At 60.1% G+C, this 445,275-nt stretch carries 367 protein-coding genes, 4 tRNA genes, 10 pseudogenes and 2 riboswitches; of the genes and pseudogenes, 168 read left to right on the top strand and 213 right to left on the bottom strand.

Annotated elements, in window-relative coordinates; translation table 11 throughout:
• Positions 1-1,784: 1,784 nt before the first annotated feature.
• The 4 genes from CAG25_RS28815 to CAG25_RS09715 form a co-directional block, all read right to left on the bottom strand.
• A complete protein-coding gene (locus CAG25_RS28815) occupies positions 1,785-2,333 on the bottom strand; it encodes a hypothetical protein (RefSeq protein WP_256575329.1) in 549 nt (182 codons plus the stop codon).
• A gap of 102 nt (positions 2,334-2,435) precedes the next feature.
• Complete coding sequence (locus CAG25_RS09720; protein WP_256575328.1) at positions 2,436-4,061, bottom strand: P-loop NTPase fold protein; 1,626 nt, start codon at positions 4,059-4,061, stop codon at positions 2,436-2,438.
• 355 nt (positions 4,062-4,416) lie between these two features.
• Positions 4,417-4,650, bottom strand: a complete 234-nt coding sequence (locus tag CAG25_RS28305; RefSeq protein WP_143492857.1) for a hypothetical protein — start codon at positions 4,648-4,650, stop codon at positions 4,417-4,419.
• Positions 4,651-4,810: 160 nt separating this feature from the next.
• The gene (locus tag CAG25_RS09715; protein ID WP_085610687.1) at positions 4,811-5,293 is read right to left on the bottom strand and encodes an N-acetyltransferase; all 483 of its coding nucleotides are present in this window, start codon (positions 5,291-5,293) and stop codon (positions 4,811-4,813) included.
• Between the two features lie 544 nt (positions 5,294-5,837).
• Between CAG25_RS09715 and CAG25_RS09710 the strand changes: the two genes are divergently transcribed.
• Complete coding sequence (locus tag CAG25_RS09710) at positions 5,838-6,197, top strand: DUF6124 family protein (RefSeq protein ID WP_085610513.1); 360 nt, start codon at positions 5,838-5,840, stop codon at positions 6,195-6,197.
• Positions 6,198-6,410: 213 nt separating this feature from the next.
• Here the strand turns inward: CAG25_RS09710 and CAG25_RS09705 are convergent, their stop codons facing one another.
• The 6 genes from CAG25_RS09705 to CAG25_RS09680 all read right to left on the bottom strand — a co-directional run bounded on the left by CAG25_RS09705 (position 6,411) and on the right by CAG25_RS09680 (position 9,957).
• Positions 6,411-6,752: a hypothetical protein gene (locus CAG25_RS09705; RefSeq protein WP_256575327.1), complete on the bottom strand. Its 342-nt coding sequence runs from the start codon at positions 6,750-6,752 to the stop codon at positions 6,411-6,413.
• Positions 6,753-6,811: 59 nt separating this feature from the next.
• Complete coding sequence (locus CAG25_RS09700) at positions 6,812-7,225, bottom strand: hypothetical protein (RefSeq protein ID WP_085610511.1); 414 nt, start codon at positions 7,223-7,225, stop codon at positions 6,812-6,814.
• Positions 7,222-7,827: a hypothetical protein gene (locus tag CAG25_RS09695; protein WP_218191688.1), complete on the bottom strand. Its 606-nt coding sequence runs from the start codon at positions 7,825-7,827 to the stop codon at positions 7,222-7,224. The genes CAG25_RS09700 and CAG25_RS09695 overlap by 4 nt, the downstream gene beginning before the upstream one ends.
• A gap of 3 nt (positions 7,828-7,830) precedes the next feature.
• Positions 7,831-8,328, bottom strand: a complete 498-nt coding sequence (locus tag CAG25_RS09690; RefSeq protein ID WP_085610510.1) for a PAAR domain-containing protein — start codon at positions 8,326-8,328, stop codon at positions 7,831-7,833.
• 375 nt (positions 8,329-8,703) lie between these two features.
• Entirely contained in the window at positions 8,704-9,066 is a 363-nt protein-coding gene (locus tag CAG25_RS09685) for a DUF6124 family protein (RefSeq protein WP_011334564.1), read from the bottom strand.
• A 417-nt stretch (positions 9,067-9,483) separates the two neighbouring features.
• The gene (locus CAG25_RS09680) at positions 9,484-9,957 is read right to left on the bottom strand and encodes a hypothetical protein (protein ID WP_085610509.1); all 474 of its coding nucleotides are present in this window, start codon (positions 9,955-9,957) and stop codon (positions 9,484-9,486) included.
• Positions 9,958-10,356: 399 nt separating this feature from the next.
• Between CAG25_RS09680 and CAG25_RS09675 the strand changes: the two genes are divergently transcribed.
• A complete protein-coding gene (locus tag CAG25_RS09675; RefSeq protein WP_085610508.1) occupies positions 10,357-11,676 on the top strand; it encodes a hypothetical protein in 1,320 nt (439 codons plus the stop codon).
• A gap of 54 nt (positions 11,677-11,730) precedes the next feature.
• On the opposite strand, the gene gspI is transcribed toward CAG25_RS09675, so the two are convergent.
• Positions 11,731-12,108: a type II secretion system minor pseudopilin GspI gene (gene gspI / locus CAG25_RS09670; protein WP_085610507.1), complete on the bottom strand. Its 378-nt coding sequence runs from the start codon at positions 12,106-12,108 to the stop codon at positions 11,731-11,733.
• Positions 12,109-12,368: 260 nt separating this feature from the next.
• Between gspI and CAG25_RS09665 the strand changes: the two genes are divergently transcribed.
• The 10 genes from CAG25_RS09665 to CAG25_RS09620 all read left to right on the top strand — a co-directional run bounded on the left by CAG25_RS09665 (position 12,369) and on the right by CAG25_RS09620 (position 35,752).
• A complete protein-coding gene (locus CAG25_RS09665) occupies positions 12,369-13,289 on the top strand; it encodes a hypothetical protein (protein WP_143492855.1) in 921 nt (306 codons plus the stop codon).
• Between the two features lie 147 nt (positions 13,290-13,436).
• Positions 13,437-13,895, top strand: coding sequence for a type II secretion system major pseudopilin GspG (gene gspG, locus CAG25_RS09660; protein ID WP_085610505.1), 459 nt, complete (start codon positions 13,437-13,439; stop codon positions 13,893-13,895).
• Between the two features lie 8 nt (positions 13,896-13,903).
• Positions 13,904-14,857, top strand: coding sequence for a type II secretion system minor pseudopilin GspK (gspK, locus tag CAG25_RS09655; protein ID WP_085610504.1), 954 nt, complete (start codon positions 13,904-13,906; stop codon positions 14,855-14,857).
• A complete protein-coding gene (gspL, locus tag CAG25_RS09650) occupies positions 14,854-15,999 on the top strand; it encodes a type II secretion system protein GspL (RefSeq protein WP_085610503.1) in 1,146 nt (381 codons plus the stop codon). Before gspK ends, gspL begins: the two co-directional genes overlap by 4 nt.
• The gene (gene gspM / locus CAG25_RS09645) at positions 15,992-16,537 is read left to right on the top strand and encodes a type II secretion system protein GspM (RefSeq protein ID WP_085610502.1); all 546 of its coding nucleotides are present in this window, start codon (positions 15,992-15,994) and stop codon (positions 16,535-16,537) included. Before gspL ends, gspM begins: the two co-directional genes overlap by 8 nt.
• Entirely contained in the window at positions 16,534-18,885 is a 2,352-nt protein-coding gene (gspD, locus tag CAG25_RS09640) for a type II secretion system secretin GspD (RefSeq protein ID WP_085610501.1), read from the top strand. The genes gspM and gspD overlap by 4 nt, the downstream gene beginning before the upstream one ends.
• On the top strand, positions 18,882-20,288 hold the full coding sequence (gene gspE / locus CAG25_RS09635) for a type II secretion system ATPase GspE (RefSeq protein WP_039768906.1): 1,407 nt from the start codon (positions 18,882-18,884) through the stop codon (positions 20,286-20,288). Before gspD ends, gspE begins: the two co-directional genes overlap by 4 nt.
• On the top strand, positions 20,288-21,499 hold the full coding sequence (gene gspF, locus CAG25_RS09630; RefSeq protein WP_085610500.1) for a type II secretion system inner membrane protein GspF: 1,212 nt from the start codon (positions 20,288-20,290) through the stop codon (positions 21,497-21,499). The genes gspE and gspF overlap by 1 nt, the downstream gene beginning before the upstream one ends.
• Positions 21,500-21,970: 471 nt before the next feature.
• Entirely contained in the window at positions 21,971-23,080 is a 1,110-nt protein-coding gene (locus tag CAG25_RS09625) for a substrate-binding domain-containing protein (RefSeq protein ID WP_085610499.1), read from the top strand.
• Between the two features lie 189 nt (positions 23,081-23,269).
• Positions 23,270-35,752 carry a filamentous haemagglutinin family protein gene (locus CAG25_RS09620; protein WP_085610498.1) on the top strand — a complete coding sequence of 4,161 codons (12,483 nt, stop codon included), beginning with the start codon at positions 23,270-23,272 and terminating at the stop codon, positions 35,750-35,752.
• Positions 35,753-35,801: 49 nt separating this feature from the next.
• Here the strand turns inward: CAG25_RS09620 and CAG25_RS09615 are convergent, their stop codons facing one another.
• The 3 genes from CAG25_RS09615 to CAG25_RS09605 form a co-directional block, all read right to left on the bottom strand.
• Positions 35,802-36,143, bottom strand: coding sequence for a type II toxin-antitoxin system RelE/ParE family toxin (locus CAG25_RS09615; RefSeq protein ID WP_082934424.1), 342 nt, complete (start codon positions 36,141-36,143; stop codon positions 35,802-35,804).
• Positions 36,076-36,270: a hypothetical protein gene (locus tag CAG25_RS09610; protein ID WP_064597149.1), complete on the bottom strand. Its 195-nt coding sequence runs from the start codon at positions 36,268-36,270 to the stop codon at positions 36,076-36,078. Before CAG25_RS09610 ends, CAG25_RS09615 begins: the two co-directional genes overlap by 68 nt.
• Before the next feature lie 253 nt (positions 36,271-36,523).
• A complete protein-coding gene (locus tag CAG25_RS09605) occupies positions 36,524-37,471 on the bottom strand; it encodes a transporter (protein WP_085610497.1) in 948 nt (315 codons plus the stop codon).
• A 210-nt stretch (positions 37,472-37,681) separates the two neighbouring features.
• Between CAG25_RS09605 and CAG25_RS09600 the strand changes: the two genes are divergently transcribed.
• From CAG25_RS09600 to CAG25_RS09550, 11 genes and pseudogenes are all read left to right on the top strand, one after another.
• Complete coding sequence (locus CAG25_RS09600) at positions 37,682-38,716, top strand: AraC family transcriptional regulator (RefSeq protein WP_085610496.1); 1,035 nt, start codon at positions 37,682-37,684, stop codon at positions 38,714-38,716.
• A gap of 56 nt (positions 38,717-38,772) precedes the next feature.
• Entirely contained in the window at positions 38,773-39,660 is an 888-nt protein-coding gene (locus CAG25_RS09595; RefSeq protein ID WP_085610495.1) for a Dyp-type peroxidase, read from the top strand.
• 9 nt (positions 39,661-39,669) lie between these two features.
• Positions 39,670-40,638 (top strand): Gfo/Idh/MocA family protein, encoded by a 969-nt coding sequence (locus tag CAG25_RS09590; RefSeq protein WP_085610494.1) that lies wholly within the window; start codon positions 39,670-39,672, stop codon positions 40,636-40,638.
• A gap of 221 nt (positions 40,639-40,859) precedes the next feature.
• The gene (locus CAG25_RS09585) at positions 40,860-41,606 is read left to right on the top strand and encodes a GntR family transcriptional regulator (protein WP_064597137.1); all 747 of its coding nucleotides are present in this window, start codon (positions 40,860-40,862) and stop codon (positions 41,604-41,606) included.
• Between the two features lie 2 nt (positions 41,607-41,608).
• Positions 41,609-43,339 (top strand): fumarate reductase/succinate dehydrogenase flavoprotein subunit, encoded by a 1,731-nt coding sequence (locus CAG25_RS09580; protein ID WP_085610493.1) that lies wholly within the window; start codon positions 41,609-41,611, stop codon positions 43,337-43,339.
• A 25-nt stretch (positions 43,340-43,364) separates the two neighbouring features.
• Positions 43,365-43,610: a ferredoxin family protein gene (locus tag CAG25_RS09575; RefSeq protein ID WP_041062341.1), complete on the top strand. Its 246-nt coding sequence runs from the start codon at positions 43,365-43,367 to the stop codon at positions 43,608-43,610.
• 234 nt (positions 43,611-43,844) lie between these two features.
• Complete coding sequence (locus CAG25_RS09570; protein WP_085610492.1) at positions 43,845-45,248, top strand: ABC transporter substrate-binding protein; 1,404 nt, start codon at positions 43,845-43,847, stop codon at positions 45,246-45,248.
• Between the two features lie 146 nt (positions 45,249-45,394).
• The gene (locus CAG25_RS09565) at positions 45,395-46,168 is read left to right on the top strand and encodes an ABC transporter permease (protein WP_085610491.1); all 774 of its coding nucleotides are present in this window, start codon (positions 45,395-45,397) and stop codon (positions 46,166-46,168) included.
• Positions 46,168-47,016 (top strand): ABC transporter ATP-binding protein, encoded by an 849-nt coding sequence (locus CAG25_RS09560; protein ID WP_085610490.1) that lies wholly within the window; start codon positions 46,168-46,170, stop codon positions 47,014-47,016. The genes CAG25_RS09565 and CAG25_RS09560 overlap by 1 nt, the downstream gene beginning before the upstream one ends.
• Positions 47,013-47,975 (top strand): HEAT repeat domain-containing protein, encoded by a 963-nt coding sequence (locus CAG25_RS09555; protein ID WP_085610489.1) that lies wholly within the window; start codon positions 47,013-47,015, stop codon positions 47,973-47,975. Before CAG25_RS09560 ends, CAG25_RS09555 begins: the two co-directional genes overlap by 4 nt.
• Positions 47,972-48,241, top strand: a pseudogene (locus tag CAG25_RS09550) (DUF971 domain-containing protein); the annotation flags it as partial. The gene CAG25_RS09555 and the pseudogene CAG25_RS09550, both read left to right, overlap by 4 nt.
• Before the next feature lie 7 nt (positions 48,242-48,248).
• Here CAG25_RS09550 and CAG25_RS09545 read toward each other — a convergent pair.
• Entirely contained in the window at positions 48,249-49,907 is a 1,659-nt protein-coding gene (locus tag CAG25_RS09545) for a phosphoethanolamine transferase (RefSeq protein ID WP_085610487.1), read from the bottom strand.
• A gap of 200 nt (positions 49,908-50,107) precedes the next feature.
• Here CAG25_RS09545 and lexA point away from each other — a divergent pair, with 200 nt between their 5' ends.
• Genes lexA through CAG25_RS09525 form a run of 4 tightly spaced genes read left to right on the top strand, consistent with a single transcriptional unit; the run spans position 50,108 to position 55,839 of the window.
• Positions 50,108-50,725, top strand: coding sequence for a transcriptional repressor LexA (gene lexA, locus CAG25_RS09540; protein WP_064381249.1), 618 nt, complete (start codon positions 50,108-50,110; stop codon positions 50,723-50,725).
• The gene (gene imuA / locus CAG25_RS09535) at positions 50,725-51,342 is read left to right on the top strand and encodes a translesion DNA synthesis-associated protein ImuA (RefSeq protein ID WP_085610486.1); all 618 of its coding nucleotides are present in this window, start codon (positions 50,725-50,727) and stop codon (positions 51,340-51,342) included. The genes lexA and imuA overlap by 1 nt, the downstream gene beginning before the upstream one ends.
• 7 nt (positions 51,343-51,349) lie before the next feature.
• Positions 51,350-52,765 carry a DNA polymerase Y family protein gene (locus tag CAG25_RS09530; RefSeq protein WP_085610485.1) on the top strand — a complete coding sequence of 472 codons (1,416 nt, stop codon included), beginning with the start codon at positions 51,350-51,352 and terminating at the stop codon, positions 52,763-52,765.
• A complete protein-coding gene (locus CAG25_RS09525) occupies positions 52,741-55,839 on the top strand; it encodes an error-prone DNA polymerase (protein WP_218191687.1) in 3,099 nt (1,032 codons plus the stop codon). Before CAG25_RS09530 ends, CAG25_RS09525 begins: the two co-directional genes overlap by 25 nt.
• Here the strand turns inward: CAG25_RS09525 and CAG25_RS09520 are convergent, their stop codons facing one another.
• The 7 genes from CAG25_RS09520 to CAG25_RS09490 all read right to left on the bottom strand — a co-directional run bounded on the left by CAG25_RS09520 (position 55,840) and on the right by CAG25_RS09490 (position 63,188).
• The gene (locus CAG25_RS09520) at positions 55,840-56,499 is read right to left on the bottom strand and encodes a flavin reductase family protein (protein ID WP_085610484.1); all 660 of its coding nucleotides are present in this window, start codon (positions 56,497-56,499) and stop codon (positions 55,840-55,842) included. It lies immediately after the preceding gene.
• An 11-nt stretch (positions 56,500-56,510) separates the two neighbouring features.
• Positions 56,511-57,998, bottom strand: a complete 1,488-nt coding sequence (locus CAG25_RS09515; RefSeq protein WP_085610483.1) for an amidohydrolase family protein — start codon at positions 57,996-57,998, stop codon at positions 56,511-56,513.
• Positions 57,995-59,191 (bottom strand): amidohydrolase family protein, encoded by a 1,197-nt coding sequence (locus CAG25_RS09510; protein WP_085610482.1) that lies wholly within the window; start codon positions 59,189-59,191, stop codon positions 57,995-57,997. Before CAG25_RS09510 ends, CAG25_RS09515 begins: the two co-directional genes overlap by 4 nt.
• 139 nt (positions 59,192-59,330) lie before the next feature.
• Positions 59,331-60,383 (bottom strand): extracellular solute-binding protein, encoded by a 1,053-nt coding sequence (locus CAG25_RS09505; RefSeq protein ID WP_085610481.1) that lies wholly within the window; start codon positions 60,381-60,383, stop codon positions 59,331-59,333.
• Between the two features lie 15 nt (positions 60,384-60,398).
• On the bottom strand, positions 60,399-61,187 hold the full coding sequence (locus CAG25_RS09500; RefSeq protein ID WP_064597101.1) for an ABC transporter permease: 789 nt from the start codon (positions 61,185-61,187) through the stop codon (positions 60,399-60,401).
• On the bottom strand, positions 61,184-62,101 hold the full coding sequence (locus tag CAG25_RS09495) for an ABC transporter permease (RefSeq protein ID WP_007959454.1): 918 nt from the start codon (positions 62,099-62,101) through the stop codon (positions 61,184-61,186). The genes CAG25_RS09500 and CAG25_RS09495 overlap by 4 nt, the downstream gene beginning before the upstream one ends.
• Before the next feature lies 1 nt (position 62,102).
• Positions 62,103-63,188 (bottom strand): ABC transporter ATP-binding protein, encoded by a 1,086-nt coding sequence (locus CAG25_RS09490; RefSeq protein WP_085610480.1) that lies wholly within the window; start codon positions 63,186-63,188, stop codon positions 62,103-62,105.
• 140 nt (positions 63,189-63,328) lie between these two features.
• Here CAG25_RS09490 and CAG25_RS09485 point away from each other — a divergent pair, with 140 nt between their 5' ends.
• The 3 genes from CAG25_RS09485 (at position 63,329) to CAG25_RS09475 (ending at position 68,924) form a co-directional block, all read left to right on the top strand.
• A complete protein-coding gene (locus CAG25_RS09485; RefSeq protein ID WP_039768861.1) occupies positions 63,329-64,018 on the top strand; it encodes a GntR family transcriptional regulator in 690 nt (229 codons plus the stop codon).
• 132 nt (positions 64,019-64,150) lie between these two features.
• The gene (locus CAG25_RS09480; protein WP_085610479.1) at positions 64,151-66,262 is read left to right on the top strand and encodes a PAS domain-containing sensor histidine kinase; all 2,112 of its coding nucleotides are present in this window, start codon (positions 64,151-64,153) and stop codon (positions 66,260-66,262) included.
• Between the two features lie 28 nt (positions 66,263-66,290).
• Positions 66,291-68,924 (top strand): excinuclease ABC subunit UvrA, encoded by a 2,634-nt coding sequence (locus CAG25_RS09475; RefSeq protein WP_085610478.1) that lies wholly within the window; start codon positions 66,291-66,293, stop codon positions 68,922-68,924.
• Positions 68,925-68,975: 51 nt separating this feature from the next.
• Here CAG25_RS09475 and CAG25_RS09470 read toward each other — a convergent pair whose 3' ends face one another.
• The 7 genes from CAG25_RS09470 to CAG25_RS09440 all read right to left on the bottom strand — a co-directional run bounded on the left by CAG25_RS09470 (position 68,976) and on the right by CAG25_RS09440 (position 75,163).
• Positions 68,976-70,919: a response regulator gene (locus CAG25_RS09470; RefSeq protein ID WP_064597085.1), complete on the bottom strand. Its 1,944-nt coding sequence runs from the start codon at positions 70,917-70,919 to the stop codon at positions 68,976-68,978.
• A complete protein-coding gene (locus CAG25_RS09465) occupies positions 70,909-71,784 on the bottom strand; it encodes a sensor histidine kinase KdpD (RefSeq protein ID WP_039768858.1) in 876 nt (291 codons plus the stop codon). Before CAG25_RS09465 ends, CAG25_RS09470 begins: the two co-directional genes overlap by 11 nt.
• Complete coding sequence (locus CAG25_RS09460; protein ID WP_085610684.1) at positions 71,777-72,787, bottom strand: ATP-binding protein; 1,011 nt, start codon at positions 72,785-72,787, stop codon at positions 71,777-71,779. The genes CAG25_RS09465 and CAG25_RS09460 overlap by 8 nt, the downstream gene beginning before the upstream one ends.
• Positions 72,784-73,188 (bottom strand): anti-sigma regulatory factor, encoded by a 405-nt coding sequence (locus CAG25_RS09455; RefSeq protein ID WP_039768856.1) that lies wholly within the window; start codon positions 73,186-73,188, stop codon positions 72,784-72,786. Before CAG25_RS09455 ends, CAG25_RS09460 begins: the two co-directional genes overlap by 4 nt.
• Positions 73,185-73,547 (bottom strand): STAS domain-containing protein, encoded by a 363-nt coding sequence (locus tag CAG25_RS09450; RefSeq protein WP_011334518.1) that lies wholly within the window; start codon positions 73,545-73,547, stop codon positions 73,185-73,187. Before CAG25_RS09450 ends, CAG25_RS09455 begins: the two co-directional genes overlap by 4 nt.
• A gap of 3 nt (positions 73,548-73,550) precedes the next feature.
• Entirely contained in the window at positions 73,551-74,402 is an 852-nt protein-coding gene (locus CAG25_RS09445) for an STAS domain-containing protein (protein ID WP_085610477.1), read from the bottom strand.
• A gap of 239 nt (positions 74,403-74,641) precedes the next feature.
• Positions 74,642-75,163, bottom strand: a complete 522-nt coding sequence (locus tag CAG25_RS09440) for a DUF4142 domain-containing protein (RefSeq protein ID WP_039768854.1) — start codon at positions 75,161-75,163, stop codon at positions 74,642-74,644.
• A gap of 205 nt (positions 75,164-75,368) precedes the next feature.
• On the opposite strand from CAG25_RS09440, the gene CAG25_RS09435 reads away from it, so the two are divergent.
• Both CAG25_RS09435 and CAG25_RS28635 read left to right on the top strand, forming a co-directional pair.
• Positions 75,369-75,611, top strand: coding sequence for a YdcH family protein (locus CAG25_RS09435; RefSeq protein WP_085610476.1), 243 nt, complete (start codon positions 75,369-75,371; stop codon positions 75,609-75,611).
• Positions 75,612-75,720: 109 nt separating this feature from the next.
• Complete coding sequence (locus CAG25_RS28635) at positions 75,721-75,891, top strand: hypothetical protein (RefSeq protein WP_178076150.1); 171 nt, start codon at positions 75,721-75,723, stop codon at positions 75,889-75,891.
• A 108-nt stretch (positions 75,892-75,999) separates the two neighbouring features.
• Here the strand turns inward: CAG25_RS28635 and CAG25_RS09430 are convergent, their stop codons facing one another.
• The 4 genes from CAG25_RS09430 to CAG25_RS09415 all read right to left on the bottom strand — a co-directional run bounded on the left by CAG25_RS09430 (position 76,000) and on the right by CAG25_RS09415 (position 80,970).
• Entirely contained in the window at positions 76,000-77,016 is a 1,017-nt protein-coding gene (locus CAG25_RS09430) for an SMP-30/gluconolactonase/LRE family protein (protein WP_371857713.1), read from the bottom strand.
• A gap of 56 nt (positions 77,017-77,072) precedes the next feature.
• Entirely contained in the window at positions 77,073-78,218 is a 1,146-nt protein-coding gene (locus tag CAG25_RS09425) for an SRPBCC family protein (RefSeq protein ID WP_085610474.1), read from the bottom strand.
• Between the two features lie 109 nt (positions 78,219-78,327).
• Positions 78,328-79,191: a LysR family transcriptional regulator gene (locus tag CAG25_RS09420; RefSeq protein WP_085610473.1), complete on the bottom strand. Its 864-nt coding sequence runs from the start codon at positions 79,189-79,191 to the stop codon at positions 78,328-78,330.
• A gap of 60 nt (positions 79,192-79,251) precedes the next feature.
• Positions 79,252-80,970: a hydrogenase maturation protein gene (locus CAG25_RS09415; protein WP_085610472.1), complete on the bottom strand. Its 1,719-nt coding sequence runs from the start codon at positions 80,968-80,970 to the stop codon at positions 79,252-79,254.
• 298 nt (positions 80,971-81,268) lie between these two features.
• Here CAG25_RS09415 and CAG25_RS09410 point away from each other — a divergent pair, with 298 nt between their 5' ends.
• From CAG25_RS09410 to CAG25_RS09365, 10 genes are all read left to right on the top strand, one after another.
• On the top strand, positions 81,269-81,775 hold the full coding sequence (locus tag CAG25_RS09410) for a sigma-70 family RNA polymerase sigma factor (protein ID WP_011334510.1): 507 nt from the start codon (positions 81,269-81,271) through the stop codon (positions 81,773-81,775).
• On the top strand, positions 81,772-82,719 hold the full coding sequence (locus CAG25_RS09405; protein WP_085610471.1) for a FecR domain-containing protein: 948 nt from the start codon (positions 81,772-81,774) through the stop codon (positions 82,717-82,719). The genes CAG25_RS09410 and CAG25_RS09405 overlap by 4 nt, the downstream gene beginning before the upstream one ends.
• A gap of 91 nt (positions 82,720-82,810) precedes the next feature.
• The gene (locus CAG25_RS09400) at positions 82,811-85,735 is read left to right on the top strand and encodes a TonB-dependent receptor (RefSeq protein WP_085610470.1); all 2,925 of its coding nucleotides are present in this window, start codon (positions 82,811-82,813) and stop codon (positions 85,733-85,735) included.
• Between the two features lie 269 nt (positions 85,736-86,004).
• The gene (locus tag CAG25_RS09395; protein WP_172829488.1) at positions 86,005-86,481 is read left to right on the top strand and encodes an antitoxin Xre/MbcA/ParS toxin-binding domain-containing protein; all 477 of its coding nucleotides are present in this window, start codon (positions 86,005-86,007) and stop codon (positions 86,479-86,481) included.
• Entirely contained in the window at positions 86,478-86,981 is a 504-nt protein-coding gene (locus CAG25_RS09390; RefSeq protein WP_085610469.1) for an RES family NAD+ phosphorylase, read from the top strand. The genes CAG25_RS09395 and CAG25_RS09390 overlap by 4 nt, the downstream gene beginning before the upstream one ends.
• Before the next feature lie 117 nt (positions 86,982-87,098).
• Positions 87,099-89,753 (top strand): TonB-dependent receptor, encoded by a 2,655-nt coding sequence (locus tag CAG25_RS09385; protein WP_085610468.1) that lies wholly within the window; start codon positions 87,099-87,101, stop codon positions 89,751-89,753.
• A 228-nt stretch (positions 89,754-89,981) separates the two neighbouring features.
• The gene (locus tag CAG25_RS09380) at positions 89,982-91,832 is read left to right on the top strand and encodes an extracellular solute-binding protein (RefSeq protein WP_085610467.1); all 1,851 of its coding nucleotides are present in this window, start codon (positions 89,982-89,984) and stop codon (positions 91,830-91,832) included.
• Positions 91,819-92,883: a microcin C ABC transporter permease YejB gene (locus CAG25_RS09375; protein WP_085610466.1), complete on the top strand. Its 1,065-nt coding sequence runs from the start codon at positions 91,819-91,821 to the stop codon at positions 92,881-92,883. The genes CAG25_RS09380 and CAG25_RS09375 overlap by 14 nt, the downstream gene beginning before the upstream one ends.
• Positions 92,883-93,905, top strand: a complete 1,023-nt coding sequence (locus CAG25_RS09370) for an ABC transporter permease (protein WP_085610465.1) — start codon at positions 92,883-92,885, stop codon at positions 93,903-93,905. Before CAG25_RS09375 ends, CAG25_RS09370 begins: the two co-directional genes overlap by 1 nt.
• Before the next feature lies 1 nt (position 93,906).
• Positions 93,907-95,490, top strand: a complete 1,584-nt coding sequence (locus tag CAG25_RS09365; protein WP_085610464.1) for an ABC transporter ATP-binding protein — start codon at positions 93,907-93,909, stop codon at positions 95,488-95,490.
• Positions 95,491-95,542: 52 nt separating this feature from the next.
• Here the strand turns inward: CAG25_RS09365 and CAG25_RS09360 are convergent, their stop codons facing one another.
• Positions 95,543-95,860, bottom strand: a complete 318-nt coding sequence (locus CAG25_RS09360) for an SCP2 sterol-binding domain-containing protein (RefSeq protein ID WP_007959502.1) — start codon at positions 95,858-95,860, stop codon at positions 95,543-95,545.
• A 48-nt stretch (positions 95,861-95,908) separates the two neighbouring features.
• Positions 95,909-96,619 carry a histidine phosphatase family protein gene (locus CAG25_RS09355; RefSeq protein WP_085610463.1) on the bottom strand — a complete coding sequence of 237 codons (711 nt, stop codon included), beginning with the start codon at positions 96,617-96,619 and terminating at the stop codon, positions 95,909-95,911.
• 207 nt (positions 96,620-96,826) lie between these two features.
• On the opposite strand from CAG25_RS09355, the gene sohB reads away from it, so the two are divergent.
• Positions 96,827-97,849, top strand: a complete 1,023-nt coding sequence (sohB, locus tag CAG25_RS09350) for a protease SohB (RefSeq protein ID WP_085610462.1) — start codon at positions 96,827-96,829, stop codon at positions 97,847-97,849.
• A 193-nt stretch (positions 97,850-98,042) separates the two neighbouring features.
• On the top strand, positions 98,043-102,899 hold the full coding sequence (locus CAG25_RS09345; protein WP_085610461.1) for a dermonecrotic toxin domain-containing protein: 4,857 nt from the start codon (positions 98,043-98,045) through the stop codon (positions 102,897-102,899).
• A 59-nt stretch (positions 102,900-102,958) separates the two neighbouring features.
• On the opposite strand, the gene CAG25_RS09340 is transcribed toward CAG25_RS09345, so the two are convergent.
• On the bottom strand, positions 102,959-103,453 hold the full coding sequence (locus CAG25_RS09340) for a DUF934 domain-containing protein (RefSeq protein WP_007959510.1): 495 nt from the start codon (positions 103,451-103,453) through the stop codon (positions 102,959-102,961).
• Positions 103,437-105,095 (bottom strand): nitrite/sulfite reductase, encoded by a 1,659-nt coding sequence (locus CAG25_RS09335; protein ID WP_085610460.1) that lies wholly within the window; start codon positions 105,093-105,095, stop codon positions 103,437-103,439. Before CAG25_RS09335 ends, CAG25_RS09340 begins: the two co-directional genes overlap by 17 nt.
• A 525-nt stretch (positions 105,096-105,620) precedes the next feature.
• Here CAG25_RS09335 and CAG25_RS09330 point away from each other — a divergent pair.
• Positions 105,621-106,694 (top strand): ABC transporter substrate-binding protein, encoded by a 1,074-nt coding sequence (locus CAG25_RS09330; RefSeq protein ID WP_085610459.1) that lies wholly within the window; start codon positions 105,621-105,623, stop codon positions 106,692-106,694.
• 5 nt (positions 106,695-106,699) lie between these two features.
• Here the strand turns inward: CAG25_RS09330 and CAG25_RS09325 are convergent, their stop codons facing one another.
• On the bottom strand, positions 106,700-106,918 hold the full coding sequence (locus tag CAG25_RS09325; protein ID WP_007959515.1) for a DUF2970 domain-containing protein: 219 nt from the start codon (positions 106,916-106,918) through the stop codon (positions 106,700-106,702).
• A 112-nt stretch (positions 106,919-107,030) separates the two neighbouring features.
• Positions 107,031-110,741, bottom strand: a complete 3,711-nt coding sequence (gene metH / locus CAG25_RS09320; RefSeq protein ID WP_085610458.1) for a methionine synthase — start codon at positions 110,739-110,741, stop codon at positions 107,031-107,033.
• Between the two features lie 158 nt (positions 110,742-110,899).
• On the opposite strand from metH, the gene CAG25_RS09315 reads away from it, so the two are divergent.
• The 3 genes from CAG25_RS09315 (at position 110,900) to nfuA (ending at position 114,964) form a co-directional block, all read left to right on the top strand.
• The gene (locus tag CAG25_RS09315; RefSeq protein WP_085610457.1) at positions 110,900-113,194 is read left to right on the top strand and encodes a fatty acid cis/trans isomerase; all 2,295 of its coding nucleotides are present in this window, start codon (positions 110,900-110,902) and stop codon (positions 113,192-113,194) included.
• Between the two features lie 92 nt (positions 113,195-113,286).
• Entirely contained in the window at positions 113,287-114,288 is a 1,002-nt protein-coding gene (locus CAG25_RS09310; RefSeq protein WP_085610456.1) for an acyltransferase, read from the top strand.
• Between the two features lie 91 nt (positions 114,289-114,379).
• The gene (gene nfuA, locus CAG25_RS09305; RefSeq protein WP_007959519.1) at positions 114,380-114,964 is read left to right on the top strand and encodes a Fe-S biogenesis protein NfuA; all 585 of its coding nucleotides are present in this window, start codon (positions 114,380-114,382) and stop codon (positions 114,962-114,964) included.
• Positions 114,965-115,108: 144 nt separating this feature from the next.
• On the opposite strand, the gene cobM is transcribed toward nfuA, so the two are convergent.
• The 4 genes from cobM to CAG25_RS09285 form a co-directional block, all read right to left on the bottom strand.
• Positions 115,109-115,855 carry a precorrin-4 C(11)-methyltransferase gene (gene cobM / locus CAG25_RS09300; protein WP_085610455.1) on the bottom strand — a complete coding sequence of 249 codons (747 nt, stop codon included), beginning with the start codon at positions 115,853-115,855 and terminating at the stop codon, positions 115,109-115,111.
• Between the two features lie 91 nt (positions 115,856-115,946).
• Entirely contained in the window at positions 115,947-116,360 is a 414-nt protein-coding gene (locus CAG25_RS09295; RefSeq protein ID WP_039768823.1) for a cobalamin biosynthesis protein, read from the bottom strand.
• Entirely contained in the window at positions 116,357-117,058 is a 702-nt protein-coding gene (locus CAG25_RS09290) for a CbtA family protein (RefSeq protein ID WP_085610454.1), read from the bottom strand. Before CAG25_RS09290 ends, CAG25_RS09295 begins: the two co-directional genes overlap by 4 nt.
• Positions 117,059-117,069: 11 nt before the next feature.
• Positions 117,070-117,267, bottom strand: a complete 198-nt coding sequence (locus CAG25_RS09285) for a CbtB domain-containing protein (protein ID WP_007959524.1) — start codon at positions 117,265-117,267, stop codon at positions 117,070-117,072.
• 119 nt (positions 117,268-117,386) lie between these two features.
• Positions 117,387-117,608: riboswitch (cobalamin riboswitch) on the bottom strand.
• 771 nt (positions 117,609-118,379) lie between these two features.
• A riboswitch (cobalamin riboswitch) is annotated at positions 118,380-118,590 on the top strand.
• 98 nt (positions 118,591-118,688) lie between these two features.
• On the opposite strand from CAG25_RS09285, the gene cobW reads away from it, so the two are divergent.
• The 6 genes from cobW to CAG25_RS09255 all read left to right on the top strand — a co-directional run bounded on the left by cobW (position 118,689) and on the right by CAG25_RS09255 (position 128,799).
• The gene (gene cobW / locus CAG25_RS09280; protein WP_064597024.1) at positions 118,689-119,762 is read left to right on the top strand and encodes a cobalamin biosynthesis protein CobW; all 1,074 of its coding nucleotides are present in this window, start codon (positions 118,689-118,691) and stop codon (positions 119,760-119,762) included.
• 3 nt (positions 119,763-119,765) lie between these two features.
• A complete protein-coding gene (gene cobN, locus CAG25_RS09275; RefSeq protein ID WP_085610453.1) occupies positions 119,766-123,533 on the top strand; it encodes a cobaltochelatase subunit CobN in 3,768 nt (1,255 codons plus the stop codon).
• An 8-nt stretch (positions 123,534-123,541) separates the two neighbouring features.
• A complete protein-coding gene (locus tag CAG25_RS09270; protein ID WP_085610452.1) occupies positions 123,542-124,555 on the top strand; it encodes an ATP-binding protein in 1,014 nt (337 codons plus the stop codon).
• Between the two features lie 2 nt (positions 124,556-124,557).
• On the top strand, positions 124,558-125,220 hold the full coding sequence (locus CAG25_RS09265) for a VWA domain-containing protein (RefSeq protein ID WP_166742307.1): 663 nt from the start codon (positions 124,558-124,560) through the stop codon (positions 125,218-125,220).
• Between the two features lie 40 nt (positions 125,221-125,260).
• Positions 125,261-126,907: a phospholipase D-like domain-containing protein gene (locus tag CAG25_RS09260; RefSeq protein WP_085610451.1), complete on the top strand. Its 1,647-nt coding sequence runs from the start codon at positions 125,261-125,263 to the stop codon at positions 126,905-126,907.
• 335 nt (positions 126,908-127,242) lie between these two features.
• Positions 127,243-128,799 carry a TerC family protein gene (locus CAG25_RS09255; RefSeq protein WP_085610450.1) on the top strand — a complete coding sequence of 519 codons (1,557 nt, stop codon included), beginning with the start codon at positions 127,243-127,245 and terminating at the stop codon, positions 128,797-128,799.
• A 12-nt stretch (positions 128,800-128,811) separates the two neighbouring features.
• On the opposite strand, the pseudogene CAG25_RS28810 reads toward CAG25_RS09255, so the two are convergent.
• Together CAG25_RS28810 and CAG25_RS09250 are read right to left on the bottom strand one after the other, a co-directional pair.
• Positions 128,812-128,976, bottom strand: a pseudogene (locus CAG25_RS28810) (UDP-N-acetylglucosamine 2-epimerase (non-hydrolyzing)); the annotation flags it as partial.
• Positions 128,977-129,151: 175 nt separating this feature from the next.
• A complete protein-coding gene (locus CAG25_RS09250) occupies positions 129,152-129,583 on the bottom strand; it encodes a co-chaperone YbbN (protein ID WP_085610449.1) in 432 nt (143 codons plus the stop codon).
• Between the two features lie 203 nt (positions 129,584-129,786).
• On the opposite strand from CAG25_RS09250, the gene CAG25_RS28630 reads away from it, so the two are divergent.
• The 9 genes from CAG25_RS28630 (at position 129,787) to CAG25_RS09210 (ending at position 136,770) form a co-directional block, all read left to right on the top strand.
• Entirely contained in the window at positions 129,787-129,933 is a 147-nt protein-coding gene (locus CAG25_RS28630; protein ID WP_172829487.1) for a hypothetical protein, read from the top strand.
• Between the two features lie 273 nt (positions 129,934-130,206).
• Positions 130,207-131,055 (top strand): transporter substrate-binding domain-containing protein, encoded by an 849-nt coding sequence (locus CAG25_RS09245; RefSeq protein WP_085603277.1) that lies wholly within the window; start codon positions 130,207-130,209, stop codon positions 131,053-131,055.
• 51 nt (positions 131,056-131,106) lie between these two features.
• Positions 131,107-131,769: an amino acid ABC transporter permease gene (locus tag CAG25_RS09240; protein ID WP_059405928.1), complete on the top strand. Its 663-nt coding sequence runs from the start codon at positions 131,107-131,109 to the stop codon at positions 131,767-131,769.
• Between the two features lie 9 nt (positions 131,770-131,778).
• On the top strand, positions 131,779-132,441 hold the full coding sequence (locus CAG25_RS09235) for an amino acid ABC transporter permease (RefSeq protein WP_007960241.1): 663 nt from the start codon (positions 131,779-131,781) through the stop codon (positions 132,439-132,441).
• Positions 132,438-133,235 carry an amino acid ABC transporter ATP-binding protein gene (locus CAG25_RS09230; protein ID WP_085610448.1) on the top strand — a complete coding sequence of 266 codons (798 nt, stop codon included), beginning with the start codon at positions 132,438-132,440 and terminating at the stop codon, positions 133,233-133,235. The genes CAG25_RS09235 and CAG25_RS09230 overlap by 4 nt, the downstream gene beginning before the upstream one ends.
• A gap of 31 nt (positions 133,236-133,266) precedes the next feature.
• On the top strand, positions 133,267-133,656 hold the full coding sequence (locus CAG25_RS09225; RefSeq protein ID WP_007912330.1) for a RidA family protein: 390 nt from the start codon (positions 133,267-133,269) through the stop codon (positions 133,654-133,656).
• Positions 133,657-133,813: 157 nt separating this feature from the next.
• On the top strand, positions 133,814-134,578 hold the full coding sequence (locus CAG25_RS09220; protein WP_039768792.1) for an IclR family transcriptional regulator: 765 nt from the start codon (positions 133,814-133,816) through the stop codon (positions 134,576-134,578).
• A gap of 39 nt (positions 134,579-134,617) precedes the next feature.
• The gene (locus CAG25_RS09215) at positions 134,618-135,838 is read left to right on the top strand and encodes an amino acid deaminase (RefSeq protein WP_085610447.1); all 1,221 of its coding nucleotides are present in this window, start codon (positions 134,618-134,620) and stop codon (positions 135,836-135,838) included.
• Positions 135,838-136,770: a sugar kinase gene (locus tag CAG25_RS09210; RefSeq protein WP_085610446.1), complete on the top strand. Its 933-nt coding sequence runs from the start codon at positions 135,838-135,840 to the stop codon at positions 136,768-136,770. The genes CAG25_RS09215 and CAG25_RS09210 overlap by 1 nt, the downstream gene beginning before the upstream one ends.
• Positions 136,771-136,895: 125 nt before the next feature.
• Here the strand turns inward: CAG25_RS09210 and CAG25_RS09205 are convergent, their stop codons facing one another.
• Positions 136,896-137,171: a peptidylprolyl isomerase gene (locus CAG25_RS09205; protein WP_007952044.1), complete on the bottom strand. Its 276-nt coding sequence runs from the start codon at positions 137,169-137,171 to the stop codon at positions 136,896-136,898.
• Positions 137,172-137,221: 50 nt separating this feature from the next.
• Positions 137,222-139,759 (bottom strand): PAS domain-containing protein, encoded by a 2,538-nt coding sequence (locus CAG25_RS09200; RefSeq protein WP_085610445.1) that lies wholly within the window; start codon positions 139,757-139,759, stop codon positions 137,222-137,224.
• A 128-nt stretch (positions 139,760-139,887) separates the two neighbouring features.
• On the opposite strand from CAG25_RS09200, the gene CAG25_RS09195 reads away from it, so the two are divergent.
• Together CAG25_RS09195 and CAG25_RS09190 are read left to right on the top strand one after the other, a co-directional pair.
• Complete coding sequence (locus tag CAG25_RS09195) at positions 139,888-141,000, top strand: PilT/PilU family type 4a pilus ATPase (RefSeq protein ID WP_085610444.1); 1,113 nt, start codon at positions 139,888-139,890, stop codon at positions 140,998-141,000.
• Between the two features lie 218 nt (positions 141,001-141,218).
• Complete coding sequence (locus CAG25_RS09190; protein WP_085610443.1) at positions 141,219-145,082, top strand: hypothetical protein; 3,864 nt, start codon at positions 141,219-141,221, stop codon at positions 145,080-145,082.
• A 33-nt stretch (positions 145,083-145,115) separates the two neighbouring features.
• Here the strand turns inward: CAG25_RS09190 and CAG25_RS09185 are convergent, their stop codons facing one another.
• The 10 genes from CAG25_RS09185 to CAG25_RS09140 form a co-directional block, all read right to left on the bottom strand.
• Positions 145,116-147,074: an acetoacetate--CoA ligase gene (locus CAG25_RS09185; protein WP_085610442.1), complete on the bottom strand. Its 1,959-nt coding sequence runs from the start codon at positions 147,072-147,074 to the stop codon at positions 145,116-145,118.
• A gap of 63 nt (positions 147,075-147,137) precedes the next feature.
• Positions 147,138-147,911 carry a 3-hydroxybutyrate dehydrogenase gene (gene hbdH / locus CAG25_RS09180; RefSeq protein ID WP_085610441.1) on the bottom strand — a complete coding sequence of 258 codons (774 nt, stop codon included), beginning with the start codon at positions 147,909-147,911 and terminating at the stop codon, positions 147,138-147,140.
• Between the two features lie 7 nt (positions 147,912-147,918).
• Complete coding sequence (locus CAG25_RS09175) at positions 147,919-149,310, bottom strand: GntP family permease (protein ID WP_064596987.1); 1,392 nt, start codon at positions 149,308-149,310, stop codon at positions 147,919-147,921.
• 273 nt (positions 149,311-149,583) lie between these two features.
• A complete protein-coding gene (locus CAG25_RS09170; RefSeq protein WP_085610440.1) occupies positions 149,584-150,999 on the bottom strand; it encodes a sigma-54-dependent Fis family transcriptional regulator in 1,416 nt (471 codons plus the stop codon).
• Positions 151,000-151,039: 40 nt separating this feature from the next.
• Positions 151,040-152,614: an ABC transporter ATP-binding protein gene (locus CAG25_RS09165; protein WP_085610439.1), complete on the bottom strand. Its 1,575-nt coding sequence runs from the start codon at positions 152,612-152,614 to the stop codon at positions 151,040-151,042.
• A 13-nt stretch (positions 152,615-152,627) separates the two neighbouring features.
• Positions 152,628-153,650: an ABC transporter permease gene (locus tag CAG25_RS09160; RefSeq protein ID WP_085610438.1), complete on the bottom strand. Its 1,023-nt coding sequence runs from the start codon at positions 153,648-153,650 to the stop codon at positions 152,628-152,630.
• A complete protein-coding gene (locus CAG25_RS09155) occupies positions 153,650-154,711 on the bottom strand; it encodes a microcin C ABC transporter permease YejB (protein WP_007952064.1) in 1,062 nt (353 codons plus the stop codon). Before CAG25_RS09155 ends, CAG25_RS09160 begins: the two co-directional genes overlap by 1 nt.
• On the bottom strand, positions 154,711-156,579 hold the full coding sequence (locus CAG25_RS09150) for an extracellular solute-binding protein (protein WP_085610437.1): 1,869 nt from the start codon (positions 156,577-156,579) through the stop codon (positions 154,711-154,713). Before CAG25_RS09150 ends, CAG25_RS09155 begins: the two co-directional genes overlap by 1 nt.
• A 134-nt stretch (positions 156,580-156,713) precedes the next feature.
• A complete protein-coding gene (locus CAG25_RS09145; protein WP_007952068.1) occupies positions 156,714-156,995 on the bottom strand; it encodes a peptidylprolyl isomerase in 282 nt (93 codons plus the stop codon).
• Positions 156,996-157,091: 96 nt separating this feature from the next.
• Positions 157,092-157,955: a triacylglycerol lipase gene (locus tag CAG25_RS09140; protein ID WP_085610436.1), complete on the bottom strand. Its 864-nt coding sequence runs from the start codon at positions 157,953-157,955 to the stop codon at positions 157,092-157,094.
• A 340-nt stretch (positions 157,956-158,295) separates the two neighbouring features.
• Here CAG25_RS09140 and CAG25_RS09135 point away from each other — a divergent pair, with 340 nt between their 5' ends.
• Positions 158,296-159,408: a hypothetical protein gene (locus CAG25_RS09135; RefSeq protein ID WP_256575324.1), complete on the top strand. Its 1,113-nt coding sequence runs from the start codon at positions 158,296-158,298 to the stop codon at positions 159,406-159,408.
• Between the two features lie 61 nt (positions 159,409-159,469).
• On the opposite strand, the gene CAG25_RS09130 is transcribed toward CAG25_RS09135, so the two are convergent.
• The gene (locus CAG25_RS09130) at positions 159,470-160,546 is read right to left on the bottom strand and encodes a 3-deoxy-7-phosphoheptulonate synthase (RefSeq protein ID WP_085610435.1); all 1,077 of its coding nucleotides are present in this window, start codon (positions 160,544-160,546) and stop codon (positions 159,470-159,472) included.
• 616 nt (positions 160,547-161,162) lie between these two features.
• Between CAG25_RS09130 and CAG25_RS09125 the strand changes: the two genes are divergently transcribed.
• The 7 genes from CAG25_RS09125 (at position 161,163) to CAG25_RS09095 (ending at position 165,332) form a co-directional block, all read left to right on the top strand.
• On the top strand, positions 161,163-161,606 hold the full coding sequence (locus tag CAG25_RS09125; RefSeq protein WP_085610434.1) for an N-acetyltransferase: 444 nt from the start codon (positions 161,163-161,165) through the stop codon (positions 161,604-161,606).
• Between the two features lie 127 nt (positions 161,607-161,733).
• Entirely contained in the window at positions 161,734-162,375 is a 642-nt protein-coding gene (gene uvrY, locus CAG25_RS09120) for a UvrY/SirA/GacA family response regulator transcription factor (protein WP_032829778.1), read from the top strand.
• Positions 162,376-162,377: 2 nt separating this feature from the next.
• Positions 162,378-164,201, top strand: a complete 1,824-nt coding sequence (gene uvrC, locus CAG25_RS09115; protein ID WP_085610433.1) for an excinuclease ABC subunit UvrC — start codon at positions 162,378-162,380, stop codon at positions 164,199-164,201.
• A 32-nt stretch (positions 164,202-164,233) separates the two neighbouring features.
• Positions 164,234-164,794 carry a CDP-diacylglycerol--glycerol-3-phosphate 3-phosphatidyltransferase gene (pgsA, locus tag CAG25_RS09110; RefSeq protein WP_064596971.1) on the top strand — a complete coding sequence of 187 codons (561 nt, stop codon included), beginning with the start codon at positions 164,234-164,236 and terminating at the stop codon, positions 164,792-164,794.
• 60 nt (positions 164,795-164,854) lie between these two features.
• Positions 164,855-164,930: transfer RNA gene (locus CAG25_RS09105), tRNA-Gly, on the top strand.
• Between the two features lie 46 nt (positions 164,931-164,976).
• A tRNA-Cys gene (locus tag CAG25_RS09100) sits at positions 164,977-165,050 on the top strand.
• Positions 165,051-165,245: 195 nt separating this feature from the next.
• Positions 165,246-165,332: transfer RNA gene (locus CAG25_RS09095), tRNA-Leu, on the top strand.
• Positions 165,333-165,417: 85 nt separating this feature from the next.
• Here CAG25_RS09095 and CAG25_RS28805 read toward each other — a convergent pair.
• A pseudogene (locus tag CAG25_RS28805) lies at positions 165,418-165,510 on the bottom strand (integrase); the annotation flags it as partial.
• A 663-nt stretch (positions 165,511-166,173) separates the two neighbouring features.
• Here CAG25_RS28805 and CAG25_RS28290 point away from each other — a divergent pair.
• On the top strand, positions 166,174-166,311 hold the full coding sequence (locus tag CAG25_RS28290; RefSeq protein ID WP_143492853.1) for a tail fiber assembly protein: 138 nt from the start codon (positions 166,174-166,176) through the stop codon (positions 166,309-166,311).
• An 81-nt stretch (positions 166,312-166,392) separates the two neighbouring features.
• Here CAG25_RS28290 and CAG25_RS09090 read toward each other — a convergent pair whose 3' ends face one another.
• Positions 166,393-167,343, bottom strand: coding sequence for an acyltransferase (locus CAG25_RS09090; protein WP_158090082.1), 951 nt, complete (start codon positions 167,341-167,343; stop codon positions 166,393-166,395).
• 215 nt (positions 167,344-167,558) lie between these two features.
• On the opposite strand from CAG25_RS09090, the pseudogene CAG25_RS09085 reads away from it, so the two are divergent.
• The 3 genes and pseudogenes from CAG25_RS09085 to CAG25_RS09075 all read left to right on the top strand — a co-directional run bounded on the left by CAG25_RS09085 (position 167,559) and on the right by CAG25_RS09075 (position 169,501).
• Positions 167,559-167,983 (top strand): annotated as a pseudogene (locus CAG25_RS09085) (cell wall hydrolase).
• Positions 167,983-168,384 carry a hypothetical protein gene (locus tag CAG25_RS29090; protein WP_085610431.1) on the top strand — a complete coding sequence of 134 codons (402 nt, stop codon included), beginning with the start codon at positions 167,983-167,985 and terminating at the stop codon, positions 168,382-168,384. The pseudogene CAG25_RS09085 and the gene CAG25_RS29090 overlap by 1 nt, the downstream one beginning before the upstream one ends.
• A 67-nt stretch (positions 168,385-168,451) precedes the next feature.
• Positions 168,452-169,501: an acyltransferase gene (locus tag CAG25_RS09075; RefSeq protein ID WP_085610430.1), complete on the top strand. Its 1,050-nt coding sequence runs from the start codon at positions 168,452-168,454 to the stop codon at positions 169,499-169,501.
• A gap of 125 nt (positions 169,502-169,626) precedes the next feature.
• On the opposite strand, the gene CAG25_RS09070 is transcribed toward CAG25_RS09075, so the two are convergent.
• From CAG25_RS09070 to CAG25_RS09030, 9 genes are all read right to left on the bottom strand, one after another.
• Positions 169,627-169,911, bottom strand: coding sequence for a hypothetical protein (locus CAG25_RS09070; protein ID WP_085610429.1), 285 nt, complete (start codon positions 169,909-169,911; stop codon positions 169,627-169,629).
• 82 nt (positions 169,912-169,993) lie between these two features.
• Positions 169,994-170,224: a hypothetical protein gene (locus tag CAG25_RS09065; RefSeq protein ID WP_039768768.1), complete on the bottom strand. Its 231-nt coding sequence runs from the start codon at positions 170,222-170,224 to the stop codon at positions 169,994-169,996.
• Between the two features lie 120 nt (positions 170,225-170,344).
• Positions 170,345-170,575 (bottom strand): hypothetical protein, encoded by a 231-nt coding sequence (locus CAG25_RS09060; protein WP_085610428.1) that lies wholly within the window; start codon positions 170,573-170,575, stop codon positions 170,345-170,347.
• A gap of 71 nt (positions 170,576-170,646) precedes the next feature.
• The gene (locus CAG25_RS09055; protein ID WP_085610427.1) at positions 170,647-172,272 is read right to left on the bottom strand and encodes an ABC-F family ATP-binding cassette domain-containing protein; all 1,626 of its coding nucleotides are present in this window, start codon (positions 172,270-172,272) and stop codon (positions 170,647-170,649) included.
• Between the two features lie 143 nt (positions 172,273-172,415).
• Positions 172,416-173,453 carry a DNA topoisomerase IB gene (locus tag CAG25_RS09050; protein ID WP_085610426.1) on the bottom strand — a complete coding sequence of 346 codons (1,038 nt, stop codon included), beginning with the start codon at positions 173,451-173,453 and terminating at the stop codon, positions 172,416-172,418.
• Positions 173,454-173,526: 73 nt separating this feature from the next.
• Entirely contained in the window at positions 173,527-174,606 is a 1,080-nt protein-coding gene (gene modC / locus CAG25_RS09045) for a molybdenum ABC transporter ATP-binding protein (RefSeq protein ID WP_085610425.1), read from the bottom strand.
• A gap of 3 nt (positions 174,607-174,609) precedes the next feature.
• A complete protein-coding gene (gene modB / locus CAG25_RS09040; protein WP_085610424.1) occupies positions 174,610-175,290 on the bottom strand; it encodes a molybdate ABC transporter permease subunit in 681 nt (226 codons plus the stop codon).
• The gene (modA, locus tag CAG25_RS09035) at positions 175,291-176,046 is read right to left on the bottom strand and encodes a molybdate ABC transporter substrate-binding protein (RefSeq protein ID WP_085610423.1); all 756 of its coding nucleotides are present in this window, start codon (positions 176,044-176,046) and stop codon (positions 175,291-175,293) included.
• Positions 176,047-176,219: 173 nt separating this feature from the next.
• On the bottom strand, positions 176,220-177,281 hold the full coding sequence (locus CAG25_RS09030) for a nitronate monooxygenase family protein (protein WP_085610422.1): 1,062 nt from the start codon (positions 177,279-177,281) through the stop codon (positions 176,220-176,222).
• A gap of 213 nt (positions 177,282-177,494) precedes the next feature.
• Between CAG25_RS09030 and CAG25_RS09025 the strand changes: the two genes are divergently transcribed.
• Positions 177,495-178,478 (top strand): MDR family oxidoreductase, encoded by a 984-nt coding sequence (locus tag CAG25_RS09025; protein WP_085610421.1) that lies wholly within the window; start codon positions 177,495-177,497, stop codon positions 178,476-178,478.
• Here the strand turns inward: CAG25_RS09025 and ada are convergent, their stop codons facing one another.
• From ada to CAG25_RS09005, 5 genes are all read right to left on the bottom strand, one after another.
• A complete protein-coding gene (gene ada, locus CAG25_RS09020) occupies positions 178,479-179,552 on the bottom strand; it encodes a bifunctional DNA-binding transcriptional regulator/O6-methylguanine-DNA methyltransferase Ada (protein ID WP_085610420.1) in 1,074 nt (357 codons plus the stop codon).
• Between the two features lie 88 nt (positions 179,553-179,640).
• On the bottom strand, positions 179,641-180,303 hold the full coding sequence (alkB, locus tag CAG25_RS09015) for a DNA oxidative demethylase AlkB (protein WP_085610419.1): 663 nt from the start codon (positions 180,301-180,303) through the stop codon (positions 179,641-179,643).
• A 5-nt stretch (positions 180,304-180,308) separates the two neighbouring features.
• Positions 180,309-181,022 (bottom strand): 2OG-Fe(II) oxygenase, encoded by a 714-nt coding sequence (locus tag CAG25_RS09010; protein WP_085610418.1) that lies wholly within the window; start codon positions 181,020-181,022, stop codon positions 180,309-180,311.
• 91 nt (positions 181,023-181,113) lie between these two features.
• Entirely contained in the window at positions 181,114-181,284 is a 171-nt protein-coding gene (locus tag CAG25_RS28625) for a hypothetical protein (RefSeq protein ID WP_178076440.1), read from the bottom strand.
• Between the two features lie 34 nt (positions 181,285-181,318).
• Complete coding sequence (locus tag CAG25_RS09005) at positions 181,319-181,621, bottom strand: DUF1883 domain-containing protein (RefSeq protein ID WP_007958929.1); 303 nt, start codon at positions 181,619-181,621, stop codon at positions 181,319-181,321.
• Between the two features lie 210 nt (positions 181,622-181,831).
• Here CAG25_RS09005 and CAG25_RS09000 point away from each other — a divergent pair, with 210 nt between their 5' ends.
• Positions 181,832-182,188, top strand: a complete 357-nt coding sequence (locus CAG25_RS09000; protein ID WP_085610682.1) for a hypothetical protein — start codon at positions 181,832-181,834, stop codon at positions 182,186-182,188.
• 72 nt (positions 182,189-182,260) lie between these two features.
• The gene (locus CAG25_RS08995; protein ID WP_011334337.1) at positions 182,261-182,491 is read left to right on the top strand and encodes a hypothetical protein; all 231 of its coding nucleotides are present in this window, start codon (positions 182,261-182,263) and stop codon (positions 182,489-182,491) included.
• A gap of 2 nt (positions 182,492-182,493) precedes the next feature.
• On the opposite strand, the gene CAG25_RS08990 is transcribed toward CAG25_RS08995, so the two are convergent.
• A complete protein-coding gene (locus CAG25_RS08990; protein WP_064596941.1) occupies positions 182,494-182,790 on the bottom strand; it encodes a hypothetical protein in 297 nt (98 codons plus the stop codon).
• Positions 182,791-182,929: 139 nt separating this feature from the next.
• Positions 182,930-183,118: a hypothetical protein gene (locus tag CAG25_RS08985; protein WP_064596939.1), complete on the bottom strand. Its 189-nt coding sequence runs from the start codon at positions 183,116-183,118 to the stop codon at positions 182,930-182,932.
• 247 nt (positions 183,119-183,365) lie between these two features.
• On the opposite strand from CAG25_RS08985, the gene galU reads away from it, so the two are divergent.
• Positions 183,366-184,205 carry a UTP--glucose-1-phosphate uridylyltransferase GalU gene (galU, locus tag CAG25_RS08980; RefSeq protein WP_039768735.1) on the top strand — a complete coding sequence of 280 codons (840 nt, stop codon included), beginning with the start codon at positions 183,366-183,368 and terminating at the stop codon, positions 184,203-184,205.
• A gap of 129 nt (positions 184,206-184,334) precedes the next feature.
• Positions 184,335-185,693, top strand: a complete 1,359-nt coding sequence (gorA, locus tag CAG25_RS08975) for a glutathione-disulfide reductase (protein WP_085610417.1) — start codon at positions 184,335-184,337, stop codon at positions 185,691-185,693.
• Here gorA and CAG25_RS08970 read toward each other — a convergent pair.
• On the bottom strand, positions 185,690-186,694 hold the full coding sequence (locus CAG25_RS08970; protein WP_085610416.1) for a DNA-binding protein: 1,005 nt from the start codon (positions 186,692-186,694) through the stop codon (positions 185,690-185,692). The two genes, gorA and CAG25_RS08970, sit on opposite strands and share 4 nt — an antisense overlap.
• A gap of 176 nt (positions 186,695-186,870) precedes the next feature.
• Between CAG25_RS08970 and CAG25_RS08965 the strand changes: the two genes are divergently transcribed.
• The 3 genes from CAG25_RS08965 (at position 186,871) to ahpF (ending at position 190,202) form a co-directional block, all read left to right on the top strand.
• Entirely contained in the window at positions 186,871-187,809 is a 939-nt protein-coding gene (locus CAG25_RS08965) for a site-specific integrase (protein WP_085610415.1), read from the top strand.
• A gap of 136 nt (positions 187,810-187,945) precedes the next feature.
• On the top strand, positions 187,946-188,509 hold the full coding sequence (ahpC, locus tag CAG25_RS08960; protein WP_007958941.1) for an alkyl hydroperoxide reductase subunit C: 564 nt from the start codon (positions 187,946-187,948) through the stop codon (positions 188,507-188,509).
• Between the two features lie 130 nt (positions 188,510-188,639).
• Positions 188,640-190,202: an alkyl hydroperoxide reductase subunit F gene (gene ahpF, locus CAG25_RS08955; protein WP_085610414.1), complete on the top strand. Its 1,563-nt coding sequence runs from the start codon at positions 188,640-188,642 to the stop codon at positions 190,200-190,202.
• Positions 190,203-190,283: 81 nt separating this feature from the next.
• On the opposite strand, the gene gloA is transcribed toward ahpF, so the two are convergent.
• Positions 190,284-190,805, bottom strand: a complete 522-nt coding sequence (gloA, locus tag CAG25_RS08950) for a lactoylglutathione lyase (RefSeq protein ID WP_065260490.1) — start codon at positions 190,803-190,805, stop codon at positions 190,284-190,286.
• A 142-nt stretch (positions 190,806-190,947) separates the two neighbouring features.
• Here gloA and CAG25_RS08945 point away from each other — a divergent pair, with 142 nt between their 5' ends.
• The gene (locus CAG25_RS08945) at positions 190,948-191,466 is read left to right on the top strand and encodes a DUF4946 domain-containing protein (protein WP_039768724.1); all 519 of its coding nucleotides are present in this window, start codon (positions 190,948-190,950) and stop codon (positions 191,464-191,466) included.
• A 206-nt stretch (positions 191,467-191,672) separates the two neighbouring features.
• On the opposite strand, the gene CAG25_RS08940 is transcribed toward CAG25_RS08945, so the two are convergent.
• From CAG25_RS08940 to CAG25_RS08930, 3 genes are all read right to left on the bottom strand, one after another.
• On the bottom strand, positions 191,673-192,038 hold the full coding sequence (locus tag CAG25_RS08940; RefSeq protein WP_011334329.1) for a histone-like nucleoid-structuring protein, MvaT/MvaU family: 366 nt from the start codon (positions 192,036-192,038) through the stop codon (positions 191,673-191,675).
• Positions 192,039-192,272: 234 nt separating this feature from the next.
• Positions 192,273-193,808, bottom strand: a complete 1,536-nt coding sequence (locus CAG25_RS08935; protein ID WP_085610413.1) for an EAL domain-containing protein — start codon at positions 193,806-193,808, stop codon at positions 192,273-192,275.
• A 106-nt stretch (positions 193,809-193,914) separates the two neighbouring features.
• A complete protein-coding gene (locus CAG25_RS08930; protein ID WP_085610412.1) occupies positions 193,915-194,787 on the bottom strand; it encodes a LysR family transcriptional regulator in 873 nt (290 codons plus the stop codon).
• A gap of 77 nt (positions 194,788-194,864) precedes the next feature.
• On the opposite strand from CAG25_RS08930, the gene CAG25_RS08925 reads away from it, so the two are divergent.
• The gene (locus CAG25_RS08925; protein WP_085610411.1) at positions 194,865-195,812 is read left to right on the top strand and encodes a DMT family transporter; all 948 of its coding nucleotides are present in this window, start codon (positions 194,865-194,867) and stop codon (positions 195,810-195,812) included.
• 246 nt (positions 195,813-196,058) lie between these two features.
• Positions 196,059-197,135 (top strand): 4-hydroxyphenylpyruvate dioxygenase, encoded by a 1,077-nt coding sequence (gene hppD, locus CAG25_RS08920; RefSeq protein WP_007958955.1) that lies wholly within the window; start codon positions 196,059-196,061, stop codon positions 197,133-197,135.
• A 63-nt stretch (positions 197,136-197,198) separates the two neighbouring features.
• On the opposite strand, the gene rarD is transcribed toward hppD, so the two are convergent.
• The 4 genes from rarD to CAG25_RS08900 all read right to left on the bottom strand — a co-directional run bounded on the left by rarD (position 197,199) and on the right by CAG25_RS08900 (position 202,455).
• The gene (gene rarD / locus CAG25_RS08915) at positions 197,199-198,080 is read right to left on the bottom strand and encodes an EamA family transporter RarD (protein WP_085610410.1); all 882 of its coding nucleotides are present in this window, start codon (positions 198,078-198,080) and stop codon (positions 197,199-197,201) included.
• 168 nt (positions 198,081-198,248) lie between these two features.
• On the bottom strand, positions 198,249-200,366 hold the full coding sequence (locus CAG25_RS08910) for an acyltransferase family protein (protein WP_085610409.1): 2,118 nt from the start codon (positions 200,364-200,366) through the stop codon (positions 198,249-198,251).
• A 106-nt stretch (positions 200,367-200,472) separates the two neighbouring features.
• Entirely contained in the window at positions 200,473-201,486 is a 1,014-nt protein-coding gene (locus CAG25_RS08905; RefSeq protein WP_085610408.1) for an aldo/keto reductase, read from the bottom strand.
• Between the two features lie 69 nt (positions 201,487-201,555).
• Positions 201,556-202,455, bottom strand: coding sequence for a LysR family transcriptional regulator (locus CAG25_RS08900; RefSeq protein ID WP_085610407.1), 900 nt, complete (start codon positions 202,453-202,455; stop codon positions 201,556-201,558).
• Between the two features lie 97 nt (positions 202,456-202,552).
• On the opposite strand from CAG25_RS08900, the gene CAG25_RS08895 reads away from it, so the two are divergent.
• From CAG25_RS08895 to CAG25_RS28280, 3 genes are all read left to right on the top strand, one after another.
• Positions 202,553-202,915, top strand: a complete 363-nt coding sequence (locus tag CAG25_RS08895; RefSeq protein WP_085610406.1) for a hypothetical protein — start codon at positions 202,553-202,555, stop codon at positions 202,913-202,915.
• A 545-nt stretch (positions 202,916-203,460) separates the two neighbouring features.
• Positions 203,461-203,832 (top strand): DUF6124 family protein, encoded by a 372-nt coding sequence (locus CAG25_RS08890; RefSeq protein ID WP_085610405.1) that lies wholly within the window; start codon positions 203,461-203,463, stop codon positions 203,830-203,832.
• Between the two features lie 171 nt (positions 203,833-204,003).
• Entirely contained in the window at positions 204,004-204,873 is an 870-nt protein-coding gene (locus CAG25_RS28280; protein ID WP_143492848.1) for a hypothetical protein, read from the top strand.
• Positions 204,874-204,982: 109 nt separating this feature from the next.
• Here the strand turns inward: CAG25_RS28280 and CAG25_RS08885 are convergent, their stop codons facing one another.
• Positions 204,983-206,293, bottom strand: coding sequence for an MFS transporter (locus tag CAG25_RS08885; RefSeq protein ID WP_085610404.1), 1,311 nt, complete (start codon positions 206,291-206,293; stop codon positions 204,983-204,985).
• Positions 206,294-206,464: 171 nt separating this feature from the next.
• Between CAG25_RS08885 and CAG25_RS08880 the strand changes: the two genes are divergently transcribed.
• From CAG25_RS08880 to CAG25_RS08865, 4 genes are all read left to right on the top strand, one after another.
• Positions 206,465-207,589, top strand: a complete 1,125-nt coding sequence (locus CAG25_RS08880) for a sugar diacid recognition domain-containing protein (protein WP_085610403.1) — start codon at positions 206,465-206,467, stop codon at positions 207,587-207,589.
• A 91-nt stretch (positions 207,590-207,680) separates the two neighbouring features.
• On the top strand, positions 207,681-208,820 hold the full coding sequence (locus CAG25_RS08875; RefSeq protein ID WP_085610402.1) for a glycerate kinase: 1,140 nt from the start codon (positions 207,681-207,683) through the stop codon (positions 208,818-208,820).
• A 222-nt stretch (positions 208,821-209,042) separates the two neighbouring features.
• Positions 209,043-210,668, top strand: coding sequence for a methyl-accepting chemotaxis protein (locus CAG25_RS08870; protein ID WP_085610401.1), 1,626 nt, complete (start codon positions 209,043-209,045; stop codon positions 210,666-210,668).
• A gap of 41 nt (positions 210,669-210,709) precedes the next feature.
• On the top strand, positions 210,710-211,897 hold the full coding sequence (locus CAG25_RS08865) for a pyridoxal phosphate-dependent aminotransferase (RefSeq protein WP_085610400.1): 1,188 nt from the start codon (positions 210,710-210,712) through the stop codon (positions 211,895-211,897).
• Positions 211,898-211,954: 57 nt separating this feature from the next.
• On the opposite strand, the gene CAG25_RS08860 is transcribed toward CAG25_RS08865, so the two are convergent.
• The 5 genes from CAG25_RS08860 to CAG25_RS08840 form a co-directional block, all read right to left on the bottom strand.
• Positions 211,955-212,932, bottom strand: coding sequence for a D-glycerate dehydrogenase (locus CAG25_RS08860; RefSeq protein ID WP_085610681.1), 978 nt, complete (start codon positions 212,930-212,932; stop codon positions 211,955-211,957).
• 21 nt (positions 212,933-212,953) lie between these two features.
• Positions 212,954-214,252 carry an MFS transporter gene (locus CAG25_RS08855; protein WP_085610399.1) on the bottom strand — a complete coding sequence of 433 codons (1,299 nt, stop codon included), beginning with the start codon at positions 214,250-214,252 and terminating at the stop codon, positions 212,954-212,956.
• A gap of 58 nt (positions 214,253-214,310) precedes the next feature.
• Positions 214,311-215,333: a sugar kinase gene (locus tag CAG25_RS08850; protein ID WP_085610398.1), complete on the bottom strand. Its 1,023-nt coding sequence runs from the start codon at positions 215,331-215,333 to the stop codon at positions 214,311-214,313.
• Entirely contained in the window at positions 215,326-216,108 is a 783-nt protein-coding gene (locus CAG25_RS08845) for a sugar phosphate isomerase/epimerase (RefSeq protein ID WP_085610397.1), read from the bottom strand. Before CAG25_RS08845 ends, CAG25_RS08850 begins: the two co-directional genes overlap by 8 nt.
• Positions 216,109-216,282: 174 nt before the next feature.
• Positions 216,283-217,311: a LacI family DNA-binding transcriptional regulator gene (locus CAG25_RS08840; RefSeq protein ID WP_085610396.1), complete on the bottom strand. Its 1,029-nt coding sequence runs from the start codon at positions 217,309-217,311 to the stop codon at positions 216,283-216,285.
• Between the two features lie 257 nt (positions 217,312-217,568).
• Between CAG25_RS08840 and CAG25_RS28275 the strand changes: the two genes are divergently transcribed.
• The 3 genes from CAG25_RS28275 to CAG25_RS08830 all read left to right on the top strand — a co-directional run bounded on the left by CAG25_RS28275 (position 217,569) and on the right by CAG25_RS08830 (position 223,064).
• Entirely contained in the window at positions 217,569-218,375 is an 807-nt protein-coding gene (locus CAG25_RS28275; protein ID WP_143492846.1) for a hypothetical protein, read from the top strand.
• 133 nt (positions 218,376-218,508) lie between these two features.
• Positions 218,509-220,518 (top strand): hypothetical protein, encoded by a 2,010-nt coding sequence (locus tag CAG25_RS08835; RefSeq protein WP_085610395.1) that lies wholly within the window; start codon positions 218,509-218,511, stop codon positions 220,516-220,518.
• 191 nt (positions 220,519-220,709) lie between these two features.
• Positions 220,710-223,064, top strand: coding sequence for an autotransporter outer membrane beta-barrel domain-containing protein (locus tag CAG25_RS08830; RefSeq protein ID WP_143492844.1), 2,355 nt, complete (start codon positions 220,710-220,712; stop codon positions 223,062-223,064).
• 69 nt (positions 223,065-223,133) lie between these two features.
• On the opposite strand, the gene CAG25_RS08825 is transcribed toward CAG25_RS08830, so the two are convergent.
• The 4 genes from CAG25_RS08825 to CAG25_RS08810 all read right to left on the bottom strand — a co-directional run bounded on the left by CAG25_RS08825 (position 223,134) and on the right by CAG25_RS08810 (position 228,956).
• Positions 223,134-223,580 (bottom strand): hypothetical protein, encoded by a 447-nt coding sequence (locus tag CAG25_RS08825; RefSeq protein WP_085610393.1) that lies wholly within the window; start codon positions 223,578-223,580, stop codon positions 223,134-223,136.
• A gap of 280 nt (positions 223,581-223,860) precedes the next feature.
• Entirely contained in the window at positions 223,861-224,502 is a 642-nt protein-coding gene (locus CAG25_RS08820; RefSeq protein ID WP_085610392.1) for a DUF1345 domain-containing protein, read from the bottom strand.
• Between the two features lie 182 nt (positions 224,503-224,684).
• Positions 224,685-227,783 carry an efflux RND transporter permease subunit gene (locus tag CAG25_RS08815; protein ID WP_085610391.1) on the bottom strand — a complete coding sequence of 1,033 codons (3,099 nt, stop codon included), beginning with the start codon at positions 227,781-227,783 and terminating at the stop codon, positions 224,685-224,687.
• A 15-nt stretch (positions 227,784-227,798) separates the two neighbouring features.
• The gene (locus tag CAG25_RS08810) at positions 227,799-228,956 is read right to left on the bottom strand and encodes an efflux RND transporter periplasmic adaptor subunit (protein ID WP_085610390.1); all 1,158 of its coding nucleotides are present in this window, start codon (positions 228,954-228,956) and stop codon (positions 227,799-227,801) included.
• Positions 228,957-229,173: 217 nt separating this feature from the next.
• Here CAG25_RS08810 and CAG25_RS08805 point away from each other — a divergent pair, with 217 nt between their 5' ends.
• Positions 229,174-229,875, top strand: coding sequence for a response regulator transcription factor (locus CAG25_RS08805; protein ID WP_039768681.1), 702 nt, complete (start codon positions 229,174-229,176; stop codon positions 229,873-229,875).
• Positions 229,876-229,879: 4 nt separating this feature from the next.
• Positions 229,880-231,193: an ATP-binding protein gene (locus CAG25_RS08800; RefSeq protein ID WP_085610389.1), complete on the top strand. Its 1,314-nt coding sequence runs from the start codon at positions 229,880-229,882 to the stop codon at positions 231,191-231,193.
• On the opposite strand, the gene CAG25_RS08795 is transcribed toward CAG25_RS08800, so the two are convergent.
• The 6 genes from CAG25_RS08795 to CAG25_RS08770 all read right to left on the bottom strand — a co-directional run bounded on the left by CAG25_RS08795 (position 231,153) and on the right by CAG25_RS08770 (position 235,761).
• A complete protein-coding gene (locus tag CAG25_RS08795) occupies positions 231,153-231,416 on the bottom strand; it encodes a hypothetical protein (protein WP_178076439.1) in 264 nt (87 codons plus the stop codon). The two genes, CAG25_RS08800 and CAG25_RS08795, sit on opposite strands and share 41 nt — an antisense overlap.
• Before the next feature lie 67 nt (positions 231,417-231,483).
• Positions 231,484-232,863 (bottom strand): hypothetical protein, encoded by a 1,380-nt coding sequence (locus CAG25_RS08790; RefSeq protein ID WP_143492837.1) that lies wholly within the window; start codon positions 232,861-232,863, stop codon positions 231,484-231,486.
• 378 nt (positions 232,864-233,241) lie between these two features.
• The gene (gene pncA, locus CAG25_RS08785) at positions 233,242-233,868 is read right to left on the bottom strand and encodes a bifunctional nicotinamidase/pyrazinamidase (RefSeq protein WP_085610387.1); all 627 of its coding nucleotides are present in this window, start codon (positions 233,866-233,868) and stop codon (positions 233,242-233,244) included.
• A 50-nt stretch (positions 233,869-233,918) separates the two neighbouring features.
• Positions 233,919-234,677, bottom strand: coding sequence for an anti-sigma factor (locus CAG25_RS08780; protein WP_085610680.1), 759 nt, complete (start codon positions 234,675-234,677; stop codon positions 233,919-233,921).
• A gap of 2 nt (positions 234,678-234,679) precedes the next feature.
• Positions 234,680-235,138 carry a sigma-70 family RNA polymerase sigma factor gene (locus tag CAG25_RS08775; RefSeq protein ID WP_256575331.1) on the bottom strand — a complete coding sequence of 153 codons (459 nt, stop codon included), beginning with the start codon at positions 235,136-235,138 and terminating at the stop codon, positions 234,680-234,682.
• Positions 235,139-235,227: 89 nt separating this feature from the next.
• Positions 235,228-235,761 carry a tetratricopeptide repeat protein gene (locus CAG25_RS08770; RefSeq protein ID WP_085610385.1) on the bottom strand — a complete coding sequence of 178 codons (534 nt, stop codon included), beginning with the start codon at positions 235,759-235,761 and terminating at the stop codon, positions 235,228-235,230.
• 158 nt (positions 235,762-235,919) lie between these two features.
• On the opposite strand from CAG25_RS08770, the gene CAG25_RS08765 reads away from it, so the two are divergent.
• From CAG25_RS08765 to nudC, 3 genes are all read left to right on the top strand, one after another.
• Complete coding sequence (locus CAG25_RS08765) at positions 235,920-236,693, top strand: class I SAM-dependent methyltransferase (protein WP_085610384.1); 774 nt, start codon at positions 235,920-235,922, stop codon at positions 236,691-236,693.
• An 82-nt stretch (positions 236,694-236,775) separates the two neighbouring features.
• A complete protein-coding gene (locus CAG25_RS08760) occupies positions 236,776-237,588 on the top strand; it encodes a crotonase/enoyl-CoA hydratase family protein (protein WP_085610383.1) in 813 nt (270 codons plus the stop codon).
• Positions 237,589-237,594: 6 nt separating this feature from the next.
• A complete protein-coding gene (nudC, locus tag CAG25_RS08755; protein ID WP_064381471.1) occupies positions 237,595-238,425 on the top strand; it encodes an NAD(+) diphosphatase in 831 nt (276 codons plus the stop codon).
• On the opposite strand, the gene CAG25_RS08750 is transcribed toward nudC, so the two are convergent.
• Positions 238,393-239,172 (bottom strand): TSUP family transporter, encoded by a 780-nt coding sequence (locus tag CAG25_RS08750; RefSeq protein ID WP_027611974.1) that lies wholly within the window; start codon positions 239,170-239,172, stop codon positions 238,393-238,395. The two genes, nudC and CAG25_RS08750, sit on opposite strands and share 33 nt — an antisense overlap.
• Positions 239,173-239,506: 334 nt before the next feature.
• Here CAG25_RS08750 and sfnG point away from each other — a divergent pair, with 334 nt between their 5' ends.
• Positions 239,507-240,601: a dimethylsulfone monooxygenase SfnG gene (gene sfnG / locus CAG25_RS08745; protein WP_085610382.1), complete on the top strand. Its 1,095-nt coding sequence runs from the start codon at positions 239,507-239,509 to the stop codon at positions 240,599-240,601.
• A gap of 42 nt (positions 240,602-240,643) precedes the next feature.
• Here the strand turns inward: sfnG and CAG25_RS08740 are convergent, their stop codons facing one another.
• Positions 240,644-241,123: a nuclear transport factor 2 family protein gene (locus CAG25_RS08740; RefSeq protein WP_007951263.1), complete on the bottom strand. Its 480-nt coding sequence runs from the start codon at positions 241,121-241,123 to the stop codon at positions 240,644-240,646.
• Positions 241,124-241,176: 53 nt separating this feature from the next.
• A complete protein-coding gene (locus CAG25_RS08735) occupies positions 241,177-241,743 on the bottom strand; it encodes a TetR/AcrR family transcriptional regulator (protein WP_074690500.1) in 567 nt (188 codons plus the stop codon).
• Between the two features lie 216 nt (positions 241,744-241,959).
• On the opposite strand from CAG25_RS08735, the gene pssA reads away from it, so the two are divergent.
• Positions 241,960-243,303, top strand: coding sequence for a CDP-diacylglycerol--serine O-phosphatidyltransferase (gene pssA / locus CAG25_RS08730; RefSeq protein ID WP_085610381.1), 1,344 nt, complete (start codon positions 241,960-241,962; stop codon positions 243,301-243,303).
• Positions 243,304-243,452: 149 nt separating this feature from the next.
• Here pssA and efeO (CAG25_RS08725) read toward each other — a convergent pair whose 3' ends face one another.
• From efeO (CAG25_RS08725) to efeU, 4 genes are read right to left on the bottom strand one after another with little or no spacing between them, the layout of a single operon-like run.
• Entirely contained in the window at positions 243,453-244,277 is an 825-nt protein-coding gene (gene efeO, locus CAG25_RS08725) for an iron uptake system protein EfeO (RefSeq protein WP_085610380.1), read from the bottom strand.
• Positions 244,278-244,298: 21 nt separating this feature from the next.
• A complete protein-coding gene (efeB, locus tag CAG25_RS08720; RefSeq protein WP_085610379.1) occupies positions 244,299-245,597 on the bottom strand; it encodes an iron uptake transporter deferrochelatase/peroxidase subunit in 1,299 nt (432 codons plus the stop codon).
• A 17-nt stretch (positions 245,598-245,614) separates the two neighbouring features.
• Positions 245,615-246,814: an iron uptake system protein EfeO gene (gene efeO / locus CAG25_RS08715; protein ID WP_085610378.1), complete on the bottom strand. Its 1,200-nt coding sequence runs from the start codon at positions 246,812-246,814 to the stop codon at positions 245,615-245,617.
• An 8-nt stretch (positions 246,815-246,822) separates the two neighbouring features.
• A complete protein-coding gene (gene efeU / locus CAG25_RS08710) occupies positions 246,823-247,662 on the bottom strand; it encodes an iron uptake transporter permease EfeU (protein ID WP_085603429.1) in 840 nt (279 codons plus the stop codon).
• A 181-nt stretch (positions 247,663-247,843) separates the two neighbouring features.
• Here efeU and CAG25_RS08705 point away from each other — a divergent pair, with 181 nt between their 5' ends.
• The 6 genes from CAG25_RS08705 to CAG25_RS08680 all read left to right on the top strand — a co-directional run bounded on the left by CAG25_RS08705 (position 247,844) and on the right by CAG25_RS08680 (position 254,749).
• Positions 247,844-248,860 carry an AraC family transcriptional regulator gene (locus CAG25_RS08705; RefSeq protein WP_085610377.1) on the top strand — a complete coding sequence of 339 codons (1,017 nt, stop codon included), beginning with the start codon at positions 247,844-247,846 and terminating at the stop codon, positions 248,858-248,860.
• Positions 248,861-249,044: 184 nt separating this feature from the next.
• Complete coding sequence (locus CAG25_RS08700) at positions 249,045-250,709, top strand: AMP-binding protein (RefSeq protein WP_085610376.1); 1,665 nt, start codon at positions 249,045-249,047, stop codon at positions 250,707-250,709.
• Positions 250,710-250,724: 15 nt separating this feature from the next.
• A complete protein-coding gene (locus CAG25_RS08695; protein ID WP_064596844.1) occupies positions 250,725-251,486 on the top strand; it encodes an SDR family NAD(P)-dependent oxidoreductase in 762 nt (253 codons plus the stop codon).
• A gap of 12 nt (positions 251,487-251,498) precedes the next feature.
• The gene (locus tag CAG25_RS08690; protein ID WP_085610375.1) at positions 251,499-252,692 is read left to right on the top strand and encodes an acetyl-CoA C-acyltransferase; all 1,194 of its coding nucleotides are present in this window, start codon (positions 251,499-251,501) and stop codon (positions 252,690-252,692) included.
• Positions 252,693-252,833: 141 nt separating this feature from the next.
• Positions 252,834-253,961: an acyl-CoA dehydrogenase gene (locus CAG25_RS08685; protein ID WP_085610374.1), complete on the top strand. Its 1,128-nt coding sequence runs from the start codon at positions 252,834-252,836 to the stop codon at positions 253,959-253,961.
• Between the two features lie 14 nt (positions 253,962-253,975).
• Positions 253,976-254,749 (top strand): enoyl-CoA hydratase, encoded by a 774-nt coding sequence (locus CAG25_RS08680; RefSeq protein WP_064381493.1) that lies wholly within the window; start codon positions 253,976-253,978, stop codon positions 254,747-254,749.
• 89 nt (positions 254,750-254,838) lie between these two features.
• Here the strand turns inward: CAG25_RS08680 and CAG25_RS08675 are convergent, their stop codons facing one another.
• The 14 genes from CAG25_RS08675 to argH form a co-directional block, all read right to left on the bottom strand.
• A complete protein-coding gene (locus CAG25_RS08675) occupies positions 254,839-255,990 on the bottom strand; it encodes an acyl-CoA dehydrogenase family protein (RefSeq protein ID WP_039768643.1) in 1,152 nt (383 codons plus the stop codon).
• Between the two features lie 3 nt (positions 255,991-255,993).
• Positions 255,994-257,100: an enoyl-CoA hydratase/isomerase family protein gene (locus tag CAG25_RS08670; RefSeq protein WP_085610373.1), complete on the bottom strand. Its 1,107-nt coding sequence runs from the start codon at positions 257,098-257,100 to the stop codon at positions 255,994-255,996.
• Between the two features lie 167 nt (positions 257,101-257,267).
• Complete coding sequence (locus tag CAG25_RS08665; protein ID WP_085610372.1) at positions 257,268-258,122, bottom strand: alpha/beta hydrolase; 855 nt, start codon at positions 258,120-258,122, stop codon at positions 257,268-257,270.
• A complete protein-coding gene (locus tag CAG25_RS08660) occupies positions 258,115-258,519 on the bottom strand; it encodes a RidA family protein (RefSeq protein ID WP_085610371.1) in 405 nt (134 codons plus the stop codon). The genes CAG25_RS08665 and CAG25_RS08660 overlap by 8 nt, the downstream gene beginning before the upstream one ends.
• 3 nt (positions 258,520-258,522) lie before the next feature.
• Complete coding sequence (locus CAG25_RS28620) at positions 258,523-261,339, bottom strand: cytochrome P450 (RefSeq protein WP_085610370.1); 2,817 nt, start codon at positions 261,337-261,339, stop codon at positions 258,523-258,525.
• A 357-nt stretch (positions 261,340-261,696) separates the two neighbouring features.
• Complete coding sequence (locus CAG25_RS08650; protein ID WP_085610369.1) at positions 261,697-262,392, bottom strand: HPP family protein; 696 nt, start codon at positions 262,390-262,392, stop codon at positions 261,697-261,699.
• A 157-nt stretch (positions 262,393-262,549) separates the two neighbouring features.
• A complete protein-coding gene (locus CAG25_RS08645; protein ID WP_085610368.1) occupies positions 262,550-263,728 on the bottom strand; it encodes an MFS transporter in 1,179 nt (392 codons plus the stop codon).
• 16 nt (positions 263,729-263,744) lie between these two features.
• Positions 263,745-265,097: an MmgE/PrpD family protein gene (locus CAG25_RS08640; protein WP_085610367.1), complete on the bottom strand. Its 1,353-nt coding sequence runs from the start codon at positions 265,095-265,097 to the stop codon at positions 263,745-263,747.
• Positions 265,094-265,984 carry a polysaccharide deacetylase gene (locus CAG25_RS08635; protein ID WP_085610366.1) on the bottom strand — a complete coding sequence of 297 codons (891 nt, stop codon included), beginning with the start codon at positions 265,982-265,984 and terminating at the stop codon, positions 265,094-265,096. The genes CAG25_RS08640 and CAG25_RS08635 overlap by 4 nt, the downstream gene beginning before the upstream one ends.
• Complete coding sequence (locus tag CAG25_RS08630) at positions 265,977-266,822, bottom strand: polysaccharide deacetylase (RefSeq protein ID WP_085610365.1); 846 nt, start codon at positions 266,820-266,822, stop codon at positions 265,977-265,979. Before CAG25_RS08630 ends, CAG25_RS08635 begins: the two co-directional genes overlap by 8 nt.
• A gap of 128 nt (positions 266,823-266,950) precedes the next feature.
• The gene (locus CAG25_RS08625) at positions 266,951-267,775 is read right to left on the bottom strand and encodes an ABC transporter substrate-binding protein (protein WP_074690517.1); all 825 of its coding nucleotides are present in this window, start codon (positions 267,773-267,775) and stop codon (positions 266,951-266,953) included.
• 39 nt (positions 267,776-267,814) lie between these two features.
• Complete coding sequence (locus tag CAG25_RS08620; protein ID WP_039768627.1) at positions 267,815-268,579, bottom strand: amino acid ABC transporter ATP-binding protein; 765 nt, start codon at positions 268,577-268,579, stop codon at positions 267,815-267,817.
• 10 nt (positions 268,580-268,589) lie between these two features.
• Entirely contained in the window at positions 268,590-269,468 is an 879-nt protein-coding gene (locus CAG25_RS08615) for an amino acid ABC transporter permease (protein ID WP_085610364.1), read from the bottom strand.
• A gap of 150 nt (positions 269,469-269,618) precedes the next feature.
• Complete coding sequence (argH, locus tag CAG25_RS08610) at positions 269,619-271,046, bottom strand: argininosuccinate lyase (RefSeq protein ID WP_085610363.1); 1,428 nt, start codon at positions 271,044-271,046, stop codon at positions 269,619-269,621.
• A 311-nt stretch (positions 271,047-271,357) separates the two neighbouring features.
• Here argH and CAG25_RS08605 point away from each other — a divergent pair, with 311 nt between their 5' ends.
• A complete protein-coding gene (locus CAG25_RS08605) occupies positions 271,358-272,323 on the top strand; it encodes a LysR family transcriptional regulator (RefSeq protein WP_064596810.1) in 966 nt (321 codons plus the stop codon).
• Here CAG25_RS08605 and CAG25_RS08600 read toward each other — a convergent pair.
• From CAG25_RS08600 to arnB, 10 genes are read right to left on the bottom strand one after another with little or no spacing between them, the layout of a single operon-like run.
• Entirely contained in the window at positions 272,307-272,834 is a 528-nt protein-coding gene (locus CAG25_RS08600; protein ID WP_085610362.1) for a GNAT family N-acetyltransferase, read from the bottom strand. The two genes, CAG25_RS08605 and CAG25_RS08600, sit on opposite strands and share 17 nt — an antisense overlap.
• Before the next feature lie 36 nt (positions 272,835-272,870).
• Positions 272,871-274,490, bottom strand: a complete 1,620-nt coding sequence (locus tag CAG25_RS08595; protein ID WP_178076438.1) for a glycosyltransferase family 39 protein — start codon at positions 274,488-274,490, stop codon at positions 272,871-272,873.
• On the bottom strand, positions 274,463-275,842 hold the full coding sequence (locus CAG25_RS08590; RefSeq protein ID WP_085610361.1) for a UDP-glucose/GDP-mannose dehydrogenase family protein: 1,380 nt from the start codon (positions 275,840-275,842) through the stop codon (positions 274,463-274,465). The genes CAG25_RS08595 and CAG25_RS08590 overlap by 28 nt, the downstream gene beginning before the upstream one ends.
• Entirely contained in the window at positions 275,839-276,243 is a 405-nt protein-coding gene (gene arnF / locus CAG25_RS08585; RefSeq protein ID WP_085610360.1) for a 4-amino-4-deoxy-L-arabinose-phosphoundecaprenol flippase subunit ArnF, read from the bottom strand. Before arnF ends, CAG25_RS08590 begins: the two co-directional genes overlap by 4 nt.
• Positions 276,240-276,584 (bottom strand): 4-amino-4-deoxy-L-arabinose-phosphoundecaprenol flippase subunit ArnE, encoded by a 345-nt coding sequence (gene arnE, locus CAG25_RS08580; RefSeq protein WP_085610359.1) that lies wholly within the window; start codon positions 276,582-276,584, stop codon positions 276,240-276,242. The genes arnF and arnE overlap by 4 nt, the downstream gene beginning before the upstream one ends.
• Positions 276,581-278,230, bottom strand: coding sequence for a lipid IV(A) 4-amino-4-deoxy-L-arabinosyltransferase (gene arnT / locus CAG25_RS08575; protein WP_085610358.1), 1,650 nt, complete (start codon positions 278,228-278,230; stop codon positions 276,581-276,583). Before arnT (CAG25_RS08575) ends, arnE begins: the two co-directional genes overlap by 4 nt.
• Positions 278,227-279,111 (bottom strand): 4-deoxy-4-formamido-L-arabinose-phosphoundecaprenol deformylase, encoded by an 885-nt coding sequence (arnD, locus tag CAG25_RS08570; protein WP_085610357.1) that lies wholly within the window; start codon positions 279,109-279,111, stop codon positions 278,227-278,229. The genes arnT (CAG25_RS08575) and arnD overlap by 4 nt, the downstream gene beginning before the upstream one ends.
• Positions 279,111-281,102 carry a bifunctional UDP-4-amino-4-deoxy-L-arabinose formyltransferase/UDP-glucuronic acid oxidase ArnA gene (arnA, locus tag CAG25_RS08565; RefSeq protein WP_085610356.1) on the bottom strand — a complete coding sequence of 664 codons (1,992 nt, stop codon included), beginning with the start codon at positions 281,100-281,102 and terminating at the stop codon, positions 279,111-279,113. Before arnA ends, arnD begins: the two co-directional genes overlap by 1 nt.
• Positions 281,099-282,121 (bottom strand): undecaprenyl-phosphate 4-deoxy-4-formamido-L-arabinose transferase, encoded by a 1,023-nt coding sequence (gene arnC / locus CAG25_RS08560; RefSeq protein WP_085610355.1) that lies wholly within the window; start codon positions 282,119-282,121, stop codon positions 281,099-281,101. The genes arnA and arnC overlap by 4 nt, the downstream gene beginning before the upstream one ends.
• Complete coding sequence (gene arnB, locus CAG25_RS08555) at positions 282,118-283,266, bottom strand: UDP-4-amino-4-deoxy-L-arabinose aminotransferase (protein ID WP_085610354.1); 1,149 nt, start codon at positions 283,264-283,266, stop codon at positions 282,118-282,120. Before arnB ends, arnC begins: the two co-directional genes overlap by 4 nt.
• 431 nt (positions 283,267-283,697) lie before the next feature.
• On the opposite strand from arnB, the gene xerC reads away from it, so the two are divergent.
• Positions 283,698-284,588, top strand: coding sequence for a tyrosine recombinase XerC (gene xerC, locus CAG25_RS08550; protein WP_085610353.1), 891 nt, complete (start codon positions 283,698-283,700; stop codon positions 284,586-284,588).
• Here xerC and CAG25_RS08545 read toward each other — a convergent pair whose 3' ends face one another.
• The 6 genes from CAG25_RS08545 to CAG25_RS08520 form a co-directional block, all read right to left on the bottom strand.
• Positions 284,589-285,641 (bottom strand): ABC transporter ATP-binding protein, encoded by a 1,053-nt coding sequence (locus CAG25_RS08545; RefSeq protein WP_085610352.1) that lies wholly within the window; start codon positions 285,639-285,641, stop codon positions 284,589-284,591.
• Positions 285,638-287,233 carry an iron ABC transporter permease gene (locus CAG25_RS08540; RefSeq protein ID WP_085610678.1) on the bottom strand — a complete coding sequence of 532 codons (1,596 nt, stop codon included), beginning with the start codon at positions 287,231-287,233 and terminating at the stop codon, positions 285,638-285,640. The genes CAG25_RS08545 and CAG25_RS08540 overlap by 4 nt, the downstream gene beginning before the upstream one ends.
• A 3-nt stretch (positions 287,234-287,236) precedes the next feature.
• The gene (locus CAG25_RS08535) at positions 287,237-288,250 is read right to left on the bottom strand and encodes an iron ABC transporter substrate-binding protein (protein WP_085610351.1); all 1,014 of its coding nucleotides are present in this window, start codon (positions 288,248-288,250) and stop codon (positions 287,237-287,239) included.
• A 200-nt stretch (positions 288,251-288,450) separates the two neighbouring features.
• Positions 288,451-289,980: a glycosyltransferase family 39 protein gene (locus tag CAG25_RS08530; protein ID WP_085610350.1), complete on the bottom strand. Its 1,530-nt coding sequence runs from the start codon at positions 289,978-289,980 to the stop codon at positions 288,451-288,453.
• Positions 289,977-291,686, bottom strand: a complete 1,710-nt coding sequence (gene arnT, locus CAG25_RS08525; RefSeq protein ID WP_085610349.1) for a lipid IV(A) 4-amino-4-deoxy-L-arabinosyltransferase — start codon at positions 291,684-291,686, stop codon at positions 289,977-289,979. Before arnT (CAG25_RS08525) ends, CAG25_RS08530 begins: the two co-directional genes overlap by 4 nt.
• Before the next feature lie 282 nt (positions 291,687-291,968).
• Positions 291,969-292,622: a histidine phosphatase family protein gene (locus tag CAG25_RS08520; RefSeq protein ID WP_085610348.1), complete on the bottom strand. Its 654-nt coding sequence runs from the start codon at positions 292,620-292,622 to the stop codon at positions 291,969-291,971.
• A 326-nt stretch (positions 292,623-292,948) separates the two neighbouring features.
• Here CAG25_RS08520 and CAG25_RS08515 point away from each other — a divergent pair, with 326 nt between their 5' ends.
• The gene (locus CAG25_RS08515) at positions 292,949-294,262 is read left to right on the top strand and encodes a HAMP domain-containing sensor histidine kinase (RefSeq protein WP_085610347.1); all 1,314 of its coding nucleotides are present in this window, start codon (positions 292,949-292,951) and stop codon (positions 294,260-294,262) included.
• Here the strand turns inward: CAG25_RS08515 and CAG25_RS08510 are convergent.
• The 5 genes from CAG25_RS08510 to CAG25_RS08490 form a co-directional block, all read right to left on the bottom strand.
• Complete coding sequence (locus tag CAG25_RS08510) at positions 294,220-294,771, bottom strand: membrane integrity-associated transporter subunit PqiC (protein ID WP_085610346.1); 552 nt, start codon at positions 294,769-294,771, stop codon at positions 294,220-294,222. The genes CAG25_RS08515 and CAG25_RS08510 overlap by 43 nt on opposite strands.
• Positions 294,772-294,787: 16 nt before the next feature.
• Complete coding sequence (locus CAG25_RS08505; RefSeq protein ID WP_085610345.1) at positions 294,788-296,443, bottom strand: intermembrane transport protein PqiB; 1,656 nt, start codon at positions 296,441-296,443, stop codon at positions 294,788-294,790.
• Positions 296,444-296,556: 113 nt separating this feature from the next.
• On the bottom strand, positions 296,557-297,858 hold the full coding sequence (locus CAG25_RS08500) for an FAD-binding oxidoreductase (RefSeq protein WP_085610344.1): 1,302 nt from the start codon (positions 297,856-297,858) through the stop codon (positions 296,557-296,559).
• A complete protein-coding gene (locus CAG25_RS08495) occupies positions 297,855-298,943 on the bottom strand; it encodes a polyamine ABC transporter substrate-binding protein (RefSeq protein WP_085610343.1) in 1,089 nt (362 codons plus the stop codon). Before CAG25_RS08495 ends, CAG25_RS08500 begins: the two co-directional genes overlap by 4 nt.
• Before the next feature lie 90 nt (positions 298,944-299,033).
• Entirely contained in the window at positions 299,034-300,392 is a 1,359-nt protein-coding gene (locus tag CAG25_RS08490) for a glutamine synthetase family protein (protein WP_007951306.1), read from the bottom strand.
• A gap of 161 nt (positions 300,393-300,553) precedes the next feature.
• Here CAG25_RS08490 and CAG25_RS08485 point away from each other — a divergent pair, with 161 nt between their 5' ends.
• Positions 300,554-301,462, top strand: coding sequence for a helix-turn-helix domain-containing protein (locus CAG25_RS08485; RefSeq protein ID WP_085610342.1), 909 nt, complete (start codon positions 300,554-300,556; stop codon positions 301,460-301,462).
• Positions 301,463-301,571: 109 nt separating this feature from the next.
• Here the strand turns inward: CAG25_RS08485 and CAG25_RS08480 are convergent, their stop codons facing one another.
• The 15 genes from CAG25_RS08480 to rfaH all read right to left on the bottom strand — a co-directional run bounded on the left by CAG25_RS08480 (position 301,572) and on the right by rfaH (position 319,479).
• Entirely contained in the window at positions 301,572-302,621 is a 1,050-nt protein-coding gene (locus tag CAG25_RS08480) for an acyltransferase (protein WP_085610341.1), read from the bottom strand.
• Between the two features lie 127 nt (positions 302,622-302,748).
• The gene (locus CAG25_RS08475; RefSeq protein ID WP_085610340.1) at positions 302,749-304,227 is read right to left on the bottom strand and encodes a family 16 glycosylhydrolase; all 1,479 of its coding nucleotides are present in this window, start codon (positions 304,225-304,227) and stop codon (positions 302,749-302,751) included.
• Entirely contained in the window at positions 304,227-305,282 is a 1,056-nt protein-coding gene (galE, locus tag CAG25_RS08470; RefSeq protein WP_085610339.1) for a UDP-glucose 4-epimerase GalE, read from the bottom strand. Before galE ends, CAG25_RS08475 begins: the two co-directional genes overlap by 1 nt.
• A gap of 29 nt (positions 305,283-305,311) precedes the next feature.
• Positions 305,312-306,730, bottom strand: coding sequence for an oligosaccharide flippase family protein (locus tag CAG25_RS08465; protein ID WP_085610338.1), 1,419 nt, complete (start codon positions 306,728-306,730; stop codon positions 305,312-305,314).
• A gap of 13 nt (positions 306,731-306,743) precedes the next feature.
• Positions 306,744-307,697 carry a glycosyltransferase family A protein gene (locus CAG25_RS08460; RefSeq protein ID WP_085610337.1) on the bottom strand — a complete coding sequence of 318 codons (954 nt, stop codon included), beginning with the start codon at positions 307,695-307,697 and terminating at the stop codon, positions 306,744-306,746.
• A gap of 16 nt (positions 307,698-307,713) precedes the next feature.
• Positions 307,714-309,027, bottom strand: a complete 1,314-nt coding sequence (locus CAG25_RS08455; RefSeq protein WP_085610336.1) for an O-antigen ligase — start codon at positions 309,025-309,027, stop codon at positions 307,714-307,716.
• Complete coding sequence (locus CAG25_RS08450) at positions 309,024-310,136, bottom strand: glycosyltransferase (protein ID WP_085610335.1); 1,113 nt, start codon at positions 310,134-310,136, stop codon at positions 309,024-309,026. The genes CAG25_RS08455 and CAG25_RS08450 overlap by 4 nt, the downstream gene beginning before the upstream one ends.
• Positions 310,133-311,212 (bottom strand): glycosyltransferase, encoded by a 1,080-nt coding sequence (locus CAG25_RS08445; protein WP_085610334.1) that lies wholly within the window; start codon positions 311,210-311,212, stop codon positions 310,133-310,135. Before CAG25_RS08445 ends, CAG25_RS08450 begins: the two co-directional genes overlap by 4 nt.
• Before the next feature lie 2 nt (positions 311,213-311,214).
• On the bottom strand, positions 311,215-311,919 hold the full coding sequence (locus tag CAG25_RS08440; RefSeq protein ID WP_085610333.1) for a WecB/TagA/CpsF family glycosyltransferase: 705 nt from the start codon (positions 311,917-311,919) through the stop codon (positions 311,215-311,217).
• Positions 311,920-311,932: 13 nt separating this feature from the next.
• A complete protein-coding gene (locus CAG25_RS08435; protein ID WP_085610332.1) occupies positions 311,933-313,273 on the bottom strand; it encodes a UDP-glucose/GDP-mannose dehydrogenase family protein in 1,341 nt (446 codons plus the stop codon).
• Positions 313,274-313,343: 70 nt separating this feature from the next.
• A complete protein-coding gene (locus CAG25_RS08430; protein ID WP_064596757.1) occupies positions 313,344-314,735 on the bottom strand; it encodes an undecaprenyl-phosphate glucose phosphotransferase in 1,392 nt (463 codons plus the stop codon).
• Positions 314,736-314,883: 148 nt separating this feature from the next.
• Positions 314,884-317,196, bottom strand: a complete 2,313-nt coding sequence (locus CAG25_RS08425) for a GNVR domain-containing protein (protein WP_039768574.1) — start codon at positions 317,194-317,196, stop codon at positions 314,884-314,886.
• A 2-nt stretch (positions 317,197-317,198) separates the two neighbouring features.
• Positions 317,199-317,732: a polysaccharide biosynthesis/export family protein gene (locus tag CAG25_RS08420; protein ID WP_085610331.1), complete on the bottom strand. Its 534-nt coding sequence runs from the start codon at positions 317,730-317,732 to the stop codon at positions 317,199-317,201.
• A gap of 12 nt (positions 317,733-317,744) precedes the next feature.
• Positions 317,745-318,905, bottom strand: coding sequence for an outer membrane beta-barrel protein (locus tag CAG25_RS08415; RefSeq protein ID WP_085610330.1), 1,161 nt, complete (start codon positions 318,903-318,905; stop codon positions 317,745-317,747).
• A gap of 37 nt (positions 318,906-318,942) precedes the next feature.
• Complete coding sequence (gene rfaH / locus CAG25_RS08410) at positions 318,943-319,479, bottom strand: transcription/translation regulatory transformer protein RfaH (RefSeq protein WP_064596747.1); 537 nt, start codon at positions 319,477-319,479, stop codon at positions 318,943-318,945.
• 602 nt (positions 319,480-320,081) lie between these two features.
• Here rfaH and CAG25_RS08405 point away from each other — a divergent pair.
• Entirely contained in the window at positions 320,082-321,059 is a 978-nt protein-coding gene (locus CAG25_RS08405; protein ID WP_085610329.1) for an NAD-dependent epimerase, read from the top strand.
• A 27-nt stretch (positions 321,060-321,086) separates the two neighbouring features.
• Here CAG25_RS08405 and CAG25_RS08400 read toward each other — a convergent pair whose 3' ends face one another.
• From CAG25_RS08400 to CAG25_RS08370, 7 genes are all read right to left on the bottom strand, one after another.
• Complete coding sequence (locus CAG25_RS08400; protein ID WP_085610677.1) at positions 321,087-321,542, bottom strand: TspO/MBR family protein; 456 nt, start codon at positions 321,540-321,542, stop codon at positions 321,087-321,089.
• A gap of 58 nt (positions 321,543-321,600) precedes the next feature.
• Positions 321,601-324,546: a PAS domain S-box protein gene (locus CAG25_RS08395; protein WP_085610676.1), complete on the bottom strand. Its 2,946-nt coding sequence runs from the start codon at positions 324,544-324,546 to the stop codon at positions 321,601-321,603.
• 164 nt (positions 324,547-324,710) lie between these two features.
• Positions 324,711-326,249, bottom strand: a complete 1,539-nt coding sequence (locus CAG25_RS08390) for a cryptochrome/photolyase family protein (protein ID WP_085610675.1) — start codon at positions 326,247-326,249, stop codon at positions 324,711-324,713.
• 8 nt (positions 326,250-326,257) lie between these two features.
• Positions 326,258-326,800 (bottom strand): DUF3833 domain-containing protein, encoded by a 543-nt coding sequence (locus tag CAG25_RS08385; RefSeq protein ID WP_085610328.1) that lies wholly within the window; start codon positions 326,798-326,800, stop codon positions 326,258-326,260.
• 459 nt (positions 326,801-327,259) lie between these two features.
• Positions 327,260-328,243, bottom strand: coding sequence for an LLM class oxidoreductase (locus CAG25_RS08380; RefSeq protein WP_085610327.1), 984 nt, complete (start codon positions 328,241-328,243; stop codon positions 327,260-327,262).
• Between the two features lie 508 nt (positions 328,244-328,751).
• Positions 328,752-329,114 carry a response regulator gene (locus tag CAG25_RS08375; protein WP_039768563.1) on the bottom strand — a complete coding sequence of 121 codons (363 nt, stop codon included), beginning with the start codon at positions 329,112-329,114 and terminating at the stop codon, positions 328,752-328,754.
• 24 nt (positions 329,115-329,138) lie between these two features.
• Positions 329,139-330,584, bottom strand: coding sequence for an ATPase domain-containing protein (locus CAG25_RS08370; RefSeq protein ID WP_166742306.1), 1,446 nt, complete (start codon positions 330,582-330,584; stop codon positions 329,139-329,141).
• Positions 330,585-330,850: 266 nt separating this feature from the next.
• Here CAG25_RS08370 and CAG25_RS08365 point away from each other — a divergent pair, with 266 nt between their 5' ends.
• The 8 genes from CAG25_RS08365 to CAG25_RS08330 all read left to right on the top strand — a co-directional run bounded on the left by CAG25_RS08365 (position 330,851) and on the right by CAG25_RS08330 (position 339,390).
• Complete coding sequence (locus tag CAG25_RS08365) at positions 330,851-331,285, top strand: hypothetical protein (protein WP_085610674.1); 435 nt, start codon at positions 330,851-330,853, stop codon at positions 331,283-331,285.
• Positions 331,282-332,742 (top strand): ATPase domain-containing protein, encoded by a 1,461-nt coding sequence (locus CAG25_RS08360; RefSeq protein ID WP_085610326.1) that lies wholly within the window; start codon positions 331,282-331,284, stop codon positions 332,740-332,742. The genes CAG25_RS08365 and CAG25_RS08360 overlap by 4 nt, the downstream gene beginning before the upstream one ends.
• Before the next feature lie 10 nt (positions 332,743-332,752).
• Positions 332,753-333,778, top strand: a complete 1,026-nt coding sequence (locus CAG25_RS08355; protein WP_085610325.1) for a sensor histidine kinase KdpD — start codon at positions 332,753-332,755, stop codon at positions 333,776-333,778.
• 308 nt (positions 333,779-334,086) lie between these two features.
• Positions 334,087-335,661 (top strand): phospholipase D family protein, encoded by a 1,575-nt coding sequence (locus CAG25_RS08350; protein ID WP_085610324.1) that lies wholly within the window; start codon positions 334,087-334,089, stop codon positions 335,659-335,661.
• A 94-nt stretch (positions 335,662-335,755) separates the two neighbouring features.
• Complete coding sequence (locus CAG25_RS08345; protein ID WP_085610323.1) at positions 335,756-336,154, top strand: DUF5329 domain-containing protein; 399 nt, start codon at positions 335,756-335,758, stop codon at positions 336,152-336,154.
• Positions 336,155-336,302: 148 nt separating this feature from the next.
• A complete protein-coding gene (locus CAG25_RS08340) occupies positions 336,303-337,124 on the top strand; it encodes an ABC transporter substrate-binding protein (protein ID WP_039768560.1) in 822 nt (273 codons plus the stop codon).
• On the top strand, positions 337,121-337,966 hold the full coding sequence (locus CAG25_RS08335) for an amino acid ABC transporter permease (RefSeq protein WP_085610322.1): 846 nt from the start codon (positions 337,121-337,123) through the stop codon (positions 337,964-337,966). The genes CAG25_RS08340 and CAG25_RS08335 overlap by 4 nt, the downstream gene beginning before the upstream one ends.
• Positions 337,967-338,001: 35 nt before the next feature.
• Positions 338,002-339,390, top strand: coding sequence for an LLM class flavin-dependent oxidoreductase (locus CAG25_RS08330; protein ID WP_085610321.1), 1,389 nt, complete (start codon positions 338,002-338,004; stop codon positions 339,388-339,390).
• A gap of 2 nt (positions 339,391-339,392) precedes the next feature.
• Here CAG25_RS08330 and CAG25_RS08325 read toward each other — a convergent pair whose 3' ends face one another.
• Positions 339,393-340,100 (bottom strand): cupin domain-containing protein, encoded by a 708-nt coding sequence (locus tag CAG25_RS08325; RefSeq protein ID WP_085610320.1) that lies wholly within the window; start codon positions 340,098-340,100, stop codon positions 339,393-339,395.
• A gap of 61 nt (positions 340,101-340,161) precedes the next feature.
• Positions 340,162-341,016 (bottom strand): GNAT family N-acetyltransferase, encoded by an 855-nt coding sequence (locus CAG25_RS08320; protein ID WP_085610319.1) that lies wholly within the window; start codon positions 341,014-341,016, stop codon positions 340,162-340,164.
• 592 nt (positions 341,017-341,608) lie between these two features.
• On the opposite strand from CAG25_RS08320, the gene CAG25_RS08315 reads away from it, so the two are divergent.
• The 12 genes from CAG25_RS08315 to CAG25_RS08260 all read left to right on the top strand — a co-directional run bounded on the left by CAG25_RS08315 (position 341,609) and on the right by CAG25_RS08260 (position 355,692).
• The gene (locus tag CAG25_RS08315) at positions 341,609-342,277 is read left to right on the top strand and encodes a haloacid dehalogenase type II (RefSeq protein WP_085610318.1); all 669 of its coding nucleotides are present in this window, start codon (positions 341,609-341,611) and stop codon (positions 342,275-342,277) included.
• A 32-nt stretch (positions 342,278-342,309) separates the two neighbouring features.
• On the top strand, positions 342,310-343,584 hold the full coding sequence (locus tag CAG25_RS08310) for an FAD-binding oxidoreductase (RefSeq protein ID WP_085610317.1): 1,275 nt from the start codon (positions 342,310-342,312) through the stop codon (positions 343,582-343,584).
• Between the two features lie 94 nt (positions 343,585-343,678).
• Positions 343,679-345,316 carry an ABC transporter substrate-binding protein gene (locus CAG25_RS08305; protein WP_085610316.1) on the top strand — a complete coding sequence of 546 codons (1,638 nt, stop codon included), beginning with the start codon at positions 343,679-343,681 and terminating at the stop codon, positions 345,314-345,316.
• Positions 345,317-345,363: 47 nt separating this feature from the next.
• Complete coding sequence (locus CAG25_RS08300) at positions 345,364-346,320, top strand: ABC transporter permease (protein WP_039768548.1); 957 nt, start codon at positions 345,364-345,366, stop codon at positions 346,318-346,320.
• Positions 346,317-347,192: an ABC transporter permease gene (locus CAG25_RS08295; protein WP_039768547.1), complete on the top strand. Its 876-nt coding sequence runs from the start codon at positions 346,317-346,319 to the stop codon at positions 347,190-347,192. Before CAG25_RS08300 ends, CAG25_RS08295 begins: the two co-directional genes overlap by 4 nt.
• Position 347,193: 1 nt before the next feature.
• Complete coding sequence (locus CAG25_RS08290) at positions 347,194-349,035, top strand: ABC transporter ATP-binding protein (RefSeq protein ID WP_085610315.1); 1,842 nt, start codon at positions 347,194-347,196, stop codon at positions 349,033-349,035.
• Complete coding sequence (locus CAG25_RS08285; RefSeq protein ID WP_085610314.1) at positions 349,032-349,340, top strand: (2Fe-2S)-binding protein; 309 nt, start codon at positions 349,032-349,034, stop codon at positions 349,338-349,340. The genes CAG25_RS08290 and CAG25_RS08285 overlap by 4 nt, the downstream gene beginning before the upstream one ends.
• A complete protein-coding gene (locus CAG25_RS08280; RefSeq protein WP_085610313.1) occupies positions 349,322-350,698 on the top strand; it encodes an NAD(P)/FAD-dependent oxidoreductase in 1,377 nt (458 codons plus the stop codon). Before CAG25_RS08285 ends, CAG25_RS08280 begins: the two co-directional genes overlap by 19 nt.
• Entirely contained in the window at positions 350,695-351,849 is a 1,155-nt protein-coding gene (locus CAG25_RS08275; protein WP_085610312.1) for an FAD-binding oxidoreductase, read from the top strand. Before CAG25_RS08280 ends, CAG25_RS08275 begins: the two co-directional genes overlap by 4 nt.
• Positions 351,846-353,003 carry an acetylornithine deacetylase gene (gene argE / locus CAG25_RS08270; protein ID WP_085610311.1) on the top strand — a complete coding sequence of 386 codons (1,158 nt, stop codon included), beginning with the start codon at positions 351,846-351,848 and terminating at the stop codon, positions 353,001-353,003. The genes CAG25_RS08275 and argE overlap by 4 nt, the downstream gene beginning before the upstream one ends.
• Before the next feature lie 123 nt (positions 353,004-353,126).
• Positions 353,127-354,584, top strand: a complete 1,458-nt coding sequence (locus CAG25_RS08265) for an NAD-dependent succinate-semialdehyde dehydrogenase (RefSeq protein WP_085610310.1) — start codon at positions 353,127-353,129, stop codon at positions 354,582-354,584.
• A 28-nt stretch (positions 354,585-354,612) separates the two neighbouring features.
• The gene (locus CAG25_RS08260; RefSeq protein WP_085610309.1) at positions 354,613-355,692 is read left to right on the top strand and encodes a tartrate dehydrogenase; all 1,080 of its coding nucleotides are present in this window, start codon (positions 354,613-354,615) and stop codon (positions 355,690-355,692) included.
• A gap of 54 nt (positions 355,693-355,746) precedes the next feature.
• Here CAG25_RS08260 and CAG25_RS08255 read toward each other — a convergent pair whose 3' ends face one another.
• Positions 355,747-356,673 (bottom strand): glyoxylate/hydroxypyruvate reductase A, encoded by a 927-nt coding sequence (locus CAG25_RS08255; RefSeq protein ID WP_085610308.1) that lies wholly within the window; start codon positions 356,671-356,673, stop codon positions 355,747-355,749.
• A gap of 286 nt (positions 356,674-356,959) precedes the next feature.
• Between CAG25_RS08255 and gabT the strand changes: the two genes are divergently transcribed.
• From gabT to CAG25_RS08240, 3 genes are all read left to right on the top strand, one after another.
• Positions 356,960-358,252 (top strand): 4-aminobutyrate--2-oxoglutarate transaminase, encoded by a 1,293-nt coding sequence (gene gabT / locus CAG25_RS08250; RefSeq protein WP_085610307.1) that lies wholly within the window; start codon positions 356,960-356,962, stop codon positions 358,250-358,252.
• 96 nt (positions 358,253-358,348) lie between these two features.
• A complete protein-coding gene (locus CAG25_RS08245; RefSeq protein ID WP_039768528.1) occupies positions 358,349-359,005 on the top strand; it encodes a 2-haloalkanoic acid dehalogenase in 657 nt (218 codons plus the stop codon).
• A gap of 45 nt (positions 359,006-359,050) precedes the next feature.
• Positions 359,051-359,539: an Lrp/AsnC family transcriptional regulator gene (locus CAG25_RS08240; protein WP_039768527.1), complete on the top strand. Its 489-nt coding sequence runs from the start codon at positions 359,051-359,053 to the stop codon at positions 359,537-359,539.
• A gap of 62 nt (positions 359,540-359,601) precedes the next feature.
• Here CAG25_RS08240 and CAG25_RS08235 read toward each other — a convergent pair whose 3' ends face one another.
• Positions 359,602-361,065 carry an aldehyde dehydrogenase family protein gene (locus tag CAG25_RS08235; RefSeq protein WP_085610306.1) on the bottom strand — a complete coding sequence of 488 codons (1,464 nt, stop codon included), beginning with the start codon at positions 361,063-361,065 and terminating at the stop codon, positions 359,602-359,604.
• A gap of 225 nt (positions 361,066-361,290) precedes the next feature.
• On the opposite strand from CAG25_RS08235, the pseudogene CAG25_RS08230 reads away from it, so the two are divergent.
• Positions 361,291-361,431: pseudogene (locus CAG25_RS08230) on the top strand (diguanylate cyclase domain-containing protein); the annotation flags it as partial.
• A gap of 40 nt (positions 361,432-361,471) precedes the next feature.
• Here CAG25_RS08230 and CAG25_RS08225 read toward each other — a convergent pair.
• The 4 genes and pseudogenes from CAG25_RS08225 to CAG25_RS28800 all read right to left on the bottom strand — a co-directional run.
• Entirely contained in the window at positions 361,472-362,572 is a 1,101-nt protein-coding gene (locus tag CAG25_RS08225) for a low temperature requirement protein A (protein ID WP_085610305.1), read from the bottom strand.
• A gap of 158 nt (positions 362,573-362,730) precedes the next feature.
• Complete coding sequence (locus CAG25_RS08220; protein ID WP_064596690.1) at positions 362,731-363,258, bottom strand: DsbA family protein; 528 nt, start codon at positions 363,256-363,258, stop codon at positions 362,731-362,733.
• A complete protein-coding gene (locus CAG25_RS08215; protein ID WP_085610304.1) occupies positions 363,234-363,812 on the bottom strand; it encodes a redoxin domain-containing protein in 579 nt (192 codons plus the stop codon). The genes CAG25_RS08220 and CAG25_RS08215 overlap by 25 nt, the downstream gene beginning before the upstream one ends.
• Positions 363,813-363,844: 32 nt before the next feature.
• Positions 363,845-364,126, bottom strand: a pseudogene (locus CAG25_RS28800) (TolC family protein); the annotation flags it as partial.
• A gap of 348 nt (positions 364,127-364,474) precedes the next feature.
• Between CAG25_RS28800 and CAG25_RS08205 the strand changes: the two are divergent.
• The 3 genes from CAG25_RS08205 to CAG25_RS08195 all read left to right on the top strand — a co-directional run bounded on the left by CAG25_RS08205 (position 364,475) and on the right by CAG25_RS08195 (position 366,831).
• Entirely contained in the window at positions 364,475-364,774 is a 300-nt protein-coding gene (locus tag CAG25_RS08205; protein ID WP_085610302.1) for a hypothetical protein, read from the top strand.
• Positions 364,775-364,915: 141 nt separating this feature from the next.
• Positions 364,916-365,281 (top strand): histone-like nucleoid-structuring protein, MvaT/MvaU family, encoded by a 366-nt coding sequence (locus CAG25_RS08200; protein WP_039768520.1) that lies wholly within the window; start codon positions 364,916-364,918, stop codon positions 365,279-365,281.
• Between the two features lie 233 nt (positions 365,282-365,514).
• Complete coding sequence (locus tag CAG25_RS08195) at positions 365,515-366,831, top strand: APC family permease (RefSeq protein ID WP_371857712.1); 1,317 nt, start codon at positions 365,515-365,517, stop codon at positions 366,829-366,831.
• A 155-nt stretch (positions 366,832-366,986) separates the two neighbouring features.
• On the opposite strand, the gene CAG25_RS08190 is transcribed toward CAG25_RS08195, so the two are convergent.
• Together CAG25_RS08190 and CAG25_RS08185 are read right to left on the bottom strand one after the other, a co-directional pair.
• A complete protein-coding gene (locus CAG25_RS08190) occupies positions 366,987-367,307 on the bottom strand; it encodes a hypothetical protein (RefSeq protein WP_085610301.1) in 321 nt (106 codons plus the stop codon).
• A gap of 52 nt (positions 367,308-367,359) precedes the next feature.
• Positions 367,360-367,857: a short chain dehydrogenase gene (locus CAG25_RS08185; protein WP_085610300.1), complete on the bottom strand. Its 498-nt coding sequence runs from the start codon at positions 367,855-367,857 to the stop codon at positions 367,360-367,362.
• A gap of 150 nt (positions 367,858-368,007) precedes the next feature.
• On the opposite strand from CAG25_RS08185, the gene CAG25_RS08180 reads away from it, so the two are divergent.
• From CAG25_RS08180 to CAG25_RS08165, 4 genes are all read left to right on the top strand, one after another.
• Positions 368,008-368,256, top strand: a complete 249-nt coding sequence (locus tag CAG25_RS08180) for a hypothetical protein (protein WP_178076437.1) — start codon at positions 368,008-368,010, stop codon at positions 368,254-368,256.
• A 246-nt stretch (positions 368,257-368,502) separates the two neighbouring features.
• Positions 368,503-369,387 carry a manganese catalase family protein gene (locus CAG25_RS08175; protein WP_064596678.1) on the top strand — a complete coding sequence of 295 codons (885 nt, stop codon included), beginning with the start codon at positions 368,503-368,505 and terminating at the stop codon, positions 369,385-369,387.
• A 61-nt stretch (positions 369,388-369,448) separates the two neighbouring features.
• The gene (locus CAG25_RS08170) at positions 369,449-370,378 is read left to right on the top strand and encodes a ZIP family metal transporter (protein WP_085610298.1); all 930 of its coding nucleotides are present in this window, start codon (positions 369,449-369,451) and stop codon (positions 370,376-370,378) included.
• Positions 370,379-370,498: 120 nt separating this feature from the next.
• The gene (locus tag CAG25_RS08165) at positions 370,499-371,299 is read left to right on the top strand and encodes an alpha/beta fold hydrolase (RefSeq protein WP_085610297.1); all 801 of its coding nucleotides are present in this window, start codon (positions 370,499-370,501) and stop codon (positions 371,297-371,299) included.
• Between the two features lie 108 nt (positions 371,300-371,407).
• Here the strand turns inward: CAG25_RS08165 and CAG25_RS08160 are convergent, their stop codons facing one another.
• Entirely contained in the window at positions 371,408-372,310 is a 903-nt protein-coding gene (locus CAG25_RS08160) for a bestrophin family protein (RefSeq protein ID WP_039768508.1), read from the bottom strand.
• 173 nt (positions 372,311-372,483) lie between these two features.
• A complete protein-coding gene (locus CAG25_RS08155; protein ID WP_305880082.1) occupies positions 372,484-372,795 on the bottom strand; it encodes a hypothetical protein in 312 nt (103 codons plus the stop codon).
• Positions 372,796-372,898: 103 nt separating this feature from the next.
• Between CAG25_RS08155 and CAG25_RS08150 the strand changes: the two are divergent.
• Both CAG25_RS08150 and CAG25_RS08145 read left to right on the top strand, forming a co-directional pair.
• Positions 372,899-373,144, top strand: a pseudogene (locus CAG25_RS08150) (peptide-methionine (S)-S-oxide reductase); the annotation flags it as partial.
• A 215-nt stretch (positions 373,145-373,359) separates the two neighbouring features.
• On the top strand, positions 373,360-373,875 hold the full coding sequence (locus CAG25_RS08145) for a cupin domain-containing protein (RefSeq protein WP_085610296.1): 516 nt from the start codon (positions 373,360-373,362) through the stop codon (positions 373,873-373,875).
• Positions 373,876-374,142: 267 nt separating this feature from the next.
• On the opposite strand, the gene CAG25_RS08140 is transcribed toward CAG25_RS08145, so the two are convergent.
• Positions 374,143-375,933, bottom strand: coding sequence for a thiamine pyrophosphate-requiring protein (locus CAG25_RS08140; protein WP_085610295.1), 1,791 nt, complete (start codon positions 375,931-375,933; stop codon positions 374,143-374,145).
• A 264-nt stretch (positions 375,934-376,197) separates the two neighbouring features.
• Here CAG25_RS08140 and CAG25_RS08135 point away from each other — a divergent pair, with 264 nt between their 5' ends.
• A complete protein-coding gene (locus tag CAG25_RS08135; protein ID WP_085610294.1) occupies positions 376,198-377,421 on the top strand; it encodes a zinc-dependent alcohol dehydrogenase in 1,224 nt (407 codons plus the stop codon).
• A 124-nt stretch (positions 377,422-377,545) separates the two neighbouring features.
• Here CAG25_RS08135 and CAG25_RS08130 read toward each other — a convergent pair whose 3' ends face one another.
• From CAG25_RS08130 to CAG25_RS08120, 3 genes and pseudogenes are all read right to left on the bottom strand, one after another.
• The gene (locus CAG25_RS08130; protein WP_011334144.1) at positions 377,546-378,205 is read right to left on the bottom strand and encodes a carbonic anhydrase; all 660 of its coding nucleotides are present in this window, start codon (positions 378,203-378,205) and stop codon (positions 377,546-377,548) included.
• Between the two features lie 134 nt (positions 378,206-378,339).
• The gene (locus CAG25_RS08125) at positions 378,340-378,849 is read right to left on the bottom strand and encodes a nucleoside deaminase (RefSeq protein WP_011334143.1); all 510 of its coding nucleotides are present in this window, start codon (positions 378,847-378,849) and stop codon (positions 378,340-378,342) included.
• A gap of 30 nt (positions 378,850-378,879) precedes the next feature.
• Positions 378,880-379,941 (bottom strand): annotated as a pseudogene (locus CAG25_RS08120) (nucleobase:cation symporter-2 family protein); the annotation flags it as partial.
• Between CAG25_RS08120 and CAG25_RS08115 the strand changes: the two are divergent.
• Positions 379,934-380,485, top strand: a pseudogene (locus CAG25_RS08115) (substrate-binding domain-containing protein); the annotation flags it as partial. The pseudogenes CAG25_RS08120 and CAG25_RS08115 overlap by 8 nt on opposite strands.
• A 60-nt stretch (positions 380,486-380,545) precedes the next feature.
• Here the strand turns inward: CAG25_RS08115 and CAG25_RS08110 are convergent.
• Positions 380,546-381,304 carry an SDR family NAD(P)-dependent oxidoreductase gene (locus CAG25_RS08110; protein WP_085610293.1) on the bottom strand — a complete coding sequence of 253 codons (759 nt, stop codon included), beginning with the start codon at positions 381,302-381,304 and terminating at the stop codon, positions 380,546-380,548.
• 230 nt (positions 381,305-381,534) lie between these two features.
• On the opposite strand from CAG25_RS08110, the gene CAG25_RS08105 reads away from it, so the two are divergent.
• Positions 381,535-382,989: an MFS transporter gene (locus CAG25_RS08105; protein WP_085610292.1), complete on the top strand. Its 1,455-nt coding sequence runs from the start codon at positions 381,535-381,537 to the stop codon at positions 382,987-382,989.
• Positions 382,990-382,995: 6 nt separating this feature from the next.
• On the opposite strand, the gene CAG25_RS08100 is transcribed toward CAG25_RS08105, so the two are convergent.
• Together CAG25_RS08100 and CAG25_RS08095 are read right to left on the bottom strand one after the other, a co-directional pair.
• Positions 382,996-383,847, bottom strand: a complete 852-nt coding sequence (locus CAG25_RS08100) for a LysR family transcriptional regulator (RefSeq protein WP_085610672.1) — start codon at positions 383,845-383,847, stop codon at positions 382,996-382,998.
• A gap of 93 nt (positions 383,848-383,940) precedes the next feature.
• Entirely contained in the window at positions 383,941-384,171 is a 231-nt protein-coding gene (locus CAG25_RS08095) for a hypothetical protein (RefSeq protein WP_011334137.1), read from the bottom strand.
• A gap of 282 nt (positions 384,172-384,453) precedes the next feature.
• Here CAG25_RS08095 and CAG25_RS08090 point away from each other — a divergent pair, with 282 nt between their 5' ends.
• A complete protein-coding gene (locus CAG25_RS08090; RefSeq protein WP_085610291.1) occupies positions 384,454-385,254 on the top strand; it encodes a DUF1206 domain-containing protein in 801 nt (266 codons plus the stop codon).
• On the opposite strand, the gene CAG25_RS08085 is transcribed toward CAG25_RS08090, so the two are convergent.
• A complete protein-coding gene (locus CAG25_RS08085; protein ID WP_085610290.1) occupies positions 385,248-386,162 on the bottom strand; it encodes a LysR substrate-binding domain-containing protein in 915 nt (304 codons plus the stop codon). The genes CAG25_RS08090 and CAG25_RS08085 overlap by 7 nt on opposite strands.
• A 198-nt stretch (positions 386,163-386,360) precedes the next feature.
• Here CAG25_RS08085 and CAG25_RS08080 point away from each other — a divergent pair, with 198 nt between their 5' ends.
• From CAG25_RS08080 to CAG25_RS08065, 4 genes are all read left to right on the top strand, one after another.
• The gene (locus CAG25_RS08080; RefSeq protein ID WP_085610289.1) at positions 386,361-387,110 is read left to right on the top strand and encodes an SDR family NAD(P)-dependent oxidoreductase; all 750 of its coding nucleotides are present in this window, start codon (positions 386,361-386,363) and stop codon (positions 387,108-387,110) included.
• A gap of 97 nt (positions 387,111-387,207) precedes the next feature.
• The gene (locus CAG25_RS08075; protein ID WP_064596576.1) at positions 387,208-388,506 is read left to right on the top strand and encodes an MFS transporter; all 1,299 of its coding nucleotides are present in this window, start codon (positions 387,208-387,210) and stop codon (positions 388,504-388,506) included.
• An 18-nt stretch (positions 388,507-388,524) separates the two neighbouring features.
• On the top strand, positions 388,525-389,373 hold the full coding sequence (locus CAG25_RS08070; protein WP_085610288.1) for a transketolase: 849 nt from the start codon (positions 388,525-388,527) through the stop codon (positions 389,371-389,373).
• Positions 389,370-390,392, top strand: coding sequence for a transketolase family protein (locus CAG25_RS08065; RefSeq protein WP_011334131.1), 1,023 nt, complete (start codon positions 389,370-389,372; stop codon positions 390,390-390,392). Before CAG25_RS08070 ends, CAG25_RS08065 begins: the two co-directional genes overlap by 4 nt.
• Positions 390,393-390,419: 27 nt before the next feature.
• On the opposite strand, the gene CAG25_RS08060 is transcribed toward CAG25_RS08065, so the two are convergent.
• Positions 390,420-391,391, bottom strand: coding sequence for a GlxA family transcriptional regulator (locus CAG25_RS08060; RefSeq protein ID WP_085610287.1), 972 nt, complete (start codon positions 391,389-391,391; stop codon positions 390,420-390,422).
• Positions 391,392-391,496: 105 nt separating this feature from the next.
• Between CAG25_RS08060 and CAG25_RS08055 the strand changes: the two genes are divergently transcribed.
• The 3 genes from CAG25_RS08055 (at position 391,497) to CAG25_RS08045 (ending at position 394,446) form a co-directional block, all read left to right on the top strand.
• Entirely contained in the window at positions 391,497-392,294 is a 798-nt protein-coding gene (locus tag CAG25_RS08055; RefSeq protein ID WP_064381600.1) for an SDR family oxidoreductase, read from the top strand.
• Positions 392,295-392,317: 23 nt separating this feature from the next.
• Positions 392,318-393,082, top strand: a complete 765-nt coding sequence (locus tag CAG25_RS08050) for an SDR family oxidoreductase (protein ID WP_011334128.1) — start codon at positions 392,318-392,320, stop codon at positions 393,080-393,082.
• Between the two features lie 212 nt (positions 393,083-393,294).
• Positions 393,295-394,446, top strand: a complete 1,152-nt coding sequence (locus CAG25_RS08045; protein ID WP_085610286.1) for an L-dopachrome tautomerase-related protein — start codon at positions 393,295-393,297, stop codon at positions 394,444-394,446.
• Between the two features lie 72 nt (positions 394,447-394,518).
• Here CAG25_RS08045 and CAG25_RS08040 read toward each other — a convergent pair whose 3' ends face one another.
• A complete protein-coding gene (locus tag CAG25_RS08040; protein ID WP_178076436.1) occupies positions 394,519-395,490 on the bottom strand; it encodes a LysR family transcriptional regulator in 972 nt (323 codons plus the stop codon).
• A gap of 284 nt (positions 395,491-395,774) precedes the next feature.
• On the opposite strand from CAG25_RS08040, the gene CAG25_RS08035 reads away from it, so the two are divergent.
• Positions 395,775-398,180, top strand: a complete 2,406-nt coding sequence (locus tag CAG25_RS08035; protein WP_085610285.1) for a glucose/quinate/shikimate family membrane-bound PQQ-dependent dehydrogenase — start codon at positions 395,775-395,777, stop codon at positions 398,178-398,180.
• An 84-nt stretch (positions 398,181-398,264) separates the two neighbouring features.
• A complete protein-coding gene (locus CAG25_RS08030; protein ID WP_085610284.1) occupies positions 398,265-399,563 on the top strand; it encodes a carbohydrate porin in 1,299 nt (432 codons plus the stop codon).
• A gap of 67 nt (positions 399,564-399,630) precedes the next feature.
• Here CAG25_RS08030 and CAG25_RS08025 read toward each other — a convergent pair whose 3' ends face one another.
• On the bottom strand, positions 399,631-401,826 hold the full coding sequence (locus tag CAG25_RS08025; RefSeq protein WP_085610283.1) for an OsmC domain/YcaO domain-containing protein: 2,196 nt from the start codon (positions 401,824-401,826) through the stop codon (positions 399,631-399,633).
• A gap of 207 nt (positions 401,827-402,033) precedes the next feature.
• Between CAG25_RS08025 and CAG25_RS08020 the strand changes: the two genes are divergently transcribed.
• Positions 402,034-403,329, top strand: a complete 1,296-nt coding sequence (locus CAG25_RS08020) for an OprD family porin (RefSeq protein ID WP_085610282.1) — start codon at positions 402,034-402,036, stop codon at positions 403,327-403,329.
• A gap of 9 nt (positions 403,330-403,338) precedes the next feature.
• Here the strand turns inward: CAG25_RS08020 and CAG25_RS08015 are convergent.
• From CAG25_RS08015 to fdnG, 7 genes are all read right to left on the bottom strand, one after another.
• A tRNA-Sec gene (locus CAG25_RS08015) sits at positions 403,339-403,434 on the bottom strand.
• A 6-nt stretch (positions 403,435-403,440) separates the two neighbouring features.
• The gene (gene selB / locus CAG25_RS08010) at positions 403,441-405,351 is read right to left on the bottom strand and encodes a selenocysteine-specific translation elongation factor (RefSeq protein ID WP_085610281.1); all 1,911 of its coding nucleotides are present in this window, start codon (positions 405,349-405,351) and stop codon (positions 403,441-403,443) included.
• Positions 405,348-406,757: an L-seryl-tRNA(Sec) selenium transferase gene (gene selA / locus CAG25_RS08005; RefSeq protein ID WP_085610280.1), complete on the bottom strand. Its 1,410-nt coding sequence runs from the start codon at positions 406,755-406,757 to the stop codon at positions 405,348-405,350. The genes selB and selA overlap by 4 nt, the downstream gene beginning before the upstream one ends.
• A 47-nt stretch (positions 406,758-406,804) precedes the next feature.
• Positions 406,805-407,731, bottom strand: a complete 927-nt coding sequence (fdhE, locus tag CAG25_RS08000; RefSeq protein WP_085610279.1) for a formate dehydrogenase accessory protein FdhE — start codon at positions 407,729-407,731, stop codon at positions 406,805-406,807.
• A gap of 3 nt (positions 407,732-407,734) precedes the next feature.
• The gene (locus CAG25_RS07995) at positions 407,735-408,388 is read right to left on the bottom strand and encodes a formate dehydrogenase subunit gamma (protein ID WP_085610278.1); all 654 of its coding nucleotides are present in this window, start codon (positions 408,386-408,388) and stop codon (positions 407,735-407,737) included.
• A complete protein-coding gene (gene fdxH / locus CAG25_RS07990) occupies positions 408,385-409,320 on the bottom strand; it encodes a formate dehydrogenase subunit beta (RefSeq protein ID WP_011334112.1) in 936 nt (311 codons plus the stop codon). Before fdxH ends, CAG25_RS07995 begins: the two co-directional genes overlap by 4 nt.
• A gap of 14 nt (positions 409,321-409,334) precedes the next feature.
• Entirely contained in the window at positions 409,335-412,400 is a 3,066-nt protein-coding gene (fdnG, locus tag CAG25_RS07985; RefSeq protein WP_143492827.1) for a formate dehydrogenase-N subunit alpha, read from the bottom strand.
• A gap of 322 nt (positions 412,401-412,722) precedes the next feature.
• Between fdnG and CAG25_RS07975 the strand changes: the two genes are divergently transcribed.
• The 4 genes from CAG25_RS07975 (at position 412,723) to CAG25_RS07960 (ending at position 416,951) form a co-directional block, all read left to right on the top strand.
• Complete coding sequence (locus CAG25_RS07975; protein ID WP_085610276.1) at positions 412,723-413,871, top strand: MalY/PatB family protein; 1,149 nt, start codon at positions 412,723-412,725, stop codon at positions 413,869-413,871.
• 95 nt (positions 413,872-413,966) lie between these two features.
• Complete coding sequence (locus CAG25_RS07970) at positions 413,967-414,824, top strand: SDR family oxidoreductase (RefSeq protein WP_085610275.1); 858 nt, start codon at positions 413,967-413,969, stop codon at positions 414,822-414,824.
• A 90-nt stretch (positions 414,825-414,914) separates the two neighbouring features.
• Positions 414,915-415,526, top strand: a complete 612-nt coding sequence (locus CAG25_RS07965; protein ID WP_085610274.1) for a Yip1 family protein — start codon at positions 414,915-414,917, stop codon at positions 415,524-415,526.
• 48 nt (positions 415,527-415,574) lie between these two features.
• On the top strand, positions 415,575-416,951 hold the full coding sequence (locus CAG25_RS07960) for a sodium:proton antiporter (RefSeq protein WP_085610273.1): 1,377 nt from the start codon (positions 415,575-415,577) through the stop codon (positions 416,949-416,951).
• A gap of 11 nt (positions 416,952-416,962) precedes the next feature.
• On the opposite strand, the gene CAG25_RS07955 is transcribed toward CAG25_RS07960, so the two are convergent.
• The 4 genes from CAG25_RS07955 to CAG25_RS07940 are packed head-to-tail and all read right to left on the bottom strand — an operon-like array spanning position 416,963 to position 423,472.
• Positions 416,963-417,499 carry a hypothetical protein gene (locus tag CAG25_RS07955; RefSeq protein WP_064596549.1) on the bottom strand — a complete coding sequence of 179 codons (537 nt, stop codon included), beginning with the start codon at positions 417,497-417,499 and terminating at the stop codon, positions 416,963-416,965.
• A 54-nt stretch (positions 417,500-417,553) separates the two neighbouring features.
• Positions 417,554-419,494 carry a PAS domain-containing sensor histidine kinase gene (locus CAG25_RS07950; RefSeq protein ID WP_085610272.1) on the bottom strand — a complete coding sequence of 647 codons (1,941 nt, stop codon included), beginning with the start codon at positions 419,492-419,494 and terminating at the stop codon, positions 417,554-417,556.
• A gap of 10 nt (positions 419,495-419,504) precedes the next feature.
• Positions 419,505-421,823 carry an ATP-dependent DNA helicase gene (locus CAG25_RS07945; RefSeq protein ID WP_085610271.1) on the bottom strand — a complete coding sequence of 773 codons (2,319 nt, stop codon included), beginning with the start codon at positions 421,821-421,823 and terminating at the stop codon, positions 419,505-419,507.
• A complete protein-coding gene (locus CAG25_RS07940) occupies positions 421,820-423,472 on the bottom strand; it encodes a VRR-NUC domain-containing protein (protein WP_085610270.1) in 1,653 nt (550 codons plus the stop codon). Before CAG25_RS07940 ends, CAG25_RS07945 begins: the two co-directional genes overlap by 4 nt.
• Before the next feature lie 197 nt (positions 423,473-423,669).
• Between CAG25_RS07940 and CAG25_RS07935 the strand changes: the two genes are divergently transcribed.
• Positions 423,670-423,894 (top strand): YgdI/YgdR family lipoprotein, encoded by a 225-nt coding sequence (locus CAG25_RS07935; protein WP_039768348.1) that lies wholly within the window; start codon positions 423,670-423,672, stop codon positions 423,892-423,894.
• 59 nt (positions 423,895-423,953) lie between these two features.
• On the opposite strand, the gene CAG25_RS07930 is transcribed toward CAG25_RS07935, so the two are convergent.
• The 14 genes and pseudogenes from CAG25_RS07930 to CAG25_RS07865 all read right to left on the bottom strand — a co-directional run bounded on the left by CAG25_RS07930 (position 423,954) and on the right by CAG25_RS07865 (position 445,255).
• The gene (locus CAG25_RS07930) at positions 423,954-424,328 is read right to left on the bottom strand and encodes a hypothetical protein (RefSeq protein ID WP_064596542.1); all 375 of its coding nucleotides are present in this window, start codon (positions 424,326-424,328) and stop codon (positions 423,954-423,956) included.
• A 159-nt stretch (positions 424,329-424,487) separates the two neighbouring features.
• The gene (locus tag CAG25_RS07925; protein WP_085610269.1) at positions 424,488-426,341 is read right to left on the bottom strand and encodes a polyurethanase; all 1,854 of its coding nucleotides are present in this window, start codon (positions 426,339-426,341) and stop codon (positions 424,488-424,490) included.
• A gap of 100 nt (positions 426,342-426,441) precedes the next feature.
• Positions 426,442-428,130 (bottom strand): polyurethanase, encoded by a 1,689-nt coding sequence (locus tag CAG25_RS07920; RefSeq protein ID WP_085610268.1) that lies wholly within the window; start codon positions 428,128-428,130, stop codon positions 426,442-426,444.
• 57 nt (positions 428,131-428,187) lie between these two features.
• On the bottom strand, positions 428,188-431,274 hold the full coding sequence (locus tag CAG25_RS07915) for an autotransporter serine protease (RefSeq protein ID WP_085610267.1): 3,087 nt from the start codon (positions 431,272-431,274) through the stop codon (positions 428,188-428,190).
• A 96-nt stretch (positions 431,275-431,370) separates the two neighbouring features.
• On the bottom strand, positions 431,371-434,322 hold the full coding sequence (locus CAG25_RS07910; RefSeq protein WP_085610266.1) for an autotransporter serine protease: 2,952 nt from the start codon (positions 434,320-434,322) through the stop codon (positions 431,371-431,373).
• A 57-nt stretch (positions 434,323-434,379) separates the two neighbouring features.
• The gene (locus tag CAG25_RS07905) at positions 434,380-435,747 is read right to left on the bottom strand and encodes a TolC family outer membrane protein (protein WP_085610265.1); all 1,368 of its coding nucleotides are present in this window, start codon (positions 435,745-435,747) and stop codon (positions 434,380-434,382) included.
• A 2-nt stretch (positions 435,748-435,749) separates the two neighbouring features.
• Positions 435,750-437,099, bottom strand: coding sequence for an HlyD family type I secretion periplasmic adaptor subunit (locus tag CAG25_RS07900; RefSeq protein ID WP_085610264.1), 1,350 nt, complete (start codon positions 437,097-437,099; stop codon positions 435,750-435,752).
• Positions 437,096-438,883 (bottom strand): type I secretion system permease/ATPase, encoded by a 1,788-nt coding sequence (locus CAG25_RS07895; protein ID WP_064596529.1) that lies wholly within the window; start codon positions 438,881-438,883, stop codon positions 437,096-437,098. Before CAG25_RS07895 ends, CAG25_RS07900 begins: the two co-directional genes overlap by 4 nt.
• A 205-nt stretch (positions 438,884-439,088) precedes the next feature.
• Positions 439,089-439,517, bottom strand: coding sequence for an AprI/Inh family metalloprotease inhibitor (locus CAG25_RS07890; protein ID WP_158090081.1), 429 nt, complete (start codon positions 439,515-439,517; stop codon positions 439,089-439,091).
• Positions 439,518-439,610: 93 nt separating this feature from the next.
• On the bottom strand, positions 439,611-441,077 hold the full coding sequence (locus tag CAG25_RS07885; protein ID WP_064596527.1) for a serralysin family metalloprotease: 1,467 nt from the start codon (positions 441,075-441,077) through the stop codon (positions 439,611-439,613).
• A 388-nt stretch (positions 441,078-441,465) separates the two neighbouring features.
• On the bottom strand, positions 441,466-442,551 hold the full coding sequence (locus CAG25_RS07880; protein ID WP_085610263.1) for a polyamine ABC transporter substrate-binding protein: 1,086 nt from the start codon (positions 442,549-442,551) through the stop codon (positions 441,466-441,468).
• A 56-nt stretch (positions 442,552-442,607) separates the two neighbouring features.
• Positions 442,608-442,952 (bottom strand): cupin domain-containing protein, encoded by a 345-nt coding sequence (locus CAG25_RS07875; RefSeq protein ID WP_064596520.1) that lies wholly within the window; start codon positions 442,950-442,952, stop codon positions 442,608-442,610.
• A gap of 29 nt (positions 442,953-442,981) precedes the next feature.
• On the bottom strand, positions 442,982-444,388 hold the full coding sequence (locus CAG25_RS07870; RefSeq protein WP_085610262.1) for an FAD-binding oxidoreductase: 1,407 nt from the start codon (positions 444,386-444,388) through the stop codon (positions 442,982-442,984).
• A gap of 51 nt (positions 444,389-444,439) precedes the next feature.
• Positions 444,440-445,255, bottom strand: a pseudogene (locus tag CAG25_RS07865) (helix-turn-helix domain-containing protein).
• Between the last annotated feature and the right edge of the window lie 20 nt (positions 445,256-445,275).

Raw genomic sequence — 445,275 nt, 5'->3', positions numbered from 1 at the left:
GTGGGGAGAGGGTGCTGTTGGAGGTGGAGAGGTTGGGGGAGGGGGTGGAGATGCCTAGGTTGGTTAGGCCGTGAATTTTTAGGGATGCAGTTGTTTGGTGTCTCAGTCGGGTGGTGGGTACTGGATCGCAGGGGACGTACTTGACTGCTTTTTACCAACTGAAGGAAGCGTGTCGTGAATGTCCGCTTTCGGCCAAAAGCGGACGTTCGCAACTGGCCGATAACGTCCATTACCATCCACTCAGCAAGCAAATTTTTCATGAAGTGTCGCTGAGTCCGGGTGCCTCGATTCAGCAGTTTTTTTGACAGATAAGCGGTGTGCTTGATGACCCGTGGTCTCCTCGGGCACATCGCGAGCATGCTCGCTTCTAAAATTGTGTGTGTTCAGGCGAGATAACCCGAAACCCCATCCCCCAGCAGTTTCCCGGCCGTCACCACCAGCAATCCATAACAGGCGCGATACATCTGGCGCTGATCCAGCCTTTAAAAAAAGGGGACGGATATTTTTTCCAAAAAAAAATCCGTCCCCTTTTCTTCTGTCGGATCGTGTTGTTTTGCCTGGGATGTAGTGATCATCTACGCCATCAACCCAATCAGGATATTAAACTTTCTTTCTAGCTCTTCCGCTCGCTGGTACTGCATTCACATCATCCCCTTCGCAGCGTCGGATGCACCTGAGATTAACAGTTAAGTGGGATCTGCTGACGCCGGCGAACGTCCTTGCTCCCCGCTACGCCCACGGACTAACCTGTCGTGGCTTCCGCCCCCCCCCTCTGCTGATCAATGAGATGTCGCTTGCTAAAACAGATTCTAACCCAGGCAAAACTACCAAAAGACAAAACCACCATCGCCTCGGTGATCAAGGTCTTATTGGCATTTTTTTCACTAGGCACAGTTCATTACATTGGATTTCTCATGGAGGTACCCTTCGAGATTGTATCCATCGCATCGCTTAAGTTTCTGACAACTTTTGTTGCCACCTTTACGTTTTACCTAACTTTCTGCTATATGGTCACGAAAGTGTTCGCCTTCGCTGTATCGCAGTTCTACTACTCTGCGCTTGCCCCCTCGCAGCTTTAACATTTGCAGCAAGTAAAAAATTTCCGGAATGGCTAAAAAAACCCGCAAAAAGAATGCACAGAGAAACCAATATGGCGGAGAAGCTCATTTATTGGACATTTTTCTTTATCATATTCAGCTTTATGTTCAATTTTTCGTACTTGAAATTTGACTACTCCACTGTTGGCAAGATGACCTGGATGTGGGCAAGCGGCATAACTTTAGCCGCAATACTGAAGTGCGGGATACTAATTCGCCCAACAACACAGATTCAACGAATTTTAGACAAGAAAAGGGTAGCCCTCAGAAGATCGCTAATACGGGATTATAGTTATTTGCTTGCTGGCTCGGCCGTAGCGCTTTCCTTCTATGCGGGAATGCTAAGATTTGACAAAATAATGACCGAGGAAGTTATCTATTTCAAAAACGAACAGTACCAAGGGCAGGCTCACGTTCTCCTGAGCATAGATGATGCATATTTGCTAATAGAGCGCAGCTTCAAAAAGAAAACATTTCTATATATAACAAGTACAGTCATGATGAGGTTGTCAACCGACAGCAATAAGTAATTCACATATTAATCCGAACAGGCACTTAACAAAGACTCCACGCTCGTAAGCCTACAGATTTTCTTGACTAAAAAGTACAGAAAAAGGGGGGATTTATTTTATATATCAGCGTTTCAGAAATTAATCAGTCCTCTTTTTCTTTTTTTCATCGCTCAAATTACTCAGAATCGTTACCTAATCCATCGGCATCCTCGGGCAGAGGAAGCTGCTCAGCAGCAATAGAAAGATGTATATAGGCGAACTGGTGCGCAGTTATCCTCGCTGGCTCTCCATTTTGATAGTACTGAGGGTCGTCGAGCTCAACTCCGTAACGGGCACGGAGGTTATCGAAAATGTAGTTCGGTGAAATTATTGACGCGATACTATTGTAACTTTCGCGCCTTAAGTCAGACCTAACCGGCAGGCCACTTTCTACTTCCCATCCTTCTCCAATGTAAGTATCGAGGAAGTCATCCAGCTTCGCTGGGTCTTTATCAAAAATGTCGCGTAACCGTGCTTCGATCTCTTCTCGATTTCTTCCGTGTTGCCAGTACCAGTACAGATTTGGTGCGTCTCTTCCTGCCTGCATAAACAGCGGTTCAACATCGTCCGCGTCACGGATGCGACCAGCGAACAAATGGTAGAGGACATCGTCCGCTCCGTCAGGAAGAACACGGCGCTCTTCTGGTCTGTCCCGTGAGTGTGTAAGCCAGCGGGCGCACTCCATTCCCATTGCCAACGGAAACGCCGCTTTAAGAACTTCCTCAGCAGCTGACTGCCTATCTGATAAGGGGATTCGCCTGATAAGCTGAGAAATCAGTATCCCCGCTTACATTATCGTGCCGCCGATTACGAGAGCTCCGCGCTCGCGCGGAAGAAGATCTCCATTCCTTGCAACGGCGATTGCGATCGCTAACGCCGAAACTTCATCCAGAGTGTCCGCTCGATTCCGAAGTGCTTGTATCAATTGCGGCATGACGCGCTTTGGATACGAGCTCAACAGGCCACGCTGCGAATCGGTGTCTGCTGTGACGAGAGCGGCTATCAGGCTTGTTAATTGATTGTCCGATATGTCTCCTTCAGGCACCCCGTAAACGAAGTAGCGTTTGAAATAACGGCTCGAACAAATTCTTCGTTCGTTACCCCACCGCTCCTCCCAATCTCCCCCGTACATCATATTGCTGATTCGCGGAAAAAGAGGTTTCAAAAGTCGCTCTCGCACTTGGACTCTCTCTTCTGAAGCAGAACCCGGCATCGCAGTTTCGAGGAGTCGGTCAACGGGGGACGGAGAATGTTCTAAACCTCGCACAGCTTCGCGGGGATCCCCCTGTAAAAACAAATCTGCGTTGTCGCGAATAGCCGTATGTAGTTTCGGGTACAACACCCTCAATCCTTCAACAAGCATAAACTCAGCGATGTTGACTTCGCCCTTAACAAGTGGAAGTGCAAACATGAGAGCGTTCGTGTACAGCTTTGCGACTCGTGGAGTTTCAAGCTTTGGCTCGAGTCCGTCTACAAAGTGTCGAGTGAATACGTCGATCTGAGGCTGGTCAAGGATAATCCCTGCTTGATTAAGAGCGTGCTCGACTCCCTCAAAAGCGATTTCTCTCAGGCTCATTTGATCAGCTGGTGGTAGATGCAAAGGCACCTGAATAATTTTTTCGAGAAACGCGCGCCCTGCTTCTTGTCCACCGGCACCGTAACGCTCACCCAATGCAGCAGCGACTACCTCGTCATCGAAAGCCAAAACATAGCAGGTGTACTTGAAGCTCGCTGAGAGCTTTACTAGCTTGAAAATGGCGTGAGTTTCTTCTCTGTCCAACCGGTCAATGTCATCGATAAGGATGACCAATCTTTTCCCGCTTTGACCCAGAAGAGCGTCAATTTGATCCTTGAGCTTATCGAGACTGACTTTGGATAATGACTCCCCGATATGCTTCGCGGCTTCCCCAGGGTTGATTTCTACACCCGGTAGAGCGACTGAGATTACAGACAGAATCCCTCCATAGGACTCAAGCAGCGCTGCTGCTTTTTCTTTGAACGCTGGCTCCTTACCCAAAGCTTCAGCCAGGGTCGCAAAAAAGCCGCGCAAAAGCGCGTCCTCGGAAGGAAAATGCCAAGGATTGAATCGAATAGTGACGACCTCTCCGTGCTGCTCTAGCGACTCCTCCATCATCTTGAGAACTGAAGTTTTTCCATCTCCCCATGGGCCAAAAAGGCCAATGACGATGCTTGAGGGATCAAGGCGCCTGGCGATTGTCTCAGCGATACGCGCTGCATAAGGCGCCCGCCCGAATCGATCTTGATGTTTTGAGGTGATGGGCTCGTCCGAGAAGTATTGATCGCCGTTATCGTCATCTTCTCGGTCATTACTAACCGCTTCCTCTATCAGAGCATCCGACGAAGCTACTGAGTCTTCATCGTCCTTGCCAAAAAGCTTGCGAATCCACTTCATGATTCTATCCTTGAGGGTTCTTTAATACTTACGCGCTAAAGCTCTTGCTTCGCTAGGCGTAAACCTGCGGATCGTGGCACGAACATTTTCTTCAGGAAGACATGTTTCCCTCATATGTGGAGGGTCAGCAACAACGCTTTGAATTTCGCTTCGTCATGCTGTGCAACCTCGTGTAGCTTAGCGTCACGATTCAGATCAAACCCTGTGGCCCCGTCGAGTTCAAGCCAATGCGCTTCATTTTCAGAGGTCATGATGGGCAGAAAAACGGCCATAATGGGTCAGCCGTGACCGTCAGCGTTCGGTTAAAAGCTAGCGTTCGCCCTCCAAAAAATTCATTGTTGACGAAGTTTTATCGTTACACTGATTCGCCGTCGATTCGAACTGTGGCCTTTCCAGTATCGTCATACGGAATACTCACTTCGACCAGCCTTCCCTTTTCCGTTGCGATTTTGATCACTAATCGATGTGGTGGTGCGGCGAAGTCATCGGTAAAAAGGACATGTACAGCCTCCTTGCACGAATCTCCTTTCGCTACTGGCCAATACGCCGACCCATCTACTGCTGGTAAATAAACATCAATATTAGACATTGCATTCCCCTTATAATTGGTGCGCTATTAATCGTAGCTTGCAGCGCCCAGTCCGCCAGTTTTCGGAAGAAGGGGACAGATTTATTTTCCAGAAAATAGATCAATCCCCTTTGTTCATCTAACGGTGCAACCTCTGACCAGCCGCAGTATCAAGATCTGCCTAGTCACCCAGATTAACGGCATTACCGTTAGCCCGGACATAGTAATTATCGAATTCACCGCTTTCGAAAAACACGAATCCATGGCGAGTGTAAAAACGATTTGAAGCGCTTTCCTTGAGAGCTCCGACCTTGATGGGACGCCCGATCTCATCAGCTTCTCTGAAAATTTGAGTAAGAACTTCAGAGCCGATTCCTGCTCCCTGAGCACTGGGTATCACATACAAGTGGTCAAGCAAAAGCTCGCTCTGGTGGTCTTTGATTACGACAAAACCGACCAGATCACCTGATACTTCTATGCGGCGAGTGCTGGTAACGTCGAACCCAGCAACAAATCGTTCGCGCGCACGATCTGGGTTAAATCGTCCAAGCCGTTCAAGGCTCTCGCGCATGGCCTCAATCCTGATGGCTACCAGATCTTCCAGGTCGTTATTGGAAGCTGCGCATAAAACGACAGCGGAGTTTTGATCAGCGGAGGCTGGCATGACAAGCACCCTAAACATGGCCGGTCAGTCATTATGCAGAGAACAGATTCCGCATAACCACTACTGCTTCGGTTCAATGAAGGCGATGGCTCCATATCAGTTTCAGGGGGATGTGTTCGCCGGGCGCTTGTGTTTGTTGGGGCAAGAGGACGGGTCTGTTGTGGGATCCGAGACGCAATGAGAATTCCGATAAACACCAACGTTTAAAAAGACATCTCCAGACACTCTCTGAGGCTACATATCCTTGCGCCGTTGCCTACAGCTACGCCAGAATCCGCCGGCTTGTGCGCTTTGGGGACGGGTTCTAATGTGGTGCGGTCGCTGACGAATCAGTGATCGGATTTGACCGTCCGCCCAACATCAAGGCGCACCAGCGTTCTGCACGTGTTCAGGCATTGTCTGAAATCATGTCGCGGTGGCTGTGCGTGGGACACCTTCGGGTGTGCCGGATTCCTTGATGTCCGGTCGGTCAACCCGCGTACAGCTGCCACCCTGTTTGTTTGACCGCGAACGGTGGCAGCTCCAGTCATCAAGGAGCTTCACCATGATCAAACCAACACCCAACCCGCCCGAAACCGAATCGGTTTCCCCCTACGAATCCATCGATTCCAGAAAACTCCACGAAGCCGCCGACCGCGCGCTCGACCATTACCTCTGTCCGCCCGGCTCCACGCCGCCCCCACGCAGAGCCCGCGGGATGTATGCCGTGACGGCGGACAACAAAAACGAAGAACTGCTGATTGATGCCAGTGAAACACTCGCTTCGGCCCAAACCATTGCCCAAAACATCGCCAGTCTGGTGCCGGCCTCGCAGCGTCGGGCATTGGTGGGTATTGCGCAGTTGATCATGCTCGGGGAGTTGGCGGTGAATCGGGCGTTGGATAATTTGCAATTGCCGGAGTGATGCGGGGCAGGGCTGGCAGCGACGGCACATGCGCTGTTTCTGTTGCCTGATGTTCCGCTATCGCCAGCAGGCTGGCTCCCACAAAGTTATGGGTTGGTCTCGGACATCGTGTTCGGCCAAGGAGGGAGGTGGTAGGCCATCACCCTCACGGGTGATGGTTTGAAGCATGACTGAAAAGGGGGCTGATGGACCTGTCCCCTTTGGTTTCTGGCTTCAATCCTTTTCGGGACATTTGAAGTTCCAGGAATAAATCTTCATTTCTTTGACTTCTTCGCCGACAGTTCCTACATCTAAACAGTCGCCGTTCTTGATGTAGTTGAAGCTGCAGTAACGGACGCCCTCCGTGCAAGACTCGATTTCACTGAAGCCTTTTCTTTGGATGACGCTTTCAACCCCGAACTCACCGGAGTAGGTCGGATTCGGCCTCCAGCCATTTTTGATCAAAGCTTTTCGGGCTTTCGAAAATGGCATTTCTTCTTTGATAGGAAGGTCGGCGGCGTTAGAAAATAAACTGACGCAAAATAAAAGGCTGATGGCTGATATTTTTAGTTTCATTTAACAGTGCCGCAAACCGAAAAAGGGAACTGATTTATTTCATTCGATCCCTTGGTTTCTTAACTTGCGTCGTCTTTATTGGGTTCTAGAGATGCATCCGGACATTCATCAGTCCACCGCGTAACCGTCATGTCTTTAAGCTGCTCACCAATGGTATCGACGCGTAAGCAGGCGCCTGTCTTTGAATAGAACAGGATGCAGCGCGAGCTATCAAACGAGCAGGTGTCGAGTTCCAGGAATTTGCGTGCAGCCAGCTCGCGCTCGACACCACTGTATTCATAGCCATCGTTGGTGTGCATCCGAGTTGGCTTCCATCCTTGTTTGATCAACTTGGACCTGGCCGACAACAAGGGCTCATCGACGGCGATGCCGGCTGGCCCATGTTTGTCGTTTGTCGATTGTGGGCCACCGGCAAACGCTAGGCTTGTAGCCGTGCAATACATTGCGAGCAGCAGGAGGATCGGGGTCTTCATTTAGTCGTTCCTCCAGCTGATTTGTAACTCGCCAAAAACTTTGGATACTCGGCGTACGGTTGAGGCGGGTAGTGGTTTTTCTTGCCTGGCCCTTCCGGGAGTGCGGCCCACCTTGTGGCCGCCTTCGGCATTGCGCCCGGAATGTCTCCGGCCTTGATCTTGTCGATCACTCCTAGCGTGCGAAGAATGTCGACGGTAATAAGGTCTTGGGTATGGGGCGAAAAGTCCGTCAGCCCCTGCTTCTCGCCGTACTCGCGCCATGTGGCAACGTTGATTTGATACAAGCCCGATGCCGTAGTTTTTCCGCCGTAGCCGGCGCCCGGGTGGGTGGACTCGTCAGTGAACGTCCATTTTCCGGTTTTAAAACCTTCGGCCCAGCCATGACCGTATTTCGCGTGATAGTCACCGCCTTCGGCTTCGCCAATGGCGAACAAGTAGGCTTTGACGTTTTTGTCCTTTAAATACTCTTCGTTCTCGGCCCGCCGTTTCTGTTTTTTTGCGTCCAGCTCTACAGTTTTCGGGGTTTCGTCTTTGACGGGCGTCACCGCTCTGGTGGCGACGGGAGACATCTTCCGGCCATTTCTGCTTACGACTTCAGCCATGCCTTAGTCCTCCAGAAACAGTTGGATTGTTTCGGGCAGGTGCGAACTCACTACATGCGTGTAGCCCATCTCATCACTTACGCCGTGTTCCAGGCTGCCATCAGCGCGTTGAATGGCATATTCAAGATTGGCCAATGGTTCGCCCGACTCTTGGTCAACCAATCTGAACTTGTCGCTGAAGTGCACGGGCATCGACGTCAGGCCGCTGAACGGCGCAGATACGACGGTGTCGCCAATGATGACTGTGCCGGAGCCTCCTACAACCACGTTGCCGTGGCCACCGGTACTGCCCTGAGTCGCGGCATTCAGCCCATTGATAAAAACCGTAGAGCTGACCGAGCCGGTGATCGGGCTACCGCACGCGGATTTGTCGGTTATCCGAGCGGCGGGAAGGCCGTCGAAATTGACATTGGGAGAGCCGCTGACAATTGGATTTGTGCCGTGCCCTGGGAGTGGGCAACTGGTGGGATCTGTGACTCGGGCTGCAGGTTTGCCACTCACAGGAAGTTCCTTTTCAAAGATTCAGATGTCCTTGGCCTGATTGGATTAGAAATTCCGGCCACTGAGATAATGCGAACATCACACGTTTGGCAGAGCAGGAAAGCGTGCTCTGGAGGAGGAGAGCATCAACCTCCGCCACCCATGTACGTTTGCGTCGCACAGAATGCCTGAGGTAAATGTTGCGCTCAACATTTCTTACAATTCTTCGGTTGACGAGTTGTGAATGATCTTGAAGCAAGTAGCCCGTAATGCCTTTGCGTTCGGATAGGTTGAAGCTTTTGGTACAGAGAGAAACGTATTTGGCCGAGGTCGTCAGTTACACCTGACAACCTCGGCCATTTTCTTTCTGGCTACCGAGCTACAGCGATCAGCCGATCACGCCTTCACCTCAACATGATCCAACGCCTGATTCACCGCCAGCTCACTCAACATCACCAACTGCGCAATCCCGATCGCGGTCTTGCGATGAGCAGGCTCCAGCGTGGCCGCAAAGTTGTTGAGCATTTCGCTGGCCGATCCCAGTGATTCGCTGGCGTTGGCCAGAAGGGATTCGGTGTTGTACGCCGGGTTGGCCATGTACATGGGGTCGTGTTTGTGGTGGCTGCCCATGATGCGTTGTTGTGGGGTGAGGTAGTGGTCGAGGGCGCGTTCGGCGGCTTCGTTGAGGGTTCGGGAGTCGGGGAATTTGTAGGGGGAGACCGGATCGGTTTCTGGTGGGTTTGGTGTTGGTTTGAACATAGATGTAGCTCCATATGGGACTTAAGGAGCCATCACTCTCGCTACCAAACGAGTGGTGGTGGCCATACGAAGGTTGGTAGACCGGCCCATATGGAAAATCCGGCGCGCCCGAGGGCGCCCTGCGCATGGCCACCATAAGACGGATGCCGAAAGGGCATCTGCGCTAGGTGACGTTATGCGTCATATGGGAGGTCGGGCTACCAAACCCGATCACTGTTTTTCAGTGACCCGGAAACGATAAGACCCGCACCCTAGACGCACAAGCCGGCGGATTCTGGCGTAGTCGTAGGCAATGACGCAAGGCGTTGTAGCCTTGAGGAAGTAACGGTGGGTGTCTTTAAACAGGTTCCTGGAGGTTGATTAAACAGGTGAAAAAAATAGGCCAATTTCCCTGTCCGGAAATAAATCTGGCCTCTCTCATTCAGTCGTTCCCCTGATTTTTCTTGCGGTGTAATGAATGACGGCTATCAAAAAATTCTTGAGCTCCCACGCCCAAACGCCCGCGAGCATGCCGATAACCAGAAAATGAAAATATTGATGAAATTCTGTAGAGGGCACTTTCTGTGCGCTTTTCCCGACCAGTCCAAGGGTCATCAGGCTGATGCAAAAAGTACTCAAAGAACGTAAGGCGAGATAGCAAAGGTCTTTGATGTTGGTCGTGTACACCCAGCTTTTTGCGGATTCAGAAAACAGGGCAGCCCACCCCAGATGAAACACGCTTGCGTAGATGAAGCTCAGGCTTAGACGTTGCGCCACATCAGCGCCGGGGCTGAGGTAAAACTCCGAATAGAAATGGTCGAGAGAAATGCCCACCGGACGAAAGAGGTCGAGGAGGGGAAACAGGGCAACCCCGCCGGCGAGATAGATAGCTAAAAAAGCGATGATTTTCATCCTGCACTCCATTGCTTCGTAAACGGCATCGGTTGATGATTTTTCGTCCGGGGGAATTCGAAAGCATAGTTACCCTTGTCACATCCGTTTATTGGCCTGGGAGCGAAATCTCAGCCTGGTCTATAGCTCCTGTTTTCGGCGTGCTGCTGATCTCCGGGGCTTCATTCCGATTCATATCAACTTACACCACCGCCATTAAGCGGCGCGCAGTGATGGAAATGGATATGCACAAATGCATTGATTATCTATGCATCAATGCATATTCTTACTTCCAGCCGGTTCCGCAAGCCGTCTAAAAACAAATCTCTCCACCCCACCGCAACCCGTCCTCAACATCTCAGGTTGCCACCGAGCCCCGCCAAACGCGGAGCTTTCTCCAAGCAAAAGGATTTATGCCCAATGACAGGAAACACCACAAACCTCGCCGCCCAGATTGATTGCATGACGGTCGATATCCTCGAAGATCTCCGCGCCGTTAGTTCGGCCACATACAAGAAGGTTTCAACGCTTGGTTTTTATGCTCGCGGAGATGGAGGGCATGCCGAGTACGTTTTGGACACAACAGGCACGACGGCCAAGGAGGCAAGCCCGATGGTTATCGTCGCGACCGATGGTGGCCGTTGGAAGTTGATGCACGACGGCAATGTCACCGCCGAGCAGTGTGGCTTCAAGCGCGATGGCTCGGTGAATACCCAAAGTGTTTTGAATCTGGCGAACGCTGCAGTGACGGCTGCAGGCGCGAGAATCGTGTGGGGTTACGGCACTTACGTCTGTGAGTTCATCCAGATCATTCCGAACATGTCCTGGGTTGGCAAAGGGCAGTTCTTTACCATTCTCAAGGCCAATGGTGGCTTGAACACGGATTTCATTTCTTCGAATTTCAACGTCAACACGAACAACGTTTCGATTGTCGGTATGCAGTTCGACGGCAACCGGGCCAACAACACCAGCGGAAACACCTTTGCCCTCAAAGGCGCCAAGCAGAGCCTGCGACAGGTCACGATAACGCAGTCTGCCTACCATGGGTTGGTCACTGATTTCGACATCATTGACGGTGAGCGCAAGCTCGGTTTTGAAAGCACGTATGAAGACATTCTGATTGACACAACGGGTCGCCATGGCTGGTTGTACAACGGCCCGACCGATTCCTCGATGACTAACGTCACGTTGCTGGACTGTGGAGTCTCCGCGGATAACTCCTTTTTTGGGTTGTACGCGAGCAGAAACTTCAGAGCGGACAACCTGCATCCTTGGAACCGTTCTTCCACCAGTAATGTTCCAGCGGCGTCGGTTTATATCGAGGACACTGCACCAGGTTGTCCGGCCGTCAATTCACACTTTGAGGGAGGTCACTGCACACTCAAGATTCGCAGCAATCAGAACTCATTCAGCGACTGTGATTACTACGCGACCCGTGGCACCTACTGTATTGAAAACTATGGAACGGCGAACAGGATCAGCGGTGTGCTTGGCGCGACAGCGGCGGCGGTGAACCCTAATTACCGGGGTATTCTGATGAATGGCGCAGGTAACATGGTCGATCTCACCGACGGTGGATGTGTGAACGGCGCGATCGACTTCAATGGCAGTCAGGGCGGCAACCTTGTGCGGATTTCCGGCTATCGGAATTCGGGTGTTCCTTATGTCGGAACGCCTAATCCTGCGGATGTCGTGCTTCTGGTTATTCTCGGTGCGGGAGGCGGAGTACTGAAACCCTGATTGACTTGATTCATCTGGCCGAGGTTGTCAGCTATGTCTGGTGACCTGGGCCATTCAGTCTTGGGGCCGATTCAACAACGTATCCAGCCGCGCAAGCGGCGGCCCCTCCTGGCTGCGATCGAAGACTTGCACACCAACCTTCAACAACCGCCCATTCTCCACCGCCCCAATCACCTGCTCACACCGCAACAACAAACGCCCCTGATCACATTCCATCGCCTTGACCCCCATCGGCAACTTGCCTTCCAACCGCAATTCCGCCATCCGACTCTGCGCCGCAATCATCGCAATCGAACGATCCCGCAAAACCCCGCTGCTCTGCGTCATCAACCCCGCCACGCGCACGGCGGCGGACATGGCGACGGCGATGATCGCCAGTGCGACGAGCACTTCAATCAGGGTGAATCCGGCTTGTGGGGTTTTGTTGGGCATCGGGACATTTCGACGGGAAGGACATCGCACTTTAACCATCGGAGTTGACCGATTGCTGACCAAAGCTCCCGAGGACGCTAGACCGTTGGTCGCTACTGTCAGATCTGACAGTAGCGACACTTATGTCCGTGAGATTTGATTGAGGCGTCCCTGAAAAAGCTCTGTCTGGCGGGTACTTTTGCAGAGGGTTTCCAAGGGCATCCGCCAGTTGGAATTGCGTCTGTCGCTGGCTACGTCCATTCGAGAGAGGAATTTCACTGATGAGAATGCTCGCGGTTGTAATGCTGTGCCTGTTGGTGGGCTGCACCAGCCAGCAGCAGGTCTCCGATGATCTGCAGATTCAGCAAGCTACCCTTGACGGAGCGGCAACGGCCGCCAGGCTCCAGGCACTTTATAACGGCACTCGTACCGATTGCGGCGGTCCATCCCGGCCTGCGTTTCTGTGCGAAGGCGTCATGGCCAGGGGAACGGTGAAATCGCTGGCCTATCATGTCTGGAACCCGAGTCCGGGCTCGGTGCAGCAGGGGCGGGTGTCATGGTCATGGCTACGACGTGATTCGTCTTTCAAAGGTTTTTACTACAACAACGGCTACATCATCTATCCGATCTTCGAGAGCCCGACAGACAAGGTCGATTTCGATTTTTTCTGCATTTTTCCCATGAACGGCAGCACCGCCTCCCGCTCTGAAAACGGTTGTGGCGCGCTGGCTTCTCAACCGCTCACCAGCCGGCCTTGCCACATTCAGGGCATCACCACGGCCCAGCAGTGGATGACCAATTACCGTACCAACAATGCGCAATGCGGCTTCAATGTCCGCGAAACGACGGCAGGCGATCACTCGGCGTCTGCCTATATTGAAGGCATTCGCGCGATGGCGTTGTTGGGGGCCACTTCGTTCCAGGGCTGGAACGAAGTCGTCAGCGGTATCTGGCCGCAAAACATTCATCGCACCGTGCCGCTGTGGGCGTTCTTCTACACGGGCAGTGGCCTGCCCGATGCTCAATACAACCAGAAGGATTTCTATACGGCTTCAGGGGGGATCGTGGCGCCAATCATTCGGGTGACCATGCCCACCGTGCAGGGTGGCAGCGCCAGCTTCCAGTTTTTCAGCGGGGAACAGGTGGTGGGCAAGTGGCAATCAACGAACCCAGCGAAAGGCACTTATGCAGGTATGCAGTGACAGGTGCTGCGTAAGGCTGGGCGGCGACCGGGCAGTCGCCGCCCAGCCTCTATTTGGATGACTTTTTCTCCCGAGGATTTTCAACATCCCTGACATATCTTCTTGCAACACTGCGCGTCGAATCGAATCAAGCCAGGGAATGACGAGATGGATATCGCGCAGTTCAAACAGCCCAGTCGACCGAGCCGGATGCCCCGTGGGCAGCAGGGTTTCACGCTGATCGAGATCATGGTGGTCGTGGTGATTCTCGGGATTCTGGCGGCGATGGTGGTGCCCAAGGTGCTCGACCGGCCGGATCAGGCGCGGGCCACGGCGGCGAAGCAGGACATTGGCGGGTTGATGCAGGCGCTGAAGCTGTATCGCCTCGATCACGGCACTTACCCGAGCCAGAGCCAGGGCCTGAAAGTGCTGGTGGAGCGGCCGGCCGATGCGAAGAACACCAACTGGCGCTCGTACCTGGAGCGCCTGCCGAATGACCCGTGGGGTCGTCCTTATCAGTACCTCAATCCCGGTGCCAACGGCGAGATCGACATCTTTTCCCTCGGTGCCGACGGCCAGCCTGACGGCGACGGCGTGAATGCCGACATCGGTTCCTGGCAGTTGTAAGGCCGGCCATGAACAGCCAATCGAACCAGCAGGGGATGGCGATCATCAGTGCGCTGCTGATCGCGGCGGTGGTCGCGGTGATCGCCGCCGACATGCTGACCCGCCAGAGCGTTTCGACCCGTGCGCTGGAGGCCGAACAACTGCGCGTGCAAGGCCGTTGGCTGTTGCACGGCGGGTTGGAGATCAGCCGGCAATTGTTGTGGGATGCGCGGCAGCGTGATCCGCTGACCCGACTCGATCAACCCTGGGCGCAGTTGTTGAACACCCAGGGTTTCGAGGGGCGGCTGGAGGACGAGCAGGGCAAGTTCAACCTGCGCAATCTGGTGGCCAACGAGCGGATCGATGACGCGCAGGTGCAGGCGTTCGAGCGCTTGTGCGAGTTGATCGGTGTCAGCACTGGCTTGAGCCGGCGCATCAGTCAGCGGGTGATCGGCTCTTATCCGCACCTGTTGAATGCCCAAGTGGTGGACAAGCCTGTGGCGAAAAATACGTTCGACAGTGGGCGCGCCACGTCGCCGTCCGCTTCGCGCAAACCGCAACCGCCGACCTTGCCGATGCTGCGCACGCTGGACGATTTGCGCAGTGTCGACGGGGTCAACGATGCGCTGTTGGCGAAAATGGCGCCGTACCTGACGGTGATTCCGGCGACCACCTGGCTCAACGGCAACACCGCCACGGCGCCGGTGCTGGCGGCTTATGTGCCGGGGCTGTCGCTGGAGCGGGCGCAGGCGTTGATCAATGAGCGTGACGCCGGGCGCTGGTTTATCAATCGTGGGGATTTCGTCAATCGGCTGCGACTGCCGCAACTGGAGATCACCAGCGTCAAGGTTGGCATCACCAGCGACTGGTTTCGGCTGCGCGGGCAGGCGCGGCGGGATCAGCGGCGGGTCAGCCTCGATGCGTTGTTGCATCGCAGCCAGGATCGGTTGCCGCAAGTGATCTGGTCGCGGGTGGGCGTATGAGCCCGTTGCGCGTGAGTTTGCCGCCGCTGGCGGAGCTGAGTCTCGACAGTGAAGTGGATTGTGCGTGGCTGGATCGACAGGGGCAGGTCACTCGCCAGGAACGCATGCGGCTCAGCGCGTTGCCGAAGCAACCGCTGGTGTGCTTTCTGCACCCGTCGGACAGCCTGTTGGCGAGCGTTGATCTGCCGCCGCTGCCCGCGAACAAAACCGCTGCGGCGGTGCAATGTGCGGCGCAGGCGTTGATGCTCGGTGACAGCGCCGAGATGCACATCGCCCACAGCGCTCGAAATGAAAGCGGCCAGGTGCATATTGCCTGGGTAGCCCGCAAGGATTTGCAGCACCTCGGGCAATTCGGCTTGAACCTCAAAGGCCTGTACCCGGCGGCCTACAGCTTGCCGGTGATGGCGGGCGGCGTTGGCTGTCTGCACGACGATCATCTGTTGCTGCGCCACGGCCCGAATGCGGCGCAGGTGCAGCCGATGGTCGACGAAGCGTGGCTGCTGGAAACAGGTCTGCCGGCGCACTGGATCGGTGACGGCGCGCCTGAAGCGATGCAATCAAAATTGGCCGATACACAGCGAAGCGCCGGCCCGTTGCCGAATTGGGGCCTGCACAGCGGCATTCAGCAACCGGGCACCGAACATCGCGGTTGGGGCAGGGCGCTCGGTTGCTGTGCGCTGGCACTGGCGGTGTGGGTGATCGGTCTGAATCTGTACGCCGCGCGCGAGGCCGCGCAGGCCCAGCAGCTCAAGGCGCAGATGGCGCAGCGGGTGAAGCAGGCGTTCCCCGAGTTGCCGGTGATCCTCAATCCGCTGCAACAGGCTCGTCAGCAAATCGCGGCGCGCCAGCAAGGCGCGGTGGATACGCCGGGGCAGGATTTCACGCGGCTGGTGTCGCAGGCCGGCAGCGGCATGCCGTCGATGGCGGGCACGGTGCAGCGGCTGGAGTTTGTCGACGGCGTGTTGCAATTGAGTCTGCTGCCTGAAGCCCGGCGTTCGGGCAACGACAAGGATTGGCAAGGCACGCTGGCCCAGGCCGGTATCAGCATCAGCCCGAATGACGACGGCTGGGTCCTGCGCCCGGCCAGCGAGGCGACCGCCGCCAGCGACAACGACGACAGCAGCGGAGCCGAAGATGAATAGCCCATCGCTTGCGAAATACCGCGCCGGTTGGCAGCGCTTCAACGCTCAGTTGCAGGCCCGTTGGCAGCCCTTGGCGCTGCGGGAAAAGCGCATGGTCGGCGGCATGGCGGCGCTGTTGTTGGGACTGTTTGTGTGGGTGGCGTTGATTCAGCCGCCGCTGAAGAAGATCACCGCCTCGCAAATCGAAACGCCAAAACTTCGCGCCCAGGCCGAAGCGCTGGAAGTGCTGCTGCGCGACGTCAGCGTGCGCCCGGACGGGCAGAACCTGGAGCAGTCGCTGCAACAGACCTTGCAGGCCAGCGGACTGGGCGGCCATTACCAATTGGCGGCCGCGTCCGCCGGCTGGCAGTTGACCTTCGACGCCGCACCGGCCGACGCCGTGCTCGACTGGCTGCTGAGCCAACCGCGGAATTTTTCACTGCAAGTGGTCGAGGCCCGTCTGCAACGCGCAGACGACGCCGCGACCGATGACACCGCCGGCACTCTGTCGGGCACCGTACGCATGGATCAGGCGCTGGGCGCTAAGGAAGCTTCATGAAGGGGTCAGGATCCAAACGCATGGCGTTGCCGATGCTGTTGATGGCATTGAGCGCGTGCAGCAACACCACGCCACCGAATCAACCGCCGCTGTTGGTGGACAGCGAACTCGGCCGGCCGCTGGCCAACACCCAGCGCAGTGGCGACGCGGTGCTCGACCGCGAGCGCGCGCAAGCTCAGGTCAAACCTGCGCCGAAGCAATTGCACAACATCACCGAACGCGCCCGCAGCGGCGGCTCGGCGCGTGGCACGACGTTGCCGACCAATCCGTTGGGCGATCAACCGGTGACGCTGAATTTTGTCGACGCCGATATTCAAGCGGTGGTGCGGGCATTGTCGCGTTCTACTGGTCAGCAGTTTCTGGTCGATCCACGGGTCAAGGGCAACCTGACGCTGGTCTCCGAAGGCCAGGTGCCGGCGCATCAGGCTTACGACATGTTGCTGGCGGCGCTGCGCATGCAGGGCTTCAGCGTGGTGGATGTCGGCGGTGTGGCGCAGGTGGTGCCGGAGGCCGATGCCAAGTTGCTCGGCGGGCCGATCTACAGCGCCGACAAACCGGCTGGCAACGGCATGCTCACTCGCACGTTCCGCCTGCAATACGAGAACGCGGTGAACCTGATCCCGGTGCTGCGCCCGATCGTGTCGCCGAACAACCCGATCAATGCCTATCCGGGCAACAACACCATCGTCGTCACCGACTACGCCGAGAACCTGACGCGGGTCGCGCAACTGATTCAGGGCATCGACACCCCGAGCGCCATCGACACCGACGTGGTGCAGATCCAGAACGGCATCGCCGCCGACATCGCGCCGATGGTCGCTGACCTGCTCGACGCACCGGGCAACGATCCCACCCAGAAAATCGCGGTGATCGGCGACCCGCGTTCCAACACCATCATCATCCGCGCCGGCAGCCCCGAGCGTACGGAGCTGGCGCGCAACCTGATCTACAAACTCGACAACGCCCAGAGCAATCCGAGCAATCTGCACGTGGTGTATCTGCGCAATGCTCAGGCCGGCAAACTGGCCCAGGCACTGCGCGGTCTGTTGACCGGCGAGAGCGACAGCGGCACCAGCGACAATGCGCGCTCAGTGCTCAGCAACATGGGCAGTTCCACCAACTCGGGCGGCGGGCAAAACGGCCAGAGCGGTACGCAAACCAACGGCTCCACTTCGACCACCAACAGCGGCAGCACCGGCGGCAGTTACGCCCAGGGCAGCGGCGCCACCAGCGGCAGCGGCAATGCGCAAAGCAGCGAACAGAACGTGGCCTTCAGCGCCGGCGGCGTGACTATTCAGGCGGACGCGACCACCAACACCTTGCTGATTTCCGCGCCGGAACCGCTGTACCGCAACCTGCGCGAAGTCATCGACCTGCTCGACCAGCGCCGCGCGCAAGTGGTGATCGAAAGCCTGATCGTCGAAGTCGGCGAGGACGACGCCAGCGAATTCGGCGTGCAATGGCAGACCGGCAACCTCGGCGGCAAAGGCGTGATCGGCGGCGCTAACCTTGGCGGTTCGGGGATCAACGTCAATGGCAAGACCAGCCTCGATGTACTGCCCCAAGGCCTGAACCTTGGCTACGTCAACGGCACGGTCGACATCCCCGGCATCGGCAAGATCCTCGACCTGAAAGTGCTGGCCCGGGCCCTGAAGAGCAAGGGCGGCACCAACGTGCTGTCGACGCCGAACCTGCTGACCCTGGACAACGAAGCGGCGAGCATTTTCGTCGGCCAGACCATCCCGTTTGTCAGCGGCAGTTACGTCACCGGCGGCGGGGGCACCAGCAACAACCCGTTCCAGACCGTGACTCGCGAAGAGGTCGGTTTGAAGCTCAACGTGCGGCCGCAGATTTCCGAGGGCGGCACGGTGAAGCTCGACATCTATCAGGAAGTCAGCAGCATCGACGAACGTGCTTCGGCCGCGGCCAATTCGGCGGGGATCGTTACCAGCAAACGCGCGCTCGACACCAGCATCCTGCTCGATGACGGACAGATCATGGTGCTCGGCGGTCTGCTGCAGGACGGCTACAGCCAGAGCAATGACGCGGTGCCGTGGCTCTCGAATATTCCCGGGCTGGGCGCGCTGTTTCGCAACGAGCGCCGCTCGATCACCAAAACCAACCTGATGGTGTTCCTGCGCCCGTATATCATCCGCGACAGCGCGGCGGGGCGCAGCATCACGTTGAACCGCTACGATTTCATGCGCCGCGCACAGGGCGGTCTGCAACCGGAGCGCAGCTGGGCGATGCCGGACATGCAGGCGCCGCAATTGCCCGCCACTGCCCAAGGCGTGCCGGCGCCGGTGTCCGGCCCGCGCGCAACCATCAAAGCGGTGCCGCTGCAATGAGCGCATTGCCTTACGCCTGGGCCAAGGCGCAGCGGATTCTGCTGCGCGATGGCGTGCTGACGGTGTGCCCGTCGACGCCAGGTTGGTCGATCAGCGAAGTACGGCGGCAGTTCGGCGCAGCGAAGCTTGAGCGGGTGCGCGACGACGAACTCGACGGTTTGCTGGCCACGGCCTACGCCGACACCGGCAGCGCGGCGGCGGTGGTCGGTGCGGCGGAAAACGAAGTCGACCTCGACCGCCTGATGCAGGACATGCCGGAAATCACCGACCTGCTCGACACCCAGGACGGCGCGCCGGTGATCCGCATGATCAACGCCTTGCTCACCCAAGCGGCGCGGGACGAGGCCAGCGACATTCACATCGAACCGTTCGAAACCCATTCGGTGGTGCGCTACCGGGTCGACGGCACCCTGCGTGATGTGGTCTCGCCGCGCAAGGCGTTGCACGGTGCGCTGGTGTCGCGGATCAAGATCATGGCCCAGCTCGACATCGCGGAAAAGCGCTTGCCGCAGGACGGTCGCATTGCGTTGCGCGTAGCGGGGCGGCCGATCGACATTCGTGTTTCCACCGTGCCCACCGGCCATGGCGAGCGGGTGGTGATGCGTCTGCTGGACAAGCAGGCCGGGCGTCTGCATCTGGAAACGTTGGGCATGGATGCGCAGGTGCTGGCCAAACTCGATCACCTGATCCGCCAGCCCCACGGCATCGTGTTGGTCACCGGCCCGACCGGTAGTGGCAAGACGACGAGTTTGTATGCGGCACTGGCACGACTGGATGCGAGCACCAGCAACATCCTCACCGTGGAAGACCCGGTGGAATACGACTTGCCGGGGATCAGCCAGATTCAGGTCAACGCCAAGATCGACATGACTTTTGCGTTGGCATTGCGGGCGATTCTGCGCCAGGACCCGGACATCATCATGATCGGTGAGATCCGCGACCTCGAAACCGCGCAGATCGCGGTGCAGGCGTCGCTGACCGGTCACCTGGTGCTCGCGACGTTGCACACCAACGACGCCGTGTCGGCGGTCAACCGCTTGGTCGACATGGGCGTCGAGCCGTTTCTGCTGGCGTCGTCGATGCTCGGCGTGTTGGCCCAGCGGTTGGTGCGGCGCCTGTGCAATCAGTGCAAACAGGAAGACCCGGCCACGCCCGGCACCTGGCGCCCGGTCGGTTGTGCGGCGTGCAATCACACCGGTTACAGCGGCCGAACCGGCATTCACGAATTGTTCTGCATCGACGACGACATTCGCACGCTGATTCATCAAGGGGCAGGGGAGCAGGCGTTGCGCGCGGCGGCGAGCAAGGCCGGGATGTTCAGCCTGCGCGAGGACGGCGAGCGCTGGATTCGCAGCGGTGCCACGGCGCCGGAAGAAATCCTTCGTGTGACACGGGACGCCTGATGAATCGCTATCGTTTTGAGGCCGCCGATGCCAGCGGCAAGATCGAATCCGGGCATCTGGAGGCGGAGAGTCAGGGCGCCGCGTTTGGCGTGCTGCGTAGTCGTGGCTTGACGGCGTTGTCGGTGGAGAAGGAGAGCAACGTCTCACAGCATGGTGGCGGAGGATTGTTCAGCGCCAAACTATCGGACAACGATCTGGCGTGGGCCACCCGGCAGCTGTCGAGCCTGCTCGGCGCCAGCCTTCCGTTGGAGGCCGCGCTGAGTGCCACGGTCGAACAGGCCGAGAAAAAGCACATCGCCCATACCCTCAGCGCCGTGCGCGCCGATGTGCGCAGCGGCATGCGCCTGGCCGAAGCGCTGGCGGCACGGCCACGGGATTTTCCGGAGATTTACCGGGCGCTGATTGCGGCGGGCGAGGAGTCCGGTGATCTGGCGCAGGTGATGGAGCGGCTGGCAGATTACATCGAGGAGCGCAACAACCTGCGCGGCAAGATTCTCACCGCGTTCATCTATCCGGGCGTGGTCGGGCTGGTGTCGATCGGCATTGTGATTTTCCTGCTCAGCTATGTGGTGCCGCAGGTGGTCAGCGCGTTTTCCCAGGCGCGGCAGGATTTGCCGGGGCTGACGCTGGCGATGCTCAATGCCAGTGATTTCATCCGGGCGTGGGGCTGGTTGTGCGCCGGGATCATGGCCAGTGCGTTCTGGAGCTGGCGTCTGTATTTGCGCAACCCGGCGGCGCGCTTGAGTTGGCACCATCGGGTGCTGAAGCTGCCGCTGATCGGGCGCTTCGTGTTGGGGCTGAACACCGCCCGGTTCGCCTCGACGCTGGCGATTCTCGGCGGCGCCGGGGTGCCGTTGTTGCGCGCATTGGAGGCGGCGCGGCAGACCTTGTCCAATGATCGTCTGAGCCTGAGCGTCAATGAGGCCACCGCCAAGGTGCGCGAGGGCGTCAACCTGGCAGCAGCGCTGAAAGTGGAAAACGTGTTCCCACCGGTGCTGATTCACCTGATCGCCAGCGGCGAGAAAACCGGCGCGCTGCCACCGATGCTTGAACGCGCTGCGCAGACCTTGTCACGCGATATCGAGCGCCGGGCGATGGGCATGACCGCGTTGCTTGAGCCGCTGATGATTGTGGTGATGGGCGGGGTGGTGTTGGTGATCGTGATGGCGGTGCTGTTGCCGATCATCGAGATCAATCAGTTGGTGCAGTAGGGGTGTGTCTGTTGGTTTGACGTTGGCTGTTCCGGCCCCTTCGCGAGCAAGCCCGCTCCCACATTTGAAATACATACCCCTGTGGGAGCGGGCTTGCTCGCGAAGAGGCCGGTCAGCGCAATAAATAATTCAGTTTTTTTCCGCAGCCTCAGCATCACCCGACCCTCATTCCCCCCATCCTCGGGTTCTCCTTTCTGTCATCTGCAACGGCCCTTCAAGGGCTGTGGCCGATTCCCTCGAAAAGCTTGCCGTAGACACTTCGCACAACCCCCGGAACACCCGAGAAAATCCCTCGAAAATCAGCCTGCACCTCCCGAGGTTTTTTCCTTTATCTGTCACCGGAAACTGCGAATTTCTCAGTGCGACTTAACCCCGGACCCCGCTTGCGAAGGTCAGCGGTGAGTCCTCCCAGCGTCATGCAAGACCCCTGAAAACCTGTGTTCACAACCAACGTTGAAAAGGAGATTCTTCATGTTCAAGCGCACTCTGATCGCAGCTTCCCTGACCGTTGCCGCTCTGGCTTCCGCTCAAGCCATGGCCGTTACCGGTGGTGGTGCAACCCTGCCAGCCGCTCTGTACAAAGGCTCGTCCGACAGCATCCTGCCAGCCAACTTCAGCTACGCAGCCATCGGCAGCGGCGGTGGCAAGACCGCTTTCCTGACCAACAACCCGGCTGGCTTCAGCACCACTGGCACTGTGCACTTCGCCGGTAGCGACTCGATCCTCAGCGCTTCGGAACTCAGCACCTACAGCAGCACCTACGGCGCTTCGTTCGGGCCGCTGATTCAACTGCCTTCGGTTGCCACTTCGGTTGCCATCCCTTACAAAAAAGCCGGTCAGACCGCTCTGAACCTGACCAGCGCTCAACTGTGCGACGTGTTCTCCGGCGCCAAAACCACTTGGGGTGCTGTACTGGGCACTTCCGACACCACCGCCATCCGCGTTGTTTATCGCAACGTTTCCAGCGGCACTTCGGAAATCCTGACCCGTCACCTGAACGCCGTCTGCCCGACTCAGTTCGCCACCAGCACCACCTTCACCGCCGCTCGTATCGGTGGCATCGCGCTGCCTTCGAACTGGGTCGGCGTTGCCAACACTTCCGATGTCGCCACTGCCGTGAACGCAGTTGACGGCTCCATCGGTTACGTCGGTCCGGACGGTGTAGATGCCACCAGCAACGCTGTTGTTGCCCGCGTCAACGGTGTTCAGCCGACTTCGGCCAACGTCAACCTGGCACTGGCATCGGTTACCGCTCCTTCGACCGCTGCCCAGGCTGCCAACCCGGCCAACTGGTCGCCAGTGGTTGCCAACCCGGCTCTGGGTTACAAGCTCGCTGCCTACACCAACTTCATCTTCGGTCAGTGCTACAAGGATGCAGCCGTGGCCGCCGACGTCAAAGCCTTCCTGACCAAGCACTACAGCATCCCGGGCAACAACGCCGCGACTCAGGCTCACAAGTTCGTCGCAGTGCCTGACTCCTGGAAAAACGCTGTAACCGCCAACTTCATCACCAACACCTCGGGCAACAACCTGGACATCAACAACACCACCGTGTGCAACACCATCGGTCGTCCTTTGTAAGCTCGCGCAGTCGTAACAGAAATGGCGGCAACCTTCGGGTTGCCGCCATTTTTTTTGGCTGGATACACCTCAATCATGAAGTTTGTGTGACATCCGTTCGGTCGCGCCCCTCGCCAACTGCCTATGACGTAACAGCAGGTTTTTGCACGCCTGCGGCCTTGTGTGGCAATCAAAAAGGATCTCGTAGTGATGCTCGCTCGCCCATCCCGTCGTCGTACCAGCGTTCTGTCCTCCAAACGTGAAGCCATGGAGCCGGCGCTGTGGTTGCTTAAACCGTTGGCGCACGCGGTGGCGTTGTGTCTGGTGGCGGGCAGCGCGCAGGCGCAGACGGCGTTCAGTTCGGGCTGGTTTGCTGCCAAGGGCGTGGCGCAACAGGCTGCGGCGGCACGTCCGAGCGTGGGTGGCTTGCCTGGAATGACACCGCCGCTGGCCCAGCAGCAGAAGGCCAATGCGCAGTTGCAGCGTTCGATTCAGACCCTGAACAACACGGTCGCCGCGATTGCCGCGCAACAGGCGGCGCAGGCGGCCGGGCGCGCCGCCGCGTTGGGCTCGGTGCAGTTTGTGCCGGACGGTCTGGGCGAAGGCGGTCTGAAAGTCGACAACAGCCTGACCCAGGGCTGGCAGAACGCGAAGGGCCCGCAGCAGACCCAGGTCGATGGCAAGACCACAGTGACGATCGAGCAGACCGCCGACAAGGCCATTCTCAACTGGGAAACCTTCAACGTCGGTCGCAACACCACGGTCGATTTCGCGCAGCAGTCGAACTGGGCAGTGCTCAACCGGGTCAACGATCCGAACGCCCGGGCCAGCCAGATTCAAGGCCGGATCAAGGGCAACGGCACGGTGATGCTGATCAACCGCAACGGCATCGTGTTCAGCGGCAGCAGTCAGGTCAACGTGCGCAACCTGGTGGCGGCAGCGGCGAACATCACCGATATCCAGTTCCGTGATCGGGGTCTGTATTTCGACAGCACCGGCACTCAACCGACCTTCACCGATGCGGCCGGCAAAGTGCTGGTGGAGCGCGGTGCCTCGATTGAAACCCATAAACCGTCGGCTTCCACCGATGCCGGCGGCTATGCGCTGCTGCTCGGCAACGAAGTGCAGAACGACGGCAGCATCAACACTGCCAAGGGTCAGACCGTGCTGGCCGCCGGTGACCGTTTCTACATACGCAAGGGCTCGGGCACCGAAGGCAATGCGCTGTCGACCACATTTGGCAGCGAAGTGATTCCGGGATTCAAGGCCGGTGCGGTGGCAGGCAAGGTCAGCAACAACGGATTGATCCAGTCCGCTACGGGCGACATCACCCTGACCGGTCATGAGGTGGTGCAAAACGGCGTATTGCTCGCCAGCACGTCAGTGGCGACGCGAGGCACGATTCACCTCACCAACCCGATCTCCGATACCAACGGCAGCGTGACGCTGGGGCAGGGCAGTGCCACGGCGATCATGCTCGACAGCAGCGACATGACCGCCCTCGACAGCCAGCATCAGGCCGCGCTGACGGGCGTCACGGCCAACAACCGAGTCCGTGGCGACCAGTCGCGCATCGAGATCCAGAGCGGCGGTAGCGTCGAGTTCCAGAATGGCTCCATCACTCTGGCCACAGGCGGGCAGGTCGCGGTCAGCGCGCAGCGCCGCAGCCTGGTGCGTGAGGGCGCGATGATCGATGTGTCCGGTGCCATCGGCGTCAAGGTGGCGATGGAAAACAACAGCATCAAGATCAACGTGCAGGGCAATGAGCAGCGTGATGCGTCGGTCAACCGCGAGAAGGGCGCGCTCAACAGCAACGACATCTGGGTCGATGTGCGCGAGCTGGTGTATGTGCCGGCCGGCACCAACGGCTATGCCACGGATCGCTGGTACACCGCCGGTGGCCTGTTGGAAGTCGGTGGTTATCTCGGCACCCAGGGGCACAGCGTCGGCGAGTGGATGGCCCAAGGTGGCGTGGTGAGTTTCGCCGGCAACGACGTGGTCACCGAAAAGGGTTCGCTGATCAACCTGTCCGGCGGCACCCTGGATGTGCAGAGCGGGCAGATCCGCCAGAGCTGGCTGCGTGGCGCAGACGGGCGCTTGTACGAAGTTTCCCGTGCACCGGGGGATCTGCTCTACACCGGGCTGTACAAAGGTTATGAAGACAACAGCGAGCGCTGGGGCCGGACCAGCTACTTCTACAACCCGCTGATCGCTCCGCGTTCGCGCTTCGAGTCGGGTTACACCGTGGGCCGGGATGCCGGGCAACTGGTGATTTCCACTGCCAGCGCCGTGCTCGACGGGCAGATGATCGGTGACGTGTACCAGGGCGAGCGGCAGAATCAGGCGCCGAAACCGGTGCTCGACGGCTATCAGCAGAGCCAGACCGCGCTGGCCCGGCGTGCGCAATTGATTGTCGGCAGTTACGACCCGACCTTTGTCGCGGCGTCGAACGGCCTGCTCTACACCCTCAATCCAATGCTTGATCAGGTGCAGATCGGTGGCACGCGCCCGGTCGCCGACAACGATCTTGAATTGACCGGCGCGGTGTCCGATGCCCGCAAGGGCAAGCTGTATCTCGATAACGATCAGCTCAACGGATTCCGCCTGGGTGCGCTCAAGGTTTCGGCCAAGGATCAGATCGCCGTTGACGGCGCTCTCACGGTCGATAACGGTGGCGACATCACCCTGTACGCCCCGGATGTGCAGGTCGGCGCCGACCTGACTGCTCGCGGTGGCAGCCTGCGTCTGGGCAACGTACTCAATCAGTTCAACGGCGGTACAAACACCGACACTCGCCTGGCGGCCAAAACCGACAAGGCGACACAAACCCGCATCGCCGAGGGCGTGCTTCTCGATACACGAGGCCTGTGGAGCAACCTGCGCACCAACCCGGACGATAACGCCAGCCTGGCGTATCTGAACGGTGGCCTGATATCGGTCCGTAGCAGCGGCGATATCGACGTCGCAGCCGGCAGCCTGCTCGATGTCTCTTCCGGTGGTGCCGTGCTTGCCAATGGCAAAACCCGGGGCGGCAAGGGCGGCGACCTGACGCTGGAGTCGAGCGCTATTTCCGCGCCAGGAAAGACCCATCTGAACCTCGATGGCGAACTGCGCGGGTACGGCGTCACGGGCGGCGGCACCCTGACGGTGCAGGCCAACAAAATACTCGTCGGGCAAACGGATAAAACCCTGGCGGAAAACACCCTGCTGCTGTCCGCTGATCTGTTCGACAAGGGATTCTCCGCCTACAACCTGATCGGCCTGAGCGGACTCGAAGTTGCCGAAGGCACCGCAATCGACGTGAACATGCCGGTCTACCGTTTCGGCGATGCGGCACCGAACGAGATCAGCGGCGTTGATCCGCGTACGGCGCTGGAGCTGTGGACCCCGACGCTGTTCCAGGAAAACCCGACCAAGGGCGTTCTGACCCAGCGCGCCGGTGCCAGCCTGACGTTGCAAGGTGGCGCGACATTGGACGACCTGATCGATGCCGCCAACAGCACCTTGACGCTGGGCCGTGGCTCGCGCATCAGCGTCGACCCGGGACAAAGCATAAAGCTGCGTGGCGCCGGGCAGATCACCGTCGACGGTGAGCTGTATGCAAGGGGCGGCACGATTGACATCCGCCAGCAACAGTTCGGCTCGATCAAGCCGGCGACGTCCATCCTGGTTGCCGATCCGAAGGCCCATGACCGTTCGATCTGGATCGGTGAACAGGCCGTGCTGGATGTATCCGGCCAAGTCAGTACCGCAACGGACGTTCTGGGGCGCACGTATGGTCAGGTGGGCAAGGGCGGCAGCATCGTCATCGGCGGCGAGATCGACTCGAAACTCGCCACAGCCACCGCTGCCGATGCTTACGTGATCGTACGACCAGGCGCACGGCTGGATGCCTCGGGTGCAGAGGCGTTGCTCAATATCGCCGGCCAGGGTCCGACCCGCATCGCCACTGACGGTGGTCGCATCAGCCTGAGTTCTTACAACGGTCTGTTCATCGAAGGCAGTCTGCGTGCGGTGGCGGGTGGTCTCGGGGCCGCTGGAGGACGTCTGGACATTGCCCTGGAATCACCGTTGTACGCGGACTCTGCGGACAACAAGGTGCGAGCGCCAAGGGAGATGATCATTGCTCAAGGCGCGGCTGATCAGCGATTGGGATCGGATCTGGAACCCGGCCATAGCGCTGACGGTTTGCGCTACGGGCAGGCGCGCTTGAGTGCCGATGGTTTGATGAGTGGTGGTTTCGATAACCTGAGTCTGCTCAGCAACGGTCTGCTGTCGTTCGACGGTGACGTGAATCTGCACATGAATCAGAGCCTGAGCCTGTATGCGGGCGCCTTGTCTCTGGCCGAGTCGTCGAACGATGCAACGCGTGTCAATGTCAGCGCACCCTATCTGCGCCTGTCCGGAGTCGGCACCTACTACGGCATCGTCGGTAAGGTTCGACCTCAGGCAACACTCAATCCGACGACCCGACTGTCAGAGGCCAGATTCAACGCATCGGCGAATCTGCTGGATCTGAGCAACGGTCTGTCGTTCGGTACCCAGGGCGTGATCCGGCAAGTCAGCGGCCCTGCCGCTGAATACAGCCGACGGGCTTTTGGCGAGGTATCGCTTGATAGCAGCGGTGATCTGCGTTTCCTGGCACAGACCGATGGCGCGGAGAAGACCCGCCTGTGGACGCCGGGTGACTTGAGCCTTGGCGCTGCACAGATTTATCCCGCCAGCGGCGTCCAGGCTGAAGTGCGTGTCGGTTATCAGGGCTCGATTACGGCGCCGGCGCACACGTTGCGCATCAGCGGACGGGGTGCGGCGCCCGTTGCATTGCCGTACTCGGTGTTCGGCAAGTTGAGTCTGTATGGCGGGTACGTCGAGCAGGGAGGGGTGATTCGCGCACCGCTGGGCCTGATTTCTCTGGGTGACGATCTGTTGACCCAGACCCGCGAGGTTCATCTGCTTCCCGGCAGCCTGACTTCGGTCAGCGCTGCCGGCCTGGTCATGCCGTATGGTGGCACCACCGATGGCATCGACTACCTTTACAACGGCAAGTCCGTCGCCCTTGAGGGGATCACGGGCGAGAACACCGGCGTGGCAATCCGCTCGCAATTCATTGACGTACAGAGCGGCGCGGTCATTGACCTTTCGGGCGGTGGCGATCTGCGCGGCGCCGGTTTCGTTTCCGGGCGTGGCGGCTCGACCGATGCGCGTTTCAACCCGCTGGTACGCAACGCCGCTGACGGTACATTCAGCTTGCCGGGGCTGGCGAGCAACCCGGTCTACGCCATTGTCCCGGGCAATCAGAGTACCTACGCGCCCGTGCTCGCCGAAGCCGGTGCGGTGGACCCGCGTATCGGCCAGCAAATCACGCTGGGGGCTGGTGTTCCGGGGCTGCCGGCGGGCACCTACACACTGTTGCCTTCTACTTTCGCGCTGTTGCCCGGTGCGTTCCGGGTCGAGGTCAATGGTCAGGCCGCACCAGGCACGACAACGGGCACATTGCGCAATGGTTCGTGGACCAGCAACGCACAGATGTCGATTGCCAATACCGGCCTGCGCGACAGTCTGGCCAGTCAGGTCATTCTGACGTCGGCTGACGTGTTGCGCCGTTATTCGCAGTACAACGAAACCGGATTCACTGCATTTATCCAGAGCGATGCCGCGCGCCGTGGCGTGCCAAGGGCGCTGGCGCCGATGGATGGCAAGACACTGGATTTGCGCCTGGTTGCTGGCGGCAAGCAAGACATTGCGCTGGAGTTCGCGGGTCGCGCGTTATTCGCGGCAGCCGAAAGCGGTAGGGTCGGCACAGCGGTGGTACGCAGTGGCAACGCCGGCGCAGATTTTGAAATCCTGGGTGCAGGGCATGCACCCACTGAGGGTTTCAAAGGCGTCTCTCTCTATGCCGATACCCTGAACAACCTGAATGCAGGACGTCTGACCGTCGGTGCAATGCCGAATGTGCGGTACACCGTGGAAGGTAATCTCATCAGTTTCCTGGGTGATAACTCCAGCATCGTTCTGCGTGAAGGGGCCGTGTTGTCGGCGCCGGAAGTCCTGTTGCGCACGACATCGGGCGCCGGCGGGATAACGGTCGAGGCGGGGGCGGGCATCAATACGCTGGGGCGCGGCAATGTCGCTTATGACTCCGCAGACGGCTATCTCTATAAACCGGGGGCCGCCAGCATGTTGTTGGTGTCCAACGGCTGGACCAATGTGCTGGCACCCGACCTCGGCAGCGGCGGCAACGTTCGTATCGGCAGCTGCGCGTCGGGCGCATGCAGCAACCCGGCGCTGCTTTATTCCAATGGCAGCATTACCGCCGCCACCAACGATCAGTTCGAGCTGGGTGAGACAGTACGTTTCGGTACCCGACATCTGGCGCTCGCCGTGGGCGCGGTGAATGTCGGTAATGCAGCGTCGCTGGCGGCGGCAGGCAACCGCGTACCCAATGGCCTGGTACTGAACCCGACTGTGCTTGACCGCCTGTTACGCGGCGATACCCAGTATGGTGCGCCAGCCCTTGAAACCCTGAGCCTGACCGCTCGTGATGCAATCAACTTCTTTGGCAGCGTGACCCTCGATACGCTCGATCCGCAGACCGGTCAGAGCAAGTTGCAGAATCTGTTACTCGTGACACCTGCGATTTACGGCTTGGGCGATGCCAATGATGTGGCGACCATCCGTACCAGCAATCTGATCTGGAACGGTGCCACTCAAAACCCGGGCACGGTGATCAAAGAGGGGGCCGGCACCGGAAAGGGGACGCTGGATATTCAGGCGCAACGCATCGAGCTGGGTTACGGGCCGATGCCACAGCCCAATGGTCTGGATCAGAACAATCGTCTGGTGCTGGGTTTTGCCAACGTTAACCTGACGGCCAGTGAACGCATTACCGCCAATCACAAGGGCAGTCTGGCGGTGTATCAGGAGCAGGGCGCTTACGACCCGGTCAAGGGTTACAGCTACAGTGGCGGTAATCTGAATCTGCGCACGCCGTTGCTCACGGGGGAGGCCGCATCGGTCAGTCTGCTCAAGGCCGGTAACAGCCTGACGCTCAGTGGCGCCGGGGCTGTCGGCGTGACCAATGCCCTGGGTGCGGAGTTGAACCTCGAAGCCCGCGACATTGTGCTCGACAGCCGTATCGCATTGGCCAGCGGCAAGCTGACGGTGAAGTCCGAGGGCGATCTGACCCTGGGCAGCGGAGCCGTATTGGATATGGCCGGGCGCACCTTGCCGTTCAACGATGTCAGCAAGTACAGCTGGGGCGGCGATGTTTCGCTGTACAGCGCCAACGGCAATATCCGTCAGGCCGCGGGCTCGCGCATCGACCTGTCGGCGCAGAACAATCAGGCCGGCAACCTCAGCGTCGTCGCATTGGCGGACGCAGCCGGGATGGTCGACCTGCAAGGCGATATTGTCGGCGGCAGCAGCGGTTACTACGACGCCGGGGGCACGTTGGTGCCGTACAAGGCCGGGGGCGTGGACATTCGCGCGCAGCGTCTGGACGGTGACGCCTCCGAGCAGTTTGCCGCGCTCAACCAGCGCTTGAACGCCGGTCAGGTGTTCGGCAGCCGCAGCTTGCAGCTCAAGCAGGGCAACCTGGTGATCGGCGACGGTCTCAAGGCCGGTGAGGTCAATGTGTCGGTGGACAATGGCAGCCTGACGGTGGCCGGTCTGATCGATGCCAGCGGCGAACGTGTCGGCAGCATTCGTCTGTCGGCGAAAAACGGTCTGACCCTCGCGGGCAATAGCGTGCTCGATGCCCATGGTCGCGTGCTGCGGGTGGACAGCTACGGCAAGATCATCGATGCGCCGAACCGTGCCACGGTCGAACTCGGTTCCGGCGATGGCTTGCTCACGCTGGGCAGCGGCGCGCGCATCGACCTGCGCCACGGCACCGATGCCGTGCCCGGTTTCCTGGCGGGGCAACACGATGGAATGCTGCGCGGCACGCTGGAGCTGAACGCGCCACGCCTGGGCAGCAATGACCTCGCCATCGACGCCAGTGGTGCGCTGACCATTCAGGGCGCGCGTTCTATCGGGCTCAATGGCATGCGCCGTTACACCGATGCCCGTGATGGTGTCGATCAGGCCGTCAGCGGGCGGCCGTATCAGGTCATCGATCAAGCCATGCTCGATCGCATTCACGGTGACAGCAACAGCTTCATCAACGCTGCGCTGGGCAACAGTGAGCTGCTGCAACGCAAACTGGCCGGGCTGAACAACGCCACCTACGCCGATGCATTCCATCTGCGACCGGGCGTGGAAATCGCCAGCAAGACTGCCGACGGTGATCTGGTGGTGGAGGGCGATCTGGACCTTTCGGGCTATCGCTACGCCAGTCTCAATCCGCACACGCGGCTGAACCCTGCCGTTTACGGTTCAGGGGAGGCCGGCAGCCTGGTGATCCGTGCCGGCGGCAACCTCGATATTTACGGCAGCATCAACGACGGCTTCGCCCCGCCACCTGAAACCGTCGATGATGCCGGCTGGAAACTGATTGCAGGTGTGCAGCCGTTCGGCGGCGATCTGATCGTTCCGGGCACCGGTGTTTCGCTGGCCGAGGGTACGAGGTTCCCGGTAGGTGCAACGCTGAACTATGACGTGGCGATTCAGAGTGCGACCTTCGCCAGCGGTACGTTGCTGCCAGGTCAAGTGACCCTGAAAGAGTCCTATACCTTCAGCGCCGGTACGGTGCTGGCTGGCGCGATTCACGACCAGAACGGCAATTTGCTGTACGCCGCAGGAACATTGCTCAGCGACAGCGTGACCTTGCCAGCCACTACGCGTCTGGGTGCAGGCATTCGCCTGAACAAGGCGACCTCGCTGGACGCGATGACCTGGCCCAAAGGAGTGCCGCTCCCCGGGACTGTCGATGCAGACACCGGCAACACTGACGGCGTTCTGTTGAGCGGTTCACTGGCCTTGTTGCGCGGGTCGCTGATTCCGTCAATGACGGACGTGAAACTGGCCGACGGTACGTCCCTGATCGAGTTGCGCCCGTTCAACGGCACGCAGCAGGGCAAGAACTGGGCAGTGGCGAGCATGTTGCCGTCGGGCAGTGCGTCGTGGTCAATGCGTGTGGTGGCCGGTGCCGATCTTGAGGCCGCCGATAACCGCATGGTCAAACCGGTGACCAGCGAAGGCAATTTACGACTGGCGGATACTCACTATGGCGTGACGGTCACTCAGGGTGCCGCGAAACTGGTCTGGGCCGTCGGCAACCAGTATGGCTTCCCCGCGTATGAGCCGATCCCCGAGGAGTACCTGATTCTGTGCGAGATCGGTCCCGGCGATTGCGCGCCGATGGCACGCTGGGTCTGGGCACCGGGCAGTGGCATGGGCGCCGATTACGAGCCCGTTCAAGATGACTACCTGATCCTTTGCCAACTGATGCCGGAGTTGTGCCTGGAAAACAATCCGCAGAAATCCGCCAAGGCTCACACCCAGATGTTCAGTGTGCTGCGCACAGGGACGGGCGATCTCGACCTGATATCGGCGGGCAATCTGAGCATGGACTCACCTTTTGGTGTGTACACCGCAGGGACGCAGTCGGCCAATGTCGATCCGCTCTATAACCAGCCACGCGGGCACCTTTCCGATACCAACTCGGTTCTGGGCAGCACGGGGGCCGACTACGAAAAATGGGTCAACGGTGGCACTGACAGCCTTTATCAGGCCTGGTATCCACAGCTGGGCGGTAACCTCACAATCAATGCCGGTGGATCGATTTCCGGCGACTCGGTAGGGCACAAGGAGCAAACCACGTCCGGCGGTTTCCGCGACCAGATCGCCAGCGTCGCCGTCGGCAACTGGCTGTGGCGCCAGGGGACGGGGAGTGCCGATGTTCCAACCGCCTGGTGGATCAACTTCGGCAGTTACATCACTCAGCCGATACCGAATGCAACCAGTACCGACCCGTATCTGGTGGGGTTTACCGGCTTTGGTACGCTGGGCGGCGGCAACATCAGTTTGCGCGCCGGGGCTGACGCGGGCCTGTTGAAGCCCATGGGCGATTCGCGCAATTACCTGCGCAGTCAAGGGCTGATCGTGGCAGTCGGCAGCACAGGCAGAATCGGCAGCGATGGTAGCGTGCAGATGACCGGTGGCGGTGACATGGATATCCGCATTGGCGGTCAGCTCAACCCGTCGCTGCAAGCCCGGGCGGGTGATACCGGCACGGCGCGACCATTCCACGATCTGCAAGGTGCACTGATTAACCTGCGCGGCGCGGCACAATTGAGTGGCGGGGCTGTGGGCGGAATTGATCTGCAATACGGCGCGGCCTCGCAATTCAATGACCCGCGAGAGACGCGCGCTTTCGATCCGTTTACTTCCACGCTCAGCAAAGCTTCCGGTGGCCTGGTGTTGATTCCCGGTGACTCGGGCATGAGCCTGAGCACCCGTGGCGATCTGGTGTTGGGCGGGGCTGGGGATCCGGGGCGAGTGAGCCTGCAGAACGCGACCCCTGTTTTCGACAGCAATGGGGACATCAAGAGAGGCGGGATCCTGAGTGGTTTTTCGTTGTGGACCGACCATACGGCAATCGACTTGTTTTCGGCGGGTGGCAATCTCACGCCCAGTACGCAGATCGCAGAGTTCGACGGTTCCAACAATCTGATCCTTGGGCGAAACACTTCGCCTACGGACGGTCGATTCGTCTATCCCTCCATCCTTCGGGCAGTGGCGGGGCAGGGTTCCATTTATGCCGGTCCGTCTGCCGCTTTTGACGGCGGGCTTGGCAACAACCCGCTTAAAGCCTATTCGTTGCTGCTGGCGCCATCGCAGTCAGGTCAGCTGGAATTGTTGGCGGGTGACTCGATCTACGCGGGTGGCTATGCGATCAATCAATCCGGTGCCAGTCCTTTGGCCATCGCTACACCATTCAATCCGGCGTTCAATCGCTTTGATGCCAATTCGCCAGGCTCACTGGTGGCCAGCAATTACAGCCGCGACGGTGTTGTTCCGGACGGAAACACGCGTTACCCGCTGTTCGCATTCGGTCCCGACAGCTATTCGGGATTGAGCGATGTGCAGCAGCCTGCACGCTTTTATGCGTTGACCGGTGATCTGGTGGGTATACGCACCGGTGAGACCTTGAATTTCGAAATATCCAAACGGACCTGGTATGAGGCCGCCGGGCCGGTCTGGATGCTCGCCGGTCGTGACATTGTCGCGTCGGGGACCAATCTTGGACAGCCAACCTCCGTGCAGCCGGAAGAGATGGGCATCAACCGTGAGAACATCACGTCCACCGGCAACCTGTTTGTCCATAACGATCCACGAGACATTTCTCGCGTTTCTGCCGGTCGCGACATTCTCTACAGCAGTTTCGATATCGCCGGCCCTGGTGTCCTCGATATCAATGCCGGGCGCAACATCCTCATGGAAAACCGCGCCAGCATCACCAGCCTCGGATCGCTGGTGGCAGGCGATAAGCGACCCGGCGCCAGCGTGGTGATGCAGGCGGGCGTGGGTGCGCAAGGACCGGATTATTCGCGGTTCATCGCGCGTTATCTGAACCCGCAGAATTTTGCCGATCCGAGCGTTTCCCTCAACGGGCAGCAGGGCAAAGTGGTCAAGACCTACCTCGACGAATTGCAGAGCTGGCTGACCCTGGGCTACGGCTTCAGCGGCAACGCCGAACAGGCGCAAGCCTTCTTTGCAGCGTTGCCAAGTGCCGAGCAGGCGATCTTCGCCCGTCAGGTGTACTTCGCCGAATTACGTGCTGGCGGTCTGGAGTACAACGACGTCGACGGCCCGCGCAAAGGCAGTTACCTGCGTGGTCGCAACGCCATTGCTTCGCTGTTCCCGACCACCGACGTGGCCGGAAACCCGATCCGGTATGACGGCGACATCACCCTTTACGGTGGCGCCGGGGTCAAGACCCTGTTCGGTGGCGATATCCAGATGCTCACGCCGGGCGGCGGTCAGGTGTTCGGCATCGAGGGTGCCGCGCCGCCGTCCACGGCAGGGATCATCACCCAGGGTTCGGGCAACATTCAGCTCTACTCCCAAGGCAGTATTTTGCTGGGTCAGAGCCGGATCATGACCACGTTCGGCGGCTCGATCCTCGGCTGGTCTGCCGAGGGCGACATCAACGCCGGTCGCGGTTCGAAAACCACCGTGGTCTACACCCCGCCGAAACGCGTGTACGACACCTGGGGCAACGTGACCCTGTCGCCATCGGTGCCGAGCACCGGCGCCGGTATCGCCACGCTCAACCCGATTGCCGAAGTGGCCCCGGGGGACATCGACCTGATCGCGCCGCTGGGCACCATCGATGCGGGCGAGGCGGGGATTCGCGTGTCGGGCAACGTCAACATCGCCGCGCTGACGGTGGTCAACGCCGCCAACATCTCGGTGCAGGGCAAGGCGACCGGCGTGCCGGTGGTTTCGGCGGTCAACACCGGGGCGATTACCTCGGCCAGTTCCGCCGCGTCGTCGGCAACCCAGGCGGCGGAAGACGTCGCCCGTCAGCAACAAGCCGCCTCGCGCCAGAACCAGGCTTCGGTATTTACCGTGCAGGTACTGAGCTTCGGCAACGAACAACTGGCCCCGACCCGCGACGGCGCCAGCCGCGCGCCGACACCCGGCTACAACCCCAACAGCCCGGTGCAGGTGCTGGGCGCCGGGGCGCTGGATGAACAGGCGAAACAGCAGCTGACCGAAGAGGAGCGGGGACAGCTGACGTTGTAAAGAACTCTCGTGTAGTACGCTTCGGGCGGCCATTTGGTCGCCCTTTTTTTTAGGTTGATGAAGTTGGAGGGTATTTTTGTCGGGCGTGAAGCACCCTCAGTATTTTGATGTGGCCATTCACTCGATAGACCAGCAGATAATTCGGATGAATCACCATTTCGCGAGTGCCAGGTACTCGGCCGGGTCGGTAACCATAAGGTATTGATGAAAGTCGCTGTGCTGCTGCACCCACCTTGTTTCTTAGCGAAATTGAAGCGTTGGTGTTGTGTTGCTCGATGTATTTGAAGATATCAGCCAGTTGACGCGAGGACTTGCTGCTCCATTCAAGCAGCAGAGCGGCGCTTCCTGCGCATCTCTTCCAGCATCTGGTCGAGCATTGCCATAACTTCATCATGGGGAATGCCAGGACTTGGATCATCAAGTGCATCCTGTACCTCCGCACGAAACCAGCGATCGTAGCTCTCTGCCTCTTCTTCGGATTCGAAGTCAGCGTAAAACGGGGAATGCAATATGCTCATAGTGATCTCCGTGATCAATTTCAGCAGTTTAAGGGGGAATGGCCCATTGTCGTCACTGGCAGACGATGTACCCCATGAGCCCTTGAAGAACCATGGGATAACGAAGCCCAGTATCTGCAAGCGCCCCTTTGAAATCTGCCGGACGTTTCCCCCCGTTGTCCGGCAATCTCGACTGCCACTGTAGGCCTATTCCTACCCTCTGTTTTTCAGGTTTTCAGCCTACAAATCCGCACGCACCTTCCTACAAATGCACTCAGAATGCATACGGAATACTCACCTTCGCCCACAACATTTCCCCCTCCGGCCGGTTCTCCACATCGAACTCCTTGGCCCAGCGGATCTCCGCGCTGGCGTATTTGAGGAAGGTAAAGTGCAGCGCCGGGCCGATGGCGAAGACTTTGCCGCGCACGCCGTCGTTCACGTCTTCGCCGGCGAACTGCACGGTGTGGCCGAACTGTTTGTCATCGGTGGTCTGCTTGAGGAAATAGCCGTTGATGCCGAGCATCAGGTCGTCGGTGATCTTGTAGCTGGCCGAGTAATCGAAGTGGAAGATCTGCCCGGACTTGTAGTCGGTGTCCTTGTTCTTCTCGTTGAAGCTGTAGGTGGTCTTCATCGATACCTCGGTGCGTTCGGTCGGCAGCCAGGTGAAGGAAAACAGCGGTTTGTAGGTATAGAAGTTGTTGCTGGTGTTGGCCAGGCGATCGACGCTGTATTCGCCGGTGGGCACGGTGATTTCCACGGCGGCGCCGAGGGTCAGGTCCTTGCCCATGTCCCACAGGATGATCGGCGCGATGGTGGTATCGCCCATGCCTTCGCGGGTATCGCTCAGGCCGAACACCGAGACTTCCTGCTTGAGCCACGGCTGGGCGATGTAACCGGCCAGACGTCCGCCGAAAATCCGCACCGGGCTCAGGTAGTCGAGACGCGGGATGACGGCGGTGGATTCGATCTCGACATTCGGCACTTTGCCGCCGAGCGAACTGATGTTGAGCTTTCGTGACTTGTAGTGGTTGTAGTAGAGATTGAAGGCGACCATGTTCTCCGGAAGGCTGTCGACTTCCAGCGGCAGCATGAAGAAGCCGTCGGTGCCGGGGCCGATGTTGTCGACGCCGGCTTCGGTGGCCAGCGCCGGCAGGGTCGCGGCGCAGCCGAGCAGGCTCAGCGCCAGTCGCACAGGGAATGTCGCGCGGTTCGGGGTCATGTCCGTCCTCATTATTATTGTGTTTGGCGCAACGCCGGTACGCAGGGCGTCCGGCCACGATAGAAATAAGCCCTTGGCGCACAACAGGGCAGGGTATTGGCGGACACGGAAGGGGACTTCTGCGGACAGTCCGCCAACCCTGTGCTAACTTCCTTCGATATAACCGGTTACAAAAATAACAATTCAGCGTGATCCGGAATGTCAGCCCCCATGAACGTAAAAGTCCAAGACCCGACCTTCGAAATGGCGCTGGTGTCGCCGTTTCTCCTGCAAACCCTGGCCGAAGTCGCCGCCAACAAGGGCGTCGAGCCGCAGAGCCTGTGCCGTGGCCTGGGTTTTGATTTCGAAGATCTGCAGGATCCTTCGCAGCGGATTTCCTACCGCCAGGCCGTGGCGATGATCCAGCGGGCGCTTAAAGCTTTGCCCAATCAGGGGCTGGGCCTGTGGGTGGGCGCGCAGAACGTGCTCGGGACGCTCGGTTTGCTGGGGCACGTACTGTCGCTGTGCAAGACCTTGCGCGATGCGTTCGACATTGGCGTTCGGCATCAGCACACCTCCGGCGGGATCGTCGTTTCCAGCGTCGATGTGGTGGGCGATCAGGTCTACGTTGACGTTGAATGCCGGCTGCCGTTTGCCGAGGTGCAGGTGTTTGCGGTGGAAGAGTTTTTCGCCAGCCTGCTGGTCTATGGCCGGGCGCTGGTGGGCGAGACGTTCAAGCCGATTGCCGTGGAATTCATGCATGCGGCGCCGGATTACGTTGATGAATACCGGCGCCTGCTGGGGCCGGAGGTGCGCTTCGGTTGCCTGCACAATCGGATGCTGATCGACGTGCAATGGCTGGATGTGAACCTGCCCAATCATCATTCGCTGGCGCTGCGTCAGGCGGTCAAACTGCTGGAACTGGAAGCGGCGCAGGTTCATCAGAAACTTGATCTGATCCAGGCCGTGGAGCGGGCGATTGCCCGGGATCTGAGCCGGGGCAGCCATATTGAAAAGATTGCCGGTGACTTGAACATGAGCAGCCGGACTTTGCGCCGACGGCTGACTGAGCACTCGCTGACATTCGAAGCGTTGCTGGAGCAGGTGCGGCAGGCGCGCACCATGAGTTTGCTGGCCAATCCTGATATGCCGATCGAGCGGATTACCGAGGAGGTCGGCTATAGCGATGTGCGCAGTTTTCGCCGGGCGTTCAAGCGTTGGACGGGGAAGAGCCCGAGTGCGTGGCGCAGCGAGTGCGTCATCTGATCCCCCACAAACCCTCCGCCTACAGTTAAACTCCGCGCTCTTTCCAAGGAGTCGACATGAGTTACTACCAGCCGGGCATTCTCGCCACCCCTGTTCCGCCGCAAGCACGTCACCTGTTTTTCGCTCTCGAGTCGGTTGAAGCGCTGCCGCAGGCGATCGACAACCTGCTGAACCTGGTGGATGGCAAGTCGGCGGTGGTCGGTTTTGGTGAATCCCTGGCCAAGGCCCTGAATGTGCACGTCGACGGCCTGCGCAGCTTTCCGGCGCTGACCGGTGTCGGCGTGGAAAACCCGTCGACCCAGCACGCGCTGTGGGTCTGGCTGCACGGCGTCGACCGTGGCGAGCTGCTCAACCGCAGCACTGCGCTTGAGGCCGCCCTGGCCCCGGCGCTGCGTCTGGTGCAGATGCAGGAAGCTTTCCGCCACAAGGACGGCCATGACCTCACCGGTTATGAAGACGGCACCGAAAACCCCCATGACGAAGCCGCCATCGCCGCCGCACTGCAAAGTGAAGGCGCTGACGGTCTGGTCGGTGGCAGCTTCGCTGCGATCCAGCAGTGGCAGCACGACCTCAAGGGTTTCCATGCACTGTCCGCCGAGGACAAGGACAACATCATGGGCCGTCGCCTGAGCGACAACGAAGAGATCGACGACGCCCCGGTGTCCGCTCACGTCAAACGCACCGCCCAGGAAAGCTTCGCCCCGGAAGCCTTCGTCGTGCGTCGTTCGATGCCGTGGATCGAAGGCGATCGCGCCGGCCTGATGTTCCTCGCGTTCGGCTTCTCCCTTGATGCCTTCGAAGCGCAACTGCGGCGCATGAGCGGTCTGGAAGACGGCATCACCGACGGTCTGTACCGCATCAGCCGGCCGATCACCGGCGGCTACTACTGGTGCCCGCCGCTGCAAAACGGCCACCTCGACCTGCGCGCACTGCGCATCGGCTGAGGCGCAAGCATGAACGTGGTGCGTTGGGGCATGATCGGTTGCGGCAGTGTCGCTGAACGCAAGAGCGGGCCGGCCTTCTACAAGGCGCCCGGCTCGGCGTTGGTGGCCGTCATGGGGCGACGCCTCGAAGCGGTGATCGATTACGCCGCGCGCCACGGTATCGCCCGGACTTACACCGACGTCGATGCCCTGATCAACGACCCCGAGGTGGACGCGGTGTACATCGCCACGCCACCCGACAGCCACCACGCCTACAGCCTGAAAGTCGCCGCCGCCGGCAAGCATTGCTGCGTGGAAAAACCGATGGCGCTCAACGTCGGGCAAAGCCGCGAGATGCAGCAGGTGTTTGCCGATGCCGGTTTGCACCTGTTCGTCTCCTATTACCGCCGTTCATTGCCGCGCTTCCAGCAGGTGCGGCAATGGCTGGAGCAGGGGCGCATCGGTGAGGTGCGGCATTTGAGCTGGACGCTGACCAAGGCACCATCGCCCAAGGATCTGGACGGCAGCGCAAACTGGCGCACCGATCCGGCGGTGGCGGGTGGCGGGTATTTCGCGGATCTGGCCAGCCATGGGTTCGACCTGTTCCAGTACCTGCTCGGCGACATCGTCGAAGTCGCCGGCTTCACCGCGCGTCAGGCCGGGTTGTACGCGGCGGAAGATGCGGTCAGCGCCAGTTGGCGATTCGCTTCGGGCGCGCTGGGCATGGGTTGCTGGAGCTTTGTCGCGGACCGGCGCGAGGATCGGGTCGAGATCATCGGCAGCCAAGGGCGGATCGGTTTTTCGGTGTTCGACGAACATCCGGTCGAGCTGCATGCCGATGAACATGTCAGCCTGGAAATTCCCCATCACGAACACATCCAGTGGCACCACGTACTCGGCATGAATGCGCAGATTCGCGGTGAGTCCCGGCACCCGGCAGTCGCCGCCGAAGCCCTGAAGACCGATTGGGTCATGGATCAGATTCTCAAACGCTACTGATTCGCTGGTCGCACTCAATACCAATGTGGGAGCGGGCTTGCTCGCGAAGTCGGAGTGTCAGTTACCAGAATAGTGCCTGACACGACGCATTCGCGAGCAAGCCCGCTCCCACATTAAGAAATTGCGCCACCTGTCTAACCTTATGCTCATTCGGTATTTCTCAAGCTTGTCATAACGTCTCTAAGATCACGTCATAACTCGTTATAACAAGTGATCCCGTGATGACCGATAACGTTCTCTCCTTAAGCAGCGTTCCTCTGCACACCCAACTGCGCGACGTGCTGCGCGCCCGGATTCTCGACGGTGAATACCCGCAAGACAGCCAGATGCCGTCCGAAAGTGAGCTCGGCGCCCTGTTCAAGGTCAGCCGCATCACCGTGCGCCAGGCCCTGGGCGATCTGCAGAAGGAAGGGCTGATCTTCAAGATCCACGGCAAAGGCACCTTCGTCGCCAAGCCCAAGACCTTTCAAAACGTCAGCACCCTGCAAGGCCTCGCCGAATCCATGACCGGCCGTGGCTACGAGGTGATCAACCGCCTGCGCAGCTTCAAATTCATCGCCGCCGACAAACTGGTCGCCGAGCGTTTGCAGGTCGCCGAAGGCGAAACTGTTGCGCAGATCAAACGCGTACGCCTGATCAATCGCGAGCCGATTTCGCTGGAAATCACCTACCTGCCCAAAGCCGTCGGCGAGCGGCTGGAGAAGGCTGATCTGGTCACCCGCGACATCTTCCTGATCCTCGAAAACGACTGCGGCATCGCCCTCGGCCACGCCGATCTGGCCATCGACGCGGTGCTGGCCGACAGCGACCTGACCCAGGCACTGAACGTCGAGGCCGGCTCGCCGATCATGCGTATTGAGCGTCTGACTCACGACGCCAACGGCCAGCCGCTGGACTTCGAACACCTTTACTACCGTGGCGATGCGTTCCAGTACCGCCTGCGGATTGACCGGCAAAAAGGGGCCTGAACATGACCCGCAACACCTTAGAGCAGGAATACGACATCGTCGTGATCGGTGGCGGCACCGCTGGCCCGATGGCCGCGATCAAGGCCAAGGAAAAGAACAAGGAACTGCGCGTGCTGCTGGTCGACAAGGCCAACGTCAAACGCAGCGGTGCGATCAGCATGGGCATGGACGGCCTGAACAACGCGATCATTCCCGGCCACTCGACGCCCGAGCAGTACACCAAGGAAATCACCATCGCCAACGACGGCATCGTCAATCAGGCAGCGGTCTATGCCTATGCCACCCACAGTTTCGAAACCATCGAGCAGCTCGACCGCTGGGGCGTGAAGTTCGAGAAGGACGAAACCGGCGATTACGCGGTGAAGAAAGTCCACCACATGGGCGCCTACGTGCTGCCGATGCCGGAAGGACACGACATCAAGAAAGTCCTGTATCGCCAGCTGAAGCGGGCGCGGGTGAGCATCACCAACCGCTTGGTCTGCACCCGATTGCTGACCGACGAGGAGGGCGCCGTCAACGGTGTGATGGGGTTTGACTGCCGCACCGCCGACTTCCATGTGATCAAGGCCAAGGCAGTGATCCTCGCTTGTGGCGCGGCCGGCCGGTTAGGTCTGCCGTCCTCGGGTTACCTGATGGGCACCTACGAAAACCCGACCAACGCCGGCGACGGTTATGCGATGGCGTATCACGCCGGGGCTGAACTGGCGAACCTCGAGTGCTTCCAGATCAATCCGCTGATCAAGGATTACAACGGCCCGGCCTGCGCCTACGTCACGGGGCCGCTCGGCGGATACACCGCCAACAACAAGGGCGAACGCTTCATCGAGTGCGACTACTGGAGCGGGCAGATGATGTGGGAGTTCCACCAGGAACTGGAGAGCGGCAACGGCCCGGTGTTCCTCAAGCTCGATCACCTGGCCGAGGAAACCATCCAGAACATCGAGGAAATCCTCCACAGCAACGAACGCCCGAGTCGTGGCCAGTTCCACGCCAATCGCGGCACCGATTACCGCACGCAGATGGTCGAGATGCATATCTCGGAGATCGGTTTTTGCAGCGGCCATTCGGCGTCCGGCGTGTGGGTCAACGAGCGCGCCGAAACCTCGGTGAAAGGTTTGTACTCGGCCGGTGACATGGCCGCCGTGCCGCACAACTACATGCTCGGCGCGTTCACCTACGGCTGGTTCGCAGGTAACAACGCGGCGGAGTTTGTTGCCGGGCGCGAGTTCTCCGCGCTGGATACCGAACAGATCGAAAAGGAAAAGGGCCGGGTCTACGCACCGCTGGATCGCGAGCACGGTCTGCCGCCGGCGCAGGTCGAGTACAAGCTGCGGCGCTTCGTCAACGACTACCTGCAACCGCCGAAAGTGACGAAGAAGATGGAAATCGGCCTGCAACGCTTCAGCGACATCGAGCGCGATCTCAACGAGATGAAGGCCAACAACGCCCACGAACTGATGCGCGCCATGGAAACCAGCGTGATCCGCGACTGCGCCGAAATGGCTGCCCGCGCCTCGCTGTTCCGCGCAGAAAGCCGCTGGGGCCTGTACCACTACCGCGTCGATCACCCGCAACGGGACGACCGCGAATGGTTCTGCCACTGCCACCTGAAGAAGGGCGAGGACGGGCGCATGACCAGTTTCAAGAAAGCCGTCGAGCCTTACATCATCCCCCTCGACGCCGAGGAAATGCAGGCCTACGACCGTCTGCGGGTCGGCGCTTTCGCCGCTTGATGCACCACTAGAGAGAGTCCGAACCATGGCCTATCAAGCCCAGGAAATCTTCTTCCGCTCCAACGCCCCCGTCACCGTGGACGAGGACAAATGCATCGCCGACAAGGGCTGCACCGTGTGCGTTGACGTCTGCCCCATGGACCTGCTGGCGATCAACCCGGCCACGCAAAAGGCCTACATGGCCTTCGATGAGTGCTGGTACTGCATGCCGTGTGAAAAGGACTGCCCGACTGGTGCCGTCAAAGTCGAAATCCCTTATCTCCTGCGGTGACCCCAAATCCACTGTGGGAGGGGGCTTGCTCCCGAAGAGGCCGGCATTGCTGGCATCACTATTGACTGAAACACCGCTTTCGCGAGCAAACCCGCTCCCACAGGGGATTTGTAGCGAGCCGATAGCCATCCGGAAAACCCCGGACGCTGGATTCACCAAACACCCCTCGTTTCCCACCGCGCCCTGATCGCGGCGGAGACGAACATCCTATAAATGATTCGAGGGGATTCAACCATGTTGCGTGCAGCAATCGCCGGTCTGGTACTGGCTTCGTTCACCCTGTCGGCCTCGGCCGAAACCATCCGCATTGCCATCGGCACCCAGGACACCACCATCAACTGCGCCGCCGGCGGCCTGTTGATTCGTGAGCTGGGCCTGCTCGACAAATACCTGCCTCACGAGGGCGCCTATAAAGACGCCAAATATGACGTGCAGTGGAAAAACTTCACCAGCGGTGCGCCGCTGACCAACGAGATGGTCGCCGGCAAACTCGACTTCGGCGCCATGGCCGATTTCCCCGGTGCGTTCAACGGCGTGGCGTTCGAAACCGCCGGCAAACACAGCCTGTTCATCAGCGTGCTGTCGGGCAGCATCAAGGGCAGCGGCAACGGCATCGTGGTGCCGAGCGCGTCGGGCGTGCAGTCGCTGAGCGAACTCAAAGGCAAGACCATTTCCGTACCGTTTGCGTCCACTGCCCACGGCATGTTGCTGCGCGCGGTGGCGGAGCAGGGCTGGGATCCGCTGAAGGACGTGAACATCATCGCCCAGCCGCCGGAGGTCGCAGGCTCGGCGTTGCAGGCCGGCAAGATCGACGCCCACGCCGACTTCGTACCGTTCGCCGAGCTGTTCCCGAGCCGTGGCTTCGCTCGCAAGATCTACGACGGCGCCCAGGCCAATGCACCGACCTTCCACGGTGCGCTGGTGGATCAGGCCTACGCGAAAAAATACCCGGAAATCGTCGTTGCTTACCTGCGCGCCAGCATCGAGGCCAATCAACTGCTGGCCGCCGAGCCCGAGAAATACAGCGAACTGATCGCCAAGGTCACCGGCGTCGATGCCGAGGTCAATTACCTGTTCCATGGCCCGCTGGGCGTGCAGACCCGCGACCTGACCTGGAAACCGGAATACCGCCAGGCCGTGGGCACGGCCATCGACACGCTAAAGCTGCTGAAGAAGGCCGATCGCGGGCTCGACCTGAACACCTTTATCGACGATCAGTACATCCGCGCGGCGTTCAAGGCCTCGAATCTGGATTACACCGCGCAACTGGCCAACTACGCGCAGACGCCGTTGAAGTCGGTCGATGCGGTGACTGGAAAAGCTATCAGCGATTTCAGCCATGTCGCGGAAATCTGGGTGCGGGGGGAGGACAAGGTTCGGCGCTATGCCTCGGCTGAAGAGGCGTTCACGGCGCTGGCCGGCCTGAAGTCGGAAGGCAAGAACATCCGGGCGGTGTATGCCCAGGCGAGTGACAGCGGGATCAAGTTGCTGGCGGAGCAGGCGTGGTTTGCCAGCGATGCGAAGGGGCGCCTCAGCGCGTTTTTGCTCAAAGGCCAAGCCCAGCAATACGCGTCGGCGCAGGGCGGGAAGGTTCTCGACTTCACCGACGCCACGACCCAGGCCGTGGCCACCCGTTGACTCAAACGTAGATCGTTCCCATGCTCCGCGTGGGAATGCCGCTATGGACGCTCTGCGTCCGCTTTGGATGTGACGCGGAGCGTCACAGGATGCATTCCCACGCAGACGGTACGACGCCTCGACGTGGGAACGATCAGAGGTGATATATGTTTTCACGCTGGATCCCCCGAGCCGCCTCATTGCTGCTCTGCCTGCTCTTCTGGCAACTCGCCGCCAGCCACCACTGGAACCTCGGCCTCGTCACCTTCGTCAACGTCCCGACCCCGCTGGTCGTGATCGAAGCCGCGCTCGGCCTCGGTGACTCCGGCAAGCTCATCCAGCACCTGAGCGCCAGCCTCGGCCGGGTGTTCGCCGGCTACCTCGCCGCACTGGTGATCGGCATCGCCCTGGGCCTGGCCATCGGCCGTTCGAAATGGGCCGAAGACCTGCTGCTGCCGCCACTGGAAGTCCTGCGCCCAATCCCCGCCGTCGCCTGGATTCCACTGGCCATCCTGATGTTCCCATCCTCCGAACTGTCGATGGTCTTCATCACCTTCACCGGCGCGCTATTCCCGATCCTGCTCAACACCGTGCACGGCGTCGAAGGCGTCGACCCGCGCCTGATCGCCTCGGCCAAAAGCCTCGGGGCCGGGCGTCGGGCGATTCTGCTGGAAGTGATCCTGCCAGGCGCCGCGCCTAGCATCATCACTGGCCTAGCGATCGGCATGGGCACGTCGTGGTTCTGTCTGGTGACCGCTGAAATGATCTCCGGCCAGTTCGGCATCGGTTACTACACCTGGGAGTCCTACACCATCCAGAACTATGCGGACATCGTGGTCGGCATGTTGCTGATCGGCGTGTTGGGCATGGGCAGCAGCCTGCTGATCAAACGCCTGGGCGGGCTGTTCACGTCCTGGCATCGTCCACGAGGAAAAGCCTGATGAGCGTGATGCAAACCCCGGAAGGGCGGATCGATATCCGTCAGCTATCCATTGTCCTCGGCGAAGGCCGGCAAGCGTTTGAAGCGGTGCAGGGGCTGGATTGCCAGATCGAGCCGGGCCAGTTCGTGTGCATTCTCGGTCCGTCCGGTTGTGGCAAGTCGACCTTGCTCGGCGCGCTGGCCGGGCATCTGCAGCCCCATGGCGGGCAGTTGAAAGTCGATGGCGCCGAAGTGTCCGGTCCGTCACCGCAATGCGGCATGGTGTTCCAGCATCACACCTTGTTCCCTTGGCGCACGGTGCGCGACAACGTTGCCTTCGGCCTGAAGATGCGCGGCATCGGCAAAGTCGAGCGCCATCGCGCCGCTGATGAAATTCTCAAACTGGTCGGCCTCGAAGGCTTCGCCGAACGCTGGCCGGATCAACTCTCCGGCGGCATGCAGCAACGGGTGGAGATCGCCCGGGTGCTGGTCAATCGCCCTCGGCTGTTGCTGATGGACGAACCCTTCGGCGCACTGGACGCGCTGACCCGGCTGAACATGCAGGAACTGCTGCTGGACATCTGGACGCGGATTCGCACCACCGTGGTGTTCGTCACCCATGACATCGACGAAGCGCTGTTCCTTGCCGACCGCTTGCTGGTGATGAGCGCACGGCCAGGGCGAATCATCGAAGACCTGCGCCTGGATTTCCCCCGGCCACGCACCACCGAACTGGTCACCAGCCACGAGTTTTCGCGCCTCAAGCGCCACTGCCTCGACCTGCTGCGCCACGACAACGACCGACCGCTGCCGCGCCTCAACCCGCTCGGCCTGCCTCCCGAAAACGCCTTGCCGAGATTTGCCCTGTGACTTCATTTTTTGCTGTGACCGATAACGACGACATTCTCGCCCTGCAACCACGCCTGACCGCCGATGATGCCGGGGTGCGGCGGATTGCCCTGATCGACCTGGCCGACCTCGAAGAACCGGATGGTTTGGTCTGGCTGGTCGAACGACTGGCCGAAGACCCTGCCGAAGAGGTGCGTGCCGAAGCGGCGCGTTTATTGGAAGCCTGGGAAGACCAACCGGTGGTTGAAGCGCTGTGCCAGGCGCTGACGGATCCGTCGCCGGCGGTGCAAGCCGCTGCGGCGCAGAGCCTGAGCCTGCTCAAAACCGAAGCGGCGGGCAGGGTGATTCTGCCGTGGACCGCCCATGCTGAAACCGGCGTGCGGATTGCCGCGTTCCGGGCCTTGCGCGAGTTGCGTTTCCCCGGCGCTGCGCCGGCCGCGATTCAGGCGCTGAACGATGCCGATGCCAGCGTGCGCCGGGAAGCCGTCGGCGTGCTTGGCTGGCTCAAGCAACTCGACGCGCTGCCGGCCCTGGCCCGCTTGGCCAGCAATGATCCGGACACCGAAGTGCGCCGCGCCGCCACCGGCGCCCTGGGCCTGGCAAGTGACGCTGACGTGCTGCCTGCGTTGCGTCAGGCCTTGCAGGATCAAGCCTGGCAAGTGCGCGAAGAAGCCGCGACCACCCTCGGCAAGGTCGGCCACACCGACGCGGGCCCGGCGCTGATCGAAGCCTTGGCCGACGACTACTGGCAGGTTCGCCTGCGCGCGACCCGCAGCCTCGGCCGTTTGCGTTACGTGCCGGCCCTCGACGCGCTGATCGACACCCTCGGCCACCGCATCAGCAACCTGCGCAAGGAAGCCGCGCTGGCCCTCGGCGAACTGAACGATCATGGGGCCGTGGCCGCATTGCAGGCCGCGCAGGACGACGGCGACCCGGAAGTGCGCAAAGCCGTGCGGATTGCCTTGAGTCAGTTGCAATGAATCCGCTGTCGGTCGGCAATTCCCAACGTGAACACCGATTGCGGCTGAGCTGGCCGGATGGCCGCGAGCAGTTGCTTGACCATGCCGAACTGCGCCGCCAATGCCCGTGCTCGCAATGCCGGGCGTTTCGCCTGCGGGGCTCGCCGCCCATGGTTGACCCGCGTGTGCGGGTCCTCGAATTGAACGCTCAGGGCTACGGTCTGCAACTGGTGTTCAGCGACGGCCATCAGCGCGGGATTTACCCGTGGGCCTATCTGGCGCAGCTGGAGGGGATCACTGTCCCGCCGTCATCGCCGGCCGACAGCCATGGAAAATATCCAGCCCCGGCTGATACAGCGACGTCCTGACCTCGAACAACCCCAGCACCGAGTGGAACAGGTTGTCATGGCTCAGATCCGGCTGACTGCTTTTGCCTTGCAGGCAGCCACGGTCGATGCCCAGTTGCGCCAGGGTGTTGTTGCCGAACCACATCACCATCGGCACATGGGTCTGGGCTTGCGGCGCCAGCGCATAGGGCGCGGCGTGCAGGTACAGGCCGTTCTCGCCCAGGGATTCGCCATGGTCGGACACGTACAGCATCGACGTATCGAGGTGGTCCTGATTGCGCTTGAGCAGCTCGATCACCTTGGCCAGGAAATGGTCGGTGTAGAGGATCGTGTTGTCGTAGACGTTGACCAGTTCGTCACGGCTGCAACTGCCCAGTTGATTGGTGTGGCAGATCGGTTTGAAGCGCTCCATGTTTTTGGGATAGCGCTCGTAGTATTCCGGGCCGTGACTGCCGTCGGCGTGGAGGACGATGATCGCGTTGCCCTTGAGGCGGTCGATGTAGCCTTGCAGGTCAGCCAGCAGCGCTTCGTCGAGGCAGTTGTTGCCGTCGCAGAACGGCCCCGGCTGGTTCTTCGCGATGTCGCGGTTCGGCACGCGCAGGCAGGTGCCCTTGCAGTCGCTGTTGTTATCCAGCCACAGCACCTGTACGCCGGCCCGTTGCAGGATATCCAGCAGGCCTTCGTAGGTTTTGCCTTTCTTGTCGCTGTAGTCCTCGCGCGGGAACATCGAGAACATGCACGGCACCGACACCGCCGTCGAGGTGCCGCAGGAATGCACGTTGGTGAAGTTGATGATGTCGAGTTTGCTCAGCTCGGGATTGGTCTCGCGCTCATAACCGTTGAGCGAGAAATGGTCGGCCCGGGCAGTTTCACCGACCACGAACACCATCAGCGATTTCTTCTCGCGACCGGCCGCCTTGGCGCTCATCACCGCGTCTTCGCCGATGGCCTGCACCACGAAATGCTTTTTGATCCCCAGCCGTTGCTTGGTGTATTTGCTGATCGCGTAGATGTAGTTGGTCGGGTTGATGAAGTGGGTGAGCTTGTCTTCCTCGCGAAAGATCGGCGCGTAGGTCGAATAGAACGCGCCCACCGAAGCGCCGATCACCAGCACACAGGCCACGATCACCAGCACCTTGTTCAGCAAGCCTCGAAAGAACGACCGATAAACCACCGGCCAGCGCCAGATCAGCACGGCCGGCAACACACCGAGCACCAGCACGTAAGCCAGAAGTTTGCCGCTGAACAGCGCCGTGGCTTCCCCGGGGTTGGTTTCGAACACGTTCTGGATCATCACCGTGTCGATGGTGATGCCGTATTCGTTCATGAAATACGCCGCGCAAGACGAAAGCACAGCCACCAGCGTCAATGCCGGTTTCAGCGTCCAGCGAAACGACACCAGGGTCAGCAGCAGGGTGATCGCCGCCCACAGAAACAGCCCGAAGGAGGCGAAAAACGCCAGTTTCTGTGCGCCTTGCAGGGTAATCAGCGTTCCCAGGGCCTTCCAGCTCGCCAGGTTGTACAGCGCCACCAGTGCCAGGGAAAACAGCAGCACCAGGCGGGTCGGAGTGATGACTGGCAAGCGCAGTCCTTTGCCCAAAGCCATTTGAATCTTTCCTCTACCGATAGAAAACTCATACGAATGTGCTCCTGACTGTAGAAGATGATGGGTAAAAATTTTGTAAACATCCGGTAACAGTTTTTCAGCGATGGCTGACGTAACTCAGGTGGCCGTTGAGCGCCGCGCGATGAAGTCGGACCGAGCTGACTGGCGGTGCTTGTCAGGAAATTCCCACAAGAGTACAAATGTACTCCATGACGACCCTGACTCCCCGCCGTACCGCCATCCTGACCTTTATCCGCGAACGCATCGCCGAACACGGTCAGCCCCCAAGCCTCGCTGAAATCAGCGAGGCTTTTGGTTTTGCCTCCCGCAGCGTGGCGCGCAAGCATGTGCTGGCGCTCACCGAAGCCGGGTTTATCGAGGTCAATCCGCATCAGGCCCGGGGCATTCGCCTGCTCGGGCAGCCGGCGCGACCGGAACTGCTTGAAGTGCCGGTGCTCGGCCGGGTGGCCGCCGGTGCGCCCATCGGTGCCGATGCCGACCTGCACAATCGGCTGATGCTCGACCCGGCGCTGTTCTCCCGCACGCCCGACTACATGCTGCGGGTGCAGGGCGATTCGATGATCGAGGACGGCATTCTCGACGGCGATCTGGTCGGCGTGCGGCGCAACCCCGAGGCGCTCAACGGCCAGATCGTGGTGGCGCGGCTCGACGGTGAAGTCACCATCAAACGCTTCGAGCGGGTCGGCGATGAGGTTCGCCTGTTGCCGCGCAACCCGGCGTACCAGCCGATTGTGGTGCGGGCCGATCAGGACCTGGCCATCGAAGGGGTGTTCTGCGGTCTGGTGAGGCAAGGCTGATGGGGGCCGTCGTTGCGCTGGATACGCTGTTCAATGGCGGCCAGGTCTGGAAGGGCCGGCCTGCGCCACCGACCACCAGCCCGCAACCCACCGGCCATGCGGCGCTGGATGCGGCCTTGCCCAGTGGCGGCTGGCCGGAAGCGGCGCTGAGCGAAATCCTCCTGGCCGGGCCCGGTGTCGGTGAGCTGCAACTGGTGTGGCCGACGTTGGCGCGGCTGTCGGCGGCGGGCGAGCGCATCGTGCTGGTGGCGCCGCCGTTTGTGCCGTACCCGCAGGCCTGGGCCAATGCCGGAGTCGATCTGCGGCAGTTGTCGGTGATCCAGGCCAGCGAGCGCGATGCGTTGTGGGCGGCGGAACAATGCCTGCGCTCGGGCAGCTGCGGTGCGGTGCTGTGCTGGCCGCACAAGGCCGATGATCGCGCCTTGCGCCGTTTGCAGGTGGCGGCGGAAACCGGCCAGACCCTGGCGTTCGCGTGGCGCCCATTGAGCGAGGCGGTCAACCCGTCGCCGGCCGCATTGCGCATTGCCATCGATGCACGACCCGCGCAATTGCGCGTGCTCAAGTGCCGGGGTGGTCTGGCGCGCAGCGCACCGATTGCCTTCGCCGTGGGGCATTGAGGTCGCCATGCGCTGGGTTTGCATTCTGTTCCCGCAATTGGCTCTCGACGCCGTGCTGCGTCAGCGCCCCGATCCCGAGCAACCCTTGGCGCTGCTCAGCGGCCCGGCCCAGCGCCGGGTGCTGCAAGCGGTCAACCCGGCGGCGCGGGCACTGGGCTTGCGTCCGGGGCAGTCGATGACCGCCGCGCAGGCCATGAGCAAAGGGTTCGCCACCGTCGATTACGATTCGGCCGAGGTTGAGCACTGGCAGCAGTTTCTCGCCGCCTGGGCCTATCGCTTCAGCGCGCAGGTCAGCGTGCATTACCCGCGCACCGTGGTGTTCGAGATCGAATCGAGCCTCGGGCTTTTCGGTTCCTGGGCGCAGTTCGAGGCGCGGTTGCGCACGGAGCTGACCGAGCTGGGTTTTCGGCACCGCATCGTTGCCGCGCCCAACCCGGTGGCGGCGCGAGTACTGGCCAACGCCTATGACGGATTGGTGGTGCCCGACGGTGAAGCCCTGCGTCATCATCTCGGGCAATTGCCGGTCGACCGCATCGGCCTTGAACCGAGCGTGGCCACGGCGTTGTCGCGCATGGGCCTGCGCAACCTCCATCAGGTGCAGAACCTGCCGCGTCAGGCCCTGGCCCGGCGTTTCGAGGCGCCGATGCTCAAGCATCTGGACACGCTGTTCGGCGCACGGCCGCTGGCGCTGGCATTCTACCTGCCGCCGGATCGCTTCGACGTGCGCATCGAACTCAATTTCGACGTGCAGTCCCATCAGGCGCTGCTGTTTCCATTGCGCCGCCTGACGTCCGATCTGGCGGCGTTTTTGTGCGGGCGCGACAGCGGCGTGCAGCGCTTCGACCTGCATCTGGAACACGCCGGGTTGCCGGACACGCTGATCAGGGTCGGCCTGCTCAGCGCCGAGCGCGATCCGGCGATGCTGTTCGAGCTGGCCCGTGGTCGACTGGAGCAGGTGCAGGTCGAAGCCCCGGTGCGCGGTTTTCGTTTGCGCGCCGAGGATCTGCCGAGTTTCGTGCCGCAGTTTCAGGAGCTGTTCGACGACCGTCCGCAGCAGACCTTGCCCTGGGAGCAATTGCGCGAACGCCTGCGCGCGCGGCTGGGGGATGAGGCGGTGCAGGGCCTGCGCTTTCAGGCCGATCATCGACCGGAGTGCGCGTGGCAGAACGCCGACGACAAGCAGCGTTGCCCTGCATTGCCGGGCGTGCAGCGTCCGGGCTGGTTGTTGGGCGAACCGCAGTCCGTGCCGGAAGGTTCGGCGCGCATCCTCATGGGCCCGGAACGGATCGAGTCCGGCTGGTGGGACGGTGACGACGTGCGCCGCGACTATTACCTGATCCAGAACCGCGCCGGCCAGCAAGGCTGGGCGTACCGGGCGGTGGGTGAGGGCGGTCCGTTGTGGCTGCAGGGCTGGTTCGCGTGAGCCAGGGTTACGCCGAACTGCACTGCCTGTCGAACTTCAGTTTCCAGCGTGGTGCGTCCAGTGCGCTGGAGCTGTTTCAGCGGGCGAAAAAACACGGCTATCAGGCACTGGCGATCACCGATGAATGCACCCTGGCCGGGATCGTTCGTGCCTGGCAGGCGGCCAAATCCGTGGAGCTGCCGCTGATCATCGGCAGCGAGATGCGCATCGAGAACGGCCCGAAACTGGTGTTGCTGGTCGAGAACATCGAGGGTTATCAGGCGTTGTGCGGTTTGATCACCCAGGCTCGACGGCGAACCCAGAAAGGCCAGTATCAAACACTGCGTGAGGATTTCAGCGAGCCGCTGCCGGGATTGCTGGTGCTGTGGGTGCCGGAGGCGGTCGATGAGGTGGAAGAGGGCCGCTGGCTGAAGCAGACCTTCGGCGAGCGGCTGTGGCTGGCGGTGCAGTTGCACCGCGGGCAGGACGATCAGCGGCGACTGGCTGCACTGCTGAGTCTGGCGGATGAACTGCAGATTCGGGCAGTGGCCAGTGGCGATGTGCACATGCACGCCCGTGGCCGGAGGGCCTTGCAGGACACCATGACCGCGATCCGCCATCACGTCCCGGTAGCGGAAGCCGGATTGCGCCTGCACCCCAATGGCGAGCGGCATTTGCGCAGCCTCGATGTGTTGCGCGAGTTGTATCCGCAGACCTTGCTGGACGAGTCGGTGAATCTGGCTCGCCGCTGCACCTTCGATCTGGGCGAGTTGCGCTATCAATACCCCAAAGAGCTGGTGCCCGAGGAACACAGCGCCAGTTCCTGGCTGCGGCACCTGACCGAGCAAGGCATCGCCTGGCGCTGGCCGAAAGGCGCACAACCCAAGGTACTCAAGCAGATCGACGATGAACTGGAGCTGATCGCCGAACTCGGCTACGAAAGCTACTTCCTCACCGTGCACGACGTGGTGCGCTTCGCCCGTGAGCAGAAAATCCTCTGCCAGGGCCGGGGGTCGGCGGCCAACTCGGCGGTGTGTTTTGCCTTGGGCATCACCGAGATCGATCCGGACCGCACCACGCTGCTGTTCGAGCGTTTCATGTCGAGGGAGCGCAACGAGCCGCCGGACATCGACGTGGATTTCGAGCACGAACGCCGCGAAGAAGTCCTGCAATACGTGTTTCGTCGTTATGGTCGCCGTCGTGCGGCGCTGACCGCGGTGGTCAGCACCTACCACGCTTCCGGCGCGATCCGCGATGTGGCCAAGGCGCTGGGTTTGCCGCCGGACCAGATCAATGCGCTGGCCGACTGCTGCGGCCACTGGAGCGATGACACGCCGCCCGTGGAGCGCCTGCGCGAAGGCGGTTTCGACCCGGAAAGTCCGCTGCTGCACCGGGTGCTGAGCCTGACCGGGCAACTGATCGGCTTCCCCCGGCACCTGTCGCAACACCCCGGTGGTTTCGTGATTTCCGAGCAACCGCTGGACACGCTGGTGCCGGTGGAGAACGCCGCCATGGCCGACCGCACGATTATCCAGTGGGACAAGGACGACCTCGATGCGGTCGGGCTGCTCAAGGTGGATATCCTCGCCCTCGGCATGCTCAGCGCGATCCGCCGCTGTTTCGACCTGCTGCGCCGTCATCGTAACCAGAAGCTGAGCCTGGCGACGATTCCGGCCGAGGATCGCGCCACGTACGACATGATCAGCCGCGCCGACACCATCGGTGTGTTCCAGATCGAGTCCCGGGCGCAGATGTCGATGCTGCCGCGCCTGCGCCCGCAAACCTTCTACGACCTGGTGATCGAGGTGGCCATCGTCCGGCCGGGGCCGATCCAGGGCGGCATGGTCCATCCGTACCTGCGCCGCCGGAACAAGGAGGAAGAGGAAACCTATCCGTCCCCGGAACTGGAAGTGGTGCTCAAGCGCACCCTTGGCGTGCCGCTGTTTCAGGAACAGGTGATGCAGATCGCCATTGTCGCCGCCGACTACAGCCCCGGTGAGGCCGATCAGTTGCGCCGCTCCATGGCCGCGTGGAAACGCCACGGCGGGCTGGAGCCGCACAAGGAACGATTGGCCGCCGGCATGAAGAAAAACGGCTACTCCCCGGAATTCGCCGCGCAGATCTTCGAGCAGATCAAGGGCTTCGGCAGTTACGGTTTCCCTGAATCCCACGCTGCCAGTTTTGCCTTGCTGACCTATGCCAGTTGCTGGCTCAAGTGCCACGAACCGGCGGCGTTCGCCTGCGCGCTGATCAACAGTTGGCCGATGGGGTTCTACAGCCCGGATCAGATTCTTCAGGACGCGCGCCGGCATCATTTGCAGATCCGCCCGGTGGACGTGCGCGCCAGTGACTGGGATTGCAGCCTGGAGCCGATCACCGGCGAGCAACCGGCCATCCGCATGGGCCTGCGGATGATCAAGGGCTTTCGCGAGGAGGATGCGCGCAGCATTGAAAGCGCGCGGGCGAGGGGGGCGTTTGCCGATGTCGCCGATCTGGGCGAACGGGCCGGGCTCGACAGTCGCGCCCAGGCGCTGCTGGCCGATGCCGGGGCATTGCGCGGTCTGGCCGGTCATCGTCATCGGGCCCGCTGGGAAGTGGCCGGGGTGCAGAAACAGCTAGGGTTGTTTGCCGGGTTGCCGAGTCAGGAAGAGCCGGATGTGCTGCTGCCGACGCCGAGTGTCAGCGAAGACCTGTTCACCGATTACGCCACACTGGGCACTACGCTGGGGCCGCACCCGCTGACGTTGTTGCGCAACGAGTTGCGGGCACGGCGCTGCCGCAGTTCCCGGGAGTTGCTGGAAGTCGAGCATGGTCGGCCGGTCAGCGTGGCGGGGCTGGTGACCGGTCGCCAGCGGCCGGGCACCGCCAGCGGCGTGACCTTCGTGACCCTGGAAGACGAGTTCGGCAACGTCAACGTGGTGGTCTGGCGCGATCTGGCCGAGCGTCAGCGCCAGGTGCTGGTGGGCTCGCAATTGCTCAAGGTCGATGGCCGCTGGGAGCGGGAAGGCGAGGTGCGGCACCTGATTGCCGGACGCCTGAGCGATCTGACTCCGCTGCTCAACGGCATCCGCGTACAGAGCCGCGACTTCCACTGATCAGCGCTGTGGCCAGAACCGCTCGCCACCCCCCGGCGCTTCCGTCCACGCTTGCAACGAGCGGGTCGGCAAATCGAAGTAATCCCGGGTCCGCGCATAACCATGCCCGCCCATGCGCCCGATCGCATCCAGCCCCAATTGATCGATGTACAGGGTTTTCGGGTCGATCAACTCGTCGCGCACATGGGCCATCAACACCTCGCCAAAAATGATCTCCCGGGATTGACCGATGTTCAGCGCCATCATCCGTCGGCATTCCAGCGCCACGGGTGCTTCGCCGATTCGCGGGCATTTGACCGCGGTGCCGGGAATCGCTGTCAGGCCGGCAGCGGTCAATTCATCGAAACCCGGCGCAAACGGCACGGCGCAGACGTTCATGGCCTCCACCAGTGCATCGCTGACGATGTTGACCGTGAACTCCTGATTCATCTGGATATTGCGCGTGGTGTCCTTCGGGCTCTGATCGCCGTAGTTCTCCACGCCGAGCGCGAGAATGGGCGGATCTGCCGACAGGGCATTGAAAAAACTGAACGGCGCGGCATTGACCCGGCCTTCGCCGTCGATGGTGGTGACCAGAGCAATCGGGCGCGGCACCACGCTGCCGATCAGAATCTTGTATTTTTCCCGTGGGCTCAGTTGGCTGAAGTCGAAGCTGTGCATGGCAGTGTTCTCTAAAGAAGGGGATCGATGGCGCTCAACGGCGCTTCGGCGCTGTAGTCGTCGGCGAACGCAATGGCCGGCTGGAACAGGGTTTTCCAGTCCGGTCGGCCAAAGGCCCGGTCGCTGTGGCTGCGCATCAGTTTTTCGTATTGGCGCTGGGCCTGGCGTTGCAGAGAGGGGTAGTCGACGCCGATGACCTGACCGTTCTGCATCACGCAGCGACCGTCGATGTAACTGGCGATGCAGTCGTCGCCGCGTCCGGCCAGCAACAGGTTTTTCAGTGGATCGAACAGCGGGCCCAGATGCAGGCCGCGCAGATTGAACACGGTGATATCCGCTTTGGCGCCGGGCGCCAGGCGACCGAGGTCGTCACGGCCCAGCGCCTTGGCGCCGCCGAGAGTGGCGGCGTTGTACAGGTCGAGGCTGCTGGTCAGCGATGGACCACCTTCCATGAGCCGGGCGATGTTCAGGCCGTGGCGCATGTTCTCCAGCAGGTCTGCCGGCCAGGTGTCGGTGCCGAGGGCGAAGTTGATGCCTTTGGCACGATAGCGGCCGAACGAATTCAGCGCCTCGCCGTCACGGGCGAACACCAGCGGGCAGTGCACCAGACTGGCGCCGCCGTCGATGACCCGCTGCAGATCGTCATCGCCCGAGGTGTAGAGGCCGTGGGGCAGCAGGCTGCGCGGGGTGAGCAGGTCGAGTTGCTGCAACCAGCCCAGCGGCGATGTACCGCGCAGCTGTTCGACCATCGCCACTTCACCCGGCGCCTGACAGCAATGCAGGCGCATCGGTGCGTTCAGTTCGCGACTCAAGGCGGACGTACGCTCAAGCAGCGCCGGGGTGCAGGTCTGGATGCGATCCGGCAGCAGCGCGCCGCGAATCAACCCGGCGTGGGCGCCATCGAAATCCTTGAAAAACCGTTCGGCCGCGTCCAGTCCCGCCAGGCCCCGAGCCTCATCCCAGTGATGGGCGAGGGTGCCGTCGGCGCGCCAGTAACTCATGCCGCTCATGTAGCAGGGACCGAGGTACGTGCGCAGCCCCAGTTCGCCCGCCACGTTGGCGACAGCGGCAAACTCGTCGTAGGTCTCCGCCCATTCGCGGTAGTACATCGAGGTGATCGGCATGGCCGTGGTAATGCCGTTGCGGATCAACTGAGTGAAGGCGTAGCGGTATTTGAAGACCTCTTCCTCGGGGCTGAATGACTCACGCGGGCCGGCCGCCAGATACTCCGCCGACCACATGCGGCCCATGGTGCGCTCGTCGCCGTTGTCCAGGGTCAGCACCGTGGAATCGAGATCGCCGAGGGCGTCCAGGTCGATGAAGCCGGGACCGATCAGTGCGTTGCCGTAGTCGATCCACTGATCCACCGGCCCTTGATAACCGCGCCCGACAAACTCGATGCGCGACCCGGCGAACACCACTTCGCCGTCGCGCCACAGCACATGTTGCGTGCCGTCGAAACCGACCACGCAACCGGCCTTCAGGCCGATGCGTTTCACAGACGGCTGCCCAGCAAACGACCGCCGCTGGCGATCAGTTCGCCGCCGCGATAGACCTGACGCACCGGCCGCGCGACCACCGCTTCACCGAGGGTTTCCACCGGCATCAGCAGAAAGTCCGCCGGCCGGCCGACGGCGAAGCCGTAATCCTCGATCCCCAATGCGCGCGCACCGTTGACCGTCGCCGCGTCGAACGCCGCCGCCAGTTCATCGTCCTTGCCCAGATCAAAACGGAAGGCCAGCAGCATCGCCCGTTCCAGCATGTCGCCATTGCCCATCGGCGACCACGCATCACGAATGCCGTCGGAACCCAGACACACGTTGACGCCGGTCTCGCGCAGCGCCAGGAAGGGTGGAACGGCGCAATCGGCCGGCGCCGAACTCATCAGCGAAATGCCCAGTGCAGCAAGGCGTTCGGCGACCGGTTTGACCTGACTCCACGGCAGCATGCCCAGGCAATAGGCGTGGCTGATCATCACCCGGTTGTGCAGGTTGAAACGCTCGGTGTAATCGGCGATCCGGGCGATCTGCCACAGGCCCAGTTCACCTTTGTCATGCAGGTGAATGTCGACGCCACGCTGGAATTCGCTGGCCAGTTTGAACACGAAATCCAGTTGCGCGATCGGGTCATTGTCGATGCCGCAGGGGTCAAGCCCGCCGACGTTTTCCACGCCCAGGGCCATGGCTTCACGCATCAGCTCGGCAGTGCCGGGGCGGCTGATCAGGCCGGTTTGCGGGAAGACCACCAGCTGCAGGTCGATCAGGTCGTTGTAGGTTTCGCGCAGTTGTTGCATGGCCTCGACGTGGCGCAGGCCGAATTCCGGGTCGATGTCGACGTGGCAGCGCATCGTCAGCGAACCCCGGGCGATGCAGTTCTCCAGCAGGGCGCCGGCGCGTTCGGCAATTGGCGCTTTGACTTCGCGCAGCACGCGGCGCTCGTTGCTGATGTAGTCCTTGAGCGTCGGGCCGGCGCTGTTCGGGCGCCAGGGTTGGCCGTAGAGGGTCTTGTCGAGGTGGACGTGGCTTTCCACCAGCGGGGCGGTCAGGAGCTGGTTCTGGCCGTCGATGTCGGTGGCGGCCAGCGGCGTATTCGAGGCCGGACGGCGTTGGGTGAAGCGGCCGTTTTCGATCAGCAGGTCTTCGGCGGGGGCGCCGTAGGGGCGGATGTTTCTGAGCCAGCGGGGGTGGGACATTTCATACCTCTGTTTCTAGGTTGTCTGGGCGGGCCTCATCGCTGGCAAGCCGGCTCCCACAGGGATTTGTGTCACTCAGAGATCCAATGTGGGAGCGAGCCTGCTCGCGATGGTCTCGACGCGGTCTTGAGTCAGGCGATCAACCTTTGAGCTTCGACCAGATCCGATCCTGCAGCTCCCGCGCCTTGTTGCTGCATTCCTTCTCCGGGCGCAGGCGCGAGGCGTACTCCTCGGGCATGTTGATCGCGTCCATGACCTTCCATTTCGCATCCAGCAACTGATCGCTCTGAATCCCGTTGGCATAGGCAATCGCGTTGGACACGGCCGCCGCGTTCTCGGGCTTCATCATCCAGTCGATGAAGATCTTCGCGTTGCCCGGATGCGGCGCGCTTTTCGGTACGGCGAAGTTGTCCTGGAACATCGCCAGGCCTTCTTTCGGGTACACGTATTTGATCGTGCTCTTCTGCAACGTGGCGCGGGCCGTCGAGCCGTTCCAGTTCTGCATCATGATCACTTCGCCCGAGGCCATGCGGTCGACGGTGTTGTCGGAGCTGTACATCTTCAAAAACGGTTTCTGCTTTTGCAGCAGTTCGAGGATGCGCTTGGCGTCCTGCGGGTTTTCCGTGCATTCGTCGACGTTCAGGTAATGACTGGCGGCATTGATCACGCTGCTGGAGGTGTCGAGGGCGGCGAGCTGGCCTTGCAGTTCCTTGCGCGGCTCAAAGAACTCTTTCCACGAATCATCGAGCTTGCCGCCCGGCACCCGTGCGCTGTCATAGGAAAACCCGGTGGTGCCCCACAGGTAAGGCGCCGAAAACTTGCGGCCCGGGTCGAAGCTCGGGTCGCGGAACGGGCCTTTGACGTACTGGAAGTTGCTCAGGGTCGGGGCGTCGATTTCCAACAGCAGGTCCTGCTTGATCAGCGTCTGCATGATCGACTGCGACGGCACGATCACGTCATACGCGGCGCCGCCGGCCTGCAACTTGGCGAGCAGGGTTTCGTTGCTGTCGTAGCCGTCCATGGTGACCTTGATCCCGGTCTCCTTTTCGAACTTGGCCAGCAAGTCCACCGGGTAGTAATCGGTCCAGTTGTAGAAGAACAATTGCTTGGGCTCGGCGGCGTGGGCGCCGAACGCGGTGAAACAACTCAGGGCCAGACCGGATAGTGCCAGACGCATGTTTTTCACTTTCATGAGCGCGCTCCAGGTTTATTGTTGTTTGCCGCGTTGGCCGAGCCAGAAGGCCAGCACCACCAGCACGATGGAAATCACCAGCATCAGGGTTGAAATCGCGTTGATTTCAGGTGTTACGCCAGCCTTGATCGCCGAGAAGATGTACACCGGCAACGTGGTCGAACCGGGCCCGGCGACGAAGAAGGTCATGATGAAATCGTCGAGGCTGACCACGAACGCCAGCACCGATCCGGACAGCACCGCCGGCCACAGCAGCGGCAAGGTCACGCGGCGGAACACTTGCCACGGGTTGGCGTACAGGTCGTTGGCGGCTTCCAGCAGGCTCTTGTCCAGATCGTTGAGCCGCGCGCGGATCGGCAGGTAGGCGAACGGAATGCAGAAGCCGATGTGCGCGACGATCACCGTCATCAGCCCGAGCTTGATGCCCAGCGCCATGAACAGCAGCAGGGTGGCCACGGCGGTGACGATCTCCGGCAGGATCAGCGGCAGGTTGATCCCGCCTTCGACCATTTTCTGCCCGTAGAACGGCCGGTAGGTCGCCAGCGCCGCCAGCAGTGCAATCGCCGTGGCGCAGACTGTGGCGATGGTCGCGACGATGATCGAATTCAGCGCTGCGGTCTGGATCGACGGGTTGGCCAGGATCCGCCCGTACCAGGCGAACGAGAACTCGGTCCACACCGTCGCCGAGCGGTTGGCGTTGAAGCTGTAGGCGATCAACACCAGGATCGGCACGTACAGATAGGCGAGGATCAGCAGGCTGATTTCCCGGGTCGCCGGGAGTTTTTTCAGGTGCAGAGAGATCATGCTTTCGCTCCCCGGTTCAGGGTTTTCGCCGCGCTGCGGCTGTACAGGGCGTAGAGCACCAGTGACAACAGCAGAATCCCCAGCAGCAGGAACGACAGCGAACTGCCCAGCGGCCAGTTGCGTGCGGTGCCGAATTGCTGCTGGATCAGGTTGCCGATCATCAGGGTCTTGCCGCCGCCGAGGATCGCCGGGGTGATGAAGGCGCCGAGGCTCGGCACGAACACCAGCAACGCACCGGCAATCACGCCGGGCATCGACAGCGGCAGGATGATCCGCCGCAGCGCATGCCAGCGATTGGCGCCCAGGTCATAGGCGGCTTCCACCAGACGCCAGTCGAGTTTTTCCAGGGTCGAGTAGATCGGCAGAATCATGAACGGCAAGAAGCTGTAGACCAGACCGACGCTCACGGCGAAGTCGTTGTACAGCAGGGTGATGCCGCCGGCACTCGGGAACAGCGCGTTGAGGCTCTGGGCGACCCAGCCCTGTTCGCGCAGGATGATCAGCCACGCGTAGTTGCGGATCAGCAGGTTGGTCCAGAACGGAATGGTGATGAGCAACACCATCAGGTTGCGTCGGCGCGGGGTCAGGCTCGACATCCACAGCGCCACCGGAAACCCGAACAGGAAGCACAGCACGGTGGTGCCGCCGGCCTGGAACACCGAACGCAACAGCGCTTGGGCGTAGACCCAGTTGAGCTCCAGTTCGCCGTCAAAACCCTCCTGGAAAAACAGCTGCACGTAACTTTGCAGTTGCCATTGGGCCTGCCAGTCGACGCCGCCGTAGGTGTTGCGCGGCAGCAGGCTGATGTAGCCCATGATCCCCAGCGGAATGGCGATCAGGGCGAGCAGGGTCAACACCACCGGGCTGAGCAACAGCGCGCGGTTGAGAGAGGGGGAAGTGCTGCTGACGCTCATCTCAGGCCTCCATCAACAGACAGGCCTGGGGCGGCAGGTGCACCGCCACGGGCTCGCCGACTGCACGACCACGGTTCAGGCCTTCGTTGTTTTCCCGCAGAATGACTTTGATGTCGTTGTTCAAACGGCACTGGTACAGCGTCGCGGTGCCGACATACAGCACCGCCTCGATTACCCCGCGCAGGTGATGCGGTTGATCCGCTGCGACCAGTTGCGAGCGCTCGGGCCGAAATGCCAGTTGCACGCTGCTGCCATTGACGCCTTGCGGCGGGCAGGGGATTTCCACCGGCATGCCGCTGGGCACGAAGAGGTTTTCGTTGTGGTCGCCGCGCTTGAGCTCGCCGGGGAGGAAATTGATGTCGCCGATGAACTGGGCGACGAAACGGTGCTGCGGGCGTTCATAGATGTCGGTCGGGGTGCCGATCTGCAGGATCTTGCCGGCGGACATCACCGCGATCCGGTCGGACAGGGTCAGGGCTTCTTCCTGATCGTGGGTGACGAAGATGAAGGTGATCCCGGCTTCCTGCTGCACGCGCTTGAGTTCGACCTGCATTTCCTTGCGCAGCTTCAGGTCCAGCGCCGACAGCGGCTCGTCGAGCAACAGCACTTTCGGCTTCGGCGCCAAGGCCCGGGCCAGCGCCACGCGTTGCTGCTGGCCGCCGGATAATTCCGCCGGTTTGCGCCCGGCCAGGTGCTCCATCTGCACCAGCGCGAGCATCTCGTCGACCCGTCCCGGAATTGTCTTGCGATCAAGACCCTGCATCTCGAGGCCGAAGGCGATATTCTGCGCGACACTCATGTGCGGAAACAGCGCGTAACTCTGGAACACCGTGTTGACCCGACGCTTGAACGGCGGCAGGTGATTGACCGTTTCCCCCGCCAGACGGATCTCGCCGTCGCTGACGTGTTCGAAACCGGCGATGGTGCGCAGCAGGGTGGTCTTGCCGCAGCCCGAGGGGCCGAGGAGGGTGAAAAACTCGTTGTCGGCGATGTTCACCGACACGTTGTCGAGGGCTGGCGCCAAGCCAGGGTCATCAGAATACCGCTTGGATACGTTACGCACTTCAATGGCTATTGCTTGACCCATAATGGTGCAATCCTCTAATTATTGTATGCAATATCTGAATGCAATTTAGAAATACCCGGATTAATCTGCTGGCGCAACCCCCCATTTCCCTGACTGAGTCGTTCGTCGGGCAGCGTCGCCAGCGTTGAAGGAGCTTCCAAATGACCGAGAAAAAAACGGAAACCACGGTCGACCGCGTCTACCAAGGGGTTTACGAGGCGATCAGCAAGCGTTCGCTGCGTCCGGGGATGAAGCTGGGCGAGGCGTCGCTGGCGGAATTGTTCAATGTCAGCCGCACGTCGGTTCGCGCGGCGCTCAAGCAATTGGAGGCCGACGGACTGGTCACCACCGAGCCCAATAAAGGTGCGTCGGTGTCGCTGCCCAGCGATGAGGAAATCCGTTCGCTGTTCGAAACCCGGCGCCTGATCGAGATCGGCATCGTCACCGAACTGTGCCGGCGCAAGGACTCTGCGGCGATGCAGGATTTGCGTGACCACCTGCTGCTGGAAGACGAAGCCCACGAAGCCGGCGATCACGAGCGGCTGATTCACCTGCTCGGCGAGTTCCACATCAAACTCGCCCGTAGCCTGAATAACCCGGTGTTGCTCGACTGGTTTCAGAAGCTGATTTCCCGCGCCTCGCTGTACGCCGCCGCGCTGGATGACGACAGCCACGAAGCCTGCCGTGATGACGAGCACCTGCGGTTGATCGAGTACATCGAGGCCGGCAATCAGAGCGCCGCGATCGAGCTGACCTGCATGCACCTGGACGGCATCCAGAAGGCGATCCTCGACGTCGCTGCGAAAATGAAGACCGGCTACCATCCGCTCAAACACCTGATCGGAGTGTGAGCGTCGAGTGCAGGTGAAATCGGCTATACCTCTAATGAAACCATCGCTGCCCGACACGCTCGAAACAGACGGGCGTGGCGTTTGAACGCGCGGCGATAGAACCGGACCCACTACAAGGCGTTGAAGCAGCTGATGCAGTTTTTATCCGATAGCCATGGGTGTGACGGCTGGCAAGGCGAGATGGCCGGGCGCATTCGTGCGTTTGACTGGAGCAGGACTGATCTGGGCCCCCTCGAAACCTGGCCGGCCAGCCTGTGCAGCACGGTCCAGCTGATGCTGGCCTCGCCGCTGCCGATGGTCATGCTCTGGGGTCATGCCGGTTACATGATCTACAACGACGCCTATTCGCGATTTGCCGGCGGCCGGCATCCGTACCTGCTCGGATCGCCGGTGGAACTGGGCTGGCCGGAGGTGGCCGATTTCAACCGGCATGTGGTCGACACCTGTCTGGCCGGCGGCACCCTGGAATATCGCAACAAGGTATTGGTGTTGCTGCGCGACGGCGTGCCCGAGGATGTCTGGCTCGATTTGTATTACAGCCCGGTGGCCAACGATGCCGGTGTGCCTTCGGGCGTGATGGCGATGGTGGTGGAGACCACTGAACTGGTTTTGTCCGAGCGTCTGCGCCAAGCCGCTGAAGATGCCTATCGCGCCGATAACGAGCGGGTGCGCCTGGCACTCAATGCCGGGGCATTGCTCGGCTCGTTTGTCTGGGACGTCAGGAACAACGTGCTGTCGGCCGACGAGCGTTTTGCCCGGACATTTTCCTACCCGCCTGATCAAGACCTGAGCAACCTGCCGCAGCATATCGCCGAGACGCGCATTCATCCGGACGACCGTAATTGGGTACAGGAGTGCGTGGAGAATTCGGTGCGTACCGGCGAGCCCTACAACGCCGAGTACCGGGTGGTGCGTGCCGATGGCAGTTGTCTGTGGGTGCTCGCCAGCGGTGCTTGCGAATTCGACGAGCAGGGCCGGCCGTTCCGTTTCCCCGGTGTGCTGATCGATATTCACGAGCGCAAGACCGCCGAGGAATCGCTGCTCAAGTTCACCCGCAACCTCGAACAGCGGGTAGCGGATGAAGTCGAGGCGCGCCTCGCCGCGGAAGAGCAATTGCGTCAGTCGCAGAAGCTCGAAGCCATCGGCGGCCTTACGGGCGGCGTGGCCCATGACTTCAACAACCTGCTGCAAGTGATCGCCGGCAATCTGCACCTGCTGGCTCGCCATGAACCGGACAATGCCAACGTCCAGCGTCGGGTCAGCGCCTCGCTGGCGGCGGTGGAGCGCGGCGCCAAGCTGTCTTCGCAACTGCTCGCGTTTGCCCGGCGTCAGCCGCTGTCGCCGGCGGTGTGCAATCCCCGCCAGATCTTCGAAGGCGTGGGCGAGTTGCTGCAACGGGCGCTGGGCGAAACCATTCAGATCGATGTGCAACTGCCTGTTGAGCCTTGGCACATCAACGTTGACCGCAATCAACTGGAAAACGCCATTCTCAATCTGGCGATCAATGCCCGGGACGCCATGAAGGGCGAGGGCACGATTGTGCTCGGCGCCTCCAACCTCTCACTGGACCGGGCGTTCTGTTCGGGCAAGGGCATCGTGCCGGGGGATTTCGTGCGGGTTTCGGTCAGTGACAGCGGCGTGGGCATTGCCCCGCACATGCTCGAGCAGGTGTTCGAACCGTTTTTCACCACCAAGGCCGACGGCCAGGGCACTGGCCTGGGCTTGAGCATGGTGTTCGGCTTCGTCAAGCAGAGCGGCGGGCATGTGGAGATCGACAGTCGGATCGGCGAAGGCACGCGGGTGCAGTTGTACTTTCCACGCAGCCTGCGCCCCGTGCTCGATGACTCGCCGAGCGTCAATCATCAGCAGGCGGGTGGTCACGAGACGATCCTGGTGGTCGAAGACAACGAAGCGGTGCGCACCTCGGCGGTCGAACTGTTGCGCGAAGAAGGCTACCGCGTGCTGATCGCCGGCAACGGCGATGCGGCCATGCAGATGTTGATGGAAGGCGCGCGGGTCGACCTGATCTTCACCGACGTGGTCATGCCCGGTCTTATCAAAAGCTCCGATCTGGCGGCGTGGGCCAAGGTGCAAATGCCGCCGGTGGCCGTGCTGTTCACCTCGGGCCACACCCGCGACATCATCTCGCGCAACCACCAGCTCAGCCCCGACACCCATTTGCTCGGCAAGCCCTATGGCCCCGAAGCACTGCTGCAGATGATCCGTTCCGTGCTCAGCACCTGAGCTCCAATCCCCTGACCAAGGCTGGCCGATGACTTCCAGACGCAATTCCAGTTCTGCCGCCGGCATGGTTCGCGTGCGCGGTGCCCGTGAACACAATCTGAAGAACGTGGACGTCGACATTCCTCGCGATGCACTGGTGGTGTTCACCGGGGTGTCGGGTTCGGGCAAGTCGTCGCTGGCGTTTTCGACGCTGTATGCCGAAGCCCAGCGGCGCTATTTCGAATCGGTGGCGCCCTATGCGCGGCGGCTGATCGATCAGGTCGGCGTGCCGGACGTCGATTCCATCGAAGGCCTGCCCCCGGCCGTGGCCCTGCAGCAACAGCGCGGCACGCCGAGCACGCGCTCGTCGGTGGGCAGCGTCACCACGCTCTCGAGCCTGATCCGAATGCTGTACTCGCGCGCCGGCAGCTATCCGCCGGGGCAGCCGATGCTCTACGCCGAGGACTTCTCACCGAACACGCCACAAGGCGCCTGCCCGCAATGCCATGGACTGGGCCGGGTCTACGAGGTCACCGAGGCGTTGATGGTGCCCGATCCGAATCTGACTATCCGCCAGCGCGCCGTGGCGTCCTGGCCGCTGGCCTGGCAGGGGCAGAACCTGCGCGACATCCTGGTGACCATGGGCATCGATGTCGATATCCCGTGGCGCAAGCTGCCGAAAAAACAGCGTGACTGGATCCTCTTCACCGAGGAAACACCGACCGTTCCGGTGTACGCCGGGCTGACGCCGGAAGAAACCCGCGTCGCCCTCAAGCGCAACATGGAGCCAAGCTATCAAGGCACCTTCACCGGCGCCCGGCGCTACATCCTGCACACGTTCACCCATTCGCAAAGCGCGCTGATGAAGAAACGCGTGTCGCAGTTCATGCTCGGCAGCCTGTGCCCGCTGTGCGATGGCAAGCGCCTCAAGCGCGAGGCGCTGTCGGTGACGTTTGCCGGGCATGACATTGGCGAGTTGTCGCGGATGCCGCTGCTGCAAGTTGCCGAAGTCTTGAAACCGGTGGCGGACCCGAGCTGGCTGGAACACGCCGATGAAACCGGCGAAACCCTGAGCCACAGTCAGACCCGCGAAGCCCGGCAACAACGCGTGGCCCATGGCGCCAGCGGCCACGCCAACGCGCCGGACGTGCGCCATACGCCGAACCTGTCGCTGGAAAAACGCCTGGCCGCGCAGCGCATTGCCGAGGACTTGCTGGAGCGGGTCAGCACCCTGACCGATCTCGGGCTCGGATATCTGGCGCTGGAGCGCAGCACGCCGACCCTGTCGTCCGGCGAATTGCAACGCCTGCGACTGGCCACTCAACTGGGCTCGCAATTGTTCGGCGTGATCTACGTGCTCGACGAACCCTCCGCCGGCCTGCACCCGGCGGACGGCGAGGCGCTGTTCGAGGCCTTGCAGCGTCTGAAGGCCGACGGCAACAGCGTGTTTGTGGTCGAGCACGATCTGGACACCATGCGCCGCGCCGACTGGCTGATCGACGTCGGCCCGGCGGCCGGTGAAAAGGGCGGGCAGATTCTCTACAGCGGCCCGCCACCGGGGCTGGCCGCGATCGAGGACTCGCAGACCCGCGCCTATCTGTTCGCCGAACAGCAACGGTCGACCCGTACGGCGCGCAAACCGTCGGGCTGGCTGAAGCTCGACGGTGTCACCCGCAACAACCTGAATAACCTCAGCGCCGAATTTCCCCTGGGCTGTTTCACCTCGGTCACCGGTGTTTCCGGTTCGGGCAAATCCAGTCTGGTCAGCCAGGCGCTGCTGGAACTGGTCGGCGCGCAGCTCGGGCGCAGCGTCAGTGACGCCGAGCCGGAAGAACTCAATCTGGAAGACGATACCCCGTCTGCCAGCACCGGCCAGGTCAGCGCCGGGCTGGAGTCGATCAAGCGTCTGGTGCAGGTTGATCAGAAACCCATCGGCCGCACGCCGCGTTCGAATCTGGCGACCTACACCGGGCTGTTCGACAACGTGCGCAAGTTGTTCGCCGCGACCGACGAGGCGAAAGCGGCGGGTTACGACGCCGGGCAGTTTTCCTTCAATGTCGCCAAGGGTCGCTGCCCGACCTGCGAAGGCGAGGGGTTTGTCAGTGTCGAGTTGTTGTTCATGCCCAGCGTTTATGCGCCGTGCCCGACCTGCCATGGCGCGCGTTACAACCCCGAAACCCTGGCCATCCTTTGGCAGGGCTTGAGCATCGCGCAGGTGCTGCAGCTGACGGTGGACGAGGCGGTGACGGTGTTTGCCGAGCAACCGGCGATTCGCCGTTCGCTGGAGGTGCTGCGCGACATCGGTCTCGGTTACCTGCGCCTCGGGCAGCCGGCGACCGAGTTGTCCGGCGGCGAAGCCCAGCGCATCAAACTGGCCACCGAACTGCAGCGCAACCAGCGCGGGGCGACGTTGTATGTGCTGGATGAACCGACCACCGGCCTGCACCCGCGCGATGTCGACCGCTTGCTGGAGCAACTGGATACGCTGGTGACGGCGGGGCACACGGTGATCGTGGTCGAGCATGAAATGCGCGTGGTGGCGCAGAGCGACTGGGTGATCGACATCGGCCCGGGCGCGGGGGATCAGGGCGGCCAGATCGTCGTGGCCGGAACGCCGCAGAAAGTGGCGGCGAGCAAGAAGAGCCGGACTGCGCCGTTTCTAGCCCGTGCCTTGAACCGATAACTGCGTCGCCTAGGCGGGCCTCATCACGGGCTTGCACGCAATGGCGGTGTATCAGGCGCCGTCGAGCGTGCGGCGAACCTTGTCCAGCAACTCGCGGATCTGGAACGGTTTGACCAGCATCTCCATGCCGGCCCCGAGGAACACCTGGCGGTTGATCGCGGTTTCCGCGTAACCGGTCATGAACAGGATCGGCAGCGCTTCACGCCAGCCCCGGGCAACGTCCGCCAGTTCACGGCCGGTCATGCGTGGCAGACCCACATCGGTCAGCAGCAGGTCGATCGACGAGTCGTTTTGCAAGCGCTCCAGCGCGGTTTCGATATCGGCCGCCTGGGTGCAGCGGTAACCAGCGTCCTCCAGCACTTCGGTGACGAACAGGCGCACCGCCGGCATGTCTTCGACGATCAACACATGTTCGCCCGAGCCTTGCGGATCGATGGTCACCGGGGCCACATCGACAGCGGTCGGATCACTGGTGGCCGGCAGCATGATCGTCACTTCGGTGCCGCGTCGCGCCACGCTGCGGATGTGCGCATCGCCACCGGATTGACGAGCGAAACCGTAGATCGTCGACAGCCCCAACCCGGTGCCCTGGCCCAGCGGTTTGGTGGTGAAAAACGGCTCGAACACCTTATCGATGACGCTGTGCTCGATGCCGGTACCGTCATCGCGCACCGATAGCGCCACATAGGAACCATCGGCGAGGTTCGGGTCGCCGTGGGAATACGCCGCGTAAGTGCTGACCCAGATATTGCCGCCCCGTGGCAATGCGTCCCGGGCGTTGATCACCAGGTTGAGCACTGCGCTTTCGAGCTGGATCGGATCGACCAGCGCGATGGCAGGTTTGGTGGTCATTTCCAGTTTGAGGGCGATGCGTTCGCCGATGGTGCGCACCAGCAACTCTTCCAGCGAGCGGACGTGCTTGTTGATGTCCACCGGACGGGTGTCGAGCGGTTGCTGGCGGGCAAAAGCCAGCAGGCGATGGGTGAGCGAGGCCGCGCTCATCGCCGAACTCAGGGCCGCTTCGGCATAGAACTGGACCTTGTCCGGGCGCGCATCGGCGACGCGTTTCTGGATCAGTTCGAGGCTGGTGATGATCCCGGTCAGGAGGTTGTTGAAGTCGTGGGCGATGCCGCCGGTGAGTTTGCCCAGCGCATCCATTTTCTGTACTTGCAGCAGTTGCGATTCGGCACGCACCCGGTCGGCGACTTCCTTGGCCAGTTGCGTGGTGGTGTCGTCCAGCCGCGCCAGGTGCGAGCGTTCGCGATGGCGGTGTTCGGTGACGTCTTCGACGAACACCAGGCTCAGTTTCGGGGTGCGGTAGGGGGAAATCTGCCACTCGGTTTCGCGGATCTCGCCCTGCACGCGCATGTTCAGCGTGCCTTTCCAGCGTTCGCCATCCACCAGCCGCAGGCGCAGTTCGTCGAGGATCGCGCTCTGATCCTCGGCGAAGCATTCGCTGAGGGTCTGCGGGTCGCGGTTGTCCTGGATCAGTTGGGAGAAAGCGTGGTTGCACTCGTGGACTTTCAGGTCGGCATCCAGCACCGCGATGGGCGCGGAGATGTTGACGAAGATCTCGCGGAAACGCGCCTCGCTTTCGCGCAACGCGTTCTCCGTGTCGCGCACCCGAAGCAGGGTGCGCAATGTTGCCAGCAGCACATCGGGATCGACCGGGTGAATCAGATACGCATCGGCACCGGCATCGAGACCGGTGATGATGTCGCCGGTCTGGATCGACGCGGCCGACACGTGGATCACCGGGAGCAGCGCGGTGCGGGCGTCGGCGCGCAGTTCGCGGACAATATCGAAGCCGCTCATGTCCGGCAGGTTGACGTCGAGAATCAACGCGTCGAGCTTTTCACTGGCGATCAACGCCAGGCCTTCGCCACCGGTGCCGGCCTCTGACACCTCATAGCCGTGGCGTTCCAGCCGCCGGCGCAAGGCGTAACGGGTGGCGACGTTGTCGTCGACAATCAACAGACGGATGTCATGTTTCATCGACGCTCTCCTGGGCGATCGCCAACGGGATGATCACGAAAAAGCACGAACCCACGCTCGGGGTACTCTGGACGCCGACCTCGCCACCGAGCAGTTCGGCGAAGCGTTTGCACAGGGACAATCCGAGCCCGGTGCCGCGCAGGCGTTTTTGCAGCGGCGAGTCGACCTGAGAAAAGTCTTCAAACAAGGTGCCGTGCAGCTCCGAAGCGATACCGATACCGGTGTCGCTGACGGCGAACCGTACCTTGTCCTCACCCTCAAGGCGTGCCGAGATCCTTACTTCACCACGGGTGGTGAATTTCAGCGAGTTGGAAATGAAGTTGCGCAGGATCTGCGCCAGCTTCTTGTCATCGGTGTAGAGACGCGGCAGGCCCACTGGCTCTTCGAAAATGAGGTCTACGGCAGTGGCGTCGACAATCGGACGGAACATTCCGCGCAACGCCGCGAACAGGTCGAACATGTCGAACCACGCAGGCGAAATGCTGATGCGTCCGGCCTCGATCTTCGCTAGGTCGAGCAGGTCGTCGACCATGTCGCTGAGTTCCCGGGCGGCGCTGCTGACGAAAGCCACCTGTTTGTGCTGCTCGGGGCTGAGCGGGCCGTCGAGTTCGTCGGCCAGCAGGCTGTTGATGCTCAGGATCGAGCCCAGCGGCGTGCGGAACTCGTGGCTCATGTACGACAGGAACCGGCTCTTCAGATCGGACGCCTGGCGCAGTTGTTCGGCCTGGGTGTCGAGTTCGGCGTACAGGGCCAGCACGCCCTGATTGGTTTCGTCGAGCTCTTCGCGCAACGCAGCGGTTTCGCTCTGCAACTGGGCGATCAACGCAGCCTGTTCGGCATTGCTCAGTGTCGGGGACTCAGCCATGGGCGGCCTCCAGGGCAACGACCAGCACCGTTACATCGTCGCGCCCGCGACAGAAATCGCGGTGCAGGACGGTGGCTATCACGGCGGGATGGCGATGCACCAGACCGGGGTAGTCTTGTAGATTCCAACGGGACTGCAAGCCATCGCTGTACATGATCAATAGATGTCCGTTCACGTGAGCATAGTCAAAGGGCTGGGCTTTTCGGTATTGGCCGCCGACGATCCCCGGGTGCGAGGCCAGTCCGCGCGACTTGTCGGAGGCGATCAGGCTGGCACCGATGTTACCGACGCCGGTGAACGACAGACTGGCACGCCCTGCGTGAAACTGCGCGAATGCCACTGCGCCACCCCGGCTCCCGATCATCTCGCGGTGCATGTCTTCCATCAGCAGCGTCGGCGCACCGAACGGGCTCAGGGCAAAGGCTTTCTCACCTGCACGGGCCGCACGCTCGGCGTCCTCGCCATGGCCCAGACCGTCGACGATCAAGGCACTGATGTCACGGCCATGAATCGCCAGATGCCAGACGTCGCCGCAGGCCGGATCGTTGTGCAGCGAGTGTTGGCTGACACCATACGGCATATCCAACTGCCGGTCGCTGCGCGGGTATAAACGAGCCAGCAGCACGGCGCCGCGATGGTCGGCATATACGTCGAAGACATCCGCCTGTCGAGCCACTGCACCGAGACCGATGCCCTGAGTACCACCGGTGGAAAAGCCGTCCGCCAGACACGCGTCCAGATCAAACCCCTGGGCACGGTCGACCGCAATCATCTCGATGCCGTCGTCACCCTGACGGGGCAACAGGCGCAGGTGCAATTCCCCGCGCCCGGCATGCTTGAGCACATTGCTCGCCAGCTCCGTGGCCACCAGCGCGACGCGGCCGGCATCGCTTTCGCCAAAACCGTGTTGCTCGGCCAGACGTTGCGCCGTACGCCGGGCATGGCCGATCTGGCTGCTGTCCTCGATCACCAACACCTGGGTCAATGTCCCGCTGATGTTCATGTCCATCGGGTGATCGTTATGCGAGTGCCTTTGCCGGGCTCGGTGTCCAGTTCAAATTCGTCCACGAGACGCTTTGCCCCGGTCAGGCCCAGGCCCAGACCGCTGCCGGAGGTCCAGCCGTCGGTCATCGCCAGTTTGATGTCGGGAATGCCCGGGCCTTCATCGCGAAAGGTCAGGCGCAGGCCGACCTTGTGGTTGTCGTCGAGGATCTGCCAGTCCATGTCTCCGCCACCGCCATACACCATGGTGTTGCGCGCCAGCTCGCTGACGGCGGTCACCAGTTTGGTCAGGTCGATCAGGCGCATGCCGCATTCGGTGGCCAGCTTGCGCGCCTGTTGCCGGGCCAGCACCACGTCCTGCTCGATGTTGATCGGTTGGGTACCGCTGCTGCGCACGGTCATTGCTGGCGTACTCGTTCCTGCAGCAGTTTCATGCCGCGCTCGACGTTCAGCGCGGTACTGACGCCTGGCAGGTACAGACCGAGCTCGACCAGGGTAATGGCGACCGCCGGCTGCATGCCGACGAGCATGGTTTCGGCGTCCATGATTTTCGACAGGCCGGAAATGGTGCCGATCATCCGGCCAATGAACGAATCGACCATGTCCAGCGCCGAGATGTCGATCAGCACCCCGCGCGCGGAGGTCTTGCTGATGCGTTCGGACAGGTCGTCCTGCAGGGTGAGGGCGAGCTGGTCGTGCATGTCGACCTGGATGGTCACCAGCAGGAAGTCACCCATCTGAAGAATCGGGATACGTTCCATTGTTCAGACCGTCTTGGTGAGGGTGATGCCCAGACGGGTCAGCGCCAGTTTCAACGCATCAGCCAGATTGGCTTTGGTGACCACGCCTTGCAGGTCGAGGCCCAGGTGCACGATGGTCTGGGCAATCTGCGGTCGCACGCCGCTGATGATGCAATCGGCGCCCATCAGGCGGATCGCGGTCACGGTCTTGAGCAGGTGTTGGGCGACCAGCGTGTCGACGGTCGGCACGCCGGTGATGTCGATGATGGCGATTTCCGAGCCGGTGTCGACGATGCGTTGCAGCAGCGATTCCATTACCACTTGGGTGCGCTGTGAATCGAGGGTGCCGATCATCGGCAGTGCGAGCACGCCATCCCACAGCTTGACCACCGGGGTCGACAGTTCCAGCAGTTCTTCCTGCTGGCGCTTGATCACCGCTTCACGGGATTTTTGGAAGGTACGGATGGTGTACAGACCGAAGGCATCGAACAATTCGGAAATTTCCCAAAGCTGTTCGGCGAGCAGGGCGGGCTGATCCTGATAATGGTTTTGCAGCAGGGCGAACAGCGGGCCCTTGAGCGAGAAAATGAAGCTGGCGGTCTGCTGGGAATCCTGACCGAGCTGGGCACGACTGTGGGAGAGTTTTTCGAGGAAGTGGCGCATGCCTTCCCAGCCCGGCGCGGTGATGTTGGTGCCGCTGTCGTTTTCCAGGCCGCTGACCACCAGTTGCAGGAATTCGCCGGTCTGTTGCTGTATGTCGTGTTCTTTGAGGTTGCGCGTAGCGCCGGTGGTTTGAAGCCCGTTGATCCATTCGCCCAGCAGTTGAACCTGATTGTTTTTAATCGCATTAAGTGTGCTGTTCTGCAGTGCTGCCATGTGCCTGTTGCTCCATTGCGAATAGGGGGCCGGTTCTTCGGGAAATGACCGGCGCGAAGTGAATGACCTTGGCCGTTCGAAATAGTTGTTCGTTCCCCCGAGGATATTTTTGATCTGCCGCAAGGAACGCACCGGTAACTCTAGTCGGCGCGGCCAGGAATGCTGATCTTTTGCCAGCAACAAAGCCCAACGCAAAGAGGCCGCGTCCAATGGAGGCGGCCTCTTTGTATACCTGGCGATTACTTGCTGGGGTGTTTGGCCTGCAGCTCTTTGGCGTGGGCCAGGTGTTTCTCCAGCGCCGGCAGCATTTTCTGCGCAAAGGCTTTGAGTTCGGTGGCGCCTTTGACTTTGTCGTCGGTCACGGTGTTGGCTTGTTTCTTGAACAGCTCGATGGTTTCTTCGTGAGCCTTCACCTGATTGTTGGCATAGGCGGCGTCGAACGACTCATCACGGACTTCGAGTATTTTTTCCTTGGCCTGTTTGACCAGAGTCGTGGTGTCCGGCACTTCGATGTCGTTGGCCTTGGCAATCGTCGCCAGTTCATCGTTGGCCTTGCCGTGGTCGGTGATCATCATGTTGGCAAACGCTTTGATGTCGGCAGATTGGCTCTTTTCCAGTGCCAGACGGCTGGTTTCGATTTCGGCGATGCCGCCGGCCGCTGCGTTATCGACGAAATCGTTGTCGGTGGCGGCAAAGGCCGAGCCCATGCCGGTGCTCAGGGCGACAGCCAGAAAAAGGTGACGCAGTTTGAATCCGTCCATTGGTGCTTCTCCACGCAGGTTTTTGTGAGCGTTATTCAATGGAGGGAGTTCGCCGACCAAAGGTTTTATCGCATTTGCGAAAGGGCGACGAACGGACACCGCTGGTCTGACAGGTGGTCGACAGAAGTGGCCAACCGAGGCCATTCTGATACCTGGCCAGCGCAATCGGTCGCGTTGGCTGCCGATCAACTGACGGAGGTGTTCCATGCCGGTGACCCATGATCTGTTACAGGACTTGAAACTTACAAAGGAAGAGATCCAGCAACGACGCACCGCGGATCCACATCTGGATGCACTGATCAACAGGTATTCCCAGGCGGACGCCGAAGTCGTCAAGGCCGAGACGGCGACCTCGGATGCGCCGAGCGACGACACCCTGAAGAAACTGAAAGAGAAACGCCTGCAGGTCAAAGACAAGATCGTCGAGCAGTTGCAGGCTCGATCCTGACCGTCAGTCGCACCACCGGCCTGCGGTGGTGAATTGACTGGAACGACAGCCCCGACCGGCACCTCGAATGTTCAGAGTCTTCACATTGCGACTCTCAACGAGGTGCCTTATGAAAGATCCAAAATTCCCCAGTGAAGAACAGGGTGCATTCGACCCGGTTCCCACCCATCCCGAGCCCAATAGTCCGGCGCATACCGTCCGTAATCCTGAAGAGGAACGCAAGAGCGAGGAAGTGCCGGAGGATGAAGACCCGGAAACCTTCGATAGATCCAGTAACTGACAATCCGCTATCGCCAGCAGGCTGGCTCCCACATTTGGAATGCAATCTCTTTGTGGGAGCCAGCCTGCTGGCGATAGGGCCAGTCGACTCAATACAAAGTCCAGGGCCTCACTTCAAGGCGGCGTCCAACGGCATCCGCGCCATGTGCGTCGCCTTCAGCGAGCCGAAATACAACCAGTCGCCATACTCGCGCACCGTGGTGATCGGCGAGTAATTGCCGGCGCTGGCATCCTGCAGATTGGCGATCACCTTGCCCTCCAGATCCAGCCCCAGCACGAACCCGCGCTTTTCCACCGGTTTGGGCAGCACGGTCATCGCCCGCACCAGCATCTTGCGCACGAAAGGGTGGGCGGCGGTGCGGTCGAGCAACGGATTGCGAGGCGTGTACAACGCCACCCAGAAACGATCCCGACCATTAAACGCCAGGTTGTCCGGCAGCCCCGGCAGGTTGTCGATGAACAGATCGTGGGTGCCGGCCTTGGGCCCGGTCAGCCAATAACGGCTGATGCGGTAGGCGCCGGTTTCGTTGACCAGCACATAGGCGTCTTCCGGGCCGAGGGTCACGCCATTGGCGAACTCCAGCCTGTCCAGCAATACGCTGGTTTTTCCGGTCTGGAAGTCGTAACGCAGCAGGCGCCCGTCGCCGCCATGCTCGATGATCGCTTCGCCATCGTGGCCGTAACCCCAGCGACTGGAGGCATCGCTGAAGTAGGCGTAATGCCCGGACTTGTCGATGGCCACGTCATCGGTAAACCCGAACGGCAGGCCATTGGCTTCGGTGGTCAGCGCCACCAGTTGCCCCTGTGCATCAAGGGACAGCAAACCCTTGACCCCGTCGGCGATCACCAGCAAACCGTTGGGATGCCGCGCCAGCCCCAGCGGCCGGCCGCCCGTATCGGCCAGCACCTTGCGCTGCTGGCCATCGAGACTGGTGCGCAGAAGGCGTCCGTCGTGCAGTCCGGTGATCAGAAAGTCGTTTTCCAGCAGCAGCGCTTCCGGGCCTTCGATGTTACTCGGGCCGACTTGCGCCGCGCCCTTGAGCCGCTGATTGTCAGCGTACTGGCCCTCGGTCAGCGAGGGCGCCGGTTGCGGCGTCCAGGCCACGGGCTCGACCCTGGTCGGCATCAACAGCAAAAAGCCCAGAACCCCGACAACCAGCAGCAACACCAGATAACGCCATCTCACACGTGGGCTCCCGCGAGTGCGAGATGCCGGGTGGCCATGTCGCGCAGGGCCAGCATCGACGTTGCCGACTCGCGTTCGATGCGCCGCTTGAGCAGCAGATGGTTGGCGATGCGCAGGCCGATCCCTTCGAACTGGTAATCGAGGGTGCGCACGAACCGCGTGGCAGCGTCGTGCGCCGAGCATTCATAGGTCAGCCGCAACGACAGCCCCTGATCACCCTGGGCCCGGGCGCACCAGCGTCGGCCGGGCAGGTACTCGGTGACCTCCCAGCGCAAATGCCCCTCGCGACCGCCGGCATGGATGTCCTCGTCGAATCGTGCGCCGGCATGCAACGCACCGCTCGGGCCGTCGATTTTCAGCGAAGACGGGTGCCACTCCGGCCAGCGACTGACGGTGGCGGCGTAGGCGAGGACGGCAATCGGATCACCGGCGATATCGACTGTGTGCTGCATGCGGGTCATGGGCGTTCTCGAATCGGTCAGAGGGGCGGTTTCCGGCTCCCGGTAGAGGGTGCCGAACAGGTAGTCCATCAGCGGAAAAACGATATTGAAATTGCGTTCCTGCATGTGCTCGCGACGGTGATGCAGCTCGTGCAGACGGCGCATCTGGCGGATCCACGGCAGGCGGGTCAGCGGGTTCTGCGGCGGCAGATGCTCGCAGGCGTGAAACACTTCATAGGTCAGGTAACCGAACACCATGCAGCCACCGAACAGCCCGGCGACGTTGCTGTTGACCTGCGCGAACAGCCACCACAGGGGCAGGGTGATCGCCAGCGTGTGCAGCACGATCAGCCAGGCCGGGAACAGGATCACCCGCCAGTCGCGGGCGCCGTCGTAGGTCATGTGGCCGGGGGTGAAAAAGCTGTGATGATCGCCGGCATGCCGGGCGTAGAACATCCGGGCGAAGCGCTTTTTGTGGTGGCCGAGGTGGCGGTGCACCATGTACACGCCGAAATTGAAGAACAGCAAGGTCAGCGGCACGGTCAGCCATTCCAGCGACCGCATCTGGTGCACGCTGCTCCAGAACGCGCCGATGGCCAGCACACCGAACAGCAGCACGAACGCGCCATGCAGCCACGGGTTGTAGCGGGGATGGATCGCCGCCCGGTAGCGGCTGCGAAATGCCTCGGTGGTCTGCCTCACTGCGCTCACCCGCGGATATTGTCGTTATCCCGGCAGCGTAGCCGATCCGGCCGTTTGTGCAGTGCCAACCTTCAGGTCACAAGTGCCATGCTCCGGTGCATAGCGGCCGTCAGCTCAACGGGTTCCAGCGCTGCGACCAGTCGTCATCGGCCCTGATCACCTCGCGCAGCAGGTCGAACGCCTGTTGCAGGATCGCCGAGTCACGGTCGCGGGAGTAGACGAGGTAGGTCGGATAACCGAATTCCGGGGCTTTGGTCACCGGCTCCAGCGCGCCGCTTTCCAGATAAGTGCGCACGACCCGGGTCCGGAAATAGCCGCTGCCGCCGTTCTCGAGAATGTATTGCAGGGCCAGCGGGCCGAGGTTGAAGCTCAGGGCAGCCTTGGCTTTTTCCGGCAGGGCGGCGTCGTGCTGGCGGCGGAAGTCCGGGCCCCAGTCGATGTACACGTAAGGGGCCGGGCGGCCGGGCGTGGTCACCAGAATCAGTTTCTCTTCCAGCACCTGCTCGACCTGCAGCCCCGGCCAGTATTCCGGCTGATAGACCAGCGCCGCATCGAGCACCCCCAGTTCGAGCTGGCGCAGCAGGTTTTCGCCGTCGCGAATGTCCATGCGCAGGGCGTGACCGGGGATTTTCTCGCGCAATTCGGCGGCCCAACTGAGCATCAACGGGTTGCACAGGCTGACCTCGCCACCGATGTGCAGCACGTTGTGATAGCCCTCGGGCAAGGGCAGGTCGCGGCGTGCGGCTTCCCAGGTCTGCACCAGCTGATTGGCGTAGACCACGAAGGCCTCGCCGTTGGCGGTCAGCCGCGCACCGGCACGATTGCGCACGAACAACGTGCTGCCCAACTGGCTTTCGAGTTTCTGGACCCGGGCGGTGATTGCCGTTTGCGTGACGAACAGTTTCTCCGCCGCCGCGGCAAGGCTGCCGTGGCGGACGATTTCCAGAAAGGTGCGGGCGAGGTCAATGTCCATGGGCGGGCCGGTGGTTGAAGTGCGCGCATTGTACGGGCAGCCCCGGGACCGCGTCATTGTTCAGTCAGCCATTTCGACTTCTCGCACCCGAGCCCAATCCTCCACCAACCGCGCCGGTGTGCAGCAGGTCTTGCGCTTGTAGACGAAGTTGCGGCACTTCTCGGCAAACTGATTGCGGTTGTACAGCATGTCTTCCTGCATCTCCTTCAACTCAGCCTCGCGACACTGACGGATCAACACATGATCGACCCGCAGCTTGCGTTCGCGCACCGGCGCATAAGTCGGATCGCTCAGCACGCTGTTGGCCCGTTGCAGCAGCCACAGCGAGAACTCGTCCGGGCAGTGCGGGCCGATTTCCTGAACCATGCCCAGTTGCAGCGCCTGAGCCGCGCTGACCGGCAGACAGGCCTGGGTCAGTTGTTCTGCCATGGCCGGGCCGACGGCGCGGGGCAGGCTGTAGGTCCAGTATTCCGAGCCATACAGGCCCATGCTCTTGTAATGCGGGTTAAGCACGATGTCGGCGCGGGCAAACACGATATCGGCGGCCAGTGCGAGCATCACACCGCCTGCGCCGGCATTGCCGGTAACCCCGCTGACCACCAGTTGCCGTGCGCTGAGCAATTCTTCGCACACATCATCGATGGCCTGGATGTTGGCCCAGGCTTCGGCACCCGGATCTTCGGCGGCCTGGATCACGTTCAGATGCACGCCATTGGAAAAACTGCCGCGTCCACCCTTGATCAGCAGCACCTGAGTGTCGCGGGACTTGGCCCAGCGCAGCGCTTCCACCATGCGCCGGCATTGCTCGGTGCTCATGGCGCCGTTGTAGAACTCCAGTGTCAGTTCGCCGACCTGACCGGACTCGCGATAACGGATCGGTTGATACGGCTCGTCGCTGAACGGCGCGTTGGCAATCGACCAGTCCAGCACCGGCACGCCAGACAACTGACCGGCCAGCACATGCCGGGCCGGACGCTTGAAGGTTTCCTCGCCCGGTTGCGGTTTGCGCCGCAGCGAGCCGATCCACAAGCTGTGATCACCGGTCGCCACCAGCACTGCGTCGTCGTGCACCGCGAGAATTTCACCGGGCATGCCGGTGCGCTGATCGAGGTGTGCGTCGTACACGTAATACTGCCCGCCAGCGAGGCTGGCGAGTACGCCGGGCTGGCCGTCCGCCGCGTCGATGCAGCGCTTGATGAAGCGCGAGCAGTCGTGCCAGCTGAAGGTGCGATCGTCCTGTTTCATGTTCGGCTGCAAGCGTCCACGAACCTTGGGATCGTTGTAGTCCAGCGCCACCGGCACGAAGCCGTCGATGAATTTTTCCACCACCTCACGGATGCAACGGATCGCCGCGTCGCTGACTCGCCCGTTGTACAGCTCGGATTTGCGCAGGCCGGTCGGCAGGTTGAATTCGCAGGTGGCCCAGACCGGGCCGGCGTCCATTTCTTCCACCGCTTGCAGGGCGGTCACGCCCCAGGACGGCAGCTCGCGCATGATCGCCCAATCCAGTGCGCTGGCGCCGCGATCGCCGACGATGCCCGGGTGAATGATGACTACCGGACGCTGCGGGATGCTCCACAGCGCGTGGGGAACGCGGTCCTTGAGGAAAGGGCAGATCACCAGGTCAGCGCCGCTGTTTTCGATCTGTTCGCACACGGCGGCTTCATCGGTGAACAGCACCACACTGGGTGAGTGCCCGGCCTGGCGCAGTTCCAGCCACGCGCGCTGGGTCAAGCCGTTGAACGCCGACGACAGAAGAATGATGTTGAGTGATCGCATGATTGCTCTTCCTTGAAAGGTCAGCCGCAGGCTCCCGGTGAGCCGTCCGTGGCTATCGATGGAGGCGCAAGGTTAGAGACTGGCGTGGCCGGCGCCACTGATCGAGATCAACGTTGTGTCAGCCAATGCTGCCGCGGCGACGACGTGCCTTATTCTCGAATGTTTGATGATCCTGATTTTTTATTACTTCAAATGTATCCGGCGCTATTGCACAGTCGCACCCTTGATCACCGCCGGAAGATCCCGGCGTATCCATGGATTTTCGCAGCGGGTGGAGCCCGTTTTCAGGGAGTAAGGCATGGGGAGTCACAACCCGCATTACCAGGTCATCGGGCAAATGTTCCAAAAGGACTACCGATGGTTGTGCGCGGCGGTCAGTCGTACCCTCGGCTGCCCGCACAGCGCACAGGACATTGCTTCGGAAACTTTTCTTCGGGTTTTGGCACTGCCCGATCCGCTGGCGATTCGCGAACCCCGCGCGCTGTTGACCACGATTGCGCGGCGGCTGGTCTATGAAGGCTGGCGCCGGCAGGATCTGGAGCGCGCTTATCTGCAAAGCCTTGCCTTGGCGCCGGAACCGGTGCACCCGTCGCCCGAGGAACGGGAATTGGTGATCGAAACGCTGCTGGCGGTGGATCGCTTGCTCAACGGCCTGTCGGCCAAGGCCAAGGCTGCATTTCTCTATCACCAGCTCGATGGCCTGACCTACAGCGAAATCGGCGAACGCCTCGGCGTGTCCACCAGCCGTGTGCAGCAATACATGGTCGAGGCATTCAAACGTTGCTATCAGGCGATGCAGGCATGAGGCCGGACGACACGCTGATCGACGAAGCCGCGCAATGGATGGCGCTGCTGCAATCGGGGCACGTCAGCTTGCAGGAGCGCGCGGCCTTCGACGCCTGGCGCACGGCGGATCCACGGCATCAGCAAATCATTGAGCAAATGGGTGGCGGGTTGAGCCTGCTGCGCCATGCGAACCTGCGCGGCTTGCCGCGTGAAAGTCTCCTGCACAGCCTGAATGCGCCGTCCAGTCGCCGTCGATTCCTCAGCGGCAGTTTGAGTGTGCTCGGGATCGCGGTGCTGGCGGGGCTGCTCGGGCGACGCTATGGCTGGCTGCCGGAGGCCGGCGAGTTGTCGACCGGTACCGGCGAGCGTCGGGCGTTCACGCTGGAGGATGGCAGCGCCCTGACCCTCAATGCCCGCAGCCGCGTGGTGCCGCGCTTCAACAATCTTGAGCGTCTGCTGGACTTGCGCAGCGGTGAACTGCTGATCGATGTGGCGAAAAATCTGGCCCGGCCGTTTGTGGTCGAAACCGAGCATGGGCGGATGCGCGCGCTCGGGACCAAATTCCTGGTGCAGCGCGGTGAGGATTCGACGCGGCTGGTGATGTTGCATTCGCAAGTCGAAGTGGCCACTGCCAGCGGCGCGCTGCAAGTGGTGGAGGCGGGTGAAAGTCTGCTGTTCAACGCTCAGGAAATCCTCGCGCTGGAACGCAGCAAAGGGCAGGAAAGTGCCTGGGTCCAAGGGCGGCTTGAAGTGCGCGATCGCCCCTTGAGCGAAGTCATCGACAGCCTGCGCAGCTACCGTCGCGGCATCCTGCACCTGAGTCCCGAGGTCGCCGGTTTGCGCCTCAGCGGTCTCTATCCGCTGGACGACAGCGACCGGACCCTGCAACTGCTGGAGCGTTCGCTGCCGATCCGTGTCACCTGGTACAACCCGTACTGGGTGAGCATTGAAGCACGGTTATAAATCCATAACTTCCCGGTCTATCCGCGACCCTATAAAAAGCGCCGGCCCGCTGCTCATTCCCTGCAGACGCCTTCAACAGGGAAGCCCCTCGATGTTCTCATTCAAACAACAACAATTGTCCCGCCTGACGCTGGCCATCGTGCTGGCGACGGGCATGGTTCCGGTCGCCGTTCAAGCACAAGACGCCGCCACTCAGGTGTTTACTTTCGACATTGCCGCAGGGGCTCTCGACGAGGTGCTGCTGGACATCTCGCGCCAGACCGGCGTGCCGATTTCCTTCAGTCAGAATCTGGTACAGGGCAAGCGCAGCAGTGCGGTGCGCGGCGCATTGGGTGGCCGTCAGGCGGTGGAGAAGGCCTTGCTCGGCAGCGGCCTGCAAGTCGAGCAGGGCAGCCAGGGCCTGAGCATTCGCCCGGCCGATGCGCCGAGCGCCGCACCGGTCAAGGCCGCTGCCGTGGCACCCGCCAGCAGCGCCGATTACCGCATGGAAAAAGTCACCGTCACTGGCTCGCGGATCGCCCGCGCGCAGAGCGATGGTGCGACCCCGGTCAACGTCATCACCCACGAAGAAATGGAAGCGCGCGGCTACAAGAACGTCTACGACGCCCTCGCCACGCAAACGCAAAACACCGGCATGACCCAGGGCGAAGACTACGGCAACACCTGGCAACCGGCGGCCAGCGCCCTCAACCTGCGCGGCCTCGGCCCGAATCACACGCTGGTGCTGATCAACGGTCGACGGGTCGCCGATTACCCGACGCCGTACGACGGCAAGGTCAACTTCACCAACCTGGCGAACATTCCGTCGGCGATCATCGAGCGCATCGAAGTGCTCAGCAGCGGCGCCTCGGCGATCTACGGTTCGGACGCGATTGCCGGGGTGGTGAACATCATCCTCAAGGACAAAATGAATGGCGTCGACGTCAATCTCAAGGGCGGCACCAGCGAGCGCGGCGGCGGTGACAACCAACGCTTGCAGATCAGCGGCGGCGGCAGTTGGGGCGACTTCGACGGGTTGTTCGGGCTCGAACTGACCAACCGCGATCCGATCTGGGCTGATGATCGCGGCTTCATGCAGAGCGGGCCTTTGGCGGATGTCGGCTACCGTCGCGACCTGACCAACAACCGCTATCTGGGGCCAGGTTGCGGCGCCTATCAGGGCACGTTCGACAACAAGCTGTTCAACAGCGGCGGACGTTGCCGCACCGATCAGATCTACAACGATTACTGGACGGTGCAGACGCAAAAGGAAAACTACGACGGCTACACCCGTGGCACCTGGCATTTCAGCGACAGCGGGCAGGTCTTCGCCGATTTGATGTACGGCCTCGATCACATCCAGAACAACACACGCGGCCCGAGCTTCACCTCGCCGGATTTCATCAACCAGAACAGCGGCAATCTGGAGCGTTGGTATCGACGCTTCGGCGAAGAGGAAATCGGTGGGCGCACCAGCAACAACAGCAAGTGGCGCGACACCTCCTGGACCGGCACCCTGGGCCTTTCGGACAAGATCGCCGACACCGGGTGGAACTATGAACTGGCGGCCAACCGGTCCGAGTACAAAAGCGTGCGCACCACCCGTTACACGCCGCTGTCGTCGATCCAGGATTTCTACCTCGGCCCGCAACTGGGCACCCGTGGCGGTTACCCGGTGTTCGCGCCGGATGCCTCGCGCCTCGACCGGCCACTGACGCAGCAGGAATGGGAGCAGTTTCGCGGCAACCTGACGCAGAGCAGCAAGTCGGTTTCCACCAGTTACAACGCGTCGGTCAACGGCGAGTTGTTTGACCTGCCCGCCGGTCCGGTGGGATTCGCCGGGGTGCTGGAGGCGGGCAAACAGGAATATCGCATCGACCCGGATGACCGCCTCAACGACGGCAGTTTCTACGGCGTGACGCCTGCGCAAAGCTCCGGAGGCTCGCGCAAGCGTTATGCGGCCGGTGGCGAGTTCAGCATTCCGGTCACCGACACGGTGCTGGCGACAGCGGCAGGGCGCTGGGACCAATACAAATTCAGCGGCCGCACCGAGCAGCAGAAGACCTACAACCTCGGCCTGGAATGGCGGCCGGTGAACAGCCTTTTGGTGCGCGGCAGCTACGGCACCAGTTTCCGCGCCCCGGACCTGAACTACATCTATCAGTCCGACAGCAACGGTTACTACCCGGCGCAGATCGACTATTACGGTTGCAGCCAGGGCGTGGAGGGCGCCTGTGATCGCGGGCGGGTCGATTACACCCAGAGCGGCACGGCGGATCTGGAATCCGAACGCGGCAAATCCTGGACCTACGGTTTCGTCTGGTCGCCGTCGCGCAATTTCGATTTTTCCACCGATTTCTGGCGGGTGGAGATCGATGACCTGTTGACCACCGTCGACGAAAACCGCCTGTTGCAGCAAGAGAACGAATGCCGCAATGGCACCCAGGACATCAATTCGGCCAACTGCCAGTCGACCCTGGCACGCGTCGATCGCAATCCCGGCAATGCCGCCGTCGATCCCAATCAGTTGCAGCGGGTGCGGGTGAACGCGATCAACGCCGCCAGCGAACGGGTCAGCGGCCTGGACTTCAAGAGCAACATCCGCTGGGGCGCCGGGCAGTACGGCGCGTTCAGTTCGGCGCTGGGTTACACCCTGGTGCTCTCGCATTACTACAAAGAATCGGACGAGGCGCCGACCCAGGACTGGCGCACTTCGCGCACCAACTACGACTGGCGCAGCAAGGTCAACGCGAGCCTGACCTGGGATTACCAGAAAGCTACGGCGACGCTGATGGGGATTCGTTACGGCTCGGTCACCAACGGCGCGGGCGACGGGCGACTGTCGCCGTGGACGGTGTTCAACGCCAGCGCACGGTACAGGCTCAACGACCGGGCGAGTGTCGGGCTGACCGTGAACAATGTGCTCAATCAGGTCAAGCATGACGACTCGGCGGGATGGCCGTATTACCCGACCGGCAACTACGACCCGTACGGGCGCCAGTGGTGGCTGGATGTGAGTTATCACTTCGGCAGTTGAGAACGGAATAATGCCCGGCAGCGTCCTACGGAAGTTGCCGGGCTTTGGACGAAACCGGGGATATTTCCGACGACTTTTTAAGGTTGGCCGTCGGAAGCGGGGCCTATAGCATCGGTCGTGACATGAAGTCACTGACCGGCCTGGAGACTCGGGCCCCTGACATTGGATGGATTATGCGAATCCCACATCTCGAGCACGAAAACTCTACTTATTCCCCTCGTGATTCCTGGCGCCACGATCACGCCAGATGCCCTATGGAGGGTGTTCCGATGCCCCAAGCGAAAGCACCCCGGTTTACGGGGCTGAAGAAGGTCGAGGGGAAGCCTGTTGAGGTGTTGCTGAACGGCCGGATATGGGACAGAGACACCATGCACATTGTTGGTTACGCGCGGGAAGGTTTTGATCTGCGGGACGTTGTGAACATGATTTCAACATCCGAGCTCTACCGGGAAAGCGAGCTTGTGCAGCTCATCACCGGAAAGTCCGTCAGAACCGTGCGGCGCTTGCTGAACAGTGGCGAGCCGACGCGAATGAGCCGACAGCAGAGCATGATCGCTTTTCAGTATGCGCACGCTCTTGAGTCCGCTATCGAGGTGTTCCACGATCAGCCGAGCGCCGAGGAGTGGATGAGCAAGGCGACCAAATGGTTAAACGGTTACAGACCCGTTGCATTGATCGAAAGCTCACTGGGGTATCAATCGGTCATTGCTTATCTGCACCGGATTAAATACGGGGTTTATCAATGAACCCTCTGCCTTGGGACGACCGCTGGTATGCGTGGCGTTTGGACCCTGAGCTTTACCGGTGCACATGGGACAGCGGCATCGGTTCAGAAATGCAGGGCGGTCGATGGAACCGGCCCGGCCGCCGTGTCGTTTATGCTTCGATCGATCCATCTACAGCCATTCTGGAGGTGGCCGCTCACGGGAGTTTCAACGCACTTGATAGAAGTCCCTATGTGCTGACGTGCTTTGAGGTGGTCAGTGAGGCGCTTGTGAAAATCGTGCAACCCGAGGAGCTGCCCAACCCCTACTGGATGAGTCCCGCACAGGCCTCGCCCAACCAGCAGGATTTTGCCGACGCGTTGCTCGCCGAGCACCCGTTTGTACTGATTCCATCGGCAGCCACCCGGCACTCGTGGAATTTGCTGGTGAGCTGCGATTTGGCAGAGGGGCAATTCAGGATGATCTCGCAAGAGCGATTCGGGCTGGATACGCGATTGCTCAAGGACGCGGAACTGGTATGAGAAATCACGCGCGTCTTTTTGCATAACCTCAGCACCCAACGGTCTAAATCGCGCCCTATAAAACCCGGTCTGCCATCGCACATCCCTGCATAAACCAAAACGCAGGGATGGCTGTTCATGATCCATTTTTTACCCGTTAAATCCCCTTTGAGCCTGGCCTTGCTGCTGGTATTCAACACGTTCCCGGCCGTGGCTGCAGACAGCACGGCAATCGAGCCGACCACCCAACTGCAACGGGTCGAAGTCACCGGCACCGCGATCCGCCGGGTCGATGCCGAAACCGCCGTACCGGTCACCATTCTGCGGGTCGAGGAGTTGCAGAAGCAGGGCGTGACTACCACTGAAGAGCTGGTCAACCGCATCTCGGCCAACCAGTCTTCGGTGGGCTCCGGGCGCTCGGTGGGGTCGAGCAGCGGCGGGGCGTCCTATGCCGACCTGCGGGGCATTGGCCCGAACAAAACCCTGGTGCTGCTCAACGGTCGGCGCCTGAGCAACAACGCAACCAATGCGATCAACGGCTCCGGCGTCGACCTCAACACCATTCCGTTCGCCGCCATCGACCGGGTGGAAGTGCTGCGCGACGGCGCTTCGGCGCTGTACGGTACGGATGCCATCGGCGGGGTGATCAACTTCATCACCAAGACCAGCCTCACCGAAGGTCAGATCAGCACGAACTACGACACACCGACCCATTCTGGCGGCGGCGAAAGTCGCAATTTCAGCGGCAGTTGGGGTTTTGGCGATTTACAGGACGATCGCTTCAACGTTTTCGGCGTGGTGAGTTACGACAAGCAGAATCGCCTGGCCGCCGATGATCGTGGCTACACCTATAACTACCAGCCGGGGCGCGGTCTGGATTACACCTCCGGCACGGCATCGCCCGCCAACTGGAGCCAGGGCAGCAATGCCACCAACCCGCTGGCCGGTTCCGGTTGCAATGCGCCGGGGCTGTTGTCACGCAACGGCATCTGCCGCCAGAGCCTGTGGAACTACCTTGATCTGGTGCCGGAAACCGAGAAGACCTCGGCCTTCGCCAAGGCCACCGGCAAGCTGTCGGACGATCACAACGTCAGCCTCGAATACTTCTGGGCGCGCAACGAAAACCGTACCCAGATCGGGCCCGGCACTTTGATGGGCAATCAGGTTAATCCTGGTACGGCGTTCTATCCGGGTAACGGCATCACGCCCGGGCCGAGCGGTTTTGCTTTGGACCCGACGCAACCGGTGGATGTGAACTGGCGTGAGACCGCCGTCGGTGCGCGTCAGCATGAGGACGACAACACCGGTCAGCGTCTGCTGTTGAGCTTCGACGGCACGCTGGTCGGGTGGGATTACAACCTCGGCGCGTCGTACAACCAGAACAAGGTGGTCAACACGATTCGCAGCGGTTATGTGAACGACCGTGCCGTCAGCCAGGGCATCGCCAACGGTGTGATCAACCCGTTCGGCCCGCAGACCGCCGCCGGTTCGGCACTACTGGCAGCCAACGAGGTAGACGGCGATTACGCGACCGCAGTGGGCCGGGTCAAGGCGATTGACGGGCGTGTCAGCCGCGAGATCGGCGACTGGTTCGGTGCAGGGCCTTCGGCACTGGCGCTGGGCGGCGAGTATCGCAAGGAAGATTTTCATCAGGATTTCGCTGCGTTTGCCGGCGACGTGCAGAGCCTGGGTGTTGATCCCAACGGCAGCGTACAAGGGGATCGCAGCGTCTCGGCGCAGTACGCCGAGGTCAACGTGCCGGTGCTCGACAGCCTGGAACTGTCCGCCGCCGTGCGCCACGACAAGTACAGCGACTTCGGCAGCACCACTAACCCGAAATACTCGTTCCGCTTCCAGCCGTTCAAGGAACTGGTGGTGCGCGGCGCCTACAGCGAAGGTTTCCGTGCGCCATCGCTGTACGAGTTGTACAACCCGACGTTTACTTCGTTCACCAACGCCAACTACAACGACCCGCGGCTGTGCGCTGGAGGCAACCCGAGCAACGGCGGCATTGCCAACCGCGACTGCGCCCAGCAGTTCAATCGCACCTCCGGCGGCAACACCGACCTGAGCCCGGAGACCGCGCGCAACGTCACCCTCGGTTTCGTATATCAGCCGTTTGATCGCCTGACCACCGGCCTGGATTTCTGGTGGATCGACATCGCCAACCAGATCGCCGAGTTCCCCGAATCGGCGGTGTTCGAGAATCCGGAGCTGTACCCGGAGCGCCTGATCCGCAAGCCCGACGGTTCCATCGACCACATCGTCACCGGGCTGGCCAACCTCGGCAAGATCAAGACCAACGGCGTCGACGTCAGTTTCGACTATCGCCTGCCGAGCACGCCGTACGGTGATTTCGGCATCGGTCTGCAAGGCACTTACGTGACCCGTTATGACTATCAGCAACAGCTCAAGGGCGATTACATCGACAAGCTCGGCGATTTTCGCGGCGGCGACTTTGCCTCGGCCGGCGCCGTGGCCCGCTGGCGTCACAGCCTGACCGGCAGCTGGAACTACGGCCCGCTCGGCGCAAGCCTGACCAACCGCTACACCAGTGGTTACCACGATTCGGATCGCGAGACTCACGATTACGTCGGTTCGTACAACGTCTGGGACGTGGCCGGCACCTACACCTGGCGCAAGACCCTGGCGGTGACCCTCGGGGTGAAAAACCTGTTCGACCGCGAGCCGCCGTTCAGCAACCAGACCTACACGTTCCAGAGCGGCTACGACCCCAAATACGGCGACCCGTTTGGCCGCACGCTGTACACGCGGGTCAATTACAAGTTCTGAAAATGATCGGTCAGGTCGGGTTTTAGTCACTTATCGTTCTAAACCCCGCCCTATAAAAAATGCCCGCCTGCTGCACATCACAGGTAGGCGGGAGGTGTGGTGACTGCTCTGACCTCTTCGCGAGCACGCTCGCTCCCCCAGGGGATTTGTGTTCACCACAAACCTGTGTGGGAGCGGGCTTGCTCGCGAAGAGGCCCTTGGCGTCGCCCAATCATCAGGACCTTGCCAATGCGCTTCAGACTCATGCTTTTTGCCGCCTTAGTGTGGTTGAGCCCGCTCAGTTTCTCCGCGCCCCAACACGCCCTCACGGTCTACGGCGAAGCCCCGAAATACGCCGCGGATTTCCAGCACCTGGCCTACGCCAATCCCGCTGCGCCCAAGGGTGGAACCTTGCGCCGCTCTTCGCTGGAGAGCGGCCCGTTCGATCACCTGATTCCCTACATCGACAAAGGCACCGGCGTTGCCGACATCGACGGCTGGCTCTATGCGCCGCTGGCCTATCGCAGCAAGGACGAGCCTTACAGCGTCTACGGCCTGGTGGCCCAACGCATGGAGTTGGACGCGGACCGGCGCTGGCTGCGTTTTTACTTGAACCCCAAGGCGCGGTTCGAGGATGGCACGCCGATCACCGCTGAAGACGTGCGCTACACCTTCGAACTGTTCACCACTCAGGGCAGCCTCAAGTATCGCCAGCAGTTTCGTGATGTCGCCGAGGTGCAGGTCGAGTCGCCGACTCAGGTGCGTTTCGTGTTCAAGAACAACGAGAGCCGTACCTTGCCGCTGGATCTGGCGACGTTGCCGGTGCTGCCCGAGCATTGGTGGCGCACGCGCAATTTCGCCGATGGCGCAGGTTTCGAGATTCCGCCGGGCAGCGGGCCGTACAAGGTCAGCGCGGTGGACGCCGGGCGCAGTGTGAAATTCCAGCGGATCAAGGACTGGTGGGCCAGGGATCTGCCGATCACTCGCGGGCTTTATAACTTCGATCAGTTGAGCGTGGAGTTTTTTGCCGACACCGACGTGTCGCGACAAGTGCTCAAGGCCGGCGGCTTCGATTACAACCGCGAGTTCTCCGCCACCAGTTACACCATCGGTTATGCGGGGGCGGCGCTGGAGCAGGGCAAGTTGCTGCGCGAACACCTCGCACCCGGCGCCGCGCAAGGTGCCCAAGGCTTTGTGTTCAATCTGCAGAAACCGATGTTTCAGGATCGTCGGGTCCGGCAGGCGATTGCCATGCTCTGGGATTTCGAATGGAGCAACCGGCAGATGATGCGCAGCATGTACCTGCGCCAGCGCAGCTTCTTTTCCCACAGTGCGTTGTCGGCCACTGAATTGCCGGATGTCGAAGAACTGAAAATCCTCGAACCGTGGCGCGGCAAGATTCCCGATGAAGTCTTCAGTCAAGTGTTCGAAGCGCCGCGCACCGACGGCAGCGGCAACATCCGCGCGCAACAGTTGCAGGCGCTGAAATTGCTGGAGGCCGCTGGTTGGAAACCCCGTGGCGATCAACTGGTGAATGCCGCCGGCGAGCCGTTGCAATTCACCTTCCTCAACGGCCAGAAGGGCTTCGAGCGCCTGCTGCTTCCCTTCAAGCGCAACCTGGCGCAGATCGGCATCGGTTTCGATATTCGCCAGGTCGACACCGCGCAATACACCAACCGCGTGCGCAGCCGCGACTACGACATGATCGTCGTCGGTTACCCGGTGAGTCAGGCGCCGGGGCGCGAGCTGTTCAACTATTTCGGCTCCGACGGCGCCGACGATCCCGGCTCCAACAACTACATGGTGCTGCGCGATCCGGCGGTGGATGCGCTGCTTGAAGGCGTGGTGCAGGCAAACAATCGCGAGAGTCTGCTGCGCCACGCCCATGCGCTGGATCGGGTGTTGCAGTGGGGTTACTACTGGATTCCCAACTATTACCCGCCGGGGATTTCCACGGTGTGGTGGAACCGTTTCGGTCGCCCGGCAATTGCGCCGCTGTACGACGCCGGCCTCGACACCTGGTGGGAAATCAGCCCGACCGCGCTGACCGCGACGCAAATGCAGCAACAGCACAAGGAGTTCGCCCATGTGGGGTTATAGCCTGCGGCGTCTGCTGCTGATCGTGCCGACCTTGCTGGCGATTCTGCTTGTGAACTTCGTGATTGTGCAGGCCGCACCCGGTGGCCCGGTCGAGCAGGCCATCGCCCGATTGCAGGGGATCGGTGTCGGTGCGGCGGTGGGTGCCAGCCATGTCGAAAGCATTGGCGGCGAGTCCCGCGCGACTCGGGGCCTGGACCCGAAACTGGTAGCCGATATCGAGCGCCAGTACGGCTTCGACAAAAGTGCCGGTGAGCGCTTGTGGCTGATGCTAAAGAGTTACGCGCAACTGGATTTCGGCAAGAGTTTCTTCCGGGGTGCGACGGTAACCGAGCTGATCTGGCAGAAGCTGCCGGTGACCTTGTCGCTGGGATTGTGGGCGACGCTGATCACTTATCTGGTATCGATTCCGCTGGGCATTCGCAAGGCGGTGCACAACGGCTCGGCGTTCGATGTCTGGAGCAGCGCGGCGATCATCATCGGCTACGCCATGCCGGGGTTTCTGTTTGCGTTGCTGCTGATCGTGTTGTTTGCCGGTGGTACGGCGCTGGACTGGTTTCCGGTGCGCGGGCTGGTCTCGGACAACTTCGCCGAGCTGTCGCTGTGGGGCAAGGTTGCCGATTACTTCTGGCATTTGGTGTTGCCCGTCAGCGCGCTGGTGATCGGCGGTTTCGCGACGCTGACGATCCTGACCAAGAACAGCTTTCTCAATGAAATCTCGCGGCTGTACGTGGTCACGGCCCGGGCCAAGGGCTTGAGTGAACGGCAGGTGTTGTACGGGCACGTGTTTCGCAACGCGATGTTGCTGGTGGTGGCCGGATTGCCTCAGGCATTGGTCACGGTGTTTTTCGGCGGCTCGCTCTTGATCGAAGTGATCTTCTCCCTCGACGGTCTCGGCCGCCTGAGCTACGAGGCGGCGGTGTCGCGGGATTACCCGGTGGTGTTCGGTTCGCTGTTCATCTTCACCCTGTTCGGGCTCTTGATAAAACTGCTGGGCGACCTGTGCTACACGCTGGTCGATCCGCGCATCGACTTCACCGCGAGGACTGCCTGATGCCGACGCTTTCTCCCATCGGACAGCGCCGCTGGGCGCGGTTCAAGGCTCATCGGCGCGGCTGGTGGTCGTTGTGGCTGTTTCTCGCGCTGTTCGGCCTGAGCCTGGGCGGCGAACTGGTCGCCAATGACAAACCGTTGCTGGTGATGTATCAGGGCGAATGGTTTTTCCCGGCGTTCAAGCGTTACACCGAGCAGGATTTCGGTGGTGAGCTGCCGTTCCAGCCTGATTACCGCAGCGCTCAGGTGCGTGAACTGATCGAGGGGCAGGGCGGGCGGATGTGGTTTGCGCCGATCCCGTTCGGTTTCGACACGGTCAACTACGACCTCAGCGAACCGGCCCCGAGCCCGCCCACCGCTGAAAACTGGCTGGGCACCGACGATCAGGCGCGGGATGTGCTGGCGCGGGTGATATTCGGCACGCGGGTCTCGCTGTTATTCGCCCTGGCATTGACGACAGTGAGCGCGTTGATCGGCATCGCCGCCGGTGCCTTGCAGGGCTATTACGGCGGTTGGGTCGATTTGCTCGGGCAGCGTTTGCTGGAGGTCTGGTCGGGGCTGCCGGTGCTTTACCTGCTGATCATTCTGTCGGGCTTCGTCGAGCCGAACTTCTGGTGGTTGCTGGGGATCATGGCGCTGTTTTCCTGGCTGAGTCTGGTGGACGTGGTGCGCGCCGAGTTCCTGCGCAGCCGGGGGCTTGAGTACGTGAAAGCGGCGCGGGCGCTGGGTGTCGGCGATGCGCAGGTGATCGTACGGCACATTCTGCCCAATGCCATGAGTGCGACGTTGACGTACCTGCCGTTCATCCTGACCGGGGCGATCGCCACGTTGTCGGCGCTGGATTTTCTCGGCTTCGGCATGCCCGCCGGCAGTGCTTCGCTGGGTGAGCTGATCGGTCAGGGCAAGAACAATCTGCAAGCACCGTGGTTGGGCCTGACGGCGTTCTTCGCCCTGGCGCTGATTCTTTCTTTACTCGTTTTCATCGGCGAAGCCTGCCGTGATGCCTTCGACCCCAGGACTTGATATGCGTGAACATCTGATCGAAATACGCGACCTGCGGGTGGCGTTCAAAGGGCAGGAAGTGGTGCACGGCATCGACCTCGACATTTGCCCGAGGGAATGCCTGGCGCTGGTGGGCGAATCGGGTTCTGGCAAGTCAGTGACGGCCCACAGCATTCTGCAACTGCTGGACCCGCACATCACGCAGATCGACGGCAGCATCCGTTATGGCGGCGAAGAGCTGCTGGGTGTGCACGAGCGCTATCTGCGCCAACTGCGCGGCAACCGCATCGCGATGATTTTTCAGGAACCGATGAGTTCGCTCAACCCGTTGCACAGCATCGAGCGGCAACTCGGCGAAAGCCTGGCGCTGCACAAGGGCCTGGCGGGCGCAGCGGCGCGCAAGCGGATTCTGGAGCTGTTGGAACTGGTCGGCATTCAACGTCCGCGCGAGCGGCTGAAAGCGTATCCGCATCAGCTCTCCGGCGGGCAGCGGCAGCGGGTGATGATCGCCATGGCGCTGGCGTGCGAACCGCAGTTGCTGATCGCCGATGAGCCGACCACAGCCCTCGATGTCACGGTGCAACGCAAGATTCTGTTGCTGCTCAAGGAGCTGCAACAGCGGCTGGGCATGGCGCTGCTGATCATCAGTCACGACCTGAATCTGGTGCGCACCATTGCCCAGCGGGTGGCGGTGATGCGCGCGGGCGAAATCGTCGAACAGGCGAGCTGCGAGCAGTTGTTCCGTGCGCCGCAGCATCCCTACAGCATCGAGTTGCTCAATGCCGAACCCGGCGGCGCGGCGCTGTGCCGTGATGCAGCAGAGGATTTGCTCGAGGTTCGTGATCTGAATGTGCGCTTTCCGCTGGGTGGCGGATGGCTGCGGGCCAAGACTTATCTGCACGCGGTCAATGGCATCGATCTGAACCTGCAACGGGGCAAGACCTTGGGCATTGTTGGTGAATCCGGATCGGGCAAGTCCACTTTAGGTCAGGCGATTTTGCGTCTGATCGACGCCGACGGCAGCATCCGCTTCAAGGGCGAGGCGCTCGAACAACTGAGCGGTAAACAATTGCGTCCGCTGCGCAAACGCCTGCAAGTGGTGTTTCAGGACCCGTTCGGCAGCCTGAGTCCGCGCTTGTGTGTGGAGCAGATCATTGCCGAAGGTCTGCAGGTGCATAGTGACTTGAGTGCGAAAGCGCGCGAACAGGCTGTGATCGAGGTATTGAGGGAAGTCGGACTCGACCCGGCGACGCGCCACCGCTATCCCCACGAGTTTTCCGGCGGGCAACGGCAACGCATCGCCATCGCCCGGGCGCTGGTGCTCAAGCCGGATCTGATCCTGCTGGATGAGCCGACGTCGGCGCTGGATCGCACGGTGCAGAAACAGATCGTTGCGCTGTTGCGTCGGTTGCAGGAGGAACACGGGCTGACTTATCTGTTCATCAGTCATGACCTGGCGGTGGTGCGGGCGCTGGCCCATGATCTGATCGTGATGAAGGATGGCGAGGTAGTGGAGCGTGGCGATACGGCCGGGTTGTTTCATTCAGCCCGGCACCCGTATACACGGGAATTGCTGGCGGCATCGTTTGCCGGTGTGAACGCCTGAAACGACAAATCCCGCCACAGGGGCGGGATTCGTTTGCAGACTGGCTGCGGTCTTACGCAGGGAACAGCTCGGACAGTTTCATCGACAGCATCATGTCGCCTTCAACGCGCAGCTTGCCGCCCATGAAAGCCTGCATGCCGTCGGTTTCGCCGCTGACGATACCTTTCAGGGTTTCGCTGTCCAGCACCAGCGTGCAGTTGGCGTCCGGGTTTTCGCCTTCCTGGATGTCGCAGGTGCCGTCTTTGACGATCAGGGCGTATTGCTTGTCTTCGTCAGTAATGTTGAAACCGAAGACCAGATCCAGACCGGCAGCGGCGGCTGGGTTGAACTTGGCTTGCATTGCTTTTACGGCATCAGCTACGGAGGTCATGGTTCGATCCTTTTTGGTTGATTGCAGCAGGGTCACAGTAATCCGGACTCAGCGAAAGGTGATGAGTTCCGGGGCCTTCAGCAGTTGCAGGTGTGCATGACTGTTGAAGGAAGCCAGAGCCACCTCGCGACCGCGGAACTTCAGCTGGTTGAGCGAGGTGTTGACGATTTGCCAGTTCAGTTCAAAGGCCTGCCGGGCAGGCATTTGAGTGATGAGGTGGAGCAGGGCGGTGATCGTGCCACCGGAGGTGAACACCGCGATTTTCTGGGTGTTGTCGGCCTGTTCGAGAATCCGCTGCAGCCCGGCCTGTACCCGCTCGACGAAAGCCAGCCAGCTTTCCAGGCCCGGTGTGTCGTAGGTGCCGGCGAGCCAGCGTTCGATGATCAAGGCGAAGATGCGCTGGAACTCGCCACGGTTTTGTGCGGCGTTGCGCAGAATCTCCAACGCTTCGGGCTCTTCCGGCAGCATGGCCGGGAGCAGGGCGCGGATCACGGCGTCGGCATCGAATTCGTTGAAGGCCGAGTCGATTTCCAGAGTCGGTACCGGCAGGCCGACGGCGGCGAACTGTTCAAGAGCGCTGTTGGCCGTGTGTTGCTGGCGGCGCAGATCGCCCGACAGGCAGCGGTCGAAGCTGATTCCGAGTTCGGCAAGGTGACGGCCGAGGATTTCTGCCTGGCGTACACCGGTCGGCGACAGGACGTCATAGTCGTCTGCACCGAAGGAGGCCTGGCCATGTCGAATCAAGTAGATGCTGCCCACGTCCGCGTCATCCCGGTACGTTGAAGGTTGTGGCGAGGTTATGGGGATGACGGTGAGCTGTCAATGAAAAAACATACGCTTGTTTGAAATGCCCGTTCCAGCCTTGTTGCCAGAGGTTTCACGGCTGGCCGACGGGCCGGTGCATGGGTATGCTGGAGCCAATTCCCGCGTGTGTTTTACGACCGCGCATCGTTTGAAGGAGTCTCTGTGGAGTTTTTGACTGAATACGCCAGTTTCCTGGCCAAGACCGTGACGCTGGTCATCGCCATTCTGGTGGTGCTGGCAAGTTTTGCTGCATTGCGCGGCAAGGGCCGGCGCAAATCGGCCGGCCAGTTGCAGGTCAGCAAGCTCAACGATTTCTATAAAGGCCTGCGTGAGCGCCTGGAGCAGACCCTGCTCGACAAGGATCAGCTCAAGGCCTTGCGCAAGGGCCAGGCCAAGTCCGAGAAGAAGCAGAAAAAGAAACCCGAGGCCAAACCTCGGGTGTTCGTGCTCGACTTCGACGGCGACATCAAGGCTTCGGCCACCGAAAGCCTGCGCCACGAGATCACCGCACTGCTGACCCTGGCCACACCGAAAGACGAAGTGGTCCTGCGCCTGGAAAGCGGCGGCGGCATGGTGCACAGCTACGGTCTGGCCTCGTCGCAACTGGCGCGCGTCCGTGAAGCCGGTGTGCCCTTGACCGTATGCATCGACAAGGTCGCGGCCAGCGGCGGTTACATGATGGCGTGCATCGGCGAGAAGATCATCAGTGCGCCGTTTGCCATCCTCGGTTCCATTGGCGTGGTGGCTCAGTTGCCCAACGTCAACCGCCTGCTGAAAAAGCATGACATCGATTTCGAAGTGCTGACCGCCGGTGAATACAAACGCACCCTGACCGTATTCGGCGAAAACACCGAGAAGGGCCGGGAGAAATTCCAGGAAGACTTGGACATCACCCATCAGCTGTTCAAGAACTTCGTTGCCCGTTATCGCCCACAGCTGGCGATCGACGAGGTCGCCACCGGTGAAGTCTGGCTCGGCATCGCGGCACTGGACAAGCAACTGGTCGACGAACTCAAGACCAGCGACGAATACCTGGCCGAGCGCGCCAAGCAGTCCGAGGTTTATCACCTGCACTACGCCGAACGCAAAAGCCTGCAGGAGCGTATCGGCATGGCGGCCAGCGGCTCGGTGGATCGCGTGTTGCTGAGCTGGTGGAGTCGCTTGACCCAGCAGCGTTTCTGGTAACAATTGCGCACGCTCGCGAGGTTTTCGCCCCGCGAGCGCGATGCATTTTCAACGCAAGACAGTGCGGTATATAGATATTTTAAAGTTTGATAATGTTGCTGTTTTCAGTGACGAACTCATCAAATAAGCGCGCTGTATCCAAGGGTTTTTCGCCTTTATTCTGAATGTCCACTTCAGAATAAAGTTGTTAAACATGGACGTTGAAAATAGTAAATCAAGTTTGCCTGCCATGACGCCTGATCAACAAGGTGTCTTTTTTGAGTTGTATAAAAAACAGATTCCTTCCTGGTTGCTGACGTCTGCGGAGACGGTTCGCAATGACCTCTACGAAAGTTTGAAAAAAAGTTTTAAGTCGCGACATGCTGCGCTGGAGCAACTGCGCGCACTGAAGTCTCCACAAAGCTTCTGTACGCCGCTGTTGGCCAAGGCGATGAGTGAAAAACTGGGTGAACCTTTCGAGGTCGAGGGAGCGATTTTTCAGCATGTGCGTTCCACCTCCAGCCTGTTGGGCCTGCGCAAGAAACTGGTATTACCCATCGAACGCGATTTACTGATGGCTGCCTGCGAAAATTTCGAATTATCGGAAACGCTGGCCAGCAACTATCACGAACATTCCTTGCTTTATATTCCGGAACAGGTAACAGGGCGATCCAGTCGGGTGTTGTCGATGCGGCCCAACGAATTCGCCAGGCTGTGCCGTTATCTGGATCTTGGCGAGCAATATCAAAAACATGTGAAGACTTTTTTTGGTGGCGGTAGTCAAGTCGCAAGTCTGCAGGCAACTTCGGTAACGTACTCGAAAGACCAGTTTGATGTTGATCGGCACATTGCTTTAATGCGCGGCTACATCAGCCCAGATGTCTATCAGATGCTGAATTCGGTAAAAAACCAGGAGCCGTCGATCAAACTGGGCAACAACACACTTGGGTTTCAAAGCCTTGAAATGCTCGGCGTGACGCTCAGGGGCCCAATGTTCATCGGCCCGGTCAGCGAGCATGCCGACAGCGATTACCGCTGTGTGATCTATATGCCAGGCGATCCTGATCACCCGTTGAAAGAATACCCGTCGTTTCAGAGGTTCGAACTCGAATTGAGCGGGCGTCTGCGTGACGCCCGGTTCCACCGTTTTTTTTCGCGCTTCATTACGATGAAGGATCGTCCGGCGTTCCTTAACGGACTGGATGTAAGGTTGTTGAAAGTCCAGCCGAATCATTTCCCGATCTCCACGACGTATCTGCCGCTGACGGGTATAGATCTTGAAAGTGACGCAAAACAGGATCTGTTTCTGGCGATCTTCCAGCACCGTGCCGCGCAGGTTTGCGCCGACGCTCGTCTGCTGGTGGTGCCGACCGACGACGAAGACGAGAAAACCCGGCTGGCGAGGCTGGACACTTATAAAGCCATCGGGCTGAACACCGTGCTGTTCTTCCTTTCATTTGTCCCGGTTCTGGGTGAAGTCCTGTGTGCCGTGGCCGGCTTGCAGTTGCTCAACGAGATATATGAAGGCATTGACAGTTGGGCCCACGGCGATCAGGAACATGCCGCCGACTGCCTGTTTGACACGCTTGAAAACCTGATCCTGATGGCGGGGTTCGCCACCGGCGGCGTAGCGGTGGGAAAAGCCTTTAAAACCGTGCGCTCGTCGAATTTCATCAAGGGCCTTGAGCGTGTACCGGTGGCTGACGACCTGTCGCAACGGTTGTGGAATCCAGACATGAGCGCTTACCGCCAGCAGGAGTCGATGCCGAGCAGTATGTCGACCGATGCACAAGGTCTGGTCTGGCGCGGCAAGGACGGTTATCTGCCCTTGGGGCCCGATGCTTACGCGGTGCGTCCGTTGAGCGGCACCAGTCTGTGGGAGGTGCATAATCCCACATTGCCCAAACGTTATTCGCCATTGCTTGAGTCCAATGGTGCGGGCGCCTGGCGGCATGACTCGGAGCTGCCTCACGAGTGGAATGCGCTGACGCTGTTCCGTCGGCTGGGCTTTCGTGAAGAACAGATTTCGGACACTCGTGCCGAACAAATCATCGCCGCAACCGGGATCGACGAAGCCGCCATGCGCCGGCTGTTTGTCGAGCGTGGCAAGCCCATGGCGATCCTGACAGATTCGGTCAGGCGCTTTCGTGCGGATATCGGTGTCACCCGGTTCATGGACCAGATGGCCGTTGCTGCCTCCGCGCCGCTGGCCGATGCCGATCTGCAGCTGTACTTGCTGACAGCAAGGGGCCGCTGGCCGCGGGATCTGGCAATCAGCGTGACGGATATCATGGCCAACGAAGTGACCCGATACGGTGGGACCAAAGGCACCCGCGAGGTAAAAATCAATGAAGATCTGATGCGCGACGGCCGGTTTTATCCGCCGTTGCTGGCAGCGCTCAGTGACAGTGAGCGTTCGCATCTGCTGGGTTCCGCCACCGTAGAGCCCAACAATCAGAGCGCGCTGCTCGGGATGCACATTGCCGGGCTGGCGCCCCGCATGCGCATGGCAATGATGGATCGACTGTTTCGGCGCGCGGACGTCTGCGAACTTTCCAGGAGCGAGCCGATCGTCAAGGCCTTTCCGGGGTTGTCGGCAAGCGTCGCCGACGAGTTGGCGCATCATGCCGATGCGCATGAATGGGCGCAGCTTGACGCAGGTACCGTTCCGCTGCGTCTGGCAGAAGAAGCACGGCGATATCAGCAGATCCTGCGTCTGAACCGCGCCTATGAGGCGTTGTATCTGGACGCCGCCAGCGGGCGCGATGCGGATATGTTGATACTCGACACCTTGACGCACTTGCCAGGTTGGCCTGGTGATGTGTTTATCGAAATACTGGATTGGGGTGTATTTGCCGATCAACGAGCCACGATCGGTGCTGACGGCGCTGAACATCAGGCGTTGCTCGAGGCTTACCCTGAACGCTATCAGGGCCTGGATTCGAGCCATGCCGTCGTTTCCAGGCAGCCGGGGCGTACCCGGACGAATTTTTTCCAGGCATTGTGGCAAAGCCTTCCGTCACACAGCCGTAAAGCCATTGGCGTCGATGCGGATCCGGATGGCACGGGCCTGAGAGAAAAAATAACCACGTTGGCACTGCAGCGACGTGTGGCCTACGCCAGGGTGCTGGGAATGGAAGCTCCGCATGCCGATTATCGGTCTCCCATGGGGTTGGCGGACCGGCAAATCGAACAATCGGTTGTGCGGGCAGGGTCGTCCACTCATCCGATGCCGCATCGATCGTCAGTGTTGATGCGCCGTGCCCGACGGCTGTATCCCGCGCATTCAACGGCGCAGATTGAACGCTTTGTGTCGACGCTTGGGACTGACGAAGTGCTGGCCATTCGAAAGCTTGAGGACATGCGTCAGGAATACCAAACAATCCTCGACACGCTTGAGCGATGGGTTCATCGCGAAACGTGGTATCACGACGGCGATGGTAGGAGGCTGAGGGTTCCTGCCGATAACAAGAGGCGGGCGGCGCAGGCGATCCTGCGTGCGTGGCGCAAGGAAAACCAGGCGCCCGCACCTTCCGGTGAGAACTTTTACAACCTTGTTTTCGATGCGGTCCCGCTGGGAAATCTGCCGGTGGTCGTCGGTGATTTCACCCATGTGACGGCGTTGCAGATGAGTGGTGTGGGGGCGAGTTCAGGACTGAATGCATTTCTGCGCAACTTTACCCGGCTGCGAGCGCTGAACCTTTCAGGAAACGAACTGACCCGCATCCCTCAGGTCGTTGCGGACATGTCGGGACTCACAGAACTGGATCTGAGTAACAACGAAATTCGCCTGAGCGAACGAGCAGCGCAGGAGCTGGGTAGCAAAACACACCTGCACTCGTTGAACCTGAGTCTGAATCCAGACCTGGGCCAAGTGCCCGCGTTGGCAGGGATGCGCAATTTGCGCCACCTGGATCTGCACCACACGGGAATCACCCAGTGGCCGGCGGACATCGACGCGCTTACGCACCTGGAAACCCTGGATCTGCGCAACAACAAAATCGTCGAGATTCCGGATTCTGTGTTCAAGGCGCGCGCCGTGCTCAATCGAGGCACCCATATCGACGGCAACCCGCTGTCCGTGGCCAGCCTTCAGGCCCTTGCCGATTATCAGCGAGTGCAAGGTATCAGCCTGGGTGTGATCACCCCTGACTACCTCGCTACGGTACGACCGGCTGTCGATATGCAGGGTGCCGGGTGGGTCAGCGGGTTGCCGAGGACGCAGATTGCGCGGGCGCAGGAGGTACTGTTATCGCTGTCGGCTGATCCCGATTCCCGGGCCTTTTTCGAGATGCTCATGCAATTGCGCGGGACGGCCGATTATTTCCGCGCCCGCACCCAGCTTGGGCAGCGGGTCTGGAACGTGCTGGAGGCCGCCTGTGAAAACGACAGGCTGCGCCGTGTGCTGTTTCGGATGGCCAGAGAAGGGCGTGTAAGTACTGCCAATGCCACTGCGTTATTTAGCGATCTGGAGGTCAGGGTTCTGTGCTTCAGGGCTTTGGTAGCGGCTCGCACCGGCAGTCAGGCGCTCGAGGGTGATCTGATTCGTCTGTTGCGTGGACTGTTTCGATTGCAGGAGCTTGAAAAACAGGTTGTCCTGGAAACGGCGCGTCGCGCCAGAACGGAATCGCTGACCTTGCGCCAGGCTCTGGATATCAACCTGATTTACCGGGTGCGACTGGCAGAGCGGCTGGAGCTGCCTGCGCAACCGACTGAGCTGAATGTGCGGCTGGACGTCGAGGTCAGCGATGAGCAGATCGATGAAGCCTATCAAAAGGTGGTCAAGGCCGAAAATACTGCGCAATTGGTAAACTCGATCAGCCGGCAGGAATTCTGGGCCGAGTATTTGTGGACGAGTCGTCAGGACGTGTTTGCCGAGATTCTGGATCGCTGTGCGCGGGCTTTTTCCCTGCTGGAGTCTCAGGCCAATCTGTCTCGCGAAGCCGCCGCACAGCAAATGACGACAATCTACGACAACTTCAGAAATGAAAGCCTGGAGTTGCGCAAGCAACTGACCAATGCGGCATTGGCACGCCATCCAGGGCTGCCATTGCCGGCCACAACAGATTAGGAACGAAATAGGACTGAACAGAGGCCCCGGGCCCTTCGACAAGGGCCCGGGGCAGGCGGTCAGCGGCGACGGAACAGCGGCAGCGGTTCGTCAGTGGCGGCCTGATAGGTCACCGAAAAGTCCTTGAGGCTTTCAAGGGCGTCGTACGGGTCTTTGTCCGCGCGCAGGGCGAAGGCATCGAAACCGCAACGGCGCATGTAGAACAACTGGTCGCGCAGCACATCACCAATCGCCCGCAGTTCACCTTTGAAACCGTAGCGGTCACGCAGCAGGCGGGCGTTGGAGTAGTTGCGTCCATCGGTGAACGCCGGGAAGTTCAGGGCAATCACCTGGAACTCGTTCACGTCGTCACCGATTTCTTCGGCTTCTTCGTCGGCATCCAGCCACACACCCAGACCGCCATCGCGGGCCTTGAGCATGCGGGCGTGTTCACGCCACAGCTGCAGCGGGACGATCAGGTCGTCGCAGTTGCTGATTTCGTCGATGTTGAAATCCTTGGGCAGCAGGTGCCAGGTTTCGTCGACGACCTCGTTGTTCTTAATGATTCGCTGCATAGACGCGTTCCTTGAAGAGGTCGATGCCAATACGCTGGTAGGTGTCGATGAAACGCTCGTCTTCGGTGCGCTGTTCCACGTACACGTCGATCAGTTTGGAGATCACGTCCGGCATGTCTTCCTGGGCGAAGGAAGGGCCGAGGATCTTGCCCAGGCTGGCGTCACGGCTGGCGCTGCCGCCGAGCGAGACCTGGTAGAACTCTTCACCTTTCTTGTCCACACCGAGGATGCCGATGTGGCCGACGTGGTGGTGACCGCAGGCGTTCATGCAGCCGGAGATGTTCAGGTCCAGTTCACCGATGTCGAACAGGTAGTCCAGGTCGTCGAAGCGGCGCTGGATCGATTCGGCGATCGGGATCGACTTGGCGTTGGCCAGCGAGCAGAAATCACCGCCAGGGCAGCAGATGATGTCGGTCAGCAGGCCGATGTTCGGCGTGGCGAAACCTTGCTCGCGCAGCTCGCCCCACAGGGTGAACAGCTGGCTCTGCTCGACGTCGGCCAGAATGATGTTCTGCTCGTGGGAAGTGCGCAGTTGACCGAAGCTGTAGCGGTCGGCCAGGTCGGCGACGGCGTCGAGCTGCTTGTCGGTGATGTCACCCGGTGCAACGCCGGTCGGCTTCAGGGACAGGGTCACGGCCACATAGCCCTGCTTCTTGTGTGCCAGGGTATTGCGGGTGCGCCAGCGGGCGAAGCCCGGATGCTCTTTGTCGAGGGCGGCCAGTTCGGCGGTCTGGTTTTCCAGCGCCTTGTAGTCCGGGTCGACGAAGTGTTTGGCCACACGATGCACTTCGGCTTCGGTCAGTGTGGTCTGGCCGCCGCGCAGGTGTTCCATTTCGGCATCGACTTTCTGAGCGAAGACTTCCGGCGTCAGCGCCTTGACGAGGATCTTGATCCGCGCCTTGTATTTGTTGTCACGACGGCCGTAGCGGTTGTACACCCGCAGGATCGCGTCGAGGTAGCTCAACAGGTCCTGCCATGGCAGGAACTCGTTGATGAACGCACCGACCACCGGGGTACGACCCAGACCACCGCCGACCAGCACACGGAAACCGAGTTCACCGGCAGCGTTGTGTACCGGCTCAAGGCCGATGTCGTGGACTTCGATGGCCGCACGGTCGGAGGTCGAACCGTTGACGGCGATCTTGAACTTGCGTGGCAGGTAAGCGAATTCCGGGTGGAACGTGGTCCACTGACGAACGATTTCGCACCACGGACGCGGGTCGATCAACTCGTCGGCTGCAACACCGGCGAACTGGTCAGTAGTGACGTTGCGCAGGCAGTTGCCGCTGGTCTGGATGGCGTGCATCTGCACAGTGGCCAGTTCGGCGAGGATGTCCGGGATGTCTTCGACCGCCGGCCAGTTGAACTGCACGTTCTGCCGCGTACTGATGTGGGCGTAGCCCTTGTCATAGTCGCGGGCGATCTTGGCCATCATGCGCACCTGACGCGAGGTCAGTTGGCCGTAAGGCACCGCCACTCGCAACATCGGCGCGAAACGCTGGATGTACAGGCCATTCTGCAGGCGCAGGGGGCGGAATTCTTCTTCGCTCAGCTCACCTGCCAGATAGCGTCGGGTCTGATCACGGAACTGCTTGACGCGGTCCTCGATGATCCGCTGATCGTACTCGTCGTATACGTACATATAAGTCCTGTTCTCAGGCTTTGGCCACTCGGAAAACGCTGCGTTTTCGCTTGCTGGAGTCCGATGGTTCCTCTGCAATTCTGCGCGCACGGCCGCGCACTCCCTGACGGAGCCGGGGCAATATACCCGTTTGCAGTTATGCGCAAAAGTGATGTTTGAGTATATGTAAAGAACCAAATCGCCTAACAAGAATCACTGTCAACTAAACCACATTTGTCGTGCGGACAATCATCGTCTTAACTGTGGTCGAGTCTTTCTGCAATCACCGATAAAACCGACAAGAGGCGATGCAATGAGCAACCCAACCAAAGCAAGGAAAAGCGATAGCAGCGTCGATGCCTGGGCGATTCTGTTCCTGATCATTCTGGTCGTTGGAACGGCGGTATTCTGGGTCAGCCATCAGTAAAACGACTCGTCCGGGCCCCGCTTGCGACGATTGTCGGACAAAAGGCGGGATCAAGCGCCAAAGGCCAGGTGATCAATGGCTATAATGCGCGGCCATTTTTCCTTGGGCCCGGATGATTCATGTTCAAGCTTCTTCACCTCAGCCTGCTGCTGTTCGGCGCGGTTTTCGGTACCTGCGCGCGTGCGGAGTCGGTGCTGTTCCTGAATCCGGGCTCGACGCAGGAAGCATTCTGGGTCAGCTACTCGCAATTCATGCAGGCTGCCGCCCGGGATCTGGGCATCGACCTGCGCATCCTCTACGCCCAGCGCCAGCCGGAACTGACCCTGGCGCAAGCGCGACTGGCCCTGCAGGGGCCTGAGCGCCCGGATTATCTGGTGTTCGTCAACGAACAGTACGTGGCACCGCAGATTCTGCGCTTGGCCAATGGCAGCGGCGTGAAGCTCTTTATCGTCAATTCGGCACTGACGCCCAACCAGCAGGCACTGGTGACAGAGGGCGCGGATCGCATTGGTAGCCTGGTGCCCAACGACGAGGAGGGCGGCTACCTGATGATGAAAGAACTGATCCGCCTGCATCCGCCCGTGGCGCCCGGTGAAAGCATCGATCTGCTGGCGTTTTCCGGCCTCAAGATCACGCCATCGGCGCAATTGCGCGAAAAGGGCATGCAGCGGGCCCTGGCGGAGAATCCGCAGGTACATTTGCGGCAATTGGTCTATGGCGGCTGGACCCAGCAACGGGCTTACGAGCAGGCGAAGCAGTTGCTGGTCCGCTATCCCAACGTTTCATTGGTATGGGCAGCTAATGATGAAATGGCCTTCGGCGCGATGCGTGCTGCGTCCGAGGTCGGCAAGGTGCCGGGCAAGGACGTGCTGTTCAGCGCGGTCAACACCTCGCCCGAAGCTTTGCAGGCGGTGGTCGACGGGCGCCTGAGCGCGTTGCTCGGCGGGCATTTCACCCTGGGTGGCTGGGCACTGGTCGAGCTGCATGATCACGCGCAAGGCGTCGATCTGAATCAGTATGGCGGCCGGGATCGGCAGATTCCGTTGCTGCAACTGATCGACAGGGATCATGCCCGCCGAATCCTTGCAATGGGTGCCTCACCGGACTACGGCGTGCAATTTCGCAAGCTCTCGGCGAAAGGGCGCCCGGTTTCGTATCGCTACCCGTTCAATCTGCAGACCCTGATGCACTAGGGCCGTCAGACGCCCGCCAGATGCACCACCAGTTGCACAATGCCAAACAGCGTCAGGGCGAATACCGCCGTGAACGCGATACCCAAGAAGATGAAATGGCTGGGCTTGCCGTGGGTGAAGTCCCTCGCCCGGTTCTTGCCGCTCTGCACCCCGAACGCCGCCGCCATGACGCTATGCAGCATCTGCCAGAACGTCGGTGGCTTGTTGTCGACTGGATCGTCCATAAATCCCCCGTCTGCCGTGTGTGTCAGACAAGCATAGTCAACCCTTTTCAGATCGCAGAAATACCTGTGGGAGCCGATAGGCTCCCACAGGGTGTCGTCGCGTGAAGCGGGATTAGTTGTCGTAACCCAGATTCGGCGCCAGCCAGCGTTCGGTCAGGCTCAGTTCCTGGCCTTTGCGCGAGGTGTAGCTCTGCACCTGATCCTTGTCGACCTTGCCCACGGCGAAGTACTGCGCCTGCGGATGGGCGAAGTACCAGCCGCTGACCGCTGCCGCCGGGAACATCGCGTAGTGCTCGGTGAGGAACACGCCGCTGCGACCGGCGCGCATTTCCTGGGCCTCAGGGTCGAGCAGGGCGAACAGTGTGGCCTTCTCGGTGTGATCCGGGCACGCCGGATAGCCCGGGGCAGGGCGGATGCCGGAATACTGCTCTTTGATCAGTGCCTCGTTGTCGAGGACTTCATCCTTGGCGTAACCCCAGTGCTCCTTACGCACCTGCTGGTGCAGCCACTCGGCGCAGGCCTCGGCCAGACGGTCGGCGAGGGCCTTGACCATGATCGAGTTGTAATCGTCGCCAGCGTCCTGATAAGCCTTGGCCACTTCTTCGGCACCGATCCCGGCGGTGGTGATGAAACCACCGACATAGTCGGTCACTTCGCTGTCCTTCGGCGCGACGAAGTCGGCCAGGGAGAAGTTCGGCTTGCCGTCGGTCTTGATGATCTGCTGACGCAGGTGATGCAGGCGCGCCATCGGCTTGCCGTCATCGCCGTACAACTCGATATCGTCATCGTGCACCTGATTGGCCGGCCAGAAACCGAACACCGCACGGGCGCTGATCAGTTTCTCGTCGATCAGCTTGGTCAGCATCTCGCGGGCGTCCTTGTACAGCGAGGTCGCCGCTTCACCGACCACTTCGTCTTCGAGGATGCGCGGGAACTTGCCGGCCAGATCCCAGGAGATGAAGAACGGCGTCCAGTCGATGTACTCGGCCAGGACGTTGAGGTCGATATTGTCCAGCACGCGGGTGCCGGTGAAGGTCGGTTTGACCGGGGTGTAAGTGGCCCAGTCGAACTGCGGCTTCTTGGCGATCGCAGCGGCGTAGCTCAGGCGTTCGGTGCGGGCGCTGCGGTTGGCGGTGCGCTCGCGGACGTCGATGTACTCTTCGCGGGTCTTCTGGACGAAGCCGGCCTTCAGTTCCTTGGACAGCAACTGCGTCGCCACGCCCACGGCGCGGGAGGCGTCGGTCACGTAGACCACCGCGTCGTTGCTGTACTTGGGCTCGATCTTCACCGCCGTGTGCGCCTTGGAGGTGGTCGCGCCGCCGATCATCAGCGGCAGGTGGAAGTCCTGGCGCTGCATCTCGCGGGCCACGTGGACCATTTCATCCAGCGACGGGGTGATCAGGCCGGACAGGCCGATGATGTCGCACTTCTGCTCCTTGGCCACCTGCAGGATCTTCTCGGCTGGCACCATCACGCCGAGGTCGACGATGTCATAGCCGTTGCAACCCAGCACCACGCCGACGATGTTCTTGCCGATATCGTGCACGTCGCCTTTCACTGTGGCCATGAGGATCTTGCCTTTGGCTTCCGGCTTGTCGCCCTTTTCCAGTTCGATGAACGGAATCAGGTGCGCCACAGCCTGTTTCATCACTCGAGCGGATTTCACCACCTGGGGCAGGAACATTTTGCCGGCGCCAAACAGGTCGCCGACGATGTTCATGCCGGACATCAGCGGGCCTTCGATCACTTCGATCGGGCGAGCGAATGACTGACGGGACTCTTCGGTGTCTTCGACGATGTGGGTGGTGATGCCCTTGACCAGCGCATGCTCAAGACGTTTGTTGACGTCCCAGCTGCGCCACTCTTCGGTCTCGGCTTCCTTGACACTGCCGTCGCCCTTGTACTTGTCGGCGATGGCGAGGAGGGCGTCGGTGCCTTCCGGGGTGCGGTTGAGGATCACGTCTTCAACGGCGTCGCGCAGTTCCTGCGGGATCTGATCGTAGATCTCCAGCTGACCGGCGTTGACGATGCCCATGGTCAGGCCGGCGCGGATGGCGTACAGCAGGAACACCGAGTGGATCGCCTCGCGCACCGGGTTGTTGCCGCGGAACGAGAACGACACGTTGGACACGCCGCCGGAACTCAGGGCATACGGCAACTCGTCACGGATGTAGGCACAGGCGTTGATGAAGTCCACAGCGTAGTTGTTGTGTTCTTCGATGCCGGTGGCCACGGCGAAGATGTTCGGGTCGAAGATGATGTCTTCCGGCGGGAAGCCGACTTCATTGACCAGAATGTCGTAGGAGCGTTTGCAGATCTCTTTCTTGCGCGCTTCGGTGTCGGCCTGGCCGGCTTCGTCGAACGCCATCACCACCACGGCGGCGCCGTAGCGCTTGCACAGTTTGGCGTGATGGATGAACTGCTCGACGCCTTCTTTCATGCTGATCGAATTGACGATGCCCTTGCCCTGGATGCATTTGAGGCCGGCTTCGATCACGTCCCATTTCGAGGAGTCGATCATGATCGGCACGCGGGAGATGTCCGGCTCGCCGGCAATCAGATTGAGGAAGGTCACCATGGCCTTCTTCGAATCGAGCATCCCTTCGTCCATGTTGATGTCGATCACCTGGGCGCCGGCCTCGACCTGCTGCAGGGCGACTTCCAGGGCTTCGGTGTAGTTGTCTTCACGGATCAGGCGGGCGAATTTCGCGGAACCGGTGATGTTGGTCCGCTCACCGACGTTGACGAACAGCGAGCTGCGATCGATGGTGAACGGCTCCAGGCCTGAGAGGCGGCAAGCCTTGGGAATGTCCGGAATCTGCCGCGGCGCGTAGCCGGCAACGGCTTTGGCGATGGCTTCGATGTGGCCCGGGGTGGTGCCGCAGCAACCGCCGACGATGTTGAGGAAACCGCTCTGGGCGAATTCTTCGATGACTTTGGCGGTGTCCACCGGCAGTTCGTCGTACTCGCCGAACTCGTTCGGCAGGCCGGCGTTCGGGTGCGCCGAAACGTGGGTGCTGGCCTTGTCCGACAGCTCTTCCAGGTACGGACGCAATTCGCGGGCACCGAGGGCGCAGTTCAGACCGACCGAAATCGGTTTGGCGTGGGCCACGGAGTTCCAGAACGCTTCGGTGGTCTGGCCCGACAGGGTGCGGCCGGAGGCGTCGGTGATGGTGCCGGAAATCATGATCGGCAACTCGAAGCCCAGTTCTTCGAACACGCCTTGCACGGCAAAGATCGCGGCTTTGGCGTTGAGAGTGTCGAAGATGGTTTCGATCAGGATCAGGTCGGCGCCGCCTTCGATCAGGCCTTTGGTGGCCTCGGTGTAGTTTTCCACCAGTTCATCGAAGGTAACGTTGCGATAGCCCGGGTTGTTGACGTCCGGCGACAGCGAGCAGGTGCGGCTGGTCGGGCCGAGCACGCCAGCGACGAAACGCGGCTTGTCCGGGGTCTCGAGGGTTTTCGCGTCGGCAACCTTGCGCGCCAGGCGGGCGCCTTCTACGTTGAGTTCGTAGACCAGTTCTTCCATGCCGTAGTCGGCCATGGAAATCTGCGTGGCGTTGAAGGTGTTGGTCTCGAGGATGTCGGCGCCGGCGTCCAGGTAGGCTTTCTCGATGCCGCCGATCACGTCCGGGCGGGTCAGCACCAACAGATCGTTGTTGCCCTTGACGTCGCTCGGCCAGTCGGCAAAGCGTTTGCCGCGATAATCCTGCTCTTCGAGCTTGTAGCTCTGGATCATCGTGCCCATGCCGCCGTCGAGAATCAGGATGCGCTCTTTGAGAGCTTGCTTGAGAGCTTGAAGGCGGACGCTGCGATCGGACATTGGGGCTACTCGAAAAAGACCATGACGAAGGGCCGGGATCATAACAAACCTGTGCGGTTTTAGAGCATGTGACGCTTTTGCATGAATATCGCTCATGTTGGTACGAGCGTCATAACGGTAGAATCGCGGCGTTTTTCTTCAGGATCAGGGTCAGGGACATGTCGTACCGCGTCATCAGCATTTTTTTGCTGTTCTTAAGCTGGGGCGCCGCCGCGCAGCAACCCTCGATTTCTCCCGCTATTTCTTACAGCCGCGATATTCAGCCGATCTTCACCGAGAAGTGCGTGGCCTGCCATGCGTGCTACGACTCTGCCTGTCAGCTCAACCTGGGCAGCGGTGAAGGCGCCGCGCGGGGCGCGAGCAAGATGCCGGTCTACGATGGCGAACGCACCCAGGCGGCGCCGACCACGCGGCTGTTCTATGACGCCTTCGGCAAACGGGCCTGGCAGCAGAAAGACTTCTACTCGGTGCTCGACGCCCAGGGCAGCCAGGCCGCACTGATGGCGCGCATGTTGGAGCTGGGACACAAAACGCCGCTGACCCCCAACGCCAAACTGCCGCAAGACATTGTGCTGGGGCTCAACCGCGAAAACCTGTGCGCGATGCCCGCCGAGTTCGAAGGCTATGCCGGCGCCCATCCGAAAGAGGGCATGCCGCTGGCGGTGACCGGGCTGACCGATCAGCAATATCAGACACTGCAACGCTGGCTCGCTTCCGGCGCACCGATCGATGAGCAAGGCCTGGCGCCAAGCGCCAAGGAGGCGATGCAGATCGTCCAGTGGGAAAACCTGCTCAACCAGCCTGGCGCGCGGGAAAGTCTGGTCGGGCGCTGGTTGTTCGAGCACTGGTTCCTGGCGCATATCTATTTCAAGGACGGCGAGCCGGGGCATTACTTCCAGTGGGTGCGCTCGCGTACGCCGACCGGGCAACCAATCGATCTGATCGCCACCCGTCGCCCGAACGACGATCCGGGTACTCAGGTGTATTACCGCCTGTGGCCGGTGCAGGGTGTGATCGTGCACAAGACCCACATCACTTATCCGCTGAGCGCGGCGAAGATGGCGCGGGTCAAAAGCCTGTTCTACAACGGTAACTGGCAGGTCAATGCCTTGCCGGGCTACGGGCCGCAGAGCCGGGCCAACCCTTTTGCGACCTTCGAGGCGATCCCGGCGCAGGCGCGTTATCAGTTCATGCTCGATAATGCCGAATACTTCGTGCGCACCTTCATTCGTGGCCCGGTGTGCCGTGGGCAGATCGCAACCGACGTGATCCGCGACAACTTCTGGGCGCTGTTCCAGGCCCCGGAACACGACCTGTACATCACCGACCCGAACTATCGCGGCCAGGCCACGCCGTTGCTGGCCATGCCGGGGCAGAACGACGATGTCGGCAGTGTCCTGAGCCTGTGGCACAACTACCGCAACAAGCGAAACCAATACGAAGCCCTGCGCCGTGACAGCTATGCGGATCTGCCGGCGCCGAGCTGGTCGACCCTGTGGGCCGGCAACGACAACGCCTTGCTCAGCATCTTCCGCCACTTCGACAGCGCTTCGGTGACCAAGGGCCTGATCGGCGAAGTACCGCAGACGATGTGGCTGTTCGACTATCCGCTGCTGGAACGCACCTATTACCAGTTGGCAGTGAATTTCGATGTGTTCGGCAACGTCTCCCATCAGGCGCAAACGCGCTTGTATTTCGACCTGATCCGCAACGGCGCCGAACAGAACTTCCTGCGCCTGATGCCAGCCGATTCCCGCGAAGGCTACCTCGACGATTGGTACCAGAGCAGCGGCCAGTTCAAGATGTGGCTCGATTACGAAGCCATAGACGATGACAAGCCGACCGCGCTGAAACTCGACGAGAAAGACCCGAAACGCGATTTCGCCATGCAATTGCTGGCGCGCTACGGCGATCTCAACGCGCGTCCGGATCCGATCAACCGTTGCGAAGACGCCTACTGCTCGCGCCCGAACATCGACCCGGCGCTGCAAAACGCCGAACAGGCGCTGAGTCGCCTGACTTCGCGCCCGGCGGCGGGCCTGAAAGTGATCGATCAATTGCCGGAAGCCACCATGCTCCGGGTTGAAACCCGCAGCGGCAAGCGCGAGGTCTACAGCCTGCTGCGCAACCGCGCCCACAGCAACGTGGCGTTCCTGCTCGGCGAATCGCTGCGCTATCAACCGGGGCTGGACACGCTGACGATCTACCCGGGCGTGCTCAGCAGCTACCCGAATTTCATGTTCAACGTTCCGGCAGACCAGGTGCCGGCGTTTGTCGATGCGATGGAAGGGGCAAAGGACGCGGCGCAGTTCGAGAAAGTCGTCGAGCGCTGGGGGATTCGCCGCAGTCATCCGCAGTTCTGGTTCTATTTCCACGATTTGAGCCAGTACATCCACGAAACCGAGCCGGTGGAAGAGGGCGTGCTGGACATGAACCGGTACGAGAATCTTTGATCTTTCGAGGTCAGCCTGCTGTCCGAACCCTTAGGGGCACCGTAATCCATTGTCCAGTGGTGCTCCGCAAATCCTGGACGGGAGCGCCATCGATGTTGATTTCAGTGCAGGCCCTGCGAGCGCTCGCCGCGTGGGCGGTGGTCTGCCATCACTTCATGCAGATTTTCTTCGACTTCGAGGCGCGCGGGCCGATAGGGCAGCTGTTCATCGACAAGGGCGCGGTGGGCGTCGATATCTTTTTCGTGATCAGCGGGCTGGTGATTTTCCTGTCCACTGAAGGCAAGGCGCTGCCGCCCGCGCGGTTTCTGCTGTATCGACTGTTCCGGATTGTCCCGGCGTATTGGCTCTACACCGTGCTGATGGCTTTGTTGGTGGTATTCGCCCGGCCGTTGCTGCCGGATCAGACGGTGGACTGGAGTCATTTGCTGCTGTCGTTGCTGTTTATCCCGACCGAAAACCCCGGCGGCTACGGGATCTACCCGACCCTGAATGTCGGCTGGACCCTGAATTACGAGATGCTGTTTTACGTGTTGTTCGCCTGGGCGCTGTTGTTTCGGTTGCAGGTGCGCTTGCTGGTGGTCGCGGCGCTGCTGTTCGCGGTGTGCCAGGCCTGGACCGGATTTGGCTGGGTCAGCGAGTTTTATCGCTCGGACATCGTTTATGAGTTCCTGCTCGGGATCAGTATCGGCATGTTCTATCGCCGCGGCTGGATCGGACCGGCGCTCTGGCTGCCGTTGCTGGGGATCGGGGCGGCGTTGCTGGCGATCTATTACTTGCCGCCCGATCCCCGGTTGCTGAATTGGGGCGTGCCCAGTGCGGTGCTGGTCATGGCCAGCCTGGCGCTGGAGCGGCATGTCGAGCGCAACAGGCTGCTCAAGCTGCTGGGCGATTGTTCCTACTCGGTGTATCTGATGCATGTGCTGGTGCTGTCGGCCGGCGGTTATCTGGCACGACGCTACGGGATCAACCCGTATTTGATGTTTGTTGTCTGTGCGCTGGCCATCGGTATCGGTTCCTGGCTGAGCTACGAATGGGTGGAAAAGCGCAGTTATCAGTGGCTTAAAGCACGGATTGACGGCGAATCGGGCGCTTAGCCGATTTGCGAACTATTCCTACGTAAATACTAGGACTTTGTGCCGCGCGCCGATTGGCGTAAACTTCGCCTCAAGCCTGCGAGGAGTCTCCATGACCGCTATTACCATTACCGACGCCGCCCACGATTACCTGGCCGATCTGCTCTCCAAGCAGAACACCCCGGGCATCGGCATCCGCGTTTTCATCACCCAGCCTGGCACCCAGTACGCCGAAACCTGCATTGCCTACTGCAAGCCGGGCGAAGAGAAACCTGAAGACACGGCGCTGGGGCTGAAAAGCTTCACCGCTTACATCGACTCGTTCAGCGAAGCGTTCCTCGATGATGCCGTCGTCGACTACGCCACCGACCGCATGGGCGGCCAGCTGACCATCAAGGCGCCAAACGCCAAAGTCCCGATGGTCAACGCCGACAGCCCGATCAACGAGCGCATCAACTATTACCTGCAAACCGAAATCAACCCGGGGCTGGCCAGCCACGGCGGTCAGGTCAGCCTGATCGATGTGGTTGAAGACGGCATTGCCGTGTTGCAGTTCGGCGGCGGTTGCCAAGGCTGCGGCCAGGCGGACGTGACCCTGAAGGAAGGCATCGAGCGCACCTTGCTCGAGCGCATTCCGGAGCTCAAGGGCGTTCGCGACGTGACCGACCACACGCAGAAAGAAAACGCCTACTACTAAGGTGTTCGCTGCGGCATGAAAAAACGGCGCCCCGTGAGCGCCGTTTTTTTATGCGTGAGATTCAATGAAGCCTTCGCGAGCAAGCCGGCTCCCACATTTGGAATGCGATCGAATGTGGGAGCGGGCTTGCTCGCGAAAGGGCCGTCATGGGCGGTAAAGATGTGCATGCCCCGCGCGATACAGCGACGACTCGCTAAATTGATCGCTACCCAACACCCGCCCAACCAGAATCAACGCCGTACGCCGAAACCCCTTGGCGGCAACCTTCGCGGCAATATCCTCCAGCGTCCCGACCGCCCAGTCCTGATCCGGCCACGTCGCCCGGTGAATCACCGCAATCGGGCAATCCGCGCCGTAATGTGGCAGCAGCTCAGCCAGGATTTTCTCCAGATGATTGACCCCCAGATGAATCGCCATGGTCGCTCCGTGCTGCGCCAGACTGCCGAGCTCTTCGCCAACCGGCATTGCGGTCTTGTCCGCATATCGGGTCAAAATCACGCTTTGCGAGATGTCCGGCAGGGTCAGTTCAGCGCCCAACAGCGCGGCGCACGCGGCGGTGGCGGTCACGCCGGGAATGATCTCGAACGGAATATCCAGCTCACGCAAATAACGAATCTGCTCGCCAATGGCGCCATACAGGCTCGGATCTCCCGAATGTACCCGAGCGACGTCCTGGCCCTTGGCATGGGCGGTCTTGATCAGGTCGATGATCTGTTCCAGGTGCAGTTCGGCGCTGTTGACCACGGTTTCCGCGCAATGACCTTCCAGCACCGCCGTCGGCACCAGCGAACCTGCGTAGATGATCACCGGGCAACTGCGGATCAGCCGCTGGCCTTTGACAGTGATCAATTCCGGGTCGCCGGGGCCGGCGCCGATGAAGTAAACGGTCATCGTTGGATCCTGTAAAAAAGGGGCAGGGCGGTGCTTCACAAGCGCTTCAGATGAAGAATGCTCATGATCGAAAGCATGGATTATCGGGAATTTACGCCGCGCCGGCCAATGCCAGAGTTGCCTGGGCGTATTTTTGCCGGGGTATCAGCAGTTTTGCCGGGCCGCTTATCAACTGTTCGGCGAGCGCCAGCGCGGCACTTTCCGCTACGCCGTAGCAACCGGTGCGTTCGAAGGCAATCTGTGAATGATGGCTCAGTCGTTGCTGATAACTGGCCAGTTCTTCGCTGCTGAAATACAGCAACGGCAGCGCCAGTTGGGCGGCGAGTTCCTGCAGGCCAGGTTCGTCGCGCTTGAGGTCGATGCTGGCCAGCGCCTTGACCTTCTCCAGATCAATTCGATGTGCCTGTAATGCCTGATCAAGCAAGGCGCGCAGCGTGCTGGCCGGGCAGCCGCGCTGGCAGCCCAGGCCGACCACGAAGGTCGGCGCTGCGCTGTCATCGGTCATGCCTGGTACTGACCTTCGCTTTTGCGGCGGAACAACCACGCGCTGATCAGGCCCAGGGCCAACCAGAACGCGACGTTGGTCAACTGCGAAGCGATTTTGAACTGAGCTTCGAGGGCTTCCGGAGCGAGCATCGAATGCACTTCCGGTTGTGGCGCGCCGATCACGTGCGGCACGGCAAGGATCGCCACGCCGAGGATCTTCATCAGCCAGTGACGGCTGAACACGATCAAGGCCAGACCGACAGCGGTGGAGGCGGCGGTGCCGATCCACCACATCTGACGCGAGGCCAGATCCGCGGCGGCGGTGCCCGGCAGCTCAGGTGGCAGGCCCAGGGTCGGTGCAAGCACGAAAGTCGCATAACCGGCCAGGCCCCAGAGCAGGCCTTGCGAGGTTTTGGTCGGCGCACGCAGGGTATACAGGCCCGCGAGCATCAGGGCAAAACCCACGGCAACCACCAGATTGCCGCCGGTGGTGGACACCACGCGCTGCCAGCCGTCTTCCGGCTCCCAGGCTTCGGCATCGTGGGTGTGGGCGGCAGTGCCGGCAGCGTGTTCGTGAACTTCGGCAACCGGTTCGGCTTTCTCGAAGGTTTCGGCCTGCAGAATCAGCGGTGATACCCAGAAGCTTTGCAGCAAGGTCAGGAGCAGGGCAGCCAGAAGGCCGGTGAAACCCGCGGTCTGCGCAATACGCTTGATCATGTCGTCAGGTCTCAGTGGCACGGAAACGCAGCGCTGTGGCGGGTATCGTGAGCAGCATTGTGCACCGCTTCGATGTGCGAGAAACCGGCGAAATACACCAGGCACGCACCGAGGATCGACGCGCAGACGGCGGCGGTCAGGCGTTGGCTCAGGGTGGTGGTGCTGGAGATCTTGTCCGAATTGCTGCCGGTGCTGCTGATGATCGACATGGCGCTTCCCTCTGGAATGTCAGCGGGTGAGTGGAGCGCATGAAAACCCCTGCGGCCGCGCACGCAGAGGTTCGAACAGCGCCCGCCCACCGCGGGTTTGTCAGGTTCAGTGGCGATATCGCGCACTGTGTGTTGCGGGCCGGTCTCCGGGCTCACGAGGGGTGGCTGTCTGCCGACCTGCAAGCGTCACCTTCCCATGCCTGTGGGCACAGTGGATCTGACGCTTCGCTCGCTTACCGTTGCGGGGGCAGCACCGGACTGACATGGCTTTAGAGTAAAGCACATGATTCACCGGTTTCCCGTTTCACCCTGTGAGGGGCACCCGTAACAAGTTGTGTAGGAGAGCATGGGCGGGGGATTTGAGTCAATTGGGATCGGGATCGGGATCGGGATTGGGATTGGGATTGGGATTGGGATTGGGGGCAGATCCGTTGCTGCGGTTATGGCTGCTTAGGGTTCCGCCCTTACGGCGGGTCACTTTTGGCAAACGCCCCAAAAGTAACCAAAAGGTCTCTAACCCTGACGTACGGCCCCTCGCTTAGGCTCGGGGTTCCTTCGCTCCGGGATTGATCCGGGGGCATCGCCTACGGTTTGCTTCGCTGCACCTCCTCTCGATGCATGCGGCTGCGCCGCACGGTCGCTGCGCTCCCACCCCCGGATCAATCCCTCCACTCAGCCTGCCGACGGGCCCTGCGATCAAAAGCGGTACTCGAGCTAACGCTCATCGTGGTGAGTGGTGAGGAGCGGGGGGGGCTCTTGATCTGGCTTCTGCTCTTGCTTGGCTCTGGCTTTTGATCTTTAGCCCCTTCGGCAGGCCGAGCGGAGGTGTCCATCAGGGGGTAGGCGCGCAGCGCCGTGCGGCGAAGCCGCATACATCGAGAGGAGGTGCAGCGAAGCAAACCGTAGGCGATGCCCCCTGATGGACACCGTAGCGAGGGAACACTGAGCCTAAGCGAAGTGCCGTACGCCGGGGCAAAAGCCTTTTGCTTACTTTTCGGCGTTTGGAAAAGTGAGTCGCTGTAAGAGCGAAACCATAAGAAGCCGTTACCGCAGCAACGGATATACACACAAAACCAAAAGGCCACGCCCATTGACCCATCACGAACCCATGCGTAGCCTTGCGCTTTCGAGGTTCTTCGGCCCACGTCGAAGCTAAGAAGGGAACGCGGTCCAAGCCGCGGCTGCCCCCGCAACTGTGAACGGTGCTGTTCGCTGCCACGCCACTGCCAACTCCATCCAGAGCCAGCGGGAAGGCGCAGCGAATACCGGGCCAAGTCCCGAACACCGTCAGCCAGGAGACCTGCCTCGTCACAGATTCTCACTTTCAACCGGGCGGGGTGATCCGGTGGCGAACTCTCCAGGCACGCACTCGCGTTGCCGGTCTCGTCCCGTATGCCCGCCACCTTGCCAAAGGGCATCCGATGAAAACACTGGCCAAACTCCCCGTCACCATCGTCACTGGCTTCCTCGGCTCGGGCAAAACCACCTTGCTGCGGCACATGCTCGACAACGCCCAGGGCCGCCGCATCGCGGTGATCGTCAACGAGTTTGGCGAGCTGGGCATCGACGGTGAAATCCTTAAACAATGCACCATCGGCTGCACCGAAGAAGAAGCCACCGGCCGCGTCTACGAACTGGCCAACGGGTGCCTCTGCTGCACGGTGCAGGAAGAATTCTTCCCGGTGATGCGCGAACTGGTGGCCCGTCGCGGCGACCTCGACCACATCCTGATCGAAACCTCGGGCCTGGCCCTGCCAAAACCGCTGGTACAAGCCTTCCAATGGCCGGAAATCCGCAGCGCCTGCACCGTTGACGCGGTGATCACCGTGGTCGACAGCCCGGCCGTGGCCGCTGGCACCTTCGCCGCGTTCCCGGATCAGGTCGACGCCCAGCGCAAACTCGATCCGAACCTGGACCACGAATCGCCGCTGCACGAGCTGTTCGCCGACCAACTGGCCAGCGCCGACCTGGTGATCCTCAACAAGGCCGACCAGACCAGCCCTGAAGACCTCGCTCGCGTGCGTCTGGAAGTGGCTGAAGAGCTGCCGCCAGCGGTAAAAATCATCGAAGCCAGCAACGGTCGCCTGCCGTTGGACGTGCTGATTGGTCTGGGCGCCGGGTCCGAAGAACACATCGACAGCCGCCACAGCCATCACGATCACCACCACGGTGAAGGCGATGACGATCACGATGACCACGATCACGACGCCTTCGATTCGATTTCCATCGAGCTGCCGCAAGCCGACGAAAGCCTGCTGCTCGACGCGCTGACGCAACTGGTGGTTCAGCACGGCATCCTGCGGGTCAAAGGCTTCGCGGCGATCCCGAACAAGCCGATGCGTCTGCTGATCCAGGGCGTGGGCACGCGTTTCGACAAGCACTTCGACCGTCAATGGGGCGCCGATGAGGCACGCGTGACGCGTCTGGTGTTGATCGGTCAGGAACTGGATGCCGCTCAACTCGAAGCGCAACTGCGCGCCGCGCTCAGCGTTTAAGCCATGCACCTGCTCAGGACCCAGCCCGGCGGTTTCGTGTCGGACGACAACATTGCCGACCTCGGACAAACCCCCGCCGAGCTGGTGATCCTGTGCAGCGGTGATTCCAGCCTCGCGCTGCTCGCCGAAGCCGCGCAGCAACTGCCCGAGGATTACCCGAGCGTGCGCCTGGCCAACCCGATGCAGGTGCAGAACCATGCGTCGGTCGACCTCTACGTCGATGAGGTGCTGCGCCACGCCAAGGTGATTCTGATCTCGCTGCACGGCGGCATCGCTTATTGGCGTTATGGCGTCGAGCGGCTGGTCGAGTTGTCCGAACGTGGCGTGCAGTTGATTCTGGTGCCGGGCGATGACCGTCCCGACCCGGAGCTCAGCGACTTGAGTACCGTGGGCGCCGAGGATCGCGACCGGCTCTGGCAGTTTCTGCGTCAGGGCGGCATGGACAATGCGCTGGACTTTTTCCGTTGCCTGGCCAGTCGCTGGCTGGCGCGGGATTACGTGTGGGGCGAGCCGCAAACGCTGCCGCGCACGGCGATTTATCACCCGAACAAAAACACCGCCGCACTGAGTGACTGGCAAGCCGATTGGCTGCCCGGTCAACCGGTGTCGGCGGTGTTGTTTTATCGCTCGCATTTGCAAGCGGCGAACACGGCGTTTATCGACGTGTTCTGCCAACGGCTTCAGGCGGCCGGACTCAATCCGCTGCCGATCGCCGTGGCCAGTTTGAAAGAGCCTGGCTGCCTGTCGGTGGTCGAGGACTGGCTGGATGAAGTCGAGGCCTCGGTGATTCTGAACACCACCGGTTTCGCCCAGTCCAGTCCGGAAGCGCCGCATCTGCGGCCGTTCCGTCGCAACATTCCGGTGATCCAGGCGATTTGCGCCCAGGACAACGAACCTGGCTGGCGCGAGAGCGAGCAGGGCCTCGGCCCCCGGGATCTGGCGATGCACATCGCCTTGCCGGAACTGGACGGCCGGATCATCAGTCGGCCGATCAGCTTCAAGGATCTAGCGTGGCGCAGCGAGCGCAGTCAGTCCGACGTGGTGTGTTATCGGGCCCAACCCGAGCGCATGGATTTCGTCGCCGAACTGGCGCGGCGCTGGGTCGATCTGGCGCGGGTGCCGAACGCTGAAAAGCGCATCGCGCTGATCCTCGCCAATTACCCGACCCGGGACGGGCGCATCGGCAACGGCGTGGGCCTCGACACGCCGGCCGCTGCGCTGAATATCCTGCGGGCATTGCAGGCCCAAGGTTATCCGCTGCCCGCCGAACTGCCGGACAGCGGCACCGAACTGATCCGGCAACTGCTGGGTGGTGTCAGCAATGATCTCGACACCCTCGATCAGCGCCCATGCCAGCAAAGCCTGGCGATGAATGATTACCTGTCGATGTTCAACGCACTGCCCGAAGCCAATCGCACGGCGGTGCTGGAGCGCTGGGGCTCGCCGCAAAATGATCCGATGTGCCGGGACGGGCGGATGATGATCGCTGGCTTGCGTTTCGGCCTGACTTTCGTCGGCATTCAACCGGCGCGGGGTTATCAGGTCGATCCGAGCGCGGTGTATCACGACCCGGATCTGGTGCCGCCGCACGCATACCTCGCGTTCTATTTCTGGCTGCGCCAGACCTACGGCGCCCACGGCGTGATCCACGTCGGCAAGCACGGCAACCTAGAATGGCTGCCCGGCAAAGGCGTGGGTCTGTCGGAGAACTGCTGGCCGGACGCACTGCTCGGGCCGCTGCCGAACATCTATCCGTTTATCGTCAACGATCCGGGCGAGGGCGCCCAAGCCAAACGTCGCACTCAGGCGGTGATCATCGACCACCTGATGCCGCCGCTGACTCGCGCCGAAACCTATGGCCCGTTGCGTAATCTGGAACTGTTGGCTGACGAGTATTACGAAGCTCAGTTACTCGATCCGCGCCGCGCCCGGGAGTTGCAGCGCGACATCCTGCAACTGGTGCGTGACACGCAGATCGATCGCGAACTGCAACTCGATGAAGCCCTCGACAGCGATGCCGATGCGGCGATCTGGCTGCCGCGTCTGGATACCTATCTGTGTGATCTGAAGGAATCGCAGATCCGCGATGGCCTGCACATCTTCGGCGAGTCGCCGACCGGGCGTTTGCGCATCGACACCTTGCTGGCGCTGCTGCGGATTCCACGTGGCGATGGCAAAGGGGAGCAATCGAGTCTGTTGCGGGCGCTGGCCAAGGCGTTTCAGTTGGGGTTCGATCCGCTGGATTGTGCACTGGCTGATTCCTGGACCGGCCCGCGCCCAATGGAACTGCAATCGCTGAGCGATGAAGTCTGGCGCACGGCGGGGGATACTCGCGAACGTCTGGAGCTGTTCGCCACCCAACTGATCTCCCAGTCACTACCATCCCCCTGTGGGAGCGAGCCGCGCTGGGTTGAAGTCGGTGCAATCCTCGACAACTTGCGCGAAGTGATCGCCCCACGCCTCGATGCCTGCGGCCCGGCCGAAATGCGCGGCTTGCTCGACGCGTTGAGCGGGCGATTCGTCCCCGCAGGCCCAAGTGGTGCGCCAAGTCGCGGTCGCCTCGACGTTCTGCCCACCGGGCGCAATTTCTATTCGGTGGACGTGCGCAATCTGCCGACCACCACGGCCTGGCGAATCGGCTTCCAGTCGGCAACCCTGATTCTCGAGCGACACCTGCAGGATCACGGCGATCACCTGCGCCAACTCGGCCTCTCTGTGTGGGGCACCGCGACCATGCGCACCGGCGGCGATGACATTGCCCAGGCCATGGCGCTGATGGGCGTACGTCCGGTGTGGGCCACCGGCAGTCAGCGGGTCGATGATTTCGAGATTCTGCCGCTGAGCCTGCTCGACCGGCCTCGGGTCGATGTCACGCTGCGGGTCTCCGGATTTTTCCGCGATGCGTTCGCCAACCTGATCCGCCTGTTCGACGCCGCCGTGCAAGCCGTGGCGGAGCTCGACGAGCCGGACGATCTCAATCCGCTGGCCGCGAAAGTGCGTGCCGAGCGTGAGGCGCTGCGCCAGTCCGGGCTGGACGAAGAGGCTGCCCGACGTCAGGCCGGCTGGCGGATCTTCGGTGCCAAACCCGGCGCTTATGGCGCGGGTGTGCAGGGCGCCATCGACGGTCGTCTGTGGCAAACCCGAGAAGATCTGGCCGAGGTTTACTTGAATTGGGGCGCCTATGCTTACGGTGGCTCCGATGAGGGCACCGCCGCCCGCGAGCAATTCGTCCAGCGCCTGAGCCAGGTGCAGGCCGTGCTGCAAAACCAGGACAATCGCGAGCATGACCTGCTCGATTCCAACGACTATTACCAGTTCCAGGGCGGCATGCTCGCCGCCGTGGAAAGCCTGCGCGGTGAAGCGGCAGCCAGTTATCACGGCGATCACAGTCAGCCGGACCTGCCAAAGATCCGCACCTTGAAAGAGGAACTGAACCGGGTCATCCGCTCCCGGGCGGCGAATCCGAAATGGATCGACGGGGTCAAGCGCCACGGCTATAAAGGCGCATTCGAACTGGCGGCGACGGTCGACAACCTGTTCGCCTTCGACGCCACCACGCAACTGATCGACGACCATCAGTACGCCTTGCTGGCCGATGCGTATCTGCTGGACCCGGCGACCCGCGAGTTCGTGCGCGAGCATAATCCCCACGCACTGCGCGACATGACCGAACGCATGCTCGAAGCGCAGCAGCGCGGGATGTGGCAGGCACCGGGCGCCTACAAAGAGGCGCTGGAAAACCTGCTGCTGGACATAGAAGAAGAGAGCTGAGACTGAACATGACCGACACCCCGCATTTCCCGCTCTCCGCCGTGGTTGGCGCCGATGATCTGAAACTAGCGCTGTACCTGACGGCCATCGACCCGAAGATCGGCGGCGTGCTGATCGAAGGCCCGCGCGGCATGGCCAAGTCGACGCTCGCCCGGGGCCTGGCGGATCTGTTGGCCAGTGGTCAGTTTGTCACCTTGCCGTTGGGCGCCACCGAAGAGCGACTGGTCGGCACGCTGGATCTGGACGCGGCGTTGAGCGACGGTCGTGCGCAGTTTTCTCCCGGCGTTCTGGCGAAGGCTGACGGCGGCGTGTTGTACGTCGATGAAGTGAATCTGCTGCCGGATCATCTGGTGGATTTGCTGCTCGATGTGGCTGCCAGCGGCACTAATCTGATCGAGCGCGATGGCATTTCCCATCGGCACTCGGCGAAGTTCGTATTGATCGGCACGATGAACCCGGAAGAGGGGGAATTGCGTCCGCAATTGCTGGATCGCTTTGGTTTGAACGTCGCCCTGAGCGGTCAAACGGCGCCGGCCGAGCGTGGGCAGATCATCCGGCGTCGACTGGATTTCGACAGCGATCCGCAGGCGTTCTGTGCGCAGTGGGAGGCTGAACAGCAAGCTCTACGTCAGCGCTGCGAGAACGCCCGCAAGGTTTTACCGGGCATCCCGCTGGATGACGCGGCGCTGGCACAGATCACCGAGCGCTGCTTCGCGGCGGGCGTCGACGGTTTGCGCGCCGATCTGGTCTGGCTGCGTGCCGCGCGGGCGCATGCGGCGTGGCGCGGTGCGGACGCCATCGCCGAGCAGGATATCGATGCGGTGGCTGAGTTCGCATTGCGTCATCGTCGTCGCGAACAGTCCTCATCCAGTGCGCAGTCACCGGCGCAATCACCGTCCGGCTCCCAGACCGATCCAAGCGAAGGGCAGGGGCAGTGGGGTGAAATGCCGGCGCCGGCACTGGCTACCGGCGCACGCCGCGAAGTCCCGGCCTGGCCGCCACACCTACAAAAAAAGCCTTAGGCATTCGCCCCCGATCCGACGCGGGGGCGAATGCCAGGCCCCGCGCCGGACGCCTCGATAACGGCCGCCAGGGCAAGCGTCACGCGGCTCGCAGCGGCTCGGTGAACTGGCCCGGAACCTTGCTCAACGGCCGTCCGAAAACCCGGGCGGATCTGCTGTTTCAACTGCGCACCCGCACGCCCCATGAACTGTGGCTGGTGATCGTCGATGCCTCGGCCTCGACCCGTCGTCATCAGGCGCTGAGCGATGCCAAGGGCGTGCTCGCACAACTGTTCGATGACGCTTACCGGCAGCGCGCGCGCCTTGCGTTGCTGACCGCAAGCGGCGCCGCGCCGAAATGGCAGGTGCAAGGGCTAAAGGCCTCCAGCGGGTTGCGTGCGTGGCTCGATGGATTGGGTGCGGGAGGCGGCACGCCTCTGTTGGCAGCGCTGACGGAAGCCGGGCATTGGCTGACGGTGCGGCGCAAGCGTTTCCCCGCTGAACAGCAACGGTTGCTGGTGATCACCGATGGCCGTTTGAAAGACTGGCCGCAACTGCCAGCGCTCGCGTGTCCGGGCCTGTTGATCGATATCGAGCGCGGGCCGATCCGCCTGAAGCGCGCAAGGCAATTGGCGACCGCACTGGACGCGGATTACCGGCATATCGACGAGTTGTTGTCGGTCTGAGGACTATGCTGCAGTGAGGCCAAATCACAAGGAGTGAATCATGCGCGTACTGGTCGCCAATCCGCAGGATGATTTTCGCGTCAAGGCCTACGCCGGCACCAACGGTGTGCTGCTCGCCATGGACCTCGCCGAACCCCGGCGCAAAGGCCTGCTGGGGTTTGCCATCGAGAAACAGCAGGGCGACAAACCGTGGTTGTTCCTGTTCAACAGCCTGACTTTTCCCGGCAAGGCCCATACCTTCGCGCAGTTTCACGCCACGCCGAGCGACAAGGCGCCGTTGCAGAAATTTCGCTGGGCCGATTACGCGGTCAATCCAGGCATGACGATTCACTACCGCGTGCACCTGGCGTATGGCACGCCGGATGCGCTGCAACTCGGTGAGGCGCTGGAGCTGACGATCCGCTCCGACGACGGTCATCCCGCCAATCAGGGCGTGATCTTCAATCGTGCCGTGGCAGCGAGCCAGGCGTTTCAGCGCAAATTCCCCGATCTCGACGCACAGATCAGTGCCAACAAAAACCTGCCCATCGAAGCCTGGCCCGATGCGGCGCGTCAGTGGCTGGAGAACGGTCTGCTCGGGCGCCTGCAAGGCTTTATCGAACGAGCGGTGGACGCTCAGTGGGCGCTGGACATCGCGATCTACGAATACCAGTTGCAAGCCATTATCGACACGGTGAACGCAGCGTTCGATCGAGGTGTTCAGGTGCGCGTGCTGTATCACGCCCGGCCAGACGACGAAGACACCACGATCAATGAAGCGAGTCTTGCGAAACTGCCGGCGACCAGCAAGCGCGGGCGGGTCACCCACAATATTTTCCATAACAAGTTCATCGTCCTCAGCCGCCTCGACGGAGGCGGCGAGCGTCAGCCGCAAGCGGTGCTGTGCGGCAGCACCAACTTCACCGCCAACGGCGTGTACCGCCAGGCCAACGTGGTGCATGTGCTGGACGATGAGGCGATCGGTACGAGTTACCTGAAAACCTTCGAGCAGATCTGGGCTGAGCCGGCGGACGTCGGCGCCACCCGCGACTGGATTACCCAACACAACCCGATGAACCCGGCGCAACCCCTGTTCGCCGGGTTCTCCCCGCGTACCGGCGGCGCGGATCTGCGGGAGTTCGTCGATATCATCGAGGGGGCGAAGAAAGACCTGCTGTTCGTCACCGCATTCGCCTTGCCCGACGCGATTCTCAACGCGTTGCTCGGCCAGCCCCACGACGACATCCTGCGTTACGGCCTGCAAAACACGGTCAGCCGCATCACCGGCTTCCACGCCGACCGAACCGCCGAATTCGCCGCCACCGCGTTGCTCAACACCGGGCTGGAAGGCTGGCTGCGGGAGAACATGAAAGGCCAGAAAGGCAACCTGCTGGTGCACACCAAAGCGGTGGTCACCGATTTCACCAGCGACAGCCCGACCCTCATCAGCGGCAGTCATAACCTCAGCACCTCCGCCAGCAACGGCAATGATGAGAACTATCTGATCATTCGCGGCGACACCGATTTGGCGGACCGCTATGGCCTGGAACTGCTGCGGTTCTACGAGCATTACCGTTTTCGCTACTTCGCGAAGAAACTGGCGTTGAAGCAGGTACAGCCGTTGGCGGCGGATGACAGCTGGACCAACGACTACTACCTCGAGGACGATCTGCGCCAGTTGTCTCGCCTGCGGTTTTCCGGGCGTTAGCCCTTGCACATCCGTTGGCTGCCGATGCTGACAAGAGCGGCGATAGGCAGGCGGCGTACAGATTTTGAAATGATTTCCAGCTGTAGGAAAAGTCATCAGAGCCTGTACGCTTCAAGGCCTTTTTTCATTCAGGATTTGCATGAACACCCTCTCGGAGCCTCCCAGTTCTATTCCAGGAACCCCGTTCCCCTCGCGCCACGGCGCGGTCTTGACACACTTCCAGCATCCAGTCTTCCGACTCCCGACTATCGTTGTTGGCGCAGCCTTCGAGCTTTCGCGTCGCACTTTGCCGTGTCCGGCAGCCTGAATTCACTGAAGAGAGACAGAAACAGATTATGGAATGGTTAGCGGATCCCACGGCATGGCTGGGCTTGTTGACACTGATCGTGCTGGAACTGGTACTGGGTATCGACAACCTGGTGTTCATCGCGATCCTGGCGGACAAACTGCCGCCGCATCAGCGCGACCGCGCACGCATCATCGGCTTGAGCCTGGCGCTGATCATGCGTCTGGGCCTGTTGGCGAGTATTTCCTGGCTGGTTACCCTCACGCAGCCGTTGTTCGAGGTGTTCGACAAGAGCTTCTCCGGCCGTGACCTGATCATGCTGTTTGGTGGTGTGTTCCTGTTGTTCAAGGCGACCATGGAATTGCACGAACGGCTGGAAGGCCATATCGGCGAGCGTTCGACCAACGCCGCTTATGCGCTGTTCTGGCCGATCGTGGCGCAGATCGTCGTGCTCGACGCGGTGTTCTCCCTGGACGCGGTGATTACTGCCGTGGGCATGGTCGATGAACTGGCGGTGATGATGATCGCGGTGGTCGTGTCCATTGGTGTGATGATCGTTGCCAGCAAGCCGCTGACCCGCTTCGTCAACGCCCACCCGACGGTGATCATGCTGTGTCTGGGCTTCCTGATGATGATCGGTTTCGCGCTGACCGCTGAAGGCCTGGGCTTCCACATCCCGAAAGGTTATCTGTATGCGGCCATTGGTTTCTCGATCCTGATCGAGATCTTCAACCAGATTGCCCGCGCTCGCCGCAAGCGCTCGATGCAGGGCTTGCGCCCGATGCGCGAGCGCACGGCCCATGCGGTGATGCGTCTGTTGGGTGGTCGCAAACTGGCGGCGGAAGAAGTCGGCGAGGAGATTTCCGACTTGTTGGACAACGGTGAAGCGCCGAGCGCGGAGCTGTTCGACCGTCGCGAGCGGGTGATGATCAGCGGTGTGCTGCAATTGGCCGAGCGACCGATTCGCGCCTTGATGACAGTGCGCGCCGATGTCGATCACATTGATCTGGCGGACGACGCCGAGGCTATTCGCACGCGACTGATGCATTCGTCCTACTCGCGCTTGCCGCTGATTCGTGACGGCGCAGTGGATGAGCCGCTGGGCTTCGTGCACAAGAAGGAATTGCTCAAGGAATATCTGGCCGGCAACGAGCCGAACCTTGAACACCTGGCGCGCAAGACCGTCAACCTGCTGGACAGCTATTCGATCCTCAACGCACTGGAACAAATGCGTGCAGCCTCGACCCACATTGCCTTTGTGGTGAACGAGTTCGGTGACTTCGTGGGTGTGTTGACCATGACCGACATTCTCGAATCGATTGCCGGTGAACTGCCCGATGCCAGCGAAATCGCGGGGCCGGACGTAGTCGAGGAGCAGGGCGGGTTTATCGTCAACGGTGCGCTGAACCTGACGCGCATCCGCGAGCACACCGGTTTTCGCGCCGAGCCGACCGAGGACTACCAGACCCTCGCCGGGCTGGTGATGAGCCTGCTGGATCGCCTGCCGATGAAGGGCGATCGACTGGAGCATGAAGGCTGGGGCATGACCGTAATGGCGGTCGAAGAACGTCGCGTGACACGGGTGTTGCTGGTGCGTGAGGCCTGACGGCCTCACTGATGTCAGTTCGAAGGCCTCCAGTACCTGAGTCAGCATCTCGCGATGTTGACCGGTGGAGCAGATGTTGAGTGTGATGTCGGGCCACTGACGCAGAATCCGGGCCAGCGGAGCCATTTTGATGGCCTCCGGGCGAGTGCCGAAAACCATCATGACTTTAAAGGACATTGACCCCTCCTGGGACGTAGCAAGGCTGCGACCCGAGGGCCGGCAGCACTCTTCTCTTTCTGAGAAATAAAGAAAAGCAGCCGGATTGGAGCTTGTCCAATCCAGTCTCGAGGCTAGTTGTTACAGATCAATAGCAGCGAAGGTGCAACTGCCTGATGGCGCTTGGATCGCACTTTCAGGAAAGGTTCCACCGTTTTGCGCGGTGGACGGTGCAGAGGGTGCGGAGGGTGTGACGCAGCCAGTTCAGGTCATGGCTCGGTTTGCGTGTTGCAGCGCAGTGCCTGGTTTTGCCGAGGTGTTGGGTGAAGTTGTGACGCAGTGATTCCTCTGTACCGATGCCTTTCAGTTTTTTGACCAGAACGCCTTCCTTGTAGAACAACACGGTCGGTGTGCCCGTGACATCCGGATGTCGAATCGACTTTGCGGTATCGAGCATGAAGATATCCATCCAGGGCCGGAAAGGCTTGGCGATCTCGAGAAAAACGGGGCTGGAAAACACGCAGGCAGCGCAATGCTCATTGAAGAAATACAGGACGACAAGACGCCTGGCTTTCAAGACTTTCCGGTACGTCGGGGGCAACGCTGAATATCGAGTCGGTGTCGTCATTGGAGCCTCCTGGTCAATGAGTCTGGAAGGCCTTTGAAGTTAAAGCAGGGCAAAACGGCGGTCTACTGTCAGAAATTACAGGTAGGTCCTGCAAAGGATGATTTCGTCCTACTTTGATGCAAGAGCATTCCCTTAGAAGACTCAGATCCGCGGAGGCCAGGCAGCTGGTATCGTTTTTCAGACATTTATCAAAGGAGCTCCTGATGGGCAGCGATGCAGGTTTGAAAGCAGTTTCCGTAGTACGAATCGATGAGGCACTTATGAATCGCCTTGAGGATCTGGAGCTGATAGCTCTCTGCAAGGAGCGGGAAAATGATCCGACCATAAAAGTTTCGATAGACGACCTTTGAGCTTGGTTCTCGGAGATAAACGCTGCCCCTGAATCGATCACCCGTGCACCGACTGGGAACCTGTTACCCGCATTGTTGTAGCCAACGGTAGCGCACGCTCCGCTCACTCGCTGTTTCTCTATTTTTCCGTTTTACGTATCTCTTTGATTCCTGTGAATTTTCAAATGGGTGCAGATTCCCCGCGAATCCTGTGGCACACTTTCTGCTGTCTATTCCGTAGTAACAAACCGTGTTCCGGTATAGCGGAATAAACAATCCTCTGGAGTGCTTGCCATGCATCGCCGACCTTCCTTGTTCAAAGCATGTGTTTTTGTTCTCGCGGCTTCGTCCGCTGTCATGGGTATGGCCCAGGCGGCCGACAGCAAGCTCGACAGCGTCCTGGCCCGTGGAAAACTGATTGTGGGCACCGGCAGCACCAATGCGCCGTGGCACTTCCAGGGTGCGGACGGCAAGTTGCAGGGTTTTGATATCGACATCGCGCGGATAGTGGCCAAAGGTCTGTTCAATGACCCGAGCAAGGTCGAGTTCGTGGTGCAGTCGTCCGATGCGCGGATTCCCAACCTGCTGACCGACAAGGTCGACATGAGCTGCCAGTTCATCACTGTCACCGCCAGCCGTGCGCAGCAAGTGGCATTCACTCTGCCGTACTACCGCGAAGGCGTCGGCCTGCTGCTGCCGAACAACAGCAAGTACAAGGAAATCGAAGACCTGCAGGCCGGGGGCGACGGCGTGACCGTGGCCGTGCTGCAGAACGTGTACGCCGAGGAGCTGGTGCATCAGGCGCTGCCCAAGGCCAAGGTCGATCAGTACGACAGCGTCGATCTGATGTATCAGGCGGTGAACTCCGGTCGCGCCGATGCCGCCGCCACCGACCAGTCTTCGGTCAAATACCTGATGGTGCAGAACCCTGGCCGCTACCGCAGCCCGACTTACGCCTGGAGTCCGCAGACCTACGCCTGCGCCGTCAAACGTGGCGATCAGGACTGGCTGAACTTCGTCAATACCGCCCTTCATGAGGCCATGACCGGCGTTGAGTTCCCGACCTACGCCGCGTCGTTCAAGCAATGGTTCGGCGTCGATCTGCCATCGCCTGCCATCGGTTTCCCAGTCGAATTCAAATGATCCCGTGAGAGTGGGGCGCCCTGATGCGCCCCGCTCAAGGTACTGCCGACCATGAACTATCAGTTGAACTTTGCCGCCGTGTGGCGCGATTTCGACACCTTGCTGGCGGGGCTCGGTCTGGGCCTCGAACTGGCGCTGGTGTCGATCGCCATCGGCTGCGTGATCGGCCTGCTGATGGCGTTTGCCTTGCTGTCGAAGCATCGCGCCTTGCGGGTGCTGGCATCGGTGTATGTGACGGTGATCCGTAACACGCCGATTCTGGTGTTGATTCTGTTGATCTACTTTGCGTTGCCAAGCCTGGGGATCCGGCTGGACAAGATCCCGTCGTTCATCATCACCCTGTCGCTGTATGCCGGGGCGTACCTGACCGAAGTGTTCCGCGGCGGTTTGTTGAGCATCCCCAAGGGCCAGCGTGAAGCCGGGCTGGCCATCGGTCTGGGCGAGTGGCAGGTGAAAGCCTACGTCACCGTGCCGGTGATGTTGCGCAACGTGCTGCCGGCGCTGTCGAACAACTTCATTTCGCTGTTCAAGGACACCTCGCTGGCCGCTGCGATCGCGGTGCCGGAGCTGACCTATTACGCGCGCAAGATCAACGTCGAGAGCTACCGGGTGATCGAAACCTGGCTGGTGACCACGGCGTTGTATGTCGCGGCCTGTTACCTCATTGCCATGCTGCTGCGTTACCTCGAGCAGCGTCTGGCAATCCGCCGATAGGAGGCTGCGATGTACGAATCCCCCAGTTGGTTGCATGAGTTGTGGATTGCCCGTGAAGCCTTGTGGCAAGGCTTTCTGACCAGCGTGCAGGTGTCGGCGCTGGCGATTCTGTTCGGCACCGTCATCGGCGTATTCGCCGGGCTGGTGCTGACCTACGGCAAGTTCTGGATGCGCGCGCCGTTCCGTTTTTATGTCGATCTGATTCGCGGCACCCCGGTGTTCGTGCTGGTGCTGGCGTGCTTTTACATGGCACCGGCGCTCGGTTGGCAGATCAGCGCGTTTCAGGCCGGTGCACTCGGGCTGACGCTGTTTTGCGGCTCCCACGTCGCCGAGATCGTGCGCGGTGCGTTGCAGGCATTGCCACGCGGGCAGATGGAAGCCGGCAAGGCCATCGGCCTGACGTTCTATCAGTCTCTCGGTTATGTGCTGTTGCCTCAGGCACTGCGGCAGATCCTGCCGACCTGGGTCAACTCGTCCACGGAAATCGTCAAGGCTTCGACTTTGCTGTCGGTGATCGGCGTGGCCGAGCTGTTGCTCAGCACCCAGCAGATCATCGCCCGGACGTTCATGACCCTGGAGTTTTATCTGTTCGCCGGTTTTCTGTTCTTCGTCATCAACTACGGCATCGAATTACTCGGCCGGCATATTGAAAAGCGGGTGGCCCTGCCATGACTCAAGCTCAAGTTTCCAACCTCCAGAACGCTCAGCCGCTGCTGGACATCCGTGGCCTGCACAAGCAATACGGCGCGGTCGAAGTGCTCAAGGGTGTCGACCTGAACATGCAGCGCGGCAACGTGGTGACGCTGATCGGCTCCAGTGGCTCGGGCAAGACCACGCTGCTGCGTTGCGTGAACATGCTCGAGGAATTTCAGGGCGGGCAGATCCTGCTCGACGGCGAATCCATCGGCTATGACGAACTCAACGGCAAACGCGTGCGCCACCCGGAAAAAGTCATTGCCCGTCATCGGGCGATGACCGGCATGGCGTTTCAGCAATTCAATCTGTTCCCGCACCTGACCGCGTTGCAGAACGTCACGCTCGGCCTGCTCAAAGTCAAAAAGATGCACAAGGACGAAGCCGTGGCCCTGGCCGAAAAATGGCTGGAGCGGGTCGGTCTGCTGGAACGGCGCAATCACTTTCCCGGCCAGTTGTCCGGCGGTCAGCAGCAGCGCGTGGCGATTGCCCGGGCGATTGCGATGAACCCGAGCCTGATGCTGTTCGACGAAGTCACCTCGGCCCTCGATCCGGAACTGGTCGGCGAAGTGCTGAACGTGATCAAAGGCCTGGCCGAGGACGGCATGACCATGTTGCTGGTGACCCACGAAATGCGTTTTGCCTTCGAGGTATCGGACAAGATCGTTTTCATGAATCAGGGGCGCATCGAAGAGCAGGGGCCTCCCAAGGAACTGTTCGAGCGTCCTCAATCGCCGCGGCTGGCGGAATTTCTCAAAAGCACGCGGTTCTGACTTTTCACTTTTTCAATCAGGAGAAACACCCATGAGCATTACTCGTTACGGCACCGGCAGCACCGCCGCTGGCGGCCAGCCGCGTCCATTCGCCCGCGCCGTTGAAGCCGATGGCTGGCTGCATGTTTCCGGGCAGGTGCCGGCGGTGGATGGCGAGATCATTGTGGGCGGCATCGTCGAGCAGACGCACCAGACCATGAAAAACCTGATCGCGATTCTCGAAGAAGCCGGTTATGGCCTGGAAGACGTGGTACGTGCCGGCGTGTGGCTGGACGATCCGCGGGATTTCAGCAGTTTCAACAAGGTCTTCGGCGAATACTTCAAGCCCGAACACGCACCGGCCCGGGCCTGTGTGCAGGCAAGCATGATGGTCGACTGCAAGGTCGAAATCGACTGCATTGCGTACAAGAAAAAGGCCTGATCAGTACGCGGATCGTTCCCACGCTCTGCGTGGGAATGCCTCAAGGAACGCTCCGCGTTCCAAAGGACGCAGAGCGTCCCTGGCTGCATTCCCACGCGGAGCATGGGAACGATCTTTCGCGATAAACTCCCGGCACTTTGAATGGGGAACCACTGAAATGACCGAAGACACCATCAAGCGCCGGGCACGCGGTCTGGACCGGGCGTTCGATATCCTCGATTTTCTCAAGGAAATCGGCCAGCCACTGCGCCCGAACGACATCGCCAACGGCATCGGCAGCCCGAAATCCACGGTCTACGAACTGGTGGCGTCATTGCTCGAGCGGCGGATCCTGGAGCCGGTGGGTAAGGACGGTCACGTCTATCTCGGTCGTCAGCTGTACTTCCTTGGGCAGGCGCATTTGCGTCACTTCGACCTCAGTCGCGAGGCCGATCACGCGCTGCAGGAGATCGTCAGCCAGACCCGGGAAACCGCGCAGATGTGCCTGCTCAACGGGCGCAAATACACGGTGGCGCTGATGAAGGAGGGCGAGCGGCATTTCCGCATTTCTTCCGATATCGGCGAAAACGCACCGATCCCGTGGACGGCGTCCGGTCGTTTGCTGCTGGCGCACTTGAGTGACCAGCAGATCAGCGATTTGATCGACCCCGACGACTTCATCCTGCCGGATGGCGAACGCCTGCCGATGGAGACGTTTCTGGCGGAAATCCGTCAGGCCGGCATCGACGGTTTCTTCTCCTTCGACAGTGTCGCCGACACCTTCACCCACTGCTTCGCCGCCCCGGTCAAAGACCCGAATGGCGTGGCCATCTGCACCCTGTGCATCGTCGCGCCGCGCGCCGATGCCAAGAACAATTACAACGACTATCGCCGGGTCTTGATCGAGAGCGCCAACAGCCTCGCCCGGCGAATCAACGAATAACCGCGCCTGCCTGCGGGCGCGACTGTGAGGAGTTCGACCATGACGACTGCCAACAACACTGCTGCCGTGGAAAAGGGCGATGCCGCCGTCGGCGCGCAACTGGTGCGTGACATCAGCCTGCCGGCGCTGGTGCTGCACCGCGAAGCGCTGGAACACAACATCCGCTGGATGCAGAAATTCGTCAGCGACAGCGGCGCCGAACTCGCGCCCCACGGCAAGACCAGCATGACCCCGGCGCTGTTTCGTCGTCAGCTCGACGCCGGCGCGTGGGGCATCACCCTGGCCAGCGCCACCCAGACCCGCGCCGCTTACGCCCACGGCGTGCGCCGGGTGTTGATGGCCAACCAACTGGTCGGCACGCCGAACATGGCGTTGATTGCCGACCTGCTGGCGGCGGATTCGGGCTTCGATTTCTATTGCATGGTCGATCACCCGGACAACGTCGCCGATCTGGGCGCTTACTTCGCGTCGCGTGGCGTGCGGCTGAACGTGATGATCGAGTACGGGGTGGTCGGTGGCCGTTGCGGTTGCCGCAGCGAGCAGGAAGTCATCGAACTGGCCAAGGCCATCGGTGCGCAACCGGCGCTGGCCCTGACAGGTATTGAGGGCTACGAGGGCGTGATCCATGGCGATCACGCCGTCACCGGCATCCGTGAATTCGCCGCCTCGCTGGTGCGTCTGGCGGTGCAGTTGCAGGACAGCGGCGCGTTCGCTATCGCCAAGCCGATCATCACCGCGTCGGGTTCGGCTTGGTACGACCTGATTGCCGAATCGTTCGAAGCGCAGAACGCTGGCGGACGTTTCCTCAGCGTGTTGCGTCCCGGTAGTTACGTGGCCCACGACCATGGCATTTACAAAGAGGCGCAGTGCTGCGTGCTCGATCGTCGCAGTGACCTGCACGAAGGGCTGCGTCCGGCGCTGGAAGTCTGGGCCCACGTGCAGTCGATGCCGGAGCCTGGCTTTGCCGTGATTGCCCTGGGCAAGCGTGACGTGGCGTTCGATTCCGGGATGCCGGTGCCGTTGCTGCGTTACAAGGCCGGTGTGCTGCCGGCGGTGGGCGACGATGTCGGTGCCTGCAAGGTGACGGCGGTGATGGACCAGCACGCGTTCATGACCGTGGCGCCGGGCGTGGAATTGCGCGTGGGCGACATCATTTCCTTCGGCACTTCCCACCCGTGCCTGACCTTCGACAAGTGGCGCGTAGGGCTGCTGGTGGACGAGGAGTTGTCGGTGATCGAAACCATGGAAACCTGTTTCTGATGAACACGCTCAGTCCGTTGGGTCCGAACACCCCGCGCATCGCCCTGATCGGCGAATGCATGATCGAACTCCAGCAACGTGCCGATGGCAGCCTGCAACAGAGCTTTGGCGGTGACACGCTGAACACGGCGGTGTATCTGTCCCGCGCCATGGGCGACAAGGCGCAGGTCGATTACGTCACGGCGCTGGGTGACGACAGCTTCAGTGATGCGATGTGCCGCAGTTGGGCCGATGAAAACATTGGCCTGGATCTGGTTCAGCGTTTGCCCGGTCGCCTACCGGGCCTGTATTGCATCCAGACCGACGCTGCCGGGGAGCGTCGTTTCCTTTACTGGCGCAACGAAGCCGCCGTTCGCGACTGCTTCACTACGCCAGCGGCCGCACCGATTCTGGCGGAGCTGCCGGATTATGACGTGTTGTATTTCAGCGGTATCACGCTGGCGGTACTCGGCACACAGGGCCGTGAAAAAATGATTCAAACCTTGATCGAAGCCCGTCAGCGTGATGCGCGAATCGTCTTCGACAACAACTATCGTCCGCGTTTGTGGGCATCGGTGGAGGAGGCGCGGGCGGCGTATCGCAGCGTGCTGCCCCATGTCGATCTGGCGTTGCTGACGGTGGACGACGAGCAGGCGCTGTTCCATTTCGAGGACTGTGACGCGGTGTTTGAAGCGTACGCGCAGATTGGCACGCCGGAAGTGGTGCTCAAGCGCGGCGCTGAAGCCTGTCTGATCCGTTGCGACGGGGAAGCGTTTGAAGTCCCGGCGCAGAAGGTCGAGAAGGTGGTGGACACCACGGCGGCGGGGGATTCGTTCAGTGCGGCGTATCTGGCGAGCCGTTTGCTTGGGGGTAGCCCGGCGGAAGCGGCGCAGGCCGGTCATCTGCTAGCGAGCCACGTTATTCAAGTACCCGGAGCTCTGATTCCGAAGTAATCGGTGAATGGCCGATTGCCGGGCAATCGGATCGCGAGCAGGCTCGCTCCCTCAGTGATTGTGTGTCGTTCACGATTTTTTTTGTGGGAGCGAGCCTGCTCGCGATTGGCCCTGAAGCCAAACACTTAATCGCGGTAAAACACCTGCACCAGGTGATAGCCGAACTTGCTCTTGATCGGCCCGTGCACCGTGCGCAGCGGCTTTTTGAAGATCACCGCATCGATCGCGCCGACCATCTGTCCCGGCCGCACTTCACCCAGATCGCCGCCGCGCTTGCCGGACGGACAGGTCGAAAACTTCTTCGCCAGCACATCGAACGCTTCACCATTGGCGATGCGTTGTTTGAGTTTTTCAGCCTCTTCGGCGGTTTTCACCAGAATGTGGCGGGCTTGGGCTTTCATCGTGCAATACCTGTAGCGGGGTGACGGCGGGGCGCGGATTATGCCTCAAGTCACGGGGTTTGGCTGATCATCGTGCGGATCTTGCCGGCCAGCTGTTCGATGGAAAACGGTTTGGCGACCATGTCCATACCGTCTTCGAGGAAGCCCTGGCGTTCGGCGGCTTTCTGCGCGTAACCGGTCATGAACAACACTTTGAGCCCAGGACGATGCTGGCGGGCGATCTCAGCCAGCTGCCGGCCGTTCATGCCTGGCAGGCCGACGTCGGTCACCAGCAGGTCAACCCGCATGTCCGACTCCAGCAGCGGCAGGGCACTCCTGGCGTCTTCGGCCTCATGGGCGCGATAACCCAGCTCCTTGAGCAGGTCCATCACCAGCATGCGCACCGCCGGATCGTCCTCGACCACCACCACGGTTTCGCCGGTCGCGGGGGTGGGTGTCTCGCTGACCGTTTCCGCCAATGGCTGCTCAGGTTCCGGCGCGTGGAGGCGCGGCAAGTACAGCCGCACGCAGGTGCCCTGGCCAGGCAGGCTGTCGAGGCTGACGTGTCCACCCGATTGCTGGGCAAAGCCATAAATCATCGATAACCCGAGCCCGGTGCCTTGCCCGATGGGTTTGGTCGTAAAGAACGGATCGAACGCCTTGGAGCGCACCGAAGGCGTCATGCCGGTGCCGTTGTCGCTCACCGCGAGCATCAAGTAGTCACCGGCCTTGACCGGTTCGAGGGTGGTGATGTCGTTGCCGTCGAGGTAGACGTTAGCGGTTTCGATTAATAGCTCGCCGCCGTCGGGCATGGCGTCGCGGGCGTTGATCACCAGGTTGAGCAGGGCGTTTTCCAGTTGGCTGACATCCGTACTGACGGACCAGACATTGTCGGCGAGGCGCAACTTGAGCTCGATCGGATCACCCTTGGTGCGGCGGATCAGGTCTTCCAGCGAACGGATCAGTTCGTTGACGTCGAGGGTCTTGCGATCCAGCGACTGGCGCCGGGAGAACGCCAGCAGACGGTGGGTCAGTGCCGCCGCGCGGTTGGCCGAGGACACCGCCGCGTCGGTGAAACGGCCGATCTCATCGGCGCGGCCATTGGCGATATAGCGCTGCATCAGGTCGAGGCTGCCGATGATGCCGGTCAGCATGTTGTTGAAGTCGTGGGCGATGCCGCCGGTGAGCTGGCCGACCGCTTCCATTTTCTGCGCATGGCGCAGAGCGTCTTCGGCGCGTTCGCGTTCGAACATCTCGTTCTGCAAACGCTGGTTGGCCTGGGCCAGTTGTTCGGTGCGCGCACTCACGCGTTCCTCAAGGGTTTCATTGAGGTTGCGCAGGGCTTCTTCGGTCTTTTTACGTTCGGTCTCGTCGATCACGAAGATGTAGAAACCGTTCACCGCACCGTCCGCACCGTGGCGCGGCAGGTAGTTCATCAGGGCGTGCCGCTGACTGCCGTCGCGGTGCGGCGTGTACAGGCTGAACGAGCAAGGCCGGCCGGCCAGGGCTTCGGCGATGTACGGCGCCCGCAGGAAATAGGCCTCTTCGCCGATCACCTCGCGGATCGTGCGACCGTACAGCTCTTGAGGTGTGAGCCCGTACCAGTCGAGGTACGCGGCGTTGTTCAGGCGAAAGCGTTCTTCGTGGTCGACATAGCTGATCAGGATCGGCATGGCGTTGATGATCAGCTGCAGCTCGGTCTGGCTTTGGCGCAATGCCTGTTCGGTGTGCTTGCGCTCGGTCAGATCCAGCGCGGCGCCTAGAAAACGCATCGGCCGGCCATGATGATCCTTGTAGCAGCGCCCGCGGGCGAACACCCAGCGCAGCTCGCCATTGGCTTGCAGTAACCGGTATTCCTCGGCGTATTCGGTGCCGTGGGTGATGCAGTGCTTGATGCTGCGGGCAATCATCGCGCGGTCTTCGGGGTGCACGCCTTGCAGGTATTCGCTGATCGGCAACTGACCGGCCAGCGCCGGATCGACACCGTGCAACTGGGCGAAATGCGCGTCGGCGATGAAGCGGTCTTCGCCGATGTCCCAATCCCAGGTGCCGACCGCATCGGTGGCTGCCAGCGCCAGTTGCAGGCGCTCTTCGCTTTCGCGCTGGGCCTTGAGACTGTCTTCCGAGCGTTGCTGCAGTTCCAGGGCGATGCGCCGGCGTTCGTTGGTTTCAATGGCGGTGACCAGAATGCCAGCCACTTGCGCGCTTTCATCGCGGATCGGGCTGTAGGTCAAATCCAGCCAGAAGTCGGAATCCTTGCCGTCCCGTTGCAAGGTGAAGCGCCGTTCGCTGTAGGTTCGCACCTGGCCTTGTAGGACTGCGCTGTAAATCGGGTCGGTAAAGTCTCGAAGTTCCGGCCATATCTGGTGTGCCGGCTGTCCGAAAGCGTGCGGATGCTTGCTGCCGGCCAGCAGCGCAAAGCCGTTGTTGTAGATCTGGGTCAACTGCGGACCCCACAACAGCAGCATCGGCATCGGCGAGTGAATCACGATGTCCACCGCGGTGCGCAAGCTCTGTGGCCAGGTGCCGGAGGCGCCCAGCGGGCTGCGGCTCCAGTTGGTGCGGGCAATCAATGCCTGGGCGTCGTTGGTGTTCGGTACAGCGTTCATCACATCAATCCTGAGCATCGGTCGGTGAGGCGGCGTCTACTATCCTAGTGCGGTAGACGCTGTAAGGCCCGTTGCGTCACGACGACGGGCCTTGCGATTCATTGAAAGCTTCACGGGTGTTTCTTGCCATGGAAATCGACGCACTGCTCAAACTGCTGGCGAGCCGTCACGGTTCGGATCTGTTTCTTTCCACCGGTGCACCACCCAGTGCGCGGTTCGACGGGGTACTGACGCCCTTGAGCGACCAGCCCTTCAAACCCGGCGAGGTGAGCAGTGTCGCCGCCTCCCTGATGGACGCCGAGCAGCGCCGTGAGTTCGACCGGGATCTGGAAATGAACCTGGCGATTTCTCGAACGGGTATCGGCCGCTTCCGGGTCAATATTTTCAAACAACGCAACGACGTGTCGATTGTTATCCGTAACGTCAAACTCGACATTCCGCGATTCGAAGACCTCAAATTACCGCCAGTGCTGCTCGAAACGGTGATGCTCAAGCAGGGGTTGATTCTGTTCGTGGGCGCTACCGACTCCGGCAAGTCTACCTCCCTGGCGGCGCTGATCGATCATCGCAATCGCCACAGCAGCGGGCACATCATCACCATTGAGGATCCGGTGGAGTATATCCATCGACACAAGAAGTCGATCATCAATCAGCGCGAAGTCGGGGTCGACACACGTAGCTTTCATGCGGCGCTCAAGAACACCTTGCGCCAGGCTCCGGACGTGGTGCTGATCGGCGAGATCCGCGACCGCGAGACCATGGAGCATGCATTGGCGTTCGCCGAAACCGGGCATCTGGTTCTCTCCACATTGCATGCTGTCAACGCCAGTCAGGCGCTGGATCGAGCCGTCAATTTATTTCCCGAGGAGCGGCGTCCTCAACTGATGCACGCCTTGGGCAACAACCTCAAGGCTCTCGTGTCCCAGCGTCTGGTACGAACCGTCGATGGGCAGCGGCGCGCGGCCGTGGAAGTGATGCTGGGATCGCCGACGATTGCCGACCTGATCAAGAACAACCAGTTGGACGATCTGAAAGTCATCATGGAAAAGTCCGGAGAACTTGGTATGCGCACCTTTGACAGCGCCCTGCATCAACTAGTGATTGAAGGTGCAATCAGTGAAAACGAAGCGTTGAAAAATGCTGACTCGGTCAATAACTTGCGTCTTTTACTGAAGTTGAATGAGCAGAATGTACGTGCCGACAAAACGTCTTCGGAAAGTTGGGGGCTGCTTGATGAATAGCCGGTAACTGTAAAAAATGTTTTCCTTAAGGTCTGGCAATTTTGAAGAATAAAGAGCGTTGTGCTGGTTTTGTTATTGTGTTTTTGAGGTTTGCATACTTTTGAATGGTTCTGAAAAATTAACTGACATCGTAAAGATCGATTTTAAACAGCATTTGCCTGAGTCTGTTTAAAGGTTATTTGCCTGTTTTTTTGTCAGATATTTTTTAAGGATTGTTTATGAGAATTCAATGGAATGCTTCTGCTGTCTCGATAACAGGAGCGGATGTAAAACGTTTGGCAGCTGATTGTGAGGAGAAACTATTAGTTATAGAGCGACTGAATAAGGATGTCGGCAAGTATGGCGAGACCGATGATGTTCAGCTGGATCTGTCAGGCAGTTTTTTTAACATGGTCAAGGGCTCGTCAATTTACAATCTGCATGCACCGCTGGCTGGCCGCATCGAGGAACTGCAGGAGCGTGCATTCATACAGGACGTTATCAATGCACTTGCTATCGAAACCTATAGCCACGCCGCCTTGACGGAAGAGGGTGAACTGCTGATTTTTTCCAAAGGTAAGCTGCTGCCCCCGTTGCCGCTGTACGCCACCCTCGACCAAGACCGCAATGACTTGGACTTGTTGGCGCGGTGCGCGGCGCAGACAGGTGGAGTGATCTGGGACACCAATGAAGGGTCGCTGGAACAATGGCTGAAATTCTATGAGTTCGATATTCCTGCCACTGTGGGCGATTGCAAAAAGCTTATCGAGCATCTAAGCCTTGAAGAATTTGATCCTTGGTTTGGGAATTATTGGGGGCAGATCAGTGGCGAAGATGAGTTGTCCGCCGTTCTGACAGATGCAGAAAAAAGTCGCATCAAGGCTTTTACAGCTACTTTATTAACCCATGATGTCCGATTGCTGGACAAGGTATACAAGGGCGCCGCAAGCGCGTTGGCAGGAGCCAATGGTGATAATGGATGGTTGATAGAGCAAATGTTGTTTCACGAGGACACTCAACTTCTGGCGAAAAAATATATCCAGGCACTGGATTGGTATGGCGCCGATGACACAGGCTCCATGGGGTCGGAAGAACTGGGTCAATTGATGTTGAGCGCCATCATTATCGATCTGGATTCAACTGAGGGCTCTGCCAACAGAAACGTTATTTGTGGGTTTGATCTTTACCAGCCCGCTAACTGCGATCTGCATCCTTATGCAGTCTTCAAAGCCTTCGAAAATCATTTGATTACTACAAGAAAAGTGTCCCGGGAAGCCGCCGCTTTGGCCGCCCATATCATGCTCAGTGATCAGGCACCGGAATTTCTGGTGCAAGGCATCAGCGAAGATATGCTGGTCGGCTCTGTCGGCTGGATCAGCTTTTGCAGTGCGGTGGCGACCCTCGAGCTGAAAACCAAAGGGCTGGCCCGTGTAATGGATGCCAGCAAAATCCAAGTGTTTGGAAATATGGAACCGCCGAGCAAAGCCTTGCGTGATCTACGAGCCATTGCGGTCATTGACCCGGTGCTCGATTGGGGGCTTATCAACGGCATCATCACTCATGACGCCTTGGCTGCGGACCCTCAGAGCGCATCGAATGTGGTGTTTGGCCATTATGAAACGCACATGAAACTGTTAGCCCGGACAGCCGAGGTGCTGGCCAGACCATTGCCTGACAAAATGACCTGCGCATTGCAAGAGTTGAAAAGAGCCCTTCCGGGATGCGATTTCCTGGAGAAGGACGTTCTTTTTGAACGGCGAGTGCGTGAGGCGGGCGAGGTGCCTGCACCATCGTTCGCGTTGGACATACGGCCTGTACTGGATAAAGTGACCAAACCCGATCCGAAAGCCAGATCAATGGTTGAAATCCATGCTTCGGGAGAACTTACGAGCCGGCAGTGGGACCTGATGAATCAACCCAGCATCTTCAGACAGTTCGGCGCGCCGATATACGCGTTGGCGCCGATCAAGCCCTTTGTCATCAAGGAGGTTTCGCGGTGGTATGACAACCTGAAAGGTGCAATGACCACCACGTTGAAGCTGGCCATTTCCAGAATGCCTTCGGCGGATCGTCGGGTATTTCTGAACGGTGATGTCAGTTTCTTCACCCTGCGACCGTCCGTAGGTGTTTATCACACGCCGCCGGTGTCCACACAGAATGGCTTGACGGGCGCCGCGTCAGTTTCCAGGACGGTGCTGTCGGAGACTCAGCAGGCTCGAGATGAAGCGACCGGCCGTTATGGCTTTGTCATGTGTGCCTTGAAGGGTGGCAATGAACTGCTCTGCTATGAAGTATTCACCTTGCAGGGTGTGTGTCGCAAAAATGAACGACTGGCTGAACTGGTCCGCCTTTGCGGTGCCATGAACAAGGCTTCGCGTCTGGACTATGACGGGAATCTGAAAGCGTACGTGCCGGCAGCAGCGGTACTGACGTTGCCGACGGACCTGGGGTGTTTCACCGAAGGTCGCAGAAGCGCCAGTGCCAACGACAGTCGCGGTGTCATCGACAAACTGGGAACGCTGCGCAAAATAAATCGTTCGGCCGAATACAACGGTACTGCCTATCAAAGTTTTGACGACGTTCAATTAACGGCGCTGGCAGCCTTTATCGTCGATCATCATCCGCCAGCGACCTACAAGGATGTCGAATCCGTCGCATTGCTGCCGACGCCGCTGGAAGAAGAAAGGCAACGTCTGGAGAAACTCGGGGAGTACGTTCTGAATCTGGTAGTGCCTTTCAGAAGCTGTATCGCCGATCTGACCTCCGGTGACAAGGACCGTATCGCCAGCGGTGTGTTTGGTTGCGTCATGGATGCTATCGGACTGCTCGGAACCGCTGTTGGCGTCGCCAGCAAAGTGATGAGCGTGATCGCGCGTTCGGTGTCGACTACGGCTAAGGTTGCCAGTCTGGCCAGGTTCGCCTTGAGCACGACGATTTCGGTCTTCAATCCACTCGATGGCTTTGGCGCGATGGCCAGAACCGGCGGCAAACTACTGGGACGAGGCGGTGCGCGGCTTGTTCGAAATGGTGTGAAGACCCTCACGTCCGCCAGGTTCCAGTTGCGTCGAATTGTGGGCCATGCAGCGTCTGTCGATCTGTGGCAGGCGAGTGATTACGCAAGACTGTGCCAGGGTAGCTGGCGGCCATCGGCTACGTCGGCTCAAGTACTGAATGTCCGGGCGCTCAAGCAAGGTACTCACTGGTTCGCAATCAACCGATCAGGGCGGGCCTGGGGGCCGAAGCTGAGTCATTTCACTTTTGCCCATGCGTTGCGACCCCATCAGTCCTTCCGAAGATTGCCGGATGCCTATACCGGCCATATCATCGGCAGAGCCTTGCCCAGGGCCTCCAGCAAGGTCGATGGAGCCTTGAGGGCTCTGATCAATAATGTCGATCAGCTCAAGACCGACCTGGTAGCCGGTTTGCTGTTCGGCACCAGTGCCAGGGGGCGAGACAACATGCTGACGTATCTCAAGTTAATCAAGACCGATTTTGACGGCTTTTCAGTCGGCAACTGCTTTCTGCAAGCGGTTCAGGAGGATGGCCGAACGATGCTTGTCGACTCCGCGCTTTACCTCGCGTGGAAGCGGGCGGGCATGCCTGCCTCCGAGACTCATCGGTTTATGAAGGTGTACGGAGAGAATCTGCAGGATCATTTCCACAATGCACATATGAGTCCCAACGTCATTGCCGATGACCTGATTCATGAAGTCATTAAAATCGATCCGAAATTCCGACAGCTTGCAATTGCCCCCATGAAGCCGGCAATCGAGGCCGAGCATTATAAGTTGGACGTCGCACCGTTGATTAATCTGGCGCGGGGTCACGCGCGCGTCCCGACGAGTATCCAGGCCGATGCCGGTGTGGATGCGAGCCGGGGCAGTTTCAAAGCATCGAGCGGCGAAGGCGCGTCGGGAAAATACGACAAGAGTCGCGCCTTGGAGAATGCCGATACCTACGCCGTGATGACCCTGTTGTTGGATCAGGCGTCGGGTGAGTACAACTGGCGATTCCGTCGCAACCTTGAAACCCTGCAGAGCGCCGTGACGGCCAGCAACGGCGAGCAGATTGAAGGAGAAGTCCTGCTGGCGTTCGACCTTTGATCGCTGGGGCATCCACTCAGAGGATGCCCCATTTCACTGACCAGTCAGTTCTGGTCGATCCCGAAACTGCTCCAATGCTTCGGGGTTGGCCAAGGCATCCGTGTTTTTCACGGGCTCACCGTGCACGACATTGCGAACCGCCAGTTCAACCACTTTGCCGCTGATCGTGCGTGGAATGTCGGTGACTGCAACGATCTTTGCCGGCACATGCCGCGGCGTGTTGTTGGCGCGGATCACCTGGCGGATCTGCTGTTGCAGCGCCTCATCCAGCGCTACGCCTTCCTTGAGGCGTACGAACAGCACCACGCGCACGTCGTCCTGCCACTGCTGGCCGATGGCGACGCTGTCCAGCACTTGCGGGACTTTCTCCACCTGGCGGTAGATTTCCGCCGTGCCGATACGCACGCCACCAGGGTTGAGCACGGCGTCGGAGCGGCCGTGAATCAGCATCCCGCCGTGGGGCAGTTGTTCGGCGTAGTCACCCTGAGCCCAGACCCCGGGGAACTGGCTGAAATAGGATTTGCGCAGCTTTTCGCCGTCGGGATCGTTCCAGAGTCCGATCGGCATCGCCGGAAACGGTCGGGTACACACCAGCTCACCTTTTTCGCCAACCACCGGTTGCCCGGCGTCGTTCCACACTTCCACCGCCATGGCCAGACTCTTGCCCATGATCTCGCCCCGGCGAACCGGCGACATCGGGTTGCCGTTGACGAAGCAGGACACGATGTCCGTGCCACCGGACATCGATGACAGGCACACATCTGGTTTGAAGTCGCGATAGACGAAGTCATAACTTTGCGGCGACAGCGCGGAGCCGGTGCAAAGCAGGATTTTCAGGTGGGTCAAGTCGTAGCTTTCGCGCGGTTTGATGCCGCTGCTTTCCAGGGTCGCGAGGAATTTCGGGCTGGTGCCGAACACGCTGACCTGTTCGTCGTCCAGCAGTTCCAGCAACCGCTCGTTGTCCGGGTAAAACGGTGAGCCGTCATACAGCACCACCGCGCTGCCCACCGCCAGCGCCGAGACCAGCCAGTTCCACATCATCCAGCCGCAAGTGGTGTAGTAGAACAAGCGGTCGCCGGGGCCGAGGTCGACATGCAGCCCGTGTTCCTTGACGTGTTGCAGCAGCACGCCGCCGGTGCTGTGCACGATGCATTTCGGCACGCCAGTGGTGCCGCTGGAATACAGCACGTACAGCGGATGGTCGAATGGCACCGGGACGAAGTGCGGCTCATCGTCGGGTTCATAGAAGTCGTCCCACAGCGTGACATTGGCGGGGGTGCGGTAATCCGTGGCCTGGGCATGAGTTCGTGCGTAGGGCACGATGATCAGCTGTTGCAGGGAGGGCAGCTGTTCGAGGATTTCGTTGATCTTGACGGTCTGATCAATCTCTTTGCCGGCATAGCGGTAACCGGCGCAGGTGATGAGTACTTTCGGTTCGATCTGGCCGAAACGGTCGATCACGCCGTGGGTGCCAAAGTCCGGTGACGAGCAAGACCAGATCGCCCCCAGGCTGGTGGTCGCGAGCATCGCCACCAGGGTTTGCCAGGTGTTGGGCATGCAGGCTGCAACCCGGTCGCCGAGCACAACACCGGCCGCTTGCAGGCTGGCCTGGAACCCGGCGACTTGCTGGGCCAGTTCGGCCCAGGTCAGCAGTTCACGCTGGCCGTTTTCCCCGATAGCGATCACAGCGATGGCATCGTCGCGGCGACTCAGCAAGTGTTCGGCGAAATTCAGGGTGGCGCCGGGAAACCATTCGGCGCCCGGCATTTTCAGGCCTCCACGCAGCACGGCGTCCGGCTGGGTGTGAAAACTGATGTCGAAGAAATCCACGATCGCCTGCCAGAACGCTTCGCGCTGGTCGATGGACCATTGATGCAGGGCCGGGTAATCGTCGAGCTTCAGGTGGTGGCGCTGATTGATGAAGCGCCGAAAGCCGTCCATGCGGGACCGGGCAATGCGTTTGGCATCGGGCTGCCAGAGAATGTCGGACATGGTTTGCCTCTTATTGTTGGTCAGAAAGCTCCCACTGCAATGTGGGAGCGATCAGTTGCAAGCTTACTGCGCCAGCCACCCGCCATCGATGTTCCACGCTGCGCCACGCACCTGGCTGCCGGCCTCGCTGCACAGAAACAGCACCAGCTCACCCAGATGTGCCGGGGTGACGAACTCCAGCGACGGCTGTTTCTCTGCCAGCAGGTCGTGTTGCGCCTGCTGCGGGTCGACACCTTTGGCCGCGCGATCGTCGATCTGCTTCTGCACCAACGGCGTCAGTACCCAGCCCGGGCAGATGGCGTTGCAGGTGACATTGCTGGCGGCGGTTTCCAGGCCGACCACCTTGGTCAGGCCGATCACGCCATGCTTGGCCGCCACATATGCGGCCTTGCCGGTGGATCCGACCAGACCGTGCACCGAAGCGATGTTGACGATCCGTCCCCAACCCTTGGCGCGCATGCCCGGCAGGCTCAGGCGAGTGCTGTGAAACACCGATGACAGGTTGATCGCAATGATCGAGTCCCAGCGCTCTACCGGAAATTCTTCAACTGCCGCGACGTGCTGGATACCGGCGTTGTTGACCAGAATGTCCACGCCGCCGAACTCGCGCTCGGCGTAGGCGACCATGTCGGCGATCTGCGCAGGGTCGCTGACGTCTGCCGGGTGATGGCCGACCTTGCCGCCGAACTGTTCGACTTCGGCGATCACCTTCGACGCGTCGCCAAAACCGTTGAGGATCAGGTTGGCGCCAGCCTTGGCCAGCGTCAGGGCGATGCCCAGCCCGATGCCGCTGGTGGAACCGGTAACCAGTGCGGTCTTGCCAGAAAGAGTCGTCATCAATACCTCACACAATGCCAGTGGCGTAGAAAGTGCCGATCACCACGAAAACCGCCAGGGTCTTGATCAGCGTAATACAGAAAATGTCCTTGTAGGCCTCACGGTGAGTCAGGCCAGTGACGGCGAGCAGGGTAATCACCGCGCCGTTGTGCGGCAGAGTGTCCATGCCGCCGCTGGCCATCGCGGCCACCCGATGCAGCACCTCCAGCGGAATGTTGGCGGCATGGGCGGCGCTGATGAATTGTTCGGACATCGCTGCCAGCGCGATGCTCATGCCGCCCGAAGCGGAACCGGTGATACCGGCCAGCAGGGTCACGGTGATCGCTTCGTTGACCAGCGGATTGGGAATGCTCTTGAGCCAGTCGGCCAGCACCAGAAAACCCGGCAACGAGGCGATGACGGCGCCGAAACCGTATTCCGACGCGGTGTTCATCGCCGCCAGCAACGCACCGCTGACTGCACTTTTGCTGCCTTCGGCGAGTTTGCTGCGAATCGCCTGAAAGCCGAACGCCAGCACCATCAGGATGCCGACCAACAGGGCTGCCTGCACCGCCCAGATCGCCGTGAGTTTGGCGATCTCGGTGGTGACCGGCGCGGTCATGCCAGGCAGCGCGAGGCTGTGGGTCTTGCCGTACCACTGCGGAATCCATTGGGTGAACAGCAGGTTCATGATCCCCACCGCCAGCAGCGGCGACAGGGCAATCCACGGGTTAGGTAGTTTCAGGTCTTCGGCGGTTTCCGGTTCGTTGCGCAGTTCGGTGCCGTAGCCCTCACCGGCGCGCTGAGCCTTGTTGCGCTGTCGCTGCAAGAACAGCATGCCGGCGCAGAACACGAAAATCGTGCCGATCACACCCAGCCACGGCGCCGCCCACGCGGTGGTGTTGAAGAAGGTGCTGGGAATGATGTTCTGGATCTGCGGCGTACCGGGCAGGGCGTCCATGGTGAAGGAAAACGCGCCGAGGGCGATGGTCGCCGGGATCAGGCGCTTGGGGATGTTGCTCTGGCGGAACATTTCCGCTGCGAACGGGTAGACCGCGAACACCACGACGAACAGCGAAACGCCGCCGTAGGTGAGCAGGGCGCAGACCAGCACGATCACCAGCATTGCCTGGCGTGTGCCGAGCAGACGAATCGCTGCAGCAACAATCGAGCGGGAAAACCCCGACAGTTCGATCAGCTTGCCGAACACCGCGCCGAGCAGGAACACGGGAAAGTAGAGTTTGATGAAACCGACCATCTTCTCCATGAACACACCGGTGAACGCAGGGGCGACGGCAGACGGGTCGGTGAGCAGGACGGCGCCGAGGGCGGCGATCGGGGCAAAAAGGATAACGCTGTAGCCACGGTAGGCCGCGAGCATCAGCAGCGCGAGGGCTGCCAAGGCGATGATCACACTCATGGTGTGCTCCTTCGATTGTTATTTTTGTGGGTGGAACGGGTGCGGGGAAGGCTTTAGCGAGATTTGTGCCAGATGATTAAGTTGTTGAAATAAAAGGAATTAGTTTGATTTTTGGTGGCGGTCTTTGGGGTTTTGTCTCGGTTTGGAGACTTCTATGACTGAGAGGACGCTTTCGCGGGCAAGCTCGCTCCCACAGTTGAACGCATTCCCCTGTGGGAGCGGGCTTGCCCGCGAAGCTTTTGATTTTGTCTCTTTATTGGGATTTAAGTCTCTTTACTGAGACTCGGCGATCCCCAGCGCAATCATTTTCTTGTAAAGCGTCGAACGGCCCAGTCCCAACCGCTCAGCCGCCTCAATCACCTTGCCCCCGCATTGCGCGAGGGTGGATTGAATCAACTGCCGGTCAAACCGCTCGCGGGCCTGACTAAAGGTCTCGTTTATTGTTGGCTCTGACACAGGCGCCAGTGTTCGCTCAACCGGTGTAAACGTGCCAATCGCCGCCCGAATGTCATCCGCCGTCAGCATCAGGTCATCACTGAGCAGCGCCGCTCGCTCCAGCACGTTGCGCAATTCGCGGATATTCCCCGGCCAGGCGTGCTGACCCAGTAGCTCAAGCGCTTCACGGTTGAGTTCGTGCTGACTGCGCAGCTCTTCAAGAATCGCCTCACTGAGCGCCGGCAGATCATCCAGCCGCTCCCTCAGCGGCGGCACCTGAATCGGAAGCACGTTGAGCCGGTAATACAAATCCGCGCGGAATTCGCCGCGCTTGATCGCCGCTTCCAGATCCGTTGAGGTCGCGGCGATCACCCGAACATCGCTCTGAATCACGTCGTTGGAGCCTACAGGCTCGAATTCCTTTTCCTGCAACACCCTTAGCAATTTGCTTTGCAGCGGCAGCGGCATGTCGCCGATTTCGTCGAGAAACAGCGTCCCGCCCTGGGCAATCTGCAACTTGCCGGTGCGGCCCTTGCGGTCGGCGCCGGTGAAGGCGCCCGGTGCTGTGCCGAAGAACTCAGCTTCAAGCAACGCTTCGGGAATCGCCGCGCTGTTGATGCTGACGAAGGCCTTGTGCGCCCGTGGCGAAGCACCGTGGATGGCCTGTGCCAGCAACTCCTTGCCGCTGCCGGTTTCGCCCAGCAACAGAACCGGTGACTCAGCACTGGCGCTGCGACGGGCACGACGTTTGACTTCAAGGCTGGCAGCGCTGGTGCCGATGAAGTGGGCGAAGTTGTATTTGGTCTGCCGGGCGCGCAGCAGCGAGCGGGTCGAGGCCAGTTCTTCCTGCATGCTCAGGTAGCGCTTGAGCATCGGCGACAGCGTGCGCAGTTCGTCGAACAGGGCAAAACCGATGGCGCCGATCACCGCGCCGGCGTCGTCATGGATCGGCAGGCGCATCACTACCAGCGGTTCTTTCGGGGTGTCCTGCATGTCCAGCAGAATCGGCCGCCCGGTGCGTACCACCTCGCGCAGCAGGCTGCCGGGGATCACGCTTTCGCAGGGTTTACCGATGGCCCCGGCGGCGGAGTCGAGACCGAAGCGCCGGGCGTAGCGCTCGTTCATCCAGACGATGTTCGCATCGCGGTCGACAATCACCGTGCCTTCACTGGATTGCTCGATGATCTCGAACAACGAACGGATCGCCAGCGTGCGGACCCGTTGGTAATCCTTGAGGCTTTCGGTGGTGTTCATGGCGGCGTCCATTGGCGGAAGTCAGGTGGCGCGATTATGCCTATCCCGGATGCGCCGCCGCCAACAGCTCTTTGGTATAGGGATGCTGCGGTGAGTCGAACACGTCATGGCTGGCGCCGCTTTCGACCACTTTGCCGTCCTTGATCACGATCATGTCGTGGGCCAGCGCCCGCACCACAGCCAGGTCATGACTGATGAACAAATAGGTCAGGCCGTGTTTTTCCTGAAGCTGGCGGAGCAGGGCGACCACCTGTTTCTGCACGGTACGATCCAGTGCCGACGTCGGCTCGTCGAGCAGGATCAGCGCTGGTTTGAGCACCAGCGCCCGGGCGATGGCAATGCGCTGACGCTGGCCACCGGAGAACTCATGGGGATAGCGATGGCGGCTTTCGGGGTCGAGGCCCACTTCCTTGAGCACGCGGATCACCTGATCGTCGCACTCGTCGGCGGTGGACTGGCAATGCACTTCCAGCCCTTCGCTGATGATCTGTGCCACCGACATGCGCGGGCTGAGGCTGCCGAACGGATCCTGAAACACCACCTGCATCTGCCGGCGCCACGGTCGCATCTGCTTCTGGTCGAGACCGTCGAGTGCCGTGCCCTGGAAGCGAATGCTGCCCTTGGAGTCCAGCAGCCGCAGGATCGCCTGACCGAGGGTCGACTTGCCCGAACCGGACTCGCCGACGATGCCCAGCGTCTTGCCACGCTGGATGTTCAGGCTGATGCCGTCCACCGCGCGCAGGTATTGCTTGCGCTGGAACAACCCGCCGCCGACCGTGAAATCCACCTGCAGGTCATCGACTTCGAGCACGTTTTCGCGTTCGTCCCGCGGGAGCGCTTCGCCTTCCGGTTCGGCGTTGAGCAACACGCAGCTGTAAGGGTGTTTCGGTTCGGTGAACAGGGTTTCGCACGGCGCCTGCTCGACGATTTCCCCGGCCTTCATCACGCACACCCGTTGGGCGATGCTGCGCACCAGATTGAGGTCGTGGCTGATCAGCAGCAGCGACATGCCAAGGCGCCGTTGCAGGGACTTGAGCAGCACCAGGATCTTGCGTTGCACGGTCACATCGAGGGCTGTGGTCGGTTCGTCGGCGATCAGCAGTTCAGGTTCGCAGGCCAGGGCCATCGCGATCATCACCCGTTGGCGCTGGCCGCCGGACAGCTGATGCGGATAAGCCTTCAGCCTTTCTTTCGGTTTCTGGATGCCCACCAGTTCCAGCAGTTCGAGGATCCGTGCCTGAGCCTCTTTGCCGCCGAGGCCACGGTGCAGCAACAGGGTCTCGCCAATCTGCTTTTCAATCGTGTGCAACGGATTGAGCGAGGTCATCGGCTCCTGGAAAATCATGGCGATGCGGTTGCCCCGCAGGTCGCGCAGGGTCTTTGGGTCGGCGCCGACCAGTTCCTGCCCACGATAACGGATGCTGCCGGTAGTCCGGGCATCGCATTCAGGGAGCAATTGCAGGATCGAATGAGCCGTCACAGACTTGCCCGAGCCCGACTCGCCGACCAGTGCCAGGCACTCGCCGGGGCGGATGTCCAGGCACAGGTTGCGCACCACGGTCTGGCCATGGAAGGCGACGCTGAGATCACGGATTTCGATCAGGTTGTCAGTCATATCAAGGGTCCGTTCATGAGCGCGGGTCAAAGGCATCGCGCAACGCTTCGCCGATGAATACCAACAGGGAAAGAATCAGCGCCAGGGTGAAAAACGCGGTCAACCCGAGCCACGGCGCCTGCAGGTTCTGCTTGCCCTGACCGATCAACTCACCCAGAGACGCGCTGCCGGCAGGCATGCCGAAGCCGAGGAAGTCCAGCGCGGTCAGGGTCGAAATCGCCCCGGTCAGAATGAACGGCAGGTAGCTCAGGGTCGCGTTCATTGCGTTGGGCAGGATGTGCCGGACAATCACTTTGCGATCGCTCAAACCCAGGGCCCGGGCAGCCTTGACGTACTCGAGGTTGCGCCCGCGCAGAAACTCCGCGCGGACCACGTCCACCAGCGCCAGCCAGGAAAACAGCGCCATGATCCCCAGCAGCCACCAGAAATTCGGCTCGACGAATCCCGAAAGGATGATCAGCAGGTAGAGCACCGGCAATCCCGACCAGACCTCCAGCAATCGCTGGCCGAGCAGATCGACCCAGCCCCCGTAATAACCCTGCAGGGCGCCGGCTGCGATGCCGATCAGGGCGCTGACGAAGGTCAGCATCAGGGCGAACAGGATCGACACCCGCGCGCCGAAGATCACCCGAGCCAGGACGTCGCGCGCCTGATCGTCGGTACCCAGCCAGTTGACCGAAGTCGGCGGGCTCGGTGCCGGTTTGTTGAGGTCGTAGTTCGGGGTGTCGTCACTGAACGGAATCGGCGGAAACAGCAGCCAGCCACCGTCCTTGCGGATCAGCTTCTGCACGTAATCGCTGCGGTAATCGGCCTGGAACGGCAGTTGTCCGCCGAACTCCTGCTCGGTGTGGCGCTTGAATACCGGGAAATACCATTGCCCTTGATAACTGACGATCAGCGGCTTGTCGTTGGCGATCAGTTCGCCGCCGAGACTGAGCAGGAACAGCCCGATGAACAACCACAGCGACCACCAGCCCCGGCGATTTTTCTTGAAGCGTTCGAAACGGCGACGGCCCAGAGGCGAGAGCTTGAACATCAGGCATTCCTCGCGGCGAAGTCGATGCGCGGGTCGACCAGCGTGTAGCACAGGTCGCCGATCAGTTTTATCAGCAGGCCGAACAGGGTGAAGATGAACAGCGAGCCGAACACCACCGGATAATCACGGGACACCGCCGCTTCGTAACTCATGCGCCCCAAGCCGTCGAGGGAGAAGATCACTTCGATCAGCAACGAACCGGCGAAGAACACGCTGATGAACGCCTGGGGAATACCCGACACCACCAGCAGCATCGCGTTGCGGAAGACATGCCCATAGAGCACCCGGTTTTCGCTCAGGCCTTTGGCGCGCGCGGTGACCACGTATTGCCGGGTGATTTCATTGAGGAACGAGTTCTTGGTGAGAATGGTCAGGGTGGCGAAACCGCCGATCACCAGCGCCGTGACCGGCAACACCAGGTGCCAGAAGTAGTCGGTGATTTTGCCCAGCGTCGACAGGGATTCGAAGTTGTCGGACACCAGCCCGCGCACCGGAAACCAGTTCAGCGAGGTGCCGCCGGCGAACACCACGATCAGGAACATCGCGAACAGGAATGCCGGCATGGCGTAGCCGATGATGATCGCCGTGCTGCTCCAGATATCGAAATGGCTGCCGTGGTGCACGGCTTTGCGGATGCCCAGCGGGATCGACACCAGATAGGTGATCAGCGTCGCCCACAGGCCGAGGGAAATGGTCACCGGCATTTTCTGCAGGATCAGGTCGGTGACCGTGGCGCCGCGGAAGAAGCTTTTGCCGAAATCCAGCTGCGCGTAGTTCTTGAGCATCAGCCACAGGCGTTCATGGGCCGGTTTGTCGAAGCCGTACTGTTTTTCGATGTCCTTGATCAGTTGCGGATCGAGGCCGCGGCTGGCGCGGGACGTGCCGCTCATGGTCTCGCTCGCACCGCCGCCGACACTGGCGCCGCCAATGCCTTGCAAGTGGGCGATGGCTTGTTCAACCGGACCACCCGGCGCGGCCTGGATGATCACGAAGTTGACCAGCAGAATGATCACCAGCGTCGGGATGATCAGCAGCAGGCGCCGCAGTATGTAAGCCCACATCAGTGCGGCCCTCCGGGTCTGCCACGGCTGATTTTCTCGGCCGTCATCTGCTGGTTGGTCAGCGGCGTGCTGCTGATTTCCCACCAGCTCTCGATCGCTTCGTCATTGCTCGCCTGCACGGTGGGAATGCCGAAACGGTTCCACCACACGGTGGACGTGCCCGGCGGGTAGTAGTTGGGAATCCAGTAGTAGTTCCATTGCAGAACCCGATCCAGTGCATGGGCGTAACGCAGCATATCGGCCTGGGTCGAAGCGCGGATCAGGCCGTTGATCAAGGTGTCGACCGCCGGGTTCTTCAGCACCATGTAATTGTTGGCACCGGGGTCGTTGGCCGATGCCGAACCGAAGTAGTTCAACAGTTCGCCCCCGGGGGAGGTGGTGACCGGGTAACCAGTGACAATCATGTCGTAGTCGCGGCTCATCAGACGGTTGACGTATTGCGAGGAGTCGATGCGACGGATGTCGAGGTTGATGCCGATCTGTTTAAGTGTGCGCTTGTACGGCAGCAGCAGACGGTCCATGCCGTTCTGGCTGACCAGGAAAGTGAAGCTCAACGGCTCGCCACGGTCGTTGACCAACTGGTCGCCATCGGGTTTCCAGCCGGCCTGTTCCAGCAGCTCCAACGCTTGCAGTTGTTTGTCGCGGATAAGGCCGCTGCCGTCGGTTTTCGGCGCTTCGAAGACCTGGGTGAACACCTCGTCGGGAATCTGTCCGCGCAAGGGTTCCAGAATCTTCAGCTCGGCGGCATCCGGCAGCTGGCGCGCGGCCAGGTCGGTGTTGGAGAAGTAACTCTGCTGGCGAATGTACATGTTGCGCATCATCTGCCGGTTGCTCCATTCGAAATCCCAGAGCATGGCCAGGGCCTGTCGAACGCGGCGATCCTGGAACATCGGCTTTTGCAGGTTGAACACGAAACCCTGGGCCGACTGCGGTGCCTCGGTGGCCAGATGAGCCTTTTGCAGGCGCCCGTCGCTCAGGGCCGGACTGTCGTAACCGATGGAGTAGCCGGTGGCGGAGAATTCACGGTTGTAGTCATAGGCGCCACCGCGCAAGACCTGGCGGGCAACGTCGGTGTCGCCGAAGTACTCGATGCTGAAGTGATCGAAGTTGTACAGGCCACGGCTGACCGGCAGGTCCTTGCCCCACCAGTCGGGATTGCGTTCGAAGGTAATGCTGCGCCCGGAGTCGACTTTGCCGACCCGATACGGACCGCTGCCCAGCGGCGGTTCATAGCCGCCACCGTCAGCGAAATCACGGGTCTTCCACCAATGTTCGGGAAATACCGGCAGGGTCGCGATGTCCAGCGGCAGGGTACGGTTTTCGTTGCTCTTGAAATCGAAACGCACGGTCAACGGGGCTTCCACTTCCACGCCTTTGACGTCGGCGAACTGGGTGCGATAACGCAGGCTGCCCTGGGTCATCAGCAAATCATACGTGTAGCGCACGTCTTCGGCGGTGATCGACTTGCCATCGGCGAAGCGGGCTTTGGGATTGATAAAGAAGCGCAGGGACAGGCCGTCATCCGAGCGCTCCATTTTCTGCGCCACGAGGCCGTATACGGTGTAGGGCTCGTCGAGCGAGCGCTGGGCCAGCGGGGAATACAGCAGGCCGTCGATCTGGCTGACGCCGATGCCTTTGTCGATATACGGCAGCACATGATCGAAGTGGCCGATCTCGATGGCCGAGCGGCGCATCGTCCCGCCTTTTGGCGCCTGGGCGTTGGTGTAATCGAAGTGACTGAAGCCGGGCGGGTACTTTGCCGGTTCGCCATAGACGGTCATCGCATGCTGCGGTGCGGCGTCCACACCAGTGATCCCAAGCAGCAGGGTTAGGGCAGTGAACATCAATGTCGGGAAAGCCAGTCGCATTGTCAGCCTTAAAGCCGGGTAATCGATAAGCGCAATTTGTACGCGAGCGGCGCGCCGTTCGCCAGCGGTGCGGTGTAACCAAAACAAAACGGCCCGCCATCAGGCGGGCCGTTGCACAGCAGGTCGGGCTGAAATCAGTCCTGACGGCTGGTGACTTCCAGCAGGTGATAGCCAAACTGGGTCTTCACCGGGCCTTGCACGACGTTGATCGGTGCGCTGAATACCACGGTGTCGAATTCCTTGACCATCTGGCCAGGACCGAACGAACCCAGGTCGCCGCCCTGACGGCTGGACGGGCAGGTGGAGTTGGCCTTGGCCACTTCGGCGAAATCAGCGCCACCTTCGATCTGGGCCTTGAGTTCGTTGCACTTGGCTTCGCTGGAAACCAGGATGTGGCGGGCAGTGGCTTTAGCCATGGGGAAATTCTCCAATCAAATCGATAAAGGGTGGAGCCTACCGGATTCAGTGGCCGATTTCTCGGCAAAGTTCCGTTCGCTGGTCTGATGAGACATCTATAGATCAGCGGCTTGAAGGCGCAAGGCGTGCTCGACATAGAGACGTATCGAGTCGTTAGCCATGGCGTGGTGTCCGCTTGCCCGCCGCAGAGTATGCAGGTGATCGAGGGAGTAGTCGGAGCGGATCACGGTGCCCAGGTGAGAGCTGAAGCGACCGACAAGTCCGTCGTTCTGGGCGAGTTCTGTAATGAAGTATTCCGAGAGGGCGCAGCAGATGCCCTGGACAGGGTCGAGCGACGGCTCTTCGGGTACGACGCCGCTCCATGAAAAATAGCGAACGCCATTCACCCATTCTGCACCGTGACCGCCCCAGACCTCGGGCAGACCCTGCGGGTATTTGTCGTTGAAGTTGCCGACCCCCTCCGTTGTCAAGGCACCCAGCGCAGCCAGTGCGCTGTGCGGCAATGCCTTTTGCCCGCTGAGCAGTGACAGAAAATCGGCAAACCGGGTCGCTACATTCTGTGCCACGACCTCCGGAAGTCTTCCAGGTATCAACGCCTTGCGCAGGAAGTCCGCCAGTTCCGAGCCATGGTTTGGCCCGCTGACTGACGTAACAGACGCAACGTTGTGTGGGGCTAGCGCTGCAGCATAGCGTGCCGTGAGTGCGCCTTGACTGTGGCCGATCAGGTTGACTTTGGCCGCGCCTGTGCCCCTTAACACTGCGTTGATTTGCGAGAGCAGTTGCTCCCCACGTATTTCATTGTCATGGATGACCGACAGATGGGGCACAAACACCTGCGCGCCAGCAGCCTTGAGCGCCTGTTTTACGTCGTGGAAAAGTTCGAACGGGCCAATGCGCTCGAATCCGAACAGGCCATGCACCAAAAGAATAGGATGATTGGTTGTCGCATTTAGTAGCATTTTTCGTCCTTGATCGCAGATGATCGTCGATGTTTTCTGCTTGCCACTCTAAAACAGTCGTGAGGCTGGGGATGCCTGAAGAATCGCCGTCATGCGTTGGAAACTGGATCAATGCGTGTATGAATTTTCACTGCTGCATGAACTCCGCTTCGGAACATTCAGACAGCTCCCGCCTCATCGAAAGTACTTTTCCCTTTTTTGCCTACTTCCTTTAGTGCGTTTGGTCATGGCTCGAACAGTAAGGAGCTGACATCCGATCGGTGGTGAAGCGGTTTAAATGGAGGCTCTTCGACGCAGAGCTCAGGCGACGTGTCATTTCCAGGGAATGGAGAGGCAACTGATGAATGATTTACAAGGAGCGGTCTTGCAAGAAAAGGACAAAGGGATGGAGGGTGGCAGCGTTCAGTCGTTCGGACCCTGTCGGGAGGGCGCAGGGGCTTTGCCGTTGCCAGCGCCCACACTGGATTCGATTGTCGGCGCTGTCGTTGATCCGTCATTGAGCAAGGTTGTCGTGCGGATTGCGCCCTGGTCTGGAATGGCATGCGGTGACAGGGTCGTGTTGAGCTGGCATGGTTTCGATACAGAAGGCCTGCCGTATCGGCACGACATTGCGAGATCCGTCAGTGAAAGTCAGCTGGGCAAGGATGTCGTTCTGATCGTGCGGGACGTTCACATCGCAGCATTGGACGGGGGCACGCTGGAGGTGTTCTGGACATTGAACAGCGTCACGAGATCGGCGCCTGGTTCTTCAATGCGTACGCTGCTGGACGTCGGAGACGTCCGCTACAGTCTGCTACCGGTCCTCGTGGAGGATGCCGTCGGGGGCAGTCTCGATCCGGCTCGCGTACCCGACGGAACGACTGCCATCCTTCAACCCTATGCCGGAATGAGTGCAGGCGACCGGGTAGAGTTGATCTGGCAGGGGCCCTCGCCGGAGGCATCATTTCGAGACATTCTTATAGTTGAGTTCTTTGCTGTCGGTCAGCCCTTGGTGTTCGGAGTCGCGCCCGAATTCATCGCTCCGCATTTGGGCGGCGAGGTGTTGGTTCACTACCGTGTAGAGCAGAAAAGCGGAGCCATTCGCGAGTCAGGCGCTACGCGGATCAGCATTGGCCCATTGGCACGAGATGAGCTACCGGCACCCCGAGTGCTTGAAGCGGAAGACGGCGTGCTTGATATGCATGACGCCACCGATGGCGTCAGCGTGATGATAAGTGATGCGCAGGTAGAGGAGGGTGAGCTGGTTTATCTCAAGTGTGACGGCGAGTCGTTCTTCCACCGGGACGACCGCGAAATCATCGGGGGGATGGCCATGCAGCCGTTGGTTTTCATCGTGCCTTACCGGTTCTGGCGAGAGCATGTGAACACTGTTGTGCGACTGTCCTACTCGGTCGAACGGCTGGATGATGTCAGTCAGGAGTCTGCGGTGACTCTGGTTCGCGTACAGGCTTGATCTAGCGTTGCGAACGTAGCCCGCCCTCCGCTTGAAATTCGGCGGAGGGCGGTGCTCATCATCAGACCGAAGTCTGTTTGCGCATACGGTGGGCGGCGTCCAGCAGCAATTGCCTCGTAGCATCGAACCCGAGGCAGCCATCGGTTACCGAAACCCCGTAGCGAAGCGACTCGCTCAAGGGCTGGCATCCTTCGAACAGGTGCGATTCAAGCATCATGCCGATCAGCGAGCGGTCGCCCTGCAAACGCTGTTCCACTACATGATTGAACACTTCAGGCTGACGAAGCGGGTCCTTGCCGCTGTTTGCGTGGCTACAGTCGACCATTATCCGGCTCGGAATTTTCAGTCGGCTCAATTCGCTGTTGATCCTGGAAACGCTTTCACGGTCGTAGTTCGGCCCCTGATGTCCACCCCGCAACACCAGATGCGTATCCGGGTTGCCCAAAGTCGGGATGATTGCCGGATGGCCCTGGCTGTCCACGCCGAAATGGCGGTGGGGATGAGCTGCCGAACGCATCGCATCGACGGCAATGGCGACACCACCATCGGTTCCATTCTTGAAGCCGACCGGCATGCCAAGCCCGCTGGCCATTTCACGATGGATCTGTGATTCAGTGGTGCGGGCGCCGATGGCGACCCAGCTCAGCAAGTCGTCGAAGTATCCGGCGGCCATGGGTTGTAGCAGTTCAGTGGCGACCGGCAGTCCTAGGCGGATCATTTCCAGCATCAGTTCGCGCGATAGCGTCAGGCCCGCAGCCATGTCGTCGCTACCGTCGAGATGAGGATCGTATGCCAGGCCTTTCCAGCCAACGGTGGTGCGAGGCTTTTCAACGTAGGCGCGCATGACAAGCAACATGTCCTGACGGACTTCGCTGGCCAGTTGTGCGAGCTTTTCGGCGTATTCAAGTGCGGATTCGGGGTCGTGTATCGAGCAAGGGCCAACGATCACCAAAAGGCGTTGGTCTTCACCATTGAGAATCGCTCGGACCGCCTGGCGGTGGGCAACGACTTGATTGTTCAGGGCATTGCTGAGCGGCAATTGCTGCTTGAGTTGCAGCGAACTTGGCAGACGCAGGGTCAGTGCTTCGTTGGCAGAGTTCAGCGTGGACAGTGGCAGAGCAGAAACGGACGAGTTCATATTCGGTAATTCCTGGGCGGACGGCGGGGGCTTCCCGCTTAATCGGCCCTACTGGGGTGTTCGACAATTGGCCGGATTGGCTACGTGTGTTGGCTTGCCACCTGTGGGTGACCGATCGGAGGCGGCAGGTTGTCCCGAGCGGAGGCTGGTAAATCGCCAGGCGGAAAAACTGTCGTAACGGTAATAAGTGGCGTAGTTCATTGGTTGAATCCTCAAAGTGTCTGGTGTGTTGCTGAAAAAAGTTCGGGCCTGAAAAAACAAAACCCCCGGTCGGGAGGCCGACCGGGGGTTGAGAAATCTCTGGTAGGCGACCCGTTCAAATGGGCGCCGGTTGGGTATCAGGCGCGCCAGTGGCTAAACCAATACCCAAAATAAAAGCTTTCTGGAGCCGAGGCACCGTTCACCCGGGCAGCCGCAACCGAGCGCGAGGCGCTGGTGGTATGAAGCTGTGAAAGGGCGTTGAACATGAGCTGTCTCCGATGAATGCGCCGAGCTTACTAGAGGCTGCTGCGCGTCAGCAATCAGAAAATGCTATTGGAGTAGCAAGAAGGACTTTATGGGTTGAGCGCTCGCCTGGGTGTGCCACACTCTGCTTTTGACGCGTATCGAGGCAGGAATGAGTTTTGAATTGCGCCAGGCAACGGCCGCCGACCTGTCGTTTGTGCGAGAGCTGACTTGCCGAAACATGCTCCGCTACTACATTCACTATGACTTGCTGTGGCAGGACGAGGCGTTCGATGTCGCCTGGGCCGGGCGCGACAACTGGTTGATCCTTCAGGAAGGCGAGTTGACAGGGTATTTCAGTCTGAGCCGTGATGCTCGGGCCCTGTACATCCGCGAATTGCAGATCGTCGAGAGCGCTCAAGGCCAGGGCGCAGGATCCTGGGCGATCGATCAGGTTGTTGCGATGGCGCGGCTGGAGTGTCGCCCGGCGTTGCGCCTGACGGTGTTCAAAAACAATCCGGCGCAAAACCTGTATCGAAAAAAAGGAATGTTGGTGCAGGGTGAGGATGAGTGTTTCCTGCGAATGCAGCTTGACGTGAGTACACCTGTGCTCTGAAACGCACGTCCGGCAAGCCCTCGATGAAGAATTGAAACTTTTTATATGTCGCTTGCTGCTAGGTCTGCCCCGCACTTTTTGCTAAGGTGTCCGGCATCCCAATAAGACCATATCGCGAGGTGTCTGCTTGATTAGGGTGCTAGTGGTCGACGACCATGATCTCGTTCGTACAGGCATTACACGTATGCTGGCCGACATCGATGGCCTGCAGGTGGTGGGCCAGGCCGAGTCCGGGGAAGAATCCCTCATCAAGGCTCGTGAGTTGAAGCCCGACGTGGTGCTGATGGACGTCAAGATGCCGGGCATCGGCGGCCTCGAAGCTACGCGCAAACTGTTGCGCAGCCATCCCGACATCAAAGTGGTTGCAGTCACCGTGTGTGAGGAAGATCCGTTTCCTACACGTTTGTTGCAGGCCGGTGCGGCGGGGTATCTGACCAAGGGCGCCGGATTGCCGGAAATGGTTCAGGCCATTCGCCTGGTGTTCGCCGGCCAGCGCTATATCAGCCCGCAGATTGCCCAGCAACTGGCAATCAAATCCTTTCAGCCGACCAATGATTCACCGTTCGATGCGTTGTCGGAACGGGAAATCCAGATTGCGCTGATGATTGTCGGCTGCCAGAAGGTTCAGATCATTTCCGACAAATTGTGTTTGTCGCCGAAAACCGTGAATACCTATCGCTACCGCATTTTCGAAAAGCTCTCGATCAGCAGCGATGTCGAACTGACGCTGTTGGCGGTTCGTCACGGCATGGTTGATGCCAGCCTCTGACCATGACTGAGACATTCGATTCGGGCGCTTTTTTATCGACCGTCAGCGGGCGCCCCGGCGTGTATCGCATGTTCGACAGCGACGCGCGTCTGTTGTACGTAGGCAAAGCCAAGAACCTGAAGAAACGCCTGGCCAGTTACTTTCGCAAGACGGGCCTGGCGCCGAAAACGGCGGCACTGGTCGGGCGTATCGCCCAAGTCGAAACCACCATTACTTCCAACGAGACAGAGGCGTTGCTGCTTGAGCAGACTCTGATCAAGGAGTGGAGGCCGCCGTACAACATCCTGTTGCGCGATGACAAATCCTATCCCTATGTCTTTTTGTCTGACGGGCAATTCCCACGCCTGAGCATTCATCGCGGGGCGAAAAAGGCGAAGGGTAAATATTTTGGTCCCTACCCGAGCGCCGGCGCGATTCGCGAAAGTCTCAGCCTTCTGCAGAAGACGTTCTTCGTGCGTCAGTGCGAGGACAGCTATTACAAGAACCGGACCCGACCGTGCCTGCAATATCAGATCAAACGTTGCAAGGCACCCTGCGTCGGGCTGGTCGAGCCTGAGGTTTACGCCGAGGACGTACGTCACTCGGTGATGTTCCTCGAAGGGCGAAGCCATGCGTTGACCAATGAGCTGTCGACGGCGATGGAAGAGGCTGCGGTTAACCTCGAATTTGAGCGCGCCGCCGAACTGCGCGACCAGATTGCCTTGCTGCGTCGAGTGCAGGATCAGCAGAGCATGGAAGGCGGAACGGGTGATATCGATGTGATCGCCGCGTTCGTCAATCCGGGCGGTGCTTGTGTCCACCTGATCAGCGTGCGGGGAGGGCGGGTGCTTGGCAGCAAGAATTTCTTCCCCCAGGTCGGGATCGAAGAAGACGTAGCCGAAGTCATGGCTGCGTTTCTGGGGCAATACTTCATCAGCAGCCCGGAGCGCGACTTGCCGAGCGAGTTGATCGTCAATGTCGTTCACGAAGACTTTCCTGCGTTGATCGAGGCTATTCACACGCTCCGCGGACGTGAATTGACCATCAGTCATCGGGTGCGGGGAACGCGGGCGCGCTGGCAGCAACTGGCCGTGACCAATGCCGAACAGGCACTGGGTGCGCGGCTGGCCAATCGTCAGCACGTTGCCGCACGTTTCGAAGCGTTGGCAGAAGTGTTGAACCTCGACGAGCCGCCGCAACGGCTGGAATGCTATGACATCAGCCACTCCAGCGGTGAAGCCACGGTCGCTTCCTGCGTGGTGTTCGGGCCGGAAGGGGCGATCAAGTCGGATTATCGCCGCTACAACATCGAAGGTGTGACCGCTGGCGACGATTACGCCGCCATGCATCAGGCCCTGACCCGACGCTTCAGCAAGCTGAAGGAAGGCGAGGGCAAGTTACCGGACATCCTGTTGGTGGACGGCGGCAAGGGGCAGTTGTCGATGGCGCGTGACGTGCTCAACGAACTGGCTGTTCCGGATCTGATCTTGCTGGGGGTCGCGAAGGGTGCCACGCGCAAGGCGGGCTTCGAGACTTTGTATCTGAATGATGCGGCAAACGAATTCACCTTGCGTGGCGATTCGCCGGCGCTGCACCTGATCCAGCAAATCCGTGACGAGGCCCACCGCTTTGCGATCACCGGCCACCGTGCACGGCGCGGCAAGACCCGCCGCACGTCAACGTTGGAAGGCGTTGCTGGCGTAGGGCCGACCCGGCGGCGGGACTTGTTGAAACATTTTGGTGGATTGCAGGAGCTGTCTCGTGCAAGCATCGAAGAGATCGCCAAAGCACCGGGGATCAGCAAAAAGCTAGCAGAGTCGATTTATGCAAACCTGCATAGTGAGTAGAATGCCCATTCACCTCGTAGCCAGTTGTGCCGATGAATATCCCTAATCTGATTACCGTTCTCCGCGTCCTGCTCATTCCGATCTTCATTCTGCTGTTCTATCTGCCCTACCAATGGAGCTATCTGGCCTCAAGTTCGGTATTCGCCTTTGCGGCAGCGACGGACTGGCTGGACGGCTACCTCGCGCGACGCCTGGAACAAAGCACGCCTTTTGGTGCGTTTCTCGATCCGGTAGCCGATAAGCTCATGGTCGCCGTCGCACTGGTCTTGCTGGTGCAAGAGCATGGCAACCTTTGGCTCACGCTGCCGGCAGCTGTCATTATCGGTCGCGAGATCGTGGTCTCGGCGTTGCGTGAATGGATGGCCGAACTCGGTGCCCGGGCTCATGTGGCCGTATCCAATCTGGGTAAATGGAAAACTGCTGCGCAGATGCTGGCACTGGTGATTCTCCTGGCCAACCCCAAGGCTTTCAGTTTCTGGGTTCTCATGGGTTATGCGTTGCTGATGATCTCTGCAGGTCTGACCCTGTGGTCGATGGTTCAATACCTTCGCGCAGCCTGGCCACATCTGAAGACTGATGTAGAAAAGAAATAAAACTTTTTTGAATCAAAGGGTTGACGGGGCATCTGGAATCTATAGAATGCGCCACACCAAGCGGGAATAGCTCAGTTGGTAGAGCACGACCTTGCCAAGGTCGGGGTCGCGAGTTCGAGTCTCGTTTCCCGCTCCAATTTGTACAACGTTTGTTGTTGCGCTACTGACAGCAAATGTTTTGAGGCCGAGTAGCAAAATGGTTATGCAGCGGATTGCAAATCCGCCTACGCCGGTTCGATTCCGACCTCGGCCTCCACTATAAACAAGCTCCGTAGATCCATGATTTACGGAGCTTTTTTATTTGCATTGCACGGAAAGATTTAGTCTTTGAAACGGCAACTGCAAACTTGCTTCACCGGGAAGTGATGTATATATTTCCCCCTCTGCCGGCGACGTGCAGTTCCTGTCAGGACTGTGAATCGTCATAAGAGTAAAGCTACACCGCGCTGCCGCCCGAATGGCGAAACTGGTAGACGCATGGGACTTAAAATCCCCCGCTCGTAAGGGCGTGCCGGTTCGATTCCGGCTTCGGGCACCATCTAAAATCAAGGGTTTGCGAGCGAAAGCTGATGCAAACCCTTGTTTGTTTCCGGTCCGCAATTTTGACAGTGGTCCGCAATTAACTTCGTGGGCATGACCCTTTTGCCCTTGCGATTCCGAATGTACTGCTCGCTCATCACGACAGTAGTATGCCCAAGTTGGTCGCGGCGATTCATCGGCGCATTCCGGTCTGGTAAAAACGGCGGCGTTTGGGCTTCGCCATGGGCAGCGACGGAATTCTCAACTACCGAGACAACCTGATCGCAGCACCATACCGGGTTCTTTCAAACGGAACGGCTACTACCCCGACCACTATCGTCACTTCGGCAATCGTGCCGATCAACGTGACGGAAACCGTTCGCTTGAACATGAACAACAACGGCACCCCTGTGGCAAGCCTCGCCCCCCGGCAATTTCAACGTAACCACGATCGGGTCAGAACCAGGCGGGAAAATGTCCTGTGGCACGACGTTGGATGACTCCGGGAACCTCTGGTACTTCAATTCGGCTTCAGGTGGTTCGCTTTCAATCGATATTTCTGGCTATGGGGTGGACCGATGATGCCATATGCAATCACGAGCTACGGCTGGCGGGCTGTAGGCGACGACTTTACCGAGGCCGATCTGGCCGAAGGCGAAAGCCTTGTCGATGAATTCCGCAGTCACTAATCGATGCAATCGCTGAGCAGGGGCTGCTTCGAGAAATGACGGCGGACCTCTATGCGCGAACCCGGCTGGCAACTGCCCAGGTAACTGCACTGCAAGGTCGGGTCGATGCAATCAACGGCGCCATCGACGGCGATTGCGCCTTGCCGGAGGAGGTCGAAGAAAGCCCTTCGCGTGGCGATGTTGGCCGAATGGAAAAAGTACCGGGTTTTTCTCGGCCGCGTGACCGGTCAGCCGATCTGGCCATCAGCGCCAGCGTGGCCGGAGCAGCCAGAACCCTACAACGGCGAGACCACTATCGCCCGGGTGTAAGCCGGACTGACTCAACGCAACAACCATGACCGAATCCGCTCTTGGCGGATTCGGTCACAGGCTAAGTTAACCATCAAAATCTCAAGCACCTGGATTGACGGTTCTAATAGCTTTTTTGTTGCGTTTGTAGCGAATAAAAGGTCTTTCAATGAGATACCAGCTTGCTATGCAAGTTGGTAGAAGAACAGTCATTAATATCCAGCTTACGCTTTGGATGTCCGTGATTCGGCATTTTTCAGTAATAAATAATAATATCGGTACGTGATAGATGTAGACACCGTAACTTATGTCTGGAATGCGAAAGGCGATAATTCTTAAACCTGCGATCCCCACCCAAACCACAGCCACTGCATGAAGTAAATGGCGCAATGGGAAGGGCGGTATTAAAAGAGTAAGCGCAAGGAACGCCCAAGGCGCAAATCGTCCAGCAATATGTAGTTTTTTTCTGTATATAAACGCCAGATTTCCTACAAAAAAAGCCTGCGCTAGCAGGGTGAGCGTTACGGGGAACGAACCAAATCCAGTAGATGACAATATCAGTACGGTTAAAGCAGATGCAACAAGCGTTAGCCAAATAAATCTAGGCTTCTGGTATGCACCAATTGCCCATAGCCCTGCTAATGTTAGATACGCAAGCTCTTCCCAGGCGAGAGACCAAAGAGCTTGGTTCGTGTAGCCCTTTTCTGGAATATAAATCCCACCTGAAAGCCAAGTGGTTATAGAGTTTAAAGCGACCTGCGAATCAAATAAGACAAATGTCAGTAGCAAAGATGCTATTAGCGCTGGAAGTATTCTTAGTGCTCGCCTTTTTGCAAAATCCTTAAGCGATACTCTATCGCTGTAGCTTTTCAGCACAACAACGCCACTGATGGCAAGAAAAGCAGGTACCGCCATAATCAGTACGCCAGTCCAAGCGGTGTTTGGAGTTGAGTATAAGTATAGATGCGCTACAACCACTTCTAGTGCCAAAAGTAATCGTAGGATATCAAAGTTAGGGAAGTATTCCGAAGTGGGCGAGTCCGTTCTACTCATGGTCATTTTATGCCAGGTTGATCCGTAAGCTTCTCTTGGGTATTTACTCGGCGAGCGCATGGATACGTTTAGATAAGATTGTATGTTTAATAAAGCGCGAAATTGTATATGGGAAATGTGTGGCCCGCTACATTAATTAATTTCGAATGAAAAATCGCGTGTTTTTGCGCTTAGCAACCGTCAGTCCGGCGGCTTTTTTTCGCTTGGAGAAAATGATGCCTGTAACTGAAAAAGATCGAGACGTCCTCGCGCGCACGCCGTGGGGGGAAGCCCGTGGTGAATCAACGGCCGGGCAGGTGGCTGTGGCTTGGACGATCCGTAATCGGGTATTCGATGGAAAAACAATTCGTGGTGGGGGGAGGGCTACGCCGGTGTGTGCCAGAAGCCGTACCGGTTCAGCTGCTGGAACAAGAACGATCCGAACTTTCTGTTCCTTAGCGGTGCGCGACAGATCCCTTTCCGCGAATTGGCCCAGGCGCGGATTGCCGCCGACCAGGTGATCGACGGGAAAGTGCAGGACCCCACCAACGGTGCCACGCACTACTACGCGCTCGCCATGAAGACGCCGCCGGCTTGGGCCGTGAAGGCGCGACAGACCCTCAAGCTGGGCGGGCACGTCTTCTTCAAGGACGTTCCGTGATGGTGGCGCCGTGGAAAACCGTATGCGCGGTGGTGCTGGTGCTGATCGGCGCCGGCAGCGCTTGGCTGTCCCGGGACTGGCGCTACGGCAAACAGTTGGCCGAGCAGGCCCGGTTGCACGCCGAAACCCTCAATCAGCTGACCATGGCCGCCACCACCGCGCAGCAGGCCGAGCAGGACAAGCGGCTGTCAGTCCTCATCGATGCGGGTTCAGCCGGTGGCTGTTCAGTGTCTGCAACCGTCGTCACCGGCGGCGTGGATCATGCAGCCGTACGCGCCCAACTTGACCCAGCGCATGCTCAACGAATTGTCGCCACCACCGGCGAAGGCGATCGCGGGCTGATTGCCCTGCAGGCCTGTCAGGCCTATATCAGAGCGCTGGCGCCTGCACATTTTGAATAATTATCCAAAGCTTCGTGTTCGATGGTTTTGCAGATAGAATGAGAAAAATTGTTTTGGCGTGAATTTGATGCAGCAGCAGCATATTAATAATCTTGATGGGTTTAGAGGCTTCGCTGCCCTCTTAGTGGTCGTTAGTCATTATAGTAACTTGACTGGCGTGCTAGGAGGGGTTTTAGGAGAGGGTGGAGGGCAGGCTGGGGTAATGCTGTTCTTTATGCTCACAGGATTTCTAATTGCCAAGCTTCATCTTGGTCAGGAATTCACTAGATCTAATCTGTTGGAATATGCGTTTAAGCGCGTTGCAAGAGTTTATCCACTATTTATAATAATTGCCGCGCTTCCTTCTTTTTTGTCTTGGTCCGGATTTCCCGGAAAAATAGCAATGTCAGACATTGACTCGTTTAGTGCGTACTTAGGTCAAATCACATTAATTGATCGTGGCTACGGTGTGCTTTGGACGATTCAGATCGAATTTATTTTCTACATAGCTTTCGTTGCTATATGGTTCGCAGCATCAAAAGCTGGGAGTGCTGTAATCGCAGCTTCTCTTTTAGCAATCACCTGCCTGCTGGTAGCTGGCGGCCTTAGCTATGGTTATGACTTTTTCAATAGGTGCCACTATTTTGTATTTGGTGTGGTCATTGCTATTTTTGCAAACAGTAAGCCAGTTTCTAATTCAACAAGGTTAAAGTCAGTTGTTGGAGTTTTGCTTCTGATTAGTGTTCCGGTCATGTTTCCTAAGTTTTCTAAGATTTTTCTTGGGCTTGAAGTTGATTCGTGGCGAAGCTATATCGTTATGGTGCAGTTCTTGTTTCTGTTTATTATTGCTGTTTCGGATAGATATTATTTGTCAGCAATACTTTCGTGTCGCCCTTTAAGGTGGGTCGGAAAGGTTTCTTACTCGCTGTATCTGATTCATTACTTCGTTCTTTTGCCTTTTCTTGAGTGGGTGCCCCCAGTAAGTAGTTACGCGGTTAACTTTGTTTTTTTTCTTTCGTTAACTTTGTTAGTCTCTTGGCTGAGTTATAGGTTTTTAGAAAGGCCGCTACAAAAAATTTTCCTAGTGCCAATCCGATCGGAAATAGCATCAGGAAAGGTGTTGGAAAGCAGCCGTTAGCGCTGATCTACTGGATAGGTTGCCCAGTACGAACGCTGATGCTGCTGGCCGGTTCGATTCCGGCTTCGGGCACCATGAATATCAAGGGCTTGCATGACATACCTCATGCAAGCCCTTTTTCGTGCTCAAACAAACGCCTGCCCGCTAAATCCTCTAGGCAAACGCTGAAGCCCGGCCATAGCCGTCAACCGCTCGATCCACTCGGAACGCCAGTCGGACGCCGTGTGTGCGGCCCAGGATTGGCGAGCCGCGCGCCGCGCCTCATTGCGCTGATTTTTGCGCGCATCCTTGTACGCATCGGTATTGCGGCAACTACGGCACTTCACTCGATTGAGTTCGCTGCTGGAGGAGAGGTTGTTGCCCTTGTGCCCACAGGCCAGATGCCCGTCGACTTTGAAATGAATGACCATGGGACGTCTCCTTGGTGACGTGTAAAGGTTTTGACCTCTCACGACCAAGGGCGTTCTCTCATGCCCCAGGCGAATCGACGAGCTATCTGAAGCGTGGTAGTGGCCGATCAATGGGTTTGAGCGACGACAAGGTACTGCGAATGAGGGGAGTGTCCTTGTCGATATCGTTCAGCCGGTCGCGGATGCGCAGAGCGGTCGGGTGTCCGCCTTGATGATCGACCCAGTCGGCGATCTCTTTGCAAGCTGCCGCGAGACGCGCCTCCCGAGCCTCGAGCAAGGTCAGCAGAGTGGTGATGGACTCTTTTTCGGACATGGAGCACCTCCGTTCATTAATCCGCTCGGTAGCAGCAAAAAGCCCGCCAAGCGCGAGCTCTCTGCCGTTGGGGCGCTGCTCCTTCAGCTGGTTTGAGTATAGACCCGTAAATGACAGCTATCAGCCCGACGACTCGGGAGCGGTCACTTGCGAGCTGGCGGTGTTGAGCCAATGACATTCCTTGCGGGTGTCTTCTTCCCGGTCGTAACCATCGCCGATGAAACCACCGGTTCGTGTGTCGCAGATGCGATACCAGCCCAAGGCTTCGGCGGGCTCATGGAGCGTTTCTCCGGCGCGCCGGCCGTGGATGACAATCTTGTTGCAGCGCTTCACGACAAATATGTCTTCCATGGCGTCACCGCAGCTGATTCCTACCAGATCAACTATAGAAGCCCTGACCAATCGTGCAAAAAATAGGCAAGTCAGTTCGTCGGTTGCAGTTGCCAGCCTGACTGCCGCCAGCGCAGGTGGTGGGTCGGATTCAACGCCTCAAGGAAATCCTGATCGTGGGAAACGGCGACAATGGCGCCCGGAAATGTCTGCAATGCCCGCTCGAATGCTTCCACGGAAGGCAGATCCAGGTGATTGGTCGGCTCATCCAGCAACAACAGCTGCGCAGGATCCGATCGCCACAAGGCCAGTGCCAACGCCGCTTTCAGGCGTTCGCCACCGCTCAATGACGCGCAGGGGCTCGTGGCGCGGCTTGCATCCAGTTGCAAGTGAGCGAGATAGCTGCGCAGAGTGCCCTCGGTCAGCGCAGTTCCCTGCATCATCAGCTGTTCGGTGATGGAGCGCTGATCGTCCAGTTGGGCCAACTGCTGATCCAGGAATGCTAAGGGCACGTGTGTTGTGGCGGTTCCGTTGATGGGTGCGAGTTCCCCGGCGAGCACCTTCAGCAAGGTTGATTTGCCGCAGCCGTTGGGACCGCTGACAGCGATCCGCATCGGGCCATGGATCGTGAGATTCAGTGCATCGCCCGGCAGCCACGGCAATCGGGCTTCACTCAGCGTGCAGATCTGACGGTTGTTGGGCACGGCGCTCCCGGGCAGGTTGATCAGCACGCTGTCCTCGGGCTGTACCTTGGCATAAGCCTCGCGTACCTGGGCATCGAGCTCGGACTTGCGGGCCTGATGTCCCTGACGGACATGCCCCATGATTTCCCGTGCGGCGCCCTTGATCGCGACGTATTCGAAACTGGCAATATTGGCGGTTTCGGCATTGCGTCGGGAGTTGGCAGCATGGCGTTGTATCGTGTCGTGCTCGCGGCGAAGTCGAATCCGCTCGCGCTGACGCTCGCTTCTGGCCTGATCCAGACGTGCCTGCGCCGCCGCTTGATAGATTCGCTGGTGCTCGCGGAATGCCGAGTAATTGCCACCGAATTCGATAGCCCCCGACGCGCTCAACTCAACGATACGCTGCATCCGGTCGAGCAATTGCCGATCATGGCTGACGACGATCAACCCGGTGTGCCAGCGCTCAAGCGAGTTCATCAGCCATTGCCGTCCCGATGCATCCAGATGGTTCGTCGGCTCATCGAGGATCAGCAATTCAGCCTGGCTGATAAACGCGCCAATCAGCGCGACTCGTGCTTGCTGGCCGCCACTGAGTTTGCCGGTCTCGTCGGAGAGGGCAACCTCGGTCAGCCCGGCGTCATCGAGCATACGCCGCAGGCGCTCTGCCAGGTCCCATTGTTCACCTATGAGATCGAAATCCTCGGCCGATCCGCCGCCATTCTTCATGCGCTCGAGCGCCTCAAGAATGGCGGCGCTGCCGGTGGTCTCGGCGACCGTTTCGCCGGGTGCGCCAATAAAGGTTTGCGCCACGTAGGTCGTCGTTACGGAACGCGTCACGCTACCGGTGGTGGGTTGCCACTGTCCGACGATCAGGCGCGCCAGTACGCTTTTGCCAACGCCATTGCGCCCGACGATGGCGGTCGGGGTGTGATCGAATTTCAGGTTGAGTGCAGTGAAAATCGTCTCGCCATTGGCGAACTGAAAACCCAGCTGGTTCAGGGAGACGAGAGCAGGCGTACGCGAGACGTGAGTCATCGGCACCTCCAAAAAATGTTGTGAGCACTGACAGGCGCCTTGAGCGGCGTGTCGCGATTACATTTTTGAAGGCTTAGTTGTTCACTTCTGCGGTCGTCCTGAGGAGGTAGGAGGGCGTAGCCTATTCGAGATGGGCGAAGGCTTCAAGGCGCTGTTGCCTTCTCTACCATGCGTTCGAGAAACAGGGCCAGCGCGACTTCTTCCTTGCGCAGCCCCTTGCGGACGCGCGGCTTCGGCAATTCGGCCAAGGCGCCGAGCATGAAGTGCTCGACCACCGCCGGGTGGATGTAGCATTTGCGACAGACCGCCGGCGTGTTGCCCAGTTGGCGGGCGACACCTTTCACCATCTCGACCACATGCCGCTTGGCCTCGCTCTCGGACTCCCATTGCAGCTCTCGCAGGACCGCCAACGCCAATGCGCTGCCGGCCCAGGTCCGGTAATCCTTGGCGGTGAAATCCGCGCCGGTCAGGGTTTGCAGGTAGGTATTGACGTCGGAAGAGCTGACGGTGTGTCGCTCGCCGTTTTCATCCAGATACTGAAACAGGTTCTGCCCTGGTATTTCCAGGCAGCGCTTGATGATCCGCGCCAATCGCCGGTCCTTCACTGTGATCTGATGCTCGATGCCGCTCTTGCCGCGAAACTGGAACAGGATCGCGCTGCCGTTGACCTCGACATGCCGGCTGCGCAGGGTGGTCAGGCCGTAGGAGCGATTGTCCCGCGCGTATTGCGTATTGCCGACGCGAATCAGGGTGGCGTCGAGCAACGTGATGACCGTGGCCATGACTTTGTCGCGGCTGAACCCGGGCGATGCCAGCAGCGCTTCCAGCTGTTTGCGCAACTTGGGCAGCGCCAGCCCGAATTCGCGCAGGCGCGAATACTTGTCCGCGTCGCGCACTTCGCGCCAGCGAGCGTGATAGCGATATTGCTTGCGTCCACGGGCATCGCGACCGGTGGCTTGCAGATGGCCGCACGGGTCGGCGCAGATCCACACGTTGGTGTAGGCCGGCGGAACGGCCAGCGAGTTGATGCGCTTGATCTCGTCAGGGTCGGTGATGCGCTGGCCTTCGGGATTGAAATAGGCGAATTTTCCGCGCAGTTTTCTTCGGCTAATACCCGGCTGGGTGTCATCGACGTAATGCAGATCCGAAGGCAATACCTCGGTGAGCGCAGTATCGGGCATGGCGGATTTTCCTTCGCGGCAATCAGGCTGTTAAAACCATTGACCGCACGCCATGACGGACGTGCCCGCGGGTTTACGCCAGCACCGCGACGGCCTTGATCTGGGCCCACAATGACTGGCCCGGATGCACGCCGAGTTGGTCCCGCGAGTAGCGAGTGATGCGCGCCAGCAGTGGTGTGCCCCCAACATCGAGGCGGATAAGCACATGCGCGGCGTTATCCGCCGGCTGCTCGCTGACGACCGTAACCGGCAGTCGATTGAGGATGCTGCTGAACTCACTGTTTTGCAGAGTCAGGCTGATGTCTCGCGCGTGTACCTTGCAGCGAAGACTTTGGCCCGTCGTCATCGGCGCGTGGGTCACGCGAATGCTCAGTGGCGAGTCCGGCAGTTGCAGGGTGAGCAATTGATAGTCGGCATCGTAGCCGCTGACCTGGCCTTCGATGATCACCCCGGCGTCATTGTCCATGGCCAGCGGCAGATCGAGCCGCGCCAGGGTTTCACCAATCGGGCCGCTGGCCAGCGCTTTGCCGTCGCTGAGCAGCACCAGGTGGTCGGCGAGCCTGGCCACTTCGTCCTGGGCGTGGCTGACATACAACACCGGGATTTCCAGTTCGTCATGCAGGCGTTGCAGGTAGGGCAGGATTTCGCTTTTGCGCTGACTGTCCAGGGCTGCCAAAGGCTCATCCATCAGCAGCAATTCAGGGCTGGTCAGCAGCGCCCTGGCGATGCCGACACGCTGGCGCTCGCCGCCGGACAGATGCTGTGGGTGACGATCCAGCAAATGGCCGATGCCCAGCAGTTCGGTGGCTTGGGCCATGTCGACCCGGCGCTGCGCCTTGGGAATGCGTTTGAGGCCGAACTGCAGATTGGCCAGCACCGACAGATGCGCAAACAGGCTGGCTTCTTGTAACACATAGCCGACCGCACGTTTGTGTGGCGGCACGAAGATGCCTTTTTCGCTGTCCTGCCAGACCTGGTCATTGATGCGGATAAAGGCTTGCGGCGCGCGCTCAAGCCCGGCAATGCAGCGCAGGCACGTGGTCTTGCCCGAGCCGGACTGACCGAACAGCGCCGTCACGCCGCGACCGGGCAGCTGCAGATCAACGTCGAGGCTGAAGCCCGACCAGGCCAGTTTCAGGCGTGCATCAATCATCGATCAGCTCCAGCCCGTGCGGGTCTTGCGGCTGGAATACAGCGCCAGCAATACCAGAAACGAGAACACCAGCATCGCCCCGGCCAGCCAGTGCGCCTGTGCGTACTCCATGGCTTCGACGTGGTCGTAAATTTGTACGGAAACCACCCGGGTCTTGTCGGGAATATTCCCGCCGATCATCAGCACTACGCCGAATTCGCCGACGGTGTGGGCGAAGCCGAGGATTGCCGCGGTGATGAAGCCAGGGCGAGCCATGGGCAGAATCACGCTGAAAAAAGTGTCCCAGGGATTGGCGCGCAAGGTCGCCGCCACTTCCAGAGGACGAATACCGATTGCGGAGAAGGCGTTTTGCAACGGCTGCACCACGAATGGCATGGAATAGAGCACCGAACCGATGACAAGGCCGGTGAAGCTGAAGGTCAAGGTGCCAAGCCCCAGCCACTGAGTGAAATGCCCGATGAAGCCATTGGGGCCAAGGGCCAGCAGCAGATAAAAACCGATGACCGTCGGTGGCAGCACCAGCGGCAGCGCGACAATCGCGCCGATGGGACCGCGCAGCCAGGAACGGCTGCGCGACAACCACAGGGCAATCGGCGTACCGATGATCAGCAGGATCGCGGTGGTCAGGGACGCCAGTTTCAGGGTCAGCCAGATCGCCGCGAAATCGGCACTCGTCAGCGACATTTACAGTTGATAACCGTAGGACTTGATGACCGCAGCGGCTTTCGGGCCTTTAAGGTAATCAACCAGCGCCTTGGCAGCGGCGTTGTCCTTGCCTTTGTTGAGGATCACGGCGTCTTGCTTGATCGGGTCGTGCATGTTCGCCGGAACGATCCACGCGGAGCCGCTGCTGACCTTGCCGTCCTTGTAGATCTGCGACAGGGCGACAAAGCCCAGCTCGGCGTTGCCGGTGGACACGAACTGGTAGGCCTGGGTGATGTTCTGGCCTTCAACGATCTTGGCTTTGGTGGCGTTCGTCAGTTTCAGTTTTTCCAGCACCTGAGTGGCGGCCAGACCGTAAGGCGCTGCTTTCGGGTTGGCGATGGACAGGTGCTGGTATTGGTTTTTCTTCAGGACATCGCCGTTGGCGTCGACGTAACCTTCCTTGGCCGACCACAGCGCCAGGGTGCCGATGGCATAGGTGAAGCGCGACCCCTTGACGGTGTCGCCTTCTTTTTCGAGTTTTTCCGGGGTGGTGTCATCGGCCGACAGGAAAACTTCGAACGGCGCGCCGTTTTTGATCTGGGTGTAGAACTGGCCGGTGGCGCCATAGGCTGCGACCAGTTTGTGCCCGGTGTCTTTTTCAAAGTCAGCGGCAATCGCCTGGATCGGCGCGGTGAAATTGGCCGCGACCGCGACTTGCACTTCGTCGGCCTGCGCCGCGCCGATGGCGAATACCGCGAGCAGGGCAGGGGCAAAGCGTGAGGCACGATTGATCATGAAACGGCTCCGTGGGTGGCAAGTGCAGTGGGCAGTTGTTATTGGAAGGTAGACTGCGCCGATGCGAAGGGGTGAAACGCTATATAGCGAAATATATAGCGAAATGCCGCCAAACAGGAAGCACTGCTTTTAAACCGGGCGAAGGCGCCACGCTCCTCACCCGTTCGGGTTCATCACCGCGTCAGTCTTGCCAGTGCGCCCTCAGCCAGTTGCCGGGTCAGTTCAGCGCTGCCGAGGTCTTTGCCGAGTGTGAAGGCCTGGCCGGCCCAGAGGTTGCTGAAATCTGCTTCGCCTTTTGCACGCAGCGGCATCAAGGCACCGCCAGCCAGCGGAAAAGCGGGGGCCTTGTCCGACATCGGGCCCAGTTCGCGCATCACCCGATTGAGAATCCCCCGCGCCGGGCGTCCGGTAAACAGGTTGGTCACCGCCGTCTCGCTTTCCTTGGCGGTGCGTAAGGCCTTGTGATGCGACGCACTGACTTTCGCTTCCGGGGTAAACAGATACGCCGTCCCGACTTGAACCGCCGAAGCGCCGAGCATGAACGCTGCCGCGACGCCGCGCGCATCGGCAATCGCACCGGCCGCAATCACCGGGACGCTCACCGCGTCGACCACTTGCGGCACCAGGGCAAACGTACCGACCTGACTGCTCAGGTCAGCGCTGAGGAACATCCCGCGATGGCCGCCGGCCTCGTAACCCATGGCGATGATCGCGTCGCAACCGTTCTGCTCGAGCCAGATCGCTTCGTCGACGGTGGTTGCCGACGAGATGATTTTCGCACCAGTGGCCTTGACCCGATCCAGCAAGGATTTTTCCGGCAGGCCAAAGTGAAAGCTCACCACTTCAGGGCGAAATTCTTCCAGCACTTCACAGGCGGTCGCATCGAAGGGCGCACGGTTTGACACCGGCGTCGGCGCATCGAAATCGACACCCAGTTCGCGATAGTAGGGTTCCAGCAGGTTTTTCCATTCACGGGCTTTTTGCTCATCCGCGCCCGGAGCTTGATGGCAGAAAAAATTGACGTTGAATGGCTTGCTCGTGCCTTGGCGAATGGTCTTCAGTTCTTCGCGCAGTTGCTCGATGGTCAGCATCGCCGCCGGCATCGAACCGAGGCCACCGGCGTTGCAAGTTGCGATGACCATGGATGAATTAGTGGCTCCGGCCATGGGGCCCTGGATGATCGGCAGTTCGATGCCGAACAGGTCAAGAATGCGGGTATCAGGCCATTGGCTCATGGAATAGCTTCTCCGACGACAAAACAGGCAGGGACGGTAGCAGCCGGTTTTTTAACGCAAAGCCACCCCCATGACCAGCACAGATTTGTAGCTTGAGCAGCGGGCGCTGGCTCGGTGTTCACGCCCGATTGGCTAAAAGTCGACTGGGGCAAAATGTTGCAATGTGCTATTCCAATGCCTCGACATCCTTAATTTCACCGATAAGAGGCAGTCATGTTCAAAGGCATTCTGATCGATAAAGACGACAGCGGTTATCGCGCCAACCTGCAGGAAATCAGCGACGAGCAGTTGCCGGAGGGCGATGTGACAGTGGATGTCGCTTACAGCACGCTGAACTTCAAGGACGGCCTGGCGATCACCGGCAGCAGCCCGGTGGTGCGCAAGTTTCCGATGGTGCCGGGGATCGATCTGGCGGGCACCGTCGAAGTCAGCTCACACCCGGACTACAAGGTTGGCGACGCGGTGCTGCTCAATGGCTGGGGCGTCGGCGAAAGCCACTGGGGTGGCCTGGCGCAGAAGGCGCGACTGAACGGTGACTGGCTGATTCCGCTGCCCAAGGCATTCACCGCTGCGCAAGCCATGGCCATCGGCACAGCGGGCTATACGGCGATGCTGTGTATCATGGCGCTGGAACGTAACGGCGTGACAGCGCAACAGGGCGAAGTGCTGGTGACCGGCGCCAACGGCGGCGTCGGCAGTTTTGCCATTGCGTTGTTGAGCAAGCTTGGCTACCGCGTGGTCGCTTCGACCGGTCGGGTGTCGGAACACGAATACCTGACACAACTGGGTGCCAGCGAAATCATTGATCGCGCCACCCTGTCCGAACCCGGCAAGCCGCTGGCCAAGGAGCGTTGGGCGGGCGTCATCGATTCGGTCGGCAGCCACACGCTCGCCAATGCCTGTGCCAGCACTCGGGCCGAAGGTACAGTGGCTGCGTGCGGTCTGGCTCAGGGCATGGATTTTCCGGCGTCCGTGGCGCCGTTCATTCTGCGTGGCGTGACGCTGGCCGGGATCAACAGCGTGACTCAGCCCAAGGCGCGGCGCATCGAGGCTTGGGATCGTCTGGCGAAGGATCTGGATTTTGCCCTGTTGCCACTGATCAGTCATGAAATCGGCCTCGGCGAAGCTATCGACGCGGCACCGAAGTTGCTGGCGGGGCAACTCCGGGGGCGAGTTGTAGTTGATGTGAATCGCTGATTACAGTCGGGGTTTGCCTTCACGCTCGAGCAATTCGCGCTTGCGCTCCACGCCCCAGCGGTAGCCCGACAGATTGCCGTCACTGCGCACAACGCGATGACAGGGGATCGCTACCGCCAGACTGTTGGCGCCGCAAGCCTGGGCCACTGCGCGCACGGCTTTTGGTGAGCCGATACGCAAGGCGATGTCCGCGTAGCTGGCGGTGCTGCCGACCGGTATTTCGCGCAGCGCCTGCCACACCCGCTCCTGAAATGCTGTGCCGCGCACATCCAGCGGCAAATCCAGTCCGATGGCAGGCGCTTCGATGAAGCCTACGACGTGGGCGATCAGTTGTTCGAACTCGGCATCGGCGCCAATCAGGTTGCCCCGGCGAAACTGGTCCTGCAGGTCGCACACCAATTGGTGTGGATCGTCGCCCAGCAGAATCGCGCAGATCCCGCGCTCGCTCTGTGCCACCAGAATGGCGCCGAGCGAGCACTGGCCGACGGCGAAGCGGATGTCGTTGTTCTGGCCGGCGGCCCGGAAGTCGCCGGGTTTCATACCCAGTAACTGATCGGCCGACTCGTAAAAACGGCTGTTGGAATTGAAGCCGGCGTCATACAGCGCTTCGGTCACCGAGCCGCCGTCTGCCAGACGCTGACGAACCCGGCGCGAGCGATGCGCGGCTGCATAGCCTTTGGGCGTCAGGCCCGTCGCTGCTTTGAACACGCGATGAAAATGAAAGGCGCTCAGGCCAGCGGTCTCGGCGAGATCATTGAGCGCCGGCAGATTTTCTGACGCTTCGATTTGGCGACAGGCTGCCGCGACGGTCGCAGCATGTTGCGCGGCGACTTCGGTCTGATCCTTGCTCGCCCGTTTGCTGGGACGATAGCCCGCTGCCTCGGCGTCCTTGGCGGTGTCGAAAAACTCGACGTTCTGCGGTTTCGGCAAGCGAGCCAGGCTGCTGGGGCGGCAATAGATGCCGGTGGTTTTCACGGCATAGACAAACTGGCCGTCCGCCCGAGGGTCGCGCGCCACGACAGCGGCCCAGCGTGGATCGTCTTCAGTGATCAGCGAGGTGGTAAGCGTTTTCATGATGGAGAGTCCGTTGACCTGTTGAATTTCAGGTTAACCAGTGCCACCGGCCGGAACACTCCGACCCTTGCGGTCAAACTTTGCAGGATTATCCGGCGACGCGAAACGTGAGGTTGAAGCGTTGTTCGCCCAGGCGCGGGTGTCGGCCAGGCTTGATTGGCAGGATGCCGTGAAAGCGCAGCCGGTCGACGCCGCCCCAGATCACCATATCGCCGTGCAGTAGCGAGATTTTCTGGCTCCTGTCACCACGCGTGAAACCGCCGAACAGGAACGTCGCGGGCAGGCCCAATGACAGCGAAACGATCGGCGCTTCGTAGGCGTTTTCGTCTTTGTCCTGATGCAACGACATCTTCGCGCCCGGAATATAACGATTGATCAGGCAGGAATCCGGCGTGAAGTCGGCAAATCCGACGCCTTTCGCCGCCGCCTGGGCCAGTTCACGAAACACCTCGGGCATCGCCGGCCAGGGTCGATGGCTCACTGGATCTTCGGATGAATAGCGGTAACCGCTGCGATCAGTGATCCAGCCCAGTGCACCGCAACTGCTGGTGGCCACCGACATGCTGAAGCCCCCGGGCGTCATCATGTGGCGCAACGGAGCGCAGGCTATGATCGATTCCAGGGCCGGCAACAACTGCTCGATTCGCGGCAGAGCAAAACCGCGCAGCACCCAGGATTGCTCGCCGATCTGTTCGGCGCGCCGGGGCTGCTCGGATTCTGTGTCGGCGAACAGATCGAAGGTGGTTTGCATGATCGTCAGGTCGCGTCGTGGAAGATGATGCCCAGAGTATGCCGTTTTCCGCTGTGCAGTCGGCTGACGCCGTGGCGCATGGTCATCCGATAATCACCGCGCACGCCTCTGACTGGCCGCTGATTGACAGCAAAGATCAGCGCGTCGCCTTTTCTCAGGTCCATCACCAGCGGGCGCGACTGCATTCTCGGACGTTGTTCGGTCATGACGAACTCGCCACCGGTGAAATCTTCGCCAGGTTCTGACAGAAGAATCGCCACTTGCAGCGGAAACGCATGTTCGCCGTACAGATCCTGATGCAGACAGTTGTAGTCCTGCGGGCCGTATTGCAGCAAGAGCGGGGTAGGCCGCAGTTGACCGGCGGCGTGGCAGCGCTCGAGAAATTCGCTGTGTTGCGCTGGAAAACGCTCCAGCAGCCCCATTCGTTCATGCCAGCGGTTGGCCAGAGGCACGAGTCGCGAGTAAAGCGCGCTGCGCAGGCGTTCCACCACGGATGGAAGCGGATAGCGCAGGTATTTGTATTCCCCGCGTCCGAAACCATGGCGGGCCATGATCACCTGGGACCGGAACGGTTCGCTTTGTGGGTAAAGCGCACTCAATCGATCGCAGGTCTCCGGGCGCAGCAGCGTGCGGATGACGGCGTAACCGTCCTGATCCAGTTGCTGCTCCAGGGCGATCCAGTCGAGCTCATCGAGCGGGGAGGCGGGTGAGGGTGACATGCTGATTCCTTGGCTTGCATTCAGGTATCAGTCTGGGTCGTCCACCCGGCCGCAACACTCCGCCGCTTGCGGTCGAATTGTCACCCGGGTCTTACAGGGCCTTGCTGACGCTGATGTCGCTGATCTCATCAGCGCTCTGGCCGTGCAGGGCATCCAGTGCGGCCTTGGCTTCTTCCGTCGTGCCGTTTTCCAGCTGGGCGAACTCGAAGCGGCGTTCACCGTTGAGTTTGTACTTGATCACGTATTTGGTTGTTTGGGCCACGTTGATGCTTACCTGTCTGCGTTGGCGGAACCGCTCAGCTGAGTTTGGAGCTCGAGCGGCGAATGATCTTGATCGAGTGCGTCAGGGTTGGCTTGCGGGTCACGCTGATCGCGCGGCGGTTGACGGTGTCGATGGTGATGTTCCAGAAACCGGTGCTGGGTGCGGTGATGCGGGCTGGAAACGTGTCAAAGGCGCCGCCGTGATAGGTGTGGCGCCCGCCATTTTTGAAGCTTCGGAAGTTGGCGTCGTTCATCAAGCGGATGTTGCAGGTTTGCGAGCATTGAATGACGACGATGTCGTCTTCGTTGAGGTGCTCGCGCTGGTGAATGAATTTCATGGGCGCCTCCAGAAGGGCTTTTTCTACAAAATCAAAACGATAGCATTGTCGATCGGCGCAGTTTATCAGCCCGGACAGGTTATTATCCGGCCGTCGGGCAGCGCTTTGACAATTAAAAACAGAATTCACGATTCGATGTGGGTTAAATGCAGTGAGCCTCGGAGAAAAACGGCATTCATGCTGTCGGAGGGTCTTTATTGGAGGTTTTGTATGAAGTGGGGTGTGGTGATTCTGCCGTTGGCATTGGCAATGGGTGGTTGCGCAAGCGTTTCGGAAATCAATGAAACACTGCCGACCATGAACGTCATTTCCGGCAAGAAGCCCCATGAATATGCTGAGTGCCTGTCAGAGAAGCTGGCCGACAGCCGGGGTGCCTTGCAGGTAGAGCGGCACAAGGACGAGGTTCGGGTCATTGTGCCGGGCAAGCTGGGGTCGGGCCCGGCAGCGGTGTTCGATATCGAGGATCGTTCCGGTGGCAGTAGCATCAAGCTGCATGAGCGGATGTCCAATGTGCCGCTGCGTCCAGGGGATGTGCGCAAAGCCGCCACCGCCTGCATTTCCGGCTGATAGACTGTCATCAGTCAACATTGATGCCGTCACAGCGTTGCTGTGGCGGCATTTTCATTTCCGGAGCGGTGAATGAAGAGAGAGCAGGTGCGGGAGCGACACAAGGAAGGGCTTATTGCGGCTACCCATGTGATCCAGAACCCGGCGAATCCGGGGGAGTGGATCGTGTTTTTCAAGAAAAGCGCCGGGCGCAGTTACTTCCTGGTCGACGATAACGACGAAGTCGAATCATTCAACCGGCTCGACGACCTGATTGAGGTCGTGCGCGGGCTGGGGATCAAGTTCGCCGAAATTCACATGTAAAGCTATTTGCAGACCACTACCACGCTGCGGTTTTTGTAGTTGCCGACGTCGACGCCCAGCGTCTTGTCGTCTTCCTTGGGCGCCGGTGTGCCGTCAGTCCCGACGATGCGATAACCGGTGCCGGCGCAGGACGCGTCAGCCTTTTCATAGCAGGTGGCCCAGGAATTGGCCTCGCCGGAGCAATCGATGCTCAACCCTTGTTCGCCATTGTTCAGGTAAGTGGTCTGCGAAGTGGCACAGCCGGTCAGGGCGGCGAGTGCAATCAGCGGCAGGAAACTGATGAGGGAACGGTTGGTCATGGCAATGTCATCTTCGAGGAGGAGGGGGCTAGACGCTATGACAGCGCCGGCAGGAAAAGGTTATAGCGATTGGCCACTTCTTTTCGCGCAGCCAAAAAAAGCCCTGCACAATGGCAGGGCCGGCCTTCATCATTACCGATCAGTCTTGTTCCTTGCCGCGACGTTTCGGAGCTGCGGGCGTGTAATCGAGCACCGCGGCGACTTCAATCGCCATCGCCTCTGTGGGCAACGGGCCGGACACGTCTTCGCCGTTGGCGGCAGTGATATGCCACTGGCCATCTTTCGCCTTGGCGACGGTGTACCCGTTGATGATTTTTGCTGCGGACATCTAGCGGCCTCGTTGGCTGGTTCAAAGGCGCCATGATAACGGTAAATGGGCGAGCGGGCGCAGGTCGATGCGGCGTTCCGAGATCTTTGGGCTAAGCTGAATGCGCAGCCTCTGTGAGCGGATTGAACTATCCGCCAGATTATTTCTCTATGTTGACATCGGTTAGCCAGTGCGGGGCATTGTAAGGTGCACGCCGCCTGATTAGACTGCGCCGAAACTCGTACACACAGCCCTTTCAAGGACTTATATGATCAAGAAATGCTTGTTCCCAGCAGCCGGTTACGGTACTCGCTTCCTCCCAGCGACGAAGGCCATGCCCAAAGAAATGCTGCCGGTGGTAAACAAGCCACTGATCCAGTACGGCGTCGAAGAAGCTCTGGATGCTGGCCTGAACGAAATTTCCATCGTGACCGGCCGTGGCAAGCGCGCCCTGGAAGACCACTTCGACATCAGCTACGAGCTGGAAAACCAGATCAAGGGCACTGACAAGGAAAAATACCTGGTCGGTATCCGCAAGCTGCTGGACGAGTGCTCGTTCTCCTACACCCGCCAGACCGAAATGAAAGGCCTGGGTCACGCGATCCTGACCGGTCGCCCATTGATCGGCGACGAACCGTTCGCCGTGGTACTGGCGGACGACCTGTGCGTCAACCTCGACGGTGACGGCGTACTGACCCAGATGGTCAAGCTGTACAAGCAGTTCCGCTGCTCGATCATTGCCATTCAGGAAGTCGATCCGCAGGAAACCAGCAAGTACGGCGTGATCGCTGGCGAAATGATCCGCGACGACATCTACCGCGTACACAGCATGGTCGAGAAGCCAAAGCCGGAAGACGCGCCGTCGAACCTGGCGATCATCGGTCGTTACATCCTGACTCCGGACATCTTCGACCTGATCGAACAGACCGAACCAGGCAAGGGCGGTGAAATCCAGATCACCGACGCTCTGATGAAACAAGCCCAGAACGGCTGTGTGATGGCCTACAAGTTCAAGGGCAAGCGTTTCGACTGCGGTGGTGCAGAAGGCTACATCGAAGCAACCAACTTCTGCTTCGAGAACTTCTACAAGACTGGCAAGGCTTACTGATAAAGCCTGATCTGCCTGTACGAAAAAGCCACCTTCGGGTGGCTTTTTCATTTTCCGCCCCTATATCGGCAGGAGTGCTTGCCCAATGGACGACGGCGGGTATGCTGATCGCCTGCCGAGGAGATAGAAATGGCCTACGATTTTGACCTTTATGTGATTGGCGCCGGTTCCGGCGGTGTGCGGGCTGCGCGTTTTGCTGCCGGGTTCGGTGCGAAAGTGGCGGTGGCCGAGAGCCGTTATCTGGGCGGCACCTGCGTCAACGTCGGTTGCGTACCGAAAAAACTGTTGGTGTATGGCGCGCATTTCGCCGAAGACTTCGAACAGTCCTCGGGTTTTGGCTGGAGCCTGGGCGAGGCGAATTTCGATTGGGCCACTCTGATTGCCAACAAGGATCGCGAGATCAATCGCCTGAACGGCATTTATCGCAATCTGCTGGTCAACAGTGGCGTGACCCTGCATGAAGCGCACGCGAAAATCGTTGGTCCGCACGAAGTCGAGGTCAACGGTGAGCGATACACTGCGAAGAATATTCTGATCGCCACTGGTGGCTGGCCGCAGATCCCGGAGATACCGGGGCATGAGCATGCGATCAGCTCGAACCAGGCGTTCTTCCTCAAAGAACTGCCCAAGCGTGTGCTGGTGGTCGGTGGCGGTTACATCGCCGTCGAATTTGCTGGGATTTTCCATGGGCTGGGCGCCAACACGACGTTGCTGTATCGCGGGGATCTGTTCTTGCGCGGTTTCGACGGTTCGGTGCGTAACCATTTGAAGGAAGAACTGATCAAGCGCGGTATGGATCTGCAATTCAATGCCGATATTGCGCGCATCGACAAGCAGTCGGATGGCAGCCTGAAAGCGACTCTCAAGGATGGTCGCGTACTGGAAGCGGATTGTGTGTTCTACGCCACCGGTCGGCGTCCGATGCTGGACAATCTGGGGCTGGAAAACACTGATGTGCAGCTCGACGACAAGGGCTTCATCAAGGTCGATGAGCAATACCAGACCACCGAGCCGTCAATTCTGGCACTGGGTGATGTCATCGGTCGCGTGCAGTTGACGCCGGTGGCGCTGGCCGAAGGCATGGCAGTGGCGCGACGCCTGTTCAAGCCTGAGCAATACCGTCCGGTGGATTACAAGATGATCCCGACGGCGGTGTTCAGCCTGCCGAATATCGGCACCGTCGGCCTGACCGAAGAAGAGGCCCGGGAAGCGGGGCACGAAGTCGTGGTTTACGAAAGCCGCTTCCGGCCGATGAAGCTGACTCTGACGGATTGCCAGGAGCGCACGCTGATGAAGCTGGTGGTCGATGGCAAATCTGACAAGGTGCTGGGCTGTCACATGGTAGGGCCGGATGCCGGCGAGATTGTGCAGGGTTTGGCAATCGCATTGAAGGCTGGCGCCACCAAGCGTGACTTCGACGACACCATCGGGGTGCACCCGACGGCGGCCGAAGAGTTTGTCACCATGCGTACGCCGGTCGGCGCTTAAGTCTTTTTCGGTTCTACTGCGTCTGGTGCTGCCGCAACGGTGGTGGCCAGGCGCAGGCTGGCTTGTGCCGTGGCCAATTCCTTTTCCAGTGACTGATTGAGCTGCGACTGCTCGTCGACGTTCTGCTTGAGCGTCTGGCTTTCCAGCAGTGCCACACGCAAACGTTCCTGGAGGAGGGTGCGTTCGCTGTCGACGCGAGACGCTTGCTCCAGCAGTTGATCCTGGCGCTGATTGCTTTGTTTGAGTTGATCCTGCATCAGGCTCAATTCGCGCACGGTGCCGCGATTCTCGGTCAGCAGACGTTCGTTGTCGCGGTGCAACTGAGTGATCTCGTCCTGACGTACCAGTGCGCTTTGCTGCGCCTGGCGCAACTCCATCTGCAACTGCTGAACCTGAGTTTCGTGACGGCTTTGCTCCTGCTCGCGCTGTTCCTTGATGGCGTTGCGGTAGTGCTCAAGCGCATCGCGGGCATGCAGGTGCTTCTCTTCCAGGGAGCGGATCTGCTCGTCCTTGTCCTGCAGGCGCAATTCAAAGTCTGACAGTGCCTGATTCAGCCCGGCGTTGCGGGTCTGCTCGGTCTGCAACATCGAGCGGGTATCGCTCAGCGCTTCGGATTCCTTGGCCAGCGCGGCAGCCTGAATGTCGTGCTTCTTCTCCAGTTGCACATAATCCTGACGAAGCTGATTCAGCTCGTCCTCCAGTGCCTGACGCTGTTGCTCGTACTGCTCGCGCGCCTGGTCAATCGGTTCCTGCGCCTGTTCTTTCAGGCGTTGGGCAAGGCGCGTAACGAGTGCCAGCAGCTCGTCATCGATGGGTTCTGCCGAAGGATCGGCCGGTTCGCTGCCGTCATCCAGCTCTTTCAGATAGCGATGAATCGTGGTTTTTGAACCCGTATTGCCCAATTCAATACGTACTGCGTCGATGCTGGGGTGTTCGCCACGGGCGAGGATCGCTGCGCGCGCGATCTGGACCACTGCTTTGTTAACGCCGCCACGGGCCATATCTGCTCCTACCATTTCGTACTGTGGTACATGCCACTAAAGTATGTAGTGTACCATGTTGAAAATAAAGTAAAAGAAGCACCGATAAACGGGCGGGATATACTGGTATTACCCCATGTGAAACCCATAAAATCGGTTTCGCACGAACCCTCAGTACGCCACGAGAAAATCAGCCCATGAGCGATATCGATCGCTATCTGCAAGCCGCCACCCGTGACAACACTCGCCGCAGTTATCGCGCGGCCATCGAACACTTCGAATCTGCGTGGGGAGGTTTTCTGCCGGCGACAGCGGACAGCATCGCGCGGTATCTGGTGGCGCATGCGGGCGTGCTGTCGGTCAACACGCTGAAGTTGCGCCTGTCGGCGCTGGCGCAGTGGCACAACAGTCAGGGCTTCGCCGATCCCACCAAGTCGCCGGTGGTACGCAAAGTGTTCAAGGGCATTCGCGCCCTGCATCCCGCGCAGGAAAAACAGGCCGAGCCACTCCAGCTGCGAGATCTTGAGCAGACCGTCACCTGGCTAGAGCAGGAAATGAAAGACGCTCGGGAAAAACAGGACCGGCCGCTGCTGCTACGAGCCTGCCGCGACCGCGCTTTGATCCTGCTGGGCTTCTGGCGTGGCTTTCGCAGCGATGAGCTGTGTCGGGTGCAGATCGAGCACGTGCAGGCGCACGCCGGCAGCGGCATCACCCTGTACCTGCCGCGTAGCAAGGGCGATCGGGAAAACCTCGGGCAGACCTATCAGGCCCCGGCGCTGTTGAAGCTGTGCCCAGTGCAGGCTTATATCGAATGGATCACCGAAGCGGCGCTGGTGCGGGGCCCGGTGTTTCGCGGCGTCGATCGCTGGGGCAATCTGAGCGAAGAGGGCTTGCACGCCAACAGCGTGATTCCGTTGCTGCGTCAGGCCCTGGAGCGCGCCGGGATCTCTGCCGAGCGCTACACCAGCCATTCCCTGCGTCGCGGCTTCGCAACGTGGGCCCATCAAAGCGGCTGGGACCTCAAATCGTTGATGAGTTACGTGGGATGGAAGGATATGAAGTCCGCCATGCGCTATGTTGAAGCGAGCCCCTTTCACGGGATGGCCCGGATTACGGATAAGCCGCTGTCGCCGTAGATATCGTTTTCTTCTATTAATATCCTCAGCTAATAGCGAAAACAAATCAGCAGCATCAGGTTTGCCAATGAGCCATCCGTCGAGTGACTGGGTAGGATTCACCCATCGAATTCACAACCCTGACGGAGAGTCATCAATGCCTATCATCAACAGCCAAGTAAAACCGTTCAAAGCTACCGCGTTCAAAAACGGCGACTTCGTACAAGTCTCGGACGCTGACCTGAAAGGCAAATGGTCCGTAGTGTTCTTCTACCCGGCCGACTTCACTTTCGTTTGCCCAACCGAGCTCGAAGACCTGGCTGACAACTATGCCGCCTTCCAGAAACTGGGCGTAGAGATCTACAGCGTTTCGACCGACACCCACTTTGCTCACGCTGCCTGGCACAACACTTCGCCAGCCATCGGCAAAATCCAGTACACCATGATCGGCGACCCGACTCAGGTCATCTCCCGCAACTTCGACGTGCTGATCGAAGAAGCTGGCCTGGCGGATCGTGGCACCTTCGTGATCAACCCTGAAGGCCAGATCAAAATCGTTGAACTGAACGATGGCGGCGTTGGCCGTGACGCTTCCGAGCTGCTGCGCAAAATCAAGGCTGCTCAGTACGTTGCTGCTCACCCAGGCGAAGTTTGCCCAGCCAAGTGGAAAGAAGGCGAGGCCACTCTGGCTCCGTCCCTGGACCTGGTCGGCAAGATCTAAGTCTGTGACAAGCGCAATGCAGGGCGGGACTCCGCACCTACTTAAGTAAGCTGCACCGCCCAATAGAAAAGCCCGGGCGAGATTCGCTCGGGCTTTTTTTCGCCTCAAATAAAGTCAGGAGATCGCCCGTATGTTGGACGCCAATCTTAAAGCCCAGTTGAAATCGTACCTGGAACGGGTCACCCAGCCGATCGAGATCGTTGCATCACTCGACGACGGTGCGAAATCCCGTGAAATGCTCGACCTGCTGAAAGATGTTGCCAGTCTTTCGCACCAGATTACCTTGATCGACAGCGGCGACGATGCACGCAAACCGTCGTTCTCGATCAACCGCCCCGGTGCTGACATCAGCCTGCGTTTCGCCGGCATCCCGATGGGCCATGAATTCACTTCGCTGGTGCTGGCCCTGCTGCAAGTCGGCGGCCACCCTTCGAAGGCCAGTGTCGAAGTGATCGAACAGATCCGCTCGCTCAAGGGCGAGTTCAACTTCGAGACTTACTTCTCGCTGTCCTGCCAGAACTGCCCGGACGTCGTTCAGGCGCTGAACCTGATGGCCGTGCTGAACCCGAACATCCGCCACGTCGCCATCGACGGCGCGCTGTTCCAGGATGAAGTCAATGATCGCAAGATCATGGCTGTGCCGAGCATCTACCTGAACGGCGAAAACTTCGGCCAGGGCCGCATGGGCCTGGAAGAAATCCTCGCCAAACTCGACACCGGCGCCATCGAGCGTCAGGCCGAGAAAATCAGCGCCAAGCAAGCCTTTGATGTGCTGGTGGTCGGCGGTGGCCCGGCCGGTGCTTCGGCGGCGATCTACGCCGCGCGTAAAGGCATTCGCACCGGTGTTGCAGCCGAGCGCTTCGGCGGTCAGGTGCTGGACACCATGGCCATTGAGAACTTCATTTCCGTGCAGGAAACCGAAGGCCCGAAACTGGCGACCGCGCTGGAAGAACACGTCAAGCAATACGACGTCGACATCATGAACCTGCAACGCGCCGACAAGCTGATCCCGGGCAAGAATGGCGAGCTGCATGAAGTTCGCTTCGCCAGCGGCGCGACCCTCAAGGCCAAGAGCGTGATTCTGGCGACCGGTGCGCGGTGGCGTGAAATGAACGTGCCGGGCGAGCAGGAATACCGCAACAAAGGCGTGGCGTACTGCCCGCACTGTGACGGTCCGCTGTTCAAAGGCAAGCGTGTGGCGGTGATTGGCGGCGGTAACTCCGGCGTCGAAGCGGCCATTGACCTGGCCGGTATCGTGTCTCACGTCACCTTGCTGGAGTTCGACGTACAGCTGCGCGCCGACGCCGTATTGCAACGCAAGCTGCACAGCTTGCCGAACGTCACCGTGCTCACCAGTGCATTGACCACTGAAGTCACTGGCGACGGGCAGAAGGTCAACGGCCTGCGCTACAAGGATCGCAATACTGACGAGTTGCGCACGGTCGAGCTGGAAGGGATCTTCGTGCAGATCGGTCTGCTGCCCAACACCGACTGGCTCAAAGGCACCATCGAGTTGTCTCCGCGCGGCGAGATCATCGTCGACAATCGCGGTGAAACCTCGATCCCCGGCATTTTCGCCGCCGGTGACGTGACCACCGTGCCGTACAAGCAGATCGTGATTGCGGTGGGCGAGGGCGCCAAGGCTTCCCTCAGTGCTTTCGATCACTTGATCCGCACTTCGGCTCCGGCGTAAATCCCGGGCCTGAAACAGAAAAACCCCATCAGCGATGATGGGGTTTTTTCTTTGTGGGGTGCTTTCTACCCGGTGTCAGCGTTACAGCGGTGCCGGCTGGATGATCTCGACCCAGTAGCCGTCCGGATCCTTGATGAACGCCAGGCTCTTCATGCGGCCATCGGTCAGGCGCTTCTGGAAATCGCAGCCGAGCTCTTCAAAACGTGCGCAAGCTGCAACGATGTCCGGTACCGAAATGCAGATGTGACCGAAACCGCGCGGGTCGGTGTTGCCGTTGTGGTAGGCGAAGTCTGCGTCGTTCTCGGTGCCATGGTTGTGGGTCAATTCCAGAATGCCGGGAATCGACTTCATCCACTCGGTGCGGGCAGCGGCGTCGGCCGGGATCTGCGATTTGTCGACCAGGGCGAGGAAGTACAGGCTGAATTCCGCTTCCGGGAAATCACGCTTCTCTACCAGCGAGAAACCCAGTACGCGGGTGTAGAAATCCAGCGACTTGGTGATGTCTTTGACGCGCAGCATGGTGTGGTTGAACACGAAGTTGCGGGTTGCGCTGTCCGGGGTGGCGGTGACGCCGGGGAAGGTGTTCAGTTCTTGCAGGCTCATGGGCCCTCCGTAACAAATTGGGGCGAGTGAATGGGCGCAATGATACGCATGCCAGGCAGCATCGCCAAACCGAAAGCGCGGGCTTGCCCTGCGAGCGGGCGGGCCTCAGACTTTACGGCTCAATCCGCGAGTGCCTCTGGTAATGATCCGACCTTTCAAATCGCTGTTCGTTTTCCTGGGTTTTTCCCTGCTTGCTCTGCCGGCCTTTGCCGAGGCGCCGAGCATCACCTGGCCCGCCGGCTGGGAGGTCGAGGCGCTGCCCGAAACCTCCCCTGAAGTCTCCCGTCAGCGGGCAGTGAAGACTGACGCCGATGGCAATCAGGTGATGGTGATGGAGTTGACGATGACCCGCGTGGAAAGTGGTCATCAGGTCAACTTGCAGGGCGTGTTGCTGGAGATGCGCAAGTCGGTGCAAAAAGACTTTTTCCAGAGCGGTTATCAGAGTGTCTGCAACAGGGTTCATCCGAGTACGCTGGGTTCGCTCACAGCGCTTGAGACCACTTGTACGGTGACTGAAAACGGCCGTCATGTTTTGTCGCAAACATTGGTTGCAGCGGTCGAGGCGGATAAAGCGTACGTACTTTCGTATGCCGGGCAGGCGGAGGTTTATAAGGCCAGCGGCGACGACATAGTGGCTGCGCGAAACAGCTTGAAATTTTAGTCGTCTGTTCGTGGCCAGCGTGGTGTTAGATACCTGAATTGATTAAACATAAAGTTAATCTTGGGTACTGGGGGCAACATTCCGAAGCATAGTTTCAGTACCGGAGCGGTTTGAGAATCAACTTCCCCGCCAGAAAAATCGTTTCATTTGTTAAATATTGTCCAAAAAAAGCCCTGCATATGCAGGGCTTTCATGTTTGCGAGAGATTAACCGCGCAACCAGGAATCAACGGTGGCTGCACCGTATTGTTCCTTCCAGGCTTTCAGGCCACGGTGGTTGCCACCCTTGGTCTCGATCAGCTCGCCGGTGTGCGGGTTCTGATAGACCTTGACCACGCGAGCTCGGCGGGTTTTAGGTGCGGCGGTCGATTGCAGACCGGATTTCGCCGGGTTCGGATCGAGAATGGCGATGATGTCTTTCAGGCCTTTGCCGTAGGTTTTCATCAGCCCCTGGAGCTTTTCTTCGAATTCGATTTCTTTCTTGAGCCCGGCATCGTTCTTCAGCGATTCCAGCTGCTTGAGCTGTTCCTGAAGGGCCTTTTCAGCTGCACGAAATTCAGCGAGTCTGGACAATATCTTTACTCCAATAGTGTGTTTGGCTGATACCAACCGCAAACAAAGCTATAAGCCAAGAGCCTTGAAGCGACTCGGTGATAATGGCTCACCTGCCCATCTTGCAACAGGTAAGAAAAATTGTAGTAGTTAATGTGGCAAGAGTAAATCCTGACTTTTTCTTCATGTAACAACAACGTTGTTTTGTATCAATTTGGTGCGGGCTGTCGGCGTGGCAGGATTTATTCAGACAAGTTAATGATGAGTTAATGCTTCGATGAAGTCGGCCGCTGGCATGGGCTTGCCGAAAAGGTAGCCCTGCAGAAAGTTGACATGGTGGGCGGCCAGATAATCACATTGGGCTTGCGTTTCCACTCCTTCGGCCACGATGCCCAGATCCAGCTTGGTGGAGAGCTCGATGATGGTGTCCAGAATGTGCCGGGAAAGGGCATCTTTATCGATCATGGCCACGAATGTCTGGTCGATCTTGAGGAAGTCGACATTGAAGGTTCTCAAGTAGCCAAGGCTTGAATGGCCGGTGCCAAAGTCGTCAATCGCGATCTTCACCCCCATCGCACGCAACTCTGCGAACAGTCGTTGGGTGATGTCGGACGGTTCGATCAGCTCGCGTTCGGTCAGCTCCAGGACCAGGCTGATGCTGCCAGGCTGGAACGCTGACAAAAATTCACGGCAATCCTCTACCAGTTCCAGATCGTGGCAGTGGCTGGCGGTGATGTTGATGCCGATGTGGAAAGGGGCTTCGAAGGTCGGTGACAGCGGCCCCAGAATGAAAGCGGTCTGCTGCATCAAGGCGCGGGTCATTGGCACGATCAGCCCGGAGTGTTCGGCAAAGGGTATGAACAGGTCCGGACGCACCAGTCCTTCCTTGGGATGATTCCAGCGCATCAGCACTTCCGTGCCCGACCACCGTTTGCTGTCGCCGTGCACCACCGGTTGAAAGTAGGGAATGAATTCTCCTGCCTCCAGCGCTCGCTGCATTTCATGACTGGGCGACGTGGAGCGTTTTTGAACGATGTAGCCGATCGCTCCCGATACCGCGCCGAAAAACATCAGCAGACTGAACAGCGGCGGGTATTCATCTTTCATGTAGCGCCAGGTTTCGCCTTCCGGAAACGCGGCGCTGACCGAAAATGCATAGTGCGACGAGTGCAATGTACTTTGCGCCACCGGCAACGCCGGCAGGGCGCCTTGATGCACTTTGCCGTCGGCGGAGAGCCAGTTGTTGCCGACTTGCAGCAACAACAACGTGTGCCGGCCGATCAGGCGCAGGATGTTGCTCAGGTGGTAGCCGTCCAGCGTGGTCAGCGCGCCACCGCGCCCTTCGCTCAGGCGATACACCAGCAGCGCGGTATTGGGTGTCACCGGGTTGCCGTTCATGAGCCACAGCTTGCCTTCGGCGTAATCGCCCGGATTCACGGCTTCCTTGAAGTCGCCGAACAGCGAACTGCAATAGAGATTGTCGTCCCACACCAGATTGGTCGAGCGCACGAACGGGCGACGGGTGACTTGTTCGCGCAAGGCCAGTTTGACGGTTTCGCAAGTCTGGCCGGCCAAAGGCAACAGTTCGCGGGCGGCCTGGGCAGTGTTGTCGAGCATCAGTTCGAACTGGCGCAGGGCTTCATCGGCAGTGTGTTGCGAACTCTGCTGGAGCGCGCGTTCAGCCTGCATATAGAGAATGACGCTCCCGAGTACGATCGGCACCAGGCCACACAGTAATGTCACGATAATCCGGGTGCTGCGCTTGCGGCGAGGCCTGACGGTCAGTGGCATGGGCGCATCCTGTCGCGATGGAGTGGGGCTCTTGATTGCAGGCGAAGCGTGCGCGCAAAGCCCAAGGTCTGAGCCCATGATAGATGGCCAATGACAGCTGCGCCGCTCAACGATAATCCAGCCGAGTTGCCAGCTGAATGAATGCCAGCGTGGCGGGCGATGCCTGGCGCTGATCCAGCACCGCCAGACCGACTTGCCGGGTGACGGCGGGAGACAGCGGTCGCTTGACATAGCGCGGGTCGGGATCGAAAGGCAACGAGCCTTCCGCCACCACGGTCATCGCATCGCCCCGGCCAACGGTGTCGAGGGTGCTGAGCAGCTGCGAGCAGCGGAAGCGGATGTTCGGGCTCAACCGGGCGGCATTGAACAGGCGTGAAACCAGTTCCGATGAGCCGGCCTCGGTCAGCACGAACGGATCGTTGCATAAGTCTTTCAGCGTCACTGATTCGTGCGCCGCCAACGGGTGACCGAGCGGGAGCAGGGCAACCATCTGATCTTCAATCAAGGCGAACGTGTCGAAGCGTTCCTCGGGCAGCACCACAAAACCAATATCGATCCGCCGCTCTTCCAGCCACTGAATGATCTGCCGATCGGGGCCTTCATCGATGTGCACTTCGATCCCGGGATGCGCCTCGCGATACTGCTGAAGAATCCGCGGCAACAACTTGACCGAGGACGTCGGCCCGAACGAGCCGATGCGCAACGTTCCGCGTTTCATGCCACGCGCATCCGCCGCCTCCTGACGCAAGGTGTTGGCCAGCCCGAGCATCGCCCGGGCCCGCAACAGCAGTTGCTCGCCGATATCGCTCAGTTCCACTTGGGACTGGTGACGGCGCAGCAGTTCGACGCCCAGTTCCTGTTCCAGCGATTTCAAGGCGTGGGACACCGCTGATTGGGAAATTCCCAGACGATGGGCGGCGAGGGTGAAACCGCGCAGCTCGGCCACCAGCGAGAAGATTTCGAGTTGGGTCAGGGTCATGAGTAAAGACTCATTTTACGATGATGAGAAATCAATCGAATGATACGTCATCCGTCAGTCTCATCGTTGGGAGCGTTATGAGTTGTCATGAACCTGATCGTCCGGCCACTTCGGACATGCCCGTCTACCTGAACCTGGCCCTGGTCACCATGATCTGGGGCGGAACGTGGGTTGCCGGGCGATTTCTGGCCGGCAGCCTGAGCCCGGTGTTTGCCGCCAGCCTTCGGTTTCTGCTGGCCAGCGTGGCGTTGCTCGGGTTCCTGCGGCTGGCGCGGATTGCGATGGTGCGGCCCACGCCCCGGCAATGGCTGCAACTGATGCTGCTGGGGTTCTTCGGGATCTTCTTCTACAACCTGTGCTTCTTTTACGGGTTGCAATACATCAACGCTTCCCGGGCTTCGTTGATCGTGGCTCTGAATCCGGCGGTGATCGGTCTGGCATCGTGGCTGCTGTTCAAGGAGCGGCTGAGCCGGCTGAAGGTCATCGGCATCGCGATCTGTATCGGCGGGGCAGGAGTGGTGATCGTCAGTCGCACCCCGCAGTTGTTGAGCGCAACGCCGGACGCGTGGATTGGCGATCTGCTGATTCTCGGCTGCGTTTTGAGCTGGGGCGTTTATTCGCTGTTCTCCCGCAGTCTCAACCAGAGCATCGGTCCGGTGCAGACCGTGACCCTTTCGATAATGCTGGGCACTCTGATGTTGTGGATGCTCGCCCTGAGCCGGGGCGAAGTTGACGTTGCAGCGCTGGCCGCTCTTGGCACACGCCAATGGCTGAGCCTGGCCTATCTGGGCGTACTCGGTTCGGCGCTGGCCTACATCGGTTACTACGATGGCATCCGTAAAATCGGCGCCACGCGCACCGGCGTGTTCATTGCGCTCAATCCGCTGACCGCCGTGCTCGCCGGTGCAATCCTGTTGGGTGAACAGCTGACGCTGTCCATGTGCCTGGGCGGCGCGCTGATTCTGGCGGGCATCTGGCTGTGCAACAAACCCCTTGCACCGGGCCGAAAAAAGCGGATTTTATAGAGAGGGCAGACAACCCTATTTACGCTGTGTAGAATCGGGTTACGCATACAATAATAATCGTCTTCTGGCAGCAGAAGCCTCGCCCGCAAGAGCCTTGGGTCGACAATGAAGATATTCGGGTTTCAACTGATCTACGGTGACTTCCTCGCCCGCAGTGTGCGTGGCATCTCCTGTGCGCCACCCACCGGTCTCAGCATTACTGACAAATAACTCTGGTTAATTGATAAGAATGATGAGGCGCCAACCATGGCAGATTTATACGAAAACCCAATGGGCCTGATGGGCTTCGAGTTCATCGAGTTCGCATCGCCGACACCTGGCACCCTGGAGCCGATCTTCGAGATCATGGGCTTCACCAAGGTCGCGACCCACCGCTCCAAGAACGTGCACCTGTATCGCCAGGGCGCGATCAACCTGATCCTCAACAACGAACCCCACAGCGTTGCTTCGTACTTCGCGGCCGAGCACGGCCCGTCGGTTTGCGGCATGGCGTTCCGGGTCAAGGATTCGCAGAAGGCCTACAACCGCGCACTGGAACTCGGCGCCCAGCCGATCCACATCGAAACCGGCCCGATGGAACTGAACCTGCCGGCGATCAAAGGCATTGGCGGCGCGCCGCTGTACCTGATCGACCGTTTTGGCGAAGGCAGCTCGATCTATGACATCGACTTCGTGTTCCTTGAAGGCGTCGACCGCAACCCGGTCGGTGCCGGCCTGAAGATCATCGATCACCTGACTCACAACGTGTATCGCGGTCGCATGGCCTACTGGGCGAACTTCTACGAGAAGCTGTTCAACTTCCGCGAGATCCGCTACTTCGACATCAAGGGCGAATACACCGGCCTGACCTCGAAAGCGATGACCGCGCCGGACGGCATGATCCGCATCCCGCTCAACGAAGAATCGTCGAAGGGGGCCGGGCAGATCGAAGAGTTCCTGATGCAGTTCAACGGCGAAGGCATCCAGCACGTGGCGTTCCTCACTGATGACCTGGTCAAGACCTGGGATCAGTTGAAGAAGATCGGCATGCGCTTCATGACCGCGCCGCCGGACACCTACTACGAAATGCTCGAAGGTCGTCTGCCGAACCACGGCGAGCCTGTCGATCAGCTGCAATCGCGCGGCATCCTGCTCGACGGCGCGTCGGACAAGGAAGACAAGCGTCTGCTGCTGCAGATCTTCTCGGAAACCCTGATGGGCCCGGTGTTCTTCGAATTCATCCAGCGCAAGGGCGACGATGGTTTTGGTGAGGGCAACTTCAAGGCACTGTTCGAATCGATCGAGCGTGACCAGGTGCGTCGTGGCGTGCTTGCCACCGAGTAATCCGCATCAGATGTAAAAAAGCCCGGCCTGCAGAAATGCAGGCCGGGCTTTTTATTGCGCGTCTTATGGGCGCCGTTGGCGCATCAGGTGCTTGAACCCTTCAAACACCAGCACCACCACCGCGAGCCAGATCGGGATGTAGGTCAGCCATTCACCGGGCTTGATGCTCTCGCCGAGCAGCAGCGCCACTCCGAGCAGCAACACCGGCTCAACGTAGCTCAACAAACCAAACAGACTGAACGGCAGCAAGCGGCTGGCAATGATATACACCACCAGCGCCGACGCACTGATCAGACCGAGCAGCGGAATCAGCCACGTCAGCGCCGGGTACTGATCGAACACGCCGAAACCCTGTTCGCCGCCGCGTATAAACCAGTACGCCACCGGCAGCATCAGGGTCATGTCGAGCCACAAGCCGCCGAGGTTGTCCGACTTCAGGTATTTGCGCAGCACAAAATACAGCGGGTAACCGACGACCACGACCAGCGTCGCCCAGGAAAACCCGCCAACCTGATACAACTCGTTCAACACGCCGAGGCTGGCAAAGAACACCGCGACCTTTTGCAAATACGACAGGCTTTCGCCATAAGCGATGCGCCCGGTCAGCACCATGGCCAGCGGCAACAGGAAGTAGCCCAGCGACACATCGAGGCTGTAGCCATTGAGCGGCGCCCACATGAACAGCCACAACTGCACACCCAACAACGCGGACGAGAGGAACAGGCCTGCGATCAATTTGGGCAGCGCAGGAACCCGGCGCAGCAGTTCCAGCACTCGCCGCCATTCGCCGGAAACCAGCATGAACACGGTCATGCAGGGCACGGTCAGCAGCATCCGCCAACCGAAGATTTCCACGCCGCTCAACGGGGTGAGCAGCGAGGTGTAGTAATACATGACGGCAAACAGCGTCGAGGCTGTTACCGAGAGAGCGATACCTTTAGACAAACTGTCCTCGCGGGGGTGATGGTCAAACGGGGAGCGAAGGATACGTGGTTTTTGTGCTGAATATTGGGCAGATGCTCAATATTTGCCACACATCAAACAGCCTGTAGACCTTCGCCTGCTCGCGAAGCGTTCAGCCTTGCTGCGGAGCCCGTCCGGAGGCACGAATCATCACTGCGCAACTTGCAAGGGATTGCCGAAGTTCATGAGGTACATCTCGCCAAACTTATAAGAGGCGTAATCGGTGATGTGCCCTATGTCACGATAGACCGGAAAACCGTCGACCGTGTTCATGCACGCATCATCTGTGCATTGCACGGTTTTCGGGTCAATGACAATTAACCCGGGGTACTCAGTCTTCAGGTCATTAAAGAGTGTTTCCAGCGCTGGTTCTTTGCTGCCGGACCATGGCGTAGTAGCGCAGAGATTGCCTTGCTCGACACTGCCCATCAACCCACGCAATTTGACCTGGCGCAGCAGGCACGCGTTGATCCCAGATGGCATGGGCAGCGTGTTCTCCAGAAACACCGGGATAGCGCCTGATGCGACGATAATATCCAGGGCTTGGCGGATTGCTACGCCAAAGCGTTGTCGAGACAGTTCCAGGCTGTGAGGATCATCGCGTTTAGTGACGATGTCACCGTTCAGATAAGCCTCCCAGAACTGGCCCACAATCACATACTTGAAGTGCTTGTTCGCAATCATCTCGTAATAGCGTTGAGCGGCGTCGTGGCATTTTTGAAACAACGCGTTCTTGTATTTTTTCGCGTCGTACTGGTAGATCCCGGGCAAGGCCAGGCACGCCGGGTAAGCCTGTGCGAGTACAGCAAGATTGGCATCCCTGGCCAGCGTTTCAACAAAGCCCCAGTAGTGATTCGAAAACGAATCGCCCATCAGAAATATTTGTGGCGCCGCGTGATCGGCGCCCGATATACAGCCAGGATCGGCACCATCGCTGACACCAAGACATCCTTCCCGAGCAACTGGCACGGATGCTTTCAAATCGTTGAGCATGTTGCTGTAGCCCTGATTGAAGCGGCCCGGCCAGCCCTCGTGCCTGACACTGGCCGAGTGCAGCAGCGACAGGCCGATAGCGGGCAATATCATCAGTACCACGAGCGTTTTGGCAAAACCAAATCGTGCCTTGCGGAACTTGTTTTCGATCAGCACATACGAGAGCCAGGCCGTGACGAAAGTGCAAACGAAGTAAATGATTGTCATCGACGGGGTTAGCGCGATTCCCATGTAATTCATCACCGCCAGGATCGGCCAGTGCCATAGATACAAGGAGTACGAGAGCGTGCCGATAAACACCAAGGGTCTAAACGCGAGCAGCTTGGCGAAAATGCTTGCATCACCAATCCCCTGATACAGCAACGCTGCAGTGGCAAGACACACGGCAATGGCATGGTATTGCGGGAATCCCGGCAAGATATCGTCCCGGGTGGCGCAATAGATGATCGTGACCAGCGAAAGTGCACAGACCACAGAGGCGCTCAGGCGATTGAGCCGGAACTTGCCCGTACTGAAGATGACCGCACAAGAGCCGATCATCAATTCGAAAATCCGCGCAGCGAAGAAGTAGTAGTTTTTCTCAGGAGTGGCGTAAGACAGGTACAGCGCGAGCACCATTGCTGCCACGGTCAGGCCGAGCACCGCCGCTTTGAAAATAACGTTCGGCAGATAGCGGTTGAGCAGCCAGATGCCCAGGGGGAGTATCAGATACCACTGCCATTCGATGGCCAGAGACCAGGTGTGCAACAGCGGCAGGCTTGCTGCATCCGGTGTGGCGTAACCCGTGGTCACTTTGGAAAAGTACTGGTTGGAGATGATTAACGAGGTGTACTTTTCGCTTTTTAAAAAATCGACGTAATCATCGGGCAAGTACAGCAGCGTCGTGAGCATCAATGTGACGATCAATAATGCAATAACGGCCGGTTGTAGTCGCCAGATCCGGCGCGTGTAGAATCCCGAGAAAGTGAACGTACCGTTGTGCAGCGACTTCATGATGATAGCGGTGGTCAAATAACCCGAAATCACGAAGAAGATATCGACGCCGATGAAACCGGACGGGAAAAGCGCCAGTCCGCCGTGGAAGATCAACACCAGTAGAACAGCGATGGCGCGAAGTCCGTCAATGTCGGCCCGGTACGTAAGTGAGGGGCGGCGATCGCCGAAAGTTGCGGGCTCTATAGCGCAAGTGAGGGGGCGCAGATCTTTATCGCCCGTTAATTTGAACAGCAGCCCGCGCAGTGGCTTTCTGAAGCGCTCGGCGGAGCGATTGGACATGTGCTGATCCCTGGCAAATTCCGAACGATCAATCAGCTTCCGTTTGATCGCGCTTGATTAAAAAAAACAGCCGATTGTATCGGCTGTTCAAGGTTCAGGGGAAATCCTAAGCCTGATGGGGTTTGCGGCCTGAAACAAAATGGCTCACATCATTAAACCCCGGCGTAGACGCATGCCCCGGCGTCACCAGCGAGTCGATAAACGCCTCATCCTCGGCTGTAATCTTCACCGACTGCGCCTTGGTGTACGCATCCCACTGCTCCTCAGTGCGCGGCCCGACGATCGCCGATGTCACCGCGCCGTTGTTCAGCACCCAGGCAATCGCAAATTCAACAATCCCGACCCCACGCTCCTGGGTGTATTGCTGAATCTGCTGGGCAATGCGCAACGACTCCACGCGCCATTCGGTTTCCAGAATCCGCTTGTCCTGGCGTCCGGCACGGCTGTTGGCATCCGGGGTCACGTCCGGTGCGTACTTGCCGCTGAGCACGCCACGGGCCAGCGGGCTGTAAGGCACTACGCCGAGGCCGTAGCTCTGGGCGGCGGTAATCTGCTCGGTTTCGGCCTGGCGGTTGACGATGTTGTACAGCGGCTGGCTGATGATCGGGCGATCAACGCCGAGTTTGTCTGCCACGCGAATCACCTCGGCAATCCGCCAACCGCGATAGTTCGACAGGCCCCAATAACGGATCTTGCCCTGGCGAATCAGATCGCCTATGGCCGAGATCGTCACTTCCAGCGGGGTGTTGTGGTCCTCGCGATGCAGGTAATAGATGTCGAGGTAGTCGGTGCCGAGCCGGGTCAGGCTGGCCTCCAGACCATTGAAAATGTGCTTGCGGCTCAGACCGCTGCGGTTCGGCACGCCGTCCACCGGGCCGAAACCGACCTTTGTCGCCAGCACCCATTCATGCCGATGACGGGCAATGGCCTCGCCGACGATCTCTTCCGAGCGGCCATTGGTGTAAACATCGGCGGTGTCGATGAAATTGATGCCCTGATCCCAGGCCTTGTCGATGATGCGCAGCGAATCCTCTGCGCTGGTCTGCTCGCCGAACATCATCGTGCCAAGGGTGAGGGTGGACACCTGCAACCCCGAGTGACCCAGTGTGCGATAGCTCATGCCGAAATCCTTTTGTCGGTGGGAAAGCTTCCATCAAATACCAGAAGCGCCCGGCGCGGCAAAGTGTATTTATCGACGCAGTGCCTCGCAGCGCTGGCGCAAAAACGCCTGCAACACCTTGACCCGTTCCGAGACTTGCACGCGATGTGGGCACAACAGATTGAACGGCACGCTCTCGCCATGCCAGTCATCGAACAGTGTCAGCAGCCGCCCGGCGCGCACGTCTTCGGCGACGTCGAGCCAGGCCTTGTAGGCGATCCCATGCCCGGCGAGCGCCCAGCGGCGGGCGACTTCGCCGTCGTCGCTGAGGTAGTCACCGCGTACTTCGACCTCGACCGTTTCGTCCTCGCGATGGAAACGCCAAGTGTTGTAGGGCCGGCCATTGCGCAGATAGAGCAGGGCGCTGTGCTCGCTCAACTCGGTGGGATTTTGCGGCGTGCCGTGACGCTCCAGATATGCAGGGCTGGCGCAGGCCACGCGGCGATGCTCCTGCAGAATCGGCAACGCTACCATCGTCGAATCACTCGGCACGCCAATGCGCAGCGCCACATCCACCGTCTCGCGAAACAGATCCGCATGCCGGTCGTTGAGTAGCAATTGCAGTTGAATGTGCGGGTGCTCGCGCTTGAAATCGTCCAGCCACGGCAGCAACACATTGCGCCCGAAGTCCGACGGCGCCGCCAGTTGCAGCACGCCGCTCAAGCCTTCGGTCTGCTGCTTGAGCGCCTGTTCGCCCTCGGCCAGGGTGGCCAGCGCCAGACGTACGCTTTCCAGATAACGCCGACCTTCCTCGGTCAGGCGCATGCTGCGGGTCGAGCGGGCGAACAGGCGAATGCCGAGGCGGGTTTCCAGACGTTTCAATGCGATGCTGGCGGCGGCCGGGGTCAGTTCCAGAGTCCGGGCAGCGGCGGAGATGCTGCCGGAGTCGGCGGTGCGGACGAAGATTTCCAGATCGAGGATTGAGCTCATTAGTAAAAATCCGTTGAAGATCCTTGGCGTTTTGCGGGATTTTTCCTGGATTGGCAAGCACGGATACTGGAGTCCTGAATAAGCGCAGGAGACAGACATGACGTGGACATTTGATCATCTTGCTTTCAACACTGGTGACGGGCAGGCGCTGCAGGACGCTTTTGGTGGGTTGTTGGGATTGACGCCGGGGCGCCGGCCGCCGTTTCCGTTTCCGGGGCGGTGGTTGTATCAGGAGGGGGACGCGTTGGTGCATGTGATTGAGCAGCCTTCGTTTGAGGACGCTGCTTTGAGCCACATCGCGTTTCGCACCGATGAAGACGCAGCGGTGGTTTTGAAGCGGGTGCAGGGCAGTGGGTTGCCGTATCAGGTGGCGCAGGTGCCGGAGGATGGGATCTGGCAGATTTTTGTGCAGATGCCGGGTGGGGTGGTTTTGGAGTTGGATGCGAAATCGGGGGCTTAGAATCAAGGGCTCCCTCACCCCAGCCCTCTCCCGGAGGGAGAGGGAGCCGACGGAGGTGTTCTCACAAGTTACGCCGACGTGAAATACCGAGTCGAACTCCGATTTTGATAAAACATACAAATCGGCTCCCTTTCCCCCTCGCCCCCTTGGGGGAGAGGGCTGGGGTGAGGGGGTAGGTTCTCAAGTACACCGCAGTGTTTAAGCCATGCGTTTAAAAGACACTTCCAGACACGCACCCAGGCTACACAACCTTGCGCCGTTGCCTACGACTGCGCCAGAATCCGCCGGCTTGTGCGCTCAAGGGCCGGGTTTTATCGTTGTCCCGTCGCTGAAAAGAACAGCGATCGGGTTTGGTAGCCCGGGTCTTTAAGTGCAGAGTGCTCCATTTTGTAGAGTCTTTTGTCTCTGTTTTATGGTGGTCATTCGCAGGGCACCTTCGGGTGCGCCGTTTCTCCTAAGGCCCGGTCTACCAACCTGCGTCTGGCCACCACCATCGTTTGGTAGCGAGAGTGGTGGCTCTATATAAGTGCCTTAGGAGTTTCACGATGATCAAACCAACACCCAACCCACCCGAAACCGACACCACCTCGCCTTACGAAACCCTCGACTCCAAGAAATTTCACGAAGCCGCCGAACGCGCGCTCGATCACTACCTCAATCCGTTCCACCCCAGAAAGCCGCTGCTCAAACCTAACACCCGCTACCTCATCGCCCCCGGCATCCCAAGCGAAGAACTGTTGGCCGACGCCTGCGAAACCCTGACCTGCGCCAAAACCATGGCCAGCGATTTCGCCGGGATGCTCGACGCGCCGCAGCGGCATGTGCTGCTGGGCATCGGGCAACTGATCATGCTGGCGGAACTGGCGGTAAATCGGGTGCTGGATAATCTGGAGGTGGCGGCGGGTTCGGCTGTCTGATGCGTTAAAAAAGAAACGGCCTGCGGGCCGTTTTTCTATGTAGAAAAAAGGGTGAATCAATCATGACCGCTTGTCGCTACTGTCAAAGTTGACAGTAGCGGGGCGCTCGGCAATTGACGTTTGATGGCATAGCCCACGCGGACTGAACCCGACCCATGAAGGAGCGCCCCCATGAGTACCCAAAATCCGTTCTCAACGGACTCCACGCCGTATTCCGACGGACTCCCGATCCCACCTGGCACCATTCCCCCCACCACTGAAGTCGGGTTCAGCGGAAGCGGGCCCGCGGGAGTTCCATTCCAGAATCCGTTCTTTACTTACTGCACGACGTATCCCGGCGGATCCCCGATCCCGCCTGGCACCAGTACCCCCTCTTCTGGAGTAGAGTTCGGCGGAAGCGGGCCGGCGGGTGTTCCATTTGTGATTACGGATAACGGCGTGATGGTGTCCAGTGGAGTGTTCAATCAAAGCGGTGCGCTTCTCCAGCAGTTGATGAACCTGTCTCAAGGGCCTCATCGCTTTGAACTGCGGGAAAATGCCAGTTTGCCGGCGACAGACATCTGGACTCTGACTGTTGCGCCCGTCGTACCCGTAAGAAATGAGGATTTTAACAATGTACCCATTGCCATCTATCCACAGTTGCTTACGACGCCTGGACTCAAGATAGCTGTAACTTCCGGGGCTCATGGCGTGGGGGTATATGCCGCGCCTGCCAATGAAGTTCCTTTGCTTCCAGGCAAGATCGATGGGAGGGCGGCTGTGTTACTGACAAACGGAGGTGCAACGGGCGTTTTCAGATGTGATTTATCAGTCCCGACGAACACAATCGCCTTCTATTACTCGCGAGTTTTGTTTTCAGGCGGATCGGTCGTCTTCTATGACCGTTTGCAAAATATGATTCAAACACTACCTCTTCAAGTGACAGGGCCGTATGACTCCCCAATAGCACATCCAATGGTTTTTAATGCTAGAGATATATCCCGATGTGACATTATTACTCCGCGCAACAACGCGATTGTTGTAGATAATTTCACATTCTAGGGCCGCGGGGATTCGGGGAGTTCTTGACTGTATTCCCCAAGAGCGCGGAACAGAACACCCGAAATCGAAAACGGCCCGAAGTGGGCCGTTTTTGTGTGTCTGCCAATAATCAGGCCCGCAACGTCCGCGTCATCCGCAACGCCAGCAGGCTCCCGCCAACAATCACTCCCGCCAGCAGATACAACGCCGCATCGGTCGACCCGGTGCTGTCTTTGACCCAACCCACAAGGTAAGGGCTCAAGAACCCCGCCATCTGCCCCATGGAGTTGATCAACGCCAACCCACCCGCCGCAGCACCCGCGCTCAGCATGGCAGTCGGCACCGGCCAGAACATCGGCAACCCAGTCAACGCACCCATAGTCGCAATGGTCAGACCGAGAATCGCAATCGCCGGATTCGCCGCGAAGTTCACCGCGATCAGCAGGCCGACAGCACCCATCAACATCGGCACCACCAAGTGCCAGCGACGCTCTTTACGCAAGTCCGCCGAACGACCCACCACCAGCATGAACACGGCGGCCAACAGATACGGAATCGCACTCAACCAGCCAATCACCAGGTTATCGCTGAAACCGAGGTTCTTGATGATCGACGGCAGCCAGAAGTTGATCGCATATACGCCGCTCTGGATGCAGAAGTAGATCAGGCCGAAGGCCCAGATCGCCGGGTTCTTGAACACGGCAATCAGCGAATCGGAAGTGGTTTTCGGTTTGTTCGCCAGGTCTTCGGCCTGATCGGCTTCCAGCACCGAACGCTCGTGCGAGGTCAGCCATTTGGCGTTGGCGAAGTTGTCGCTGAGCAGGAAATAGGCGAGGGCGCCCAGTACCACGGTCGGAATGCCTTGCAGCAGGAACATCCACTGCCAACCGGCCAAACCGCCCTGGCCGGCGGCGAAGTGATTGAGGATCCAGCCGGAAAACGGGCTGCCGAGCAGACCGGACACCGGGATCGCCGACATGAACAGCGCCATGATCCGGCCACGGCGGAACGTCGGGAACCACTGTGAGAGGTAGAGCACAACGCCAGGGAAGAACCCGGCTTCAGCGGCGCCAGTGAACAGGCGCAGGGTGTAGAACTCGGTCGGCGTGGTGACGAAAAGCAGGCAGGTTGACAGCGTGCCCCAGGTGATCATCATCAGCGCAATCCAGCGCCGTGGGCCGAATTTGGTCAGCGCCAGGTTGCTCGGCACGCCGCACAGCACGTAGCCGATGAAGAAGATACCGGCACCGAGGCCGTACACGGTTTCGCTGAATTTCAGCGCGTCGAGCATCTGCAGTTTGGCGAATCCAACGTTGACCCGGTCGAGGTAGTTGAACAGGTAGCAGATGAAGATGAAGGGGATCAAACGCAGGGTGATGCGTTTGTAGACGGCATTTTTATCGTCAACGATGGTCTGGGCGGCAGCGGCGCTCTGCGACATGGCGGCTCTCTCTTTATTATGATTTTTTGCGATGCAAAGGGTAACGTTGATCGCCCTGAGAGTCTCGGCCACCTTTGGCCGGATTGTCTTTGTGCCTGAGCACAGGGTTTGCCGCCAGACCCTGTGCGGGTGAACAACCGTCCGCGCCTGTTTTCAAGGATTCCAGCCCCTATGTTCGAACTCGATCACGACCTCGCCCAGGACATCGTCGACCGGGCCATGGCCATTTTGCCGTACAACGTCAACGTCATGGACAGCCAGGGGCTGATCCTCGGCAGTGGCGAGCCGGAGCGGATCAACACCCGCCACGAAGGCGCGCAACTGGTGCTGGCCAACGGTCGGGTGGTGGAGATTGACGCGCAGACGGCGGTGCATTTGAAAGGTGTGCAGCCGGGGATCAATCTGCCGCTGCTGCTCGATCAGCGTTTGATCGGCGTGCTCGGTATCACCGGCGAGCCGGAGCAATTGCGCACTTACGCCGAGCTAGTGCGCATGACGGCTGAAATGCTGGTCGGCCAGCGCAACCAGCAATCCGAACAGCAATGGCGGCGGCAGCGTTGCGATGATTTGCTGGCACTGCTGTTGAGTGAAGCAGGGGATTCGCCGCGTTTGGTGGATGAAGCCCAGCAGCTAGGGCTCAAACCGCAACTGACGCGGGTGCCGTATCTGTTCGAGCTGGGTCTGGAACACGGAGCGGGGCAAACCGTCGAGGCGCTGAGTGCCTGGCTGATGTCGCGCTATCCCGACAGTTGGTGCGTGAGTTCGGCCAAGTCGTCACTGTTGTGGTGCCGGCCGGCGAGTCAGAACGTCGAGCATGATCGCCTGCTGGAAAAACTCGATGGTCTGGGCTGGAACATTCTGCGTATCGCGGTTGGCGGGCAGGCCGATGGGCTGGCCGGGTTGCGCCGTTGCTATCGACGGGTCGGCGACTTGCTCGCTTACGGCCGCGAAGTGCTGCCGCGTTCACGGCTCCTGACTCTCAATCGCTATCGCTTGCCGGTGATGCTCTGGCGCCATCGCAACGACGATGCGCTGGATGAACTGCTCAAACCGTTGCGCAAAGTGATCGCCAAGGACAGCAACGGCCAGTTGCTCGCGACCCTGCGCAGTTGGTGCGATCACGACGGGCAGAGCCAGGCTTGCGCCGATGCCTTGGGTATCCACCGCAACAGCCTGCGTTACCGGATGGAGCGGATTGCCGAGTTGAGCGGGGTCGATCCGTTGAAGCTCGACGGGATGCTGGCGTTGTATCTGGGTGTGCAATTGCTGCCGCAGACCGACGATTTGTCGAAATGAACAATAAACGCCTGCACGACTTGTGCAGCGGACAGGCGTCAACCGGCAGGGCGACTGGCAGCATGAGGGGCATTGGAACTGGAGAAATCGCATGAAAATCGTCATCGCCCCCGATTCGTTCAAGGACAGCCTGAGTGCCCAAGGCGTTGCAGAGGCCATTGCGCTGGGCCTGGCGCAGGTCTGGCCACAGGCGACGCTGGTCAAGTGCCCGATGGCCGACGGTGGCGAAGGCACGGTGGAGTCGATTCTCGCCGCGTGCGAAGGCGAACTGCGCCGCACTCGCGTACGTGGCCCGTTGGGTGCGGCAGTTGAAGCTGCGTGGGGCTGGTTGCCACACGACCACACCGCAATCATCGAAATGGCCGAGGCCAGCGGTCTGCAATTGGTGCCGCCGGGGCAGCGCGATGCCTGTATCAGCAGCACCTTCGGCACCGGTGAGCTGATCCGCGCCGCGCTGGATGCCGGCGCGCAGCGAGTCATTCTGGCCATCGGCGGCAGTGCCACCAACGACGGTGGCGCCGGCGCCATGCAAGCGTTGGGCGTGAAACTGCTGGATGCTCAAGGGCAATCGCTGGTGCCGGGAGGTCTGGCGTTGGCGCAACTCGCACGTCTGGACCTGAGCGAGCTCGACCCGCGTCTGACGCAAGTGCGTTTCGACATCGCCGCCGATGTCAACAATCCGCTGTGCGGCCCCCACGGCGCCTCGGCGATTTTCGGCCCGCAGAAGGGTGCATCCCCGGCGCAAGTGCAACAACTGGATCAGGCCCTCGGTCACTTCGCCGAACTCTGCGCGCAAGCGCTGGGCAAGGATGCACGGGATGAACCGGGCAGCGGTGCCGCAGGTGGATTGGGCTTTGCCGCCAAGGCGTTTCTCGGTGCGCGATTTCAGGCCGGTGTCGAAGTGGTCGCCGAGCTGGTCGGTCTGGCCGAAGCTGTGAAGGGCGCGGATCTGGTGATTACCGGAGAAGGGCGCTTCGATGCCCAGACCCTGCGCGGCAAAACCCCGTTTGGCGTGGCGCGGATCGCCAAGCAACACGGCGTCCCCGTGATCGTCATCGCCGGCACCCTCGGCGAGGGCTATCAAGCGCTCTACGATCACGGCATCGACGCTGCATTCGCGGTCACCAGCGGCCCGATGACCCTTGAACAAGCCTGCGCCGAAGCCCCGCGCCTGTTGCGTGAACGTGCCACGGATATTGCCCGGGTCTGGCGTATTGCAACTCCGGCCTGACCTGTCAGTCATCATCTGAAACAACGGGTGTTTCAGCGCTGAAACACCCGCAGCGCCGTGAAAAATATTTCATCTTTCCCCGCAAACTTCCTCAAGCCTGGCCGATACAGAAATCAGGCGCACACAAGATTTTCCAAAACAGTGACGCCGGAACGAAGCCCGCCCACGGGCCCGTGATAACGGCATGGACGCTCGTAGTTTCAACTATCCGAGAGTCCTCCTATGTCCCTGCGTAATCTGAATATCGCGCCCCGTGCCTTCCTCGGTTTTGCCTTCATTGCCTTGTTGGTGATCGTGCTCGGCGTGTTCGCCGTCAATCGCATGTCGATCATCCGTCAGGCTTCCCTGGAGATGGACTCGACGCAGTTGCCAAGCGTCACCCAACTCGCGGTGGTGACGGAGAACGTGCTGCGCCTGCGGATTCTCTCGTTCCGCATTCTGGTCAACCGCGAACCGGCCGGTTTGCAGGAAGCCCAGACCCGCATCGGTGTGCTGGTGGACAAGGTGCGCGCTGCCCAGGCCAGTTACGCGGTACTGCCGGCCGGCCCGGAGGAGCGCGCGTTATATCAGGAGTTTTCGACGACTCTCGACAACTACGTGCAGGCGCAGAACCAGATGATGGAGCTGTCGCGCCAGGACAAGCTCGACGAGATGCGCGCCCTGATCAACACGAAGATCAAGGACGGCACCGACAAGATGGGCGAACAACTCAACAAGCTGATCGCAATCAACGCCGCCGACGCGAAGACCGCTTCCACTCAGGCGGGTGAGTATTACAACAGTGCCATTACCGGCATCATCGCCGTGTCTGTAATTGCCGCGTTGTTGACCGTATTGCTGGCCTGGCTGCTGACCCGCAGCATCGTCACCCCGCTGAACCGCGCCGTCGCTGCCGCGCAAACCATCGCTGGCGGCAACCTGACCAAATCCATCGAAATCGACGGCAAGGACGAACCGGCGCGCCTGCTTGAAGCGCTGGCGGCGATGCAGACCAACCTGCGCAAAACCATCGAACAGATCGCCGGCTCCGCCACGCAACTGGGCGCTGCTGCCGAAGAACTGAGCGCCGTGACCGAAGAAGCATCCCGTGGCTTGCAACAGCAGAACGACGAAATCGAACAGGCCGCCACCGCCGTCAACGAAATGACCGCTGCGGTGGAAGAGGTGGCACGCAACGCAGTATCGACCTCCGAAGCTTCGAACCAGTCGACCCACGCCGCCCGTGAAGGTCGCGATCAGGTGGTGAAAACCGTCGACGCGATCCAGACCATGACCCACGACGTGCAGAACACCGCGCAAATGATCGAAGGCCTGGCCGCTCAGGGCCGTGACATCGGCAAGGTGCTGGACGTGATCCGCGCCATCGCCGAACAGACCAACCTGCTGGCGCTCAACGCCGCCATCGAAGCGGCCCGTGCCGGTGAAGCCGGGCGCGGATTCGCGGTGGTAGCGGACGAAGTTCGCGCACTGGCCCATCGCACTGCGCAATCGACCCAGGAAATCGAAAAAATGGTCGCCGGCATCCAGAACGGAACCGGTGAAGCGGTCGAGTCGATGCAGCAAAGCAACCAGCGTACCCAGACCACCCTGGAAATGGCCCGCGCCGCCGGTGTTGCACTGGAGCAGATCACCCAATCGATTCACCAGATCAACGAGCGCAACCTGGTGATCGCCAGCGCCTCGGAAGAGCAGGCGCAGGTGTCCCGCGAGGTCGACCGCAATCTGGTCAACATCCGCGATCTGGCCACCCAATCGGCCGCCGGCGCCAACCAGACCAGCGCCGCGACCCACGAACTGTCGCGTCTGGCGGTGGATTTGAATGCGATGGTGGCGCGCTTTGTGATTTGACCTAGGGTGAAGGCTGGAGACCGCGCAATCAGGAGACGTACATGCGCTATTCAGCCTTGACCCAACGAATCGCCGGGGAGGGAGCAGCGGCCTGGCGGATTCACGACCGAGCGCTGGAGCTGCGCGCCGAAGGGATTGATGTGTTGCTGCTGTCCGTGGGTGATCCGGATTTCGATACGCCGCTGCCGATCATCCACGGCGCCATCGACAGCCTGCTGGCGGGCGATACCCATTATTCCGACGTGCGCGGCCGGCTGGAGCTGCGCAAGCAGATCGCCGAGCGCCATCGGCGCAACAGCGGCCAGGACGTCGATGCCGAGCATGTGATCGTGTTGCCCGGCGCGCAATGCGCGGTGTATTCGGTGGCGCAATGTCTGCTGGATCCGGGCGATGAAGTGATCGTCGCCGAACCGATGTACGTGACCTACGAAGGCGTGTTCGGTGCCTGCGGCGCAACCGTGGTGCCGGTGCCGGTTCGTCCGGAGAATGGTTTTCGCGTCGACCCGGCGGATGTCGCGGCGCGGATCACTCCCAGGACACGAGCCATTTTGCTCAACAGTCCCAACAATCCTTCCGGTGCGAGCCTGTCGCTGCTGATCTGGCAAGAGCTGGCAGCGCTGTGCATCCGTCATGACTTGTGGCTGATCAGCGATGAGGTCTACAGCGAATTGTTATACGAAGGCGAGCACGTCAGCCCGGCGAGCCTGCCGGGCATGGCCGAGCGCACGGCGACCATTAACAGCCTATCCAAATCCCATGCCATGACCGGGTGGCGGATCGGCTGGATGATCGGGCCGAAACCCTTGGCCGAGCATCTGGTGAATCTGTCGCTGAGCATGTTGTTCGGGTTGCCGGATTTTGTGCAGAAAGCGGCGCAGATAGCGCTGGAGAAAGATCTGCCGGAAGTGACGCAGATGCGCGAGGAATACCGCTTGCGTCGGGATCTGGTGTGCGAGCGGTTGCGTGGGTGTCCTGGGTTGTACCCGATCAAGCCGGATGGCGGGATGTTTGTAATGGTCGACGTGCGCCAGACCGGGCTCGGCGCGCAGGACTTTGCCGAGCGCCTGCTGGAGGGGTATGGGGTTTCGGTGCTGGCAGGGGAAGCGTTCGGGCCCAGTGCGGCGGGGCATATTCGCATCGGGCTGGTGGTGGATAGAGTGAAACTGGCGGATGCGTGTTCGCGGATTGCCTTTTGTGCTGCGCAGCTTCTGCAAGTGCGCAGTGCCTGAATTTTTTGCAACGACAGTACCGGCCCCTTCGACGGGCCGGTACAAGCGCTGAAAGCTTCAGCTCTGCCAAGCTGATGAGTTCACCAGATTCATCGGCTTCTTCCCAGCCAACGCCGCCAACAGATTCTCCACCGCACACCGCGCCATCGCCTCGCGCGTCTCATGGGTCGCCGAGCCCATGTGCGGTGTCGCCACCACGTTGTTCAGCTGCAACAACGGCGAGTCATGATTCAGCGGCTCACGCTCGAACACATCCAGCCCCGCCGCGCGAATCCGGTTATGGCGCAAGGTGTCGATCAGCGCCGCCTCGTCCACCACCTTGCCCCGGGAAATATTGATGAAGATGCTGTCCGGCCGCATCAACGCAAACTGTTCGGCGCCAATCAAACCTTCAGTCTGCGCTGTCAGCGGCAAGGTCAGGCAGATGAAATCCGCCTGCTGCAACAGATCCTCCAGACTGCGGTACTGCGCATCAAAGCGCGCCTCGACCGCCGGTTTACGCGACTGGCTGTGATAGATCACCGGCATCCCGAACCCGAAATGCCCACGCTGGGCCAGCGCCTCGCCGATTCGCCCCATACCGATGATGCCCAGGGTCTTGCCGTGCACATCGGTGCCGAAATGCGCCGGGCCGATGCTGCGGTGCCAGTGACCGCCGCGCACCATGTTCGCCAGTTCCACCACGCGCCGGGCGGTGGCCAGGATCAACGCGAAACCGGTGTCGGCAGTGGTTTCGGTGAGCACGTCCGGGGTATTGGTCAGCAGGATTTTGCGCCGGGTCAGGTAGTCGATGTCGTAGTTGTCGACGCCCACCGAGACGCTGGAAATCGCTTCCAGCTGCGGTGCCAGATCGAGCAGCGCCGCGTCCAGTTTCAGGCTCGCGCCGAGCAAGCCGTGGGCACCGGGCAGGGCGTCGCGCAGTTTCATCAGGCCGTCGGCGTCGAGGCTGTCGATCAGCGTCACATTGACCTGTTCCTCAAGGCGCGCCATCAGCGCCGGCGATAGTTTCTTGTACAACACAACCTGCTTTTTCATCGCAGTCATCTCTCTATCAATTCAGGAATGGGCCGGCTGCGGACGCGGTGCGACGCGCTTGGCCGTCACCCGGTCGCTGGCGCCGGGCTTGAGAAAAATCGTCAGCACCACCGAGAGCATCAGTGCGCCGCTCATCAACAAGTACGAAGCGCCGGGCGAACCGGTGGAGCTGTTCAGGTAGCCGACCAGATACGAGCCGCCGAACGAACCGAGGGCGCCCATGCTGTTGATCAGCGCCATCGCACCGCCGGCGACATTGGCCGGCAGGATCTCGGGGACGATGGCGAAGAACGGCCCGTAAGGCGCGTACATGCAGGCGCCAGCGATCACCAGCAGCGTGTACGACCACCAGAAATGCTCCGCGCCCAAGGCGTAGGAGCCGTAGAACGCCACCGAGGCAATCAGCAGCGGCGGCCAGACGAAGCGTTTGCGCTTTTGCAGCTTGTCCGAGCCCCAGGACACCAGCAGCATGCCGATCACCGCTGCCAGATACGGCAACGCCGACAGCCAGCCGGCCTCGATCATGTCCATCTGCGCGCCGGCCTTGAGGATCGACGGCAGCCACAACACGAAGCCGTAGACGCCAATGCTCCAGCAGAAAAATTGCAGCGCCAGAATGATCACCTTCGGCGAACGGAAGGCTTCGGCGTAGTTCTTCACCGCTTTGATCCCGACCTGTTCGGCCGCCAGCGCGCTTTCCAGATCGTGCTTTTCCTGGTCGTTGAGCCACTTGGCCTGGGCCGGACGATCATCGGCCAGCTTCCACCAGATAAAGGCCCAAAGGACTGCCGGCAGACCTTCGATGATGAACATCCAGCGCCAGCTGAAATGCTGCACCAGATAGCCCGAGACCACCGACATCCACAGCATGGTTACCGGGTTGCCGAGGATCAGGAAGGTGTTGGCCCGCGAGCGTTCGGCGCGGGTGAACCAGTGGCACAGGTACACCAGCATCGCCGGCATCACCGCCGCTTCGACCACGCCGAGCATGAAGCGGATGACGATCAGCCAATAGGCGTTGGAGACCACGCCGGTCAGCGTAGCGAGCCCGCCCCAGAGGATAAGGCTGACGAAAATCAGCTTCTTCACGCTGTGCTTTTGCGCGTAGATCGCGCCGGGCACCTGGAAGAAAAAGTAACCGAGAAAGAACAATGCGCCGAGCAGCGAGGACAGGCCCGGGGTGATCATCAGGTCGGCGGCCATCCCGGAGGCGGCGGCGAACCCGTAATTGGCCCGGTCCAGGTACGCCAGGCTGTAGGTGATGAACACGATCGGCATGATGTACCACCAGCGGCGGGTGGCGAGGGTTGCGGTTTTCATGGTCTTGCTCCTGAGCTTGTTGTTTTTGTCGCAGCAGGTTCAAAAAATGTTGTGTCTGTTATGCCCCCTTCGCGAGCAAGCTCGCTCCCACAATGTCCGTGGCGTACACAAGACCTGTGGGAGCGAGCTTGCTCGCGAAGGCGGCCTCGAATTCAGCGGTGAGTTCGGATCGGGTGGGCAGTCCCTCCATGTCGCCACGGCTCTGCACCGCACGGCTGCCAATCCAGTTGGCGCGTCTGACCGCCTCGGGAAAACTCTGGTGCTCCAGCAGGGCGCTGATCATCCCCACCGCAAATCCGTCCCCGGCACCCACCGTATCGACCACGGTCTGGACCGGCACGCCGGCGACAAACCCTTGATCCAGATGGGTGCGGTAATACGCACCCTGCGGCCCGAGTTTGATCGCCACGGCTTCGGCACCTTGATCGAGATAAAACGCCGCGATATCCGCCGGGTCTTCAAATCCGGTCAGCAAGCGACCTTCGCTCAACCCCGGCAGCACCCAGTGGGCGAGGGCGGCGAGACGGTTGATCTCGCTGATCATCTCCCGTTCGCTGGCCCACAGGCTCGGGCGCAGGTTCGGGTCGAACGACACACTGCGCCCGGCGTTGCGCATGCGGGTCATCAGCTCACGGGACATTTCCCGGGCCGATGCTGACAGCGCCGGCGGAATACCAGTGGCGTGCAGGTGCCGGGCGCTCAACAGCGTCGGGGTGATCGACTGCGGCGACAGATGACTGGCCGCCGAGCCGCGACGGAAGTACTCGACCGTCGGATCGCTGCCGTCATCGTTGCGCGACTTGAGCTGGAAACCGGTCGGATGAGCCTTGTCGACTTCGACATGGCTGCAATCCAGTCCCTCACGGGCCAGGGTTTCGACGACAAATCGTCCCAGCGAATCAGCACCGACCCGGCTCAGCCACGCGACCCTGAAGCCCAGCCGCGACAAGCCGATGGCGACGTTGCTGTCCGCCCCGGCAATCCGTTTGTGGAACTGCTCGACGGAGGCCAGATCACCGCTCTGTTCGGCGACAAACATGGCCATGGTTTCGCCGAACGACAGAATATCGATCTCAGACATGAGCAGGCTCCAGACGGGATTGGCCGAGGCGGGCGAGGGCGGCGACGTGTTCGGTGGTGAGCTGCATCAGGTCATCGCCCTGCAACGGGTATTCGGCAGCGCGCATGACCCCTTGGGCCATGTGCCGCAGCAGTTGTTCCCACAGATGCAGGTCGGTGGCGGCGGGCGGTACTGCCACCAGTTTGCCGTCGTCACGGCGGGCCACGGCTTTGCAATGCACGTAGCCGACGTGGCGGCCAAGCAGTCGTGCAGCGCTGGTGGCGGACTGGTCTTGCCACTGCCAGTTGCCGATGTCGAAGGTCATCTTGATCGGCAGGTTGTGTTGCTCGACGACAGCGAAGAAACGCTGGAACGGTTCGATCCGCCCGCCGTGCAGGGTCTGGTCGTTCTCTACCAGCAGTTGCACAGGGCTCTGCGCAAGAATTTGCGCGAGGGTCTGCAAATCGTTGTTGTCGGTGAAGAAGCCCAGGGAAACCTTCAGCCACTTCGAACCGAATGCTTCGGCATTTTGCAGCGCGGTGATCAGTTCGGGATTGGGCCGCGACTGACCGGCCAGCCACAGTTCGGTGGGTGAGGAGTAAATGCTCTGCAGGCCTTGAGCGTGTGTGGCGGCGGCGAGTTGATCGGGGACTTCGTTGGTCAGCAGTTCTTCGCGCCATTCGATGCGATTGGCGCCTGCAGCGGCCAGCACTTCGATGAACGAAGCCTGGCCACGACGACGAACGAGGTCAGCGCCGTAGCTGGACAGGCTGATGGAAACAGCGGGTTTATTCATTGTTATTTACCTCTGAAACCGGTTTCATTTTTGTTCAAAAAAAATCAGCCAAGGCTGTGTTGTTCTTTTTGGCCTCATCGCTGGCAAGCCAGCTCCCACAGATAGCAGGTCGCTCACAAATCTCGGGTACACCCCAATACCTGTGGGAGCGGGCTTGCCCGCGAAGAGGCCGTATTAGTCACTACAAAACCCACGGGTCGAACCGCGCTCAATAAGCACCGGCGCAAAATCCAGAGTTCGCGCCGCTTCATCATTCCCACGCAGGCGCGTGAGTAAACACTCAAACGCCCGCGCACCAATCTCTTCGGTCGGCTGGGCGAGGGCAGTAATCCCGCTGCCCACCAACGGATACCAATCCAGATCATCCAGGGCGATCAACCCGACATCCTCGAACAATCGGCAGCCAATCTCGCGCAGCGCCAGGGTGCAAGCCAGCGCCGCCACGCCATTGGCGCAGAACAGGGCTTTCGGGCCGTTATCAGGTGTGTTCAAAAAGGTTTGAAGATCGTTCACAAGGCTCGAGTCAGTTTCCAGTACCGCGCCACGCATGTCTTTGCGCTGGCCAATCTGCTGCTGAAAACTGCTGACCCGCTCGATCCGCGAACTGGTGCCGTCATAGGGTTCGGTCACCAGCAGTACATCGCGATAGCCACGTTGCTGAAGATGTTCGAGCGCCATCTCGATGGCTTGCGGGTTGTTCAGCCCGACCATGTCGCTTTCCAGCCCATCGACTTTGCGATCCACCAGTACCAGCGGCATTTCCCGCTTCAACTCATCCAGCTCATCCCGGTGATGGCCCAGGGTGTTCACGATCAGCCCTTCGATGTTGTACGAGCGCAACAGCGCCAGGTGCTGGCGTTCCTGTTCGTCATCGCGGTCGGTGTTGCACACCACCAGGCTGTAACCGTGTTGGCGGCAGGCGGTTTCCACTCCGTGCATCACGGCAATCGAATAAGGGTTGCGGATATCGGCCACCAGCATGCCGATCAAGCGCGTGCGGCCGCGTTTCAAACCACGGGCCATCTGATTGGGGCGATAGCCGAGTTCGGCAATCGCCTGCTCGATGCGCTGGGCAATGGCATCGGAGAGCAGGGCGCGATCATCGCCGATGAAGCGCGAGACGCTGGCCTTGGACACGCCAGCGTGTTCGGCAACGTCGAGCATGGTGACGCGGCTGCGCTGGGCGGCGGAGAAATCGTTCACGGTGATGGACCTTGTTTTTATGTCTGTGCAGCAACTGAAACAGAAGCTGAAACCGGTTTCAGTTGGCCTGAAAAATTACTCCCTCGTCAAGTTTGCTTGATGGGTGTTTTGGATTCGCAGTGAGGTTATTCCGACGGGTGGTCGTTTTACCTGTCAGATCTGACAGTAGGCAGCGGCAGGAAGTCGGCGCTTAATCAACCATAAGACGCGATTGAACGATTTGTGCATTGACAACACTTTCGCCAGAGAAAATACCCATGTCAAAGCCTGATCAGCAGATAACTGCCGCACCTCTAAAAATAGACGGTGTAAGTGATATCGATCCGGCGAAGATACCGTTCGAGGTTTTAATAAGCGGGACTGTCGGACGACTGCCAGCTTGGCCAAATTTTCCTGTGCAACCGGCTCCGGGCCAGCCAGCGGACTATTACATTTTGCATGTTTACTGGTTTCAAAATGGCAACGAGACAGAGATTTTTACCGAGACCTATACGTACCTTGACTATAAACCCGAGTTTACATTTTCAATAACACCAGAGCATATGAGCGTTGATGGCTCTGCACTTCTTTATTACATTCTGGAGGGGCGTAACGGTAATGAGGATCCTTCGCCAAAGCGTTCCCTGATCATCGACCACACATTGGTACCGTCGCTTCATGGGCCGGAATTTCCTGATGCAAACATTCATGGTGAGTTGAACTGTTATTCCTTGACGCCTGTCTCGCAAAAAATTCGAGTAAAGATACTACCTGAGTCGGTATTTGCCGATCAGGATGAGTTTGAGCTTGATTGGCAAGGTTTTGCATCTATAACCGGCGTACCACCCGCACTCACGCCGATTCATAAGTTTAAAAAAACGATCACCGGAAGCGATCCTGCTAATGGATTTATTGTCGATATTGCGTTTGATCCCTATGTTAAACCAATGGTAAGTGGTCATTCCGGAGCAGCCCAGTACACGATATGTCGAAATGGAGTTCCAGTTTATAGGTCTCGCAGAAGTGTAGTAAAAATTGAACGGATGATTGCAGGTGAACCTATTCCATGCGGGGGGTTTCCTTGAGTTTTTCACTATAGAAAATTGATGTATCTGAAGAAGTTGTGCCCTGGGCTACAGCAATTTAAGTTTCCCATTGTGCAGTTCTGGGTTTGTTGCTGAACGTCTTGGATTGTCTGTCTTACATGGAGAAACCAAAATGAATGTTAAAGCCACAACAACTGGCGGTCAGACGCTGACGTCGGTTGAACTCGCCAAACAGTCGCGTTTTGCATTGCGTACTGCCAGTTCAAATCTCGGAGCAAGGCTACCCGATCCCCCGATTGTAGGGTTGCTGGCGCGTAGACTGGTCCCGAAGACAATCCTGGATTCAGGAACCTTGCAAGTACAATTTCTAACGAACACGATTCAGGATCCGCAGGACGGTGATGAGTGGGAGTTGTGGCAGAGAAAGGGCACTACCGGAACAGAAACAATGGTCGACAATGACACTCTGGGCAATGTCGCGGGTCGTCCTGCGGAAGTTCTTATTGACATCCCTACGGCAGCACTTCTGGATGATGATATGGTGCGGTCTTCGACAGCCTGGCAGTTTCAGCTAAGGCAATTCAAAGGGACCGATGGCAATGAAGATAAATCCAATTGGCTGATTGCAGAAGTTGATAGGAATCCACCCGAAGTTGATAAGGTGTCCGGTACGAAATTTCAACCGGAAAGAGCGATTTATCAAAACCTCCCGAGCAAAACAATTGACGAGGATTGGCTGGCGAATAATTTGACTTTAAAACTTCAGGTCAGTCGAATCTATGAGTTCTATAGTGACGATGACACGATCGATGTTTACTATGGTGAAAACTATGGCACAGGTGGCACGTTGCTCCTGAGTCAAGCATTGATTGCGGATATAGTCGATATTCCATCAAGCGAACTGCCAAAAGTGGATGGGTTCAATTACCTCTGGTACACATTGAAAGACTTGACGGGGAATGTAAGCGAGCCATCTATTGCGAACGATTTTACGGTTTCTCGCATTCCACCTCCCACGCTTCACGATTGCGAATTCCCGCAGGGTATCTCACCGGATCCGATTGATCTGAATGATTTGCAGGGAACGGTTTATCTGAACGTCCGTCGCCCGGACAATGCACGAAATACTGATCGTATTTCTCCGACTGTATCCAATGGCTCTCTCTCAATCGGCTTGGGTACTTTACCGCTGAATAATGCCAATCTATTGCAATTCCAGATATCACTCAGCAGATTACTGGCACTTTGGAATAACGCCACAGCACCCGTACCGATCACGGGCAGATATAATTTCCTTCGCGGAATAGAGCCGGCAGTGCCTTCCGTCGACGTCAATTCTGTACTCAATCTCCTGTACCCTGGCCCGGTAAATCCGGGTTTTCCGGATATCAAAAATCCAAAGATGGTCAAAGTTGAGGTTAGGGGTGCCTCAGACAAGCTGAACCATATCACCTCGAGTGATCGACTTGCGGATGTGACAATCAGTACGCCGATGAAGGAAGTAGCCGATCCCTGGGTGCCGGTAACGGGGGACGTTGCGCGACTCTGGATCAATGGCGCTGAAGTTTTCGATCTGGATTTGACACCGACGACGACGCTCTTGACCCATACGATGACACCTGCTGAATTTGATGCCGTGATTGGAGCGCCTGGTAAAAAATATGCCTACTGGACGATTGAGAATCCTGCGCTCAGCTCGGCTGTCATGGAGTCATCAGAGACTGAAGTCCAGGTAGATCTGGCAACAGTCGATCTGCCAGAGCCTAGAGTTCGGCTCTTTAATGGTTTCGTCTCCTGCAGATATTTGACGCGGCCAGATTTTGAATTGCCGGTTACTGTAGATATCGATACCACGCTCATGCCGGAGGGTACCATCGTTACGGTTTATTCACAGGGGTATGAAGACGCACTGGGCACCAAGCCAGTTAAAGATACCGATTTTAAGGATACTTACACGGTTACAGGTAGTGAGAATCCATCGGAGTTTGTGTTGAATGTAAAACCTTATTTGACCAGGTTGAAGCCTATTCAACCTCCGAACGGTTCCGGGTTGCCCAACGGTTATATCAAAGTCTGGTATTCGATATTGATCGCCGGTCACCCAAATCCTTCAGAAGAGTTTTTCAATGAGGTTTCCTTGCTGAACGGTGATTTCAAATACTGTGACGAGGTTAACCCATAACGAAATAAAATCGCCTGTCGGGAACCAGGTTTTCCGACAGGCTCCTTTCATTCAGCCCGGAAAATTTTCCGCAGGTATTCACAGACTTCTCCTACAGACCATCACGAAGTGGACCTGTAGGCTAACGCCGCCGTGGGTGAAGGATCTTTACCCGTTCAAATAGCATCGTCGTTCCTTCGGGAGGACTGAATTTGGGTACTTTTACTATGTGGCAAATCACACATGTGGCTTCCAGCGTAAGGACGGCAATCTGGCTGACGAGCTCATCATTCTGTTTCTCATTGTTAGCCAGCGGTTCTGCTACTGCCGGGGGGCTCGTTGGTGGCCCGCCTCACACCGTCAACAACGGTGACAATGAGGAATCATGGCAGCTCTCACAGAATGCAACGTTGAATATCAATCAAGCCCGGACGTTTGATATTAGCGCCCAGCAATCTCAAGTGAATGCCACCGGTGCACGGACTCAGCAGATTTCCGCAGGCGCAGGTTCGGATGTGCGTCTGGCAGGGACTACGGTGAGCGGCGGTAATGCACGTGCCGGGCTTGAACTCCTCAACAGTACCGCGACCATTTCGGGCAACAGTATTATTTCGAGCAATCGTCTCGGGTTGCAGGCAGCCCGCAACACCAGTACCTCGACCGGGTCAAGTGCGACTGTCAGCGATAGCATCATTACTGGCGTAACGGGCGGCGCACGCGCGACGGCATTCAGCAATCTCACTTTTTCCAACTCCTCGATCACAGGTACTGGCGCTGCCAGTTCTGGTGTGAGCCTTCTGAGCGGGACTGCATCTGCCAGCAACAACACGCAAATTTCGGGTGGACAGAACGGTGTAACACTGGGGCTTGAAGGGGCCGGACTCCCGGCGAGCCAATTGCATCTGGATCGTTCGAGCGTGGAGGGCCAGAGCGGATCGGCCATCGTCGTTGACTACGCGGACCTCTCCGCGCCTGCTTCATCGATCGATGTTTCAAACGGTTCGACACTGAAGGGGGGTAATGGAACTGTTCTTGAGGTCAGGCGCGCCGGCAATGTCAGCATGAACGTTGACCGAAGTGACCTGACGGGTAACGTACTGGTATCAGATAGCAGTGTGGCCGCATTGAGTTTTTCTCAGGGATCGCTGACCGGTGATGTGAAAGCGGATACCGGAGCGACTGCCTCGGTGGCTCTTGCGCAAGGTTCGCAATTGACCGGCGCCATGGCGGGGGTGGCGTCGTCCACCATTGATTCCTCATCGCGCTGGAACATGACGGACAATAGTCAGGTCGGAAACCTGATTCTGAACGGTGGCACGGTCAAGATCGGCACCGATAGCGCTTTTCATCAATTGGACGTGCAGAACCTCTCCGGTAACGGCGTGTTTGAAATGAATGTCAATTTCGCGACGAACCAGGCCGACACCCTGAACGTCACGGGTACAGCCACTGGCAATCATCAACTGCTGGTAAACAGTTCCGGAGCAGAGCCGGCCAGCGGACAACCCGTGCAATTGGTACGCACTGCACAAGGAGACGCCAGTTTCTCCCTGGCGAATGTCAATGGCGAAGTCGATCGCGGTGCGTTTGTCTACGGATTGAAACAGAGCGACAGTGGTCACGACTGGTTTCTCGACCCGACTGCCCGAAATGTCAGCCCATCCACGCGAGCGGTAACAGCGCTGTTCAACACCGCCATTACGGTGTTGGATGGGGAGGCGATGTCACTCCGCAGTCGCATGGGAGAGGTCCGATTCAACCAGGATAAGTCCGGTGCCTGGGGCAGAGTTTATGGCAGCAAGATCAACGTCTCCGACGCCTTTGGTGATGGGTACCAGCAGAGCCAGCAAGGCTTCACACTGGGCGCCGATGCGCCTTTACGCCTGGGTGCCGGGCAGTGGCTGCTCGGAGTGATGGCCGGGCGCAGTACCTCGAATCTGGACTTGCATCGAGGAACCAGTGGCACGATCACTAGCAGTTACATAGGTTCGTACCTGACCTTCATCGATGAAACGAGTGGTTACTATGTCGATAGCGTTGTAAAGCTCAACCACTTCCAGAACGAGGCTAAAGTCGGCATGACCGATGGCTCGCGGTCAAAGGGCGATTATGACAACAACGGTATCAGTGGATCGGTCGAAGCCGGCCGTCATATAAAGCTTGATCGTGGATACTTCTTGGAGCCCTTTATTCTGGGTTCTGCTGCTGTAATCAAGGGCAAGGATTACGGTCTGGATAATGGCTTGAGCGTTAAGGGTGACCGTACCCGCTCATTGCGCGGCAAAGTGGGTGTTACGGCTGGACGCGATGTGAAACTGATTAACGGCGCAACCGTGCAGCCCTATGTTCGCTTGGCGCTTGCTCACGAGTTCTCCAAAAACAATGAGGTCAAGGTCAACAACAATGTGTTCAATAACGACCTTTCCGGGTCTCGTGGCGAGTTGGGGGGCGGTGTAGCGTACAATTTGTCGGAGCGCTGGCAGGCGCATGTAGAACTCGAATACATGAGTGGTAAAAATATAGAGATGCCTTTGGGAGGAACCGTGGGGGTTCAATACAAATGGTAGAGCACTGGCGCAGGCTCACGTAACAAAAGGAAGGCCCTGGTTTATTAGCCAGGGCCTTTTTTCACATCTTCAGCTGAGCCAGGTATCAAAATTCGCAGTGCAAGGAAACGTGCCACTACCATCGGCTTTGGTGACATCGGCTATGAAGGATCCGCTGAACTGATTTTCGGCAATGTCCAGCTTGTAACTCAGAATTCCGCCAGTCGCTTTTTGCAGTGTCGGATTCTCCGGATCTTCGTAGTTGTTAAAGATCACGTTCGAATCAAGATCGTCGTCGGTTATTGAAATTCTACCCTCGAGCGTGCTTTTCTTGAACACGATCGTAAATGTTCGTGCATAAGTGTTCTGGCGATCATATGCAATCACCATGTATACGTCCCCTCTACCGGGAGTTGTGGACTCTTCAAGCACAGTGTACAAGGCCTTGAATGTTGATCCATTTTCCAGGTTAGCTGTGAATTCTTCCCTGGGTGCTAACTGACTACTGTAGTTGTTTTTTCTGACTGCGCTGCTCATGAGTCAAGTCTCCGATTGTTCTGTCAGGGGTTTCCACGCCGAAACACTTGAACGGACATGGATAACCTATATAAGGCCTGCTCGCGCGCTTTGTCTACTGTCGGATATTACAGCTATGAAAATCGAATTTTTTGTGGTTGGAATAAGTTTGAGGGGGCGTCGCTGTCTAAAAGACGCAGGAAATGTATTCGTTATTACAAATCGGATAAATAACTATTTGTGATGCATGTCCTTTCTCAATATAAACGTTCGTTTATCGGCATGTAGAGCGCAGCCAAACTCAGCCAAACAAACCTGCCGCAATATTGATCGAGAACCCCAGAATCGCTGTGTTGAACACAAAACCGATCAATGACTGTGCCAGCACGATCTTGCGGATTTCCCGCGTTGCCACGCCAACGTCCGCCGTCTGCACCGCCACTCCGATGGTGAACGAGAAGTACAGAAAGTCCCAATAGTTGGGCGTCGTCAGACCTTCGGCAAAGCGCAGTGCCGGCTCCTTGCCGTCCCAGGTGTAAAACAGGCGGGCGTAGTGGACGCTGAAGATCACCCCGATCAGCAGCCATGAGCCGATGACCGTCAGCGCGGTAAATCCGTAGTGGAGGAGTTTGCGGGTGGTTTCCAGATCCTTGCTGCCGGCCAGTTCCAGGGTGATGGTCGCCAGGCTGGCCAGCGCCGCAATACACACCACGAACAGCACCAGCCCGGCGTTTTCATCTTCGACGACGGCTATTTGCTTGACGTCCGGCGCCTTGGCCCGAGAGGTGAGCCAGAGCATCAGGGCCAAATAGGTCCAGACCCCTGCATTCCAGCCGATGAGAATTTTGCTGATGACAGAATCGGCAGGCACTAGCAGGCCGACGGCAAGGCCGAAGAGGGCAGCGGCAGAGAGGCGAGGGTGGGTGCGAGCGAGAAAGCGCATGGAGGGCTCGATGGGCCAGGGTGGTTCAGACACCTTAGCTCAGCGCTGACAGGTGTGGCCACAATGCCGGATGTTTGCAAATCCCTGTGGGAGCGAGCTTGCTCGCGAATGCGTCCGGTCAGCCAACATCCACTTTGAATGTGTCGACGCTTTCGCGAGCAAGCTCGCTCCCACATTTGAGATCAGTGGGGTTTGGTGAATCGTTGTACGAGCTTTATGACGACAACAAAGAACACTGGTACAAAGATCACCGCCAACGTCGCCGTGATCATCCCGCCAATCACCCCGGTTCCAATCGCCTGCTGACTCGCCGAACTTGCGCCCGTGGCAATCGCCAGCGGCACCACGCCCAGAATGAACGCCAGCGAAGTCATGACAATCGGCCGCAACCGCAGGCGCGCGGCTTGCAGCGTAGCGTCGATCAGATCGTGACCTTCGTCATACAGGCTCTTGGCAAACTCGATGATCAGGATCGCGTTCTTCGCCGACAGGCCGATGATGGTGATCAGCCCGACTTTGAAGAACACATCGTTGGGCATCCCGCGCAAAGTCACCGCCAGCACCGCACCGAGCACGCCGAGTGGTACAACGAGCAGCACGGAAGTCGGAATCGACCAGCTCTCGTACAACGCCGCCAGACACAGGAACACGATCAGCAGCGACAGCCCGAGCAGGATCGGCGCCTGGCTGCCGGACAAACGTTCCTGCAGCGACAGACCGGTCCATTCCTGACCCAGACCTTTCGGCCCTTGCGCCACCAGCCGTTCGATTTCCGCCATGGCTTCGCCGGTACTGTGGCCGGGTTTCGGCTCACCGGAAATCGAGATTGCCGGGTAGCCGTTGTAACGGGTCAGTTGCGCCGGGCCTTGAGTCCATGTGGCTCGCACGAATGCCGACAGCGGCACCATTTTCCCGGCGTCATTGCGCACGTGCATTTTCAGCAAGTCATCGACCTGACTGCGACGATCACCTTCAGCCTGGACAACAACCCGTTGCATCCGCCCCTGATTGGGGAAGTCATTGACGTACGAGGAGCCGATGGCGGTGGACAGCACGTTGCCGACGTCGGCGAAGGAAATCCCAAGTGCATTGGCCTGCTTGCGATCCACTTCCAGCTGCACTTGCGGCGCTTCGGCCAGCGCACTTTCACGCACGTTCATCAGGATCGGGCTTTTCTCGGCGGCCGCGAGCAACTGGGTGCGAGCCTCCATCAAGGTCGCATGACCGAGGCCGCCGCGATCCTGCAGGCGGAACTCGAAACCGCTGGAAGTGCCGAGACCATCCACCGGCGGCGGCAGCACGGCGAAGGCCACGGCGTCCTTGATCTGGCTGAGGGCGATGTTGGCACGGTCGGCAATCGAACTGGCCGAGTCGTCGCTGCCGCGTTGCGACCAGTCCTTGAGCGTGGTGAACGCCAGCGCAGCATTCTGGCCGCTGCCGGAGAAGCTGAAACCGAGAATCACGGTGCTGTCGCCCACGCCCGGTTCGCCGGCGTTGTGCGCTTCGATCTGCTCGACCACCTGCACCGTGCGGTTCTTGCTTGCACCGGGCGGCAGTTGAATGTCGGTGATGGTGTAACCCTGGTCCTCGACCGGCAGGAACGAGGAGGGCAGGCGCGCGAAGCACAGGCCCAGACCCACCAGCAGCACACCGTAGATCAGCAGATAACGACCGGTGCGTTTCAGTGCGTAACCGACCCAACCCTGATAGCGATCAGTCAACTGCTCGAAACGGCGGTTGAACCAGCCGAATAACCCGGTTTTCTCGTGATGTTCACCCTTGGCAATCGGCTTGAGCAATGTCGCGCACAACGCCGGGGTCAAGGTCAGGGCGAGGAAGGCCGAAAACAGGATCGAGGTGGCCATCGACAACGAGAACTGGCGATAGATGACGCCCACCGAGCCCTGCATGAACGCCATCGGAATGAACACCGCCACCAGCACCAGCGTAATGCCGATGATCGCCCCGGTGATCTGGCTCATCGCCTTGCGCGTTGCCTCTTTCGGTGACAGGCCTTCGGTGGCCATGATCCGTTCGACGTTCTCCACGACCACGATGGCGTCGTCCACCAGAATGCCGATGGCCAGCACCATGCCGAACATGGTCAGCACGTTGATCGAGAACCCCAGCGCCAGCATGGTGGCGAAGGTACCCATCAGCGCCACCGGCACCACCAGCGTCGGGATCAGGGTGTAGCGGATGTTCTGCAGGAACAGGAACATCACCGCAAACACCAGCAGCATGGCTTCGCCGAGGGTGTAGACCACTTTGGTGATCGAGACCTTCACGAATGGCGACGTGTCGTAAGGAATCTTGTATTCCACGCCCGCCGGGAAGTAGCGCGACAGTTCATCCATCTTTGCTCGGATCAGCGTGGCGGTGCTCAAAGCGTTGGCGCCCGGCGACAGTTGCACACCGACGGCGGTGGACGGCTTGCCGTTAAGACGGGTGCCGAATTGGTATTCCTGGCTGCCGATCTCGACCCGCGCCACATCCTTGATGCGCACGGTGGAGCCGTCCGGGTTGGCCTTGAGCACGATGTCGGCGAACTCTTCCGGCGTCGAAAGCTGACCCTTGACCAGAATCGTCGCGGTGATTTCCTGAGTGCTCGGGTTCGGCAGATCGCCGATGCTGCCGGCTGACACCTGGGCGTTCTGCGCGACGATGGCGGCGTTGACGTCAGCGGGTGTCAGGTTGAAACCGATCAGCTTCTGCGGATCGACCCAGATCCGCATCGCCCGCTCGGCGCCGTACAACTGGGCCTTGCCGACACCGTCGATGCGCTTGATCTCGTTCATCACGTTGCGCGCCAGGTAATCGCTGAGCGCCACGTCGTCGAGCTTGCCGTCGCTGGAGGTCAAAGTGATCAGCAACAGGAAGCCGGCGGAGACTTTCTCCACCTGCAAACCTTGCTGATTGACCGCTTGCGGCAGGCGTGACTCGACTACCTTCAGGCGATTCTGCACATCAACCTGCGCCAGCTCCGGGTTGGTGCCCGGCTGGAACGTCGCCTTGATCGTGGCGCTGCCGAGGCTGCTCTGGGATTCGAAATACAGCAGGTGATCAGCGCCGTTGAGCTCTTCCTCGATCAGGCTGACCACGCTTTCGTCGACGGTCTGCGCCGAGGCGCCCGGGTACACGGCGTAGATTTCGATCTGCGGCGGCGCGACGTCGGGGTATTGCGCCACCGGCAATTGCGGGATGGCCAGCGCACCGGCCAACAGGATGAACAACGCGACGACCCAGGCGAACACCGGGCGGTCGATAAAGAACTGCGGCATAGAAGAGCGTCCTGCTTACTGACCAGAGGTCTGGGCAAGTGGAAGAGGGGTGTCGTCGATCTGCACCACTTCGCCCGGACGGGCGTGTTGCAGGCCTTCGATGACAATGCGGTCGCCGGCCTTCAGGCCACCGGTGACGATCCAGCGGTCGTTCTGCACAGCGCCAAGCTGCACCGGCTGCTGGGCAACACGCATCTGATCGTCGACAGTCAGGACTTGCGCCACACCGGCGCTGTCTCGCTGCACCGCGCGTTGCGGCACGGTGAGACCGTGCTGGATCACGCCTTGTTCCAGGCGCACGCGAACGTAGCTGCCGGGCAACAGATCGAGATCCGGGTTGGGGAACTCGCTGCGCAGGATGATCTGCCCGGTGCCCGGATCGACCGTGATGTCGCTGAACAGCAACTTGCCCGGCAACGGATAGAGGCTGCCGTCGTCCTGAATCAGCGTGGCCTTGACCTGATCCTGACCGACCTGCTGCAACTGGCCGGAACGAAATGCCCGGCGCAGTTCATTCAATTCGCGGGTCGACTGGGTGAGGTCGGCGTGGATCGGGTTCAGTTGCTGGATCAGCGCCATGGGCGTGGTTTCGTTCTGGCCGACCAGCGCGCCTTCGGTCACCAGAGCACGACCGACGCGCCCGGAAATCGGCGCGGTGACGGTGGCGTAGCCCAGATTCAGCTTCGCCCGCTCGACGGCAGCCTTGTTGGCGGCCACGTCGGCGGCGGTCTGCCGGGCGTTGGCGCGGGCGTTGTCATAGTCCTGAGCGCTGATGGCCTTGTCTTCGATCAACTGGGCGTAGCGCTGCTCCTGCAGTTTTGCCTGGAACGCGTTGGCCTCGGCCTTGCGCAGCGCGGCTTCGGCGCTATCGAGGTCGGCCTTGAACGGCGCCGGATCAATGCGGAACAGCACGTCGCCCTTTTTCACGTCGCTGCCTTCGCGGTAGGTACGTTGCAGTACCACGCCGGCGACCCGGGCGCGGACTTCGGCAATGCGCGGCGCGGCAATCCGCCCGCTCAGTTCGCTGCTGATCGACAGGGGGTGCGCCTCAAGGGTTTCGATCCGCACGGTGGCCGGCGGCGCCTGTTCCTCGGCGTTCGAGGATTTATCACAGGCACTCAGCGTCAGCGCCAATGCGATCAGGCCGAGACCGGCCAGCAGATTCTTCGACATGTACAACCCCCAATATTGATCTGCGCATCCTACGGACAGTCAGCGAGGGTAGCGGTGAAGCTTTGTAGGTGCTGTGTGAAATTGTGTAAGGGTTTTGCTCAGGGACGGGTGAGGGCGTATATCCTTTACGCCTTGATATTTATTGCGACAGATAAGCCGCCTTCGCGGGCAAGTCGAAGAAGCTCTGCCAGTCGCCACAGCACTTTCTGGATCATCAATGCCCAACATTCTTCTGGTCGAAGACGACACCGCCCTCGCCGAACTGATTTCCAGCTATCTGGAGCGCAACGGTTATTCCGTCAGCGTGATCGGCCGTGGCGACCATGTGCGCGAACGGGCGCGGCTGAGTCCTCCGGACCTGGTGATTCTCGACCTAATGCTGCCGGGCCTCGACGGTTTGCAGGTCTGTCGCCTGCTGCGCGCCGACTCGGCAACGCTGCCGATCCTGATGCTCACCGCCCGCGACGACAGCCACGATCAGGTACTGGGCCTGGAAATGGGCGCCGACGATTACGTCACCAAACCCTGCGAGCCGCGCGTCCTGCTGGCTCGGGTGCGCACATTGCTGCGGCGCAGCAGCCTCGGCGAGCCGATGACCGCCAACGACCGCATCCTGATGGGCAATCTGTGCATCGATTTATCGGAGCGCACGGTGACCTGGCGTGAACAACCGGTCGAGCTGTCCAGCGGCGAATACAACCTGCTGGTGGTGCTGGCCCGTCACGCCGGTGAAGTGCTGAGCCGCGACCAGATTCTGCAACGTCTGCGCGGCATCGAATTCAACGGCACCGACCGCTCGGTAGACGTAGCGATTTCCAAACTGCGACGCAAGTTCGACGACCACGCCGGCGAGGCGCGGAAGATCAAGACTGTGTGGGGCAAGGGTTATCTGTTCAGCCGTTCCGAGTGGGAATGCTGATTCGATGTTCAGAATCCTGTTTCGCCTCTATCTGGTAACGATCGTTTCCTACAGCGCGGCGATCTATCTGGTGCCGGATCTGGTGGTGATGGCGTTCAAGCAGCGATTCGTCACCTACAACCTCGACTATTCCCGTGGCCTGCAATCGTTGATCACCAAGCAGTTTCGCGCGGTGCCGCAGGATCAGTGGCCGGCACTGGCGGCGTCGATGGACAAGGATTTCCAGCCGCTGCACATCGTGCTCGCCCGTATCGATGACCCCGGCTTCACCGCCATCGAGCAAGAGCGTCTGCGGCGTGGCGAGAACATGGTGCGGGTGGGCGACTGGGGCTGGCGCACGCTGGCGGTCACGCCACTTAACGACGAAATGGCGGTGCAGATGGTGGTGCCGCCGGATCCGATGGACGTGAACCTGTTGTACTGGAGCATCAACGTGCTGATCGGCGCGAGTCTGCTGGCGTGCCTGTTGCTCTGGTTTCGTCCGCACTGGCGCGACCTGGAACGCCTCAAGGGAACCGCCGAACGTTTCGGCAAGGGCCATTTGAGCGAGCGCACGCAAATTGGCCCAAGCTCCAACATCGGCAGCCTGGCCAACGTGTTCGACACCATGGCCGGCGACATCGAAAACCTGCTCAACCAGCAGCGGGACCTGCTCAACGCCGTGTCCCACGAATTGCGCACGCCGCTGACCCGCCTGGACTTCGGCCTGGCGCTGGCGCTGTCCGATGACTTGCCGCAAGCCAGCCGCGAACGCCTGCAAGGGCTGGTCGCGCACATCCGCGAACTGGATGAGCTGGTGCTGGAGTTGCTGTCCTACAGTCGCCTGCAGAATCCGGCGAAGTTGCCGGAGCAGGTCGAAGTGTCGCTGGACGAGTTCATCGACAGCATTCTGGGCAGCGTCGACGAAGAGCTGGAATCTCCGGAAATCGTCATCGATGTGCTGCTGCACAATCAGCTGGAACGTTTCACCCTCGACCCACGCCTGACGGCCCGTGCGATTCAAAACTTGCTGCGCAACGCCATGCGCTACTGCGAAAAACGCATTCAGATTGGCGTGCAGGTTTGTCCGAAGGGCTGTGAGATCTGGGTGGATGATGACGGGATCGGCATTCCGGAAGACGAGCGGGAGCGGATTTTCGAGCCGTTCTATCGACTGGATCGCAGCCGTGACCGGGCGACCGGCGGGTTTGGTCTGGGACTGGCCATCAGCCGTCGGGCGCTGGAGGCCCAGGGCGGGACGTTGACGGTGGAGGGTTCGCCGTTGGGTGGGGCGCGGTTCAGGCTATGGCTGCCAACCCCGGCGTGGCCGGGTCCTTGACCGTGACTCGTAGCGTTACCCTCGAACACATGAATGCTGGCTGCGAGTCGGACTTGTTGCAGTTGAGAAAAGTGCGACTGTAAAGGGTGTTGAATTGCGCCGCGATGGCCGGGCCGCTGAGTACTTGCGCGCCGTTGACATTGATCGTATCGGCCGGCGGAGTCGCCACTTTTGCGCAACCGACCAGCAGAGCCAACAGTAGTAAGTTGATTATCTTGTACATGACCGGATCACCGGCCCGTGTAAACGGGCCGGTGAGTGATTGGCGTTGTTGCTGAAGATGAGTCTTCCTAGAGGAAGACCTTCAAATACGGCGAAAAAATGATGGGGTCCGTGCTACCCGTACGCCTGATGGAATAGTTGAAATAGCCGGTTTTGCCTGGGTTGCTGCTCACCCAGCCTTGCGGAACCCTGAAGTCCATGTAGGAACCCTGGACGTAAGGGATCTCTTGGCTGTCGAGACGTGTCTGACCATCGATGGTTAATGAAATACGTGCCGTGTATTGCGCTTCGAGGGGATTTGGGGCGTAAAGCCTGAGGTTCTCTCTGGCAGCGTTGATCGTGGGTACGCCACAGAGGTGCTTCTGTCGGGTGATGTTGACGTCGAGGTCTTTGGAGGGAATCTCGGGTACTGTGTTCGGCAAAATGACGGTGTAAGAGAATTGGATCTTGTTGGCGATGGCGTCGATTATCACTCGACGCGGGATTGAAAACGTCAATTTTTGCCCGGCTGAAGAAACTGTCTGAGTCTCGCTGCCGTAAGTTTCCGCGCGTCCGATGCAATAGACTCTGACTTTCTGTCCTGCGTTGGAACCCGTGTATTGCACTTCTACGGTGGCGTGGGTGTTCTGATAAAAATCCTTCTCGAAATTCAAGAGCGTACCGTTCGCTTCCTTCGCTTCCAGCACTTTGGGGGGGAGAAGATCGAGGGCAGGCAGTTTCACCTGCACATCGATGTTGGTGGTTGCCGACCAGATCGCCAGCGGGCCCGATGTGTTGCCGAGACTGTCAGTCGCCCGGAAACGAATGGCGAACTGTTTATTGTCCTGCCAGAAATCCTTGGCGAAGAGCTTTATGACCACTTGGCCAAGTAGCGCCTGTGCTGCGGTCACTTTATGCGGATAGGGCCGACCGTCCAGGTCAAGGTTGATGTCGTCGCCTTCTCGCATGTAGGCGTAGCGCAGTGTGACATCGACGCCGTTTGCAGCCTCTGTTGGACCTACGCTCAAGTGGGATACTGAAAGAGTCAGATTCGGATTGTTCCCGGAACCTGGCACTTCTCCTCCCGGGCGTGGTATGTGGACGAGCGTCAACAGTTCAGTTGAATCCGTTCCTCCGGGCTGGACTTGGTTAGTGACCCGCACCACCAGCGTGTTGATGCCATCATTGAAAAAGGCTTTAGGCACGTCATGGAAGAAAGTCCTGCCGTCTTCCCCCGTTTGGATGGTTTTCATGAATAGGGGAGCGCCCTTGTTGATGATCAACCATCCACTATCGTTCACCGCCTGATTGTCCCAGGGAATAATCTCAAGGCGCAGCAAATCGCCGGGCGCGGAGAAGAGTGCAAGCGGTACGCCGTAGTGTGGTTTCACGTTGGGGTCGGGGTAGTAAATGGGGTTCTGAACTCCCCCGACAACTTTGGCGGGATAAACCACAAACGGACTGTTCATATTCTGCACCCCGGTATTCGAGATAGTGGCTGCGTGAGCTGCAGCGGGTACCGTCATCAAACACCGCCCATCCGCGCCTGGCTACTGTCAGATCTGACAGGTAAACCCCGAAAAAATCAGCCGTTCGTCGTAATCTTCCCGTTGCAGACCGGTTGACACGTCCTGGGTTTGTCGTACGCCCCGACGCTGAACCGGCCATGATCGACCTCCGCGGTATCGCTACTCTACGAGGGCAATCAGATGGACGACGTACAGCAACTGGGCGAAATGCTTCGCCACCGAATTTCCTCGCGCAACAGTTACAGAGCCTCATCCCCCGCGACCGGGGTCAGTCCAGAGCGTGGGAACGATCAGTGCGCTGGGCGGGAACGGGCGTCATCAGAGCAGTTCAGTCGACTGGATCAGCCCGACCCCGGCCACCTGCATCCGCTCGATCGCCGCCGCCAGTGATCCATTCAAATCAATCGCCCGGCACGCATCCAGCACCACAAACGCATTGAACCCCGCCGCCCGTGCATCCAGCGCGGAGAACATCACGCAGAAATCCAGCGCCAGGCCGACCATGTACACCGTGTCGATCCCGCGTTCCTTCAGATAACCGGCCAGACCCGTGGTCGTGACGCGATCCGCTTCCAGAAACGCCGAATAGCTGTCGATGTCCGGGTTGCAGCCCTTGCGGATGATCAATTGCGCATGGGGCAGATCAAGTCCCGAATGAAACTCGGCACCGCGTGAGCCCTGAATGCAATGGTCCGGCCACAGAGTCTGCTCGCCATATGGCAGTTGAATCACGTCATACGGCTGGCGGCCAGGATGGCTGGACGCAAACGAAGCATGTCCGGCCGGGTGCCAGTCCTGGGCAATGACCACTTGCGTGAACTGCCCGGCGAGCCGGTTGATCAGCGGAACAATCACATCACCTTCCGGCACGGCCAACTGGCCGCCGGGAATGAAGTCGTTCTGCACGTCGATGACCAGCAGGGCTGAGCGTGGCGAAATCGGCATAAATACGTCCTTCTTGGAAAATCACCCGGGCAGCATAGTGACAAAATTCTTTAAACGTTCAGCCGGTTCTTAAACATTTTCGCCATGTCTTCCAGCTCGGAAGCCGGGTGATGGCCGATCAGCATCCAGGCATGTTCGCGTTCGGTCCAGTACACCACGTTCATCCCGTGCCGGCGTTCATGTGCCAGTGGCTGGCTGCCGCTGTTGGTACGGGTGATGCACAGCGCCAGCGGGCCGTGGGCGGCGTCGAGCCAGGTCATCTGGGCGATGGGCACGCCGTCGTATTCAAGCAGCTGCGCGCGTTTGAACTGCGCGCCGGGCAGTCTCAGTTTCGCCGGCGACAGGTTCACGCCCAGTCGCGCATCGACGGTTCGCAGCTGCGCCAGTTGCGAGGCTTCATCAGTGGGCAGATGTTCGAGGGTCTGCGGCACATACAGCGCCATGTAATCGCCCACCAGCTCGCGCCAGTTGTGCGATTGCTGTGTCTGCCAGGCCAGAAGCAAACGGTCCGCCGCAACGGCCGCGAGCGCCACGCCCGCTGCCGCTGCGCCGATGAACCAGCGCCGGCTGAGACCGGGCTTCTGCGGTGACGGCGCGGCATCGAGCCGGGCCTGCAAACGGTCAAGCGGCGCCTGTTGCGCCAGTTCGTCGTAGGCGGCCTTGAACGGCAGGTTGCTGCGGCTCAGCCATTGCACCCGCAAACTCAGCAGCGGGTCGTCGGCGATGAGGGCGTCGAGCTGGCTGCGCTGTTCGCGATCCAGTTCATCGTCCAGATACGCCACCAGTTGCTCGTCGGAAGGCGTATTCATTTTCATTGCCGGTCTCCTGCGGGGGTGTTCGGTACCGCTTGCAGCGGCGGGTATTCGGCCAGCTTCAGGCGCGCGGTGGCCAGGCGGCTCATGACTGTGCCGATCGGCACTTGCAGGATCTCGGCGACTTCGCGGTAGGACAGGCCTTCGACGTAGGCGAGATAGACGGTCTCGCGCTGGGTTTCCGGCAGCGCATCGACGCGGCGGATCACCTGCGCGGCCATCACATGAGTCTGCGCGGCGTATTCGCCATCGAAGGTCAGCTGACTTTCGGCATCCGCCACACCCTGGCCCTGGCGCACCCGGCGGGCGCGCACTTCGTTGAGCCAGATCGAATGCAGAATGCTCAGCAGCCAGCGATCCATGCGCGTGCCGGCCACGTACTGGCTCGAACGCTCGAGCGCGCGCGCGCAGGTGGCTTGCACCAGATCCTCGGCCACGTGCCGATTGCGCGACAGCAGCAAGCCGTAACGCCACAGGCGCGCCAGGTGTTGCCCGAGTTCGGCTCTGAAGGCCTGATCGCTGAAAATGTTCGCCTCCGCGTGTCGTGTCAGGTTTTCGATGAATCGTTGATGGCTTGGGCCAGGTCCCGGTATTCCTCGCAGGTCGTGCCGCAGATCGTCTGGATGTGCTGCAACTGTTCCTGCGCCAGATCGACGCGGCCCTTGATGACGTAAGCCTCGCCCAGGTATTCGCGGACCTGCGCGTACTGCGGATCAAGCTTCACCGATTGCAGGTAATAACCGATGCCTTCGTCGGTGCGCCCCAGTTTGCGCGTCGCGTAACCGCGATAGTTGAGAGCCTTGGCGGTGTTCGGTTGTTCCAGCGTATCGAGCAGGGCCAGGGCTTCTTCGTAACGGCCGGCCTTGGCCAGGCGGTAGGCGTAATCGGTCCGGTCGGCGTCGGGCACCAGATGGCTGGTCTGCATCACGCACTTCTGCGTTTTGGTGTCGAACACCTGGCCTTTGGGGCAGTTGGGTTTCTGTACCGGTGCCTCTTCATCGCCATTGGCGAAGGCGAGGGGGCTCGCGAAAACGGCGGCTACCAGCAACGGGGCGGCGAACATAACGGAACGGATAGTCATGGGCAAGGCTCCACAAGGGGTCATGTTTCACTTTGAACACCGCAGGGTGAACATTTATTCATTGGTTTGTCAGGCTTTGTTAAAGGAACGCCGTTTTTCCGGCGCTATGCTGGTCAGCGTTCGTCGTCGATCTGCAGTTCTACCATGGGAGTTTGGCCATGAAAGATCAGGTTCACCACTCGGCCGCCAGCGGTTACAAAACCGCCGCCGACACCTACGTCAAAGGCCGGCCCGACTACCCGTCGGCCGTCAGCGAATGGCTGACCGGCACTCTGGGCCTCGATGCCCACAAGACTGTTATCGACCTCGGCGCCGGCACCGGCAAGTTCACCGGACGGCTGGTGGCGACCGGCGCCCAGGTGATTGCCGTAGAGCCGGTGGCGCAGATGCTGGAAAAACTGTCGGTGGCCTGGCCGCAAGTGCTGGCCGTCAGCGGCACAGCAACGGATTTGCCGCTGCCCGACGCCTCGGTGGATGCCGTGGTGTGCGCGCAAGCCTTTCACTGGTTTGCCCGTACCGAAGCCCTGGATGAAATCGCCCGGGTCCTCAAGCCGGGTGGCAAGCTGGGCCTGATCTGGAACCTGCGCGACACCCGGATCGACTGGGTGCCCAGACTGGATGCCATCGTCAACGCGCTGGAAGGCGACACGCCACGCTTCTACACCGGCGAATGGCGCAAAGCCTTTCCCCATCCGGCGTTCGGGCCGTTGCAGGCGCAGCATTTCCAGCACGGGCATACCGGCGCGCCGGAAGATGTGATTTTCAACCGAGTGCGCTCCACCAGTTTCATTGCCGCGCTGAGCGATCAGCAGCGCGCGAAGATCGACGAGCAAATTGCTGAACTGATTGCCGGCGAGCCGCAGCTGCGGGGCAGGGAGATAGTGACGGTGCCTTACGAGACCGCCGCCTTCGTCGCGGTGAAGAACGGCTAGAGTCCCGCATTTGGCCGAACCGCCGTGCTGATGCCTTGTTATAGTTCGGGCCTCATTTTCAGCCCGGTAAAGGATTTCTGCCATGACTCAATACACCGCCTTCAGCGTCGAACTGGCCGACAACATCGCTCATGTGCAGATCAATCGTCCGGAAAAGATCAACTCGATGAACGCCGCGTTCTGGAGTGAAATCGTCGAGGTGTTCCAGTGGATCGACGACACCGACGAAGTGCGGGTGGTGGTGCTCAGTGGTGCCGGCAAGCACTTTTCCTCGGGCATCGACCTGATGATGCTGGCCGGCGTGGCCAATGAGCTGGGCAAGGATGTCGGCCGCAATGCACGTCTGCTGCGTAAAAAAATCCTGACCCTGCAAGCCTCGTTCAATGCGGTCGACAATTGCCGCAAGCCGGTACTCGCGGCGATCCAGGGTTATTGCCTGGGCGGCGCCATCGACCTGATCGCCGCCTGCGACATGCGCTACGCCGCCGAAGACGCGCAATTCTCGATCAAGGAAATCGACATCGGCATGGCGGCGGACGTCGGCACCCTGCAACGGTTGCCACGGATCATCGGTGACGGCATGCTGCGTGAGCTGGCTTACACCGGTCGCACCTTTGGCGCCGAAGAAGCGCGCAGCATCGGTCTGGTCAATCGCGTCTACAGCGACAAGGACAGCCTGATCGAAGGCGTGATGGAGATTGCCCGGGACATCGCCGGCAAGTCGCCGATCGCGATCACCGGCACCAAGGAAATGATCAGCTACATGCGCGACCATCGCATCGACGACGGTCTCGAGTACGTTGCCACCTGGAACGCCGCCATGTTGCAATCCACCGACTTGCGCGTGGCCATGGCCGCCCATATGAGCAAACAGAAACCCGAATTTCTGGATTGAGAAACCATGACATCTCGCTGGACCACTGCAGTATTGGACACCGATCAACCCGGCGGCTGGGCCGTGGCGCGCAGCCCCGAGGGTTTCCTGTTCGATGACAACGGCGCGCTGTTCCCCCGGGAATGGCTCAAGCGCCAGGACTTATCGATCCTGGCCGAGCACGGTATCGGTCATCTCGATGGCGAACCGGTGTATCTGCTGGAACTGCACAGCACCAGCGAGGTGCCGGGGTGCAACTGGAAAGGCCTGCGGGCGTTCATGCTCGACGGCGATCACACGATCTACAAAGTGCTGGGTTACGCGGCGCAAATCGGGACCTGGGCCCGTGAGCACCGGTTCTGCGGCAATTGCGGTCAGGCCATGACCCAGGTGCCACGGGAGCGGGCGATGTATTGCCAGCCCTGCGACTTGCGCAGTTATCCGCGGATTTCCCCGAGCATGATCGTGCTGGTGACCCGGGGCGATGAAGTGCTGCTGGCGCGCTCACCGCGTTTCGTCACCGGGGTCTACAGTACGCTGGCCGGGTTTGCCGAACCGGGGGAATCGGCCGAGGATTGCCTGATTCGCGAAGTGCGCGAGGAAGTGCAGATCGAGGTGAAGAACATTCAGTACATGGGCAGCCAGTGCTGGCCGTTCCCGCACTCGATGATGCTCGGCTTCCATGCTGAATACGCCGGTGGCGAGATTGTCTGCCAGGAAGACGAGATCGAAGACGCCCAGTGGTTCAACGTGCACGACCTGCCGCCGTTGCCGGCGTCCAAATCGATTGCCCGTTACCTGATCGACGTCTACGTGGCGCGGCGCTTAGGCCACGCTGAACCAGTGCTGCCAGGCTAGGCGCACGGTCAACCCCAACACCACGGTGATGAACACCGGACGAATGAACTTGGCGCCGCCGCTGATCGCGGTGCGCGCCCCGAAGAATGCGCCGACCATCACCGACAGGCCCATGCTCAGGCCGATGATCCAGTCCACCTGCCCGGAAAACACGAACACCGACAGCGCGGCAATGTTGCTGACGAAGTTCATGCTGCGCGCCACGCCGCTGGCCTTGACCAGATCGATCGGGTACAGCAGCAGGCTGCTGACGGTCCAGAACGCGCCAGTGCCGGGGCCGGCCACGCCGTCGTAGAAACCGAGGCTGAAGCCCTGGGTCGATTGCCACTTTTTCTTGATCGGTGCGTCGCTGTCCAGCGGCGCTTTCGGCGTGCCGCCAAACAACAGGTACAGGCCGCAGGCGAAGACGATCACCGGCAGCATTTTGTTCAGCCATTCCGCCGGCAGATAGTGGGCGACGATGGCGCCGGTCAGCGCGCCAACCAGGGTGCCGACGATGGCATGCATCCACTGCCGGGGATGAAACAGCTTGCGCCGATAGAAGGTGAAACTGGCAGTGGCCGAACCGAAGGTCGAACTCAACTTGTTGGTGCCCAGCACCAGGTGCGGAGGCAGGCCGGCGGTGAGCAGCGCAGGCGTGGTCAACAGTCCGCCACCACCGGCGATGGCGTCGATGAATCCGGCAATGAAAGCGACAAGGGCCAGAACGGCCAGGGTGGTGAGGTCAACGCTGAGTTCGAAAGGCATGGAATCGGCTTATTCGGCAGGGCGCAGAGCAGGGCTGCGGGGAGGGCAGTCATGTTACTCATTTCCAGGTGTTGCGGCGACCCATATGGCCCTATCGCGAGCAGGCTCGCTCCCACATTGGAATGCATTCCCACTGTGGGAGCGAGCCTGCTCGCGATAGCTTGGGTCCAGCCACTTCAAATCCCAACTGTTGCCCACCCAACACGCTAACAACAAATCAACCTCTCTCAGTGCATGCCGATTGCCGGAAGCCCCAATAAAACCGGTCTTCAGGGGCTGGCACGCTTGCTGCTCTGGCTTACTCACCTTCATCAACTGTCCCGAGGACACGCCAATGAGTCAGCAAGCCGTGAAATTTGCCTACTGGGTACCGAACGTCAGCGGTGGGCTGGTGGTCAGCAAGATCGAGCAACGCACCGATTGGGGCATCGACTACAACCGCAAGCTGGCGCAACTGGCCGAGGCGGCGGGTTTCGAATACGCCCTGACGCAAATCCGCTTCACTGCGGGCTACGGCGCTGAGTTCCAGCATGAATCGGTTGCCTTCAGCCATGCGCTGCTCGCGGCCACCAGCAAACTCAAAGTCATCGCCGCCATTCTGCCCGGGCCGTGGCAACCGGCGCTGGCGGCCAAACAGTTGGCGACCATCGATCAACTCACCAATGGCCGGATCGCGGTGAACATCGTCAGCGGCTGGTTCAAGGGCGAGTTCCAGGCGATTGGCGAGCATTGGCTGGAGCACGACGAGCGCTACCGTCGCTCGGAAGAGTTTATCCGTTCGCTGCGAGGGATCTGGAGTCAGGACAATTTCACCTTCCGTGGCGATTTCTATCGCTTCGACAACTACAGCCTCAAGCCGAAACCGCTGGGCCGGCCGGAAATCTTTCAGGGCGGCAGTTCTCGTGCCGCGCGGGACATGGCGGCACGGGTGTCGGACTGGTATTTCACCAATGGCAACAGCGTCGAGGGCATCAAGGCGCAGGTCGACGATATTCGCGCCAAAGCGGCGGCGAACCAGCATTCGGTGAAAGTCGGGGTAAATGCTTTTGTGATCGCCCGGGATACCGAGGAAGAAGCCAAAGCAGTGCTGGCGCAGATCATCGATCAGGCGGACCCGGAAGCGGTGAATGCCTTCGGCGATGCGGCGAAACAGGCGGGCAGAGCGTCGCCGGAAGGTGAGGGTAACTGGGCCAAATCGACCTTTGAAGATCTGGTGCAGTACAACGACGGTTTCAAGACCAACCTGATCGGTACGCCACAGCAGATTGCCGAACGGATCGTGGCGTTGAAAGCGGTGGGGGTGGACCTGGTATTGGCGGGATTCCTGCACTTTCAGGAAGAGGTGGAGTATTTCGGCCAGCGGGTGTTGCCGTTGGTGCGGGAACTGGAAGCCAAAGCGCAATCGATCCAGACCGCTGAAGTTGCTTGAAAATCCCTCCTGCACACTATGCAGGAGGGATCGGCTATTTAATTACAGACCCAACTCGGACAACCCCGGATGATCATCCGGGCGGCGACCCAGCGGCCAGTGGAACTTGCGTTCGCTTTCCTTGATCGGCATGTCGTTGATGCAGGCGTAGCGCTGGAACATCAGGCCGTGCTCGTCAAATTCCCAGTTCTCGTTGCCGTAGGAACGGAACCAGTTGCCCGAGTCGTCGTGCCACTCGTAGGCGTAGCGCACGGCGATGCGGGTGTCGGAGTAGGCCCAGAGCTCCTTGATCAGGCGGTAATCCAGTTCCTTGGCCCATTTGCGGGTCAGGAAACCCTTGGCTTCTTCGCGGTTGTTAGCGAATTCGGCGCGGTTGCGCCATTTGGTGTCCAGGGTGTAGGCCAGCGACACGCGCTCCGGGTCGCGGGAGTTCCAGCCATCCTCGGCCAGACGAACTTTTTCAATGGCTGATTCACGGTTGAACGGTGGCAATGGCGGACGAACTTCGGCTGCAGTAGACATGTTTGTCTCCCGATCTGTTAACAGTTAAACAACTTGTCAGGCTTATTAAGGCGTTACAGGTCCAATAACTTTCGCGCCATGCATTGCGCATTATCGGCGGCACTGTGATCACCCATCACAAGCGCTACGGTAATGGCGCCGTCAATCAGGATCAGCAACTGTTTGGCCAGCAGTTGCGGGTCCTCGGCCCCATGTTCGGTACACAGCTCGCACAGGTAGTCGAGCAGTTTCTGTTTGTGGTCTTTGGCGACCTGGCGAACCGGATCCTCGGGATCGCCGGTCTCGCCACTGGTATTGATGAAGGCACAGCCCCGGAAGCCTTCCGAGGCGAACCAGCCCTTGAGCACGGTGAACAGGTTGAGCAGGCGGTCGGCCGGGGTCTCGGCCTGATCGACGGCGCTTCTGTACCAGTGCATCCAGCGCACGTCGCGGCGTTGCAGGGCGGCGACGGTCAGCTCCTCCTTGTTGGCGAAGTAGCGGTAGATACTCTTTCTGGAAACGCCGGCGGTTTTCACCAGAAGATCCATGCCGGTGGCGGCGATGCCACTTTTGTAGATCAACTTTTCGGTGACATCCAGAATGATGTCTCGGGTCGTGTCGTTGCGTGTGATTTCGTTCATGTGGTGAACAGTAGAACGATCGTTCTCCTTGGTCAAGCGGATATTTCTTTTATCTGGAAGATAGCGATCGCCAGCAGGCTGGCTCCCACAGAAAAATGCATTTCAGCCGAGGGAACCTGGCGGCTGGTGATGAAGTCATTACAGACACTCACAAGACCCGAAGGAGTTGATGGTGTAAGCTCTCGGGTTCTTCGGATTCGACCCATTGCGAGCCCTATGCCGTTGCTTTTCAAACGCTCTCTGCTGCCCAAACTGCGCAGCTTTCCGCTGACCGCCGAGGCCGTGACGATCCTGCCCGGCGCCGCCGATTTCCGTCGTTGCCTGCTGGAGAAAATCGCCCAGGCGACCCAGCGCATCTACCTCGTCGCGCTTTATCTGCAAAACGATGAAGCCGGCCAGGAAATCCTCGATGCCTTGCACGCCGCCAAACTCAAGCGTCCCGAGCTTGAAATCGCGGTGGTCGTCGACTGGCTGCGGGCCCAGCGCGGCTTGATCGGCGCCGGCAAACAGCCGGGCAACTCGGCGTGGTATCAGGAGATGACCCGCACCCACCAGAGCGTGGTGCCGGTCTACGGCGTGCCGGTGCAGACCCGCGAGCTGTTCGGCGTGCTGCACCTCAAAGGCTTCGTGATCGACGATTGCGTGGTCTACAGCGGTGCGAGCCTGAACAACGTCTACCTGCACAAATTCGACAAGTACCGTTTCGACCGTTATCACGTGTTGCAAAGCCGCGAACTGGCGGACTCGATGCACCATCTGGTCAAGCACGGCCTGATCGAATCGAAAGCGGTGCATCGCCTCGACCTGCCGAACCTGCCGACCACCCGCAGCCTGCGCAACGACATCGGCGACCTGCGCAGCCGCCTCAAATACGCGGCGTACGACACCAGTGCCGGCAGCACGGCGCACACTGGCCTGTCGGTCAGCCCGTTGCTGGGTGTGGGCAAGAACAATCCGCTGAACCGGGTGATTCTCGAGCTGATCGCCAGCGCCCAGAAGCAACTGACCATCTGCACGCCGTACTTCAACCTGCCGCTGGGGGTGATCCGCGAGATCAACCGCGCACTGGCGCGCGGCGTGAAGATCGACATCGTGGTCGGCGACAAGACTGCCAACGACTTCTACATCCCGCCGAGCGAGCCGTTCAAGGTGATCGCCGCGCTGCCGTATCTGTACGAGATCAGCCTGCGCCGCTTCGCCAAGCGGCATCAGCGCAACATCGACAGCGGCCAGTTGAACCTGCACCTGTGGCGTGAAGGCGACAACAGCTATCACCTCAAGGGCATGTGGATCGACCAGCGCTACACGTTGCTGACCGGCAATAATCTGAACCCGCGGGCGTTCCGTCTCGATCTGGAAAACGCCTTGCTGATCGATGACCCGAAAGGCGAGTGGCTGGAGCCGCGCCGTCTTGAGCTGGAAAACATCTTCGAACACACCACGCGGATCGAGCGATTCCAGGACCTGGAAGCCTTGCCGGACTACCCGGCGGGCGTGGCCAAGTTCCTCAAGCGTGTGAGTCGGGTGCGGGTCGAGCGGCTGCTGTATCGCATTCTCTAGGATCCGAAATTTTCGGCGCTGCTAAAAATACCTTCGCGAGCAAGCCCGCTCCCACACAGGGTCTTTGTTGAACACAAAATTGTGCTCAGCGAAGATCCAGTGTGGGAGCGGGCTTGCTCGCGAAAGGGGTAGAACAGGCGCTACACGTCTCAGTTCAAACCCAATTTCCCACGCAACGTCGACAGGTCTTCAGCCAGGGTATTGACCGGGCCGACCAGCGCCTTGCGGTCGTTGTCCTTCACCTTGTCGTAAGTCTCGAAACCACCGTCCCTGGTCTTGTACTTGGCCAGGATCTTGTCCACGGTGGCGAAGTTCTTGTCGACTTTGGCGACGAAGGCTTTGTCCTGTTTCTCGATCTGCGGACGGAACAGGTCGACGATTTTCTTCGCGCCGTCGATATTGCCCTGGAAGTCGTAGAGGTCGGTGTGGCTGTAACGGTCTTCTTCACCGGAGATCTTGGTCGCGGCAACTTCTTCGAGCAGTGCAGCGGCGCCGCCGACGACTTTCTCCGGCGGGAAGGTCAGGCCGGCGACGCGGGTTTGCAGGTCCTTCACGTCCTTGTTCAGGCCATCCGCCAGGGCGTCGAGATCCTTGGTGCTCTTTTCCGAGAACAGCGAGTACTCGATGCGGTGGAAACCGGTGAAGTCTTCGGCTTTTACGCCTTGCTCGTGGTCGTCGACGCGGGAGTCGATGGACGCGTCGAGGTCACTGAACAGCTCGGCGATCGGCTCGATCGACTCGTAATAAACGCGGGTCGGTGCGTAGAGCTTCTGCGCGGTGGCCAGGTCGCCTTTTTTCACCGCGTCGGTGAACTGCTGGGTGTGGCTGGCCAGTTCATCCAATTGTTCGGTGACGTAGATCTTGTAGTCCGACACCGGCCCCACCAGATCCAGAGGCGCGGTCGCGGCCAACGCCGACAGCGGGGTGTTGAGCAAACCAAGGGTCAGCAATAACGCGAGTGGCGTCTTTTTCATGGGGGCGGCTCCTGTTGAATGCTATGCAGTTGTTTTTGGTTGAGTAGCGTTGAGCAGCGAGCGACCGATGAAGTCCTTGTCGCCCGTGACACCCGGCAGGGTGAAGAAGTAACCGCCGCCGACCGGCTTGAGGTATTCCTCCAGCGGCTCGCCATTGAGGCGGGTCTGCACGGTGATGAAGCCTTTTTCCAGATCGGCCTGATAGCAAATGAACAAAAGACCCATGTCGAGCTGGCCGTTCTTGTTCACGCCGTTGGAGTAGTTGAACGGCCGGCGCAGGATCAGGTTGGCCTGGCTCGCGGCGGTGCGCGGATTGGCCAGGCGAATGTGCGCGTCGAGCTTGGTCAGCTTGCCTTCCGGATCCTTGCTGTAATCCGGGACTTCGGTCTCATGGCTGGCGCCCATCGGCGCGCCGGTGGTTTTGACTCGGCCGATGATGCTTTCCTGTTCCTGCAACGGCGTGCGGTCCCAGCGTTCGACAAAGTTGCGGATGATCCGCACCGCCTGATAACTGCCGTGGGTGGCCCAGGCCGGTTCGTCGCTGCCCGGTTGCACCCAGACGATGCGGTCCATGGCCTTGCCGTCGTTGGAATCCGGGTTGGCCGAACCGTCGCGGAAACCCAGGAAGTTACGCGCCGATTGCGCCGGCACACCGGGCTTGGCCGGCGCTTGCGGCGGCACGCTGCCTTCCTGTTTCCAGCGCACCAGCAGCAGGTCCGGCAGGTTCTTCACGATGTCGCGCAGGGCGTGGATGTTGGTGTCGGCGGTGTTGGAGCAGAACTGCAGGCTCAGGTCGCCGTGGCAGCAATCGGCTTCCAGCGCATCGTTGGGGAAACCGACCATGCGCACCAGACGCTTGGGTTTGGCGGACGCGAGGCCGAAACGCTCATCGAACAACGATTCGCCGACGGACACGGTGATGGTCAGGTTGTCCGGTGTCACCACCGGGCCGAGGATGCCGGAATCCGGTGGCGGCAACTTCGGATCGATCTGCGCCACCGGGCCGCCCTTCATCAGGAATGCGATGCGCTCGTTGAGAGTGCGGAACAGACGCTCCAGGTCTTCACGGTCGCTGGCCAGCACATCGAACGACACCAGCATGCCGGCCGCCGGACGCGGGGTGACGATGCCAGTCTGGTGCACGCCATGGAAATCGTGGTGATCCTGGGTCTTGTCGCTGCTCGGCGCTTCGGTGACTTGCGCAGGGGCGGCGGCCATCGCCGGGCAGCTCAGGGCAGTACCGGCCAGTGCGACGCCGGCGGCGCCCATGCCCATCAGTACGCGGCGACGCTGCAGGTTGAAGTGTTCGGAATCGTTCATCGGTATTCGTCTTCTGCTTACAGGCCGGAGAGGCCGAGGGCGGGATCAATGGCGTCGAGGGCGTCGGCCAGGGCCTTGGCCTTGTCGGCGATCTGCTTGCGTTGCTCACCGTTGACGGTGTCGTAACTGGCGTAGCCGTCCTTGACCTTGAAGCCGTTCAGCGTGGTATCGAAATCAGCCAGTGCGCCGTCGATTTTCGGTAGCAGGTCGGCGGCGGATTTGCTCAGCAGCGGGCGCAGCAATTCGACGACTTTGTGCGCGGTTTCCTGATTGGCTGCGAAGCCGTTGAGATCGCTGTGACTGTAGCGTTCCTCTTCGCCGCTGGCGGCGCGCACGTCGGCGAGGGTGTTGAGGTTGCGCACGACGATTTCCACCAGTTGCTCCGGCGGCAGGGATTGGGCCAGCAGCTGTTGTTTGAGCGTGGTGACGTTGTCGAGCAAGCCTTGGGCAATCAGTGTCAGCCCTTCGAGTTTGCGTTGCTGGAACAGCGCGTATTCGAGGCGGTGGAAACCGACGAAGGCCGGATCCAGCTCGCGTTTTTCGAAGTAATCGGCGCGGGCGTTGATGCTGTTGTCCAGTTCCGCCAGGCGTTGTGCGGCCGGGGCCAGACGCTGGTACGCGGCGCGGGCCGGCAAATACAACGCCTGGGCCTGGGCCAGATCGCCGCTGTCGATGGCTTGATTCAGCGCCGTCACGGCTTTGATCAGCGCGCTGCTCTGGCTGGCCAGGTAGACGCGGAACTCCGACAGCGGCCCGACGAAGGCAACCATCGACGGCTTGGCCTTGGCGGCGGCATCGGAGGCGGCGGTCGGCGTCACGTGCAGGGTGCCGCGCGGGTTGCTCAGCAGGCCGCAGGTGATGGCGTAGTCGCCGGGTTGCAGGTTGGCGTTGATCACCTGGCTCAGGCCCGGCGCGATGTTCTCGCGCTCTTCGATCACCAGCACGCCGTCGAGAATTTCCCACTCCACCGCCCGGTCGGAGCGATTGACGATGCGGAAACTGGCGCGGCCGGCCGGCACCGTCAGGGCGTTCGGTTCGCAACTGTGCGGATGGATGTTGACCACCACTTCGTCACGGTTGTGCTGACGTTTGGCGGCGGCCAGTTTCGAGGCGTAGTAGAACAGGCCACCGGCGGCGATCATCACAATCACCGAACCGGCCACCGCCCAGCGCAAGGCGCGGGGAGGCGAGGCCTGAGGAGTATTAGGCTTTGACATGAAGGCCCTTATTGGCTGGAAACGGAAGACGATTGGGCAGCGGGTTTGGGTGCCGGCATGAAGAACATGACCAGCGCCACCAGCAGATAAATCAGGTACGCGCCGAGGGTGCTGACGGTCGGTGCATCCTGATAACCGAACATGCCGGCCAGCACCGAGCCCAGCGGGCCGTCCATCGGCAGCGTCGCGCTGAAGTCGAAGAGCACGGTTTGCAGGTGGTTCCACACCCCGGCTTCATGCAGGGCCTGCACCGAGTTGGCGAGAATCCCGGCGGCGACCACGAGGATGAACAGCCCGGTCCAGCGGAAGAACGCCGATAGATTCAAACGCATGCTGCCGCTGTAGATCAGGAAGCCGACGACGATCGCCAGAATCAGGCCGAGCAGGGCGCCGATCGGCGCGGCCGGGCCTTCGCTCTGCTGGAACACGGCGAGCAGGAAGAACACGGTTTCCAGGCCTTCCCGGGCCACGGCGAAAAACACCATGGCGATCAGCGCGATGACCTGATGCTTCGACGCGGTCAGCGCATGATCGAGGGAGGCTTGCAGTGAATGCTTGATCGAACGCGCCACTTTGCGCATCCAGAACACCATCGAACTGAGAATGCCCACAGCGACAAGGCCGACCACGCCTTCGAACAGTTCCTGCTGCTTTTGCGGGAATTCGGCACTGACCAGCTCCAGGCCACCGCCGACCAGCAACGCCAGCGCAGCAGCGAGAAACACGCCGATCCACACCGCCGGCATCCACTGGCCACGGCCGGTCTGTTGCAGGTAACTGGCGATGATGCCAACGATCAGCGCGGCTTCGATGCCTTCGCGCAACATGATCAAAAAGGGAACGAGCATTCGGCGGTCACTGTGTAACGAAATGAGGTTACAAGTTGTAACATAATGAAAGTCATTCTCACATGGCATTCATTGACATTTAGCTGAACCTCAGCTGAACGAGTCTGAACATCCACGCCGCCCAGCCAGCTGCGCTAAGATGCCCGCCACTCGAACAACAACAGGGCTCAGAGCGCGTTCCATGTCGGAAAAAGACACCATCGCCATTCAACTGGTGCGCGAAGCACTGCTGCAAAGTTGTGCCCCGGGCGTGGCCACGGAAGAAGTCTTGAGCAAGGTCGGGATCGATCCGGCGTTGCTGCCCACCGATGACGCCCGTGTGCCGGCCAGCCAGTACGCGCGGTTGTGGCGCCTGTTGGCGCGGCGCGGCGATGACGAGTTCTTCGGCATGGACCCGCGCAAGCTGAAATCCGGCAGCCTCGAATTCCTCTGCCGCAGCGCAATGGCCCAGCCGAACCTGGCGGCCGGGCTGAGCAGCGGTTTGAATTTCCTGTCGTTGATGCTTGAACGCCTGCCGGCGCAACTGGTGCACCAGCAGAGTCTGGCGGAGATCGTGCTGCTGGAAGACGATTCGGAACCGCGCCGTGCCTTCACCTATTTCACTTATTGGATGATCGTCCACGGCGTGGCGTGCTGGCTGGCGGGGCGGCGGATTCCGATCCTGGCCATCGAGCTGCGCTGCCCGGTGCCGGATTTCTGCGATGACTATCGGGTGATGTTCTCGGAAAACCTGCGTTTCGACCGGCCGCGCACGCGGATGATCTTCGCCGCTGATGTGCTGGATCTGCCGATCAAGCGCAGCGCCGAGGAGTTGAAGCGCTTCCTGGCCCATGCCCCGGCCAACATTCTGGTGAAGTACCGCGACCCGGAAAGCCTCGCCAGCCGGATCAAGCAGGATCTGCGGCAGCTGCCCGCCGAACAGTGGCCTGAAACCGACGCACTGGCCCAGCAACTGTGCATGTCGGCCTCGACCCTGCGCCGGCGTCTGGCTGAAGAAGGGCAGACGTATCAGGGGTTGAAGGACAGCGTGCGCAAAGAGCTGGCGATCACCTGGCTGGCGGAGCCTTCGATCAGTTTTGCCGAGATCGCCACGCGGCTGGGCTTTGCCGATGCGAGCTCGTTCTACAAGGCGTTTCGCAAGTGGTCGGGAACTAATCCGGGGCACTATCGCAGCTTGATCCTCAACGAAGCGTCCTGACCCACACCTCCCACCATTGATTCTCGTTCCCACGCTCGGCGTGGGAGCGATCAAAGTCCGGAATCTTGGCCAAACCAGTCATCCACTTTGAGGGCTTTGACCATTGCCGCAGCCGGCGTGCGGCGCGAGTATTCCTCTGTTGTTTACGGTTCCCCAACCTAATAAGAACAGAGGGATTCTGGCAATGCGCGATTACTTGTCTGCCACCGCACAGTTTGATTATCAGCACACCGTGGACGCCGCACTCAGCGGCACGCTCGAGGCGCTCAACGCTTGCGTCGAATGTTGTGACCGCCACGCCTTGCCGGGGCGCATCGCCCTGTTCTGGGAAGGCCGCGATGGCAGCAGTGCGACGTACACCTTCAGCGACCTGCAGGACAAAGCCGCGCGTTTTGCCAATTTCCTTCTCGCCCAGGGCGTGCAGAAGGGCGACAAGGTCGCCGGCCTGCTGCCGCGCAATATCGAATTGCTGATCACCGTGTTCGCCACCTGGCGCATCGGCGCGGTGTATCAACCGCTGTTCACCGCGTTCGGCCCCAAAGCCCTCGAACATCGCCTGAACAGCTCCGGCGCCAAAGTGGTGGTCACCGATGCCGCCAACCGGCCGAAACTCAGCGAAGTCGCCGATTGCCCGACACTGGTCACCGTCGGCGGCCCGAAAGGCCAGGGCATCGTCCGTGGCGATTTCAGTTTCTGGGCCGAGTTGCCCAACCATTCCAGTGTCTGCGAACCGCTGATGCTGACCGGCGAAGACCCGTTCCTGCTGATGTTCACCTCGGGCACCACCGGCCCGTCGAAAGCGCTGTCGGTGCCGCTCAAGGCCATCGTGGCGTTCCAGAGCTACACCCGCGATGCCGTGGACCTGCGCCCGGAAGATGCGTTCTGGAACGTCGCCGATCCGGGCTGGGCCTACGGCATCTATTTTGGTGTGACCGGCCCGTTGTCGATGGGCCACCCGATCACGTTCTACGATGGCCCGTTTACCCTCGAAAGCACCTGCCGGGTGATCAACAAGTACGGGATCACCAACCTCACCGGTTCGCCCACGGCGTATCGCCTGCTGATTGCCGGTGGCGATGAGTTCGCCAGGTCGATCAAGGGCAAGCTGCGCATCGTCAGCAGCGCCGGGGAGCCGTTGAACCCGGAAGTGATCCGCTGGTTCGCCGACAACCTCGGCGTGGTCATCCACGATCACTACGGCCAGACCGAACTGGGCATGGTCCTGTGCAACCACCACGGCCTCGAACACCCGATCCACCTCGGTGCCGCCGGTTTCGCTTCGCCGGGCCATCGCATCGTGGTGCTCGACGAGCAGAACAATGAACTCGGCGTCGGCCAGCCCGGCATCCTCGCCATCGACCGCACGCAGTCGCCGATGTGCTGGTTCGCCGGCTATGAAGGCGTGCCGACCAAGGCCTTCGTCGGCGATTACTACCTGAGCGGCGACACCGTCGAGTGGAACCCGGACGGCAGCATCAGCTTCGTCGGCCGCAGCGATGACGTCATCACCACTTCCGGCTACCGGGTCGGCCCATTCGACGTGGAAAGCGCACTGATCGAACACCCGGCCGTGGTCGAAGCGGCAGTGGTCGGCAAGCCCGATCCGGAGCGCACCGAACTGGTCAAAGCCTTCGTCGTGCTCAACCCGCAATACCGCGCCGAACCAGCGCTGGCCGAAGAATTGCGCCAACACGTGCGCAAGCGTCTGGCCGCGCACTCGTACCCCCGTGAAATCGAATTTGTCAGCGAGTTGCCGAAAACCCCGAGCGGCAAATTGCAGCGCTTTATCTTGCGCAACCAGGAAATCGCCAAGGCTCAAGAGGCCGCGGCGCACACCGTTTCAGCTTGAATCAGGAAGTCAGTCATGCAGATCGAGAACAAGGTTTTTATCGTCACCGGCGGCGCGTCCGGCCTGGGTGCCGCTACCGCTGAATTGCTGGTGAACGCCGGCGGCAAAGTGATGCTGGTGGACATGAACGCCGATGCCGTCTTTGCCCAGGCTCAGCGCCTCGGCGCGCAAAGCGTGGTGGCCGACATCAGCAACGAAGCCGCCGCCGAAGCCGCCGTGCAGGCGACCGTTAAAGCCTTCGGCAGCCTGAATGGTCTGGTGAATTGCGCCGGCATCGTTCGCGGCGAGAAGATCCTCGGCAAGAACGGCCCGCACGCCTTGTCCAGCTTCGCTCAGGTGATCAACGTCAACCTGATCGGCAGCTTTAACATGCTGCGTCTGGCAGCGGCAGCGATTGCCGAAAGCGAAGCCAACGCCGACGGCGAGCGTGGTGTGATCATCAACACCGCGTCGGTTGCGGCGTTCGACGGCCAGATCGGCCAGGCCGCGTATTCCGCGTCCAAAGGCGCCATCGCCAGCCTGACCTTACCCGCCGCCCGTGAGCTGGCGCGCTTCGGCATCCGGGTGATGACCATCGCCCCGGGCATTTTCGAAACCCCGATGATGGCCGGCATGACCCCGGAAGTGCGCGACTCGCTGGCCGCCGGCGTACCGTTCCCGCCGCGTCTGGGCAAACCTGCCGAATACGCCGCGCTGGTGCGGCATATCATTGAAAACAGCATGCTCAACGGTGAGGTGATCCGTCTCGACGGTGCCTTGCGCATGGCCGCCAAGTAAGGAGGATTTCCCATGACTATCTCCAATGATCCGATTGTCATCGTCAGCGCCGTCCGCACCCCGATGGGCGGTTTTCAGGGCGAACTGAAAAGCCTGACCGCGCCACAACTCGGCGCGGCGGCGATCAAGGCTGCGGTTGAACGCGCCGGTGTCGCCACCGATGCGGTCGATGAAGTGTTGTTCGGCTGCGTATTGCCTGCCGGTCTCGGTCAGGCACCTGCGCGTCAGGCTGCGCTGGGCGCCGGGCTGGACAAATCCACCCGCTGCACCACGGTCAACAAGATGTGCGGCTCGGGCATGGAGACCACCATTCTGGCTCACGACATGCTGCTGGCCGGCAGTGCCGATGTGGTGATCGCCGGTGGCATGGAAAGCATGTCCAACGCGCCGTACCTGCTGGACCGCGCCCGTGCCGGTTACCGCATGGGCCACGGCCGGGTGCTGGATTCGATGTTCCTCGACGGCCTCGAAGACGCCTACGACAAGGGTCGTCTGATGGGCACCTTCGCCGAGGATTGCGCCGAAACCAACGACTTCAGCCGCGAGGCTCAGGACGCTTTCGCCATCGCCTCGACCACCCGCGCCCAGCAGGCGATCCAGGACGGCAGCTTCAAGGCCGAGATCGTTCCGCTGACCGTGACCGTCGGCAAAGAACAAGTGATCATCAGCAACGACGAGCAGCCACCGAAGGCCAAACTGGACAAGATCGCTTCGCTGAAACCGGCGTTCCGCGAGGGCGGTACGGTAACTGCGGCCAACTCCAGCTCGATCTCCGACGGCGCTGCTGCGCTGGTGCTGATGCGCCAGTCGCAAGCGCAGAAACAGGGTCTGAAACCACTGGCGGTGATTCACGGCCACGCAGCCTTCGCTGATACCCCGGGCCTGTTCCCGGTGGCGCCGATTGGTGCGATCAAGAAGCTGATGAAGAAAACCGGCTGGTCGCTGGATCAGGTCGATCTGTTCGAGGTCAACGAAGCCTTCGCCGTAGTCGGCATGGCGGCGATGACGCACCTGGAAATTCCTCACGCCAAGCTGAATATCCACGGCGGCGCCTGCGCGTTGGGTCATCCGATCGGTGCGTCCGGCGCGCGGATTCTGGTGACCTTGCTCTCGGCCCTGCGCCAGAAAGGCCTGAAACGCGGCGTTGCGGCGATCTGTATCGGTGGCGGTGAGGCCACGGCGATGGCCGTGGAATGCCTCTACTAAAGCTCGCGCATCTCGAATTGTGGGGGCGGGCTTGCTCGCGAAAGCGTCCTATCAGCCAACACTCACTGTGCTGATCCACCGCTTTCGCGAGCAAGCCCGCTCCCACAGGGGATAGACGGTGCCAATGAATAAGGATTCACCATGATTCCCAATGACGACCAACAACAAATCCGCGACATGGCCCGGCAGTTTGCCGAGGAACGGCTCAAACCGTTCGCCGCCGAGTGGGATCGCGAACACCGCTTCCCGAAAGAAGCCATCGGCGAAATGGCCGGGCTGGGCTTCTTCGGCATGCTGGTGCCGGAGCAGTGGGGCGGTTGCGACACCGGCTACCTGGCCTACGCCATGGCCCTGGAAGAAATCGCTGCCGGCGACGGCGCATGCTCGACGATCATGAGCGTGCACAACTCGGTGGGGTGCGTGCCGATCCTCAAGTTCGGCAACGACGACCAGCGCGAGCGCTTCCTCAAACCGCTGGCCAGCGGCGAGATGCTCGGAGCCTTCGCGCTGACCGAACCCCAGGCCGGTTCCGACGCCAGCAGCCTGAAAACCCGTGCACGGCTGGAAGGCGATCACTACGTGCTCAACGGCTGCAAACAGTTCATCACTTCCGGGCAGAACGCCGGGGTCGTGATCGTGTTTGCGGTCACCGACTCGAGTGCCGGCAAACGCGGGATCAGCGCGTTCATCGTGCCGACCGACTCGCCGGGCTACAAAGTTGCCCGCATCGAAGACAAGCTCGGCCAGCACGCCTCGGACACCTGCCAGATTCTGTTCGAAGACGTGAAAGTGCCGGTGGCCAACCGGTTGGGCGAGGAGGGCGAGGGCTACAAGATCGCCCTGGCCAACCTCGAAGGTGGCCGTGTCGGTATCGCTTCGCAATCGGTGGGCATGGCCCGCGCCGCGTTCGAAGCGGCGCGCGATTACGCCCGCGAACGCGACACCTTCGGCAAGCCGATCATCGAGCATCAGGCCGTGGCCTTCCGTCTGGCGGACATGGCGACTCAGATCGCCGTGGCGCGGCAGATGGTGCATTACGCCGCCGCCCTGCGCGACAGCGGTCAGCCGGCGCTGGTGGAAGCGTCGATGGCCAAACTGTTCGCCTCGGAAATGGCCGAGAAGGTCTGCTCCATGGCATTGCAAACCCTCGGCGGTTACGGTTACCTCAGCGACTTCCCGCTGGAGCGCATCTACCGCGACGTGCGGGTCTGCCAGATCTACGAAGGCACCAGCGACATTCAGCGCATGGTCATTTCGCGCAATCTTTGAGAAGGAATCTGCACATGAGTTACGAAACGATTTTGCTGGAAACCCATGGCCGCGTCGGCCTGATCACCCTTAATCGCCCGCAGGCGCTGAATGCCCTCAACGCGCAACTGGTCAGCGAAGTGAACCGCGCGCTCGATGGTTTTGAAGCCGACGCGAATATTGGCTGCATCGTCATCACCGGCTCGACCAAAGCCTTTGCCGCCGGCGCCGACATCAAGGAAATGGCTGATCTGACCTACCCGCAGATCTACATGGACGACCTGTTCAGCGACAGCGACCGCGTAGCCAACCGGCGCAAGCCGATCATCGCCGCAGTCAACGGTTTTGCCCTGGGCGGCGGCTGTGAACTGGCGCTGATGTGCGACTTCATCCTGGCCGGCGACAATGCCAAATTCGGCCAGCCGGAAATCAACCTCGGCGTGCTGCCGGGCATGGGCGGCACCCAGCGCCTGACGCGCGCGGTGGGCAAGGCCAAGGCCATGGAAATGTGCCTGAGCGGCCGCATGATCGACGCGGTGGAAGCCGAGCGCTGCGGCATCGTTGCGCGGATCGTGCCGAGTGCCGAATTGCTGGACGAAGCGCTGAAAGTCGCCGCAGTGATCGCCAGCAAATCGCTGCCGATTACGATGATGGTCAAGGAAAGCGTGAATCGTGCGTTCGAAGTGAACCTGACTGAAGGCGTGCGTTTCGAGCGTCGGGTGTTCCATGCGGCGTTTGCGACGCAGGATCAGAAGGAAGGGATGGCGGCGTTTGTGGCCAAGCGGCCTGCCGAGTTCCAGGGCAAGTAACGCGGCGCTTCCATCGCCAGCAGGCTGGCTCCCACATTGGATCTGTGATTACACAAATCCCTGTGGCAGCCAGCCTGCTGGCGATGCTTTTAGAGCTGGTAGTTCTTCAACTCCCGAGCAATCACCATTCGCTGTATCTCGCTCGACCCCTCATAAATCTGGGTAATCCGCGCATCCCGGTAGTACTTCTCAACCGGGTAATCCTCCAGATACCCATACCCGCCATGAATCTGAATCGCTGACGAACACACCTTCTCGGCCATTTCCGACGCAAACAGCTTGGCCTGCGAAGCCTCCGACAGACACGGTTTGCCCGCCGTGCGCAGCCGCGCCGCGTGCAGGATCATCAAGCGGGCCGCGTTGATCTGCATCTGCATGTCCGCCAGCAGGTTGGCGATGCTCTGGTGCTCGACAATCGCCTTGCCAAACTGCACCCGATCACGGGCATAACCCAGCGCCGCCTCGAACGCCGCACGGGCGATGCCCAATGCTTGCGCGGCAATACCGATGCGTCCGCCTTCAAGGTTGGAAAGGGCAATTGCCAAACCTTTACCGCGTTCACCCAGCAGATTGGCTTCAGGAATGCTGCAATTGTTCAGCGTCACTGCGCAGGTATCGGAAGCACGAATGCCCATCTTGTGTTCGGTGCGATCAACGATGAACCCCGGCGTATCGGTTGGCACCAGAAACGCCGAGATGCCACGCTTGCCCAGATCCGGATCGGTCACCGCAAACACGATCGCCAGTTTCGCCCGCTTGCCGTTGCTGACAAATTGCTTGGCGCCGTTGATCACCCATTGCCCGTCGCGCAGTTCGGCGCGGGTGCGCAGGTTGTGCGCCTCGGAGCCGGCCTGGGGTTCGGTCAGGCAGAAGCAGCCGATCACCGCGCCGCTGGCCAGATCCGCCAGCCAGGTCTGTTTCTGTTCTTCGCTGCCGTAGTTGAGCACCGGGCCGCAGCCTACCGAGTTGTGGATGCTCATGAACGCGCCGGTGGCGCCGTCACCGGCAGAAATCTCTTCCACTGCCAGCGCATAGGCCACGTAGTCGACGTACGTGCCGCCCCATTCTTCCGGCACCACCATGCCCAGCAGGCCGAGTTCGCCCATCTTCGCCACCAGACCGTCATCGATCCAGCCGGCCTTTTCCCAGGCTTGTGCGTGGGGCGCGATTTCGCCGCGGGCAAAGTCCCGGGCCATGTCGCGGATCATGACCTGGTCTTCAGTCAATTCGAGATCGTGCATGGCTCAGCTCCCGCTCTCTGCGAAACCGTGGAAGAAACTTGCGACCTGTTCGGCGTGCAGCGCGGCCAGGGTCGGCGGATTCCAGCGTGGTGATTTGTCTTTGTCGATCAGCAGGGCGCGCACGCCTTCGATCAGGTCGCCACGTTCGAACCACTGGCGATCCAGATGCAGTTCGAGGGCGAAGCACTGTTCCAGGCTCAGATGGCGGCCGCGACGGAGCATTTCCAGGGTCACACCCATGGCCAGCGGCGAGCGGGTTTCCAGCAGGTCGGCGGTGGTGGTTGCCCATTCGTGGCTGTCGGCGACGGTCACGGCGCGCAGTTGCTCGACGATGCTCGGCACGTCCGGCAACGCAAAGAAGTGGTCGATGGCCGGGCGCAAGGCTTCAAGCGGCGCATCCGGCAGGGTTTGCACGGCGTGGCGGGCTAACAGGTTTTGCAGATCCTTGAGCGGCGTGTCGTGCCATTCCAGGTGATCGAGTTGTTCGTCGAGGATGCCGAGTTTGCTGCTCTCCAGATACCAGTCGGCCAGGCCGCAATACAGCGCATCTGCTGCACGGATCTGCACGCCGCTGACGCCCAGGTAAATCCCCAGCTCGCCGGGTATCCGTGGCAGGAAATAACTGCCACCGACATCCGGGAAGTACCCGATCGCCACTTCCGGCATCGCCAGACGGCTCTTCTCGGTGACCACCCGCAGATCGGCGCCTTGCACCAGCCCCATGCCGCCGCCGAGAACGAAACCGTCCATCAGCGCCAGCACCGGTTTGCGGTAGTGGTGGATCGTCAGGTCGAGGGCGTATTCCTCGACGAAGAAATCTTCGTGCAGCGTGTCGCCGCTTTTGAAACTCTCGTAGAGCGAGCGAATGTCGCCACCGGCGCAGAAGGCTTTCTCGCCGGCACCGCGCAGCACCACCGCGTGGATATCGGTATCGGCGGCCCAGGCGTCCAGGTGCCGCTGGAGCTGGCGCACCATGTCGAGGGTCAGGGCATTGAGGCCGGCGGGGCGGTTGAGGGTCAGATGACCGATGTGATTGCGAACCTCGGCCAGCACTTCGTGCGGCGTGGCATCCATGGACGAAGTCCGCGGGGATGAAGCCTGAGCAGTCATCACTAACTCCCTGCTTTTATTGTCTTTATTCGAGAAGCTCGCGCGCGAGCGTTAGCGGATCGTAACAGTGCAAATTTGCCGTGTACAACGGGGATATGTGCATGGGCTGTCTGCATTTTTGCCTTGTCTGGAAAGCTGCTTGCAGGCGTTGATTCCAGTCCCTGCCGTCATTCGCCGCGAAGCTGTGCTTGAAGGGTCCGGGCGCAAAGCAACAGGGCGCGCCTGGCCTCTTCATGGGCGGCGGGGTAGTTCATGAAACCGTGACGCATCCCCGAAAACTCTTTGTGTTCGACAGTGACACCTGCTGCTCGCAATCGCCTCGCGTAGGCACGGCCTTCATCCCGCAGAACGTCAAGTCCGCAGGTGATGATCAACGTCCGGGGCAATCCACGCAGCGAGTCACTGAGCAGGGGCGACAGCCGTCTGTCCACGCGCGATGTACCGGGCGGCAGGTAGTGACCGAGGTACCATTCGATCATGTCTGTGGTCAGTCCATGTCCTTGCCCGAATTTCGTGTGGGAGCGGCGGCGTGTGTGGCAATCGAGCAAAGGGTAAAGCAGCAACTGAGAGCAGATACCTGGCTTGTCACATTCAGCGTCGCGCTGGCTGATGACGGCGGCCATCCCGCCTCCTGAACCACCTCCTGCGACTGCAATGCTTGAAATATCCAGTCCGCAATCAACGCCTTGCCGTGTCACCCACTTGAAAGCTGTCCAGCAGTCTTCCAGAGCTGCCGGAAACAAGTGTTCCGGAGGGCGGGCGTAATGAACGGCGACCACGGCGCAACCAGCCCACTCACACATCAACCGGCAGAATCCGTCATGCGTGTCCAGGTCTCCCGTGACCCACCCCCCGCCATGAAAGAAAACCAGCACGGGAAATGGCCTCTTGCCGGGCGGCGTGTAGAGGCGCAGCGGCAGTGACCGGCCATGGCTTTGAATCGCCAGGTCATGAACGCAGGTGACTTGCGCCTCACGCAACGCCGTTCTGGCGTCCTCTACAGTCAACGAGGTTTCATCCATGGCCGCAGCTCCTGCCCGAACGGGCCTCTGCCTCGATCTCGATAACGTACTCAGGGCTGACCAGTCGAGAGACTTCCAGCAACATTGTCGTCGGTGGATGCCCTTCGAAAAACGCTTTGTGCGCCCGCGCGATTTCTGGCAAGTGATCCATATTGGTGGTGTACATGCGCGTGGCAATGATGCGGGTACGATCCTCACCCAGTTGCTTCAGCGCCTGTTCGATGATTTTCAGACATCGCCGTGTCTGGGCGTACGCATCGCCAGGTTTGAAGGGCTTGCCGTTTTTGCGAAATGCCACCGTCCCTCCGACCAGAATAGTGTTGCCAGCCTTCACGGCTCTGCAGTAACCGGCGAGGCGTTCCCAAGGTGCTCCGGAATAAACACGTTTGAATTTCATGACTCAGGCTCCTGTGCCCAGATCGACTGGAAGTGTCTTCAAACCCCGGAATTGCAGGTTGCTGTTGCGCCACGTAGCAGGCCGGTGCGTGATGAGATGCAAGTCGGGGAAGCGTTGCAACAGCGAGGTGAATACGATCTTGGCCTCTAGCCTGAATAGCACCGTGCCCAAGCAAAAATGTTCGCCTCTTCCAAACGTCAGGTGATCGCACTTTGGGCGACGAATATTGAACTTGTCGGGATTGGGGAATTTTGTCGGATCACGATTGGCTGAGGCTCGTATCAAGTAAGCCAGCTGCCCCTTTTTCATCGTGACGTTGTCAATGGTGACGTCCTCCATGAGCACCCTGTGGCTCAAGGAGCCGGCAGGGTCGAAGCGCAGCATTTCTTCAATGAATGAGTCGATCAGTGTCGGGTCAGCCTTCAGGGCCTTGAGTTGTTCGGGATGCTTTAGCAAATGCAACAGGCCGAGACACAGTTGGTCTGCACTGGTGGTGTAACCCGCAACCAGAATGAACACGATCTGTGCCAGCACTTCATCAACACTGGCGGCGCTGTTCTGGCCACTCTCCAGTACCCGACTCACGAGGTCATCTCTGGGTTGCCTGCGCCGCTCTTCAATGAGCTCAGCGAAAAAGGCGTACATTTCCTTGATGCCTTCCAGGGCCTGATCCGGCCCCTGATCCGCATCCTGGCTGCCGCCGAGAAACATGACAATGTCTCGCGTCCAGCGTCGAAGCTTTAGCGCGTCATCCTCCTCCATGCCGTAAAGCCAAGCCAGAATCAGGGCTGGAATCCGGTCAAAAAGCCTGGCTTTCAAATCGGTCTGTCCGCGCAGCCTCGACAGTTCGCGATCAGTGATGTCTTGAATGATTGTCCGCAAGGATTCGATGGAGCGGGGTGTAAAGGCATTGCCCAGCAATTGACGACTGGCCTTGTGAACTGCGCCATCCTGGGAATACATCCATCGGGACGCCAGTTTGATGAATTCGGTCAGATGCGTGCGTTTGTTTTCAGGCACCCGCGCGTCGATCAGTTGTTGCATGCGGTTTGACGAAAAACGCCGGGCGTCAGCTTGTGCAGCGAAAACATCGCAATGACGCGTCAGAAACCACGCCTGCAAGTGTTCGCACCAGTAGACCGGTTGATGTTCCCGCAGCCAGGCATACGCCCGGTAAGGGTTGCGAATCGTATTGCGGTTCGAGAAATCCGGCTCCCTTTCGTACAGCGGTTTCGTGAAGTGTTTTATGTAGTCTTTTTTGTCGATGGGGGCACTGACCAGCTCTGACGGTGGTTTGAGCAGCTTGTTTATCAAGCTCAGTCGAGCTTCGGTGGCGTTCTGCTCCAGCTCGGTGTTGGCAGCGAGCCCCCATTGGTAAAGTTTCGGGGAAAAGACGTGGACGATGTCCTCGAATATCTCGGATGACACAAGCCTATTGCGTTTACCTTCGTCGATTATCAGATCCAGCGCTCGAGCGTAGGTGAGCGCTACAGCCTGACAATGGGAAAAATCACCGGCACGGCGGCACTCATCAACAATTGAAGATTCAATTTGCTGTGCGATGTTGTCAGAGGCAGACCGCGGCCGGTTTATCGCGTCCCGGGCAACCTGACAGCACAGGACATTGTTATCACCAGCAAAGGTGGTGCTGATCTCGTGATCCATGCACAAGGTGACGATCTGGTTGTGATGGTGAAAACCCTGCGAACCACAAAGCTCTCTGCATGCCCTCATGACCTCCAGACCCAGCCACGTGCCGACAATTTTGACGATGGCGGCAAGAATATGCAGTTCTGTCCGTCTGGCCGGCTGATGCCAGTACGCTTCGAACCGCGACAGCACCGCCCGCTCCAGCATCTTCAGGGCCAGCACCTTGAGTTGTTCGACATACAGGCGTTGTTGGAACAGTGCCTTGGTCAGAAGAGACTGGCTGCCTTCGTTACCCTTGAGCAAACGATTCAAGCCGAAACGATACGTCAGGTAAACACACATACTGGCGCCACCACGAGCGGCAGCAATAAGGAAAAGGCGTTCCTGGATGAATGTCTGCATCGCGCTTTTCAAGCGTTCTTTTGGCGGGATGTCGCTGCTGAAATCACCTTGCGCAGAGAACCTGGCATAGCGTTGCATCAGCGCGCCCAGCGGCAACTTCATTTTGCTAAAGCGGATGCCGGCGACTTGATTGGCGTGGATCCCGCCCTTGGGATCGCAAGTGGTAATCCTGACGCCTGGCAAAAGCGGGCCATTTTCTTCCTCGCGAATTCGCACGCGGAACCAGTGCAACCCCTCATCCACACCTTTGACCATCAGACGCCCCAGTACCATGACCACCACTGCTGCGTGCAGGGCGTTGCCGATCCAGAACTTGCAGGACTGTGCAGTGGGCGAGTTCAGAATCAGACAATGTTTGTGAGGGGCATGGGTGATTGTGGTTTGCAGGTTGCCAACATCGGAGCCGCTGGCGATCTCCGTGCAGCCAAAAGCGTAAACCGCATCCAGCTGACAGATCTCCTGTTGATACTGCGCGATCTGGTTCTGACTGCCATGGGCAAAAAAAGCGTCACCGGCAATGAAGTGGTCGACGATGCAGGCAATCAGTGAATAGTCCCAGGCGCCAATAAGCGCTGCACGTTCAAGCATCAACCGGAATTCAGACTGACGGGGTTGGCCCAGCCACATGGCATTAGTCATGAGCCCGTTACCGATGATCGCGCGCATACGATCGATATTCAGATCCATATATTCGCGCAGAGACGCGCGATGGCGCTTCTCGGGGTCGAACAAGGGCGTTTGCAGCAACTTCAGCAGTGGGTCGCTCATGAAACGTTCCTCTCGCAGATTTCGAAACCATGGATTCGAAAACCACCAGATTCGCGGAGCTGGCGAAAACACGCTGGCCCGCCAGTGAAAAGCGGGGCATCCGGGCGGACTGCAGGTTACGCGGGAACTGCGATGTTTGAGGAAAGTAACGGTTCAGTCAAAGCGCAAAGCCAGCTCGCTTCTCAACAACGTTGAGCGTTCTTCCATAGCCAGACTACCGATGTCATCGCTACTGGACATTACTGCGGGCCAGACTTCCAAGTGAAAAGCAGACAGATCTGTGCGGTACAAGGTTGAAAGGTAGACGTTGGCCATGTCTTGGCAAGGGCGCCCGACAACCTTCGGTCGGATCACGTCTTACCGGCGTCCACTCAGCACTTCACCAATACTCCGCCGTTTGGCATGCAACTCACTGGCATGAATCAACTGTTCCAGATCCTCCGGCGTGACATCGATGAACGCCTCCATATCGGCCAGTGCCAGTTTCAGATCTTCGGCCGTGATGGACTGAATATCCACCGGCGCCACGGCCGGCGCCGGTTCGGCGGGGCGTTTCGGGTAGCGGATGCGGGTGAGGTTGTTGTAGGCCAGTGCGGCGAGCAGCAGGCAGGCGGCGCTGAGCATCACCGGTTCCAGGGCTTTCCAGTCCATGGCGATGGTCATCGGGTCGGCCAGCACCATGGTCAACGCGACGGCGCCGGCCGGCGGGTGCAGGCAGCGCAGCCAGCACATCAGGATCAGCGCCATGCCTGCCGCGAGGCACGCGCTGCCGAGGGTTCGACCGAGGACGTGGGCCACCAGCAACGCGACGACACCGGCGCACAGGTAGCCGCCGATGATCGACCATGGCTGGGCGAGGGCGCCGGAGGACACCGCGAACAGCAGCACCGCCGAGGCGCCCAGCGGGCCGATCAGGTGGTAGGCCACTTCAATGCCGAACACCTGACTGCACGCCCACACGCTGAACAACGTGCCCAGCGCCATGCCGATGGCGGCGCGGCTCCATTCGGTGGGGCGGGTGTTGATGGCGGCGGGCAACCAGCGAGCGAGCATGCAGAATCGATCCTTTGCGAAATTCAGGGCAAAAAAAAGGACTTGTCCGTAAACGCGGAAAGTCCTTCGAAGTGTTCCAACTATTGGGGGAGGAACGCGCACAGTGTGCCAAGCAATCACGATGCTGACAAATTCATATAAATGCAGTTTCAGTGCATTATTTATGCAGTAAAGCCACGCGCCGCCCACTCATGAAACACAGAATCCCGCCCATCGCCGTCAGTGCGCTGAGGGCGTAGAACATGTTCGGCGCAGGCGTATGCATCAGCAGAAAGCCGCAAATCACCGGGCTCAGCGCGCCGCCGAGGGCCGCCAGGTTCTGCGCGCCGTAATAGCTGCCGCGCAGTTCTTCCGGGGCCAAAGTGTCGACGAACAGGAATTCCGACGGGTAAATGATCATCTCGCCGAGGGTGAAGATGAACATCGCGATGCACCAGGTCACCAGGCTGTCGGCCAGGCTGAAGCCGATCAGGCCGAGGATGAACAGGCTGGTGCCGGCGGCGATCCAGTAGCGCAGTTTTTCCCGGTTGAGAAAGCGACCGATCTGGTATTGCAGCAGGATCACCGCGATGGCGTTGCAGGCGAGCAGGGCGGCCATGGTTTGTAACGCCCGTTGCGAGTCTTCGACCACCAGCAGGTATTGCGACAGGTACAGGGTGAAGCGGCCGTGAACCACGGTGCTGAGCAGACAGCCGCAGGTGAACATGATCAGCGTGCGGTCGTTTTTCAGGGTGATCAGGGTTTTCAGGAAGCTTTGCGGCTGGCCGATGGCGGCGACCGGGCTGGCATCCTTGGGAATCCCGATCATCAGGAAGATGCTGCCGAAAGCAATGCCGGCGGCAATCAGGAACGGCGCAATCGGGTACACCCCGGCGATTACCACGCCGAGCATCGGACCCGTGGCGTAGCCGATGTTGGTCAGCGTATAGCGTAGGGAAAACGCCTTGGCCCGCTGGCCCATGGGCAGGTTTTCACTGAGGATCGCCTTGGAGCCGATCAAGAACAGCGCCGAGGCGGTTTCGGTGATGACCAGGGTTGCGGTGGTCAGGTAGAGGTCTTTGGCGAAGGTCAGCAGCACGAAGCCGATGGCGCTGGAGAGCATCGCCAGAATCAGCAACCGGCGCTTCTCGAGCCGGTCGATGATGTAGCCGCCGTACAGCGCAAGCAGGGTGGCGATGAACACCGCGATGCCCAATAACAACCCGACGTCCTGTTGGTTGAGGCCGAGCTTGTTGCTCAGAAACAGCGTGAGCAACGGACTGGTGATGGCGCGGCTGACGACGATGGTCAGCGAGACGATCATCAGGCGGCGGATAACGAGCGAGTAGGTGGCCACGGAAAATCAAATGTCCTTATTCGGTTAACAGGCGCTCGAGATCGCGTACGGAATCCAGCGTTTGCAGTTGCCGCAGCTGCGCCAGTAACGGCTCAACCTTGACCGGTGGAATCACCCGCAGCGCCAGACTGAAAAACTTCTCCTCCAGCGCCGCCTCGCTCAACGGATTGCCCGGCGCGCCCAGCGGCACCTCGACACACAGACTCGCCTGACGCCCGTCGCGGGTTCGAACAATGACCAGCGGCTCGCCATCCTCCGACAGTCGCTCATCCACTTCAAGGCGAATGCGCGTCAGCCAGTGAGCGATGCGCGGATCGTTGCGTGGCTGCTCATCGTAAGCCTCGAGTCGGCAATGACCGTGCACCAGCCGCGCGGCGAGGGCGTAGGGCAGGCTCATCTGCGCAGCGGCCAGACTTTGGATGTCGCGACCGCCGCACATGTCGAGCAGAAACCCGCACAGGTGCACCTGGATGTCTTCCACCTGATCGGCGCCGACCTGCAATTGCTCCAGCAACAACCCAAGCGCATCGATGGCCGAATGGGTGCCACGGCACGCGGCATAGGGTTTGATCGAGCAGCGCGCGAGTTTCCAGACCTTTCCCAAATCGGCATCCAGCGCATCCGGTTGTGCGCTGGCCGGCGCCAGGGTCTTGAGAAAACCACCCCAGACATCCTCGAACAACACCGACGGCCCGCTGACGCCTTCGCGAGCAAAACGCGCGGCGAGCAAGCCACCCTCGGCCGCCCGGCCACTGTGTAGTTTTTTGCTCTGCGAACCGTCGTGGATGAACGCCCACAACCCGCCGCTGAAACTGCCGGCGATGCCTAGTGCCGACACGGTCTGCCCGACATCCAGCGCAAAGATCCGCGCACAGGCTGCCGCCGCGCCGAACACGCCGCAAGTGGCGGTGGAATGCCAGCCGGCGCCGTTGTGCGCCGAATAACTGCCGCAGGCTTCCAGCACCCGCCGGCCGATTTCGTAGCCGATCACCACGGCGGTGATGAACTCGCGACCGTCTACCGGCCGATCCACCAGTGACAGCGCCGCCATCACCGCCGGCAACACCACCGCGCCCGAGTGATCGCAACCGCCGGTGTCGTCCAGCTCCAGCGCATGGGCGGCGATGCCGTTGAGCAAGGCCGCATGCCCTGCGCCGACCCGCAACGATGAACCCCAGACCAACGCAGTGCCGGGTTCGGCGCCGAACACCTGTCGCGCCTGAAGCGCCACCGCACTGTCAGCCCCGGCCAGTGCTGCGCCGAAGGTGTCGAGAATGTGCCGCTTGGCTTGTTCCACCAACGCTGGCGGCAGATCTTCAAACCGCGTTTCGACGCAAAACTGCGCCAGCCGCTGCATGCGTTCGGTCATACGAGGTAGTCCCGATAATGGCGCTCATACACCGACGCCGGATGATCCTGCGCAACCGGCGCCGCCGTCTGCGCCCACCACTGCGCGACTTCGGCTCCGGTGGCGATCCACACGTCGTCATGCTGCTGAATGCCTTGCAGCAATTCGCGCAGCACACCGATGCGCCCCGGCGTGGCGATGATTTCCGGGTGCAGGCGCAGCACGTAGCACAGGCCGAAGCGGTGGAACCCGGCGAAGTCCATTTGCAGGTTGCCCAGGGTGTGGCTGTAGGAGGCGATCCGCGATTGCGCCGGCGGTACGGCCGGACTCAGGTTGAAGGCGAAGTAGGGCTCGTCTTCCAGTTCGTAATGCAGCGGCAACTCGACCACTTCGGGCGCGGTCGGGTGCAAGAACGGCAGGTCATCGCCACGCCATGATGACGACCAGAGAATGCCGTGATCTTTCAAGGCTTCGATGAAGCCCGGCGCGCCGTTGCCCGCAGGAATCCGGAAGCCGGTTGGAGGCACACCGGTCAATGTTTTCAGTGCGGCGCAGCCCTTGGCGACTTCCGCACTCTGCGCCGCCAGATCCAGCGTGTCGAAATCCTGATGGCGGTAGCCGGCGCAGGCGATTTCATGGCCGTCAGCCAGAATCGCGGCGATGTGCTGCGGGTTTTCCTCGGCGACGATGCCGGGCACGAACCAGCTGCTGCGCACCCCGAGTTCCCTGAACAGGCCGAGCATACGCTCGACGCCGCGTTGCGTGCCGTAGCGCCACACCGACAGCGTCTTGTCGCGCCCGGCGACTTCCGGGGCCTGGGTGAGAATGCCGTGGATGTCGTTGTAATCGACGGTCAGCACCACCGCGCAGCGTTTGCCGGCGGGCCAGAGGTTGTCAGCGTCAGCCATGGTGATGCTCCTTCAGCCACCAGCGGGCGACGTCGCGGCAAGTGGCGAACCACACGTCATCGCGCTGGCGCATGTGGTCGAAGAGTTTCTCCAGCAACAGGATGCGCCCCGGTTTGCCGGTGATTTTCGGGTGGAACAGGGTGGTCAGGCACAGGCCTTCGTCCATCGCGCCGTCGTACTCGCGTTGCCAGTTGTCGAGGGTCAGTTCGTAGCTGGCGGTGCGGTCGAGCCCGGACGGGAAGTTCGGTGCGCGGGTGTAGGCGAGGGAGGCGTAGTCGTCCATTTCCCAGCGGCCGGGGATTTCCACCAGCGGCGTGTCGTGGCCGGGGACATTGACCAGATACGGGCGATCGTCGCCGCGCATGCTGCTGGAATAGATGACGCCGTTGTCGGCCAGCATCGCCGGGGTTTCGGCGCGCCAGTCGCCGGACGGGGTGCGAAAACCTTCGGCGCGGATGTGCAGGTATTGCCAGAACACGTCGCGGGACTTGTTCATCACGGCCTGCTGCTGGTCCAGCGTCAGGGCGTAGAAGGATTCGTGTTTGTAGCCGTGGTAGGCGACTTCATGACCGCGCTCGACGATGGCCTGGCACTGTTTCGGCCAGTTTTCCACGACCCAGGCGGGGACGAAGAAGGTGGTCGGGATCTTGAAGGTGTCGAGCAGATCCAGCAGGCGTGGCAAGGCGCGGTAGGGGCCGTAGCCGCCAAAGCCGAAGTATTCGGGTTTGTGCCAGATCGAGTTGTTGAGCATGGCATCGCCGGTCGGGCCGTCGAGGTCGAAGGCCAGGGCGAGGCAGGCTTTGTGCTGGTCGGGCCAGGTGGGTTGCAAGGAGGACATCGATAACTCTCCAACTGTTCACGACCCCTGTGGGAGCTGGCTTGCCAGCGATGAGGCCTGTACATTCAACATTGATGTCGACTGATCGAGCGCCATCGCGGGCAAGCCCGCTCCCACAGAGGAACCAGTTACTTGCCGGCGTTGATGGTCACATCCTTGATCGCACCCAGTTCCAGATCCCACTTCTTCAGGATCGCGTTATAGCTGCCGTCATCCACCATGCTTTGCAACGCCACCTTCACCGCTTCACTCAGCTCAGGCTTTTTCTTGCTCACCCCCAGCCCGGTGAACTGCACGGAGATCGGCTGGCCGACCGTCTTGTACATGTCCTTTTCCTGGGTCTTGAGGTACGACAGGGTTTCGCTGCCCTGCATCGCCGCGTCGATACGGCTCTGGCGCAGTTGGGCGCGGGCGTCGGCCGAGCCTTCGGTGCCGATCACGTTGATCGCTGGTTTCCCGGCGGCTTCACAGTTGGCCTTGCTCCACTCGGCGATTTCCGCCGGGAACGTCGTGCGGCGGCTGGTGCCGACTTTCTTGCCGCACAGGTCGATGATCTCGTTGGTCGCTGCGTTCTTTTGCAAGGTGTAGAACTGCGGGCCGCTGGTGAAGTAGTCGACGAAGGTCACGCTGGCCTGGCGCTCGGCGGTGTCGGTCATGCCCGACAGGACCATGTCCACGCGGTCGGTGGTCAGGGCGTTGATCATTTGCTCGAAGCCGGTTTCCTGCCACTTGATCTTCACCCCGAGGCGTTCGGCCAGGGCGTTGCCCAGGTCGTAGTCAAGGCCGGTGAGCTTGTTGGTGGCCGGGTCCTTGAAATCCATCGGCGGATAGTTGGGCATGATCGCGACGACGATCTCGCCTTTTTCCTTGATGCTGGCCGGCAACTCGGCGGCCACGGCGACACCGCAAGACATGAGGGAGGTGAGTACTGCTGGAATGACGAAGTTCTTCATGGACGTTCTCTTATGAGTGTTGTGAAGGCCAAAGGGGCCTCAGGTTCGAACGGCAGAAATGAAGCTTTGGGTGCGCGGGTTTTGCGGACTTATTAGTATTTCTTCGGGGCTTCCAGCCTCCACGATCTGCCCGCCGTCCATGAACACCATGCGGTTGGAAACCTCCCGGGCGAAGCCCAGTTCATGGGTGACGACGATCATGGTCATGCCGGTCTGCGCCAGATCGCGCATCACCGACAGCACCTCACCGACCAGTTCCGGGTCGAGTGCCGAAGTGGGTTCATCGAACAGCATCAGCTTGGGTCGCATGGCCAGGGCGCGGGCAATCGCCACCCGTTGCTGCTGACCGCCCGACAACTCGATCGGGTAGCTGTTGCGTTTGTCGGCCAGGCCGACCCGGGCCAACAGTTCCAGGGCTTCTTCGTGCGCCTCCTTGGGCGAACGCTTGAGCACCTGGCACGGGCCTTCGATGATGTTTTGCAGCACGGTCATGTGCGGGAACAGGTTGAAGCGCTGGAACACCATGCCGGTGGCCAGGCGCTGGCGGGCGATCTGCGACTCGTTGAGTTCGTGCAGCTTGTGCCCGACGACGCGGTAGCCGACCAGTTCGCCGTCGACCCAGAGGCCGCCCTTGTCGATCTTTTCCAACTGGTTGACGCAGCGCAGCAGGGTGCTCTTGCCCGAGCCCGACGGGCCGATGATGCACAGCACTTCGCCTTGCTCGACCTCGATGTTGATGTCCTTGAGCGCGTGGTACTGGTCGTAATATTTGTTCAGGCTCACGGCCTTGACGATGTTTCTCATGTTCGACTCCTCAAGAACGCTTGCCGGCGCCGCGAGCGAAACGACGCTCCAGACGGCTTTGACCGAAGGACAGGACGGTGACGGTGGCCAGGTACCAGATACCGGCGACGATCAGCAGCTCCATGACCCGGGCGTTGGCGTAGTAAATGTTCTGGGCGTTGTAGAGCAGTTCCGAGTACTGGATGACGCTCGCCAGCGAGGTCATTTTCACCATGCCGATGAACTCGTTGCCGACCGGCGGAATGATGATCCGCATGGCCTGCGGCAGGATGATCCGGCGCAGCGCTTGCAGGCGCGGCATGCCGATCGACTTGGCTGCTTCGTACTGGCCGGTGTCCACGGACAGCAGGCCGGCGCGCACCACTTCAGCGGTGTAGGCGCCCTGATTGATGCTCAAGCCGAGCAGGGCGGCCACGAACGGGGTCATCAGGCTCACGGTGTCGAGTTCGAACAGGCCGGGAATGCCGATGGTGGGGAAGATCAGCGCCAGGTTGAACCACAACAGCAGTTGCAGGATCAGCGGCGTACCGCGAAACAGCCAGGTGTAGGTCACGGCCACGTAGCGCAGGATCGGGTTGGCCGACATGCGCATGATCGCGGTGATCACGCCGAACACGATGCCCAGCGCCATGGCCAGCACGGCCATGATGATCGTGTTGAACAGGCCCCACATGATCGCTTCGGAGGTGAGGAACTGGCCGATGTACGACCATTCGATCTTGCCTTCGGCGAAGGCCCGCACCAGGCCGATGATGGCGATGACGATCAGGGTGGCGAAGAAGATCCGCCCGTAATAACGCCGTGGCACGTGCTGGTACTGGGTAATGTCGAACTGGTTTTCCGCCAGTTTGCGCTCCGCCTGGAGTCGTTCTGCCTGAGTCTGGCTCATGGTGTTTCTCCGAACTGTACTTTCAAATCCACCGCATTCCACTGTGGGAGCGAGCCTGCTCGCGATTGCGGCAGCACTCTCGACATCTCTGCTGGCTGATCCATCGCCATCGCGAGCAGGCTCGCTCCTACAGGGTTTGCGTATTGGCCGTTAGAGGCGGAAGCCCTGGTAGTTTTCGGTCCACTGTTGCTGTGCGGCGAGGGCGGTTTTCAGGCGGCCGATCTGCTCGCGCACCTGTTGCGGTGCGGTGCCGCCCCAGCCGCTGCGGGCAGCGATGGCGGCCTCCAGGGTCAGGCTGTCACGCACGTCTGCCGTGAGGCGCGGGTCGATCTCGGCCAGCAGCGCCGGCGAGGCTTCCCACAGTTCGATGCCGTGTTTCTCGCAGGCCTGCACCAGCGCGCCGGTGATTTCGTGGGCTTCCTTGAACGGCACGCCGCGCACCGCCAGCCAGTCGGCGACTTCGGTGGCGAGGGTGAAACCCAGCGGTGCCTGACGCCGCAGTTCCTCGACGTTGACGGTCATGGTCGCGACCATCCCGGCCATGGCCGGCAGTACCAGCAGCAGGGTGTCGACGCTGTCGAGCACGCCGTTCTTGTCTTCGCTCAAGTCGCGGTTGTAGGACAGCGGCAGAGATTTGAGCGTCGACAGCAGGCCGGTCAGGTTGCCGATCAGACGGCCAGCCTTGCCCCGGGCCAGTTCGGCGATGTCGGGGTTTTTCTTCTGCGGCATGATCGAGCTGCCGGTGGCGTAGGCGTCGTCCAGATCGACCCAGCGGAACTGGCGCGACGACCACAGGCAGAACTCTTCGGCCAGACGCGAGATGTTGATCCCGAGCATGCTGGCGATGAATAGGAATTCGGCGACGTGATCGCGGCTGGCCACGGCGTCGATGGAGTTTTCGCAGACCCCGGTGTAGCCCATTTCCCTGGCCGATTGCTGCGGCTGGCGAGCGATCGCGGAACCGGCCATGGCTGCTGCGCCGAGGGGCGACAGCGAGGTGCGCGCGTCCCAATCCACCAGGCGTTGCACGTCACGCAACATCGATTGCGCGTGGGCCAGCAGGTGATGGGCGAACACGATCGGTTGCGCCTGCTGCAAGTGAGTGAAACCCGGGCAGATGCTTTCGACGTGCTGCTCGGCCTGATCCACCAGCGCCGTTTGCAGGGCCAGCACTTCCACGGCCAGGGTGCGGACATGATCACGCAGGAACAGGCGCAGGTCGTTGGCGGTCTGGTCGTTGCGCGAACGGCCGGCGCGCAGCTTGCCGCCCAGTGCGCCGAGGCGTTCGGTCAGCAGGCGTTCGATGAAGGTGTGAACGTCTTCGTCGTCCAGGGTCGGGGCGATGCGCCCGGCGGCGAAATCGGCACCGATGCCGTCCAGGGCTTCGATCATCGTGCGGGTTTCCTGCTCGTCGAGCAGGCCGGCACGTTGCAGTTCCCCGGCGTGGGCCTTGGAGCCGGCCAGATCGTACGGCGTCAGGCGGAAATAGCGCTCGGGGCAACGGGACAGGGCCGCCAGGGCTGCGGACGGGCCGCTTTTGAAACGGGCACCCCAGAGACGGTCGGTGGTTTGAGACATTTGTTGTTTTCCTCGTCGGTAACGCGAACTGAAATCGGTGTGCCGGGCCCTGAAAAATCGTGCCGGCCAATTAGTGGACAGAAGCGGCAGACAGAATCAGGCCAAAGCAGTTTTCAAGAGGGCAGTTGCAAGAGACAAGAGCTGATCGAAGTGTCAGCTTTTAATGTTTGGCGATCAGTGAGTTGGCACTGATGTTCGGGATTTTCTGGCGGTTGCCAAGGCTGGTTTTCTGTGATCATTATTATTAGCCGGCGATGTTTTTGTTGTTGGACACAGATTGTTGAACATTGCGCCAGAGGTAAATCAGCATTATGGAAACCCCACTTTCCAATTCCGGAAACCCACCGGTCAAAACCGCTCACCGGGCACCTTTGGCCCTCAGCGGACTGGATTTCAAACTGCTCAAGGTGTTCAAGGCGGTGGTCGAGGCCGGCGGCTTCAGCGCGGCGCAAAACGAGCTGAATGTGGGCCTGGCCGCGATCAGCAAACAGATCTCCGACCTGGAAATCCGCATCGGCATGCGCCTGTGCACCCGTGGCCGCGAGGGGTTTCACCTGACCGAAGAAGGGCGTCTGGTGTATCAGGCGTCGATTGATCTGTTTGCTTCGGTCGACAACTTTCGTGACCGGCTTAGTTCGGCGCAGAACGAACTTATCGGCGATCTCGGAGTGGGGGTGATCGACAATACGATTAGCGACGATAATTCACCGTTAGTTGCCGCGCTTAGAAAGATAAATGAGCATTCACCGAAAGTAAGGTTTCAACTTCAGGCGACCCAGCTGGATGAAGTGGAAAGAGGCGTGGTGGAAGGTCGCTTAGTTGCTGGAATAGTCCCGGTTTATCAAAAGCGCGAAGAGTTCGATTATTACCCGCTCTATGAAGAACGCTCGCAGGCTTACTGCGCCGTCGGCCATCCGTTGTTCGAGATGCCGACGGAGCAGATGGGCGGCAACGTGCTGCAGGATTACGAGTGCATCAACCACCGCTACGCGATCCATCGCGACAAGCTCAACTTCGCCCGCTACGACAGTTTTTCCGCCTCGGCGACCCAGGTCGAAGCGGTGGCATTGTTGATCAAGACCGGGCGTTTCGTGGGCTTTCTACCGCAACACTACGCCGCCACGCTGGTGGCCGCCGGGCAGTTTCGCGCGGTGTGCCCGGAACTGATCCACTTCGTCACGCCGTTCAATTTGATCCTGCGCCACAACACCGTGCGCAGTCCGTTGGTCAAGGCGTTCGCCCAGGCGCTGGGGGTTGATCTCAAGGCGACGGCGTGAGGATCAGGCGCATGGCGCAACGTCGCTCGCCGGGCAATCCGTGAGCGATTTCATCGCGCAATACATGGTTCAGACGCGCGTCCTTTTCCTCGGCGTTCAATAGCGCAAAACCCATGCGTTGATAGAACGGCGCATTCCACGGCAGATCGCGAAAGGTCGTCAGCGTCACCGCCCGAAGTTGCCACAGACGTGCCTGTTCAATCGCCGCCAACAGCAACTTGCGACCGACACCCCGGCCCTGAAAGTGTTGGCTGACGGACAGTTCCTCAATGTGCAACTGTTGGTCGACCGTCACCGCCCTTAAAAAACCTGCAAGTTGCCCGTCGTTGTTTTGCGCCACCCACAGTTCGCCCCGTTCAATGGCCGGTAAATGCTCAAAGGGCTGCGGCACGGCGGCATCCGCCAGCCAGGCCAGTGAAGAGTCGAGGCGAAACAGCGCGGCGGCCGAACGCTCGATGGTGGGGAGGGCAATGGCATCGGCTGCAAGGGCCTGTCGCACGGTAAAGGTCATCAGTCAGCGGTCCCTGTGGAAATCACGTCGCGCAGGTTAAGGCGTCAGCCACAGCAACACATAATCGTTTTTGTCGAAACGGCCGCTCAATATCGGCTGCAACGCCCCGAGCGACGTGCCTTGCAGGGCTTGATAGTCGCTGCGATCCATCATCAACCATGCCGGCCCTTTGAGTGCTTCGAGCGCTTGCGTGGTTTCAGTGAACAGCGGTTGCAGATCCTGCTCGACGTTGACCATGAACTTGATCGCCTTGGCGTCCTTGCCCATGCCGTGCAGCACCAGCGGCGCGGGGTGCTCGTGGATCCGCGCCAGTGCCGCCTGGCTGAAGGCTCGCGTGTCATAGAGCTGGCGCTCCACCGGCTCGAACACCAGTGCGTACGCCGCCCAGACCGCCAGCACGGCGCAGAACGCGAGGACTTCGGTTCGCCAGCGCGGTAGCCACAACCGCGACAACGCGGCCAGTTGCAGCAATCCCAGCACGATCATTACCAGTGTCAGGTCGGTCAACGACTCGGGAAACCGCCGCTTCGCCACCCACAACAAAGCGATCAACAACGCGGGAATCAACAACCACAGCCCCTGCATGCCGACACGCAGCCAGGCAAACACCCGGCCATGCAGCACCTGAAACGGGTACGCCGCAATGATCGCCGCCATGGGCAACATCGGCAGCAGGTAACGGGCCTTTTTCGCCTGGGGAATCGACAGCCCGACCATCACGATCAACCCCGCAGCGGCGAAGTACTGCACCAGTCGCAAAGCCGGGCCGCGTTGCCGGGGCTTGCTCAGCCATTCCGCCGCCAGCGCGAGCAGTGCCAGCGGATACGCCAGCGCGTAGTTGCCCAGTGAGCTGGTGAAGTAATACAGCGAACCGCTGACGCCTTCGCTGCCGTCCATGCGCCCCATGAACTGCATGCGGATCACGTCCTGACGAAACGCCGGTCCACCGCTGACCTCCGCCAGCCACAACAATAGCCCGACGCAGGCCGCCAGCAGCAGCGAAGCCAGCACGCCGAAGGTCAACAAGCGTGACCATTGGCGATCCAGCAGGTAGTAACTGCAGAGCATGCCGGTCGGCACCACCAGCCCGATCGGCCCGCGAATGCCGAACCCCAGCAGCAACAGAACGAACACCAGCGGCCAGCGCCGACCGGCAGCGAAATGGTCATGGGCATAACCGAGGTAGAACACCGATAACGCCACGGCGGCGAGCATCAGGTCCTGCGACACCGCGCGGGTCTCGGTGATGAAGGTGCTGGTGAGCATCAGCAGCGCGATGCTGACCACCGCCCAACGCACGGACGAAGGCGCGAGCAAGCGATACATCAACGTCACGATCACCGCGCCGGCGAAAGCGCTCGGCAGCCACGCCGTCAGGCTGTTGACCGTCCCGACCGGCAGCGACAACAGCCAGATGAACAGCGTCGAGAGCGCCGAATAATCGGCGTACGGCTCACCGTAAGTGGTGGGAAATACACTGGGCCCGTGGCGCAGCATTTCCTGGGCGAACAACACGAAGCGCGAGTCGAAACCGATGGGTGCCTGCCCGTACACGCCGGCGATGAACAGCAGAAACGCCAGCAGCCCTGCGATCAGGGACTGCCGGCGCCGGGCGGGAGACAGCGCGATCAAGCCACGTCCGAAGCGTGCGGCCATTGCTGCAACGGAATCGGCAAGGTGCGCGATTCGCCACGGCCCATCGGGAAGTAATGGAAGCCGTTGCGGGCCAGGCGTTCGGCGTCGTACAGGTTGCGACCGTCGAAGATCACCGGGGCCTTGAGACGTTGTTGGATCAGGTCGAAATCCGGCGCCTTGAACTGCTGCCATTCGGTGCAGATGATCAGCGCATCGGAACCGGCGAGTACCGATTCCGGGGTGCCCATCAGCATCAGTTTTGATTCGTCCGGGTACAGATGCTGGGTTTCCTGCATCGCTTCCGGATCGAACGCGCGCACATTGGCGCCGGCGGCCCACAGCGATTCGAGCAGGACCCGGCTCGGCGCGTCGCGCATGTCGTCGGTGTTGGGTTTGAAGGCCAGGCCCCAAACGGCGAAGGTCTTGCCGCGCAGTTCGCCCTTGTAGAACGCGTTGATGCGTTCGAACAGCTTGTGTTTTTGCCGCTGGTTGATCGCTTCCACCGCTTGCAGCAAGTCGCTGGAGCAGTGCGCCTCTTCGGCGCTGTGGATCAGCGCGCGCATGTCTTTCGGGAAGCACGAACCGCCGTAACCGCAACCGGGGTAGATGAAGTGGTAGCCGATGCGGCTGTCGGCGCCGATGCCCTGGCGCACCGATTCGATGTCCGCGCCAAGGTGTTCGGCCAGTTCGGCGATCTGGTTGATGAAGCTGATCTTGGTCGCCAGCATGCAGTTGGCGGCGTACTTGGTCAGCTCGGCGCTGCGCAGGTCCATGAACATGATGCGGTCGTGGTTGCGGTTGAACGGCGAGTACAGGTCGCGCATCACGTCGCGTACTTCTTCGCGTTCGCAGCCGATGACGATCCGGTCGGGGCGGCGGCAATCGGCGACCGCCGAGCCTTCCTTGAGAAATTCCGGGTTGGAGACGATATCGAACTGCAGCAGGCGTCCAGCCTTGACCAGTGCTTTGTCCAGGTGCGTGCGCAGGGTGTCGCCGGTGCCGACGGGTACGGTGGATTTTTCCACCAGAATCAGCGGCTGTTCACGGTGCCGGGCCACCGCGTCACCCACCGACAGCACGTAACGCAGGTCGGCCGAACCGTCTTCTTTCGACGGGGTGCCAACGGCAATGAACGCGACCTTGCCGTGCTGCACCGCGAGTTTTTCATCGCAGGTGAATTGCAGGCGTCCGGCGTCCAGGCCTTCGCGGACCAGACTGGCCAGCCCCGGCTCGAAGATGCTGACGTGGCCCTGGCGCAACAGTTCGACTTTTTTCTCATCGATGTCCATGCACACCACGTCATGGCCGACCTCGGCCAGCACGGCGGCCTGCACCAGGCCGACATAACCGCTACCAAACACTGTGATTTTCATGGCGAACTCCTCAATTCGGGCGCACGGGCCGGACGAGTGTTGATGGTGATGACCCCGAGCATGACCAGCGCCACACCCAGTGATTTAGAGAAACTGAAGGATTCGTTGAACAGCGGCAGGCTGGCCGCCAGCAGGTACACCAGCGCGTAGCTGATGCTCAGCAGCGAATAGGCCCGGCCCAGCGGCAGATCGCGCAGGGCGGCGAGCCAGCAGAGCATCGACAGCGCATAGGCGAAGATCGCCGCGAGCACCACGGCCAGCGCGTTTGAATCGACGCTGGGCATGGCCAACCACTGATCCGGCCGGGGCAGGCGCGTCATGCTCCAGCGCATGCTCAATTGCGCCACGCTGACCAGCAGCACACTGGCAAGGGCGAAGACGATTCCACGACGTGAGTTCATGACTGTTGCCCCAATAGCGCCACGCCACCAATCACCAGCAACACGCCGAACCAGTGCTGAACGTCGACGGGCTCCTTGAATGCGAAGCGGGCGATCAGGGTGATGATCACGAAATTGAGGCTGAGCATCGGGTAGGCGATGCCAACGGGCAGGCGCTGCAACACCAGCAGCCACACCAGCAGACCGGCGCCAAGGGCGAACAGGGCCAGCCACAGCCACGGCGAGCGTACTTTCCGCGACCACGACAGGCTTGCGCCGCGCCAGCTCTCGACGGCGAATTTCTGCGCGACCTGGCCCAGGCAGGTCAGCAGGCAGGCGAGCAGCAGCAGCCACAGGCTCATGACGCCTCCTGCGGAAGAATCATGATCACGAGGTTGCCTTGCTCATAACGAACGCCGTCCTTGGGCAATCTGTCGAGTTCGTCCAGTTCGTCTTGCCCCTTGACCCGCATCACCACGCCGACCGCACCGGTCCTGCGGGCTTCGCGCATCCACTGTTGCACCTGATCGGGGTCGACCCGTTGGTGAATGCCGTCAGGATAGGCAAGGCCATATTTCAATTCGCCTATCGTGTTGTACAGCGCCACCTGCGGGCGTTTGAGGCGCCAGGACAGGGCCGACGCGGCGCCCAGGTCGTTGCTCAACAGGTGCGTAGTGGTCGCCAGTTCCGTCTGGTGGGCGAGGACGAACTGGTCAGGCATCTTGTTGGCGACCACCGATTTGGGCAGTGCCGCCGGCAGCAATGCGATCAGCAGCAGGCTGCCCACTGCCGGCGCCGCCCAGCATTGCAACGGGCGGAAGGCCTGCAGCAGGTTGCTGATGATCCAACCGGTCAGGGCGATGAACACCAACACCAGACTGTGCAATTCGTGGTCGTACAGCGGACGCTTGAGCTGCACGTAAACCAGCCCGATCAGCGTGACGATGCCCAGCAACAGGTTCAGCAGGCCATTGAGACCCAGCGCCCGGCCGTGCTCCAGACGCAAGCGATCGGCCAGCGCGTGGCCCAGCAGCAAGGCCAGCGGCAGCAGGCACGGCAGAATGTAGGTCGGCAGCTTGCCGTTGCTCAGGCTGAAGAACAGCAGCGGCATCAGCAGCCACAGCCCGAGAAACGCGATGCCGGTTTCGCGGCGGGTCTGCCATGCCTGCTTGAATGCGACCGGCAACATCCCGACCCACGGCAGACTGAAGGCCACCAGCAGCGGCAGGTAGAACCACCACGGCGCGTCATGCTGGGCATCGTCGCCGGCAAACCGGCGGATGTGTTCGTGCCAGAAGAAGAACCGCCAGTAATCCGGTTCCTGACCGTGCACTGCCAGCATCCACGGCAGGCTGACGATGATCGCCACCGCGACGGCCACCGGGCCGTAAAGCAGCAATTCCTTCCAGCGCTTTTGCCAGAGCATCCACGGCAACGCGATCAGCACCGGCAACAGCCAGGCGAGAAACCCCTTGGTCATGAAGCCCATGCCGCACGCCAGGCCCAGCACCGCCCAACCGGCCGTGCGCTGACCATTGGAACGGCTGTCGAGGGCAAACCACAGCGCCACCAGACTCAGGTTGACCCAGAAAGTGAACTGCGGATCGAGGTTGGCGTAACCGGCCTGGCCGGCGACGATGACGAAACTCATGTAGAGCAGGGCGCAGACGAAGCTTTTGCGCGGGTCGTTCCACAAACGGCGGGCGATGAGGAAGCACAGCAGCACGCTCAACCCGGTGCTCAGGGCCGAAGCAAACCGCACGCCGAACAGGTTCTGGCCGAACACGGCCTGCCCGAGGGCGATCATCCAGTAACCGGCTGCCGGTTTTTCGAAGTAACGCAGGCTCATGAAATGCGGCGATACCCAGTTGCCGCTCAGCAGCATTTCCTGGCTGATTTGCGCATAACGGGTTTCATCGGGAATCCACAAACCGTGGCTGCCCAACGGCAACAGATAGGCCAGCAGGAAAATCCCCAGCAACAGCGGCAATGCCCAGCGTTTGCTCATGCGCCTTGCACTCCCAGCCAGCCTTCGCGGCCTTCGAGGGCACCGCGTTGCACACGGCCGACGGGCAGGGTGTTGAGAAACTCGGGCAGCAAGTCGCCCAGCGGTTGAAAGTTGATGTTTCGCTGGCGTGCGTCGGCCAGCAGTCGACGAAAATCTTCGGCCATCAGAATCCCTTCTACTTCGGCGTGAATGGTGTAGACGTTGAGGTTGTCCGGGCGGAACCGGTCGAGGATGAAGGCGTTGAAATCCTTCGCCGCCACGCTCGGCCCGACCACTTCATCGAAGGTCGGCAAGTCCACCGGAATCTGCGGCGCACCGACCGAGCCGTCGGACAGCAATGGGCGAAACAGCCGTTGCCCACGGCAATCGCTGTTGTAGCGAAAGCCGAAGGCCTGTTTGGCTTCGATCACACGCTCGTCTGCACGCCAACCGGCGGCGGCCGAGCATGTGACCTTTTCGCCAAGGATGTCGCCCAAGATGTCGACGCCCTGGCGGATCTGCTCGACCAGTTGCGCATTGCTCCAGCGCCCGGCATTGGCCTGCCAGCCGTGGTGATCCCAGGCGTGCAGGCCAACCTCGTGGCCGGCGGCCCGGGCCTGACGCATCAGGTGCCCGAGGTCGCGGCCGATCGGCTTGCCCGGCCAGGCCGTGCCGGCCAGCAGGATGTCCCAGCCGTACAGGCCGGCGGCGTTGGAACGCAGCATCTTCCACAGGAACTGCGGACGGATCAGGCGCCACAGATGCCGGCCCATGTTGTCCGGGCCGACACTGAAGAAAAATGTCGCCTTGATCTGCGCCTCGTCGAGGATGTCGAGCAGACGCGGCACGCCTTCACGGGTGCCGCGAAAGGTGTCGACGTCGATGCGCAAACCGGCCTGCATCAGCGCTTGCTCTCGATTTCGGCCATGGCCTCACGCAGGAAGAAATCCAGCGTGTTGCCGATGGTCTCGCGCATTTCCACGGTCGGCGTCCAGTCCAGCAGGCGCTTGGCGTTGGCAATGCTTGGTTTGCGGTGCTCGACATCCTGATAACCGGCGCCGTAGAACGCCTTGCTTTCCACGTCGCGGAAACCGGCGAACGGCGGGAAGTTGGAACGCAGCGGATGAGCCTCGAACTGACGCAGCAACTCTTCGCCCAACTGGCGGATGCTGGCCTCGTTGTCCGGGTTGCCGATGTTGATGATCTGGCCGTTGCAGACGTCGTTGTCGTTATCGATGATCCGCGCCAGCGCCTCGACGCCGTCGGCGATATCGGTGAAGCAGCGTTTCTGCTCGCCGCCGTCGAACAGGCGGATCGGCGTGCCTTCCACCAGATTGAGGATCAACTGGGTGATGGCGCGGGAGCTGCCGATGCGCGCCGAATCGAGGCGATCCAGCCGTGGGCCCATCCAGTTGAAGGGGCGGAACAGGGTGAAGTTCAGGCCCTTGGCGCCGTAGGCCCAGATCACCCGGTCCAGCAGTTGCTTGGACACCGAGTAGATCCAGCGCTGTTTATTGATCGGGCCGACGATCAGGTTCGAGCTGTCCTCGTCGAAGTGCTTGTCCTGGCACATGCCATAGACTTCCGAGGTCGACGGGAAAATCACGCGCTTGTTGTACTTGACGCAGTAGCGCACCAGTTTCAGGTTTTCTTCGAAGTCGAGCTCGAACACCCGCAGCGGGTTGCGCGTGTATTCGATCGGCGTGGCGATGGCCACCAGCGGCAGCACAACGTCGCATTTCTTGATGTGGTACTCGATCCACTCCGAGTGAATGCTGATGTCACCTTCGACGAAGTGAAAACGCGGGTGGCTGCGCAGGCGGTCGATGGCGTCGGAGCCGATGTCCAGGCCATAGACTTCGTAGCGCTCGTCACGCAGCAGGCGCTCGGACAAATGGTTGCCGATGAAGCCATTGACGCCAAGGATCAGCACCCGTGTACGGCGCGGGCCACGGCCGGATTCGGCACCGCGCAGCAGCGAGCCGTCCACCAGACCCAGTTCATTGGCCAGTTGCGGGCCGTTCAGGTACAGGCCGTTGTCGTTGCGCTGGCCGGCGTTGATCACCAGCGAATCTTCACCGCAGGCGATGCGCAGCGGATTGACGCTGATGACCCGGCCCGGCGCCTGGCCTTCGTTGCCCTTGACCACGTCGGCGCTCCACACGATCAGCTTGTGCTCGCCCACGGCGCAAAAGGCGCCGGGGTAGGGCTGAGTCACGGCCCGCACCAGGTTGAACAGTTGCTCGGCCGGTTGCGCCCAGACCAGTTTGCCGTCCGCGGGGGTACGGCGACCGAACACGGTGGCTTTGGATTCGTCTTGAGGGGTCTCGGTGATCTTGCCCTGAAGCATCGCCGGCAGCGCGTCGCGCAGCAGGTTGCTGGCGGCCGTGCGCAGTTTGCCGTGCAGGCTCAGCGCGGTGTCGCTGCGTTCGATGGCTACACGTTGTTGGGCGAGGATGGCGCCGGCGTCGGCGCGTTTGACCATACGGTGCAGGGTGACACCGGTTTCGGTTTCGCCGTTGACCAGCACCCAGTTGGCCGGCGCGCGGCCACGGTAGCGCGGCAACAAGGAGCCGTGCAGGTTGAACGCGCCTTTTTTGGCCAGCGCCAGCAGCGGCTCGCTCAGCAGGTTGCGGTAGTAGAACGAGAAGATGTAATCCGGGTCGAGCTTGGCGATCCGCTCGATCCACAGCGGATGGTTGGCGTCTTCCGGTGCGTGAACCGCGATGCCTTTGTTGGCGCACAGTTGTGCAACAGAGGCGTAGAAGGTGTTCTCCTTCGGGTCATCGGCATGGGTAAATACCGCCGCAATGTCATAGCCACTGTCGAGCAGGGCTTGAATGCCGGCGCAGCCAATATCGTGGTAAGCGAAGACAACGGTTTTTGCGCTCATGAGAGAACCTGATCGGACGTGGAGTTGGAAGTGAGGCCGTCAACGGTGATGGCGGGGGCCGGCGTGGCGGGATGGCCGCGCAGGACTTTTTCAATGAAGAAACGTGGACGAGCGCGCACGTCGCTGTACATGCGGCCCAGGTATTCGCCGAGCAGGCCCATGCCGATGAACTGACCGCCGGTGAACACGAACAGCACGGCGAACAGTACGAACAGGCCATCGCCGGCCCATCCGGCGCCAAACGCCAGGCGCATGAAGATCAGCGCCGCCGCGAACAGCACGCCGAGCCCGGCCATGGCGAAGCCGACGATGCTCAGCAGGCGCAACGGCGTGGTGGTCATGCAGGTGATCAGGTCGAACATCAGGTTGATCAAACGCATCGGGCTGTATTTCGAATCACCGTGTTCGCGCTCGGCGTGGGCCACGGTGATTTCCGTGGTGTGGCGGGCGAAGCTGTTGGCGAGGATCGGAATGAACGTGCTGCGTTCGCGGCAGGCGAGCATCGCGTCGATGATGGTGCGGCGGTACGCGCGCAGCATGCAGCCGTAGTCGCTCATGGCGACGCCGGTGGAGCGCTGCACCGCGAGGTTGATGAGTTTCGACGGATAACGGCGTAGCGCCGAATCCTGACGGTTGCCGCGCACGGTGCCGACCACGTCAAAGCCCTTTTCGGCCTCGGCCACCAGTCGCGGGATTTCTTCCGGCGGGTTCTGCAGATCGGCGTCGAGGGTGATCACCACGTCGCCCTTGCACTGTTCGAAACCGGCCATGATCGCCGCGTGCTGGCCGTAGTTGCGGTTGAGGATGACGGCCACAAACGGGCTGTCATCGACCGAGGCAGCGTCCTCGAGCAGTTGCGCGGAGGCGTCGCGGCTGCCGTCGTCGACCAGCACGATTTCGTAATCATGACGCAGTTGCTTGCAGGCGGCTTCGGTGCGACGCAGCAGTTCCGGCAGGCTGTCTTCTTCGTTGTAGACCGGGATGACGATCGACACGCAATGAATCGGATAAGGTCTCACGGGCGTTTCCCCATCAGGTGTTCAATGGCCCCGACGACCCGGTCCAGATCCTGGTCGGTCATGTCGGGAAACAAGGGAATCGAGCACAGCCGCGCCGAGTTCCACTCGGTGTCGGGCAGGGACAGATGCGGCTCACGCTGGCGATACCAGGTGTGCAGGTGGGTGGCGATGAAGTGGATGCCGGTGCCGATGCCCTGATCCTGCAAACCCTTCATGAAGGCTTCGCGGTCCATGCCGCAACGTTCGCTGTCGATACGCAGGATGAACAGGTGCCAGGCGTGCTGCTGGGCGTATTGCGGCACGGCCAGCGGTTGCACGGGCAGGCCTTCGAGTTTTTGCAGGTATTGCGTGGCCAGTTCGGTGCGACGGGCGTTGATCGCGTCCAGACGCTCGAGCTGCACCAGGGCAATCGCGGCGTTGATGTCGGCCAGGTTGTATTTGAATCCGGGCTCGATCACCTGGGCCTGGGGTTTGCGGCCGTGGGTCAGGCGGTCGTAGGCATCGACGCCCAGGCCATGAAACTTGAGCATGCGCACGCGGTTGGCCAGCGCTTCGTCGTCGGTGACAAACATCGCGCCTTCGGCGCAGGTCATGTTCTTGATCGCGTGGAACGAGAAGATCGCGGTGCCTTGCGAGCCGACGTGACGACCCTTGTAGCGGGTGCCAGCGGCGTGGGCAGCGTCTTCGATCACGGCGATGCCATGCTTGTCGGCCAGCGCGTAGAGCGGGTCGAGATCAAACGCGGCGCCAGCGTAATGCACGGGAATGATTGCTTTGGTGCGCGGGGTGATGGCGGCTTCGATGCGCGCGGCGTCGGTCATCAGGGTGTCGCGGTCGACATCGACGAACACCGGCGTGGCGCCGAGCAGCGAGATCATGTTGGCGGTCGACACCCAGGTCTGCGACGGGGTGATGACTTCATCGCCGGGGCCGATTCCCAGCGCCAGTAACGTTACATGCATGGCACCGGTGGCCGAGGAAAGTGCCACGGCATGACGACTGCCGACGTACTGGGCAAACTGTTCTTCTAGGGCCTGGTTTTTCGGCCCGGTGGTGATCCAGCCGGAGCGCAGGACTTGCTCCACGGCGGCAATTTCTTCATCACCGATACTGGGGCGGGAGAAGGGGAGAAACGCCTGACTCATGCACACCTCATTGCAAAGAAAAAAGAAATAGATCCATTGAATGGTTGGATCCAATCAAAGCGTAGACGCGAAAAAATCCTTTGCATCAATAAGTTGCCAAGACGACATAACGTCGGGTTCGGTTGACTTTTCAGGCATTGCCCGGCAGCTTGGGCGGCGCCGGCACAGGACTCAGTGGAATTAAGGTTATGCCCGTTTTTGTGAAAGGAACATGAAAAACCGGTCGGCGAATCGTTTATCTGAAACCCATACAGCCACTGTTCAGACTTCTACCGTTTATCGCGGTTTTTAGTAGAAAAGTCCTACGGAAGTGTTCCCCTTATATTAAGAATGTTGCAGTTGTTAGTTGCTGTGTTGAACTGTTTTTACTCAAGGCCCGACGTTTGATTGACTTACCCGTTGCATCCCCCGCCCCCCTGAAAACCAACCCGATGACCGTGTATCTGGCGCGTCTGGCTCCCTCCAGCCAACTCACCATGCGGTACGTTTTACAAGATGCCGCCGACCGTCTCGGTTTCGAAGACATGAACGTCGAAGAAATTCCCTGGCATGCGCTGCAACCGGAAGATGTGGTTGCATTAGTCGCTGCATTGCGCGCCGACAATTACGCACCGAATACTTCTTCGCTGTATGTAAACGCCATTCGCGGTGTAATGAATGAAGCCTGGCGCATGAGTCTTATCAGCCAGGAACATCTATTGAAGATGCGCTCGGTCAAAGGCATTGCCGGCACGCGACTGTCCCAGGGGCGCAATCTGAAGCGCACGCTGATTCAAGAATTGATGGAAGTCTGCGCGGCCGATCCGCGACCACAAGGTTTGCGCGATGCGGCGGTGATTGCGCTGTTGTACGGCACCGGCATGCGCAAGTCGGAGTCGGTGGATCTGGATCTCAATCAGGTCGATTTCAACGAGCGCAGTCTGTGCGTGACTGCCAAGGGCAATAAACAACTGATCAAATACGCGCCAGCCTGGGCGTTCGCCAAACTGAATGCCTGGCTGGAGTTTCGTCGTTCGGAACTCAAGGAAGGCGAGAGCGACGACGCGTTTCTGTTCAACCGCATTCGCCGTGGCAGCCACATCACCCGCGAGCGCATCACCAAGCACGCGATCTATTACATCGCCCGCCAGCGCGGCACCCAGGTCGGGGTGAAGATCATGCCTCATGATTTCCGCCGTTCGTTCATCACCCGAGTGATCGAGGAGCATGACCTGTCGATTGCCCAGAAGCTCGCCCACCACAGCAATATCCAGACGACCGCCAACTACGACGTGCGCGACGACAACGAGCGGCGCCGCGCGGTGGATCGCTTCGACCTGTAGTCAGGGCGTTGCAAAGACGTGGGCCGACCCCAGAATGGACAATTGCACGGCGCTGCCGGCCGGTGGCGCGTGCATGCCGGAGCTGCGCACCAGCAGTGAGCGACCGGGGCTGGCTTGCGTGCGCAGCTCCACCGTCAGGGTGCAGACGTTGCCGCCAAAGTCCCGATCGGTGACCACCGCGTGGCAGCCGTCCGGGTCGGCGGGAATGTCCGAGAGTTGCAGTTGCTCGGGCCGCAGCATGATCTGCGCGGCGCCGGAAAACCCGTTGCTGTTGATCATCACCCGGCCCAGGTCGCAGTGCGCCCAGCCGGCTTCGATCCGGGCGGGCATGACCACGGCTTCGCCGAGAAAATGCGCAGTTTGCTCATCGTTGGGGTAGCGGTAGAGGTCCATCGGATGGCCCGACTGCACCAGACGCCCGTCACGCATGACCGCCAACTGATCGGCGAACGACAGCGCTTCGCCCTGATCGTGGGTCACCAGAATCGTGGTCACGCCGGCATCCTCCAGCAGGCGCGCGACCATTTTGCGCATGGCGCCGCGCAGGCCGGTGTCGAGGGCGGAAAAGGGTTCGTCGAGCAGCATCAGGCGTGGACGTTGGGCCAGTGCCCGGGCGAGGGACACCCGCTGCTGTTGGCCGCCGGACAACTCGTGGGGCCAGCGTGTGGCCATGTCGGCGTTCAGGGCGACGTTGTCCATCAGCGCCTGAATACGTTCGGCTCTGGCGCTGCCGGTTTCTGCCAAGCCGAAACCGATGTTGTCGGCCACGGTCATGTGCGGGAACAGCGCGCCGTCCTGCGGCACGTAACCGATCTGCCGCTGATACGCGGGCACGGCGTGGGTGCGGTCGACCAGGGTCTGGCCGTTGAGCGTCAGGCTGCCGGTGTCGGGGAATTCGAACCCGGCGATCATCCGCAACAGGGTGGTCTTGCCGGAGCCCGAAGGGCCGACGATTACCGTGCGGCTGCCGGTCGGGACGGACAGGTTGATGGAGTCCAGCGCCGTCTGTGCGCCGAAGGATTTGCTGAGATTGATGATGTCGAGAGCGTTCATCGGCCGGCACTGCGTCTGGATTGGTGATAGAGGATGGCCGTGAGCGGAAGCGACAGCAGCACCATCAGCAGTGCGTAAGGCGCTGCGGCGGCGTAGTCGATTTCGCTGGTCATGGCCCAGAAACCGGTGGCCAGGGTGCGCGTGCCGTTGGGCGCGAGCAGCAGGGTCGCGGTCAGTTCATTGGTGATCGCCAGAAACACCAGCGCCGCGCCCGCCGCCGCACCGGGTGCAGCAAGGCGCAAGGTAATCAGCCACAGGGCGCGCAACGGTGAACGGCCGAGGCTTTGTGCGATGTTTTCCAGCTCCACCGGTGCCTGTGCAAACCCGGCGCGGAGGCTGACCAGCGCGCGGGGCAGGAACATCAGCAGGTAGGCCAGCAGCACGGTGATGGTGGTCTGGTAGATCGGTCGGGCGAAATGGATGGTCACGGTGACCAGCGCCAGCGCCACGACAATTCCAGGCAATGCGCTGGTGATGTAATTGCAGCCCTCAAGCAGGCGTTGCAGCGTGCCGGGCGCCCGGATCGACAGCCAGGCAATCGGGATTGCCGCCAGACTGGTCAACAGCGCGCCGGCCACGCCGAATGACAGGGTCTGAAGCAATGCCGGCAGTAATTCTTCGCCTTGCCAGACTTCGGCACCGCCGGCGATCAGCCATTTGCCCAACGTCAGCATCGGCACACCGAGGGCCAGCAGGCAGGTCACGCCTTGCAGGCACAATCCAAGCGCGGCAGTGCGTCGTTGCAGGCGCACGGTGCGTTGTTCGCGAGCGCTGCCGGAGCCGACGCGGGCGTATCGCGCATGACCACGGGCGCCGGATTCCACCACCAGCATCGCCAGGCAGCACAACGCCAGAACGCTGGCGAGCATGTTGGCGGCCGGGCCGTTAAAGGTCGATTTGAACTGGTCGAAGATCGCCGTGGTGAAGGTGTCGAAACGGATCATTGCGTACAGGCCATATTCGGCCAGCAAGTGCAGGCCGACCAGCAACGCACCGCCACAGATCGCCAGCCGTAATTGCGGCAGCACCACCCGGAAGAACACGGCCCACGGTTTCAGGCCGAGGGATTCGGCCACGTCTTCAATCGCCGGATCGAGACGACGTAACGTCGCCGCAATCGGCAGATAGAGGAACGGAAAATAGGCGATCACCGACACCAGCACCCCGGCCGGTAATCCATTGATCGACGGAATCAGGCTGACCCACGCGTAGCTGTGCACGAACGCCGGCACCGCCAGCGGCGCCACCGCCAGCAATGACCAAAGCCGTCGCCCCGGCAGATCGGTGCGCTCGGTCAGCCAGGCCAGGGTGGTGCCGAGCACGATGCAGATCGGCAGCGTGATCAGTACCAGCAACACAGTGTTGATCAGCAACTCGGCGACCCGCGGACGGAAGATCAAGGCTTCGATGGTCGCCCAGCCGGTGTACCACGACACGCCGACCACAAAACCGATCGGCAGCAGCGACAATAGCGACACCGCGATGGCCAGCACGACCACCCACGGACTTCCGCGCCCATTGAGGGCGCGGGTCCGGCGTGACAAATGGGCGGAGGGCGCCGCAGCGATCTCCGCAGGCAGCGTTTCAGGCATCAATTACAGCAGTCCTGCCTGGGTCATCAGTTCGACTGCTTTCTTGCTGTCGAGCTTCGATGCATCGACTTTCGGCGCGTCCAGGTCCTTCAACGGCACCAGTTTTGGGTTGGAAGCAGTGTCCTTGCCCACGGCGTATTCAAAGGAATTGCCGGTGCGCAGCACTTCCTGGCCTTGTTTGCCGGTGATGTACTGGAGGAATTTCTGCGCCTCCTCCTGGTGTTTGCTGGAAGCCAGCACGCCGCCGCCGGAAATGCTCACGAACGCGCCCGGGTCCTGATGCTTGAAGTAGTGCAGGGCAGTGTTCTTGCTGTTTTCGCCGGTCTTGGCCTGATCGACGAACGCGTAATAGTGATAGATCACGCCGCTGTCGACTTGCCCGGCATTCACCGCTTTGAGCACCGAGCTGTTGCCACGATAGGCGGTGAAGTTGGCTTTCATGCCCTTGAGCCATTCGAGGGTGGCGGCTTCGCCTTTCTGTTCCAGCACGGCGGCGACGATGGCCTGGAAATCCGCACCGGCAGGCGACGCGGCCCAGCGACCTTTCCAGGCCGGGGTCGCGAGGTCCATCAGGGATTTGGGCAGGTCCTTTTCCGGCAGTTTGGCCGGGTTATAGACGAACACCGTGGAGCGCGCGGCGATACCGACCCATTGGCCGTGGGCCGGGCGATAAGCCGCATCGACTTGCTCAAGGGTTGCCGGAGCCACCGGCGCGAACAGCTTGGCGTTGTCCACCAGCACCATGGCCGGGGAGTTTTCCGTCAGGAATACGTCGGCAGGAGAAGACGCGCCTTCCTGGACAATCTGGTTGCCCATTTCCGTGTCGTCGCCGTTGCGCACGGTGACCGGGATCCCGGTTTCCTCGGTGAAGCCGGCGACCCATGCCTTGGTCAGGGTTTCGTGCTGGGCGTTGTAGACCACAAGGCCGACGGAGTCGGCGGCAAACACCTGACCGGCCGCGAGCAGCGCAGTCGCCAGCGCGGCCTGTTTCAGAAAGGACGGAAGGGATGGACTCATGGCGGGGGCAACTCCTGTTTTTAGACGTTATGGGCAAGCATTCGCGGGAGTTTCAATGCGAATGATTTGCATATGTTGGCTGGCTGGCAATGTAGAGAGGCAAATGAGAAAAAAACGTCAAAACAACCGTTAATACATGTCATTGCCATTCAGGTTAGCAGTCACTTGGCGGGGACGCCGGGAGGACCCGGCGCTGTCTTTCAGGAGCCTTGGGGGAGGTAGGCCACGCTTTGATCTTCGCGACCGTGGAACAGCTGTTCGCCGCGGGTGGGCGTGGTGGTAATGACCTGATGATCGCGGCTGAGGTGACTCAGCGGAACGGGATCGCCGGTGCGGTACTGGGCGACAAAGAGGGTCCGCTGCGGATCCCAGTGCTGGCCGCTGGTGCGTTCCAGCCAGGCGATCATGGCTGCGGCATCGCCGTCGCGCGGGAAATCCCGGCTCTGCGGCACGTAGTAAAACGGCGCACCGCCGGTCTGCAGGTACATCGGCACTTTATTGTCGACCTCGACCATGACCAGATGCCATTGACTCAAGGGAGCGCGTTGGCTGGCTTGCAGGCGCACGGTTTCGCCGAAACGGATTGCACCGCCTCCGCTGTTGGTCCACGGGTAAAGCACACCGAGTATGCCGAGCAGCAGGACAGTGGCCACGCCGAAACCGATTTTCAAACCACGTCCGCCGAACGGGCCTGCGGCATTTCGAGCCGCCAGACGCCGGGTGATCCACCAGGCCCCGAGCAGTTGCGCGAACGGCACCAGTGGCAGCACGTAATAACTGCGTCGGCTGCCGCTGGCCGTGAAGAACAGCATTAATAACCCCAGGCCCTGAATCAGCCAGCGGGTGTCCGGTTCGATGTGTTTCCAGTGCCGCGCTGCGACCCACAAGGCAATGATCCAGCACGGCGCCCAGGGCAGGGTATAAATCGGCAGGTACAGCAAATAGGTGTAGATCGGGCCGATGTTGTCGAATGGCTGGAAAAACCGTACGACGTTTTCCCGCAAGACCAGCCCGAGGCCGCTTTCCCCGTAGTTTGGCGCGCCGTAGAAGTGGGACAGCAGGAACGGCGTCATGTAGAACGCCCCGGCAATCACCAGCGCTGCCAGCAGACGTAGATTGAGATGACGCTTCCAGCGGCCTTCATGCAACAGGTGCGGCAGCAGCACCAGCCCGGGCAGGATGAAACCGATCAGGCCTTTGAACAACGACGTCAGGGACAGCAGGACGCAGAACACCAGATAGCGCGAAAACCGCGTATCGTCCGGCCCGCGCCAGTACCACCAGACCGCCGCCAGCACACCGCAGACCGTCAGGATGTCGGCAGTGGCGACCCGCGCCCAGAACACGAAGTAGAAGGTGGTCGCCAGCATCCACCCGGCGATCAGCCCCGTGCCTTTGCGAAACAACTGCTCGCCCAGTTGATACACCATCCACACGCTTAACCACGCGGACACCACCGAAGGCAGGCGCAGCGACCAGTGATCGAGACTGCCGGTCAGCCAGGCGGTCGCGGTGATCAGCCAGTACGACAAAAGCGGCTTGTCGTAGTAGGGATCACCCTTGAGGTACGGGTCGAAGTAATCACCGCTTTGCAACATCTGCAACGCGATGTTCGCCCAGCGGGTTTCCGCGCCCCACAGTTCGCGACTGCCCAGGCCGAGCAGCAACATCAGGGCGCTGGCCGCCAGCAGGAGCAACAGGGCGGCGCGGTCGTTGTTGCTCACCGTCATGGCTGTTTCTGCGCAAAGATGAAAATGTGCAGATTGCCGCGCCGATAATGCTTGCCGTCCACGGGCAGCAATTCGACTTCCTGTTCTTCCTGCGTACTGTTGACGCGCAAGACCACACCGACGGCGCCTTTTTTCCGCGCGTCAGTCATCCACTGGCCGACGCTGTCCAGGGTGACTTTGCGTGCCGCCATGGCCGGGTCTTCGAGGCCGTATTTCAATTCGCCGATGGTATTGAACAGATCCACCTGCGGACGCTTCAGGCGCCACGCCAGCGCCGAGGCCGCGCCCAGGTCGTTGCTCAGCAGGGACGCGGTTTCACTCAGTTCCCGTTGATGCTCGGCAATGAACTGATCGGGCATCTTGCTGTTGACGATCTGCGCCGGCATGGCTGCAGGCAGCAACGCCACGAGCAGGCCGATGCCCAGCGCCGGCATTGCCCACAATGTCAGTGGCCGCAGCACTTGCAAGGCGTTGGCGATGATCCAGCCCACCAGCACGATATAAGCCAGCGACAGGCTGAACATCTCGGTGTTTTCGTAGATTTCCTTCGTGGCCTGAAGATAGAGCAGGGCCACCAGCGCAGCACTGGCGAGCACCGTGTTGATCACACCGTTCAGACGCAAGAGCCGGCCATTGCGTTGATCCAGCCACTTGACCACGGTCTGCCCCATCAACAGCGCGACGGGAAGCAGGCACGGCATGATGTACGTAGGAAGTTTGCCGCTGCTCAGACTGAAAAAGGCCAGTGGCAGCAGGAACCACAGTGCCAGGTAAGCGGTTTTTGCCTCACGCTTTTCGCGCCACATGCGCAGCAAGGTCGAAGGCAGAAGCAGCGCCCACGGCAGGGTCGAGGCAAACAGCAACGGCAGGTAGAACCACCACGGGCGGGCATGTTGCGCGTCGTCACCGGCGGCAAAACGACGGATGTGTTCGTGCCAGAAGAAGAACCGCCAGAAGTCCGGTTCCCGGTAATGGACTGCCAATACCCACGGCAAGCTGACGAGGGCGCAGACCACCACGGCGACCAGTCCGTAACGCACCAGCTCACCGAAGCGCCGTTGCCAGAGCATGTAGGGCAGGGCGATCAGCACGGGCAACAGCAGGGCCAGGAACCCTTTGGTCATCAGCCCCATGCCGCAAGCGACACCGAGCATCGCCCAGCCACCCAGGCGAGCGCGGGGCGTGCGGCTGTCGATGGCAAACCACGCAGCCACCATGCTCAGGTTGACCCACAAGGTGAATTGCGGATCGAGATTGGCATAGCCGGCTTGACCTGCAATCAGCCCGAAACTCATGTACAGCAGGGCGCTGGCGGCGCTGATGCGCGGGTTGTTCCAGAGCCGGCGGGCCATCAGGTACGTCAGCCAGACGCTGGCGCCGGTACTCAGCGCCGAAGCGATACGCACGCCGAACAGGTTGTCACCGAAAATCGCCTGGCCGATGGCAATCATCCAGTAGCCGGCAATCGGCTTCTCGAAATAACGGATGCCCATGAAGTGCGGGGCGACCCAATTGCCACTCAGCAGCATTTCCTGGCTGATCTGGCCGTAGCGGGTTTCATCGGGGATCCACAGGCCGTGGCTCATCAATGGCAGCAGGTAAAACATTACGAACGCCAGAATGAGGCCGGGGATGGCCCAGCGTTCGACCGCAGTCGTCGAAGGGAAAAGGGCAGTGTGTCGCAGCGGGTTGTTTTCAGACGTCATGACAAAGCCTTGGTACCGTACGAAGTTCTGATGTCGATGACCTGCCCGGCGTGTTCCTGAGCGGGCGAGTCATCGTGTTGAATGAATGCAGGTGTCGGGGCAGTTCCTGTATCCAGAGAACTGACGTACCTCCGGGCCGAAGTTCTCGCGATATAGCCAAGCATGAAAAAACCAGCTGTCCAGCAAGTCGGGCGGCAGATACATCTCTCATTACAATTTAATGAAGTGTGCTTTGTTTAATTAAAAACAGCTCAGAACTGTCAATTAGCTGTAACCAGGACGTTAATAGTTATTGAGTTGAGACCAGGCCTCGGCATTCAGAATGCCCAGCACTTTAAGTTGCCCCTTGGCATCAATGCGAACAAACAGCGTGCTTCCATAATCAGCGGCGATCGCATGGGGAAAACCGGTCTGTTTTTCAAAGTCGCTGATGCAGCCGCTGTGGGTGACCAGCACCAGATTGCGCTGTGCAACTTTGTGCGCCACCACCTCGTTACGCAGCGACGAACCACAGGATTCAAGCCAGGGCTGGGCAGTAGCGTCCTGCCCGAACATGGCACGCGCCGTTTGCACGGTCCGGGTCAGCGGGCTGGTGAATACCTGTGCCTGCTGCATGCCCAGGCTCGTGAAACCCTTGCCCACCCGCACAGCCGAGTCATTGCCTACCTGAGTGATGCCGTCTTCCGGGCCCAGACAAAGATGGTCGGAGCGGTCGCAACGTTCAGCATGGCGCACCAGTGCCACCACTTCGCCCGCCTGCCAGGCCCTGGTCCAATCAGCCCTTGAGGCCTGCCCCGCGTGGCCCAGATCAATGGGGGAGCGGGTGACCCAGACAAAGCCGCTGACCAGTGCAATCGCCACCCCTGCACCGATGACTGTCAGCAGTTTTCCAGGTCGCAATATTCGACGTTGTTTATAGACTGCTGTTAATAGCATCTGTCGCTCCACGCCATGCCCCTTAACTTCGCAGGCGCAACTGGCCTGCGATTTAATCAACTTTATGGTTGCGTACTTGAATGCTGGCTGAATGTTGGGACTGTTCACGTCGGGCCGCAGTGAAGAACATGTGAAAAATTTGCGGGAGTTGAAAATGTGCAATTAATCAAGTTTCTGATAACCAGACTCAAATACGCTTTTTTTACCGGGCTGGCTTAACAACTGTTGCTGTTTGAGGTGAAGCTGAATCTGTTCGGTCCATCTATTGAGTACACACCTGATGTTGACCGCTGAGTCTGATAACCGAGGTGGAGTCCTCCAGCCGAATGGATTTCAAGCAAAGCCTGACGAAACGGATCGTCATCGTATTCGCCTCGATGAGTGCGCTGGTGGCCGGCGTATTTGCGCTGGGAATCGTAGCCACCGTGCATGTGGTGGAACACAAGTTGACGGCCACGACCTTGATGGGCGGACTGCATCGTCTGCTGGCAATGGATGACATCAGTCGCTGGAGCCATCGACCGGAAAAGAGCGAGCTGTTTTTCTTCGAAGGTGGACCGGGCGCCATGGCGCTCGTCCCGTCACTGGCGGCTCTGTCGCCGGGGTTTCAGGAGGTCATGTTCGAGGGCGATGGCTTTTTCGCCATGGTCGAGATGGTGGGCGGACGCAAGTACGTGCTGTTGCGTGATCAGGAAAGTCTCGAACAGCGTGAGCGTCTGTTGTTCATTGTGGTGGCGGTCGGGTTCATCCTGAGCATTCTGCTGGCGATTGTGCTGGGTCGATTGCTGGCGCGACGGGTGATGGCCCCGGTCATTCGCCTGGCGCGGCAGGTGCGTCACCGCGACCAGTTACTGGTACTGGCGCCGCCCCTGCATCCGGACTACGCGGCGGACGAAGTTGGAGAACTGGCACTGTCGTTCGATCAGACACTGGGCCGGCTGCGCGAAACACTGAGCCGCGAAAAGCTCTTCACCAGCGACGTGAGCCATGAACTTCGCACACCGTTGATGGTGCTCGGCGGCGCCTGCGAGTTGCTGCTCGCCAATCCGTCGCTCGATACCCGCTCGGCCGCGCAGGTCAACCGCATCGCACGGGCCAGTCACGAAATGCGTCAGTTGGTGGATACCTTCCTGATGCTCGCCCGCGCCCAGGAAGATACCGGTGGCGACATTTGCGTTTCCCTGGGGGAGGTTGCATGCGTTCAGGCGGAGATCTGGGGAAGGCTGATCCGCGAAAAAGGGCTGGATTTTTTCTGCGACATCAATCCGGCCGGCACGGCTCGTTACAACCAGACCTTTTTGCAGTCAGTGATGGGTAACCTGCTGCGCAATGCCTGGCATTACACCGATCAGGGTTTTGTCAGGCTGACCGTCGGGGAATGCGGATTTGTGGTTGAAGACAGTGGCATCGGCATTCCCGAAGAACGCCGACAAGCGATGTTCCAGCCATTCGTGCGGGGTGACGAGCGTCGAGGCGAGGGGCTTGGGCTGGGGTTGTCACTGGTACAGCGGATTTGCAATCGCGAGCACTGGCAGGTCGAGCTGACAACCCGTGAGCCCCACGGTTGTCGCTTTACCGTCCTTTTGAAGACGGACGCTCAGGACGCCGGTGGACAGCCCCGCGCAGTGCCCGCCGCCTGACCGATCAACGCGGCGAGACGCTTGACGTTGTTCTGCTGGGCCGCCACCAGATCGTCAATGCTCGGCCCGGACGGGGTTTGCAGCAGCGAGCGGCAGGCGAGCAGGGCGTCGTCCCCGGCGTTGGCCTGGCGCAGACGCCATTTGACGTCGATCAGCCCGTACTGCCCGGGAATCGAATCGAAGCGTTGCACATCAATGCGCACCGAGGTTTTGCGCGGGCCGCCGGCATTACTCAGTTGATCCATCAGTGCGCTGCGCAATTCATCGCTGAGGCTGGCGCCCCACCATTCGGTCTCGAGAATCGCCAGGCCGCTGTTGCCTTGACGGATCACGATTTGCGGCCGGTCGACCTGCGGCGGCACGCTGATGCCTTCGATGGTGATTTCTGAACCGGCGCGGCCGGCCATCGGTTGCGTCGGCGTCAGGGTGTGAAAGCTGATCGGGGCGCTTTTGCAGGCGCCTAGCAGCAGGCCGATGGCGAGCACGGTGAACTTCAGCTTTAAAGCCATGGGACAGCTCCTGTGCTCAGTTGCGCGGCGGCCCTTTGAGGTCCAGCGGCGGGGCGTTGTCGGGGCGACCGCGAATCAACGATTCCGGATGACGGCCCAGGTAATCAGACAGTTCACGCAACGAACGCGACATGCGCCCAAGCTCGTCGAGGGTCTCGGTCAGTTGTTCGCGTTGCGGCGAATCTTCGGCCAGGGTCGAGCTGGCCGACTGCAGGGTCTTGCTCAGGTCGGCGAGGGTGTTCTGCACGCCGGGCAGGGTCCTGGCATTGAACTGGGTCAGGCCTTTGCGCAATTCCACGAGGTTGCTGTCGAGGTTGCCGGCAATCCGTTCCACCGGCAGTTTGTTGAGCTTGTCGATCATCGCTTCGAGTTTTTCCTGCAACTGTTCGAGGCTGCCGGGGACGGTCGGAACGCTGATCGGGCGGGCGGTCGGGTCGAACGCGACTTTTTCGGCTTTGGGGAAGAAATCCAGCGCGATGTACAACTGGCCGGTCAGCAGGTTGCCGCTGCGGGCCTGGGCGCGCAGGCCGTTGTCGATAAAGGTGCCGATCAGGCGCACGGCGGCGGCTTCGTCGTCCGGATTGTGCTCGAGTACCTTGAGCATCTTCACGTGAGCCTGACCGAGGCGTTGCGGGTAAATCACGATGCCGACGTTGAGCGGGAAGCTGCGTTTCTTCGCGTCGAAATCCAGGTTGACGCTCACCACCCGGCCGATTTCGATGCCGAGAAACTCCACCGGTGCGCCGACTTTCAACCCGCGCAGGGCCTGATCGAAACGCAGGGTCAGGTATTGCGCCTTGCCGTTGGGCGGGGCGAGGGCGGTTTGCTGGTCGTCGAACAGGTCGTAAGTTCTTTCTTCGGCGGCGGCAACGTCGTTGGGGCTGTACTCCGGCGCGCGGAAGGCGATGCCGCCCACCAGCAAGGTCGACAACGATTCGGTTTTCACCGCAAAACCGTTGGCGCCGACGTTGACGTCAATGCCGCTGGCGTTCCAGAACCGGGTGTTTTCGGTGACGTAGGCGTCGTTCGGCGCATGGATGAACACCTCGATGTTCACTCCTTTGCCATCGGCGTCCAGCGCATAGGCCACGACTTGGCCGACCGGGATCTTGCGGTAATAGACCGGCGAGCCGATGTCCAGCGAGCCGAGATCCGAAGCGTGCAGGTTGAAGCGTTTGCCCGGTTCGCCGTAGGTGATCGGCGGCGGGTTCTCCAGGCCCTTGAAATGCTTCGAACGCGAGTTGGACTGACCGATGTCGGCGCCGATGTAGTCGCCGGACAGCAATGTGTCGATGCCCGAGACACCGCCCGCACCAATGCGTGGGCGAACGACCCAGAACTGCGAGTCTTCGCGGGTAAAGGTTTCGGCCTGCTTGGCCAGTTTGATCGTGGCGTTGACGCTTTTCTGGTCGTCGCTCAACTCGACGTCGATGACCTGGCCGATGACCACGTTGCGGTATTTGACTTCGGTCTTGTTGGCGGTCAGGCCGCTGCCGGTCTTGAAGGTGACGGTGATGGTCGGGCCTTCCTGCATCAGGTTGTGCACCACCAGCGAGAGGCCCACCAGCACCGCGACGATCGGCACGATCCACACCAGCGAAATGCTGAAACGCCGGGTCTTGACCGGCGCCTGGCCGGGCGCTCGCGGTTGATCGGCGGCTGACGACTCCATCCATGACCTCCAGGGTGTGTTGGGCACTGAGCGTCAGGAACGCAAAAGCACTTCATCAATATAGAAGTGCTTCGCGATAGAGCAAATGCGCAGGCCGCTTTAACCGGGAAGCGTCATCCCAGCAGTTCCCTCAGGCGATACCAGAACATGCCCAGTGCCAGCAGTGGCGAACGCAGCGCCGGGCCGCCGGGGAAGGTCATGTGCGGCACGCGGCTGAACACATCCATGCCCTGACTGTGACCGGCATGAATTGCTTCGCCCAGCAGCTTGGCGCACCAGTGGGTGACGTTCAGGCCATGGCCGGAATAGCCCTGGGCGTAGAACACATTCGGGTGCTGTTTCAATCGACCGACCTGCGGGAAGCGGTTGGCGGTGATGCCGATCTTGCCGCCCCACTGATAGTCGATGCGCACATCCGCCAGTTGCGGGAACACCTTGAGCATCTTTGGTCGCATGTAGGCGGCGATGTCCGTCGGATCCCGCCCCGAATAATGGCAGGCGCCACCGAACAGCAAGCGTCGGTCCGCCGAGAGCCGGTAGTAATCGAGGCCGACTTTCTGGTCGCACAGCGCCAGGTTCTGCGGAATCAGCTCGGCGGCGCGTTCCGCCGGCAGCGGTTCAGTGGCGATGATGTAGCTGCCGGCGGGCAGGACCTTGCCGCTGAGTTGCTGTTCGAGTTCGTCCAGATGCGCGTTGCAGCCGAGCACCAGACTGCCGGCGCGCACGCTGCCGCTCTGGGTGCGGACTTGAACGGTCGGGCCGTGGAGAATTTCCAGCACCGGGCTCTGCTCGAAAATCCGCACCCCGAGGGACGCCGCCAGCCGCGCTTCACCCTGCACCAGGTCGAGCGGGTGCAGATGGCCCGAGCCCATGTCGATCAGGCCGCCCTTGTAGACACCCGCGTTCACTACTTGCTGACGAATCAGCTCAGGGGCAACCAGCCGCGTTTCATGGCGGTAACCCAGTTGCGCCAGGCTGTCCTGCTCGGCCTTGAAGGCGTCGAACTGCGCTGGCGTGTTGGCCAGTTCGCAGAAGCCCCAGCGCAGGTCGCACTCGATGGCGTTGTCGGTGATGCGCTGGCGCACCAGCTCCACCGAGTCGATCCCGGCTCGGTGCAGGTAGCGCACGCCTTCGCTGCCGACATGCCGGGCGAAGCCTTCTACGTCATGACCGATCCCGCGAATCAACTGCCCGCCATTGCGCCCGCTGGCGCCCCAGCCGATGCGCCGGGCTTCGAGCAGAATCACCGAAAGCCCGCGCTGCGCCAGTTCAATCGCCGTATTGACGCCGGTGAACCCGCCACCGATCACGCAGACATCGGCAATCAAGTCACCCGTCAGTTCCGGATAGGGTGTGCTGGCCCGGGCCGACGCGGCGTAATAGGAGCGGGCGTGTTCCTGGGTGTACTGATTCATTTGTTCGACTTCACTTTGCTCCAGGACCGGGTCATCAGACGCATGATCGACTGGGGCGGGGTAGAGGAGATGTAGAGCTTGTCGAGGACTTCCTGAGACGGATAGACCTCGGGATTGTTGACCAGCTCCGGATCCATGTATTGCTTGGCCGCCGGGTTCGGGGTGGCATAGCCGACCGAGGCGCTGACCTTGGCGATCACTTGCGGATCGAGCAGGTAATTGATGAAGGCGTGAGCTTCCTTGGTGTTGCCGGCATCGGCAGGAATCGCCAGCAGGTCGAACCACAGGTTCGCGCCTTCCTTGGGAATCGAATACGCGATGTTCACGCCGTTTTTGGCTTCCTTGGCGCGGTTGGCGGCCTGGAACACGTCGCCGGAATAACCGAAGGCCACGCAGATGTCGCCGTTGGCCAGGTCGGACACGTATTTCGAGGAATGGAAATAGGTGATGTACGGCCGGATGCTCAGCAGTTTCTCTTCGGCCTTCTTGTAATCCTCGGGTTTCTCGCTGCGCGGGTCCATGCCCAGGTAGTTGAGGATCGCCGGGAACACTTCATCGGCCGAGTCCATCATCGACACGCCGCACTGGGTGAGTTTCTTCAGGTTTTCCGGTTCGAACAGCACCGCCCAGGAATCGATGTGATCGATGCCCAGCACTTGCTTGACCTTGTCGACGTTGTAGCCGATGCCGTTGGTGCCCCACAGGTACGGCACCGAATGCTCGTTGCCCGGATCGTTTTTCTCAAGCAGGGCCAGCAGTTTCGGGTCGAGGTTTTTCCAGTTCGGCAGTTGCGAGCGATCCAGTTTGAGGAACGCGCCGGCCTTTACCTGACGCGCGAGGAAGTGGTTGGACGGCACCACCACGTCATACCCGGTGCGGCCGGCGAGCAGTTTGCCTTCGAGGGTTTCATTGGAGTCGAAGACGTCATAAATCACCTTGATCCCGCTGCTGGACTGGAAGTCGGCGAGGGTGGTTTCGCCGATGTAATCGGTCCAGTTGTAGACGCTGACCTGGGGTTGGGCGAAGGCGCCGGCACTGCACGCCAGGGCCAGCGCGGCGGGAATCAGGGATTTCAACAGACGCATATCGACACCTCTTCGAATTATTGGGTTTTTCAGGTGAGCACGTTCCCTTGTGGGAGCTGGCAAGCCATGTCCCACAAGGGCGGGTGTTGGTTACACGCTCAGCAACAGGAACTCCCGCTCCCAGGAACTGATCACGCGCTTGAAGTTTTCATGCTCGGCGCGTTTCACCGCGACGTAGCCGCGCACGAACTTGCTGCCCAGGTACTGCGCGACGGTGTCGCACTCTTCCATCTGGGTCAGGGCCTCTTCGATGGTGATCGGCAGGCGCAGGTTGCGGCGCTCGTAGGCCCGACCTTCGACGGCGGCGCTCGGTTCGATGCCTTCGACCATGCCGATGTAACCGCACAGCAGGCTCGCGGCGATGGCCAGGTACGGGTTGGCGTCGGCGCCCGGCAGACGGTTTTCAACCCGCATCGCCTCAGGGCCGGAGGTCGGCACCCGCAGGCCGACGGTGCGGTTTTCTTCGCCCCATTCGACGTTGACCGGTGCCGAGGTGTCCGGCAGGAAACGGCGGAACGAGTTCACGTTGGGCGCGAACATCGGCAGCACCTTCGGGATGTACTTCTGCAGACCGCCGATGTGATGGCGGAACAGGTCGCTCATGCTGCCGTCGGCATTGGCGAAAATCGGCTGACCGCTGGCGATCTCGACCACGCTCTGGTGCAGGTGCATGGCGCTGCCGGGCTCATCGCCGATCGGCTTGGCCATGAAGGTTGCGGTGACGTTGTGCTTGAGCGCGGCTTCACGCAGGGTGCGTTTGAACACGGTGATCTGGTCGGCCAGATCCAGTGCATCGCCGTGGCGGAAGTTGATTTCCATCTGCGCCGGGCCGTCTTCGTGGATCAGCGTGTCCAGGTCCAGGCCTTGCAGTTCGCACCAGTCGTAGACGTCTTCGAACAGCGGATCGAATTCGTTGGCGGCGTCGATGGAGAACGACTGACGACCGCTTTCGGCGCGACCGGAGCGGCCGAGCGGCGCCTTGAGTGGCAAGTCCGGGTCTTCGCAGCGCTGGGTCAGGTAGAACTCCATTTCCGGCGCCACGATCGGCTTCCAGCCTTTGTCGGTGTACAGCTGCAGGACTTTCTTCAGCACGTTGCGCGGCGACAGTTCGATCGGGTTGCCGAACTTGTCGAAGGTGTCGTGGATGACGATGGCGGTCGGCTCGATGGCCCACGGAATCACGTACACCGCGTCGCTCACCGGCTTGCAGACCATGTCGATGTCGGCCGGGTCGAGCAGGTCGTAGTAGATGTCGTCGTCGACAAAATCCCCGGTTACCGTTTGCAGCAGCACACTTTCCGGCAGGCGCATGCCTCGCTCATGCAGGAACTTGTTGGTCGGTGCGATCTTGCCGCGGGCGATGCCGGTCAGGTCGCTGACCACGCATTCCACTTCGGTAATCTTGTGATCTTTCAGCCATGTGAACAGCTGATCGAAAGGGGCATTCATAAAGACCTCGTCGTTGGTTTTGTTGACGCGGGGGAACGCGATTTCATCTTTCGCAGGCTTCCCCTGTGGCGCGTTGACGACTATCTTGGGCGGGCCTTGCCGTTCCATCTATCCACTTTCAGCAGCACCAAAGCGCACCAAAAGAGTGCGCAAGGTTCCCCATGACGACGTGCAATCCGCTTCAGGTCCAAGCGTTCAACACCGCCGATGTCACCGAACAAATCCGCGCCACGCCGGGTTGGGTGCAGCATTACCAGCAGATGTCGCCAGGGCATTTCGCCGGGCAGATCCGCTATCTGGATTTGCAGGGTGTGGAGGTTTACGAAGAACAGATGAACACCCGGGTCGAGCAGAATTTCAGCGCACCGCAAGGGTCTTTGGCGTTCTGTTTCGATCGCAGCGACAACGCGCTGTATCTGCTCAATGAAGAGAGCCGCAACATCTGGATCACCCCGGAGAACTACCAGGAAATCGCCGTGGTGTTCGGCCCGGAATTCGTCCAGCGCAACGGACTGGACGTGGCCAGGCTGGAAGGTCTGTTCATGGCGCCGCTCAATGGCGCGCAGAATGGATTGTTCAGTCGCTGGTTAAGCTCGACTCTCACGAAGTTGTCGCAAGCCCTTGATCTGCCGAGTAAAGAGGCACTGACTCAGCAGCTGTTGGAGGATTGCCTGTTCATCCTCGACAACGCGAGCGTGTGTCTGGATGGCGGCGGTTTGCAGCGTCGCGCCGAGGAGCGAATCACCCTCAAACGCGTGGGCGAGTGGGCGGCGGATTCGCCGGAAGAAACCCTCAATCTGCTGGAATTATCGCGGGTCGCCGGGGTTTCCCTGCGCCAGTTGCAGCAGACCTTCAAGGCCTATACGGGGATGTCGCCAAGCCAATGGCTGCGTTTGCGCAGGCTCAACAGTGCGCGGCGCGAATTGCTCAAGCGTTCGCCCGCGGAGACCACCGTGGCGGAAGTGGCGATGAATTGGTCGTTCTGGCATTTAGGCCGTTTTTCAAGCAGTTATCGAGCGTTGTTCAAGGAGTTACCGAGCGAGACGTTGAAGCGTTCATCGTCCTTGTGACGGGCGCTCTGCGCCACAAACAAAAAAAGGCGGGAGAGGTTTCGGTATTCACCGAAGCCTCTCCCGCCTTTTTCATCTGCCGATATTGCCAAGCCTGTTGCGTTACCGGCTAACCCACTCTGAGACGCTTGAAGGAGGACGAAAGGGATCTTTTCATCAGTCTGGCCATCGGGGTTTCTATTTCCTTATGGATGACATGGGACGCACCTATCATCAAAGCGATGGTGCCCCAGAGCAGCACGTGTGGATTGATGGTCGGATAAGCGATGTTGAAGATCATGAAGCCGATCATTTGATGCAGCAGGTAAAGCGGGTAAGTCAGTGCGCCCAATGCTGTCCAGTCGAACTTCCCCACGGCTGACGTCTTATGCGTCGCGATAAAAAGGAAGGTCATGAAAAACAGGGCAATGACGCCGCAGATGATCAAGGAGTCGTAGTCAGTCGAATATTTCAGTTCAATCGACTCGGCCCACTTGATCGCGTTGAAGCTGGCCAATGCCTGCGCGGCTGCCAGCAAGGAAATACGGGATTTGGTAAACCCCTTGTCCCAGATGATGTAGAACGTCGCGCCAGCGATGAAATAGGCCGCGTAGTCGGTGATCAAGACCGAGCGCAGCTTTTCGAAAGCAAAGACTTCCGCTGCGGCCGAGATCAGTAGCCAGAGTACGAGGAAGGTTTCTATTTTCTCTATCTTCTTGAAAGCCAACAGGATCGCGATCATCAAGTAGAACTTTATCTCGACGAACAATGACCAGTAGACCCCATCTATCGGTGGGACACCGATCAAATCGCCCAGGAATGTCAGGTTGATCACGTACTGATAAAAATCAGCCGAAAAACGTGGCTGCCCGATCGCCAGCGTGATGAGAAACGTGATCGTGCAACACACCCAGAACGCCGGGCAGAGACGAATGACGCGGGAAATGAAGAACACCCTGAGGTTGTTGCTCGAAGCCGTCATCAGAATGACGAATCCGCTGATCATGAAAAACAGTTCAACGCCCAGATAACCGTATTTGGCAACGTCAGCCAAAAGTGGATAGGGCATGACCGACATCTCACCCCTCGCATAGCCGCGAAACGCATAGTGAAAGATCACCACCGCGAACGCCGCAAGAAAGCGCAGCAAATCCAGTTCTGTCAGCCGTCTGTTGTTCATGTGCATGCGCTCCGGGGGTGTTAGCGCGGATTGAAAACTGACGACTGTGCCGAGTGAAAATCGACTCAAGGCGAAAGCTATGACGGTTGGGGCGGCTCATCGTCTGGCCCCAGGCTTGGTGTGAGGGTCAAGGATTGCGTTGCCACATGCGGATGTAATCGACTTCAAATGTGGAGGGCAGGTCAGCATCGTCGACCACGCCGAACCATTTCCACATGGCCTCGCTGTCGAAGACGATCTGCATGGGGAAAAAGAAATAATGGTTCTTCGATTCTCTGACCAGCACACCATCGACGTACCAGCGCAGGGTATCGGGCTGCCAGTCGAAGCCGTAGACATGAAAGTCGCCGGCCAGCCGCCAGGGACTGGTCCAGGTGCTGCCGTTGGCGATATGTTCGGTGCTGTGCGGCGTGGCCCAGAGGTGGGCGTTCATGTTGTAGGCGCGGTCTGAAAGCGCATTTTTGGTCTTGCCGCCGATTTCAAAGATGTCGATTTCGGTGGCGTTGTCAGTCATGCCCGTCCAGGCCAGCCAGAAGGCGCTGGACGCTGCGGAATTCATGGGTTTGGCCCGCGCTTCGTAGTACCCGTAGAAGCCGCGTTCAAGGGTACGCACCATGGCTGAGGTGTAGTCCTTGAAGCCGAGCTCGACGTATTTCTGCGCCAAGGTTTCCTTGCGAAAGACAATCTTCAGGTTGCCATTGCCGACGCTGGCGTTACGCTCGGTGAACAACGCCGGCTTGCGGCCCAGCGACTCATTCCCGACGGCATTGTTGACGTGCCAGCGTGTGCGGTCGAGGGTGGTGCCATCGAACTCGTCGGACAGCGTCGTGTTGAGCACCCATTGACCGGCATTGGCCTGATCGGACAAGGGCAACCGGGCGTTGATGCGCGTCGGCAATGTCCCCAATGGGCCGACGCGGGTCCAGGTGTCGGCATGCGTGGGGATGGCCACGGACCATTTGTCTGCCAGGTATTGAAAGGCGCGCTGGCGCTCGGCGAGCGAGGCGAATGGACGGTCATACACCAGCACTTCGGCGATGTCGCCGCGAAAGTTTTCCGAGTGACCGACGGCATTGCGCCCGACCCCGTAGGGGCCGATCGGCACGTCGTGCAGTTCCAGCACGGAAACCGTCGGCTCATACGCACCGGTTTGCGCCAGGCTGACCGCGAAATTCGGCAGCACGTTGTCGTTGCTGGCGGCCTGCGGGCGTGAACTGAACAAGCGTTGCCAGGGATCGACTCCGGCCTGTTCCGGCAACCGCCGGGACACGATCAGTACGGTCACAGATCCTTTAGCCGTGCGCAGGGCCCGGCCGAGTAATCCCGAATTGCCGTCGAAGCGCACCACCGCATGGCCATTGAGGCTGTTTCCTATCCACTGTGGCGGTGAGCTGGCGTCAGCGACCGTCGCGTCATTGGCCTTGCCGGATTTGTCGCTCCAGCGCTGGAGCCGGTTCTGCGCATCCAGGGTCATCGCGGATGAGTCGGCCGCGTCCAGCCACAACACGAGGCCGGTGGTCGGTACAGGCGCTGGCGCCTGCGCGGCGTTGCTTGCCAGCGCAACCGAAAACAGCACGACCAGCAGACATTCCTTGAGCATCGGCATCACTTCACCGCAACGGGTGCCGGAATCTTGAATGACGATTGATACCCCTGCGGATTGCACGACTGCCAGCGCCAGCTATCGGTGATCATCTGTTCCAGGCCGCGTTGCGCGCTCCAGCCCAGTTCGCGTCCCGCCTTGGCCGGATCGGCCCAGCACTTGGCGATGTCGCCGAGACGTCGAGGGGCGAAGCGGTAGGGAATGCTGATGCCGGTGATGTCCTCGAAACTGTGGATGATCTGCAGCACGCTGTAGCCGACGCCGGTGCCGAGGTTCCAGAAGTGAATGCCATTGTCGTGCTGCAGCACTTGCAGGGCCTTGAGGTGACCGATGGCCAGGTCGACCACGTGGATGTAGTCGCGCACGCAGGTCCCGTCCACGGTGGGATAGTCGCTGCCGTACACCGTGAGTTCGGGTATCCGGCCTATGGCGACCTGGGTCAGGCACGGCAACAGGTTGTTGGGGCGGCCGCTCGGGTCTTCGCCGATCATTCCGCTTTCGTGGGCGCCGATCGGGTTGAAGTAACGCAACAATCCAACGCTCCAGCGCGGATCGGAGTTGCATAGATCCGTCAGCAACTCTTCGATCATGAGCTTGGTGCGGCCATAGGGATTGACCGGTTTGCCGGTGCCGAAATCTTCGGCAATCGGCGTGCGCGTCGGCTCCCCGTACACCGTGGCTGACGAGCTGAACACCAGCCGGAATACGTTATTGCGGGCCATCGCCTGACACAGGCCAAGCGTGCCGGCAACGTTGTTGACGTAGTAGTTCAGCGGCTTGCGCACGCTTTCTTCGACGGATTTGAGACTGGCAAAGTGCACGACGGCGTCGATGTCGTACCGGCTGAAGATATCGTCGAGCAGGGCCGGGTCGCGAATATCGCCCTTGATGAAGTCGACGCGGGTCAGGGTCAGTTGCTCAAGGCGCCGGATGCACTCTCGACAGCTGTTGCACAGGTTGTCGAGCACCAGCACCTTGTGGCCGGCGTTAATGAGGGCCAGAGCCGTATGCGAGCCGATGTAGCCGGCTCCGCCAGTAATCAACGTGGTTTTGCGCATGGTGAGGCCTTCCTGTCTCAGGGCTGAACTCAGCGGGAGGTGAAAACCGATTTGAATTCCTGTGGCCAGTGCGGGTGCAGGGCGCTGTAACCCACGGCATAACTCAGTGCGCCGAGTACGACGCTGCCGATCAAATGCAGGTAACCCTGGAGACCCAGCTGCGGTAGCACCAGCAGCACGGTTGCAGCCATGACCAGGGAAGCGATCACGCTGCGGTAACTGGCTTCGAAAAAGCCGCGCCAGCTGTAACCGATCGCCGTGTTCAGGCCGCGGATCTGCAACGGCGTGATGACCAGCATTCGCGCGAGCAGAGCGACGGCTGCTGCCATGCCGCCGTACAGGTTGCCGAGGGTGTACACCAGCGCCAGGGCCAGCGCGGTGGTCAGCACTTCAGCCTTGATCGTGAGGTGGCTGCGGTTGACCGCCACCAGTGCGGTGGTGGCGTACATGGCGCTGTTGCCGATGGCGGCGGTGCAGGCCAGCACTTGCAGCAGCGGGATGGCCTCTGCCCATTTGGCGCCGAAGATCAACAGGATCAGGTCGCTTGCCGTAAGTGCGAGTCCGATGAACAGGGGCGTCAACAGAAAACCGCTGACGGCGGTTGAATCGCCAACGATCCCGATCAATCGCTTGGGTTCTGCGCTGCGCCGGGAGAACGCCGGCAGCGCGTAGCTCAGCAGGCCGTTGTAGATCGCGGTGCGTGGCAGTTCGATGATGCGCATCGCCATGTTGAACATGCCGACTGCGTTCGCGCCGGCGGTGATGCCCAGCACCACGTTGACCCCGCGCTGCAAGGTTTGCGAGCTCAGCGCGTTGATGGCCACCGGTGCGCCTGACCTCAACAATTCACGCAGGATCGGACCGTCGATGTAAAAAGGGATACGTCGCGGGTCGGCGCGCATCAACACAATGATCGACACCAGTTCCATGATCAGCGCCTGGGCAATGACCGCCCACGCACCCAGTCCCCAAAGCGCAACGGCAATGCCACCGACTCCACCCGCCACTTTGCCCAGCAACGTGCGCGACGCCAGCATCTTGAAGTTACCGCTGCGGCGCATCTGCACCACATAGACCCGCGCCATCATGGTGAGCAGGATCTTTATCGAGGCTATCGCCGTCATCCATTGCAGCAGCGGATCCGGGGTGTACAGCATGACCGCGCCCGAAATGACGCCAATGCTCGCCAGACTGACGAGTACCGACGCCCAGTAGGCGGTGTAGATGTGCTTGTCTTCCAGCCGCTCAAGCCGGACCAGCGGGTCTTCGAGCACCGACGAGTACACCAGGCCGATCAACTCGACGATGGCGATGATTACCGTGCCCACACCCAGCTCGGCAGGCGACAGCAGCCTGGCGTAGGCGACAAAGGTAATCATCGACAACAGGATCAGGCCGAATTTCTCGGTGAAGATCCAGGTCAATGTCGTCAGACGGTGGTTGGCCATGGCGGATACCGGATCAATGAGCCGTGGTTGAAGCCGTTGCCTTGCGCAAGGTTCTGGCGCGGGCATACAGGTAGCGCAAGGTCGGTTTGCCGCTGGCGAAGATCAGGGCCTGCCAGGAGCAATCCAGCATTCGCCGGTACACGCCGAGGACCTGGTCATGCTCGCCGCGTCGGGAAAACGCCTCGAGAAAATCAGTGTGGTTGCCCAGCACGAAATCGATCCGCTGCTGCCGGGTCAGCTGCGCGCCGTAACGGGCGAGGTACACCTCGATGAAGCGGATTTTGTTCTGGTAGTACTTTTTCGGATTCGCGGTCATGTTGCCGCCATTGACCGTGCGCTCCAGCAGCACCTCCGGCACCGTGTGGATCTCCCAGTGTTCGGCGATCCGGGTCCACATGAAGCGGTCTTCGGAATAACGCAGGCTGGCGTCGAAGCCGCCGAGCTGCATGATCACGTCACGTTTGACCAGCGCGGTGGAGACGCCATTGACGACGTTGGCGTGGATGAAATCGTAGAAATGCCTGCCGTTCTTCAACCGGTCGTCCCGCTGACGCCTGCCATCGCTGTAATTGACTTGCGCGTAGCAATCGATCAGCCCCACCGGCCGGCCCTGACGCGTGAGCTCGCCATACAACGCCAGTTGTAACTCCAGCTTTTGCGGATGCCATTGGTCATCGGCATCGAGCATTGCCACAAACGTCTCTTCAGAGTGGCGCATCCCGTGATTACGGGCACTGGCCTGGCCTTCGTTGGCTTGCTGCAACAGGGTCAGGCGAAACGGCGCGGTGAAGTCTCGAACCCGTTGTGGTCCGTCATCGGTGGACCCGTCGTCGATGACGATCACGTGATCGGGCAGTCGGGTTTGCCGGGCCAGGGAGGTCAGTGTCTGCTCGATGCTGTCGGCGCCGTTGTACATCGGGATGACGACGCACACTGAATCTGCTGAACGGGGAGTTTGGTTGGGCACGGTGGTTCTCCTTGGGTTACGCGCTGGCGGAATCGCGCGGTAGTGCGCGGCCCGACGAACGCTGACGCAGCGCTGCCGGTGAGGATTCTGGGTAGGTCGCGTGGTGGTGCCGGAAGGTCAGGGCCAGGGTGCAGAACACCAGAAACTCGGCGGAGCGGTAGTTGGGGATTACGTACGCCACATAATTGGTGATGACGAACAGACCGATGATGACCAGCGCACTGGCACGAAACCGGGCTGCCTGATTCGCCGTCACGGCGCGGTATTGCTTGAACAGTGCTTCACCGAACATCAACGCCAGCGCCGTCAGCTGAATGAGGCCACCGTTGAGCAGGGTCTCCATGTAGCCGCTGTGGGCGTTGCCGATGTAACCCCAGCGGGTGATGAACGCATCGGCATCGGGACTTGCCCAGAAGGCGCCGAAGCCGTAGCCCTTGAGCAACTGGCTGTCGATGAAAGGCGCGAGCAGTTCCCAGATCAGGGTCCGATCGGTCAGTGACGGATCGCGCCCGGCCATTTCCAGCAGCACCGCAAAGTTGCTGTACAGAAACAGGCAAACCAGCAGGTAAAGGAGGGTGCACCCCAGGAACATCAGCTGCGAGCGATTGATGCCCAGGCGGATCATCGTGAGGAAGTACCAGTAGCTGATCGTGCCGGAAATAATCAGCGCTACACCGGTGGCTGACTGGGCAAGCAGGATCGCGACCAGCGAAAAGAATGAGCACAAGAGCGCCCAGCGATTGCGCTGCCGGATCATCGGCAGCAACAGCATGATGGCGATCGCATTGAGTCGGGCGCCGGCATTCTTTTCGGCGAAAACGCCTTTGAACGCGCCGTCGCGAATGCCCCCGGAGAGAAACGCCACTTCAGGCATGACCACAGCGAGCAACAACCCGATCAACGCCGCGATGCCAATGGCGCAGCCGAGCATGAAGGCGTTTTTTTCAAGGGAGTAGTTATAGGCAATGAAGCCTGCAAAAAACACCACGCCGAGCAGGGCGATAAACCGCTTGAGACTGAGCATCGGGTCGTGGGACCAGCCGATCGATGCGATGACACAGAGCAGGAACACCAGCAGAAAGAAGTTGCTGCGATAAAAGGTCTTGCTGAGGAATACCTTGTTGCGGATGAAAAAGAACAACGGCACCAGCAGCGTGATGAGGCCGCAGACCTGATTGGCGACATTGCCTTCGAGGTCTTTGTTGATATCGCCGAAGCTCGCGGCACTGCCCAGACCCAGGACAAAGGTAATCACCTGGATGTAGAACAGGATGCCGAACAGCGTGAAGGCGTCGCGCAGTGTCGAATAGCGGATCGTCAGGGGGCTCATGATGACGGGTCTCCAACCAGTGCTTTGAGGTAGGTCTGCACTGCACTGGCACTCATGAATCGTGCTGCCGCATCAAGGCGTGATTGACGCTGCAGATCGCGCGGTATGGACAGTTGCTCGACGATGGCCTGTGCCAGGGCGATGGGATCTTCCACTGCGACCAGCGGGGCAACCACGCCGCCGCCGAGAATCTCCTGAGGGCCATGGGGGCAGCGGGTCGCCACCACCGGCGTACCCGTGGATAACGCCTCGACCAGCGCGTTGGGGCTGCCCTCGAAACGCGACGACAGCACGAAGCAATCGGCTGCGGCTACTTCTGCCAGGGGATCATCGGCATAGCCCGGCAGATCGAAGCGCTCCGCCACCCCCAGCTGTTTCGCCTGTTCCAGCAGTTCGGCCCGGAGTGCGCCTTCGCCAAAAATGATCAGGCGGGCATCGCGATCCGGCAGTGCGGCGAACGCTGTGATCAGCGTGTCGAAACCTTTTTGTGGCGCCAGACGCCCCACGGCGACGATCACCGTGCCGGACTTTTCCAGCAGCCAGCGGTGGCGGGGCGGTCCCGGGGGGGTCTCGCGAAAGTCGTTGTCGAGCACCGGGTTGTCGGCAATGGTCACATCCCGGCGTCGGGCGAGTGTGGTGTCGACCAGGTCCTGGGCGACACCGCGCGAAACGCAGATCACCGGGTTGGGAATCAGCCTGTACAGCAGGGGCGCCACCCGATAAGCGATGCGCACCATCAAATCGGGATTCACGTGCCGGTCATGGGAAAAGGCATTGCGCTCGCTGACGTGCAGCCGGGTCAGCGTGCCGGACAGTGCCGCCGCGATGATCGCCACCACGTTGACGTGGGTGAGGGCTGCCAGTTGGGCGTCAAAGCGATTGTCACGCAGGAATCGCGTCAGTGCCGGCACCGCACGGACGCTGCGCGGGCTGTGCAATTCGACTTTTTTCACGCGCGGGTCGAGATGGGCTGCGTGAATGCCGCCGCCGGTGAGCATCAGCAATGTCACGTCGTTGCCTGCATCCACCAGCGCTTTGGCCAGGCGCGACATCATTTTTTCAGCACCGCCGGCGCTGAGGTCATGGAGGATGATCAGTAATTTTTTCATTGATTCCAGACCTGGTAGTACGCCTGCGCCGCGTACTGACTGGTGTACGGGCGCAGGGTGGCAGTGAGCGTCTCTTCGCCGGGGGCGATGGCATGACCTGAGGTCAGGTTGCGCAGCATGCCGTCGGCCAGTGCCTGTACATCGTTGACGATCACCAGTTGACCGAGTCGGCCGTGGTCCAGCAGTTCTCTGGGCCCGGTCTCGCAATCGCAGGCCAGCACCGGCGTGCCCAGCGCCAACGCCTCGATCAGCACGGTCGGCATGCCTTCTTGCAGCGAACTCAGAATGAACAGCCGGGCGTGCCTGAGCACGGGATAGGGATTACTCATAAACCCGCTGAAATGCACCCGTTGCGCGATACCCAATTGCCTGGCCTGGGTGACCAAGGCTTCGCGCAACGGTCCATCACCGACGATCACCAGATCCGGCAGCGCCGCGCTGCGCAGCGCCAAGGCGTAGGCATCGAGCAGCAGATGAAACCCCTTGGGTTCGACCAGACGCCCCAGGCTCAGCCAGTAGTTGCGGGGCAATCCGGCCGGCCTGGGCGCCTGTGCGGCTTGAAACAGTTGATCGGTGACGACCGCGTTGGGGCAATAACGGATGCGCTGCCGCCCCCAAGGCACGGCATCGGCGAGGGTCTGGCGCAAAGCCGACGAAACCGTCACCACCTTGCCGCTGCCACACAGGTACAAGGCGTAGAGAAAGCGCAGGCTTGAGGGGCCGGTTTTCTGTTCGCTGCAATCGAGGGTCGCATGGCGGCTGTAGATGACTTTGCAGGCACTGCCCAGGGTGGCGAACCACGTGCAGAGGTTGGCCTGTTCCTTGGCGGAAATGAGGTGGGTGACACGTTCACGCCGTATGAGCCGGCGCAGCAAAACGATGGACTTGAACAGGCCGACGAGGCCGTTGCCGCCACCGCTGTAGGATTGAATGTCCCGGGCGTCGGGCATGTCTGCGTTCATGACGAAAAAGCTCACCCGCCGGCCATCCTTGAGAAACTGCTCGGACAGCCGCTGCTGAACGCGCTCGACGCCACCGCCGGGCTTGAAATCCTTGAGGATAAACAGGATGTGCATTGTCATTCCTCAACCTTGATGGCGACTTTGTGTCGAACGATCATGTTCAGCAGGTGCAGGAAGTTGCTCGGGTAATCGATGAGGTAGCGTTTGATCGTGTGGGGCTCGCGGTACATGCGATAGAACGCGCGCAAGTGCAGACGATTGATCAGCGCCGGGTAGTACTGCCGCGTGGCCAGAGCTTCCTGGCGGATGAACCCGCCACAGCTGAAGGCGACACCGCGAAAGCCTGCGCGCAGGGCATCCTGCTCGAACTGCTCTTGCCGTCCGGCGCCCAGGCCGACGATCAGAATGTCCGCTGCGCTGCGACAGATGTCGTTCCGAATGTCTTCGGCCTGGGCGGCGGTGAAAAAGCCGTTGTGATAGCCGGCGATGGACAGCTGCGGATAAAGGCTCTTGATCTTGATGATGAATAGGTCAAGTTCGGCTTGCCGGGCGCCGACGAAATAAACCCGTTTGCCCTGTTGCTCGGCGCTGCGCAGCACAACGTCGGCTATCGAGGTGAAGTCGAAGCTGACCCGGCCAATCGGTCTGCCGGTGATGCGAGACATGAAGGTCGACATCAGCATGCCGTCGCAAAAATAGGCAACGCTGCTCGGGTTCTGCTCGAAAAAACTGCCGATCGAGGCAAAGTTGATGAAGGAATAGGCCTGGTTGGCCTCCAGCAATTTCGCCGAGTAGTGGCCGACTATCTCCAGTTTGAACATGGCGCGGCTCCTCTCAGAGAACTGAAGGGGTCTGCCGACCCACGGAGACGTAGGTGAACCCACGTTTGCTCAAACGCTGCGGATCGAACAGATTGCGCCCGTCGAAAATCAACGGCTGTTTGAGCAACCGGCTTAGCTGGTCGAAGTCCGGCGCCCGAAACGATTGCCACTCGGTGACGATGATCAGGGCGTCGGCATTTTTCAGCGCCGCTTCCTTGGTGCCTGTCAGCGTCAGGTCGTCGCGCGAGCCGTAAAGGCGCTGGGCCTCTTCCATGGCTTTGGGATCAAACGCCTGCACGCTGGCGCCGGCTTGCCACAAAGCCTCCATCAGTACCCGGCTGGGCGCTTCGCGCATGTCGTCGGTATTGGGTTTGAAACTCAGCCCCCACAGGGCAAACGTCTTGCCGCGAAGGTGACCGTCGAAGTGATCGAATACCTTGCGATAGAGGCTGGCTTTCTGTTCCTGGTTGCGCGCCTCCACGGCCTTGAGCACCCGGGCGTCGATGTCGACACCGTCGGCCGCCTGTATCAGCGCTTTCACGTCTTTGGGAAAGCACGAGCCGCCGTAGCCCAGACCTGGGTAGATGAACTGGTAACCGATGCGCGGGTCGGCGCCGATGCCGTGGCGCACCTTTTCGATGTCGGCGCCGAGCTTTTCAGCGAGGCAGGCCATTTCGTTCATGAAGCTGATCTTGGTCGCCAGCATGCAGTTGGCGGCGTACTTGGTCAGCTCGGCGCTGCGAACGTCCATGACAATGATTTTTTCGCGGCTGCGATTGAACGGTTCATACAGTTCGCGCATGACCTCTTCGGCACGCGGACTGTCGGTGCCGATGATGATCCGGTCCGGGCGCATGCAGTCCTCGACCGCGCAGCCTTCCTTGAGAAATTCCGGGTTTGAAACCACGTCGAACGTCAGATCGCCGCGACCGTTGTCGGCCAGCACCTGCTCGATACAGGCTCGCACCCGATCGCCCGTACCGACGGGCACGGTGGATTTGTCGACGATGATCTGGTGCCGGTCCATGTTCAGCGCGATGGTCTGGGCCACGCTCAGCACGTATTGGAGATCCGCCGAACCGTCTTCGTCGGGCGGTGTGCCGACGGCGATCAACAGCACATCGCCATGGTGAACGGCGTCCACCAGGTCTGTGCCGAACCGCAGTCGGCCGCTTTGGTAGTTGTCGCGCACCAGGCTTTTCAGGCCCGGTTCGTAGAGCGGCAGCGTTCCTTCTTTCAATGCCTCGACCCTGCCGGCATCGACGTCGACGCAGAGTACGTTGTGCCCGACCTCGGCCAATGCAGCACCCTGGACAAGGCCTACGTAACCAATACCGAATACGCTCACATTCATGGTCGAACCTCAGATCGTGGTGACAGTTATCAACGGTCGGGCAGGGGGGCGGCAGAAGTGGAGCAGGGGCTCAGTAGATGTTTTTCGAGAACAGGGTGAAGGGGGTCTTGATGAGGATTTTGATGTCGAGCCACAGCGACCACTGGTTGATGTAGTTGAGGTCCTGGGCGACGCGCAGCTGCATCTTTTCCACGGTCTCGGTTTCGCCACGATGGCCGGTGATCTGGGCGAGGCCGGTGATCCCCGGCTTGAGGCGATGCCGGGCCATGTAGGCGCGCACCTTGCCGGTGTAATAAAGGTTGTGGGTGACGGCATGCGGACGCGGGCCGACCAGGGCCATGCGGCCGGACAGCACGTTGAACAGTTGTGGCAATTCGTCGATGGAACTGCGGCGCAGAAAACCGCCGATCGGCGTCAGGCGATCATCGTTGCGGGTGGCCTGCCGAACCTGCTGGTCGTCGTGGACGTGCATCGAGCGAAACTTCCAGACCTTGATCACTTCGCCGTTGCAACCGTGACGGTTCTGCTTGAACAGCACCGGGCCGGCGGAGGTCAGCTTGACGGCGATGGCCACCACCAGCAGCACCGGGCTGAGCAGAATAATCGCCAGGGCGGCAAGGCTGCGTTCAAACAGATCCTTGCAAAACAGACTGGCAGGGTGCGAGCTGATCAGGCTCTCGTTGAGGTAGATGGCCGGCATTCGCTCGATTTCCGAGATCGAATGGTTGAGCAACACCATGCTGCCGAAATCCGGGATCCACACCACGTCGACGTTCATGTCCAGCAGGTCGATGTAGAGGGCTTCGATGGTGGCGGCATGGGCCATCGGCAGCACGATATAGACGCGGCGCACTTCCTGGCCCGTGATGATCTCGCGGATGGCGGAAACGTGGCCGAGCAACGGCAGAATGCTGGGGGCAGGGCCACAGCTGTCCTCGGCGGCAATGAAGCCCAGCACCAGCGCGCGGTTCGGTCGGGACAGCTTTTTAGCCAGTTCGTGGGCCGTCGGGCAGGTGCCGATGATCACCGAACGGCGTCCGTTGCAGACCTTGCGCGAGTACAGGCGGGCCAGGTAATGCAGGGGCAGAAAGCTCAAGGCCTGAACCACGAAACCCAGCACCGCCCAGACCATGATCACCTGGCGTGAATAAATGGCGCTGGTCTGGGTGAAGAACGCAATCGCCGCCAGTACGGCCAGCAGGGTCAACCACCCGGCCAGCAATCTGCCGAGCCCGACCAGCAGGCCATGGCGCTTGTGGTAGACCTGCATCACGCTGTAGATCGGCACCGAGCCGAGCACCGTCAGAATGATCAGGATGCGGTATTCGCTGGTCAGACTGCCGACGCGCCAATGCACGAGCAATATCAACAGCGCCGTCACCAGCGACAGCGCGCAAAGCCACTGGCCCCAGAACGTCAGGCCTCGGCGGTGTGTCATGTGAGCGGTATAGAGCGATGTCATGGGCTTAACCTCGAGACAGCATTCATGCATCAGCGCGAATCGAGCAGGCACGGCGTGCCTCCCGATGGCTTTTCCGTAGCTCGGCGGAGGTGAAGCGAGTGGTGCGTTGGCAGAAGAGGGCGTAGCGGCGGGCGTACGCGCCCGATGGTTACCTGGGCGCGAAATCGTAGTTATAGAACGCCCGGGAGTGGTGGTAGCCGTACTTGCGCGCCTTGCGCAGGTCGACCTGGTTGAGCACCGTGCCAAAGACCGGCACATGGCTTTGTTGCAACATGGCAATCCCTCGCTGAACCTGGCTGATCGACGTGCTGTCAGCCTTCACGACATAGATCACCGCGTCCGAATGTTTTGCCAGCAGCAGCGCGTCACTGATCATCTCCGCTGGGGGAGAATCGATGATGATGTGGCGATAACGTGACCTGAGCGCTTCGAGCATGCGCGCCATGCGCGGCGAGCTGAGCAAATCCTGTGGCGGTGGCTGAACCGGGTTGAGCGGATCGCCAGGGGACGGCAGGCGTGGCGCAACGAACATATCCAGCGACGGCGGCAAGACCTTCCCGGCCGGCAGCATGTCCAGATTGCCCACTGAAACAATGCAGTCTTCAAGCCTGGCCGTGCCGGCAATGACATTCGCCAGTCCGGGGCTGTCCGGCGGAAAATCGAAGTTCAGCGACAGGGTTGGCTGACGCATGTCGGCATCGATCAGCAGCACGCGTTCCAGCGGTGTCAGCGAACTGGCGAGGTTGGTGGCGATGGTGCTTTTACCCTCGCCGGCAACCGTGGAGGTCACGAGCACCACTTGTGACGGTTTTTCGCTGCTTTGCAACATCAACCAGGTGCGCAGGTTGCGAATGGTCTCGGAAAAACGCGGGTTGTCGTTGTCCTCGAACAGGCGCGCCAGTTGCCGGCGACTTTTCTTTATCACCAGCGGCACGACGCTGAGCAGTGGAACATTCAACACGCTCTCGATCGATTCATCGGTTTTGAAGGTATTGCTCAGACTCTCGAAGAGCAGTGCCAGCCCGACGCCGATGACTGCAGCAATCAACCCGACGATCGCGACAATCAATGTCTTGCGCGGTTTGCTCGCGTCGACGGGAACGATGGCCGGGTCGACGATGCGCACTTTCGTCGAGTCCATGTCGGCGGTGGCTGTGGTTTCCTTCAGGCGAGTGACGAAAGTTTCATACAGCGCGCGCGTGCTATCGACTTCACGCTGGAACTCACGCAACTGGAACTCTTTGCGCGCGATGTCCTGGATCTGTGCCTTGTTGCTGTTGAAGGATTGACGCAGCGACGCTTCACTCGCCGTGGCGAGCTGGTATTGCCGCTCGATACCGGCCACCACCTGCTGCACCTGCAATTGCAGACTGGTGGTGGCGGTGCGCAATTCGGTTTGTGCGGAGATCAGGCTGGGGTGCTTCGGACCATAGCGCCCGGCCAGTTCATCAACCTTGGCCTGGGCCACCGCGCGATCGGCCTGGAATTTCTGCACCAGAGGGTTGCTCAAGACCGCCGGTACGCTGGAGAGTCGGCTCAGATCGCCGTTGCCCAGGGCTTTCGCCTGCCGGTACTCGCTCTCGGCTTCAGCGCGGTTGCGTCGGGCGTCGACCATGCGGTTGCCGGTCATTTCCAGTTCGTTGGCGCTGATGGTGGCAACGCCGCCAACATCCACCAGACCTTGTTCTTCGCGGTAACCCTGCAGCTTTTTCTCGGCCGCCCGCAGGTTGTCGCGCAGCTTGATCAGACGCGTGTTCATCCAGGCCGTGGTGGTTTGCGACGATTTCTCGCTGGTATCGAGCTGGCTGTCGGTAAAGCCCTGAGCCAGTGCGTTGGCCGCCGCCGCTGCCAGAACAGGGTCTGGCAACTCGACTTCGATTTCGAGCAACTGACTTTTGCCAACGAACTTGACGCTGGTATGCAGCATGAGATTCTGCGTGACCTGGTTGAAAACGTCTGCTTCAGTGAGTGGCTCTTTCTTTTGCGGTAGATATCGACCTAGCCCCGGGATCCATTGATCAAGGTCCAGATCGGCCAGCCATTGGCGCGGCGCAAACCAGGACTTTGGCTGCTGGCGCGGATCGGTGACCGGGTGAGTCGTCAGCCCGAGTTTTTTCACCGCGCGTTCGGCGAGGTCTCGCGATTGCAGGAGCGCCTGCTGAGTCTGCAAGTAATCTGTGGCGTTGCCGCCGGAGTCCTTGACTTGCTGGAACGACATCAGCGGAGGTGTTTTGTCGTTGAACAGCAGGGTGGTGCTGCCAATGTATTGCGGCGTGATATTGGAGACCACCACGGCCGCCAATACGCAACTCAGCAGCACCAGCCAGCCAATGCGCCACTTGGCGCGCCAGATGATCCTCCACAGATTGAGCAGATCCAGGGTGTCCTTGTCTTCGGCGTGCTGCGGATGCAGATGCGCTTGAAGAGGACGTTCGACGTAGTTGCTTGGGCTGTTGTCCATGATCAGAAAAAGCCTTGTGCAATGGAAATGGTGTCGCCGGGGGCGATCGTGGTGCTGCGCGTGACGTTATCGGTCACGGTCGCGCCACCATCACCGCGCAAGATGGTCACTCGCTTCATCGAGGCCCGCTCGGTCAAGCCGCCGCCCAGTGCAATGGCTTTTTCCAGTGTCAGTCCGGGCACGAACGGATAGCTGCCGGGCTTTTTCACTTCGCCATTGATGTAGAACGAGCGGTATTCGATCTGGCTGAGACTGACTTTCGGGTCGATCAGATAACCCTGCTTGAGCCCGTCGACGATGATTTTCTCGACCTGGCCGGGGGTCAGTCCCTTGGCGGATATTTCGCCGAGAAACGGGTAGGAAAAGGTGCCGGCATCACTGAGCCGGATCTTTTTCATGCTCAATTCCGGCTCACCGAAAACGATGATTCGCAACACGTCGCCGGCAGCGAGTTTGTATTGCGTATCGGGATCTGCCGCATAGGTGTGGGGCAAGAGAAACAACGCGAACAAAAGGACAAGTGTGCGAGTGTTCATGTCGAGACCCTCTTAAAGGCTGACGTTGAAGCTGATCTGAAACACGTTGCGGGTGAAGCTTTCATTGTCGGCATCGGAATCGTTGTCGCGGTATCGATAACCCAGTTCGATATCCAGCCAACGGCGCATGGCGTACACCACGGCCAGGTTGTAGTCCTGAAGATTGTCGGTACGGCTTTGGCCTTCGTAGACATAACGCCCGTAACCGGCCTGGGCCACGGTAGTAATCCGCTCAGTCCAGCCGTGACGCCAGCCGACCTGGGTGAAGGTCGACTTCACGGCATCAGCGCCGTCGTCACCTTCGGCGAGGGCCTGGCGAGCGACGAAGGTGAATGTCGAATAGGTCCGCGGTTTCCATTGCAGATCGACTTGCCAGGTCGGGTTGTCGAGGTCTTTGGATTCGCTGTTGTCGAAGTTCTTTTTCTCGTAACCGACGCGGACCTTGCCCGTCGTGCGTGCCGTGAAATCCCATACGGCACCGGCCATGACGGCGTCGGATTTACTGCTGCGCGGGCTGTTGGCCTGCTGGTAATCAAAGTCGGTGTGGTTGTATTCCACCAGACCTCGGGTGTTGCTGCCGATGCGGTGATACCAGGTGCTCGTCAGGGCAGTGGTATTGCGTTCCTTGTCGTCGTTGATGCCATCGGCGTTGTCGTAGCGCAGTTGTGCGTAACTGGCCCCGAGATCGATTTGGTTGTCAGCGCTTTTCGCCCCGAAGGTGTAGAGACCGCCCACACGTTTGTTGTTGAGCTTGTCGTTGATGCCTTCGACCGCCGTCGATTCCGTGCGCTCCCATTTGCGGTACTCGGCGTCGAGCTTCAGACGATGCCGGTCGGTGAACTCCATGATGCTGTCCGCTCGCACGCGTTGTGCCGTGTTCGAGGCATCCGACTCGTCGTGATAAATGTAGCGAGTGGGTTGCCAGATCAGTCGCGTGGCACTGTTGCGATCCTCGGCCTTGAGCTCGAAAGAAGGCGCCAGCTTGGTGACAATGGAGGACTGTTTGCTGTTTTCCAGTTCGCGAAAGTTGTCGTCATAACTTTCCGAAAACAGGAACGATGGCGTGAAGTCGAATCCATACACATCAATGGCTTGCGGATTGATGCTCCAGGCCATTTCGGGATAGAGACAGGCCATCATCAGCGCGACGGGGCATCGTGACTTCAAAGCCATGTTATAGCTCCTGAGCAAGGGCATATAAGGCAAGTCGTTAGTTGTAGGGGTGAAAACCGGCTTGTTGTCGTTCAATCACGCTCAATGGCAGGCAGACAGGCTGCTCACGGTTGAGAAACTGCAGGAGGATCATCACGCGGTCGGTTCCGTGCAATCCGAGGAACACGCCCTCCAGTGGCGCGAGCGGGCCGCTGACAATCTGTAGATTCTCTCCGGGTTTCAGCGCTTCATCCGGCCCCGACGTCATTGATTCGATGCAACGCGTACGCAGATGCTCGATGACGTGCTCAGGCACTGTCGCGGGACCATGATTGAATTCGACAAAACGACTGACCCCTCGGGTGGAACGCAAGGGGGCCCAGTTGTCTTCACGACTGAGTTGGATGAACAAATATCCAGGAAAGAGGGATTCGTGCACTCGCTGGCGTTTTCCGCGAATAATGCGCTCGCTGACGAGTTGGGGATGAAAGACCACGTAATTCTGTTGAAGCAGATTGAGATGAGCACGCTCATCCTGACGTGGCTTGCATTGCAAAAGGTACCAATTTGGGTGGTCCGAGCTGATGACTGGCATGCTGGTAAACTCTGTAATGATCGAAAGTTTATGGCAGGCAGAAGCTCTATTGAGGGCTAAGTAAGGGCTGTCAGCGAAAGTGCTTTTTTATTATGGGTTATTGAAGTGTTTCAAACATGAATCACAAAGTGTTTCATTGGTGTGCATCGAGCAGTGAAGTTTCGCTCTGTTCTGCGGCACCTCTGGAGGAATTATCGGTTCAACTTTTTAGAAGGCAAAGCTACCGCACGGTCTGTTCATTCAGGCTTAAGTTAGGTAACTAAGTAGTTGTCCCTGAAGCGACAGTGCGCGAGTAAGTGACTGCTCGCGCCCTGCAAAAAATCAACCTTGGTAGTTATCGGCCAGTCTTTCTGGTCTGTCAAACGTTAGCAGTCAAAAAATACGCCATCCATCCAGTAATGCTTTTACCGATGGATAACCAATTGTTTTTTAATGACTTATTCTTTTAGCTGAACGGTAGAAACTTTTTCTGCCTGTTATGGTCGCGACTATTATTTAGATCGAAAACTTTCCCCACTATTGGGTGCTGTTATAAAACCTGGACTGAATAAGTCATCCAGCGCTATAACTTATTGCCTGTCGGCTTGTGTGGAGCAGGGATTATGACCGTTCTTGTTACAGGCGCTGCGGGCTTTATCGGCTATCACGCGGTCAAACGATTGGCGCAGCAAGGCCAGGAAGTTGTCGGTATCGACAACCTTAACGATTACTACAGTGTGGATCTCAAACAGGCGCGGCTTGAACAGTTGAGTAGTCTGCAGAGTTTCAGTTTTGAAACACTGGATATTGTCGACAAGCCTGCCTTGATGGCGTTATTCAAAGCGCACGATTTCACCGAGGTGGTGCATCTGGCCGCTCAGGCGGGTGTGCGCTATTCGCTCGACAACCCGGATGCCTATGCGCAATCGAACCTGGTGGGGTTTCTGAATGTGCTGGAAGCCTGCCGACATTATCCGCCCGCGCATCTGATCTACGCGTCGAGCAGCTCGGTATATGGGGCCAACAGCAAGTTGCCCTACAGCGTCGATGATGCGGTCGAGCACCCTGTCTCGCTGTATGCCGCCACCAAGCGCGCCAATGAGCTTCTCGCCGACAGCTATTGCCATCTCTACGGCTTGAAGGCCAGCGGCCTGCGCTTTTTCACGGTTTACGGGCCCTGGGGCAGGCCGGATATGGCGCTGTTCAAATTTACCGAAGCCATTCTTCAGGGACGACCGATCGACATCTACAACCAGGGTCAGATGGCGCGGGACTTTACTTACGTCGATGACGTTGTCGAAAGCATCGTCCGCCTGTGTCCGAAACCGCCAGCGCCGGAGAAGGAGGCGGGTGGCGTCAACCGGATTTTCAACCTGGGGCGCGGCAAACCGGTCGCGTTACTGGATTTCGTCGACTGCCTCGAACAGGCACTGGGCATAAAAGCCCAGCGCAATCTATTGCCGATGCAGGCCGGCGATGTCATCAAGACCTGGGCTGATGTTTCGGCATTGGAACAATGGATCGGGTTTACTCCGCGGGTGGAAGTTGCAGAGGGTGTGGCGCAGTTTGTGAGTTGGTATCGCCAGTACTATCGGATTTGAGCGGCGCTTCATGCGCCTGGAGTACGGTCATGAGCCGAGACCCACCCGGTTGTTGCGCATTATCGAAAAATTAAGCGCCGCAGCGACACACAGCCAGGCCAGATAAGGAAACAGGATCAACCCGGTGATCACATCCAGGCGCAGGGCCAGGACCACCATCACGGCGACGACCAGCCACAACAGGACGAGAATAATCATCGCGGCAACGATCCGCTGCGCGCCGAAGAACACAGGCGTCCACAGTGTGTTCAGCGCAATCTGCGCCGCCCACAATGCCAGCACCTGTTCGCTGCCGGCAATCATGGTCAAGCGATAGCCGACCCAGGCCAGCAGCAGGTAGATCGTCGTCCAGGCCACCGGAAACACCCAGTTGGGTGGCGTGAACTTCGGTTTGTTGAGCTGCGCGTACCATTGGCCGGGCTTGAAAACCATGCCGGTGGTTGCCGCCGCACCGCACGCGATCAGAAAAATCAGGAAAGTCACCATTTCACACTCCTTGGCCGCAGCCCGTTTGCCTGGTTTGTTCCGCCGCAGCGGTCGTTCATTCGGATCTTGAGCACATCAGTTCACTGACCCGCGCCACCAGCGTGTCGACCGCGAAGGGCTTGGTCAGCACCTGCATGCCCGGGCCCAGTTGGGCGGCGCCGATTACTGCGTTCTCCGCGTAACCGGTAATGAAGAGGGTCGTCAGGTTCGGGCGGATTTCCCGGCCGGCGTCGGCCAGCTGCCGACCGTTCATGCCACCCGGCAGGCCGACATCGGTGATCAGCAGGTCGATATGCACGTTTGATTGCAACACTTTCAGCCCGGCAACGCTGTCGGCCGCCTCAAGCAAGTTGTAGCCGAGATCGCCAAGCACATCGGTCAGCAGCGCGCGCACTGTGGGTTCGTCGTCCACCACCAGAATGGTCTCGCTGGCCTTGGGCACCACCGCGGGTGCGATGTGCTTGTCATCGTGACTCTGCACGGGATCGCCACGGTGACGAGGCAGGTAGATGCACATCGTGGTGCCCCGGTCGACCTGGGAGTGCACGCGCACCTGGCCGCCGGATTGTTTGGCGAACCCGTAGATCATCGACAAGCCCAGCCCTGTGCCCTGGCCCAGCGGTTTGGTGGTGAAGAACGGGTCGAAGGCCTTGGCGATGACATCGGCCGACATGCCGGTGCCGGTATCGGTGACGCACAGGCACACATACTCGCCCTCGGGCATGTCCAGCGCGCCGGCGATCTCGGTGTCGACGATGCGATTGGCCGTCTCGATGGTGATGCGTCCGCCATCGGGCATTGCATCACGCGCGTTGATACACAGATTGAGCAGCGCGTTCTCCAGTTGACTGGCATCGACCAGTGTTGGCCAAAGCACGGGCGAGCCAATGGTTTCCAGGAGAATGCTCGGGCCCACGGTGCGCTGGATCAGCTCGGTCATGCCGGTCATCAGTGTGTTGACGTCGGTCGGTCGCGGATCGAGGGTCTGGCGTCTGGAGAACGCCAGCAGGCGGTGGGTAAGGGCGGCGGCTCGCTTGACCGCGCCCTGTGCGGTCACCATGTACTTGTCGACTTCGTTCAAGCGGCCCTGATTGATCCGCGCGCCCATCAACTCCAGTGCGCCGGAAATGCCGGCCAACAAGTTGTTGAAATCGTGAGCGAGGCCTCCCGTCAGTTGGCCGACTGCTTCCATCTTCTGCGACTGACGCAGTTTTTCCTCTGCCTGCATCAACTCGGCGGTGCGCGATGAAACCCGCTGCTCGAGGGTGTCGTTGAGCGAACGCAACGCGGCAAGAGCCCGGTCGCGCTCTGCCTCGACGGTGCGCCGCTCCTCGACGTCGATCAGCACGCCGGGAAAACGCAGGGGAACTCCGTCATCTGCACACTCAACGCGTCCGTTGGCTTCGATCCACTGGAATCTGCCGTCCTCGCGCCGTACACGGTACTGATGGGAATAGGCGCCACCGCGGCCAATGGCTTCGTCGATTGCCATGGTCAGGCTATCGCGGTCGTCGGGGTGCACGCTGGGTATCACTTGTTCGAGGCTGAGGCCTTCGCGCCCCAGTGCCGGGTCGAGGTTGAACACCTGGGCGAAGCCTTCGTCGATGGCAAAGCGGTCGGTCAGCAGGTCCCAGTGCCAGGTGCCGATGATGGCGCCGGCGGCAAGGGCCAGTTGCACTCGTTCGACGTTTTCCCGGGCAATTGCCTCGCTGGCGCGCAAGCGTTCCTCGGCGGCGCGCCGCTCGGTGACGTCGTTGAACAGGATCGCGATCTGCCGGTCGGCCGGATCGCCGACCCGCACCGCGCGCACATCGAACCAGCGTTCAAAGGTATTGGCGTAATTTTCGAAGTTCGCCGGTTCCCCGGTCTTGGCCACGTGGCCGTAGGTTTCGAACCAGAAGCGTTCAAGATTGGGCGCGAACTCGGTGACCCATTTACCGCGCAGGTTGACCCCGCACTGGCGCTCGAACGCCGGGTTGGCCTCGACGAAGTAGTAGTCGACAGGCTCATCGTTGGCGTCGAATTTGACTTTGACGATAGCGAACGCCGACTCGATGGTTTCCAGAATGGTACTGAAGCGTTCCTCACTCTGACGCAGCGCCGTTTCGGCACTGCGCGAGCGCGTCAGGTCAAGCATCGCGCCGATCATGCGTTCGGCCTGGCCAGCGGGATTGCGGATCAAGTGTCCGCGATCCAGCACCTCGGCGTAAGAGCCGTCCTGACAGCAGAACCGATACTCCGCGCTCCATGTCGTGCCGTCGCCTTCGATGGCGGCGCGCATCGATGCCTGCACCCGCGCCTGATCCTGCGGATGGATCCGCGCGAACCGCCAGTCGCCACTGGGATCAACATTCTCCAGCGGGAAACCGTACGCCTGTTGCAACGCCTGGTTCCAGATGATCTGGTTGGTTTGCAGGTCCCAATCCCAAACTGCATCGCTGGTCGCCTTGACCGCCAGTCGATAGCGCTCCTGGGTTTCGGTCATGGCGCGTCCGAACAGATGCTCCTGAGTCCGGTCGCGGAGAATTTTCACGAACCCCAGGTGAGTCTGGTCTTCATCGTAGAGCGGCATCAGCTCGCCAGAGGCCCAGAATCGCTCGCCGTTCTTGCGCAAATGCCAGCGCTCATCGTAGGCACGGCCTTCGACAAGGGCGCGTTGCATTTCCTCTTCTACACGGCCGGCAGCGCGGTCCTCAGGTGTGAAAAAGCAGGCCGCGCTCTGGCCGCGAACCTCTTCGGCGGACCAGCCCAGCACGTTGGTCGCGCCGCAGTTCCATTCCGTGATGTTCCCGCCAAGGTCAGTGACGACCATCGCAAAATCCACTGCACTCTCGAAAACCGCGCGCTGCCGCGCCTCACTACGAGCGAGCGCGGCCTGACTGGCGTGCAGTCGCGCTGTGATGTCGCGCTCAATGTCGACTTCATTGCTCTGCAGCGCGGCGCGTAATCGCTTGACCTCGCACTCGAGCGCTTCGCGACTAAGGTGTTTGAGGGTGTCCATCTCACCTTCTTGGTTGAATTTTTCAGGGACCGGTTTCAGTGGTTCGGGCATGCCCGAGCGCTGCAGTCAGCAGCGGGAAGCGTTGTAGCTGCTGATCCGTTGACAGGTTGCTTCGTCGTTAAGTTTCACTGATGGAGCAAGGTCGCTTCGGGTGAACGCTGATTTCAAATCGATTCGCTGTTATCCAGGCGGGCCAGCAACGACTGGCCGCGTTGCCAGAGTGCCTGTTGCCTGGTTTGCGGCATGCGGTCGAGGTTCTTGTACATCATGGCCATGCGCTGATTGCCGCGCAGCAGCTCACCGTGGCGCATCAGGAAATGCCAATACAACGCGTTGAACGGGCAGGCATTGTCTGCCGTGCTTTCGCGGACCTTGTACGCGCAACCGCGGCAGTAATCCGACATGCGATTGATGTACTGGCCGCTGGCGCAATAGGGTTTGGAACCGAGATAACCGCCATCGGCGTGCATGACCATGCCCAGCGTGTTGGGCAGCTCGACCCAGTCAAAAGCATCCATGTAGATCGCCAGGTACCACTCGCAGATCTGACTCGGCGCGATGCCGGCGAGCAGGGCGAAGTTGCCGGTGACCATCAGCCGCTGAATGTGATGCGCATAGGCATGCTGCAGGCTTTGCCCGATGGCGTGGCGCATGCAGTTCATCTGCGTGTCACCCGTCCAGTAGAACTCGGGGAGCGGACGGCTGTTGCCAAAAGAGTTGCCCAGCGCGTAATCCGGCATCTTCAGCCAGTACACGCCCCGCACATATTCCCGCCAGCCAATCAGTTGCCGAATGAAGCCTTCGGCGGCATTGAGCGCAACGCTGCCGGCCCAGTACGCCGACTCCACGTCACTGCAAATTTGCCGCAAATCCAGCAGGCCAATGTTGAGCGCTGCGCTGATGCGCGCATGAAACAGGAACGGCTCGTCACTGGCCATGGCGTCCTGGTAATCGCCAAACCCCGCCAGGCCATAATCGAGAAAGTACGCCCAGAGTGCCTGCGCATCGGCATGGGTGACGGGATAGTTGAAGTCATCGAGTGTGCCGTAATGGTGGCTGAAGCGCGCCTTGACCAGTGCCAGCACATCGAGGGTGATGGCGTCGTTATTGAAGCGTACCGGGTAGGGCGCTTTGACGCCTTTGGGCAGGGCCTTGCGATTCTCGGCATCGAAGTTCCATGCGCCGCCCACTGGTGAACCGTCGCCATTGAGCAGCAAGCGGCTCTTGCGCCGCATCTCACGGTAGAAAAACTCCATGCGCAGCTGTTTTTTGCCCTCGGCCCATGCGGTAAATTCTTCGCGACCGCACAGAAAACGCGTATCGGCGTGCCACTGGACGGGCAAACGGCATTCCTTGATCGAATGCTCCAGCCGCCAGTCGCCACACTCAGTCACGTGCACTTCGTCGGCCTGCAACAGCTTTTTCCAACGATGCAGCTCACCCGGCACCGAACCGCTGTTTTGCGGGTCATCCAGGGTCACGTATTCAACACGTATGCCTTGGTCTCGCAACGCCTGAGCGAAATGGCGCATGGCGCTGAAGATCAGAGCAATCTTCTGTGGATGGTGGGGCACATGGCTGGCTTCTTCCATGACTTCAACCAGCAACACCGTGTCGCGCTCGGCATCGAGTGCCTGTAAGGAAGCCAGGTCGAACGACAACTGGTCGCCCAGTACCAGGCACAAGCGGCGGGTAGTGTTCATTTTGCGGTTCATTGGCTTGCTTCGGTGCTCTGGCGGCGGAAGAACAAGGTCACCTGGCCGACCTCCACGCCGAACTTGGACATGCGGGTGCGGTTGATCAACGTGTCCTCGTCCATCAGGTACATCCAGTCGTCCATGCTCATTTCATAGGTCGAATCGTCGACCGGTACGTTCAGCCGATAGCGCCAGTGAAATGTGTTGCCCGCCACCTGGCCTTGGGCAACGCCGACTACATCGCCGGCGCGACCGCTCCAGCGTCCCTGGCCCTCGGGCGTCAATGTCCATACGCGGTGTTGGCGGGTGCCATCGCTGTACAGAAAGCGCTCGTCGAGAATCAGGTTGTTGCCTTCGCGACGGCTGACAATATTCACTTCGAAACGCTTGGTCACTTCGCCGCTGCGCTTCTGAAACATTCCCCAGGCCTTGACGGGCTGGCTGAAAAACCGATGCAGATCCAGGGCTGGGTGTTGGTCGGCATAACGGGCGACGTCCACGCTGGTGCAGCTTGCGATGCTGAATATCAGTGTCAGTAACAGCAGGAATCGCGTCATTGCCTTACTCCCTGAATGCAAAGGTGTCGAAGGCCAGGTTCGAACCATTCGCTTGTACGGTGGGCTGGACATGTACAGGTTTATCGTTTTCCCCGGCTGGTCTTGACGCTCGACTTTTGACGACGTCAACGAGAGTCTTACGGCGATGGGCGGCTTTGTTTTTCTCGCGGCAGCGCTGTACGTGAGGCCAAGCGTTTTGCGAATAGTTGTACGTAGACAGATAGTTTGTATAGGTATGAATCAAGATAGGCCGAAAAAAACCACCTGACAATACTTCTTCCCTCACGCAGGGCGCTTGCTGCGCCTTAACGCGATGCCGAACGTTTTGCCCTGGAAACAGCGGTTGGCCGGTCTGCCCGTCGAGCGCTGGTACTGGGGAATATCCAGCGCAGTGAACGCCGGACCGTGAGGCGCAGGATGCTCAGTGAGCATCCTGCGGGGATAGGAGTGGCCGACAGATCACTGCGCTGTCGGACTTGGCTGTGCACCGAATTGCGCAATGATGTGAGTACCCAGCTCCTCAATAACCTCCGCTGCCGGGCGCTTTCCGTATTTGAGATTCAGGATGACGTGATCGACGCCGATTTCCTCAAGCGACTCCAGCAAAAACCGCAAATGGTAGCGTCCGAGTTTGAACCCCAAATGAATGCGAGCGGGTGGCGTGGACGGGTTTTCATCAAGGTCGATGTAAAGCGACTGAGTGAAGGGCTTATAGACGGAACCACATTGCTTCGTGACCTCCAGCCGCCAATCTTCCACGACCAGTCTCTGCATGTTCGGTATGCGTGGATAGTTGATCCATCCGTTGCTTTCGCGCGCGATCCAATCCAGTGACTGACGGCTATTGCCGGTCACGAGCATTGGAATGAATTGGGTGGTCGGTTTCGGAATCAGATCCGCGCCGCGCATTTCCCCGGCGCTCCAGTGGATGGGTTCGAAACTGGTGCTGTGGGCTCGGCGAATCACCGCGTAGTGCTCGCGAAAGATATCCCCGCGCCTTTCGGGATCGACGCCAAAAGCCGAGAACTCCACCGGGCGGTCGCCGGACGCCACCCCAAGAATCAAGCGACCTGCGCTCAACTGATCGACGCTGGCTGACGCCTTGGCCGTGTGCAGGGGATGGTGCAAAGGGATGGCGATGGAGGCGGTGCCAAGTGCAATTTCCGATGTATGGGCGGCCATATAACCCAGGTAGACCCAGGGGTCGAAGACTTGGCCGACATCGCCGAATCCGGGATCGCGAAGCGGCACGTCACGAAACCAGAGTGCGCTGAAGCCCAGTGCCTCGGCCTGTTTCGCCAATGCGACCTGGTTGAGCATGCTCGGCGTGTCGCCGTCGAAGGCCTCCATGGGAAAGAACAATCCAAGGCTCAAATGCCCCGGCGTGAAGGTTCGGCTGAACCCTCGATGCTGCTGATAAGGAATCGTGCTCGGCCGATACATACTGATTTTCCTCAGTGGCAGAACGTGAACAGCGCCCCGTTGCCAGAGGTGCTGCGGCATCGGTCGCTTGGGAACGACAGGTGGGGGGACTGAGTGCAGCTTTGCCCATTGCGCCGTACTGCCGGTCGGGTGGACCGGCTTGAGGAGCCAGTTGCTGGCGATATGCGCGGGCAGGTCCGGATGGGTGATAAGCGGACGGTAAAAGGAATCATCTCCCGGCTCGATACTGTCAACTCGGAAACGGGCCCAGAGGTTACCTCATCAGCGTAGGCGGTATTGCCGTGTTGCGCCATTGTGCCTCGCACATCGTGGGAGACCTTTGCGACTTCAACCGATCACAAGCAGGTGGCAGGATTACGATCCATCGAGTCCCACTCGACATGACTTCGGTCATTGGGCGAATCATCGATGAATCTCGAGCGGTTCCAGCAAAAGGTGAAAGCTGCATGCCATGAGGCATGCAGGGCCGAGCGGGCAGGTTCAGTCTTGGAGATGGATTCAATCCGTTTCAATTTGCAGCCAGCAGTCGCCTGGCGGTAGCAAGGATTGAATCGATATTGAAAGGCTTTTCCAGGACAGCATTGAACAAGTCCGATCTCTCCATGCCGAGGTGGGCTTGCGCGCCGCTGATCAGAATGATGGGCAAGAGATGCGCTGAGGGCAGTGCGCGGACGGCCGTGGCGAATTCGAGTCCGTCCATAACCGGCATCATGAAGTCGGTAATGATCAGGTCAGGGCGCTCTCGCTCAAGTACCTCAAGCCCTTTTTTGCCATTGCTGGCTTTCACGACCATGAAGCCTTCATCCTCCAGCGCAAAGCCGAGAATGTCAGCGATCAAATATTCGTCGTCGACAACCAGGATGGTGGTCATGAGAATGCAACCTGAATAGAAGACCTAGGAAAATGAACCTGGCAGGGCTGCAGGATTAGGAACTGGCGGTTCATTTCTTGAAGCCTTTTTCAGATCAACGTCCTGGTCACGGATGACCACTTCAAATCGCGAAGGGTCATAAGAGCTATCTCTGACTTTAAGAATGGAAATGGTTCTGCTTAGTTCAGAGTCATTCTCGAAGAACCGCATCAGCATCAGATTGTCGACGATGCTGGACAGGTCAGAGTTTGGTGAACTGATCTCGGAGCCGAACAGATCTCGCATCTCCCAAGAGGCGAACACTGTCACGCCCCTGGAGCGTAATTCGTTCATGAGGGCACTGTAAAAGTCAGTAATTCGGGCTGGATTCGTCGACACCCGCGTCATGCCGCTAAGGCTGTCGATGAATAAACGCTTGATGCCCTTTTCTTCGACGATGCTCAGCAACCTTGAGCCCAGGCCGTCCAGGAGACCTTCGGTGGTCGGTTGCCACGCGATGCTCAACGCACCGCTTTCTTCCATGCCTTTGATGTCGATTCCTAGTGACTGGCCCTTCAGGCGTAACCGCTCCGGGCTTTCATAAAAGCCAAAATGCAGGCCCGGTGCCTTCACCGTCGACTCACCCAGGAATTTAAGACCTAGGGTTGTCTTGCCTATTCCTGATGGGCCCATGACCAGCGTCACGCTGGAACTGTGCAGCCCGCCACCCAGTATCGTGTCCAGAGAATGTATACCGCTGGGGATGCGCGTCATGTTGGCGCTGTCGGGCGAAGAGGGGTGGCTGTAGAGGCTTTCCAGGCGCGGATAAACCACCAGACCGTTCTCGGTGATTTCGCACTCGTGAAGTCCGGTCAGTGCCGCGCTACCCCGGGTTTTACGCAGTTGAATACGACGCACCGAGCGGGTGCCATAAAGCTCCTCTCCCATTTCGATCACGCCATCCACCATGGTGTGCTCGGGGCTGCCGTCATCCAGTCGGGAACTGGTGAGAAACAACACGGTGCATCCAGCAAATGCAGCGTGCCCTTGCAATTCAGAGATGAACTTCTTGGTGTCGATTGGCGAGTCGGCTTTAGAGCGTGCGTTCAGCAATCCGTCGACAACCATGACTGTCGCCTTCTGGCGGCTGATCTCACGCCTCAGCAGTTTTACGACTTCATCCAGACCTTCATTTTCCAGCGTATCGAATGCACTGACGAACTGGATTTCAGCGCCAACTTTGGAAGCGTCGTAAAAGCTCAAGGTGGACAGAAACTGAAAAAGCCGGTCATGGGATTCGGCAAGCAGTGTCGCTACCAGTACACGGCCGCCGTTGCGCGCATGATGGAATCCAAGTTGGTTGGCGAGGATCGTTTTACCCGACCCTGGACGCCCCTGAATAATGTAGGAAGCGCCTGAGACCAATCCGCCCTTGAGCAGAGCATCCAGGCCTTCGATTCCACTCTGAAGGCGATTTAACTTTTCCACTATGCGACCCTGATCTTGAAATCATGCTGTTAAACCGAATGTACGGGATGCTAACGCCATTTGTGTGCCGGGGCTATCTGCACTTCACTGACGTTTCAGGCAGCAGTGCCGGTAAAGTTATTCATTCGCTTAAATCTGGAGCTGCGAAGCCTCAATGTGGGCGATAAATCGGGGGAATCGAAAGTAAAGAAGGTTCTCGGGCCAATTGAGTCTCTGCAACGCCTTGCAGGGTGTACTATCAAGACCTGCCCATCAGAAATCAGCTAGCCATGTCCGCGCTAAACGAAGAGAGCCGCCAGATCGTAGCTGCTCTGGCGCACCGGGTTGGCCCCAATGCTGATACTGCAAGTATCGCGCAAGCGACTGTCTCGATTTTGGAGGCTATGCACACAGCGCTTACCCCCATCATCGGTCAGCAGGGAGTCGCAGCGCTTTATCGACGCAGCCTTCATCTCTGCGCCTCCCGCCAACCGCACCTGGGCCCCCTGTCTGATCGTGTACAAGCCGCGCCGGGTCTGAACGCTCTTCATTCTGAACTCGTTACAGAAAGCGAAGCAGACGCCTTGTTGTTTGGTGAAGTGATGCTGACCACCTTCTACGAACTGCTCACTACGCTGATCGGGCCCTCGCTCACCGCACGCTTGCTTCGTGACGTGTGGAAACCTTCTTTGAGCGACACATCTGCGCAGGAAAACTCGCCATGAACACCAAAGTGACTATCAAGCGTCTGTCCACCGGAGTGCCAGGACTGGACGAGGTGCTGGGCGGGGGATTGCCGGAGTTCTCGTTCAACCTGATCGCCGGCCCGCCTGGCTGTGGCAAAACTACCCTGGCGCATCAGATGATGTTTGCCCTGGCGACGCCCGAGCGTCCGGCACTGTTCTTCACCGTGCTCGGCGAGCCTCCGTTGAAGATGTTGCGTTACCAACAGCAATTCGACTTTTTCGACGAGGAAGCCGTCAATCAGTCAATCCGTTATATCAACCTGGCCAGTGACACCCTGGCGGGGGATCTGGACGAAGTGCTACGCCGAATCGTCGCCGAGGTAGAGGCGTACTCTCCGGCGCTGGTGTTCGTCGATTCGTTTCGTTCAGTGGTGCTCGCGAGCCAGACCCAGGACAATCCCAACAACAACTTGCCGCAGTTCATTCAGCAGTTAGGCATGTTGATGACCACTTGGCAGGCCACCACTTTCCTGATCGGTGAATATTTCACTGAAACTGACACCAACCCTATTTTCACGGTGGCCGATGGTCTGATCTGGCTGCGTCAGAGCGTTCAACGCAACTCCATGGTGCGCAAGATGGAAATCATGAAGATGCGCGGCCAGCCGACGCTGCCGGGGCTGCACACCTTCCGCATCGCTACATCAGGCATAAAGGTTTTCGCACCGGCCCCCCTCAACCACGTTGAACCCACGCTGACGTTTCCGATGCAGCGCCTGAAAATGGGTGTGCCCCAACTCGACGAAATGCTGGGCGGTGGCTTGCCCCGTGGATACTCCCTGCTGGTGGCAGGTCCATCAGGTTCGGGCAAAAGCATTCTGGCTGCGACCTTCCTCGCCGAAGGCGTGCGCAATGGTGAGACCGGCGTGATCGCGGTATTCGAGCAGCGTCCCAATCGCTCCCAGAACGCCACCCTCGCCGGGTTGATTCAGGGCGGGAAGGTGGGTTTGGTCGATAGTCGCGCGCCAGACTTGTCAATCGACGAAATCGTCCAGTTACTGTTGAGCGAGATCAACCGCCTGAACGCTACTCGTTTGGTGATTGACTCCCTGTCAGGCTTTGAGCTGGCGTTGGCGCCGACATTCCGCGAAGACTTTCGTGAGTCGCTGTCACGCATGGTGACCGCTCTCACCAGTGCAGGTGTCAGTGTATTGATGACCTCCGAGCTGGAGGATCGCTACACCGACCTGCGTTTCAGTCCTTACGGCACGGCGTTTCTCACCGATGCCATCATCGTCCAGCGCTACATAGAAGTGCAGAGCCGCTTGTTGCGCATCATGGCCGTGGTCAAGGTGCGGGCCAGCGCGCATTCCGACGAGTTGAGGTTGTACCGGATAGATGATGATGGCTTGCAGATCGGCGAAATGTTGCCGGACAGGGAAGGGTTGTTAGGGGGACGTCCTACCCAGCAGCGCGCGGTCACCATCGAAGGATGAGCGAAATATCATGAGCGAGGGTCACGGCAAGAATGAGCAAGCCATCGCTGGCGCTGCACGCGAACTGTTCGTACTCGGCCAGAAAACGGTGGCGGCGCGTGCAGTGCTGGCAGCGGTTCATAAAGAACTCAACCAGGCCAATGCCCAACTCGTCGATAGCCACCATGTCGAACAATTGATTGAAGCCAACCAGCAACTGGTGCTGTCAATCCTGTCGGCGCAGTCGGATGCAGAAAATCCGACAGTCGCCCAGGCAGAGCAGCAAATGTATCTCGAATTGCGCGAGGCAAACGAGAAGCTGGTGATAGCCGCGCTGAGTGCCCAGGATTTGCAGGCGGCCGCTGAACATGCGCTGGAACAGCAACGCAACTTCCTCAACCTGGTTGCACACGAACTTCGCAATCCTCTGACACCCATCAGCATGATTGCCGGCCGGCTGGTACGTGTGCCGAGTGAGGAACTGCCGCGCATGCAGGTGTTGATAGAGGGGCAAGTGAAGCAGATGTCCCGCTTGGTCGAAGACCTGCTCGATATCGCCCGCGCCAGTACCGGCAAGTTTCGACTTGATTGCCAGCGTGTCGATATGGCTCGAATCATTCATGAGGCGATAGATGCCTGCAGCCCGCTCATGATCGCTAACAGTTTGAGTTTCAGCTCGAATCTGCCGGGATGCGCCTTGATGGTTAATGGTGATCCAGCGCGCCTCACTCAAATCCTCGGCAATCTACTGGGCAACGCCGCCAAATATACGCCCGCCAATGGCACGGTCTCACTGACTGCGACGATTGAAGTCGACCACCTGACGATATGCATTCGCGATACCGGTATTGGAATAACGCCCAAGGCACTGCCGTTCATTTTTGAGCCGTTCGTACAGGATGTTCACGCGGTCGGTTTCAATGGCGCAGGCCTGGGCATTGGACTTACGGTCGTGCGGGAATTGATCGAAGCCCACGGCGGTACTGTGACGGGGACCAGTTCGGGAGAAGGGAAGGGTAGCGAGTTCGTCATGAAACTGCCCTTGGCTGATCATTGACGCCATCTACAAGTCGTCCACCGTTATACCAAGGCCTCTGACTGCGGGAGCCCAGCGGAAATGCTTCGCGCTGCCATTTTAATCAGCGGTAGCAATTGCTTTTTTTCTTGCCGATTGCTGTCCACACACTCTTTTCCACCCTGGGCGGCTCCCGCAAGTGTCAGCGGATGAACTACGCTCCTGAAACAACCCCCGCAGATTGAAGAAAACAGTGCAAAGGGTCGATACGACCACAAGGCTGGAGGGAACCAACAGGCCATTCTTCAGGATCCGGTTTCCCTGATGTTTCATTGCTCGGAGTACGCTCCGTGAGAAACCAGCAGCGCTTGTTTGTTCTTCTGTTGCTCGCCGTACTCTTTGGTGGGTGTACGACCCCCAATGTCCTCCACGAACCCAGTCAGGCTTTGCCGGCAAGCGATTCGGCGTTCGGGCGTTCAATCAAGGCCCAGGCTGCCCCGCATCAGGGCCAATCGGGGTTTCGTTTGTTATCCGAAAGTGCCGAAGCGTTCAGTGCCCGCGCCGAGCTGATTCGTAATGCCCAAAGCAGCCTGGACCTGCAGTACTACATCGTCCACGACGGCATCAGTACCAGAATACTGGTGAGCGAGTTGCTCGACGCCGCCGACCGCGGCGTCCGCGTGAGGATTCTGCTCGATGACACCACCAGCGATGACCTGGACCGGATTATCGCGACGCTGGCGGCGCACCCGCTGATTCAAGTGCGCGTGTTCAATCCGCTGCACCTGGGACGCAGCACCGTCGTAACGCGAACGATGGGGCGGCTGTTCAATCTGTCGCAGCAACACCGACGGATGCACAATAAATTGTGGGTGGCAGACAACTGTGTGGCAATCGTCGGAGGCCGCAATTTGGGCGATGAGTATTTCGATGCGCAGCCTGACAAGAATTTCAAAGACATCGATATGTTGAGTGTCGGCCCGGTTGCGGAGCAGTTGGAGCAAAGTTTTGATCAGTATTGGAACAGTGCGCTGAGCAAGTCGATCGAGCAGTTTCTCTCGATCAGGCCGACGACCAGGGACCTGCAAAATACCCGGACCCGGCTGGATGAATCCCTGGAGGAAACACGCAAGCAGGATCACGCGCTCGATCAGCAATTGATGACCTACACCACTCAACCACGCCTGAATATCTGGCGCCGGGAGCTGATCTGGGCCTGGAACAAAGCGATGTGGGATGCCCCGAGCAAGGTATTGTCCAAGGGCGAACCCGCTCCGCACTTGCTGTTGGCCACCCAGTTGGCGCCTGAACTTGACGGCGTCAGCAAGGAGTTGATCATGGTTTCGGCCTATATGGTGCCTGGTCAACCGGGATTGTTGTACTTGACCGGTCGTGCCGACGCCGGCGTGTCGATCACCTTGTTGACCAACTCTCTGGAAGCTACCGATGTACCCGCCGCGCACGGCGCTTACGCGCCTTATCGAAAAACCTTGCTCAAGCATGGTGTGCAGTTGTTCGAATTACGCCGCCAGTCCGGCGACAATGCCGACAGCCGCAGCGGACCGCGTCTGTTTTACAGCGGGTCCTCCAGCAGTTCCGACTCCAGCCTGCATAGCAAGGCGATGATTTTTGACCAGCAGAAAGCTTTTATCGGGTCGTTCAATTTTGACTCGCGATCCTTATTGTGGAACACCGAAGTCGGGGTGTTGGTTGATGATCCCGAACTCGCGGGGCGGGTGCGTGAACTGGCCCTGGAAGGTATGGCGCCTGCTCTGAGTTATCACACCGTGCTGGAAAAGGATCAACTGGTCTGGGTCACCGAGGATGACGGCAAAAAGCATACGTTGACCAGGGAGCCGGGGAGTTGGTGGCGACACTTCAATTCGTGGCTGAGCAGCGCGATCGGGCTGGAGAGGATGCTATAGAGACCGCATCAAGTTTGGGTCTGCGACCAACCGGACAACGACGGGCGATACTGCCAGAGCTCGTTCCATTCCTTTTTCAAGAGCAGGATGAATCATGCGAATGAGAGCAGGGGAAACGGCGAGGCGTATCAGCCAATGGGTCATGATTGCAGGGATCAGCCTCATCGCAATCGTCGCAGATGCGCAGGTTCAAACCAGACCTCAAACCATTGAAGAGATAAAAGCCTTGCTGGACTATGTCGAACACAGTGAGTGTCAGTTTGTGCGCAATGGCAGCGAATACCCAGGTCCCCGTGATCGAGCGCATCTGGAGAAAAAGCTGAATTATCTTGAAGCCAGGAACAGGGTGAACAGCGCAGAAGACTTCATCGATCTTGCTGCCACTCAAAGCAGCATCAGTGGGCGCGCCTATGAGGTGCGTTGTGCAGAACGCACAGAACCCGCCAGCAGCTGGTTGAAGAGGGAGCTCGACAGGCAACGGCAACTTCATTAACGGGCCTTGGAGATGAAGGCTTTGCCTGATGCTGGCGGCTGAATTTCATATAGCCCAAGTGTAGCTTTTTATTCCTAAAACGAAGTTCATATTAATTTTATAGTGCGTTTTAATCTAACCAGGCATTTCCTGATTGGAGCATTCGCACTTGAAGATCCCGACACATTTGACACTTGGCCTGGCGCTCGCCGTCAGTTGCGCTGCAGCCTTCGCCGGGCCCACCCTTGATCGCGTGACGCAAAAAGGTGAGCTCACCGGTGTCCTGATGGAGAGTTACCCGCCGTTCTCTTTTCTCAATGACCAGAACCAGCTCGACGGCTTTGATGTGGATGTTGCTAAAGCTGTGGCCGAGCGCCTTGGGGTCAAGCTGAAACTTGAAACACCTTCCTGGGACGTGATTGCCGCGGGGCACTGGAACGGTCGATACGACATCTGCGTGTGCTCGATGACACCGAGTAAGGCGCGGGCCGAAGTATTTGATTTCCCCGTGGAGTATTACCAGTCACCGGCGGTGATCGTGGTCAATGCGAAGGACAAGGACATCGTCACTGGCAAAGATTTGTCCGGCAAAAAAGTCGGTGTGATCAGTGCGTCGACTTATGAGGCCTATCTGAACAAGGATCTGGTCATTGAAGGCGCCGAGGACAAACCGTTGAGCTATCCGTTCGACAATGTCCAGATCGCCCCTTACGACAATGAAACCGTTGCCTTCCAGGATCTCGCACTGGGTACTGGCGTGCGCCTGGATGCCATGGTCACCAACCTCATCACCGCGCGTGAACGCATCGCTCAGGATCCGCGTTTCAAGATTGCCGGAGATCCACTGTATGCCGAGCCGAACGTCGTGGCGGTCGAGAAGGGCGATCCGCAATGGAATGCGAAAGTCACCGAGGTCATTGCGCAACTCAAGACTGACGGCACGCTGAGCAAAATATCCCGCAAGTGGATCGGTTCTGATATCAGCCAATGACAGCCATCAATCCGCATCCGGCCAAAGCGGCCAACAGCCCGCAAAAGCAGCCGCCACTGACACGTCAGCTGTTCGGTTTTCGCACGCGCCTGTATCTGACGTGGGCGGCGCTGTCGGGTCTGGGCGTGTGGTTTTTCATGCGCTTCGATCTGAAGTTTTCGATCATTGTGGAAAAGTTGCCGAACCTGATCGGCCTGCATCTGGGGCCGAACGGGTTCTTGCAGGGCGCGGCGCTGACGATATTCCTGTGTTTCTGCTCGATCTGGTTTTCGTTATTGCTGGGCTTTGTCACCGCGCTGGCCAGACTGTCGAGCAGCGCCGTGGCGTTTGGTATCGCCAGCTTCTACGCCTCATTCTTTCGCGGCACGCCACTGTTGATCCAGATCCTGTTGATCTATCTGGGGCTGCCGCAGTTGGGCGTGGTGCCAGGCGCAATCAGCGCCGGGATCATCGCGCTGTCGCTCAACTACGGGGCTTATCTGAGTGAGATTTTCCGTGCCGGCATCCTCGCTGTTGCCCCAGGTCAGCGCGAAGCGGCAGCCGCACTGGGCCTGAGGCCGGCCGCGACGTTCATCCATATCATCCTGCCGCAAGCCATGCGCACGATCATTCCACCGACCACCAGCCAGTTCATTTCGATGCTCAAGGACTCGTCCCTGATTTCGGTCATGGGGGTTTGGGAAGTGATGTTTCTGGCGCAGTCGTACGGGCGCTCGTCCTACCGTTACATTGAAATGCTGACCACCGCAGCCGCCATCTATTGGCTGTTATCCATCGGTCTCGAACTGATCCAGCATCGCCTCGAACGCCATTACGGCAGAGGCTTCAAGCATCAGCGCTGAGCCATTCCGTTGAATGATTTCTTGCAGGAACCAAGATGTCCGATCCCAAACCTCTGCTTTTTGCACTCTATGAACAAGCCAGTGTCGGGTGCGGCGGTGCGCCGAGTCTGTGGACGCACCCGGCTGACGAACGCCTGGCGATCAACTCGCTGGGCTACTGGTCAAACCTGGCGCGGATTGCCGATCAGGCGCACCTCGATATGTTGTTCTTTGGTGATGTTCTGGGTTTCTACGATGTGTTCGGCGGCAATGCCGATGCGGCCATGAAATGGGCGGTGGAAGCACCGGCCAACGATCCGTTGATGATCATTCCGGCATTGGCGGCCGTGACGGAAAACCTGGCGTTTGGTGTCACGGTGACCACCAGTTATGAGCATCCGTTTACCCACGCCCGGCGCTTCAGCACGCTTGATCACCTCACCAATGGGCGAGTGGGCTGGAACATCGTCACCTCTTACTTGTCCAGTGCCGCCCGCAATTTCGGGCTGGAGCAAATGATCAAGCATGACGATCGCTATGAACGCGCCGAGGAGTTTCTCGACGTGGTGTACAAACTCTGGGAAGGCAGTTGGGCCGATGACGCCGTGGTTGCCGACAAGGCCCGCCAGCTGTATGCCAGAGGCGAGCGGGTGCGACCGATCAATCATGAGGGTGCGCACTATCGTGTGGCCGGGCCGCACCTGACCGCTCCGTCCCCGCAGCGCACCCCGTTGCTGATCCAGGCGGGCTGGTCGGGACGCGGTCGAGAATTCGCCGCCAAGCATGCGGAACTGATCTTCATCGCCAAATCCAACCCGCAGGACATCCGTCAGGGCCTGGAAGACATCTGGGCCCAGGCTCAGGCGCGGGGGCGTCAACGTGAGGACGTGAAATCGTTGACGGTATTGCGCATCGTCACGGCCAAAACCGAAATCGAAGCCCAGCGCAAATACGACGAGTTGCAAAGCAACTATCACTTGCAGGCACAACTGGTCAGTTACGCCGGCGACACCGGCATCGACATCAGCCGCTACGCCGACAGCGATGCACTCTCGACGCACACCGAAGGCCTGACCTCTTACGTGATGCGCCCCGATGGCAGTGGCAAGCCGCTGACGGCGGGTGATGTGAAAAAGCGCTTCGCCAGCGTTACCCGTGGCAGCGACCTGATTCTCGTCGGTACACCGCAGCAAGTCGCCGAGCGCATCGAAGAGCACGCGCGAATTTCCGGCACCAGCGGCTACATGCTCAACCCGTTGATCAGCCCAGGCAGCCTTGAGGACTTTGTCGAACTGGTTATTCCCGAATTGCAAAAGCGAGGGCTGTACCGTACTCAACCGCAGAGTGGCACTTTCCGCTCGCGGTTACGGGCAGATCACTCCAGTCACCTGCCAGCCTCGGCCTATGGGGCTTCGTTCCGCTTCGACAAGGCGCTTTATGGCTGACGCTATTTAACCGCATACACCTTGCGTACGTAGCGCGTGCTTTTCCAGGCGCACGGTGCCCCGCGCGCAACAAATACGCTGTCGCCGGTATTGACGGTCATGCTCGAGCCCTCAGGGGTCTGCAACGTTACGGTTCCTTCGATCAGGTACATCAGCTCATTGAGCTTGTGCGGGCGACCGTGACGTTCGTAGGGCGTCGAGTCCCACACGCCGACACGCAGATCGGTTGTGGCGTCTTCGAAGGCATTGCGTGAGCGGCATTGCGGTGCCGGACCGATCAGTATCTGCTGCTCCGGCGCGGCGGAGGGAGATAGGTGCGCCAGCGGGTCGAGCGGGGTCAGGCCGGGTGTCGCGGCTTCGGTGGCCATGGCGCAAAACGCCCATCGGGTGCCGGTCTTTGCTTCGATCCGCAGGGCCGTGCCGCGGCCGATGACCGCGCTGGTGCCAACGGCCAGTTGCAGCGTCCGCTCCCGGGTTTTCAACGTCACATGCCCCGCGTGAACCACGATCACCTCGGTGTGCGGGAAGTCCTCGATATCAAGGCTTGCGCCTGCTTTGACGATGCCTGCAGATATGCCGTCGCTCCCTGACCAGGCGACCTGACGTCCGGTCGAGAAAGGGTCTGCAGCGTTCAAGGGTTGCTGTTTGAAAGCGGTGTCGACGCGACTGCCATCGGCGCGAGCCAGCAGCATGATGCAAGGTTCGAACATACGGGTGAAGCTCCAGGTCTTGAGGGAATTTCATGGGGGGCGACCAGCGCCAGCCCGATAGTCAGCCGATGGCTTGGGTGACCAGGGCAAACTGCCGAACGCCATGGTGTGCCTGCGGTGCAGCACCGCGGGACATTTGGGCCACGGTGTCGACCTTTTTCAGGCCGGCGGCCTCCAGCCAATCGGCCAGGCCACAATCGGCTGGAATATCGATGCGCACAAAGGCGTCCGGTATCCCGGCCAGCAATGTCGCGATCAGATGTTGGGCCTGCCCAAGGTTTTCGGCGATCAACGGGCCGATGCAACGACCGCGACCGAACGGGCGCAGCAGGGCGAAGGCGCGCAACTGGCCGGCGCGCACAATGCCCACCGAATGCTCTACGACAGTGAACAGATCGCTGAGCACCGCTTGCCGATCCAGCCCGCTGCCGGCATTGGCCAGTTCCAGCACCCGCCCATGATCCGCCTCGTGCAGCGGGCGGCATTCCTCACCGTCTGCCAATGGTCCGGGCACGGGGGCTTGCGCCAGGCCCTGATGCTGCTGAATCCGGCCAAACTCGACAAAACCCTGGCTGGCATACAGCGGTGCGCCGGCCACGGTCGCATTCAATATCGCCGTGCTTGACTGGCAAGCCTGCAGCGCGTGTTCCATGAGCTTTCGCCCGATGCCCTGGCCCTGGTAATCGTCACTGACAATGACCAGGCCAATGGTCGTGAAATCACCTTGCGGGCAGGCGAACGCGGTGCCGATCAAACGCTCGCCATCGAGTACGACAAAGCCCTTGCTGACCCGTTGCAGCATGGCCCAGTCGTCAAGTCGATGGGGCCACTTCAATTGCACGGACAGGGCATGGGCCTTGGGCAGGTCGTCGGCAGTCATCGGCCGATAGACGTAGGAAGGGAGTGGGGTGGACATGGCGATTCTCCGATCAAGAGTGTGCGCTGGCGCCGGGTTTTGCGGCGAGGTGACGCCTGTATCCCATCTGGATGAAAGCCTGACAAGGGGGCAGGGAATATTCGGCAGATTCCGCGAAGCACGGTCCCAAAGACCACACTTACTACTTAATCCGGGCCTCGTGTCGGCAGCAAATGCTTGGGCCTTTTTACCCTATAAAAGGCTTGTACCGAGCCTCGTCGCTCAGGCGCAGGATGTACGTTCAATCGCCTCGATTCAGAACCGGGCTGAGATGCGCCGCAGCAACTGATGCCACGGCTGCGATGGGGCGCAGTTTCTGCGGGCAAAGTCGCTGCCCGAAGTCCAAAGCGGCTGATAAAGGTCCATAAGTGCGCATAAACCGGGGCTTTGCCCAAGGCTGGAGCGCACCGCAAAGTCTGCTGAGCGGCGTGACCAAAACGGTGATTTGTATCGAACGGAGGTCGCTTTTAACGCCATCTGCTGATTTCACGGTGTTGTAATGACGGTGTGCTGCAGCGTTGCATCGCTACTGCGCAAACCAGGCAAATGCTTGTAGCGCCATTGACCTCAACGAACTTCAGGAACGCACTCAATGAGCTTTCTTCGCCCCAAATTCATTACCTTCGACTGCTACGGAACGCTGACCAATTTCCACATGGGTACGATGACCCGCGAACTCTTCGCCGATCGCGTTCCCGCTGAGCAGATGGATCAGTTCGTCAAGGATTTCTCGGCCTATCGCCTGGACCAGGTCATGGGCGACTGGATGCCGTATGACGAGATTCTCAAGATCGCTCTGGCGCGTACCTGCAAGCGTTGGGGAATCGAATACCGCGAAGAAGGCCAGCTGTATTACGACGCCGTTCCGACCTGGGGCCCGCACCCGGACGTACCGGCCGGCCTGTCGAAAATCGCCGACAAGATTCCCCTGGTGATTTTCTCCAACGCCAGCAACAGCCAGATCATGTCCAACGTCGAAAAACTCGGCGCACCTTTTCACAAAGTCTTCACGGCCGAACAGGCACAAGCCTACAAACCACGTCTGGCGGCGTTCGAGTACATGCTCGACAACCTCAACTGCGGCCCGGAAGACATCTTGCATGTGTCCTCCAGCTTCCGTTACGACCTGATGCCGGCCCACGACATGAAGATCAAGAACAAGGCCTTCGTCGCCCGTGGCCACGAAGTACCGGGCAATGCCTTCTACAGCTACCACCAGATCCCGGACATCGGCGGTCTGGCCGCACTGGTCGGCCTGTAACGACATCCTCATTGGCAAAGGCGGGATTGAACATGGGCAGTGAATCCTACTGGCTCGACAGCGCACCGGCCTTCACCGGCGCACAGCTCGGCGGTTTGCCCGGGCAAGTCGATGTGGCCATCGTCGGTGGCGGTTTCACCGGGCTGGCGGCAGCCCGGGCCCTGGCGCTCAAGGGCGCCAGTGTGGTGGTGCTGGAAGCCGGGCGCGTGATCGGCGAGGCTTCGGGACGCAATGGCGGGCAGTGCAACACGGGGGTGGCGCAAGATTACGCCAGCCTCAGCGCCAGCCTCGGTGCCGACCGGGCCAAAGCCTATTACCAGGCTTACGAAAGTGCCGTGCAAAGCGTTGTCTCGTTGGTCGAGCAGGAGCAGATCGCCTGTGACCTGTTGCGCAACGGCAAGCTGAAACTGGCGGCAAAACCGCTGCACTACGAAGGGCTGGCCCGCACCTGCGAGCTGATTCGCAACGAAGTCGATGCCGATGTTGAATTGCTGTCTGCCGAACAGACCCGCACCGAAGTCAACTCTGCGCAGTTCCATGGCGGCCTGTTGCAGCGCAATGGCGTGCAGATGCACGTCGGGCGTTTCGGCGTCGGTCTGGCAGAAGCGGCGGTGCGTCACGGCGCGCTGATCCATGAGGGCACCTCGGTGCTCGACTGGAAAGCCCGGGCTGGTGGTTATCAGGTCAACACCAGCAAGGGATCGCTGCACGCCGGGCAGGTTCTGCTGGCGACCGGTGCCTGTCAGCACGGTGGTCTGGGCTGGTATCGGCGGCGGATTGTGCCGGTGGGCAGCTTCGTCATTGCCACCGAGGTTCTGCCGCGGGCGCTGATCGACCAGTTGCTGCCGGGGCGCCGCGCTTATGTCACCAGTCGAATGATTGGTAACTACTTCCGCCTGACCCCGGACAACCGCCTGCTGTTTGGCGGGCGCGCGCGGTTTGCCATGTCCGACAGTGTCAACGATGCCAAGAGCGGCAAGGTGCTGCAGGCGGCAATGATCCAGATGTTTCCGCAACTGGCCGGCGTCAGGATCGATTACTGCTGGGGCGGCCTGGTAGACATGACCTCCGACCGTTTGCCGCGAGCCGGCCAGCACGGCGGCGTGTTCCATTCGATGGGCTACAGCGGCCACGGCGTGCAGATGTCGGTGCACATGGGGCAGGTGATGGCCGATGTGATGGCGGGCAATGCCGAGGCCAACCCCTGGCGTGAACTCGACTGGCCGGCGATCCCCGGGCATTTCGGCAAGCCGTGGTTCCTGCCTTTCGTGGGCGCCTATTACCGCTTTCAGGACTATTTGCATTGAGCTGATGCTGTGGCTTTACCGTCGTTTGCGTTTCCAGGACGTTCCGGCCAACCGGAACACTTGAGCCTTCTTAATTTCGACAGGTAGCACTGAAATGACTGATCACAAGAACGACTCACCTCTGATCTCGGGCGAAGAAAGCCTGCGGGTGTTCGAAGGCCTCAATCGCGGCATGTCACGCCGTCACGCGTTGCAAATGCTCGGCGTGGCCGGTGTAGCGGCTGCCGGCGCCGGCAGCCTGTTCGGTGCCGCGGGCAAGCTGTTGGCCGACGATACGGCGACGCCGGGCAAAGGCAAGCAGGGTGGGCGCATACGTGTCGCCGGCATGTCCAGCTCCACCGCCGATACCCTCGACCCGGCCAAAGGCGCGCTGTCCACCGACTATGTGCGGCATTACATGTTCTACAACGGCCTGACCCGTTTCGACGCGCACCTGGTGCCGCAACTGGAACTGGCCGAGCGCATCGATAACACCGACGCGACCCTGTGGACGATCACCCTGCGCAAGGACGTGACTTTCCACAACGGCAAAACCCTCAGCGCGGCCGACGTGGTGTTCTCGCTGTCACGCCACAAGGATCCGCTGACCGGCTCCAAAGTCATGCCGCTGATGGAGCAGTTCGCCGAAATCAAGGCCACAGGGGCCAACGAAGTACAGATTCGCCTGACTGCCCCGAACGCCGAATTGCCGTCGATTCTGGCCGTCTCGCATCTGCTGATCGTTCCCGAAGGCACCACTGACTTCAACCAGGGCGTTGGCACCGGACCGTTCAAGGTCAAGGAGTTCAAACCGGGTGTACGTTCGGTCGCCGCACGCAACACCGGCTACTGGAAGCCTGGCCTGCCGTACCTCGACGAAATCGAATTCATTGCCATCGGCGACGAGCCGTCGCGGGTCAACGCGCTGCTGTCCGGCGACGTGCACATGATCAACGAGGTCAACCCGCGCTCCACCGACCGGATCAAGGCCAGCGCCAAACACCGGGTCGTTGATGCGCCGTCGGGCAACTACACTGATTTGATCATCCGTCAGGATCAACTGCCGGGTCAGAACGCCGATTTCACCCAGGCGATGAAGTACCTGCTCGATCGCGAACAGATCAAGTCGGCGGTATTTCGCGGCTTTGCCGTGGTCGGCAACGATCATCCGATCGCGCCCGGCTCGCGCTACTACAACAGCGACCTGCCGCAAACAGTCTACGACCCGGAAAAAGCCAAGTTCCTGCTGAAAAAAGCGGGCATGGAAAACATCAGCATGGAGCTGTTTGCGTCGCCTGCCGCAACGGGTTCCGTCGATATCGCAGTGCTGTTGCAGCAGTCGGCCAAACAGGCCGGGCTCAAACTCGACGTCAAGCGCCTGCCGAGCGACGGCTACTGGTCCAACCACTGGATGAAGCACCCGATCAGCTTCGGCAACATCAACCCACGCCCGAACGCCGACGTGATGTTCTCGCAGTTCTTCCAGTCGAAGGCGCCGTGGAACGAGTCCGGCTGGAAGAACGAACAGTTCGATCAGTTGCTGATGCTCGCCCGCGGCGAAACCGACGATGCCAAGCGCGGCAAGATGTACGCGGACATGCAGACCCTGGTGCACGACCACTGTGGCATCGGCATACCGGTGTTCATCAGCAACATCGACGGCGTCGATCAACGGATCAAGGGCTACGGCAGCAACCCGCTCGGCGGCTTCATGGGTTACATGTTCGCCGAGCAGGTCTGGCTGGACGCTTGAACAGAGCCGTCGAAATGAACGGCAAGCCAGGTGCAGGAGGGTAGGCGATGAATAGCAGCACACTGTGGTTGATCGGTCGACGGCTGGGCGCCGCGATCGTGACTTTGTTGATCGTATCGATGGTCGTGTTCGCGATCACGGCGGTACTGCCTGGAGACGCGGCGCAACAATCCCTTGGCCAGTTTGCCACTCCGGAACAGGTGGCGGCGCTGCGCCTGAAACTGGGGCTCGATCAACCCGGTGTGGTGCGTTACCTGCACTGGTTGATGAGCCTGCTCAGTGGCGATATGGGCGTGTCGGTATCCAACGCGATGCCGGTCGTCGAGCTGATGGCCGGGCGCGTGCCCAACACCTTGATGCTGGCGGCCGCCACGGCGCTGGTGTCGGTGCCGGTGGCGCTGGTTCTCGGCATCGGCTCGGCGATGGGTCGTGGCGGGCGGATCGACAGTGTCTTGAGTTTCACCACCCTGGCCATGGTCGCGGTGCCAGAGTTTCTGGTGGCGACCCTCGCGGTGCTGATCTTTGCGGTAAACCTGGGCTGGTTGTCGGCGCTGTCCTATGCCAGCGACATCACTTCACCGTGGCAATTCATGCGCACCTACGCCTTGCCGGTGATGACGCTGTGCTGCGTGATCGTTGCGCAAATGGCGCGGATGACACGCGCGGCAGTAATCGACCAGCTCGACAGTCCCTACGTGGAAATGGCCCGGCTCAAAGGCGTCAGTCCGATGCGCATCGTACTGCGCCACGCTTTGCCCAATGCCATCGGGCCGATCGCCAATGCGATTGCGCTGAGCTTGTCGTATCTGCTCGGCGGGGTGGTGATTGTCGAAACCATCTTCAACTATCCCGGCATCGCCAGCCTGATGGTCGATGCCGTGACCAACCGTGACATGGCACTGGTGCAGGCCTGCACCATGTTGTTCTGTACGGCTTATCTGGGTCTGGTGCTGATTGCCGACCTGTGCGCGATTCTGTCCAATCCGAGGCTGAGAAACCAATGAACAATCTCATTGTGAAATCGACGCCCGCGGCCCCCGATCTGTCAGCCGGCAAGGTGTCTCACGGGCCCGCGTGGCTGGGACTCATCGGCGCCGCCATCTGCGTTATCTGGCTGCTGGTTGCGTTGTTCGGCCCGTGGCTGGCGCCGCACCCGGTCGGCGAGGTGGTCTCGGGCAACGTGTTCGACAACATCAGCGCGGTGTACCCGTTCGGCACTGATTATTTGGGCCGCGACATGCTCAGCCGGGTGCTCGTCGGCGCACGTTTCACCGTGGGCCTGGCGTTGATTGCGGCGGTGCTGGCCAGTGCGCTGGGCACCGGTTGTGCGCTGCTGTCGGTGGTGTCGCCGAAGTGGCTGGACGAAGTGATCAGCCGCTTGATGGACGCCTTTATCTCGATCCCGAGCAAGATGCTCGCGTTGATCATGGTTTCGGCATTCGGCTCTTCAGTGACCCTGCTGATCAGCACGGCAGTGTTGAGCTTCGCCCCGGGCGCGTTCCGTATCGCCCGCAGCATGGCGGTGAACATCGAAGCGCTGGAGTATGTGCAGGTCGCCCGTACCCGTGGCGAGCGGCGCTTGTACATCGCCTGCGTGGAGATCCTGCCGAATATGCTCAACCCGGTGCTGACTGACCTGGGCTTGCGGTTTGGTTTCATCGTGCTGCTGCTCAGCGGCATGAGTTTTCTCGGGCTGGGCGTGCAACCGCCGGATGCCGACCTCGGTTCGCTGGTGCGGGAAAACATCGGCGGCCTCAATCAGGGTGCGCCGGCCATCGTCATCCCGGCGCTGGCCATCGGCACCCTGACCATCGGCGTGAATCTGTTTATCGACAGAGTGTCGTCGCGACGCAGTCGCCGCACGGGAGGCCATTGAAATGACCCAATTGATTCGAGTTGAAGACCTGCGCGTGGTCGCTTGCGGCGAACACGGGGAAACCGAAATCGTCAAAGGCGTGAGCTTTGCCCTGGAACAAGGTGAAGTGCTGGCGTTGATCGGCGAGTCGGGCTCGGGCAAGACCACCATTGCCCTCGCTCTGTTGGGGTATGCCCGACGGGGCTGTCGGTTGTCCGGCGGCGTGGTACAGGTCGGCGAGCACAACATGCTCGCGCTCAGCGAGCAGCAATTGCAGGGCCTGCGAGGTAATCGGGTGTCGTATATCGCGCAGAGCGCTGCGGCGGCTTTCAACCCGGCGAAGAAGCTGATCGACCAAGTGGTGGAGGGCGCGTTGATTCATGGCCTCGGCACCCGCGCCGCCCTTGAGGCCAAGGCCATTGAACTGTTCCGCGACCTGGCCCTGCCGGACCCGGATCACATCGGCCAGCGTTACCCGCATCAGGTGTCCGGCGGGCAACTGCAGCGGGTGATGGCGGCAATGGCGCTGATCAGTGATCCGTTGCTGGTCATCCTCGACGAACCGACCACGGCGCTCGATGTGACGACCCAGATCGACGTGTTGCGAGCGTTCAAACGCGTGGTGCGTGACCGTGGCGCGACAGCGGTGTATGTGTCCCATGACTTGGCCGTGGTGGCGCAAATGGCCGATCAGATCGTCGTGCTCAATGGCGGCCAGATCTTCGAACAAAGCGCCACGGCGGCGCTGCTCAAAGGCCCGCGTCATGAATACACCCGCAGTTTGCTGGCCGCCGCGCGGCCGGACACGACGATCCGCCCACCTGGCGGTATTGCCGAAGAAACCCCGCTGCTGACCATTCGCGGCCTGACTGCCGGTTACGGCAACAAGAACACCCAGGGCATGCCGGCCATTCGTGTACTGGAAGACATTGATCTGACCGTGCGCCGGGGCCAGGCGATTGGCGTGATCGGCGAGTCGGGTTCGGGCAAGTCAACGCTGGCCCGCGTGGTGGCCGGCCTGCTCACGCCGGCATTGGGCGGGCTGACCTTTGACGGGCAACCGCTGGGCGGTTGTCTGGCCGAACGCAGCGACGAGCAATTCCGGCGGATCCAGATGGTGTTCCAGAACGCCGACACGGCGCTCAATCCGATGCACAGCATCAGCACGATTCTGAGTCGGCCGCTGAAGATGTATTTCAACCTCAAAGGCGCGGCGTTGCGCGAGCGTATCGGCGAATTGCTGGATCTGGTGCGCCTGCCGCGAGCCCTGGCCGAGCGTCGTCCGAGCGAGTTATCCGGCGGGCAGAAACAGCGGGTGAACCTGGCGCGGGCACTGGCGGCCAAACCCGATCTGATCCTCTGCGATGAAGTGACCTCGGCGCTGGACACCGTGGTCGGTGCCGCGATTCTCGAATTGCTCCGCGACTTGCGTCAGCAGCTCGGCGTGTCCTACCTGTTCATCAGTCATGACATCTCCACCGTGCGCGCGCTGTGCGATGACGTGGTGGTGATGTACAGCGGCCACAAGGTTCAGGCCGGCAGCCGCCAGTCATTTGCGCAGGCACCGTTCCATCCCTACACCGATCTGTTGATTCACTCGGTGCCGGAGCTGCGCCAGGGCTGGCTGGAAAACTGCGGGACGACTTGCGGCGAACTGCCGCCCATCGGGCCCAAAGCCAATGTCGCCGAACTGTGCACTTTCCTCAATCGCTGCCCGGTGCGCGTCGATGGCCTGTGCAACCGCACGGCACCCAATCGCCGAATCATCGACGGTGGCAGTGAAATTCTTTGCCACCACGACAGCGTCGAACTGCTGAAAACCCAGCGGGACGTGACCACCTTGAATCAGGGAGCCTATGCATGAGTGCTCGTTTTGTGAGACTGGCCGAGCAGGGTCGGGTGACCGTCCGGTTGACCGTGGATGGCGTGCCCATCCAGGCGTTGCAGGGCGACACACTGATGGTCGCATTGCTCACTCAGGGCAATGCGCTGCGCCAGTCGGAGTTCGATGCCGGTCGACGTGCCGGGTTCTGCCTGATGGGCGCCTGCCAGGATTGCTGGGTGTGGACGCGCATCGGCGAACGTCTGCGTGCGTGCTCCAGTGAAGTCCGTGAAGGGCTGGATCTCGTCACCACACAACCGGAGGCGACATGGCCACTGCACGGGTAGTTATCGTCGGCGCCGGCCCTGCGGGGATTCGCTGCGCCGAGACGTTGGTGAAGGCCGGCATCAAACCGGTCCTGATCGATGAAAATCGCCGCGACGGCGGCCAGATCTATCGGCGCCAACCCGAAGGTTTCACCCGCGACTACCGCGCGCTGTACGGCACTGAAGCGGCCAAGGCGCGCGACCTGCACGAGAGTTTCGAGCGCTTGCGCCCACACATCGATTACCGCCCTGACACGCTGGTGTGGAATCTGGTGCCCAGGCAGTTGTGCTGCGTCAGTCAGGGGCACCATACGACGGTGGACTACGACGCACTGATCCTCTGCACCGGCGCCACGGACCGTTTGATGCCCATTGATGGCTGGCAACTGGCGGGTACCTACAGCCTCGGCGGGGCGCAAATCGCGCTCAAGTCGCAGGCGGTTTCCATCGGTCATCGCGTGGTGTTCATGGGCAGCGGCCCGCTGTTGTATCTGGTGGCCAGCCAGTACGTGAAGGCCGGCGCCAACGTCGCCGCGGTGCTTGATACATCGCCGATGAGCAAACGCATTGTGGCGCTGCCGAAGATGCTCGCGCGGCCTGGGGTGTTGCTCACCGGGATGAAACTGTTGGCGCAGTTGTATCAGGCGAAAATTCCCGTGCACCTGGGGATCAAGCCGGAGCTGATATCGGGAGATGCCACCCGCGGCGTCAGTGGCGTGCGCGTGCGCTCAGCCAAAGGCGAAACCCTGGACATCGATTGCGATGCCGTGGCCCTGGGGTATCACTTGCGTCCGGAAACCCAGTTGGCCGATCTGGCCGGGTGCCGCATGCGTTTTGATGAAGCATCCGGCCAATGGTGGCTGGCGCTTGATGAAGAGGGCCGCACGTCGGTCAGCGCTGTGTATGCCGCCGGCGACGGGGCAAAGATCCGCGGCGCCGATGCGGCTGAACATGCCGGACGTCTGGTGGCGATGGCGCTGCTGGAGGATCAGCAGCAACCGGTGGATGCCGGCTTGCGCGCAGAGCAACGGCGTGCACTGGCGGTGATGGATCAGTTCCGCCTCGGTCTGGCGCAGGCATTTCCCTGGCCCGCCGAACAGGCCGGGGCGTTGCCGGATTCGGCGATCGTCTGTCGCTGCGAGATGATCAGCGCGGGCGAACTGCGCCGTACGGTCAGTGAAAAGGGCGCGTGTGAAGTCAATCGGGCCAAGGCTTTCAGTCGGGTCGGCATGGGCCGTTGCCAGGGCCGCTACTGCTCGCAGGCCGGCGCCGAAGTGATTGCCGCCGCGGCCGGCGTCAGTGTGCAGCAGGTCGGCCGTCAACGCGGTCAGGCCCCCGTCAAACCGTTGCCGATGGTGATCATCGAGGAGCCGTCATGAACCCGCAGAAAAGTGATGTATTGATTATCGGCGGCGGCATCATGGGCGCGGCGTCAGCGTTTTTCCTGCGTCAGCGCGGGCACTCCGTGACGCTGCTCGAGCGCGACCTGATTGGCCAATACGCCAGCGGCGTCAACTTCGGCAACGTGCGGCGTCAGGGCCGTTATCTGGGGCAACTGGAATTGGCCAACCGTTCGTTTGCGCTGTGGAAGCGCTTGCCGGAGCTGATTGACGACGATCTGGAATTCATCGCCAGCGGCCACATGCGCGTGTGTTACCGCGAAGACGAAATTGCCGAGCTCGAGGCGTATGCCGCTGCACCGGAGGCGGCCCAACTGGATCTGCAGGTCTATCGCGGCGCTGAACTGCATCGGCGCTTTCCGTTTCTGGGACCGGACGTGAAGGGGGGCTCCTACGCGCCGCATGACGGTCACGCCAACCCGCGTCTGGCGGCGCCGGCATTTGCCCGGGCGGCGCGGCGGATCGGTGCGCGTATCGAAGAACAGACCGAAGTGGCCCAAGTGCAGAAAAATGCAGGCGAGTTCAGCGTCACCACCACCGATGGCCGGCAATACCGCGCCGCACAACTGCTGATCACCGCCGGGGCCTGGGGCGAGAAACTGTCCGCGCAGTTCGGCGAACCGGTTCCGCTGGACACCCATGGCCCGCAGATGGCGGTGACGGAACCGGTGCCGTACGCCTTGCCGACGGTGATCGGTGTATTCACCAAGATCCCTGAGGAAGTCATTTATTTCCGGCAGATTCCGCGCGGCAACATCATCATTGGCGGCGGCTATCGCAGCAAACCGGACATGCTCAATCGCCGCGCCTATGTCGAGCCACGCAGCATCCTCAACCAGATCCGGCAAATGCGCCGACTGCTGCCGGGCGTCGGCAATCTGAACATCATTCGAGTCTGGAGCGGCATCGAAAGCTATCTGCCGGACTCGCTGCCGATCATGGGGCCAAGCGGTACGGTCGATGGTCTGTATTACGCGTTCGGCTTCTGTGGCCATGGCTTCCAGTTAGGGCCGGGCGTCGGTGACGTCATGGCTGAATTGATCAGTACCGGCAGTACCTCCACGTTGATTGAACCCTTTTCCATACGCCGGTTCGCCCCCTTGGCCGAACAACGGAGCAAAGCCTCATGAAACCCCGTGTACTGGAGATTCTCAAACGATTGATTGCGTTCGATACCGTGTCGTCGGAATCGAACATGGCGTTGATCGAGTACGTTCGCGAGTTGCTGCTGAGCAAGGGCATCGAGTCGCTGATCGTCAAGGACGAAAGCGGCAAGAAGGCCAATCTGTTTGCCAGTACCGGTCCGAAAGACCAACCGGGCATTCTGCTGTCCGGACACACCGACGTGGTGCCAGCAGCGGGGCAGGCGTGGACTGTTCCACCGTTCCAGCTGACGGAGCAGAACGGGCGGGTTTACGGGCGCGGCAGTTGCGACATGAAAGGCTTTATCGCCCTGTCCATCGACGCGATGCTTGACGCTGCTGAACATTCCCTCAGCCGTCCGCTGCAACTGGCGCTGTCACACGACGAGGAAATCGGCTGCGTTGGCGTGCGGCGTTTGCTCGATGTGCTGCACCTGGCGCCGGTGCGACCGTTCCTGTGCCTGATCGGCGAACCGACCAACATGCAGTTTGTGCTGGGGCACAAGGGCAAGGGCTCGTACCGCACTTATTGTCGGGGGCTGGAGGCGCATTCTTCGCTGGCGCCGCGCTCGGTCAACGCGATCCACGTGGCCTGCGATTTCATTGCTGCGTTGCGTGAATCCCAGCGCCAACTGCAGGAGCAGGGCGCCCGGGATGCCGATTACGACGTGCCTTACACCACCGTGCACGTCGGCCAGATCGGCGGTGGCCGGGCGCTGAATATCGTGCCGAACCTTTGCACGGTGGATTTTGAGGTGCGCAATTTGCCGGCCGATGATCTGGAACAGATTCTCGCCCAGATGCAGGAGCGTGCCGAGGTGATCGTGCGCGAGGCGCAGAAGCTCTCAAGTGTGGCGGCCATCGAGATTGAAACGGTCAACGTCTATCCCGGACTGGACACCCACCCGAGCGTCGAAGCGGTACGTTTTCTGAAAAATTTCGCGGCGCCGGATACCGCGACGTCCAAGGTTTCGTTCGGTACGGAAGGCGGGTTGTTCAAGCAGCGTCTGGATGTGCCGGTGGTTGTCTGTGGGCCAGGATCGATCGAGCAGGCGCACAAGCCGGACGAGTTTATCGAGATCAGCCAGATGGAGGCGGGGGAGCGCTTTCTGGAGGGTTTGCTCGGTTCGCTGAAACGATAGGAAACAGCAATTCTGCTGTTCCACCGTCAATTTCAGCAGCCGACACTGTCCGCTACGCGCTTTCAGCATCCTTATCCGTCGAGTCTCCCTAGACTGGAATCTGTCTCGGATCAGGACTCGACCATGCTCAAGAATCGTTTGAAAGACCCCGGTCTTCTCGCAGAACTCGCTTATGTGAACGGCCAGTGGATCGGCGCCGATGACCGCGCGACCCTGGATGTCGTCGACCCGGCCAGCGGCGAATTGATCGGCCGCGTGCCCGCCATGCAAGGCGTGGAAACCCGACGCGCCATCGCCGCCGCCGAACAGGCCTGGCCCGCCTGGCGGGCACGACCGGCCGCCGAACGAGCGGCGCTGCTGGAGCGTTGGTATCAGGCGATGATCGACAACCTCGATGATCTGGCGCTGATCATGACCTGCGAACAAGGCAAGCCGCTGAATGAAGCCAAAGGTGAAATCCGCTACGGTGCGGGTTTCGTCAAATGGTTTGCCGAAGAGGCTCGGCGGATTTACGGCGAAACCATGCCGGCGCCCAGCGGCGACCGCCGACTGTTGACCCTCAAGCAACCGGTGGGTGTCTGCGCGGCGATCACGCCGTGGAATTTCCCCAACGCGATGATTACCCGCAAGTGTGCACCGGCTCTGGCGGCGGGGTGCCCGATCATCGTCAAGCCGTCGGATCTGACGCCGCTGTCAGCGCTCGCGTTGGCGGTGTTGGCTGAGCGCGTCGGCATTCCGGCCGGGGTGTTCAATGTGCTGACCGGCATGCCCGCCGGGATTGGCGAAGAGCTGACCGGCAACCCGACAGTGCGCAAGATTTCCTTCACCGGTTCCACTGCGGTGGGCCGTTTGCTGATGCGCCAGAGTGCCGAACACATCAAGCGATTGAGCCTGGAACTCGGCGGCAACGCACCGTTCATTGTGTTTGACGACGCTGATCTTGAGCAGGCGATTACCGGGATCATGCTGAGCAAGTTTCGCAACGCCGGGCAGACCTGCGTCTGCGCCAACCGGATTCTGGTACAGGACGGCATTTACCAGCGTTTTGCCCAGCGTCTGGTCGAGGAGGTCGGCAAGCTCAAGGTCGGCAATGGCCTGCAAGACAACGTGACCATCGGCCCGCTGATCAACAAGGCGGCCGTGAGCAAGGTGGCCCGCCACATCGATGATGCCTTGAGCCAGGGCGCGCAGTTGCTCTGCGGCGGCGTTCCCGAGGGTGACAGTCAATTTGTGCAACCGACGGTGCTTGGCGGTGCCCACGCCGGCATGCTCCTGGCCAACGAAGAAACCTTCGGCCCCGTCGCGCCGCTGATGCGGTTCACCGACGAAACCGAAGCCTTGGCCCTGGCCAACGCCACACCGTTTGGCCTCGGCGCCTATTACTTCACTCAAGACTTGCGGCGTTCATGGCGTTTCGGCGAGGCGCTGGAATTCGGCATGGTTGGCCTCAACACCGGAATCATCTCCATGGAAGTCGCGCCGTTCGGCGGCATCAAGCAATCGGGGCTGGGTCGTGAAGGCAGCAAATACGGTCTTGACGAATACCTTGAAGTCAAAGCCTTCCACATCGGCGGCTTGTAACTTCACAACAACGGAGGAGCCACAACTGATGAGCAAGGTCTTCAAGATCGCCGCGATTGCCGGCGACGGGATTGGCAAGGAAGTGTTGCCCGAGGGGCTGCGGGTTCTGGAGCAGGCCGCGAAGAAATGGCAGCTGGACTTGAGCATTGAAGTGCTCGACTGGGCGCATTGCGATTATTACCTGGAACACGGGCAGATGATGCCCGAGGACTGGTTCGAACAGCTCAAGGGCTTCGACGCGATTTACTTCGGCGCCGTGGGCTGGCCGGAGAAAGTGCCGGACCATATTTCCCTGTGGGGGTCGCTGCTGAAATTCCGTCGCGACTTCGACCAGTACGTGAATATCCGGCCGGTGCGCTTGTTCCCCGGGGTGCCATGCCCGTTGGCTGGACGCGAACCGGGGGATATCGATTTCGTGGTGATTCGCGAGAACACCGAAGGCGAGTATTCATCGGTCGGCGGCAAGATGTTCGAAGGCACCGAGCATGAGTTCGTGCTGCAGGAGTCGGTGTTCACCCGCCGGGGTGTCGACCGGATTCTCAAGTTTGCCTTCGACCTGGCCCAGACCCGGCCACGCAAGCGCCTGACCGCAGCGACCAAGTCCAACGGCATTTCGATCAGCATGCCGTACTGGGACGAGCGCACCGCGCTGATGGCCGCGCAGTACCCGCAGGTGACGTGGGACAAGCAGCACATCGATATCTTGTGCGCGCGCTTCGTTCTGCAACCGGATCGGTTCGATGTGGTGGTGGCGTCGAACCTGTTCGGCGACATCCTCTCCGACCTGGGGCCGGCGTGTGCCGGAACCATCGGCATTGCGCCGTCGGCCAACCTTGATCCGCAGCGACGTTTTCCGTCGCTGTTCGAGCCGGTGCATGGTTCGGCACCGGACATCTATGGGCAGAACATCGCCAACCCGATTGCGATGATCTGGTCCGGGGCGCTGATGCTCGATTTCCTGGGCAACGGTGACCAGCGTTACCGCGCAGCACACGACGGGATCTTGCAGGCAATCGAGCGGGTGATCGCCGAGGGCCCGATCACCCCAGACCTGGGCGGGCAGGGCTCGACCCAGGATGTCGGCAGGGCCATCGCCGAATTCCTCTGAAACATCGTCATCCTCTGCATGAGTGAGCCTGCTCGCTCATGCAGAGGGTCTGAATCAGTAGCCCTTGTTGCGGTCGATCTGACCGTTCATGGGCTCGCCGCGTTCGAAGCGGCGGATGTTCTCCAGCAGGACAGCAAATGCGCTTTCCGGCTGGGTCATTGCCGCGATATGTGGCGTCAGCAGAATCTGCGGATGGCCCCAGAAGGGATGATCCGTCGGCGCCGGTTCGTTCTGCACCACATCCAGCACCGCGCCGCTGAGTTGCCCGCTGTCCAGCGCTTGGAGCAAGTCGTCTTCCACCAGATGCCCACCGCGCCCCATGTTGATCAGTGCCGCGCCACGCGGCAATTGGCGAAACAACTCACGGTCGAGAATGCCACGGGTCTGCTCGGTCAGCGGCAATACGCACATCACAATGTCGCACTGGCTCAGAAACGCCGGCAGTTGCTCGCGACCGGCAAAACACTCGACGCCGGCAATCCGATGCGCACTGCGCGCCCAGCCCTTGAGGGCAAAGCCCAAGGGCTGCAAGGTGGCGAGAATCTGCTGCGCCTGAGTACCGAGGCCCATCACTCCCACCCGACGCTGATGCGCCGGCTGCAGCAGGTGCGCCTGCCAACACCGCGCCATCTGCTGCTGGCGATAACGCAACATGTCCCGGTGCAAAGCGAGCACGGCAAAACTGGCGTACTCGCACATGCCTTGGGTGATCCCGGGATCGAGCAGGCGCACCACCGGAAGACCTGGCGGGATACGGCTCAGATCCAGTTGATCGACGCCGGCCGACAACGCAAACAACACCTGCAGATTCGGCAGCACCGTCTGCAGATCTTCCGGCGCCTGCCACGCCGCCAGGTACTTGATGTCTGCGGGATCGCCGATGTCCGGCCAGGCGCGCCATTCGATGTCCGGGGCATGTTCGGCGAACAGTGCTTTCCACCGTTCGCCGCGCACGGGGTCAGCTTTGTAAAGCAGGGCCATGGTCAATTCCTGAGGAGGTTGAAGGTGCTCCCATCATCGCCCAACGCCAGAGCAGGATCTGTCGAAAGCAGCGCTGCGAACACTGCGCGCCACGTCATATACGCACGCGTCCGGCAGATTCGGCGGCCTGAAGGAATCTGCCGTTTGGCAGGGTGAAAACAGTCGATCCGGATTTCTCAGGGGCCAAGTTCGGCGTAGTTCGTTCCGCACAAGTCTTAATCTTAAGACCCTGTGTAACCACCTCCTGCATTCACTCCGGGCTGCCGGAATCACGAAGGGAAATGCCATGAACAGCCAAGTCGACCAAACGCCTCATTTACTCCGTCAGCGTGATCAGTTCGTGCCACGCGGACTGGTCACCGCTCATCCACTGGTGATTGATCGCGCCCAAGGGGCTGAATTGTGGGACGTGGACGGCCAGCGTTATCTGGACTTCGTCGGCGGCATCGGCGTGCTGAACATCGGCCATAACCATCCCAAAGTGGTTGCAGCGGTGCAGGCCCAATTGCATAAGGTCTCGCACGCCTGCTTCCAGGTGGTGGCCTACAAGCCGTATCTGGATCTGGCCCAGCGTTTGTGCGAAATGATAGGTGGCGAGGAACACTACAAAGCGGCGTTCTTCACCTCCGGTGCCGAAGCCGTGGAGAACGCGGTGAAAATCGCCCGCGCTCACACCAACCGCTCTGCGGTGATCTCCTTCCGCGGCGGTTTCCATGGACGCACCTTGCTCGGCACCACGCTGACCGGCATGAGCCAGCCCTACAAACAGAACTTCGGGCCATTCGCGCCGGAGGTGTTTCACACCCCATTTCCCAATGCCTATCGCGGCGTCACCAGTGAGATGGCGCTCAAGGCGCTGGACGAGTTGCTCGCCACTCAGGTTGCGCCGGAGCGGGTTGCGGCGATCATCATTGAACCCGTACAGGGCGACGGTGGTTTCCTTGCGGCGCCGGCACCATTCCTCCAGGCATTGCGTGAGTTGACCCACAAGCACGGCATCGTGCTGATCCTCGATGAAATCCAGACCGGATTCGGCCGCACCGGCAAGTGGTTCGGTTTCCAGCACGCCGGCATCCAGCCTGACCTGGTCACCGTCGCCAAGAGTCTGGCCGGCGGGCTGCCGTTGTCGGGCGTGGTCGGCAAAGCTGACATCATGGATTCTCCACTGCCTGGAGGCCTCGGCGGCACCTACGGTGGCAATGCACTTTCCTGCGCAGCGGCCCTGGCAGTGATCGACGCTTATGAAGAGGAGAAACTGCTCGAACGTGGCGATGCATTGGGCAAGCGCCTGCGTGAAGGTTTGCTGCAGTTGCAGCGCCGTCACCCGCAGATCGGTGACGTACGCGGCACCGGTTTCATGCTGGCCATCGAGCTGATCAAGAACGATGAAGCGCGCTCCCCGGACGCGGATCTGAACCAGCGTGTGATCGATGAAGCGCGCAAAGGTGGCTTGCTGGTGATCAAGTGTGGCGTCTATCGCAACGTCCTGCGCTTCCTCGCGCCACTGGTGACGACCGAAGCGCAGATCGATGAAGCGTTGCAGATTCTGCAGGCTGCATTGGCACGGGTATTGAACTGATGTCCGCCGGGTTCAGCGGCGCGGTCGCTGGCCAGCGTCGCTGAACCTTTTTGGCGCACGGATTGATGAAACGCATCATCGGAGGCTGTGTACACCATGGGGCTGACTGATTATCGAGCACTGCTCATCGATTGCGACGAAGTCCTGGTTGACCGTGATTCGGGTGTCTGGACAGCGCTGCAGCCGTTGCTCGACAGCCGGGGCGGGCGCCCGGACAAGGAACAGGTGCTGGGCGAATTTCGCGAGGTGGTGCAGGGGCTCTATCCGCGCTTTGCCGAACTGGGCTTCAGTGGGTTGCTGTGTTTTGCCCATCGCCAGCTGGCCGAGCGCTGGAGCTTGAACGCCAGTTGGGAGGAGGGCATGAGTTTCGCGCGCTCTGCTGCCAATTGGTCATTGTTCGAAGACGCACCGGGAGCGATGCTGTACTTGCGCAAGTTTTATCGCCTGTTGGTGGTGGGCGACCGGGATGCCGAGGATCGCGCCGTGTTGTGCGAGCATCTGGGGATTGTGGCCGATGACTTTATTTCGCTGGCCAGCGATCCGCTGCGGGACGAGGACTGGTTGAATGCCAACGAGCTGAAGCCGGAGCACATTCTGCGGGTGACCCGACCCGCCGCCCGTGGCCCGGCACTGACCGATGTGTGTCTGATCGGTCGTGAACGGGGCCAACAGCCGACCCCATGTGCTGCGGATTATTGCATCAACAGCATGGCTGATCTGGTCGCACAGCATCAGCAGTGTTTACGGCGCTGATTTTGCTAGTAGATTGTCCTACAAATGGCAGTCAAGAGGTTCGCAATGGAAGGTTTAGTCAAACTGGACCGCATCGACATCAGTATCCTGGTTGAGTTGCAGAGGGACGGGCGCATGACCAATGTCAGCCTGGCCGATGCCGTGGGATTGTCGGCCAGCCCCTGTCTGCAACGGGTCAAACGGCTGGAATCGGCCGGGTACATTTCCAGCTACAAGGCACACCTGAACCTGGCGAAGATCACCGAATCGGTAACGGTCTTCACCGAAATCACCCTGAGTGACCACAAGCGTGAAGACTTCGCCAAGTTCGAGTCGAACATTCGGCTGGTGGATGAGGTGCTCGAGTGCCATTTGATCAGTGGTGGCTACGATTATCTGGTGCGTTTCATGACGCGCAGTATTCAGCACTATCAGGAAGTGATTGAAAGCCTGCTGGATAAAAACATCGGCATTTCCAAGTACTTCAGCTACATCGTTATCAAGTCCCCGGTGCTCAAGGACGGTGTGCCGTTGCGCAAGTTGTTGCGGCACTGAAGTTCCCTACATCCATCAGGCGCGATCCAATAGGGGGACAGCTGACTGTCCCCCATTGTGTGCTAGCCACCGAAGCCTACGATTGCTTTGGTTTCCAGATATTCCTCAAAGCCGTAGACACCAAATTCACGACCATTTCCGGATCGTTTGTAGCCACCGAATGGGGCCATGGGATTCCAGGCCGGGTGATTCAGCAGCACTTGTCCTGCGCGGATGCGTGAGGCAACGGCGCGTGCATGATCAAGGTCGCGGGATTGAACGTGGGCGCTCAGTCCGTACACGGTGTCGTTGGCGATCGCGACAGCCTCATCGAGCGTTTCATAGGCAATGATGCACAGCACTGGCCCGAAGATTTCCTCCTGGGCAATGCGCATGCTCGAGTCGACATCGGAAAAGACAGTCGGTCGGGCATAGAAGCCTGTTTCATGACCAGGCACGCGGCCTGGTCCGCCGCAGACGAGTTTGGCCCCTTCATTCAGGCCCGATTCGATCATGGCTTGCACGCGCTTGAACTGAGCCTCATTGGCTATCGGACCGAGTACCGTTTCTTCCGATTGTGGATCCCCCACGATGATCGCGTTGGCGGTTGCGGCGGCCAGTGCCTCGACTTCCGCCAGCCGGTCCCTGGGTACGATCATTCTGGTCGGGGCGCTGCAGGATTGCCCGACGTTGCGAAACGCCGTCATCACGCCCAGTGGCACGACGTTGGCGAAGTCCGCATCGGGCAACAGCACGTTGGGTGACTTGCCGCCCAGTTCCTGGGTGACGCGTTTCACTGTAGGAGCAGCCGCCTGTGCGACCAGCGCACCTGCACGGTTTGAACCGGTGATCGAAATCATATCGATATCCGGGTGCGCAGCCATGGCGCCGCCGACCTCGGGGCCCGTGCCATTGACCAGATTGAAGACACCCGGTGGCAGGCCGGCGTCATGCACCAGCTGGGCGAAAAGAAGGGCGCTCAGCGGTGACAGCTCGCTGGGTTTCAGCACCACTGTGCATCCGGCCGCAATCGCTGGAGCCACCTTGGCGGTGATTTGATAAAGCGGCCAGTTCCAAGGGGTGATGAGACCGCAGACGCCAATGGGTTCGCGGTCAATCGCGGTGCCGCCTTCAACCGTCTGGAAGCGGTAGGTGGACAGCAGATCACGGGCAATCCGAACATGTTCGGCCGCCAAAGGCACTTGCATCGCTCGGGCGAAAACGATGGCAGCACCCATTTCCAGAGATAGGGCCTGCGCAAGCGACTCTTTTCGTTCAAGGATCAGGTCGTAAATCTTTCCAAGAAGGCTCGCGCGCGTTTCGGCGGAGGTTGCAGACCAGTGAGGAAACGCAGCACGCGCTGCAGCGACGGCCCGATCAACGTCTGCGGCCGACCCGCTGGCAACCTCTGCAACTACGCTTTCAGTCGCCGGATTGACCACGGGCGAACTGGCAGGCGTTGCCGGCGAACACCAGCCACCATTGATATAAAACTGTTGAGCCGTTTGCGAATCCACGGTGTAGGTATTCGAAGATTGTGTTGTCATCCAACTAGCTCCTTAGAGGACTGATGGGGGCTGTTAACCGCAGGGACGGAGGGAGGTCAGAACAACGCCGGGGCACCGGTATATGGGGTGCCCTGTGGTTTGAATAAGCTAGCAAAAGGGCTCAGTCGAAATATGCCGTTCTTGAAGTCGGCAAGGGATAATCTGCTGTATCTCAGGGGCTGACGTTGTGTCTGTGCGATTGAGCATCAAATCTGATAGCTAATGCGTAAGCGTCGTCTGGCGGTGATGTGTATTGATCTGGATGGATTCAAATCCATCAACGATTCGATCGGACACTACTTCGGCGATCAGGTACTGATTGAAGTGGCGCAGCGAATGACTCAGCAGGTTCGTCCCGGTGATACCACTGATGCACCTGCGAGCTCCATGCTCGAATAATAAACATTTAACGATATCTGAAATTCAACAAAACATAACAGATCATGGTTGCTGTTAGTCCGATCAATATGTACTCGGCGCGGGGCAGGAATATAAACAGCCCTGCCAAAGACAACACGATCAAGGTGTTTTGCAGTATGTACTTCCTTATTTTAGGTACGGCTACGAAATAGCCATATTGCTTGCCCAGGAAAAACAAGGTCATGCCGATGATTGACATGATCTGAAAATCGCGAATCACAATGTCATTCAGGATTGCATGTCTAATCAAATTTGCGAGGAGGGCCAGCCCTATAAATAGAAAGAGGTGCGAGTAGATTAAGGAGTGCCCGCTCATACTGCTATCATTTTTGCTCAGCAGGTAAAAGCTATCAAAATAGATCCACCAGATACTGCAAATCATGATAAAGCCGGTGATTGCTGCCATCACATTATAACGATCCCATTGAATGCCGGATAATCCTCCAGCAAGGCTAATGACTGACTCACCCAATAAGATGAGGGTGAGTAAGCCTAGTCGTTCAACCAAGTGTTCCGTATGTGCTGGCAATGGCTTTGATTTGCTCCAAAAAAATACAGGCAGCAGAATGTCAAGGAAAATCCCAATGTAAGCGACAACGTAACGCACAGGTGGGTCAAAAAGGATGGATGAAAGACTAACCATTGCGCTAATTGACAGCGCAAAGCCAAGCCTGGAGGATAATTCGCTGCGGTAGTCGATTTTACTGATGGATGAAATGTACATAATGCTGATGATGGCACGTATTCCAAAATAGCAGGAAATAACAAGCGGATAGTTTAATCCTAATTCCTCACCGATCCGTGCAGACAACACAATCAGCAGCAACATTATAAATAATGTGGCCAGACGGTGAAGGCTGCTGTCTGTATCAAACCTGTTGGAGTAAATCGTGTGGCTGGACCAAACCCACCACAATGGAACAAAAAGCAGGAGAAATGTCCATAGTTGCTCTTGTTCAAAGTGGCCTTGATGAACATGTCCGAGAGTGTGCGTAACCTTGCCAATTGCAACAACAAAAATCAGGTCAAAAAACAACTCTAACCATGTGGCGTGTCGATTTTTTTCATAATACTTCAAGGATTTCATTCGCTGCTGGCTCCGTGTCGGCGACCTGTATATGGCCAAATGGCGAGTGCGCAGCAGCGGGCCAATTGGATCGGGCAGGTGCTGCCGTTCAACAGCCGTACATGCCGCCTCGATTACGGTGGGGAACTATCGGGTGAATTGACTATCCGGCCATTTCGTCAACTCACCAACGAAAGCTCAATCATCTGACTCATTTCGGCGAACTCTGGAACCCCGTCATAGCGAAGCCCGTCAATGTAAAACGCGGGGGTGCCATTAACGCCGCTCCGTACGCCGCCATTAAAGTCGGATTTTATTTTGGCCAGGTAAGTGCCTTCCTGCAGCGCAACATAAAGTTCTTCACTGGAGAGACCGTGTTTTAGAGCGATGGCCCGAAACAGTGGCATGCCCAATCGATCCTGATTTTCATACAGTTCGTCGTGAGCCTCCCAGAAGAGTCCTCGACTCCCTGCATATTCAGCGGTGACGGCTGCACCCATTGCGTGCGGGTGGGCGGTGGTCAGGGGAAAGTTACGGAACACGAAGAGCAAATCGTTGCGAAAACGCTGCTGGAGATTTTTGACGACCCAATACGCTAAACCGCAATAGGGACATTCATAATCGCCAAATTCCACCAAGGTGACTTTGGCATGCGCGCTTCCCTGGCGATGGTCGTTGGCACTTACCGGCACTTTGAGAGTGGCCATGTGATCACCTGTGAATTTTTGGTTGGCGTGCATTGTGGTGCATTCGCCAGCGCATCCAGCGCATCCAGAATGCCGTCCGCCCCTGGGTTGATTGCCATTGGTGAAATGTAGCTCCAGGCGATCACTCCCTCCTTGTCAATCACGAACAGTGCCCGCTTACAAACTCCCAGGTGGGAGTCGTACGCTCCATACCGTCGCGCCACAGCTCCTTTGGGCTCAAAATCGGCCAGCAGGCTGAAGTGGAAATTCCGATCTTTGGCAAAGGCCTGATGACACCAGGCGCTGTCGACTGAGATACCCAGGAGCGTCGCACCGTATTCTCTGAATGTGGGTAGCAACTGGTTGTACAAGGTCAGTTGATCGCCACAAACCGAACTCCAATCGGCGGGATAAAACGTCAGTATCACGGGATTTCCCTTCAGCTCGCGTAGCGACAATTGCTGATCGGGAGTCGCGTACAGTAAGAAGTCGGGCGCTACGGTGCCGGCTGGCAGCGGCTCCTGAACCAGGTCGTCTTTCGTTTCCTCTGCATCACCAAATTCTGAAGTGTTCATTGCTTGAGCCCTGATAGATAGGAGTTTGGGGTCTACTCAGGGGGGATGCGACTTGCCCGGCGGGGATAACTCCATCCACCATCAAGGGATTTATAAGAGGCAACGCTGCCACGATTTCAGCCTGAGCCTGAGTGTTTTCGGCAGCAAGACGTTCATATTCCGCGTCCAGAAGCACGACGACGCTCGCCGTGCTTTCGCGGTATTGAATTGAGGGCCAGGTGGGGAGAGCAGCGACAGGATTCGCTCTGGCTCACCAATGACTATAGTCGCTGTTGTCGCTTGTCGTAGTCGCTAAACGCGTTTTCGGTTTCCTTGGCAAGGCCTCGCGCGCTCGCTCTGTTGCCATACAGCTTCGCCGTAAATACCTGGTCATCTCATTACTGATCGATTCGCCCCTGCGAATTCGCAGATCAAAGCGTTGCTCGATCACTCTGGTGATTCCATAGCCTCAATTGCTGATGAGTGGGTGATTTACGACTGGCGGTATTTCTGATCATGAAGTCGATGTTCTTTGCTGGTTTGGCTGAGGTGCAGGAAGGGCTGGAAGCGGACGAACGGGATGGTTTCGTCATCATCGGAAATCGCAGTGAACTGCCTTCACTTGGAACGACCCCTGGGCCCGTAAGTCTATCTGTATCTACTCATTGGTAAGGTACAGCGCAATGGATAAGACAATCACTGTCGATCAACTGGCTACCACCGACCTCAGATCAATCAACGAAATATGGCTCGGCGAAACTCATACTCAACTTTGCCTATGGCGAGGTGAACAAGTCTTTACGCACGAGATGATGAGTGAGGGCACCCACGATCAGAATATCCAGCGCCTGTCCTTGCAGCTGGTCGACCCTGACGATCAAGCCGCAGTTGGCAGCGTTGAGTTGATCGTGCGCGAACAGCTCAAAAGGATAGGGAAGGAAGGTGAGTTTTATCCGGCTGAGGAGGCGGATACTCATCGATAAGAAAAAGACTTCGACCGTTCACAGGGAATCAATTCAAGGCCTGTTGAGGCTGTCCAGGTAAAGACCCAGCGCCAGTCCTTGTAAGTGCGGGCCGTGATTTATGGTGTAACCTTCAGGTATTACTCACATCGAGATTTTTTCATGTCTAAACTTGCCGAATTCCGCCAGCTCGAAAAACACCTCGCCGAACAGCTCCAGGCCCTCGAAACCCTCAAGGGTGATGCTGGCCTCAAGAAAGAAATCGAGTTCGAAACGAAGCTGCGCGACTTGCTCGCAAAATACGGCTACAGCCTTAAGGACGTGATCAACCTGCTTGATCCGCAAGCAGGTCGTCGCGCTCCAGCCGCCGGGTCCAAAGCCGGCAGTCGCAAGCCTCGCCAGTTGAAGGTCTATAAAAATCCGCACACTGGGGAAGTTGTTGAAACCAAAGGCGGCAATCATAAAACGCTGAAGGATTGGAAAGCAGAGCACGGCTCCGACACTGTGGAGTCCTGGCTGACCAAATGATTTTGGTTTGAACACAAAAGGGCCTGATTACGGCCCTTTTTTGTTTTCGATTTTTAGCTACTTGATAGGATTTCCATAGCTCTAATCAGGGTGTACGTGAGGCACCTTTTACTTGTCACCTTGGCAAGATATGTGAACTTTAGTGATACGCGAATTTCCATTGATTGAGAGTGAAGCCGCCTGGCTTCCAGCCCGGTAATCGGCCCTCCGAACCTCAAGTCAGGAAGTAGATCGTGAAGACCTTGCCCTCCAAGACCCCCCTGCGCCGGGCCGTTACCGGCCCGATGCTTTTTCTATTTATTCTCGGCGATGTGCTCGGGGCGGGCGTTTATGCTCTTGCCGGGACAATTGCGGGGGAGGTGGGTGGCGCAATATGGATGCCGCTGCTCATCGCTCTTTTTTTCGCGATGCTAACTGCAGGTTCCTATGCCGAGTTGGTGACAAAATATCCCCACGCGGGCGCCGCTTCGGTTTTCGCCGAGAAAGCGTTCGGGTCACCGCTCATTTCTTTTCTCGTGGGTTTTTGTATGCTATCTGCAGCTGTCACGAGCGCTGCGGGTTTATCGCTGGCGTTTGCGGGTGATTACCTGGCGGCGTTCATCCATGTACCGGCTCACATTTCAGCCTTTCTGTTCCTACTCGTGATCGCGCTACTCAATGCGAGGGGAATTAAAGAATCCTTGGGAGCCAACCTGGTGATGACAGTCATTGAGCTGTCAGGCCTTCTTTTGGTCGTTGTTGCCGCCGCTTGGTATTTCCGTACAGGCGACGCAGATTTGGGTCGCAGCCTGGAGTTCAAGCCGGGAGTCAGCCCGATGTTAGCCGTTTTGGGTGCGGCACTGATCGCCTTCTATTCGTTTGTAGGATTCGAAACATCCGCCAATCTTGCAGAAGAAATTCGAGACGTTCGAAAAGTTTACCCCCGCGCATTGTTTGGCGCATTGCTGACCGCCGGAGTCCTCTATATGGCGGTCGGTGTAGCGGCATCTTCCGTACTGCCCATGGAAAAACTGGTTGCAACCTCTGCTCCTCTTCTTGAGGTGGTTCGGGCGTCAGGTTTGAACATCCCGCCTCGCGTCTTTGCCTTTATTGCATTGGTCGCGGTAGCCAACGGCGCACTTCTAACCATGATAATGGCCAGCCGCCTTACTTATGGCATGGCTTGCCTTGGACTTTTGCCGAATGCCTTGAGCAAGGTGCTGCCTCAGCGACGCACCCCGTGGATAGCAGTGATCGCTACCACCCTCGTGGCAATCTTGCTCACGCTGACGGGGACGCTAGCCACACTCGCTGAAACAGTCGTCCTGCTCCTGCTGTTCGTATTTCTCAGTACCAATTTGTCCGTGTTGATCCTGCGCCGTGACGAGGTTGCGCAAGATCACTTTCGAGTACCTACGTGGGTTCCGCTACTGGCTATCGTCTCGTGCCTGATACTGCTTAGTCAGCAAAGTCTGGAAACCTGGATGCGTGGAGGCGCGCTGATCCTGACAGGCATGCTGCTTTTCGCCTGTGCAAGAGTGGCACTGCCGGCGCCAGTGGAGCCTGGCTAGGCTTGCAAGCGCTTTCCCTGTCTACCGCAGCGTTAACTTGGCTACGTCGTACAAGTGCCAGAGGGCGAGCGGTTGTAATGGGTGCATCCAATGCCTTGGATCGGCGGTTGTGAGCAACACTGGAACATCATCCGAATCCCGCCTTACGCCGAGAGTTAATCAGGCTCTTGGAGCGAGCTGAACCATTCGGCATAAGGGGAATTGCTGACCAGCCGCCGGTTGAAGTCCGGGCTTCCATCAGCCCACCAGACAGGCCCCCGTTCCCCGAGGGCCACTTTGGCCATTTGTACCTTTTCCCGAGCGCGCTTCAGTTGCGACGCGTCTTGCGAACCCTTTGCGTTCTTGACCTCTCGTCGAGCGGCCATAAGCGCATCGACAAGACGCTGGCGCACCTCTTCATCCAATGATGGGTTGGAACATCGCCATAGCTGGCCTTTGACAACAAAGTAGCGACCGTCTGGTGTCACTGGATGCATTCCTGTCTCCGATCGTTCAAAGAGCACTTCTCCAAAAATTCAGCAAGGACGGCTATCTCGGTTTTCGGGCAGGAAGGCGATTGGCTTGTTTGACTCCAAGCAGTATTCCCAGTACTAGCGCGGCGCCTGCCGCCAGGAGTATTGGATATGGATGTTTACCTGACATCCGGACGCCCTCGACTCCGAGTTGATCGCTTGCCGGAGCAGGTCGATGCCGTGATGACGATGGAGTAAGACGGCTTGCACTGGCAGGTGAGTCGACATCTGCCCTGTACGGCATTTCGTTCAAGGGCAAACGCGCACCGTCCGCGAGAGTCAGGGTGAGGTCTTCGACAGTGCCGGCGAGTCGATCGGGAAACACCGGCTCACCCGTCGGATCAAGCTCATCGTAATAAAACTGCTTTCCTTCCAGCCAACCTATGGCCGTCATCAATTCCGGGCCAAGGTAATATTTTCCGTCGAGGAAGAAACCCGGGAAATGTCGCGTGCGTTCGAGACTGTCTATGGTGTAGCGCTCGCCTGCCTTCATACCGGTTGCTGGATCGATCATGATGAAATCCTCAGATTCGCTGGTGTTGCGATAGAGGACGGGGCCTGGCGCAACGTTCCATCGAGATTACCGAAAGGCTGATTTTCGTCAGACCTTTTGAACCTAATTCGAAAACTGTTGCTCAACCGGGAAATGTTCGGGGTAGGTGAAATGAATGCTTTCAAGAATCAACTGACGCTTGAGCAGGAATCCAAATTGAAAGCCCTGGATGCCTGGCATCTTGCATTGGAGAACCGAGCGTTACGCATGGAGTGTCCCGATGCCTATCACGAGGAGCTATTGCGCCAGACTGATGAGATGCATCGGTTGGGTAGGTTGACCGATTCCGAATGGCGTGACCTGAGAAGGGAGGCAGATGCGGCCTATCTGCGTGCGGTCGCCGGTGAGGATTATCACTGAGGTCATTCAGCTCATGTCTATCGCCGACGACACTCGCAATTGCGCAGCCGGAATTATCCAATACGCGAGGACATGGCCTATCAGTTGAAAGTCTTGATCTCCGTTAAAGGGAAATCAGCACCCGTTGGTCGACAGGGCAGAAGGTTTTTGAAATTAACTCCGGCGCATTTGCTTCAGATGAATGTGGGTTGGCATTCGGTCTATTGCCGAGTGAACGGCAGCCCTGATTCACCTGAGGAGAATGTCATGTTCCTACATAACAAACGACTTCAATACACCGTGCGCGTTGCTCAGCCTAATCCAGGGTTGGCCAATCTTCTACTGGAACAATTCGGAGGAGCCCAAGGGGAACTCGCCGCAGCTTCACGCTACTTCACACAGGCGTTGGCCGAAGATGATCCAGGCAGAAAGGATCTCCTTATGGATATTGCCACCGAGGAGCTCAGCCACCTTGAGATCGTCGGCTCGATTATCGTGATGTTGAACAAGGGCGCCAAAGGGCAAATGGCCGAAGGTGTCGAGGAAGAGGGCGAGTTGTATCGCGCCATCAACGGGGCCGGCAACGATTCCCACATCACAAGTCTGTTGTACGGCGCCGGTGCTCCCTTGACCAACTCGGCAGGCGTTCCCTGGTCGGCGGCTTACGTCGATACCATCGGCGAACCGACTGCAGACATGCGCTCCAATATCGCCGCTGAGGCCAGGGCGAAGATCGTCTACGAGCGTTTGATGAATGTCACAGATGATCCGGGTGTAAAGGAAGCCCTCGGATTTTTGATGACCCGTGAAATCGCCCATCAACTGTCTTTTGAAAAAGCACTGCACGCCATCCAGCCTAATTTCCCTCAGGGCAAACTGCCGGGTATGCCTGAATTCACCAACGTTTACTTCAACATGTCTCAGGGCGAAGGCAGCACCCGCGGGCCGTGGAACGAAGGGGAGGACTGGGAGTTCGTAGAGAATCCAGCGCCGGCGGTGGATGGAGGCGAGGGCACCGCGACTGTGCAATTGAGCGCCGAGGATGAAGCGCTGCTCATGGACATGAAAGCCAGGACGATGTCCGACCCAGACAGCAATCCGATCACGGGTGCGGACCTGGGGGCGGGTGTGCAAGGCGAACCACAACCTTAACGACGCGACCGCACGCCGAAGGGCGTGCGGTTTTTCCAACTCAAGAAAACAGGAGGGTGCGATGTCCGAGCCGTTGACCTCATCTGGCGCAACACTTCGCTCACGGTTTGTTCGACTCTCAAAATCCGGATGGGGCGGGCTAGCCTTCTGGTCAATTCTGATTGGCGTGACGCTTTGCTTGCTGATCAGCGGGTACGGCGCCTTCGTCGGCGCCAACAAACAAAATCTGCACTTTGCATTTCTCGGCGGCATGTCAGGCTTCGCTGCGACGGCCATAGGTGCGTTGGCAGCGATTGCGTTACGCGATATCGCCGCCAGAACGCAGGACATCATGCTCGGCTTCGCTGCCGGGATGATGCTGGCCGCCAGTTCGTTTTCGCTCATTCTTCCGGGTATCGAAGCCGCCCAGGCGCTGTACGGTAACCAGTTGCTCGCAGCCTGCGTCGTCGTCGCAGGATTGGGACTGGGGGTAGCGCTGATGGTCGGTCTGGATCGATTCGTGCCTCACGAACATGAGAAAAGCGGTCGCCGTGGGCCCGAGGCGCAGCGCATCAATCGCGTATGGCTGTTTGTGCTGGCAATCACGCTGCATAACTTGCCGGAGGGGATGGCCATTGGAGTGAGCTTTGCCAATGGCGATATGAAGGTGGGATTGCCGCTAACCACCGCCATCGCCATTCAAGATATTCCCGAAGGCCTGGCTGTCGCTCTGGCTTTACGTGTGACCGGGATTTCAGCGCTTCGCGCTGCGCTTATTGCGGTGGGCTCAGGGTTGATGGAACCCATTGGCGCGATCGTCGGCTTGGGGATATCGAGCAGCTTCGCATTGGGATATCCCATAGCGCTCGGTCTGGCGGCGGGCGCGATGATTTTTGTGGTGTCCCATGAGGTCATTCCCGAGACCCATCGCAACGGTCATGAAACACCTGCAACCTTGGGGTTGATGCTCGGTTTCGGGGTCATGATGTTTCTCGACACGGCTTTGGGTTGACCCTTTACCTCTCATCCATCATTGGACGGCTTGGTTGAAGAAACTGGAAGCAAAAATCCGACGGTAGACGTCGCGATCCCACCTGCACTGCCTTTCAATTACGTGCAGCAAGGAGAAATCATGACAACGCACAGGCTGACAACGAAGGGCTTGCAGTTGAACGTGTCGATCTGCGGCCAAGGCTCTCCGCTGCTTTTGCTTAATGGTTTGGGTGGTTTGATTCGTACCTTCGATCCGCTGCGCAATGAACTTGACGACTTCATGACCATCACGCTGGACGTTCCCGGAGTCGGCAAGTCGCAAATGCCCCGTTGGCCCTTTCGCCTGCCACGCCATGCCGACGTGATTGCCGGGATGCTTGAGCAATTGGGGATCGAGCAGGTCGATGTGTTCGGTGTGAGTTGGGGAGGTGCATTGGCTCAGGAGTTCGCTCTTCGTTACCCGAGCAGGGTACGCAGGTTGATCCTCGCGGCGACCTCTCCCGGCCCATTGCTGTTGATGAAGCCTGCAGACGTTATGGATTTTTTCCGCAAGAGTAAAAACACCAACATGCGCCAGCAAGAAAGATCCAGAAATTCAGTTCAGACGCTGCTGCGGTTCGGTGTGATGAAGGGCATGCTCTCTGTTAATCCGCGAACCTACTATTTCCAGCTCGCAGCCTTGATCGGATGGACAAGCCTGCTTCGCTTGTCCCGACTGCTTCAACGCACGCTGATTCTTGCCGGCGACCGCGATCCGTTAATACAGGCGTACAACGGCCATATTCTGCGCCGCACAATTGGACGTTCAGAACTTCGCCTTCTGAAGGGTGAGGGACATTTCTTTGTGGTGACCAGCGCTGGACGAACTGCCGTCCTGGTCCGCGAATTTCTTTGCCGCCATTACGACGATGAAGAGAAGGCACCGAGGATCGCGAACTGAAACACCAAGGCTGGCCTGGAGCGCACACGCTCGTCTCATCAATAGTCGCTCTGCACCTGATAAAGAAAAGGGGGAGACCCGCTATCACACTGCTGCTAAAGCAGCGCCTCACGCGTGCTCTTCAAGCCTGCGCACATCACCCAACGAATCACGTTGCATCGACTGCAAGTTCTTTTCAATGGTTTCGCACAGTGCTTCCATTTGAATCTGGTGTTCGCTGTGGCGAAACGGGCTTTGCAGATCGGTGCCGATGCGTTCGATGGCCAGCAGCATGAATCCCACCACGGTCGACGCCAGCGGCGTGAACCAGCCCAGGGATTCGACCAGTCCCACCGGCACGATCAGGCAGAACAGCGAAATAAACAGCCGCGGAAAATAGACGTAAGGGTAGGGCAGCGGGGTATTGGCGATCCGCTCCATGCCGCCCTGACTGTTGGACAGGTCGACCAGCGTCGACTCAAGCCGCGCCAGGCGAATACTGTCCAGATGCCCGGCCTTGTATTCCTTGGCGAGCAAAGTCGCGGAGCCGGTGAGGATGTCGTTGGCAAAGTTATTGGTCGTGCCACTGCGGGCGAACTCTTCGGCGGGAATAAACGCCCGCACCTCGTCGGGACAAGGCTGGCCTTGCAGATGCGCGGCGAGGCAATTCACATACGCGACGTGGCGGCGCAGCAGAGTGGATTTGACCGGATTCACCTCGCCGCCGGCATCGTCCAGCAGCGTCAGCACCTGCCGGGCGAAGCTGCGAGAGTTGTTGATCATCGCCCCCCACAACGTCCGCGCTTCCCACCAGCGGTTGTACGCGCTGCTGTTGCGAAAACTGATCAATACGATCAACGCCGAACCCAGCAAGGTCAGCGGCATCAGCGGCAGGTTCAGCTTGGCGTTGAGAAACAGCATGAAGTCGACGGTGACGGCGATGTCCCACAGCAGCAACCAGAACAGAGACCAGCCCACGTAGCCCAGGGTCTTGATGATCAGGCGGTATTTTTTGACGATGGCAGCTTTCAAACGGAAACCTCGTGGCGAGCAGTTTGCTTAAACGCTTAAGCTCGGACGACGCCTGGCACCGGCAGTTCCCTGGTGAAGCAGCCAACCGTCAGTCAATCTACGAACGCAGAAGGGAACGGACAGAGCGACCGAGCAAAAAGTTGTTCGTCCGCTCTCTCAAAGACTCTTGAACACTAGGCGGGGGTTTGCCGCGCTGCCGACACACTGGATCGTCGGTCCGCCCGCTCGCCGAGCCGCCATCCCAGCAGACCCCATAGCAGTGCACACAACGCGCCGACCAGCGCTGCCATGCCTGCACCTTGGCCGAGCGCGTCTAGCGCGCTTTTCGCCCAGGCACTGATGGCATCACCGGCGCGGTAGACCACGGTGTCGATGACGTTCTTTGCCTTGTACTTGCTTTCGGCATCGAGCGGGGCAAACAGTGTCCAGAAGTGCTCGACGAGACGGCTGTAGGAAATGAGTCGGGGGTCGAAGTCGACTTGCACGACTTCTCAGCAATGGAGCTTTGCGTTTCGGCAAGCCACACCGGTTGCCGGAACGGCGCGCCGCATCGGTGAGTACGCCCTCGTTCGCCCAGGCCGGGAGATACTGCACGATCCAACGTCAGTCGACCGGCAGGGTGCGGACGTCGGGGCGAAATACCGTTCCGCGCTGTTTCTCAACAGTGCCGAGCAGGCCCGACTGGCGCTTGTCTCCAGGCAGCAGCTGGACGCCAGTAGCCAGTTGGGCAAGCCAGTGGCTACGGTGATCCTGCCACTGGGTGAGTTTCAAAAGGCAGATGAAGAACATCAGCGCTACCTTGAAAAGCACGGTGGCAGCGCCTGTTCCATTTGATGCATAGGCAACGCTTTTGCCGTCACGGCCGGGGCGTTGCGATTTCTCGGGTCGGCGAGTGGGCAAGCCGATATTGGCGCAAGAGTGAATCCACAGGAATACGGGCAGGTGAGGGTGTATAAAAGTGATTAAAATCGTCGAAATACAGTTAACTACACTAAATAGATGTTTAGTCGAGTTATTACAGATTGTATTAAATATCAATGGAGCAGGCCATGAATCCGAGTCAGATCAGTGCGTCGAACCTGATTGCATCACTGGGCCTTGAACCTCATGTCGAGGGCGGCTATTTCCGCCGGACATACCAGGCTGATCACCGGGACATGCTTGAAACCACGAGCGGCTCACGCTTTCTGATGACGTCGATTTACTACCTGCTTACCGAAGATTCACCGGTCGGCCAGTTTCATTTCAACCATTCGGACATCCTGCATTATTTCCATCTGGGCGATGCCATTGAGTACAGCTTGATCCTTGAAGACGGTTCACTGCAGACGTTGGTGATGGGCAGCGATGTTCTAGCCGGACAACATTTGCAATTGCACGTACCGGGCGGAATCTGGAAAGCCTCCAGACTGCTGAATGGCGAGAACGGATTTGGTTTGATCAGCGAAGCGGTTTCACCAGGCTTTGATTTCGCCGATATGGAAATGGGGAGTCGGCAGAAACTCACAGCGCGGTATCCGCAGCATCGAGCGCTGATTGAAAAGCTGACGCGTGCCGAGGATTGAGAGCGGCACATTTTAAATAGAGGGACCTACAGCCAACAAAGATCAGGTCGTTTGAAAGCGATGCTGGAGATCGAAATGGCGTGCGCAACCGGGCTGGCTCCGTAATACTTTGTTACGTGTAATGTATATTATGTTAAATAGTGTTTCTGATCGGAACTTCCTCGGTTCACCTTTGCCGCCAGGACGCCCTGACTCCCCGGCGTCCTGGTGATATGCAGATTGAAAACCAAGCCATCGTCACGAAACTCTTCGTGGGTCTTACCGTCACTACTTGCGCTTCCCGGGCAATACCGTCCCCAATACCTGTTTAGCCGTTTGCACGATGACGCCCGCTTCGTCCGGATCACCCTTGAGCAATGTGCTGGCGAATTTCTTTGCCTGTTCCAGCTTGATATGCGGCGGCAACGGCGGCACATTCGGGTCGGTCTTGAATTCAATGACGACCGGTACTTCGGAAGCTAACGCCTGCTCCCAGGCTGCGGCCACGTCTTCCTCCCGATCGACAAAAATGCCTTTGAGGCCGATGGAGATGGCGAACAGGTGGTAAGGCACATCCGGAATACTCTGCGAGGCAACGAATTTCGGATCGCCCTCCATCACGCGCTGTTCCCAGGTGACCTGATTCAGATCCTCATTGTTGAACACGGCGCAGATCCACTTCGGGCTGTCCCACTGTCGCCAGTATTTGGCGACCGTTATCAATTCGGCCATGTTATTCATCTGCATGGCGCCATCGCCGACCAAGGCGATCACCGGCCGTTGCGGGAAAGCAAACTTCGCCGCTATCGCGTATGGCACAGCGGCGCCCATCGAGGCCAGGCCACCGGAGAGCGAGCACTTCATGCCCTTGCGGATTCTCAGGTCACGGGCGAACCAGTTGGCGCAAGAACCGGAGTCGCTGGTGATGATGGCCTGCTCGGGTAAACGCGGGGACAACTCATACACCACCCGTTGCGGGTTAACCGGGTCGGCCTTGGCCATCGCGCGCTTCTCGAGGGTTTTATCCCAGCTCGCCCGCCAGCCTTCGATCTTTTTACGCCACTTGCGCAGCGGCTTGTGTTCGAGCAACGGTGCCAGTGCCGCCAGGGTCTCGGCCGCATCGCCGGCAAGGTTCACCTCCATCGGGTAGCGCAGACTGAGCATGTCCGGTTGCAGGTCGATCTGAACCCCGCGCGCCTGCCCTTCTTTCGGCAAGAACTCGGCATAAGGAAACCCCGATCCGATCATCAGCAGGGTGTCGCACTCCGTCATCAGTTTGTAGCTCGGCTCTGTACCGAGCAGACCGATGCAGCCCGTGACCCAGGGCAACTCGTCCGGCAACACCGCTTTACCGAGCAGCGCCTTTGCCACTCCGGCGCCCAGTTTCTCGGCAATCGCAAACACTTGCTCGCTGGCGTGCAGCGCTCCGGCACCCACCAGAATCGCAACCTTCTCTCCCGCATTCAGCACATCGGCCGCACGTTGCAGATCCGCGTCATAAGGCAGCACTTTCGGCTTGCTGTAACCAACCCCCGAGTGCGCAGTGCCGTGGGCCCTCGCCGGTGCCTTGTACTCTAAGTCCTGCAGGTCGTTCGGCAGGATCAACGCAGTCACCCGGCGTTCGCCAATCGCCGTGCGCACTGCACGATCCAGCAAGTGCCGGACCTGGGAAGGCGCCGAGGCCTGTTGCACAAATGCTCCAGCCACATCCTTGAACATCGAGACCAGATCCAGCTCTTGCTGATAATGGCTGCCCAGTGCCGTGCGCGCCTGCTGCCCGACAATCGCCAGCACCGGCATGTGGTCCAGCCGAGCGTCGTACAGTCCGGTGATCAGGTGCGAGGCGCCGGGGCCGGATGTCGCGATGCACACACCCAGTTCACCAGTGAATTTGGCATGGGCGGACGCCATGAACGCCGCCATTTCCTCGTGACGCGCCTGGACGAATTCGATCTTGCCGCCCGCCCGGCTCAACGCACCGAAGACGCCGTTGATACCGTCGCCGGGATAACCAAAAATTCGCGTCACACCCCATTGGCTCAGGCGTTCGACCAGAAAATCACCCACTGTCACCGTCATGTCCGACCTCATCTTTTCATTGCGTATGACATCCCGGTGCACCGACATCCACAGCACGCTCGGGAGATGTAAAGGTCTGGACCGCCCGGCGGACAGCGAAGTTTCGATTAATTGCGGATCACGACGGAGACGCAAGACAGGGTGATAAGGCGCTCTTCATTGTGAGGACCACCGCCAGTCACTTCCCCCGCCTTTCATTATGAACTTACGCTCTCTGTGTGCCCTCTCCCACTTACATCCAGTGAAAGTCAGAGGTAGGACGCCATGAGAGCACTTACGTATCACGGCGCGCACAGCGTCAAAGTCGACAACGTTCCGGATCCAGTCATCCAGGACAGCGATGACATCATTCTTCGAGTGACGGCAACCGCGATTTGCGGATCTGACCTTCACCTTTATCGAGGAAAAATTCCAACCGTCGAGCATGGCGATATTTTCGGTCATGAGTTCATGGGGATCGTCGAGGAGGCAGGTTCAGCGGTCACCGCCGTGCAGCCGGGCGATCGGGTTGTCATTCCCTTCGTTATTGCCTGCGGCAGCTGTTTCTTCTGCGCAATGGATCTGTTCGCGGCCTGCGAAACTACAAATACGGGGCGTGGAGCGATCTTGAATAAAAAGGCGATCCCCCCGGGAGCCGCGCTGTTCGGATTCAGCCATATGTACGGCGGAGTGCCTGGCGGGCAGGCCGAATACGTGCGTGTACCGAAAGCCAACACCGGGCCGTTCAAAGTGCCAGGGACACTGCCGGATGAAAAAGTTCTTTTCCTCTCCGACATCCTCCCGACTGCGTATCAGGCTGTAACGAACGCGGGGATTGGCAACGGCTCCAGCATCGCCATTTATGGTGCGGGTCCTGTCGGTTTATTAAGTGCAGCCTGTGCAAGAATGCTCGGGGCCGATCAGATTTTCATGGTCGATCACCATCCTTACCGCTTGGCTTACGCGCAGAAAACATACGGCGTAATTCCCATCAACTTCGATGAAGACGACGACCCTGCAGATACGATCATTCGGCAAACCAAAGGAATGCGAGGCGTCGACGGCGTCGTGGACGCGGTCGGGTTTGAAGCGAAAGGTAGTACGACGGAAACGGTTCTGGCGACACTCAAGCTCGAGGGAAGTAGCGGCAAAGCTCTGCGCCAGTGTATTGCAGCTGTCAGACGTGGTGGCATTGTGAGTGTCCCTGGAGTCTATTCTGGATTCATACATGGATTCCTTTTCGGGGACGCGTTTGACAAGGGTCTGACTTTCAAAATGGGTCAAACCCACGTGCATCGCTTCCTGCCGGAGCTGCTCCATCACATCGAGGCAGGCCGCCTCTCACCGGAGGTCATCATCAGCCATCGTATGTCGCTGGAACAGGCTCCGGAGGGCTATAAAATTTTTGATAAAAAGGAAGAGGATTGCCGCAAGGTCATTCTGACGCCGGGCGATAGCGATGTGGCTCTACCGGAACACGATGTCAACACCACGGCGTTGGCCACGTAAATGTGTGAATAAAAGAAAGGACGTGAAATATCAAACGATTGTGAGTCATCGGTGGGTCTTTGATTCGGGTCAGGGACCGATCGGCCGGGACGAAATTTTCCCCGTCCCGACCTGTCTGTCGGCGTTATATCTGACCACCGTTGCGCGCAGCGACGGCAACGGTGGTCGGTGAATCGGACAGTGGAACGAAGCGTCGAGTGGCTCCATCCAGCGCATCGATGCAACCTGCCTCGATGTCATAGACCCAGCCATGCAAATTCAAGCGTCCTTGCTCAAGCGCAAGCGCCACCGATGGATGAGTCCGCAGGTTCGCCAGTTGTGCGATCACGTTTTCACGAACGAGGCCATCGAGCTTGTCGCGTGGCGTATCGAACTCATGCGCCGCGTTGATCGCTTTCGCGGCGTCCGAGTGCCGAAGCCAGTTGGCAACTGCCGGCAGATGATCCAGACACGTGCAGCGTGAAATCGCGCCCATCGCCCCGCAATCCGAGTGGCCGCAGATCACGATGTCCCGTACGCCGAGCACTGCAACCGCATATTCGACGGTGGCCGAAACACCACCCGGCTCAGGACCATATGACGGCACAATGTTGCCGGCGTTGCGGATCACGAACAGCTCACCCGGCTCACGCTGTGTGAGCAGTTCAGGCACTACACGACTGTCCGAGCACGTGACAAACAACGCCTTTGGGTTTTGCTCTGTCGCGAGCTGCCTGAAAAGCTCGACGCGTTGTGGATACACCTCACGCTGAAACCGCAGAAAGCCATCAATAATGTCACGCATAAAGTCCTCCAAAGCCTGATTCCGGATGCCGAGACGAGCACTCGATGCCTTCGCGCCTCAGTGGGGCGTCATTATTGCAGACGTCGCATGCGAGTGCGCGGCCTCACACCGCTCAAGCTTCGTTTCAAAACCTGTTACGACCAAAACCCCCTGTGCGGTTCAGCTGCCTCCCCCTCCAGCATCGGCCCCAACACGCTGACCTTGCGTTGCCCCTTGGCGAACACTTCGCGGCACGGCAGCGAGAACGTCGGGTTTTCCGGATGGTCCCCCGTCAGTCCCAGCAAGGCATGCTCCGACAAGGCATAGACCACACGTCCGATCCCCGTCCAATACACCGCGCCGGCGCACATGCAGCATGGCTCGGCGCTGGTGTACAGCGTGCACAGTTCCAACTCCTGCGGCGACAGCAGTTTGGCCGCTGCCGCCGCTGCCACCAACTCGGCATGCTGGGTTGGATCACCTTCCGGGGGCATCGAGTTGTTCCCCGCTTCGACAATCACCTTGCCGTTGCGGTCGGCCACCAATGCCGCGAACGGATGGCGACCGCGTTGCTTCGATGCCTCGGACAAGGCAATGGTCTGGCGCAGTAACGTCAGATCAAGCGCGCTGATGCCAGCCGGGATGAGTTCAGTCAATTGATTCATGGGTAACTCCAGGGCAGTGGAAAACAAAAGTCAGTCGGCCAGTTCAACCGATGTAGCGCCGATGGTTTCGGTCGATTTTTTTTCATCGTTGAGCAGAACGTTGAGGACGATGGCGGTGATCGCTCCGAGGAAAATCCCGCTGTCGAGCACCAGTTTCAGGGTCGGGCCGACGTGTTCGAACAGCGCCGGAAAGGACATCGGCAGCACCCCGACACTCACTGACACGGCGACGATAATGCCGTTGCGCGTGCCCTCGAATTGCACCCGTGACAGTTCCTGAATTCCCGCGACCGTGGTCATGCCGAACATCACAATCGCGCAGCCACCGAGCACCGGCGTCGGCACCGCGGCGATCAACGCGCCGAGTTTCGGGAACAGGCCCATCAGCACCATGATTGCCCCGGCAGCGGCCACAACGAAGCGGCTTTTAACGTTGGAGAGTGCAATCAAACCGGTGTTCTGAGTAAAGGCGTTGTAAGGAAAGCTGTTGAACAAGCCACCGAGCATGGTCGACAAGCCATCGGCGCGAAATGCATTGCCGAGGGTCTGTTGCGTGGTCGGTTTGCCGGTCAATTTGCCGATCGCCAGACAGTTGCCGGTGGTCTCGGCCATGATGACCAGCATCGCCAGGGTCATGATCAGAATCGGTACCGGCGCGAATTCCGGCGCGCCGAAAGCCATCGGCGCACTCAGCTCAAACCACGCCGCTTCGCTGACCCGATTGAAGTGAGTCATGCCGCAAGCCGCTGCGATCAGGCTGCCGACAAACAGGCCAATCAGCACGCTGAGGTTGCCGATGAAGCCCTTGAATCTGGCGTAGATCACCAGCGTCACACTGACCGTGGCCAAACCCAGCAACAGGTTGGCGGGATTGCCAAAATCTGCCGAGTCGGGATTGCCACCGCCCAGCCAGATCGCCGCCGCCGGCATCAGCGAGATGCCGATAATGGTGATCAGGCTGCCAATCACCACCGGCGGAAAAAACCGCAACAAGCGGCTGAACACCGGTGCCAGCGCGACGGTGATAAATCCCGCCGCGATCACCGCACCGAAAATCTGACTGAGGCCGAATTCCTTGCCAATCATGATCATTCGTCATCCGGTCCATGGCGACGTCAGTGAACTGGTCAGCAGCGGCGAAGCGGTGCTCGGTGTGGCGTTCTCACAGCCCGGCTACCCCAAGGAGCTGGCGTTCCAGCAACTGGGCAAACTGATCATGCTGCACGTCTGCCATCCCCAGCACCCATCGGCGCAACTCGATAACGTCACGTTCGAGGATCTGCACGTCCATCGCCGCCTGGCCTTCAGCGCCCACGCGAGCAAACTGCCGAGCAGCGAATATCTGCGTTCGACCCAGCTGTGGCAGGCGGAAAGTTATCTGGCGTTATTGGAAATGGTCCGCGCCGGACTCGGCTGGGCCACCCTGCCTCGCCAACTCATTCAGCGTGAACTGGCCAAGGGTGAGCTGGTGGAACTGCAGCTCTCGGCGTATCCGCATACCGACTGGCAGATTGGTGTGGATTTGCTCTGGGCGCGGCAGCGGCCGTTGGGTAAGGCAGAGCGATGGCTGAAGGAGAAGTTACAGGGCAACAAGGTGTATGAACTGGATCGCAACGGGCAGACCACCACGCTTTGAGATCAATGCAGATGGAACAAGTCGCCTTACGCCTGCCCGATGCTTTACCAATCCCCTGCTTCAGATTTGCGATAAACCACCATCGACCATCAGCTCCACGCCGTTCACGTATCTGGCGTCGTCCGAGGCGAGAAACAGTGCCGCGCTGGCAATTTCTTCGGGTTGCGCCATGTAGCCCAATGGCGTGATTTGCTCGACGTGCTGGCGCAGCGCGGCAATGTCGCTCTCGCTCATTTTCAGCCCGTTGTCCATCAGCGGTGTGCGGGTGAAGCCAGGGCTCAACACGTTTGCGCGGATTTTGCGGTCCTTGAGCTCATTGGCCCACGTGCGTGCAAACGATCGCACCGCCGCCTTCGACGCGTTGTACAGACTCAATCCTTCCATGCCGTTGCTGGAGCAGATTGAGGCAGTCAAGACGATGGACGAAGCGTCTTTCATCAACGGAAGAAGCGTTTGAACGCTGAAGAAAACGCCTTTCACGTTCACGTCGAACATGGCGTAGTAAGCCGCCTCGCTGGTCTCTCCGAGCGGATTTTTCTCACAGATCCCGGCATTTGCGAACACTGCGTCCAGCCGATCGTCGCGCGTTTGGATTGTCGCTTTGAGCGTGTCGAGATCGGCCTGAAGCGAGACATCGGAAACCACCGCGACAGCTTTGTCGCCGAGTCTGGCAACTGCCGCCTCCAGCCTGTCTGCTGCCCGTCCAGTGATGTAAACGCGTTCGGCGCCCTCGGCGATCAAGGCTTGCGCGATGGAAAACCCGATCCCTGTGGAACCGCCGGTCACGACGGCAACCTGATCGCTGAATTTACCTGACATGTCTGACTCCTCGGTCGTTGATGAAGGGAATGTCTGAAACGACCTGGCCCATGGTGAGCGTCAACGGCGCAGAACGGCACTGACAGGAATGAACGTTGGCCGTGCAGTTTTGTAAGGCGAAAACGCAGGAGAGACTCCCTAAATTGGGACCCGGCGACCTGACCCGGGCAGGCGCGAAGCCTTGCCCTTCAGTCGTCGTCAAACCTGAGTTTCCCTACAGGATGCCTGTCATGTCTCGAATCGAAATCGAAGTGCCCGAACCCCGGCGCTGGTTGATGTTTGCCATCTTGCTCGTCGGTGCGTTTCTGCCGCCCCTGGATTTTTTTATCGTCAACGTCGCCCTGCCCTCGATACAGGAGGATCTGGGGACAGGCTCCTCTGCCGAGCAGCTGGTGATTTCTTCCTATGCAACGCTCTATGCCGTGACGCTGATTACTGGCGGACGACTCGGCGATCTATACGGCCGCGGGCGGATGTTTTTCGTTGGCCTGCTGGGTTTCGCCGCCGCGTCGCTGATGTGCGGCCTGGCGGTTTCGCCGTGGATGCTCATCCTCGGACGCGCCTTGCAGGGTGTGACCGCCGCCGTGATGGCTCCGCAGGCACTTGCATCGGTGCAGGCGATTTTCCCAGTGTCGGAAAGACCATTGGCATTGAGCATTTACGGGGCCGTATTTGGACTGGCGTCTGTGATCGGTCAGGCACTGGGCGGCTTTTTGATTGAGGTCGACGTGTTGGGCATGGGATGGCGCGCGATCTTCCTGGTCAACCTGCCGATCGCGTTGCTGGTGATTGCGTTCGGCATCCGTGTGCTCAAAGAAACCCGTGCGCAACACGCGAGCAAGCTGGATCTGGTGGGCACCGCGTTGTCGATGCTGACCCTGACCACCCTTGTGGTGCCGTTGATTGAAGGCCGCGAGGCGGGATGGCCGTTGTGGGCATGGCTGTCGCTGGCCGCCAGCCCTGTGCTGGCGGTAGTGTTCTGGCGCTACGAGAACCGTTTGCACCGAGCCGGAGGAACTCCCATCCTCGCCCCGGCCGTACTGAATGCACCGGGCCTGGGGCGAGCGCTTCTGGTCGCGCTTTGCTTCTATTCAATCGGTGTGTTTTTTCTGATGTTTTCGATGTACATGCAAAGCGCATTGCATATGAGCGCACTGCATGCCGGCCTGATCTTTCTGCCGTTTGGCGCGGGATTTCTGCTCGGTCCCCTGTCGGTTCCGCTCCTCAGGCGCGTCCTCGGGGGCTACGTGAATCCGGTAGGCATGGGGCTGGAAGTAGTCGGATTACTATGGCTGGGCTGGCTCGTGTCAGTGACACCGACTACCCTCGCCCCGCCCTTCACTTCCATGACGGTCATCCTGTTCCTGATCGGTCTGGGACAAGGGCTCGGCCTGCCGACGTTGATGCGCCTGGTCACGGGCCGGGTAGCGCCGGCGTATGCCGGGATGATCGCAGGCATTACCAGCGCCACGCTGCAGATCAGCACATCGCTGAGCGTCGCACTGATTGGCGGAGTGTTTTATACCTTGCTGGGAGAACCGGCGACGGCGGTCAGCATCACTCATGCGTTCACGATCGCTGTTCTGTGCATCGCCGTTTGCCTGGCCGTAGGGGCAGCGATAAGCCTGACGTTAGCGCGCGAGCCAGCGACGGTAGCGCAAGCCTCGGCTGTTCGCTCGACCTGAGGCGCGCTACCCCGCACCGATCATGTTGGAGGCGAGGTCGGCCAGCGCGCGCAGCCGGTCCATCTGGCGCATGTCCTGGTGATACCCCATCCAGATGTCCCGCCCTGGCGGTGGCTCGTGCACATCCAGCTGTCGCAGTCCCGGCACGGAGTCGCCGAGGACGCGGGGCAACACCGCAACACCCAGCCCCTTCGCGCACATCTGTGCCTGAACCGTACGGCTACTGCTGGTGAACACGGTGCGGGCCAGCGGATAGCGTTGCTGCAGCCATTGCACGTCCGGGTAATGGGCCTGGGCGATGTTCATCAGGATCAGGCCAAGCCCCTCGCCGTCCGGCTGCGGCGCCGGGGCATGCAAAGCCGCGTATAGGCCGTACGACAGAGTTGTCAGCTTGCGGTGCACTATGTCGGGTTCGGTGAAAGGCACGATCCGGAAAGCGATGTCGGCATCCCGGCGGGCAAGATCGAACAGTCTATGCCCGGCGATGACTTCGGGAACGATCAACGGGTAGCGGTGCACCAGTTCGCTGAGAACCGGCGACAAAACATGACAGGCGAACCAGTCGGCTGAGGATATCCGCAACAGGCCTTCAGGCTGATCACCATGCCCCGCCAGACGCCGCTCGATGGCCAAGGCGCTGTGTTCCATGTCCTGCGCCAGACCGAGAATCCTCTCGCCACTGTCCGTGAGCACCAGCCCCTGGGCGGTCCGCAGGAAAAAGGCTTGCCCACTGGTTTGTTCAAGCATCTGCAAGCGCCGTCCGACCGTCGGATGACTGACCCCCAACTCCCTGGCGGCTCCGCCCAGCGAGCCGCTGCGGGCAATCGCCAGGAAGATCCGCATGTCACTCCAGTCCATGCCCTCGCCCCGTACAAAAATGAACATTGAGTGGTCAGCTTATAGTTCAAGTCGATGGCTGTTCATGAATATCGATTCAATCAGCCGATCTGATCAGCCTCGCGACAATGACTTCAAACGCTCCACCAGCGCGGCTTCGAAAATGATGTACAGCCTCTCGGCATCGCCGGCACGCAAGGCCCCGCCGGTTTCCAGTCCCAGCACGAAACCATCCGCCCGCGCCCCTGCCTTGACAGCAATGATCATCGAGTCTGCCCGGACAATCTGCGCCAGCAGTCGATCCGCTTCTCGCTGAATCTTGTCGCCCAACACCACGCCTTCCACATCGCCACCCAATACGTTCAATTAGACATCCAGTACATGACCGCGATAACCGCTGAAACCCAGATGATGGTCAATACAATCGAGTAACCAGCCAGTTGCTTGTCCATTTTCACCACGGCATCAATATGAATCTGAATGATGGGTCAGGATCGTCCGGCTCGCAACGTCAGCTCGTCCCCTTCATCCATCGCACTCCGGGTAAATGTCCGGACTCCGATTTGTAACAGAACCCCTTTCAGCAACAAGGGTCTGCTCTCTTAATACACCTCGGAAATCTATCCAATGTCCGCGCAACGCAGTCTCGTCATACTCGCTCGGGGCGGATACGCCGCTCGCGGAGTGCTTTATTTGATCATCGGCATATTCGCGCTATTGGCAGCCCATGATTCGACAAAACCCAAGGACAGTCACAAGAGCCTGGAGGCCTTGCTGAGCCAGCCGTTCGGCTATTTTCTGGTGGGCCTTGTGGTGGCGGGTCTGCTTGCGTTTGCAGCCTGGCGTGTCCTGCAAGCGATACGCGATGTCGATCATCACGGCACGCAGCTCAAAGGGCTGGTGATTCGTGCAGGCCTGTTTGCAGGAGGTCTGGTCAACGGTGCTCTGGCGTTTTTTGCGTTGGGCCTGCTTGTGAGTGGTAGCCGCAGTTCGAACCATTCCGCAGAGCAGACCAAAGACTGGCTGGCGCATCTTTTGTCGTGGGAACACTCGAATCTATTGTTGTACCTGATTGCGCTCATTCCGCTGGGGGTTGGCGTTGCGCACATCATCAAGGGCTGGAAGGCCTCGTTCGAGAAGTATTTTGAGGCCGACGAAGAGGTCATGCGCTATGTCCGTCCGGTGTCTCGCTTCGGTCTGATCGCTCGCGGCGTCGTGTTTATGGAAATTGCTTTGCTGCTGGCCGTCAGCGGTTCCGCTTATCAAGCCATGGACCCGCCTGGCATGAAGGAAGCGCTGGACGCGCTGCAGAATCTGCCCGCTGGATGGCTTCTTTTGATGGTAATGGCCCTGGGGCTGATTGCGTTCTCGGTTTACAGTTTCTCGGAAGCGTGTTGGCGCAAGATCAATATGGATGTGCTTCAGTAACTGAAGTCATGCCCAAGCTCACGCTGCATCCATTCCAGAAAACGCCTCACCCGTGGAAACCCCGCATGCGCCTTCGGGAAAACCAGGTGGTGTGCGGTGATCGGGGCGCTCAACCCGGGAATGACTTCGACCAACTCACCGCGCGCCAGGTAGTCCTGCGCCAGCAGCGTGCTTTCCAATGCAAATCCAAGCCCGTGGCTGGCGGCTTCGAGGGTCATGTAGGAGCGGTCAAAGCTCAAGGTATAGGGGCTTTCTGGGCGCGACAGCCCGTGTTGAGCAAACAGTTGCGGCCACTTGATCAGCGTCGCCTCCGACAGGATCAGGTTGCCGTCCAGCAAGTCGGCGACGGCGCGGATCGGGCGTTTTTCCAGCAGTTTGGGCGATGCGAGGACCGCGATTTTTTCGTTGCGCAGCGTACGCACTTCGAAACTTGGCCAGTTCGGCATGCCGTGGCGGATGTCCACGTCGATCTTGTCCCGACTGAAGTGCAGCGATTCATAAGAGCATGAGAGATTGAGCTGAATGTCGGGATGGCTCTCGCGAAACTGTTCCAGGCGCGGCATCAGCCACAACAGGCCGAAGCTGGGTGATGAATGCAATCGCAGACAGTCGAGGCTGACATCACTGGTCGCACGCTCTGTTGCCACCGCCAGGCTGTGCAGGATGCCGGAAATCTCGGACAGGTATTGCTCGCCCACGGGCGTCAACGTCACCCCTCTGGCCGTTCTGAGGAACAGCTGCCGCCCGATCATCGCCTCGAGTTTGGCCAGTTGGTGACTGACTGCCGAGGGCGTCAGGTCCAGCACTTCGGCCGCACGCGCGACGTTGCCAAAGCGCGCAGTTTGCTCAAAGGCCTGAATGGCTTTCAGGGGTGGCAGGATTGGCGGTGCTTCGCCAGATGAACTCATGATGAGGGTTATTCCGCTGCAAGTGGCTGAGGCCGGGCGTTCGGCTATTCAAACACCACAACCGCATGTTGGCGAGTGCTGAATTTTTTTCAGCATCCAGTGAAGTTTGCGTTATTGCTCAGGGTCGTTGCGGGAGACAAGCTGAGTCATCGGTTCTTCACGGACCGACTCAATAACAACAATCAGAGGTTTTCTCCCATGCTTCTTCAAGGCAAAGTCGCGATCATCACAGGTGCTGCCTCCGCACGTGGTATCGGCCGCGCGACAGCTACGACCTTCGCTCAACATGGCGCCCGGGTGGTGATTCTGGATCTGGACGCATCCGCTGCCCGCGATGCCGCTGCCTCTTTGGGCGAGGGTCATCTCGGCCTGGCTGCCAACGTCGCCGACGAGTCCCAGGTGCAGCAGGCTGTCGCCACCATCATCGAACACTTTGGCCGGATCGACATACTGGTCAACAATGCCGGCATCACCCAACCCCTCAAGACCCTCGATATCCGCCCCGGTGATTACGACAAGGTGCTGGACGTCAGCCTGCGCGGTACGTTGCTGATGTCCCAGGCGGTGATTCCGCTCATGCGCCAGCAAGCCAGCGGCAGCATCGTGTGCATGTCTTCGGTTTCCGCGCAGCGCGGCGGCGGCATTTTTGGCGGGCCTCATTACAGCGCCGCCAAGGCCGGTGTACTGGGCCTGGCCAAGGCCATGGCGCGTGAGCTGGGGCCGGACAGCGTGCGCGTCAACTCCATCGCCCCCGGCCTGATTCACACCGACATTACTGGCGGCCTGATGCAGGACGAACGCCGCCACGCGATCATCGACGGTATTCCGCTGGGTCGCCTGGGCGAGGCCCAGGATGTGGCCAATGCGGCGCTGTTCCTGGCCAGCGACCTGTCCTCCTATCTGACCGGCATCACCCTGGATGTGAACGGCGGCATGCTGATTCACTGACACACGTGGCGGGCCTCGCGGCCCGTGCGGTTCTGGATCGATGATACGGCCGGGCAGACTTGCCCGGCGGTCAATAAAAACAAGAGATCAGACCATCATGACTACCCTGTCGCTCGAAGCCGTTTCGGCGGTGCGTTCCAACGCCTACCGTAAAACCGCCTGGCGCCTGATGCCGTTCCTGATGCTGTGCTACCTGTGCGCCTACCTCGATCGCGTCAACGTTGGCTTTGCCAAACTGCAAATGATGAACGATCTGGCGCTCAGCGAAACAGTCTACGGGCTGGGCGCGGGCATGTTCTTCATCGGCTACTTTCTCTGCGAAGTGCCCAGCAACATCATCCTGCACAAGGTCGGCGCGCGAGTCTGGATCGCGCGCATCATGATCACCTGGGGCATTGTTTCCGCCCTCTTCGCCTTCGTCGAAACCGCCTGGCAGTTCTACGCCCTGCGCTTTCTGCTGGGCATTGCCGAAGCCGGCCTGGCGCCGGGTCTGCTGCTGTACCTCACCTACTGGTTTCCGTCCTACCGGCGTGCGCGCATGACGGTGTTGTGGTTCATCGCCATCCCGTTGTCGGGCATGGTCGGCGGTCCGCTCTCCGGCTGGATCATGAACCACTTCGCCGGTATGCACGGCTGGGCCGGCTGGCAATGGATGTTTGTGCTGGAGGCTGTGCCTACGGTGGTTGTCGGACTGCTGGTGCTCAGCTACCTCAAGGATGGCGTGCATCAGGCCAGTTGGCTCAACGACGACGAAAAAGCCCTGATCGCTCGTGAGCTGGCGGAGGACGACCAGCAGAAAGTGACGCATGCGTCCGTGGGCGAATTCATTCGTGACCGTCGCCTCTGGCTGCTCGCGGGGATCTATTTCTGTGTGGTGATGGGGCAGTACGCAATTACCTTCTGGCTGCCGACCCTTGTGCGTAATGCCGGGGTCTCCGATCCGATGAAAATCGGCTTGCTGACCAGCCTGCCCTACCTCTGCGCCATCGCCGCCATGTTGCTGGTCGGACGCAGTGGCGACAAACATCGCGAACGCCGCTGGCACCTGATCGTGCCGATGATCGCCGGGGCCATCGGCCTGACCCTCGCGGCGCTGATGGGAGGCAATGTGATGCTGTCCATTCTCAGTCTGTGCCTGGCGGCTTCCGGCATCCTGTCCGCGACCTCGCTGTTCTGGATGCTCCCCACCACGCTGCTTGGTGGTGTCTCCGCCGCGGCAGGCATTGCCGCCGTCAACAGCTTCGCCAACCTTGCCGGTTTCTGCTCGCCCTACCTGATTGGCTGGATAACCACACTCACAGGCTCCAGCGCTATCGGCATGTATCTGATCACCGGCGTGCTGCTGATCGGCGCCTCGCTGGTCCTGCGCATTCCTGCTGCCTTGGTCAATCGTTGATTCACAGGAGAATTCACCATGACTGCCAACCTTTCATTCACAACACCCCAGACGCTGGCCGAGCGCGCCCACAACATTCGCCGCCATGCCTTGCGCATGGGGCAGGTGCAAGGCCAGGGCTACTTCGGCCAGGCCCTCGGTGCGGCGGACCTGCTCGCGGTCGCCTACTTCCATGCGCTGAGGTATCGCCCCGAAGACCCGGCGTGGGAGCCGCGTGATCGTTTCTATCTGTCGATCGGTCACTATGCGATTGCGCTGTACGCGGCGCTGATCGAAGCCGAGATCATTCCGCTCGATGAGCTTGAAACCTACGGCTCGGATGACAGCCGATTGCCGATGTCGGGCATGGCCGCCTACACGCCGGGCATGGAAATCACCGGTGGTTCGCTGGGTCAGGGGCTGGGCATCGCGGTCGGCGCCTGCCTGGGTCTCAGGCGCAAGGGCTCGACATCGTTCGTCTACAACCTGCTGTCGGACGGCGAGCTGAACGAAGGCTCGACCTGGGAAGCCGTAATGTCGGCCTCGCACTGGAAGCTCGACAACCTGATCGCCATCGTCGACGTCAACAACCAGCAAGCAGACGGCCATTCCAGCGAGATCCTGTCGTTCGAACCCATCGTGGATCGCTGGAAAGCGTTCGGATGGTTCACCCAGCGCGTCGACGGTAACGATCTGGACGCACTGGTCGAAGCCTTCGATGCCGCCCGCCACCACCCTGGCACCCAGCCACGGGTGATCATCTGCGACACCACCATGGGCAAAGGTGTGCCCTTCCTCGAAAACCGCGAAAAGACCCATTTCATCCGTGTGGACGAACACGAATGGGATCTGGCACTGACCACGCTTGAAGAAGGAAAAAACCAATGAGCAACGCCGCCAACACACCGACCTCGACTGGCGAACCGATCAAGAAGCGCCTGACCACCTCGGCGATGATTGCCTCGATTGCCTCTGAAGGCCAAGCCACCCGCTCAGCACCTTTTGGCCATGCATTGGCTGCACTGGCGGATCAGCGTCCGGACATCGTCGGCCTCTCCGCTGACCTGTCCAAGTACACCGACCTGCACATTTTCGCCAAGGCCCACCCGGATCGTTTCTATCAGATGGGCATGGCCGAACAGTTGCTCATGAGTGCGGCCGCAGGCATGGCCCGCGAAGGCTTCGTGCCGTTCGCCACCACGTATGCGGTGTTCGCCTCGCGTCGCGCCTATGACTTCATCTGCATGGCCATTGCCGAGGAAAACCTCAACGTCAAAATCGTTTGCGGATTACCCGGCCTCACCACCGGCTACGGCCCCAGCCACCAGGCCACCGATGACCTGGCGATCTTCCGGGCGATGCCCAACCTGATGATCGTCGACCCTTGTGACGCCCTGGAAATCGAACAGGCCGTGCCCGCCATTGCCGCGCATCAGGGGCCGGTCTACATGCGGCTGCTGCGCGGCAACGTGCCGCTGGTGCTGGATGAATACGGGTATCAATTCGAGATCGGCAAGGCCAAGACCCTGCGCACCGGTAACGATGTCCTGATCATCTCGACCGGATTGATGACCATGCGCGCATTGGAGGCTGCCAAGGCGCTGCAGACCGATGGCGTCGATGTCGCCGTGCTGCATGTGCCGACGATCAAACCGCTGGATGAACAGACCATTCTCGCCGAGGCCCGCAAGTCTGGCCGGCTGGTGGTTACCGCAGAAAACAGCTCGATTATTGGCGGGCTGGGTGAAGCGGTTGCCGGGGTACTGCTGCGCAACGGAGTGACGCCGACATTCAGGCAGATCGCATTGCCCGACGCCTTCCTCGACGCCGGTGCATTGCCGACACTGCATGATCGCTATGGCATTTCCACCGACGCCGTCTGCGCGCAAATCAAGTCCTGGCTTTGACTGCTGGCTGATCGGGGCGCTTACGGATTAGCGCCCCGATGAGGTGTATTCCCCCTGGCCGATCCGCCTGGCATCTCGTCGAACCGCCTGCGGCGGAACGCCAAACCCTCGCATGAACACTTCGCGCATGTGGCGACGGTCTCGAAACCCCGTTTCCTTCGCCACGCGATCCAGGCTGTGACGACTTTGCTCGATCATCACGCGAGCGGCCTCCAGACGCAGGCTTTCAACAGCCTTGGCCGGTGACTGGCCTGTCTCGGCAGTAAATACCCGGGTGAATTGTCTGGGACTCAAGTGCACGACGTCGGCAAGTTCCTCCACGCTGAGCGGGCGGTCCAGGTGCGTGCGCGCATACTCCAGCGCGCTTTGAATACGGTCCGACTTTGGAGCAAGCGTAAGCAGTTCCGAATGCTGGGATTGCCCACCCGAACGCCGTTGATGCATGACCAGTTTGTGCGCCACCGACCTGGCCATGTCGGTGCCCAGATCCTTTTCCACCATGCCCAGCGCCATGTCCAGCGCGGCTGTCATGCCTGCCGACGTCCAGACGGGACCGTCGACGATGAAGATGCGGTCTTCCTCGACCTCGATTCTTGGATGCAGCTCACGGAGCTTGTTCGCATAGGCCCAGTGGGTGGTCGCCCTCCGATCGTCCAGAACCCCAGCCTGCGCCAGAACGAACGAGCCGGTGCACAGACCTGCTGTGCGTCGGGCTCCATCGACGAAGGCGCGCACACTGGCCAGCACTTCTTCATCTGGTGGATTCAACGGGGTCAGCGTACCGGTAATCATCCACGTGTCGGCCAATCCCGGGGTGCCCAGAGGGAGCGTGTCGATGTACATGCCCAATGAAGAACGCACGGTTCCGCCGCCGATCGAGAAGTTCTGGACCTTGTAGATCTCTTCCCCCGCAACGATGTTGGCGAACTCGAATACAGCCTGGGTTGCCAGGGACATCACCTGAAAACCCTCGGTAATCAGATAGCCGACGCGATGCATGACTGAACTCCTTTTTGAATGTCCTTAAACACTACCATATACGTCGTTTAAGACATCAGTCCCCTCCTTCATCATGGCTCCACACACAACCCACGGAGCTTGATCATGACGCAACAATACAAAGGCACTGCGCTCATCACCGGCGCGTCCACCGGCATCGGCTCGATTTACGCCGAACACCTTGCCCGCCGGGGTTACGACCTGGTGCTGGTGGCGCGCAACCGCGAACGTCTGAACGCACTGGCCAGCCGCCTGACCAGCGAAACCCGGCAGAACATCGAAGTGTTGCAGGCCGATCTTGGTCGCCCCGAGGACCTCGCCAAGGTAGAACGCAAGTTGCGTGAGGACGCCAGCATCACCTTGCTGGTCAACAATGCCGGCATCGGCACCCATACCGGCCTGCTGGAGAGTGATGTCGAGCGGATGGCCGAGATGATCACGCTGAACGTCACCGCCCTTACCCGCCTGACCTACGCCGCGATTCCAGGTTTTGTCGCCCGTGAACAAGGCGCCGTGATCAATATTTCCTCGATCGTCAGCCTGGCGCCGGAGCTGCTCAACGGCGTGTACGGCGGCAGTAAGGCCTACGTCACCGCGTTCACCCAGTCCCTGCATAAGGAACTCTCGGATAAAGGCATCCGGATTCAGGCTGTCCTGCCCGGCGCAACCGCGACGGACTTCTGGCAAATCGGTGGATTGCCTGTCGAGCATCTGGATCCGGGCATTGTGATGTCGGCCCAGGACCTGGTCGCCGGCGCTCTGCAGGATTTCGACAACGGCGTACTGATCTCCATCCCCTCGATGCACGACCTGCAAGGCTACGAGCGTTACGAAGCCAGCCGCCAGGCCTTGTTCTCCGAGCTTTCGAGCAACCGGCTCGCGCCGCGCTACAACGCCAACTGATCGCTATCAAAAGGATATGAATCATGAAACTCAGCGCTAACACGATCTTCATCACCGGCGGCACCTCCGGCATTGGCCGCGCTTTGGCCGAGGCATTTCACCAGCGCGGCAATCAGGTCATCATCGCGGGCCGTCGCCAGGCCCTGCTGGATGAGATCGCCCGGGCCAATCCCGGAATCGACACGGTCCAGCTGGACATCAATGACCCGCAGCAAATCAAGGACGTCGCCCAGGAAGTCATACGCCGCCACCCCTCGCTGAACGTGATCATCAATAACGCCGGGATCATGCCGTTCGATAATCCAGCCTCGGGTGATTACGACGACGAACAGGCGGTGAGTCTTTTGCAAACCAACCTGCTCGGCCCGGTGCGTGTCAGCGCCGCATTCGTCGAGCACCTCAAGCGTCAACCCGAAGCCTTCATCATCAACAACAGCTCCGTGCTGGCCTATCTGCCACTGGCTGCGACAGCGTTGTACTCGGCGACGAAGGCGGCCATTCACTCCTACTCGCTGTCGCAACGCTTCACCCTGCGCGACACCCGCGTAAAAGTGCTGGAGATCGCGCCGCCATGGGTCGACACCGACCTGATTCACAAAAGCGGCGATGAACGCGCCATGCCGCTCGACGAATTCATTCGGGAAACCCTGGAAAAACTCGAAACGGCGACCACGGAAGTGTTGGTGGATCGGGTCGTCCCGTTGCGAGCCAACCAAGGCATTAATGAGCACGCTCTGATCAATCAGTTCAATCAGGCACTGGAGGAGAACCCGATTCCGGTCGCCTGAGTTGAAGCCATCTGTCGTCAACGCTGCCAGCCCTCCCTGATGGAAGGCTGGCAGTTTTGTATTTTCCGCAAAATGCGGAAAGTCTTCCTGCGATCTGCTTCTGTCTGAAGAAGGTCTTCGTGCATAGCCTGTCACTGCCTTCTCGCGCTCACTGATTTATCGCGACTCGTGCTTGAAGGCTCCTCATATCACTGGCGCTCAAGGACTTGAACATGAACAGATTATTTAAAATCGCAGGCCTGGCCCTTGCGGTATCCGTAAGCGGCCTGGCCGTAGCGCAAAGTGATACGGGCAAAGGCGCCGGCATCGAACGTGTTTACGCGTTCAACGGGGCCATGCCGACAGGCGTGACGGTAACCGAAACCGGCCGGATCTTCGTGAACTTCCCCCGCTGGGGCGATGACGTGCCCTACACCGTTGCGGAAATTTCCAACGGTCAACTTGTGCCCTACCCTGATCTGAAAACCAATGTCGCGGATCCGCAGAACCCGGCCAAGGGATTCATCAGCGTGCAAAGTGTGGTTGCCGACGGCAAAGGCCGCGTCTGGGTGCTCGACACGGCAGCACCGAAGTTTTCCGCACCTCAGGCGGGCGGAGCCAAGCTGGTGGCGATCGACCTGACCTCCGACAAGATCACAAAAACGATTGTGTTCCCTGACGACGTCATCCTGCCGACCACCTATGTCAATGACGTGCGCTTTGACTTCCGTACAGGCAAGGAAGGGACCGCCTACATTACCGACTCTTCGGTCAGTGGTCCTGGCGGCATCATCGTGGTCGATCTGGCGAGTGGCCAGGCAAGCCGCAAACTGACTGGCGCCCAATCCACCTCGGCCGACCCGTCCTTTATCCCGAAGGTTGAAGGCAAGCCCGCACTGGTGACGCGCGACGCTCAAGGCAAAACCGGCCTGTTGACGGTGGCGTCTGACGGTATTGCCCTGTCCAGTGACGGCAAGACGCTTTACTTCTGCCCGTTATCGAGCAGGCATCTGTACGCCGTGCCGACTGCCCTGCTGCGTGATCCGGGGGTGAGCGATGCCGACCTGGAAAAAGCCGTCGTCGACCTCGGTGAAAAAGGTGCTTCCGACGGTCTTGAAGCCGATGCCGACGGTGCCGTGTACGCCGGTGACTACGAGCACAACGCGATTCGCAAACGCCTGCCGGACGGTCGCTGGCAAACGCTGGTCGAAGACTCACGAGTGCTTTGGCCCGATACGTTGTCGATCGGCCCGGACGGCTATCTGTATTTCACCGCCAACCAGCTTCATCGCTCGGCAGGTTTTAATGACGGTCAGGACAAACGTGTCAAACCGTACAACCTGATGCGCGTCAAAATCGGCGCCAGGCCTGCAGCGACGTACTAAAGAAACGTCAGAACAATGAGGTGTGGCTCAAAGGCCTGAACCTGACGCGGCACCTGCAGCCTCGTCAGGTTCTCAATGAGCTACGTAACGTTCGAAGCGTTGCGCCAGGAAAGCCCTCAATGCCTGCACGGCAGGTGTGAGCGAGGTGCGATGGGGGCACACGAGTTGGAGCGGTGCCGGCTGTCCGACGTCTGCCGGGAAAAGCTCCACCAGTCGACCGCTGCGCAAGTCATCCAGCACATCGATTTTCGACCTGTAGACGATTCCGAAACCGGCAACCGCCCAGCGCCGGACGATATCGGCATCATCACTGACCCGGTCGCCCGTCACCTGAACGGTCCTGACACCGTCCGCCGAATGAAAGCTCCAGCGTTCGTAGGTCTGCTCGCCCATCACAAATCGAAGGCAGTTATGGTTGCCCAATTCTTCAGGTGTGGCTGGCCGGCCGTGGCGGGCCAGATAGTCCGGCGAGGCGCAGACCGTTCTTCTGTTCGACGGCGCCAGGGCCAGAGAGACGAGGCTGGAATCGGCCAACAAACCATAACGGATACTGGCATCCAGTTGTTCGCCGACCAGGTCGGCAACCTGATCGCTGACCCGTAACTGCAACAGCACCTTCGGATGCAGTTGCTGAAACTCGTCGAGCCATCGCAACAGCACGTTTCGGCCGATATCCGACGGTATCGACAAGCGAATCGTGCCGGCGATTTCATCGCGACCTTCACTCAGTGCGATCTCGCCATTTTCGAGCGCTTCGAGTGCCTGCCGGGCATGGGAAAGGTAGCGTTCGCCATCGTCCGATAATCTCAAGCGCCGGGTCGAGCGAACGAACAACCTTGCTCCAAGACTGCCTTCAAGACGCTGAACCGCTCCGCTGGCCAAGGCTGGAGAAATGTCCAGCAATCGGGCGGCGGCGGAGAAACTGCCGGCCGCAGCCGTGGTGACGAATACCTGAAGGTCATCTACGCGGACTATTTTCTTCACGATCACGAAATTCTGTAGGGTGCGGACGAAGTTCTTCAGCGTAATGGGAAAAATGATCATTGCCCAGCCGCCGCTCAGACGCCGGCGCTGTTAGCCATTAGTCTAATCAGCCCAGGCACCGACGTAATCACTGCGCGAGCCATATCTGTCACAAATCCCACTTCCCCTGACAGAAAAACGACTTTCAACCGCATTTCAATATCGCTTGCAGCCTGACAGGCGCAAACCGTCCCCCGATCCGACGCTGCGCTGAGCAGCAAACTACACTTCATGCTGATTTAGTGATTTAACTAGGTAGTTACCTAACTATATAATGCACGCCTCATTTCAACGGGACATTCAACGTGAAGCAGAGTCAACGCCTCTCGGGCATATCAACATTCATTCTGGTCGGGCTCGGGGTGATCATCGCCCTGCTCGGCCTGGCACTGGCTGCTGGCGGTGTGAAATTGGTCAGCCTGGGAGGCTCCTGGTACTTCCTGGTGGGTGGTCTGGTAATGGCCGTTTCCGGTCTGCTGATCGCGCGGCGCAAGCCTGCCGGTGCCTGGCTGTTCGCGGCGTTTCTGGTTGGGACCGCCATCTGGGCCTTGATCGACGCAGGGCTGGTGTTCTGGCCGGTGTTCTCGCGCCTGTTCATGTTCAGCGCGGTGGGTCTGGTGGTCGCGCTGGTCTATCCGCTGCTCAAACGCGCCAATGGTGACGTTGCAGGTCGTGGCGCTTACGGCGTTGCGGCGGTACTGGCCGTTGGACTGGCCGTGGCTGCCGGCAACATGTTCGTCGCGCACCCGACCGTCGCCCCTACCGGCACCGGTCCGGGCCTGACGCCGGTCGAGCCGGAAAAGGCGCAGAAAGACTGGGCGCACTACGGTAATACCGAAGGCGGCAGCCGCTTCGCCGCGCTTGACCAGATCAATCGCAGCAACGTCGACAAGCTGAAAGTCGCGTGGACCTACCACACCGGCGACATCGCCGAGAGCGATGGCAACGGTGCCGAAGACCAGCTGACTCCGCTGCAGATCGGCAATAAAGTCTTCATCTGCACCCCGCACAACAACCTGATCGCACTGGATGCCGACACCGGTAAAGAACTCTGGAAAAACGCGATCAACGCTCAGTCCAAAGTCTGGCAGCGTTGCCGTGGCATGGCGTATTTCGACGCCAGCACCGCCGTCGCCAAACCGGCCAGCTCGCCAGTGACTGAAACCCCGACCGCTCCGGTCGCCAACTGCACGCGTCGCTTGCTGACCAACACCATCGACGCCCGCCTGATCGCGGTCGACGCTGACACCGGCGAGTTCTGTCGGGGCTTCGGCAACAACGGCCAGGTGGATCTGAAGGCCGGTCTGGGTGATGTGCCGGACAGCTACTATCAACTGTCCTCCGCGCCGCTGATGGCCGGCACCACCGTGGTGGTTGGCGGTCGTGTGGCTGACAACGTGCAGACCGACATGCCGGGCGGCGTGATCCGTGGTTTCGACGTCATGACCGGTGCCATGCGCTGGGCGTTCGACCCGGGCAATCCAACCGATCGCAAGGCACCCGCGGACGGCAGCACCTATGTGCGCAGCACGCCGAACAGCTGGGCGCCGATGTCCTATGACCCGGCGACCAACACCGTATTCCTGCCGATGGGCAGTTCTTCCACTGACATCTATGGGGTCGAGCGCAGCAAACTCGATCACACCTACGGTGCTTCGATCCTCGCGCTGGACGCCAACAGCGGCGAAGAAAAGTGGGTATTCCAGACCGTCCACAACGACCTCTGGGACTTCGACCTGCCGATGCAGCCAAGCCTGATCGACTTCACCAAGGACGGTAAAACCGTACCGGCGGTGGTCATCGGCACCAAGGCCGGGCAGATTTACGTGCTCGACCGCGCCACTGGCAAACCGTTGACCGACGTTAAAGAAGTGCCGGTCAAGGCCGCCAATATCCCCAACGAGCCGTACTCGCCGACCCAGCCGAAATCGGTGGGCATGCCGCAGATCGGTGCCCAGCACTTGACTGAATCGGACATGTGGGGCGCCACCCCGTACGACCAGCTGCTGTGCCGGATCGATTTCAAGTCGATGCGTTACGACGGCTTGTACACCGCGCCGGGCACTGACAAATCCCTGAGTTTCCCGGGTTCGCTGGGCGGCATGAACTGGGGCAGCATTTCCACTGACCCGGTGCACGGTTTCATCTTCGTCAACGACATGCGTCTGGGCCTGTGGATTCAGATGATTCCGTCGCAGAACAAGGCTCAGGCCTCTTCCGGTGGCGAAGCGCTGAACACCGGCATGGGTGCCGTGCCGCTCAAGGGCACGCCTTACGCCGTGAACAAAAACCGCTTCCTGTCGGTCGCCGGCATTCCGTGCCAGGCTCCGCCGTTCGGTACGTTGACCGCCATCGACATGAAAACCCAGAAAGTCGCCTGGCAAGTGCCGGTCGGCACCGTTGAAGACACAGGTCCCTTGGGCATCCGCATGCACCTGCCGATCAAGATCGGCCTGCCAACCCTCGGCGGCACGCTGTCGACCCAGGGCGGCCTGATCTTCATCGCCGGCACCCAGGACTTCTACCTGCGCGCCTTCAACAGCGCCAATGGTGAAGAAATCTGGAAAGCGCGTCTGCCGGTCGGCAGCCAGGGTGGCCCGATGACCTATGTGTCGCCGAAAACCGGCAAGCAATACGTGGTCATCACCGCCAGTGGCGCTCGCCAGTCGACTGATCGCGGTGACTACGTAATGGCTTACGCCCTGCCGTAAACCGTCGCGTTCGCCTTCGTTTCACTTGTGCGCGGCACCTTCGGGTGCCGCGTTGTTTCATGTCCTTCGCTCTGGATTTGCGCAATGTCATTGGCTGTTCGCTTTTCTTACGCCGGGGTTTTCACCGGCATGCTGTTCGGTCTCACCTGCGGCGCTGCCCTGCCCGCCCTTGCCGATACCGATTCGAACATATTTACCCGCAGCACCCTGACCGGCGACTGGGGCGGCCTGCGCCACCAGTTCGACGAAGACGGCATCAAGTTCACCGGTGATTACACCGGCGAAACCGCCTACAACGCCGACGGCGGCCTGCATCGCTCGGCGCGTTACTCGCAGAACATCAAGCTCGGCGCGCAGTTCGACCTGAGCAAACTGTACGGCGTGGACAACGCCGGCAAGATTCAGCTGACCATCAACGACCGTCGCGGCAACAGTGCTTCTGAAGATCTTGTCGGCAACCGTCTGCCGATCCAGGAAAACTACGGTGGTCTTTACACCCGCCTCACCGAACTGAGCTACGAGCGCAGCCTGTTTACCCCGGCACTGAACGTCAAACTCGGCTACATGGCCATGGGCAACGACCTCGGTGGGCTGGACAGCGGCATTCTCTGCAACTTCATGAACGCCGGTTTCTGCGGCCATCCGCTGAACATGTCCGGTGGCAGTGGCTGGACCAACTACCCCAACGCCCACCTGGGTGTGCGGGTGAAATATGACCTCTCCCCGGCCTGGCAACTGCGCGTAGCCGCGTTCAATGTCGATCCGGAAAGCAACGGCAATTCCAGCCGTGCCTGGCACCTGGGCCCGAAACACACCACCGGCACCGTGGTGCCGATCGAACTGGTCTACAAGCAGGCCGGCAAACTGCCCGGCGAGTACAAGCTCGGGTATTACTACGACAGCTCCGACGTCAAACGCATCGGCAGTGACAAGGAAGTGTCCGGACGCGGCGGTCATTACGTCCTGATCGACCAGGCCGTCTGGGCCTCGGAGACCTCCGAAGGCCGCAGCCTGCACGCCTTCGGCCAATACTCGGCGGCCAGCGAGGCAGCTTCGCCGTTCAGCAAGTGGTACGGCACCGGTCTGGTTCTGTACAAGCCTTTCGAAGGCCGCCCGCGTGACACCGTGGCGCTCGGTTACGGCCGAGCAGTGCCGAACCCGCGCAGCCGCGATGTGCTGCAGGACACCGCCATGGCCAATGGCGCCGCGTTCCCCAATCTGGACAGCGCCGAACAATTGATCGAACTCGGCTATGGCTACCAGGCCACGCCTTGGCTGACGCTGCGCCCGAATGTGCAATACATCATTGAGCCGGGCGCGTTTTCCGGCCAGGACATCGACAATGCGTTGGTGTTTGGATTGCAGGTGAAAGCCGCGCTCTGACACCATCATTTGCCGACCACAAAAAAAGCACTCGAAGGTGCTTTTTTTGTGCGTGCCGCCAACCGAATCAACCCGCGAAGTTGGCCCGCGCTGCGTGCAGTTTCTTGTAGCTCTCGATCAGGCGCAGATGCCGATCCAGCCCTTCCAGCTTCATGCTGGTCGGCGTCAGGCCGTAGAAGCGCACAGTGCCGTTGACCGAGCCGATCGCCGCATCCATGCGCTCGTCGCCGAACATGCGGCGGAAGTTGGCTTCGTAGTCTTCCAGCTGCAGATCCTCATCCAGCTCCATTTCCAGCACGACGTTGACCGCTTGATAGAACAAGCCGCGCTCGACGGTGTTGTCGTTGTATTGCTGGAAGGCTTCGACCAAATCCTTGGCCTGCTCGTACTTCTGCAAGGCGAGGTAGATCAGCAGGCGCAGTTCGAGAATGGTCAACTTGCCCCATGGCGTGTTGTCGTCGAACTCAATGCCGATCAGCGTGGTGATGTCGGTGTAATCGTCCAGCTCGCTGTGTTCCAGACCTTTGGCGAGGTTGCGCAGGCCGACTTTGCTGAGGTTGTGCAGGTTGAGGATGTCGGCCCGGAATTGCAGCGCTTTGTTGGTGTTGTCCCAGATCAGGTCTTCTACCGGATAGATCTCCGAATAATCCGGCACCAGAATACGGCAAGCCTTGGCGCCGATGTGCTCGTAGACCGCCATGTAGACTTCCTTGCCCATGTCTTCGAGGATACCGAACAGCGTTGCGGCCTCTTCGGCGTTGGAGTTTTCGCCGTTGCCGGAGAAGTCCCACTCGACGAATTCGAAGTCGGCCTTGGCGCTGAAGAAACGCCACGACACTACGCCGCTGGAATCGATGAAGTGCTCCACAAAGTTGTTCGGCTCAGTCACGGCCTGGCCCGAGAAGGTCGGCTGTGGCAGATCGTTGAGACCTTCGAAGCTGCGGCCCTGCAGCAACTCGGTGAGGCTGCGCTCCAGCGCCACTTCAAAGCTCGGGTGCGCGCCGAACGAGGCGAATACGCCGCCGGTACGCGGGTTCATCAGCGTCACGCACATCACCGGGAACTCACCGCCCAGCGACGCGTCCTTGACCAGCACCGGGAAGCCCTGCTCTTCCAGCGCCTGGATGCCAGCGAGGATGCCCGGGTATTTCGCCAGCACCTCTTGCGGTACATCCGGCAGGGCCATTTCGCCCTCAAGGATTTCGCGCTTGACCGCCCGTTCGAAAATTTCCGACAGGCACTGCACCTGCGCTTCAGCCAGGGTGTTGCCGGCGCTCATGCCGTTGCTGAGAAACAGGTTTTCGATCAGGTTGGAGGGGAAGTACACCACTTCGCCGTCAGACTGACGCACAAACGGCAACGAGCAGATGCCGCGCTGGATGTTGCCGGAGTTGGTGTCGTACAGGTGCGAGCCGCGCAGTTCGCCGTCGCGGTTGTAGATGCCCAGGCAATAGTCGTCGAGGATTTCCGCAGGCAACTCATCCTTGGCGCCGGGCTTGAACCAGCGCTCGTCCGGGTAATGCACGAACTCGGCATTGGCGATGTCTTCGCCCCAGAACTGATCGTTGTAGAAGAAGTTGCAGTTGAGCCGCTCGATGAACTCGCCCAGCGCCGAGGCCAGCGCGCTCTCTTTGGTCGCGCCCTTGCCGTTGGTGAAGCACATCGGCGACTGCGCATCGCGGATGTGCAGCGACCAGACGTTGGGCACGATGTTGCGCCACGAAGCGATTTCGATCTTCATGCCCAGGTCGGCCAGAATCCCCGACATATTGGCGATGGTCTGTTCCAGCGGCAGGTCCTTGCCGGCAATGCAGGTGCCCGCGCCTGAAGTGGACGCTGGCATCAGCAGGGCCTGGGCATCGGCGTCGAGGTTCTCGACTTCCTCGATCACGAACTCCGGCCCGGCCTGTACCACCTTCTTCACCGTGCAGCGGTCGATGGAGCGCAGGATGCCCTGGCGATCCTTCTCCGAGATGTCTGCCGGCAGCTCGACCTGGATCTTGAAGATCTGGTTGTAGCGGTTTTCCGGATCGACGATGTTGTTCTGCGACAGACGAATGTTTTCGGTCGGGATGTTGCGGGTGTTGCAGTACAACTTTACGAAGTAAGCCGCGCACAAGGCCGACGACGCCAGGAAATAGTCGAACGGACCCGGTGCAGAGCCATCGCCCTTGTAACGGATCGGTTGGTCGGCCACCACCGTGAAGTCATCGAACTTGGCTTCGAGTCGGAGGTTGTCGAGAAAATTGACCTTGATTTCCATGCGGGTTACCAGAATAGCGAGCTAAACAAATTGGCCGCCATTATCCGGCTTTTGAGCGTGAAGTCTTGTGCTTTGAGCAATCAATCCTGAGCCGGCCGGCGGAACATGACGCTTGTTCACACATTCAACTCAGCACATGCGCTCAATCGCCGGCAGCCGATCCGCGTGACCATGGCGTCACCTTCCGCCAATCCTGGTTGCTGACACATGATGGTTTTATCCAAGCCGCGCCTCGCGCTCGCCTTAATGATTGGCGGGCTCGCCGACACCGCGTGCGCCAGCGGATTTCTCGACGACGCCAAGACCGAAGTGCTCAGTCGCAATTTCTACTTGAGCAACGATTACCGCTCGCCCTCGCCTGCCGGAAAAAACTACAAACAGGAATGGGCTCAAGGGTTTATCGGCACTTTCGCATCCGGTTTCACTGAAGGAACCGTCGGGGTTGGTCTCGATGCCCACGCCTTTTATGGGCTGAAACTCGATGGCGGCAAGGGGCACTCCGGCACCGGGTTGTTGCCGGTGGACAGCGACGGTCGTAGCGAAAGCGAGTATTCCAGCGCCGGCGGAGCGCTGAAGTTGAAGACTTCGAAAACCACCCTTGCCTTCGGTGAAATGACCGTGGAAACGCCGGTGTTCGATACCTCGGACAAACGCTTGCAACCGGAATACGCCACGGGGTTGCTGCTCGACAGCCACGAGATCGAAAACGCACGCGTTGTGGCCGGGCGCTTCACGGCGTTCAAGAACCAGGACAGCTCTTCCGGCAAAGGCGACTTTCAGGGCTATGGCGCCAGCACCCGAGGCGAAAGCATCAGTTTTGTCGGCACCGACCTATTCAGCGACAGCCCGGTGGGCGGCGCGCTGTATGCGTCCGATCTGAGCGACACCTGGCGCCAGTACTACGCCAACCTGCATTTCAAGCAGTCCGGTCTGTTGCTCGACGCCAACGTCTACCACACCCGCGACACCGGGCAGGCATTAGCCGGCGACATCGACAACACCGCGTTCAGCCTTTCGGGCAAATACACCGTTGGCGCCCACGCGGTCATGCTCGGCTGGCAACGCATCAATGGCGACACGCCCTTCGATTTCGTTGGTGGCGACTCGATCTACCTGGCCAACTCGATCAAATACGCCGACTTCAACGGTGCCCACGAGCGCTCCTGGCAAGCGCGTTACGACCTCGATCTCGGCGCCTTCGGCATTCCGGGGCTGAATTTCATGACCCGCTACGTTTCCGGCAGCCACATCGACGGCACCCACGCGCCCAAGGGCGGCGCCTATAACCCGTTCGACGCGGATTCCGGTGAATATCAGCCTCAGCAAGGGGACGGCGGCAAACACTGGGAACGCGACATCGATCTGCGTTACATCGTCCAGTCCGGCGCGGCCAAGGATCTGTCGGTGCAGCTGTCCCACGTGTCGCACCGGGCCAACAGCGCTCAGGCGGGCGACGACATTGACCGGATCTACGTGGTGATCCAGTACCCACTGGGGTTTTGAGGGGAGAAATGGCGGAAGGCAGCCGGAGTCGAACCTGCCCGGGAACGGATGCCGTCCCCAACCGGGTTTGAAGCCCGGCCGCGCCACCGGGCGCGATTGCCTTCCTTGAACTCAGTCCGCGCCGGGGTTGGCCAGCGCACTGTCGCAGCGGATTTGCCGGCCTTCGCCGACGCGCCGGGTCAGGCCCAGCCGATCGAAGTATTCGAGGATCTGAATACTGCGCTTGCGTCCCAAGCCTAGCGCATCGCGGAAGGCCGTGACTTCGATCTGCGGATTTTCTTCGGCCAGGCGCAACAGCACCGCCACCATTTGCCGCAGGGTGATGTCGGTGACAAACAGGTCGCGCACCACTTGATGCATCACGCCAAGGCGCGCCAGTTTGCGCAGCAGCAAACGCACGATTGCGTCGTCCTGACCGACGACTTTCGCCACGTCACGTACCCACGGTGGATCGAAGCCGGCCTGTTCAAACAACGGCTGCAACGCCTGCCACAGGGTTTCGTCGTCGGCGCTCAGGCGCACCTGATGGTCGGGCAAATGCAGCCACGGGCCGCTGGCGACCAGTGAGCCGGCGCCGAGCAACTCTTCCAGCAGGCTGATGAAGCTCGCGCGTTCGAGGCTCAAACTGCTGAAACGCCGCAGACGGTCGCGGTCCGGACCCATCTGATCGGGCTCCAGCTCATGAAAACGCGCCAGTTGCTCCAGCAGCCTGAACTTGAGCATGCCCCAGCGCTGCGCATTGAACAGCACCGGGCCCTGACGGGTTTCGATCAGGCGGACGTTGTCCGGCAGCGTCCAGCCGTCACGCGGGCGATTGAACTGTCGCTCCAGGCGTTGCGGGTCGAGGCCGCTTGCGCTGTATTCCAGCAACGTAGGCAAGGCCTGTTCCAGTTCGGAGCTGATCGCCAGTGCCCGCAGTTGTGCCAGCCGTTCCGGACTGCGCCGTTGGCGGGCCGGGGCGAAGGGATCGAGCACGCGCCCACCGCCGAGCGTTCGCTGGGCGCTGGCGTCACGCAGGATCAAGGGATCACCGTGGACGCCGTGCACCGGGACGTTCGTCAGCAGTTGCGCAAACATGCGCTCGCCAGGTGCCAGACTCGGTCCCTCCAGCAAGGCGATTCGGGCGATCACATCTTGCGTGCCCAGATGCAGGTGCACTGGCTGGAAGTGCTCGAAAACCCGCTCGCTCGGTAACAGCCGGAATTCGATGTCCAGCCGCTGGGTCGGTGCGTGCAGCCATTCGGCGAGCAACCATTGGCCGCGATGGATCTGCCCGAGTTCCAGGCGATCCGCGCTGATATTCAGGGCCACGCGCTGGCCGGCGAAGGCTTGTTCGGCGGCCTGATTCTGCGCGTGCAGGCCCCTGACCCGCACGGTTTTGCCCGCCGGGCCGAGGCTGAGCTTGTCACCCACGACGACCGAGCCCGAAAGCGCCGTCCCCGTCACCACAATACCGGCGCCGGCGACACTGAACGCCCGGTCGATGGCCAGGCGAAAGCCGCCTTTATGACTGCGCTCCTCGCCTGCTATTCCTAGCAACGCCTCGCGTAGCGCGTCGACGCCCTCGCCCGTCACGCTGGAAACCGTCAGTAACGGTGCTTCGGCATAGGGCCCGGGCGTCAGCAGGCTTTCAACCTGTCGGCGAACCTCTTCCACCCGGCCCGCCTCAACCCGATCACACTTGGTGATCGCCACCAGCGCCCGTGGAATGCCCAGCAGCTCGACAATCGCCAGATGCTCGCGGGTCTGCGGCATCACGCCGTCATCCGCCGCCACCACCAGCAACACCAGATCGATGCCCTGCGCGCCGGCGAGCATGTTGTGGGTGAATTTCTCGTGACCAGGCACGTCGATGAAACCGGTGAGCCCGGTGCCGGGCACCAGTTCGGCGTACAGATAACCGAGGTCGATGGTTAACTCGCGCTCGCGTTCCTGCGGGCGGCGGTCGCCGGATTGCCCGGTCAGTGCCTGGAGCAGTGACGTCTTGCCGTGGTCGATGTGCCCCGCCGTGCCGACGATCACGTTTGCAACTGCCCGAGTTGTGCCTGCCACGCCGGTTCATCGTCGAGTTGCCGCAGATCCAGCCACAACGCGTCGTCATCGATGCGCCCGAGCACCGGGATCGGCAAGGCGCGCAACGCGGCTTCCAGATTCAGCAGGTAACGTCCGCGCAGGCGTTTCGATACCTGCGGGCGCAGGCACAGCGCCGCGCTTGGCAGGCGCGCCACCGGTTGGCTGCCGCTGCCGATCATGCCCAAAGCGGGTTGCGCCGTGACGGTCCAGCCCTCGCCCAGCAGTTGGGACAAGGCCGGTTGCAAGCGTGCGGCCTGGGCCAGAATCTCGGCTTGCGGGCGGGTCAGCAGGCGCAGGCTCGGCAAGCGCTCGGCCAGCCGATCCGGGTCGCGATAGAGCCCGAGTACTGCTTCGAGTGCGGCCAGGGTCAGTTTGTCGACCCGCAACGCGCGTTTCAGCGGGTTCTTCTTGATCTTCGCGATCAAGTCCTTGCGCCCGACGATCACCCCCGCCTGCGGCCCGCCGAGTAATTTATCTCCGCTGAAGGTGACGATGTCGGCGCCATCGAGCAGCGCTTGGCGCACCGTCGGTTCCGCCGGCAGGCCCCAGCGGGTCAGGTCCAGCAGACTGCCGCTGCCGAGGTCTTCGAGCAGCGGCAAGTCATGTCGATGGGCCAACGCCGCCAGTTCGGAGGTAGGCACCCGGGCGGTGAAGCCTTCGATGCTGTAGTTGCTCGCGTGCACGCGCATGATCAGGCCGCTGCGTGGGCCGATCGCCGCTTCGTAGTCGCGGGCATGGGTGCGGTTGGTGGTGCCGACCTCGTGCAGGCGCACGCCGGCGCGGCTCATGATGTCGGGGATGCGGAACGCACCGCCGATCTCGATCAACTCGCCACGGGAAATGACGCCTTCCTTGCGTGCGCCGAGGCTGTTGAGGGCCAGCAGCACGGCGGCGGCATTGTTGTTGACCACGGTTACGGCTTCGGCGCCGGTCAGTTCGCGGATCAGGCCTTCGATCAGGTCGTCGCGGTCACCGCGCTTGCCGCTGGCCAGATCGAATTCCAGATTCAGGGGATAGCGCGCCGCAAGTTGCACAGCATCGATGGCTTCTTCGGGCAACAAGGCCCGGCCGAGGTTGGTGTGCAGCACGGTCCCGGTCAGGTTGAACACCCGGCGCACCCGGCTGCGCTGCTTCAGGGCCAGACGCTCGGCAACCCTTCCGGCCAGCGCTTCAGGGCTGATTTCAACGGCGGTCAGTTGCCCCGCCACCACCGCTTCGCGCAAGTCATCCAGTAACTGGCGAAACCCCGTCACCAGGGCCTCGCGTCCGTAACGCTCGGCCAAGGGCTGGCACGCGGGGTGGCGTAACAGGCTGTCGAGGGAAGGCAAACGCAAGGCACAGACACTGACGGACATCAGGCACTCCGGAAAAAAGCCGATGCGCCTGAGTGTAGACCCTTGCCTCATTCATCTCCTGGCGCCAACAGCAGATTCGGCGCCAGCCGCTGATAGCCGTCCTGAGCCAGGCGCATGTCGAGCAACAGACTGCCCAGATCCGCCGACAGTGCCTCGCCTTCGCCGTCGTTTTCCAGATACAGCAACTTCAGATAGCTGTTGCAGCCCGGACAGACTTCGGCGCGCAGCGGCGCCTGATTGGCGGCGTGACGGTCATCCTCGAGGCTCAGGTATTCCAAGCCTTTGCTCTGTTCGCAATACACGCACTTGACCCGCACCACATGCCATTCGCAGGCGCACAGCGAACACACCAGATACCGCAGGCCGTTGTGCTTGCCGCGATGGCGGATCACCCCGGCCATGGCCGGCGAGCCACAGGCCGGGCACTGGCTGAGGCTGTCGCCGGGTGTCAGTTGCAGGTTCGGTGCGCTGAGCAGCCAGTGACTCCACGCCGCTTGCAGCGCCGCCCCGAGAAACGGCACCAGCGCCGCCGGCACCAGCGAATACTGGCCGCTGACCAGCGCCACGGCCCAGGCGCGCAACTGGCCGGGGCTGGCGATGCGCAGCATGGTCACGGCCTCGATCACGGCCGGTTGCTCGGGGGCGACATAACGCTGGAGCAAAGCCTCGAGATACAACTGCCAGGTGTTCTCGCGAATCAGGGTGTCGGCGGCGAACGGTGGCATGCCGTGTTGCCGGCAGACTTCCAGCCGCTGTTCATCAAGCGGCGCGGTCGAGGGCGGATCATCGAGGATTTGCTGTTGGACACGGCACAAACCGGCGATCAAATGCAGGTAATCGGCCAGCGGATGTCCTTCGGCCAAACGTTCCAGACGCTGGGCTCGCAGCATGAACAGGTTGGGTGGCGGCAAATGCAGAAACGGCGGCGAACTGGCCGCCGCTTCGATTTCTCCGGGTTCAAGGATGGTTGGCAACTGTCAGCCCTTTTTCGTGACCGGTCGCTCTGGCGGATCCTGGCTTTCCACCTCGCGATACCAGAGTGCATGGTGTTTCCTGGCCCAGGCGCGGCTGACCCAGCCGTGCATCATTGCGTCCACCGAGCCCTTGATCCAGATCCCGGCATAGATGTGAACGATGATGCTCAGGATCAGCACAAACCCCGCCAGAGCGTGCAGCAACATCGCCCAGCGGATCGTGGTGATACCGAAGTAGTGACTGAAATACGCGCGCCAGATCACCAGCCCGGTGAACAGCAATCCGAGCATGCACAGCAGTAAAGTCCAGAACAGCAGCTTTTGCCCGGCGTTGTACTTGCCCACCGCCGGTACGGTCTCCTCGTCGTTGACCAGCACCCGGTCGATGCGCCGCAGCCATTTCCAGTCGTTGTCGATGAAGAAGTTCGAGCGCCAGAAGCGAAACACCAGGCCCAGGAAGAACACGAACATCAGCACGCCCATGAAGGGGTGCAGGATTCGCGTCCACGGCCCGCCGCCGAACAGGTTTGTCAGCCAGAACATCGACGGATGAAACAGCGCGAGCCCCGACAGCCCGGCCATGAAGAACAGAATCGCCACCAGCCAGTGATTGGTGCGCTGGTTGGCGGTGTAGCGCAGGATCGTCTTGTTGCTCATGGCCGGCCCTCCCCGCGTGGGTCGAAGGTGTGCACCGCCGGATCGACGACGTGCACCGAGGTGTCGGGCGGATCGGGATGTTCATCTTCCTCGACCCGGTTCGGGCCGATCCGCACGTAATGGAAGAACCCGGCCAGCACCGCCGCGCCCATGGCCAGCAGACCCAACGGCTTGCTGATGCCTTTCCACAAACCCACCAGCGGACTGATCTCGGGGTTGTCCGGCAGGCCGGCGTAGATTTTCGGGGTGTCGGCGTGGTGCAGCACGTACATGACGTGGGTGCCGCCGACGCCTTGCGGGTCATACAGGCCGGCGTTGTCGAAGCCACGGCTTTTCAGGTCGACGATGCGCTCGGCGGCATGGGTCTTCATGTCGTCCTTGGTGCCGAACACGATGGCCCCGGTCGGGCAGGTTTTCACGCAGGCCGGCTCCAGCCCCACCGCCACACGGTCCGAACACAGCGTGCATTTGTAGGCCTTGTGATCCTTCTGCGAAATGCGCGGGATGTTGAACGGGCAACCGGTGATGCAATAACCGCAGCCGATGCAGTGGTCCTGATCGAAATCGACGATGCCGTTGGCGTGCTTGATGATCGCGCCGGGGCTGGGGCACGCTGCCAGGCAACCGGGTTCGGCGCAGTGCATGCAGCCGTCCTTGCGGATCAGCCACTCGAGGTTACCGGCGTCGGTTTCATGCTCGGTGAAGCGCATCAGCGTCCATGAATCGGCGCTCAAATCCTGCGGGTTGTCGTAGGTGCCGTGGTTGTGGCCGACCTCGTCGCGCAGCTCGTTCCATTCCGAGCACGCGACCTGACAGGCCTTGCAGCCGATGCATTTGGTGGTGTCGATCAGCTTGGCCACCTGTTCCTGGCCGCGTATCGAAGGCGCCGGCGTGGTGGTGGCCGAGCGGGCAATGATGTCTTGGCTGGCCATCTAAAGATTCTCCATCAGAGCTTCTCCACGTTGACCAGGAATGACTTGGATTCCGGGGTCTGTGTATTGCCATCGCCGAGAAACGGCACCAGGGTGTTGGTCAGGTAACCGTGGCGTGTCAGGCCGGTGAAGCCCCAGTGCAGCGGAATGCCGATCTGGTGCACCACCTGGTTGTTGACCTGCAACGGCCGGATCCTTTTGGTCACCACCGCCACCGCTTCAATGAACCCGCGCTTGCTGCTGACCCGCACCCGGTCGCCGGCAGCGATGCCCTTTTCCTTGGCCAGCACTTCGCCGATTTCCACGAACTGCTCGGGTTGGGCAATCGCGTTCAACTTGCAGTGCTTGCTCCAGAAGTGGAAGTGCTCGGTCAACCGGTAGCTGGTGGCGGCGTACGGGTAATCCTTGGCCACGCCGAGGCTGTCCCACACCGAATCGAAGATCCGTGCCGCCGGGTTGCTGGTGGCTTTCTTGTTGTCCGGGTGCAGCGGGTTGATGCCGATCGGCGTTTCGAACGGCTCGTAGTGCTCGGGGAATGGCCCTTCGTTCATCTTGTCGACGGCGAAGAACCGCGCCACGCCTTCGGGGTTCATGATGAACGGGTTCATCCCGGCTTCCGGCGGCACGTCGGCCTTGTAGTCCGGAACATCGGTGCCGCTCCAGGCTTTGCCGTTCCACCAGACCAGGCGTTTTTTCGGATCCCACGGTTTGCCGGCGACATCTGCCGAGGCCCGGTTGTACAGAATCCGCCGGTTGGCCGGCCAGGCCCACGCCCAGCCTTGATGCTGATGCATGCCGTAAGGGTCGTTGTTGTCGCGGCGGGCCATCTGGTTGCCGGCTTCGGTCCAGCTGCCGCAGAAAATCCAGCAGCCGGACGCGGTGCTGCCGTCATCCTTGAGCTGGGCGAACCCGGCCAGTTGCGAATTGCCCTTGATCGCCGCACCCGTGGCGTCGGTGAAATCGGTGGTGGCGTAGCCGTTGACCTCTTTGGCGATCTCTTCCGGCGAGGGTTCTTCGGCGATCTTGTACGGCCACGACAGTTTCAACAGCGGGTCGGCGAATTTGCCGCCCTCCGCCTGATATCGCTCACGCAGACGCAGGAACAGCGCACTCATGATTTGCACGTCGGTACGCGCCTCGCCGGGGCCGTCGGCACCTTTCCAGTGCCATTGCAGCCAGCGGCTGCTGTTGACCAGCGAGCCGTCCTCTTCGGCAAAGCACGTCGTTGGCAGGCGGATGACTTCGGTCTGGATATCGGCGCTCTTCACATCGTTGAACGGCCCGACGTGTTCCCAGAACTGCGAGGTTTCGGTGGCCAGCGGGTCCATCACCACCAGCCATTTCAGTTTGGCCAGCGCCGCCATCACTCGGTTCTTGTCCGGCAACGCGGCGATCGGGTTGAAGCCCTGGCACATGTAGCCGTTGACCTTGCCCTGCCCCATCAGGTCGAACACCTTGAGGATGTCGTAGTTGGGGATGTCGAGTTTCGGCAGGTAGTGGTAGGCCCACTGATTCTCGGCGGTGGCATTGGCGCCGTACCAGGCTTTCATCAGGCTGACGTGGAATTTGCTGTAGTTCTGCCAGTAGGACAATTGCCCCGGCCGCAGCGGGACTTGCGTGCGTTTATGGATGAAGGCCGCGTAATCCTGCTCGGCGTCGGTCGGCAACGTCAGGTAACCCGGCAGCGCGTTGGACAGCAGACCAAGGTCGGTCAGGCCCTGAATGTTCGAGTGCCCGCGCAAGGCGTTGACCCCGCCGCCGGGCATGCCGACGTTACCCAGCAACAGTTGCACCATCGCTGCGCTGCGGATGATCTGCGAGCCGATCGAGTGCTGGGTCCAGCCCAGTGCATAAAGAATCGTCATGGTCTTGCCCGGTGCCGAGCAAGTGGCGATTTCCTCCCAGATCTTTTTCATTGCATCGACCGGCATGCCGCAGATCTGGCTCGCCAGGTCGATGTTGTAGCGGCTGTAATGCTGCTTCATCAATTGGTAGACGCAGCGCGGGTCCTGCAGGGTCGGATCGACTCTGACGAAGCCGTCGTCACCCAGCTCGTAACCCCAGGTGGATTTGTCGGTGTAGCTGCGCTTAGCCGCGTCGTAACCGGTGAACAGCCCGTCCTCGAAGCCGAATCCGGCTCTGACAATGAACGATACGTCGGTGTAGTTGCGCACGTATTCGTGCTGGATCTTGTCCTCGGTCAGCAGGTAATTAATCAGCCCGCCCATGAACGCGATGTCGCTGCCGGTGCGAATCGGCGCGTAGTAATCGGCCACGGATGCGGTCCGGGTAAACCTCGGATCGACCACAATCAGCCGCGCGGCGTTATGCGCCTTGGCTTCGGTCACCCATTTGAAGCCACAAGGGTGGGCTTCTGCTGCGTTGCCGCCCATCACCAGGATCAGATTCGCATTGGCGATATCGGTCCAGGTGTTGGTCATGGCTCCACGGCCGTACGTCGGGGCAAGACTTGCCACCGTCGGGCCGTGTCAGACACGCGCCTGGTTATCAAACCCCAGCATGCCGAGACTGCGCACCACCTTGTGGGTGATGTAACCCGCTTCGTTGGACGCCGCCGACGCCGCGAGGAATCCGGTGGTCAGCCAGCGATTGACCGTTTGGCCCTGGGCGTTCTGCTCGACGAAATTGGCATCGCGGTCGGCCTTCATCAGGTCGGCGACGCGGTCGAGGGCTTCGTCCCAGGTGATCCGGGTCCATTCGCTGCTGCCGGGCTTGCGCACTTGCGGGTACTGCAAGCGGCCGGGGCTGTGAATGAAATCCAGCAGGCCGGCGCCTTTGGGGCACAGGGTGCCGCGGTTGACCGGGTGGTCGGCGTCGCCCTCGATATGGATGATGTTTTGCGCAACGTTCTTCGCGGCGTCGCCCTGGCTGTACATGATCAAACCGCAACCGACCGAGCAATACGGACAGGTGTTGCGGGTTTCATGGGTGTGGGCAAGCTTGAAGTGGCGCACCTGCTCGGCGAAGGCCTGCGTCGGGGCCATGCCCAACGCGCCCAGGCTAGAGCCTGCAAGGCCGATACCGGCGACCTTGAAGAACTGACGACGGCTGAGATCCATCGTGCACTCCTGATCAGGTGGAACCCGGTACTGGTGCCGGGCTTGTTCTGGACAATCACGGTTGCGGCACACGAGTACCGACTTTTTCACTGTAGACAAAGCCTCTGCGACCTGTGTGAAAACCGACCGTCGGCCGTTTGTCGGAGCATCACCTCCCTGTGGGAGCAAGCTTGCTCGCGAAAAGCGGTGTGTCATTCAACATTGATGCTGCCTGACCAGACGCATTCGCGAGCAAGCTCGCTCCCACAGGTTTTGTGTGCTCCTTCAAGGGCATGGGCTTATCATGGCGGGCACGACCCATCTCCGCCTTCAGAGACCGCGCATGACTTTCGATTTTGATCAGGTATTCGACCGCCACGACACCGGCAGCACCAAGTGGAGCCGCTATCCGGCCGACGTGTTGCCGATGTGGGTCGCTGACATGGATTTCGCCGCCCCGCCGGTGGTCATCGAGGCGCTGCAACAACGTCTGCTGCACCCGTTGGTGGGCTACAGCGTGGCCCAGGACAACCTGCGCGAGGCCATCGTCGCCGACCTCTGGAACAAGTTCGCCTGGCGGGTCAAACCGCAAGAGCTGATCTTCCTGCCGGGCGTGGAATCGGGTTTCAACATGGCGCTCAAGGCGCTGGTGCAACCGCAGCAGAACGTCGTGGTGCAAACCCCGAACTACCCGCCGTTGCGTCATGCACCGGGCCATTGGGGCCTGAACAAGGTCGAGCTGGAATTCAACGCCCAGGCCGACGGCAGCTACGCCACCCCGCTGGATGCACTGCGTGAATCCCTGAACGGTGGCGGCGCCCTGCTTCTGAGTAACCCGCACAACCCGATCGGCAAGGTCTTTGGCCGTGAAGAATTGCAAGCGGTAGCGGACATCTGCGTGGCGCAGGACGCCTGGATCATCTCCGACGAGATCCACGCCGAGCTGTGCTACGACGGCCGCGTGCACATTCCGACCGCATCCCTGAGCCCGGAAATATCCCGTCGCACCATCACCCTGATGTCGGCGAGCAAGGCCTACAACATCGCCGGCCTCAAGACGTCGTTCATGATCATCCAGGACGCGGCTCTGCGCGAACGCGTCAACCACGCCCGCTGCGGCATGGTCGACAGCGTCAACCCGCTGGGCATGGAAGCCACCCGCGTGGCCTACAGCGAAGCCGGTCCGTGGCTTGAGGCGCTGAAACAGTACCTGCAAGCCAACCGTGACTGGCTGGTGGACGCGGTGCGCAACCGCTTGCCCGGGGTGACCCTCAATGTGCCGCAAGGCACGTACCTGGCCTGGCTCGACTGCTCGGCGCTGGATCTGGACGACCCGCAGAAGTTCTTCCTGGACCACGCTCGTGTCGGCCTCAGCCCGGGTCTGGACTTTGGCGACCACAGCCAGCAATTCGTGCGCCTGAACTTCGGTTGCCCGCGTTCGATGCTGGAAGAAGGCATTGCCCGGATGGAGCGAGCCCTCAAGTCCCGGTAATCAAGTCAGGGTAAATCCAAGCGTCAATCCGATCGAACTCAGCGCAAGCGGGTCGGGTCAACCGGCCTACTTGCCATGAGACCCGGAGATTGACGATGACCGACTATCCAAAACCCCCGTTCCCGAAACAGGCGCAGCCGGTTCCCGGCTCCCAGCGCAAGATGGAGCCGTATCCTGATTGCGGCGAACAGAGCTACACCGGCTCCGGTCGGCTGGCCGGCAAGATTGCCTTGATCACCGGTGCCGACAGTGGCATCGGTCGGGCGGTGGCGATCGCCTTTGCCCGCGAAGGTGCCGATGTGGCGGTCGCCTATTTAAATGAACACGAAGACGCCAAGGAAACCGCGCGCTGGGTCGAACAGGCCGGTCGCCAGTGCCTGTTGCTGCCCGGTGACATTGCCCAGAAAGCCCAGTGCCAGGCGTTGGTGGACCAAACCGTTGAGCGCTTCGGCCGCATCGACGTGCTGGTCAACAACGCGGCTTTCCAGATGACCCACGAAACCTTCGAGGAGATTCCCGACGACGAATGGGTGATGACCTTCGACGTCAACATCACTGCGATTTTCCGTCTGTGCCAGGCTGCGATCAAACACATGGGCCCCGGTGCCTCGATCATCAACACCAGTTCGATCAACTCGGACATGCCCAAGCCCACCCTGCTCGCCTACGCCACCACCAAAGGCGCCATCGCCAATTTCACCGGTGGACTGGCGCAGATGCTCGGTCCGCGGGAAATCCGCGTGAATTGCGTGGCGCCGGGACCGATCTGGACGCCGTTGATTGTCTCGACCATGCCCGATGAGGAAGTGCAGCACTTTGGCGAGCAAACACCACTCGGGCGTCCCGGCCAGCCAGTGGAGGTTGCGCCGATCTACGTGCTGCTGGCATCGGATGAAGCCAGCTACATCACCGGCCAGCGCTATGGCGTGACCGGCGGCAAACCGATGCTCTGAACCGCCTGCCAGAAAAAGTGAACCGCTGGACACGGCGACCTCTCCATACCTTCATGGCCCACTCGGGTTGCAAGAGATCAGGAGGTCGTCATGTCTGCGCCTATTATCAAGCTCTTCACCCAGCCGAACTTTGCCTGGACCGACATCCGCCGCGAAGAAGAGGCACATCCGCGTCATTACCTTGCTCACCTGCTGTTGCTGGCCCTCGTCCCGGCGGTGTGCCTGTTCATTGGCACCACGTATGTCGGCTGGAGCCTGGCAGTGGGTGAAACCGTGAGGCTCAGCAGTGCCAGCGCCTTGCAGCTGAGTGTCCTGCTCTATATCACCATCGTGGTCGGCGTGGCGATCATTGGCGGTTTCATCCGCTGGATGTCGCGTACCTTCGATGCGCGGCCGACACTCAACCAGTGCATCGGTTTCGCGGCGTACACCGTCACCCCGTTTTTCATCGCCGGTCTCGCCGGCCTGTATCCCAGCCGTTGGCTGGCGGTGCTGGTGCTCGGCGCTGCATCGATCTATTCGACATTCCTGTTGTTCGTCGGCCTGCCGACCTTCATGCACGAGCGCAAGGAACAGGGCCTGTTGTACTCGGCCAGTGTCTGGGGTGTAGCGCTGCTGGTGCTGGTGACGTTGTTGGTGTCGATGATCCTGCTGTGGTTCAACGTGCTGACGCCGGAATACCTGCGCACGACTGCAGGTTAGGCCGATCATGTCGGGGCGGCATCGAACTGACCTTACGGGCCGCGCGTCATGAGCTTCATCATCTGGGTGGCGGTGCTCGGTGCCGTGCTGCTGACCCTGGCGCTGACATCGTCGTACCTGCGCTGGATGCCGGTCACGACCTCGGCTGTTTGCCTGCTGCTGGGGGTCGGCATCGGGCCGGCAGGGCTTGATCTGCTGAAACTGCCGCTGGATGAAGCCTCTTTGTGGATGGAACACCTGACTGAAGTCGCGGTGCTGTTTTCCCTGTTCGTCTGTGGTTTGAAGTTGCGGTTGCCGTTGCGCGACAAACGCTGGCGGATTGCATTCGGTCTGGCGGGCCCGGTGATGGTGCTGACGATCATTGGCGTCTGCCTGTTGCTGCATTTTGGCCTGGATCTGAATTGGGGCCCTTCGCTGTTGATCGGCGCGATTCTCGCTCCGACCGACCCGGTGCTCGCGGCGCTGGTGCAGGTCAACGATGCGCGGGACGTCGACAGCGTGCGCTTCGGCCTGTCCGGCGAGGCCGGGCTCAACGACGGCGTTGCATTCCCCTTCGTGATCCTCGGGCTGTTGCTGCTGAACGGTGAAGGGTTTGCCGCCGAGTGGCCCGACTGGGTACTGCGCAGCCTTGTGTGGGCGGTTCCGGCCGGGTTGCTTTGCGGCTACTGGATGGGCCGTGGCATCGGTCGACTCACCTTGTCGCTGCGCATTCGCAACGATGACAGCACCCTCAGCCCCAATGACTATCTGGCCCTGGCGTTGATTGCGCTGGCGTATGTCGTAGCTGAATCCATTGGTGGCTACGGCTTTCTGTCGGTATTCGCCGCCGGCCTTGGCTTGCGTCAGGAGGAAGTCAAATCCACCGGCGCCCACCAACCGCCCGCCGAACACATGGTGCAACCGGTGGTCGGTCATCAGAACGTCGAGCCGCAGCAGGCGGTGCACGGCGATACCGAGCGGCTGGAAGACAGTCAGGTGGCAGCCGGCATCATGATGGGCGACATGCTCGCGTTCGGCGGTCTGGTGGAACGGGCGATGGAAGTGTTTCTGGTTACCCTGCTGGGCGTGGTGCTAGTCAGTCACTGGGATTGGCGGGCGCTGTTGGTCGGCGGCGTGCTGTTCTGTGTCATCCGCCCGGTCTGCGTGGGGTTGATGCCGTGGGGATCGTTGCTCGCGGGGCGCCAACGGTTATTGATCGGCTGGTTCGGTATTCGCGGTATCGGCAGTCTGTTCTACCTCTTCTATGCACTGAACCATGGACTAGGCGACAGCGTGGGCGCGCTGTGTACCGACCTGACCCTGTCGGTGGTGGCGCTGAGCATTCTGCTGCACGGCGTCAGCACCCAGCCGATCCTCGCCAGCTATGAGCGGCGCAAGAACCGAAACGGGCGAAAAAAGCCCGGCCATGATGACCGGGCTCGATAGCGGGGTGTCATTCATCCTCCCGGATTGGTCACCTGAATGTAGAAGGCATAACTGCCGAGCAACATCCAGAACGTGGCAAAGATCCACGGCGTACGAATGGAAAACAGCAATGACTTGCGATACCCCTTGTGGCTCGACTCCATTTCGCTGAATAACGGCGATTCGTCATAAGCCAGGCCCATCAGCGGTTCGCTGCGCAGCAATTCACTTTGCTTGTAGTGCCAATGATCGATGATGTCGTAGGCAGCACGAATTCCCGGCCAGGCATTGAGCGAACTGAGCAGGCCGAGCAAGGCCAGGAACGGTGGCACCACCAGGGTGAACAACTTGCCCCACTCGGGGTTGAGGTTGGCCATGCAGGACGCGAAGGCAATCACCAGAAACGATTGCGCCGCCAGATAGGCGTCGGTTCGGTTGGCCAGAATGCTGGTTTCGTACTGGATTTCCCGGCGGTAGAAATCCAGCCGTTCCTTGGGTGAACCGAACATCTTCGCGTTGTGTTCAGTCAGGGTTTCTTCGGCGGTCGGTTGGGTCAGTATGCGTGGCACGGTACGAACGCTCCGAAAGGCAAAGCGTTTGGAGCCGCCCCGTCGCGGACAAGTTCAGCCGGATTCAGCCCCGGTTCGTTTCATCGTCTGGGCAATAATCGTTACAAGATTCATCTGATTGAACGGTTTCGACAGCCGTGGCAACCCCGCTGCGAAGCCTTCGAGGCGTTCGGCAAAGCCGGTGGCGAGAATGATCGGCAGATCCGGCTTGAGCAAACGCACGGCATGAGCCAGTTGCGCGCCGCTCATATGCGGCATGGCCATGTCGGTGATCATCAGGTCGATGACCTCTCCCTGGTCAAACAGCTCAAGCGCGTGGGTACCAGAGGAGGCGCTGATCACCCGATGGCCAAGGTCTTCCAGCAGCAGGACGGTGCTGGTACGCACCAGACTGTCATCATCCACCACCAGCACGCTGAGGCGCGGCACTGTAACGGTGGACACCATCGTGCCAGACGATTGGGTCGCGACTCCGTCGAGGGCGACCGGTAACCAGAGCTCAGCAGTGGTGCCCTGCCCCTTGATACTTTTCAGAAAGAACCGGCCGCCCAGTTGTTCGATGAAGCCATGGACCATCGACAATCCCAGGCCGGTGCCCTTGCCCAAACCCTTGGTGGTGAAAAACGGATCGGTTGCCGACGCCAGCGTATCAGCGTCCATGCCTTCCCCGGTATCGGTCACCCGCAGACAGACATAGCGCCCGGCCGCGAGCGTCGAATCGTTTTGTTCGATGACCACTTCAGGTTCCGCGCTGATGGTGACGCTGCCGCCCTCGGGCATGGCGTCGCGGGCGTTGGTGGCGAGGTTGAGCACCGCCAGTTCGAGCTGATTGCTGTCGGCCAGCACCGCTTGCAGGTCTTCGGGAAACTGCGTTTCGATGCGGATCCCCGGCCCCAGCGAACTGCGCAGCAGCCCGGTAATGCCCTGCACCAGCTTCGCAATGTCGACAGGTTCGGTCTTGAGCTCCTGACGCCGGGCGAAGGCCAGCATGCGTTGGGTCAGCGATACGCCGCGCAATGCTCCCTGAGTGGCGTTCTCCAGCAGGCGGCTGACCTTCGGGTCGTCGCCTACACGTTTGCGCACGATCTCCAGATTACCGAGGATCACCGTCAGCAGATTGTTGAAGTCGTGGGCAATGCCGCCGCTGAGTTGACCGATGGCCTGCACTTTCTGCGCCTGAAACAGCGCTTCACGGGTTTTCTCCAGTGCGTGCTGAGCCTCTGTGGCTTCGGTCACATCTCGGGTGATCTTGGCGAAACCAAGCAGCGTTCCGGTTTCACCGCGAATCGCATCGACCACCACATGCGCCAGGAATCGCGTACCGTCCTTGCGCAGACGCCAGCTCTTGTTCTCGAAACGGCCCTCGCGCGCGGCGGTTTCCAGAGCGCGCTGGGGTTCGCCGATCTCACGATCTTCAGGGGTGTAGAACATCGAAAAGTGCTGGCCGATGACCTCTTCCGGCCTGTAGCCCTTGATCCGCTGCGCACCAGGGTTCCAGTTGGACACGCGGCCGTCCGGGCTGAGCATGTAGATCGCGTAGTCGCTAACGCCCTGCACCAGCAGGCGAAACTGCTGTTCGCTCTGCTTGAGGGTTTCTTCGGCCATCTTGCGGTCGGTCAGGTCGCGGGTGATCTTGGCAAACCCGAGCAGTTGCCCGCTCGGGCTGAAAATCGGATCGATCACCACGTGGCACCAGAAGTGCGTGCCGTCCTTGCGTACCCGCCAGCCCTCACCCTCGAACCGGCCTTCGCGGATCGCCGTGTCCAGCGCCCGCTGCGGCATACCGTTGGCGCGATCTTCGTCGGTGTAGAACCTTGAAAAGTGCTCGCCAAGGATCTCGGCTTCTTCGTACCCCTTGAAGCGTTTGGCGCCGGAATTCCAGCTGGTGATGATGCCTTCGGGGTCGATCATGTAGATCGCATAATCGACCACCGCATCGATCAGCAAACGAAAACGCATGTCTTCGATTGCAGCGGACTTCTTGTTCTCGCTCATCAGGCTTGGCTCAAAGCAAATTCTCAATGACAGGAGTATGCGTCAAACCGGGGGAATGGACAGCGTCTTCTGTGTGAGCGAGGTGCCACCAGCGCGGCAGCAACTGCCGGATACGACTTTCGGCAAAGCGATCATCGATCAGCATCACCACGCCGCGATCCTGCTGGGTACGGATCACCCGCCCGGCAGCCTGCACCACTTTCTGCACGCCTGGGAAAAGATAGGTGTAGTCGTAACCGGCACCGAAGATCGCCGCCATACGGCGCTTCATCTGTTCATTGACCGGGTTGAGCTGGGCCAGCCCGAGGGTGGCGATGAACGCGCCGATCAGCCGCGCGCCGGGCAGATCGATGCCTTCACCGAAGGCGCCGCCGAGCACAGCGAAGCCCACGCCTTGGCTGTCGGCGGTGAATTGGTCGAGAAAATCCTGCCGCGCGCCTTCGGTCATGCCCCGGGACTGCTGCCAACGGGTGATATGCGGGTGCCGCTCGGCCAGTAACTGCGCAACCTGTTGCAGGTAATCGAAGCTGCTGAAGAACGCCAGGTAGTTGCCCGGGCGTTCGTTGAACTGGCGGGCGATCAGCTCGACAATCGGTTCCAGCGACGCTTGCCGGTGCGTGAAACGCGTGGAAATCCGGCTGACGATCTGCACCTGCAATTGTTCGGCACTGAACGGCGACTCGACATCGATCCAGACCGTGTCGGCCGGGGTGCCCAGCAAGTCGGCGTAATAGTGGCGCGGGCTGAGGGTGGCGGAAAACAGCACGCTGCTGCGCGCCGCCGTCAGGCGCGGGCCGATGAACGCCGCCGGCACCACGTTGCGCAGGCACAGTTGCGATAACGGGCGTTTGCGTTCGAGATCGCGTTTGCTGATGTCGAACAGGTAATGCGCGTCGAACAGTTCCGCCACCCGACCGAACTGCAGCATCTCGAAGTAGAAGTTCTGCAATCCGCTGTCGAGCCCTGGCGGGTGATCGTTGAGGTAGTCGCCGATGCTCGCCGTGCAGGATGAGAGCGCCTGCAACAGTTTTTCCGGCGCCTTGTCGTAGGCCTGATACGGCGCCAACTGGTCATTGTGCAGGGCGTTCCATTCACGATTGACCCGTTGCAACGACTTCTTCAAGACCTCGGGCGCGGTTTTGCGCACGCTGCCCAATGTCGCCTGATCGAGGGTGGCGCTGTACATCTGCCGCCCGCGCTCGACCAGGTTGTGCGACTCGTCCACCAGCACCGCAACGTTCCATTGATTGAACTGGGCGAGACCGAACAGCAGTGCACTGAAATCGAAGTAATAGTTGTAGTCCGCCACCACCACGTCGGCCCAGCGGGCCATTTCCTGGCTCAGGTAGTACGGACATACCCCGTGCTGCGCCGCGACGTCTCGCAGCGCGGTCTGATCCAGCAGGCGCAATTGGCTGGCAGCCTCACGGGCGGCGGGCAAACGGTCGTAAAAGCCTTGGGTCAACGGGCAGGACTCGCCATGACAGGCCTTGTCCGGGTGTTCGCAGGCCTTGTCCCGGGCGACCATTTCCAGCACCCGCAGGGGCAAGGTTTCGCTGTGATCGAACAGCACTTGCGCTGCATCCAGCGCCAGTTTGCGTCCGGGCGTCTTGGCGGTGAGGAAGTACACCTTGTCCAGTTGCTGCGGCGCCAACGCCTTGAGCATCGGAAACAGGGTGCCGAGGGTCTTGCCGATCCCGGTCGGGGCCTGGGCCATCAGGCAGCGGCCGGTGCTGACGGCCTTGAACACCGATTCGGCGAGGTGACGCTGGCCGGGGCGAAAGGCAGCATGAGGAAAACCCAGCTGCTGCGCCGCCCGGTTGCGCGCTTCGCGGTGAGCCATTTCCTGTTCGGCCCACGCCAGGAACAAACCGCACTGTTGTTCGAAGAACTGCCGCAGCGTATCGGCGCTGAACGACTCGACCAGACAGGTTTCCTTTTCCGTGACGATGTCGAAATACACCAGCGCCAGATTGATCTGCTCAAGCTGTAATCGACAGCACATCAACCAGCCGTAGATTTTTGCCTGGGCCCAATGCAACGAACGGTGATTGGTCGGTTGCTTGCTCAGGTCGCCGCGGTAGGTTTTGATTTCTTCCAGGCAGTTCTGCGTCGGGTCGTAGCCGTCCGCCCTGCCCTTGACCTTCAATGGCCCGAATGCGCCCTCCAGCGCCACTTCGCTCTGGTAGGCGTCGTTGCGCCGGGACGCCACCGTGCGATGCCCGGCGATGCCCTCCAGCGCGGTCGGCGACGGCGTGAAGCGCAAGTCGAGGTCACCGGTTTTTGCGGTGAATTCGCACAGTGCCCGCACCGCGATGCTGTAGCTCAAGCGCCCTGCTCCGCCCATTGCACGTAACACACGGCGACCGGCATCCGATGCGTGTTGCAGAACTCCAGCCAGCGCAGCTGGTTGTCCTGCAGGCGATCGCCGGGGCCTTTGACTTCGATCATCCGGTAGGTCCTGTGCTGCGGCCAGAACTGGATCAGGTCGGGCATGCCGGCACGATTGGCCTTGATGTCCAGCAGCAGACGGCTGAACCAGTGCTTGAGGTGTTCAGCCGGCAGACAGGCCAGCGCCTGTTCCAGCAGTTCTTCATTGAGCGCGCCCCAGAACACGAACGGCGACTGCACACCCCATTTGGCGCTGAACCGCGCGCGGATGGTGTCGGCATAGCGGCCATCGTCGAGTTCGGCGAGACAGGCCTGGAACAGCTCCGCACGTCGGGGCTGGAAGTCCTCGTTGAGCAGATCCACGGGGCCGCGCTGGAACGGGTGAAAGAACGCGCCGGGCAGCGGCGCGAAGATCGCCGGCCAGCACAGCAGGCCGAACAATGAATTGATCAGGCTGTTTTCCACGTAATGCACCGGGCCCGTCTCTTCGTGCAGATGCGCCTGAACGTGATACTCCACCGACAACGCCGGATCGAGACGCGGCAGGTGCAGGTCCAGCCGCTCCACCAGGCCGGGCGCCGTGCGCTTGATCGGTGGGCCGCCGAGCTTGCGCCGCAAACGCGGTAACACCCGTTGCAGGCCCTGTTGTTCGGTGGCGGTTTCCGGCGCCTGCTCGGCAATGACCGCCAGTTCCAGAGCCAGCGCATATTCGGCGCTGCGCTCCAGCACACGGATCATCCGCAATCGGGCGCCGGGATAGGCGCAATCGCGATAGATCTTCAGGGCCAGGGAGAATTCGCCGATGCGCTCGCAGTATTGGCCGATCTGGAACAACAGCTTGCCGCGCCGGCGTTGCAGCCACGGGTTGTCGAAATGCAACGCGGCGACCTGTTCGACGACCGGTTCCAGTGGTTCGCCCGCTTCGAAATACAGCTGGCAATTGTGCAGAAACAGGCACGCATCGACGTCGGCACGGCTGCGCAAGCCAAGGGAATCGGCACTGAATTCGACTTTTTCGTAGGTGAAAATGCCAAGGTCGGCGAGCACGAACTCTGACCAGTCCTGATAGAGGTTGCCGAAAAACATCAGGCGAAAACGGTCGCACAGGTCCATCAATGTCAGGCTGAACAGCCGGTCGGCCAGCGTCGGGCACCATTGCTGGAAACTGCGTGGCTCGGGGAATTGTTCGTGCAGCAGCGGCAGCCAGTCGACTTTCTTGCTTTTAGGCTGGTCGATGGCCGGGGCGAAGGCTTGCAGGATCTCGGCCTTGAGCAACACCTCGAACAGCTCCACCATCGTCAACGGTGCCTGTTCATCGAGCCAGCCATGCTCCAGCAGTGGTTGCGCCGCTTCGGCGATGTCGCCGATTTCCGTGTAATTCAGCTTGCTGGCCCGGAAATGTACACCCTTGCGCATCACCATACGCACCAGCAAACCCTGGGACGGACGCGGCAGCGCCTTGAAGTCGCGAATGAAGGCATGTTCCGTTTCGCTCATGACATCGGCATAGCGAAGCTCAAGCCAATCAAGCACCTGGCGGAAGTTGTTGAGGTAATAGAACGGGTCGTCGAGGGGATTGGCAGTCACGGTAGATTCGGGGCCATGGCAAGCGAGTACTGGTTATGCGTACAGATACCAGCCTGTCCCGGCGGGCGCAAACGGAAAAGGATCAATGGCATCGGCAAAGCAGTTTTTTTCACTTGGCCATCGAACTTTTCCGGGTGTCACGGCACCAACCGCGTTAGAGGACCGACAATGGTCGAAATGAATGAGGAAGCCGTCCTATGAAAATCAAAACCTTGGGTATCCCGCTGGCAGTCGCTGCGCTGTTGACGCTGGCCGGTTGCTCGACGCCAACGGTGGTCACCCTGCAGAACGGCACCCAGTACCTGACCGAAGACATGCCCGATACCAAAACCGAGGATGGCTTCTACGAGTTCAAGGATATTTCCGGCGCCAAAGTCCGCGTACGTGCCGACGAAGTGGCCACGGTGCGCAAAGAAGACTGACGGATAAAACATCAAAAAAGGCTGCGAACCCTATGGGATCGCAGCCTTTTTTGTATTCATCAGCGTGGTAACGCCATGCCCGGGAGAGAGCCGTCGCAACTGAAGGGACGCTCGCCACGGCGAACCAGTTCTTCCTGCAAACGCTGGCAGCGCTGACGCTCCTGTTGCGCCATGCGGTCGATGCTCAGATTTCCGGTCATTTCCGGCTCATGGTCTTCGCCGATGCGAATCGTCACGAACGGTTGTTCAGGCTGGATATGAAAGCGGCTTTTTTCTTCGACGGGTTTGGCGTCTTCGCTTTTGGCCGGCTCTGGCAGTTGATCGGGTGTCACGCCATAGCGGCTCAGAATCGAGCTGTGAGGCAGATCGGCCCAGGCATTGGCCGACAGCAGCACAAGCCCCGCAACACCGATATACCCCTTGAAACCTTTCACGTGTGAATCTCCTGTACTCGTTGGCGACCCTTACATGACGAACGTTGTCGTCATGGCTTTAGACCGCATTTCCTGTTGGTGCAGGGATTGGAGTCAGGGAATGGCTGGTGAGTCACTTTTGCTATGGGGAGGGAATACGCTCCCTCCCCAACCTTGCCGTCAGGCGATCACGATCCCGTCGGCACTCAGGCTGTTCAACGCAACCCCGACCAGCGTCACCGAGTCAGCGCCGAATTTCAGCACCGTGTCCTGCCCCACCGCCGTGGCATGGGCGCGGAAGTCGTCGTTGGGCGATACGCCCTGCACGCCGAGGAATACCAGTTTGTCGTTGGCGGTGTAACCGACCACGCGATCCTGACCGAACGCGCCGCTGAACAGGAAGGTATCCGCCCCGCCGCCCGACTCCAGCAGATCATTGCCGGCGCCGCCGACGAACACGTCGTTGCCCGCTCCGCCGATCAGGTGGTCGTTGCCGTCCAGGCCGAACAGCCAGTCTCCGCTGGCCTTGGCCTTGAGGGTGTCGGCACCGCCGGTGCCCTTCACGCTCGATTCGTACTGGGTGACGTTGTTGCCGACCTTAAGACCGGCCGCCGTGACGCTGTGGGTCACGTCGTCCTTGAACAGGCCCCAGAGGAAGCCCGGCTCCTTGGTGACGATGCTGCCGATGTCGCGGGTGATGCTGATCCCGCCGTTGGCATCGCGGATGTACAGGTTGCCGGCGCCGTCGTTGGCGAAGTCGAAGCTATTGACTGACTTCTGCAACTCCAGGGTGTTGTTGCCCGAGCCGCCGAGCAGGATGTTGTAACCCCCACCATCGCGGAACGTATCGTTGCCGGCGCGGCCCTCCAGGTAATCGTTGCCGTTGCCGCCCTGGATCAGGTCATTGCCGTCGCTGCCGATGATGAAGGTGCTGCCCTTGTGGGTTTCGGCGTTGCGGTTCAGGTCTTGCACCCAGGTGTTGGCCCGCGCCGGATCCGACAGGTTGGCGACGATGATCGTCGAGTCCTTGCTGGTCAGGTCGTAAAACTTCGACTCGATCACCCGGTTCATGCCGTCGCCATAGGCGGTCGGCAGGTGCGAGATCCAGGTCGGAATGTTGACGATCGAGAACGGCAGCACGTTCCACGCCGCCGAGGCGTAGTGGTCGTTGAAGCTGACGATGTTGTCGGTCGCCAACTCTTTGGGCGCGTCGTGCACGCCGAGGGATGCACCGGTGAAGGTCGAGCCGTCGAGGGCGCGGAACACCGGATCGTTTTCATAGCCGACGTTGAGCACCTTGTCGGTGCTGCTCTGGGTCGGCGAGGCGTAGGCGATGTAGTTGGAGTCCTGAAAGAACCCGCCCCATTTGCTGGTGCTCAAGTCGGCCATGCTGTTGACCGCCAGCCCGCCCAGGCTGTGGCCGCTGATCAGCACGTCCTTGCCGGTCACGCCGTTGGCTTTGGCGAACGCCACCACATCGTTCATCAGATTGCCGAAGGCTTCGCCGACGTAGTTCCTGGCGTAATCCTTGGGGCCGAACGCGGCGAGCAGGTCGCTGATCACGTCGCCGATGGAGTCACCGATCAGGATTTCCCGGGGGCCGCTGGTGCCGCGAAAAGCGATGCCGATTTCCGTCAGATGGCCCTGAGCGTCGTATTTGCCGAGGATTTCCACCTGGGCGCTGGTGTAGCCGGCCTTTTCACCGAAAAAGGTGCCGCGCGCGTCGGTCTTGCCCTCGTAACCCAGTTGCGCGGCGGTGATCGGGGTCCAGCCGGCTTTTTTCACCGCATCGAGCGCGGCTTTTTCCGAATCGCGGTTCCACGGAATGCCGGGAATCACTCCCTGGGAGTCCGTGCCGCCGATCAGCGCGGTCACCAGCGTGGCCGGCAAGCCGAGGCCGAAGCCGTTGTGCTGATAACCGACGGCAAAGCCGTTATCGAGGTTGTGGTAGGAATACAGCGTAATGGCCATGGCGTCGCTGAACAGCGCCTTGGATTCCGCCGTACCGAAATTCTTGTAGTCATACACACCCATTGCTGTTGCCTCTCTCTTTGTTGGAATTGTTCAGAGATAGCTCACAACCAGAACGCCCCTCCCGAGGCGCCCCGGAGCATTTCAGTACAACTTTCGTTTGTCAGGCGAAGACGAAACTCGAATCCGACAGGTTAGCCACACCAACCCCGACCAGCGTCACGGCAAAGTCGCCAATCTTCAGCACGGTATCGCTTCCGGACTGCGACGCGTGTTGTTTGTAGTCGTAGCCCTGCCCTGCACCCTCGACGCCCATGAACACCAGTTTGTCGCTGCCCTGGTAGCCATTGATCGCGTCAAAACCGAAGGCGCCGCTGAACAGGAAGGTGTTGTTGCCACCCACCGCGCTCATCACGTCATTGCCGGCGCCACCGACGAAGGTCACGTGGGCCTTGTCGCTTTGCAGGTGGTCGTTGCCGCCCAGGCCGAACAGCCAGTCGCCGTCGGCGGTGGCTTTGAGGGTGTCGCCCATGGCGCCGCCGCTGAGCGAATGGTTGTACTGGGTCAGTTCGGCACCGTTGGCCAGGCCTTTGGCGGTGACGGTCCAGGTAATTTCCTTGCTGCCCCACCACGAACCCGACTCCTTGCTCACCAGCGCGCCGATGTCGCGGGTCATGCTGATGCCGCCGTAGGCGTCACGCACGTACAGCGTGCCGTCGCCGTCGTTGGCGAAGCTGAAGTTCTGCAGCGGCTTTTGCAGTTCGAAGGTGTTGTGGCCCTGGCCACCGAGCAGGATGTTGAAACCGCCGTCGTCACGGAAACGGTCATCGCCGCCCAGACCTTCGAGGAAGTCGTTGCCCGCCCCGCCCTTGAGCCAGTCACCGCTGTCGGTGCCGATGATGAACGTGCTGCCGGTGTGCGGCTCACCGCTGCGGCCCAGATCCTCGACCCAGGTCTTGCCCCGCGACGCTTCTTCAAGGTTGGAGACGATGATCGTCGAGTCCTTATGCGTCAGGCCGTAGAACTTCGACGCGATCACCCGATTCAGACCGTCTGCATACCCCAGCGAGCTGTGGGCCGACCAGTTCAGCGGATTGGCGATGCTGAACGGCACCAGGTTCTGCGCGGTGGACGCGTAGTTGTCGTTGAAGTTGACGATGTTGTCGGTGGTCGAATCGTGCGGCTTGTCGTGCTTGCCCATCGACGCGGTACTGAACGTGGTGCCGTCGAGCACACGGAACACCGGGTCGTTCTCGTAACCGATGTTCAGCACGTTGGTGCCGGTGCTGCTCTGGGTCGGCGAGGCGAACGAAATGTAGTTGGCGTCCTTGAAGAACCCGCCCCAGTTGCTCGCGCTCAACTCTGCCACACTGTTGACCCCGAGACCGCCGAGGCTGTGGCCGCTGATCAATACGTCCTTGGACGCGATGCCATGGGCGACGGCGAACGCGGCCACCGATTTGAGCAGGTTGTCGAACGCGTTTTTCGCGTACTGGGTGGCGTAATCCGACGGGCCGATGGCGGCCAGCAGGTTGTTTTTCATGTCGCCGAAAGTGTCGCTGTAACCCAGCCCGCCGGTGCCCCGGAAGGCCACGCCGATGCCGATCAGCTTGCCCGCGGCGTCGTATTTGCCGAGCACTTCGGCTTCGGCGCTGGTGAAGCCGTCCTTCTCGCCGAAAAACGTGCCCTGCGCCCCGACCTTGCCCTGATAGCCCAGCGCCGTGGCGCCGATCGGCTTCCAGCCAGTGCCGGGCAAGGCCTGCCCGGTCGGCGTGTAGGCATACAGCGTCAGGGCGATGGCGTCGCTGTACAGCGCTTTGCCGTCGGCATTTTTGTAATCGAACAATCCCATGTTGTGCTCTCTCTTCCTTTCAAAAACGGCAGTTCTCGAAAGAACTGCCGCTACCCCTTAGAACTGCCAGTCCAGCGTCAGGCCCACACCGTGGTCCTTTTCGTTGGAGCCGATCAGCCCGTTGTAGTCCAGGTTGACCCGGACATCGCGATTGAGCGCCAGCCCGGCGCGTACGCCGACCACCGCGGCATCTCGATCCATCGACACACTTTGCACGGTGAATGCACTGTTGCCATTGGCGAACGCCAGGTGACTGTCAGCATCCACGCGGCTCAAGTTGTGCTGCCAGCCCAGGCTTGCGCCCAGCTCCAGCTGGTGTTTCTCCGACAGGGCAAACGTGCGTTTGGCCCGTACACCGAGGGTCGACAACACCACGTCGCGGTTGTCTTCACCGCCCTTCAGTGCGGCGGCATCACCCTTCTCGGTGAAGCTGTCGCTGTTGAGGTGCACGTAGGCCAGATTGGCGTACGGCTCCAGGTTCATCGGTTGCAGGCCCAGGTCGTAAGCCGCTTCGGTGAACAATTGCGCGGTGGTCGCATCGCGCTTGGTTTTCTGTTTGCCGCTGACGCCACCGAACTGCAGGTCACGTTTGACGTCGATGCGATGCCAGCTGTAAGCCGCACCGGCGGTCAGACGCAGCGCATCGATCTGATGCCCCAGGTATGCGCCCAGGTGATAGCTGTCGACCGAGGCGGACGAATGTGTCCCGTCGCCCATGCTCAACGAGCTGTCGCTATAACCGGTAACGAAACCCAGGCGGGTATCTTCAGCGATCAGGCCGTCGACACCGGCCAGCAAGCCGCCGATGGAGCTGGTGGAGTCGGCGTATTTCGACCCACCATCGCTTTTGCCCCAGGCGCCCAGCACTTTGAGCCAGGCGTTGCTGCGGTCATCGGTCGGCGCGCCGGCGTCGAACAGATCACGCTCACGCAGACGTTCGCCCACCGCATCGCGCAAGTAGCGGCTGTCGTTGATCAGCAGCGTGCCGATCGCCGGATGAATCTCGCCGGACAGTTGCTGGAAGGCATCCTGCGCAGCGGCCGCCGACGGCGACAGCAACAGGGTTTCGAACAACGCATTGCCGGCGCCGAGGCGTTCGGCGGCAGCACCGACCGCGCGCTGGTTCGGGGTCAGGCCGACGCTGGCGAACGAGGCGCCATTACGGCCGACGTCCAGTTGCACACCGTTTGCCGAGTAAGCCAGGGTGCCGCCGAGGAACGCGTAGTCGGGCAACACTTGTCCGAACTGCCCTTCAATACCGCCCGCTGCCTGCAAGATGTTGAACTGGGTGCCGAGCAGGCTTTTCACTTCGCCCGTGGTCAGCAGCGTCGGGCTGTTTTCCAGCGACATAGTCACGGTTGCGCCTTCGATCACCGCTTTGCCGCCGGCGACGATCCGGTCGCTGCTGGTCGGGGACACTTCCACCGCATAGGTCGAACCCGGTGCGAAGGTCACGTCACCGGCCACGTTCAGGGTGCCGATGGAGTTGCCCGGCGCCACGGTACCGCCGCTGTTGGCGGTCAGCGCAGCGATCCGGCCGTTACCGCCGAGGATGCCGCCGTCATTGACCGTCACCGCCGATTGCAGCGAGCCATTGATTGCCAATCGCCCCTGATTGACCAGGGTCGGGCCGCTGTAGGTGTTGTTGCCGGTCAGCACCAGGGTGCCGATGCCCTGCTTGGTCAAACCGCCATGGCCGGAAATGTCGTTGCGCCAAGTGTCGAGCCCGCAGGTGATGTCGTTGCACACGCGCTCGGTGGGCTTGCCCGCATCGATGATCGCGCCGATGCCCGGCAGATCGGCCACGAACTGACCGGAACCGTAGGCGCCCTGGATGCGGAATTCTTCGGGAATGTCCTGCTCGGTGACGAACATCGCCGGGCCGTCGATGCCCTTGCGCAGGTTGATCATGCCCCAGCCGTACAGGGCGTCGATGCCCGGTGCGCCGAGGTCGGTAGCCGTGGTGCGCAACACGCTGGCGACCTGATCGCCGGACATGTACGGGAAGCGCTCCATCAGCACTGCGATGGAACCGGCCACGTGGGGCGCGGCCATCGAGGTGCCGTTGTAGTTCTTGTAACCCGTGGTCAGGTTGTCGGCGTTGGTGCCTTCGATGATCGAGCTGAAGATTTTCGTACCCGGTGCCGACACGCAGAAACTCGCGGTGTAGCCGCAGCGCGAAGAGAACGTACTCATGATGTACGGGTTGGCACTGGCCAGATCCGGGTTCTTCTGCAAGGCGGCGACGGTGATCCAGTTCGGCGCGATGTCCGGCACGAAGTAACCGAGGCCGGCGATGGCGTCCGGGTTGTTCAGGTTGTAGTCGTTGCCTGCCGCGAAGATCGTCACGATTCCGCTGCGTGCGGCGGCAATTGCGCCGTCGTAGGCGCCGCCGGGTTTGGTGCCCAGCAGTGTGCGAATTTCGTTGAACTGCAGTTGCGCGTCGTTGACGGTGAAGTGCGGGAACGCCGGGTCACGGCCGCCGAGGTCGAAGCGGTCGGTGATGCCGATGCCCCAGCTGTTGTTGATGATCCGCGCGCCGCTGGCGATCAGCGCATCCCAGCCGGCCTTGTACACCGCGCCGTCGTTGCCGCGCACGATGCCGTCTTCCGGGCCCGGGTCGCCGTTGTCGGCGCTGATGATCTGTGCGCCGAACGCCACGCCGTGCATCGGCCCGCCGTCACGGCTGCCGGCGGCGATACCGCCGACGTGAGTACCGTGGGCGCCGAGCTTGCCGTCGGAGCCGACCGAGGGCGAACCGTCATAGCGAAACGCGTCCCCGGCTTTGACCGGAATGTACGGGTCGGTGTATTCGCGGATCCCCGAGGTCACCAGGGTGATGACTTTGTTACTGCCGGAAAACTCCGGGTGCGCGGCGTAGACCGGCTGGTCGAAGATCCCCAGTTTCACGCCCTTACCGGTGTAACCGGCGGCGTAGGCGTGGTCGGCACCAATGGCGCCCAGGCCCCAGTCGGCCTGGAATTCGGCGCTGCGCCAACTGCCCGGATCCCCTGCCCGGCCGCTTTCCACGTAGGGCGCCGCGTTTGCGTTGCCCCAGGTGGCCAGTGCGCAGAGCAAGGCGACGTTGAGAGTTTTCAGGCGAAAGCAGCCACCCGATTGCGCGGGGGTGTTGTTGTTTTTCATCCAGCGACCTTCCTTAGTGATGTTGCGAAAAATCCGTCTATTGAAGTGATCGTTGATCGTTCCCACGCTCCCGCGTGGGAACGATCATCCGTGTGTTTAGAACTGCCAGTTCAGGCTCAGGCCCACGCCGTGTTGTTTCTCGCGGCTGGCCAGTTGTCCGGTGTAATCGAGGTTGACCCGCACGTCGCGGGTCAGCGCCAGGCTGGCCTGCACGCCGACCAGGGCGGCGTCGCGCACCAGTGGCGAGCTTTCAACGGTGTACGGCGCGCTACCGCTGGCGAAGCGCAAATGCTGTTCGGATTCGATGTCGGTCAGGCTGTGCTGCCAGCCCAGATGACCGCTCACTTGCAGCTTCTGCGCGGACGGCAGGTCAAAAGTCTTGATCGCCCGCACGCCGAGGGTGCTCAACACCGCGTCGCGCTGGTCGCCGCCGCTTTTCAGCGCGGCGGCGTCGCCCTTCTCGGTGAAGCCGTCGGTGTCGAGGTGTACGTAGGCCAGGTTGGCGAACGGCTCCAGGGCCAGAGGTTGCAGGTTCAGTCGATAAGCCGCCTCGCCGAATACCTGGGTGGTGGCAGCATCGACCTTGGCTTTCTGTTTGGCGCTGACATTGCCGTACTGCAAGTCGCGCTTCACATCGGCGCGATGCCAGCTGTAGGCGGCGCCGGTACTCAGGCGCCAGGCGCCGATGTCGTGACCGGCGTAGGCGCCGAGGTGATAGCTGTCGACCTTGGCCGAGGAATGGGTGCCCGAGCCCATGCTCAGCGAGCTGTCGCTGTAACCGGTGACCAGACCGATGCGGGTCTGCTCGTCGACCGCGCCGTCGACACCTGCCAGTAGCCCACCGATGGAGGTGCTGTAACCGGCGGTGTCGTGTCGCGAGTCGGTCGTACCCCAAGCGCCGAGGGCCTTGATCCAGCCGTTGCTTTGCGTGGCTTGCGCATCGTGCAGGCGTTCGCCGATGGCGTCGCGCAGTTGGCGGCTGTCGTTGATCAGCACCGAACCGAGGGCCGGGTAGATTTCACCGCTCAACTGTTGAAAGGCTTGTTGCGCGTCACCGGCGTTGGCCGACAACAACAGGCTTTCGTACACGGAATTGCCCGCGCCCAGACCTTCGACGGCAGTGGCCACGGAGCGCTGATTCGGGGTCTGGCCGACACTGGCGAACGATGTCGCGTTGCGCTCGACATTCAAACCGATGCCGTTACCGCTGTAGGCCAGGCTGCCACCGATGAACAGGTAATCCGGCAGCACTGCACCGAACCGACCCTGAATGCCGCCCGCCGCTTGCAGAATGTTGTACTGCTGGCCGAGCAGACTTCTGGCTTCGCTGGTGCTGAGCAGTGTCGGGCTGTTTTCCAGCGACAGGCTCACGGTGGCGCCGTTGATGGAGGCGATGCCGCCGGCGACGATGCGGTCGCTGCTGGTGGGAGACAACTCCACGGCGTAGGTCGAGCCTGGCGCGAAGTTCACGTCACCGGCCACATTCAAGGTGCCGATGGAATTGCCCGGTGCGACACGGCCACCGCTGTTAGCGGTCAGTGCACCGATCCGCCCGGTGCCGCCGAGGGTGCCGCCGTCATTGACGGTCACGGCCGATGTCAGCGAGCCGTTCACTGTCAGCAGACCACCATTGACCGTGGTCGGCCCACGATACGTGTTGTCACCGGTCAGAATCAGTCGCCCGTCGCCGGATTTGATCAGGCTGCCCTGATACACCCGACCGGCCGCCGCTGCATCGCGAGCCATGCCCACAGCGTAATCAGTCTGATCCTGTTGGCTGGCACCGGCCGGCACGCCGTTCTGCCAGCCCTTGCTTTGCAGGGTTTGCTGCCAGGCGCTGTGTTCGGCGAGGTCTTCGCTCTGGCGCTGGATCAGGGCTTTGTCGCTGATGTCATTGCTCCAGACATCGCTCTGCCCGGCCGCCAGATGGGCGTCGAACGCCCCGAGCAATTGCCCCGGCCCGCGTATCGCCCGGTAGATATTGGCCACGCCCCAGCCGACCCGTTCGGTCGGCGCATCGGTCACCGAACCGTCGAGCTGGGTGGCGGTGGTCAGCAACACTTCGAGAGCCTGCTGATTGTTCATGTACGGATAGCGCTCCATCACCAGCGCCAGTGCGCCGGTGGCGTGCGGCGCGGCCATCGAGGTGCCGGACTTGATCGCATAACCGCCGTCGGGAATGGTGCTGTCGATCTTCGCGCCCGGTGTGGTGATGCACCAGTATTTGGCGATGCCACACTGGTTGTACTTCTGCTGATTGCTTTGATCGAGCCCGGAAACCGCCAGCCAGTGGCCTTCCAGATCCGGTTGAAAATACGGCAGCGCCGAACGCACGCTGGCATTCGGGTAGCCGCTGTTGCCGGCGCTGAACACATTGATCACGCCGCGACGGGAAACATCCGCCGCTGCGTCAATCCACGTGCCCTTGTTCCAGTGCTGAGCGTAAGCGGCGTGCAGATCCGCAAGGGTTCGATAGCTGACATCCGGCGGCTGGCTGCCCCAACTGTTGTTGATCGCCCGCACGCCGGCATCCGCCAGGGCGTCGTACACCGCTTTGAAGTAACGCGGATCAGGGTTTGGGCCGAACAGGAAACTGTCGTTCTTGTTGGTGTTGCCAACGTAGATCTGCGCGTTGTACGCCACGCCATGCATGCCGGTGCCATCACGGGACGCGCCCATGGTGCCGACCACGTGGGTGCCGTGGGAATCGTTGTTCGGATTGAGGGTGCCGTTGACATTGAACAGCGTGCCGTCGATGTAACTGCCGCTGGCCAGTACCGGGTGATAACGGTCGCTGGCGAACTCGGGATGGGCGGCGTCGAAACCGGAGTCCAGCGCGCCGACCTTCACACCCTTGCCGGTGATGCCGGCGGCGTAGGCCTGATCGGCCTGCATCCGGCCCAGGCCCCAGTCACGCAGGAATTCGGCGCTGCGCCAACTGGCGGGATCGCCGGGTTTGCCGGCTTCGAGGTATTGGGCCTGAGCCTGGGTTGCAGACATCACAAGCAGCAGGGTGCCGACCGTGATCGGCTTGATGCATACGTCCATGTTCACCACTCTTTTTGTTGTTTTGGGTTGAAGCTTTTTTGCGTTGAAGTTACGGCGTTATTGCGTCCTTGGGCCTTGTCCGAAGGCCTCATCCACCCGCGCCAGATCCTGCTCGCTCAAGGTTCCCGCGTAGTAATGCAACTTGGTCCAGGCCATGAGGTAGTCATAGCGTGCCTGGGCCAGGTCGCGGCGGGTGGTAAATAGTTGTTGCTCGGCGTTCAGTGCGTCGAGGTTGGTTCGCTCGCCACCGAGAATGCTTTGCTTGGTCGACACCACCAGCGCTTCGGCCGAGGCCAGGGCCTTTTGATAGGCGCGCAGCTTGTTGACCCCGGACAGGCAGGCGCTGAACTGACGACGCAATTCGATCAGCGTCTCGCGGGTCTTGCCGTCCAGTTCGTATTCGGCCTGTTCCATGGTGCGGCTGGCCTGGCGGGTCGAGGCCGACACACCACCACCGGCGTACAACGGCACGCTGACTTCGAAACCGATGGTGTTGGTTTCGTAACGCTGGTTGTAGGTGTTGCCGCTTTCCGATTCGTTCTGGCGCATCGTGGCGTAAGCGCTGACTTTCGGCAGGTGCCCGGCGCGGTTGCGCTCGACTTCGTAACGCGCCACTTCCACCGCCTGACGCTGGGACGCCAGGTTCGGGTTGTTGCTGATCGCCAGTTCGTGCCAGGTGTCGTAGTTGGCCGGCATCAGGGCGAATGTCTGGAAGTTCTGATCCAGTGGCGCCAGATCACTGATGTCCACCGCCGGCACCCCTACCAATGCGCCCAGTTCCCGTAGCGCGGCGTCCTGCTCGTTGCGGGCCTCGATTTCCTCGGCGGTTGCCAGTTCATAACGCGACTCGGCTTCGAGGATGTCCGTACGGGTACCCTCGCCCTGCTTGAACATGTGCTCGTTCTGCTGGAACTGCTGCTCGTACGCCTTCTTCTTGGCCAGCGCGATGTCGATCTGGTCCTGGGCAAACAAAGCCTTGGTGTAGTTATCCAATACGCGAACCAGCAGTTCCTGGCTCTTGCCGCGGAAGTTCTCGTCGGCAAACAGCGACTGGGCCACGCCCTTGCGATACGCCGCGTAGGCTTCGTAGTCGAGCAACGGTTGTTGCAAAGTCAGGCTCGAGCCGTAGCTGTTGTAATTACGCTCATCGGTGCGATTGCGCGCGCGTTCGTCGAGGGACGTGGCCTTCGATGAGTTGCGACCCTTGTTGTAGTTGTAACCCAGTTTCGGCAACAGACCGGCGCGGCCGATGGCGCGGTTTTCGAGGCCTGCATCGCGCTCCTTGATCGCGCCGAGGAACACCGGGTCATTGCGCAACGCCTGTTCGTAGATCTCGAACGGCCCCATGGCCGCCACTGCACTGTTGCCCGCGAGCAGCGCGAACGCTGCCGCCAGCATGGAAAGCTTATTCATACAGCCGAACATCCTTATTCTTCGGTCAACGCGGAACCGGCGCGGTCGAGCAGCGGCTTGAACAGGTAGTTGAGGAGCGAACGTTCGCCAGTGCGCACGAACATTTCCGCCGGCATGCCGGGTTTGATCACCAGGCCGTTGAGTTTTTCCATGGCCTGATCGCTGACGCTGCTGCGCAACACGTAGTACGGAACGCCGGTTTTCTCGTCGACCATCTGGTCGGCGGAAATCAGGCTGACTTCGCCGGGCACCCGTGGCGTCTTGCTCTGGTTGAACGCGGTGAACAGGATGTCGACCGGCAAGTGCGTGCCGACCTTGTCGATCAGGTTGATCGGCAGGTGCCCTTCGACTTCCAGGCGCGTGCCTTGCGGGACGATTTCCAGCAGGGTTTCGCCCTGACGCACCACGGCGCCTTCGGTGTGCACGCCGAGGTTGACGGCCACGCCATCAGCGGTGGCGAGGATTTCGCTGTGTTGCAGGTCGAAACCGGCGGAGGTCAGTTGCTCGGACAGGGTGACGCTTTTCAGTTGCGCGTCGGCCAGCTGGGTGCGGACCTCCTTCTGGTATTCCTCACCGTGCTGTTGCAGTTTCAGCCGGGATTCAAGAATGCCCTGCTCCACCCGGCCGCTTTCACCGGCGTTCTCGGCCAGTTGCTGCTGAACCTGCGACAGCTGACGCTGATATTCCATCAAGCGGTTGCGGGGTATGTAGCCGTTGTCGGCCAGCGGTTGCAGGTTGCTCAACTGCTGTTGCAGCGAGTCAGCCTGGGCGTTGAGGTCAGTACGGGCGCGGCGCATGCCCGCCAGCTGCGCGGTGGCGCCCTCGATGCTCGCGCGCAGGGCGGCCTGTTCGCGGGCAAACGCTTCGCGACGGCTGCTGAACAATTGCCGCTGACCTTCCAGCACCAGCGCCAGGCGCGGATCGGCGTTGTCGCTCAGTTCTGCCGGAAACGTCACTTGCTTGAGGTTGTCACGCTCGGCCTGCCAGCGCGCCAGGCTGGCCCAGGCCATGCGGTATTGCGCCTGAAGTGACTGCACGTCGGCGGCAACCTGGGTCTGGTCGAGGCGGAACAGTGGCTGGCCCTGCTTCACGATTTCGCCTTCACGCACCAGAATCCGGCTGACCACGCCGCTGCTCATCGACTGCACGGCCTTGCGCTTGCCCGACACCACCACGGTGCCCTGCACCGGAATGCCCTGATCCAGCGGCGCCAATGCCGCCCAGGTGAAGAAGCTGCCGGCGCCGACCAGCGCCAGAATCCAGCCCATGCGGGCGAAAAATCTGGCGTCGCGTTCCGGGCGCTCGGTGATGTAGTCGTGTTCCATCGTGGCTTCGTTTTGCGTGTTCATGCTCGCGCTGCTCATACACCCGAATTCCTTGTCGTCGGCTGATACTGGCGGCTCATGCTGAGCCCGGCCGGTGCTTGCGCAGGTTTTTCGTTTGGTTGTGGCGGGTTGCCGGGCTGGTTACCGGACAGTGCCTTGAGCACATCATGGCTCGGGCCGAAGGCCTGCAGACGGCCGTCGTTGAGTACCAGCAGCTTGTCGGCCTGAGCCAGTACCGAAGAACGGTGGGTGACCAGTACCACGGTGGTGCCCTGGGCCTTGAGCTGCACGATCGCGCTGGACAACGCGGCTTCGCCGACGGTGTCGAGGTTGGAATTCGGCTCATCCAGCACTACCAGGCTCGGGTTGCCGTACAGCGCACGGGCCAGTGCCACACGCTGTTTCTGGCCGCCGGACAAACCGCTGCCGTCCTCGCCCAATTGCGTGTCGTAGCCTTGTGGCATGCGCAGGATCAGTTCGTGCACGCCGGCCTGTTGCGCGGCAGCCACGACCTTTTGCGGGTCAGCTTCACTGAAGCGGGCAATGTTCTCGGCGATGCTGCCGCTGAACAGCTCGATGTCCTGCGGCAGATAGCCGATGTACGGGCCGAGCTGATCGCGGTTCCAACGGTGGATGTCGGCGCCGTCCAGACGCACCGTGCCACCAAGGGCCGGCCATACGCCGACCAGCACACGCGCCAGGGTCGATTTGCCGGAACCGGAGGCACCGAGCACGCCCAGCACTTCACCGGCCGCCAGGTTGAAGTTGACCATGTGCAGGGTCGCGGAGCGTTGACCCGGAGGGCCGGCGCTGACTTGTTCAAAGGTGATCTGGCCTTTCGGCGCCGGCAGCGCCATGGCGTCATCGCTCGGCGGGAAAGCTTGCAGCAACGCATCGAGGCGACGGTAAGCCAGCTTCGCCCCGCTCCACTGCTTCCACACGGCAATCAACTGGTCGATCGGGCTCAAAACCCGGCCCATCAGGATGGAGCCGGCGATCATCATCCCGGCGGTCATGTCGCCCTTGATCACCAACAGTGCGCCGAGGCCCAGCACCAGCGATTGCAGGCACAGGCGCAGGGTCTTGCTCAGCGAGCTGATCACCGCGCCAGTGTCGCTGGCCTGATTCTGCAGGCCGAGGAAGCGCGAGTGCACCTGGAACCAGCGCTTGCGCAAGGCGCCGAGCATGCCCATGGCTTGAATGGTTTCGGCGTTGTGCAAGTGGCTGGTGGCCAACTGGCTGGATTTCTGCGAATAACCGGCGGCTTCGCCCAGCGGCTTCTTGGTCATGTATTCGTTCAGGCACGCCAGCGCGATCAGCAGCAACGCTCCCGCTGTGGCCAGCACGCCGAGCCAGACGTTGAACAGGTAAATCACAAACAGATAAACCGGGAACCACGGCGCATCGAAGAACGCGAACAGCGCAGGCCCGGTGACGAATTGGCGAATGTGGGTCAGGTCGCCCAGGGACTGCCCGGCGTTGCCCTCGCCCTTGAACAGGTTACGTTCGAAAGCTGCCTGATAGACCCGCAGGTTGAAGCGGCGCTCCAACTGGCTGCCGATGCGGATCACGATAAAGCTGCGCACCACTTCCAGCAGGCCGATAAACGCGAAGAAACCGACGACCATCAGCGACAGCATCGCCAGGGTAGTTTCGTTCTGCGAAGACAGCACCCGGTCGTAGACCTGGAGCATATATATGGAAGGCACCAGCATCAGCACGTTAATCAGTGCGGTAAAGCATCCGACGCTGATCAGAATGCTTTTATAGTCACCCAATGCCTTGAATAAGGGAGCGGTGGCTTGGGCCTTCGCCATCTTCATTGATTATTCCTGAAATGGTATTTCCCGCCCTGCTTGGCGAGACTTCAAATTAATTGCTCGCCATGAGAGCGAGACATACACCGCCAGCATTTGCTTACACTTCAATAACAACTTCCCCGATTAAAACCGGCCTCCGTGTTATTGCACTGCGGCTTATAACTGTAACGGGGTGCTTTATATTTAAACTGTCAGTCGGTTTTGGTCATCAAGGTTGCTGTACAGCACGCTTGAGTGTAATCACCAGGCCCGACTTCAAAGTGCTCAGATAAAGCCCATCACGTTGTCGGCTGAAAAACTGGATTCTTGAGCCTTCCTTGCCAGTGATCGACAGACCGTCAGGATCGGGAAACCAGCCGATGGCAGCGTCCTGCAACCACGCGCTCAGGCAATCGGCACCTTTGCCCAAGGTCCGGTTGGCTTCGAGATCGATCTGGCAGGTATTCGACGGTTTGTCCTGCATCGCTTGTGCTTCGGCGCTGTCACTGCGGGCACTCAGGGTCGCTTGCCACTGCCCGGCAAATAGCGATGGGTCTTCGAGTCTCAGGCTGCTTGCCATGGTTGTTTCTCCGGAAATCATCATCAGCATCGGCAACAAGTACGCCGCCGCATTGCGGGTAAAAGCGAATTGGATCATGGGAAATTTCACTCCGGCACGTAGCCTTGCTTACCGGTCACGGCGATGCAAGTGAAGAAAACGGCGCATGACGCGCCGCTTTCCCGTGTTACATCACGCCACGATGTCGCTGGTGGCTGCCTGGCCAACGGTGCTGACCTGGAAATCAGCCACGCCGTGACCGGAGAAGTCCACTGACAGCAGGCTGTTGCCGCCCGAGGACGTCAGAACCGCATCACCCGCCGCGCCGGTGAAGGCGCTGACGAAGTGCAGGCCGGCGCCCTTGGTGATACCGGTCAGGTCGATTTTGTCGAGACCGCTGACGAAATCGAGGATCTGATCGATCGCACCCGGCTTGGAGTCGGAGCTGGCCGCGAACACAAAGGTGTCCGAACCCGCGCCGCCCCACAGCTTGTCGGCGCCACCGCCACCCCAGATGATGTCGTTACCGGCACCGCCCTTGAGCTCGTTGGCCGCGCTGTTGCCGATCAGCAGGTCGTTGCCCGAACCGCCGATGGCGTTCTCGATGGTGACGCCCTTGGCGATGGACACGTTGCCCACCAGGCCGCCAACGTCGGAGAACGAGGCTTCATTGAGGTTGATCTTCTGGTTCTGGGTGAAGCCCGAGAAGTCGAAGGTGTCCTTGCCGCCCGCATCCCACACCGAGAACACCAGCTTGTCGGCCGACGACGAGGCGCTGAGGAAATCGCGACCGGCGTTGGAGTTGAAGCCGTAGGTGGTGTCACCGGTTCGGGTGGTCATGTTGGCGCCGTAGAGCTTCTGGATCGCGGCGATGTCATCCATCAGCGGACCGGAGGAATAGGCTTCCACCCCGCCCTTGCTGAAGTTCTGGCTGGTGTTGCTTTCGCTCCAGTAGCTCATGACGCTGTAGCCGCGGGTGTCTTGACCGTAGGTCGCGTCATTGTAGGTCGGGTTGCCGTTGCCGGCGTTGTAGTCGCCCGGGTGCGCCAGGCCAAGGGTGTGGCCGATTTCGTGGGTCAGGGTCTGACGGCCGTAGTTGTTCAGGTCCGGGGTCTTGTTCTGCGTGTAACCGCTGTTGATCAAGTACCACGAAGTGCCGTCGTAACCCGGACCGGTGCCCGGCAGGTAGGCGAACGCTGCTGCGCCGTCCACGCCACCGCTGTAGTTGGCGAAGGTCATGTGGCCATCACCGCCCGACGCTTTCTCGGTGAAGGTGACGTTGGCCACGTCGGCCCAGGATTGCATGGCGAGCACGGCCTGGGCTTTCTGTTGAGCACTGAACTGACTGAACCCGGTGATCCCGTGCTTGTTCATCGTGCTGGACGATACCGAAGTCAGGAACGTGTAGGTAAGTTCGATCTTGCCGCTGCCATCCTTGTCCTGGTAGGCAGCGCCGTCGCGCAGCAACTGGGTTGCGGCCTGGTCGACGGAAAAGGAGGGTTTGCCATTGACCGTGAGGTTACCGCCACGATCGTACTGATGGCTGAAGCTATTGATCTGGTTATACGCCGTGCTGGTCGCTGCCAGAGGTTGCGGCGCCGCGTTCAGCTCAAAAGCCTGTTCGGCGGTATCAATAGCGTTAGCTTTTACTTTCGACATAAACACACTTCCTTGTTTAGCAATGGAACAGTTTTTGTCCGATAGCGACAACCTCTGGCGAGATTGTCCTATCACTCGCCCAATGAAGGCGTAAGAAACCTGACACAATTTGAAATCTGTCGTCTAGCATTTTTTCGAGATCAAATTGAACTGTTCCGGGAAACTCCCGTAAACAAAGCACGTGCCGCCGAAAGAAGTTTGAAAGTGTGGTGAGGCTGCCTAATTGTCTGACGATTTCTTATTTAAATATTAAATATCGGTAAGTTGTTTTTTGTTAGCAGCGTCTCACTTTGCTGCACTTTAGCGATGCAATGCCAGTGGTTTGATATCAAGTTGATCCAACAGAACATAGTCAGGCGAGGGCTGTGCCGCCCTCGCCTTTGTTCCTTCAGCTGCCGGTTCGAATCTTGTTCCACACCCGTGTCCGGATCCGGTCGATGTTCAGCGGCATCGCTTCCAGCGCGAACAGCTTGCCCATCATTTCCGGGCTCGGATAAACCTTGGTGTCGTTCTTGATCTCCGGGTCGATCAGGCTGTCGGCCTGTTCGTTGCCATTGGCGTAGTGAACGTAATTGCTGATGCCGGCCATCACGTCGGGCTGCAGCAGGTAGTTCATGAACGCATAGCCGGCCTTCTCGTCCGGTGCGTCGGCGGGCATGGCGACCATGTCGAACCAGATGGCGGCACCTTCCTTGGGAATTTCGTAGCCGATGTCGATGCCGTTCTTCGCCTCTTTGGCGCGGTTTTCCGCTTGCAGGATGTCGCCGGAGAAACCGACAGCTACGCAGATGTCGCCATTGGCCAGATCGCTGGTGTATTTCGAGGAATGGAAATAGCTGACATACGGCCGCACTTTCATCAGCAGCGCTTCAGCTTTCTTGTAGTCCTCGGGGTTCTTGCTGTGATGCGGCAACCCCAGGTAGTTGAGCGCTGCCGGCAACAGTTCCGGGCCGTTGTCGAGGATTGCCACACCGCATTTCTGCAGTTTTTCCATGTATTCGGGTTTGAAAATCAGATCCCAAGAGTCCACCGGCGCGTTGTCACCCAGCACGGCCTTGACCTTGGCGATGTTGTAGCCGATGCCGGTGCTGCCCCACAGGTACGGAAAGCCGTGTTCGTTGCCCGGGTCGTTGGTCTGCAAAGCCTTGAGCAACACCGGGTTGAGGTTCTTCCAGTTGGGCAACTGGCTCTTGTCGAGCTTCTTCAGCGCCCCGCCTTCGATCTGCCGCGCCATGAAGTGGTTGGAGGGAAACACCACGTCGTAACCGGATTTGCCGGTCATCAGCTTGCCGTCGAGGGTTTCGTTGCTGTCGTAGACGTCATAGGTGACGCCAATGCCGCTGGCCTTTTCGAAGTTCTTGGTGGTGTCCGGCGCGATGTAGTCGGACCAGTTGTAAACCTTGACCGTATCCGCCGCCTGAGCGAGGGAAACGGCAAGCATCAAGGGTGCGAGCACGAGGGTCTTTCGGATCATGGATCGATTCCTGTATTGGCTATTGTTGTTGGCAGGCAATCAAAAGGATCAAAACGTCAGAAAATCAGGACATAGGTCTTGCGTACGGTTTCCTGGATGTCCCAGATCCCGAGCGTATTGGCCGGCAACATCAGTGCGTCGCCACCTTGTATGTGCAGGGTTTCGCCGCCGTCGTCCGGGGTGAACGTGCAGCGACCGGAAATGAAATGGCAGAACTCTTGAGCAGTGATCTGCCGGCGCCAGCGACCTGGGGTGCATTCCCAGACGCCGGTTTCGACGCCGTCGTCGCGCTCGACGCTGGTGGTCGAGGCAATCGCCACTGGCGTGCCGAGCGGCACGGCCACCGGGTTGGACTCATCCAGTTGCAACGTGGCGGTGTTCTTGAATTGGGTGATGCTCATGGCGTTACCTGTCTGATAGTAAACAACGTTTAGTGCATGAAACCTTCCATGAACCCGGCCACCTGGCTGGCAAGCTTGCGCCGCCAGGGCGCAGTCGCCGGGTTGGCCAGGGTCTGGTCTTCGTGGACGAAGCTTTTGATGATCGCGTTGTAGCCGAGCCAGCGGCACGGTTCCGGCTCCCAGGCGCGCAATGCGTGGATCCCGCCATCGGGCAGCACCCATGGTTGATGCGTCAGCTCGGTGTCGCGCTCGAGAATCAGATCCGCAAGCGTCCGCCCGCCCAGATTGGAAGCGCCGACACCCTCCCCGCCATAGCCGCCGGACAGCGCGATGCCGTTGGCCCGGTCACACAACATGTGCGGTTTGAAATGCCGGGACATGCCGAGGTTGCCGCCCCAGGCGTGGGTGATCTGCACGTTTTTCAGTTGCGGGAACAGCTCGCCAAACAGGTAGCGACGCAGCTCGACTTCATCGCGGGTCAGGTCGAAGTTATGCCGCAGTTGGCCGGCGAATTGATAACCGCCACGGGCGCCGAAGATCAGGCGGTTGTCGGCGCTACGCTGGCCGTAAGTGACCTGACGGCTGAACTCGCTGAAAGCCTGGCCCCGACTGAGGCCGATTGCATCCCAGGTCGCAGCGGGCAACGGCTCGGTGGCGACGATCAGGCTTTGCACCGGCAATTGATAACGACCCAGCGGTGGCAGCGTGACGGAATAGCCTTCGATGGCCGGAACGATCCAGCGACTGCGCACACTGGCGTTGTCGGTCCGCAGGCTGCCGGCCTGCCAATGGGTCACCGGGCTGTTTTCGTAAATCTTCACCCCCAGGCCTTCGACGGCTCGCGCCAGACCGCGCACCAGTTTCGCCGGGTGAATGGTCGCCACATGCGGGGCGAAGATGGCGCCGTAGGGTTTGGCGATGCGCAGCTGCTGCGCCAGTTGCTCCGGGCTGAGCCAACGGTAATCGTCGTCGGTCAGGCCCTGGGCGTGGAGCTTTTTCAGGTAGTCGCGAAGATTGGCTTCCTGCTCGGGATAGCGCGCGGCGCAATACAGCACTCCGCCCTTACGGTAGTCGCAGTCGATGCCTTCGCGTTCCAGGACGATTTCTACTTCATCGGGAATGCTGTGCAACAGGTCGAACGAAGCGCGGCGTTGTTGCGGTGACAGGCCCGCCAGCAAACGATCCTCGCCCAGCAGATTGCCCATCAACCAGCCGCCGTTGCGACCGGACGCGCCGAACCCGGCGGTTTGCGCTTCGATGATGGCAATGTTCAGGCTCGGCGCCTGTTGTTTCAGGTAGTACGCAGTCCACAGTCCGGTGTAACCGGCGCCGATGATCGCCACGTCGACATCCAGGTCCTGCGCAAGCGACGGGCGCGCGGTCAGCGGCTCGTCGAGTTGGTCCATCCACAAACTGATAGTGCGCCACGCCGGCATGCAAGACTCCGCTAATCCAGGTTTCGATGGCGTCGATCCTAGTGGCTGGACTCAGAGATTGTCTTGCGCGCGTGTCCGCAAAGAAATTTGCTTCGCGTAGGCCTTGGGCGACTGCCCGGTGTGCTGACGAAAGCAGCTGTAGAAAGCCGACAGCGAATTGAAGCCTGCGGCAAAGGCCAGTTCGTCGATGCGCAGTGGCGGCGTGGCGTTGTCCAGCGACTGCAATAGATGTTGCAGACGCGCCTGATTGACGTAACGGTAGAAGCTCTGCCCCAGCACCTGATTCAACAGGTACGAAATCTGGTTGCGGCTGTACCCGCACTCCTTCGCCACCCGTTGCAGGTCGAGTTCGGGGTCGAGATAAGGCTACTGACGCTGAAAATACTGCTGCAGGTCATCGGCCATGAAGCTCAACTGGCGCGGCGACAGGCCCAGGCGACTCACCGCCGGACGCTGGCGGGTTGTCGTCGGACTTTCAGCCTGCTCACGCACCAACGATGCATATTCGTTGACCCGCCAGATCCGCCCGTCCTTGACCGTGATCGCTTCACTGGAACGAAACGACACCAGTCCGTTACCGCCGCGTAACGTCACTTCGTATTGAATGAAGGCGGTGTTGCCGTCGATACGGATACGGTCGCAATGCTCCAGCGCTTCGTCGGACTCGCGCGGCATGCTGACCCGAACGTACTCGCGCAACTCGTCGAGGCCGAGCACGCGGTTCTGGAAAAAATCGTTGTACTGGATGTCTGGGTGGTACAGCGCCATTACGCCATCCAGGTCCCGGTGTTTCCAGCACAGGTGATAGCGCATGACCGCTTCGGCCGTGGCCCGGGTCTGTTCCGGGCCGTCATCATCGGCGTGCATAAGGGACTCTTGGAAAAAGA

The sequence above is a fragment of the Pseudomonas sp. B16(2017) genome (assembly GCF_002113205.1).
Taxonomy (GTDB): domain Bacteria; phylum Pseudomonadota; class Gammaproteobacteria; order Pseudomonadales; family Pseudomonadaceae; genus Aquipseudomonas; species Aquipseudomonas pharyngis.
This window is presented reverse-complemented; position numbering and strand designations above follow the sequence as displayed.

Coding starts and splice junctions, on each gene's coding strand:
- CAG25_RS28815 (WP_256575329.1), bottom strand. CDS start 2,333: ATGGAGTGCGCCCGCTGGCTTACACACTCACGGGACAGACCAGAAGAG.
- CAG25_RS09720 (WP_256575328.1), bottom strand. CDS start 4,061: ATGAAGTGGATTCGCAAGCTTTTTGGCAAGGACGATGAAGACTCAGTA.
- CAG25_RS28305 (WP_143492857.1), bottom strand. CDS start 4,650: ATGTCTAATATTGATGTTTATTTACCAGCAGTAGATGGGTCGGCGTAT.
- CAG25_RS09715 (WP_085610687.1), bottom strand. CDS start 5,293: ATGCCAGCCTCCGCTGATCAAAACTCCGCTGTCGTTTTATGCGCAGCT.
- CAG25_RS09710 (WP_085610513.1), top strand. CDS start 5,838: ATGATCAAACCAACACCCAACCCGCCCGAAACCGAATCGGTTTCCCCC.
- CAG25_RS09705 (WP_256575327.1), bottom strand. CDS start 6,752: ATGAAACTAAAAATATCAGCCATCAGCCTTTTATTTTGCGTCAGTTTA.
- CAG25_RS09700 (WP_085610511.1), bottom strand. CDS start 7,225: ATGAAGACCCCGATCCTCCTGCTGCTCGCAATGTATTGCACGGCTACA.
- CAG25_RS09695 (WP_218191688.1), bottom strand. CDS start 7,827: ATGGCTGAAGTCGTAAGCAGAAATGGCCGGAAGATGTCTCCCGTCGCC.
- CAG25_RS09685 (WP_011334564.1), bottom strand. CDS start 9,066: ATGTTCAAACCAACACCAAACCCACCAGAAACCGATCCGGTCTCCCCC.
- CAG25_RS09680 (WP_085610509.1), bottom strand. CDS start 9,957: ATGAAAATCATCGCTTTTTTAGCTATCTATCTCGCCGGCGGGGTTGCC.
- CAG25_RS09675 (WP_085610508.1), top strand. CDS start 10,357: ATGACAGGAAACACCACAAACCTCGCCGCCCAGATTGATTGCATGACG.
- gspI (WP_085610507.1), bottom strand. CDS start 12,108: ATGCCCAACAAAACCCCACAAGCCGGATTCACCCTGATTGAAGTGCTC.
- CAG25_RS09665 (WP_143492855.1), top strand. CDS start 12,369: ATGAGAATGCTCGCGGTTGTAATGCTGTGCCTGTTGGTGGGCTGCACC.
- gspG (WP_085610505.1), top strand. CDS start 13,437: ATGGATATCGCGCAGTTCAAACAGCCCAGTCGACCGAGCCGGATGCCC.
- gspK (WP_085610504.1), top strand. CDS start 13,904: ATGAACAGCCAATCGAACCAGCAGGGGATGGCGATCATCAGTGCGCTG.
- gspL (WP_085610503.1), top strand. CDS start 14,854: ATGAGCCCGTTGCGCGTGAGTTTGCCGCCGCTGGCGGAGCTGAGTCTC.
- gspM (WP_085610502.1), top strand. CDS start 15,992: ATGAATAGCCCATCGCTTGCGAAATACCGCGCCGGTTGGCAGCGCTTC.
- gspD (WP_085610501.1), top strand. CDS start 16,534: ATGAAGGGGTCAGGATCCAAACGCATGGCGTTGCCGATGCTGTTGATG.
- gspE (WP_039768906.1), top strand. CDS start 18,882: ATGAGCGCATTGCCTTACGCCTGGGCCAAGGCGCAGCGGATTCTGCTG.
- gspF (WP_085610500.1), top strand. CDS start 20,288: ATGAATCGCTATCGTTTTGAGGCCGCCGATGCCAGCGGCAAGATCGAA.
- CAG25_RS09625 (WP_085610499.1), top strand. CDS start 21,971: ATGTTCAAGCGCACTCTGATCGCAGCTTCCCTGACCGTTGCCGCTCTG.
- CAG25_RS09620 (WP_085610498.1), top strand. CDS start 23,270: ATGCTCGCTCGCCCATCCCGTCGTCGTACCAGCGTTCTGTCCTCCAAA.
- CAG25_RS09615 (WP_082934424.1), bottom strand. CDS start 36,143: ATGAAGTTATGGCAATGCTCGACCAGATGCTGGAAGAGATGCGCAGGA.
- CAG25_RS09610 (WP_064597149.1), bottom strand. CDS start 36,270: ATGAGCATATTGCATTCCCCGTTTTACGCTGACTTCGAATCCGAAGAA.
- CAG25_RS09605 (WP_085610497.1), bottom strand. CDS start 37,471: ATGACCCCGAACCGCGCGACATTCCCTGTGCGACTGGCGCTGAGCCTG.
- CAG25_RS09600 (WP_085610496.1), top strand. CDS start 37,682: ATGAACGTAAAAGTCCAAGACCCGACCTTCGAAATGGCGCTGGTGTCG.
- CAG25_RS09595 (WP_085610495.1), top strand. CDS start 38,773: ATGAGTTACTACCAGCCGGGCATTCTCGCCACCCCTGTTCCGCCGCAA.
- CAG25_RS09590 (WP_085610494.1), top strand. CDS start 39,670: ATGAACGTGGTGCGTTGGGGCATGATCGGTTGCGGCAGTGTCGCTGAA.
- CAG25_RS09585 (WP_064597137.1), top strand. CDS start 40,860: ATGACCGATAACGTTCTCTCCTTAAGCAGCGTTCCTCTGCACACCCAA.
- CAG25_RS09580 (WP_085610493.1), top strand. CDS start 41,609: ATGACCCGCAACACCTTAGAGCAGGAATACGACATCGTCGTGATCGGT.
- CAG25_RS09575 (WP_041062341.1), top strand. CDS start 43,365: ATGGCCTATCAAGCCCAGGAAATCTTCTTCCGCTCCAACGCCCCCGTC.
- CAG25_RS09570 (WP_085610492.1), top strand. CDS start 43,845: ATGTTGCGTGCAGCAATCGCCGGTCTGGTACTGGCTTCGTTCACCCTG.
- CAG25_RS09565 (WP_085610491.1), top strand. CDS start 45,395: ATGTTTTCACGCTGGATCCCCCGAGCCGCCTCATTGCTGCTCTGCCTG.
- CAG25_RS09560 (WP_085610490.1), top strand. CDS start 46,168: ATGAGCGTGATGCAAACCCCGGAAGGGCGGATCGATATCCGTCAGCTA.
- CAG25_RS09545 (WP_085610487.1), bottom strand. CDS start 49,907: ATGGCTTTGGGCAAAGGACTGCGCTTGCCAGTCATCACTCCGACCCGC.
- lexA (WP_064381249.1), top strand. CDS start 50,108: ATGTACTCCATGACGACCCTGACTCCCCGCCGTACCGCCATCCTGACC.
- imuA (WP_085610486.1), top strand. CDS start 50,725: ATGGGGGCCGTCGTTGCGCTGGATACGCTGTTCAATGGCGGCCAGGTC.
- CAG25_RS09530 (WP_085610485.1), top strand. CDS start 51,350: ATGCGCTGGGTTTGCATTCTGTTCCCGCAATTGGCTCTCGACGCCGTG.
- CAG25_RS09520 (WP_085610484.1), bottom strand. CDS start 56,499: ATGCACAGCTTCGACTTCAGCCAACTGAGCCCACGGGAAAAATACAAG.
- CAG25_RS09510 (WP_085610482.1), bottom strand. CDS start 59,191: ATGTCCCACCCCCGCTGGCTCAGAAACATCCGCCCCTACGGCGCCCCC.
- CAG25_RS09505 (WP_085610481.1), bottom strand. CDS start 60,383: ATGAAAGTGAAAAACATGCGTCTGGCACTATCCGGTCTGGCCCTGAGT.
- CAG25_RS09500 (WP_064597101.1), bottom strand. CDS start 61,187: ATGATCTCTCTGCACCTGAAAAAACTCCCGGCGACCCGGGAAATCAGC.
- CAG25_RS09495 (WP_007959454.1), bottom strand. CDS start 62,101: ATGAGCGTCAGCAGCACTTCCCCCTCTCTCAACCGCGCGCTGTTGCTC.
- CAG25_RS09490 (WP_085610480.1), bottom strand. CDS start 63,188: ATGGGTCAAGCAATAGCCATTGAAGTGCGTAACGTATCCAAGCGGTAT.
- CAG25_RS09485 (WP_039768861.1), top strand. CDS start 63,329: ATGACCGAGAAAAAAACGGAAACCACGGTCGACCGCGTCTACCAAGGG.
- CAG25_RS09480 (WP_085610479.1), top strand. CDS start 64,151: ATGCAGTTTTTATCCGATAGCCATGGGTGTGACGGCTGGCAAGGCGAG.
- CAG25_RS09475 (WP_085610478.1), top strand. CDS start 66,291: ATGACTTCCAGACGCAATTCCAGTTCTGCCGCCGGCATGGTTCGCGTG.
- CAG25_RS09470 (WP_064597085.1), bottom strand. CDS start 70,919: ATGAAACATGACATCCGTCTGTTGATTGTCGACGACAACGTCGCCACC.
- CAG25_RS09465 (WP_039768858.1), bottom strand. CDS start 71,784: ATGGCTGAGTCCCCGACACTGAGCAATGCCGAACAGGCTGCGTTGATC.
- CAG25_RS09460 (WP_085610684.1), bottom strand. CDS start 72,787: ATGAACATCAGCGGGACATTGACCCAGGTGTTGGTGATCGAGGACAGC.
- CAG25_RS09455 (WP_039768856.1), bottom strand. CDS start 73,188: ATGACCGTGCGCAGCAGCGGTACCCAACCGATCAACATCGAGCAGGAC.
- CAG25_RS09450 (WP_011334518.1), bottom strand. CDS start 73,547: ATGGAACGTATCCCGATTCTTCAGATGGGTGACTTCCTGCTGGTGACC.
- CAG25_RS09445 (WP_085610477.1), bottom strand. CDS start 74,402: ATGGCAGCACTGCAGAACAGCACACTTAATGCGATTAAAAACAATCAG.
- CAG25_RS09440 (WP_039768854.1), bottom strand. CDS start 75,163: ATGGACGGATTCAAACTGCGTCACCTTTTTCTGGCTGTCGCCCTGAGC.
- CAG25_RS09435 (WP_085610476.1), top strand. CDS start 75,369: ATGCCGGTGACCCATGATCTGTTACAGGACTTGAAACTTACAAAGGAA.
- CAG25_RS28635 (WP_178076150.1), top strand. CDS start 75,721: ATGAAAGATCCAAAATTCCCCAGTGAAGAACAGGGTGCATTCGACCCG.
- CAG25_RS09430 (WP_371857713.1), bottom strand. CDS start 77,016: ATGCCGACCAGGGTCGAGCCCGTGGCCTGGACGCCGCAACCGGCGCCC.
- CAG25_RS09420 (WP_085610473.1), bottom strand. CDS start 79,191: ATGGACATTGACCTCGCCCGCACCTTTCTGGAAATCGTCCGCCACGGC.
- CAG25_RS09415 (WP_085610472.1), bottom strand. CDS start 80,970: ATGCGATCACTCAACATCATTCTTCTGTCGTCGGCGTTCAACGGCTTG.
- CAG25_RS09410 (WP_011334510.1), top strand. CDS start 81,269: ATGGGGAGTCACAACCCGCATTACCAGGTCATCGGGCAAATGTTCCAA.
- CAG25_RS09405 (WP_085610471.1), top strand. CDS start 81,772: ATGAGGCCGGACGACACGCTGATCGACGAAGCCGCGCAATGGATGGCG.
- CAG25_RS09400 (WP_085610470.1), top strand. CDS start 82,811: ATGTTCTCATTCAAACAACAACAATTGTCCCGCCTGACGCTGGCCATC.
- CAG25_RS09395 (WP_172829488.1), top strand. CDS start 86,005: ATGCCCCAAGCGAAAGCACCCCGGTTTACGGGGCTGAAGAAGGTCGAG.
- CAG25_RS09390 (WP_085610469.1), top strand. CDS start 86,478: ATGAACCCTCTGCCTTGGGACGACCGCTGGTATGCGTGGCGTTTGGAC.
- CAG25_RS09385 (WP_085610468.1), top strand. CDS start 87,099: ATGATCCATTTTTTACCCGTTAAATCCCCTTTGAGCCTGGCCTTGCTG.
- CAG25_RS09380 (WP_085610467.1), top strand. CDS start 89,982: ATGCGCTTCAGACTCATGCTTTTTGCCGCCTTAGTGTGGTTGAGCCCG.
- CAG25_RS09375 (WP_085610466.1), top strand. CDS start 91,819: ATGTGGGGTTATAGCCTGCGGCGTCTGCTGCTGATCGTGCCGACCTTG.
- CAG25_RS09370 (WP_085610465.1), top strand. CDS start 92,883: ATGCCGACGCTTTCTCCCATCGGACAGCGCCGCTGGGCGCGGTTCAAG.
- CAG25_RS09365 (WP_085610464.1), top strand. CDS start 93,907: ATGCGTGAACATCTGATCGAAATACGCGACCTGCGGGTGGCGTTCAAA.
- CAG25_RS09360 (WP_007959502.1), bottom strand. CDS start 95,860: ATGACCTCCGTAGCTGATGCCGTAAAAGCAATGCAAGCCAAGTTCAAC.
- CAG25_RS09345 (WP_085610461.1), top strand. CDS start 98,043: ATGGACGTTGAAAATAGTAAATCAAGTTTGCCTGCCATGACGCCTGAT.
- CAG25_RS09340 (WP_007959510.1), bottom strand. CDS start 103,453: ATGCAGCGAATCATTAAGAACAACGAGGTCGTCGACGAAACCTGGCAC.
- CAG25_RS09335 (WP_085610460.1), bottom strand. CDS start 105,095: ATGTACGTATACGACGAGTACGATCAGCGGATCATCGAGGACCGCGTC.
- CAG25_RS09330 (WP_085610459.1), top strand. CDS start 105,621: ATGTTCAAGCTTCTTCACCTCAGCCTGCTGCTGTTCGGCGCGGTTTTC.
- CAG25_RS09325 (WP_007959515.1), bottom strand. CDS start 106,918: ATGGACGATCCAGTCGACAACAAGCCACCGACGTTCTGGCAGATGCTG.
- metH (WP_085610458.1), bottom strand. CDS start 110,741: ATGTCCGATCGCAGCGTCCGCCTTCAAGCTCTCAAGCAAGCTCTCAAA.
- CAG25_RS09315 (WP_085610457.1), top strand. CDS start 110,900: ATGTCGTACCGCGTCATCAGCATTTTTTTGCTGTTCTTAAGCTGGGGC.
- CAG25_RS09310 (WP_085610456.1), top strand. CDS start 113,287: ATGTTGATTTCAGTGCAGGCCCTGCGAGCGCTCGCCGCGTGGGCGGTG.
- nfuA (WP_007959519.1), top strand. CDS start 114,380: ATGACCGCTATTACCATTACCGACGCCGCCCACGATTACCTGGCCGAT.
- cobM (WP_085610455.1), bottom strand. CDS start 115,855: ATGACCGTTTACTTCATCGGCGCCGGCCCCGGCGACCCGGAATTGATC.
- CAG25_RS09295 (WP_039768823.1), bottom strand. CDS start 116,360: ATGACCGATGACAGCGCAGCGCCGACCTTCGTGGTCGGCCTGGGCTGC.
- CAG25_RS09290 (WP_085610454.1), bottom strand. CDS start 117,058: ATGATCAAGCGTATTGCGCAGACCGCGGGTTTCACCGGCCTTCTGGCT.
- CAG25_RS09285 (WP_007959524.1), bottom strand. CDS start 117,267: ATGTCGATCATCAGCAGCACCGGCAGCAATTCGGACAAGATCTCCAGC.
- cobW (WP_064597024.1), top strand. CDS start 118,689: ATGAAAACACTGGCCAAACTCCCCGTCACCATCGTCACTGGCTTCCTC.
- cobN (WP_085610453.1), top strand. CDS start 119,766: ATGCACCTGCTCAGGACCCAGCCCGGCGGTTTCGTGTCGGACGACAAC.
- CAG25_RS09270 (WP_085610452.1), top strand. CDS start 123,542: ATGACCGACACCCCGCATTTCCCGCTCTCCGCCGTGGTTGGCGCCGAT.
- CAG25_RS09260 (WP_085610451.1), top strand. CDS start 125,261: ATGCGCGTACTGGTCGCCAATCCGCAGGATGATTTTCGCGTCAAGGCC.
- CAG25_RS09255 (WP_085610450.1), top strand. CDS start 127,243: ATGGAATGGTTAGCGGATCCCACGGCATGGCTGGGCTTGTTGACACTG.
- CAG25_RS09250 (WP_085610449.1), bottom strand. CDS start 129,583: ATGACGACACCGACTCGATATTCAGCGTTGCCCCCGACGTACCGGAAA.
- CAG25_RS28630 (WP_172829487.1), top strand. CDS start 129,787: ATGGGCAGCGATGCAGGTTTGAAAGCAGTTTCCGTAGTACGAATCGAT.
- CAG25_RS09245 (WP_085603277.1), top strand. CDS start 130,207: ATGCATCGCCGACCTTCCTTGTTCAAAGCATGTGTTTTTGTTCTCGCG.
- CAG25_RS09240 (WP_059405928.1), top strand. CDS start 131,107: ATGAACTATCAGTTGAACTTTGCCGCCGTGTGGCGCGATTTCGACACC.
- CAG25_RS09235 (WP_007960241.1), top strand. CDS start 131,779: ATGTACGAATCCCCCAGTTGGTTGCATGAGTTGTGGATTGCCCGTGAA.
- CAG25_RS09230 (WP_085610448.1), top strand. CDS start 132,438: ATGACTCAAGCTCAAGTTTCCAACCTCCAGAACGCTCAGCCGCTGCTG.
- CAG25_RS09225 (WP_007912330.1), top strand. CDS start 133,267: ATGAGCATTACTCGTTACGGCACCGGCAGCACCGCCGCTGGCGGCCAG.
- CAG25_RS09220 (WP_039768792.1), top strand. CDS start 133,814: ATGACCGAAGACACCATCAAGCGCCGGGCACGCGGTCTGGACCGGGCG.
- CAG25_RS09215 (WP_085610447.1), top strand. CDS start 134,618: ATGACGACTGCCAACAACACTGCTGCCGTGGAAAAGGGCGATGCCGCC.
- CAG25_RS09210 (WP_085610446.1), top strand. CDS start 135,838: ATGAACACGCTCAGTCCGTTGGGTCCGAACACCCCGCGCATCGCCCTG.
- CAG25_RS09205 (WP_007952044.1), bottom strand. CDS start 137,171: ATGAAAGCCCAAGCCCGCCACATTCTGGTGAAAACCGCCGAAGAGGCT.
- CAG25_RS09200 (WP_085610445.1), bottom strand. CDS start 139,759: ATGAACGCTGTACCGAACACCAACGACGCCCAGGCATTGATTGCCCGC.
- CAG25_RS09195 (WP_085610444.1), top strand. CDS start 139,888: ATGGAAATCGACGCACTGCTCAAACTGCTGGCGAGCCGTCACGGTTCG.
- CAG25_RS09190 (WP_085610443.1), top strand. CDS start 141,219: ATGAGAATTCAATGGAATGCTTCTGCTGTCTCGATAACAGGAGCGGAT.
- CAG25_RS09185 (WP_085610442.1), bottom strand. CDS start 147,074: ATGTCCGACATTCTCTGGCAGCCCGATGCCAAACGCATTGCCCGGTCC.
- hbdH (WP_085610441.1), bottom strand. CDS start 147,911: ATGACGACTCTTTCTGGCAAGACCGCACTGGTTACCGGTTCCACCAGC.
- CAG25_RS09175 (WP_064596987.1), bottom strand. CDS start 149,310: ATGAGTGTGATCATCGCCTTGGCAGCCCTCGCGCTGCTGATGCTCGCG.
- CAG25_RS09170 (WP_085610440.1), bottom strand. CDS start 150,999: ATGAACACCACCGAAAGCCTCAAGGATTACCAACGGGTCCGCACGCTG.
- CAG25_RS09165 (WP_085610439.1), bottom strand. CDS start 152,614: ATGACTGACAACCTGATCGAAATCCGTGATCTCAGCGTCGCCTTCCAT.
- CAG25_RS09160 (WP_085610438.1), bottom strand. CDS start 153,650: ATGTTCAAGCTCTCGCCTCTGGGCCGTCGCCGTTTCGAACGCTTCAAG.
- CAG25_RS09155 (WP_007952064.1), bottom strand. CDS start 154,711: ATGTGGGCTTACATACTGCGGCGCCTGCTGCTGATCATCCCGACGCTG.
- CAG25_RS09150 (WP_085610437.1), bottom strand. CDS start 156,579: ATGCGACTGGCTTTCCCGACATTGATGTTCACTGCCCTAACCCTGCTG.
- CAG25_RS09145 (WP_007952068.1), bottom strand. CDS start 156,995: ATGGCTAAAGCCACTGCCCGCCACATCCTGGTTTCCAGCGAAGCCAAG.
- CAG25_RS09140 (WP_085610436.1), bottom strand. CDS start 157,955: ATGCTACTAAATGCGACAACCAATCATCCTATTCTTTTGGTGCATGGC.
- CAG25_RS09135 (WP_256575324.1), top strand. CDS start 158,296: ATGAATGATTTACAAGGAGCGGTCTTGCAAGAAAAGGACAAAGGGATG.
- CAG25_RS09130 (WP_085610435.1), bottom strand. CDS start 160,546: ATGAACTCGTCCGTTTCTGCTCTGCCACTGTCCACGCTGAACTCTGCC.
- CAG25_RS09125 (WP_085610434.1), top strand. CDS start 161,163: ATGAGTTTTGAATTGCGCCAGGCAACGGCCGCCGACCTGTCGTTTGTG.
- uvrC (WP_085610433.1), top strand. CDS start 162,378: ATGACTGAGACATTCGATTCGGGCGCTTTTTTATCGACCGTCAGCGGG.
- pgsA (WP_064596971.1), top strand. CDS start 164,234: ATGAATATCCCTAATCTGATTACCGTTCTCCGCGTCCTGCTCATTCCG.
- CAG25_RS09090 (WP_158090082.1), bottom strand. CDS start 167,343: ATGAGTAGAACGGACTCGCCCACTTCGGAATACTTCCCTAACTTTGAT.
- CAG25_RS29090 (WP_085610431.1), top strand. CDS start 167,983: ATGGTGGCGCCGTGGAAAACCGTATGCGCGGTGGTGCTGGTGCTGATC.
- CAG25_RS09075 (WP_085610430.1), top strand. CDS start 168,452: ATGCAGCAGCAGCATATTAATAATCTTGATGGGTTTAGAGGCTTCGCT.
- CAG25_RS09070 (WP_085610429.1), bottom strand. CDS start 169,911: ATGGTCATTCATTTCAAAGTCGACGGGCATCTGGCCTGTGGGCACAAG.
- CAG25_RS09065 (WP_039768768.1), bottom strand. CDS start 170,224: ATGTCCGAAAAAGAGTCCATCACCACTCTGCTGACCTTGCTCGAGGCT.
- CAG25_RS09060 (WP_085610428.1), bottom strand. CDS start 170,575: ATGGAAGACATATTTGTCGTGAAGCGCTGCAACAAGATTGTCATCCAC.
- CAG25_RS09055 (WP_085610427.1), bottom strand. CDS start 172,272: ATGACTCACGTCTCGCGTACGCCTGCTCTCGTCTCCCTGAACCAGCTG.
- CAG25_RS09050 (WP_085610426.1), bottom strand. CDS start 173,453: ATGCCCGATACTGCGCTCACCGAGGTATTGCCTTCGGATCTGCATTAC.
- modC (WP_085610425.1), bottom strand. CDS start 174,606: ATGATTGATGCACGCCTGAAACTGGCCTGGTCGGGCTTCAGCCTCGAC.
- modB (WP_085610424.1), bottom strand. CDS start 175,290: ATGTCGCTGACGAGTGCCGATTTCGCGGCGATCTGGCTGACCCTGAAA.
- modA (WP_085610423.1), bottom strand. CDS start 176,046: ATGATCAATCGTGCCTCACGCTTTGCCCCTGCCCTGCTCGCGGTATTC.
- CAG25_RS09030 (WP_085610422.1), bottom strand. CDS start 177,281: ATGAGCCAATGGCCTGATACCCGCATTCTTGACCTGTTCGGCATCGAA.
- CAG25_RS09025 (WP_085610421.1), top strand. CDS start 177,495: ATGTTCAAAGGCATTCTGATCGATAAAGACGACAGCGGTTATCGCGCC.
- ada (WP_085610420.1), bottom strand. CDS start 179,552: ATGAAAACGCTTACCACCTCGCTGATCACTGAAGACGATCCACGCTGG.
- alkB (WP_085610419.1), bottom strand. CDS start 180,303: ATGCAAACCACCTTCGATCTGTTCGCCGACACAGAATCCGAGCAGCCC.
- CAG25_RS09010 (WP_085610418.1), bottom strand. CDS start 181,022: ATGTCACCCTCACCCGCCTCCCCGCTCGATGAGCTCGACTGGATCGCC.
- CAG25_RS09005 (WP_007958929.1), bottom strand. CDS start 181,621: ATGAAATTCATTCACCAGCGCGAGCACCTCAACGAAGACGACATCGTC.
- CAG25_RS09000 (WP_085610682.1), top strand. CDS start 181,832: ATGAAGTGGGGTGTGGTGATTCTGCCGTTGGCATTGGCAATGGGTGGT.
- CAG25_RS08995 (WP_011334337.1), top strand. CDS start 182,261: ATGAAGAGAGAGCAGGTGCGGGAGCGACACAAGGAAGGGCTTATTGCG.
- CAG25_RS08990 (WP_064596941.1), bottom strand. CDS start 182,790: ATGACCAACCGTTCCCTCATCAGTTTCCTGCCGCTGATTGCACTCGCC.
- CAG25_RS08985 (WP_064596939.1), bottom strand. CDS start 183,118: ATGTCCGCAGCAAAAATCATCAACGGGTACACCGTCGCCAAGGCGAAA.
- galU (WP_039768735.1), top strand. CDS start 183,366: ATGATCAAGAAATGCTTGTTCCCAGCAGCCGGTTACGGTACTCGCTTC.
- gorA (WP_085610417.1), top strand. CDS start 184,335: ATGGCCTACGATTTTGACCTTTATGTGATTGGCGCCGGTTCCGGCGGT.
- CAG25_RS08970 (WP_085610416.1), bottom strand. CDS start 186,694: ATGGCCCGTGGCGGCGTTAACAAAGCAGTGGTCCAGATCGCGCGCGCA.
- CAG25_RS08965 (WP_085610415.1), top strand. CDS start 186,871: ATGAGCGATATCGATCGCTATCTGCAAGCCGCCACCCGTGACAACACT.
- ahpC (WP_007958941.1), top strand. CDS start 187,946: ATGCCTATCATCAACAGCCAAGTAAAACCGTTCAAAGCTACCGCGTTC.
- ahpF (WP_085610414.1), top strand. CDS start 188,640: ATGTTGGACGCCAATCTTAAAGCCCAGTTGAAATCGTACCTGGAACGG.
- gloA (WP_065260490.1), bottom strand. CDS start 190,805: ATGAGCCTGCAAGAACTGAACACCTTCCCCGGCGTCACCGCCACCCCG.
- CAG25_RS08945 (WP_039768724.1), top strand. CDS start 190,948: ATGATCCGACCTTTCAAATCGCTGTTCGTTTTCCTGGGTTTTTCCCTG.
- CAG25_RS08935 (WP_085610413.1), bottom strand. CDS start 193,808: ATGCCACTGACCGTCAGGCCTCGCCGCAAGCGCAGCACCCGGATTATC.
- CAG25_RS08930 (WP_085610412.1), bottom strand. CDS start 194,787: ATGACCCTGACCCAACTCGAAATCTTCTCGCTGGTGGCCGAGCTGCGC.
- CAG25_RS08925 (WP_085610411.1), top strand. CDS start 194,865: ATGAGTTGTCATGAACCTGATCGTCCGGCCACTTCGGACATGCCCGTC.
- hppD (WP_007958955.1), top strand. CDS start 196,059: ATGGCAGATTTATACGAAAACCCAATGGGCCTGATGGGCTTCGAGTTC.
- CAG25_RS08910 (WP_085610409.1), bottom strand. CDS start 200,366: ATGTCCAATCGCTCCGCCGAGCGCTTCAGAAAGCCACTGCGCGGGCTG.
- CAG25_RS08905 (WP_085610408.1), bottom strand. CDS start 201,486: ATGAGCTATCGCACACTGGGTCACTCGGGGTTGCAGGTGTCCACCCTC.
- CAG25_RS08900 (WP_085610407.1), bottom strand. CDS start 202,455: ATGAGCTCAATCCTCGATCTGGAAATCTTCGTCCGCACCGCCGACTCC.
- CAG25_RS08895 (WP_085610406.1), top strand. CDS start 202,553: ATGACGTGGACATTTGATCATCTTGCTTTCAACACTGGTGACGGGCAG.
- CAG25_RS08890 (WP_085610405.1), top strand. CDS start 203,461: ATGATCAAACCAACACCCAACCCACCCGAAACCGACACCACCTCGCCT.
- CAG25_RS28280 (WP_143492848.1), top strand. CDS start 204,004: ATGAGTACCCAAAATCCGTTCTCAACGGACTCCACGCCGTATTCCGAC.
- CAG25_RS08885 (WP_085610404.1), bottom strand. CDS start 206,293: ATGTCGCAGAGCGCCGCTGCCGCCCAGACCATCGTTGACGATAAAAAT.
- CAG25_RS08880 (WP_085610403.1), top strand. CDS start 206,465: ATGTTCGAACTCGATCACGACCTCGCCCAGGACATCGTCGACCGGGCC.
- CAG25_RS08875 (WP_085610402.1), top strand. CDS start 207,681: ATGAAAATCGTCATCGCCCCCGATTCGTTCAAGGACAGCCTGAGTGCC.
- CAG25_RS08870 (WP_085610401.1), top strand. CDS start 209,043: ATGTCCCTGCGTAATCTGAATATCGCGCCCCGTGCCTTCCTCGGTTTT.
- CAG25_RS08865 (WP_085610400.1), top strand. CDS start 210,710: ATGCGCTATTCAGCCTTGACCCAACGAATCGCCGGGGAGGGAGCAGCG.
- CAG25_RS08860 (WP_085610681.1), bottom strand. CDS start 212,932: ATGAAAAAGCAGGTTGTGTTGTACAAGAAACTATCGCCGGCGCTGATG.
- CAG25_RS08855 (WP_085610399.1), bottom strand. CDS start 214,252: ATGAAAACCGCAACCCTCGCCACCCGCCGCTGGTGGTACATCATGCCG.
- CAG25_RS08850 (WP_085610398.1), bottom strand. CDS start 215,333: ATGTCTGAGATCGATATTCTGTCGTTCGGCGAAACCATGGCCATGTTT.
- CAG25_RS08845 (WP_085610397.1), bottom strand. CDS start 216,108: ATGAATAAACCCGCTGTTTCCATCAGCCTGTCCAGCTACGGCGCTGAC.
- CAG25_RS28275 (WP_143492846.1), top strand. CDS start 217,569: ATGTCAAAGCCTGATCAGCAGATAACTGCCGCACCTCTAAAAATAGAC.
- CAG25_RS08835 (WP_085610395.1), top strand. CDS start 218,509: ATGAATGTTAAAGCCACAACAACTGGCGGTCAGACGCTGACGTCGGTT.
- CAG25_RS08825 (WP_085610393.1), bottom strand. CDS start 223,580: ATGAGCAGCGCAGTCAGAAAAAACAACTACAGTAGTCAGTTAGCACCC.
- CAG25_RS08820 (WP_085610392.1), bottom strand. CDS start 224,502: ATGCGCTTTCTCGCTCGCACCCACCCTCGCCTCTCTGCCGCTGCCCTC.
- CAG25_RS08815 (WP_085610391.1), bottom strand. CDS start 227,783: ATGCCGCAGTTCTTTATCGACCGCCCGGTGTTCGCCTGGGTCGTCGCG.
- CAG25_RS08810 (WP_085610390.1), bottom strand. CDS start 228,956: ATGTCGAAGAATCTGCTGGCCGGTCTCGGCCTGATCGCATTGGCGCTG.
- CAG25_RS08805 (WP_039768681.1), top strand. CDS start 229,174: ATGCCCAACATTCTTCTGGTCGAAGACGACACCGCCCTCGCCGAACTG.
- CAG25_RS08800 (WP_085610389.1), top strand. CDS start 229,880: ATGTTCAGAATCCTGTTTCGCCTCTATCTGGTAACGATCGTTTCCTAC.
- CAG25_RS08795 (WP_178076439.1), bottom strand. CDS start 231,416: ATGTACAAGATAATCAACTTACTACTGTTGGCTCTGCTGGTCGGTTGC.
- CAG25_RS08790 (WP_143492837.1), bottom strand. CDS start 232,863: ATGAACAGTCCGTTTGTGGTTTATCCCGCCAAAGTTGTCGGGGGAGTT.
- pncA (WP_085610387.1), bottom strand. CDS start 233,868: ATGCCGATTTCGCCACGCTCAGCCCTGCTGGTCATCGACGTGCAGAAC.
- CAG25_RS08780 (WP_085610680.1), bottom strand. CDS start 234,677: ATGAATACGCCTTCCGACGAGCAACTGGTGGCGTATCTGGACGATGAA.
- CAG25_RS08770 (WP_085610385.1), bottom strand. CDS start 235,761: ATGACTATCCGTTCCGTTATGTTCGCCGCCCCGTTGCTGGTAGCCGCC.
- CAG25_RS08765 (WP_085610384.1), top strand. CDS start 235,920: ATGAAAGATCAGGTTCACCACTCGGCCGCCAGCGGTTACAAAACCGCC.
- CAG25_RS08760 (WP_085610383.1), top strand. CDS start 236,776: ATGACTCAATACACCGCCTTCAGCGTCGAACTGGCCGACAACATCGCT.
- nudC (WP_064381471.1), top strand. CDS start 237,595: ATGACATCTCGCTGGACCACTGCAGTATTGGACACCGATCAACCCGGC.
- CAG25_RS08750 (WP_027611974.1), bottom strand. CDS start 239,172: ATGCCTTTCGAACTCAGCGTTGACCTCACCACCCTGGCCGTTCTGGCC.
- sfnG (WP_085610382.1), top strand. CDS start 239,507: ATGAGTCAGCAAGCCGTGAAATTTGCCTACTGGGTACCGAACGTCAGC.
- CAG25_RS08740 (WP_007951263.1), bottom strand. CDS start 241,123: ATGTCTACTGCAGCCGAAGTTCGTCCGCCATTGCCACCGTTCAACCGT.
- CAG25_RS08735 (WP_074690500.1), bottom strand. CDS start 241,743: ATGAACGAAATCACACGCAACGACACGACCCGAGACATCATTCTGGAT.
- pssA (WP_085610381.1), top strand. CDS start 241,960: ATGCCGTTGCTTTTCAAACGCTCTCTGCTGCCCAAACTGCGCAGCTTT.
- efeO (WP_085610380.1), bottom strand. CDS start 244,277: ATGAAAAAGACGCCACTCGCGTTATTGCTGACCCTTGGTTTGCTCAAC.
- efeB (WP_085610379.1), bottom strand. CDS start 245,597: ATGAACGATTCCGAACACTTCAACCTGCAGCGTCGCCGCGTACTGATG.
- efeO (WP_085610378.1), bottom strand. CDS start 246,814: ATGTCAAAGCCTAATACTCCTCAGGCCTCGCCTCCCCGCGCCTTGCGC.
- efeU (WP_085603429.1), bottom strand. CDS start 247,662: ATGCTCGTTCCCTTTTTGATCATGTTGCGCGAAGGCATCGAAGCCGCG.
- CAG25_RS08705 (WP_085610377.1), top strand. CDS start 247,844: ATGTCGGAAAAAGACACCATCGCCATTCAACTGGTGCGCGAAGCACTG.
- CAG25_RS08700 (WP_085610376.1), top strand. CDS start 249,045: ATGCGCGATTACTTGTCTGCCACCGCACAGTTTGATTATCAGCACACC.
- CAG25_RS08695 (WP_064596844.1), top strand. CDS start 250,725: ATGCAGATCGAGAACAAGGTTTTTATCGTCACCGGCGGCGCGTCCGGC.
- CAG25_RS08690 (WP_085610375.1), top strand. CDS start 251,499: ATGACTATCTCCAATGATCCGATTGTCATCGTCAGCGCCGTCCGCACC.
- CAG25_RS08685 (WP_085610374.1), top strand. CDS start 252,834: ATGATTCCCAATGACGACCAACAACAAATCCGCGACATGGCCCGGCAG.
- CAG25_RS08680 (WP_064381493.1), top strand. CDS start 253,976: ATGAGTTACGAAACGATTTTGCTGGAAACCCATGGCCGCGTCGGCCTG.
- CAG25_RS08675 (WP_039768643.1), bottom strand. CDS start 255,990: ATGCACGATCTCGAATTGACTGAAGACCAGGTCATGATCCGCGACATG.
- CAG25_RS08670 (WP_085610373.1), bottom strand. CDS start 257,100: ATGACTGCTCAGGCTTCATCCCCGCGGACTTCGTCCATGGATGCCACG.
- CAG25_RS08665 (WP_085610372.1), bottom strand. CDS start 258,122: ATGGATGAAACCTCGTTGACTGTAGAGGACGCCAGAACGGCGTTGCGT.
- CAG25_RS08660 (WP_085610371.1), bottom strand. CDS start 258,519: ATGAAATTCAAACGTGTTTATTCCGGAGCACCTTGGGAACGCCTCGCC.
- CAG25_RS28620 (WP_085610370.1), bottom strand. CDS start 261,339: ATGAGCGACCCACTGCTGAAGTTGCTGCAAACGCCCTTGTTCGACCCC.
- CAG25_RS08650 (WP_085610369.1), bottom strand. CDS start 262,392: ATGCTCGCTCGCTGGTTGCCCGCCGCCATCAACACCCGCCCCACCGAA.
- CAG25_RS08640 (WP_085610367.1), bottom strand. CDS start 265,097: ATGACCGAACGCATGCAGCGGCTGGCGCAGTTTTGCGTCGAAACGCGG.
- CAG25_RS08635 (WP_085610366.1), bottom strand. CDS start 265,984: ATGGCTGACGCTGACAACCTCTGGCCCGCCGGCAAACGCTGCGCGGTG.
- CAG25_RS08630 (WP_085610365.1), bottom strand. CDS start 266,822: ATGTCCTCCTTGCAACCCACCTGGCCCGACCAGCACAAAGCCTGCCTC.
- CAG25_RS08625 (WP_074690517.1), bottom strand. CDS start 267,775: ATGAAGAACTTCGTCATTCCAGCAGTACTCACCTCCCTCATGTCTTGC.
- CAG25_RS08620 (WP_039768627.1), bottom strand. CDS start 268,579: ATGAGAAACATCGTCAAGGCCGTGAGCCTGAACAAATATTACGACCAG.
- CAG25_RS08615 (WP_085610364.1), bottom strand. CDS start 269,468: ATGAGCCAGACTCAGGCAGAACGACTCCAGGCGGAGCGCAAACTGGCG.
- argH (WP_085610363.1), bottom strand. CDS start 271,046: ATGTCTCAAACCACCGACCGTCTCTGGGGTGCCCGTTTCAAAAGCGGC.
- CAG25_RS08605 (WP_064596810.1), top strand. CDS start 271,358: ATGGAAACCCCACTTTCCAATTCCGGAAACCCACCGGTCAAAACCGCT.
- CAG25_RS08600 (WP_085610362.1), bottom strand. CDS start 272,834: ATGACCTTTACCGTGCGACAGGCCCTTGCAGCCGATGCCATTGCCCTC.
- CAG25_RS08595 (WP_178076438.1), bottom strand. CDS start 274,490: ATGGCCGCACGCTTCGGACGTGGCTTGATCGCGCTGTCTCCCGCCCGG.
- CAG25_RS08590 (WP_085610361.1), bottom strand. CDS start 275,842: ATGAAAATCACAGTGTTTGGTAGCGGTTATGTCGGCCTGGTGCAGGCC.
- arnF (WP_085610360.1), bottom strand. CDS start 276,243: ATGAACTCACGTCGTGGAATCGTCTTCGCCCTTGCCAGTGTGCTGCTG.
- arnE (WP_085610359.1), bottom strand. CDS start 276,584: ATGAGCCTGTGGCTGCTGCTGCTCGCCTGCCTGCTGACCTGCCTGGGC.
- arnT (WP_085610358.1), bottom strand. CDS start 278,230: ATGAGCAAACGCTGGGCATTGCCGCTGTTGCTGGGGATTTTCCTGCTG.
- arnD (WP_085610357.1), bottom strand. CDS start 279,111: ATGCAGGCCGGTTTGCGCATCGACGTCGACACCTTTCGCGGCACCCGT.
- arnA (WP_085610356.1), bottom strand. CDS start 281,102: ATGAGCGCAAAAACCGTTGTCTTCGCTTACCACGATATTGGCTGCGCC.
- arnB (WP_085610354.1), bottom strand. CDS start 283,266: ATGAGTCAGGCGTTTCTCCCCTTCTCCCGCCCCAGTATCGGTGATGAA.
- xerC (WP_085610353.1), top strand. CDS start 283,698: ATGACCGTGTATCTGGCGCGTCTGGCTCCCTCCAGCCAACTCACCATG.
- CAG25_RS08545 (WP_085610352.1), bottom strand. CDS start 285,641: ATGAACGCTCTCGACATCATCAATCTCAGCAAATCCTTCGGCGCACAG.
- CAG25_RS08540 (WP_085610678.1), bottom strand. CDS start 287,233: ATGCCTGAAACGCTGCCTGCGGAGATCGCTGCGGCGCCCTCCGCCCAT.
- CAG25_RS08535 (WP_085610351.1), bottom strand. CDS start 288,250: ATGAGTCCATCCCTTCCGTCCTTTCTGAAACAGGCCGCGCTGGCGACT.
- CAG25_RS08530 (WP_085610350.1), bottom strand. CDS start 289,980: ATGACGGTGAGCAACAACGACCGCGCCGCCCTGTTGCTCCTGCTGGCG.
- arnT (WP_085610349.1), bottom strand. CDS start 291,686: ATGACGTCTGAAAACAACCCGCTGCGACACACTGCCCTTTTCCCTTCG.
- CAG25_RS08520 (WP_085610348.1), bottom strand. CDS start 292,622: ATGCTATTAACAGCAGTCTATAAACAACGTCGAATATTGCGACCTGGA.
- CAG25_RS08515 (WP_085610347.1), top strand. CDS start 292,949: ATGGATTTCAAGCAAAGCCTGACGAAACGGATCGTCATCGTATTCGCC.
- CAG25_RS08510 (WP_085610346.1), bottom strand. CDS start 294,771: ATGGCTTTAAAGCTGAAGTTCACCGTGCTCGCCATCGGCCTGCTGCTA.
- CAG25_RS08505 (WP_085610345.1), bottom strand. CDS start 296,443: ATGGAGTCGTCAGCCGCCGATCAACCGCGAGCGCCCGGCCAGGCGCCG.
- CAG25_RS08500 (WP_085610344.1), bottom strand. CDS start 297,858: ATGAATCAGTACACCCAGGAACACGCCCGCTCCTATTACGCCGCGTCG.
- CAG25_RS08495 (WP_085610343.1), bottom strand. CDS start 298,943: ATGCGTCTGTTGAAATCCCTGATTCCCGCCGCGCTGGCCCTGGCGTGC.
- CAG25_RS08490 (WP_007951306.1), bottom strand. CDS start 300,392: ATGAATGCCCCTTTCGATCAGCTGTTCACATGGCTGAAAGATCACAAG.
- CAG25_RS08485 (WP_085610342.1), top strand. CDS start 300,554: ATGACGACGTGCAATCCGCTTCAGGTCCAAGCGTTCAACACCGCCGAT.
- CAG25_RS08480 (WP_085610341.1), bottom strand. CDS start 302,621: ATGAACAACAGACGGCTGACAGAACTGGATTTGCTGCGCTTTCTTGCG.
- CAG25_RS08475 (WP_085610340.1), bottom strand. CDS start 304,227: ATGCCGATGCTCAAGGAATGTCTGCTGGTCGTGCTGTTTTCGGTTGCG.
- galE (WP_085610339.1), bottom strand. CDS start 305,282: ATGCGCAAAACCACGTTGATTACTGGCGGAGCCGGCTACATCGGCTCG.
- CAG25_RS08465 (WP_085610338.1), bottom strand. CDS start 306,730: ATGGCCAACCACCGTCTGACGACATTGACCTGGATCTTCACCGAGAAA.
- CAG25_RS08455 (WP_085610336.1), bottom strand. CDS start 309,027: ATGAGCCCCCTGACGATCCGCTATTCGACACTGCGCGACGCCTTCACG.
- CAG25_RS08450 (WP_085610335.1), bottom strand. CDS start 310,136: ATGAAAAAATTACTGATCATCCTCCATGACCTCAGCGCCGGCGGTGCT.
- CAG25_RS08445 (WP_085610334.1), bottom strand. CDS start 311,212: ATGCACATCCTGTTTATCCTCAAGGATTTCAAGCCCGGCGGTGGCGTC.
- CAG25_RS08440 (WP_085610333.1), bottom strand. CDS start 311,919: ATGTTCAAACTGGAGATAGTCGGCCACTACTCGGCGAAATTGCTGGAG.
- CAG25_RS08435 (WP_085610332.1), bottom strand. CDS start 313,273: ATGAATGTGAGCGTATTCGGTATTGGTTACGTAGGCCTTGTCCAGGGT.
- CAG25_RS08430 (WP_064596757.1), bottom strand. CDS start 314,735: ATGACATCGCTCTATACCGCTCACATGACACACCGCCGAGGCCTGACG.
- CAG25_RS08425 (WP_039768574.1), bottom strand. CDS start 317,196: ATGGACAACAGCCCAAGCAACTACGTCGAACGTCCTCTTCAAGCGCAT.
- CAG25_RS08420 (WP_085610331.1), bottom strand. CDS start 317,732: ATGAACACTCGCACACTTGTCCTTTTGTTCGCGTTGTTTCTCTTGCCC.
- CAG25_RS08415 (WP_085610330.1), bottom strand. CDS start 318,905: ATGGCTTTGAAGTCACGATGCCCCGTCGCGCTGATGATGGCCTGTCTC.
- rfaH (WP_064596747.1), bottom strand. CDS start 319,479: ATGCCAGTCATCAGCTCGGACCACCCAAATTGGTACCTTTTGCAATGC.
- CAG25_RS08405 (WP_085610329.1), top strand. CDS start 320,082: ATGACCGTTCTTGTTACAGGCGCTGCGGGCTTTATCGGCTATCACGCG.
- CAG25_RS08395 (WP_085610676.1), bottom strand. CDS start 324,546: ATGGACACCCTCAAACACCTTAGTCGCGAAGCGCTCGAGTGCGAGGTC.
- CAG25_RS08390 (WP_085610675.1), bottom strand. CDS start 326,249: ATGAACACTACCCGCCGCTTGTGCCTGGTACTGGGCGACCAGTTGTCG.
- CAG25_RS08385 (WP_085610328.1), bottom strand. CDS start 326,800: ATGACGCGATTCCTGCTGTTACTGACACTGATATTCAGCATCGCAAGC.
- CAG25_RS08380 (WP_085610327.1), bottom strand. CDS start 328,243: ATGTATCGGCCGAGCACGATTCCTTATCAGCAGCATCGAGGGTTCAGC.
- CAG25_RS08375 (WP_039768563.1), bottom strand. CDS start 329,114: ATGACCACCATCCTGGTTGTCGACGACGAATATTTGATCGCTGACATT.
- CAG25_RS08365 (WP_085610674.1), top strand. CDS start 330,851: ATGTCCGCGCTAAACGAAGAGAGCCGCCAGATCGTAGCTGCTCTGGCG.
- CAG25_RS08360 (WP_085610326.1), top strand. CDS start 331,282: ATGAACACCAAAGTGACTATCAAGCGTCTGTCCACCGGAGTGCCAGGA.
- CAG25_RS08355 (WP_085610325.1), top strand. CDS start 332,753: ATGAGCGAGGGTCACGGCAAGAATGAGCAAGCCATCGCTGGCGCTGCA.
- CAG25_RS08345 (WP_085610323.1), top strand. CDS start 335,756: ATGCGAATGAGAGCAGGGGAAACGGCGAGGCGTATCAGCCAATGGGTC.
- CAG25_RS08335 (WP_085610322.1), top strand. CDS start 337,121: ATGACAGCCATCAATCCGCATCCGGCCAAAGCGGCCAACAGCCCGCAA.
- CAG25_RS08330 (WP_085610321.1), top strand. CDS start 338,002: ATGTCCGATCCCAAACCTCTGCTTTTTGCACTCTATGAACAAGCCAGT.
- CAG25_RS08325 (WP_085610320.1), bottom strand. CDS start 340,100: ATGTTCGAACCTTGCATCATGCTGCTGGCTCGCGCCGATGGCAGTCGC.
- CAG25_RS08320 (WP_085610319.1), bottom strand. CDS start 341,016: ATGTCCACCCCACTCCCTTCCTACGTCTATCGGCCGATGACTGCCGAC.
- CAG25_RS08315 (WP_085610318.1), top strand. CDS start 341,609: ATGAGCTTTCTTCGCCCCAAATTCATTACCTTCGACTGCTACGGAACG.
- CAG25_RS08310 (WP_085610317.1), top strand. CDS start 342,310: ATGGGCAGTGAATCCTACTGGCTCGACAGCGCACCGGCCTTCACCGGC.
- CAG25_RS08305 (WP_085610316.1), top strand. CDS start 343,679: ATGACTGATCACAAGAACGACTCACCTCTGATCTCGGGCGAAGAAAGC.
- CAG25_RS08300 (WP_039768548.1), top strand. CDS start 345,364: ATGAATAGCAGCACACTGTGGTTGATCGGTCGACGGCTGGGCGCCGCG.
- CAG25_RS08295 (WP_039768547.1), top strand. CDS start 346,317: ATGAACAATCTCATTGTGAAATCGACGCCCGCGGCCCCCGATCTGTCA.
- CAG25_RS08290 (WP_085610315.1), top strand. CDS start 347,194: ATGACCCAATTGATTCGAGTTGAAGACCTGCGCGTGGTCGCTTGCGGC.
- CAG25_RS08285 (WP_085610314.1), top strand. CDS start 349,032: ATGAGTGCTCGTTTTGTGAGACTGGCCGAGCAGGGTCGGGTGACCGTC.
- CAG25_RS08280 (WP_085610313.1), top strand. CDS start 349,322: ATGGCCACTGCACGGGTAGTTATCGTCGGCGCCGGCCCTGCGGGGATT.
- CAG25_RS08275 (WP_085610312.1), top strand. CDS start 350,695: ATGAACCCGCAGAAAAGTGATGTATTGATTATCGGCGGCGGCATCATG.
- argE (WP_085610311.1), top strand. CDS start 351,846: ATGAAACCCCGTGTACTGGAGATTCTCAAACGATTGATTGCGTTCGAT.
- CAG25_RS08265 (WP_085610310.1), top strand. CDS start 353,127: ATGCTCAAGAATCGTTTGAAAGACCCCGGTCTTCTCGCAGAACTCGCT.
- CAG25_RS08260 (WP_085610309.1), top strand. CDS start 354,613: ATGAGCAAGGTCTTCAAGATCGCCGCGATTGCCGGCGACGGGATTGGC.
- CAG25_RS08255 (WP_085610308.1), bottom strand. CDS start 356,673: ATGGCCCTGCTTTACAAAGCTGACCCCGTGCGCGGCGAACGGTGGAAA.
- gabT (WP_085610307.1), top strand. CDS start 356,960: ATGAACAGCCAAGTCGACCAAACGCCTCATTTACTCCGTCAGCGTGAT.
- CAG25_RS08245 (WP_039768528.1), top strand. CDS start 358,349: ATGGGGCTGACTGATTATCGAGCACTGCTCATCGATTGCGACGAAGTC.
- CAG25_RS08240 (WP_039768527.1), top strand. CDS start 359,051: ATGGAAGGTTTAGTCAAACTGGACCGCATCGACATCAGTATCCTGGTT.
- CAG25_RS08235 (WP_085610306.1), bottom strand. CDS start 361,065: ATGACAACACAATCTTCGAATACCTACACCGTGGATTCGCAAACGGCT.
- CAG25_RS08225 (WP_085610305.1), bottom strand. CDS start 362,572: ATGAAATCCTTGAAGTATTATGAAAAAAATCGACACGCCACATGGTTA.
- CAG25_RS08220 (WP_064596690.1), bottom strand. CDS start 363,258: ATGGCCACTCTCAAAGTGCCGGTAAGTGCCAACGACCATCGCCAGGGA.
- CAG25_RS08215 (WP_085610304.1), bottom strand. CDS start 363,812: ATGAACACTTCAGAATTTGGTGATGCAGAGGAAACGAAAGACGACCTG.
- CAG25_RS08205 (WP_085610302.1), top strand. CDS start 364,475: ATGGATAAGACAATCACTGTCGATCAACTGGCTACCACCGACCTCAGA.
- CAG25_RS08200 (WP_039768520.1), top strand. CDS start 364,916: ATGTCTAAACTTGCCGAATTCCGCCAGCTCGAAAAACACCTCGCCGAA.
- CAG25_RS08190 (WP_085610301.1), bottom strand. CDS start 367,307: ATGCATCCAGTGACACCAGACGGTCGCTACTTTGTTGTCAAAGGCCAG.
- CAG25_RS08185 (WP_085610300.1), bottom strand. CDS start 367,857: ATGATCGATCCAGCAACCGGTATGAAGGCAGGCGAGCGCTACACCATA.
- CAG25_RS08180 (WP_178076437.1), top strand. CDS start 368,008: ATGAATGCTTTCAAGAATCAACTGACGCTTGAGCAGGAATCCAAATTG.
- CAG25_RS08175 (WP_064596678.1), top strand. CDS start 368,503: ATGTTCCTACATAACAAACGACTTCAATACACCGTGCGCGTTGCTCAG.
- CAG25_RS08170 (WP_085610298.1), top strand. CDS start 369,449: ATGTCCGAGCCGTTGACCTCATCTGGCGCAACACTTCGCTCACGGTTT.
- CAG25_RS08165 (WP_085610297.1), top strand. CDS start 370,499: ATGACAACGCACAGGCTGACAACGAAGGGCTTGCAGTTGAACGTGTCG.
- CAG25_RS08145 (WP_085610296.1), top strand. CDS start 373,360: ATGAATCCGAGTCAGATCAGTGCGTCGAACCTGATTGCATCACTGGGC.
- CAG25_RS08140 (WP_085610295.1), bottom strand. CDS start 375,933: ATGACGGTGACAGTGGGTGATTTTCTGGTCGAACGCCTGAGCCAATGG.
- CAG25_RS08135 (WP_085610294.1), top strand. CDS start 376,198: ATGAGAGCACTTACGTATCACGGCGCGCACAGCGTCAAAGTCGACAAC.
- CAG25_RS08130 (WP_011334144.1), bottom strand. CDS start 378,205: ATGCGTGACATTATTGATGGCTTTCTGCGGTTTCAGCGTGAGGTGTAT.
- CAG25_RS08125 (WP_011334143.1), bottom strand. CDS start 378,849: ATGAATCAATTGACTGAACTCATCCCGGCTGGCATCAGCGCGCTTGAT.
- CAG25_RS08110 (WP_085610293.1), bottom strand. CDS start 381,304: ATGTCAGGTAAATTCAGCGATCAGGTTGCCGTCGTGACCGGCGGTTCC.
- CAG25_RS08105 (WP_085610292.1), top strand. CDS start 381,535: ATGTCTCGAATCGAAATCGAAGTGCCCGAACCCCGGCGCTGGTTGATG.
- CAG25_RS08100 (WP_085610672.1), bottom strand. CDS start 383,847: ATGGACTGGAGTGACATGCGGATCTTCCTGGCGATTGCCCGCAGCGGC.
- CAG25_RS08090 (WP_085610291.1), top strand. CDS start 384,454: ATGTCCGCGCAACGCAGTCTCGTCATACTCGCTCGGGGCGGATACGCC.
- CAG25_RS08085 (WP_085610290.1), bottom strand. CDS start 386,162: ATGAGTTCATCTGGCGAAGCACCGCCAATCCTGCCACCCCTGAAAGCC.
- CAG25_RS08080 (WP_085610289.1), top strand. CDS start 386,361: ATGCTTCTTCAAGGCAAAGTCGCGATCATCACAGGTGCTGCCTCCGCA.
- CAG25_RS08075 (WP_064596576.1), top strand. CDS start 387,208: ATGACTACCCTGTCGCTCGAAGCCGTTTCGGCGGTGCGTTCCAACGCC.
- CAG25_RS08070 (WP_085610288.1), top strand. CDS start 388,525: ATGACTGCCAACCTTTCATTCACAACACCCCAGACGCTGGCCGAGCGC.
- CAG25_RS08065 (WP_011334131.1), top strand. CDS start 389,370: ATGAGCAACGCCGCCAACACACCGACCTCGACTGGCGAACCGATCAAG.
- CAG25_RS08060 (WP_085610287.1), bottom strand. CDS start 391,391: ATGCATCGCGTCGGCTATCTGATTACCGAGGGTTTTCAGGTGATGTCC.
- CAG25_RS08055 (WP_064381600.1), top strand. CDS start 391,497: ATGACGCAACAATACAAAGGCACTGCGCTCATCACCGGCGCGTCCACC.
- CAG25_RS08050 (WP_011334128.1), top strand. CDS start 392,318: ATGAAACTCAGCGCTAACACGATCTTCATCACCGGCGGCACCTCCGGC.
- CAG25_RS08045 (WP_085610286.1), top strand. CDS start 393,295: ATGAACAGATTATTTAAAATCGCAGGCCTGGCCCTTGCGGTATCCGTA.
- CAG25_RS08040 (WP_178076436.1), bottom strand. CDS start 395,490: ATGATCATTTTTCCCATTACGCTGAAGAACTTCGTCCGCACCCTACAG.
- CAG25_RS08030 (WP_085610284.1), top strand. CDS start 398,265: ATGTCATTGGCTGTTCGCTTTTCTTACGCCGGGGTTTTCACCGGCATG.
- CAG25_RS08025 (WP_085610283.1), bottom strand. CDS start 401,826: ATGGAAATCAAGGTCAATTTTCTCGACAACCTCCGACTCGAAGCCAAG.
- CAG25_RS08020 (WP_085610282.1), top strand. CDS start 402,034: ATGATGGTTTTATCCAAGCCGCGCCTCGCGCTCGCCTTAATGATTGGC.
- selA (WP_085610280.1), bottom strand. CDS start 406,757: ATGTCCGTCAGTGTCTGTGCCTTGCGTTTGCCTTCCCTCGACAGCCTG.
- CAG25_RS07995 (WP_085610278.1), bottom strand. CDS start 408,388: ATGAGCAACAAGACGATCCTGCGCTACACCGCCAACCAGCGCACCAAT.
- fdxH (WP_011334112.1), bottom strand. CDS start 409,320: ATGGCCAGCCAAGACATCATTGCCCGCTCGGCCACCACCACGCCGGCG.
- CAG25_RS07975 (WP_085610276.1), top strand. CDS start 412,723: ATGACTTTCGATTTTGATCAGGTATTCGACCGCCACGACACCGGCAGC.
- CAG25_RS07970 (WP_085610275.1), top strand. CDS start 413,967: ATGACCGACTATCCAAAACCCCCGTTCCCGAAACAGGCGCAGCCGGTT.
- CAG25_RS07965 (WP_085610274.1), top strand. CDS start 414,915: ATGTCTGCGCCTATTATCAAGCTCTTCACCCAGCCGAACTTTGCCTGG.
- CAG25_RS07960 (WP_085610273.1), top strand. CDS start 415,575: ATGAGCTTCATCATCTGGGTGGCGGTGCTCGGTGCCGTGCTGCTGACC.
- CAG25_RS07950 (WP_085610272.1), bottom strand. CDS start 419,494: ATGAGCGAGAACAAGAAGTCCGCTGCAATCGAAGACATGCGTTTTCGT.
- CAG25_RS07935 (WP_039768348.1), top strand. CDS start 423,670: ATGAAAATCAAAACCTTGGGTATCCCGCTGGCAGTCGCTGCGCTGTTG.
- CAG25_RS07925 (WP_085610269.1), bottom strand. CDS start 426,341: ATGGGTGTGTATGACTACAAGAATTTCGGTACGGCGGAATCCAAGGCG.
- CAG25_RS07920 (WP_085610268.1), bottom strand. CDS start 428,130: ATGGGATTGTTCGATTACAAAAATGCCGACGGCAAAGCGCTGTACAGC.
- CAG25_RS07915 (WP_085610267.1), bottom strand. CDS start 431,274: ATGAAAAACAACAACACCCCCGCGCAATCGGGTGGCTGCTTTCGCCTG.
- CAG25_RS07910 (WP_085610266.1), bottom strand. CDS start 434,322: ATGGACGTATGCATCAAGCCGATCACGGTCGGCACCCTGCTGCTTGTG.
- CAG25_RS07905 (WP_085610265.1), bottom strand. CDS start 435,747: ATGTTCGGCTGTATGAATAAGCTTTCCATGCTGGCGGCAGCGTTCGCG.
- CAG25_RS07900 (WP_085610264.1), bottom strand. CDS start 437,099: ATGAGCAGCGCGAGCATGAACACGCAAAACGAAGCCACGATGGAACAC.
- CAG25_RS07895 (WP_064596529.1), bottom strand. CDS start 438,883: ATGAAGATGGCGAAGGCCCAAGCCACCGCTCCCTTATTCAAGGCATTG.
- CAG25_RS07890 (WP_158090081.1), bottom strand. CDS start 439,517: ATGATCCAATTCGCTTTTACCCGCAATGCGGCGGCGTACTTGTTGCCG.
- CAG25_RS07885 (WP_064596527.1), bottom strand. CDS start 441,077: ATGTCGAAAGTAAAAGCTAACGCTATTGATACCGCCGAACAGGCTTTT.
- CAG25_RS07880 (WP_085610263.1), bottom strand. CDS start 442,551: ATGATCCGAAAGACCCTCGTGCTCGCACCCTTGATGCTTGCCGTTTCC.
- CAG25_RS07875 (WP_064596520.1), bottom strand. CDS start 442,952: ATGAGCATCACCCAATTCAAGAACACCGCCACGTTGCAACTGGATGAG.
- CAG25_RS07870 (WP_085610262.1), bottom strand. CDS start 444,388: ATGCCGGCGTGGCGCACTATCAGTTTGTGGATGGACCAACTCGACGAG.